The organism is Gordonia sp. NPDC003429 (assembly GCF_053588575.1).
On sequence record NZ_JBSFQF010000002.1, the window covers coordinates 1 to 344,297 of the forward strand.

The window sequence follows — 344,297 nt, forward strand, 5'->3', positions numbered from 1 at the left end:
CCCACTTAGTGCGCAAATCCACCCGCCCAACCACACAACACCCCAGGTCAGCGCGCTACGCGTCTACTATGTCCGATTCGGTGATAAAAGTCAGGCAAGGTAGCCGTCGTAGATCTCAATTGGACCAATTTCTCGACATAGCGAGAGCCCTCTCGACGATGTATGGGTTGTGCGCGACCCGTTGAGCCGAGGGTCCGAGGCGACACAGGCGAAGCGCGGAGGTAGCTGCTGCGCGGGTGATCCTCGTGTCGTCGAGGAGGCGCTCCAAAGCGTCGAGTGACTCGCCGTGGACGGTAACCGTCCCAGGGCCGAACTCGCTGTAATCGGCCGGGGACAACGCGGCCCCAGGGTGGTGACGCAGCAGTCTGACCACTCCGAAATCGTCAGCGACCTGGGCCTCGATCTCGTTGGCCTGAAGGTATCCAATGACCCGCTGTGACCAATCTTCGCGCAGGATCGTCAGTGACTCTGTCCGGGAAATCGACAAGCAAACGATCACCGAGTACGTCGACTCTTTGGTCCCGTGTTTGGAGTTGGGAAGGCAGCTGATCGCCCAGCTCCGAAACTCGGTCAGGGCGGGAAACGGAACGCAACGAAGCAAATACGCTCTGACGATGCGAATGACCTGGCTCGCCTCGGGAAGTGCCATGAAGCGGTCCAACCTGGCTTTCGCACCGCCGAAGTCGGAGGTTTTGAACGGCTGCAGGGGAGTCTTGTCGGTTGAGTTGACCTGGTCCGGATGAGCGAACCACCGGGCGATCGTCTCGTCGGCGGATGCGCCGGAGAACAGAGCAGTGAACTCGGGCGAGGGATCGATGGGGTTGGCCATTTCGCGGAAGTTACGTGCGACGAGCTCGTTCTTCTGTGCGTCATGGATGAGCGTGCGCTCGGCGTTGAGTAGCTGCTGCTTCCGAGCTTTGCTCTGCCGGGGCAAGGCTGCGGCGGTCGGGTCGTAGCGGAGGTAGTACGCCTCGATTTGCCCTGCGTAAGTCTTCTCATGCGCGGCGAACCGTGTCGCGAAGTTTACGGTTTCACCGACGTAACAGCTGCCGTCCGTGAAGGCGAGGACGTAGTGGCCAACCGGGCTGTTGTCGGCGATGGCGCTCGACACTTGCGCCCGGGTCGCCCACGGCCCGGTCATGTGATGGTCTCTTACCCAAGCTGAAAGGCGAGCTTTCCGGGCTGCGACTTCGTCGTCAGTGAGATCAGCGACCGCGCTGTATGGGTCGGACGGTAGGTTTGTGGCAGGTGTCAATCCTCCATGAGAGTGCCAATTGGGTTCGGCAGCAACAGCATCTGGCATCAACCACGTCGGAGCGATTGCAAGTGCAAGGCCCAACAGTTCATCGAAGTCTATGGGCGCGGTGACTCCGTCCGACCCGAGAACTCCAGATACGGTGTCATCGAGTGTGAACTGTGCCGTGTCGCTGTTGAGAAGAGCGATGGTCACCGGTGAGGCGGTCCGTAGGCCTCGATATTTCCAGGCGAGCTCCACCAGGGAGGAATCCCAAGCCGCCGGCGGTGTAGCGGTGATGAGTACGCGATCAGCCTCGGCGGTCGCGTTGATCCGCCACCCCAAGCTGAGGAGCGCATACACAAGATTCAGCGGGGTCGGCTCGGACAGATCCGCGTCGCCGCGGACTGGCAGCGCGACACCCACCTGTACCCAGCCCTCAGTGTCATCCCATACTGCAACGGGCTCATCGCGTCCGGTGCAACGGATTTGCAGCCTGCTCTCCTCGGTGCCCATCCATGCCGCGAGCGAGCTGCCCGGCGTGAGCGATTCAATCAAAGCCGGGGTGCTCGGATCGTCGGTATAGAGAACCGCCTCGTCCAGGACGTCGAGATCCTCGAGAAGATCGCTGGGGTCGATCTCCTCGATTTCATCATTGTCGGCTTGTCCATTCATGACGTGTCGATTTCCTCGCTGTCGTACTTCGCGCTGCGTCGTATGCCGGAGAGTCTCGCATGGGCATCTGACACATTGAATTAAACATAGGTCGAACCAGGTCGGCTTGCTCTAGACGCCATGCCATGTCCCCCGTGAACCGAACCAATAGGACCGGTTCACTGCCTAATCATTCTTGCCCTGCGGCGAGCCGGATTCACTCCCCTCAGCAGCGGGACGTCAGTGCGCACTCGCCGACGCGCGGCTCAACCGATACTCCTCCGCAGGGGCCGCTTCGATGAACTCGACGACCTCGACCTGATCCTTCAGTTGAGTGTCGATTACTGCCCGAACCTCAGCCGGTGTGGCGTAGAAGAACTCCCGCCGAAGGTTGACGTTGTTGACTCGGCGATCCTCGAATGCTTTGTGTAGCAGATTCTCCACGGTGACTGCATCGTCGGCGAAGAACAGTGCGTGTGTGTCGAAGCGGAACGGGACCGATGCGTCGCCCAATTCCCGTACGCGATCCATCGGCTCGAGGCGGCGAGTCATCCCAATCTTGACCATTCGGTCGCCGAATGCACCCAAGTTTGAGATGACGTAGACGTGGCCAGCCCTAGTATTTGCCATTCGGTAGTCGACGTTTGTCATGCGTCCTTCGACGTCGTCGAGCCGCTCCTGCATGCGCTGAATTCCCTCTTCATCGCCGCGCTCACGAAGTGAAGCAATTGTATTGAGATAGTGCGCGCGTTCCTTCGCTAGCTTTGCACGTTCAGCTTCTAGCTCACGGCGCGCTTTCTCCTCCTCGCGCAACTCTGCGCGGCGCTCCCGTTCGAGCTCCCGCTCCACTTGTCTTGCCGTGAGATGTCTGGCTGCCAACTCAAGCTCCTCCATCCGTAGCTGGTGGTATTCGGGCACGATGTGGAGGTCGATCATGGTCCCGTTCTGCGCGATTTGATCAGCGGCTTTACGAAGGCGCGCTTGTGCCGTGGACAGGTTCCCTGCCTTCACGGTTTTGACGCAATTCTCGGCTTCGGCGTCGTATGCGCGCAGGAGGACTCGGCTCATCTGGTCGACAAACCTGCGCCCCTGTGCAAGTGAGCCATTGAAAGTAAAGGACGTGACAGCTTGTGTCGCGGTCTTATCACGAAGCATCTGTTTGATGTGCTGGCGGACTGCCTCGAGTTGTCCAGCGAGCTTCATTGAATGCTCGGCGGGATGCTCGTACTCGAAGAAGCCGACGTCCTGCAATTCGATCTGCGTGGTGACATCGATAAGTTCTGTTTTGGCACGTGCAATCTGCTCGCTGAGCAGTTCCAGTTCTGCCGATTTTGCCGCAGGCTCGTGCTGGTTGGCAGTATCGACCGAGCGCGCCGTGTTTTCGCGAAGGCCGTTGTTTTCGGTCTCGAGTTGCTCGATGCGGCGAGCCAAGCGCCGGTTCTCTACGGCTGATTCCGATAGCTCGGCCTGAAGCGCGACACACTGCGCACGGCACTTCGTCAAGTCTTCCAGAACAGTGGTGTACTCGGTGACAAGCGGAGTGGGCTGCATTGGTGCGACGACGCGCGGTTGAGTATTCGCTGTCCAGACGCGACCATCCCACCAACGCAACTGCTCAGAGGCTTGGGGATCGGGATACCACCCCGGAGCTGGCATTGGTGTATCTCCTTTTCGCTCTTCGACGACTCTGATTGACAGCCAAGAGCTCGGCTCTCACTTTACTAACCCGCGTCTTAGTAGATTGTGTGATGACCTTGTGAGAGCCGCGACGGCGGGCCGGGGCTCACTATGCAGACGGGGAAGGTGAAGATGGGTCGGCGACGTGGCTTCTTCGCGGAACTTCAGCATCAGCAGCGACTCGTTGAGCAACGCAAGCGGCGACAGGATGCCGAGGCGGTGCGTGCGTACAACCAGGCGGTGCGTGAAGAGCAGCGCGCGCAACGCGACTATGAGCGCGCCCAGCAACAGTTTGCGCGCGCCTCAGCTGCCGAGAAGCGCGAAGCAGAGAAGCTTGCAAAGGAGCGGCACCGCCAGCGGATGATAGCGAAGGCCGAGAAGCAGACCAGGCACTTCGCAGACATCTACGAACAGATCGACGGTATCCTCGCTGCCACCATTGAAGTCGACGACTACGTTGATCTAGCAGCGCTTCGCGAGGTACCCGATGTGCCGCCTTTCGACCCGGGCGAACTCGCGGTCCCAACACCGCTACCGCAGTGGTTGCAGCCGGTTCCCGAGCCCGTATTCACCCCTCCGCCTGCACCTTCGGGACTCGCGAAGTTCGGTTCGCAGAAGAAGTATCAGCAGATGCATGCACAAGCCGTACTCGAATGGCAGCAGCAGCATGCTCATTGGCAGCACTACGTGGCGGTGACTGTGCCACAGACCAACGAAGCGCTTCGACACCAACATGAGCAGGCCGAATCTGATCGGCTTGTTCGCCTGGACGCAGCGAGACGCGAACACGATGCTCGATGCCAGAAGGAGGAAGCGCGAGTCGCACAGCATAATCGGAAGATCGACGAGTTCATCCGAAGTATGGAGAACAATGATACGGCGGCCATCGATGAGTACGTCGGCATCGTGCTCGCCAACTCGGTCTATCCAGAGGCATTCGAAGTTTCCCATGACTATGCCTTCGATGGTGATCTGAAAGAGCTCACTCTCTCGGTGTCAGTACCTCCACCGGATGCCATTCCGTCGGTGAAGAGTGTCAAGTACGTCGCTACGGCCGACGAGCTCCGCGCGACGATGTTGTCGCAAAAGGCCCAGCGTGACCGCTACAACGGTGCAGTCAACGCGGTTGCTCTGCGGACACTCCACGAAGTCTTCGAGGCTGACCGCAGCCACCACGTCGACTCGATCGCGATGACAGTGGGCACCACTCTGATCGACCCCGCCACCGGCCATCACGCCACGATTCCGTTCGTCCGGGTGGCCGCGACACGGGATCAGGTGCTTGGTTTGAATCTCGCCCGTGTTGAACCCGGACCCGCTCTTGCTGGCCTCGGCGCGGCCATATCAAAGAACGCGTATGGCTCGATTGGAGTTCACGGTGTTGGATGACCGCGCAATGACCCGTCAGCCTGCGGGTACTCAATCACGCTGCGTGGCGGAAGAATAGCGAGCCGTCCTGGTTGTCGCGTTTTTTCGACTGGTTGCAACAACTGGCGTTGTCTCATGCCCCGGCGTACCGAATCGGGAAGCGCGCCGCCAGTGAGGAGATCCCGCGGCGAGGAACGCGTTTTTGGCTCGATCAGGTGACAGACGACGGCGCGGCGCCACCGTAATGTCCGATTTGTGCCGCATCCTTCGAGAGCCCTCGTTGTGCTGACTCTGTCACTGTTGTCGTTGACGTTCGTCGCCTGCAGCACCGACGGCACCGCGACGAAGTCGGCAGGATCGTCGCCGAACCAGGAGTCACCGAAGCCGACGATGATCGTGCTGGACGCCTCGGATTCGATGAACACCGACGATGCTCCTGGTCCCCGGATCGATGCGGCGAAGTCGGCGGTGACGTCTCTGGTGGATTCATTGCCGGGCCAGTCCGAGATCGGCGTGGTGGTGTTCGGCGGCACTGTGCCGTCCGAACGTGGTCCCCAGGCCGGATGCGCCGACGTTGAAACGGTGTCACAGCTCGCGCCGATCGACGCGCACGATCCCCGGCCCAAGATCGCCGGGGTACCGCACAGGGCTGGTCGCCCGTGGGAAAGGCGCTCCTGGCCGCGAGCGAACCGCTATCCGAAGCACCCGGATCGATCGTGCTGGTCTCCGACGGTGAGTCCAATTGCCAGCCCGATCCCTGTGAGACCGCACAGAAGATCCGTACCGAGAATCCCGACATCACGATCAGTGCGGTCGGTTTCAAAACGGATGCCGCGCAACTCAAGTGCATTGCGGCCGCCGGTGGCGGGGTTTTCGTGACCGCCGACAACACCGCGCAGTTGACCGCCCGGCTGAGTGCGGTTCAGACCGCAGACACGGCCGCCAGTCAGCTCAGCGCCGAGGGGCTGTACGGCATCGAGATCGGACAATCGATCGGTGACGTCAGAGCCGCGCACGCCGACTTTCCGTCCGGATCGGGAACCACCGTCGTCGAGTGGCGAGACTGTAAATGGCACTTCGACGACGGCGTACTGACCCGGATCGAGCCGAAGGACCCGTCCACCATTGATGGTGTACGAGCCGGAACTCCGATGACGCGGCTGGTGGAACTCTACGGTGCGCCGATCCAAGTCGACGAGACCATCAAGCGTGCCTACTTCACCGCGAACCGAGACAAGGGGACCGCGTTCGTCGTCGACTACGACGGCGACACCACGAACGGCACCGTCAAGACGATCTATCTGTGCAAATGTCTTCCCGCCGCAAACGCATCCGAGAGCGCTCCCGCGGGCACTTCGACGGTGTCGTCCGCGCTCACCTCGCTGTGCGGTGTCATTGCCGAGACCCGCGTCCTGCAGCACCCGAAGCTCGGCACGGTGAGCGTCGGCATCAGCCGTCCGGCGGGTCAGGGAGCGGGCGAGGGATGCGTCGCCGCAGTCGGCGCAAAGGGTCAGAAGCTGCTTGTCCAGAAGGTGAGCGTGTACGGAGATGAGATCGACTTTGCCGACCCGCCAACCGATTCCACCAAGAATGTCTTCATCACGTACAACCCCGGACGCTACAACGGCGTGATCACGTTGGTTCCCGATGACAAGGGATATGAGGACATCGGCTGGGGTGATGACGATCCGGGCTATCAGACCACCAAGAACGCCTACTACTCAGCCGAACTCAAGGGTCCGGGAAGCGACGGGAAGTACACCATCGAGACCTCGGCCAACGACTGCGATCCCAGCTGCGCCGACGGGACCATCACGAAGAAGACCCTCAAGTGGAATGGGTCGAGTTACAAGTAGGCGCGTCCGCATCGCTCGCTCGTCCCACGCGCGGGCGGTAGCGTCACGCTCATGCCCACCACCGCGGATCTGATCGAGCCGTCGGTTGGTGGCGCGACGCCCGTCGAGCGGTTCGCCGCAGGTCCGGTGTGGGCGGCCGCGGCCGTGCAGGCCGTGCTGTTGACGGTGTTCTCGGGCGGCTACGACTACCACCGCGACGAGTTGTATTACCGGATGCTGCAACCGGCGTGGGGCTACGTCGACCAACCCCCCTTGACACCGGCCATCGCCCGGATGACTCTCCACATTGCCGACGCGGAATGGGCGCTGCGCATCCCCGCGACCCTCGCGTCGGCGCTGACCGTCGTCGTGGTGGCGATGATCACCTGGCGACTCGGCGGCGGTCGCGCCGCCCAGGCCCTGGCCGCCTGGGGGTACGCCACCGCGATGATGCCGCTGATGTTCGGTCACGTCCTGTTCACCGCGACATTCGATCTGCTCCTGATCTCGCTGGCGGTGTACGCGCTGCTGGTGGCGGTGCAGGGCCGCGACCGCTGGTGGGTGGTGGCCGGGCTGATCGTGGGTCTCACCACGTACAACCGGTGGATGATCGTCACCGTGGTCTCCGGACTCGTGCTCGGTCTGCTGCTGCTGGGGCCCCGGCGGGCGTTCCGCACACCGTGGCCGTATCTCGGTGGCGTCGTCGCGGTGATCGTGGGTCTACCGAATCTGCTGTATCAGGCCCGGCACGGGTGGCCGCAGCTCCAGATGGGTGCGGCCCTCGGCGCGGACAACGGCGCGGATGTCCGTAGCGGCTTTGTCGTGATGCTGATCGTGCTACTCGGTCCACCGCTGGTGGCGGTGTGGGGCACCGGGGTCGTGTGGCTGCTGCGGCCCGAACGGCGCCACGTTGTCGGCTGGCTCGTGATCGGTTTCGCCGTCTTGTTGGTGTTCTCCTTCGTCGGCGGTGCGCAGCCGCACTATCCGATCAACCTGCTGTCGGTGATGTATGCCGCCGGCTGTGTGCCGGTGGCCGCGTGGATGTCGGGCCACCGACTTCGACGATGGTTCGTGATCCTCGTCGTCGCCATCAACGCCGCGGTGTCGACCGTGCTCGCGTTGCCGGTCATTCCGCTGAGCACCGTCGGTCGCACGCCGGTCGTCGACGCCGGAGCGATGGTGGCCGACCAGATCGGCTGGCCGCAGTACGTGGCCCAGATCGCCCGAATCTACGACGAACTGCCTGCGCCCCGACCGCCCATCCTCGCGTCGAACTACGGGGAAGCCGGAGCGTTGGCCCGGTACGGCCCCGAGTTCGGTCTGCCGGAGCCGTATTCGGCGCACGTAGGGCTCTACGACCAGCGCCCCCTTCCCGAGAACACCGACGCCGTACTCCTGGTCGGCGATCAACTCGACACGGCCACAGACCTTTTCGAATCATGCAGAGTTCTCGCGACCCTCGACAACGGGCTCGGCGTCGACAACGAGGAACAGGGGATGCCCGTCGCACTGTGTGAACACCCGCACGATCCGCAGCACCTGTGGCCTGCCCTGCGTCACTTGGGCTGACACCGACCTGCCTCGACTTCGGCCGAAACAGATTCTCGCGGCGACAAATTCGCACGAAGCGCGCAAATCGTTCGGTGACTTCGGCGCGTGTCCGTCAATCAGTACCATTCTTGCCGTTGATCGGGTCAATGACATTGTCAGGCCGGACTGCGTTTGCGACCATTGGTCGCACATCCGCTCGGTTGAGGAGCACACATGAGAACTCATTTGTCGACGGCCATCGCGATAACCGCAGTCGCCGCCGCTGCCGCGGGAACAATGGCAACAACCGGCACCGCGAACGCGGCCGTGACCGCGTTGAAGATCCAATCGGCAGTGGGCTCGTATGGCACCGGGTGCGAGTACACGTTGACGGCCACCACGAACCACAATGGGAACGTGGACTTCTACGACGGCAATCAGGCGTTCGGGAGGGCTATGTCGCAGAACTACGTGGCCACCATCACCTGGAAACCGACGACCACGGGGACACACGTGCTGGGCGCGACCCAGGGTTCGTCGACCGGCGGTGGCGGGAGCGCGGCGCCTCCGGAAGCCCAGAAGACGGTCGATGTCAAGCAAGGGTTGAACCTGGGCAGTTCGTGCCTCGGTCTCTGACCCGGGCTTGAGCCCGCCCGACAGCGTTGGTACTCCGCTCAAAGGCGAATGGCGGCCGTGATCGCCGATGAGCCTCCGAGGCTGAGTCCGCCGTCGACGCTGAGGACCACACCGGTGACGTAGGAGGCGGCGTCGGAGGTGAGCCAGTCGACGGCATTCCAGATGTCCTCGGTGCTCCCAAACCGGGCGAGTGGAACCGCTTGCGTCCATGCGTCTTCGGACGCCTTGGTGGGGGCCAGACGCGCCATTCCCTCGGTGCCCCGGATCGGCCCCGGGGCGATCGAGTTGACGCGGACGCCGGCCGGACCCCACTCCATGGCCAGTGTTCGGGTCACCTGGTCGACGCCCGCTTTCGCGGCGCTCACGTGGACCTGCCCGGGCGTGGGTAGCCAGGATTGTGCCGCAGAGATGTTGATGATGCTTGCGCCCGGCTTGCGCAGATGGGGCCACGCGGCGTGCATCACGTGCCACGTCCCTCTCAGGTCGATGTCGACGACGGCGCCGAATCCGCGGGGGCTCAGTTCGGCGGCCGGTGCAACGAAATTGCCTGCGGCACCGGACACCACGACGTCGATCGGACCGAACCGCTCGGCGGTCTCGGCGAATGCTGCGGCAACAGCGTCGGCGTCGCGGACATCGGCGGCAAAGCCGAGTGCGGTGGAGCCGAGCGTGGCGACCGCGTCGTCGACCTTCTCCTTCGACCGGCTGAGCACGGCCACGCTGTCGCCTCGCTCAGCAAACCGCTGTGCCAGTGCGAGATTGATCCCGCTGGTGCCGCCGGCGATGAAGACCGACGTCATGACGCCGACCGCTGGAGTTCGGCGCCCATGAGCTCGACAAGGGTATTCAGGGCGCGCAGCGGACGGACCATGACGGTGAACTCGACCAGGGAATCGCTGGAATCCCAGCGCAGCAGGTCGATGCCGTGCACCTGCACACCATCGAGGTCGGCGGTGAACTCGAGCACCGCGGAGTCCCCTGACACAAACTCACGGTGATACGTCAGGGTCGGCCCGAGAACCGTCATCGCCGCTCTCAGGTAGCTCGCGGCCCGTACGCGACCCTCCTGCGGAGTGAAGACTGCCGGCGACCGGAACACGACGTCATCGCTGAGGAGCGCGTCGAGCGGCGCACCGGTGTCACCTGACTCGACGATGCGGTGCCACGCGGTAACCGCTGCAGGCTGTGTCATGAGCTTCTCCATCGGTCGGACGACGTCGGTGTCGTCGGTGTCAACAGGGTCATCAGTACCGGGTCATCAGTACAGTTCATCGGTACAAGACGGGGCGGTCGGTGAATCTCGCGGTTCGCTTGTGCGAAAAGGCGTGCACGCCCTCCGTGAAGTCGGGTGCCACCAGAAGTGCCATCTGGCCGTCCTTTTCGCGTGCGAGCGCGCCGTCGAGCTGGGGGATGGCACAGCTGTTGATGGCATCTTTCGACCGTGCCATCGCGGCCAACGGTCCGCGCCCGACGGCGGCGACGAGTTCGCTGAACGCCTCGTCGTAGTCCGCGGTTGGCCACACGTGGCTGATCAGGCCGGCGCGGAAGGCATCTGCGGCGGGCATCTTCTCGGCGAGCAGGGCCATCCGCAGTGCGCGTGCGCGACCGACGGCGGCGGTCACCAGCGCCGTGGCCCCCGCATCGGGCATCAGCCCGATGCGACTGAACGCGAGCAGAAAGTACGAGTCCTCGTCGGCGGCGACGAGGTCGGCGGCCAATGCGATCGACACACCGGCGCCCGCCACGATCCCCCTGGCGCGTGCGACCACGAGCTTGGGACTCCGCACGATCGCCGTCACCAACCGATTGGCGGCATCGAGAACCTGCGCCGACTGGGTGTCCACGGCCACGTCGGCGCTCAGGTCGGCACCCGAACAGAACGCCCGACCCCGACCTGCGATCACCAGCAGATCCACGTCCTGGCGGCGGCTGCATCCTTCCACGGCCGCGGCCATCTCGTTCAGGTCGTCGCGAGTGACCGCATTGAGCCGGTCCGGGCGATCGAAGGTCAGCGTCAGCACCGCTCCCTGCTGGTCGATCAGCATCTCTCGAGACTCCGTTCCGGTATTGACAATCGCGCGCCAACGCAGCACCGTCTTTAGCTAACGTTCGCTCAGTATAGGTGGCTTCGGTCACACCACGTCAAGCAGGGAGCACCAGAGCACATGGCGTTCTACACGTCCGACCACGAGAGCTATCGCGCGACGGTTCGCGAGTTCGTCAAGCGCGAGATCACGCCCAATCTCGAGCGATGGGAGGAGCGACGACTCATCGACCGCGACGTCTATGTCGAGGCAGGTCGGCTGGGCCTGATCGGGCTGGCCGTGCCGGAAGAGTTCGGGGGCGCCGGCGAGCCCGACTACCGCTACCGCATGGTGGTGGCCGAGGAGATCGCCCGCGTGGGTGCTGCGGGATTTGCGCTGTGTCTGGCCCTGCAGGATGACATCGTCGCGCCCTATCTGACCGACCTCGCCGACGATGAACAAAAGAAGCGATGGCTGCCCGGCCTCGCCTCTGGCGACCTGATCGGCGCCATCGGGATGACCGAACCCGGCGTCGGCTCCGATCTCGCCAATCTGTCCACCACGGCGTCGCGCTCCGGTGACGAATGGATCCTCAACGGTCAGAAGACCTTCATTTCCAGCGGTATTCAGGCCGATCTCATCGTGGTAGCGGCATCGACCGACCCCGGCAAGGGCGCACGGGGAGTGTCACTGTTCGTGGTCGAGGACGGCATGCCGGGCTTTGAGCGTGGCCGCAAACTCGACAAAGTCGGGCTTGCCAGCCAGGACACCGCCGAACTGTTCTTCACCGACCTTCGGGTGCCGTCGACCAACCTGCTGGCAACCTCGGCGAGGGCTTCGTGTCGATGATGCAGCGGCTCCCGCGTGAGCGGCTCTCGATCGCCGTCAGCGCGGTCGTCGCATCGCAGGCCGCGCTCGCGTGGACCGAAGAGTATGTGTTCGAACGCAAGGCATTCGGACAGCGTGTCGGAGACTTCCAGAACACGCGGTTCGTCCTCGCCGAACTGGAAACCGAGGTCGACATCACGAGGGCATACGTGGAGCGATGCGTCCTCGCGATCAACGACGGCACCCTCACGACCGTCGAGGCCTCCAAGGCGAAGTGGTGGGCCACCGAACAACAGCAGCGGGTGGTCAATCGATGCCTGCAACTCTTCGGTGGCTACGGCTTCATGAATGAGTACGCCATCGGCCGCGCCTACCGCGACGCCCGCATCCAGACCATCTACGGCGGCACCACCGAGATCATGAAAGAGATCATCGGTCGTGACATCGCCGCCCGACACGCCTGAGGAAGCCCACCGTGACCTTGCCCGAAGTATTGACCAGACCCCTCACCGTCCCGGTTGTCGGCTCGCCGATGTTCATCTCATCGGGACCCGATCTCGTAGTCGCACAATGCACCGCGGGTGTCATCGGCTCGTTCCCGAGTCTCAACGCCCGACCGCAAACGCTGCTGGGCGACTGGCTCGATGAGATCACCGAACGCATCGCGGCATACGCCGGGACCCAGCCCGACCAGCCGGTGGCACCTTTCGCCGTCAACCTGATCGTGCACAAGTCCAATGACCGAATCGACCGTGACCTCGCCACGGTCGTCGAACACGAGGTGCCGATCGTCATCACCTCACTGGGCGCCCGCACCGAGGTCAACGACGCGGTCCACTCCTACGGCGGCATCGTGCTGCACGACGTCATCACCAACACCTTCGCCCACAAAGCGATCGACAAAGGGGCCGACGGGCTCATCGCGGTGTCGGCGGGAGCGGGCGGTCACGCCGGCATGCTGTCCCCGTTCGCGCTGCTCAGCGAGATCCGCAGCTGGTTCGACGGTCCGCTGCTGTGTTCCGGTGCCATCGCCAACGGTCGGTCGATCCTTGCCGCACAGGTCGTGGGCGCCGACTTCGCCTACATCGGTTCGGCATTCCTGTCGACCGACGAAGCAATCGCCGCAGACGCCTACAAGGACATGGTGGTCGCGTCGTCGTCGAGCGACATCGTCTACAGCAATTTCTTCACCGGCGTACACGGCAACTACCTTCGGGGCTCGATCGTGGCGGCCGGCTTCGACCCGGACAGCCTTCCGACGTCGGATCCGACGAAGATGAGTTTCGCCGACGCTGCCGCCGACGTCGCCGCCGATGCCGCGTCGCCGGCAAAAGCCTGGAAGGACATCTGGGGATCGGGCCAGGGCATCGGCGCGATCACCGAGCGGGGAAGCACCGCCGCACTCGTCGAGCGCTGGCGAAAGGAATACGACGCCGCGGTGGCCTCACTGGCGACCCCGTGACCACACCGTCGAAGGAGACGAACATGGACCTCGCCGTTCACCGCCGGATCAACTGGTCGTCGCTCACCGCGACGCATGCGCAGCAGCGGCCCCACCAGCCGGCGATCCGCTTCAACGGTCGCACCCGCACCTGGGCACAGTTCGACCAGCGAGTGTCGCGCTTTGCGGCCTGGCTGCGCACCACCGGCACCGGGTCCGGCGATCGGGTGGCGCTGTTCACGATGAACACACCCGAATTCCTCGAAGTGGTCACCGGATCAGCACGGGTCGGGGCCATCGCGGTGCCGCTCAACTTCCGGCTGAGCGGCGCCGAACTCGCGTTCATCCTGGAAGACAGTGCGCCCGACGTCGTCGTGGTCGAGGCCGCGCTGCACCCGGTGCTGCTGGAATCCGGCTGGGCAGGAAAGACTCTCGTGATCGGCGCCGGTGCCCCGACGGCCGGAACCCGGCCGTACGAGGCGGCGCTGGCAGACTCCGACCCCACGCAAGTCCTCGACGACGTCGACGACAACAGCGTCGCCATGATCATGTACACCTCGGGCACCACCGGCCACCCCAAGGGGGCGATGCTCACCCACCTCAACCTGTTCGTTCAGGGCATCACCACGCTGCGCGCATTCCACATGTGGGGCGACGACGTCTCGTTGATCGCCACCCCGATGTTTCACATCGCCGCAATCTCCGGCATCCTGCCGATGCTGATCACCGGCGGTGTCATCGTCGTCGCACCGCTCGGTGCCTTCAACCCTGCCGAACTGCTTGACCTGCTCGAAGCCGAACGGGTGACCAGCGTCTTCCTCGTTCCGGCGCAGTGGCAGGCGCTCGTCGCCCAGCCCGATATCGCGAGCCGCAAGCTCGCCTTGCGGACCACCTCCTGGGGTGCGGCCCCGGCGTCTCCGACGCTCATCCAAGCCATGGTCGACGCCTTTCCCGGAGCACTGAATGTGGCGGTCTTCGGACAGACGGAGATGTCGCCGGTGACCTGCGTGCTGCGCGGCGAGGATGCCCGCCGCAAGCTCGGTTCGGTGGGAAAACCGGTGAGCTACGTCCAAATTCGTGTGATCGACGCCAACGGCGACGACGTGGGACCCGACGAGGTCGGCGAGATCGTGTACCGCGGCCCGAACATGATGGCGGGGTACTGGAACCGCCCGGACGCCGACGAAGCAGCCTTCACGGGAGGCTGGTTCCATTCCGGTGATCTCGTGCGACGCGACGACGAAGGTTTCGTCTTCGTCGTCGACCGCCTCAAAGACATGATCATCTCCGGTGGGGAGAACATCTACTGCGCCGAAGTGGAGAACGCGCTTGCCGCGCACCCCGCCATTCTCGAGTCGGCTGTGGTGGGCCGAGCCAGCGACCGATGGGGGGAGGAGCCGGTGGCGTACCTGGTGCTGCGCGAGGGCCGGAGCGCACCGACGTTGGACGAACTGCGGGACTGGCTTGCGCCGCGCCTGGCCTCCTACAAACAGCCGAAAGCCGTCATGGTCGTCGAGGAACTACCGCGAAACGCCAGCGGTAAGATCCAGAAGTTCGCGCTGCGCAACCCGGTGTGAGCCGTTGGTCATGGTGGGTGTCGTCGTCATCTCACGTGGGCACGCGGGCCAGGCGCCGGCTTTCCGCGTAGGCCAGGGCATCGGTCCAGTCGGTCCTGTCGCGAATCTTGGCCCGGTACTTCATGATCTCGGTCTGACCGTTGAGGGTCAGCACACCGACGAGACGATCACCGGAGCGAAACAGCGCCACCCAACGGTCACCCTCGGCCGAGCCGTCGACCACCGCCACCTCGTCGGCCACCGGTGAGCCGAGGAACTGGATGCGTGAGCCGTACCAGTCGGACCAGAAGTACGGCACCGTCGCATACGGTGCGGCATGGTCGGGATCAAGCGCATTACGGGCGGCGGCCGCACCCTGCTCGGCCGCGCTGGTCCAGTGTTCGAGGCGTTGCCGTCGACCGAACACCGGATTGGGCCAGTTCGCGACATCACCGGCGGCGTACACGCCCGCCACGCTGGTGGCCAGGTATCCATCGCATGTGATGCCGTTGTCGGTGGCCACACCGGAACCGTTGAGCCACTCGGTATTAGGGATTGCGCCGATCCCGACGACTACGAGATCCGCGTCGAGTTGCGTGCCGTCGTCGAGTTCGACGGCCTCCACCCGACCGTCGCCGTGGACGGCGCTGACTCCGGAACCACACAGCAGGCGGGTGCCGTGGCGCGCGTGCAGATCGGCGATCCACCGGCCGGGAGCCTCGCCGCAGGCACGCGCCAACGGTGTGGGCAACGCTTCGACCACGGTGACGTCCAGACCGCGCTTTCGCGCCGCGGACGCCACCTCAGACCCGATGAATCCGGCCCCGACCACGACGACGCGCGCACCGGCGTCCAACGCTGACCGCACGGCCACGGCATCGTCGTGGGTCCGCAGGGTGTGCACACCCGTCAGGTCCGTTCCGGGCAACCGGCGTGCGCGGGCGCCGGTCGCCACGACGACAGCGTCGAACGGCACCGGCCGATCGCCGACCATCACGGTGCGTTCGTCGGTGTCCAGTCTCGTTGCGGCAGTGCCGAGAACGAGGTCCACCCCAAGATCTTCGCGCAGATGCTGCTCGGTACGGAACGTGGTCACCTCGGGTTGGGGCGCGTCGAGGTAGGCCTTCGACAGGGGCGGGCGATCGTAGGGTAGGTGCGCTTCGTCGCCGATGAGTGTGATCGCCACATCGGTATCGGACTTGCGTGCCGCCTCGGCGGCGCGCAATCCGGCCAGCGATGCCCCGACGACCACGAGACGGGTGCTGGTCATGGCTCGAGGGAGATCGCCTCGGTCGGGCACGTGCTGATGGCCTCTTCGATGGTGGCCACCTCGTCAGCGGAGACGTCGGCGTTGAGGAGGACGAGCGTTCCATCGGCTCCCACCTCGAAGTGATCGGGTGCGATGGCTTCACACAATCCCAGTCCGGTGCACTTGTCGGTGTCGATGCAGATCTTCATGATGGTCTCGCTTTCGGTGCGGGGTGTAGGTCACAGGAGGCGGCGCATGAGTTTCAGTGCTCGTGGCGTGTAGGGCGGGTACACGAAGCCGGGATCGGGCCGAGATGCCCTGGTGAGCACGGCCTTCCGGTGGCTGAGATGCCGGAAACCCCATATGCCGTGGTAGGCGCCCATGCCGCTCGGCCCCACGCCGCCGAACGGGAGCTGCGGACACAGCACCTGCATCGCGAGGTGGTTGAACACCATTCCCCCCGCGGGGATCTCGGCGATGATCCGCTTGCGCACCGCAGCCGATCCCGTGAAGGTGTACATCGCCAGCGGTTTGGGCCGACCGGTGACGAACTCGACGACCTCGTCGAGGCCGTCCACGGCGAGCACGGGCAGGATGGGGCCGAAGATCTCCTCGGTCATCACCGGATCGTCGGGTTTGGGGTCGACGAGAACGGTGGGTTCGATCGTCCGCCGTTGCGGGTCGTGGGAGCCCCCGCTGGACACGGCACCCGAGGTGGTGTCGAGGTATCCGGTCAGCCGTGCGAACTGACGGTCGTTCACGATCGGCACTGCGAGGTCGCCACCGCGCATCTGGGCCACCGCGGTGCCGATGCGTGCCACCAGGTCGTCGCAGATCTGCCGGTCGGCGAGGACATAGTCGGGAGCCACACAGGTCTGGCCGGAGTTGAGCAGCTTGACCCACGCGATCCGCCTCGCGGCCACCTCGAGGTCGGCGTCGGCGGCGACGTACACCGGGCTCTTGCCGCCCAACTCGAGGGTCACCGGGGTCAGGGTGGGTGCGGCACCGGCCATGATCTTGCGGCCGATCTCGGTTCCACCGGTGAACAGGGCGTGGTCGAAGCCGAGTGCGAGCAACTCCTGGGTGACCGCCCCATCGCCTTCGATCACCGCGACGGCGGAGGTGTCGAGATAGCGCGGTACGAGGTCGGCGATCAGCGCAGAACTCGCCGGTGCGAGCTCAGAGGGCTTGACCACCACGCAGTTTCCGGCGGCCAGTGCCGCCACCATGGGTGAGAGGGTGAGATAGATCGGGTAGTTCCACGGGCCGATGACCAGCACCACGCCGAGCGGTTCGTACACCACCCGGCCGCGACCGGGCTGCTGGCTCAGCGGCAGCCGCACCCGCTCGGGTCTCATCCAGCGACGCAGATGCTTGAGCGCATAGTCGATTTCACCGATCGTCGGGGACACGTCACCGAGCCACGCCTCCGCCGGGCCGCGCCCGAGATCGTCGGCGAGAGCCTCGGCGATCGCGCTCTCGTTGTCGTCGACGAGTCGGCGCAACCCGGCGAGCTGTCGCTTGCGCCAGGCGATGGGCCGGGTGACACCCGAGCGCTGCGTCTCCTGCAGCGTCTCCAGTAGCTGCCGCATCGGACGCTCAGATCTCCGGGGCCGGTACCAGGCCGGTGTACACCGCGCCGAACGCACCGCCCTCCACCAGTAGCGGATGCCCGTTGATCCAGCTGGCGTCGTCGGAGCCCAGGAAGGTGACCGCGGCGGCGATCTCCTCCGGTTTCGCGTGGCGGCCGAGCAGTTCCTTGAGACCGTCGAGGTTGTCGATGCCCATCGTCTCCTCGAAATCGGGCAGGATCGGTGTCTGCACCGGGCCGGGAAGCACGGCGTTGATCCGCAGCCCGGCATCGGCAAAGACGAGACCCATCATCATCGTGTATACGGTGACGACCTCTTTGGAGAAGTTGTAGGCGTTGCCTTCCTGGGGATGCTCGGCAAACCACTTCACCCCCTCATCGAAGGTGTCGGTGGCCAGCAGGTCCTTGATGACCTCGAGGCGGGCCGGCCAGCCGAACCCCGCGGTGGACGAGACGTTGACGACCGATCCACCCGGCTCCAGACGGGGAAGGATACCCTCGCTGAGTTGCCGCACAGCCATCGCGTTCACCCGGAAGACGAGTTCGGCGGGTGCTGTGCCCGGCACACCGGCCACGTTGAACAGGGCATGCACGGTGGGCGGAAGGTTCTCGAGTGCGTGCTCGATGCCGACCGGGTCGGAGAGGTCTACCCTGTGATGTTCGGTGACCGCCGCGGTGGGCTCGTTGCGGTCGAGGCTGTAGACCTCGGCACCCTCGGCGATCAGACGTTCGGCGGTGGCGTGCCCGATACCCGATGCGGCACCGGTGACCACGACTCGTCGGCCCGTATATCTGGACATGTCAATCCCTTTCAGCGGATCTCGCACGGCAGCGACTTGACGGCACGGACAAAGTTGCCCCGCATCAGCTGTGGCTCACCGACTTCGAGTGTCGGAACCCTGGTGAGCAGTTCTCGCCAGAGATGGGTGATCTGCATCTTCGCCAAGAAGTTCCCCATGCAGAAGTGGGGACCGCCGCCGCCGAACCCCTGGTGCGGGTTCGGGTGACGTGACAGGTCGAATTCGCGCGGATGGTCGAACACCCGCTCGTCACGGTTGCCCGACGAGTACATCATCGCCACCCACTCGCCGGCCGCGATGGGCTGGCCGGCCAGGACGGTGTCTTGCGTGGCAGTGCGCCGGAACGTCATCACCGGTGACGCCCAGCGGATGAATTCCTCGACGGCCGTCCGGATACGCCCGTCGTAGTCCTCCATGAGCCACGCCCGCTGTTGTGGGAACTCTTGCAGAGCAAGGGAAGTGAAAGAGATCGTGTTACGCGTGGTGTCGTTGCCGCCGACCGATGCCAGCACGAAGAACGCGGCGATCTCGTCATCGGTGAGTTTGTTACCGTCGACCTCGGCATTGACCAGCCCGGTCATGAGGTCGTCGGCGGGTTCGCGGCGGCGCAGGTCGGCGAACGCGAGACCGGTCGTCAGCAACGCCACGAGCGACTCGTTGACCACCTCCCCCGGCTCACGGCCGTTGGCGACATCGGGGTCGTTGTAGGCGACCATCTCGTCGGCCATGTGCGACGCCTCGGCGCGCAGTGCCGGATCGAGGCCCATCATCTCGTAGATCGTCCACATCGGCATCTGCTTGGACACGAGGTCGACGAAGTCGCCGCCGCCTTCGGCGAGCAGACCGTCGACGATCCGACCGGCCTGCTCCCGGATCCGGTGATCGATCTTCGCGACCTGTTTGGGGGTGAACGCCGCACTGACCAGGCGGCGCAACTGCCCATGCCGCGGCGCATCCATGGCGAGGAACGAGTGGGATGCTTCGAGGAGATCCTCTGGTGCGTCCTCGAATTGGACACCTTTGCCCGAGCAGAAGCGGGCCGGGCTCTTGCTCACCTCGGCGATGTCCTCGTGCCGAACGACCACCCATACACCGGGCTGCTCCGACGGCATCAGGTCTGCCTCCATGGGTGGATGCCAGGTGATCGGATGGTCCGCCCGCAGGCGGGCGAACACGTCGTCGCGTTCATCGAACGACTTCGACCAGAAGTTCATGTCCGTGACACGTTCCGGGTGGAACGTGTGCTCGGCGGTGGTGATGGTCATGCCGTGGCCTCCTGAATGCGGTACTGGTTGATGAGGTGCCGTTTGACGAGCTTGCCGGTGGGCGTCCTCGGTAAGTCGGGAACGAAGTCGACGCTCTTGGGTGCCTTGTAGCGCGCGATGCGATCCCGAACGTAATCGACTATGTCGCTTGCCAGTTCGTCGGTCGGTTGCACACCGTCGCGTAGTTGCACCACGGCTTTGACCGATTCACCCATCACCGGATCGGGCACGCCGATGACGGCGACGTCGCGAATGGCCGGATGTAGGGTCAGAACGTTCTCGACCTCTTGCGGGTAGATGTTCACCCCACCGGAGATGATCATGAACGACTTGCGGTCGGTGAGGAAGAGGTAGCCGTCGTCATCGACGTAGCCGAGGTCGCCGACCGCCGTCCAGGTGGGATGCCCCGGATGTTGTGCTGCACGGGTCTTGTTGTCGTCCTTGTGATATCGGAACGGGAGGGCAGGGCGCTCGAAGTACACGGTGCCCACCTCGCCGGTGGGTAGCTCGTTGCCGTCCTCGTCACAGATGTGGGCGACGCCGAGGATCGGCTTTCCGACCGAACCGGGCTTCGTCAGCCATTCCGGCGACGTGATGAGGGTGAAACCGTTTGCCTCTGTTGACGAGTAGTACTCGACGAGGATCGGTCCCCACCAGTCGATCATCGCCCTCTTGACTTCCGGCGGGCACGGTGCGGCCGCGTGCACGGCGATGCGCAGACTCGACGTGTCGTACCGGTGCCGGGTCTCATCGTCGAGTTGAAGCATCCGCACGAACATCGTCGGCACCATCTGCAGCATGGTGACCTTGTACCGCTCGATCGCGGCGAGGGCCGCCTCCGGTTCGAATCGCTCCATCATCACCACGGTTCCGCCGTTGGCTTGCGTGACACCGCAGTAGCGCAGCGGTGCGGCGTGGTAGATCGGCGCGGCCGACAGGTAGACGGTGTCGGGGCTCATCCCGAACGCCTTTCCGAGCAGGTCGAAGATCGGATCGCCCGGTTGGTCGACGGTGATCGGGAGAAGCGGCGCCTTGATGCCCTTGGGGCGGCCGGTGGTGCCCGACGAGTACAGCATGTCGGCGCCGCGGGGCATCTGCTCGAGTGGTTCGCCGGCGTCGGCGATGACCGCCTCGTAGGAATCGTAGCCGAACACTTTGCCGCCGAACGCAAGTCGTGTCTCGACCTGTGGCGTCAGCGACGTCACGGCCTCGGCGAGCTCGGCGAGCGATGCGGCGGCGACCAGCGCCGTGGCGCCGGAGTCGTCGATGATGTAGCCGACTTCCTCGGCGGTGAGATGATGGTTGATGGCCGTGATGTAGAGGCCCGAGCGCAGTGCGGCCCAATACACCTCAAGTGCTTCGGGGCTGTTGTCACTGAGCAGCGCGACCACATCTCCGGCGCGAAGGCCGCGGTCGTGCAGAAGACGGGCGAGGGAGGCCGAGTTGGTCTCGAGTTCGCCGTAGGTCAGGATGCGGCCCGAATCGGCCATGACGAGTGCGGGCTTCTGCGGATCGAGGGCAGCGTACTTTCCGGGATACATGTCGTGGACTGCGCCTCAGCCGACGAGCAGGTCGGTTCGGCCGTCGGCCTTCAAGCGATCGACGTAGGTGGAGAAGAGCTGCTTGGACAGTGGTGCGACCTTGAGCATCGCCGCGACATTGCCGCCGACTTTGATGCGGCCCTTGGCCATGGCCAGCGGAAGGTTCACCTTGCCCTGCCAGTAGGCGTTTCCGGTGTCGGCGGTCATCGCGAGTTCGGCATCGGGAACCAGCGATCCGATGCCCTCTTGCACCACTCCGTTGCCCATGTCGATCGCGAGGACGACGTCGGGGTCGGCGAAGTCGAACTTGATGATGATCCCGGCTGCGTGGAGCTTGGCGGCGAGCTCCGGATCCTCAAACGCGTTCTCGAAGATTCCGCCGATGTACTTCGTGACCTCTGTGGAGTCTCGGAACCCCATGATTGCCTCCAACTGCTGAGTGTGACGCGGCCCACGTGGCGTGAGTCACAAACAGTAACATAAGTTATGTTATGGATAAATGCAACCGTCTGCCCCGGGAACACTTCGCCGATCACCGCTTAAGGTGGAGACCACGTTCCGACGACGGCTGGAGGTGAGCGATGAACTCGTGGACGCCAGTGCAGCTGCGGTTTTTCGCTGCCGCGATGGGAATCCTCGCCGACGAGGGGTACGGGGCGCTGAAGATGAACCGGCTGTGCGAAGTCGTCGGCGTCACGACCGGCTCCTTCTACCATTCCTTCGACAACTGGCAGTCGTTCACGCGGGAACTGCTCGCCAACTGGGGCCAGGAGCAGACCGAGAGGATTGCCCGACAGGCAGAACGGGTGAGCGACGCGGAGCGTCAGGTCGACTGGCTACTGGAGGTGGGCCTCGACCTGCCACACGCCTCCGAGGCCGCGATCCGCACCTGGGCGGGAGTCGACGCCGAGGTGAAGGCCCTGCAGCGCGAGGTCGATGCGCAACGCCTGGAGACCGTCACGAAGGCGTTCACCGGGGTGGTCGGCGACGTAGCGGCAGCGAGGCAACTGGCCAGGGAGGCACTCTTTCTCGTGGTGGGGTTCCAGCAGGCAGGGGACCTCGGCGACCTCGCGTCGCTGGAAACGGCGCTGCGCCGGATACCGATCGACGCCCACCGCCTCGCCGAGCGGCGCGCGGCATCACATTCCGACGACGTCGAGGTCTCCGCCTGACATCTGCGGCTCAGCCGGCTGCCGGCGAGCCCACCATCCGCAGCGCGAGTTGGGCATAGCGCGCGGCTATCTCCTCGGGCCGGTCGGAACCATCGGACTGATACCACCGCGGAATCGCTTGCGTCATACCGAGAATGGCCCGCATGGTCTCGGGCACGTCATCGATCCGGAAACCGGCTGACTCGATACCGGCCTTGAGGATCGCGGTGACCGTATGCTCCACGTCGGCGCGCATCACGGCGTACTCCTGGTGTCGTTGCGGACCGAGATAGCGGGCTTCGGAGACATCGAGTGACGACACCGCGGCGTTGCGCGTCATGGTGAGAACGATCGCCTCCACGACGTGGGCAAGTTGTTCGGTCGGATCATCCGAGGACGCCGCCGCGGCCTCCACGCGTTCGATCACCCTGCCGAGCCCGTAGGTGAGCAGGGCGTAGAGCACGCCCTCTTTGCTGTCGTACCGGTAATACAGGGAGGGCACCGACAGGCCCGCCAGCCGGGCGATGTCGCGCACCGACGTGCCGTGGTAGCCGTGTTCGCTGAACGACTCCAGCGCCGCGGTCAGGATCGTGTCGAGCTCCGGAGCGGGCACCGTTCGCCACGTCGGCGCTGATGTCATCGCCCTCGCCCTCACCCTCGTTTCGATCACCCTGCCCGGTGGACGCGGAGAGTCGAACGCCCGCTGCCTGGTCGGGACCCGTCGCCGCGGGCGATCGTCAGTCTAACAACGAGGGCCCGTCCCCTTGGGAACACTCAGCATCGTTCAGCGTCCCCACAGCGACCAAGCGCGATCGTGACAGCATGCGCCACCACCGTTTCCGAGTCGTGTGCGGCATCGTGCTGCTCATCGCTGTCGCCTTCACCGGTGCCTGGATTCTGGTGAGCGGTGGGCCGCTGGGCATCGACGTTCTCGAGACATCGTCGTCGTATCCCTCGGGACATGTCACCGGCACCACGGCGTGGGCGGTCGCGATGGTGTTGCTGTCCGCGACGACATCACGGCGTGCCCGGATCGTGTTGGCGAGCGCGGGCGGGATCGCGGTGAGCCTCGCGTGCCTCACTCGGCTTACGCGCGGTGGTTCTCGTCGCATCACCATCACCCGAGCCGTGAGGGTGAGCCACCGCCGGATCAGAGCGCTTCGCCGGCGACGAACTCGATGGTGGCCAGCGCCGCGACGGCACTGACCACCAGCAGTGACACCAGCACGAACAGCTGCATGATCGCCGCGGCCGTGGTGGAGGCGCCGCCGAGGACCATGCCGACGAACGCACCGGGGATGGTGACCAACCCCACCGAACGGGTCTGATCCAGGCCGGGAATCAACGAGGTGATCGCCGACGGGCGGCAGATCTCGAGCCGGGCTTCGCGCGGCAGTAGGCCGAGGGAGAGCGCGGCCTCCACCTCGCCACGACGAGTGCGTAGTTCGTCGTGGGCGCGCCGGCCCGCAATCGAGGTGGTGTTCATCGCGCCGCCCAACATGATTCCGGCGGTGGGAATGATGGCGAGACCGGTGGCGGGCAGGACGTCGACGAGCACCAGCACCACGACGATGAGCAGTGTGCTCGCCGCGACCGGGACAAGACACCGCACCGTCGTGCTCACCGTGGGCCGACCCGATCGGACCCGACCCGCGGAGGTCGCCGCCGCGGCCACCGCCATCACCAGGACGAAAATCGCCGACGCCCACAAGGTCTGGATCACCACGGCCAGTACTGCGGCGAGCAGGGCGAGTTGCACCGTGGCCCGCAGCACCGCCAGCACCGTGGCCCGGGCCAGACCCTCCCCGTTCCACCGATTGGCGATCACCGCGATCACCGCGAGAACCGCCACGGCAATGGCCAATGCCGGCCCGATGTGGATCAGCGTTCGATCGACCGACATCACGGCTCATCCACACGCGGACCGACGAACCTGCGCACGCCATCATCATCGTCGATGCGAGCTTAGGAGATGCTGAGGACGGCCGCGGCCAGAAACGGTGCGGAGCTAGTGTCGAAGGGTGCGTGCCCGTCTCGATGCTCTCTACCTGCGGTTATTGCGCATCGTGCGGCCTGTTCGGATGCGGCTCACGCTTGTCGCGACCGGTCTGGTGAGCGCAGCGCTCGCGGTTGCCGCCATCGTCATGATCGGGGTGCTGCACCACGTGCTGCTACGCACCGCCGACGCGGCCACCTTCGCGCGCGCCGAGCTCATCGCCCAGAGCATCACCGCCGAGAGCCTCACCGACGTCGACCGGCAGTTGCTGGCGCCGGGACAGAACGTCGCCGCGGTGCAGATCACCGACGCCGACGGAAAGCTGTTGCTGGTCAACGATCCTGCCTACTCGCAGCCGATGTCACCGCCGGTGGCGGCCGGTCAACGACTCACCATCCACGGCGCGCACGCCACCGACACCGACAAGGAGTTCCAGGCCACCGCCTACGGTCTCGCCACGCCGCAGGGCACCCTGACCATCCAGGTGGGGGCCGAGGAAGCGCCCATCAACACCACCGTGATCACCCTGGCGGTCCTGTGCTGCATCGTGTTCCCGTTCATCGTGATCGGCATGGCCGTCCTCACCCACCACTTCGTGGGTCGGGCACTGCGCCCGGTCGACGACATCCGCACCCGGGTCGACGACATCAACGGCGGCGACCTCACCCAGCGGGTACCGGTGCCCGGCACCGACGACGAGGTGGCCGCACTGGCCGTCACGATGAACGAGATGCTCGACCGCATCGAGTTGTCGCGGCTACAGCAACTCCAATTCGTCAACGACGCCTCGCACGAACTCAACAGCCCCCTCACCACCCTGGTGGGACTCCTGGACCTGTCGCACGCCAAACGCCAGTCGATCGATCCGGCCACCGTCGAGTCGGTGATGCTGCCCGACGCGCTGCGACTGCAACGCATGGTCGCCGACCTCCTCTTGCTGGCGCGGGCGGACGAGAGTGGTGTGCCGCTGAGCGTCGACGAGGTGGATCTCGACGAGATCGTCAGCGACGAGGTCGCCCGGCTCGATGCCCTCACCGACCACCGCATCGACGCCACCATCGTGGCGGTCCGGGTACGCGGCGACGCCGAGAAACTGTCGCGCGCGCTGCGCAACATCGCCGACAACGCCGTCCGGCACACCCGCGACCACATCAGCATCATCATGGCCCAGGACTCGCACCACGAGTCGGTCACCGTCATGGTGTGTGACAACGGGGCCGGCATCGCCGATCCGGACAAGTCCCGCGTCGCGCAACGCTTCGTGCGCCTCGATGCGTCGCGACGGCGAGAGTCCGGCGGTTCGGGCCTGGGACTGTCGATCGTCACCGAGATCGTGCGTGCCCACGGTGGCGAGGTGCTGATCGCGGACTCACCCCAGGGCGGTGCCGCCGTCGGGTTCCGGCTGCCCACCGGCGATTCCGCCGCTCAGCCACCATCGGCCGCGAGGCGGTAACCCACTCCCCGCACGGTCTGAATCGCCTTGCAGCCGAACGGTGTATCGATGTGCCGGCGCAGGTAGCTGACGTAGACCTCCACCACGTTCTCGTCGCCGCGGTAGTTGACATCCCACACCGACCGCAGGATCTCGGCTTTGGTCACCACCTCGCCCTTGTGTCGCATGAGAAACTCCAGAACGCCGAATTCTCGTGGCGTGAGCGGCAACTCGTCATCACCACGACGAACCACATGAGCGGCCGGGTCGAGGGTCAGGCTTCCGGCGACGAGGATGGCCGGCCGTTCGGGACCACCTCGCCGGGCCAGTGCACGCAGTCGCGCGATGAACACCACGAACGAGAACGGCTTGGTCAGGTAGTCGTCGGCACCGAAATCGAATGCGTCGGCCTGGTCGTATTCGCCGTCCTTGGCGGTCAACATCAGCACCGGTGTCCACACACCGGCGTCACGCAGCTTGCGCAGCACCTCGTAGCCGTTGAGACCCGGCATCATGATGTCGAGAACGATGACGTCGAAGTGCTCCGTGGTCGCCTTCTCCAGGCCCGCCACGCCGTCGTGGACCACGTCGACCACCCAGCCCTCGGCTGCCATCATCCGGCGGACCGTCTCGGCGACATTGCGATCGTCGTCGACCACGAGAATTCGCACAGCCCTACCACTTCCCGTCTCGTCGGAGATGCCCACCCAGGAAGGTATTCGTCCCCTCCACCGAGCGAAAGCTGAGTGCCACTCGCCGCGATCGGGAGCGTCACCCCGATCGCGGCCACTGGTCCAAGATCCGAACACGATCGTCCGCAGCGGTCAAGCGGCTCAACACCAGTCGCAGCGGCGCCCACGAGTCGCGCCCTCGTCGGGTCACCGCGTACGCGGTCATCTGCACGCCCGGCTGCGCGAGCGGCAGCACCTTCACACCGGCTCGGGCCGCCCGGTTCACCGGTAGCAATGCCACGCCGTACCCGGCGAGGATGAGGTCCTCCACGAGTTCGAGGCTGTCGATCTGATGCGCGATCCGCGGCGTGAATCCGTTCAGCGACGCCAATGCGCGCACCACCGTCTCGTCGGCGCTGTTGCGGGAGTTGACGATCCAGGATTGCTCCGCGTACGCGGACAGGTCCGCCACATCGACGGCGTCTGCGGGTACCGCCAATCCCCACGGTGTGGTCCACAGTGCGGTGCTGTGCAGCACGGGGTCGGCCACCGCCGGTGCCAACTGGTAGTCGTAGGTCAGCGCGAGATCGAGTTCATCGTCGACGAGCAGCTCGAGAGCCTCGATGGGCTCGTACTCGCCGACGATGGCGTGCAGGCCCGGATGTGTCGTCGCGAGGTCGGCGAGCACCGGCAGCAGCGACGCGCGGATGGCGGTGGCGAACCCGCCCACCCGCAGCGTGCCGATCGGCTCGGCGTCGGGATCGAGATCGCGCAAGGCAGCGTCCACGTCGGCCAGGATCGTCACCGCGTGATCGGCCAGTCGCCGGCCCGCCGGGGTCAGCCGCACCCGACGGCCGTCCGGTTCGATCAATTGTGTGCGGGTCTCGCGAGCCAGGGACGCGATCTGCTGCGACACCGTCGACGTGGTCAACCCGAAGCTGTCGGCGACGGCGCGCATCGAGCCCAGCCGCGACAACGCCAGCAGCAGTTCGAGACGACGCAGATCCATGCGTGGAGTGTTCACGATTACCGAACGGTATGTCCAGTAATCACACGTGGACACGAACGGTCCTGCGGGCCTTCAATGGCTTCATGGGAACGAACTCGGCGCGCACCGGCACGGCCATGGCCGTCGCCTCGATGCTGTGTGTCCAGCTCGGGCTCGCGGTCTCGGTGACGCTGATCGACCGCGTGGGGGCCGAGGGTGCGGGCTGGCTGAGACTGATGTGGGCCGGGGTGCTGCTGCTCGTGTTCGTGCGGCCCCGACCTTCGGCCTTCACCCGACGCACCTTCGCCACCGCTACGGCGCTCGGCGTCGTGACGGCCGGCACGGTGATGCTCTTCATGGCCGCGGTGGCGCGCATCCCGCTCGGCACCGCCAGCGCACTCGAATTCCTCGGCCCGCTCGGCGTCGCGGTGGCCACGGCCCGCGGTGGTCGACGCATCCTGTGGCCCGCGCTCGCCGCGGTCGGCGTGGTGCTCCTCACCCACCCGTGGTCCGGGGCGGTCAACCTGGTCGGCGTGCTGTTCGCCCTGGCGGCCGCGGTGTGCTGGGCCACCTACATCCTGCTGACCCAACGGATCGGCGACGAGGTCACCGGCCTTCAGGGACTGGCCGTGTCCATGCCGGTCGCGGGCATCGTCGCCACCCTGATCGCCGGTCCCTCAACCATCGGCAGGATGACCCCCGACCTGTGGCTCATCGGCCTCGGGCTCGCGATCCTGCTGCCGGTGATCCCGTTCGCCCTGGAGTTACAGGCGCTTCGCCGCCTCACCACGTCCGCGTTCGGCACGCTGATGGCACTCGAACCAGCCTTCGCGGTCCTGATCGGACTGCTCATCCTGCACCAGATTCCGGGTCCCGCCTCGGTGGCGGGTATCGCTCTGGTGGTGGCCGCGGGCATCGGGGCGGCCCGCAGCGGCGCCCGCATCACCGAACCCGAGATCCCTCTCGGCGGTGACATGGTGGCGACTCCGTGCCGCGAATGACCCGCGGCCGTGCGCACAACGTGCCGGGCTACTCGCAGGCGACGCCGTCGCCGTCGCGGTCGAGACCGGGCCGGTATCCCGGCTGTCCGGCGTAGATCGGTGCGGCACCGGCAGCGCGGGCCTGACTGCAGTTGGCGTAGTAGGTCCCGCCCGGCGACTGAGGTGTGGCCGGGGGTGCGGTGGCCGGGGGCGTGGTCGTCGTCGGCGGCGTGGGGTCAGGATGGGCGCACGACGACAGCACGCGTTGCATGGCCTGCTTCTCGGCCGCTGTCACCCACAGGCCGTAGGTCTTCTTCACCTCGACCTGCGTCGACACGTAGGTGCACCGGAAGGACTTGTTCGGCGGCAGCCAGGTGGCGGCGTCGCCGTCGCCCTTCTGCTGGTTCGCCGGTCCCGAGACGGCCAGCAGGTTTCGCGGGTCGTTGGCGAAATCGCGCCGTGTGTCCGGCGACCACTGCTGAGCGCCCTTCTGCCAGGCGTCGCCCAGGGCCACGACGTGATCGATCTCGACGTCTCTCGACTGCGGGCCCCGTACGAACGGGATGACCGTTGCGGTGTACGGATCGGTGAGCGTGCCCGAGGCGACGACGCAGCCGTCGGTGCCCGGTTTCAGTGTGATCGCGGTGAGATCACGCCGGAGGATGTCGTTGCGGGTGTCGCATCCGTTGTGTCCCTGGGCAACCGCCACGTCGTCCGACCATGCCTGGCCGAACTGGGCGCGGCTGTAGCCGGTCATCGGGGCGCGGCCCTTCACCGGCAGGGAATTCAGATCGGCGAGTACCGACGAGGCGGGCGGAGGTGCCGCCTGTGCCGGTTCGGTGGAGATCGTGGCGACGAGCGCGGCGCTCGCCACCGCGGAGAAGGCCCACAACAGGCCCTGGATACGCACGGCATGCTTCTTTCGGTGACGCGGTTCGGGCACGGTTGATTATCCTCCGACGACCCACGCCGCGGCTGTCGGGTGACCGGACGATTCGCGATCCGCAATCTCGCCGAGGCCGCTATGCGGTCGCCGAGATGTCGATAGGGTCGGGCTATCCAGGGCGATCGATCAACGGAGACGGCGACATGGACACTCGGCTCGCAACAGCGACGGTCGCGGAGATCGACGTCCGCCGCCACGACGCGGTGATCTTCGAACTCGACCGCCTCGTCGGCGATGAATCGGGGGGTGACCCGCTGTCGTCCGATCCGTCGGTCGCCGAACTGTCCCGGCGCCTGCGCGGCGCGGGTATCGCCGTCGACGTCGTCGTGGTCGAACCGAACGAACCCGCAGCAGACATCGTCGATCCGCTCCTCGACACCGCGCACCGCCTCGGTGTGCCGCCGGCGCGCACCGTGGTGATCGATACCACCGAGCGAGGGGTAGGCGTGGGCGCCCGTGCGGGGTTCGATCTGGTGATCGCGATCGGCGCCACCACCTCGCAGCATCGCGACGTGGACGTGGTGGTCGACAGCCCCGCCCGGATCGACGTCCGCTCGGGCTTCGCTCGGGTGTCGCAGATTCCGGAGGCGCTCACCTCCCGCTACCAGCTGACCGCAAGGGTCCGTGACCGCACGCCGGTGGTGGTTTTGGATTACGGCGGCACCATCGCGCCCTCGGCCAGCAACGCCACCGACGCAGCCGCGGAAGGACTCGTCGAGGGCGCGGCCGAACAGATCGAGCGGGTGGCCGCCTCGTGCCCGGTGGTGGTGATCAGCAGCCGAGACGTCGACGACCTGCGGGCGCGGGTCAACGTCGACGGCATCTGGTACGCGGGCCGGGACGGCCGGCAACTCCACGGACCTGACGGAGCACAACAACCATCCGCCGACGCGGACGCCGACGCCGGCTGGAATCGAGGTCGCGCACTCGATCGGCTGCTCGAACTCCTCGGCGACGGCACTACCACCCTGCCGATCTACGTCGGCGACGCCCTCGCCGACGAGTTCGCCTTCGACGCACTGCCCCGCGACTCGATCGGCATCGTCGTGCGACAACCCGACGGTGAACGCCGGTCGGCCGCAGAGTTCTCCGTCGCCGATCCCGACGACGTCCGCGAACTACTCCAACGGCTGGCCGACCTCCTGGGGTCGGCACCCGAAGCCGTCGCTACGCCCGACAGCCCCTGGGCGATGGTGTACGACAGCTACGATCCGGACACGCAGCTGTTACGAGAGGCGTTGTGCAGCACCGGGAACGGGGTGTTCTGTACCCGCGGCGCCTCGCCCGACGCGCGGGCCGGCGACGTGCACTATCCGGGTACCTACGCGGTCGGCATCTTCAACCGGCTCGAGGACCGGATCGACGGCCGTACCATCGACAACGAGAGCATGGTGAATCTGCCGAACTGGCTGTCGCTGACGTTCCGCGTCGACGGCGGCGACTGGTTCGACATCGACCGCGCCGACCTGATCGACTACCGCCAGGTCCTCGACGTGCGCCGCGCCATCCTCACCCGACGGTTCTCCTTCCGCGACGCCTCCGGCCGGATCACCGATGTCTCCGAACGACGTTTCGTCGCAATGCATCTCCCGCACGTGTGCGCGCTCGAGGTCACTCTGGTGCCGCGCGGATGGTCGGGCCGGGTGGAGTTCCGGTCGCTGCTCGACGGCGCCGTGACCAACTCGCTGGTCCCTCGCTACCGCGACCTGGCGGGCACCCACCTCCAACCGGTCGCCGCCACCGAACTGTCCGAGGACTCCGCGGCGCTGTCGGTGCAGACCAACCAGTCGCGGGTGACCGTGGCGATGGCGGCACGAAACACTGTGTGGCACAACCATGACACCTCCATCGGCCGATACAGTCCGGTACACGAGACCGACGGTGACGGGGACCGCATCGGACACGACATCTCCGTGGATGCCGTCAGCGACGAACCGGTCACCCTGGAGAAGCTGGTCACGGTGTTCACCGGGCGCGACCCCGCGATCTCCGAACCCCTCGACGAAGCCGAGCGATGGCTGGGCCGGCTTCCTCGGTTCGACGAACTCCTCGACGGGCACGTTCTGCGGTGGGGCACCCTGTGGGATCGGTTCGACATCGCCTTCGAGGGCCGTGCCGACGTGCTGCGCATCGTCCGGTTCCATCTGATGCACGTGTTGCAGACGTTGTCGCCCAACACAAGTGAGCTCGACGTCGGGGTGCCGGCGCGCGGCTTGAACGGGGAGGCCTACCGCGGACACATCTTCTGGGACGAACTGTTTGTGTTCCCGGTGCTGAATCTCCGCCTGCCCACGCTGACCCGGTCGCTGCTGCGGTATCGCTTTCTGCGGATGGCGCAAGCGCAGGCATCGGCGACCGCAGCCGGACACAAGGGGGCCATGTTCCCGTGGCAGTCGGGCAGCGACGGCCGTGAGGAAAGTCAACAGCTGCACCTCAACCCGGACTCGGGCCGGTGGAATCCCGATCCCAGTGCGAGGCAGATCCACATCGGAATCGCTGTGGCCTACAACGTGTGGCAGTACTACCAGGTGACCGGCGACCTCGAGTTCCTCGTCGACTACGGCGCCGAGATGCTCATCGAGATCGCGCGCTACTACGCCAGTCTCGCCACTTTCGAGGAGGCCCGAGGCCGGTATGTGATCCGCGGGGTGATCGGCCCCGATGAGTTCCACGGCGGCTACCCGGATCATCCCTACGACGGCGTGGACAACAACGCCTACACCAACGTCATGGCGGTCTGGGTGATGCGCCGCGCCGAGGAGGTGCTCACCGTGCTCCCGTTGCAGGTGCGCGCCGAACTCACCCAGCGGCTGAGCCTGCATGTCCAGGAAACGGCCCGGTGGCAGGACATCACCAGGCGCATGTACGTGCCGTTCCACGACGACGTCATCAGCCAGTTCGAGGGCTATGAGGCGCTGGCAGAACTCGATTGGGACGGCTACCGCGCGAAGTACGGCAGCGTCGCCCGCCTCGACCGCATCCTGGAGGCCGAGGGTGACGACGTCAACGCCTATCGGGCGTCCAAGCAGGCGGACGTCCTCATGCTCTTCTATGTCCTGTCCGACAGCGAACTTCGAGATCTGTTCGGGCGGATGGGATATGAACTCGACGACGACACCATCGGCCGCACCGTCGACTATTACATGGCGCGGACCTCGCATGGCTCGACGCTGAGCAGGCTGGTGCACTCCGGCGTGCTCGCACGACTGAGCCGCCCCGAGTCCATGGAGTTCTTCGACGACGTGCTGCGTTCGGATGTCGAGGACATTCAGGGCGGCACCACCCAGGAGGGCATTCACCTGGCGGCGATGGCGGGCAGCGTCGATCTGCTGCAGCGCTGTTTCACCGGCCTCGAGACCCGCGGCAATCGCCTGATCCTGCGGCCGTACTGGCCGGACTCCCTCGGTGCACTTGAGGTCGCGATCTCCTATCGCGGGCACCGGCTGCGGCTTCGGGTCAGCGGTCGCGAAGTCCGGGTGACCGCTGCCCCGGGATCGCAACCGCCCATCGAGGTGGAGTGTCGTGGCGAGGTGGCGCAGTTGCGCCCGGGGGGCGTGGTGCGCCTGGGGTGACCGCTCGGAAGTGTCCGGGTCCCGCCCTCACAACCATCCGCGTTCGCGTGCCGCCTGCGCGGCCTGCGCTCGCGTTCCGGTTCCCGTCTTGCCCATCGCCGACGACAGATAGTTGCGCACGGTCCCGGGCGACAGATGAACCTGCTGCGCGATCGCGGCCACCGTCGCACCACCCAAAGCTGCACGCAACACCTCGGTTTCGCGTTCGGTGAGGGGGCTGTCACCCGCGGTCAGGCTCTCGGCGGCCAGCGTCGGGTCGATCACCCGCAACCCGGCGTGCACACGACGGACGGCGTCGGCAAGTTGCGAGGCGGGTGTGTCCTTGACGACGAAGCCCGATGCGCCGGCGTCGACCGCCCGGCGCAGGTAACCGGGCCTGCCGAACGTCGTGACGATCAGCGAACGCACCCCGGGTGTCTGAGCCCGCACCGCAGCGGCAGCTTCGATACCCGTCATCCCGGGCATCTCGATGTCGAGCAGACACACGTCGACGTTGTTGGCGCGCACCGCATCCACCACATCGTCCCCACGACCCACCTGGGCGACCACCCTGATGTCGGGTTCGAGATCGAGCAGTGCCGCCAACGCCCCGCGCACCAATGCCTGATCATCGGCGAGCAGCAACCGGATCTCGTTCACCCCAACCCAGCCTTCACCGCATCCTGACCTTCACGATCGTTCCGCCGCCCTCGCCCGTACCAACGTCGAGCACACCGCCGGCATCCGACACCCGCGCGGCGAGCCCGGTCAGGCCGTTGCCGAACGTCGACCCGTCGATTCCTTTCCCGTTGTCGCTGACGGACAAGGAGTTTCCGTCGATCTGCACACGGCAACGCGTCGCATCGCTGTGGCGCACCACGTTGGTCACCGCCTCACGCAGCACCCATGCCAACGTCGGGTCGCTTGCTTCGTCACTGTTCATCTCTGGCAGATCCGCGTCGATCTCCGCGGCGCGCAGCGCAGTTCGTGCCGTGGCAAGTTCTGTGCGCAAGTCCGGCGAGCGCAGATCGCCCACGGTGGCCCGCACTTCGGCGAGCGCGCGCCGCGAGATCTCGTTGATCTCGGTCATCTCCGCCTTGGCGCGATCGGGGTCGAGGTCGACAAGGCGTGCTGCGAGTTCGGATTTCAGCGTCAGCACCGTCAAGGAGTGGCCCAGGATGTCATGCACGTCGCGGGCCACTCTCTCCCGCTCGGCCACCACCGCGAGCTGCGACTTCAGTTCACGCTGTTCACGTTGCGCGGCATCCCGGGCGATTTCGCGGGTCTGGATCACCTTGACCATCAGCAGGGTGACACCGGTGATCGCCACCGCCGTCAGCAGCCCCGCGTCGACCTCCCAGCCCGGCACGGCGCTGGGAACCAGCACCATCGCCAACAGCAGGCCGAAGACGATCACCACCCCGGCCGACAGCGGCAGCGTGAACACGGTGATGGCGCAGATGTACGGGGCGAAGACGAAGAACTGCGATCCGAGGACCGGGATCGACGCGAACGCGATCACCGTGAAGGTCACCAGGCTCAGCGCAAGCGGCACTCGAGGTCGTTCACCGCGCATCACCGGTGTCAACGTGTAGACCGACGACACCACATACGCACAGGCGAAGAGCACCACCAGCGCGATCCCGTACACCTTCGCGGCGACCGAATGATCCGATGTCGGGATCGCGATCAGCGGGTAGACGAGGAAGAACAGCCACACGGCCGCGAAGGCCCAGCGCGTGTCGCGCCAGGCCTTCATGCCGCGTGGTCGGGTGCCGACGTCCTCGCTCACGGTGTCGATTCTCTCACTGACGATCGGTGCTGCGACGGTAGAAGTAGGCGGCGGCAACGCTGAAGATCACCAGCCACACCGCCATGTTCACCAGACCGACCCACAGCGGTGCGTACTCCTCGGCCGACGACCACCCGTTGGTGAGCGGGTAGGTGGCCACCGCATTCACGCCGTACATCGGTGTGAACTGGGAGAAGGTGAACATCGCGCCGCTCAGCGGCACGAAGACGTTTCCCGCGAAGGCCAGCAGGGTGAGGATTCCGCCGGCAGCCTGCATCGCGGCCTCGGAGCGGAACGCCGATCCCAATGCCAACCCGAAGGCCGCGAAGGTCACCGAACCGATCCAGCCGAGCACCACCGAGGCGAGCCAGATGCCGATGGGTGCGCGTGCACCGGTCGCCACGCCCACCACCGAGAGCAGCGCCAGCGGCAAAATCGCAACCGTCAGTGCCACAACCGCTTTGGTGGTCACGTACCCGGCCGGCGAGAGCGGGGTGAGCCGCAGGGTGCGCGTCCAACCGGCCTGCTGCTCGAGCGCCACGGCCGCGGAGTTGGTGGTGGTCACCAGGATCGCGCCGTACACGGCCATGTGCACCATCACGTAGGCGGCGACGTTGGCGTGACCGATCATGTCCTTCGAATATCCCTGGGTGGAACCGAAGATCACGTACATCAACGTGGGCAGCGCGACGCTGAAGATCATCGCGCGACGGTTGCGCATGACCCGGCGGATGTCGGTGGCGACGTAGGTGGGCGAGAACCCGCGCAGCGGGCCGCCGGTGAACGGGCCGCGCCTGCGCTCGGCGGTGATGGGGATCGCAACCATGTTCTCAGTTCCTTTCAACTGCGGCGACGGCATCGGATGCCTGTCGGGTGCCGGGTGTATCGGTGGTGAGGGCGACGAATGCGTCCTCGAGATCGTGGGAGGTGATCTCCAGATCGCGGGCAGCGGTGTCGGTGAGCAGGTAACGCGCAAGGGCGTCGGAATCAGCGCAGGTGAGGTAGGCGCGTCCGCCCCGGCGCGTGATGTCGGTGACGTGGGGGAAGGCGACGCGTAGCCGGCGCAGGTCGGCGTCGTCGACAATGGCCGATACGGAGCGCCCGGATGACTGCGCGCGGATCGCCTCGGCCGAACCATCGGCAACCACCTTGCCGTGCGCGATCATCACGATGCGGTCCGCGAAGTCGTTGGCCTCTTCGAGGTAGTGCGTGGCGAACAGCACCGTGCGGCCCTCGCCCGCGTCGGCCCGCATCGCGGCCCAGAATGCGCGGCGCGATTCGACATCCATCCCGGCGGTCGGCTCGTCGAGAACGATCAGATCGGGATCGGGCAGCAACGCGAGCGCGAACTTCACTCGCTGTTGTTCGCCGCCCGAACACTTCGACACCTTGCGGTCGGCGATCGAGGTGATGTTGGCGCGTGCCATCGCGTCGGCCACATCGGGCATCTCGCGGTCGGGAGCGCCCGAGGCGAAGATCGACGCGAGCACCCGGACCGTCTCTTCGACGGTGTAGTCGGGTAGCAGCCCCCCGGTCTGGGTGACCGCCGAGACCCGCCCCGTCGACGCGGTTTCGGTGGCCGGACGACCGAACACCTCCACGCTTCCGCTGGTGGGGTCGCTCAGTCCGAGGATCATGTCGAGCGTGGTGGTCTTGCCGGCGCCGTTGGGTCCGAGGAAGGCGACGACTTCGCCGGAGTTGATCGTCAGGTCGATGCCGTCGACAGCGCGGACGGTGCGGCCGTGCTGCCCGGAAAACTGCTTGGTGAGGGCCGTTGCCCTGATCGCCGTGGGGTTGATTGTGGTCGCGTTCATGACATCAACTCTCGCGTCCACGTCGGACCCGCGATAAGCGGAAATGTCATGTATCGCTCGTGACAGATGTCACCAATGCTATATATCTAGCATGTCTACTATTGGAATAGCAGAGCTGAGCCATCGCGGATCGGAGCTGGTCAGGATGGTGGAGGAGGACGGCGTCGAGTTCAACGTCACCAGGCAGGGCCGAGACACCGGGGTGGTGCTCACCAGGAAGAGTCGGCCGAGGTCGGCTCCCACCGCCAAGGCGGCCGCGTTGGCAGATGTGCTGTCAGCAAACGGACTCGACGCGAGACAGGTGCAGTCACGACTGGCCGACATCGAACGCGGCCGCGATGCGTCGGGTGACGTCGGGTGACGCTGGTCCACCTCGACACCAACGTCCTCATCAGAGGATTGCCTGCCCGCCCAGCGCTCGCCGACGATGACGACACCCAGATCAGTTCCATCGTGTACGCGGAGTTCCTCGAAGGGCTCAACAGCTCCGAGCCCGGCGTGGTGATCGCCACGCAAAAGCAACACGCGCAAATCGACGCGCTCTACGGCGGGGGAGTGCCGTTCGACGGAGAAACAGCGAAGCTCTACCAGGTCATCTCCGGCGTCGTCCTCAGATCGGGCCAGTCAAGTCGCCGGCGCCGCATCGACATGATGATCGCGGCGACGGCCATCCAACACTCCGCCGCGCTTGCCACGTACAACGCCGCGGACTTCATCGGCCTCGGCGATGCCCTGCGGTTGATCGATCTGAATCAGACGCGCGGGGAGTAGTCCCGATCAACCGTGCGTGGCCCTCACGCCAACCCCGACACCGCGATCGTCTGCCACATCGACTGCGTGGCACCGGCCGGAATCTCCACCACGTCAGGGCCGGCGTTCGCGGTCTCCACGCACACGAAGTCGCGCCAGTGCGGACCCACATCGGCCATGGTCGATGCCACCTGCTCGCCCGGATTCCACACCACCGCCGTGCGCGCGGACCGGCCGGTCACCTCGATGACCCGCCCGAAACCGGGATCCTCGATGCGGTAGCGGCCACCCGCATCGGGATACAGTCGGTCGCTGCGCGGTTGGTCGGTCGGGAGTTCCCACTCACCCTGCTGGACATGGGCTTTCGATTCGTCGAACTTGTCCAGATAGGTCAGCCCGGCCAACCCTGTCACGCGAATCCCGGTCACGTCGGACACGCGAAAATAGTTGTGCAGGGCCTGCGTCAGAACGGCTGCGCTGCCACCCGCATTGTGCGTGTGCACTCCCTGCTCCAGGGTGGCACCCACCCGCACGGTCATCCGCAACCGCAACTCGAGATCGTCGAGTCCCTCGGGCACCAACTCGAGGTCGACGCTGCCGTCCGCGGCGACCCGCGATGCCACCAAACTCCACCGCGCGGTGCGTGCGTAGCCGTGCGACGGGACGTCGCCGGTCTGACCCTCTCGCGCGAAATAGGGCCAGCACACCGGTATTCCGCCGCGGATCGGGGTGGGCGCGTCCGCCACCAACGGCGACACCCAGTGCACGTCGTGGACGCTGCCGGCCGGAAGGAACGAGAGCACCTGGCCGCCGAAGAGGGAGATCGCCGCGCTGGAATGGTCGGTGTTCACGATCAGCGCGTCGAACCCGTACACGGTGCCGCGCCGAACTCCCGGCGTCGGATCTGTCGTCGTCACCGCACCAGCCTGGCACATTGGGGCGGCACCGGGCAGTGTGCGCGATGAGGCCAACGACCCCATCTTGAGTAATCGTCAGCGACGTGGCGGTACGGGGAGAACAATCGGAATAGTGAGCAATGACGCGCGGCGGATGACGCAAACGGACACATTCACCTGGCGTATGGAGCAGAATCCGATCCTGCGATCGACGGTCGTCGTGGTCATGCTGCTCGACGCGACTCCCGACTGGGACGGATTTCTCGCCACGGTCGACCGCGCGGCGCGGGTGCTGCCGGCGATGCGGCGCAAGCTGGTACCGGATTACGGTCTGGCGCCGCCGCGCTGGGTCGACGACACCGACTTCGACATCAGCTGGCATGTACGTCGCCTCGCCGCCCCCCACCCCGCCAATCGCGAGGGCGTGCTCGACATGGCACGCACGGCCGGGATGACCGCGTTCGATCCGGCGCGGCCGATGTGGGAGTTCACGCTCCTCGAGGGCCTCGAGGAGGACGCCGCGGCCGCCGTCGTGATGAAGTTCCATCATTCGCTGACCGACGGGATCGGGGCCGTGCGGATCGCCGCGGAGATCATGGACTTCGAACGGGCCGGAACCGTACGTGCCGCGGTGCCCGAGACTCTCGAGGTGGCGAGCGAGCCGTCGGTGATCGAGACCGTCGGCTGGTACGCGACGACGGCCGCCTCGCTCGTGCGTGAGTCGGTGTGGTCGATGACGCGGCTCAGTGCCCGGCTGCTGGCCGGTCCGTTGCGGGCGGTGCGCGAGGTCACCGGAACCTCGGTGTCGGTGGCCCGCATCGTCGAACCCATCAGACGGACGGCATCGCCGGTGATGACCGAGCGCAGCACCAGGCGCCACTTCGCCACCCTCGACGTGCCGCTCGTCGGACTGACCGGCGCCGCGCACACCAGCGGCAGCACCCTCAACGACGCCTTCCTCGCCGGCATCGTGCTGGGTCTGCGCGCGTATCACGACCGCCACGATTCGCCGGTCGACCGCTTGCGCGTCACCATGCCGATGAGCCTGCGTCCCGAGGACGATGAGGCGTTCGGCGGTAATCGGATCACGTTGGTGCGCATCGTGATTCCTTGCGACATCGCCGATCCGGAGAAGCTCATCGTCCGGATTCACGAGATCATCAAGCGCTGGCGGCTCGAGCCCGCGATCCCGTTGGCCGAGCCCATCGCCGCTGCGCTCAACGTGCTGCCGTCGGCGGCGGTGGGGGCGATGCTCGAACACGTCGACTTCCTGGCGTCGGATGTACCCGGCTCGCCGGTGCCCCTGTACCTCGCCGGCGCCAAGCTCATCCGCCAGTACGCCTTCGGCCCCACCATCGGCGCGGCGTTCAACGTGACCCTGGTGTCCTACGTCGACAACTGCTGTCTGGGAATCGACGTAGACGACGCCGCCGTCGGCGACCTCGACACTCTGGTCGAGTGTCTCGCCCAGGGTTTCGACGAGGTGTGCGCACTGGGCGAGTGATTCGCGACACCGGTGCGGCCGCTGGCGTCGGCGACGATGCCGCGCGGGCCGTACGGTTGAGCGATCCACCCGAGCAGAGGACTCCAGATGGCGCAACGCGTTCGGTTCGCAAGCCGGTCGGGCCCGGAACTCAGCGGCATCATCGACCTTCCCGACACCGAACTGCGTGGCTGGGGCGTGTTCTCCCACGGCTTCACCCTGGGCAAGGACTGCCCGGCGGCCAGCCGGGTGTGCAAGCAACTCGCCGCCGACGGCATCGGCATGCTGCGGTTCGACAACCTCGGTATCAACGACTCCGACGGCGACTGGGGTGACGGTTCCTTCTCGCACAAGGTCGACGACACCGTGCTGGCCGTCGAGTACATGCGGTCGACGGGTCGCGATGTGAGGCTGCTCGTCGGCCATTCGTGGGGTGGCGCGGCCGTGATCGCCGCTGCCGGGCAGTGCCCGACGGTCACCGCGGTCGCCAGCATCGCGGCGCCCTTCGATCCCGCCCACGTGGAGCACAGCTACGACTCGCTGGTCGAGCGCATCGAGGAGGACGGTGAGGCGCCTTTCTTCGTCGGCGGCAAGGCGCTCACGCTCAAGCGACATTTCATCGAGGATGTCCGGGAGACCGACCTCACCGAGTGCATCCGCAGGCTCAAACGTCCACTGCTGGTGATGCATTCACCCACCGACAACACTGTCGGGATCGAGAACGCCTCCGACATCTTCCGGACCGCACGCCATCCCCGCAGCTTCGTCTCGCTCGAGGGTGCCGATCACCTTCTCGTCGGCAAGAACCAGGCGGCCCGCGCCGCGCGGATCGTGAGCGCCTGGGTGGACCCGTATCTGTGACCGGTGGCGACCGGGAGTTCACACGAGCAGCGAGATGAACCGCAGTGCGATGGCGGCGAAGCCGAGTACCGCCGTGCCCACGAGCCAGCGCCGGGCGTTTCGATCGTCTCGTACGGGATCGCCCGTTCCGCGTAGATAGACATACGCGGCGGTGAGCGCACACACCGCCGCCGCGACCGCGCACACGGCAACGGCGATCTGCACCGCACCGGTACCTGGCATGTCGTCACCTCCTTGGAGTGTTCCGACCGTTGGAATGTCCCGACCGGGTCCGGCCCGCTCGGCCCCCGCTCCCAGCCCCTCGGCCCCGGTCGACGAGCGACCTTCCCCTAGTTTCCGCGTTTCCCCCAGTTGTTCCTAGGGGAGGGTGTCGAAAGTAGGGGACGAGCGACCTTCCCCTAGTTTCGGACGTTCCCCCAGTTGTTCCTAGGGGAGGGTGTCGAAAGTAGGGGACGAGCGACCTTCCCCTAGTTTCGGACGTTCCCCCAGTTGTTCCTGGGGGAGGGTGTCGAAAGTAGGGGACGATCGACCTTCCCCTGGTTTCCGCGCGTGCCTCAAGGCACAGGCCGTCGTCATCGGACACGCCAATCATCCGACGGTCACGCACCTGTATCCGCAACTCGCCGAGATCATCCGGCAGCGCAACCTCACCATGGTGACGCTCGACGACTACTTCCAGACGTGACTACCGTCAAAGGTGACACCCCACGCAAGGAGTTCTGATGGGCGAGATCACCTGGAGTTTCGGCGCCGACGACGGCTCGGTGACGCTGCACACCGGTGTCACCGGCCGCGCCGCACGCACCGGCCACCGACTGACCATCGTGATGAAACAGTGGTCGGGCACCGCCATCTCCCGTGGCGACGAGATCCTCAGCCTCGACGCCACCATCGTCGTCGATTCGCTCGCGGTGGTCTCCGGCGAAGGCGGACTGACCCCGCTGACCGGCGCGGAGAAGATGGTGGCCCGCTCGAACGCGCTGAAATCGCTGCGCGCCGACAAGTACCCCGAGATCGCGTACGAGTCGACGTCGATCAGCAAGAGCGCCGACGGCTACCGCGCCGAAGGAACACTCACCATCGACGGACAAAGCCGGTCGCACGATCTCGAGTTCACCGCAGAATCCGACGACGGCCGATGGGCCGTGACCGCCGAATCGGTGGTCTCGCACCGCGAATTCGGCGTCAAGCCGTACTCGCTCATGATGGGTGCACTCAAGGTCGCCGACGAGGTGCGGGTGGTCATCGACCTGTCGGTACCCACACCGGACTGATCCGACGACCGACGCCTCACATCCGCGCGTAGCGCGCCATTACGAAGCAGTACACCCCGTAGGCGGCGAGCCCCGCTGCGGCGAGCACAAGCAGGAACTGTCCGAACGGCCATCCCGCAACGGTTTTCACCGCGCCGTCGATGCCGGTGGCCTTGGACGGATCGGCGGTGACGGCCGCCACCACCACGAGGATGCCCGCACCGGCGAGCACGAGGCCCTTGGCCGTGTAACCGATGATGCCCGTGGTGGTGACGCCGGGGTTCTCGTCGATCATCAGGTCGTCGAGGAACGACCGCGTCACACCCTTGTAGACGTGGTAACCGCCGACCGCCACCACCACGAGTCCCACCACCACCAGCACCATCTTGCCCGGCGTCGATCCCATCAGGTGCGCGCTCACCCCCGCGTTCTGCTGCCCGCTGGACTTTCCCTGACCCAGCGCGAACTGCGCCGCCGACCACGCGAACGCGAGGTACACCACCGCCAGCGAGCCAGCCTTGGCCCGGTCGAGCCAGCCGCCGTCATCGTCGCCGGGTTTCGGGTTGGCCGGGTGCGGGCCCACGATCACCTCGGCGACGCGCCACAGGGCCATCGCCACGAATGCGACCACGGCCAGCCACAGCGTGAGCCGCCCGCCGGTCGACGAGGCGAAGATCGACAACGCACCGGACTGGTCGGCGGATCCAGGATCGCCGAACGCGATCCGCACCACGATGTAGGCGATCAGCAGATGAAGCAGTCCGCTCACCATGTGCCCCGCCCGGGCGAGTCGTTCGAACCAGGTGGAGTCGGTGGCCCCCCGTATCGCGCGGGTGGGGGCGTTGTCGGTCATATGTGCTCCGCATCTGGTGTGAGTGGACGTGTACCCAGACCTACCAGAGGCGACCGGAGGGCACGGGTGATTGACTGTGCGGGCGGGTGTCCCGGGTGACGGTGGGGCATCGCAGCGAGGAGACGTGATGGATGCACAACAGCGCCCGGCGGCACTACGCCGCGCGGGCCTGGCGAGTTGGTCGTTGTTGGGCATCATCGCCCTGATCGTGGTGGTGGCGGCGGCCCTCAGCGCGATCAGCGGCATCCTGATTCCGCTCATCATCGCGGTGATCGTCGGGCTCGTCCTCGAACCCCTGGCGCAGAAGCTGCAGCGCGTCGGTGTCCCGGCGACGCTGGCCACCGTGATGACGCTGCTGCTCGCCGTCGCGGTGGCGGCCGCGGTGATCGCGGTGGTGGTGGCGGGATTCATCGACCAGTGGCCCGAGATCTACCGGCAGCTGCTGATCGGTTGGCACTCGTTCGTCAACTGGGCGGCCGACCTCGACGTGGACGGCCGCATACTCGAGCAAGGTCGCTTCGCCTTCGAAAGCCACGCGGCCCAGTTGGGCCAGGGCGCACTGGGCGCGGTCACCAGCACGTTCTACGGCGTGATCTCACTGATCATGGGCACCTTCTTCGCGGTGTTCTTCCTGTTCTTCGTGCTCCGCGACGGCAGCCGATTCGCGGCGTGGCTGGCCACCACCACCGGTCTCGACGCCACCGAGGTGGAGACGGTCACCGAACTCTCGCGCCAATCGATCCGCGGGTACTTCCGCGGCACCGCCATCACCGCACTGCTCACGGCTCCCATCTTCATGATTCCGCTGCTGATCCTCGGTGTGCCGCTGGCGATCCCGATCTTCGTCCTCTACTTCTTCATGTCGTTCATCCCGTACCTGGGGGCCTGGCTGACCGGCGCCTTCGTGGTGTTGATCGCGTTCGGATCGGGCGGGCCCACCGCGGCACTCGTCCTCGGGATCACGTTCATCGTCTCCAACGGCACCATCCAGAGTGCGGTCGCCTCGTGGGCGTTGGGTTCGTCGCTGCAACTGCATCCGATGTCGGTCCTGCTGGCCACGATGGTCGGCGGCACCGCGGCCGGACTGATCGGGATGGTCCTCGGGCCGCCGGTGCTCGCCATCGTGCTCAAATCGTTCGCGGCCATCCGCCACCACCGGTCACCGTCGGGCGGAACTCCCGACACCGGCCCGTCCGAGCCGGCCGGTCAGCTGTCAGCGGAGTAGTGCAGGATGCCGCCGATGGTGAAATCGACGTAGTCGGCCACCAATTGGTCGACGTCGTGGTCGTCGCGGAGCCACCAGCTGATGCCGTTCATCACGTCGAGAACCGCAATCGCCGACCGGTTCGGATCGCGGACCGTGAACTGCCCCGAGCGGGCACCGGCATGGATCACATCGCGTACCCGCCGCTGGTAGTACTTGCGGTAGTCGGTCACCACACGCCGGTGCTCGGGCAGCAGCGCGGCCATCTCCCGCAGGGCCACCAGGTGTTCCACGCGGTGCTCGGCGAGATGACGCACATGGATCTCCACCAGCGCGGTCAGTTTTTCCGCCGGTGTGCCCTCGCCGTCGAATACCAGCAGATGTTCCTGTGGGTCCTTGGTCATCCGCAGGGCGATGGCGTAGAGGATCTCCTCCTTGGAGTGGAAGTGGTTGTACATGCTCGCGCCCCTGATGCCCACCGCGGTGGCGATGTCGCGCATGCCCGCGTTGCTGTAGCCGTGCTCGGCGAAGTAGCGGGCCGCGGCCGCGACGATCTCGTCGCGGCGTGCCCGGGGTCGTGCGATCGGGGAGGCCGCGTCACCGGCTGCGGACAGGTGTGCCCTCTCGTCCATGCCGGTCAGAAGTTCCCGTGGACGCGGCGGAGTTCACGCTTGAGGATCTTGCCCTGCGGGTCGGTGGGCAGTTCGGCGACGATGTGCACCGCCTTGGGCACCTTGTAGGCGGCCAGATCGCAACGGCAGAACTCGCGTAGTTCCTCGTCGGTCACCGTGGCACCGTCGCGGGGAACGACGAACGCGGTGACCGCCTCCGACCAGTACTCGTCGCGGATCCCCACCACGGCCGCGCGCAGCACGTCGGGGTGGCCCTGCAGCACGCGCTCCACCTCCTGCGACGAGACGTTGAAACCGCCGGTCTTGATCATGTCCTTGCGGCGGTCACGGAAGAACAGGTTACCGTCGGCGTCGATGCGCACGATGTCGCCGGTGTGCACCCAACCGCCGTCGAGGACCAGCGCGGTACGGACCGGGTCCTTGTGATAGCCCAGCATCACCGACGGTGTGCGACACAATAATTCACCTTCTTCGGCCTCATCGCCGTTGGCGTCGACGACGCGTACCTCGAGATGGCCGACCGGTTTGCCGATCCACGTCGGATCCTGGTCGGGGACGTCTTCGAGTCGCTTGAACCACCCCACCGAACCCAACTGGGTGAGTTCGGACTGCCCCCAGTACGTGCCCCACACCGACGACGGAGTGGCGTCTGCCCACGCGTCGACGGCGAACGGGGACACCTGACCCCCGTAGGTCAGGCATCGTCGTACGCTGCCCACCGTCTCCGGACCGAAGTGGGGGTGACCCGCCAGGGCGATGAAGAAGGTGGGGGTCTGCGCCAGTACGGAGATGGACTCGTCGCGGATCACATCGAGGGATTCGCCCGGGTCCACCGACGCGGGCAGCACCAGCGTGGCGCCCAGCAGTGTCAGCGAGGTGAGCGACCCGATCCCGGCAATGGTGTGGAACGGCATGACGAACAGCCACACGTCGTCGGGCAGACACCGCAGCCCCCACATCATCGCCGGGCTGGTGGAGATGAGGTAGTTGCGGTGCGCGATCTCCACGCCCTTGGGCGTGGATTCGGTGCCACTCGTGTACACGATCATCGCCAGGTCGTGCTCGTCGACGTCGGTGTCGGGTTCGGTGTCGGGGGCTGCGGCCAGCGCAGCGTCGAACGAGGTCCACGACGCGTCGGGAGAGTCGCCGATGACGAGGACGCGTGCCCCGGCCCGCTCGGCGATCGGTCCCGCGAGTGCCGCGTGTTCGGCGGCGACCACGAGCACGGCAGGCTCGAGATTGTCGAGCTGCTGGGTGATCTCACGCTCCCCGAAGAGCGGACTGATGCCCGAGTAGAACGCACCCGCCTTGAGAATGCCGTAATACGCGATCACGCTCTCGACCCGGTTGCGGCTCATCACGGCAACCCCGTCGCCACGCGAGACACCCGCGTCGATGAGCGCCGCGGCACACCGGTTGGCCTGCGCGTTCAGCTCCCCGTAGGTGGTGGCTCGGCGAGAACCGCCGGGACCGTAGGCGATGATCGCCGGCTTGTCGGCCTGGGTCCGGGCCAGGCGCCGCAGCTGATCTCCGATGGTCGCCCGACCCAGCATGGACGTTTGCGCACTGGTCAGGGCGACGTCTCGCGGCACCGTCGGAGTGCTCACGCGAACATCGGGGTGTCGAAGGTGTTCAGAAACGCGATCTGTTCCACCGGGCTGCGAGACAGCTTGCGTGGGAAGCCCTCCCGCGGATAACCGACAGCGACATGCGCTGCGGTGATGTATCCGTCGGGGATGTTCAGCAGCTCCTTGACCGCGGGTTCCTCGGCGCACAGCAGCGTGGTCAACGCGGACGCGACGCCCTGTTCGCGCAACGCCAGCGTGAGGTTCTGCACGGTCGGGTAGATCGACGCGCCGCCGACGACGCTGAGCCGGCCGAGTTCGTGATCGGTGGGGTGGATTCCGTCGACGTCGGCGCAGACGACGATCAGCACCGGCACCTCGCCGAGGGCGTGGGCGAAGTCGTTGGCCGCGGCCACCGAGGTGGGAACCGCACCGACCGCCTTCGTGCCCTCGATCACCGCGGCGTAGTAGGCCTCCCAGTAGGGCAGATACAGCTCCGCGAGGCGCTGCTTGATCGCGTCGTCGCGGACCACCACCCAGCGCACCGGCTGCCGGTTACCGCCCTGCGGGCCGAAACGCGCGTTGTCGAACGCGTGGTAGAGCACTTCGTCGTCGACATACTTGTCGCTGAAGTAGCGACAAGTTCCGGTCGAGCGCATCGCCTCGCTGAGTTCCATCACCGCTCCTCATATCAGGTGTGCTAACTGCCGTTAGCATGATCTGCATCACAGTTGCACGCGCATCGGGGGACTGTCAACAGTGCAGGGACACCACTCCGCGTCCCTTGACCATCAGGGACTAACCGTGGTTAGCATGCGACATGACCTCAGTCACCTCCAGCGACCAGCGAGCCACGGTCGACGCCGCACGGCTGCGAATCGCGGTGCGCTCGGGTAACGTGCCCACGCTCATCGCGGTGCTGGTGGAACTCACGGGTGACCGGCGGTGGCTGTCGGAGCGGTATCGACCGTCACGAGCGCGGGGAATGGACGACAACCAGACGGGCGGACTGCCCCCGGACGTGCGGGAGGAGATCTACGCGGCCACGGTCGACGCGGTCACCGAGTGGTACGAGCGGGGTGCCCTGCAGCGCGCTGCGCCCGACGAAGACCTCGTCACCGAGCTGATGGACTTCACCGCAGGTGAGACCGTGCCCCACGAGTTCGCTCCGATGATGACCGAGATCGTGACCGGAGCGCGGCCGGGCACGCCCGAGGACCAGCCGGACGATGCCGCGGAGCCCGCCGGCATGGATGCGATCGTGATCGGCGCGGGGGTGGGCGGCATGCTCATGTCGGTGCGGCTGGCCGCCGCCGGGATCGACCACGTGCTGCTGGAGAAGAACGACGAGGTGGGCGGCTCGTGGCTGGAGAACCGGTACCCCGGCGCCGGCGTCGACACACCGAGTCACCTCTACTCGATCTCCTCCTTCGATCATCACTGGTCGACGTACTTCGGCAAACGCGATGAGGTGCAGGACTACCTGGCCTCCTATGCCGACGCGCACCGAATCCGCGAGCGCATCCGCTTCGGTACCGAAGTGGAGACGGCCACCTACGATGCCGCCGCACAGCGGTGGACCATCGTCGCCCGCGGACCCGACGGTGAGCGGCGCACGCTGTCGTCGCGGATCCTGATCACCGCGGTGGGACTGCTCAACCGGCCGAAGATCCCCGACCTGCCGGGAATCGACGACTTCACCGGTCCCCTGTTCCATTCGGCTCAGTGGCCGGCCGAACTCGACGAGCCGGGAGCCCTCACCGGCAAGCGGGTGGCCATCGTGGGGTCGGGCGCCAGCGCCATGCAGATCGGACCGGCGATCGTCGACGACGTCGCCTCACTCACCGTCTTCCAGCGCTCGCCGCAGTGGATCGCACCCAACGACGACTACTTCTCGCCAGTCGGCGACGACGTGCATTGGCTGATGGACCACGTGCCCGGATACCGCGAGTGGTACCGGGCACGACTGTCCTGGATCTTCAACGACAAGGTGCATCCCACGCTCCAGGTCGATCCGGACTGGCCTGAGCGCGAGTCCATCAACGCGGTCAACGAGGGGCACCGCCGGTTCTATCTCCGTTATCTGCGTGAGCAACTCGGCGACCGGGACGATCTCGTCGAACTCTGCACGCCGCACTATCCGCCCTTCGGCAAGCGGATGCTGCTCGACAACGGGTGGTACGCCATGCTGCGTCGGCCCGGTGTGGAACTCGTGCCGCATGCCGTGCGCGAGGTCACCCCCACCGGACTGATCGATTCGACCGGACGTGCCCGCGACTTCGACATCGTGGTGTTCGCCACCGGTTTTCACAGCGATCGGTTTCTGCACCCTATGACGGTGCGCGGCCGCAGTGGGCGCTCGACGGTGGAGCAGTGGGGCGAGCACGACGCCCGAACCTATCTCGGGATCACCGCCCCCGACTTTCCCAACCTGTTCATCCTCACCGGACCCAACACGGCGCTCGGCCACGGCGGCAGTTTCATCACCATCCTGGAACGTCAGGTGGGCTACATCGCCGATGCGTTACGCCACATGACCCGACATCGACTCGGTGCCTTTGAGGTTCGCGACGACGTGACCGAAAAGTACAACGCCGCAGTCGATGCCGCGCATGCCCGGATGGTGTGGACGCACCCGGCCATGACCAACTGGTACCGCAACGACGACGGACGTGTGGTGGCGGTGCTGCCGTGGCGGATCATCGACTACTGGAACATGACCCGCGCCATCGACCCCGCCGATTTCATCGGCGAACCGGCGATCAGCGCCACAGCGCGCTGACCGGCACCGGGTGCCCGACGATGTTCTCGGCCGCACGATGTCCGGAGAGCAGGGCGGCGGTGACCGTCGCCGGGTCGTCGGTCCAGGTGGCCTCCCCGGCGAGATGGAGAGCACCGCCGCCGAGCGGGGTGGCGAGCATATCATGGTCGGCGGTGGTCGACCCGACCGTCATGTACGCGTAGGAGCCGCGGGCGAATTCGTCGTCCTGCCAACGTGTTACGTCCACCGTGGTGGGCGCGCAGACCGCATCGCCGTAGATCTCGCGCAGCGCGTCGAGCACCGAGCCGGCGATCTCGGCGTCGCTCCACGTGCGTACGCGACGCGCGCACGGACCGGCGGCGAAAGTGAGCAGTGTCGGTTCGCCGTGCAGTGCGGTGAGGTCGTACCAGGAGTGCCACCAGCGTGCCGCATCACCTTGTCGCCGAACGGCATACACACCGTCGTCCCAGAACTTGTGCGGAAACCGCAGGAACACCTTCTCGAAGGCGTTCATCTCCAGGCGCGCCAGCGCGCCGGCCACCGGCTCGGGCAGCGGTGGGTCGATCGTGGGGTTCTCGGATTTGAGCACGCCCACCGGCAGCGTCACCACCGTACGATTCGCGTGGAACACCTGCGTTCCGGCAGCGACCTCGACGCCGGATTCATCCCACCGCAGCCGGGTCACGTTGTGCCCGAGCCGAATATCGAGTCCGTCGGCCAGGAATTCCGGGAGCCGGCCGTAGCCGTCGGGGAACACCACCTCGTCACCGAGGGTCTCGTCGTCGTCGAGGCCGTGGGCGTCGAGATCGTCGAACCAGACTCCGTACTGCTCCTCGGTGCGGTGCGCGCAGAACTCCTGCACCCGCGCCGCGCGTTCCCCCGTCCAGCCCAGGTCGGCAAGCGTGGCCCGCACCGCCGACCCGTAGCTCACCCCTGCCGCCATGTCGGCCACCGCGCTCGACAATGCCGCATCGAAGGCGTGGATGTCGGCGGCGAATGCTGCGGCGGAGGCCTCGTCGAGGCGCGATCCGTCGGGGCCGTAGTAGGCGATCGGCCGGCCGTCGGGTTGATAGCTGCCGACCGTGAACTCCACCGGACGCATGCCGATCGCCTCGGTGACCTCGTAGAGCGGCGCGTCGTCGATACCGTGAATCCACGAGGCGCCGTGATCGGTGATGTGTCCGTCGGCGCGCACGGTGTGCACGCGACCACCCACGCGATCGCGCGCCTCGAGCACCACCACTCGCCGGCCGAGGCGATCGAGGAGCCGTGCGGTGGTGAGTCCGGAGACCCCGGCACCGATCACGATCGTGTCGAATCCGGTGGTGTCGGTCGTGGCGCCGATCGCATCGGTCATGTGCTGTTGTCCCGCCCGTCCCGCGCGTGGTTTCTCGTCGACCCTATCGCCACGGACCTGCCGACGAGGCACACTCGGAAGCGATGCTGCACATAGAGATGTCGGTACCGGCCAGCTTGACCTCCGCGGTGCTCGAACTCATTGCCGACGACCGCGCCGTCAGTTCGGTGGCGGTGATGCGGGGCGCCTCGGTCACGCCGATCGGCGACGTCATCACCGTCGACGTCGCGCGGGAAGCTGCCGACGAACTCATCATGACGCTGCGGCGGTTCGGCGTGGCCGAGCACGGCAGCCTTCGTGCCGAAGAGGTCGAGACCTATCTGTCGCGGCGCGCGTTGGAGGCTGAACGCGCCGCACCCGGATTCGGGTCCGACGCGGTGGTGTGGGCCCAGGTGGGGCGGCGGGCGTACGGAGACTCCGAACTGAACTTCACCTACCTGAGCTTCATGATTCTCGCGACGATGCTCGCCGCCATCGCGATCGTGCTCGACTCCCAGATCCTCACCGTGGGCGCCATGGTGCTCGGACCCGAGTTCGGCACCATCTCCGCCATCGGAGTAGCGATCGTGTTGCAGCGTCGGGCGTTGCTGAGGATGGCGTCGGTCACTCTGCTCACGGGCTTTCTGGTGGGCATCGCGGTGACGTTTTGTCTGGCGCTGGTGATCCGGATGGTGGGCTGGACCGATGTCGACGACCTTCGGCATCACCCCGAGACCGCCTTCATCTACTCCCCGGACCGGTGGTCGTTCATCGTGGCGGTGCTCGCGGCCATCGCGGGCATACTGTCGCTCACCTCGGCGCGGGTGGGAGGTCTGGCCGGGGTGTTCATCTCGGTGACCACCATCCCGGCGGCCGGCAACATCGGACTGGCCGCCGCCTTCGCCGAGTGGCACGAGGTACGCGGTTCGGCGTTGCAACTCGCGGTCAACATCAGCGGAATGATCGTCGCGAGTGTGCTGACGCTGTGGGTGCAGCGACTGGTGTGGGCACCGGTGGCCCGTCGCCGTGCCGCACGCGTGCGCGGCATGCCTGCCTGAGCGCGCCTGGATTCCCGCCGTCTTCGGTGGATGCCGGACTTCTTCCGTTGCGCCGTATGATGATTGCAGAATCCGACGAGAAGAGAGTCACATCATGGAGGCAGGGGTCACGCCCGAAGCCCAGCAGGCCATCGCCGACATCGCCGCACGGTATGGCATCTCGCAGGACGCCGTCCTCGCCATGCTCTACGCGGTGCGCTCCGGTGGCGGCACCATGGCGCAGTTCAACATCCCCGAACTCGGCGGTTCGGGCCAGTGGATGCGCGGCGGCATGACGATGGTGGGCAACATGTTCGACAATGCGCTGAAGGCCCGCGTCGACTCGCTCTGCGCCGAACTGTCCCAGCTCCTCGATTCCACCCCGGTGTTCCCGCCCGCGGCGCCGTCCACCCAGTTCGGGTTCAACGCACCGAACAACTGGTGGCCCGCCGACCTGGGCGTGCCGAGCTCGTCCGGCGGTCAGAACGACAGCCGCTACGCCGTGTTCCCGGCCACGCACCGACTCGCGATCCAGGTCAACGGCGCGACCCGCGTGTTCGACACCGGCGAGCACCAGATCGGCGGGGTTCAACAGCAGCAGGGCGGGCTGCCCGGCACCCTGAGTTTCACCAGTCAGTTCGGCACCTTCGATGTGTCGAGCCTGCGTGAGCTGGGCGTGCAGGACGTCGCGCAAACCCCGGTCGCGGCTCCCGCGCCACGGCATCTGGCGCCGGAGCCGACCTTCGGCAGTGTGCCGCCCCCGGCGCCGCAGGCATCGCCCGAGCCGGCTCCCGAGCCCGGACCGTCCCCCGCGCCGGTCTCGGAGCAGCCCTCATCGGCGTCCGGCGGTGCCGACGGGATCTTCGCGGCCATCGAGCAACTCGCCGGTCTGCACCAACGCGGCATCCTCTCCGACGAGGAGTTCGCAACCAAGAAGGCGGAGTTGCTCGGTCGGCTGTGACGCTCGACTTGGGTATTTCGCCCCAGTCCTCCGGGAATCAAGTCCCTGCCGTCCTGGTGTGATGCTCGATACTCTTCGGACGACCGATGGGCGGGAGAGACCGATGTCGATGGAACAGATCGATGCCGAACTGGCGGCATCGCTGCGCAAGATCGAACGGTCGGTGCTGTCCGAGGTGCGCTTCGGTCGGGTCCCGACGCTGGTGATCATCGGGGCCGTCACGGTACTCATCGGCGCCTGCTTCGGTGCGTGGGTCGGTGCGCCGGTGCGCACCGGGCTGGTGATCGCGGCGGTGGCGGTCGGCGCCGCGGCAGCCGCTGTGGGCACCGTCGCGCTGATCCGCCCGCGGTTCTGCTGGTGCTGGACCGCCGGCGTGCTCAGCGGCCTCGGAGTTCCGGTGTCGATGGCCGGGTACTGGTCGGCGCAGACCGTGGTCGGCGGCCATCCCTGCCCCTGGCTGCTGGCGCTGCTGGCCGCCCACATCGCGCTGGTTTCGCAGTGGGTGCGATGCGCCAAGCCGGTGCTGCCGGCGAGCCGTTAGGTCGATCGGGACCCCGTCCCACGTCGAGCGTGCCCACTTCCGGGTTGAGCGTGCCCACTTCCAGGTTGAGCGTGTCCACTTCCGGGTTGAGCGTGCCCACTTCCAGGTTGAGCGTGCCCGTTCCCGGTTGAGCGTGCCCACTTCCAGGTTGAGCGTGCCCGTTCTCGGTTGAGTCCTGTCCGGTTGGGCACGGTCGACGGGGATCTGGGCACGGTCGACGGGGATCTGGGCACGGTCGACGCGGATCTGGGCACGCTCGACGGGGATCTGGGCACGCTCGACGGGCGGGTTCAAGGGATCGTCGCAACACCTCCTAGTGAACGGGGTGTGTGATGCGAGGGTTGAAGCGGGGGCAGGCGATGCCGGAGGTGGTGGTGTGGGAGTTCTGGCAGGCGCGGGCGGCGGGGATGAGTACGCGGCAGGCTGCCCGACACGCGGGGTTCTCGGTGCGGTTGGGAAGCAAGCTGATGGCCAAACATGGTGGGGTGATACCTGTTGTGAGCAGGCCGGCAGTACTCGACGAGCATGGCAGTGGCCCGCAGTCGCGGTATTTGTCGGCTGATGAGCGCGATCTGATTGCGAACAAGCGCAGTGCGGGCTTGTCGATCCGTCAGATTGCGGGTGATCTGCGGCGGGAGCCCTCGACGATCAGCCGCGAGTTGCGGCGCAATCAGGCTCCCCGCGGCGGCTACGGCGCCGCCTATGCTCAGCGGCAGGCCCAGCGACATCGGGCGCGGCCCAAGGCGCGCAGGCTTGAGGTCAACGCCGCGCTACGGGCGTATGTGTGGGACAAGCTCGCCGGTGATGAGCATTGGTCTCCCCAGCAGATCAGTGCCCGGTTGGTGGAGGATTTCCCGGATGATCAGTGCATGCGCATCAGCCATGAAGCGATCTATCAATCACTGTATGTGTTTCCTCGCGGGGAGATGAAAGCACAGGTCAAGGCGTCGTTGCGGACGGGGCGGACCGCCCGTAAGCCGGCGACGGCCACCACCGGGGCCAGTATCGTGCCGCGGGAGTTGCTGATCGCCAACCGCCCGGCCACCGTCGCCGATCGCGCGGTACCCGGTGATTGGGAGGGTGACTGCATCCTCGGCCGTGACGGGCAGTCCCAGATCGGCACGTTGGTCGACAGGGTCACCCGATTCACGATCCTGCTGCACCTACCGACCACCCGTACCGGTGAGGATCTGCGCGATGCGATCAAGATCGGGATCGGTGATCTGCCCGCGCATCTGCGTCGTTCGATCACCTGGGATCAAGGGTCAGAAATGCGTGGAGCCCATGCCGATATCGCGCTCGACCATGACCTGCAGGTGTGGTTTTGTGACCCGCACTCACCATGGCAACGCGGAACCAACGAGAACACCAACGGGCTTCTACGACAATACTTTCCGAAGGGAACCGATCTGTCTGTTCACTCCAGTGAACACCTGGCCCACGTTGCTGCGGCACTGAACAACCGACCCCGAGCAGCACTCGGATTCCGCACCCCCACCGAAGCCTTCACCGAACTGCTAACCTCCCAACACCAGCCATAGGTGTTGCGTCGACTGGCTGAATCCGCCACGGAAACGTGGGCACGCTCAACGGAAATGTGGGCACGCTCAACCGGTGAGGACGGTCACCTCTGTTGCGGACGTCACCTCCACACGTTGGCCCGCGTCGGCGAGCACTGACGCCAACGCAGTGACGTCGCGCACGTTGCGTCGGGTGCGGACCAGCTCTCGTGCGACGAGGCCCTTGTAGTGCTTGTTGAAGTGGCTCACCACTTTCCGGCTGCCGTCGGGCGCCTCGGTCACCACCGTCGCGGTGACCGCCCCCGACACCGGGCCGAGCTGCTGGTAGATCCCCGACCGTAGGTCCACCACGAAGTCGTCCACGGCGTCCAACGCTGCCGACAGCGCCGGCTTCCACAGCGACGTCAGCGTCGGCATTCCGGGTAGCTTCGATCCCCCCGACAACCGGTAGGCGGGAATCGGGTCATGTGCCCGCACCACACCGAACAGCGCCGACCCGATCGCGATGCGGTCGGCGACCTTCGCCTTCGACGCCCTGGTGAGCGAGCCGAGGTCGAACGCGTCGTACAGCACGCCGGTGTAGCGTTCGATCGCCGGCCGGGTGGGGGAGAGCCACAGATCCGCGTTGCGGTCGACCTCGGCGAGCTGGGTGCGCCCGAGACCGAGCGCCGTGCGGCTGGCGTCGAGGTCGGCGGCGAGTTCGACGAGCCCGTCGGCGACCCGCTCGCGTACCGGGTTGAGTTCGGTGAAGGACAACGCGTCGAGGTCGAGCGGCGCGCCCGATCCTCCGTCGGACTTGGTCTCGGAGGGAGGCAGGATGACGAGCACCGGCATACCTTAACTAAGCTGGACAACCGTGATCACACGGATGTCCACGCTGTTCCTGCGCACCCTGCGCGACGACCCGGCCGATGCCGAGGTCCCCAGCCACAAGCTGCTCGTGCGCGCGGGCTACGTGCGCCGGGTGGCCCCGGGCGTCTACAGCTGGCTACCGCTGGGCCTGCGGGTGTTCCGGGCCGTGGAGAACGTCGTCCGCGAGGAGATGAACGCGATCGGGGCCCAGGAGATCCTGCTGCCCGCACTGCTGCCGCGCGACCCGTACGAGACCACCGCACGGTGGACCGAGTACGGCGACAACCTCTTTCGGATCAAGGACCGCAAGGGCACCGACATGCTGCTCGGGCCGACGCACGAGGAGATCTTCGCGCAGCTGGTCAAGAGCGAGTACTCCTCGTACAAGGACCTCCCGGTGGTGCTCTACCAGATCCAGACCAAATACCGGGACGAGGAGCGACCCCGCGCGGGCATCCTGCGCGGCCGCGAATTCGTCATGAAGGATTCCTACTCCTTCGACCTCGACGACGACGGCCTCAAGGCCTCCTACAACGCCCACCGCGAGGCCTATCAGAAGATCTTCGCGCGGCTACAGGTCAGCTATGTGATCGTCGCCGCGACGTCGGGCGCGATGGGCGGCAGCGCCTCGGAGGAGTTCCTCGCCGAGAGCGAGGTCGGCGAGGACACCTTCGTGCGGTGCGTCGAGTCGGGTTATGCGGCCAACGTCGAGGCCGTGATCACGCCGGCACCCGAACCGATCCCGTTCGACGGACTGCCCGCCGCCCGGGTCCACGAGACCCCCGACACCACCACGATCGAGACGCTGGTGGCGTGGGCCAACGAGACCCTCGACGGCACCTACGACGGCGGGGACACCCTCAAGAACGTCATGGTCAAGGTCCGTGCACCGGGCGGCGACTGGGAACTCCTCGGTGTGGGCGTGCCGGGCAACCGCGAGGTGGATTTCAAGAGGCTCGAGGCGTCGCTCGAACCCGCCGAGGTGGAACTGCTCACCGACGCCGATTTCGCCGCCAACCCGTTCCTGGTGAAGGGGTACATCGGCCCGAAAGCGTTGCAGGCCAACGGTGTCCGGTACCTCGTCGATCCGCGTGTGGTGGACGGGACCGCCTGGATCACCGGCGCCGACGAACCCAACCGGCATGTCGTGGGACTCGTCGCCGGCCGTGACTTCATCGCCGACGGCACCGTCGAGGCAGCGCAGATCCTCGACGGCGACCCGTCGCCGGACGGCAAGGGACCGCTGGTTTCCGCCAAGGGCATCGAGATCGGACACATCTTCCAACTCGGCCAGAAATACACCGACGCCTTCGAGGTGGACGTGCTCGGGGAGAACGGCAAACCGGTGCGTCTCACGATGGGTTCCTACGGTGTGGGTGTGTCGCGGCTGGTGGCGGTGATCGCCGAACAGTGCCACGACGACAAGGGGCTGAGATGGCCGCGCGAGGTGGCGCCGTTCGACGTGCACCTGGTGATCGCGAACAAGGACGACGCCGCGATCACCGGCGCCAACGAACTCGCCGAGGATCTCGACGCCGCGGGCCTCGAGGTGCTGCTCGACGACCGCAAGTCGTCGCCGGGCGTGAAGTTCAAGGACGCCGAACTGCTCGGCATGCCGGTTGTGGTGGTGGTGGGGCGCGGATACGCCAATGGGGTGATCGAATTGCGTGATCGCTTCACCGGTGAGAGCACCGAGGTTCCCGTCGCCGACGCCGTGGAGGCCATCACCGCCGCGACGCGCGCGTAGGCGGCGGCCCGGTCAGGGCCGACGCACGATGTCGACCGAGATCTCCACCGCGGGGATCGTTCCGGTGTTCTCGAGCCAGTGCACCGTCGCATGGTCTTCGGGCCAGCCGGGGCCGGGACCGTACTCGACCGATCGGCCGTCGCGGTGGTCGGTGATCGTTCCCTGCAGGACGAAGACTGTTCCGGGGCGGCCGATGTGATCGTGGACCGGACCGAAGACCCCGCCCGGCTCGATGGTCACTTTCCGCATCCGCAGCTCATGCCCGGCCATGCCCTCGATCTCCGCGCCGAGATCGACCGTGGTGAGCAACTCGATGGTGACCCCTGTCGTGGCGGGCTGTTCGGATTGGTGCGCGCCTTCGTGCGAGTCGGATGTACCGTCCATGACCATTCCTCGGGTGGAGAGCGTGAGCCGTCACCACGAGTGTCGGTCCGATGCCCGACGGTTGCTACGGTTTTCCGGGAAACGCCACCGTCGCCGGTGATTCCCGGAGTACGACACGCCAGCGCGCCGCCCGCAACGCCGACGCGATGAGCCCGTCCACCCCGAGCCTTCGCGCAGCCTCCGAATCGGCCTGCTCGAGTACCACCCGATAGGCGACAGCGCAGTCGTTCTCCGCCGACAGTCCGGCCCTGACCGCCGACACCGAGTCGGTGATCGGCGCCGCGAGCGTGTAACCGGCGGCCGCCTCGGGCGGCGTACCGCCCGCCGCGGTGATCGCCGCATCGACCGCATCCCGGGCCGCCCGGTGTTCGGCCGTGTAGTCGGCGACGGTGACACGTCGAGCCGCGGAGACGAACGCGGTCATCACGCCGTAGGTGAAGATCGCCGCGTTCTCCGCGTCGGCGGCATCGACGAGGGCGTCGGTGGTGGCGCTCATCCCAGTTGCACCTGCACCAGCGTGGTCACCGAGGCGCCGACCGAACCCGACAACCCCGCCGAGTACCCCTTGAGGGAGATCGCGGTGTCGTGGGCGGTCCGCGCGGCCGCGGTCAGTGCGGACCGCAACTCGTCGAGCGTGCCGGTCGTCGGCGCGGGTGCGGGCGAGGTCGCCGGAGCAGAGGTGGTGCTGCTCGCGGCCGGTGAGATGCGGGCCGCGGTGTCCTGGTCGAGGCGGGTGATCTCGGCGCGCAGCTCGGTCGCGTGGTCGGCGCGCTGGTCGGCCACCACGCGCAGAGCCGCAGCGTAGTCGGCGACCCGTGGTGCCAGTGCGCGCGCCGCCTCCGCATCCGCCAGCGCCGACTGGGCGAGTGGCAGCAGTGCTCCGGCGGTGATCTGCGCCGGCGTGGGACCGCTATCGCACGCTGCCGCCGCACCCACCAGCACCGCACCCGCTCCCAGCGCCACGCCCCCACGCAACACGGTGCGACGGTCGACGGTCAGGGAACGGTCTCGGTCGGCGACGGTCACCCGACACATGATGCCAGTCCGTGTCGTCGGACTCCTCGGAGCGCCGTGCGCGCGTGTGTCGCGTCGAGGTCGGAATCGAATCGACTACCATGACGTTGGTACCCGGTCACCGTGTGCAGACGAACCGACAACTGAAGACGAGGAGTGTGCTGTGAGCGTCGACGAGAAGACCGTCCGCGACCTCGTCGGACGGTTCGTCGCCGACCACGGATTCGATCTCGAGGATCTCACGGTGGCTTCCGGCCCGGACGGCACCGACATCGTCGTGATGGTCGATCGCGATGGCGGCGCGGCGCTCGACGTCCTCGCCGACCTCAGCCGCGACCTGTCCGGTGTGCTCGACGCGGACACCGCCGTCGACCCCGAGGACTACACGCTCGAAGTGACCTCACCGGGCATCGACCGTCCGCTGACCGCACCCCGCCACTGGCGGCGGGTGGCCGGACGCAAGGTGAAGCTTCTGCTCGTGGACGGCGAACACCCACGCCGTCTCGCCGGGCGGGTGGGACGACTCGACGACGACTCGGTCGAGATCGTCACCAACGATCGGGGACGGCTCGGCGTCACCACCGTCGACCTGAGCCGGATCGAGCGAGCGGTGGTCGACGTGGACTTCTCCCGGCCCGGTGAGGCCGAACTGCGCCGATGCGGCCTCGACGACACCGAGATCGCGCGACGCCGAGCCGCGGCGTCCGAGCCGGCGCCCTGACCCGACGTCGACGGCCGCGAACCGAGGAACCGAGCGCATCGACCGACAGTGACGGCACATGGATCAGCAGACAAGTGAATAGCCGACAAGTGAATAGGAGTTCCACACCATGAACATCGACATCAACGCCCTACGCATGATCGAGGCCGACAAGGGCATCTCGATCGACACCGTCATCGTCGCGATCGAGACGGCCCTGCTCACCGCCTACCGCCATACCGACGGGTTCGCCCCGCACGCGCGCATCGACGTCAACCGCAAGACCGGTGCCGTCCGGGTGATGGCGCAGGAACTCGACGAGAACGGCGACGTGGTCCACGAGTACGACGACACCCCCGAGGGTTTCGGCCGCATCGCGGCCACCACCGCGCGTCAGGTGATCCTGCAGCGTCTCCGCGACGCCGAGAACGAGAAGAGTTTCGGCGATCTCGTCACCCATGAGGGGGAGATCGTCGGCGGTGTGGTGCAGCAGGACGCCCGCGCCAACGCGCGCGGGATGGTCGTCGTGCAGATCGGCAGCGACGCCAACAGCACCGAGGGCATCATCCCGCCCGCCGAGCAGGTGCCCGGCGAAAGCTACCGCCATGGCGACCGCATCAAGTGCTACGTGGTGGGCGTCACCCGGGGCACGCGCGGACCCCAGATCACCCTGTCGCGCACCCACCCCAACCTGGTGCGCAAGCTGTTCGCACTGGAGGTTCCGGAGATCGAGGACGGGTCGGTGGAGATCGTGGCGGTGGCGCGCGAGGCCGGTCACCGGTCGAAGATCGCGGTACACACCGGGGTGAGCGGACTCAACGCGAAGGGCGCCTGCATCGGACCGATGGGGCAGCGGGTGCGCAACGTGATGAGCGAACTGTCGGGGGAGAAGATCGACATCATCGACTACGACTCCGACCCCGCGGCGTTCGTCGGCAACGCGTTGTCGCCGGCGAAGGTGGTCTCGGTCTCGGTGATCGACCTCGCGAGCAAGGCCGCGCGGGTGGTGGTACCCGACTACCAGCTGTCGCTGGCCATCGGCAAGGAAGGCCAGAATGCCCGCCTCGCCGCCCGACTGACCGGATGGCGCATCGACATCCGGTCCGACGTGGACCCCGACGGCGGGTCGTCGGAGACCGGCGGCGCCGGGCGACGGGACGAGCGGCGATGAGCACCGATTGCCTGCACGCCGCTCGGGCGCGCTAGACTGATCGATGGTTCAACGAGACTCGTCGACTGCGCCGCACGGCGTCGGTCGGCGTGATCGGGGGGACCGGCCGGAAACGGACCGGTTCCGCCAGGGTCCGGTGCGTATGTGTGTCGGCTGTCGGAAACGCGGCGGCATCGACGAGCTGGTCCGGTTGGTCGCCCGCGAGGGTGACCGGCCACCAATCCTGGTCGATCACTCGAGGACCATGCCGGGACGAGGTGCCTGGCTGCACCCGCGAGCCGACTGTGTGTCGGCGGCGGTGCGGCGCAAGGCCTTCGCGACGGCACTGAGGACACCCGGCCTGATCGTCGATCAGTCCGACCTCACCGAAGTGCTCGACGCCGATGCCGGTGCCGGCACTGACGAGAACGGTCCGCAAGGGCCAGAACAGGTAGCAGAAGACATGAGCACACCGTGAAGTCCCCACGATGAGCACGTATCGGACGTAATTCGAGGCCGTGGCGGGCAAGCCGCTCGGCCTCCAAGTGAGGAGAGCAGTGGCAGGCAAGGCCCGCGTGCATGAACTGGCCAAAGAACTCGGCGTGACGAGCAAACAAGTGCTCGAGCGTCTCAAGGAACAAGGCGAGTTCGTCAAATCGGCGTCGTCGACCGTAGAGGCCCCCGTGGCCCGTCGACTGCGCGAATCCTTCCCCGGTAAAGACGGGGGATCAACCAGCAACCAGGCCGCCCGGCCTTCCGCGCCGAAGCCCGGCGCATCCGGTCGCGGCAACGGCGCCGCACCCAAGCCCGGCGATGCCCGGCCGGCGGCGCGTCCGGCACCCAAACCACAGTCCACACCCGCCCCGGCGCCGACCCCGGCCGCCGCGGCGTCGGCACCCGCACCGTCGGCACCGACTCCCGCTCCTGCGGCACCGGCTCCCGCGAAGCCCGCGGCGCCCAAGCCCGCCGCAGCGCAGAGCCCGGCACCGGCCCCCGCCGGACCGCGTCCGGCGGCACCGGGACCCAAGCCCGGCCCGCGCGCACCGCGTGTGGGTAACAATCCCTACTCGTCGGCTCCCGCGCCGGCTCCGCGACCGATGGGTCCGCGTCCCGGTCCGGGCCAGGGTGGTCCTCGTCCCGGCGGCGGTCGGCCCGGTGCGCCGGGTCGTCCCGGTCAGGGTGGACCCCGTCCCGGCGGCGGTCAGGGTGGTCCGCGCCCCACACCGGGCAACATGCCGCCCCGGCCCAATCCGGGTGCCATGCCCAGCCGCGCGGCGCGTCCCGATGCGGGACGTCCCGGCCGCGGCGGCGGCGCCGGTCGTGGTGCCGGCGGTGGCGGCTACCGCGGTGGCGGCACCGGGACCGGTGCTCCCGGCGGACCTCCCGCCGGCGGCGGTTTCCGTGGCCGTGGTGGCGGCGGCGGTGGACGTGGGCGCGGCGGTGCCGCGGGCGCGTTCGGCCGCCCCGGTGGCGCGCCCCGCAAGGGCCGCAAGTCCAAGCGCGCAAAACGCGCCGAGTACGAGAACATGCAGGCACCGGCGGTCGGCGGTGTCCGTCTGCCGCGCGGCAACGGCGAGATCATCCGTCTCGCCCGGGGAGCCTCGCTGTCGGACTTCGCCGACAAGATCGACGCCAACCCGGCATCGCTGGTCCAGGCGCTGTTCAACCTCGGTGAGATGGTGACCGCGACCGAATCGGTCAACGACGAGACGCTCGAACTGCTCGGTTCGGAGATGAACTACACCGTCCAGGTGGTCAGCCCGGAGGACGAGGACCGTGAGCTCCTCGAGAGCTTCGACCTCTCCTACGGTGAGGACGAGGGCGACGAGGACGATCTCGAGCAGCGGCCGCCGGTGGTGACCGTCATGGGTCACGTCGATCACGGCAAGACCCGACTGCTGGACACCATCCGTAAGGCCAATGTCCGCGAGGCCGAGGCCGGCGGCATCACCCAGCACATCGGTGCCTATCAGGTGAACACCCACCTCAACGGCGAGGATCGGCTCATCACCTTCATCGACACCCCCGGTCACGAGGCGTTCACCGCCATGCGTGCCCGCGGTGCCAAGTCGACCGACATCGCGATCCTGGTGGTTGCCGCCGACGACGGCGTGATGCCGCAGACGGTGGAGGCGATCAACCACGCGCAGGCCGCCGACGTGCCGATCGTGGTGGCCGTCAACAAGATCGACAAGGAGGGTGCCGACCCGGCGAAGATCCGCGGTCAGCTCACCGAGTACGGACTGATCCCCGAGGAGTACGGCGGCGACGCCATGTTCGTCGACATCTCGGCCAAACAGGGCACCAACATCGATCAGCTGCTCGAAGCGGTGCTGCTCACCGCCGATGCGTCGCTGGATCTGCGGGCCAACCCGGACATGGACGCCCAGGGTGTCGCCATCGAGGCGCACCTCGACCGTGGCCGTGGCCCGGTGGCCACCGTGCTCGTGCAGCGCGGCACCCTGCGGGTCGGTGACTCGGTGGTGGCCGGCGACGCGTACGGACGTGTGCGTCGCATGGTCGACGAACACGGTGACGACGTGGCCGAGGCGCTGCCGTCGCGTCCGGTACAGGTCATCGGCTTCACGTCGGTGCCCGGTGCGGGTGACAACCTGCTCGTCGTCGAGGAGGACCGCACCGCCCGGCAGATCGCCGACCGCCGCAATGCGCGCAAGCGCAACGCGCTGGCCGCTCGCAGCCGCAAGCGGATCAGCCTGGAGGATCTGGATTCGGCGCTGAAGGAAACCAGCCAGCTGAACCTGATCCTCAAGGGCGACAACGCCGGTACCGTCGAGGCCCTCGAAGAGGCGCTGCTCGGCATCGACATGGGCGACGAGGTCTCGTTGCGCGTCATCGACCGCGGTGTCGGCGGCGTCACCGAGACCAACGTCAACCTGGCGGCGGCATCGGACGCGATCATCATCGGATTCAACGTCCGCGCCGAGGGCAAGGCCACCGAGCTGGCCAACCGCGAAGGCGTCGACATCCGGTACTACTCGGTGATCTACCAGGCCATCGACGAGATCGAGAGCGCGCTCAAGGGCATGCTCAAGCCGATCTACGAAGAGGTGGAACTCGGCCGCGCCGAGATCCGGGCCATCTTCAAGTCGTCGAAGGTCGGCAACATCGCCGGTTGCCTCGTCCAGTCGGGCATCGTGCGGCGTAACGCCAAGGCCCGTCTGCTGCGCGACAACGTCGTGGTCGCAGAGAACCTCACCATCTCCTCGCTGCGGCGGGAGAAGGACGACGTCACAGAGGTTCGCGAAGGCTACGAATGCGGTTTGACCCTCACCTATAGCGACATCAAGGTCGATGACGTCATCGAGACGTACGAGCTGCAGGAGAAGCCGCGCGACTGACGCGCACCGAAGAAAGTGAGACGGCTCCCCTTCCGCGTCGCCGCAAACGGCGCGGAAGGGGAGTACGTTTCTCCACCGGCCCGGTGTGGTCGGGTAGTCGAGGAAGGACAGACATGGCAGATCCCGCACGCGCGCAGCGACTGGCGAAGCGGATTTCGTCGATCGTCGCGTCGGCCATCGCCCACGACATCAAGGATCCACGACTGGCACACGTCACGATCACCGATGCCCGGGTCACCAATGACCTGCACGACGCCACCGTGTACTACACGGTGATGGGCGAGTCCATCGACGACGAACCCAAGTTCGATGACGCCGCCGCGGGTCTGGCCAAGGCGACCGGAGTGCTTCGGTCGAAGGTGGGTGCAGGCACCGGCGTCCGGTTCACCCCCACCCTGACCTTCGTCCTCGACACCGTGCCCGACGCGGCGCGGCACATGGAGGAACTCGTGGCGCGAGCCCGGGCCAGCGACGAGTTGGTGGCCCGGCAGGCGCGCGATGCACGGCCCGCCGGCGACGCCGACCCGTACCGCACCAAGTCGGACGGGGATGATGAGCACGGGGACGAGGAGCCCGGGGAGAACCAGCCCGGGGACGACGAGGACGGTAGCGACGAGTGACCGCCGTCTCCAGTAGGGAGGTGGCCGCGGCACTCGAGGAGGCGTCCGCGGTCACCATCCTCTGCCATGTGCGGCCCGACGCCGACACCATCGGCAGCGGACTGGGCCTCGGTATCGCCCTCGACCGGCTCGGCATCACCGTCGAGGTGGCCTTTCCCGGCCCCGAAGAGCTGCCCGCGGCGCTCCACGCGCTGCCCGGCGCGAAACTGCTGGTCGACACCGCGGAGGTGAACGGGTACCCGACGGTGGTCGCGGTCGATGCGGCGAGCCCGGAACGTCTCGCCGACCTGCAGCCACATCTCGACGCGGCGCAGACCTCGATCGTCGTCGACCATCACGCGTCGAACACCGGTTTCGCCGACCTCGACTACGTCGATCCGGGCGCCGACTGTACGGCCGTGCTCATCCTGCGGGTCCTCGACATCCTCGGCGTCCCGCTGGATGCCGACATTGCGACCTGCCTGTATGCAGGGCTGTCCACGGACACCGGCTCGTTCAAATGGGCCCGCCCCGACTCCTTCCGGGTGGCGGCGCGTCTGCTGGACACCGGAGTCGACGTCCGCAGGTGGAGCCGCGCACTGTTCGACACCCACCCGTTCCGGTGGTTCGGGATGGTTGCCGACGCACTGGCCAACGCGCAGTTGCTGCCCCACGCGTGCGACGGGGAAGGCCTCGTGTACGCCGTGGTGGACCGCACTGCGCTGGCCGGCATGAGCTGGGAGGAATCCGAGAGCGTCATCGACCTGGTACGCACCGCCGCCGACGCCGAGGTGGCCGCGGTGTTCAAAGAGGTCGACGACAAGCGGTGGACCGTGTCGTTGCGATCGAAATCGATCGTCGATCTGGTTCCGATCGCCCGCTCCCACGGTGGCGGCGGACATCGCCACGCCTCCGGTTACAGCGACACCGGCACCGCCGACGAGGTGGTGGCCCGCCTGGTGGAGTCGCTCTGAGCGCCTCGACGTCCACCCCGTCGGTGGATGCCGGCGTACGCCGGATTGCGTTGCTCACCGTCTCGGCGCTCGCCGTCCTCGTCGCGCCGCCGCTCTACCTGCTGTTGGACCTGGCCGTGGTCGGGCGACTCGGCGGCACCGAACTCGCCGCCCTCGGCGTCGCCGCACTGGTGCTGTCGGTGATCAGCACCCAGCTGACGTTCCTCTCCTACGGCACCACCGCCCGATCTGCCCGACGGTTCGGCGCCGGCGACCGCGTGGGCGCGGTGGCCGAAGGTGTGCAGGCCACGTGGATCGCACTCGGGGTGGGTACCGCAATCGTCGCGGTCGCCTACCCGCTCGCACCGTGGGTGATGAGGCTCATGGTGGGGTCGGCGACCCCGCAAGCGGCGGCGGTGGCCGTCGACGCCACCGAGTGGATGCGGATCGCGGTGTTCGGGGTACCACTGATCCTGGTGTCGATGGCCGGGAACGGGTGGATGCGTGGGGTGCAGGAGACGCGCCGGCCCGTTATCTACGTCGTCACCGGGCTGTCGATCGGTGCTGTGTTACTGGTGGGGCTGGTGCACGGGCTGTGGTTCTTCCCGCGGATGGGCCTGCCCGGCAGTGCTGTCGCGAACGTGGTGGGGCAGTCGATCACCGGGCTGCTGTTCGGCGGTCGGCTGCTCCGCGAAACCCTGCGGTCGAACCCAGGATGGCGTCGCGCCTTGGCGCCGCGTCCGGCGATCATCCGCGCACAGTTGCTGATGGCCCGCGATCTGGTGGTACGCAGCTTGTCCTTCCAGGTCTGCTTCCTGTCGGCGGCCGCGGTGGCCGCACGGTTCGGCGTCGCCGCGGTGGCCGCCCACCAGCTCGTGTTGCAGCTGTGGGAGTTCATGTCACTGTTCCTCGACTCGGTGGCCATCGCCGCGCAGGCCCTGGTGGGCGCCGCTCTGGGTGCGGGCGCGATCGGGTCGGCGCAGTCGGTGGCCCGCCGCGTCACCGTGGTGTCGGTGATCGCGGCGTCGGCGATGGCGCTGCTGTTCGCGGCCGGCGCCGGGGTGTTGCCGAGAGTGTTCACCACCGATCCCGACGTGCTCGACGCGATCGCCACCCCGTGGTGGTTCTTCGTCGCGATGCTGCCGGTGGCCGGTGTGGTGTTCGCGCTCGACGGGGTGCTACTCGGCAGCGGCGACGCCGCCTTCCTGCGCACCGCCACCCTGATCGCCGCGGTGTGCGGATTCCTACCGTTGATCTGGCTGTCGCTGGCGTTCGGGTGGGGTCTGGCCGGCATCTGGACGGGCCTGGTGGTGTTCATGCTGGTCCGGATGGTCACCGTCGCGTGGCGAATCCGCTCCGGGCGGTGGCGACGGGTGGGCATCGACTCGTCGTCGCCCTGATCGCGGCCCGGCCACGGCCGGCGGCGTGCCGGCCCACGCGACGTCTACGACTGCCGACCGTAGAACCCGTCACGCTGGTGGAAGGGCTGAGCCGGGGGAAACGGCCGCCCATAGTAGGGCGGCTGAATCGCCGCGGGGTCGGCACCTCCGGGTCGGTTGCGACGCACCAGCAATCCCAGACCGTCGCACGCCCAGAACACGACGATGCCCGCCACGGCGAGGCCTGCATCCAGCAGCGCACTCTGCAGGCTGCCCACAAGGCCTTCGAAGTGGGGATAGTGGTAGCCGGAGATCCACGCGGCGACGGCGATCACCGCCGCGCCAGGCACCACGCCCAGAAGAGTGAACCACGTGCGTCGTCGAGCGATGGTCCACCCGAGGACGATCGCCGAGTAGTACACCACCGGCAACAGCCACTTCACGACCGTCGGCAAGTCGCCCGAGGCCCCTGTCAACCAGCCCGCGTACCACGACGCCACCAATGCCCGTTGCAGAATCATCGCGGCGACAGTGAACAGGACGGCGGCCACACGCTGCCGGCCAGAACGCGCCCACACCGCCAACACCAGCACGTAGGTGAAGTCGACGAGTGTATAGATCGCCAGGGAGATCCATTTGGTCACACCAGGGTTCCAGGTGCGCACCAAGGCGTACGAGATCACGGTTTCGGCGACGACGAACACGACAACGACCGCGGTGCCGACGAGGACATGCGCCCACCAGGGACCGCGGTCGCCGAGTGGACGTCGGGCGGGCACGACATGGGCGGGGGATTGCGGCATCACCGCGTGATCGTCTCACGGCCGTCGGCGCCGACCACCATCGCCAACCGGCGGACGTCGTTCGTCCAACCGGTTCTGGCACGATGGATCCTCGTGGCAACTCTGTGGGCGATCAGCGATCTGCACGTCGCGCATCGTGGCAACGAGCACATCATCGACCAGATCCGTCCCACCGATCCCGGCGACTGGCTCATCGTGGCCGGTGACGTCTCCGAACGCACCGACGACATCGTCGACACGCTGCGCCGCCTGCGTGCCCGCTTCGACACCGTGATCTGGGTGCCGGGCAATCACGAGCTGTACACCACGGCCAAGGACCCGCTGCAGATCTTCGGCGTCGCCCGCTACGACTATCTGGTGCAGGCCGCCCGTGACCTCGGGGTGGTGACACCGGAGGACATCTATCCGCTCTTCGACCCGGGCGACGGCACCCCGCCGGTGCGGATCGTGCCGATGTTCCTGCTCTACGACTACACGTTCCGGCCCGCGGGCACGTCCACGGCACTCGCGGCGCTGGCGGTGGCGCGGGAACGCAACGTCGTGGCCACCGACGAGTTCCTGCTCTCGCCCGAGCCGTATCCCACGCGTGACGCGTGGGGGCGTGCCCGCATCGAGGCCACCCGCGCCCGGCTGGCGGCCATCGACCCCGCCGAACCCACGATCCTTATCAACCACTGGCCGCTGCGTCGCGAACCGACCGACGCCCTGCTCTACCCGGAGTTCGCACTGTGGTGCGGCAGCGAACTCACCGCCGACTGGCACACCCGCTTCCACGCGGCGTGCTGCGTCTACGGTCACCTGCACATCCCGCGGACCACCTGGTACGACGGCGTGCGATTCGAGGAGGTGTCGGTGGGCTACCCCCGCGAATGGAAACGCCGCGGGCTGCCCGAGCCGCTGCTGCGCCAGATCGCACCCGACCCGGGCATCGCCGAGCACGACCTGCCCGCGCACGGGGCGCGATTCCATCTGCCACCCGATTACGAGGAACGGGCCAAGGAGTTCGCGCGGCGCGTCGCGCAACGCCGTGCCGAACGCGCCGCACGCGGCACCGACGGGGGGTCGCCGCAGTGATCGAGAAACTGTTACCCGCCGGTGTGGCCGCGGCCGAGTTGTTCGACGACCCGGCCGGACTCACCCCGATGCCCGCCGAGGAGTCGCTGATCGCGCGTGCGGTGGACAAACGGCGCCGCGAATTCACCACCACCAGACACTGTGCACGCCAAGCCCTCTCGCAGCTCGGTGTCCAACCCGCGCCCATCCTGCGGGGTGAGCGGGGAATGCCGTTGTGGCCCAACCAGATCGTGGGCAGCCTCACTCACTGCGACGGCTACCGCGGTGCCGTCGCGGCCTACGCGATGCAGGTCCGGTCGCTGGGCATCGACGCCGAACCGCACGACGCACTGCCCGACGGAGTACTCGCCCACACCAGCATCGCGGCCGAACGCGACGTGCTGGCCACCCGCCCGAACACTCTGCACTGGGACCGATTGTTGTTCTGCGCCAAGGAAGCCACCTACAAGGCGTGGTTTCCGCTGACGCAGCGCTGGCTGGGATTCGAGGACGCGCACATCACGTTCGAACAGACCGGGAACACCACGGGCACGTTCACCTCGACGATCCTCATCGACGGGTCGGTCATCGACGGTGGGGCACCCCTGCGTGAGTTCACCGGCGGCTGGCTGATCGACCGGAATCTCATCACCACCACGATCGCGGTGAGCTGACATGGCCGACGCATCGATCGAGAACGCCGGGCTGGTCATCGTCGACAAGGACGAGGGCATCACCAGTCACGATGTGGTGTCGCGCTGCCGAAAACTGTTCAACACCCGTCGGGTCGGCCACGCGGGGACCCTGGACCCGATGGCGACCGGGGTGCTCGTGATCGGGATCGAACGGGCCACCAAGCTGCTCGGCCTGCTGTCGCTGACCACCAAGTCGTACACCGCAACGATTCGGCTCGGCGCCGCCACCGACACCGACGACCGGATGGGCGAGGTGATCTCGCGCACCGACGTCTCGGACGTGACACCCGAGCAGATCACCGACGCGGTGGCCGTGCTCACCGGCGACATCGAGCAGGTACCCGCGCGGGTCAGCGCGATCAAGGTCGACGGCCGCCGCGCCCATGCGTTGGCCCGCACCGGTGCCGACTTCGACTTGGCCGCCCGTCCGGTCACGGTGTCGCGCTTCGACATCGGCGAGCGGCGACAGGTCGACGGCTACCTCGATCTCGACGTGGAGGTGGACTGTTCGGCCGGGACCTACATCCGATCGCTGGCGCGTGATCTCGGCGCCGCATTGCATGTCGGCGGGCATCTGACGGCGTTGCGGCGCACCGCGGTGGGGCCGTTCACCCTCGCTCACGCCCGCACACTTGCCGAACTCGCCGACAATCCCGAACGCAGCCTGACCATCGACGAGGCGGCACTGATCTCGTTCCCGCACCGCGACATCGACGACGCCGACGCCGAATCCATCAGTCAGGGACGGTGGTTGACACCGATCGGGATGACGGGCGTCTACGTGGTGGTCGACCCGGCCGGAAAGGCCATCGCGCTGGTCCGGGAACAGGGCCGGCGGGCGAGTTCGGTGATGGTGGTGCGTCCGGCGACGTTGCGATAGATCCGTTACGCCGCACGGCATCCGGTACGCCTGCCGCCGTCTACGACACCGCACGCCTGTCGTAGATGCCGCTCAGCGGTCGTGTACGAGGAAGATCGCGCGGGCGGCGATGTCGCCCAGATCGATCGGCGCGCCCTCGTTCACCGAGATCGAGATGGTGCCCGCGAACGGGCGCTTCTCCACCACCCGCACCACGCAGTCCAGCGACACCCCCAGCCGGTCGAAGTAGCGCAGCATCTCCGGGTCGGTGTCGGAGATCCGCGCGACGGTCCCGCTGGCGTCGGTGTCGAGGTCGGCGAGCGAGAAGGCGTCCGGGGTGGGAACCGACCCGTCGAGCGCGGGAATCGGGTCGCCGTGCGGATCCCGGTCGGGATGGCCGAGTTTCGCATCCAGACGCGCCATCAGGCGGTCGGAGACGGCGTGCTCGAGCACCTCGGCCTCGTCGTGCACCTCGTCCCAGCCGTATCCGAGTTCACGCACGAGGAACGTCTCGAGCAGCCGGTGGCGGCGCACCATCAGAATGGCGGCGCGGCGCCCGGCCGGGGTGAGGGTGACCGCCCCGTAGCGTTCGTGCGACACGAGGCCCTGGTCGGCGAGTTTGCGGATCGCCTCCGAGGCCGTCGACGGGGACACGCCCATCTTGTCGGCGAGCATCGTGGTGGTGACCTTGACCTCTGCCCATTCCTGGCTGGTCCAGATGACCTTCAGGTAGTCCTGCGTGACGGTCGACAGTTCGGTGACACGCGTATCGGTGGACGCCGCTGATTCGCCGGAACCCGACCTCGTCGACGACGCGGCCGCACGTGACTGGGGCATGGTTTGAGCTTAGCCCCGCAATCGGTGCGGCCCGCCACAACGGCGACCCGGCCGATGGCTGTCGTCGGGTGGCCTGCGCATCACCCACCGTCGGTTGGTTCGACGGGTATCCCGCGTTCACGGTCTCGCCGGATGAGGTTCACGCACGCACGCCGGCGCCATGGGCAGTCTGGTTTGGCGGTGACGACCACCGTAGGCTGGTGCGCGTGTTGCGTTGGCGAGGTCTGGAGGACGTGCCCGCGGACTGGGGCAGATGCGTGGTCACCATCGGAGTGTTCGACGGTGTGCACCGCGGACATGCGCAGTTGATCCACGCCGCCACCACGGCCGCGGCGAAACGCGGTATCCCGTCGGTACTCATGACGTTCGATCCGCATCCCGCCGAGGTGGTGCGCCCGGGAACGCATCCGCCGCAGCTCACCACTCTCACCCGCCGCGCCGAACTGGCCGAAGAACTCGGCATCGACGTCTTCTGCGTGATGCCCTTCACCCCCGAGCTGGCGTCGCGGTCGCCGAAGGACTTCGCGCACAACGTGCTCGTGGAAAGCCTGCATGCCGCCGACGTGGTGGTCGGCGCGAACTTCACGTTCGGCAAGAAGGCCGCCGGGGATGTCGCGAAGCTCACCGAACTGGGACAGCGGTTCGGATTCGAGGTTGCGGCCGTCTCACTCTTCGGCGAACACGCCGTCACCTACTCGTCGACCTACATCCGTTCCTGTGTGGCCGCCGGCGACGTCGAACGAGCCGCCGAAGCACTCGGACGCCCGCACCGGGTCGAGGGAGTGGTGGTGCGCGGTGACGGCCGCGGCCGCGAACTCGGCTATCCCACCGCCAACGTGGCGCCCCCGATGTACGCGGCGATTCCCGCCGACGGTGTGTACGCGGCGTGGTTCACGGTGCTCGGCGCGGGCCCGGTGGTGGGGCAGGTGGAGCCGGGGGAGAGCTATCAGGCAGCGGTGTCGGTGGGGACCAACCCGACGTTCTCCGGACGAACCCGCACCGTGGAGGCCTTCGTCCTCGACACCAGCGCCGACCTGTACGGCCAGCACGTCGCTGTCGACTTCGTGGCGCGTATCCGGGGTATGGAGAAGTTCGCCGGGATCGACGACCTGCTGACCGCGATGGCCGGGGACGTGGAGAGGACGCGCGAACTGCTGACACGCGATTTGGGCCTCGACCAGCACGGTTGATACCCTGGAGCGTCGGTGCTGCTGCAGTCCGCGGCGGCGCACCGAACCGGCACGGCAGATCCGGGTGGATCGCCGCCGGTCACGAAGGACGCGGCACTGAAACACAACAGGAGTATCTCCATGGCTTTGACAGCTACCGAGAAGAAGGAAATCCTCGCCGAGTACGGCCTGCACGAGACCGATACCGGTTCTCCCGAGGCCCAGGTGGCGCTGCTCACCAAGCGCATCAGCGACTTGACCGAGCACCTCAAGGAGCACAAGCACGATCACCACAGCCGTCGTGGTCTGCTGCTGCTCGTCGGCCGTCGCCGCCGGCTGCTCAAGTACGTCGCCAAGGTCGACATCGAGCGCTACCGCTCGCTGATCGAGCGCCTCGGCCTGCGTCGCTGAGCGGACCTCTCGTCAGACATCTGCCACCGGCCACCTCCGCCTCGCGGAGGTGGCCGGTGGCGTTTGATAAACTCAGTCCGGATCGTTGCCACAGGTAGATCCGTTGTTCGTGATGACACGTCAGATCGGTCCTCGGTAGTGGCCGCCGGAACACAAGGTTCCGGCCGCTTCGATCGAAGGCCGTCTGAGCCTCCGCGGCGCGCCGAGTGCGCCCGGCACGTTCGACGTCTTCTCCCAGGTATCGCTCCGGCCGACGTCGTGTCCTGACCCATTGCCGGTCAGCGCCCGCTGCGCGCGGGTCATCAGCGCGCATCACCGCACGGCTCCGTGCCCGTGACGCGGGTCGGCCACAGCCGAATGAAACACCGATCGCCACCGACGGCGATCGCCACGAAGGGACCATCACCTCACATGACAGATGTGACCACCACGGACGTCTCGAACGATCTCGACGCACAGGGATTCGACACCGAGGAGTTCGACGACGCCATCACCGAAGCCACCGCCGTGATCGACAACGGCAGCTTCGGCACCCGCACCATCCGATTCGAGACCGGGCGCCTGGCGCTGCAGGCCGCCGGATCGGTCACCGCCTACCTCGACGACGAGACGATGCTGCTGTCGACCACGGCTGCCTCCAAGCATCCGAAGGAGCACTTCGACTTCTTCCCGCTGACCGTCGACGTCGAGGAGCGGATGTACGCCGCCGGCCGCATTCCCGGCTCGTTCTTCCGCCGCGAGGGCCGCCCCTCCACCGACGCCATCCTCACCTGCCGCCTCATCGACCGCCCGCTGCGCCCGTCCTTCGTCGACGGTCTGCGCAACGAGATCCAGGTGGTCGTCACCGTGCTCTCGCTCGACCCCAAGGATCTCTACGACGTCGTGGCGATCAACGCGGCGTCGGCATCCACCCAGCTCGCCGGGCTGCCGTTCTCCGGCCCCGTCGGCGGCGTGCGTGTCGCGCTCATCCCCACCGAGGAGAACAAGTCCGGTCAGTGGGTGGCGTTCCCGACCAACGAGCAGCTCGAAGGCGCGGTGTTCGACATGGTCGTGGCCGGCCGGATCGTCGCCGGCAGCGGTGATACCGCCGACGTGGCGATCATGATGGTCGAGGCCGAGGCCACCGACAATGTCATCGACATCATCGCCGGCGGCGCGCAGGCCCCCACCGAGGCCATCGTCGCCGAGGGCCTCGAGGCCGCCAAGCCGTTCATCGCCCGCCTCTGTGAGGCACAGAAGTCGCTGGCCGCGGCCGCCGCCAAGGAGACCGCCGCCTTCCCGTTGTTCCCGCCCTACGAGTCCGACGCCTACGACGCGGTCGCCGCCGAGGCCACCGAGCGTCTCGCGCAGATCCTCACCATCCCGGGCAAGCAGGAGCGCGACGAGAAGACCGACGAACTCAAGAACGAGATCCTCGGCAAGCTCGGCGAGCAGTTCGAGGGACGCGAGAAGGAGATCGGCGCGGCCTACCGCTCGGTCACCAAGAAGCTGGTGCGCCAGCGCATCCTGTCGGATCACTTCCGCATCGACGGGCGCGGCATCACCGACATCCGTGCGCTCTCGGCCGAGGTCGGGGTCATCCCCCGTGCCCACGGTTCGGCGCTGTTCGAGCGCGGCGAGACCCAGATCCTGGGTGTCACCACCCTCGACATGGTCAAGATGGCCCAGCAGATCGACTCGCTGGGACCCGAGACCTCCAAGCGTTACATGCACCACTACAACTTCCCGCCGTACTCGACCGGTGAGACCGGTCGAGTGGGGTCGCCCAAGCGCCGCGAGATCGGCCACGGTGCGCTCGCCGAGCGTGCCCTGGTGCCGGTGATCCCGAGCGTCGAGGACTTCCCGTACGCGATCCGCCAGGTGTCGGAGGCGTTGGGCTCCAACGGTTCCACCTCGATGGGCTCGGTGTGCGCGTCCACCATGTCGCTGCTCAACGCCGGTGTGCCGCTGCGCGCCCCGGTCGCCGGTATCGCCATGGGACTGGTGTCCGACACCGTCGACGGTGAGACCCGTTACGTGGCGCTCACCGATATCCTCGGCGCCGAGGACGCCTTCGGCGACATGGACTTCAAGGTCGCCGGCACCAAGGACTTCGTCACCGCGCTGCAGCTCGACACCAAGCTCGACGGCATTCCCAGCCAGGTGCTGGCCGGTGCGTTGAGCCAGGCCAAGGACGCCCGGTTGACCATTCTCGACGTGATGGCCGAGGCGATCGACGAGCCCGACGAGATGAGCCCGTACGCACCGCGGATCACCACCATCAAGATCCCGATGGACAAGATCGGTGAGCTGATCGGCCCGAAGGGCAAGACGATCAACACCATCACCGAGGAGACCGGCGCCAACATCTCCATCGAGGACGACGGCACCGTGTTCATCGGCGCCTCCGACGGTGAATCGGCTCAGGCCGCCATCGACCGCGTCAACGCCATCGCCAACCCGCAGTTGCCCAAGGTGGGGGAGCGTTTCCTCGGCACCGTGGTCAAGACCACCGCGTTCGGCGCATTCGTCTCGTTGCTGCCCGGCCGCGACGGGCTGGTGCACATCTCCAAGCTCGGTAAGGGCAAGCGCATCAACAAGGTCGAGGACGTGGTGAACGTCGGCTCCAAGTTGCGCGTGGAGATCGCCGACATCGACGAGCGCGGCAAGATCAGCCTCGTTCCGGTCGACGACGATGCGGCCGCACCGGCCGACGACAAGGCCGGCGCCGACGCCTGATCATCACCTCACCCACCGGCCCGTCGCGCACTGAGTGCGTGGCGGGCCGGTTGGCGTTGTGCCAACCGCTTGTCGTGCGGCCCAATATGATTGCTGGATGACGGCGCGACCACGAGACGCCGGGGACGATTGACGGGAGGGCATGATGACGGCAGCGGGGCGTTCGGACGGAGTCGATGACACCGCCCGCACCGTGTTGTCCGCGCATGCCCCGTTCGATGCGATCGACCAGCCCCGGCTCGCCGCGCTCCTGAGCCGGGCGAGCGTGGCCGAGTTCGCTTCCGGCGACGTCGTTTTCGACGGCTTCGCCACCACGACAGACTATGTGTACGCGGTGATCGCGGGCGAGGTGGCGCTGTACAACTCGCCCGAGGATGTGGATGAGGCCGACGATGTTGTGGGACCGGGCGGTCTGTTCGGATACTCGTCGTTCCTGACCGGCACCGAGGTCGGTCCGCGTGCGATCGCGATCGGTCCCGTGGTGGTGTGTCTGATCCCGGGCGAGGACGCCGAGGTCCTCTTCGCCGGCCGTGCCGGTGCCGTGTTTCTCGCCGACAAACTCACCGTGCCGCATCGTCGCGAGACATCCGTATCCGCCGACGGTACGGTGTCGGGGCTGATCCGCAGCGCGCCGGTGCTCGGTCGTGCCGACATGTCGGTACGCGAGGCCGCCCGCATGATGACCGACGAGGATCGTGATCACCTGGTGATCCCGTTGCGCGACGGCGCATTCGGCGTTCTCACCGACACCTTGATCCGTGATCGGGTGGTGGCGGCGGGGCGTTCGACCGACATTCGCGTCACCGACGTGGTGGACACGTCCACCCCGGTCATCGCGGCCCAGAGCCCGGCGGGCGATGCGTTGACACTGATCCTCGAGCACGATCTGAGCGCTCTGCCCGTGGTCGATCCCACCGGGAAGCTCCGCGGGATTGTCTCCCCGCTGGACTTCGTCGCCGCACCGGCCGGGCCGAGCGTGTCGTTGCGTCGACAGATCTCGCACGCGGGCACCGTCGCCGATCTGCAGGAACTCGCGCGCCGGGTGCCGTACCTGGTGGCCGACGTGGTGCGCCGCGAACAGCCGGCGCACACGGTGACCACGATGACGTCGCTGATCAACGACGCGGTGGTACGCCGCGCGCTCGAACTCGTCCTGGCCCGCCACACCGACCTCGACCCCGCGGCCCTGACCTGGCTGTCGTTGGGCAGCAACGCGCGTCGCGAACCGGTGCTGAGTTCCGACATCGATTCGGCGGTCTCGTTTGCCAACGACGTCACCGACGCGCAGATCGTCGCCTACCGCACCGCCTTCGCGGAGGTTGACGACGTGCTACGGGGCGCGGGTATGCGCGTGGACGCCAACGGCGCGATCGCCTCGATGCCGCTGTTCGCCCGCACCCACGACCAGTGGCACGAGGCGGCCGAACGATGGCTGCGTGCGCCCCTGGAGAACAAGGGCATGATCCTCGCGTCGCTGCTGCTCGATGCACGCCCCATCTGGGGCGATCGTGGCCTCTCCGCGGTGGCCGAGGTGTTCGCCGATTTGCGCGACCACCGAGGAACGCTCAATCTGCTTCTCGCGGAGGCATTGTCGACCAAGGCTCGGATGCGTTCGATGCGCGACGTGTTCACCCGGCGCGGCGACACCTTCGACATCAAGGCACAGGCGCTGACGCCGCTGGTGAACATCGCGCGCTGGGGGGCGCTGGCGGTGGGGGCACCCGATCTGGATACGCGCGGCAGGCTGCGGGCGGCGGCGGGGAGCGAGATGATCTCCGCCGAGCAAGCCGAGAGTCTGGTGGAGGTGTACGACGTGCTCCAGCGTGTCCATCTGAGTTATCAAGTGGCACAGTTCGATCGAGGTGAGGACGTGTCCGACGTGCTGGTGATGAAGCGGCTGTCCCCGCTGGATCGTAGCCTCGTGGCCCAAGCGGTGCGTGAGGTTGCCGGGACCCAACGCCGGATGTCCAATCTGGCGCACTACATGCCCGTGGGCAGCGCCCAGGGCGACCGGTAGCGGCGGGAAAGAGCCCGTGTGCCTGATCCTGTTCGCCGTCGACGTGGACCCACGGTGGCCACTGGTGATCGCCGCCAATCGCGACGAGTTCTATGCACGCGCCACCAAGGGGATTCACCGGTGGCCCGACCTGCCGATCATCGGCGGGCGCGACCTCGCGGCCGGCGGCACCTGGATGGGGGTGTCGGTCACCTCGCCGCAGCGGGTCGCCGCGGTCACCAACGTACGCGTGGGCGAGCCCACTCCGATGCCCGGCGCCGTGTCCCGGGGAACACTGCCCGTCGACTTCCTGGTCGGCGCGGACACACCCCGCGTGGCGGTGGAACGATTCGTGGAGCGCGCCGGCGACTATGCGCCGGTGAACCTGCTGGTGGCCGACGGCACCGACGTCTGGTGGGCGACGAATCGCCCCGAACCGATCGCTCGCGAGGTGACGCCCGGCGTGCACGGACTCTCCAACGGAATCCTCGACAGTCCCTGGCCCAAGGTGACCGACGGCTCCCGCCGATTCGCCGCGCTGCTCGAACGTCCCGACGGCGACGTCGACGATTACCTGAGTCTGCTCGACGACCGGAGACCTGCTCCTCTCGACCGGCTGCCCGACACCGGAATCGGCACCGAGCGCGAAGAGCGGCTGTCTCCGATGTTCATCGACATCGCCGCCGACGACTACGGCACCCGGGCATCGACAGTGCTACGGATCGGACGTGACGCGCACGGCGATCTCACCGAGCGGCGCTTCCGTCACGGCCGACAGGAGACGACGGCCACCCTCGTGTGGTGATCGCGGCACGATTTGCACCCGATACGCTAGGTTCGAGCCGTGGGAGACGCTGTGGCCGAAGTCCTTCCCGTTGCCGTCGCCCTGCTGATGGCGTCGGCTCCGCTCGTGATGGTGAGCATGGCGCTGGTGATCAAGCGATCCGCATCGGTCGGCTGGTGCTTCCTGGCCGGGTGGTTCGTCGGTCTCACGGCGGTGTGCGTGGCGGTGATCGCGCTTGCCGACCTGTTGTCGGTGGCCGGCGGATCGGGGCCCGTCATGGGAGTTCTCGGCGTCGGCGTCGGAGTTCTCCTGCTCGGGCTCGGGGTCGAGAAGCTGGTCGGTGCCTGGCGCTCATCCGGTGGCGACGACGTACCGGGCTGGTATCGGACCGTCGAGACCATCGGGCCGGCGAGGGTGGTCGCGCTGGGTCTGGCGCTGGCAGCCGTGAATCCGAAGAACCTTCTCATCACGGTGTCGGCAGCGACCACGATCGCCGAGACCACCGCAGCGGTCGGTGCGCAGGCCGTCGCCGTCGCGGTATTCGTCGTGGTGGGCAGTACCGCGATCGCGGCGCCGACCATCGCCACATCGGTCCTCGGCTCCCGCGCCGAACCGGCACTCGCGAGGATCGACGCATGGGTCACCAGATACAACACGGTGATCGTGGGGACCGTGCTCGTCGTGCTCGGCGTGGTGGTCGCCACCAACGGGTTCGAAGCACTCTGACCGCACAGGCACGTCAGCCGGACACGCCGAGGTGTCCGGCTGGCGTGTGTCGCACCGAGCAGGTCGGATTCAGTTGGCGGCGAACGGGTTCGCGGTCACCGGCATGCCGAGCGCCGCGCCGACCTCGGGGGTGTACAGCTCACCGGCGTGCGTGCTCAATCCGTGAGCGAGCGCAGTGTTCTGCGCGAGCGCGGTCTCCCAGCCCTTGTCGGCAAGTTGCAGCACATAGGGCAGGGTGGCTCCGGTCAGGGCCTGGGTGGATGTGCGGGCCACGGTGCCCGGCATGTTGGCGACGCAGTAGAACACGCTGTCGTGCACGGTGAAGGTGGGGTCGTCGTGTGTGGTGGGGTGCGAGTCCTCGAAGCAGCCGCCCTGATCGATCGCGATGTCGACGAGCACCGAACCCGGCTTCATCTCGGCGACGAGGCTGTTGGGCACCAGCACCGGGGCCTTGGCACCAGGAACCAGCACCGCGCCGATCACCAGATCGGCGCCCTTGATGGCCTCCGATAGTGCCAGCGTCGTGCTGTACCGCGTCTGCACGCGACCGCCGAAGCGAGCGTCGACGGCGCGCAGTTTCGCGATGTCGAGATCGAAGACGGTCACCGTGGCGCCCATACCCATCGCGATCGTCGCGGCGTTGACACCGCTGACACCGCCACCGATCACGACGACGTCGGCGGGTTCGGTGCCGGGGACCCCGCCCATCAACGTGCCGCGGCCCCCCTCCGAACGCATCAGGTGGTAGGCGCCCACCTGCGGGGCGAGCCGGCCGGCAACCTCGCTCATCGGCGCGAGCAGCGGCAGCGAGCCGTCGGCCGCGCGCACCGTCTCGTAGGCGATCGAGGTGGTCCCCGACGCCAGCAGCGCGTCGGTGCAGGGGCGGCTCGCCGCCAGGTGCAGATAGGTGAACAGCGTCTGGCCTTCGCGCATCAGGCCGTATTCGGCCTCGATGGGCTCCTTGACCTTGAGCAGCAGGTCTGCCTGCTCCCACACCGCGGCGGCGGTGTCGAGGATCTGCGCGCCCGCGGCTTTGAAGTCGGCGTCATCGATCGCCGAGCCGAGGCCCGCGCCGGCCTGAATGATCACGTCGTGACCGCGGCGGGACAGTTCGGCGACACCGGCCGGGGTGATGGCAACGCGGTATTCGTGGTTCTTGATCTCGGTGGGGATGCCGATACGCATGTCAGTTCTCCTGGTGAATCACGTGTGTGGCTGTGGCAGACCGCCGGATCGGGCTCGAGCCGGCGGGCTGGGGGTGGATGTGGGCGGCGCGGTGGGCGCTCGCAGTCGAGTGCTCGACGTTGAACACCCATAATGGTGAAGTAAGTGCGATTTTCGGGCAACAAGTGCGATGATAATTCTGATAGCTGGCATCGAATCTGATGTTTGTTCGAGAACGGGGAGTGTGATGGTCGCGAGTCCGAAGGATGTTCGCACGGCGGTGCTCGACGAGACCGACCGTGGGTTGCTGCGTCTGCTGCAGACCGACGCGCGAATGCCCAACAGTGAGCTCGCCGCCAAGGTGGGCATCGCGCCGTCGACCTGCCACGGACGGCTCCGGCGGCTCGTCGATTCGGGGGTGATCCGCGGCTTCTTCGCCGACGTGGATCCCGCTGCGGTGGGACGACCGCTCCGGGCGATGGTCGCCGTGAGCCTCCAGTCGGATGCGCGGGGTCAGATCCGGCGTTTCGTCGGCGAGATCGCCCGCAGCGACGAGGTGATCGACGTGTTCTTCCTCGCCGGCACCGACGACTACCTGCTGCACGTGGCCACGTCCGACACAGAATCGCTGCGGACGTTCGTCGAGATGCTCAACTCCCGGCGTGAGGTGGCCGGGACCACCACCTCACTGGTCTTCGACCACCGGCGCGGTGACGCACCCCTCTACTGAGATGTGGTTCCCAGCGGTCTGTGCCGTAGATCGGTGCCATATACCGACACCGATCTACGGCACTGCCGCGCCGTCCGTCGGCGTCGACCAGCGCACTAGACTCGAACCCGCACTTGTGACCGAGTATGCGAGAAGAGGGCGCCGATGAGTGACGAGATCCGGGTGGGTGTGTTCGGCAGTGGCGGCAAGGTGGGGCAGGCCATGGTCGACGCCGTGGAAGCGGCCGACGACCTCGTGTTCACCGCCGGCGTCGACAAGGGCGACGATCCGCGCAGGTTCGTCGACACCGGCACCGCGGTGGTCATCGACTTCACCCACCCCAGCGTCGTCATGGACAACCTGGAATTCCTGATCGGCAACGGTATTCACGCGGTCGTGGGTACCACCGGTTTCACCGACGAGCGGCTCGCGCGGGTGCAGGAGTGGCTCGCCGACGCACCGGGCGTCGGCGTGCTGATCGCGCCCAACTTCGCCATCGGTGCGGTGTTGTCGATGCGGTTCGCGCAGCAGGCCGCGCGCTTCTACGAATCCGTCGAGGTGATCGAACTGCACCATCCGCACAAGGCCGATGCGCCGTCGGGGACGGCCTACCGTACCGCCGCGCTGATCGGGGAGGCCCGCGCGGCAGCCGGGTTGGGACCGAGTCCGGATGCCACCACCGAGGAACTCGAGGGTGCACGCGGTGCCGTCGTCGACGGTGTGCACGTGCACTCGGTGCGGCTGGCCGGTCTCGTCGCCCATCAGGAGGTGTTGCTCGGCACCACCGGCGAGACGCTGACCATCCGGCACGACTCGCTCGATCGGAGTTCGTTTGCACCCGGCGTGCTGCTGGGCGTCCGTACGATCCCCGCCCGTCCGGGACTCACCGTCGGGCTCGACGCGTTCATGGACCTGTGAGTGTCGGGCACGAGCCGATGACCGGAGATCCCGAACCACGCGACAACCAGGCGGCCCGGTCGGGTGCGCCCAAGCCGCGCGATTCGCGTCCGATCGTGTGGATGATCGCGTTTCTCGTGCTCGCGATGTGTGTCTACTTCGTGTTGCTGGGACGCAGCGGTGTGCAACTCATCGCCACCGGCAGCGTCGCGGGCATCGGTCTGGGTATCGGCGTTCTGGTCCTTCCGTTTCTGGGTGTCTGGATGATCTGGGCGACGCTGCGCGCCGGCATCGAACATCAGCGGCTCGCGCGCATCATGGCCGAGGAGGGTCGCGAACTCGACGTGTCGTCCCTGCCGCGGCGCCCGTCGGGTCGCATCGAGCGCGACGCCGCCGACGAACTCTTCGCGCAGGTGAAGCAGGAGTGGGAGAGCGACCCCACCGACTGGCGCAACACCTACCGGATCGCGCGTGCCTACGACTACGCCGGTGATCGCACCAGGGCCCGTCAGATGATGAAACGTGCTGTCGCGCAATACAACGAGACTCGGTCCGAGGCCCCGTGACGCAACTTCTGATCGTGCATCACACGCCGTCGCCGCACTGCCAGGCGATGTTCGAGGCCGTGCTGTCCGGTGCGACCGACCCCGAGATCACCGGCGTCGAGGTTCTCCGGCGTGCGGCACTGTCGGTGACGGCGAGCGATTTTCTCGCCGCCGACGGTTACGTGCTCGGTACCCCGGCCAACCTCGGATACATTTCCGGCGCACTCAAGCACGCATTCGATCAGAGCTACTACCAGATTCTCGACTCCACCAAGGGCCACCCGTTCGGGGCGTACTTCCACGGGAACCAGGGGACCGAGGGTGCACAGCGCGCCCTGGATTCGATCACCACCGGCCTCGGCTGGACCAGGGCGGCAGCCGACGTGGTGGTATCGCAAGAGCCGACCAAAGCCGACCTCCAGGCGTGCTGGGAGTTGGGCGCCACCGTGGCCGCACAGCTGATGGACATGTGATCGGTGAGATCGGCAACCGGTCGGAGACACCCATCGCGTGCCAATCGCGCGTCAACGTGTGACATCTCGCTCGACACGTCCGGCGGCATGAAATCGGCCATGGGACCATCCCCTCGGGAAGATATGTAACCTGTTCCACCAGAACGGGACCGAATTCGACAGGGGGAGATGCTCCGGTGCCAGGTCGACGAGGCGACGTTCACGCTGCAGCGAGTGAGCGCCGATCGTGATCGCGACCGCCATCGGTGACGTTCTTCCCGTGGCGATCGCGGTGGCGATCAGTCCGCTGGCCATCATCACCAGCATCGTGTTCCTGCTCTCCGATCACGGCAGGATCAAGGCCGCATTGTTCATCCTCGGGTGGTGTATCACTCTTCTGATCCTGACCGGCATCGCGGTAGTGATCACCGACGCCGTCGAGGAGGACGCACCGGTCGAGACCGAGAACGGCGTCAGCATCGTGTCGCTGATCCTCGGCGTCGGGTTCCTCATCTTGGCGGCCTACGCCTGGAAGGGACGGCCGAAGCCCGGTGAACTTGCCAAGGAGGCCAAGGTTCTCGCCAGGATCTCCGGGATGTCGGGGATCACCGTTCTCGGGCTCGGCATGGTCGAGGGAGTCGCGATCATCAAGAACACGCCCCTGAGCCTCGGCGCGGGTGCGCGCATCGCCGAGGACACCCAGGGCGGAACGTCGGCATGGGTGGCGGTGGGAGTGTTCGTGATCCTCGCGAGCCTGGGGATGATCGTTCCGCTGATCGTCGCGATCGTCGGAGGACGACGCCTGGACCCGGCGCTCGCATCGTTTCGGCAATGGTTGGAGGACAACATCTCTCCGATCACGATCGTCACGCTGCTGGTGGTCGGCGCGTACTTCCTCGGCAAGGGTCTGGCGATCTTCTCCTGAGCATCACCAGCCACACTGATTCACCTGCGGGCGTTGCGCGGTCGGCGCTGCGGACCGTCGCTCTAGACTTGCTGTCGTGAGCACGGCCATCAGAGACATCGCGGCGACCGAGGCGATCCCCACCCCGTACGAGGACCTCCTGCGGCTGGTCCTCGACACCGGCACCCCCAAGGCCGACCGCACCGGAACCGGCACGCGCAGTCTGTTCGGTCATCAGCTGCGCTACGACCTCGCCCAGGGCTTTCCGCTGATCACCACCAAGAAGGTGCATCTCAAGTCGATCATCTACGAACTGCTGTGGTTCCTGCGCGGCGACTCGAACGTGCGCTGGCTGCAAGAACGCGGCGTCAGCATCTGGGACGAATGGGCCGACGATCAGGGCGACCTGGGTCCGGTGTACGGGGTGCAGTGGCGCAACTGGCCCACGCCGTCCGGCGAACACATCGATCAGATCTCGGCCGCACTCGACCTGCTGCGCACCAACCCCGACTCCCGGCGCAACATCGTGTCGGCGTGGAATGTCGGGGAGATCCCGCAGATGGCGTTACCGCCGTGCCACGCCTTCTTCCAGTTCTACGTCGCCGATGGCAAACTCTCCTGTCAGCTCTATCAGCGCAGCGCGGATCTGTTTCTCGGTGTTCCCTTCAACATCGCCTCCTACGCGCTGCTCACGCACATGATGGCCCAGCAGGCCGGACTCGACGTGGGCGAATTCGTGTGGACCGGTGGTGACTGCCATATCTACGACAACCACGTCGAGCAAGTCGAACTCCAGTTGTCGCGCGACCCCTACCCCTATCCCGAACTGAACCTGCGCGGTCGGCCGTCGCTCTTCGACTACGAGTACGACGACATCGAGATCGTCGGATACCGGTCGCATCCAGGTATCAAGGCACCCGTGGCCGTCTGACCGACCGCTCTTCGCCGCCGGTCGGCATCGCGTCGTCCGAACGGCGTAATTCTGCGCCCTGACCCTCGATACCGCTGGTATCGAGATGGTGCCGAGTTGTATAATTAGGGGGCCGTGCGGGAACAACCGGGGCGTTCCGCGCCCGCACGGGTTCAGGTCTCGGTTTGGGTGCGGTCGGCCCGATCGGTCGTGTGATGACTATGGGAACGCTGCTCCGGGCGGGTGCGGCGGCCGTGGCGATCGCCGGGGGTGTGCTCGCCACCGCCTGGTCGACCTTCTCGCTGGTCGTGGCCAGCGCGGCGACGGTCACCGCGTTGATCATGGGCGGTACCTGGAGTCCACTCGTGGGCTACGGACCCCAGGCGCAGACCGACGAGTTCGTCAGCACATACCTCGATATCATCAGCCACAACTACCTGCAGGGCGCCACGGGGATAGACCCTGGCCAGATGAACAAGGTCGCGGTCTACACACCAGAGCAGTTCGCACCCTTCACCGCCGGCGACATGACCTTCGATCAGTCAGTGGCCGTAGGGGCCACCAATCTCAGCGCTTGTCTGTCCGACGGGTCGTCGTGCCCACGCAACCTCGCCTTCGGCACCCCGGAAGCCGGCCCCACCGTCGTGTTCGGCTACTCCCAGAGCACGCGCATCGCCGTCATCGTGAAGCGGTCTCTCATCGACTATTACGAGTACAACGACTGGCAGGGCGCACCCGACGTGTCCTTCGTCCTCGCTGCCGACGTCAATCGCCCCAATGGCGGGATTCTCGCCCGATTCACCGGCCTCTCGATCCCCTTTCTGGGTGTCACCGCGGACGGGCCCGCGCCGACCAACAGCTGCGACTCGGCCGGCGTCTGCCACCTCTCCACCATCGACATCAGCTTCCAGTACGACGGCTTCTCCGACTTCCCGTCGCATCCGCTCAACGTGCTGGCGGACCTGAACGCGGTCTTGGGTATCGCGTACGAGCACGGGTACTACCCGTTCTACGATCCGTTCACCCTTGCCACCACCATCGATCAAGGCGTCTACGGAGACACGCGCTACTACCTGATGCCCGCGACCACGGTTCCCATCCTCGTTCCGCTGCAAGGCATCTTGCCGGCAAGTTGGATCACCGCGCTCGACATGCCGCTGCGCACCGTGATCGAGATGGGCTACAGCCGCGACATCAGCCCGGGTGAACCGGTGAGCGCCCAGTGGTTGCGGTTCTCGCCGCTTCGCGATGTGATCACCGTGGCGATCGCCATCGCGACCGGGATCGACGACGCCATTGCGCAGAAAACCGGCGATGCATCCAACCGTCCGCTGGGCACCACACCGGTGAGCGGTCCCTTCGGCGTTCCCGAGTTCAGTTTCGCCGACTGGTGGGTGTCGCGGCACAGTGCGTTGGTGTCGACCGCTCCGGCGGTCGCGGCCAGTCCGCCCGTTCTCTCCCCACGGTGGACACGATGTCCTTGGTGGGCACGCCGGACGCGAGCGCCCCGCCGCAGGGGTGGTGACGACCAGCACCGCGCCGACGGCACGCCATCGGTGACGCAACCCGGCAGGGACGTCACGGGCCCCGAGACCGGCGGTGGCATGCCGAGTGCGAATCAGGACCCCGACCCGGGGCCGAAACCCGTACCCGGACCGCCGCAGGCGGGCGCGCCCGCACCCGAGCCCGACGTCGCACCCGAGCCCGACGTCGCACCCAAGGCCGATGCCGCACCCGAGCCGGATACCGCTCCCAAGCCGGATGTCGCACCCAAGCCGGATACCGCACCCGAGCCGGATGTCGCACCCAAGCCCGACTCCGCGTCGCTCGCAGGTACACAGGCCGGCCCGTAGCGACGGTGCGCACGGAAACGACGCGGACCGGCGGTATCGTGACACATATGAAGGCACGCGTCGTCGACGACCGTTCCCGCGACACCCGAGCGGGCCGCTGATGGCCACCACCGTCACGCTGTTGTGGGCGCAGGACCGCACCGGCGCCATCGGACGCGCCAACGGCATCCCATGGCGTGTACCCGAGGACATGCGACGTTTCCGCGAGTTGACCGGTCGCGACGCCGTGGTCATGGGCCGCAAGACCTGGGAGTCGCTTCCGGCCAGATTCCGGCCGTTGCCCCAGCGTCGCAATGTGGTGATCACGCGCTCGGCCGACTACGTCGCCGACGGCGCCGAGATCGCACACTCGCTGATCGAGGCGCTCGACCGCATCTCCGGTGCCGCGGCGGTGATCGGCGGCGGCGAGATCTACGAGGCCGCAATCGGATCGGCCACCCACCTGCGGGTCACCGAGATCGATCTGCTCGTCGAGGGCGCCGACGCGTTCGCCCCCGAGATCGACCCGTACGCGTGGGAGGTCGACGAACCGGGACCCTGGCAGTCGTCCACGTCGGGACTGCGCTACCGATTCGTCGACTACCGCCGACACGTGCGCGCCGAGGCGCTACGGCAGGGCGTGTAACCGGCGCCGATGACGCCGTCGGACCTCTCCGCCGCGCAGGCCACCCGGATCGCGCTGGTCGCCCAGGGATTCGCCGACCGTCGCCCTGCGGGTGCCGTCGGTCAATCCCACCTGACGCGAATGATCGACCGCACCGGTCTGATCCAGATGGACTCGGTGAATGTGGCCGTCCGTGCGCACTACCTCCCGCTGTTCAGCCGGATGCGTGCCTACGATCACTCGCTGCTCGACCGCGCCGCGTGGCGCCCCGGTCGGGCCCGCAGGCTCCTCGTCGAGTACTGGGCGCACGAGGCCGCCCTGATCCCGGTGGATCACTGGCCGCTGTTCACGTGGCGGATGAACGAGTTCCGGGACGGACGCTACCGGCACACCCGGGAGCTGATGGCCCGCAATCGCCGCCTGGCCGACGACGTGCGGGACGTGATCGCCGAGGTGGGTCCCACCACGCCGCGGGCGATCGAGGACCACCTCGGTATCGAGCGCGGACCCCGGGTCGCCGGTGGCTGGTGGCATCGCGGCGACGTGAAACATCTGTGCGAGGCGATGTTCGCCGCCGGACAGCTCTCCGCTGTCCGCGACGCGAACTTCGGGCGGCACTACGACCTGACCGGCCGTGTCATCGGTGACGTCGCCGACCGTCGCGTCGATCGTGCCGACGCCCACCGCGCACTCATCGCACATGCGGCCTCATCACTGGGCGTTGCCACTGCCGCCGATCTCGCCGACTACTACCGGCTCAAGACCGCCGACACCCGCACGGCGCTCCTGGATCTCATCGATTCCGGTGTGCTGCAACAGGTCTCCGTCGAGGGGTGGCGCGACCCGGCCTACCTTCACGCACAAGCGCGCGTGCCACAGCGGATCGGCCGCGCCGACGCGACCCGATCGGCACTTCTCTCACCGTTCGATCCGCTCGTCTTCTTCCGTCCACGTGCGCTGCGGCTCTTCGGTTTCCAGTACCGCATCGAGATCTACGTTCCCGAGCACAAACGCGTTCACGGCTACTACGTACATCCGTACCTCCTCGGCGACGCGATCGTCGCGCGGGTGGACCTGAAGGCCGATCGTCGCTCGGGCATCCTCGGGGTGCCCTCGGCGCACCTGGAGCCCGGATGTGATGCGCCGACGGTGGCGCGACGCCTCGCAGCGGATCTGGCGACCATGGCCACCTGGTTGGGGCTGCACACCGTGCGGGTGGGAACGCGCGGCGGGTTCGCGGTGGAGTTGGCTGCTTGGGTCGACGCCTTGTTTTCATGACATGCTGTCCCCGGAATCGTGTTCGGCGTACCGACGGGCGCAGCGCTCCGGAACTGAAGGAAGGCCACCCATGACCGTGACTTATGACGATCGTGACTACCGGCTGGTCATGTTCGACCTCGACGACACGCTCGCGCCGTCGAAGAGCCCGATGGCCGACGAGATGGTCGAGATCTTCACCCGGCTACTCGATCGCGGGCTGGTCGCCATCATCTCCGGCGGCCGATTCGAACAGTTCCAGGCGCAGGTCCTCGATCGGCTCGGCGACGGGGTCGCCCGTGCCAATCTGCACCTGATGCCCACCAACGGCACCCAGTACGTGCGGTGGAACGGCGCTGAATGGGAGACCGTCTACGCCGAACACCTCACCGACGACGAGAAGAACCGCACGTGGGTGACCCTCGAAACCGGCGCCAAGGAACTCGGGCTGTGGGAGACGCAGACGTGGGGTCCGATCCTGGAGGATCGGGGCAGCCAGATCACCTTTTCCGCCCTCGGCCAGTCCGCGCCGGTAGACGCCAAGCAGTCGTGGGATCCCGACGGACGCAAGAAAGAGGCCCTGCGCGCCTACGCCGCCGAGCGCCTGCCCGACCTCGAGGTCCGCAGCGGCGGCTCCACCTCCGTCGACGTGACACGCAAAGGGATCGACAAGGCCTACGGGGCGCGCAGGCTCATGGAGATCCTCGGACTCGGTGTCGACGACATCCTGTTCTTCGGCGACCGCCTCGACGAGGGCGGCAACGACCGCCCGGTGATGGAACTCGGGATCACCTCGGTGCCGGTGCATGGCTGGACCGATACCCACGCCAAGCTCGGGGAACTGCTGGCGAACTGAGGCCGACGGTCACCGACTGCGCGGGGCCGTCCACGCGAATCCGGGGTACTGAGGGACAATCGGGCGTGCCCGTCGCAGGGTCGATGCAGGAGAGGAGGCGGTATGTCCGAGTTGGTTCCGTTGAAGGTCCAGATGGTGGCCGCAACTGCGTTCAGCGCACCACCCGAGGTGCCGTGGAGTACCGACGCCGAGGGTGGCGAGGCGCTCGTCGAATTCGCCGGTCGCGCCTGCTACCAGAGCTGGGACAAGCCCAACCCGCGCACCGCCACCAACGCCGGGTACCTGCGGCACATCCTCGAGGTGGGCCACCTTTCCCTGCTCGAACACGCGTCGGTGACCTTCTACATCACCGGCATCTCACGCTCGTGCACCCACGAACTCATCCGGCACCGCCACTTCTCCTACTCCCAGTTGTCGCAGCGGTTCGTGCCCGAGCATGACTCGAATGTGGTTGCCCCACCGGCTATTCGGGGTGACGCCGAGTTGGAGGCGCTGTTCACGCAGGCCACCGACGCGAGTCGCAAGGCCTACAGCGAGCTACTCGACGCCCTCGAGGCCAAGTTCGCCGATGTCCCCAATGCCATCCTGCGGCGCAAACAGGCGCGCCAGGCGGCGCGGTCGGTGCTGCCGAACGCCACCGAGACGAAGATCGTGGTGAGCGGCAACTACCGGGCATGGCGTCACTTCGTGGGCATGCGTGCCACCGAGCACGCCGACGTGGAGATCCGGCAGCTCGCCGTCGAATGCCTGCGTCAGCTCATGGACGTGGCGCCCACGGTGTTCGGGGATTTCGAGATCGGCACACTCTCCGACGGCACCGAGGTGGCCACCTCGCCGTTCGTCCTCGAAGGCTGAGCCAGCCGGGGGCGAGCCTGGGCGGCGTGGTCATTCGCTGTCGCTCCCGGCGTCACGGTGCCCGATGTGGCCCGCTCGCGACAGCGTGGGTGGTGCGTGGGCGGCGTGGTCATTCGCTGTCGCTCCCGGCGCCACGGTGCCCGATGTGGCCCGCTCGCGACAGCGTGGGTGGTGCGTGGGCGGCGTGGTCATTCGCTGTCGCTCCCGGCGCCACGGTAGCCTTGAGCACCATGAACGCTGGCGTCGAGCAGTTCCACTCGCATCCCTTCGGGACCAATGCGGTGGCCATGGTGACCCCCTTCCGCGCCGACGGCTCCCTCGACCTCGACAAGGCCGCCGAACTGGCAGATCACCTCGTCGGCAAGGGATGCGACGGCCTCGTCGTCTCGGGCACCACCGGTGAATCGCCCACCACCACGGTCCCGGAAAAGCTCGACCTGCTCCGCGTCGTACTCGACGCCGTGGGTGACCGGGCCCGCATCACCCAGGGTGCGGGCAGCTACGACACCGCCGAGAGTGTTCGTTTCGCGCAGGCGGCCGAGCAGGTCGGCGCCCACGGACTGCTCGTGGTGACCCCGTACTACTCCAAGCCGCCACAGGCCGGACTCCTCGCGCACTTCCGTGCCGTTGCCGACGCCACCGCCCTTCCGGTCATGCTCTACGACATCCCCCCGCGTTCGGTGGTGCCCATCGCCAACGAGACGATCCTCGCGCTCGCCGAACATCCGCGCATCCGCGCGGTCAAGGACGCCAAGGGCGACCTGCACTCCGCGGCGGGCATCATCGCCACCACCGACATCGAATACCTGTCCGGCGAAGACGCACTCAACCTGCCGTGGCTCTCGATCGGCGCCACCGGATTCGTCAGTGTGATCGGTCACCTGGTGGCCGACCGCCTCCGCGACATGCAGATCGCAGTGGACAAGGGCGACCTGCCCGCCGCCCGCGCCATCAACGCGTCGGTGTTACCGCTGGTCAACGCGATGGGCAGGCTCGGCGGAGTCACCATGGTGAAGGCGTCGCTGCGCATCCTCGGATTCGAGGTCGGCGACCCACGACTCCCACAGGTGCCGGCCACCGGCCCCCAGATCGAGGCCCTGATCGCCGACCTGCGAGCGGCGGGAGTGCTTTCCTGATGGGTATGGAACCCCTCATCTCCACGTCCACGCCCGGGTCCCACACCTGCGAGGGGGTCCGTTGACGCCCCCGCGCCGCCGCGCCGCGACGCGCAAGGCCGGCCCGCCGCAACCTGCACCGCAGGCTTCTGCGCCGACATCGGGCGACGCGACCGCACCGCCCGCGGCGCAGCGCTCCGACACACCGGCGCCCGCCGAGAACGCCGGACCGTCCGCGTCACAGGGTGGCCGCCCGCGCTCACGCCGTGGACGCCACGAAAAGCAGGACAGACCGTCGGGTGCGCAGTCGCAAGCGCGTGGCCCCGGGCGCACCGAAACCGCCCGCGGCGGCGGGGAGCGGGGCGCGTCCATCCCACCCGACGCCGCCGTCGACCGTCTCGGCACTCCGCGCCGCCTGCCGCGCGGCGCCCTGCGGGTGGTGGCGCTCGGCGGGATCGGCGAGATCGGTCGCAACATGACCGTGTTCGAATACGACGGCCGGCTGCTGATCGTCGACTGCGGTGTGCTCTTCCCCGAGGACGCGCAGCCCGGCGTCGATCTCATCCTTCCGGACTTCCGCTACATCGAGGACCGGATGGACGACGTCGAAGCGGTGATCCTCACCCACGGTCACGAAGACCACATCGGGGCGGTCCCGTTCCTGCTCCGGTTGCGCAGCGACATCCCCGTCGTCGGATCGAAGTTCACCCTCGCCCTCGTGGAGGCGAAAAGCCGGGAACATCGACTGCGGCCCAAGCTGATTCAGGTTGTCGAGGGGGAGCGGACCACCCACGGCCCGTTCGAGTGCGAGTACTTCGCGGTGAACCACTCGATCCCGGACGCCATCGCGGTGGCCATCCGCACCCCGGCCGGTCTGGCACTGCACACCGGCGACATCAAACTCGACCAGCTACCCCTCGACGGTCGCCTCACCGACCTCGCCGGGTTCAGCAGACTCGGCGACGACGGCGTGGACCTGTTCCTGGTGGACTCCACCAACGCCGAGGTACCCGGCTTCGTCACCCCCGAGCGGGAGATCGGCGCAGTGCTCGACCAGGTGATCGGCAAAGCACGCCAACGCGTCATCGTGGCCTCCTTCGCCAGCCACGTCCACCGCATCCAGCAGATCATCGACGTCGCACACGATCACAACCGACGCGTCACCTTCGTGGGCCGGTCCATGGTCCGCAACATGCAGATCGCCCAGGACCTCGGCTACCTGCAGGTGCCCGACGGTGTGGTGGTCGACATGGACACGGCGGCGACGCTGCCCGACCACCGTCTCGTACTGATCTCCACCGGCTCGCAGGGAGAGCCGCTGTCGGCGCTCTCGCGGATGGCGCGCGGCGAACACCGCCAGATCAACATCCGCGCCGACGACCTCGTCGTGCTCGCCTCCTCGCTGATCCCGGGTAACGAGAACTCGGTGTTCGCCGTGGTCAACGGCCTGGCCAAGCGTGGCGCCACCGTCATCACCCAGCAAAGCGCCAAGGTGCACGTCTCCGGACACGCGTCGGCGGGTGAACTGCTCTACCTCTACAACGCGGTGCGTCCGAGCAACGCGATGCCGGTGCACGGCGAATGGCGCCACCTGCGCGCGAACGCCGCACTCGCCGTCGCCACCGGGGTGCATCCGGACCGGGTGATGCTCGCCGAGGACGGCGTCGTCGTCGATCTCCTCGACGGGCGCGCCGAGGTCGTCGGGCGCGTGCCGGTGGGTCATGTGTACGTGGACGGATTGTCGGTGGGCGATGTCGGGGAGTCCACGCTGTCGGAACGCCTGGTGCTCGGGGAGGGCGGGTTCATCGCGATCACCATCGCGATCGACGCCACCACCGGGCGTCCGGTCAGCCGCCCGGAGGTGTCCGGTCGTGGCTTCTCCGACGATCCCGGTGCCCTCAAAGAGGCGGCCGACCTCGTCGATCAGGCGCTCGACGCGCTGGCCGCCGAAGGTGTCACCGACACCCACCGCATCGCCCAGGCCATCCGCCGCACCGTCGGTCGCTGGGTGGCCGACACCTACCGGCGGCGCCCCATGATCGTGCCGACCGTGCTGGCCGTGGGTTCCTGACACCGCGACGCCCATCGGTCGCGACCCCATCTGTTCACCGGTACCACCTACGCTTCACCCCGCTCTGGCCAACCGGCCACGGCCGCACGGCACCATCCGCGTGTTCATATGTCCGAAAGGTCTCACAAACGTGATCCGCTTCCAGCGCTCCGCACTGCGTCGGCGGGCAGCAACCACACTCGTCGCGGCGATCACCGCCTTCGCACCGGTCGCCGCCACCACGGTCACCGCGGCGGCAGCTCCTGCGGTGGCGTCGCACACGATTCCCGTACCGAATGCGGTCGGTGTGCCCGACGTGCTCAATGCCCGGGATTTCACGAACTACACGACGCGCAGCGGAATGCGGATCTCCGGCAAGGTGATTCGCAGCGCGAACCTGTCGACACCCACGCCGCTGGGAGTCAACGCGCTGGAGCGACATCAGGTGCGGTCGATCATCGACCTGCGGACCACGGTGGAGATCGCGCTGCAGCCCGACAAGCCGGTGCCCGGAGCCACCTGGCACCACTTCGATGTGCTCGGTGCGGTGCCGCCGAACTTCCTCATCGACCTGCCGAATGCTTACCGCGCCTTTGTCACCGACCCGCAGGCCCGCGAAGCCTTCCGCGAGTCGCTCCTCAACATTGAGGCGACCGTCGCTTCCGGTGGCACCGTGCTCTTCCATTGCACCGCGGGCAAGGACCGCACCGGGTGGCTCGCCGCGGTGCTGCTCACCATTCTCGGGGTGGACCGGGCTGTGGTGAACGCCGACTACCTGGCCAGTAACGCCTTCCGGCACGCGTCGCCCAGCGATGCGATCAACGGCGTCAACATCGGCCTTCTCGACGCCGCATTCGACACCGCCACGCAGCAGTACGGCAGCTTCGACAACTACGTCCACAGGGGTCTGCGCCTGTCCGACGCCGATGTCGCAGCACTGCGGAAGACGCTGTTGCTGCCCTCGATCTGACACGTCGGCGCGACTACCCTGACACGGGTGACCCTGGCACAGAACGAACGCGCCGCCCTTGTCGAGACCCTGAGCCGGGTGGGACCCGACGCCCCGACACTGTGCGAGGGCTGGACGTCGCGGGATCTCGCCGCGCACCTGGTGATCCGGGAACGACGCCCAGACGCGGCCGTGGGCATCATGGTGACTCCGCTGGCCGGGTACACGAAAACGGTGCAGGACAAGACCGCCACCGAACCCTGGCAGAACCTGCTCGATCAGATCGCGAGCGGGCCGCCGTGGTACTCGCCGATCGCGCCGCTCGACCGGTGGGTCAACCTCGGCGAGATGTTCATCCACCACGAAGACGTTCTTCGGGGTGGTGCCGACCCGGCAGGCCCGTGGCTGCCCCGCGAACTGACGCCCGACGCGTCCCACGCGCTCCGTACCCCGCTGACCTCGATGGGCCGGATGACGCTGCGGAAGGCGCCCGCCCGCGTGACGCTGGCAACCCCCGACGGCGACACCGTCCTCGCCGCCGGAAAGGGTGAGCCGGTGACCGTGACCGGCACCGTCGGTGAGCTGCTGCTGTTCGCGACCGGGCGTGCCCCGGTGGACGTGTCGATGAGCGGCGATCAGCGGGCCGTCGATGCCGTGGTCGGGACCGCACGCGGCTTCTGATCGCGAGCGATACACGCACTCCCCGGAGCGTCGGCCCGCGCTGATGGTCACAAATTCGATACACACGCCGGGGCTGGTGTTGCCCGTGTGACTGGAGCGACGGGTGACCATTAGGCTGTCCCCATGGCTTCGAAGGCAGGCACGGGTTCTCGCACGTCCGCGGCGCGGGCGTCGGGGGGGCGACAGTCACAGGGCACGCGTGCGTCCACCACATCCAAGAAGTCCACGAGTAGTACCCGATCGGGGTCGGGGAGCGCAGCACGGTCGCGTCAAGGGGCGGTGTCTGCCACCGCGTCCCCCCGTTCGGCCCGCGGCACCGGTTCCGGGGCAGGAAGACGTCGCGCGCAAGAGTCCGCCGACATCAGCCGCCGCTCGGGCGCCGGCACGGCGGGCGCCATCGGTCGCGGCGTCGGGCGTGGCCTCGGCGCCGGCTGGTTGCTGCTGGCCCGTGGTGTCGGCGGGATGGCACGCGCGGGTGGTGGTCGCGGTGCCGCACCGGCCGACGAACTCGACGACCTTCTGGACGCCGACGCCGACGCCTCCGACGTGTACGGTGCCAACGATCTCAGCGACGGCTACGTCCGGCGGTCCACTCCGCCCCCCGGTCACACCCACCGGCGTGACGGTGTCGCGTTGGGACTGTTGGCGCTGGCCCTCGTGGTGTCGGTCGGCGTGTGGTTCGGCGCCGCCGGGCCGGTGGGTGCGTTCATCGACGCGCTGATCCGATCCGTGGTGGGCGTGACGGCGGTGCTCACCCCGATTGCGCTGGTGGCCGTGGCGGTCGTGCTGATGCGACGTGAACCCAATCCGGCGCGTCGCGCCCGCTACGTCGGTGCGGGCTTGCTGATCGTGTTGCCCGTGCTGGGACTGATCCACCTCGTCGCCGGCGCGCCCGACGACCTGCCCGGCCGCTCGAGGGCGGGCGGTTTCCTCGGTTTTGCCGTGGGCACCCCGCTCACCACCGGCGTGACCGCCTGGGTGTCGGTCCCGATCCTGTTGTTGTGCATCTGTTTCGGGGTCCTCGTCCTGTCCGGCCGCACCGTGCGCCAGGTGGTCGACGCGGCACGCGGGTACCTCGGCCTCGGCGCCGTCGACCGGGACGAGACGCTGCCCTGGGATGACGACGTGATCGACGACCTCGAGGAGTTCGACGACGACCTCGACACCCCGTTCGACGACCTCGATGACGCCGATCGGCCCTCGGGACGATCCGCGCGGCGCTCGGCCGACCCGTACGACAACTATCCGCCGGACGTCGAACCGGGTGTGCGCAGCGGTCGCCGGTCGGCGAGCAGGACCCGGCGCAGTGCCCCCATCGAACTCGACGACCTGCCGGATCTGTCGGACACGCCGACCGACTCTTACGACGACATGGTGACCGAGCCGATCGTCGACGCCGTCACCGAACCCATCCCGCCGGACGGTACCGGCAACCGCACGCGCTCGCGGCGCCCCGCCACCCGCAACAAGGTGGGTGCCGCACCCGTGTCCGATGCCGGTCCGGATGATCGTGCCGCCGCCGGGGACGACGTTCCCGTGGTCGAGCCCGTCGACGGTGATTACCGACTACCTCCGGTGGCGTTGCTCATCGATGGTGATCCGCCCAAGCAGGGCAGTCGCGCCAACGACGACATGATCGATCGGATCTCCGGTGTGCTCGAGCAGTTCAAGATCGATGCCGCGGTGACCGGGTACACACGTGGCCCGACCGTGACCCGCTACGAGGTGGAACTCGGGCCGGGCGTGAAGGTGGAGAAGATCACCGCGCTAGCCCGCAACATCGCCTATGCGGTGGCCACCGACAACGTGCGGCTGCTTGCACCGATCCCCGGCAAATCGGCGGTCGGCATCGAGGTGCCCAATTCCGACCGGGAGATGGTGCGGCTGGCCGACGTGCTCACCGCGCCGTCGACACGCAAGGATCCCCATCCGCTGGTCATCGGGCTGGGCAAGGACATCGAGGGCGACTTCGTCAGTGCGAACCTGGCCAAGATGCCCCACCTGCTGGTGGCGGGGTCCACCGGCTCGGGTAAATCGAGTTTCGTCAACTCGATGTTGGTGTCGCTGCTGACCCGCGCCACCCCCGAACAGGTCCGGCTGATCCTGGTGGATCCGAAGATGGTGGAGCTGACGCCCTACGAGGGTGTTCCGCACCTCATCACCCCCATCATCACCCAGCCGAAGAAGGCGGCCGCCGCACTGGCCTGGCTGGTGGAGGAGATGGAACAGCGCTACCAGGACATGAAAGCGTCCCGGGTGCGGCACATCGACGATTTCAACGCCAAGGTGCGTTCCGGTGAGATCACCACACCGCTCGGCTCCGAGCGCGTGTACAAGCCGTATCCGTACATTCTCGCGATCGTCGACGAGCTCGCCGACCTGATGATGACCGCACCCCGCGACGTCGAGGATGCGATCGTGCGGATCACGCAGAAGGCGCGTGCCGCCGGTATCCACCTGGTGTTGGCCACGCAGCGACCGTCGGTCGACGTCGTCACCGGTCTGATCAAGACGAATGTGCCCTCACGACTGGCGTTCGCGACGTCGTCGCTCACCGACTCGCGGGTCATCCTCGATCAGCCGGGTGCCGAGAAACTGATCGGCATGGGCGACGGTCTGTTCCTGCCGATGGGTGCCAACAAGCCGATCCGCCTGCAGGGTGCCTTCATCACCGACGAGGAGATCGCGGCCGTTGTCGAGTACGCGCGCGAACAGGCCGAACCGGAGTACACCGAAGGTGTCACCACCGCGAAGGCCGGCGACAAGAAGGACATCGACGCCGACATCGGCGGAGACCTCGACGATTTGCTCGCCGCGATCGAACTCGTGGTCAGCAGCCAGTTCGGGTCGACGTCGATGCTGCAGCGCAAGCTGCGAGTGGGCTTCGCCAAGGCCGGGCGGCTGATGGATCTGATGGAGACCCGCGGTGTGGTGGGGCCCAGCGAGGGATCGAAGGCGCGCGAAGTGCTGGTGAAGCCCGAGGACCTCGCCGGAGTCATCGCCTCGATCAACGGCGGCGACACGCCGTCGGGCGCTGACGAGTAGGCGCGGGGATGCATCGGCGGGTCGACGTGTATTAGGCTCGCCTACAAGATCCACGAGGGGAGTATCCCCACCCACGGCCCGTTCGTCAGTACGGTGAGTGGTGCGGGTCGGTGCCGATCACCGATCACCACTGCACACCCGGGCGCGCCGGTCGGCACGACGCCGGCGGGAGAGACCTCTGGCATCGCACTTCTGTTGCGCGCTGGAGGAGATCGCACCCATGCATGTGTCACCTACCGTCTGGATCATCACCTGTCTGGTGATTCTGGGCCTGTTCGTCTTCGATTTCTTCGCGCACGTGCGTGTGCCGCACGCCCCGACGCTGCGCGAATCCGGGTTCTGGTCCGCGGTCTACATCTCGATCGCGGTTCTGTTCGGGTTGTTCGTCTGGTGGCGGTGGGGTGGCACCTACGGCGGCGAGTACTTCGCGGGCTACGTCACCGAGAAGGCGCTGTCGGTGGACAACCTCTTCGTCTTCGTCATCATCATGACGAAGTTCGCGGTGCCCAAGGTGTACCAGCAGAAGGTGCTGCTGCTGGGCATTGTGATGGCGCTGGTCATGCGCGGCATCTTCATCGCGGTCGGCGCGGCGGCGATCAACGCCTACAGCTGGGTGTTCTACCTTTTCGGTGCCTTCCTCATCTACACCGCCATCAAATTGCTCAGCGAGAGCGACGATCCGGTGGAGCACGAGGAGCAGCGCGAATCCCGGCTGGAGCGATTCCTCAAGAAGCGTCTGCGCACGGCGGACAACTACGACGGCGACAAGCTGTTCACCAAGGAGAACGGCAAGCGGATGGCCACGCCGCTGCTGATGGTGCTCATCGTCATCGGTTTCACCGACCTGTTGTTCGCGCTCGACTCCATTCCGGCGATCTACGGCCTCACCCAGGAGCCCTACCTGGTGTTCACCGCCAACGCCTTCGCGTTGATGGGTCTGCGGCAGCTGTACTTCCTGCTCGGCGGACTCCTCGACCGGCTGGTGTACCTGTCCTACGGGCTCTCGTTCATCCTCGCCTTCATCGGTGTGAAGCTGGTGCTGCACGCGCTGCACGAGAACACGTTGTCCTTCATCAACGGGGGTGAGCATGTGCCCGTGCCGGAGATCTCGACGCCGATGTCGCTGGGCGTCATCATCGGCACTCTCGTCATCACCACGGTGGCGAGTCTGTTGCGGTCGCGGGGCGGTGGTGGCGCGGCGACGGCGCCGGCTGACGCCGACCGGTCGGATCACTAGCCGCCGGGGTGTGGAGCCGGTCGCCGATCAGGAGTCGACGAAGCGGCCACATCCGACGGCGGGATTCAGTCGTCGTACGGGCCGTAGAGCTGGAACCATTCGACCACCCGCACCGCGTCGACGGCCTGATGCGCGAGGAACGGGTCGTTGGCCATGAACGCCTCGGCGCCGTCGAGGTCGGTGCCCCGGATGACGATCAGCGCACCCGAGCCATCGGGGTAGGCGCCGGCCTGCAGCACATTGCCCGCCTTGAACTCCTCGCCGAGCCATTCGCGGTGCAGTGGACGGTACTGGTCGCGTAACGCCGCCTTGGCCGGTTCGTAGGTGTAGTGGACGGCGAAAAAGGCCACGATCGGGGCTCCTGACGTCGGGTGGGTGGGTTATCGGGTGGTCATCGGACGTGCGGATCGTCGTCGGGGTGCGGGTCGAGTGTCGCCAGCATCCGCGTGTTGCCCAGCGTATTGGGTTTGACGTAGCTCAGATCGAGGAACTCGGCCACACCGGTGTCGTAGGAGCGGCACATCTCCTCGTACACCTCGCGGGTGACCGGGGTGCCCTCGATCTCCCGGAAACCGTGGCGACCGAAGAATCTGGTCTCGAAGGTCAGGACGAACACCCGCGACAACTGGAGTTCACGGGCCATGTCCATCAGCCGTCTCACGAGGTGGTGGCCGATGCCGCGGCCGGCGAGCGCGGGATCGACGGCCACGGTGCGCACCTCGCCGAGGTCGGCCCACAGGACGTGCAGCGCTCCACAGCCCACCACGACGCCGTCGACCTCGGCCACCCAGAATTCCTGCACGGCCTCATACAGCGTCACCAGGTTCTTCTCCAGCAGGATCCGACCTGCGTAGCGGTCGATGAGTTCTTTGATGCGCGGCACGTCGGACGTGCGGGCACGCCGGATCGTGGGTTCGCGACCGGGCTCGGGAGAGGCCATGGACACCGGTTCGGGAGAGGCCATGCACACAGAGACTAGTCGGCACCCGACGGGGTTTCGTCCCTGCCGGACACCTGGTATTCGGATTCACACCGCGCGGCCGATACGCTGAGACCGTGCGCAGCCACGATCCCATCACCGATCCGGTCGATCCGGTGCCGGTGGTCAACATCGCCAACGCGCTGACGGTGTTCCGGATCGTGCTGGTCCCGGTGTTTCTCGTCGCACTCTTCGCCGACGGCGGGCACGACACCGGATGGCGAATCGCCTCGGCGCTCATCTTTGCCGGGGCTGCGTTCACCGACCGTATCGACGGGCGGCTGGCACGCGAACGTGGGCTGATCACCGATTTCGGCAAACTCGCCGACCCGATCGCCGACAAGGCCCTCATCGGTGCCGCACTCGTCGGGCTGTCGGTGCTCGGGGAACTGTCGTGGTGGGTGACGGGCATCATCCTGGCGCGCGAACTGTGGGTGACCGCCTTGCGGTTCTGGGTGCGGCGGCATGCCGTCATCGCGGCCAGTCGCGGCGGCAAGCTGAAGACCTTGCTTCAGGCGATCGCCATCGGGTTGTTGCTGCTCCCACTCGGCGGGGCCTGGCACATCGCGGCGATGGCAGTGATGTATCTGGCGGTGATCGTGACCGTGGCGACCGGGCTCGACTACACCTGGCGGGCGTTGCGGGTGCGCGCCCGCGCCGGGAGCGCCGGCGATGACACCACCGGCGCAGGGACCACGGCTGCCGACCATGCCGAACACCAGTCGGTGCCTCGTCGCACCGACTCCGTCTGACCTCTTCTCCGCGCCCTGCTACCGCAGACCGGCACCTGTCGGGATATTCGACTACTGTCGTGCACACGCGCTGAGGGTTACCCCGATCGCGTCGATGGGGGAACGTGGCGGGGCCGTCAGGCGTTGACTGCACACGGCGACTGCTCACCGGGCGGTTTCCCGAAGGACACCGAGAGGAGACTCGATGGCGATGCTCTTGCGAGAGGCGCTGGGCGACAGCCTGCGCCGGGTGCGCACCCAGCAGGGCCGGACGTTGCGCGAGGTGTCCTCCGTTGCGCGGGTGAGTCTCGGCTATCTGTCCGAGGTCGAACGCGGTCAGAAGGAAGCCTCCAGTGAACTGCTCGCGGCTATCTGCGACGCGCTCGACGTGGAGATCGCCGATCTGCTCCTCGAGGTCGGAAGCGCGCTGCGGCCCGCCATGGCCGACGCCGAGGCCACCGTCTCCGGTGATGCCGCCATCGCGGCCACCAAGGTCGTGATTCCCGCACCCGAGGTGCACCACCGTCCCACCGCTTTGGCCGCTGCATAGTCGGACTGCTCCACATCGCCGGTTCAGACGCTAGATTGGTGGGCGAAACATCCGGATCTCACAGAGATCCCCGTACTCACCTGATCGTTGAACGGAGTTGACGAACGCATGGCGAACCCATTCGTGAAGCTGTGGCGCTACCTGATGGCGGCGGGCAACGCGAAGATCGACGAGAACGCTGACCCGAAGATCCAGATTCAGCAGGCCATCGAGGATGCGCAACGTCAGCACCAGGCGCTGTCCCAGCAGGCCGCCGCGGTCATCGGCAACCAGCGCCAGCTCGAGATGAAGCTCAACCGTCAGCTCGAAGAGATCGAGAAGCTGCAGGCCAACACCCGTCAGGCACTGACCCTGGCCGATCAGGCCAGTGCCGCCGGTGATGCACAAAAGGCCCAGGAGTACACGAACGCCGCCGAGGCTTTCGCCGCACAGCTGGTGACCGCCGAGCAGAGCGTCGAGGATCTCAAGAGTCTGCACGACCAGTCGTTGCAGGCGGCGCAGCAGGCCAAGCAGGCCGTTGAACGCAACGCGATGATCCTTCAGCAGAAGCTCGCCGAACGGTCGAAGCTGCTCAGCCAGCTCGAGCAGGCCAAGATGCAGGAACAGGTCAGCGCGTCGCTCAATCAGATGAGTGAGCTGTCGGTTCCGGGCAACACGCCCAGCCTCGATCAGGTTCGCGACAAGATCGAACGCCGCTACGCCGATGCGCTCGGCTCCGCCGAACTGGCCAAGAACTCGGTGCAGGGCCGCATGCAAGAGGTTCAGCAGGCCAGCGTGCAGATGGCCGGGCACGCGCGCCTCGAGCAGATCCGGGCCAGCATGAACGGCGGCGCACTCCCGTCGGGTGAAGGCGCGGCCGGCGTTCCCCAGCCTGGCCAGGATGCACAGCCCAACCCCGGCCAGCCGGTCGCCGAACAGCCGCAGACCGGAAACTGAGTCGCCGACCCCGGGTCGCGATCGTCGCCGGACCCGACGCAGGGCACGCGTTCCCGGCGTTCGCGCTGGCGCAACGCTGCACCGACGACGGCATCTCGGCGACGGTGTTCACCGGCACCACGTGGTATCCGGTGGCCACCGCCCGCGGCATCGACATCGCCGAACTCCCGGGTCTCGAGGTGGCAGGCGCCGACGATGATCTCGACGCGGGCGACAAGCTGAGCACCCGCGCCGCCCGCATGGCGGTGCAACTGGCCCCCGTCCTGGCCACCCGCGGGTTCGACCTGGTGATCTACGACGTGATCACCCTCGCCGGCGCCTGGGCTGCCGAACTGTGCGGTCTGCCCGCGGTCGAACTCTCGCCGCACCCGCTGTATGAGCCGTCTCGCGGCAGACCGCCGGTGGGCGCGGGCATGGCGCCGGGCCGCGGCGTGATGGGGCACCTGCGCGACGTCGCGATGCGGACGGCGAGCAACCGGTCGGTGGCGTTGGGGGTTCGACAGCGGTCCGCGGCGCGCGCCGGGATCGGACTACCGGCGACCGCGCCGGCGCCGTCGGCTCATCTGGTGGCAACCTTGCCCGCACTCGAGGTGTGGCGACCGGACTGGCCGGCCGACACCCACATCGTGGGACCGCTGTTGTGGGAACCGACCACCGAGATCTTCGATCGCCCGGCGGGTACCGGGCCGCTGGTGGTTCTCGCCCCGTCGACCGCGGTCATCGGCGCCCCCGACATGCTCGCCGAAACATTGGGTGCGCTCGGCGAGATCTCCACCAGAACCCCGGTGCGCGTGATCATCTCGTCGCTTCACCAACCCTCCGACGAGGTGCTCGCGGACGCGGGTTCGGTGGCGGTCACCAGTGGGCTGGCCCGCCAGGACGAGGTGCTCGGTGACGCCGACCTGGTGGTGTGCGGGGCCGGGCACGGGATGCTGGCCAAATCGTTGCTGGCCGGGGTTCCGGTGGTGGCGGTACCCGGTGGTGGTGACCAGTGGGAGTTGGCCAATCGGATTCGGCGTCAGGGCAGCGGGGTGGTGGTGCGGCCGGTCACCCGCGCAGCCCTCGGTGGTGCGATCGAGGGTGTGCTGGCCCAACCGGCCTATCGGGCCGCGGCGGTGGCTGCGGGTGAATCCGTTGCCGACGCCGTCGATCCGGTCCGGATCGTCCGTGGCGTTCTCGACACGGTCGGCACGTAGGCTGCTGGCGTGCGGCTCACCGAATTCACCGAGTTGATGACATCCCATTTCGGGGTGGCATCGGCGGATGCCATCCTCGCCGATCACGTGCTGATCGACCTCGGTGGCCGCACCGGTGCCCGCGCGATCGACGACGGGGTGGATCCGCGAGACGTGTGGATCGCGATCTGCCGCGATTTCGACGTGCCGCGCGAACAGTGGTGATCGAAACCCCCGCCGTCACCGAAACCCCTCCGTTCACCGTTGGTGGAAAAGTCGACGCGCCCGCGTGTCATGCTTGCCATCGAACACACGTTCGTCCATTGTGGTGGAGACCGGAACCACGCCGGGAGGGCGAGCGTCTGAACGTTTGTCGCCACCGCTGAGTCAAGGTTCTCCACAGGTCGGTTCCTTTGCGGAAACGGGATTGTCGGAGGCAGTGGCTAGCGTGCGGGGCACAACGGATCGATGCAGACCTGATCGACCGGACACCAACGGGTCGGCCCCGGCCCCGAACCATCGAGGAGATTCCCATGGCAGCAGCTCCGCAGGACCGCGAGAAGGCGCTCGACCTCGCGTTGGCGCAGATCGACAAGAATTTCGGCAAGGGCTCGGTGATGCGCCTGGGCGAGGAGAGTCGTCAACCGATCGAGGTGATCCCGACCGGCTCCATCGCCCTCGACGTCGCACTGGGCATCGGAGGTCTGCCGCGCGGCCGCGTGATCGAGATCTACGGCCCGGAGTCCTCGGGTAAGACCACCGTGGCACTGCATGCGGTCGCCAACGCGCAGGCCGCCGGCGGGATCGCCGCGTTCATCGACGCCGAGCATGCCCTCGATCCCGATTACGCCGCCAAACTCGGTGTGGACACCGACGCACTGCTCGTCTCCCAGCCGGACACCGGTGAGCAGGCACTCGAGATCGCCGACATGCTGATCCGCTCCGGCGCCCTCGACATCCTGGTCATCGACTCCGTCGCCGCGCTGGTGCCGCGCGCGGAGATCGAGGGCGAGATGGGTGACAGTCATGTGGGCCTGCAGGCTCGTCTGATGAGTCAGGCGTTGCGCAAGATGACCTCGGCGCTGAGCAATTCGAAGACCACCGCCATCTTCATCAATCAGCTGCGCGAGAAGATCGGCGTCATGTTCGGCTCCCCGGAGACCACCACCGGCGGCAAGGCGCTGAAGTTCTACTCGTCGGTGCGACTCGACGTCCGGCGCATCGAAACCCTCAAGGACGGTACCGACGCGGTCGGTAACCGCACCCGGGTCAAGGTCGTCAAGAACAAGGTCGCCCCGCCGTTCAAGCAGGCCGAATTCGACATCCTCTACGGGCAGGGCATCTCCAAGGAGGGCTCGCTCATCGACATGGGTGTGTCGGAGGGCTTCATCCGCAAGTCCGGATCGTGGTTCACCTACGAGGGCGACCAGCTCGGCCAGGGCAAGGAGAATGCCCGCAAGTTCCTGCTCGAGAACTCCGACATCCGTGACGAGATCGAGAAGAAGATCAAGGAGAAGCTCGGAATCGGTGCAGTGGTCGACGCCGACGACATCGCCCCCGCACCGGTGGAGTTCTGATCACCGCAATGAGTTCGGCCGCCGACCCCGGGGAGCCGTCGGGCCCCAGCGCCTGGGACGCCGCGCTGCGGCTCCTCGGGGTTCGCGCGCGGAGCCGCTCCGAGATGGCGCAGCGGTTGACGCGCAGGGGATTCGACGAGGACACCGTCGCCGATGTGATGGCCCGGCTCGACAAGGCTGAGCTTCTCGACGACGAGGATTTCGCCACCGAGTGGGTGCGGTCCCGGCACACGTACTCGGGTCGGGGCCGGGTCGCGTTGCGTCACGAACTCGCGGAGAAGGGCATCGACCCCGCGGTCGCCGAACGCGCCCTCGACGACGTCGACCCGGATGCCGAGCGCGCCGCCGCGGCCGCCCTCGTGGCGCGCAAGCTGACGGTTCGCGTCGTCGACGAACTCGCCAGCGCTGACCGGGTGTTGCGCGACAAGCAGTTTCGGCGTCTCGTCGGCATGCTGGTCCGCCGCGGATACCCGCAGTCGATGGCGATCGACGTCGTCACCGAGGCACTCGACTCGGCGACCCCCGACTGAGCAGGCAGACCGAGTACGACGGACGAGAGTGACCCGCCCGGTCAGGCCTTCCCGCCGAAGCGTGGCATGTTTTCCATCGCCTCCATGTCGGCTTCCTCGCCATCGGCTGTCCCGGCGCTGCTGCGGCCCTCGCGCAGCGTGCGCTCCAGCCGGGTGGCCAGGCTCGAGAGCCCGAAGTTGATCAGGATCAGGATGATCGCGATCACGATGAGGACCGGGATGTAGTTGCCGTAGCGGGCCGCCGATAGCTGGCCCATGTGGATGATCTCCGAGTAACCGATGACGTAGCCGAGCGCGGTGTCCTTGAGCGCCACCACCATCTGCGAGATCAGTGCGGGCAACATCGCCGTGATGGCCTGCGGCAGCAGGATGAGACGCATCATCTGCGTCTTGCGCAACCCGAGCGCCTTGGCGGCCTCGGTCTGCCCCGCCGGCAGCGAGTTGATACCCGAGCGCAGGATCTCGGCCATCACCGAGCCGTTGTACAGGGTGAGACCGCACACCACGGCCCCGAACGCCAACCACGACGACGGCAGCACTCCGTACTCGGCGAAGAAGAACCACAGGAACAGCATCAGGATGAGCACCGGGATGGCGCGGAACACCTCGATGAACAGCGTGGCGATGCCACGCACCCACGCATGGTCGGACAGCCGTCCGATGCCGAGCACCGAACCGAGGATCAGCGAGAGCACGATCGACACCGCGGCGGCAGCCAATGTTCGCCACAGGCCGGGCAGGATGTATCCCGTCCAGGTGCTCGCGGTGATGAACGGCTTCCACTTCTCGCCCGCGAACTGGTCGTTGCCGGCGAAGATCACCACGACGTAGGCGATGATGGCGACGATCACCGCGATGAAGACGACGGCGATGATCATGTTCCGGACGCGGGCCCGTGGACCGGGCGCGTCGTAGAGGACGGTGGCCTGGCTCATCGCTTCACCGCCAGACGTCGTGCGAGGTAGCCGAACACGGCGCCCTCCGAAAGGGTGATGATCATGAATCCGACAGCGATGACCGCGAAGATCACCAGCAATTGATCGGCGAAGGTCTCGATCTCGGTCTTCATCAGGGCCGCTGCCTCGGCGACGCCGATGACCGACGCGATCGTGGTGTTCTTGGTGAGCGCGATCAGCACGCTACCCATCGGCCCGATCGTCGACCGCAGGGCCTGCGGCAGCACGATGATGCCGAGTACCTGGTTGAACGAGAGCCCCAGCGATCGGGCCGCCTCCGCCTGACCGATCGGCACGGTGTTGAAGCCGGATCGCAGCGTTTCACACACGAACGTCGAGGTGTAGACGATGAACGCCAGCACCGCGAGCCAGAAGTTGTTCGTCTTGATGGTGGACGAGAACGTCAGACCCAGGTTCTGGTAGAGGCCCACCGCCGCGAACAACACGATCAAGGTCAGCGGGGTGTTGCGCACGATGTTCACGTACAGGGTGCCGAAGGACCGCATCACCGGGATCGGCGACACCCGCATACCCGCCAGGATCGTGCCCCAGATCAGCGAACCGATCGCCGACCAGAACGTCAATTGGATGGTCACCCAGAACGCCGGCCACAACTGTGGCCCCATGTCTTCCCAGAGTTCACTCATGATCGGTCACCTCCCTCACTGCAGGCCCGGCGGGCACGGCGTGGACGTGGAATCGAGAAAGTCCAGGTCGCCGGGTGTCGGCATGAACTTGAACTTGGAATCCGGTTGCGCCGCACGCGTTTCGATCTCGTTGACATAGCTGGCGCCGAGGTTGTCGCGCAGCGCGGTGAGCCATGCGGACGGGGCGTTGTCCGGCCCCGGTGCGAGCATCGCGTCGAGAGCCTCGTTCACCTTGTCGACCGATTCCTGATCACCCTTGGCCAGGCCGATGCCGTAACGCTCGGTGGAGAACGGCGTACCCGCCGTCTTCAGTGCGTCCTTGACGCACGCGTCCTTCAGGTAGGTCATCTCCACGAGGCGGAACTCGTTCTTCCAGAAGTTGTTGTATCCGGCCAGGATCGACTCGTCGGTGGTGAGCGCGTCCACCTTGCCGCGGCGCAGCGCCTCCACGCACGCCGAATAGGAGTCGTACTCCTGCAACTCGACATTGGGTAACTGCGCCTTGACGTTCTGGGCAGAGGTGGAGCCGGTCACCGAGCACAGCTTCTTGCCCTTGCCGAGATCGGCGAGGGCGGTGATCGACGTGTCCGACGCCCGCACCATGAGCCCCTGATAGGTGATGAGATACGGTCCGCCGAAGGACACCTTCTTCGCGCGCGCCGAGGTGATCGAGTAGGTGGCCGCGATCATGTCCACCTCGCCGTGATCGATCATCGCCTCGCGTCTGGCCGACGGTGTCTCGCGCCAGCTGATCTTCGGATGCGCCACGCCCATCGAGTCGGCGATGTGATCGACCACGTATTTCGACACGGCCGGATCGAAGCCGCTCATCGTCTGGTCGGGGTTGTAGATGCCCAATCCGGGCTGGTCGAACTTGGTGCCGAGTACCACCGAGCCACTGCGAATCGAGTCCACCAGGCTGCGCGGCTCGGAACTGCCGCATGCGGCCATCAGCGAGGCGAGAACGCCGAGCACCGCCAGCAGCAGCGCGGCCCGGGTGCGGTGACGCCGGGGGAGCGGCGTCGATGCCGTTCTTCTCGTGTGATTCATCAGTGACCCAGGATCTTTCCGAGGAAGTCGCGTGCGCGCTCGGACTGGGGGTTGTCGAAGAAGCTGTCGGGGTCGGTGTCCTCGACGATCGCGCCGTCGGCCATGAAGATCACCCGGTCGGCGGCCTTGCGGGCGAAGCCCATCTCGTGGGTGACCACCAGCATGGTCATCCCTTCCTTGGCGAGGGACACCATCACGTCGAGGACCTCGTTGACCATTTCCGGGTCGAGGGCCGAGGTGGGCTCGTCGAAGAGCATGACCTTGGGTTCCATCGCGAGCGCCCGCGCGATCGCGACGCGCTGCTGCTGGCCGCCGGACAACTGCGCCGGATACTTGTCTTTCTGGGTGGCGATCCCGACTCGTTCGAGCAGTTCGAGTGCGCGTTTCTCCGCGTCGGCCTTGTTCTTCTTGCGCACCTTCATCGGGGCGAGCGTCACGTTCTGCAGGATCGTCTTGTGCGCGAACAGATTGAACGACTGGAACACCATGCCGACGTCGGCGCGCAGATTGGCGAGATCCTTGCCCTCGGCGGGGAGGGCCTCACCGGCGATCCGGATTTCACCGGTGTCGATCGGTTCGAGTCGGTTGATGGTGCGGCACAACGTCGATTTGCCCGAACCCGATGGGCCGAGGACCACCACCACCTGGCCGGCGGGCACCTCGATGTCGATGTCCTTGAGGACGTGGAGTTCACCGAAGTGTTTCTGGACGCCTCGCATGGTGATCATCGGGGTGTCGGTCGCGGAATGCGCGGAAGAGGGTTCGCTCGCCGCCCCCGTCGGTAAATCGGTCATACGAGGCAACCTTAGTGCCGCACGGCGCTTTGTACCGGCCGAGCGCGATTTCGGCGTGGCAACAAACCACCTCGCGTCGGGCGATTTGCTTCGGCCCGTATCCTGGATCCAGTGAGTATCGAGTTGTCGGAGCGGCGTGAGCTGCCCGGATCCACCGCGACCGGACCCGCACGTGGGCGCGACGGTGAGATGTCGACGTCGCGGCGCTATGAGGTACGCACCTACGGGTGCCAGATGAACGTCCATGACTCCGAGCGGATCGCGGGACTGCTCGAGGATGCCGGTTACGTGCGTGCCGCCGACGGCGAGGACGCCGACCTCGTGGTGTTCAACACGTGCGCGGTCCGTGAGAACGCCGACAACAAGCTCTACGGCAACCTCTCGCATCTCGCCCCGGTCAAGTCGCGGCGTCCGGGTATGCAGATCGCGGTGGGCGGATGCCTGGCGCAAAAGGACAAGGACACCGTGCTGCGCAAGGCGCCGTGGGTGGACGTGGTCTTCGGCACCCACAACATCGGCTCCCTGCCCGCGCTGCTCGACCGCGCACGGCACAACGACGCCGCCCAGGTGGAGATCCTCGACTCGCTCGAGGCGTTCCCGTCGACGCTGCCGGCCAAACGCGAATCCGCCTATGCCGGTTGGGTGTCGGTGTCGGTGGGCTGCAACAACACCTGCACCTTCTGCATCGTGCCCGCGTTGCGTGGCAAGGAGGTGGATCGCCGGCCCGGTGACGTGCTCGCCGAGGTGTCCGCGCTCGTCGAGCAAGGGGTGCTGGAGGTGACGTTGCTCGGACAGAACGTGAACGCCTACGGCATGTCGTTCGCCGACCCCGCGCAACCCCGCAACCGTGGGGCCTTCGCCGATCTGTTGCGGGCCTGCGGCCGCATCGACGGACTCGAACGGGTCCGGTTCACCTCGCCGCATCCGGCCGAGTTCACCGACGACGTGATCGAGGCGATGGCACAGACCCCCAATGTGTGTCCGCAGTTGCACATGCCGTTGCAGTCGGGGTCCGACCGCATCCTGCGTGCCATGCGCCGCAGCTACCGCAGCACGAAGTTCCTCGGCATCCTCGACAAGGTGCGCGACGCGATGCCGCATGCCGCCATCACCACCGACATCATCGTCGGATTTCCCGGCGAGACCGAGGAAGACTTCGCCGCAACTCTCGACGTGGTTGCGCAGTCACGGTTTTCGAGCGCGTTCACCTTCCAGTACTCGCCGCGTCCGGGGACGCCGGCGGCCACCATGCCCGATCAGGTGCCCCCGGAGGTGGTGCGCGAGCGTTACCAGCGGCTCATCGCGCTGCAGGAGCAGATCTGTCTCGACGAGAACCGGGCGCTCATCGGCAGCGAGGTGGAGTTGCTCGTGGTGGCCGACGAGGGCCGCAAGTCCGCGCAGACACATCGTCGCACCGGCCGGGCCCGCGACGGACGTCTCGTACATTTCCGGGCCGACGAGCTCCCCGGCGGCCGCGACACCGGCAGCATCCGACCGGGCGATGTGGTGACCACCCGCATCACCGGCGCGGCGCCGCATCACCTGATGGCCGACGGTCCGGTCGCGACGCTGCGCCGCACACGGGCCGGCGACGCGCACGAACAGAGCCGGACCCCCACCACGCCGCCGGTCGGCGTCGGACTCGGAATGCCGACCGTGGGTGCGGCGCCGATGCCGGCGGCAACGGGCTGTGAATCGGGAGCATGCGGCTGACACGATCCGACGCGCGCCGGCGCCGAGCGCGGCCGCGAACTCGACGGAACAGAGAAGAGGTGCGGCCATGACCGCCGACCAACCCGACAAGCGAGCGCCCGGGAACAAGCCACCACACGAGACCGGTCGCGAGGGATCACACCCCGATGGGCCGGTGCGACCCACGTCGTCGGACATGGAAGCCGACTTCGCTCGGTACGCCGAGGATCTGCGCAAGGCCGAACGCAAGGTGGCCGGTGAGATCGATCCGGGTGCGCGCGCGGTGGTGGTCGCCGTCGCGGTGCTGGTCGCGATGATCTCGCTGGTGTTGCCGCACACCGGTTCGGCGAGCGGCCTCGAGGTGCTCACGCACGCCCCCGACTCCGTCGCCGAACGGGTGACGATCACCTCCAAGGTGTTCGTCTATCTGCTGGTGATCTTCGGCATCGGTTTCTCGATGCTCGCGTTGGTCACCCGGCGCTGGATCATCGCGTGGATCGCGCTGAGCGGCTGCGCCATCGGATGTGTGGCCGGAATGCTCGCCTGGTGGTCGCGCAACACGCCCGGAGTGGGCGGAGTGGCGCCCCCGTCGGGTGTCGGAGTGGGTCTGATCCTGGGCTGGCTGGCGCTGCTGGTGCTGACCTTCCACTGGTCGCGGGTGGTGTGGGCACGCAGCACCTACCACCTGGCGCTCGAGGAGGAACGCCGTCGGGAGGCATCCGCGCGCGACGACGCCGTCCGCGAGTTGCAGCGCAAACCGCACACCGACCGCTGATGCTCCAGACCGCTGATGTTCCAGACCGCTGGTGATCCCGGGCGTTGATGTTCCAGACCGCTGATGTTCCCGGGCGCTGACTGAAGCGGACGGGCCTCGGGCGTCAGCGGTCGGAGATGGCGCTCTGCGCCGCCTCGGCCCATTCCTGCCATTGCCTGGCCTGGTCGCGCAGCTTCTCGGCTTCCCGCGTCTTGCCGCGGTCTGCCGCCTTCTGCGCCTGCTCCTCGAGGTGGGCGGCACGGTCGGCGAACTGTGCCGCGCGCGCCTGGGCTTCTGGATCGGTGCGCTGCCACTGCGCGTCCTCGGCGTCGCGGATGCGTCGCTCGAGCGCCCGCGCCCGGTTCTCGAGGGAGTGCATCTGCTCGCGGGGTACCTTGCCGATCTCGTCCCACTTGTCCCGGAACGCGCGGAACTCCCGGCGGGCGCCGTCGAGGTCACTGGCCGGATCGATCGACCGCTCGGCCGCGGCGAGCAGCGTTTCCTTCGCGTGGGCGTTGGCGCTGAATTCGGCGTCGCGTTCGGAGGTCGCGGAGTTGCGTGCGGCGAAGAACACGTCCTGCGCGGCCTTGAATCGTTGCCACAGCGCTTCGTCGGTGTCGCGCGGCGCCCGTCCGGCCGCTTTCCATTCGCCGAGGAGTTCCCGGAACCGCGCGGACGTGGCGCCCCAGTCGGTGGACCCGGACAGCTCCTCGGCGCGCGCGATCAACTCCTCCTTGCGTGCCTTGGCGCCGGCTCGCTCGCGGTCGAGTTCGGCGAAGTGTGCGCCGCGGCGGCGGTTGAACGCGTCGCGCGCCTTGGAGTACCGCTTCCACAGCGCGTCGTCGGTCTTGCGGTCGATTCCCCGGATGGTCTTCCACTCGTCGAGGATGGCGCGGAGCCGGTCGCCCGAGGACTTCCACTGGGTGGAGTCGGCGCCGATCGTCTCGGCTTCGGCGGCGAGTTGTTCCTTGCGGGTGATCGCGGCGGCTCTGGCCTCATCGCGTTCGGCCTTGAGGGTGTCGGCCACCTCGTCGGCGTTACCGACGATGGCGGTCAGGCGGCGTTCGAGGGCGCCGACGTCGCCGATCACCGCGGCGTCGGGGAGAGCGTCGAGCAGGTGACGCGCCGCCGCCTGCGACTTACGCGGATCGCCCGACCGCGCCGAGAGCCGTTCCTCGAGGATCTCCACTTCGGTGGCCAGGTCGTCGTAGCGGCGGGAGAAGTGGGCGAGTCCGTCGTCGACCGACCCCGCCTGCCAGGAACCGATCGCCCGTTCCCCGTCGGCCGTGATTAGCCACACGGTGCCGGCCTCGTCGATGCGCCCGAACCGGTGCGGGTCGGGATGCGCGGCGGTCCTCGAGACGGGCGACCCGACCGGGGCGGTGACCGCGGGGGCGGTGGGGCGCGGGCCGGGACGAGGACCCGGACGGGGCCCCGGTTTGGGTCCGGGAGCGGGTTTCGGCGGCGGCGTCGATTCGACGGCGCTCTCCGCGGACGGCGTCTGGGCCGGGGTGTTCTCGTCGCTGGTCATGTCCTGATGCCCCTCTGAGCAGGTTTGCTGCCGCGCGCCACGGCTGCCGGTCACTTCACCCCCGGGCAGAACGCCGTCGCGCTGGCACTGCGGGTACCGAACGCGTGCGGGGGTTCCTCCGGGCACATTCATTCAAGCAGGTCAGGGACGGCGATGTGGGACCTGTGTGACATCCGGTCGCACGACGGTGGCCACGACGGCGGTGATCGACCTGTGTCGGCTAGCGTGTCAGGCGTGCTCGCGTCCGTGGTGTTCGTCCCGAGTGCTCCGCTCCTGGTGCCCGAATTGGCCGGTCCCGCAGCGCTCGACACCGTGCCGGTCCGGACGGCAACGCTGCACGCCGGAGACGGTCTCGCCGCTGCCGCCTCCCGCTGGATTGCCATCGGCGCCGCAGACCCGTCGAGCGTGCCCACATTCGGGTCGAGCGTGCCCACATTCGGGTCGAGCGTGCCCACATTCGGGTCGAGCGTGCCCACATTCGGGTCGAGCGTGCCCGCATCAGGCACTTTCGCCCGTTTCGGGGTGGACGTGCCCGTCACGCTGGCCGCCCGACCGCGAGGCGATACCGACGACGGTGGACGCCTTCCGCTGTCGATGCTGGTCGCGGGATGGCTGCGGGAGCGTTCGGGTGCGCGGTCGGTGCGTCCGGTCATCGTCGATCCCGACGCATCGCCCCCGGCCTGTATCGCGCTGGGTGAACGCCTGGCACGTGAGGTGGACGACGCGGACGAGCCGATCGGAGTTCTCGTCGTCGCCGACGGCGCGACTGCGCTGAGCCCCACCGCCCCGGGTGGTGGTCGCCGGGAGACGGCCGTCGACCTGCAGCAGCGGATCGTCGACGCGATCGGCACCGGCGATGTTTCGGCGCTGGGTGATCTGTCGACGGTTGAATGCCGCACCGAGGGGGCGGCGGGCCGGGCCGCGTGGCAGGTGAGCGCCGGCCTGGTGGGGGACCGGGCGATGGATGTGCGACTGCTCTTCGCCGACGCACCTTTCGGCGTCGGCTACGTGGTGGCGTCCTGGCAACCCGTGACGACGAGTGCCGGGGCGCCATGACTGCCGCCGGCGCTCCCCGGCCTGCGCGCGAGCGGCCCACTCCCGTTGCGGTGGTCGGACCCACCGCGACCGGGAAGTCCGATCTCGCCCTCGACCTCGCCGCACACCTCGACGGTGAGATCGTGAACATCGACGCGATGCAGCAGTACCGCGGCATGGACATCGGCACCGCCAAACTCCCACCGTCGCAACGCCGCGGGATCCCGCATCACCAGATCGACGTACTCGACGTGACCGAGATCGCGACGGTGGCCCGGTACCAGGAAGCGGCGACCACCGACATCGAGACGCTGCTCGCCGCGGGCCGCACCCCGGTCATCGTCGGGGGCTCGATGATGTACATCCAGGGCCTGCTCGACGACTGGCGTTTCCCCGCAACCGATCCCGAGGTACGCGTCCGCTACGAGGCGTTGCTCGCCGAGGAGGGCGTGGCCGCGATGCATCGGCGTCTCGCCGAGGTCGACCCGGCTGCCGCGGCGTCGATCCTGGACACCGACGGCCGCCGCATCGTGCGGGCCCTCGAGGTGGTGGAACTGACGGGCGCACCGTTTGCCGCCTCGGCGCCGCAGATCGGGGAGCCGCGGTGGGGTACCCGGATCCTCGCGCTCGACCGGGACACCGCAGAACTCGACGACCGGATTCGTCGGCGCACCGCGGCGATGTTCGCCGGCGGCCTGATCGACGAGGTGCGTGCACTCGTCGACGCCGGGCTGCGTTCGGGCGTCACGGCGCGCCGCGCCATCGGCTACGCCCAGGTGCTCGCGGTGCTCGGCGGGGAACTCGATGTGGCGACTGCCGAGGAACTCACCTTCATCGGCACCCGGCGCTACGTGCGTCGCCAGCGGTCCTGGTTCCGGCGCGACCACCGGATCGTGTGGCTCGACGCCGGCGCTCCGGCACTGCTCGACGCCGCGCTGCACGTCGTCGACGAGTGAGCCGCCGGGGTCTGTGCGTGCCGTGGGGGTCTGTGTGTGACGCAGTAGGCTGGTCGGGTGACTGCGATCGGTGAGACGCTCGACTTCGTCAAGGGGCATGGCACCCAGAACGACTTCGTGATCCTCACCGACCCGGCAGCGGAGATCGAGTTGACCGCGGACGCGGTGAGCGTCATCTGCGATCGGCAACGCGGTGTCGGCGCCGATGGGCTGCTCCGGGTCGCCCGCTCGGCCGCCCTGGTCGCGGCCGGAGTTCTCGACACCTTGCCCGCCGGGGTGGCTCCCGACGACTGGTTCATGGACTATCGCAACGCCGACGGCTCCATTGCCGAGATGTGCGGCAACGGGGTGCGGGTGTTCGCCCACCATCTGCGCGCCATCGAGCTTGTCGGCCGTGACGAATTCACCGTCGGGTCCCGTGCCGGTGCCCGTCCGGTGGTGGTGCACTCCTTCGACGCCGTGCACGCCGACGTGAGCGTCCGGATGGGACCGGCCGCCCTCGGCGACGAGGCCACCGTCCGCATCGGCGACGACCTCTATCGCGGCGTCGCGGTGGACGTGGGCAACCCGCACCTGGCCTGCGTCGTGCCAGAACTGACGGCCGCCGACCTGGGTGCGGTCGATTTCACCACCGGCGTCACTCTCGAGGAGGGCGCGTTTCCCGATGGCGCGAACGTGGAACTCCTGACTCCACCCGAACTACGCGATGGCGAGCGCTTCGCGGCGCGGATGCGGGTGTTCGAACGCGGTGTCGGCGAGACGCGCAGCTGCGGCACCGGGCTGGTGGCGGCCGGCGCGGCCGCACTCGACGCGCTGGGCCGCGATACCGGTGAACTCGTCATCGACGTGCCCGGCGGCCGGGTCGAGGTGCGGATCGTCGACGGCGACTCCTGGTTGCGTGGACCCTCGGCTCTCGTCGCCGACGGACGGTTTCGGCCCGGGTGGAACCGCCCCGACTGAAATCCAGGTGCTCGATCGGCACCGGGCGTGTCACCATGGATGGTGTATGACCGAATCATCAGCACAGGTACATGACCTGCCAGACAACCATCCCATCGATCTGTCCGACGATCTGATCGAGATCCCCGAGGATCGGGCATCCACCCCCACCCCCACCATCGGTGACCTCGAGCTCTCGGATCGTGCGTCGCTGCAACGCGTGGCCGGGCTCTCCACCGAACTCACCGACGTCACCGAGGTCGAGTACCGCCAACTGCGACTCGAACGGGTGGTCCTCGTCGGCGTGTGGACCGAGGGCACCGCCGCCCAGGCACGGGCCAACATGGCCGAACTCGCCGCGCTCGCCGAGACCGCCGGCTCGGCGGTACTCGACGCGGTGATCCAGCGTCGGTCGACGCCCGACCCCGCCACCTACATCGGCTCGGGCAAGGCCGCCGAACTGCGCGAGGTGGTGCTCGCCACCGGCGCGGACACCGTGATCTGCGACGGTGAACTCACCCCCGCGCAGCTCACCGCCCTGGAGAAGGTCGTCAAGGTCAAGGTGATCGACCGCACCGCGCTGATCCTCGACATCTTCGCCCAGCACGCGAGTTCCCGGGAGGGCAAGGCGCAGGTGGCGCTGGCCCAGATGGAGTACATGCTGCCGCGACTGCGCGGCTGGGGCGAGTCGATGTCCCGGCAGGCGGGCGGTCGCGCCGGCAGCAACGGCGGTGTTGGTCTGCGCGGACCCGGCGAGACGAAGATCGAAACCGACCGTCGGCGCATCCGCGAGCGTATGGCGAAGCTGCGGCGCGAGATCCGCGGCATGCGGACCGCGCGCGTCACCAAACGCGCCGCCCGCACCCGCGGTCCGGTGCCGCGGATCACCGTGGCCGGTTACACCAACGCCGGAAAGTCCAGCCTGGTCAACGCCATGACCGGCTCGGGTGTGCTGGTGCAGGATGCGCTGTTCGCCACGCTGGACCCCACCACGCGTCGTGCCACCCTCGACGATGGGCGTGAGGTGGTGTTCACCGACACCGTCGGCTTCGTCCGGCACCTGCCGACCCAGCTGGTCGAGGCATTCCGATCCACCCTCGAGGAGGTCGTCGACGCCGACCTCGTGCTGCACGTCGTCGACGGTTCCGATCCGTTCCCGATGGAGCAGATCGCTGCGGTGCGGCGGGTGATCAACGAGGTGGTCGCCGACGAGGGGGTGCCCGCGCCGCCGGAGATGTTGGTGATCAACAAGATCGATGCCGTCGACGCCACCCGGCTCACCGAGTTGCGGGGGGCACTCGACGGAGCGGTGTTCGTCTCGGCCCGCACCGGTGAGGGCCTGCCGGAACTGTTCGACCGGGTGCGCGAGTTCATCGGGCGCACCGACGTCGAACTGACCGTGGACATTCCCTTCACCCGCGGTGATCTGGTGTCGCGCATTCACCGGGAGGGCGAGGTGCTCTCGGCCGACCATGGCGCCGACGGCACCCGGATGCGGGTGCGGGTGCCCGCCGCGTTCGCCGGAGAACTCGCCGGGCTCACCGTGTCCTGACGTATCGATACGCACGAACGGCCCGGCGCATCTGCGCCGGGCCGTTCGTTGTCGGGATGCTACTCGGCGTCGAGGTCGGCCTCGACCAGCTTGGCGATCGCGTCGAGCGCCGCCTGGTCGTCCGAGGCGACCACCACGCTGGCGCCCTTCTCGGCGCCCAGGGTCATGATCATCAGGGCCGACCCGGCGTCCACCGGTTCACCCCCTTCGAGTCCGATGGTGACCGGCGTGCCGGCATCGGCAACGGCCTCGGCGATGATCGTGGCGGGCCTGGCGTGGAGGCCGACGGCGGAGCCGACGACGACGGTGGTGCTGGGCATGATGTTCTCCTTCGACTATCGGGGTTGGTTGCTCAGGCTGGGACGGTTTCGAGTTCCGGTGCGCTCTGGGTGGCCGCGGCACGGACGTGCTTCCACTCCTTGGCCACCACCACCAGGAATGCCGCGAGCACCGTTCCGGCGACCAGGGCCACCAGGAACAGGTACCAGTGGTTCATGGTGAAGAACACGAAGATTCCTCCGTGCGGTGCGTACTGGGTGACGCCGAAGGCCATGATCAGGGCTCCGGCCAGTGCGCCGCCGGCCATCATCGACGGGATGACGCGCAGGGGGTCCTTCGCGGCGAACGGGATGGCGCCCTCGGAGATGAACGACGCCCCCAAAAGCCATGCGGCCTTACCGTTCTCGCGTTCGGGTTCGGTGAACAGCGCGGGACGCACCACGGTGGCCAGTGCCATGGCCAGCGGAGGCACCATTCCGGCGCACATCACCGCAGCCATGATCTCCAATTGCGCGGTGCCGCCGATGTCGAGCCCGGCAGTGGCGAACAGGTAGGCGGCCTTGTTGACCGGTCCGCCCAGATCGAAGCACATCATGAGGCCGAGAGCCACGCCCAGTGCGATCGCCGAACCGCCACTCATGCCCTTGAGGGCGTCGGTCATCTCGGTGGTCACCCAGGCCAGCGGGCGGCCCAGGAGCATGAACATCAGGCAGCCGATGACGAGGCTGCCCAGCAGCGGAATGATGATCACGGGCTGCAGGCCACGTGCCCATTGCGGCAAGGGGATTCGTGAGATCCAGAGGCACACCACACCGGCGATGAGGCCACCGACCAGGCCGCCGATGAAGCTGGCGCCCACCGCGACGGAGACCAGTCCGGCGACGAAGCCCGGTGCGATCCCGGGTCGGTCGGCGATCGCGAAGGAGATGTACCCGGCGAGTACCGGCACGAGCATCGTCATGGCGAGCGAACCAATCGCGAACAACACCGCGCCGATGTACTGCCCGAGACCGCCCGAGGGCAGGTCCCAGAGGGAGTTGTGGAGGGCGATGTACGCGCCATTCGATATCGACTGGCCGGGTTCGATGTCCTTGTTGGCGATCTTGTACGTGCCGAGGAACGGCAGGAATGCAAGCGCCATCAGCAGGCCGCCGGCAGCGACGAACGGGATCATGTAGCTGACACCGGTCATCAGTGCCTGCTGCAGCTGCTTGCCGAGGCTCAGGCCGCCGCCGTGGGATGCGCCCTCGGCGTCGGGGGACGCGTCGTCGGCACCGCCCTCGACGCGTGCCGCGCGCGGATCGTGTGCCGCGCTCACCGCTTCGGCGATCATGGCATCGGGATCGTTGATGGCACGTTTGACGCCCGAACTGATCACCGGTTTGCCGTGGAAGCGGCTCTTGTCCTTCACGCCCACGTCGGTGGCGAAGATGACCGCGTCGGCACCGGCGATCACGTCGGGCGCGAACGGCGTGGTGCCCGACGAGCCCTGCGTCTCGACGTGGAAGTCGATACCGGCCCGCTCGGCGGCGTACTTGAGTGCGTCGGCGGCCATGTAGGTGTGCGCGATACCGGTGGGGCAGGCGGTGATCGCCACGATCGACGGTCGCTTCGCACCGTCGGTGGTCGTCGACGACGTCGCCGCGGGGGCTGCTGTCGACGCTGATCCGGCCGATGCGGCTGCGGCAGGTGCGGCAGCGGGTGTGCTGGGCGCGGGGTTGATCGCCTCGTTCACCAGTTCCACCACGCGGCTGTCGGTCGGTGCCGCACGAAGTGCGGCCACGAAATCGGGGCGGACGAGAGCGCGGGCCAGGGAGCTGAGCAGCTTCATGTGCTCGCTGGCTCCGCCGGCGGGTGCGGCGATGAGGAAGACGAGGTCGGCGGGGCCGTCGGGGGCCCCGAAATCGACCTTGCGTGACAGACGCGCCATCGCGAGGCTGGCCTCGGTCACCGATGCGGCGCGCGCGTGGGGGATGGCGATGCCGCCGGGCAGGCCGGTCGCCGACTTCGCTTCGCGGGCCAGCGCTGCGCGGGCGAGTTCGGAGGGATCGGTGGTGCGTCCCGCCTGACCGAGTTCGTCGGCCAGGAAGGTGATCACCGCGGCCGGGTCGTCGCCGGCGTCGACGTCGAGATTCACCGTGTCGACGGTGATGATCTGGTCGGACATGACTTTCCTTTACTGATGGGGTGGATGTGCGGCGTTCTCGCCGAAGGTGGTGGGTGACCGTCTGGTCGGTCCGGTGAAGGACCCGGGAGCCGGATGTACCGGCCGCTTCGTCGTCGGAGCGTGTCGGTGGGTGTCAACTGATCGGGGCGGCTCCTGCGAGGTCGGTGACCGTGACGCCGTCGAGGTCGAGATGGTCGGGTCGGGGTGGTTGTGTTCCGGGGAGTGCGGCAGCGGCGGCCCCGTTGGCCACCGCCCAGCGCAGCCGGTCGGGTTCGTCGAGCCCTCGCGATTCGGCGATGAGGTAACCGGCCAGCGACGCGTCCCCGGCGCCGACGGTGCTGCGCGGGACGATCGGTGGCGGGGTGGCGAACCAGCTTCCCGACGGCGTGGTCAGGACGGCGCCGGTGGCGCCGAGGGTGGCGAGAACGGCACCGCCGGTGGTGCCGATGAGGTGCGCGGAGGCCGCCACGATGGGTCCGAGGTCGCCGCCGGCCACCGCGGCAGCGAACACGGCCGGATCGGCACCGCATACCTCGGCGAGTTCTTCGTCGTTGGGTTTGACGAGGTCGACGCGGCCGGTGACCGCGTCGACCAGCGGTGGACCCGAGGTGTCGATCGCCACGCGGCAGTCGAGTCCGACGAGACGATCGGCGACCGTCCGATACCAGTCGGTGGGTACGCCGGGAGGCAGCGATCCGCACAGCGTGACCCAGCCGGCACCATCTGCGAGATCGAGGATGAGGTCGGTGAGCATCCGCAGTCGCGCGCTGTCGAGCGGCTGACCCGAGGCGTTGATCTTGGTGGTGGTGCCGTCGCGTTCGGCGATGGTGATGTTGGACCGCACCTCGCCGGCGACCGGAACGGTGCGGTACGACAGGCCCACGTCGTCGAGTGCGGCGAGCAGTGGATCGGTGTCCGAGGCGGGCAGGATCGCGGTGGTGGCGATTCCGGCCTCGGCGATCACCCGGGCAACGTTGACACCCTTCCCGCCGGGCTCGGCGCGGACGCCGACCGCGCGCTGCACCTCGCCGCGCAGCAGCGGCCCGGAGATCTCGAGGGTGCGATCGAGGCTGGGATTGGCGGTGACGGTGAGGATCATGCGATCACGACCTCGATGCCGCGCGCGGAGAGCGCCGCGGAGAACTCCGGATCGATCGCGTCGTCGGTGACGAGCACATCGACGTCCTCGAGGTCGGCGAACGAGCTCAGGTCCTCGCGATTCATCTTGGATGAGTCGGCGAGCACGATCACCCGTTGTGCCGCCTTGACGATGGCTGCCTTCACCGCGGCCTCGTCGGGGTCGGGGGTGGACAGGCCGTGCGCTTCGCTGATTCCGTTGGTGCCGACGAAGGCGGTGGAGACGCGCAGTTTGCCGAGTGCGGCGACGGTGTCGGCGCCCACCGCGGCCTGGGTGAGACCGCGGACCCGGCCGCCGATCATCTGCAGGGTGCATCGGCCGTACGCGGTCAGCACGGCGCCGAGTTGGAGGCTGGTGGTCACCAGCGTGAGGCGGCGATCGTGCGGCAACAGCTGCGCGGTTCGATGGGTGGTGGTGCCCGCATCGAAGATCACCGATCCGCCGTCGGGGGGCAGGAAGCGAATGGCTGCCCGGGCGATCGCCTCCTTCTGCGTGGTGTGCGAGCTTTCGCGTTCGTCGATGCCCTGCTCGTCGATCACTGTGACCAGCCCGGGCCGTACCGCACCGCCGTGCACCCGCTGGAGCAGTCCGGCGCGTTCGAGGGCGGCCAGATCGCGGCGAACGGTTTCGCTGGTGACGTCGAAATGGGATGCGAGAGCCGTCACCGACGCGCGCCCGTGGGTGAGGACCTGTTCGGTGATCGCCTGTTGTCGTTCCTCGGCGTACACACTGTCTCCGATCTGAGCTCCAGCGCCGGCAAGTCCGGCGGTCTGTGACTATGTGTGGCTTTCGATGTTCCTATCTGTTTGTTTACGCCCGTTTGTGTTGACAAGTCAAGAGTTCTGAGTAACTTCGATCACATGAGCACAGTTACCGAACTGACGGGCACACCAGTTGTGGCCGGCTTCGCATATGGACCGGCCGTCTGGCCGGGACGTCGGCCGGCACACGATCCGGCACATCTGGGTGCCGACGAACTGATCACCGAGGATGACCGCGAGGTGGAGGCCAAACGACTCTCCGACGCTGCGGGCGCGGTGGCGTCGCGACTGCGTGAGCGCGCCTCCCACAGTTCCGGGGCGGCCGCCGAGGTCCTCGTCGCGACGGCGGGCCTCGCCGAGGATCGTGGATGGATTCAGGCAGCCACCACACTCGTCGGGCAGGGGACGCCCGCGCCGGCCGCAGCGGCCGCGGCCACCGACCAGTTTGCGCAGTTGTTCGCCAAGCTCGGTGGCCTCATGGCCGAACGCATCACCGACCTCAACGACGTCCGGGACCGGATCATCGCCGAACTACTCGGCGAGCCGGAACCCGGTGTGCCGGAACCGGCGGAGCCGTCGGTGTTGCTGGCCGACGACCTGGCACCCGCCGACACGGCCGGTCTCGATCCCGCGCTGATCACCGCGCTGGTCACGCGACTGGGCGGACCCACCAGCCACACCGCGATCATCGCCCGTCAACTGGGCATACCCTGCGTGGTGGCGGTAGCGGGGCTCACCGGGATCGACGGCGGCACACCGGTACTCGTTGACGGCGCGTCGGGGTCGCTGATCGTCGCACCCGACCCGGAGGTGGCCGCCGCGGCGGTGCAGCGCAGTCGGGCCGACGCCGCGCAGGTCGCGGCATGGCGCGGACCGGGATGCACCGCCGACGGTCATCCGGTGCCGATCCTGGCGAATGTGGCCGACGGTGCGTCGGCGCGCGCGGCCACCGGGCATCCCGTCGAGGGTGTTGGCTTGTTCCGCACCGAACTCGCATTTCTCGACCGTGCCGACGCGCCGACGGTCGACGAACAGACCAGGCTCTACCGGGATGTGATCGAGGCGTTCGAGGGACGCAAAGTGGTGATCCGGACGCTCGACGCCGGATCGGACAAACCGCTGAAGTTCATCACGCATGCCCACGAAGCCAATCCGGCACTCGGCGTGCGTGGCGACCGCATCGCGATCGAGCATCCGGAGATCCTCGAGACACAACTCGAGGCGATCGCGCGTGCCGGCCGCGAGTCGGAGTCGGCGCCGTGGGTGATGGCACCGATGATCGCGACTGTGGCCGAGGCGGCCGCATTCGCCGCCAAGGTGCGTGCGCACGGCCTCACGGCGGGCGTGATGATCGAGGTCCCGGCCGCCGCGATCCTGGCGCCCGCCATCCTCGCGGAGGTCGACTTCGTGTCGATCGGCACCAACGACCTCACCCAGTACACGATGGCGGCCGATCGGATGTCGGCCGAACTCGCCGAACTCACCGATCCGTGGCAGCCGGCGGTCCTTCACCTGATCGCGCAGGTGGCGCAGGCGGGCGCGGCGAGCGGCAAGCCGGTAGGGGTGTGCGGCGAGGCCGCTGCCGATCCGGCGCTGGCCTGCGTCCTCGTCGGCCTGGGCGTGACCTCGCTGTCGGCGGCACCCGCTGCGGCTGCCGCGGTGGGTGCGCGGCTCGCCGGGGTCGGTCTCGATCGCTGCCGAGCAGCGGCGACGGCAGCGTTGGCCGCGACATCACCCGCGCAGGCTCGCGCCGCGGCCGCCGACCAACTCGGCTGAACGGAATTCAGACCCGGCGCATCACGGTGACGACCTTGCCGAGGATCGCCGCATCGTCGCCGGGGATGGGTTCGAACAGAGGGTTGTGGGGCATGAGCCACACGTGGCCGTCCTTGCGCTTGAAGGTCTTGACGGTGGCCTCTCCGTCGATCATCGCGGCCACGATGTCACCGTTGTCGGCGACATTCTGCTGACGCACCACCACCCAGTCGCCGTCGCAGATCGCGGCGTCGATCATCGATTCGCCCACCACCCGCAGGAGGAACAGGGAACCGTCTCCGACCAACTCGCGAGGTAGCGGGAACACATCCTCGACGGCTTCCTCGGCCAGGATGGGACCACCGGCCGCGATCCGGCCCAGCACCGGAACGAACGTGGGCGTGGGAAGGTCGCCGATCGCGGCCTCATTCGGCGTGGTGGGATCGGTCGCGTCCTGCACGTTCACCGCGCGCGGGCGGTTGTGGTCGCGCTTGAGCAAGCCCTTGCGCTCGAGGGTACGAAGCTGATGCGCCACCGATGACGTGGAGGTGAGGCCGACGGCGTCGCCGATCTCCCGAATGCTCGGCGGGTAGCCGCGTTCGCGCACCGACTTGCGGATGACCTCGAGTACACCGCGCTGACGTGCGGTCAGTTCGGCTTCGACGGTCACCGAATCCTCGTGGTGTTCGGCCGACCCGGCGGTGGTCTTGTGCGCGGTCCCGGCGGTGTTCTTGTGCGCCGACCCGGCGGTGGCCTTCGCCGACGACGCGGGGCCCTTCTTCTGCGCCGCCCCGGACTTCTTCTTCGGCGGCGCCTCGGTGCGCCGGGTTGTGTCGCTCATCGGATGGCTTCCTTTCGCTGCTGGGTGACCACGGCTCACTGCCCGATGCCACGGTTGCGGGACGGTCGGGGAGGACGGCGGGAAAACCGCTGATCTCCGTATCGCCCGTCGCCGACAGTAGCCCAGAAGCCCGACAACTTCAAACATGTGTTCGACGTGTCGCGAGACTTTGTCGGTCCCCCGTGATACTAATCGAACATCCGTTCATCGAACGCGTGATCGAGCAATTGGAGGACACCATGGCGACCGACATCCTTACCCTTCGTCCCGGTACCGGCACGGGTACCGGCACTTCCCGGCAGACCGATCCCGGACGAGTCCACGCGTTGCCGCGAGGTGCACGCTGCTCGCGCGACGACCGGCGTGGGCGGCCGTATCGCGCGCCCGCCGGGCGCCCCACCGCTGTCGACCGGATGGGTCCGACTCCCCGGGGCACCCGCTGCAGTGGGGAAGCCGCCGTCACGGTGTATCGCCGGCGCCGTGCCGCTGCGCTCGCGGTGCTGGTCGGGGCGGGTCTTGCCGTCGCCGTGTGGGTCATCGGCATCGTGGGCGCCGACTACCAGCGGTCGGTAATGCCCGCACCGGTGTCGACCGAGGTGATCCACGTGCGGGCGGGGGATTCGCTCAGCACCATCGCCGGGCGGGTCGCTCCCGGCATGCCGGAGCAGGCCGTCATCGACGAGATCGTCGACCTCAACGATCTGCCGTCGAGCGGGTTGCGGGTGGGTCAGCCGCTGCTCGCCCCCACCTACCGGTGACCCGGCCACTGTCACCCCAGACCACCGTCACCCCAGCCCGGCGTGATCCCGGACCGTCTGATCCCGGACCGCCTGATCACGGAACGGTATCCTCGAGGGCACAGGGTCCTGTCGGAAACCGACACGGCGACGGCTCGCTGCTCGCGTTCGTCGCTGGTGCGTCCCGCGATGTGCCCGAGGACGAGATGCGCTGCCCGTTTTGCCGCAACGAAGACACGAAGGTGATCGATTCCCGGGTCGCCGACGAAGGTCAGGCCATTCGTCGGCGACGCGCCTGCAGCGCGTGCGGACGACGATTTTCCACCGTGGAGAGCATGGTGTTGGCGGTGGTCAAACGCAACGGGGTGACCGAGCCGTTCAGCCGGGAGAAGGTGATGCGCGGGGTTCGGCGTGCCTGTCAGGGCAGGCACGTCAACGAGGACGACCTCGCACAGCTCGCGCAGCAGGTCGAGGACGCGGTGCGCGCGTCCGGATCGGCGGAGATCCCCAGCAACGAGGTGGGGCTGGCGATCCTCGGTCCGCTCCGTGACCTCGACGAGGTCGCCTACCTGCGGTTCGCCTCGGTGTATCGCTCGTTCGACTCGCTTGAGGATTTCCAGCGGGAGATCGATGATCTGCAGGGCAACCTGACCCGGCGTCGAGAGACCACAGCCGGCGACGGCCAGTCGGTGTCAGCCGAGACGGTCCAGAGTTCGTAGCGCGCGTTTCTCGGAGATCGGGTAGGCGGTGCCGAGGCGCTGGGCGAACAGCCCGACCCGCAACTCCTCCACCATCCAGACCGCCTGCTCGTTGACCGCATCGCGGCGCGGCTCCGGAACCTGCGCGAGTCGTTGATTCCAGCGCTCGACCACCCGGTCCACCGACGCCAGCGCCGCGCGGTCGCGGTCGGCCGAGCCGGGCAACTGTTCCAGCCGGTACCGCGCGGCCTGCAGGTAGCGGGGCAGGTGCGTCAGGTGCTCGCGCGGCGTGGCCACCACGAAACCGTCGAAAATCAACTGCGCCAGTTGATCTGCCACGTCGTCGGCGGCCACACTGCCCGCGTGCCGGTCGATCTGTGCCCGCAACGGGGCTACCTGTGCCAGCGCGGCCACCGCCAGGCCGAAGTAGTCCGGCGCCGCCGACCGAACCTCCGGGCTCACGGTGCGGACGATCTCGGCGAACGCCACCGGGTCGCGCACGTCTCCCAGGTCGGCGGTCCGTGGCGCGATGTCGCGGATGGCCCGCCGGGTGCAGTCGAGGTACAGGCCGTCGGGGTCGTGATACGGGTTCTGGCTCAACGCGAGCCGGTCCGCTGGGTCGAGGGTGGCGCTGATCTTACGGCTCAGCGGGGCGATGGCGTGATCGAGAAGTACCGTGACCGCCGCGGACATTTGCGCGGCGCGGGCATGTGCCGACGCCGCGGTGGTCGGCGAGACGGCCCGCCGGACGTCGGCGCCGTCGACCACCGCCAACGAGGGATAACGCGTGAGGTGTTGTCCGGCAACGGGTTCGGTGACCGCGTCGGCGAGGGTCCCGATGCCGTCGGCGGTCCAGGAGGTGTAGACCGGTCGACGTGTCGGCGCCGGCGCGTCTCCGGAGAGGCGGGTCACCAGGTCGGGCAGCGACGTCCCGGTGGCGATGATGTCCCCGCCATGATTGTCCCCGCCATAATTGTCACCGTCGGGCCGGGTGACGGCGAAGTGCATGCGCAGGTGGGTGGGCAGGTTTTCCGGGGCGAAGTCGTCGGGCCGCACCGTATGACCGGTGATCGCCGACAGTTCGCGGGCCAGACCGACGATGATCGGCTCTTTGCGCGGGGTGAGACGTTGCAACGCCAGGTCGGCGAACCGCTGCGCGGGTGCCATCGTCTTGCGGATCTGTTTGGGCAGCGTCTTCACCAGCTCGGCGGCCAACTCGTTGCGCATTCCCGGTACCAGCCAGTCGAATCCGGCGGACCGTACATGCGTCAGCAGGGCACGCGGGATCACCGTGGTCACCCCGTCGTCCGGGGCGCCGGGCTCGAACCGGTAGCGCAACTCCAGACGGGTGTCGCCCTGCTGCCACGCTCCCGGGTAGTCGCTGTCGGACACGGTGACGTCGGCGGCGACATCCTCGCGACGCAGATCCAACAGGTGCGGATTCTGCTTGCGCGCGGTGCGCCACCAGGTGTCGAAGTGGCGCGCGGACGTGGCCTCCGCCGCCACCCTGCGGTCGTAGAAGTCGAAGAGTTGATCCTCGGTGATCACCACGTCACGGCGGCGGGCGCGATGTTCGACGTCGGCGGCGTCGGCCAGCAACGCACGATTGCGCCCGAAGAAGTCGTGATCGGTGCGCCAGTCACCCTCGACCAGCGCATGCCGGATGAAGATCTCTCGTGCCGCCACCGCGTCGACCGGTCCGTAGTTCACGCGACGACGCGCCACCAGCGGGACGCCGTAGAGGGTGACGCGTTCATAGGCCATCGCCGCACCGCGTTTGGCCGACCAATGCGGTTCGGAGTAGGTGCGTTTCACGAGATCGCCGGCCAGGCGTTCGGCCCAGAGTGGGTCGATGCCCGCCACGGTGTGGGCGAACAACCTTGAGGTCTCGAGGATCTCGGCGGCCATCAGGAACGGCGGTGGCTTCTTGGAGACCGGCGAACCGGGAAAGATCACCAGCGTGGTGTTGCGGGCACCGGTGTATTCGCGACCCTCGGCGTTACGGGCGGCGATGTTGCTCAGCAGCCCGGCCAGAACGGAACGGTGGATCGCGTCGGCGTCGCGTTCGGTGGCGGTCGTCGACCAGTCGAGGTCGGCGACGATCCGCTCGAGTTGCCGGTGCAGATCCTGCCACTCGCGGATGCGCAGGTAATGCAGATACTCGCGTTCGCACATTCGGCGGAACTGGTTGCCCGACAAGTTGTCTCGTTGTTCACGCAGGTACTCCCAGAGCGCCAGATGGCTCAGGAAGTCCGAGCCGGGCACCACGAAGCGGCGGTGTGCGGTGTCGGCGGCCTCGCGATGCTCGGCGGGCCGCTCACGGACGTCGGGCAGTGAGAGGGCGGCGGCGATCACCAGCACGTGATCGAGACATCCCTGCTCGTGGGCCGCGATGAGCATGCGCGCGATCCGCGGATCCACCGGGATGCGGGACATGGTGCGGCCCACCGGTGTCAGCCGTGGGTCGCTGCTGGTGCGGTCGGTGGCGGTGATGGCGCCGAGTTCGGTGAGCACCGACAGTCCGTCGCGGATGGCACGTGCGTCGGGTGGCTGGACGAACGGGAACTCGGCGATGTCACCGAGCCGCAGTGAGGCCATCTGCAGGATCACCGCGGCAAGATCGGTGCGCAGGATCTCCGGGTCGGTGAATGCCGGTCGGGAGTCGAAATCCTCTTCGCTGTAGAGCCGGATGCACACGCCGGGCGCGACGCGTCCGCAACGGCCTGCGCGCTGACGGGCGCTGGCCTGCGAGATCTTCTCCACCGGAAGCCGGTGCACCTTGGTGCGTGCCGAATACCGCGAGATGCGCGCGGTGCCGGTGTCGATCACGTACCGGATTCCCGGGACCGTCAGCGATGTTTCGGCGACGTTGGTGGACAACACGATCCGGTTTCCCCGCGACGGGGTGAACACCTTCTGCTGTTCGGCGATGGAGAGCCGGGCGTAGAGCGGCACCACCTCGGCACCCGCGGTCACGCGGCGGCGCAACGCGTCGGCGGTCTCGCGGATGTCACGTTCGGTCGGCAGGAACACCAGGATGTCGCCGCCGGAATGGGAGGCGCCCCACAGTTCGCCGATAGCGGCGTCGATGCTCTGGATCTGATCGAGGTCGGCGTGTTCACCACCACCGCGTTCGTCGCCGGTGTCGGGTCCGTCGCGCAACGCGGGTGGCCGGTAGACGACGTCGACCGGATAGGTGCGCCCCGACACCTCCAGGATCGGCACCTCACGGGTCCGCGTCGCGTTCGCCCCGATGTCACTGAAATGCCGGGCGAATCGCTCGGGTTCGATGGTTGCCGAGGTGATGATGAGTTTCAGGTCGGGCCTGCGCGGCAGCAGCCGGTGGAGGTATCCGAGGATGAAATCGATGTTGAGGCTGCGTTCGTGCGCCTCGTCGACGATGAGGGTGTCGTAGGCGCGCAACATCGGGTCGGTGGCGATCTCACGCAGCAGGATCCCGTCGGTCATCACCTTGACCAGGGTGTCGGCGCCGGAGCGGTCGGAGAATCGCACCGAATAGCCGATGGCGTCGCCGATCCGGGTGCGGGTCTCGTCGGCGATTCGGCGGGCCACCGAACTCGCCGCGATGCGTCGGGGTTGGGTGTGGCCGATTGCCCCGCGGATGCCGCGGCCGAGTTCGAGGCAGATCTTGGGCAACTGCGTCGTCTTTCCCGATCCCGTCTCGCCGGCCACCACCACCACCTGATGGTCGGCAATGGCTGCGGCGATCTCGTCGCGGGCCGCCGACACCGGCAGTTCCGGCGGGAAGTCGAGGACCGGAACGGTCGCGCGCCGACGCGCCAGACGCCGCTGCGCCGCATCGATGTCCCGGGCTGCGGCGGCGAGCGCCTCGTCGGAGGGGGAGCGTCCGAGCTTGTCGAGGCGGCGACGTAACCGATGTTCGTCGGCGATGCTCACCTGCGCCAGGCCGGTACGCAGGGACCTCGTGTCGATCCCGGTCGATGTCTCCGCGGTGCCGCTGTGCACGGGATGAGGCAGGGACGGGTCGGGGGAGACGGACATGATGACATCCAGGATAGGTCGGCCCGTTCGGACACGTGACGGGCGAGTGCGGGTGGACACTCGTCGGATGAAGCTCTACGCGGACATTCCCGTCCAGAGGTTCCGTCAGATCGTCGCCGACATCGCGGCCGTGTGCTGGATCGCGTTCTCGGTCTACATCGGCGTCACGCTGCACCGGTTGGTGATGGATCTGGCGACACCGGGCAGAAAACTCGCCGACGCCGGCAGACACCTCCACGACGGACTGACGTCGGCGGGACAGAAGGTGGCCGACGTCCCGCTGATCCCCGACGGGGTCCGCAAGCCGTTCGATTCCGCCGGTGGTGCCGGCACGGCGCTGCAGGAGGCGGGTACCGCGCAGGCGTCGGCGGTGGCGCACCTGGCGATGTTCGCCGGGGTGGCGGCGGCGGTCGTGCCGATCATGTTGATGCTCGCGCTGTGGTTGCCCCCTCGCGTGCGGTTCGCCCGCCGGGCAGGTTCGGCACGGCGGCTGATCGGTGCTGCGCCGAACCTGGACCTGTTCGCCCTGCGGGCGTTGACCCATCAACCCCTGCGTGCACTCGCGCGCATCGACGACGATCTGATCGGTCGATGGCGCGACCGCGATGACGAGGTGGTCTACGAACTGGCGGTGCTCGAGTTGCGGTCCTGCGGCGTGCGGCCACCCCCGCGGGAGGGGTAGCCGACGTCATCGGGCGCCGGTTGGGCATCATTGACCACATGGCAGGTTCTCTGTGGCACGGATTCGCCGACATGGGCTCGGTCGGCGCGAGCGGCCCGTTCGTGGTCAGTAGGGGTGAGGGCGCCCGCATCTGGGATGTCGAGGGCAACGAATACCTCGATGCGACGGCGGGACTGTGGTTCACCAACATCGGGCACGGACGTACCGAGGTCGCCGAAGCCGTCGCCGACCAGCTCGGACGTCTCGCCCACTACTCCGGGTTCGGTGACGTCACCGCGGATGTGACCGACGCACTGGCCGACCGTCTCGGCGCGATGGCGCCGGTGCCCGGTTCCAAGGTCTTCTTCACCTCCGGCGGTAGCGACTCGGTGGACACCGCCGCCAAACTCGCCCGCCGCTATTGGCATGAACTCGGGCGGACCGACAAGAACATCATCGTCGGCCGCACCAAGGCGTATCACGGGATGCATGTGGCCGGGACCTCGCTGGCCGGTATCCCGGCCAATCATGACGGCTACGGCACCCTGATGCCCGACGCCCAGACCGTCGAGTGGGACGACGCCAAGAGCTTGCTCGGCCTCATCGAGCGGGTGGGCGCCGACAAGATCGCCGCGTTCTTCTGCGAACCGATCATCGGTGCCGGCGGGATTTATCTGCCCCCGGAAGGCTATCTGCGCGAAGTGCGTCAAATCTGTCGCGACCACGACGTGCTGTTCGTGGCCGATGAGGTGGTCACCGGATTCGGCCGCATCGGCGGGCAGAGCTGGTTCGCCTCGTCGCGGTTCGGCCTCGAACCCGACATGATGACCACCGCAAAGGGTTTGACGTCGGGTTACGTGCCGATGGGTGCGGTGTTCGTCGCCCCGCGCGTGGCCGAGCCCTTCTTCGCCGGGGGTGTCTGGTGGCGGCACGGCTACACCTACGGCGGTCACGCCGGCGCCGCGGCCGCCGCGATGGCCAACCTCGACATCATCGAGCGTGAGCATCTCCTCGACGAGGCGACCCGCCTCGAGGGCGACCTGGCCACGCACTTCGCGCCCCTGGCCGACCTCGACGCGGTCACCGAGGTGCGCACCGGACTCGGCGCGGTCACCGCCGTGCAACTCACGGATGCACCGACCGCGATGGCGGCGGTCGGCACGCTGCGCAAGCACGGGGTCAGTACCCGCGCGGCCGGGCAGGGCGCGCTGCAGATCTCGCCGTCGTTCGTGATGACCACCGACGAGGTGGCGCAGATGGCGCAGCGGTTCGCCGCCGCACTGAGCTGACCGCTCATACGCAAACGCGCACCGACTCGAAAGAACGCGCCTTGTGCAAGGCGCGCGTCCCGGAGTCGGTGCGCGTTTTGCTGAGATCTGCGCGCCGGGTCAGGCGTTGGCCAGGACCTCGGTGGTCGTGATGGCCTGGGCCACACCCTGGATGGTGGCGGCCACCTTGACCGCCTCCCAGACCTGCTCCTTGGTGAGACCGGCCTTGCGGACCACATCGGCGTGCGACGCGGTGCAGTCGTGGCACCCGTTGATGGTGGACACGGCCAGACTCCACAGCTCGAAGTCGGCCTTGTCGACGCCCGGGTTGCCGATGATGTTCATCCGCAGGCCCATGCGCACCTGGGCGTAGTCGTCGCCGAGGAAGCTCTTGGCCCGGTAGGCGACGTTGTTCATGCCCATGATCGATGCGGCACCAAGTGCTGCGTTGTACGCCTCGGCCGACAGCGTGTCGGCGGCCTCGTCGGCGATCTCGCTGAGCACCTTCGCATTGCGCGAGGCGGCGGCGGTGGCGAGGAATGTGCCCCACAACTGCTGCTCACTGAGCTCGGTCGAGCGTGCCAGCGAACTCAGATTGAGCTTGAGATCCTTGGCATACTCGGGAAGGGCTTCTTTGAGGTTGTCGATGCTCACGTCGGTACCCCTCAGACGCTCGCGCTGAGCAGTTCGCCGGCGTCGATGGTCGGGTCGCCCTTGCGCCAGTTGCAGGCGCACAGTTCGTCGGACTGCAGGGCGTCGAGCACGCGCAGCACCTCGTCGACGTTACGGCCCACCGACCCCGCGGTGACCGACACGAACTGGATCTCGTTGTTCGGGTCGACGATGAAGGTGGCGCGGTCGGCGACGCCGTCGGCGTTGAGCACACCGGTGGCCTCGGCCAGCTCACGCTTGAGGTCACTGAGCATCGGGAAGGGGAGGGTCTTGAGATCCTCGTGCTGCGCACGCCACTGGAAGTGGACGAATTCGTTGTCCACCGAGGCGCCGAGCACCTGGGCGTCACGATCGGCGAACTCCTCGTTCAGCTTGCCGAAGGCGGCGATCTCGGTGGGGCACACGAAGGTGAAGTCCTTGGGCCAGAAGAAGACGATCCGCCACTTTCCGGGATGGTCGTCGCTGGAGATCTGGGTGAAGTAGTCGTCGGGTTGCTGCGCGTCGACCTTGCTCAGGTCACCGCCGATGACGGCGGTCAGGTTGTATGCGGGGAACTGGTCTCCGATGGTCAGAAGAGCCATGGTGTGCTTCTCGCTCCTTTTGTGTCGCTGGCGTTCGTGGGTGGCGCGCGAACTACGTGTTGTGCGGTTGCCCCTTGATTCTGCCGAAGATTGGCCGAAAGCGAAACGTGATGATTAGCACTACACTGATAGGCATGTCCGATAGAAGTTATCAGCCATCGGTGGCTGGTCTGCGCGCCTTTGTCGCCCTCGCCCGCAAACGGCACTTCGGTTCTGCGGCAATCGAACTCGGAGTCAGCCAGCCCTCACTCTCGCAAGCGCTGGCCGGGTTGGAGGCCGGACTCGGCACCCAGCTCATCGAACGCACAACCCGGCGCGTCTTCGTGACCCCGGAGGGCGAGTCGCTGCTGCCGAAGGCGATAGCGGTGATCGACGCCGTCGACGAGTTCCTCGCCGCGGCAGCAGGTTCGGATGATCCGCTCGACGGCACGCTGCGCCTCGGACTGATCCCGACCGTCGCGCCGTATGTGCTCCCGACGATTCTGCGCGGGCAGGCCGGTGAGTTGCCGGCGCTGACGCTGCGTGTCGTGGAGGACCAAACCGCCCGGCTGGTGGCGCAACTACGCGAGGGCTCGCTCGACGCCGCGATGCTGGCGCTGCCCGCCGATGCGCCGGGGCTGTCCGAGATCCCGCTCTATGCCGAGGATTTCGTGCTGGCACTGCCGGCGGGGCACCCCTTGGCGGGACGCAAACGGGTGGAGCCGAGCGCGCTGGCGGAGCTGCCGCTGCTGCTGCTCGACGAGGGGCACTGTCTGCGCGATCAGGCGCTCGAGGTGTGCCGTCTGGCCGGGGTGCGCGCCGACATCGGGCACACTCGTGCCGCGTCGTTGGCCACCGCCGTGCAGTGCGTGGAGGGCGGCCTGGGTGTGACACTCATCCCGGGGACGGCGGTGGCCGCCGAGACCGCAGGAGGTGAACTGGCCACCGCGTCGTTCACCGCGCCGCGACCGGGTCGGCGCATCGGCCTGGTCTATCGCGAGTCGTCCGGACGCGACGACGCCTACCGGCGACTCGCATCGATCATCGGCAGGCTCGTCGACCAGACCGGCGCGGTGCGGGTGGAGGCGCCCGGCGTCGATCACGCCACCGTTGCGTGAACGCGGCACCGGCACCGGGTGTGGGCTGGCCCAGCCCGCCGAGTTCGGAGACATCACGATGCCGACGAGTCCGCGGTCTCGGCGCGAGCGAGTTCCTCCCACTCGTCGAGCAGGCTGGAGTCCACCTCGCGCACCATCGCGCCGACATGCTCGGTGATCTGCGCGATCTCCTCGGTCATCACCGTGTTCGGTACTCCTTGGCGCAGCACGCGATAACAGTCGGACAGGTACCGCAGTACCACTCCTTCGCTGCGCGCGAGTCCGTGCGCGGAGATGAGATCGGTGAACGTCATGGCCCGTTCGAGCATCTCGCGCAGCACCGACTTGGGTGACGGCGGAAAACCCGCCACCCACGGATGCGCCTGCCGGTACACCCCGAACGCGTAGTCGATCTCGTCGGCGAGCGGGCGCGGCCAGGTGATCTCCTCGAGCCGGGACATGCGTTCCTCGTACTCGATGCCGTCGGCCTTCATCTCCGCGATCGCGGCGTCGCGTGCCTCCTTGCGCTGTGCCATCAACACCGGGCGCGGGTCCTCGAGGGTGGATTCGAGCACCGAGATCACGTCGCGCGCATGGGTCGACGCGTCGGGGTCGAGGATCTCGAAGGCCGCCAGCGCGAACGCCGACAAGGGATTGGTCAGCGCGAAATTCTCCGGCATGTCCACGCTCAGTGCGACGTGGCGTCCCTCGGCGTCGGGTTCGTCGAGTTGGATGACGATCCCCGCATCGCGCAGATCCCGATACAGCCGGATGGTGTGCCGGATCTGGCGCAACTGCCGGTCACGCGGAAGATGGTTGTCCTCCAACAAATGCCGGGTCGCCGCAAAGCAGTCGCCGGGGCGGCCGAGAACCTCGAGGAGCATGGCGGTGGTCATCCGGAAATGCGAGCGCAGGGGCTCATCGGGCGCGTCCACCAGCTGCCGGAACGTCTGCTCGCCCCACGACACGAAACCCTCGGGGGGTTTCTTGCGCACCAGCTTGCGCAACTTCTTCGGATCGTCGCCCGCCTTGGCGACCGCGCGCGCGTTCTCCACATCGTGGTCGGGTGCCTGGGCCACCACGTAACCAACCGTGTCGAAGCCGGCGCGTCCGGCGCGCCCGGCGATCTGATGGAACTCGCGGGCCCGCAGCCGACGCACCCGGGTGCCGTCGTACTTGCTCAACCCGGCGAACAGGACGGTGCGGATCGGCACGTTGATGCCGACGCCGAGCGTGTCGGTGCCGGCGATGACCTTGAGGAGCCCCTGCTGGGCGAGGCGCTCGACCAGACGCCGATAGCGGGGCAGCATGCCGGCGTGGTGGACGCCGATCCCGGCACGCAGCAGCTTGGACAACGTGTTGCCGAAACCGGTGGAGAAGCGGAAATCGCCGATGGCCTCGGCGATCACGGCCCGTTCGGCCTTGTCGCAGATGCGTGCCGAGAGCAGCGCCTGTGCCCGCTCCACCGCCGCCGCCTGCGTGAAGTGGACGACGTAGATCGGCGCGCGACCCGCATCGATGAGCGCTTCGATGGTCTCGTGGACCGGCGTCATCGCGTAGCTGTACTCCAGGGGTACCGGCCGGTGGGTGCCGGTGATGGCGGTGGTGGAGCGACCGGTGCGTCTGCGCAGATCGTCGACGAAGAAGCTGATGTCACCCAGCGTCGCCGACATAAGCAGGAACTGGGTGTGGGGCAGTTCGATCAGCGGGACCTCCCACGCCCAGCCCCGGTCGGATTCGCCGTAGAAGTGGAACTCGTCGGACACCAGCACCCCGATGTCGCTCCCCGGACCGTCGCGCAGCGCGAGGTTCGCGACGACTTCTGCCGTCGCGCAGACGATCGGGGCGTCGGCGTTGACCGAGGCGTCACCGGTCAGCAGACCCACCTGGTCGGCCCCGAACTGGGCGCACAGGTCGAAGAACTTCTCACTCACCAGCGCCTTGATCGGCGCGGTGTAGAAGGCGCGCTTGCCGTGACAGCGGGCGAAGTAGATGGCGCCGGAGGCCACCAGCGACTTTCCCGAACCGGTCGGGGTGGCCAGGATCACGTTGCTGCCGGAGATCAGTTCGAGCAGCGAGTCTTCCTGGTGCGGGTAGAGATCGATGCCACGCGCCGACCACCACGAGGTGAACGCCTCGAACGCGCGATCGTCGTCGTCGACCGGGGTCAGCACCGACGACGACTCGGGCTCCGCGGTGGCGGGGTCACTCAGATCTGTGATGGCCAACCACCGTCGCCGGAATCGCCGGACCCGTTCCCGCCCTCACCCTCGTCGCGTGAGTGCTGGGCGAGGAAGCGTTCGAGTTCGGCGCCGAGTTCGTCACCGCTGGGCAGTGATTCGTCGGCCGCCAGCAACGAGGCGCGCTCGGCCTGCGCCGCGGCGAAGGAGTCGTACTGCGCCTCGAGCGCGGACACCACCGACTCGATCTCCGCGTTGCCGGAGACCTCCTTGTCGACCTGCTCGCGGACCGTGTCCGCGGCCTGCTCCAACGCGGTGACCGGCAGGTCGAGACCCGTGAGGCCCGACACCGTTTCCAGCAGCCGGGCAGCCGCGCCCGGATAGTCGGTCTGCGACAGATAATGCGGAACGTGCACCGACAGGCCCGCGGTACGGCGTCCGTGCTGTCCGAGCCGCAGCTCGAGCAGCATCGACGCGCTGGCCGGGAGTTTCATCGCCGATCCCCAGCGCGGCAGATCACCGAGCGAGTCCGGTTCGTTGCCGTGCGCGGTGACGGCCGCCGGCCGGGTGTGCGGTACCGCCATCGGGATCGCGTTGAGACCGATGACGTCGGTCACCGCGAAATGGTCGGCGAGTTGCTCGATCGCGGCGGTGAACTTCTCCCACCGCAGGTCGGGTTCGGAACCCGACAGCAGCAGGAACGGCCGTCCCGAGTTGTCGCGAACGGCGTGCAGCATCAGTTCGGGCATCTCGACGTCGGTGAAGGTCTCGCCACTGAAGGAGATCGTGGGCCGCCGGGAGCGGTAATCCATCAGTTCGTCGTTGTCGAAGGTCGCGACCACATCGGAGTCGAGAGTGTCGCGAAGGTTCTTCGACGCCAATGCCACGGCATGACCGGCGTCGGCGAAGCCGTCGAGCGCGTGGATCAGCACGGGTCCCGTCCCGGCGTCGTCGGCGACGCGGGGCGCCGGAAAGGCCAGTTCGTAGAGCGGGCGTTGCTGCTCGGGCTGGGAATTCATGTCGTCCCTCCTCTCTGTGACCGTCACGGCGTAGTCACTGCGGTGCCGGTCGTGCACCACCTCACATTGTCCCGCATCCCGGGTGGATGGGGCCAATCACGCTGGTCGGCGAGACTGCGGCGGCAGCCCCCGGATACGGGCAGGTGCGATGTCCGGTTGTTCAACGACAGCGCGGTGTCGCGGCATTCCCGGCTCGGCGGAGTGTCGGGGTGGCCGGGGCGGGCGCCGATGGCACAGTGAGACCGTGCCCCGATTGACCATGCCCGCCGCACTCGGACTTGTGGCCGCCTGCCTGCTGACGTCCGCCTGCACCGTCGGCGGGGCAGCCGTGGGCGGGACGTCCGATCTGGCCGCACGGTCGGTCACCGCCGCCGATTTCCCCGTTCCGGGGGCCACCCGCGTGCCGCCGAACGCGGTGGCCTATGCGCTCGGTGATCTGATCGGACGGCCCGTCGCGTCCGCCTACTCGCCGCAGAACTGCCAACCGGCGGCGGTCTCCGCCGAAGGCGCCGTGGTCTACGTCGCGACGGTGCCCGCGCAACGCTCCACCTTCTCCACCGCGGTGGCCGGCGTGGACCACGACCTCGATACCGTCACCGAACGGGCACGCCGCTGTCCTCGCGCGATGACCGGCGACCCGGCGACCGCCACCACCGAGATCCAAACCCAGGTCCGGCCGGCCCCCACCGCACTGCCCGGGGTGAAGACGGCTGCCATCCTGCGCACCGAACAGACCGGCGGCGACGCGGCGCCGCTGATGACCCGCACGCTCACGCTGATGGGTCAGCGTGGTGACGTGCGGGTGTATGCGCAGTACCGCTGGCCGTCTGCCGGGGACATCGCACCCGACGCCGCCGCTCAACTCGATGAACTGTTCACCAAGGTGCAGGCGAAGGCGTTCGGTACCTGAGGCCGAACTTGTGGATGCACCTGTGCCGGTGCACAAGGTGGCTCGCGACGTTCGATGTTTGCCGGACGAGTCGTCGAGCGCCCCGATGATGGGCGCCATGGCACATCAACCACAGCTGTCGCCGACGGGCCTGCTCACCGCGATCCCCGCCCTCCTCGGCTTCATCCCCCGGCGTTCGCTCATCCTTGTCGCACTGGCCGACGCAACACGCGTGGACGCCACGATGCGGCACGATCTCGATCTCCGGCCCGACGGCCGACCCACCCCGGCGATGACCGAGGTGATCTCCAATCTCGGCGACATACTCGAGAACTACGGCGCCACAACGGTGGTCGCCGTCGTCTGCGACGACAGGTACGGCGCCGACGACGCGCACTACCGCCGCATCATCGCCATCGTCGACAGGCACTGCGGCGGCTCGGCGGGCCTGGCAGCCGGATACGTCGTGCCCTGCTTCGAGTCCGGCGCGATCTGGCGCCGCGTCTGGCACTGTGGGACACCCGACACCGGCACACCTGACACCGGCACACCCGACACCGGGTCGGACGACGTCGGGCGGCTGCGCGATCCGCGCACCTCACCCACCGCGGTCGCCGGACTGGTGGAGAACGGTCGCCCCGTGTTGGGTGAACGCGACGAGATGCGCCGCATGCTCGAGCCCACCGAGCACTGCGACGGTGACTGTCACGCTGCCGATTGCGATGGCCGACGTGCCGATTGCGACGACCGAGCCGGCATCCCCGGCGGCCAAGCGGAGTCGTCGGCCGAACTGCTGGCGGCGATCCTCGAGGCACTGACCACCCCATTCCCGCGCTTCGACTGTGCGACGGTCGCCCGGCTCGATCGCGCGATCCGCGATCTGCGCGTGCGCGATGCGGCGCTGGCGTTCGCGGTGACCGATCTGCGCCACGCCGCCGAATCTCTGTGGCGGGAACTGTGCCGCAGACTGACCGGCACCGGACGCGCCAGCGCGGCGACCCTCCTGGCGCACCTGCACTACATCGGCGGCGAGGGCGCCCACGCCGCGGTGGCGCTGGACTGCGCACTCGAGGCCGACCCCACGTGGTACTTCGCGGTGCTCCTGGACTCGGCGTTGCGCCGGGGCATGCGCCCGCACACCCTGTGGCAACTCATCGACGACTCGTATGCGATGGCGGCGCGCTTGGGCCTCGACATCCCACGCGCCACCCTCCGCGACGCCGGCTGATCCCGGACCCGGCCCAGCATCGCCCGCGAAGACTCAGACCAGACCTGGGAGGATGTCAGACCTTCTCCACGAAGATGGCGTGCGCCATGTCCGGCGACAGCGTCAGACCGTCGTGGCCGGGGGTGCTGATCTCCACCTTGTTGGGGCTGCAGGTGACCGTCACGCGGGCATTGGGCACCACGCCGGCCTCGCGCAGCGAAGTGATGAGTTCGACGTCGGACTGGGCGTGCTCGGACAGGCGGCGGACGATCACGGCCACCGGATCGCCCTGGGGCAGGTCGGAGAGCCGCGTGGCGCCGTCGGTGACCGGCGCATCGGCCAGTCCGAGCTCTTCGAGACCGGGAATGGGATTGCCGTACGGCGAGGTCGTGGGATTCTCCAGCACCGCGAGCAGTCGGCGCTCGACGTTCTCGCTCATCACGTGCTCCCAGCGGCACGCCTCCTCGTGCACCTCATCCCACGGCATCCCGATCACGTCGACCAGGAGGCGTTCGGCCAGACGGTGCTTGCGCATCACCGCGACGGCGAGACTGCGCCCCTTGTCGGTGAGCTCGAGGTGACGGTCACCGGCAACCCGCAACAGGCCGTCGCGCTCCATCCGGGCCACGGTCTGCGAGACCGTGGGACCACTCTGCTCCAGGCGCTCGGCGATCCGTGCCCGCAATGGGACGATGCCCTCCTCTTCGAGGTCGTAGATGGTGCGGAGGTACATCTCGGTGGTGTCGACCAGATCGTTCACTGTGCGCCGTCCCTTCGTCCTAACCAAGGGTACCTTGACCTGCATGAGGAGCTCAGCTTCACATGCCGATCAGCCTCGGGCGCCGCGTTGGGGCACTAGCCTGGGATACGTGCGAGAACAGTGGGGTCGATGATGACCGCGGCAGTGATCTGGAGCGAAGATTATCTGACATACCGATGGGCACATACCCATCCGATGAACCCGGTTCGGCTCGCACTCACGATGACGCTCGCGCAGAGTCTCGGAGTGCTCGACGACATCGAGACAGCGCCACCCCTCGACATCGACGACGACGCGCTCACCGTCATCCACAGTCAGGACTACGTCGACGCCGTGCGCGCGGTGGGTTCGGGGATGGCATCGCTGTCGGGACCGTTGCTCGAGCGGCTCTTCGGTCTCGGCGACTCCGACAATCCGGTGTTCGACGGCATGCACGAGGCGGCGCGACTGTTGGTGGGGGGCACCCTCGCGGCGGCGCAGGCCATCGGCTCCGGTGCGGTGCGCCGCGCGGTGAACATCGGCGGCGGCATGCACCACGCGATGCGGTCACGCGCTGCCGGATTCTGCATCTACAACGATTGCGCGGTGGCCATCGACTGGTTGCTGCACAACGGGTTCGACCGCGTCGCCTACATCGACATCGACGCCCATCACGGTGACGGGGTGCAGGTGGCGTTCGCCCACGATCCGCGGGTGCTCACGGTGTCGCTGCATCAGCATCCGGCCACGTTGTGGCCCGGCACCGGCTGGCCCACCGAGGTGGGCGAGGGCGACGGGGCGGGCAGTGCGGTGAACATCGCGCTGATGCCGGAAACCACGGACCGGTTGTGGTTACGCTCTTTTCACGCGGTGGTGCCGTCGCTGATCGCCGAGTTCCGGCCGCAGGTGCTCATCAGCCAATGCGGCGCCGACAGCCATCTCGCCGACCCGCTCACCGACCTCGCACTCACCGTCGAGGGCCAGCGCGCGGCGATGATCGCGATGCGTGACCTCGCCGAACGCTACTGCGAGGGGCGCTGGCTCGCGGTCGGCGGCGGCGGGTACGGCGTGGTCAACGTGGTCCCGCGCAGTTGGTCCCACCTGCTCGGTGTGGTCCTCGACCGCGATGTCGACCCGACTACCCGTATCGACGAATCCTGGTGTGCCACTGCCACACAGATCGCCGCGACCGTACATTCGGAGTACTCGCAGGACCCTGTCGGGGTGATGGGTGACGACGGTGACGTCGATTACGTCGCGTGGGACGGTGACACCGGACAACCGCCGCCCCCGGGCATCGCCGAGACCGCACAGCGTCAGACCGACCGCGCGATCATGGCGACCCGCAACGCCGTTTTTCCCCTGCATGGCCTCGACCCGGAGGATCCCCGTGACTGACGCCGATCAACGACCGGCACCGGCGACACCGCACCCCGCCGGCGATCCCGCACCGAGCGGGTCGACGACGGCCGGGTCGCCCGCCGACGACACGCATCCGGCCGGCGCCGCGGTGGCCGACGGGGAGAACCGCGGACCCTGGGACTACCCCCGGCACTGGATCGCCGACGTGCTCGCCTCCGACGGAGGCGTGGTGCACCTGCGCCCCATCGTCCCCGACGACGCCGACCGGGTGGTGCGATTCCACAGCGGACTCTCCGAACGCACGCGGTACATGCGGTATTTCGGCCCGACGCCCACGCTGCCGCCGCGGGAGGTCGCACGGATGACGACCGTTGACCACCGGCAACGCGTCGCGCTGGTGGCGGTTCTCGGCGGTGAGATCATCGCCATCGGTATCTATGAGGGTCTGGCCGCCGACGGCAAACCCGACTCGGCCGAGGTGGCGTTCGTCGTCGCCGATGAACACCAGGGACGCGGACTCGGACCGATCCTGCTCGAGCACCTCGCCGGTGCCGCGGCCGAGAACGGATTCACCCGTTTCGAGGCCGAGGTGCTCAGCGAGAACCCGAACATGGTGACGGTGTTCCGCGACGCGGGCTATCAGATCTCGCGGGCCTTCGACGGCTCGACGGTGCACGTCGAGTTCCTCATCGACCCGACCGAGGCGTTGTTGTCGGTGCGCAACGCGCGCGAACGCGCGTCCGAGGCACGCAGCGTCGCCAACCTGCTGCGGCCGGCCTCGGTGGCGGTGATCGGGGCCTCCACCGATCCGAAGAAGGTCGGAAACGCGTTGTTGGCCAACATCATCGCCGGCGGATTCACCGGGCCGGTCTTCCCGGTGAACGGCCCCGAACACCACCCTGACGACGCGGCCGAGGACACGCCACGCGGCATCGACGCACAGGCACGCCGAGGCGCGTCGAACCGGCGGCACGGTCCGGCGCGCACCGAACGGATGCGCCCGCCGTCGGTGCGCGGTATCCGCGCCTATCCCACCGTCCGTGACATCCCGGACCCGATCGATCTCGCCGTGGTCGCGGTGCCGGCCGCCGCGATCGACGAGGTCCTCGACGACTGCCTGGTCAAAGGGGTGCGCACCCTGGTCATCGTGTCCTCCGGCTTCGGGGAGAGCGGTGAGGCGGGACTGGAGAGCGAGCACCGCCTGGTCGAGCAGGTCCGTGCACACGGCATGCGCCTGGTGGGCCCCAACGCACTGGGCGTGGCCAACAACGACCGCGACATCGCCCTCAACGCCACCCTCGCGCCCCGGATCCCGGCGGCCGGGAACGTCGGATTCTTCTGCCAGTCCGGTGCCCTGGGGATCGCGATCCTCGACACCGCCGCACGCAGGCAGATCGGCCTGTCCACCTTCGTGTCGGCGGGCAACCGCGCCGACGTCTCGGGCAACGACCTGCTGCAGTACTGGGACACCGACACCGCCACCGACGTCGTACTGCTCTACCTGGAGAGCTTCGGCAATCCGCGCAAGTTCTCCCGCATCGCACGGCGCGTGTCGCGCGGTAAGCCGATCGTGGCGGTCAAATCGGGTAAGGGAGCGATGAGTCCGGTGCGCGCGTCCCGGTCGGCCGGGGCGAGCCTCGACGACCGCATCGCCGAGATGGTGCTCGAACAGGCCGGCGTCATCCAGGTGGACACCATTCCCGAACTCTTCGACTGCGCAACGCTGTTCGCCTACCAGCCGCTGCCGCGGGGACCACGCACCCGCATCATCGGCAATTCGTCGGTGCTGGGCAGTCTTGCCGCCGATACCGCCCGCACCGGTGGCCTCGAGGTGCTCGACACGATCGACCTGGGTGCCGGGGCGTCGGAAGCGGAGTTCGAGACGGCGGTGGCACAGGCCATGGCGGATCCGGGTGTCGACGCCATTCTGGTGGTTTTTGTGCCGCCGGTGGCCGTCGACGCCGACTGGCACGCGCGAGCACTGATGGCCGCGGCCAACACGCCCGACGCGGACGCGGCGAAGCCGATCGTCACCACCTTCCTCGCGGTGGAGGGCATTCCGCCCGGCCTGATGAAGCCGGGACCATCGGGACTGCCGGAGCGGGGTTCCATCCCGTCCTACGGCTCGCCCGAACGTGCGGCGGTCGCGCTGGCCCGGTCCTGGCAGTACGCCAAATGGCGTGGCCGGCCCGAACCCGAGATCCCCCGACCCGCCGGAATCAATGCCGAGCTGGCCCGTACCCATGTCCGCGAGGCCATGGTCGGGCTCACCGCCACCGGTGAGGAGGGCGCGTCGACCCGCACCCTCACCGAGACCGAGTCGGCGCACGTGCTGGCCGCCTACGGGATCAATGTGGTGCCGTTCCGCGAGGTCCACACAATGCACGAGGCCTCCGCGGCCGGTCGCGAACTGGGATTCCCGGTGGCAGTGAAGGCAACGTCCGCGGGATGGCGGGGCCGGCTGGACCGTGAGGGTGCCCGGCTCGACCTGCCCGACGCGACCGCCGTGGTGACGGCCTTCGCCGAACTGGTGGAGCTGACCGGCGATCACGTCCTGCATGTGCAGAAGATGGCACCCAAGGGAATCGGGACCATGATCCACGTCGGGGACGACCCGTCGTTCGGCTCGCTGATCTCGTTCGGGTTGTCCGGGCGCACTTTCGAACTTCTCGGCGATCGCGGGTATCGGGCGATCCCGATCACCGACGTCGACGCCGAGGAACTGATCTCCGAGCCGCGCTCCTCACTGCTGCTCAACGGCTACCGCGGTGAAGAGCCCGCCGACCGTGCCGAACTCGCCGATCTCCTGCTGCGCGTCTCCACGCTGGCCGACGACATCCCGGAGATCCGCGAGATCATCGTCGACCCGGTGCTGGCCTCATCCGAGGCCGCCTCGGTGCTCAACGCGCAGATACGAATCGGCCCGGTGCCCACCAAGGCGGACACCGGACCGAGACGATTGAATTAGGAGCGCTCGTGAACCAGAGCGCGTGGGGTCAGCTCGCGTAGGCCCGCAGGCGGTCGGCGCGCTCACCCTGACGCAGCTTGCCCATCACCTCACGTTCGATCTGGCGCACCCGCTCGCGGGACAGGCCGAACATGCGGCCGATCTGATCGAGCGTGCGCGGCTGACCGTCGTCGAGGCCGTAGCGCATCCGGATGACCTGCTGTTCGCGTTCGTCGAGGGTGGCGAGGACGGCCCGGACGTCGGAGTGGAGCAACCCGGCGATCACCGCGCTCTCCGCGGAGGGGGCCTCGGCGTCCTCGATGAAGTCACCGAGTGGCGCCTCCTCATCGCTGCCGACCGGCATGTCGAGACTCACCGGGTCCCGGCTGTGGTCGAGCAGGTCGGCGATCTTCTCCGCGGGGATGCCGGACTCGTTGGCCAGTTCCTCGTCGGTGGCCTCCCGGCCGAGCTGCTGGTGCAGTTCACGCTTGATCCGGGCCAACTTGTTGACCTGCTCCACGAGGTGGACGGGAAGTCGGATGGTGCGGCTCTGATCGGCCATGCCGCGGGTGATGGCCTGGCGAATCCACCACGTGGCGTAGGTGGAGAACTTGAACCCCTTGGCGTAGTCGAACTTCTCCATCGCACGGATCAGGCCGAGATTGCCCTCTTGGATCAGGTCGAGCAGCGGCATACCACGACCGGTGTAGCGCTTGGCCAGCGACACCACCAGGCGAAGATTGGCCTCCAGGAGATGCGATCGTGCCGCCTCGCCCTCGCGGACGATGACTGCCAGGTCGCGCTTCTTGACGGCCGAGAGACGCTTACGGTTCTCCAGCACATGCTTGGCGTAGAGGCCCACCTCGATCCGCTTGGCCAACTCGACTTCTTGCTCCGCGTTGAGCAGGGCGGTGCGGCCGATTCCGTTGAGATAGACGCGAACGAGGTCCGCGGCCGGTGACTGGGCGTCGAGATCCTGTTCGGTCATGGCCGGCCGGGACCGGCCGGGCTCATCGTCGATGACTGTGGTGGAAGCGCTGACTGTGGTGGACGTGGTGGTGCGTGACATTCGGCCTCCTGACTCGAAGTGCATTCAGAGGGTGCAACGCCCCCTGGCGCGGGATAGTTCCCGGCCGGATTCGGTCGTTGCGCCAGGAGGACCCGCGACCTGCGACAACGCACCGCGGAGAATCCTCGGGACTGAGAAGATGCTGAGAGTTGGGGTCCGAACGGGGTGAGTGACCCGTCAGGGCCGATGCCAGGGGTCGGCGATCGTCGAATCGATGACCGTCGGGGTGTCGTCGGCGCGGCGCGGCGCGTGCTCGTCGAGCGACTGCGGCCCGATCACGCGGTGGTCGGAACCGTATTTGTAATGCGGTACTTCGCCGCGTTTGCGCGGCGGCCGATCATTGGCGATCAGCACGGCCACCCACGGAAGGGGAATCGAGGCCACCACGATGGCCAGCGCCCACAGGCCCGAACCCGTTGCGCTGTAAACGATTCCGGCGATCACCAGTGCGGGCACGCGAAACGCCATCAGCGTCAGATACTTGCGTACGCGGGCTCTGTGCTGCGCGTCCAGGGATTCCTGCGCGTCTGTGATCAGGAAGGCCTCGGACGCCGCGCGCTCGCGTGACGGTCCCTCATTGCCCATGTGACCACTGTTCCACTTTCTGCGGCGGAATGCACCCGCCGCGAGCGGGTCGTTTGCGGTTGCGCCCCGCCCCATGGCGAATGCGGGTGAAAGGCGCACAATAGAGCGCATGGCAACGGAAACCATCGAGCGGCCCGACCTCGACGAATTCTCGGACACCAAGACCGACGAACGTCCCGACAGCGACGCCACCGATCGGGGTGACGACGATCGGCCCAAGTTCTTCCACTACGTCAAGAAGGACAAGATCGCCGAGAGCGCGGTCATGGGCAATCACGTGGTCGCTCTGTGTGGGGAGACATTCCCGGTCACGCGCTCGGCCAAGCCGGGATCGCCGGTGTGCCCCAAGTGCAAGAAGATCTACGCCCGGATGCGCAAGAGCTGAGACCGGCTCGGGATCGGCTCGGCGGCCACCACGACGTCAGTCACCGCCCGGCCGACCGGGATCTCGGACGCCGTCGTCGGGTGATGGCGCGCGCCGGATCGGACCGCTCGCCAAGCGGTCGGGCAGCGACTTGATGTGGCCGGTGACCTCTGCGGTCTGCGTGTGCACCCAGTGCCGGACGTGGGCCGTCGCGGGTGGGGCGGCGGGCCACATCGACTGGATCGCGGCGTTGAATTCCGCCCCGATCACGATCGCGAAACCCAGGAAGAACGTGAACAGCAGGAATGCGATCGGGGTGGCCAGCGCGCCATAGCTGTATCCGGCGCGGGTGATGGCCGTCAGATAGATGCGCAGGATATAGCTCGCGACCCAGAACACCACTCCAGCCAGCACGGCCCCGGCCACCAGCCGGTGCCAGGGCAGCGGGTTGGGCAGCGCCAGGTGATACAGGGTGGTCAGCACCAGGAGCAGCAGCAACGCCACGAACGGGAAGTATCCGTAGTCGATGATCGTGCTCACCACCGGATCCCATGAATCGGGCAAGATCTCGTGCAGATAGTTCGGCCCCAGCGCCACCAATGGCAGCAACGGCACCGACACCGCCAGGAACACCAGGTAGAGCAGCAGGGCGAAGATGCGCTGCCACACCGGGTTTCGCACCTCGTGCTGGTCATGGGCGCGGACGATCGACGCGACGAAACAGGATACCGCCGACGACCCCGCCCACAGCGACAGGATGAAGCCCACCGAGATGACGCCGACCCGGCCGCGGCCGAGCACGTTGTCGACGGTCGGGGTGATCAGGTCGGTCACGACACTGGCCGAGAACGTGCGGTCGGCGAAGCTGATGATCCGGTCGGAGATGACCTCCACGGTGTCGGGTCCGAACCAGCCCGCGATGTAGCCGACGCTGCCGAGCAGCCCGAGAAGCAGCGGTGGCAGCGAGAGTGCCTGCCAGAACGCCGCCTGCGCCGACCACCCGACGATGCCGTGATCCCACGCGTTGACGATCGTCCGCCACACCACACGGTGCATGTTGCGCAGCACCGGCGGTCCGTCGCCGGTCGCAGCGTCGCGGTCGGGGGTGGCTGTGCTGCGGTCTGGGGTGGCTGCGTCGGGCCGGTCGTCGGCCACCGGCTCGGATACGGCGAGGTCGATCGATACCGGTGCCGGCCGCCGGTCGCGGCGATCCGGACGCGCAGACTCGACCGGCGCGGTGATCGCGTCGGTGAGCGGAACCGGGTTGCGTCGTGACGTGGTGATGGCTCCAGCATCCCTGATGCGCGCCGAAGATGGGTGATCGCCTCGCCGGGCGTGCCCGAGCCGGCCGCGGACAGGGCGGTGTGGCGTGTCCGGCACGTGTCGCCGGTAGCGTCGGCCGCCGGTGCCGGTAGCATGGCACGCATCCCCTCGGGTTGCGGTGCGACGTCATCGCATCGGTTGTTGCCGAGGGGCTGTTTCATGCCCTCACGTCGTCGGGAGCAAGTGTTTCGTGACCTCTGCTGACAGTGTTGCCGTGTCCTCGGCCCCGCCGCTGCGCGCATGGCAGCGGCGAGCCCTGACCAGATACCTGACGCGACGTCCCACGGATTTTCTGGCCGTCGCCACGCCCGGCGCGGGCAAGACCACGTTCGGTCTGCGGGTCGCGCGTGAACTGCTCGACGACCGGACCGTCGACCAGGTGACCGTGGTGACCCCAACCGAGCATCTGAAGCATCAGTGGGCGCAGGCCGCGGCGAAGGTCGGCATCGCGCTGGATTCCCGTTTCAGCAATTCCGCCGGGCAGACCAGCAGCGACTACGACGGGGTGGCGCTGACCTACGCGCAGGTCGCCGCGCACCCGTCACGGCACCGGGTGCGCACCGAGAACAGGCGCACCCTGGTGATCCTCGACGAGATCCACCACGGCGGCGACGCGAAGTCGTGGGGTGATGCCATTCGTGAGGCCTTTTCCGACGCGGTGCGACGGCTGTCGCTGACCGGAACGCCGTTTCGGTCGGATGATTCGCCGATCCCGTTCGTGACCTACGAACCCGAAGAGGGCGGGGTGCTGCGGTCGCGCGCCGACCACACCTACGGCTACAGCGACGCGCTCGCCGACGGCGTGGTCCGGCCGGTGGTGTTCCTGGCGTATTCGGGCCAGGCGAGTTGGCGGACGTCGGCCGGTGAGGAGTACACGGCGCGGCTCGGTGAACCCCTGTCGGCGGAGCAGACCGCCCGGGCGTGGCGCACCGCCCTCGACGCCCACGGAGACTGGATTCCCGCGGTGTTCACCGCCGCGCACACCCGGTTGGGGCAGTTGCGCGCCAACGGGGTGCCCGACGCCGGGGGACTGGTGATCGCGACCGACCAGACCGTCGCCCGCGACTACGCCGAGCTCCTCGAGTCGATCACCGGCCGCAAGCCGGTGCTGGTGCTCTCCGACGACCCCAAGTCGTCGTCGCGGATCGCCCAGTTCGCCGCGTCCGACGATGAATGGATGATCGCGGTGCGCATGGTGTCCGAGGGCGTGGACGTGCCGCGGCTGGCCGTGGGCGTGTACGCGACGAGCGCCGCCACACCGTTGTACTTCGCGCAGGCGATCGGACGTTTCGTCCGTTCCCGGCGTCCCGGCGAGACCGCCAGCGTGTTCCTGCCGTCGGTGCCGGTGCTGCTCAACCTGGCCAGTCAGATGGAGGCCGAGCGCGATCATGTTCTCGGCAAACCGCATCGCGACGCCGATGGGCTCGACGACGCCCTGCTCGTGGATGCGAACAAGCAGCAGGACGAACCGGGGGACGAGGAGAAGGGGTTCCAGTCGCTGCACGCCGATGCCGAACTCGACCAGGTGATCTTCGACGGGTCGTCGTTCGGTACCGCCACATTCGCCGGCAGCGACGAGGAGTCGGACTATCTGGGCCTGCCGGGGCTGCTCGACGCCGACCAGGTGCGCGCGCTGCTGCGTAAACGGCAGCAGGACCAGGTGGACACGCGTTCGGCGGCATCCGCCGCGCCGGCCGTGACCGACGTGGCCGACACACGCGTCGCGGGAGAGAACCTGCACGCGCTGCGTCGCGAACTCAACAGTCTCGTGGCCATGCATCACCACCGCACCGGCAAGCCGCACGGCGCCGTACACAACGAGTTACGTGGCAAACTCGGCGGACCACCCACCGCGATGGCGACGGCAGATCAGCTACGGGAACGGATCAAGGCGCTGCGGGAGTGGCGCTGAACGGCGGGTCCCGGATACGCGAACACCCCGGGCCGCGTGGGCTCCGGGGTGTCGGCGACGTCTCGTGATGCGCGCTAGACCAGCTCGCCGGCCGATTCGACGACGGTGGCGCTGAGCTCGACCAGTCGTGCCTCGTGCTCGTTGAAGTGGTGGCGGCAGAAGAGAAGCTCGCCGCCCTTGGGCAGGACGGCACGTACCTTTGCCGCCGCGCCGCAACGATCGCAACGGTCGGCAGCGGTGAGCGGCATGGAGATCGGGGGTGTGGTAGCGATGTCAGACATTGTTTCCTCCGTCCCGGTCCGGCGCCTGTCGGTCGCCTTCCCTTCGTGAGCCGACACATCCGGGCGATGCATCAACCTCACTGTGTCAGACGTTCTCGGCTTCGGTATTGTTCCGACGCGCCGCCGGGTGTGTCGTCACTCACCCTTAACACGGGTGTTCCGGACCGCAACACGACTACACGCCCTCGTTACTCGCACAGCGACATGGATCACATGCGTCAGTCGAGCGGCGGTCGGGGCCGCACGCAGAACAGTCACACCGCTGCGTCCACCTGCCAGCAGCTCTCACAGAGTGCATCTCCGAGAGTGCCTCTTGCAGAGTGTATCTGCCAGAGGTATTTTTCCCTCATGAACCTGACTCCCACCGCCCGCGCGATCCTGGGGTTTCTGTCGCTGGCACCGCGCAGCGGCTACGAGATCCGCCAGGCGTCTCGCCGATCGACCGGCATGATCTGGGGGATCAGCGACGGTCAGTTGTATCCGCAGTTGCATGCGCTGTCCGACGCTGGATTGATCGAGGCTCATGGCGCTCCGGAAGGCACTCAGGCGCGCCAGCGCTGGCGGCTGACCGATGCCGGCCTGACGGCGCTCCATACGTGGCTGAGCTCGCCGTCCGCGCCGCCGACGATGCGCGACGAGGGCCTGGTCAAGCTCATGTTCGCCGACCTGCTCGGCGCAGACGCAATCCGCGCGATCGTGCTCGAGCGCCGAGCACTCCACGCGGAGTTGAGAGCTCAGCTCGCGCAGGTGGTGCCCGGTGCCCACCGCTCGATCCCCGACCACGAGAGCGGCATCTGGGGTCCGACCTTCGTGCACACCTTCGGGTTGGACTACCTCGACATGTCGATCGCCTGGTGCGATGACGTCCTCGCCGCGCTCGACCAGCAAGGCTCGAGCGCCTCTCGCCGCGCAATTGCCGGCCAACGTATGAGTCATTCCAATCGAACGGAGAAACCCCGATGAGCGTGTTGGTGACCGTCAGCTACTGGATGTCAGTAGCCGCACTCGTCGCCTACGGAGCCCTCGAACTGTTTACCCGTGGTCGCGGGCAGGCAGCGCAGTGGTCCGGGGCGCCGGAAGACCGGCGCAGCACCGCGGTGGTCATCGCTGGAATCGTCGTCGCGCTGCTGGCGCCGTGGCTGCTGCGAGATGTTGGCAATTTCCACGGCAACTGGCGCATCATCGGCTTGGTGGGAGCTGCCGTGGCGGTCGCCGGCGTGTTCCTTCGTGTCCGCGCGATGACGTCGCTGGCCGGGTCGTACACCCGCACGCTGCGGATCCAGGACGGGCAACAGCTGGTGACCACCGGCGTGTACGCGCACCTGCGCCACCCCGGCTACACCTCCACCATTCTCACCCTCACCGGAGCAGCGCTCGGATTTCAGACGTGGGCCGGTGGGCTCGTTGCTGCGGTCGTCCTCACGTCCTGCTACCTGTACCGGATTCGGGTCGAGGAGACGATGCTTGCTCGCGCCTTTCCCGACACCTGGCCCGACTACACACGACACAGCCACCGACTCGTGCCGGGCGTCTGGTAGCAGGTCAGAAGACCAAGTGGCCACGGTGGGACCAAGGGCCCCGCTGCGGTAACGACGCAACCGGTGCACGTCTGTCGTCAGGCCAGGCCAGACGACGGAGATCAGTCCAGGTAGTCCCGAAGCACCTGAGACCGGCTGGGGTGGCGCAACTTCGACATCGTCTTCGACTCGATCTGGCGGATGCGCTCGCGGGTCACGCCGTACACCTGGCCGATCTCGTCGAGCGTGCGTGGCTGACCGTCGGTCAGGCCGAACCGCAGCCGCACCACACCGGCCTCGCGCTCGGAGAGCGTCTCGAGAACCGACTGCAGCTGATCCTGCAGGAGCGTGAAGCTGACCGCGTCCACCGCGACCACGGCCTCGGAGTCCTCGATGAAGTCACCGAGCTGGCTGTCGCCCTCGTCGCCGATGGTCTGATCCAGTGAAATGGGTTCGCGCGCGTACTGCTGGATCTCCAGCACCTTCTCCGGCGTGATGTCCATCTCCTTGGCGAGCTCCTCCGGCGTCGGCTCGCGGCCGAGGTCCTGGAGCAGTTCGCGCTGGATGCGTCCGAGTTTGTTGATGACCTCCACCATGTGCACCGGAATGCGGATGGTGCGCGCCTGGTCGGCCATGGCGCGGGTGATGGCCTGCCGAATCCACCATGTGGCGTAGGTGGAGAACTTGTAGCCCTTGGTGTAGTCGAACTTCTCGACCGCACGGATCAGACCGAGGTTGCCCTCCTGGATGAGGTCCAGAAACGCCATGCCGCGACCGGTGTAGCGCTTGGCCAGCGACACCACGAGGCGCAGGTTGGCCTCCAAGAGGTGATTCTTGGCGCGGTTGCCGTCACGGGAGATCCAGTTGAGGTCGCGCTTCTGGGCGGTACTGAGTTTTTCGCCCGATTCGACGATCCGGCGCAGCCGCTCGGTGGCGTAGAGACCGGCCTCGATACGTTTGGCGAGCTCCACCTCCTCCTCCGCGTTGAGCAGGGCCACCTTGCCGATCTGCTTGAGATAGGCGCGCACCGAGTCGGCCGACGCGGTGAGTTCGGCGTCCTTGCGGGCCTGACGCAGGGCCTCGGACTCTTCCTCGTCCCAGACGAAGTCACCTGCGGTGCGGGCGTCGTCCTTCGACTTCTCCTCGGCCTTGGTGGTGACAACGGCGATGGCCACCGGCGCGTTCGCGGTGGTGTCGGTCTCGTCGTCTGCCGAATCCTCGTCGTCTGCCGAATCCTCGTCGTCGGCGGAGTCCTCGGCGTCGTCATCGGACTCGGCGTCGTCATCCACCTCGAGGTCCTCGGCGTCGAGTTCCACGTCGTCGAGTTCGGCATCCGGGCCGTCGATGTCGTCGATCGATGCCTCGTCGGACTCCAACTCGTCGGCGGGGGCCTCGGCGTCGGACTCAGTGCCGGCGCTCTTCGCAGGCGCCTTCCGTGCGGTGGCCTTCTTGGCCGCCTTCTTCGCGGGCGCCTTGCGGGCGGGTGCCTTCTTCGCGGCCTTCTTGGCCGTCTTCTTTGCGGGTTCCTTGGCGGCTGCCGGGGCTGTCGACGTTGTCGATTCCTCGACCTCGGCGTCGCTTTGGCGGGTCTTGGTGGCTGCCACGTACAACCTTTCCGAACGCGATCTCACACACACAGATTCGCAGCGGACCGCCGCTGGAATCAGGTTGGCTTGTCGGTGCATATCACCGGTGTCGACCATTGTAACGACAACATCACCGCCGATGTGACAAGCAGCAGGTCAGCCGGGGTGCCGAAGCCGGTGTAACCCGGCAACCGGGTTACACCCGCAGCCCTTGGGCCTCGGCCATCGCGGCGCCGACAATGCCCGCCGTGTTCAGCAGCTTGGCCGGCACCACCGGCGTGGCGTTGGTCAACAACGGGATCCACTTGTCGCTCTTACGGCTGATGCCGCCTCCGGCGATGAACAGCTTCGGCCAGAACAGCACCTCGTAGGCCTCGAGTACCTTGCTGACCTTCTTGGTCCACTTCTCGTAGCTCCAGCCCTTCTCATCCTTGATCCTCGACGCGGCCTGGTGCTCGGCCTCCTTCTTGCCGACGACCATGTGCCCGAGTTCGGTGTTGGGCACCAGCGTGCCGTTGATGAGGATCGCCGACCCGATGCCGGTACCGAAGGTCAGCAGCATCACCACGCCGTCCACACCGCGCCCGGCACCGTAGGCATCCTCGGCCATGCCCGCTGCGTCGGCATCGTTGAGCACCGACACCTCGCGATCGCCGAGGTGCGCGCTGAACAACTTGTAGACGTCCGTACCGATCCACGACTTGTCGATGTTGGCCGCCGTGCGCATCGTGGCGTCGGTGATGACGCCGGGAAGCGTGACACCCACCGGTCCGGTCCAGTCGAAGTGCGCCACCACTTCGGCCACCTTGTCGGCGACGGCGTCGGGTGTGGCCGGTCGAGGGGTCAGCACCTTGAACCGCTCGCCGACCAGCTCACCGGTGTCCAGATCGACCACCCCGCCCTTGATGCCGGATCCGCCGACGTCGACCCCGAATCCGAGATTCGTTGGCGTCGTGCTGGTGTCGGGTGCGGGCTCGTCGGTCATGACGGCGTCCTCTCTCGGTGCTGGCGCGGGGTAGCGATGTCGTGCCTGTTCAGGCTATCCACGTCGGGGCCGTGGTGCGTGATCTCCGCGCAATCGGTTGCCCAGTGTTTGCCTGACGGGTGTCTGTCCGCGGGCTGACATGATGGAGGCGTGGAGACTTCAGGGGACGTGTGGGCAGAGGCCGGGCAGACGAACGGTCCGGCGGGGGTGGACGCGACGGGGGTGGCCGCGCTCGGCGCGGTGGCCGTCGAGGTGGCGAGCGCGGCCGCCGACCATGTCCGGCGGCGGCGGCCCGAACTGTTCGGGGCCGGTGGCCCGGTAGACAACGGAGTGGCCGCCAAGTCGACGCCGACCGACCCGGTGACCCTCGCCGACACGGAGAGCGAGGAACTCATCCGCTCACGTCTGGGTGAACTGCGGCCCGGCGACGCGATCCTGGGCGAAGAGGAGGGTGGCAGCGTGGAGGTGCCGTCGGGTGTTCGGTGGGTGGTCGACCCGATCGACGGCACGGTGAACTTCCTCTACGGAATCCCCGCGTACGCGGTGTCGGTGGCTGCGCAGGTGCACGGACGGTCGGTGGCCGGGGCGGTGGTGGACGTCGCCCGGGGGGTGCTGTACTCGGCCACGCTCGGTGGCGGTGCCTGGATGCACGCCGACGGGGTGAGAACGCCGCTGCGCGCAAACGGTGTCGACCGACTCGACATGGCGCTGGTCGCCACCGGTTTCGGCTACGCGGCGCAGCGTCGGAGGGCCCAGGGCGCCATCGTCGCGGCACTGTTGCCGCGGGTGCGCGATGTACGCCGGATCGGTGCGGCGGCGCTCGACCTGTGCATGGTTGCCTCCGGTGCCGTGGACGCGCACTTCGAGCATGGACTGAGCCCGTGGGACTGGGCCGCAGGTGGTCTGATCGCGGCCGAGGCGGGCGCGGTGGTGCTCACGCCGCCACCGGACTCACGGTCGGCCGACGGCCACGCGACGATCGCCGTCGCGAGTGGAATAGCCGACGAGTTCATCGCGACCCTCGACGAGTTCGGAGCGCGACGCCCGCTCGGCCCCGACGCCTGAACCCGCCGGGTCGGGGGTCGGCCGGACCGGGTCAACCGGGTCGGGTCAACACGACTGCGAGTGAACCGCCTTGACCAGTCCGGGATCGACCGCCGCCTTGGGGTTGCGGGGATCGGCCGAGCGCAGGGCCTCGAGCGCGGCCTGGGTGTCCTGGGACTGTTCGAGTGATTGGTAGTACTCACCGAGCGCCACGTCGACCGACGTTCCGGGACGCCCGTCGTCGACGAGTTGTGCGCAGGGGATCGCCAGCCAGACCGCGGCGGCCGCAGACTTGCCCGCCGGACCGAAGCGGATCTGCGCGACGCAGTTCAGGTCGCGGTTGGGGTAGACGGTGTCGTCGGCGTAGGGCGCCTCGGGTACCGGATTGAATCCCTGGGCGGTCAGATCGTCGGAGACCGAGCGTGCCGCACCGCGTTTGGTGGAGGCGTTGAGCACACGTACCTGGAATGCCGACAGGGGAGCGGGCGGCACCGCGAGCATCTCGTCACGGTCGGCGGCGGTGAGTTTCGGCGCTGCGGCCGTCGGCGTTGGCATCGGACCGGCCGGTGCACCCGGAGCCACCGAGGATGTGGCGCTGGCCGCCGTGGGCTGGTTGCAGTCGGTGGGAACCGCGCCCGCGTTGGTGTCGGTGAGCGCGACCGCCCATACGATCACGCCGGCGATCGCGAGAACCACGGCCGCGATGATCGCCGGGCGGTAGCGGCGTCGTCGGTATGGCCGACCCTTCTCGTCGGTCGGGTAGCCGACCGTAATCTTCGAGACCACCGTGGACTCCGCTCCTCTCCACACACGTGTGCGGTATGCGCCCACTGTAGAGGCTCGCGGGGCAGGCCCACGACAGGCCGGTGCGGCGCGCCGGAGGGGTGCCGTCGGCAGCGAGATCGGCGGAGCCGTGGCCGCCGGGAATGAATCGCGATGGTCATGGTGTTGACCGTCGCAACCCGATGGACTACTGTTCGGGCGCCCGCACTCCGCACCGCCGGCCATCGGGTGTGTATCGATCACAACTCAATGTGATCAAGGTCACATAAGTCCGATGGTTTGCGGGTAACGAATTGCACCGGTCACGACGTTGACGTGACGCCGGCAAGACAATCCCGGCGAGCACTGCGCCCAACGATCGGCGCGGCCACAAGCCGAGCTGATCGGTCGGCTCCACTGAACGAGGTAAGGCACACAATGGCTACTGATTACGATGCGCCGCGACGCACGGAGACCGAAGAACTCAACGAGGATTCGCTCGAGGAACTCAAGGCGCGACGCAGCGAGGCCCAGTCGTCGGCGGTCGACGTCGACGAATCCGAAACCGCGGAATCGTTCGAGCTCCCCGGCGCCGACCTGTCCGGCGAAGAGCTCTCGGTCCGCGTGATCCCCAAGCAGGCCGACGAGTTCACCTGTACGAGTTGCTTTCTCGTGTACCACCGCAGCCGGCTGGCGCGGGAGAACGGCAACTCGATGATCTGCGTCGACTGCGCCTGACCGATCCCGATCAGTCGCCCGCACCGGCGGTCGCGTCAGCGACGCCGAGGGCGGCGAGTACCTCGCCGGGATGTCTGGTCGAGACCAGCCAGTACGGCGTCGGGTCGTCGGGATCGTCGAGCACCAGCAGCACCATGGTCTTGACCCACGCATGGTGCATCAGGAATGCGGCGGGATCGAGCTGGCGACCGAGGGCCGCGCTCTTCGCGCTCGCCGGAACACTGGCCCCCCGGGCGATCACCGAGTGCGGAAGTCGGGCCTTTCCCGCCCGCAACTCGCCGTCGGCGGTCACCCGGACCGTCGGTCGGCCCAGCGACCACAGCATCAAGACACAGAGTGCACCGACGCCGATGTAACCGATGAAGCTCCACGACGCGCGGTGGGCCGACAACTGGATCTCGTACCCGGCGACGGCCGTGACCACTGCGGCGGCCGGCCACCACCACCACGGAACCCACAAACGCTCGGTATAGCGGTCGACCGCCGACTCGGTGGACGGCCCGGATGTCGCCGAATGTGCCGCCTCGGGTGGTTCGGGTTCGCTCACACGGTCAGCGTAGTCTGCGTGCGTGCCCGCAGAATTCACCCCCGACCCGACGGCCGTATCGCTGCGCGTGCGGCGTCTCGACGCCGGAATCCCGTTGCCCACCCGCGCCCACCCCGGCGATGCCGGGGTGGATCTGTGTTCGACCATCGATCTCGAACTCCTGCCCGGTCGCCGGCAGGTGGTGGGCACCGGCATCGCGATCGCACTGCCGGTGGGCACGGTCGGGCTGGTCCACCCACGATCCGGGCTCGCCGCACGTGCGGGTCTGTCCATCGTGAACACCCCCGGCACCATCGACGCCGGATATCGCGGCGAGATCAAGGTGTGCCTGGTCAACCTGGACCCGGCGGAGACGATCTCCATCGCACGCGGCGACCGGATCGCCCAGCTGGTCGTGCAACGCGTCGAACTGCCCGACATCGTCGAGGTCGACGAACTCGACGACACCAGTCGCGGCGTGGGTGGTTACGGATCGAGCGGGGGTCACGCCATACTCGGGAGCGAGGACCCGTCAGCCCGTGAGGAGAACCTGAACTGATGGCACGCGAAGACGAGTCGGTACTGCGGATCGGCCAGGCGGCCGGACCCTACGACATCGCGGCGCTCGACACCCCGGCCGAGGATCTGGAGAACTCGCACCTCGATCTGGGCTCGGTGCTGGTTCCCGTGGTCGAGGGCGGACAGGTGACGGTGGAGATGAGCGCCGACCACCAGCCGGAGGCCGTCTACCTCGTCACCCCCCACGGACGGATCAGTGTGACGGCGTTCGCCGCACCGAAATCGCCCGGCCTCTGGCGCGAGGTGGTGCGCGAACTGGTGGAATCCCTGCGCAACGACGGTGCCACGACCAGTGTCGAGGACGGTCACTGGGGACGCGAGATCGTCGCGGAGGTCCCCGGCGGTGTGCACCGGTTCATCGGGGTCGACGGTCCGCGTTGGATGGTGCGATGCGTGGCCAGCGGGCCCACCGAGTCGGCCACCGAACTTGCCCAACTCGCGCGCGCGGTGCTCGCCGAGTCGGTGATCCGGCGCGGCGCCGAGCCGGTGCCGCCGCGCGAGATGCTGCCGATCGTCCTGCCGCCGGTCCTGGCGGAGCAGGTCGCGGCCGCGCAGCAACAGATGTTCGCCCAGATGGCCGCGCAGGGTGCGCAGGTGCCCCCCGGCTTCGTTCCCCCGCCCGATGCCGATCAGATCGACGCCGATCCTTCTGGCGCCGATGCTTACGCGTCTGATACCTCCGCGTCTGATTCCTCCGCGTCTGATACCTCCACATCCGATACCTCCACGTCCGATGCCTCCGCGTCAGATCCTTGGGCGTCCGATCCGTCGGGCGGCGACGCCGAATCGTTCGACACCCCAGACAACCGGATTCCCGGCGGCGCGCTCGACCAGCTCGAGCAGGCGGTGGTGGTCACCGACGATCAGTCGCGGGTCCCCGTGACCGATGACGTGCCGGCCACCGATCCCGCCGAAGAACCGGGCGCCGCCGACGACGACCTGCAGCCGCGTTCATCGGGCTCGGCGATGCAGCGATTCCGTCGGCGTCGCCGCTGAGCCGGTCATCCGCAGCCACCCTCGCGCGCACGAAGTGCCCAACAGCGACGGATCGGCACCCCACTCGGCCAGCCGCACCGCGGTCAGGTCGGCGCGCGGCGCGGCCGCGCACCACTGCTCGGCCACCGAATAGGGGTGCAGCGGGTCGTCGACGGCCGCGGTGACGGCGAGGGGCGCGCGCAGTGCGGCGATGTCCGCGAGGTCGGGCGCGGTGTGGGCGGCGGCGGCGAAAAGCTGGTTGATCAGGCCGGGATAGAGCGCACGCCACGACCGTGTGAGCTCGGCCGCGAGCCACTTCGGAGAGTCGGCGGCCATCGCGCCGACCGTCGCCGACAATCCGTTGTCGCGCAGCGATTCGGCGGTCAGCCGGGCCGACGTCGCGGCCGGCGAACCGTCGGGGTCGCCGCTCCACGCGGGCAGCGCCGCGAGCACACCGGCGCACCGTGAGGCGCCGGCGGGTCGCAGTGCCCACCTGAGCGCCACGGCCGCGCCGATCGACACGCCGCCGACCAATACGCGACGGTGGGTGGCGGCCGCGTGATCGAAGTGCCGAAGGTAGCCGTTGACCAGGTCGTCGGAAGGGTCGGGGGCGATGAGTTCCACGCCCAGCATCCGGGCCGCCGGACCGAAGGCGCGAACGACGTAGTCGGCGTCGGAACCCGTTCCGGGCACAGCGATCAGAGCCGTCGGCGCTGCCGTGTGGCCGGTGTCCTTTGCGGGCATGAATCGATCATGCCTCGCGTTGTGTGTTACGAGTGCAGAGGTCTACGCTGACGATTACGTGCTCCGCTGTGCCCCACGCGGCGTGCTCTGAAAGCCCTGTAGATGTGCACACCGCGATGTGACCACCGATTTCGTACTTGGAGGTTGTGATGCCTACAGCCGGATATCTCAAACGGCTCACACGGCGCCTCACCGAAGACCTCGGCGAAGCCGACGCGGAGAAGATCGCCGAGCAGTCCGCGGCCACCGGCGCGCAACGCGCGGTGGAGTGTTGTCGCGGGGACGAGGTGACCATGCACGGCGAACTCAGGTCCGTGGAAACCTGCTCGCGCGCGGCGAAGAGCGGCGTCAAGGCGGAGTTCTTCGACGGCAGCGACATCGTCTTCCTCAAATGGCTCGGGCGCAACCGGATACCTGGGATTGAGCCGGGCCGCAAGATCACCGTTCGCGGTCGCGTCGGCGAGCACGACGGCGTCAAGGTGATCTACAACCCCTACTACGAACTGCATGGCGACGGAGACGACTGACCCCTCCGACGACCGGTCCGGTGCCGCGGCGCCGGCCACGGTTCTCGACCAGATCGGCGGTGTCGCCGGACTGATCTACTCCACCATTCCGGTGATCGTCTTCGTCCCGATGAATGCCGCGTGGGGCCTTCAGGTGGCCACGGTGGGCGCGCTCGCGGCGGCGCTGGTGGTGTTCGGGATCCGACTGGGTCGACGTGAACCCCTCACTCCTGCGGTGTCGGGGCTACTCGGCGTCGCGCTGTGCGTGTTCATCGCCCACCGTGTCGGGGACGCCAAAGGCTACTTCCTGTTCGGCATCTGGACCGCGCTGGTCTACGCGGGAGTTTTCGCGGCATCCATCGCGATCCGCTGGCCGATTGTCGGCGTCGCGTGGAATCTGATCAACGGAACCGGGACACAGTGGCGACGGCATCGGCGCACGCTCATCGCCTACGACGTCGCGACCGCGTTCTGGGCACTGGTCTTCCTGGCGCGCTACCTGGCACAGTCGTCGCTCTACGACGACGGTGCCACCGGGTGGCTGGCGGCGACCCGCATCGGCATGGGCTGGCCGCTGACCGCGATCTCGGTGCTGGTCACCGTGCTGCTGGTTCGGCGGGCCGGCCGCGACGAGCAACCGCAGACATAGCACTGAGATCTCCCTGGTGTGGGAGTCGCTCAGCCGGCCATCCGCATCGCCTCGTGCAGAGCGGATTCCGTCTCGGCGGGGGCGATGAAGACGAGTTCGTCGCCACCTTCGATGGGGTCGTCGCGTTGCGGCACGATCACCCGCCCGCCACGCAGGATGGCCACCAGGGCCGCGTCGCGCGGCAGATCCAGTTTGTGGACGGGCTTACCCGCCAGCGGGGTGTCGGCGGGCAGCGTGAGTTCCACGAGATTCGCCTGTCCCTGACGAAAGGTCATCAGGCGCACCAGATCACCGACAGACACGGCTTCCTCGACGAGCGAGGCCAACAGGCGCGGCGTCGACACCGCGACGTCGACACCCCACTCCTCACCGAAGAGCCATTCGTTACGCGGATCGTTGACGCGCGCAACCACCCGGCTGACCGCGAACTCGGTCTTCGCGAGCAGGCTGACCACCAGGTTGGCCTTGTCGTCGCCGGTCGCCGCGATCATCACGTCGAACAACTGCAGTTGCGCCTTCTCGAGATTGGTCAGCTCGCACGCGTCGGCCAGCAGCCAGGCGGCGCCGGGCACCGACTCGGTGTCCAGGTGAGCGGGCAGACGTTCGAAGAGCGTCACCTCGTGACCGGCCGCGATGAGTTCGCGGGCGATCGACCGGCCCACCGCGCCCGCGCCTGCGATCGCGACTTTCATGTTGTCTCCTCCGTGGACCGTCGGGTCAGTCGTCGAGTTTCGCGGGTGCGGCCACGTCGGCCCGCACCCGGGCGAGGTCGTCGAGCCGAACTGCCGCGAACACGATGTCATCCTGTTGCAGAACGGTTTTCGCTTCCGGAAGGATCGCTCGGCCGACACGGCTGAGAAAGGCGAGCCGGGCGCCGGTGAGCTCCTGGAACTTCACCGAGGTCACCCCGATCCACGACTCGTGCAGTTCGAGCTGGGCGATCGCGATGGTGCCCGACGGGTCGCGCCATTCGGTGGTGGTCGACGTCTCGCCGAGCGCCGAGACGAAGCGTTCGGTGGTCCACGGCACCGTCGCGACCGTCGGGATACCCAGCCGTTCGTAGACCTCCGCGCGCCGGGCATCGTAGATTCGCGCAACCACCCGCTCGACGTCGAAGGTCTCCCGCGCGACCCGTGCGGCGATGATGTTGGAGTTGTCGCCCGACGACACCGCGGCGAACGCATCGGCCTTGTCGATGCCCGCGCGGGTGAGCACCTCACGGTCGAAGCCGACACCGACGACGGTCTCGCCGGTGAAGGTGTCGGGCAGACGCTCGAAGGCGGTGGCATTGCGGTCGATGATCACCACCTGGTGACCGCGCTTCTGCATGGCCATCGCCAGCGACGATCCCACGCGCCCGCATCCCATGATGACTACCCGCACACCGAGCCCTTCTCTGCGTTGTGACCGGTCCGGCCGCGGCGACATCCGTCGCGACGGGGCCGCGCGATCTGAACCTACCCGGCGCAGTGGTGGTGCGGCACGCCGACCGCGAATTGGGTGATGTATCCGGGAGCAGGCGCGCTCGCCGAGGGTCGTGGTGGCCTTCGATGCACCGAGGTCTTAGTGTTGCGTGGTGTCTACCGTGTCGAAGGCGTCGGTCGCCACCAAACGACTGCTGCTGGGCAGGCCGTTCCGGAGCGACAAACTCGGCCACACCCTGTTGCCGAAACGCATCGCACTCCCCGTCTTCGCCTCCGACGCGATGTCGTCGGTGGCGTATGCGCCGCAGGAGATCTTTCTCGTCCTGTCGGTCGCCGGACTGAGCGCGATGACCATGGCGCCGTGGATCGCCGTCGCGGTGGCCATCGTGATGGCGGTGGTGGTGGCCAGTTACCGGCAGAACGTCCACGCGTACCCCTCCGGTGGTGGTGACTACGAGGTGGCCACGGTCAACCTCGGTCCCACCGCCGGACTCACGGTCGGCAGCGCGCTGCTGGTGGATTACGTGCTCACCGTGGCGGTGTCGATCTCGTCGGCCGCCGAGAACATCGGCTCGGCGATCCCGTTCGTCGAGCATCACCGGGTGTGGTTCTGCGTCGCGGCCATCGTCCTGCTCGCCGCGGTCAACCTGCGCGGGATCAAGGAATCGGGCAGCGTGCTGGCCATCCCCACCTACGCTTTCATCTTCGGCGTGCTGGTCATGTTGATCTGGGGATACGTCGAGATCTTCATCCTGGGTCGAGACGTGCAGGCCGAGACCGCCGGGTTCGGCATCCACGCCGAGAACAATCACCTGGTCGGTATCGCGTTCGTCTTTCTCATCGCCCGTGCGTTCTCCTCGGGATGTGCGGCGCTGACCGGGGTGGAGGCGATCAGCAACGGGGTGCCGGCGTTCCAGAAACCCAAGTCGCGCAACGCGGCCACCACACTGCTGCTGCTCGGGTCGATCGCCATCGTGTTGCTGCTGGGGATCGTGACCCTCGCGGAGAAAATCGGTGCGAAGTATGTGATGGACCCGTCGCAGGACCTGATCGGCGCTCCGCCGGGGTATCAGCAGAAGGCGATGATCGCCCAGTTGGCGCACGCCGTCTTCGACGGCTTCCCGATCGGCTTCTTCTTCGTCGCGGTGGCCACCGCCCTGATCCTCATGCTCGCCGCGAACACCGCATTCAACGGGTTTCCGGTGCTCGGTTCGGTGCTGGCGCAGGATCGGTACCTGCCGCGTCAGCTGCACACCCGTGGTGACCGCCTCGCCTTCAGCAACGGCATCATCTTCCTCGCGTTGGCGGCCATCGCGTTCATCGTCGCGTTCGGTGGTGCGGTGACCGCACTCATCCAGCTCTACATCGTGGGTGTGTTCGTGTCCTTCACGCTGAGCCAGACGGGCATGGTGCGTCACTGGACCCGGCTGCTGCGCACCGAGACCGATCCGAGCGCGCGGCGCCGGATGAAACAGTCCCGGGTGATCAACAGCGTCGGCTTGGTGATGACCGCCTCGGTGCTGGTGGTGGTGCTGATCACCAAGTTCACCGCAGGAGCCTGGATCGCCATCCTGGCGATGGTGATCCTGTTCGTGTTGATGAAACTCATCCATCACCACTACGCCTCGGTGCAGGCCGAACTCGAGCGGGTCGAGGAGGACTCCGAGTCGGTGCTGCCGAGCCGCACCCACTCGATCGTCCTGGTGTCCACGCTGCACCTCGCCGCCAAACGCGCGCTTCTCTACGCCCGCGCCACCCGCCCCGATGTGCTCGAGGCGATCACCGTCAACGTCGACGACCGCGACACCCGTATCCTCGTGTCGCAGTGGGAGGAGAGCGACATCTCCGTGCCGCTGAAGGTGATCGCTTCTCCCTACCGCGAGATCACCCGCCCCGTCATCGAATACGTGCGCCGCGTGCGTCGCGAACATCCGCGGGACGTGATCACCGTGTTCATCCCCGAGTACGTGGTGGGTCACTGGTGGGAGCAGATCCTGCACAACCAGTCCGCGCTGCGGCTCAAGACGCGGCTGCTCTTCGAGCCGGGGGTGATGGTGACCTCGGTGCCGTGGCAGCTCAGTTCGTCGGATCGGCGCAAGGCCGATCTCGAGTACAACGCGCCCGGCGAGACCCGGCGGGCGCTGGGCTGAGGTGGCCGGTCCCGACAAGGCGCGCGGTCCCGACGCCGCTGCCACCGGCCCGGACGCCCCTTCCGGCACGGTCATCGAGCTGCGGCCCGATCGTCTGGCCAACGGGGGAGAGGCGGTGGCCCGCGCGGCCGACGGCCGCGTGGTGTTCGTGCGCGGCGCGATCCCCGGCGAAACCGTGGTCGCGCAGATCACGGATACGCGCCGCGACGCCTTCTGGCGCGCCGAGACCGTCGAGGTGATCGCGCCCGCGGCCAGTCGGGTGGAGTCGATCTGTCCGGCCGCGGCGCGTGGCGCGGGGTGCTGTGACCTCGCGTTCATCGAGTCCTCGGCGGCCCGCGGTCTCAAGGCGGCGTCGCTCGGCGACGTCCTGGTGCGGGTGGGTGGTCTGTCCGCGGACATGGTCGACGGGTGGATGGGCGGCGAAGGACTGCGATCGCTCGGCGCCCCGGCCACCGGCTGGCGGATCCGCACCCGGTTGGCCGTGGACGCCGACGGTCGTGCGGGTCTGCGACACCGGCACGGCTCGGCACTCGTCACCGATTCGGTGTGCGTGCAGCCCCTTCCCGGGCTCGTCGACGATCTGGGCGACCGGCGGTTCACGCCCGGCGCCGAACTCGTCGCGGTGGCCGACCGCTCGGGCGGTCGTCATCTGGCCGAGCTGGCCCCGGTCCACGCACCTGTGCAACGCGGCCGGAAAGGCACCGACCGCCGGCGTGACGCCCAGCGGCGGCGCCGCAGCCGCGATGCACCGCGGTCACTTCGCGTACTCGACGGCACCGAGCTCGCGCAGCATCAGGTGGGCGAGCGGGTGTGGTCGATCCCGGTCACCGGATTCTGGCAAGCCCATCGAAACGCACCCGAGGTGTACGCGCAGACCGTCGCCGACTTCGTGCTCGGTTCGGCGTGCCCCGATCCGGCGGTGTGCTGGGATCTGTACGGCGGTGCCGGGATCTTCGCCGGCGCGCTCGCCGATCACACCGGCGCCACGGCCGTCCACCTCGTCGACTCCGACACCGCGGCACTCGCCGCGGCAGCCGGCGTGTTCGCCGACGACCCGCGCCTGCACACGCATCGGGGCGAGGTCGCCGACATCGTGCCCGGGCTACCGGCACCCGATGTCGTGGTGCTCGACCCACCGCGGACCGGCGCCGGAGCCCGCGTGATCGATCGGATCACCGCCGCCGACCCGACGGTGGTGATCCACGTCGGATGCGACGCGGCACGATTCGCCCGGGACCTGGCATTGTTCGCCGAGCGGGGATACGCGATCACCGACCTGCGGGCCTTCGACGCCTTCCCGCTGACCCACCATGTCGAGACGATCGCCTGCCTTACCCGTGCCCGCTGATCAGCGGGCGTAGGCCTGCGGTATCCGCACGCGGTGACGCGGGTCGGCACGCTCGAGTTGGGCGGCCAGCGCCACCACCAGGTCCTCGCGGCCGGGGGCCGCGACGAGCTGCACACCGATGGGCAGATCGGCCGCGTCGAACCCGGCGGGCAGCGAGGCCGCCGGGTTGCCCAGCGCGTTCCAGATCGACGTGTACGCGGATACCGGCAGCGCGGCGACCGCCGCGCGCAGCACCGACGCCGAATCGAGCCGCCCGGCGATCGGCGCGGTGGTACCGATGGTCGGGGTGAGTAGCAGATCGAGGTGCGGCCCGTGGTCGGCTGGGCCGAACAGGTGATCGTTGTACGCACTCGCGACGCGGGCCAGGCGTCGCTGCGCCCACCCCGTCCGGCGCGGCCCGTCGACCAGTGCACCGAGGCGGACCACCCGCGTGGTTCGCGCCTCGAGCAGGTCGGGCCGGTCGGCTTCGGCCGCCTCGTCGCGGACCCCGCCCAGCATCTCCATCACGAACTCCAGCGAGATCATCGGGTACTTGGGATCGATGTCGACGACGTCATGGCCGAGGCCACGCAAGGTGTCGGCGGTGTTGGCGAGTGCCGCGAGCACCGCGGCGCTCGGTGACGGATTTCCGAGGCCGGGAGCGTTCGGTGCCATCCCGATCCGCAACGCCGGCGGATCGGCGGCGGCTGCTGCGGTGAGGTCGGGCAGCGGTGACGGGTCACGCCACCGGTCGCCGGGCACCGTCCCCGCGATGGCGTCGTAGATCAGGGCGGCGTCGGCCACCGACCGGGTCAGCGGTCCCAGCGTGCCCAGGCTGCGCCACAGCGCGGCGTGCGGTGCGGCACTGATCCGGCCGCGGCCGAGCTTGAGGCCGAACAGACCGCACCAGGCCGACGGCAGCCGGATGGAACCGCCGCCGTCGCCGCCGATGGCCGCGGGCACCAGCCCGGCGGACACCGCGGCCGCGCTGCCCCCGCTCGATCCGGCGGGTGATCGCGACGGCTCGCCCGGAGCGGTCCACGGATTGCGGGTGAGACCGAACACACGTGATTCGGTGAACGGCCAGATCCCGAACTCGGGCATGGCGGTCTTGCCGACGATGATCGCACCGGCACGCCGCAGGCGGGCCACGATCTCGCTGTCGGCGGCAGCGGGCGTGGTGAAGGCACGCCCACCGAAGGTGGTGACGTCACCGGCGGTGTCGTTCTCGTCCTTCACCGCGATCGGCACCCCGTGCAACGGCCCGAGCGGTTGACCTGCCGCCGGGGCGGCGTCGAGTCGGGCGGCGTCGGCTCGCGCACTGTCGGCGAACACCCGGATGAAAGCGTTCAGCTGCGGATCGTGCCGCTCGATCGCCATGAGTACGTCGTCGACGACGTCCGCGGACGAGACCTCGCCGGCGGCGATACGGCGGGCGATCTCGGTCACCCCGGGTGGCGGCTGGCCGCCCGGCAGTGGGTTTGCGGCGGTGGCGTCGAATCCGGTCATCCCATCAACCTACGGCGGCCGGCGGGCCGGTGAGAGGTGCCCCGATCCGTACACTGGACGGACACGGTCGCGACAGCCACGCGTCCGCACACTGGGTATGGAGGAACTCGATGGGTCTTCTCGAGCAGATCTCGTCTCCGGCCGATCTGAAGTCCCTGTCAGAGCAGGAACTCGACGATCTGGCCCTCGAGATCCGGGAGTTCCTCATCGACAAGGTGTCGGCGACCGGCGGCCACCTCGGACCCAATCTCGGGGTTGTCGAACTGACTCTTGCGGTTCATCGCGTCTTCGATTCACCCACCGATCCAGTGATCTTCGACACCGGGCACCAGAGCTACGTGCACAAGATCGTCACCGGCCGGGCTGCCGGATTCGACCACCTGCGTCAGCGCGGCGGGCTCACCGGTTATCAGGAACGCGCCGAGAGTGAGCACGACTGGGTCGAGTCCTCGCACGCGTCGGCGGCGCTGTCCTACGCCGACGGTCTGGCCAAGTCGTTCGCGCTCACCGGGCAGGACCGCACCGTGGTCGCGGTGGTCGGCGACGGGGCGCTCACCGGTGGCATGTGCTGGGAGGCGATGAACAACATCGCCGACGCCGACCGGCCGGTGGTGATCGTGGTCAACGACAACGGCCGCTCCTATGCCCCCACCATCGGTGGTCTGGCCCGCCACCTGTCGGGCCTGCGTCTGCAGCCGGGATACGAGCGGTTCCTCGACGAGGGCCGCCGGATGGTCCAGCACGTCCCGGTCGTCGGACCGTCGGCGTATGCGGTGCTGCACGGCATGAAGAGCGGCATGAAGGATCTCCTCGCGCCGCAGGCGATGTTCACCGACCTCGGCCTCAAATATGTGGGTCCGGTCGACGGCCACGACATCGGTGCGCTCGAGGCGGCACTGCGCCAGGCCCGCGCCTTCGGGGGACCGGTGATCGTGCACACCGTCACCCGCAAGGGAAACGGCTACATCCATGCCGAGAACCATGCCGCCGACCAGATGCACGCCACCGGCGTGATCGACCCCAAGACGGGACGCGCGAAGTCGGTGGCCCCGCAGGACTGGACCTCGGTGTTCTCGGCCGCGCTCGTCGAGGCCGGATCGGTGCGCTCCGACGTGGTGGCGATCACCGCGGCGATGCCCGGACCCACCGGGTTGAGTGCGTTCGGCGAGAAGTTTCCCGAGCGCATGTTCGACGTCGGCATCGCCGAGCAGCACGCACTCACGTCTGCGGCGGGCCTTGCCCTCGGCGGCATGCATCCGGTGGTGGCGATCTACTCGACATTCCTCAACCGCGCCTTCGACCAGCTGATGATGGATGTGGCGCTGCTCGAACAGCCGGTCACCCTAGTGCTCGACCGTTCGGGCATCACCGGTCCCGACGGCCCCAGCCACCACGGCATGTGGGATCTGTCGCTGATGGCGATGGTGCCCGGTCTGCGCGTGGCCGCGCCGCGCGACGCGATGCGCCTACGTGAGGAATTCGACGAGGCACTCGCCGTCGACGACGGACCCACCGCCCTGCGATTCTCCAAAGGTGCTGTGCCCGAGGATATCCGGGCCGTCGAGCGGCTTACCGACGGGGCCGATGTGCTCCGCCGATCGGCTCCCGGTGTGGGTGAGGCGTCCGGTGACGTGCTGATCGTGGCGGTGGGCGCGTTCTGCGCACTGGCCGTCGACACCGCCGACCGTCTGGGCCGGCAGGGGATCGACGCCACCGTGGTGGACCCGCGGTGGGTGCTGCCGGTGCCGGATTCGGTGATCGACCTGGCGCGTCGTCACCGGCTGGTGGTGACGCTCGAGGACGGATGTGTGAGCGGTGGTGTGGGTGCGGCCGTGAGCGCTGCCCTCGCCCAGTCGGATGTCCATGTGCCGGTGCAGGTCCGCGGAATTCCGCAACGCTTCATCGAACACGCCTCCCGTGGTGAGATCCTCTCCGATCTGGGTCTGACGGCTCAGGATCTGGCCCGGTCGATCACCGCGACAGTGGCCGGTATGGAAACCGCCCCGGAACTCGAACGAGCCGAATTCGATGCGCGTGCAAGAGAACTGAAGGCCGGCGACACCGAGGGCACCACCGAGTAGGTCGCGCAAGCGCTGGCTCGCGCCGTCAGGTGTCGGGCTCGGTCACCGTCGCGGCTGCGTTGAGTTCGTCGGCGATGGCCTCGTCGCACAGTTGACGCTGCCAGGGTCGCGCCGTGCCGGCCCGCAGCCGCTCGTCCACCGAATCCGGGGTGGCGGGCAGATCGATTCCGTCCCAGCATAATTGGCGCACGAGGTCGGGTGCGAGCAAGTTCTCCACGGGTAGTTGGTGCGCATCGGCGATCTGTTTGACGCGTGGCCGCACCCGGGCCGCCCTTGCCGCTGCCTCGGGATTGCGTTGCTCCCAGCGACTCACCGGCGGCAGGCCCGTGGTGGGGCCGCGCCGCGACGGCAACTCCGATTCCGGTAGCCCTCTGGCACGATCGATCGCCGCGAACCATGTGCCGGACTGACGACGCTGTTTGGGTCCCCCGAACACCGGCAGCCGGGTGAGTTCGTCGACGCTGGTGGGCATCGCCGCGGCCGCGGTCACCATCGCGGAGTCCGGAAGCACCCGGCCGGGAGCCACGTCACGCTGTTGTGCGATCCGTTCGCGTTCGGTCCACAGTTCGCGCACCGCGGCCAGCGATCGGGTGTTCGTGATCGTGTGGACGTTGGTGGTGCGCCGCCAGCGGTCGGTCTTCGGTGGTGTCGGGGGTCGCTGCAGGATGAACGCGAATTCCTCACGCGCCCACGCGTCTTTGCCCGCATCGCGTAGAGCCTGGTCCATGGCGTCGCGCAACTCGACGAGCACCTCGACGTCGAGTGCGGCGTAGTTGAGCCATTCGGCGGGAAGCGGACGCCGTGACCAATCGGCCGCGCCGTGGCCCTTCTGCAGGCCCAGGTGTAAGAACTCCGCCACCATCGCCGCGAGGTTGACCTTGTGCAGACCCAGCAGCCGGCCGGCGAGTTCGGTGTCGTAGAGCTGGGCGCACCGGAAGCCCAGCTCGCGCAGGCACGGCAGATCCTGATCGGCGGCGTGCAGTACCCATTCCGGACCGTCGAGGACCTCGATGACGGGTGCGAGGGCGGCGGGCTCGGTGATCGGGTCGAGCAGGAACGATCCGCTCCCGGCCCGGCGCAGCTGGATCAGGTAGGCGCGCTGCGAATAGCGGTAACCCGAGGCGCGTTCGGTGTCCACCGCGACGGGACCGTGCCCCTGTGCGAGCGCGGTGGCCACCGCGGCGAAGTCGGTCGCTCGCGAGAGCACCGGCGGTACCCCGTCGGCGGGTGCGAGCAGCGGTTCGACCGCCGGCGCATCGTCAGCGGGCGCCGTATCGTCTGTCGTGTCGCCGGGGCCGTCGGGCGTGTCGCTCACGGAGACCCGAGTTCGGTGACCCCGACGGGTGGCAGGCCCGCGGCCGCCGACAGGACGTCGCAGAACGCCTCGAGATGTCCGCCGAGGCCGTCGGCGGAGGGCGCAGTCCACGATGCCCGCAATTCGAGCTGATGGGCCCGCGGCGGTCCGGCGATGTCGCCGTAGCGCACCGACGTGGTGGAGGTGACCGTGCCGCCGAGTGCGGTCACCGCGATCGGCTCACCGGTCCGGCTGGTCTGTTCGCCCGACGACGTCGTCGAGCCCACCTGAACACCGAGTGCGTCGGCCAGCCAGCTCCACGCCACCTCGGGGAGCAGTGGGTCCATGGCCAGCGCGGCCTCCACCTCGGCCTGGATGTAGGCGACCAGACGGATGGTGCCGTTCCAGGCGTCCTGGCCGGCCGGGTCGTAGAGCAGGATCAGCCGGCCGAAGGCGGTGCCCGCGGAATCGACCGGAACGTCGGCGTCGGCAGCGTCCGCGGAGGCCACCTCGGCGCCGACGGCGTAGCTGTAGGGTGCGAGGCGTTGCGGCGGGCGGATCGGCCCGACCTCGATGTCTCGCCGGACGCGGGCGCTGTGCAACGACTCGACCGCGGCGCGGAAGTCGGCGGGCTCGGTCGCAGCTCCGGAGGAGGTCACGACATCGACGGTAAGGCTCGGGCGCCGAGCGCACCGGGAGGCGCGCCGAAACCGTGGCCAGGGTGCCCTCATCGGCGATGCGCTCATGGCGGCATGGCAGAGTGATCGATGATGACACCGCCGGTCCGCACCCGCAGAACCCATTCCCGTATGCCGCTGGTGGCGGCCGCCCGGGGTGAGCGGCCCGCGCGGCGCCCGGTGTGGTTCATGCGGCAGGCGGGCAGGTCGTTGCCCGAGTACCGCGAGATCCGTGCCGATCACGGGATGCTGGAATCGTGTTTCGACCCGGCGCTGGTGTGTGAGATCACGATGCAGCCGGTGCGCCGACACCACGTCGACGCGGCGATTCTGTTCTCCGACATCGTGGTGCCGCTCAAGGCGGCCGGTGTTGATCTCGACATCGTCGCCGGTACCGGCCCGGTGATCGCCCATCCCGTGCGCACCGTCGCCGACGTCGACGATCTGCCGCTGCTGGACCCGCAGTCGGTCGGTGCGATCGCGCACGCGATCGGCTTGCTCCTCGACGAGCTGTCCGATGAGACGGCGCTCATCGGGTTCGCGGGTGCCCCGTTCACGCTGGCGTCCTATCTGGTCGAGGGCGGCCCGAGCCGCACCTATGCGCTCACCAAGGCGATGATGTACGGCCAACCGCGCCTGTGGCACGCGTTGATGGGTCGCCTCGCCGACATCACCATTGCGTTCCTGCGGGTGCAGATCGATGCAGGCGTCGATGCCGTCCAGCTCTTCGACTCGTGGGCCGGTGCCCTCTCCGACGCCGACTACCGGACCTTTGTGGCACCGCACAGCGGGCGGGTACTCGCCGAGATCGGCGAGTCCGGGGTGCCGCGCATCCATTTCGGCGTGGGTACCGGCGAACTGCTGGCGTCGATGGCCCACGCGGGTGCCGATGTGATCGGCGTCGACTGGCGGGTGCCCCTCGAAGAAGCGGTGCGCCGGGTGGGCCCCGGGGTGGCGGTGCAGGGCAACCTCGATCCCACGGTGCTCTTCGCCGGACCCGACGTGGTGGACGAGCAGGTGCGGCGGGTGATCGCCGACGGGGAGCGGGCCATCGCGGCCGGAGCGCCGGGCCATATCGTCAACCTCGGGCACGGGGTGCTGCCGAGTACCGATCCCGACGTGCTCAGCCACGTCGTCGATCTGGTTCATTCGATCTGACGCCGAGGATGTGACGCGGTGGGTGAGGACGGGAACGTGACCGCAACCGGGACCGATACGGCCGGCGCGTCCGGAACCCGACGCGTCGCCGTCGTCGGTGGGGGTGTCTCCGGACTCACCGCGTGCTATCGCCTGCGTCAGGCGCTGGGAGAGTCGGTCACGATCGACCTGTTCGAGGCCGACGACCGGCTCGGCGGGATCCTGCACACCGTCGAGGTGGGACCGATCGCGGTGGATGTGGGCGCCGAGGCCTTCATCGTGCGCCGGCCCGAAGCGCTCGACCTGCTCGACGACCTCGGCCTGGCCGACCGGGTGGTGTCGCCGACCGCGCGACGGCCGGCGGTGTGGGCGGCGGGGCGGCTCCACGACCTGCCACGGCCGGCGTTGATGGGCATCCCGGCCGACGCCGACGCGGTCAGCGGGCTCGCCTCGGCCGCCGACCTCGAGCGGATCGCGGCCGAACCCGACCGTCCGTGGAACTGGACACCCGGTGACGACATCTCGGTCGGCGAACTCGTCTCCGACCGCTTCGGCCCGACGGTGGTGGCCCGGTCCGTCGATCCGATGCTCGGTGGGGTGTATTCCAGTCTGGCAGCCGATATCGGTGTGCGCGAAGCACTTCCGGCGCTGGCCGCGGAGTTCGACGGAGGGGCGCCGGGGTTGCGCGCCGCGGTCGCGGCACTGACCGGCGGCAACGCGGGATCGGGTCCGGTGTTCGGCACCCTGCCCGGTGGCTACCGGGTGCTGGTGGATGCACTGGTGGCCGCGGCGCAACCGCACGTGCACCTGGGTTCGCCGGTGACCGCGGTGCACCGCGACGGCGATCGGTGGGCGTTGCGCAGCGGGCACGACGAGGTCGAGGGCGACTACGACGGCGTGATCATCACGGTGGCGGCCTGGCTTGCCGCCCGGTTGCTCGCCGACGTGGCACCCGAGTCGGTCACCGCATTGCGCGATGTGGAGCAGGCGCCGTCGGCGGTGGTGTCGATCACCCTCGACGCCGACACCGAACTGCCGGAGCACTCCGGGGTGTTGGTGGCCACCGGAGAAGACCTGCACGCCAAAGCATTCACGTTCAGTTCGCAGAAGTGGGCGCACCTCGGCGAGCCCGGTCGACCGCGGTCCGTGCGTGCCTCGTTCGGCCGCTACGGTGATCCCGTTCCCGACGAGGGCGTGCAACCGGGGATCGACGCGCGACTTCGTGAGCTGGCGCTGGCCGACCTCGACAGTGTGTGCGCGGACGCGGGTGTCGCGCCGCCGTCTTCGCACGTGATCGACACGAGGGTGCAGCGCTGGACGTTGCCGCGGTACGCACCGGGTCACCTGGCCGCGATGTCGCAGGTGCTGGCGGCCACGCCGGACGGCATCGAACTGGCCGGATGTTCCTACGGCGGTGTCGGTGTGCCCGCCTGTATCGGTCAGGCGGGCCGTGCCGTGACCGGCCTGCTGGCGCATCTGAACTGAGCACTCCCGTCCCCGGGGCCCGTCGCGGTGACGGTGGCCACCTGGGTATCGGGAGGTGGCGCGCCGGTGGCACGATTGGGGTCATGAGCCGTTTGGATTACGCCGAGTTGAATTCGACCATTCGCTACTTGATGTTCTCGGTGTTCGCTGTGCGTCCCGGCGAACTACCGGACGATCGTGACCAGGTGAAATCGGATGCCACGGACTTCTTCAAGTCACTGCAGGACACCGGAGTGGTGGTGCGTGGTGTCTACGACGTGTCCGGATTGCGCGCCGACGCCGACTTCATGATCTGGTGGCACGCCGAGGAGATCGAGCAATTGCAGGCCGCCTACAGCCGTTTCCGCCGCGAAACGGTGCTCGGCCGGGTCTGTGATCCGGTGTGGAGCAACGCGGCCCTGCATCGGCCCGCGGAGTTCAACAAGAGTCACGTGCCCGCATTCCTCGCCGGCGAAGAGCCGGGACGCTACATCTGCGTCTACCCCTTCGTGCGCTCCTACGACTGGTACCTGCTGCCCGACGAGGAGCGCAGGTCCATCCTCGCCGAGCACGGCAAGGCTGCCCGCGGCTACAAGGACGTACGCGCCAACACGGTGGCGTCGTTCGCGCTCGGCGACTACGAGTGGCTGCTGGCGTTCGAGGCCCCCGAATTGCACCGCATCGTCGACCTCATGCGCGACCTGCGGGCCACCGAGGCACGCCGCCATGTCCGGGAGGAGACACCGTTCTTCACGGGTCCGCGTACCGAGGTCGGCGACCTCATCGACGCCCTGCCCTGATGAGCGCCCTGCCCTGATGAGCGGGCGGCCCTGACAAGCGCCCTGCCCTGACAAGTTGCTGCAAAATCGTGCCATTTGGTGGACTGCTGCGGCTCGCGAAAGTGATTCGGTGGCAGGGTGCGTCACGAGGGCAAAGCCCAACCCGGACCCCTTGTCGCGGGCCGGGCATGTGGCCGCGACAAGGAGGCTCGAAGCATGAGGTACCGGACCCGCATCATCGCCGTCTGCGTCGCTGTCACCGGTGCCACCGGACTGCTCGCGGGCTGCGCAGACACGGATTCCTCGGCAACCCAGGCCTCCGGGTCTGTGAATGTCGAGGCCGATACAACGAAGACGTTCGCCTTCGGCACCGCTGTGGATCTGACCTATCAGGAGGATGCGGCGCGGGTGACGGTGTCGGCGCCGACGCCGGCAAAGGCGACCGAATGGGCGAGCGTCGACGGTGTCCTGTACTCGGTGATGGTGACCGTCCAGACCACTGAGGGAACGTGGACGGTCAATCCGGCGTATCTGTCGGCCACCACCAACACGGGTCAGTACGTCGAGGGATCACTCGGCACCGTGGATGGGTCACTCGAGCCGGACGCCCTGGAGGCGGGCCAGACGGCCACGGGCGCAGTTGCTTTCGACGTTCCTGAGGGGCAGACGATCACCTCGGTGGCCTTGGAAGGGCCGGTGAGCAAACGGCTCGCCCAGTGGGATTAGAGCGCGCGAACGTCGTCGGCGCCGGATTTACGTCTGTTCTTCCAGTCGCAGACTGATCGAGTTGATGCAGTACCGCAGGTCGGTCGGGGTGTCGTAGCCCTCGCCCTCGAAGACGTGACCGAGGTGGCTCCCGCAGTTGGCGCAGAGTACCTCGGTGCGGCGCATACCCATCGAGTCGTCGGAGCGTTCGATCACGGCGTCGCCGGCCAGCGGGGAGAAGAACGACGGCCAGCCGCAGTGGGACTCGAACTTCTGCTGGCTGCGGAACAGTTCGGCGCCGCAGGCGCGGCAGCGGTAGACGCCGACGGCGGTGGTGTCGGTGTATTCGCCGGCGAAGGGCGCTTCGGTGCCCGCCTTGCGGAGCACCCGGTACTCGGCGGGCGTCAGCCGCTGCTTCCACTGCTCGTCGGTCAGGTCGGCCAAGTCGGCAGGAGTGGAGGTCTCGTTGCCGGTGGTGTCGGAGGTCATTTCTCCACCGTACGAGCGGGCGCGATGGGGCGCCAGGTTCGGTCAGCCGGCGGTGGTGACCGGCGAGGTGGCGGGTTCGGCGTCGTCGATGCTGTCGGTGGGTGCCCGCTGCGGTGTGGCCGCGGATCCGAGCTGCCGGATGTCGAGGTAGCGGAACAGCAGCGAACAGAACACCGCGATCATCAGCAGCGACCAGCCCCAGGTGACCTTGTTGTACTCGAGCATCCAGCCGAAGGCCTGCCAGCGTTCGGAGTAGAACGAGTCGAAGGTCATGCAGCCGTACACGCCCAGCCAGGCAGGCCAGTTGCGCACCGTGGATCCGGGCAGCAGCACGGTCATCAGCAGCGGGAACAACAGCATCGAGTAGTAGCCCTGACCCAGCGATCCCACCAGGAACGTGGTGCACAGCAGCACTCCCGACGACGTGGTGAGCCACAGCAACTCGTTGGTTGTCCGGTAGTAGCGGTACAGGAACCACAGTGAGAAGACGGCCATCAGGGTGAAGGCGATCCGCAGCAGCACCACGAGCCAGGGCGCCACGCCGAAGTAGGCACCGTTGCCGGCGATGGAGCTGTTGTAGTAGTCCCGGGCCTCACCCAGATAGGGCAGCGTGTGGGAGATGAATCGGCCCGGATCGTTGGACAGCGGCCAGGCCACCACCATCAGCACGAGCGGCACCACGATCGCGGTCACCAGCACGCGCCACTGCCGGTTGAGCAACGGCAGCAACAGCAGCGGGGCCAGCACCGGTTTGATCGCCAGGGTCAGCCCGATGGGCACTCCCGCCCACCAGTCGTGGCGGCGCATCATCAGCATCATGAAGGCCAACATCCCCAGCAGCACAAACGAATTGAAGTTCGTGAAGATCAGGGTGTGGGCGACGGTCTCGGTGCTGAAGAAGAAGAACAGCACCACGGGCAACACCCACGACCGCGCGGAGAAACCGAACAGCCGCGTGATGAGGTACCCACACACGAGCAGCGCCAGCACACTGGCGATGATGAACAGCCAGCGCGACCGTTCGGGATCGATGACGGCCAGAGGTGCCATCAGCAGGGTGCCCGACGGGGGGTAGAGGTAGTGGGGGTCGACGGTGTTGAGGTTCTCGTTGTAGACCGGCTGGCGGTTCAGAAATGCCAGCGCGGCCTGGTAGACCGGCGCGAAATCGTCGGTGCGATCACCGTTGACCGCCAGAATCAGTGAGCGGTGCACGATCGTCAGGATGGTCAGCGGCCACAACACCAGCGGAACGATGCGCGTCACGCTCATCTGTGGGTACAGATACCTGTCGAGAACTGCCACCCGCGAACCGTACTACGCGGCGCCGCAGATCCTGCGCAGAACCCCCGGGGTGCTGCCGGTCAGGCTGGGCAACCCCGTTCGGACGGCCCGGTCAGCGGAGCGGCGCGCACATAGTCGGCGACGACGTCGGCGGCGCATGCGCTACGCGCGACCACCGAGTAGCCCAGTCCTTCCCAGGTCACCGTCGTCGGCTGCGTGCCCGACTTGGCGAACAGCGAATCCAGTGTTGCGGCGCCCGCGCCGCCGTTGACGGGATCGCCGGTGCTGTTCAAGACCAGCGGGGGTACCGGGAAGGAACTGGGCGGATTGACCGGTGTGGCGGCCGCCCAGCCGGTGCACCGTGCCAGGGCCAGCGCGCTGTTGGCCCCAGTCAGCGGGTTCTGTTTGGTCCACGAATCGATGAGCCCGGAGATCTCGTTCTGGCCCACGGGGCCGGTCATGTCGTTGCAGGCGGCGACGATCTGTCCGTCGGTCAGCCGCAGTGATCCGGCGGTCGCCGAATAGGCGGCCAGTGGCGCGGTGTTCCCGCTGTCGGCGGCCGCGATCGCGGCCGCCACCCTGGTCACCGCGGAGGGATCGTTCGGGGCCAGTGCCAGCGCGGTGGTGATCGCGGCGAGCGCTTCGGTGTCCGACAGGCCGCCACCGAGGGTTCCGGCGCGTCCCTTCGTCAGCACGCTGCCCATCGTCGCCTGGCCGTTGGCGCCGAAAGCGCATCCGGGCAGTGCCGCGCACCGCTGCGCAAAGGTCCGCAGGGCGGCCTGCACCCCGGTGGCCTCCGTCGCGCCGGTGTCGCGCGCATTGGCACCGAACGGGGTTGGGGTGTCGAGGATGATGCGCCCGGTGCGCCCGCCGTACTGCGCGGTGTAGGCGATCACCACGTCGGTGCCCTCACCGACGCCGATGAGGCCCAGCCGCGAGACTCCCCACTTCTTTCGGAGCGTCTCGAGATCCGACGCGGCACCGGCGACACCGAACTGCAACTGGTTGGGTGTGAGCGTCTCGGTGCAGCCGTCCGCGGACGACGTCGCGGCCGTGACCAGGCGGCTGATGCGGGCCGACTGTGTGGCCGCGGGGAGTCCGTTGTTGGCGATCGTGGTGCGATCCTCCCGGACCAGACAGTCCAGTGGGCTGCTCTGTGGGATGCCGCGGCGATCCACCGCCACCACCGGGTGGGTGGACAGCAATTGCCGCCCCGGCCCGGATGCCAGCAGCAGCAGGGTGCGCGACGAGGGCATGTCGGCGCCCGACGTCAGGACCAGCGGAGCGGCATCCGCGGGGGTGGTGGCGGTGCGGGCGCGGGTGAGTGCGATGTCGATGGTGTCGTCGGGGCGATCGGGGTCGATCGGCGATTGGAGGCTGGCGCATTCCAGGGTCACCCCGGACGGCTTGTCGGTGGAGTAGTCCGACGCGAGGGTGGAGCCGCACTCTCGCCAGTCGAGATCATCGCGCGGCGTCTCCAGTGCGGGGATCTGCGGCGGTGCACTCGACGAGGCCGGCGCCTGCCCGCCGCCCTCACCCGCCGGGACGAGTCCGGGCCCCGTGTCCGGGCCGACGGCGCAGGACGACAAGAGCAGCGCGGTGGTCGCCGCGCTCAGCCCGATGACGGTGAGGCGGCGGGTCGGTCGAGTCGTCTCGGACCCTCGGTGGCCGCGTCGCGCTCCTCGCATGAGGGCGAGCGTAGTCAACGGGTCCAGCGGCTGAAGACATAGCCGTCGTCGTCGGTGAGCACGTGGGCGGCACGCAGTGCGTGCAGTGACCCCGACCCGGCGCTGGCGGCGACGCGCCCGGCGTCACCGCCGGCCACGTACGGACTGGTGGTCAGGCACAGTTCGTCGAGCGCGTCGACGGCGATGAGTGAGCCGAGCAGACTCGGACCGCCCTCGCACAGGATGCGTGGTTGTCCCGCCGCGGCGAGGTGCTCGACCACGAGCCGGAAGTCGACGGTCTCGTCGCCGCAGTCGACGAGGCTTGCGCCGGCGTCGGCGAGGACGGACCGGCGTTGCGGATCGGCGGCCGAGCAGGTGAGGACGGTGGTGCCGGGACCACGCAACGGGGGATAGGCGGGATCGATCGACAACGATCGGGACACCAGCGCCAGTGCGGGGGCGGGTGCCTGCCCGGCCGCGGCGCGGCGTTCGGCGAAGGACGAATCGGGGGAGGGTTGCCGGTAGTTCTCGGCGATGGCGGTTCGCGCGCCCACCAGGACCACGTCGGCGAGGCCGCGCAGGACGGTGAACAGAGTCTTGTCACCGTCACCGCCGAGTCCGCCCGATGTGCCGTCCACCGACGCTGCGCCGTCGATGGTGGCGATCATGTTGGCGCGGACCCACGCGCCTGCCGTCGGCTCCGGATAGGCGTACAGGTCGGCGAGGTAGTCGGTCGCCTCGTCCTGGGAAAATGTGACCTGGGTCGCTTTCTGCACGTAGAGCATCTCGTCCTCCGAACCGCTGTGGCTAGGCTCCCCATATGGTGGCCAGTCTCGTCGACCGCAATCCGGTCGTTTCTCCCGACGCGTTGATCGACGAAATGGTGCCGCCCGCGACGTTCGACGAGGTGAGCTTCGACAGCTACATCCCCGACCCGAACGAGCCTACGCAGTCCCAGGCGGTGGCAGCCGCGCGTGATTTCGTCGAGCGTGCCGCCAAGAGCCGCAACGGCAAGAAGGGCCTCTTCTCCCGCAAGCAGCCCAAACAGGGCATCGGACTCTATCTCGACGGCGGCTTCGGCGTCGGCAAGACGCATCTGCTCGCCTCGATCTATCACGCCATGCCCGCGCCGAAATCCTTCGCGACGTTCGTCGAGGTGACGCATCTGGTGGGTGCACTGGGGTTCATGCAGGCGGTGGAGCGGCTCTCGGAGCACAGTGTGCTGTGCATCGATGAGTTCGAGCTCGACGACCCGGGCGACACCATGCTGATCTCACGGCTGCTCAGCGAGCTCACCGAGCGGGGCGTGTCGATCGCCGCGACCTCGAACACGCTGCCCGGACAACTCGGCGAGGGCCGGTTCGCCGCACAGGACTTCTTACGGGAGATCCGGAAACTGGCGTCGGTGTTCGAGACGGTCCGCGTCGACGGACCCGACTACCGCCACCGCGACCTCCCGCCCGCGCCGGAGCCCAAATCGGACGACGAACTCGTCGAGATCGCCGAGTCCACCCCGAACGCGACACTCGACGATTTCGACGAGTTGTGTGGGCACCTGAGCAAGATGCATCCGTCGAAATACAAAGACCTCGTCGACGGGGTTTCCCTGGTGTGCATCCGCGGGGTTCATCCGGCAGACGACCAGTCCGTGGCGCTACGTCTCGTCGTGTTCGCCGACCGCCTGTACGACGCGGACATCCCGGTGACGGTGTCGGGGAGCAAACTCGACGAGATCTTCACCGACGAGATGCTCGCCGGCGGCTACCGCAAGAAGTACCTGCGGGCCACGTCGCGGTTGCTCGCGCTGTCGCGCTTCGCCGATTCCACCGTCTGACCGCCACCGTCTGACCCGCCACCTCCTGTCGGCGAATCCGGGCTGCCGGGCTGCGGTGACCGGTGTCGGTCACGGTTGCGGCACGGGGCGGTCGCCATGGGCATACGCGAATGTCGCGTTTGGAGTACAGATGTAATCTCGACGTGATGTACTGGTGTGCATCCGGTCGCGCACGGCGGCGTAGACCGTGTCAAAGGGACGCAAGTTGATGTCCATTATCCGTGGGGGATTTGGTGCAGAAGTCTGTGGTGGTTGCCGTGGTGTCCGCGGCAATGTTCGTTGCTGTGCTGGTCGGCGGGGCTACGCCCGCCTCGGCGGTACCCGGTGCGGGCGTAGCCGCGGCCGGCGGCGCTCGTATCGACAAGGTCGTGATGCAGAGTCCGACGCGGGCTCAGGTCAGCGTGTTCTCGCCCGCGATGCGCCGGCAGGTCACCGTGACCGTTCTGCTTCCCGCGGACCGGTCGCATCCGCGTCCGACGTTGTATCTCCTCGATGGGATCGACGGGGGTGTGTACACCAACTACACGCAAAGCGGCTGGACGTTCCAGACCGACATCGTCAAGTTCATGGCCGACAAGCCCGTCAACGTGGTGCTTCCGATCGGTGGGACCGGGTCGTACTACACCGACTGGGTCCGCACCGATCCGGTGCTGAGGACCAACATGTGGGAGACCTTCCTCACCAAGGAACTCCCTCCGTTGATTGACGAGCGGTTCACCACCACCGGTGTCAACGCGATCGGCGGGGTGTCGATGGGCGCGCTCGGGGCGATGTCGATCGCGGTGCGCCATCCCGAAATGTACGCGGGCGTCGCGGCATTCAGCGGCTGCCTCGATCAGGGCACGCCCGAACTGCGACAGGCCACGGCGGCCACCGTGCAGACCCGAGGTGGAAATCCGGACAACATGTGGGGGCCCGTCGACGACAAGACCTGGGCCGCACACGATCCCGCCGAGCACATCGCGGCGCTCAAGGGCAAGCCGATGTATGTGGCGGTGGGTAACGGACTGCCGGACCTGCGGCTGGGAGTCGCGGGAATCGCCTCTCCCGTCGGTGGTGCGCTCGAGGGTGCGGCGCTGCACTGCACTCAGGAGTTCAAGAAGCGTGCCGACAGCGCCGGCGTTCCGATCACCTACGACTTCCGCGAGGGTCTGCACTCGTGGGGCTACTGGAACATCGACCTTCACAAGGCGTGGCCCACGCTGGCCCGCGCGTTGGATGTGCCCGCCCGCTGAACGGCTCGGGCGTGGTCAGCGCAAAGACATGGCGAGCACGAAGTCATGCTCGATGTTGCCGTTGAGGTCGAATGACTTGACGCCGACGCGCCGGAAGCCCATCTTTTCGTAAAAGCGTTGCGCCCGTGCGTTTTCCTGGTTCACGCCGAGCCATATGACGGCGCTGCCGCGGTCTGCGGCGCGCTCGACGGCCGCGCGCATGAGGAGATGCGACGGTGGGTCGGTGCGGCCGCGGGCGTGATGATCGGGCAGTACATACATCTTGGACACCTCCGATGCCGGGCGGTCGGTGATGACCGCGGCGACATCGGTGTCGGCGGGTGGCCGGTGGTGTACAAGCGTGTACCCGATGATGGTGCCGACGTCGTCGCGGGCCACGATCACGTCGCTCTCGTCGCTGGCGATGTAGCCGGCGAACACCGGCTCGGAGAGGTGCTCGCGGATGAAGGCCGCGACGTCGGCCGGCTCGGAATGCGGGGGACAGGCGAGCGGAAAGGTGGCGGCCGCGACGTCGGCGATCGCGGGGGCGAGCGACGGGTCGGACACCAGGGCGAGAGTCAGCGACCCGGTGGCCGGTGCTGTTCCGGCGCCGGGGGAGGTGGCCTCTGGCACTACTTCTTGCCGCAGGTGCAGTTCTCGCCGCACTTGCAGTCAGGCCCGCAGGTGCAGTCGGGGTTGTCGCAGCCGGGCATCAAGGGGGTGTTCATGAATTCAGTCTAGTTCTCGGGCAGCGGGTCGAGGGCGGGTGGGCTCTGCGGCCGCGAGTGGTGCTCATTCCAGCTGCAGCCGCCAGGAGCCGGAGTAGATCTCGCGTATCTCACTCACCTCGTAGGGGACGGCGCTGCGGGTGTCGGTGGTGGTCATGCTGACCACGAGGAGGCCGTCGGTGATCTGCCATTTGAATCGGTCGCCGTCGAACCGTTGGGTGTCGCCGGTGGCGTCGCGCACGGCGAAGCTCCCGGGCCGGTAGTCGATGTTCATGGCACCCACTATGCCGTCCGGTGGGGTGTCTACGGTGCAGGCTCCCGCGATGTGCCGGTGCGTCGTGCCACCGCCGTAGGTGTCAGAACGGTGGTGGGTTCTCGCGGTTCCACGTTTCTTCGGCCCGCTCGGCGATGCGGGTGATCTTGGCGGCCCGGCGGGCCCGGAGCGAATCTATTCGCCGGCGGCCGGGGTGATCGGGAGGCTTCTCACCCATTCGTAGCGACGTGAACAGGTCGCTTCCGGTGAAGGAGTTGCCGGCGAACACGTACCCGCCGGGCGTTCTGAAGAACACCTCGCCGAGGGCTGTCTGACGATCCTGCCAGCCCACGCCGTGAGTTTTTGCCCGATGGTGGATTCTACAGAGTGGCTTGATGTTTCGGCGTGTGGTGGTTCCGCCCGCGGCAGGGTTGCGGTGGTCGAAGGGTTCGGTGTGGTCCATGTCCGATCGCCACGCGGGGTTGGTGCATCCGGGAAAAGTGCAGCAGAGTTCACCGGCACTCACCAGGGCGCGCAGTTTCCGGGGCACCTCATAGGTGAAGGCTTGCCGCGCTTGCTCCTCATGTCCGGGGTTGATGTAGCTCCGCTTGGCTTCGCGAAGGAGATCGCGCGCCGTTGCGGCATCGATGAGCCCCTGACCGTCGATGAACCCCGGCGTCTCGTCGAGGCCGAGAAGGGTGGACAGGTTCACCACGATGTGAAACGTCGGGCGAGGCGCGGGAGTGACCGGCTGCGCGGCGATGCCGGTCGGCGCGATCTCGGGGCCGGCCGTGGTGGGGGTCGCCCGGCATTCGTCACACGTGCACGCGATGCTCTGTTCGCCCCGCGCGAGAGCGAGAAGTGCGTCGGCCCGCAATTGCTTCTTGGTGCGACCGTCGCCTTTGGTGTGCACCGCCGCGGCCATCGCGTCGAGACGGGAATCGACGGCGGCTGCCGCTTCGCTCGCGAGGCTGCCGGACACTCGTGACTGTCCGAACGTTGCGCGGTCGGGCCGGATCGAGATGTGCCGGTCCTCCTCGACGGAGCGGCGGCGACGGACGAGGGCATCGGGATCGATCGCGGCGATGGTGGCATCGATCATGGTGCGAAACCGCGTGGTGGACATGGGCTCTCGGGACATGATTGCCTCGGACAGTGCGGTGTCGAGATCGGCAATGTGGTCGTCGTCGACCAGACTGGTGCGCGCGACCACGTCGAGCATTCGCTGCAAATCGATGCGCCCGATCGCCAGTGCGAGCCCCACATCGGGCAGGCGATACCGCATGGCGGACCCGGCGATGATGATCTCGCGGGCGCGCCCGGGCGCAACGGTGAGTGCGGCGCCGACCTCGCAGATGGCTGCTTCGAGGCCGTCGGGGCCGTAGCGCTCCTGGGGTGTGATTCCCTCGCGCACGAGTCCGCGCACATGGGCCTCGAGTTCCGCCGGGTCGGTGAATCGTCCGTCGCCGACGACCTGGTGGACGCGTTCGAGGTAATCGGCCTCGCGTTCTTCGTGCAATAGGCTCGCGGCCTGCAGAATGCGGTAATCGGCGGAGGACCGGACCGCATTGGAGCTGACCAGAATCTCGATCAGCTCCGGAGCGTAGTGCCGCTCGTCGTCGGCGAGTTGGGCGAGCAGGGTCTCCACGGCGCCGCGTCCGGCCGCGGCGCGGGCGGTGCCGGCGGGCGTCGGGCCTGCAGGTTGTGGGTCCGCAGGGGGCGGGTCTGCAGGGGACGGGTAGAGCGGGACTTCGTCGGGCATACTTAGAACATACATTCGGGTACCGACAAATAGGCCCAGGGTTGCACGACAACAAGAAAGGCCCGGCGGATACCGGGCCTGACCTGCGAAAACAGTGGTGCGCGATACTGGGATTGAACCAGTGACCTCTTCCGTGTCAGGGAAGCGCTCTCCCGCTGAGCTAATCGCGCGAGTATGGAGTTGGTGGTGGAGGTGGCGACGGGAATCGAACCCGTGTACACGGCTTTGCAGGCCGTTGCCTCACCACTCGGCCACACCACCAGATGCGAGTCGACTCGCGCCGAGCGGATGACGGGATTCGAACCCGCGACCCTCACCTTGGCAAGGTGATGCGCTACCAGCTGCGCTACATCCGCATGCATCGTGAGCTGATCTTGTGGACCATTTGTTGCTCACGAAGCGATTGTGAACACTATCCGACGCATCGGTCGGATACCAAATCGCCAGGTCAGTGCCACGTTTCGGGTCAACAACGACGTCGGAGTCCAGGTGACCGGTGCCGCGCGGGGCCTGCGGGGCGATTTTGGTTCCGCGGCACCACACGTGTAATCTTCTCCCTCGTGCACCGGCGCCGTGAGGCGCCACGCGCGGTCCCGTGGCTCAGTGGAAGAGCGTCCCGTTCACACCGGGGAGGTCGCTGGTTCGATCCCAGCCGGGACCACCACGGCGCTGTTGCAGCGCTTCGCAGCCCATCGCCGGCAAGTCTCGGATCCGCGGCCCGGATCGGTCCGACAAAGCGTAACGTCCACATCCGTGACGCGCGTCTCCATCGAAGCTCCTGTGGTGATCGTCGCGGGCGGCCGGGTGGCCGGTCGCATCGTGGACGGGGTCGCCAGTTACCTCGGAATTCCTTATGCCGCACCACCGGTGGGGGAGGCGGCTTTCGCTGCACCTGCGCCGACGCCGGCGTGGGACGGCGTTCGCCCGGCCACCGACTACGGCCCGACCGCGCCTCAGATCCCGTACCCGGCGCCGATCGCGGCACTTCTCGACAACGTGATCGAACTCGGTGACGACTACCTGAACCTCAACGTGTGGACGCCGGATCCAGCGGCCCGCGGATTGCCGGTGATGGTGTGGATTCATGGTGGTGCGTTCACCCGCGGTTCGAATCGCGTCCCGATCTACGCCGGCAACACCTTCGCGCGCGACGGCGTGGTCTGCGTCGGGATCAACTACCGTTTGGGCACAGCCGGTTTCGCGTCGATCGACGGTGCGCCCGAGAACCGCGGTGTGCTCGATCAGCTCGCCGCGTTGCGCTGGGTGGCCGACCACATCGCTGCCTTCGGCGGTGACCCAGACAACGTGACCGTCTTCGGCGAATCGGCCGGGGCGATGAGCATTGCGACATTGCTCGCCTCGCCCTTGTCCACCGGGTTGTTTCATCGCGTGATCATGCAGAGCGGCAACGGCCTGGCGGCGAGCGATCCGGCCGACGCGCGCAACGTGACGGCGCGCATGGCCGAGATTCTCGGGGTCGACGCGACCGCCGCGGATTTTGGTGGAGTTCCCGGCGAGACCCTCCTGAGCGCGCAGTCACAGGTTGCGCTGGAGATGATGCTGAACCCCGATCCCCGACGCTGGGGCGTCTCGGTGGCGACACGTGGTCTGGGGATCATGTCGCAGTTCCCGGTCGTCGACGGTGAGGTGCTGCCGTCGTTGCCCTCTGAGGCGATCGCGGCCGGTGCCGGGGCTCACATCCCACTGCTGGCCGGTTGGAACGCCGACGAGTTCCGCTTCTTCCTCGCCGCGTCGGGTGGTGCGGACGCGGTCACCGAGGAGGCTGCTGCTGGTTTACTCGGCCGCACCCCGGCCGCGTCGGAGTTCCTGCGGAGCCGGCTCGACTCCGGGGCGACCCCGGGAGACGTGGTCAGCGAGGCGTTGACGGCCCGTGTCTTCTCCGCACCGACCCGGGCCATCGCCCAATCACGCCCCGAGCGGAGCACGTACCTCTACGAGTTCGGGTACCGAAGTCCGCAAGCAGACATCCGTGCCGGCCACGCCGTCGAGATCCCGTTCGTGTTCGATCATCTGGCCGACGCCCATGGGCTGACCGGCCCTCATCCACCACAGCGCATCGCCGACGAGATGCACGGCGCGTGGATCCGTTTCGCGACCGTCGGCGACCCGGGCTGGCCGGCGCATCTCCCCACCGGCGAGATCCGCCAATTCGGCTGACCGTGGCGCCCGCTGTCGGCGATCAGCGCGACGAGTGTCGCAGATGGCCGTAGAGCGCAGCCCGGTATCCGCGGGCATAACTGTCGTCGGCCTGCGGAATCGGAAGGGTGGCCAGCGTCGTCGAGGCGTGGTGTGACGCCCACGCCGTCGGCATCGACGAGAGGTGGGCCGACGCATCATCGAACCCGCTTTGAAATGACTGGGGGTCGAGGGACTCGTCGGTGATCGCCGCCCCGGCCGGAACGGCGACGGGATCGGCCTTCCGAAACGGGACGACCCGTGGACTACCTGTCGTCATGAACGGGACGACCTTTCTGCGAGGGTGCGATACAGGGTTGCCCGGCTCACGCCGAGCGTCTCGGCGATCCGGGGTACCGGATCACCGTTGTCGCGCATACGTTTTGCGAGTTCCACCTGGTCGGCGGACAACGCGCGAGGGCGCCCCAGCGACCGGGCACCACGATGTCCGCGACCAGCGTTCGCCACGTGGTGTTCGCGCTCCAACACGCCCAGCGAGGCGAGCACGCCGACGATCAGCGCGCCCGCGGGATCGTCGGTGTCGAGTCGCTCACGGATCGTTCGCACCCCGATCCTGCGCTCGCCGAGCACACGGGCCGTGTCGAGAACTTCCCCGATGCTCCGTCCCAGCCGGTCGATGCCGGTCATGACCACGGTGTCTCCGGGCCGCGCATAGTCGAGCAACGCGTCAAGGCCGGGCCGCCGATCATCGACTCCGGGGGCGGTGATGTCGGTGTAGACGCGTTTCGCATCGACGTGAACACTTACGAGATCATTGATTTGAGATACAAGATCACGCTGCGCATGTGCTCTCGCGTAGCCGAGCAGCACATTTGTCGACGCTGCATCGTGATCCGCGGGCATCTCAGAACTGTATCGCATAAATGTGTCGCGAAACGAACAAGGCTCAAGGTGGGTATTGAGACATCCACGGGATGGGGGTGTATGCGGTGTTTGCCGGTATTCCGAAATCCAGTCGGGTTCGCCGACGGCGATTCGGTTTCTGACCTGCGCAATGTCGCGCGTACCGTGAGCCCATGCCACACGCTCCCATGCCCCGCGAAGGGGTGATGGCAACCGTCATCGGGTGGCGCGCGGTGGCGGCGGTCGGCGTGTTGGCCGTGGCGGTGATCGTGTGGCAGATCTACGCCATCCCGATCGGCAACCCGTTCTACGGGTTGTTCCACAACGCCAACGACCTGTATGTCTACCGCGCGGGCGGGCGAACGGTGCTCGACGGCCGACTCCTCTACGAACACCCCGTCCTCGCGGACTTGGACTTCACCTATCCGCCGTTCTCCGCGCTGGTGTTCACGCCGATCGCCGCGGTCAGCGCGGTGGCCGCGAAGGTGACCTGGTGGGCAGCGATCTACGCAGCACTTGTGCTGACCGTGCTTCTCGGCATGCGCAGCTTGGGGTATCGGATCGACCGTCGGCTCGCGCTCTTTGCGCTGGCGGCCGCGATCTGCACCACCGCACTCGAACCGGTGCGCACCACCATCTGGCTAGGTCAGATCAACGTGTTCCTGATGTTCCTGGTGCTCGCCGACCTGGTATTTCTCGACCTTCCGTCGCCGAACTCGAAGCTGCGCGGCATCGGTGTGGGCCTCGCCGCCGGACTCAAACTCACCCCGGGGTTCTTCCTGGTGTATCTGCTGGTCCTGCGGCGCTGGCGCGCCGCGGCCACCGCCGCGCTCGCCTTCGCCGCGACCGTGGCGCTCGGACTGCTCGTGATACCCCGTGACGCACGGGACTACTGGATGATTTACGTGACCGGGTCATCCCGGGTGGGCCGGGTGGATTCACCCGCAAACCAGTCGGTCAACGGCTTCATCTCGCAGATGCTCGCCTACTTCGACATCCGCCGCTTCGCCCATCCGGGCCCCGGCGGCCCGGTGTTCGAAGCGCCGACCTGGCTGTGGGTGCCGGTCGCCCTGGTGGCGGCGGCGCTGGGACTGTGGGCTGCGGTGGTGGCGCATCGGCGTGGCCGGGAACTGCTCGCGGTGAGCATCGTCGGCATGACCGGTGCCACCGTGTCGCCCTTCTCGTGGGGGCACCACTGGGTGTGGGTGGTGCCGCTGCTTGTGGTTGCCTTCGACTTCGCCTATCGCGGCGCGGTCCGCGGTCGCCGTTACTGGTGGCGGTGGCTGGCGCCGTCGACCATCGTGGCGCTGTGCTTCACCTACTGGTGGAACTGGTGGGATTCCGGCCCGCACTACGCCGCCGACCACGCCATCGCTCTCGGCCTGTTCATGATGCCGCGCTGGCCCCACCCGGGCGTCCTCGACCGCATCGCGGTGATCGTCTACGCCGGGTGCTACCCGCTGATCCTGCTGCTCACGATCGTGACCACCCTGCTCGCCGACCGCCGCGAACGTCGCTCCGCTGCGCCCCGGCACCGCACCGACGACCCGTATCCTGAGGTGACCGTCCGCGATGGGGCCGACCCCACCGACGCCGTAACCACCGACGCCGGAACCGCAGACGATCGATCGCAGAACGGAGCCACCGGTGACCGCCTACAGCAGGGCTCGGGTGTGGAGCAGGCAACGTCGGTACATCATCCGGCGTGATCGGCGGCTGAACCTCGCCTATCGGATCGTGGTAGGCGTCGTCGGCGCAATGGTGCTGGCCGGCGGCATCGTCGCCATTCCTTACCCGGGACCCGGATGGCTCATCGTCTTCCTCGGATTGGGCATCCTCGCGTCGGAGTTCGACTGGGCACATCGGCTGCTGCGGTTCGCCCGTGCCAAGTACGACGCCTGGGTGGACTGGATGCGACAGCGCCACTGGTCGGTGCAGGGTGTGTTCGGCGTGGCGACGTGTGCGGTAATTCTCGCCTCGCTCTGGGTGCTCGGTGTGTTCGGCACCGTGGCCGGCTGGTTCCACGTCGACGCCGAATGGACCAGGAGCCCCATCCTCTGACGTGTGGCGCCCAGGTACCCCGATACGATCGACGTGCACGATCACATTTCCGCGGGCGCCGAAACGCGTCCGCTGACCGCGAGGAGCGACGAAGTGCCCGACGATGTCATGGTGACCAGCCCAGCCACGATCCGTGTGCCGGCCGGGACCACCGCGGGCACCGCGCTGCGTGAGCACGACGTCCCCAACAAGGGGCCGGGAGCGATCGTGGTGGTGCGCGACGCCGCCGGGCAGCTCCGTGATCTGTCGTGGGCACCCGAACTCGACACCGACGTCGAACCGGTCGCCGCCGACACCGAGGCCGGCCGCAGCGTGATCCGGCATTCCACCGCGCACGTTCTGGCCCAGGCGGTGCAGGACCTGTTCCCCGACGCGAAGCTCGGTATCGGTCCGCCCATCAAGGATGGTTTCTACTACGACTTCGCCGTCGACGAGCCGTTCACCCCCGAGGACATCACCGCCCTCGAGAAGAAGATGAAACAGATCATCAAATCGGGTCAGCGGTTCTCGCGGCGGGTGTATGCGTCGAAGGACGAGGCGAAGATGGAACTCGCCGACGAACCGTTCAAGCTCGAACTGATCGACGACAAGGGTGCCGTCGACGACAACGAGGTGATGGAGGTCGGCGGCGCCGAACTCACCGCCTATGACAACCTCAATCCCCGTACCGGGGAACGCATCTGGTGCGATCTGTGCCGCGGCCCGCACGTGCCCACCACGAAGTACATCGCGGCGTTCAAGCTCACCCGCAGCTCCGCCGCCTACTGGCGCGGCAACCAGGACAACGCCGACCTGCAGCGCATCTATGGCACCGCCTGGGAATCGCAGGAGGCCCAGGATGACTACCTGGAACTGCTCGCCGAGGCCGAGCGACGCGATCACCGCAGACTCGGCGCCGAACTCGACCTGTTCAGTTTCCCCGACGAGCTCGGGTCGGGCCTGCCGGTGTTTCATCCCAAGGGCGGCGTCATCCGCAAGGAGATGGAGGACTACTCCCGGCGGCGCCACACCGAGGCGGGGTATGAGTTCGTCAACACGCCGCACATCACCAAGAGCCATCTGTACGAGGTGTCCGGTCACCTCGACTGGTACGCCGACGGCATGTTCCCGCCGATGCAACTCGACGCCGAGTACAACGACGACGGCACCGTGCGTAAACCGGCACAGGACTACTACCTCAAACCGATGAACTGTCCGATGCACAACCTGATCTTCGGGGCGCGGGGTCGGTCCTATCGCGAGCTGCCGTTGCGCCTGTTCGAGTTCGGCACGGTCTACCGGTACGAGAAGTCGGGTGTGATCCACGGGCTGACGCGTGTGCGTGGGATGACCCAGGACGACGCCCACATCTACTGCACCACCGAACAGATGCGCGACGAACTCAGGTCGCTGCTGACGTTCGTACTCGACTTGCTCTCCGATTACGGTCTCGACGACTTCTACCTGGAACTGTCCACCAAGGACCCCGACAAGTTCGTCGGCGACGACGAGTCGTGGCGGATCGCCACCGAGACGCTGGCCGAGGTCGCCGGGGAATCCGGTCTGAACCTCGTGCCCGATCCGGGCGGTGCCGCCTTCTACGGACCCAAGATCTCGGTGCAGGTCAAGGATGCGCTCGGCCGTACGTGGCAGATGTCCACGATCCAGCTCGACTTCAATCTGCCCGAGCGTTTCGGCCTGGAGTACACCGGCGCCGACGGGGCCAAGCACCGCCCGGTGATGATCCACCGCGCACTGTTCGGCTCCATCGAACGCTTCTTCGGCGTGCTCACCGAGCATTACGCGGGCGCCTTCCCGGCCTGGTTGTCGCCGGTGCAGGTGGTCGGAATCCCGGTGGCCGACGCCTTCGCCGACCATCTGGGCGACGTCGCCGCACAACTCAAGGCCCGCGGCATCCGCGCCGAGGTCGACTACTCCGACGACCGGATGCAGAAGAAGATCCGCACCCACACGACCGGCAAGGTGCCGTTCATGCTGCTCGCCGGTGAACGGGACGTCGAGGCCGCGGCGGTGAGCTTCCGGTTCCGCGACGGCACCCAGGTCAATGGGGTGCCGGTGGAGCGGGCCGTCGACATCATCGACGACTGGGTGCGCTCGCGGCGCAACGAGTCGCCCACCAAGGAACTCGTGGAGAGTGTCGGTCATGCCTGAAGGTGGACAGGAGATCCGCGACTGTGGCACCGGTGACGCCGACCGGTTGCAGCGGCTGTGGAGTCCGCACCGGATGACCTACATCACCGCCGACCCGCCGCCCTCGTCGGCGACCTCGACGGGCCATCCGTTTCTCGATATCCCCACGATGAGGGACGAGGACGGTCTCATCGTCGCTCGTGGGTCGTCGGTGTACGCGGTGCTCAACCTGTACCCGTACAACCCGGGCCACACCATGATCGTGCCGTACCGGCAGGTGGCCGATCTCGAGGCGCTCACCGCCGAAGAATCGGCAGAGCTGATGGCATTCACCCAGCGCATGATCCGCACCATCAAGACGGTCTCGAACCCCAACGCATTCAATGTCGGCCTGAACCTGGGGTATGCGGCGGGCGGCTCGCTCGCCGAGCACCTGCATCAGCACATCGTGCCGCGCTGGGTGGGCGACGCCAACTTCATCACGGTTGTCGGGGAGACGAAGGTCATGCCACAGTTGCTGCGCGACACCCGCGCACTGCTGGCCGACGCCTGGCGCCGGCTCGATGACTGAACCGGGTCATCCGGTTCGCGGCGGAGCCGGTCGGGAAGGAGCGTTGCGGTGCTGAGCATTCGAGGTCGGGCGTCGGTGTCCAAGGTAACCCTCCCGCTGGGCCGCGCGCTGCTGCGGACCGGTCTCACCCCGGACGCGATGACCGTGATCGGCACGGTCGCGACCATCGCCGCCGCGGTCACGCTGTTCCCGATGGGGCAGCTGTTCTGGGGCACGATGGTGATCTGGCTGTTCGTCATGTTCGACATGCTCGACGGGGCGATGGCCCGGGCCCGCGGCGGCGGCACCAGGTTCGGGTCGGTGCTCGACGCGACGTGTGATCGGATCGCTGACGGCGCAATCTTCGCCGGTCTCGCCTGGTGGTGCGCGTGGACGCAACCGCATCGGTGGCTGTTCGTCGCGACGTTGATCTGCCTGGTGACCTCGCAGGTGATCTCGTACGCGAAGGCCAGGGCCGAGGCTGCCGGACTCTATGGCGACGGCGGACTCATCGAACGTCCCGACCGGCTGATCATCGTGCTGGTGGGTGCCGGATTCACCGGCCTCGGCCTGGGCTGGGCCATTCACGTGGCCATGTGGGTGCTGGCGGTGGGCAGCGTGATCACCGTCGGACAGCGGATGTACTCCATCGCCCAGTCGCCGGGCGCCCGCGAACTCATCCCGCTGGTCACGAAGGACGATGTGCCCGGACAGGACACGGCAGAACAGGAAGCGGCACAACAGGAAGCGCCAGAACAGGACGACCTGGCAGGCCCGGACGCCCGACCGCACCCCGATGCGCGGTGAGCTCGCTGAGTGAACGGTTCACCGACCTCGGCTACCGGGCGGGTTGGGCCGGCATCCGACATGTGCCCGACCGGTGGGGCCGCGCCGCGTTCGCGCGTGCCGGTGCAATGGCGGGTAGCCGCGGCGGTGGTCCACAACAGTTGCGCCGCAACCTCGCCCGGGTGATCGGCGTTGCCCCCGACGACGTTCCCGACGGACTCATGCGCGACGCCATGGCGTCCTATGCCCGCTACTGGTACGAGGCGTTCCGGCTACCGGCCATGGACATGGCGCAGGCCGCCGCCTCGGTGCACTTCGATCCGCCCGACCGGGCCCGATTCGAGGATGCCTACGCCGAGCGACGCGGCGTGATCTTCGCGCTGCCGCACAGCGGCAACTGGGACATGGCCGGAGTGTGGCTGGTGGACCGAACCGGCGAGAGCTTCTCCACCGTGGCCGAACGGCTGCGACCGGAGTCGTTGTTCGAACGATTCGTCGCCTACCGCGAATCGCTCGGCTTCGAGATCTTTCCCCTCACCGGCGGCGAGCAGCCGCCCTTCGAGCTTCTGGCGCAGCGGCTGCGCGCGGGCGGGGTGGTGTGTCTGATGGCCGAACGCGACCTCAGCCGACACGGCGTGCCGGTCACGTTCTTCGGCGAACCCACCCGGATGCCCGCCGGTTCCGCCCGGCTGGCCATCGAGACCGGTGCGGCCCTCATCCCGACCCACCATTGCTTCCTGCCCGGATCGCGGTCGCAGATCCGACTGCACGATCCGCTCGACGTCAGCGGGGGAGTTGCTGCCACCACCCAGGCGCTCGCCGACGCGTTCGCGACCAACATCGCCGCCCATCCCGCGGATTGGCATATGCTGCAGCCGCTCTGGGAGTCCGACTGGAGCAGCAGGCAACGCGAACGGATCGAGGGCGCGTGATGAGGATCGGTATGGTCTGCCCCTACTCCTTCGATGTCCCCGGGGGTGTGCAGGCGCACGTGGTGGAACTCGCCGAGGTGTTCATCGGGGCCGGTCATACGGTGAGTGTGCTGGCGCCCGCGGCGGACGACACCCCGCTACCGGATTACGTGGTCTCGGCGGGACCGGCGTTGGCGATCCCGTACAACGGCTCGGTGTCCCGGGTGAACTTCAGTCCGCACGGATACCTCACGCTGCGCCGCTGGATCGCCGACAGCGAATTCGACGTGCTCCATGTGCACGAACCCAACTCGCCGTCGCTGTCGATGCTCTCGTTGATGGTGGCACTCGGACCGATCGTCACCACGTTCCACACGTCGACGTCGAAGTCGTTGTGGCTCAAAGTCTTCCAAGGAATCCTGCGTCCCTATCACGAGCGCATCGCGGGCAAGATCGCGGTGTCGGAGCTGGCGCGCCGCTGGCAGATGGAATCGCTGGGTTCGGATGCGGTGGAGATTCCCAACGGCATCAACGTGTCGGCGCTGGCCGGCGCGCAGCCGCTCGACGGGTATCCCCGGCCCGGACGGTCGGTGCTGTTCCTGGGGCGCTTCGACGAGCCGCGCAAGGGCATCGACATCCTGATGCGGGCGCTTCCGAGCATCGTCGAGGCCTTTCCGGATGTGCGGGTGCTGGTGGTGGGTGGCGGCAACGAACGTGCGCTGCGACGCCGCGCAGGCGCCCTCGCCGATCATCTGGTGCTGCTCGGTCAGGTCGACGACGCGACCAAGGCGCGGGCACTGGCGTCGGCCGACGTCTACGTGGCGCCGAACCTCGGTGGGGAGAGTTTCGGCATCGTGCTGGTGGAGGCGATGGCGGCGGGTGCCGCGGTGATCGCCAGCAGACTCGACGCCTTCCGACGGGTCCTCGACGACGGCCGGGCCGGAACCCTGGTGGACACCGGTTCGGCCGAGGACCTGGCCGCCGCGGTGATCACGCTGCTCTCCGACGACGAGGTACGCGCCGCGCAGGTGGCCGCCGGTCGCGCCCGTGCCGCCCGCTACGACTGGTCGCGGGTGGCCGAGCAGATCATGCGGGTCTACGAAACGGTCACCGTGGGCGCCGGTCCCGTCGTGGTATCGGACTGAGTGGTATCGGACCCAGTGGTGTCGGACCCAGTGGTATCGGACTGAGGGGAGCGGATCGGTGATCTCACCGCAGGTACCGGCCGGTCAGCCGTGGGCATCGGGGGTCACGGTGTCGGGTATCACCGTGTCGGGGACGACCATGTTCATCGTCACGGTGGTGGTCGTGGTGCTGGTGCTGGCGGTCGCCTGGGCCTACCAGACGGCCAATCGCCTCGACCGGCTCAATGTTCGCGTCGATCTGGCACGCCGTTCGTTGGAAGCCGCCCTCGAACGCCGATCCGTGGTTGCCCGCGCCATCGCCGCGGGAATGGCCGACTCGCCCGAGGCGCCGACACGTCGGGCCGCCCACGACCTGGCGGCCATCGCCGTGCGGGCCGAGCAGGCCCCCGCGGCCGAGCGCGAGGATGCCGAGAACGCATTGTCGGCGGCGCTGGCCCGCACCGGCAGCAGCGATCGGCCGGCCGCGTTGGTCGGCGAACTGGCCGACGCGGAGACCCGGGTGATGATGGCCCGGCGCTTCTACAACGACGCCGTGCGCGACACCCGCGCGCTCGCCGACCGCCGGCCGGTGCGGTGGCTGCGACTGGGCGGCACCGCCGAACCTCCGCGGTACTTCGAGATCTCCGAACGGGTCACCTCCGCCGAAAGCTCGTGACGGCTGACCCACCTGAACCGAGGCGCGGCGCGTGCGGCCGGTATCCTCGGTGGTGGTCACGGCCCGATCGAGGCCGGTTTCACGCGACATCAGGAGACTTCAGTGAGCCAATTCCTGTCAGGGAATCTTCCCGGACCCGATGCATCGGTCAACGGACACGCCGTCGGTGCCGACCCGCAGGTCGGGCAGGGCACCGCGCGCGTCAAGCGGGGGATGGCAGAAATGCTCAAGGGCGGCGTCATCATGGACGTCGTCACGCCCGAGCAGGCGAAGATCGCCGAGGACGCCGGAGCCGTCGCCGTGATGGCACTCGAGCGGGTGCCCGCCGACATCCGTGCACAGGGCGGGGTCTCACGGATGAGTGATCCCGACATGATCGACGGCATCATCGCCGCGGTGTCGATCCCGGTGATGGCCAAGGCGCGTATCGGTCACTTCGTCGAAGCGCAGATCCTGCAGAGCCTCGGCGTGGACTACATCGACGAGTCGGAGGTGCTCACCCCGGCCGACTACGCCAACCACATCGACAAGTTCGCCTTCACCGTTCCGTTCGTGTGCGGCGCCACCAATCTGGGTGAGGCGCTGCGTCGCATCACCGAGGGCGCGGCGATGATCCGCTCCAAGGGCGAGGCGGGCACCGGCGACGTGTCGAACGCCACCACGCACATGCGCAAGATCCGCGATGAGATCCGACGTCTCACGTCGCTGCCGAAGGACGAACTCTACGTGGCGGCCAAGGAACTGCAGGCTCCCTACGAACTCGTGGTGGAGGTGGCCAACGCGGGCAAGCTCCCGGTGACGCTGTTCACCGCCGGCGGCATCGCCACCCCGGCCGACGCGGCGATGATGATGCAACTCGGTGCCGAGGGCGTGTTCGTCGGCTCGGGCATTTTCAAGTCGGGCAATCCGGCGCAGCGGGCGGCTGCCATCGTGCAGGCCACCACCTTCTTCGACGACCCCGACGTGCTGGCCAAGGTGTCGCGCGGGCTCGGTGAGGCGATGGTCGGCATCAACGTGGAAGACATCGCCGCTCCGCACCGGCTCGCCGAACGCGGCTGGTAGCTCGTCGTTCAACGGCCCGACGTCACCGGCGCCCTGAGGCAAGTGGGAATGTCCCGCCGCGTTCCGGGTCGCGTCGCCGGTAGGATCTGCTGATCATGGATTCGGTCAGCATCGTCCGGGACTCGTCGCTCTCGGGCACCGACATCATCGGGGACCTCCGGCTCGAATGGTCGGTGTGCTGCAACGTGGGCCGGGTGCGTGAGACCAACGAGGATGCGGCACTCGCGCTGCCCGGTCGTTACCTGCTCGCCGACGGCATGGGTGGGCATGAGAGTGGTGAACTCGCCAGCGAGGCGGCGTTGCTGACGTTGGCCGGTATCGACACCGCCGGCGGCCTCGACGCCACCCGCGTCGAATTCGACGGGCTGCTCGGCGACGCGCAGGACCGGATCGGGTCGATCGACGCCCACTCCGATCGTCGCGCGGGCACCACCGCCACCGGGGCAGTGCTGGTGAGCACCGGTGACGGACCGCAGTGGCTCATCGTGAACATCGGAGATTCGCGCACCTACCGGTATCAGAACGGCACCCTCAACCAGTTGACCCGGGATCACTCGCAGGTGCAGGAGTTCGTCGACGCCGGGGTGCTCACCCCGGCGCAAGCGCGCGTCGACCCGCGGCGCAACGTGATCACCCGCGCGCTCGGTGCGGGAATGGTGGATCCGGTCGCCGACTACTTCACCACCGTCGCGTTGCCCGGTGACGTGCTGCTGATCTGTTCCGACGGGCTCACCGGGGAGTTGCCCGACGACGAGATCGCCGACATCCTTGCCTCCACCGACGACGCCGAGCAGGCGGCGCAGACGCTGGTCGACGCCGCGCTGGCCGTCGGCGCGCACGACAACGTCACGGTGATCGTGGTCAGCGTGCACGAGTCGGTGAGCACGGTGCAGATGTCTGCCGTGTCCGGCTCCGATGCCGACGCCGGTACGTCGGATGCCGCTGTGCCCGATGCCGCTGTGCCCGATGCCGTTGTGCCCGATGCCGCTGTGCCTGTCGGGGAGGCTGACGCCGCCGGCGAGACGAGCTGAGCGAGAGTGACATCGTCATGACAACGGATGGGTCGGCCGCTCCGGAGGGGATGAGTTACGTCGAGTACGTGGGCGAACGATTCCCGCTGACGCCCGGCAGGCGGTTCTTCATCGGACGTGAAGCCGACCTCTCGGTCGACGACAACCCCTATCTGCATCGTCGATTCCTGGTGTTGCACAACGAGAACGACCTGTGGTGGCTCACCAACCTGGGCACCCACCTGTCGGCGAGCGTGTCCGCGGGGGATGTCGGGTTTTCTGCCATGCTGGGTCCGGGTGCGCGCATGCCACTGGTGTTCGGCCGCACCACGATCGTCTTCACCGCCGGGCCGACCACCTACGAACTCGATGTGTTCGCAACCGCGCCGCGGGTGCAGTCGGTCACCCGGCCGGAATACACCGGTGGCCGCACCACACAGGGTGTTCCCACCCTCACCGAAAGTCAGAAGCTGCTGATCGTGGTGCTCGCCGAGGAAATCCTCCGGCGAGAGGGGACCGGGGCCAGCGCCATCCCGTCTTCGGCGAAGGCGGCGGCACGGCTGGGGTGGCCGTTGACGAAGTTCAACCGCAAGCTCGACAACGTCTGCGACAAACTCGACCAACTCGGGGTGAGCGGTATGCGTGCCGGGGGTGGGCGGCTGGCCAGCAACCGTCGCGCGAAGCTCGTGGAGTACGCGGTGTCGTCGCGGATCGTCACGCGCGCGGATCTGCCGATGATCGACGCCGAGGCCGCGCGCAACGCCGCCGGTTGAGCAGACTCCCCACGCCGATGGGGAGATTCCCTCGCGAGGCGGCACAGTGCCTGCGTGCACCCCTTCTGAGCTGGGCGAATGCCATGGGGAGTTCTCCCCATGGGAGGGGAGTTCTCCCCATCGACGTGTCTGTCCGGCAGCCATAGCGTTGCAATCACACCGGACCTTCCGGGACCGGCCGGATCGAGTATCCGCGCCGAGTGATCGCGAGGAGACGCCGACATGACCGCACCGGCCCAGACCACCCGAAACCTGCACTTCTCCGCCAACGACGCACGCCGTCGCGTCGAGGCGGACGCCCGTCGCCGCGAGGCACTGGCGCGGCTCGCCGCACGTCGCATGCCGCTTCCCGGGCAGCCGACCGGCACGACCGGCCCGTCCGGCCCGTCTGCCGGCCGCCGGATGCACCTCGTACCCGACGCCGCCGACAGCCGCGCCGAAACGCGCACCACCGCCGACGCGGCCGTACCCGGCCTCGAGCGTCCGAACCTGACCGCACGTGAGGTCGAGGTGCTCCGCACCTGGCTGATGGTCGACACCAAACCCGCTGTCGCACAAGAACTGTTCATCTCGCTGGGTACCGTCAACACCCACCTGACCCGGATTCGCGCCAAGTACGCCGAGATCGGGCGGGCCGCGCCCACCAAGGCGGGCCTGGTGGCGCGGGCGGTTCAGGACGGACTGGTGCGCCTCGAGGAACTCTGATCCGCCTGCCGCCGCCCGCCCGAAACCGTCGAGACACGTACGGAATACTGGTCGGGTGGCAGCCATCGAGGAGATCCTGCGGGTCGAACGCATCGAGACCGACATCTACCGCGGCGGAGCGTTCGAGAGTCATCTGCAACGCACGTTCGGTGGTCAGGTGGCCGGGCAGGCCCTCGTCTCGGCCACCCGCACCGTGGGCGACGAGTACATGGTGCACTCGCTGCACGGCTACTTCCTGCGGCCGGGCAACCCCGACATTCCCGCGGTGTTCCTCGTCGACCGCATCCGCGACGGGCGGTCGTTCTGCACGCGACGGGTGACCGGGATCCAGAACGGCGAGGCCATCTTCACGATGTCGGCGTCGTTTCACGTCAGCGGCGACGAGGGCATCGAACATCAGGACCCGATGCCACCGGCGCCCGACCCGGAGTCGCTCCCCGAAAGGTCCGACGAATTCTCCGACGAGGAGAAGGCCGTCTTCAAGGAATGGCAGAACTTCGACATCCGGATCGTTCCGCGCAAGGACATGGTCACCTCCGACCTCGTGGTCGCGCAGCAGCGCGTGTGGTTCCGGTACCGCAATCGTCTGCCCGACAACCCGGTGATCCACGTGTGCACGCTCGCCTACATGAGCGACATGACGCTGCTCGGATCGTCGAAGGTGCCCCATCCCGGCGTCGAACCACAGGCGGCCTCGCTGGATCACGCGATGTGGTTCATGCGGCCGTTCCGGGCCGACGAATGGCTGCTCTACGACCAGACCTCGCCGTCGGCCGGTGCCGGTCGCGCTCTGACCCAGGGCCGCATCTTCGATCGCTCTGGAGCCCTCGTGGCCGCGGTCACCCAGGAGGGATTGTCGCGGACCGGGCGGCAGATGCCCACCGATCAGCACGCCCGGCGGGCGAGGTGACCGCGACGTCGTCGGCTCCACGTGTCGGTGTTCTCGCGTTGCAGGGTGACGTGCGCGAGCACCTCGCCGCGTTGTCGGCGTCGGGGGCGCGGCCGGTGGCGGTGCGCCGCCGCAGCGAACTCGACGAGGTGGACGGACTGATCATCCCCGGCGGCGAATCCACCACGATGAGCCGGCTGCTCGGTGTCTTCGACCTCTACGACCCGCTGCGCGAGCGTCTCGCCGACGGGATGCCCGCCTACGGGTCGTGCGCGGGAATGATCCTGCTGGCCTCGCAGATCCTCGACACCCGACCCGACGCGCGTCACCTCGACGCCCTGGACATCACCGTGCGCCGCAACGCCTTCGGGCGTCAGGTGGAGTCGTTCGAAACCGATCTGGAGGTTGACGGCATCACCCACGGCGCGCCGATGCGGGCGGTGTTCATCCGCGCGCCCTGGGTGGAGCAGGTGGGCTCGGACGTGCGGGTGCTGGCCACCGTGCCGGACGGTCCGGCCGCGGGCCGGGTGGTCGCGGTCCGGCAGGCGAGCGTGCTGGCCACGTCGTTTCATCCGGAGGTGACCGGGGATCGCCGGGTGCATGAGTACTTCGTCCGAATGTGCGCCGGTAAGATCGACGGATGACGTCGTCGCGGCAGCGTCGCCGGATGCGGGAAAGGATCGGGAGAGTATGAGCGGCCACTCCAAATGGGCCACCACCAAGCACAAGAAGGCGGTCATCGACGCCAAGCGCGGCAAGATGTTCGCCAAGCTGATCAAGAACATCGAGGTGGCCGCGCGCACCGGGGGTGGCGATCCGGCGGGCAACCCCACCCTCTACGACGCGATCCAGAAGGCCAAGAAGAGTTCGGTTCCCAACGACAACATCGAACGCGCGCGCAAGCGCGGCGGCGGTGAAGAGGCCGGCGGCGCCGACTGGCAGACCATCACCTACGAGGGATACGGACCCAACGGCGTCGCCATCCTGATCGAATGCCTCACCGACAACCGCAACCGCGCGGCCGGTGAGGTGCGCACCGCGATGACCCGCAACGGCGGCAACATGGCCGACCCCGGATCGGTGGCCTACCTGTTCACCCGCAGGGGTGTGGTGACGCTGGAGAAGAACGGGCAGAGCGAGGACGACATCCTGATGGCCGTCCTCGACGCGGGTGCCGAGGAGGTCAACGATCTCGGCGAGACCTTCGAGGTGGTCAGCGAACCCACCGACCTGGTGGCCGTGCGCACCTCGCTGCAGGATGCGGGGATCGACTACGACTCGGCGGAGGCCGATTTCCGGGCGTCGGTGGAGGTGCCCGTCGATGCCGAGGGTGCGCGCAAGGTGTTCAAGCTGATCGACGCGCTCGAGGACTGCGACGACGTGCAGAACGTGTACAGCAACGTCGACGTCAGCGACGAGGTGCTCGCCGAACTCGACGCCTGATCGCCTCGCCGGTATTCCGCGTCCGCCGGTAGCGGCACTTCGCGGTGAGCGAACTTGCTGCCACGGATCCGGCGCGCGTGTCGGTGCGCGGTGATGTCGGGGACGCTCGCTACACTTATCGAACAGTTGTTCGGCGTGTCGAGGGAGGTCGCGGTGCGGGTGATGGGTGTCGATCCGGGGCTGACGCGATGCGGCATCGCGCTCGTCGAGTCCGGTGCCGGCCGGCAGGTCACCGCACTCGACGTCGACGTGGTGCGCACCCCCACCGACATGGAGCTCTCGGCGCGGTTGCTGGCGGTGTACACCGCGGCCTGTCACTGGCTCGACGTCCATCAGCCCGACGTGGTGGCCATCGAGCGGGTCTTCGCCCAGAATCAGGTGTCCACCGCGATGGGCACCGCGCAGGCGGGTGGTGTGATCGCGTTGGCCGCCGGCCAGCGCGACATCCCGGTGCGGTTTCACACGCCGTCGGAGGTGAAGGCAGCGGTGACCGGCAGTGGTCGCGCCGATAAATCCCAGGTCACCGCGATGGTGACACGCATCCTGGGCATGCAGACAAAACCCCGCCCGGCCGACGCCGCCGACGCGCTCGCACTGGCCATCTGTCACTGCTGGCGCGGTCCGATGGCCGAGCGTCTGGCCCAGGCGCAGCGGCAGGCGGAGGCTGCGGCCGCCCGGCATCGGGAGAAGATCGCCGGGGCACGGCAGCGCCAAGGGATCATCCCCGCACGTGAAGGGAGGGGTGCATGATCGCCTCGGTACGTGGCCCGGTGGTCGACGTGGCCCTCGATCACGTCGTGATCGACTGTGCCGGAGTGGGCTATCGGGTACTCGCCACGCCGTCGACGTTGTCTCAGATGCGGCGCGGGGAGGAGTCCACGCTGCTGACGTCGATGATCGTCCGCGAGGACTCCATGACGCTGTACGGCTTCACCGAACCCGACGCGCGCGCGTTGTTCGCGCTGCTGCAGACGGTGACCGGGGTCGGCCCGCGGCTGGCCATGGCCACGCTGGCCGTGCTCGAACCCGAAGCGCTGCGCCGTGCGCTCGCCGATTCCGACGTGAAAGCGCTCACCACCGTGCCCGGCATCGGCAAACGGGTGGCCGAGCGGCTCGTCGTGGAGTTGCGCGACAAGGTCGATCGCCCGGCGTCGGAGACCGCGACGGGGCCCTCGCTGGTCGGTGCCGGGGTGAGAGATCAGGTGACCGAGGCCCTGGTGGGCCTCGGTTTCACCGCCGCACCCGCGGAAAAGGCGGTCACCGCTGTCCTCGCCGACGATCCCGGTGCCGACGCATCGCGGGTGCTGCGTGAGTCGCTGGCACTGCTGGGCAAGACCGCATGAGCGCCGACATCCCGCCCGACGAGCGGGAGGTCAACGCGACCCCGGTCCGTTCCGACGGAGACTTCGATGCGGGCCTGCGCCCGCGGTCGCTGGCCGACTTCATCGGCCAGCCGCGGGTGTGCGAACAACTCGAACTGGTGCTGCACGGAGCGAAGGGTAGGGGCGGTACCCCCGACCACATCCTGCTGTCGGGTCCGCCCGGTCTGGGCAAGACGTCGCTGGCCATGATCATCGCGAGCGAGATGGGTGCGGCGATCCGGGTGACGTCGGGTCCGGCGCTCGAACGCGCGGGCGACCTCGCCGCGATGCTCTCCAACCTCGTCGAGGGCGACGTGCTGTTCATCGACGAGATCCACCGCATCGCCCGTCCCGCCGAGGAGATGCTCTACCTGGCGATGGAGGATTTCCGCGTCGACGTGGTGGTGGGGAAGGGCCCCGGCGCCACCTCGATCCCGCTCGACGTCGCCCCCTTCACCCTGGTCGGCGCCACCACGCGGTCGGGATCGTTGACCGGCCCGCTGCGCGACCGGTTCGGGTTCACCGCGCACATGGAGTTCTACGAGACCGACGAACTGGTGCGCGTGCTGCGTCGGTCGGCGCGAATTCTCGGTATCGATCTGCGTGATGACGCCGCCGCGGAGATCGCGAGTCGTTCCCGCGGTACCCCGCGCATCGCCAACCGGCTGCTGCGCCGGGTCCGCGACTACGCGGAGGTGCGCGGTGACGGGGTGATCACCGTCGACATCTCGCGGGCCGCGCTGGCCGTGTACGACGTCGACGAACTCGGCTTCGACCGGCTCGACCGGGCTGTGCTCAATGCGTTGATCAGGGCATTCGGCGGTGGACCGGTCGGTGTGTCGACACTCGCGGTGGCCGTCGGCGAGGAGCCGGCCACCGTCGAGGAAGTATGTGAGCCGTTCCTGGTGCGCGCGGGCATGGTGGCGCGCACCCCGCGCGGGCGGGTGGCCACCGCGGCGGCCTGGCATCACCTCGGCCTCACCCCGCCGGCGGGCGCGATGAACGCCACATTCGGGGTTCGTCCCCGCGACGTCGGGACGGAAAGCCTCTTCGACGAACTGTGACCGTGCGGCCGAATCGGTCGGCAACGCAAATCCCTTCCCGGCGGCGTGGCACACTGGTATGAACCCCCGATCTGATGAAGGACTGATCTTCTCCCCATGTCATCTCTGCTCTTTCCCCTCCTGCTCGTCCTGCTCGCCGGTTTCATGTGGTTCTCGATGCGCAAGCAGAAGCGGCGCATGGCCGAGACCCAGCAGATGCAGAACTCGGTCGAGACCGGCACCCGGGTGCAGCTGACGTCGGGGCTGTTCGGCACCGTGATCGACGCCACCTCGTCCGATTACATCGACGTCGAGATCGCCACCGGCGTGGTGACCCGCTGGAACCGGCTGGCCATCATGAAGGTCGTGTCCACCGAGGATGCCGCCGCCACCTACGCGGGATACGTCCCGCCCGCGGCCCCCGTCGACGGTGTCGACGATTTCAGCGCAGAGGATTTCGGGGCCGACGACTTCACCTCGGTCGACGGCTCGGTGGTGGGGGAGTTGCCCGCCCTCGACGAGCCCGCCGCCGAACAGCGGCCCGCCGACACCGGCGACTCGGTCTCCGACAAGCAGGCCGACTCCGAGAAGTAGTCGGCAACACCCACACGCGGTCGGGGAGGTTTTCCCCTTCGTCCGGCCGGTCAGTAGAGTGGCCTGCGGCCATCGACGCCCCCTGACGGTGCGCGTACCGTCATGCCCGTACGCGCCCGTGAGCGTGGATCAGCGCCGATGGGAACAGTGTCAAAGGAGACCGAGTACAACGTGACCACCCCTCGCCGGGCAGCGGCCAGATCCCGAGAGATCCCGCCGTGGCGTCCCCTTGCCGTGTTCTTCGCCCTCCTCGTGGTGGTCTACGGCCTCATCTTCTTCACCGGGGGAGGATCGCCCACCCCGAAACTGGGCATCGACCTCCAGGGCGGTACCCGTGTGACGTTGACCGCGCGCACCGAGAACGGTGCCGCACCGACCCGCGAGCAGCTCGATCAGGCCAAACAGATCATCGAGCAGCGCGTCAACGGTCTCGGCGTGTCCGGCTCGGAGGTCGTGGTCAATGGCAACAACCTGGTGATCACGGTGCCCGGGCAGGATGGGGCGCAGGCCAAGTCGCTCGGCCAGACGGCTCGTCTGTTCATCCGGCCGGTGGTGAGCGCGCAGGACGCGGTGGCGCAGCCGAACGCGACGCCGCCCGGTGAGCAGGCCCCGGCCAATGAGGTGCCCGCCGACGAATCGGCCAAAGCGATCGCCGAAGAGCAGCAGAAGCGGCAGGCCCCGGCCAACGCCAACCTCGACGCCCTCAAGGCCCAGATGGCCAAGATGGACTGCTCGAAGGGCGCCAACGATCCCCTCCTCGGCAACGACAAACCCGACCAGTACCTGGTGGCCTGCTCCACCGACGGCAAACAGGTCTACCTCCTCGCCCCGGAGATCATCGACGGCCGCGACATCAAGTCGGCCAGCTCCGGATCCGATCCGCAGAGTGGTGCGTGGACGGTGTACCTGGACTTCAAGCCGGACGCCGCGCAGACGTGGAGCGACTTCACCGCCAAGAACATCGGCAACTCCACGGCCTTCGTCCTCGACAGCCGTGTGGTCTCCGCGCCGCGCATCAACTCTCAGATCTCCGGTGGCAAGACCCAGATCACCGGTTCGTTCTCCGAGTCGGAGGCCACCGACCTGGCCAACGTTCTCAAGTACGGCTCGCTGCCACTGTCTTTCACCACGTCCGATGCGGAAACGGTATCGGCGACGCTGGGCCTCGCGTCTCTGCGCGCCGGCCTGATCGCCGGTCTGGTCGGTCTGATCGCGGTGTTCATCTACGCGCTGGCCTATTACCGGATGCTCGGCTTCCTGACGATCTTCTCGCTGATCTGTTCGGGGGCGATGGTCTACGGCATCATCGTGCTGCTCGGCCGGTGGATCGGCTTCACCCTCGACCTCGCCGGCATCGCCGGTCTGATCATCGGTATCGGCATGACCGCCGACTCGTTCGTGGTGTATTTCGAACGCATCAAGGACGAGATGCGCGAGGGCCGTAGCTTCCGGTCGGCGGTGCCGCGCGGCTGGGCGAGCGCCCGGCGAACCATCTGGTCGGGCAACGCGGTCAGCTTCATCGCCGCCGCGGTCATCTACACCCTGGCCATCGGCGAGGTCCGCGGCTTCGCGTTCACCCTGGGACTCACCACCATCCTCGACGTCGTGGTGGTGTTCCTGGTGACCCATCCGCTGGTGGTGCTCGCCAGCCGCAACTCGTTCATGTCACGACCGAACGTCAACGGTCTGGGTGCGGTCAGCGAAGTCGCCCGACAGCGTCGCCACACCCCGCGCGCGGGCAGTGATGCCGGCGACAGCGCGGCCGCGACTCCCGGCACAACCGGCGGTAAGGCCAAGGCCGTCGCGGAAGGATCGGCGAAATGAGCAGCAGCAACGGCACCCACAGCGGGTCGACGGCCGCGCTGGCACCCACCTCGGCGTCGGACGCCGATTTCGTCGCCGACTCCAATCGCTCCTTCCTGTCCCGGCTCTACACCGGCACAGGCGCTTTCGAGATCGTGTCGAAGCGCCGCCGGTGGTACATCGTCACCGCGGTGATCCTGCTGATCTGCATCGGCTCCATCGCCATCCGCGGGTTCAGCTTCGGCATCGACTTCGAGGGTGGTACCCAGATTTCGATCCCCGCGACCAGCAGCAACGTGACCAGTCAGTCCGTCGAGGACGCGGTGTCGAAGGCGCTGGGCCACGCACCGGAGTCCGTGCAGACGGCCGGGGCCGGATCCAGCGAGACCGTTCAGGTGCGCACCGACGCTCTCACGGTGCCTCAGGCGTCCGCGGTCACCCGGGCACTGACCGACTCGTTCGGGCCGGAGGTGACCACTCAGGACGTCAGCATCTCCGAGGTCAGCTCCACCTGGGGACGTGAGATCACCCAGAAGATGCTGATCGCGCTCGGCGTGTTCCTGGTGATCGTCTTCGTCTACATCGCGGTCCGGTTCGACCGCGAGATGTCGGTGGCGGCGCTGGCGTCGCTGTTCTTCGACATCATCTGCACCGCGGGAATCTATTCTCTGGTCGGGTTCGAGGTCACGCCGGCCACCGTGATCGGCCTGCTGACGATCCTCGGCTTCTCGCTCTACGACACCGTCGTCGTCTTCGACAAGGTGTCCGAGAACACCCGCTCGGTGCGCCAGACCACGCGCCGCACCTACGCCGAGCAGACCAACCTGGCGGTCAACCAGACGCTGATGCGGTCGATCAACACCACCGTGATCTCGGTGCTGCCGATCATCGCCCTGATGGTGATCGCGGTGTGGCTGCTCGGTGTCGGCACCCTCAAGGACCTGGCACTCATTCAGCTCGTCGGAATCGTGGTCGGTGCGTATTCGTCGATCTTCCTCGCGGCGCCGTTGCTGGTGACGCTGAAGGAACGGCGCGGCGACATCAGCCGCCACACGAAGAAGGTGCTCGACCGTCGGGCCGCGGTGGCCGCCGGCGAGACGCCCGGCGCCGACGATCGTCCGGTGCGTGGGCGGACCTCGACGCGCGCTGCGAGCGTCGACACCTCCGGTGACACGGCCGAGAAGGCCGCTCCCACCGGTAAACGACGCCGCAACCGCTAGTCTCGCGTGCCATGGGGAGGCGAACCGGGCGGGTCACCGCCCTGCTGCTCGTTGCGGCGGGTGTACTCGGACTGACGGTTGCCTGCTCGGAGGACGCCGAACCTCAGCTCGACTACGTCGTGGATGCGCGGTTGTCCACCGTCAACGCCAACACGGTGGCCGGCAACGCCGATGGTGCGCTGATGGCCGTCACGCGGGTGTTCCCCGGATTCAGCTATCTGGGCGCCTCGGGTCAGGTGACACCCGACCGCGACATCGGCACCGTGACCGCACAGCCGGGACCCGTGCTCACCCTGCGCTACCAGTTCGCCCCCGACGCGGTCTTCTCCGACGGCCGGCCTCTCGACTGCGACGACCTGGTGCTGGCGTGGGCGGCGATGAGCGGACGGCTGCCCGGCTTCACACCGGCCACCACCGCCGGCTACCGCGACATCACCGATGTGCGCTGCGCACCCGGAGACAAATCCGCCACCGTGACCTTCGCGCCGGGGCGCGATTACCGGGACTGGCTGTCGCTGTTCGGGGCGGGCACACTCCTGCCCGCGCAGGTGGTGGCCCGCGACGCGCAGGTCGCCGACGTGATCGAACCGATCCGGGCAATGAACCGTCCGGTGATCGCCAAGATCGCCAAGGCATGGAACACCGGATTCGACCTGCGCCCGGGTGCGGTGGAGGACGGGACGTTCCCGTCGTCGGGTCCGTATCGGATCAGCTCATACGGCGAGGGCGGGCTGGTGCTCTCCGACAACCCGAAATGGTGGGGCGATGCCCCCAAGGTGTCGCGGATCGTCCTACACGACCGGCGCGGCGACGCCGTCCGCCGCATCGCCGACGGCCGGTACGACATCGCCGACGTGACCGCGGGACTCACCGATGGTGACGCCATCGCCTCCGACGCCGGCGCCGCCGATCAGGTGCAGGCGCGCGACGCGCCCGGCCGCTCGTTGGGCGTGGAGGAACTGGTGTTCTCCGGCAGTGGCGCCTTCGCCGACCCTGCGGTGCGTAGAGCATTCGCCTCGTGCGTGCCCCGCGATCGTCTGACCCGCGGGTTCGGTCAGGGCGCGCAGGTCTGGAATTTGCGCACACTCGCCCCCGCCGACGATCTGGCCGCCGCCATCAACAACGAATTCGGCCAGGGCTACTTCCGGGTGGATCCCGCCCGGACCCGCGCGTTGCTCGCCGACGCCGGACGCGACGGCCCGCTCCGTGTACGGATCGGCTATCTGGCGCCCGACGACCGCAGGCGACAGATGGTGGCCGCCATCGCCGACTCGTGCCGCGGCGCCGGGATCACGGTCGTCGACGCCGGGTCGCCGCAGATCGGTGTCACCGATCTCGGCACCGACGTCGACGCGATCCTCGTCGTCGACGGGGCGTCGATGGCCGCTGCCGGGGCCGCCGACCCGATCCGCGACGCCCAGCAACTGCGCGGCGGGGATCCGCTGAACCTCGCGGGATTTCGCGATCCGCAGGTGAGTGCGGCGATCGATGCGCTCGCCGTGGCCCAGCTCGGCTCCGACCGTCTCGAACTGGTCCGCACCATCGAGAACGCCGCATGGGCAAGTGTTCCGTCGCTGCCGCTGTTCGCTGCGCCACGGGTACGACGGTGGAATGATCGGGTCGGCAATGCGGTCGCCGGGCTGGCGCGCAACGGGACCGGCTGGAACATGGACCGATGGACCATACTCAAGTGATGGGCGACATCATCGAAGCGCCACTCGACAACTGGCTGGCCGCTTTCGATGGCCGCGTCCTCGAGGTGTTCTCGCCGTACCGCCAGGGGTCGACGCGGTATCACGCCGCCCTCATCGTGGGCTGCCGGATCGACGGCACCACGTTGACCGTCGACTTCCAGCGCGGGGAGGTCGGCCTGTGGCCGTTCCGCCCGGAGCAACTGCCGCAGGTGACCGCACTCGTGGACGCCGTCCTCGCCACGCGCAGGGCGTGGTGGCCGGCACCACATCCGTGACCGGGATTCCCTCCCGGACCATCCGACCGCATGCCCAGACCGATCGAGATGAGTGAGGCCATGAGTACTGCCGACGCGTCGCCCACACCCCCCGAGTCCGTGCCTCTCGAGCCCATGCCTCCCGAGCCCAAGCCCCCCGAGGAGCCCGCGGTTCCGACGCACGTGACGGAGGCAGCGCTGGCCGAGGCGAGGGCCGCCATCGTCCGACACGCCCGCCGGGTACCGGACTTTCCGGAGGCGGGCATCGTGTTCCAGGACCTCACCCCGGTGCTCGCCGACCGCGACGGGCTGTCGTCGATCGTCACCGCGCTGACCCACGGGTGCCGCGGCATCGACCTGATCGGCGGTATCGACGCCCGCGGGTTCCTCCTCGGCGGCGCGGTGGCCCGTGAACTGGATGTGGGCGTCCTCGCGATCCGCAAGGGCGGCAAGCTCCCGCCCCCGGTGCACTCGGTGGAGTACAGCCTCGAGTACGGGTCGGCCCGGCTCGAGATCCCCGCCAGTGGCATCGACATCTCCGGCATGCGGGTGCTCCTCGTCGACGACGTGCTGGCCACCGGTGGCACCGCGTTGGCCGCCGCAGAACTCGTCGAACGCGCGGGTGCCACGGTGGTGGGTGTCGCGGTGATCATGGAACTCGAGGGTCTCGGCGGCCGCGAGACCATCGCCCGCGGACTCGGCGAGTCACTTCCGGTGCACACCGTCGTGACCGACAACTGACCATTAGACCTGCATCTCGGATGAGTGCGGACTCGCGATGAGCAAAGTCGATGACTACCGGCGTGAACTCGCGGCGCTGCCCGACGACGTCAACGTGTGGTTCTCCTGGCTCGGTGAACAGTCGAATCTGCCGGGGCCACGGGCGAATCTGAGCTTGCTCGCCGCATTCGTGGAGGAGGCGGCCCCGGCGATGATCCACTCGGCCGCAGCCGCCGACGACGAGTACCTGGCGTGCTGCGGTGCCGCGGGACTGGGACGACTGCTCGCCGAGCAGACAGCCGACCGCGATGCGACGCTCGTCGCGCTGCGCGCCGCGGCCGACGATCCGCGGTGGCGGGTGCGCGAGGGTGCTGCGATGGGACTGCAGCGCTGGGCCGACGACGACCCGCGCGCCATGGCTGCCGTCGCGCTGGACTGGGCGGGTGGGCCCGAGCCGCTCGTGGCCCGGGCGGCGGCCGCCGGGATCTGCGAACCGCGACTACTGCGCGATCCGGGCATGGCCGCCGCCGCGATCGAGGTGTGTGAGCGCGCCACCGCGCTGATCCGTGCCCGGCCCGCCGATCGTCGTCGCGACCCCGACCTGCGGGTGCTGCGTCAGGGATTGGGCTACTGCTGGAGTGTAGCGGTGGCCGCCGACCCCGACCACGGACTCGATCGGTTCACCGCGCTACGCGACGACCCCGACCCGGACGTCGCGTGGATCGTGCGCACCAATCTGCGCAAGGCCCGTCTGGCCCGGCTGTCGGCGGACTGATCGGCTCCGACCTCTCGCTCCATCGCTCCACGACACTGGGCACCGACCCGCCGGACTAGACTCGACACATGCGATGTTGATTCGTCCGGATCAGCAATCCGCGCACAGCCGTTCTGCCGGAAGGAGGCCGATGGTGGCCGACGATGCCGACACGGTGACCAACGGCGCACAGCCGGTGCCGGACGCCGAGCGCTCGTCTGCGCCGGAGACCACCGCCGCCGCGCCCGACACCGCACACACCTCCGCGTCCCGGCGGGTCCGGGCACGCCTGGCCCGCCGTATGACCGCCACCCGCAGCCCGGTCCGTCCGGTCCTCGAGCCGCTGGTGACGCTGCACCGGGAGATCTATCCCAAGGCCGACGTCGCGTTGCTGCAACATGCCTACGACGTGGCCGACGAACGCCACCGCGGGCAGACGCGCAAGTCCGGGGACCCCTACATCACCCACCCGCTCGCGGTGGCGACCATCCTCGCCGATCTCGGCATGGACACCACCACACTGGTGGCGGCCCTGTTGCACGACACCGTCGAGGACACCGGCTACAGCCTCGATCAGCTCGAATCCGACTTCGGTTCGGAGGTCGCCCACCTCGTCGACGGGGTGACCAAGCTCGACAAGGTGGCACTGGGCAGCGCCGCCGAGGCCGAGACCATCCGCAAGATGATCATCGCGATGGCGCGCGATCCGCGGGTGCTGGTGATCAAGGTGGCCGACCGGTTGCACAACATGCGGACGATGCGGTTCCTGCCGCCGGAGAAGCAGGCACGCAAGGCCCGTGAAACGCTCGAAGTGATTGCGCCGCTGGCACATCGGCTCGGTATGGCGACGGTCAAGTGGGAACTCGAGGATCTCTCGTTCGCCATTCTGCATCCCAAGCGTTACGAGGAGATCGTGCGGTTGGTGGCCGACCGCGCGCCCTCGCGCGACACCTACCTGGCGCGGGTGCGCGCCGACATCAACAACGCGTTGTCGGCGGCCAAGATCTCCGCCACCGTCGAGGGACGGCCCAAGCACTACTGGTCGATCTATCAGAAGATGATCGTCAAGGGACGCGAGTTCGACGACATCCACGATCTGGTGGGGATGCGCATCCTGTGCGACGAGGTGCGTGACTGTTACGCGGCGGTCGGCGTGGTGCATTCGCTGTGGCAGCCGATGGCAGGACGTTTCAAGGACTACATCGCCCAGCCCCGCTTCGGCGTGTACCAGTCGCTGCACACCACGGTGATCGGCCCGGAGGGCAAGCCGCTCGAGGTGCAGATCCGCACCCATGACATGCATCGCACCGCCGAGTTCGGAATCGCGGCGCACTGGCGCTACAAGGAGAACGGCTACAAGGACCGCAAGTCCGGCCGACGCTCCGATATCGCCGAGGTCGAGGACATGGCGTGGATGCGTCAACTCCTCGACTGGCAGCGCGAGGCCGCCGACCCCGGCGAGTTCCTCGAGTCGTTGCGCTACGACCTCGCGGTCAAGGAGATCTTCGTCTTCACCCCCAAGGGTGACGTGATCACGCTGCCCGCGGGTTCCACCCCGGTCGATTTCGCCTACGCCGTGCACACCGAGGTCGGGCACCGGTGCATCGGCGCCCGGGTCAACGGTCGCCTCGTCGCGCTCGAACGGACGCTCGAGAACGGCGAGGTGGTGGAGGTGTTCACCTCGAAGGCCGCCAACGCCGGTCCGAGCAAGGACTGGCAGAACTTCGTCGTGTCCCCGCGAGCCAAGGCCAAGATCCGGCAGTGGTTCGCCAAGGAGCGTCGCGAGGAGGCGCTCGAGGCGGGTAAGGACGCCATCGCCAAGGAGGTCCGCCGCGGCGGACTCCCGTTGCAGCGGCTGATGAGTGCGGAGTCGATGGCCGCGATCGCCAAGGAACTGCGCTACAGCGACGTCACCGCCCTCTACACCGCGGTGGGCGAGAACCACGTGTCCGCGCGGCATGTGGTGAATCGACTGCTGGCCTCGCTCGGCGGCATCGACGACGCGGCCGAGGAGATCGCCGAACGCTCCACACCGTCGACGATGCCCGCCCGCACCCGCACCGGCGGCGATGCAGGCGTCGTGGTCGAGGGGGTCGACAACGTCGCGATCAAGCTGGCCAAGTGCTGCACACCCGTTCCCGGTGACGACATCCTCGGATTCGTCACTCGCGGCGGCGGTGTCAGCGTGCACCGCACCGACTGCACCAACGCCGACGAACTGCGCCGGCAGAACGAGCGCATCATCCCGGTGGCGTGGGCGCCGTCGGCCGAATCGGTGTTCCTCGTGGCGATCCAGGTGGAGGCCCTCGACCGGCACCGGCTGCTGTCGGATGTCACCAAGGTGCTCGCCGACGAGCGGGTGAACATCCTGTCGGCGTCGGTCACCACCAGCCGCGATCGGGTCGCGATCAGCAAGTTCACCTTCGAGATGGGTGACCCCAAGCATCTCGGACACGTGCTCAACGTGGTCCGCAACGTCGAAGGTGTCTACGACGTCTACCGGGTGACCTCGGCGGCCTGACCCTTCCCGCGTCACGGTTTCCTTCCCGCGCACGGGATTCCGTACGCGGGAAGGAATTCGATCCGCGGGAACGGTTGGCGTCCTGTCGCCGCGGCGCCTCAGTCCAGGTCGCCACCGGTGATGGTCGCGGCGGTGATGGTGACCGGCAGCTTGGGCTTGCCGTCGGTCGGTTCACCCGAGGGACCCGGCGTGACGCCGCCGGCGGCGACCTTGTCGAGGACCTTGAGCCCCTCGGGGTCCACCTTGCCGACCACGGAGTAGTCGGGGGAGAGCTGGCTGTCCTGGATCACCAGGAAGAACTGGCTCGACCCGGTGTTGCTGCTTTGCCCGCCCTGGTTGCTGTTCGCGATGGCGATGGTGCCGCGCGGGTAGATCACCGCCTGCTGACCGGTCATCGGGTTCGGCTGCCCGGCCGGCTTCAGGTTCGTCGGCGGCTCGTCGGGACTGCTCCAGCCGGGGCCGGAGGCGCCGGTTCCGGTGGGGTCGCCGCACTGCAGCACCTTGAGGGTGTCGCTGGTGGTCATCCGGTGGCACGGTGAGTCGTTGTAGAACTTGTCCTGGATCAGCGAGATCACCGCACCGGTGTTGCACGGCGCGCTCGCGCGGGTCAGCGTCACCGGGATGGTGCCCTGGGTGGTGTCGAAGGTCGCCGACACGTCACCCGACTTCAGCTGGCGGTCGCCGGGTTTGGGCGCGGTCTTCTTCTTCGGGATGCCCTCGGCGATCATCTTGTTCATCTCGGCGGCGTACTTGCGGTACTCGTCGACCTGATTGGCCGGGACGCCCTGCGGTGGGTCGGTGGGGATCGGTTTGAGCCGGTCGGGCTGATTCTCGTAGGTGCACGACGTCCACCGCGCCGCTTCCCTGTCGTCGAGGATCTTCTTGACCACAATGGTGGTGACCGTGGCCACCACTGCCACCACCAGCACCGTCGACACCGAGGTGATGATGATGCGGCGGCGTCGACGCTCCTGACGTTCGCGTTCGAGCCGCTCTTCCAGCTTGCGCTTGGCTGCCTCGCGGCGCTCCTCGTTGGTGGTCACGCTGGTGGCCCCTCCTGACACGTCTGACTGGCAACCCGTTGGGCGGTATCGACACGCAAGTGTGCCAGCACACCCTGAGAGTTCCCCAGCCAGGTCCGTCGTGGGCGCGTCGTGGCCGGGTGGTCGACGGGGACTTGTCCGGTTGGTGGACGGCCATTGTCCCGGGTGGTGGGAGGGCATCGTTACTGCCTGGTCCACAATGGACAGCGGGTGAACGCAGGCGGGCGCCACCCCGCACGGCCCGAATGAGGAGACCACATGCTGATCACCGGATTCGCCGCGGGCATGTTCCAGACGAACTGCTACATCGTGGCGCGGGAGCAAGGCGCCGAGGCGATCATCGTCGACCCGGGCCAGGATGCGGGTCCGCGCGTGAAGGAACTGCTCGCCGAGCACCGCCTCACCCCGGTGGCGGTGCTGCTGACCCACGGCCACCTCGACCACACGTGGAGCGCCGCGGATCTGTGCGACGAGTTCGCCATCCCCGCCTACATCCATCCCGCCGACCGACATATGCTCGCCGACCCCGGATCGGGTCTGGGGCGGGCGCTGGAGGCGGTCATCGGGGCGCTGAAGTTCCGCGAACCCGAGAAGGTGGTGGAGTTCGGCGACGACGAGGCGGTGGAACTCGCCGGAATCCGGTTCTCGGTGGATCTCGCGCCCGGCCACACCCAGGGATCGGTGCTGCTCGGCACCGACGTCGAGGTGGCCGGCGACGACGGTGCGCCCGTCACCGTGCCGGTGTGCTTCTCCGGTGACGTACTGTTTGCGGGATCGATCGGGCGCACCGACCTGCCCGGCGGCAACCATCAGCAATTGCTCAACTCCATCGCGGCGAAACTGTTACCGCTCGCCGACGACACCCAGGTGTTGCCCGGCCACGGGCCGCAGACCTCGATCGGACAGGAGCGAGCGACCAACCCGTTCCTCGCGGATCTCGGCGAACCGGGCCAACAGAAGGGAAGCAGAAGACTGTGAGCGCCGATTTCACCGCGCCCAAAGGCATCCCCGACTACTACCCGCCGAACTCGGCGGACTTCCGGAAGGTGCGCGACACCTTCACCGAGGCGGCCCGGCGTGCCGGATACGGGCACATCGAGTTGCCGATCTTCGAGGAGACGGCGCTGTTCGCCCGCGGCGTGGGCGAGTCGACCGACGTGGTGAGCAAGGAGATGTACACCTTCACCGACCGCGGCGACCGGTCGGTGACGTTGCGTCCCGAAGGCACCGCCGGGGTGGTACGCGCGGTGATCGAACACGGTCTCGACCGCGGCCAGCTACCGGTGAAACTCTGCTACGCCGGACCGTTCTTCCGCTACGAACGGCCCCAGGCCGGTCGCTACCGGCAGCTCCAGCAGGTCGGGGTGGAGGCCATCGGCGTCGACGATCCGGCGCTCGACGCCGAGGTCATCGCGATCGCCGACGAGGGCTACCGGCGGCTCGGACTGTCCGGTTTCCGGCTGGAGATCACGTCGCTGGGCGATGACACGTGCCGGCCGCAGTACCGGGAAGTGCTGCAGGAGTTCCTGGCCGGACTCGACCTCGACGACGCCACGCGTGAGCGGGCGAGGATCAATCCGCTGCGCGTGCTCGACGACAAGCGACCCGACGTGCGCGCGGCAACCGCGAACGCCCCACTGATGCTCGACCACCTCTCCGACGACGCGCGCGGGCATTTCGAGAGCGTGCTGTCGCATCTGCGTCAGCTCGGGGTGCCCTACGAGATCAACCCGCGACTCGTGCGCGGACTGGACTACTACACGAAGACCACATTCGAATTCGTGCACGACGGGCTGGGCGCGCAGTCGGGGATCGGCGGTGGTGGACGATACGACGGACTCATGCGCCAGCTCGGCAGCAAGCAGGATCTGTCCGGCATCGGGTACGGACTCGGTGTGGACCGCACCATGCTCGCATTGCAGGCCGAGGGCGTCGCGCACGCCGACATCGCCCGCTGTCAGGTGTTCGGGGTGCCGTTGGGCACCGATGCGAAAGCTGAATTGGTCGGTGTCGCAGGACAATTGCGCAGCGCCGGGATCAGCGTCGACCTCGCCTACGGCGATCGTGGACTCAAGGGCGCGATGAAGGCGGCCGACCGGTCGGGGGCCCGGCTCGCGCTGGTACTCGGGGATCGTGAGCTCGCCGACGGCAAGGTGGAGGTCAAGGATCTCGCCACCGGCGACCAGCATCAGGTGGCGCTGGAGCGCATCGTCGACGAGGTGCGTGCACTGCTCGGGCAGTGACCCTGACGAAACCGGCAATGCGCACGATTCGCCCGCGAATCCTGTTGGTGCACTGGACTATCCGATCCGCTTGAGATGCCTGTCCGGAAGGTCAGTTCGTCATCGGTTCGCCTGTTCAGATGAGAGTGCCGTGCGTACGGTCGCCCCATGACCGATATCGACACTCGCCGACGCACCGGGCGGATCAGGTCGGCGCTCACCCCGCGCGAATGGGCGAGCGTGGGCGGCATGATCGCCGTCGTGGCGGCGCTGCACGTCGTCGGGTGGGTGACGCTGGTGGTGTTCGTCGCGCCCGAACACTTCACCGTCGGGCAGAAGACCCTCGGTGTCGGGATCGGGCTGACCGCGTACACCCTCGGGATGCGCCACGCGTTCGACGCCGACCACATCTCCGCCATCGACAACACCACCCGCAAACTCATGGCCGACGGCAAACGGCCCATGACGGTGGGATTCTGGTTCTCCCTGGGTCACTCCACGATCGTGTTCGGCCTCGCCGTGCTGCTCGCGTTCGGGATCAGGGCACTCGCCGGACCGGTCGAGGACGATTCGTCGGCGCTGCACCACGTGACCGGGCTGATCGGTACCACCGTCTCGGGCGGTTTCCTCTACCTGATCGCGGCGATCAACGTGGTCATCCTGGTCGGCATCCTCCGGGTGTTCCGGGACATGCGCAACGGCGTCTACGACGAGGACCGGCTCGAAGAGCACCTCAACAACCGCGGCTTCATGAATCGCCTACTCGGCCGGTTCATGAAGGTGGTCACCAAGCCGTGGCAGATGTATCCGATCGGGGTGCTCTTCGGTCTGGGCTTCGACACGGCCACCGAGGTGGCACTGCTGGTGCTGGCCGGCTCGAGCGCTGCGGCGGGCCTGCCCTGGTACGCGATCCTGTGCCTGCCGGTGCTGTTCGCGGCGGGAATGAGTCTGTTCGACAGCATCGACGGATCGTTCATGAACTTCGCCTACGGCTGGGCGTTGGCCAATCCGGTGCGCAAGGTCTACTACAACCTCATCATCACCGGATTGTCGGTGCTGGTGGCAGTGGGGATCGGCACCATCGAGATCCTCTCGCTGCTCGCCGACGAGTTCGGGTGGACCGGACCGTTCTGGGACGACGTGTCCGGCCTCGATCTCAATGCTCTCGGGTTCGTGATCGTGGGACTGTTCGTCATCACCTGGATCGTGTCGCTGGCGGTCTGGCGGTATGGCCGGATCGAGGAACGCTGGACCGCGCGGCTGGCCCCGGCGACGGCGTATCCAGGGTCGCCCGGTTCGTCGATCACCGGGTCACTCGGTCCAGACTGAGCGCGCCCCACTGTCGCCCACCAGGAACACCATGACGATCGAACCGACCGCCGCGATGACCACCACCGTCGACAACGTCACCGACACGATGCGATAGGTGCGGTCGGATACCGACGGAACCCGTTGTCGCAGCACCGGAATCGTGATCGCCCACCCGAGGGTGATCGCGACGAACAGGGGAGCGACCCAGTAGATCATCTGGTCTCCGAGGTCGATGTGGCGCGCCAGTACCGAATTGGGCTCCTTGGTCTTCGCCAGCGATTCCCCGGCCGACGTGGTCAGCGGGGTGATGATCATGGCGACGAGCGCCACGATCGGGGTGATCACGCCCAGCCGTCGCCGCGCGGCCGGCCAGAGCGCGGCGGTGATGCCGAGAATCGCGGCCAGCGGGATCGCGACGACGGCCAGGTGCACGAACAGCGGATGGGCCGGAAGCCCGTTGATGGTTCCCATGACCCACGACTCTGTCGCAACGGTGCTGTGGAAACGCTGAATGTGTGAAGCATTGCCTACATCGAGTGCGGCTCAGCGGGTCATCTCGCTGCGCAGGACGTCGAGGCTCACCCCGCCCAACGAGAGCGCGCGGGTGTGGAAATCCTTGAGCGACCACCCGCGGTGCCGGCCCAACGCCACCTCGCGGGTCTGTTCCCACACCCGCTGCCCGAGCGCATACGACGGTGCCTGACCGGCCCAGCCGAGATAGCGGTTGAGTTCGAACCGCAGCACGGCCCGGTCCATGGCGACCGACGAGGTCAGGAATCGCCACGCCTTGTCCGCATCCCAGATCCCGCCGCCCAGCGATTCCGGGGCGGGCAGTCGGCAGTGCACCCCGATGTCGACGACCACACGCGCAACCCGCAGCCGCTGCGAATCGAGCATGCCCATCCGGTCACCCGGGTCGTCGAGCCAGCCCAGTTCGGCCATCAGGCGTTCGGCGTAGAGCGCCCAGCCCTCACCGTGACCAGAGGTGAACGAGGCGAGCTTGCGCCACGAGTTCAGATCGGGGTCGACGATCGCCGACCCCAGCTGCAGGTGATGGCCCGGGACGCCCTCGTGGTAGACGGTGGTCTTCTCCTGCCACGTGTGGAACACGGTCTGGCCGGGCGGCACCGCCCACCACATACGGCCGGGACGCGACAGGTCCGCGGTGGGCTGGGTGTAGTAGATGATGCCAGTCGATGACGGCGCCAGCCGGCACTCCAGCCGGGTGAGGCGTTCGGGGATGTCGAAATGCGTGCCCGCCAGACCGGAGACGGCCGCATCGGACGTCGCCTGCATCCACGCCACGAAGGCGTGCCGGTCGTCGATCTGGTAGCGCGGGTCGGCGTCGAGGAATCCCAGGGTGTCGGCCACGCTCGCGCCGGGGCCGAGCAGATCGTCGGCGATGGCCTGCTGTTCGGTGACGATCGAGCGCAGATGGTCCAGCGCCCAGGCATACGACTCGTCCGGGTCGACGTCGGTGCCCAGATAGTGCGGTAGGCGCAGCAGGTAGCGGTCGCGGCCGATGGAGTCGTCGTCGGTGGCCTGCGGCAGCACCCTGGTGCGCAGCACCTCGGCGAGATGGTCGAAGGCGGTGCCCGCCGACGCGAGTGCGGTGTCGAGGTCGGCGGCCAACCGTGGGTCGTCGGCGAGTGGTCCGGTGTTGGCCGAGATGGCGTCGGTCGCGGCGTCGGCCTGCGCTGCCACTAGTTCTGCCTGCCGCGCGGCGATGGGCGGGCCCACCGACAAGCGGCGGTCGAGCCCGGCGACCATCGTCGCCACGCTCGCCGGGATCGCCGCGATGCGGTGGATCATGTCCGCACGCTGATCGGCGGTGTCGGTGGGCATCAGGTCGAAGATGTCGCGGACGGCCTGCAGGGGCGACGCGATCACATTGCACTCGCCGGTCAGCTCGCCGGCGTCGGCCAGGGCGAGTTCACGGCGCAGACTTGCCCGCATGGTCGCGACGGTCACGCGGTCGATGTGATCGACCTGCTCGGCGGCGTCGAGCGCGGTCAGCGTCGCACGGTTGAGGTCCGCGCGCGCGATCACCGCGTCGGGGGAGAAGTCGGTCAGCACGCGGTCGTGCCCGGCGACGCCGTACTCGGTGGCCAGGATCGGGTCGAGGTTCACCGACGCGGCCACATGCGCGTCGGCGATCGCATCCACCTCCGACGGCGAGCGCCGCGACGCCTGAGCGGTGCTCACAAGTCGTTGGTCGCGAAGGTGTCGCACTGGCGCGGGTCGCCCGACTTGTAGCCGACGGTGAACCAGCGGGCGCGCTGCTGGGCCGAACCGTGGGTCCAGCCCTCCGGGTTCGAATTCGCCCCCTGGATGGTGTCGTCGCCGATCGCCTTCGCGGTCTGGATCACCCCCGCGATCTGGTCGGGCGTCAGCGGTTTGAGGGTTGCGTTGGGTCCCTCGTCGGCGTGCGTGGCCCAGATCCCGGCGAGGCAGTCGGCCTGCAACTCCACCCGCACCGACCCCGACAGCGGCCCCTGCGAGCCCATCCGCTGCCCCTTGGCCAGTGCACCGGTCAGGTTCTGCACGTGATGTCCGTACTCGTGCGCCACCACGTACTCCTGGGCGAGGGCGCCGTCGCTTCCACCCATCCGTTCGAGTTCGGCGAAGAACGACGGGTCGAAGTAGGCGGTCTTGTCGACGGGGCAGTAGAACGGCCCGGTGGCCGCGGTGGCCGCGCCGCAGCCGGTGTTCACCGAGCCGCTGAAGATCTTGGTCTGCGGCGGGGTGTAGCCCTTCATCAGCGTGGGCCACGTGGTGTCGAGGCTGTTCGTGGTGGCCTTGATCAGGCAGATCGCGTCGCCGTTGTTGGCCATCTCGAAGGTGCAGGAATCCAGGTGCTGCTGGATCTGCTCCTGCGACGCGGAGTTCGTGGTGGCGCCCTGACCGGAGGACCCGCCGATGACGTCGCCCGGGTTGATGCCGAACAACAAGGCCACGATGGTGATGATCAGACCGGCGCCGCCGCCCAGCGCGATGCGTCCACCGCCGCCTCCTCCACCGCCACCGCCGGAGGAGACGGAACCGCTGTCGATCGAGCCACTACCGCTGAACGTCACGGGGAAATGATCGCACGCCCCGACGACGATCCGGCTGATTCCGTCGCGAGCGGACCCATCACACCGGGTTGATGGGCCACACGCGCCACGAACTACCATCGGTGATGTTCACGACGCCCCGGCCGCATGTTCGATGCGCGGGTGCGCGTCACGTCCCGCAAGGAAGGAACTCAGTGCTCCGCACGCATTTCGCCGGTTCGCTGCGCCGCGCCGACGCGTCGCAGACCGTCACCGTCGCCGGATGGGTGGCCCGCCGCCGCGATCACGGCGGAGTGGTGTTCATCGACCTGCGCGACAGTTCCGGCCTGGTCCAGGTGGTGTTCCGCAACGAGGCGGTCGCCGAGCAGGCCCACCGCCTGCGCGCCGAATACGTCATCGCGGTGACCGGTGTGGTGGAGGTGCGCCCCGAGGGCAGCGAGAACCCTAACCTGGCGTCGGGTGACGTCGAGATCAACGCGGTGACGCTCGAGGTGCTCAACGAGGCGGCCCCGCTGCCGTTCCAGCTCGATGAGACCCCCGGTGAGGAGACGCGACTGAAGTACCGCTACCTCGACCTGCGTCGCGACGCGCCGAACGCGGCGATCCACCTGCGGTCGAAGGTGAACGCGGCGGCGCGCGGCGTGTTGGCCGCCCACGACTTCGTGGAGATCGAGACCCCTACCTTGACGCGTTCGACACCCGAGGGAGCCCGCGACTTCCTGGTGCCCGCACGCCTGCAGCCGGGAACCTTCTACGCCCTGCCGCAGAGCCCACAGTTGTTCAAACAGCTCCTCATGGTCGCCGGTATGGAGCGCTACTACCAGATCGCGCGCTGCTACCGCGACGAGGATTTCCGCGCCGACCGCCAGCCGGAGTTCACCCAGCTCGACATCGAGATGAGCTTCGTCGACGAGGACGACGTGATCGCGCTGGCCGAGGAGATCGTCGCGGCCCTGTGGAAGGTGATCGGCGTCGAGATCACCACTCCGATCCCGCGGATCACCTACGCCGAGGCGATGCGGCGATTCGGCACCGACAAACCCGACCTGCGGTTCGGCATCGAGCTCGTCGAATGCACCGACTACTTCGCCGACACCCCGTTCCGCGTGTTCCAGGCACCCTATGTCGGTGCCGTGGTGATGCCCGGTGGGGCGTCGCAGCCGCGTCGCACCCTCGACGCCTGGCAGGAATGGGCCAAGCAGCGCGGCGCCAAAGGCCTGGCGTACGTGCTGGTGGCCGAGGACGGCACCCTGGGCGGTCCGGTCGCCAAGAACCTCTCCGAGGAGGAACGCGACGGCCTGGCCGCCCATGTCGGCGCCAACCCGGGCGACTGCGTGTTCTTCGCGGCGGGTCCGGCCAAGGCGCAGCGCGCCCTGCTCGGTGCCGCGCGCGGCGAGATCGCGACACGTCTGGGCCTGATCCCGGCGCCCGGCGACCCCATCGATCCGGCGACCGCGGACTGGGCGTTCACCTGGGTGGTCGACGCGCCGCTGTTCGAACCGGCCGACGAGGCCACCGCGGCCGGCGACGTCGCCGTCGGTTCCGGAGCGTGGACGGCGGTGCACCACGCCTTCACCTCGCCCAAGCCCGAATCGCTGCCCGCGCTCGAATCCGATCCGGGTGCCGCGCTGGCCTACGCCTACGACATCGTGTGCAACGGCAACGAGATCGGCGGCGGGTCGATCCGTATCCACCGACGTGACGTGCAGGAACGCGTCTTCGCGATCATGGGCATCAGCCACGACGAGGCGCAGGAGAAGTTCGGCTTCCTGCTCGACGCCTTCGCCTACGGCGCCCCGCCGCACGGCGGTCTCGCCTTCGGCTGGGATCGCATCACCGCGCTGCTCGCCGGGGAGAGTTCGATCCGCGAGGTCATCGCATTCCCCAAGTCCGGTGGCGGCGTTGACCCGCTCACCGAGGCGCCCGCCCCCATCACCGCGCAGCAGCGCAAGGAATCCGGAATCGACGCCAAGCCGAAGGCCAAGACGGCGCCCGAGACCCCCGCCGACACTCCTGCCACCAACTAGTTCCGGCGGTTGTCCACACCGGTGACATGACACGTCGCCGATGGTGCCGGTCCGACCCGTGAGCCCGTTGTCCGGCGGGCGCCGTACCGGCATCTGTGATGAGATTTCTACTCGGGCATCCGCCGTATCAACGACCTGTGGGGAGAGCGACCGGTGACAATCAAGGTGGCGCTGGAACACCGTACGAGCTACGCGTTCGACCGTGCCGTCAAGATCTTCCCGCACGTGGTGCGCCTGCGTCCGGCACCGCATTCGCGCACACCGATCGAGGCCTACTCGCTGAAGGTCGAGCCCGGCGACCACTTCCTGAACTGGCAGCAGGACGCGTTCAGCAATTACATGGCGCGGCTGGTGTTCCCGGAACCGTCGTCGTCGTTGTCGATCACCGTCAGCCTCGTCGCCGACATGACCGCCATCAATCCGTTCGACTTCTTCATCGAGGACTGGGCAGAGAACTACGGGTTCACCTACCCGGAGGATCTGCGCGAGGACCTCGAGATCTTCTTGCGCCCGGTGGGCGTCACCGCGGGCGAGTTCGCCGGTGCGCCGGTGCATCCGTCGATCGCCGAGTTCGCGGCGGCGCACAAGCCGGTCACCGAGACACGCATCATCGATTTCCTCGTGGCGCTCAATCAGGCTGTGCGCGAAGCGGTGGGGTACACGGTTCGCCTCGAACAGGGCGTGCAGACACCCGAGTACACACTGTCGAGCGCGATCGGTTCATGTCGTGACTCCGCCTGGCTGCTGGTGGCGTTGCTGCGTGAACTCGGACTCGCGGCCCGCTTCGTCTCCGGCTACCTCGTGCAGTTGACCTCCGACATCAAATCGATCGACGGTCCGTCGGGTCCCGACGCCGACTTCACCGACCTGCACGCGTGGACCGAGGTGTATCTGCCCGGCGCCGGCTGGGTCGGTATGGACCCCACCTCGGGCCTGTTCGCCGGGGAGGGACACATCCCGCTCGCGGCCACCCCCAATCCTGGTGGGGCCGCGCCGATCACCGGTTCCACCGGTCCCTGCCACGCCACCCTCGACTTCTCCAATGTGGTGGCCCGATTCCACGAGGACCCGCGGGTCACGTTGCCCTACACCGCCTCCCAGTGGAAGCGGGTCTCCGAACTCGGCGCCGAGGTGGACGCCAAGATGGCCGAGAACGACGTGCGGCTCACCATGGGCGGGGAACCGACGTTCGTCTCACTGGACAACCAGAGCGATCCCGAATGGACCACCGACGCCGACGGTCCGCACAAGCGCGAACTGAGCTCGGCACTCGCGGCCCGCCTCAAGCAGGCCTATGCGCAGCAGGGCCTGGTGCAACGCAGCCAGGGCAAGTGGTATCCGGGAGAACCGTTGCCGCGCTGGCAGATCGCGTTGATGTGGCGCAACGACGGACAGCCCGTCTGGCGTCGCCCGGAGTTGCTGGCCGATCCATGGGCCACCCGGGCCGCGGCGGCGGCGAGCATCAAGACCGAGACGGCCGGTCCGGCGCCGGATGCCGTGACCGGCAACGGGGGCGCGGAAAAACTGTTGACCGCGTTCGCCACCCGCCTGGGCCTACCCACCTCGCAGGTGATGCCGCTGTTCGAGGATCCCCTCGTCCGCATGGCCGAGATGGCCGCGCTGCCGCCGGGAGATCCGGGCGCCGATCGCACCCTGGCCACCGCGCGCCTGGCCACGTGGGCCAAAGCCGCCGCCGAGGCCGACGACGACGATGACGAGTCGGCCGCCGACCTCGGACCCGACGATGACTCGGTCACTGCACGTCGGGACATGCTCGCCAGACTCGACGCCGCCGTCACCGGCCCCACCGGCCATGCGCTGCCGCTGAGCCGCTCCGAGGACGGCACCACATGGCAGAGCGCGCAGTGGATCACGCGTCGGGGACGACTCGTGCTGACGCCGGGAACCTCGCCGGCCGGTCTGCGTCTGCCACTGGATTCGCTGTCCTGGGGTCCGGCGCCCACCATGTTCGTCGCCGACCCGTCGGTGCCCGCCGATCCGCTGCCCGCCGACCCTGCCGACGCCCTCGGGTACACGGTGACCGAGATGGACCCTGATGAGTTCATCCCGCGCACCGCGTTGGTGACCGAGAATCGCGGCGGTGTGCTGTATGTCTTCCTGCCCCCCACCGGGGAACTCGAGGAGTACCTCGCGATCGTCGAGATGATCGAGGACGCGGCCGCCGAGATCGGCACCCCCGTGGTGATCGAAGGCTACGGGCCGCCGTCAGACGGCCGGCTCACCACACTGACCGTGACACCCGATCCCGGTGTGATCGAGGTCAACGTGCAGCCCACCGACAGTTTCGTCGAACAGTCCGAACTGCTCGAATCGCTCTATGAGCATGCCCGGCACGTGCGCCTGGGCACCGAGACCTTCGATCTCGACGGAAGTCACGGCGGCACCGGCGGTGGTAACCACATCACGCTCGGCGGCACCACACCCGCCGACTCGCCGCTGCTGCGCCGACCCGACCTGCTGGTGTCGATGCTCACCTACTGGCAGCGGCATCCGTCGCTGTCGTACCTGTTCAGCGGCAAGTTCATCGGCACCACATCGCAGGCGCCGCGAGCCGACGAAGGGCGCGAATCCGCCCTCTACGAGTTGGAGATCGCGTTTGCCGAGATCGATCGGCTCGCCGTCAAGACAGCGGTCGCGGGCAAGCACGCCAAGGGCGAGCCAACTGCCCCGACCGTCGGGGAACCGCCCAATCCGTGGGTCACCGACCGTGCGCTGCGGCACCTGCTCACCGACATCACCGGCAACACGCACCGCGCCGAATTCTGCATCGACAAGCTCTACAGTCCCGACTCGCCGCGCGGCCGGCTCGGGCTGCTGGAGCTGCGCGGCTTCGAGATGCCCCCGCACCATCAGATGGCGATGGTGCAGTCGTTGCTGGTGCGTTCGCTGGTGTCGTGGTTCTGGGAGAGTCCCTACCGGTCGCGGCTGATCCGCTGGGGCGCCGACCTGCACGGCACACAGTTGTTGCCGTACTACGTGATCGCCGACATCTCGCTGGTGGCCGAGGAACTGCGTGAGGCGGGCTATCCCTTCGACACCGCGTGGCTCGACCCGTTCACCGAGTTCCGCTTCCCGCGATTGGGGACCGTGCAGATCCGCGATCAGGAGGTGGAGTTGCGCGGCGCGATCGAACCGTGGAACACCCTCGGTGAGGAATCCACGGGCACCGGCACCGCCCGGTACGTCGACTCGTCGATCGAGCGGGTCCAGATCCGCGTGCAGGGGGCCGACGACGACCGGTTCGTGCTGACCTGCAACGGGTTTCCGATCCCGCTGCGTTCCACCGGCCGCGCCGGTGAACGGGTGGCCGGTATCCGGTTCCGGGCGTGGCAGCCGCCGAGCGCGTTGCACCCGACCATCGGTATCGACACGCCGCTGACGTTCGATCTCGTGGACACCACCGCCGGACGGTCGGTGGGCGGCGCCACCTATCACGTGGTCCACCCGGGTGGACGGGCCTACGACCGGCCGCCGGTCAACGCGGTGGAGGCCGAGTCGCGACGCAACGGTCGCTTCGAGGCGTCCGGGCACACCAGCGGCTCCGTCGACATCGGTTTGCTGCGGGAGCGTCAGGCCCGTCAGGCCACCGACAGCGGGGTACCGGGCATTCTGGACCTCCGACGGGCACGTACAGTTCTCCGGTGACCCTTTCTGCGGGCGGCGGACTGCCCGCGGTGTTCGACCGATACCGCTCCGACGGCTACGCGCTGTTCGACCTCGCGCAACTCCAGGCGGGCGGTGTCGCACCCGCGGCCACGTCCGCCCACTTCGACGAGATGCTCGACGCAGGCGGCGCCGCCCGGCCTGCCTGGGAGCAGTTGATCGCCGGCTACGGCCTGCGCGGTGACGCGCGGCTGCAGGCCGCTGCGGCGCGGCTGACCAGTGCGGTCCGCGACGACGGCGTGGTCTACAACCGGGTGATCGGCTCGGAGACCGTGCCGATGGACTGGCAGATGGATGCGGTACCGCTGGTCGTCGACGGCGTGGAATGGGCCGAACTCGAAAAGGGCATCACCCAGCGGTCGGTGCTGCTGGATCTGATCCTGCGTGACCTCTACCGCGATCAGAAGACGGTGACGGCGGGTCTCATCCCGCCGGAGATGGTGTTCGGGCATCCCGGCTACATCCGTAAGGCGGCCCGGTTGGAGGTCGCCGGACCGCACGCCCTGTTCCTGCACGCCCTCGACCTGGGGCGGCTGCCCGACGGTGGGTTCGCGGTTTACGCCGACCGCACGCAGGCGCCATCGGGGATCGGGTTCGCCATCGCCGACCGTCGCCTGCTCTCGCGGACATTCCCGCAACTGTTCCAGGCCTGCGCGCCGCGGCCGATGACCACCTTCGCCGGCACCCTGCGGTTGGCCCTGTTCGACTACGCCCCACCCGGTGTCGACGACCCGACGGTGGCCGTGTTCAGTCCGGGCAGCATGTCGGAGACCGCGTTCGATCAGGCGTACCTGGCGTCGGTGCTCGGGTTCCCGCTGGTCGAGGGTAGCGACCTCACCGTGCGCGACGGCGCGGTGTACATGCGGTCGCTGGGCAAGTTCAAACGCGTCGACGTGCTGCTGCGACGCGTCGACGCCGCCTACTGCGATCCGTTGGATCTGCGCACCGACTCGCGTCTGGGAGTCGCCGGGCTCGTCGAGGCCATCTCGCGCGGCAACATCACCGTGGTCAACACACTGGGCAGCGGGGTGCTGGAGAATCCGGCGCTGCACACCGTGCTCGAACGGGTGGCACCCATGCTGATCGACGAGGACCTGGCGCTGCCGTCGGTACCCACCTTCTGGGCCGGTGATGCGCTGCAGGCCACCAAGATCCTCGGCGACCTCGACTCGATGGTCGTGACCAACATCCGCACCGGCGAGGAGTTCGTTGGCGCCGGCCTCGACCATGCCACCCGCGAGCAACTCGCCGCCCGCATCCCCGCCCATGGCTGGCAGTGGGTGGGCCGCGCGATCGAGCACTACTCGGTGGCACCCACCATCACCCCCGGTGCACTGCCCGCGCGCGCCCAGGGCGCGCTGCGGGCGGCGCCCGTGTCGATCCGGGCCTTCAGTGTGACCCAGGGACCCACCTACACCGTGATGCCCGGCGGGCTGGGATCGGTGCTGGCCGACGGAATCGACGGTGCCGCATTGCACTCGGTGGCCGCCAAGGACATCTGGGTGACCAATCCGGAGGTCGGCGGGCATGTGTCGAGGCGGTCGGAATCACGCAGCGAACCCGACGAGGTGGTGCCGATCGCCACCGGGCGTCCGGTGTCGACGGGCTATCTGGACGTCGCGGCCGCCGGCAGCCCGCGCGTGCTGGCCGACATGTACTGGTTCGGCCGGTACGGGGAGCGCACCGAACTGGTGACCAGGCTGGCCAAGGTCACCCGCGAGCGGTATCAGGACTTCCAGTACCGGCCGTGGATGTCGGGTACCTCGGCGGTGCCGCTGCTGCTGCACGCGGTGGCCACGGTGACCGGTACGTCGCTCGAATTGGGCACCGGCGACATGCTCGTCGCCGACTCGTCACCCGCCCCGTCGCCCGACGAGGTCAATCGGGCGATCGAGAAGATCACCGAACTCACCGTCAACCGATTCGCGCCGGGCACCGTCGCGCACTCGGTGGAACGTCTCGTCGCCACCGCCCGCGCGGTGCGCGATCAGCTGTCGACGAGCACCTGGATGGTGCTCACCCCGGTCGAGCGGGCCATCGAATCACTGCACCGTCAGGTCGAACGCAGCCGCACCGACCTCGGCGCCGGCACCGGAATCCTGGGCGACGCCGCCCTCGACCTCGGGCCCGACCTGGCCCGAACGCACGAGAACATCCTGCACGGGGTGCTCGCGCTGGCCGGACTGCAGGCCGAGTCGATGGTGCACGACGCGGCGTGGCTGCTGATGGATCTGGGCCGCCGGGTCGAGCGGGTCATCACACTGGCCGACCTGACCATCGCGATGTTCGCCGAACCGCACCAGACCGACGTGGAGCAGGCGCTGCTCGAGTCGTATCTCACCGCCAACGAGTCGTCGGTGATCTACCGTCGCCGCAACCGCGGTCTGTACCGGCTCGACACGGTGGCCGAACTGCTGCTGTTCGACGAGGCCAATCCGCGCGCCATGATCTACCAACTCGGCCGGATGCGCCGCGATCTCACAACGCTGCCCGACGCGCTGCGCTCGGCCGCGGCCGAGCGGTTGGTGGAGGAGATGACCGCCGAACTACGCCGGTCCGACCCCGACGACCTCGTCCATGTCGGCACCAGTGGCCGGCGCGAGGAACTGGTGGAACTGCTCACCGCGCTGCGTGAGGGTTCCCGCGAACTGTCCGACGTCCTCACGCGAACCCGGTTCGCGCCGCCCCCGATGGGGCAACCGATCTGGGGTGCCGGAGGTGGCAGCCAACCATGAGCCTGCCCGTGCCGTCCGCGCCGTCGGGGCGCCGACGCTACCGCGTGATCCACCGCACCTGCTACACCTACGACGACGAGGTCTCGTCGTCGTACGGTCGCTGCTATCTCACTCCCCGCGACCTGCCGCATCAGCGGGTCCACGAGACCGGCACGGTGATCGAACCCGAACCCGACGACCGGTCGATCGGACTTGACGTCTACGGCAACATCGACGCCTATTTTCACGTCCGCACACCCCACCGCGCGCTGGAGGTCACCGCCGTGTCGGTGGTCGACGTGGACCCGATCGATCAGGACCTGTTGCTCAGCCCGGAGATGCAGGGGCCGTGGGAACAGGCGCGTCCCGACGGGGGACCGGGCACCCTCGCCGAAGAGTTCGTGCTCGACCTCGATCCCCCCGAGATCACCCCGGCCGTCACCGACTACGCCGCCGCGGTCTTCACCCCGGGCCGGCCGCTGATCGAGGCCGTCACCGACCTGACCGCGCGCATCTTCGGTGACTTCACCTACCGGTCCGGATCCACCGCGATCAGCACCCGCGTGGATACCGTGATGCAACGCCGCATGGGTGTCTGCCAGGACTTCGCCCGGGTGGCCATCGCGTGCCTGCGGTCGGTGGGACTCGCCGCACGCTACGAGTCGGGGTATTTGGCCACCGACCCGCCGCCGGGAACCGAACGCATCTTCGGCGCCGACGCCAGCCATGCGTGGGCGGCGGTGTGGCTGCCGGGCGACCGGTGGCTGGCCTTCGATCCCACCAACAACAAACTGGTCGACGAGCGGCACGTGACCGTCGCCTGGGGACGCGATTACGACGACGTCCCACCGCTGCGCGGCGTGATCTACACCGACGCGAAGAAGAGCGAGATCGAGGTGTCGGTGGACGTGAGTCCGCTGGTCGATCCGGCTGCCGGGGTGTGAGGCGACACCGAATGAATTACGTCGACGCGAATGACTCACGACATGCACAACAGAAGGGAATCATGCTGGTGACACGGCAATTCGGCATCAGCAATCCGGTTGCAACTCGGACAATGCCGATGACGAGCACCGAGGCGGTTCGGTAGCTTGGTGTATGCCATGACCGTCATCACAGAGAGTCGCATCACCGGGGTGATGCGCGCCGCGGAGGCGCTGCTGTCGCAGCGTGCGGGTTCGGCGGTGATCCTGGCCGATCCCGAAGACCTCGGCGGCAGCGGACGGACCTCGGTGATCCGGGTGCGTGTCGCGCAGAACCCGCTGTCGCTGGACCGCACCCTCGTCATCAAGGCCCTGCCCGACCACGAGGACCCGCGCGCGTTCCACCGCGAGATCGTCTCCTACAAATACGCCACCGCGCTGCCGAACTCGTCGCGGCCGGGACCGCAGCTGATCGCCTCGGACGCCGACACCCGGCTGATGGTGCTCTCCGACCTCGGACGCGGCACCACGATGACCGCGTTGCTCGGTGGGGTCGACGTGGTGGAGATCAGCCGCGCGGTCAGCGCCTGGGGACAGGCGTTGGGACGCATGCACGCGGCCACCTTCGGCGGCGAGGGCGACTTCCGTGCGCTGGAGCGCCGCGTCGCGGCCGGCGGCACCGCGGGACGCGACATCCTGCGAGACGAGGCGGTACGCGCGGTGGCCCGGGCCGCCGAGCGCGTCGACGCCCTCGGCATCCGGGTACCCGACGTGATCACCTCGTCGCTGACCGACGCGTGCGCCCTGTTCGACGAGGGCGAGCACCGGGCGTTCAGCCCGTCGGACGTGGGTCCGGAGAACATCCTGCTCAACGACGACGGCGTGCAGTTCATGGACTACGAGTGGGGTGGCTTCCGGGATGCCACCCTCGACATCGCCTACGCGCTGGTCACCGCGGCATCGCAGATGGGACGCACCGGGGCGCAGCATCGACTCGACCTCGAGGTGTCGATGGTCGACGCGTGGCGCTCGGAGGTGGTGTCGGTGTGGCCGGCGCTGCAACGCGACCGCGTGATGCAGCGTGACGTGCTCACCGCGCGTCTGCTGTGGGTGTGGCTGTGCACCTCGTGGATGCTGCCGGCCGCGGCGCCGGACGCGATCGATTTCGACGTCATCGACGAGGTGCCGGCACCCCAGCACACCCACGACTGGGCGTTGCACACCAACGATCCGAGGGTGCTGGTGGACCGCTGGTCGGATCTGGCGGCGACGGCCGCGGGCACCGACCACGAGATCGCCGCGTTCGCCACCGAGGTCGGTGCGGCGTTGCAGCGGACGTGGCTGGACTGACCGATCACATGGACGGGTTGTTCGAGCAACCGTCGGGGATGGATGCGGCAGGGGCGAGCGCTTCGATGCGCGGCGCCGCGTCGGCTCCACCCGCGGTGGGCGCCCCGCTGGCGGTGCGGATGCGACCACAATCGCTCGATGAGATCGTCGGCCAGCAGCATCTGCTGGGGCCCGGGTCGCCGTTGCGGCGACTGATCAGTGGTGCCGGCGCCGCGTCGGTGCTGCTCTACGGACCACCGGGTACCGGCAAGACCACGATGGCGTCGCTGATCTCGCAGGCCGCCGGTGGCCGTTTCGAGGCGCTGTCGGCGTTGTCGGCGGGCGTCAAGGAGGTGCGCGCGGTGATCGAGACCGCGCGGCGACGCCTGGCCGCAGGCGAGCAGACCGTGCTGTTCATCGACGAGGTGCACCGGTTCTCCAAGACCCAACAGGACGCGCTGCTCGATGCGGTGGAGAACCGCATCGTGCTGCTGGTGGCCGCGACCACCGAGAATCCGTCGTTCTCGGTGGTGTCACCGTTGCTGTCGCGGTCGCTGGTGCTGCAGTTGCGCTCGCTCACCGACGACGACATCCGCGAGGTGTTGCACCGCGCCGTGACCGACGAGCGCGGACTCGGCGGTGCGGTGACCCTCACCGACGAGGCCTACGACCACCTGGTGGCCGTCGCCGGCGGCGATGCCCGCCGGGCGCTCACCGGACTGGAGGCGAGTGCGGACGCGGTGCTGCGCACCGACCCCGCCGAGCGTGCCCAGGATCCGGTCGAGCGTGCCCAGGATCCGGTCGAGCGTGCCCAGGATCCGGTCGAGCGTGCCCAGGTTCCGGTGGTCGACGTCGCCGACGTGGAGGCGGCCATCGACCGCGCGGCCGTGCGTTACGACCGCGACGGCGATCAGCACTACGACGTGACCAGCGCATTCATCAAGTCGATCCGCGGTTCGGACGTCGACGCCGCGCTGCACTACCTGGCCCGGATGATCGCGGCGGGCGAGGACCCGCGGTTCATCGCCCGCCGGCTGATGATCCATGCCAGCGAGGACATCGGGATGGCCGACCCGATGGCGTTGCAGACCGCGGTGGCCGCGGCGCAGGTGGTGGCGCTCGTCGGCATGCCCGAGGCCAAACTCGCCCTCACCCAGGCCACCATCCATCTGGCCACCGCGCCGAAGTCCGCCGGGGTGGTGAGCGCCATCGGCGCCGCGCTGGCCGACGTGGCGGCGGGCAAGGCGGGCGCGGTTCCGGCTCAGCTGCGCGACAGCCACTACAGCGGCGCCAAGAAACTCGGTAGCGGCATCGGCTACCGGTATCCCCACGACGATCCCGACGGTGTTGTGCCGCAACAATATCCGCCCGACGAGCTGGTCGGTGTCGACTACTACGAGCCGACCGACCACGGGTTCGAGCGCGAAATCCGGCCGCGGCTGGCCAAACTGCGGTCGATCGTCCGGCGCGGACGGTCGGGCAAACGTTAAGTCGACGATCAGGCGGGGAAGGACACACCCGTGAGTTCCGCCGACGTCGTCCACAGCCGCGACGCATCGCTCGTCGAGCGCAGCGGCTTCCACAGCTTCTGCTCGCCGGGCCGCCCGCCGGCGTTGCCGGGGCCCTGTGGTCCGTAGAACCCGCCGTCGCGTGAGTCGGGCGAGGTGGACGCCATGAGTGCGGGCAGGGCAGCGCTGTCGGGCGTGCCGACGAGCAGGCCGTGCGCCGACAGCCAGCGGATCACACGCACCTGTGCGGTGTCGCCACTGCGGCCGACCTCCGGTCGTGCGGCGAGAAGACTGGTCGGGGCGACGCCGGGATGTGCGATGGTGCTCGTGACACCCCATCCGCCGGCGGCGCCGCGGCGGCTCAGTTCGAGTCCGAAGAGCGCCACCGCGATCTTCGACTGCCGGTAGGCGGCCATGCCGTCGTAGCGATGGTCCCAATTCAGGTCGTCCCAGTGGATCTCGCCCGATCGGGCCGCGATGGAGGTCTGTGAGGTGACCCTCGCGTGGCCGTCCCGCAGCAGCGGAAGCAGCTGTGCGGTCAGCGCAAAGTGACCGAGATGATTCGTGCCGAACTGCAACTCGAACCCATCTTGTGTCGTCTGACGATCCGGTGGCGTCATCACGCCCGCATTGTTGATCAGGATGTGGATGGGATCGCCCTCGGAGCGCAGGGTGTCGCCGAGGGCGGCGACCGATTCCAGGGACGACAGGTCGAGTTCGCGCAGGGAAACCCGTGCGCCCGGATCGGCATCGCGGATGCCGGCGAGCGCATGTTCTCCCTTTGCCTGATTGCGCACCGGCAACACGACGTCGGCGCCCGCACTCGCGAGTCTGGTCGCGATCCGCAACCCGATTCCGTCGCTCCCGCCGGTGACCACCGCGCGCATCCCGGTGAGGTCCGGGATCGACAGGTCGTACTCACGAGGTCTCATCTCTTCACTCCTGCTTCGGGTGCCGGGTGGGCCAACCGGACTCGATCGGGTGCCCTGCCGACCACCCTGCCCGGGATGGCGGGAAACAACCACGGACTGTTGATCCGTGGCTGACGCAGGTGCCGGTCAACACCGCCTACCGGCCGGTTCGGTTCCCGACGGTAGGCTGGTATGTCGCAGACCCAACGACCGAGGACGACTCCCAGTGCAGACGCATGAGATCCGGCAACGCTTCCTGGATCACTTCATCAAGGCCGGCCACACCGAGGTGCCCAGTGCCTCGCTGATCCTCGACGACCCCAACCTGCTCTTCGTCAACGCCGGCATGGTGCCGTTCAAGCCGTACTTCCTCGGTGAGCAGACACCGCCGTATCACCGCGCGACCAGCGTGCAGAAGTGCGTACGCACCCTCGACATCGACGAGGTGGGCATCACCACCCGTCACAACACGTTCTTCCAGATGGCGGGCAACTTCTCCTTCGGCGACTACTTCAAACATGAGGCCATCACGTTTGCCTGGACACTGCTCACCAACAGCGTCGCCGACGGCGGCTACGGCATCGAACCCGAGAAGCTGTGGCCCACGGTCTACCTCGACGACGACGAGGCCGAGGCCATCTGGCGCGACGAGATCGGGGTGCCCGCCGAGCGCATCCAGCGCCGCGGCATGAAGGACAACTACTGGTCGATGGGAGTGCCCGGCCCGTGCGGCCCCTGCTCGGAAATCTTCTACGACCGGGGACCCGACTACGGCGTCGAGGGCGGCCCGGAGGCCGACGAGGACCGCTACATCGAGATCTGGAATCTCGTGTTCATGCAGAACGTGCGCGGCCCCGGCGGCGGCAAGGAGGGCTACGAGATCCTCGGGCCGCTGCCCAAGAAGAACATCGACACCGGCATGGGTATCGAACGGGTCGCGTGCCTGTTGCAAGGCGTCGACAACGTCTACGAGACCGACCTGCTCAAGCCGGTCATCGACCTCGCCGCCGAACTCACCGGCCAGCGGTACGGCGCAGGCGGTCGCGACGGTAGCGACTCCGCCGCGCACGAGAACGACGTGCGGTTCCGCGTGATCGCCGACCATGCCCGCACCGCGGCGATGCTGATCGGCGACGGCGTACTGCCGGGCAACGACGGCCGCGGCTACGTGCTGCGACGACTGCTGCGCCGCGTGGTGCGGTCGGTGCGGCTGCTCGAGGGCGCCGCCACCGGCACCCGCTCCACCATGCGCCCGATCATCAACAAGGTGATCGACCTGATGTCGCCGTCGTACCCCGAACTGGCCGAACAACGCGAACACATCGTGACCGTCGCGGTGGGCGAGGAGACCTCCTTCGCCAAGACCCTCGCCGCGGGATCAAAGCTCTTCGCCGACGCCGCGGACGCCACCAAGGCGGCCTCGCGCACCACCATCAGCGGCGACGACGCCTTCACCCTGCACGACACCTACGGATTCCCCATCGACCTCACCCTCGAGATGGCCGCCGAGGCCGGACTCGACGTCGACCAGGCCGGCTTCACCGCGCTGATGGCCGAACAGAAGCAGCGCGCCAAGGCCGACGCCACCGCCCGCAAGACCGGCCATACCGACGCCGCGGTGTACCGCGAATTCCTCGACCGCGGGCCCACCGAGTTCACCGGATTCGACGAACTGGTATCGGAGGCCCGCGTGCTGGGTCTGGTGTCCGACGGCGAACGGGTGCGTTCGGCCACACCGGGCAGCGAACTGACCGTGGTGCTCGACCGCAGCCCGCTCTACGCCGAGTCGGGTGGCCAGATGGCCGACATCGGGACCATCACCACCGGCGACGGGGTCCGGTTGTCGGTCAAGGACGTTCAGAAGGTCGGCAAGTCGGTGTGGCTGCACAAGGTGGTGGTCGACGAGGGCGAGATCGTCGAGGGCGACGAGGTGATCGCCGCGGTCGACCAGGCCTGGCGCCACGGCGCCACCCAGGGCCATTCGGGCACCCACATGGTGCACGCGGCGCTGCGCGACGTCCTGGGTCCCAGCGCAACGCAGGCGGGCTCGCTCAACCGGCCCGGCTACCTGCGCTTCGACTTCCATTCCGGGTCACCGCTCACCGAGGATCAGCGTCGTCAGATCGAGGAGATCTCCAACAACGCGGTCGAGGCCAACTATCCGGTCCATACCTTCGAGACCGGACTGGTCGAGGCGAAGGCCATGGGCGCGATGGCGCTGTTCGGGGAGAACTACGGCGACGTGGTGCGGGTGGTGGAGATCGGTGGCCCGTTCTCCATGGAACTGTGCGGTGGCACCCACGTCGCGTCGTCGGCGCAGATCGGTCCGGTCACCGTGATCGGCGAATCGTCGGTGGGATCGGGTGTGCGGCGCGTCGAGGCCTACGTCGGGATGGACTCGTTCCGGTACCTGTCGAAGGAACGTGCGCTGCTGGCCGGTCTCGCGTCGTCGCTGAAGGTGCCGTCGGAGGAGGTGCCCGGACGCGTGGAGCAGCTCGTCACCCGCCTGCGCGACGCGGAAAAGCAGTTGGAGAAGGTCCGCGCCGAAGCCGCCCGCGCCGCCGCGTCGGGATTGCTCGACACCGCGGTCACCGCCGGGTCGACGCTCGTGGTGGGCGGGCTGCTCGCCGGAGTCGACGCCGGTGATCTGCGGGGCATCGCCACCGACCTGCGCGGCCGGGTGGCCGACCGGCAGGCCGTGATCGCCCTGTTCTCCGCCACCGGCGACGGCGCCGACACCAAGGTGCCGTTCGTCGTCGCCACCACCGACGCCGCCCGGGCCGCGGGCATCAAGGCCGGCGACCTGGTCAAGGAGATCGCGCCGCTGGTGGGCGGACGCGGCGGTGGCAAACCCGACCTCGCGCAGGGATCGGGGACCGATGTGGACGGTGTCGACGCCGCACGCGCCCGGATCGCCGAGCTCGTCACCCGATGACCGTGTCGCGGGGCCGTCGTATCGGGGTGGACGTGGGAAGCGTCCGCATCGGCGTGGCCGTGTGCGATCCCGACGGCATCCTCGCCACGCCGGTGGAAACCGTCCGGCACAGCCCGGGCGACAACGGCGACATCGACCGGATCGCCGCGCTGGTCAGCGAGTACGAGGCGGTGGAGGTGATCGTCGGGCTCCCGAAGACGCTGCGCAACACCAGCGGTCCCGCCGCCGACAAGGCGCGCGCCTTCGGCACCCGACTGGCCAGTCGGATCGCGCCGGTACCGGTCACATATCACGACGAACGGCTCACCACCGTCACCGCCCAGCAGGCGCTGCACGCCAGTGGCCGCAGCGTCAAGTCGTCGCGTGGGGTGATTGATCAGGCTGCCGCGGTCGCTATTCTTCAGGGGTGGCTGGATTCGAGACGATGACACCGTGCATTCGGATCGCCGAAACCACACACCAGGGAGGGGACACTCGTTGACCGACGACCGGCACCGGAATCGTCATCGCGAGAATTCCGATCACCCCACCGAGGGCATCGATCTCGAGCGCCTCCGGTACTTCACGCAACCGGCCGAAGGCAGGCCGGCCGCCCGTCACCGTCGCCGGCGCGGCGCGGACAGCCCCACCGGACAGATTCCGGCGGTACGTGGCGACGACACCGTCACGGTCGATCCGCAGCCGACCCGCAGACGCGCCGACTCCCGCACCGCCAGACCCGCCCCGAAAACGCCGCAGCCACCGCCGCGTCGCGTGCGTGCCACACCGCCCGATCCCGATGGCGACACCACCCCGACTCCGACCATGCGGTCGCGGGTCAATGGCACGACGACGAGCCCCACGACCGGTCCGGACGCCGACCGGCGCGCCGTCGTCGACCGGCCGCGCGACCGTCCCCGCACCCGCGCGACGCCGGCCGTGGTGGAAGCCGAGCCGGTCGGTGACCACCGCGAGCGCGACCACCGCGAGCGTGACCGCACTGAGCGACATGCCCCCGACCGCGGTCACCCGCGCCGGTCGGAGGCACTCGACCACCACGACGTGCTCGAGCGCGACGCCGACGTCGCAGTCCATCACCGTCCACGTCGCGGCCGGGGTCGCAGCCCGCAGTCCGCGGCGCGCAGGCGAAAACGCCGAGTGGTCCTCGCCGTCGTACTCACCTGTCTGCTGGTCGCGGTGATCGGAGTGGGCTTTGTGGGGCTGCGCGCAGCCGGACTGCTCGATTCGCGCAAGGACTACACCAATGCCTCCGGTACCGCCGACGTGATCGTCGACATCCCGGCGAACTCCACTCTCAAGGACTTCGGCCGAATCCTCACCGACGAGGACGTGGTGGGCAGTCCCCGTGCCTTCGTGAACGCCGCCGACGGCCAGACCATCTCGGGGGGCTTCTACAAACTGCGCACCGAGATCCCGGCGGCCACGGCGGTGCAGATGCTCACCGACGGCACCGACCACCGGGTGGGCCGGGTAGTGATTCCCGAGGGCCTGCAACTCGACACCAAGAAGGGCATCGACGGCAAGACCACCCCCGGCATCTTCCAGATGATCGCCGACGCCACGTCGGTGACCGTCAACGGCACCAGGATCGGTGTCACCGTCGAGGACCTGCAGAAGGCCGCGGCGCAGGACACGCCGCAACAACTCGGCGTGCCGTCCTGGGCGGCGGATTCGGTGCAGAAACTCGACGGCGATCACCGTCGCATCGAGGGGCTCATCGCGCCGGGCACCTGGGAGACCATCGACCCGCGGTTCGACGCGACACGCATCCTGCACGACCTGATCACCAAGAGCGCTGCCCAGTTCGAGGCGTGGGGGTTGTTGAACCAGAACAGTTCCGGGCTCACGCCCTACGAAACGCTGACCGCCGCGTCGGTGGTGGAGCGCGAGGTGACCATGGCCGACGACTACCCTAAGGTCGCCCGGGTGATTGTCAACCGCCTCGCCAAGGGGCAGCGCCTGGAAATGGACTCCACCGCCAATTACACCGCCACGGTGACCAACATCGACGTGTACGGCGACGCCTACAAGGCCGACAACGTCTGGAACACCTACCAGATCAAGGGTTTGCCCGCGACGCCGATCGGTGCGGTCGGAGAACGCGCGCTCGAGGCAACCGAGAATCCCTCCCCGGGCAACTGGCTGTACTTCGTGACGGTGGACCGCAACGGCACCACCCTGTTCGCCGACAACTTCGAGCAGCACAAGCTCAACCGTGAACGTGCGTGTGAGAACAAACTTCTCACCACCGGATGTAGCTGAGAGCCGATGGATCTCGACCCACCGCCGATGACCCCGCCAGCGGGAAGTGTGCACGCGCGCCGCGCCGCCGTGGTGGGTTCGCCTGTGTCGCACTCGCGTTCACCTGATCTGCACCTTGCGGCGTATCGGGCACTGGGCTTGTCGGACTGGCGTTACGAGCGGATCGACTGCGACGCAACAGGTCTGCCCGCCCTTGTCGCCGGCTTGCCCGACGAGTTCGTCGGTCTGTCGGTGACGATGCCGGGCAAGGTGGCTGCGCTGGCCGTGGCCGGAGAACGCACCGATCGTGCCGAACTCGTCGGCTCGGCCAACACCCTCGTGCGCACCGAGCGGGGCTGGCGTGCGGACTGCACCGACATCGACGGCATGACCGGCGCGCTGCGCGAGGTGCTCGACGGCGCCGCGCGTACCGATCACGCGGTGGTCCTCGGCGCCGGCGGCACGGCCCGGCCCGCCCTGGCCGCATTGGCGGCCGCCGGATTCACGTCGGTCACGGTGATCGCCCGTGACGAAGGACGCGCCGCCGACGCCATCGCGCTCGCGCACCGGCTGAGTCTGTCGCCCGGCTTCCTTGTGTTCGAGACCTCCCCGGCGCTGCGCGAGGCGTGCACGGCCGCCGACGTGGTGGTGTCGACGGTGCCCGCCGCCGCGGCCGCCCCGGTCGCCGCCGACGTCGCGGGCACCGCGCATCTCGTCGACGTCATCTACAACCCGTGGCCCACCCCGCTCGCCACCGCGGTCGCCGACCGCGGCGGCCGCGTGGTCGGTGGCCTGGTGATGCTGCTCAACCAGGCCTACAGCCAGGTGGAGCAGTTCACCGGCCGTCCGGCTCCACGCGCGGCGATGGCCGCGGCGCTCGGCCACACCGAGCTCTGACGCGCAGCGGGTCGCAGCCGCGTCCCCGCGGCCCGCGTCTCCCCAGATGGGAGTCGTTCCACAGGCGGGGCCGGGACGGGGCCCGTGCGCACCGCCGGGTGCGTCGTCTGCCCGACACTGAGCGGCATGGGAGCGTCCGCCTGGCTCGTCGTGCTGTGGGCGGCGGCACTGGCAGAAACCGATCGCCGGTGCGGCCGGCTACCCAATGTTCTCGTGTTGCCCGGCTGTGGTGCGGTCGTCGCGTCGGCGGTGGGCCATCCGGGAGTGCTGGTGGCCGCGCTCGCCGCGTCCGCGCCGTATGTGCTCGGCTTCGGGCTGCGCGTCTGCGGCGGCGGCGACGCCAAGTTCGCCTTCGGCCTCGGTGGGCTGCTCGCCGACCCGCTTGCGGCACTGGTGATGGTGGCGCTCGCCCAGGTTCCTGTCCTGATCCTGCGACGGCCGGGCCCGCGGCCGCACGGCCCGGCGATGGCCGTGGCCGCACTGCTGGTGGTGGCCGCCTCGTCGCTGCCCGCTGCCGGTGCCCCGTCACCGGTGCCCACGGGGTGAGGTGAGGGGTTGAGGGCGGGCACACACCCGCATGGAACAATTGGCTCTTGTGTTGCGCTGGATAACTGCCGGAGAGTCCCATGGCCCGGCCCTGGTCGCCGTCGTCGAGGGCATGGTGGCCGGAGTGGAGATCACCTCCTCGGACATCGCCGAACAACTCGCCCGACGCCGCCTCGGCTACGGTCGCGGGGCCCGTATGAAGTTCGAGGCCGACGAGGTGACACTGCTCGGCGGGTTGCGTCACGGACGCACCATGGGTGGTCCGGTGGCGATCGAGATCGGTAACACCGAATGGCCCAAGTGGGAGACTGTGATGGCCCCCGACCCGGTGGACCCGGCAGAACTCGAGGGCAGCGCCCGCAACGCGGCACTCACACGGCCCCGTCCCGGCCACGCCGACTTCTCGGGCATGCTCAAGTACGGCTTCGACGACGCCCGCCCGATTCTCGAGCGCGCCAGCGCGCGGGAGACCGCGGCCCGCGTCGCCGCGGGCACCGTGGCGCGCAACTTCCTGCGGCAGGTGCTCGGCATCGAGGTGATCTCGCACGTGATCTCGATCGGCGCCAGCGATCCCTACGTGGGTCCGCCGCCCACGGCCGCCGATGTCGCCGCCATCGATGCCAGCCCGGTCCGGGCGTTCGACAAGGCCGCAGAGGAGTCGATGATCACCGAGATCGAGGCGGCCAAGAAGGACGGTGACACCCTCGGCGGGGTGGTGGAGATCGTCGCCACCGGCGTTCCCGTGGGTCTGGGTTCGCACGTCAGCGGCGACACCCGGCTCGACGCGCGACTCGCCGGCGCGCTGATGGGTATTCAGGCGATCAAGGGTGTCGAGGTGGGCGACGGCTTCGAGACCGCGCGACGTCGCGGCAGCGCCGCACACGACGAGATGGTGCCCGGCGCCGACGGTGTGCTGCGCTCCACCAACCGGGCCGGTGGCCTCGAGGGCGGTATGACCAACGGTGAGGACCTGCGTGTGCGGATCGCGATGAAGCCGATCTCCACGGTGCCGCGCGCACTGTCCACCGTCGACATGTCCACCGGTGAGCAGGCCAGCGCCATCCACCAACGCTCCGACGTCGTCGCAGTACCCGCGGCCGGCGTGGTGGCCGAGTCGATGGTGGCCCTCGTCGTCGCCCAGGCGGCGCTCGAGAAGTTCGGCGGCGACTCGGTGGCCGAGACCTCGGACAACGTGACCGCCTATCGCAAGCGCATCGCATCCCGCCCCCCGCACCCCACCGCATGATGCCCACACCCACACACCGCGAGGCCGCGAGCACACCCGCGGAGTACGCCGCAGCCGCCACCGCATCGGGTCGTTCGGGGTCCGGACGACCGGTGTCGGTGCTGGTGGGATTCATGGGCGCGGGCAAGTCGACGGTGGGGCGCCTGCTCGCCGACCGGCTCGGGGTCGACTTCGTCGACACCGACGCCGAGATCGTGCGGCGCATCGGCCGGTCCATCCCGGAGATCTTCACCGACCTGGGTGCCGAGCGGTTCCGTGAGATCGAACGCGACGTGGTGGCCGACGTCCTCGACGCGCACCGCGGCGTGCTGTCGTTGGGCGGGGGAGCGGTGACCACCGACGCGGTCCGCGAAGCCCTGCGCGGCCACCGCGTCATCCACCTGCGGGTCACCGCCGACACCGGGTTCGCGCGGGTCTCGGGCTCCGATCGGCCGCTGCTGGCCGACGACCCGGAAACCCGCTACCGCGAACTCCTCGCCGACCGGGCCGACCTCTACGACGAGGTGGCGACCATCGACGTCGACGCCAGCGGGGACGATCCGCAACTGATCGCCGACGAGATCGTCACCGAGATCGCCCGTGAACTCGTCCCCGGAAGGACCGAATGAGCCACGCCGCACCCACCACCATCCGCGTGGCCACCGCACATCCCTACGACGTGGTGATCGGTCGCGGGCTGCTCACCGAGGTCGCCGAGGCGGCCACCGGCGCCGACCGGATCGCCGTGCTCTACCAACCCCCGCTCGCGCAGACCGCCGAGCAGGTGCGGGAGTTCCTGGCCGAGAAGGGATTCGATGCCCACCGCATCGAGATTCCCGACGCCGAGGCGGGCAAGGATCTGTCGGTGGCGGCGTTCTGCTGGGAGGTGTTCGGGCGGATCGGGCTCAAACGTAACGACAAGGTGATCGCGCTCGGCGGCGGTGCGGCCACCGACCTCGCCGGTTTCGTCGCTGCCACCTGGATGCGCGGCATCGGTGTGATCCACATCCCCACCACCCTGCTCGCCATGGTCGACGCCGCCGTCGGCGGCAAAACCGGCATCAACACCGACGCCGGCAAGAACCTCGTCGGTTCCTTCCACGAACCCGACGCGGTGCTCATCGACCTCGGCACGCTCGAAACGGTGCCGCGCAACGAGATCATCGCCGGTCTCGCCGAGGTCATCAAGACCGGATTCATCGCCGACCCGACGATCCTCGACATCATCGAGGCCGATCCCGCCGCGGCCACCGATCCCACCGGCGACGTGCTGCCCGACCTGATCCGCCGCTCGGTGCAGGTGAAGGCCGACGTGGTGGCCGCCGACCTCAAGGAATCCTCGCTGCGCGAGATCCTCAACTACGGGCACACCATGGGGCACGCGATCGAGCGACGCGAACGGTACCGCTGGCGCCACGGCGCCGCGGTGTCCGTCGGCCTGGTGTACGTCGCCGAACTGGCCCGTCTTGCAGGCCGCCTCGACGACGCCACCGCCGACCGTCACCGCAGCATCCTCGAACTCGTCGGGCTGCCCACCCGCTACGACGCCGCCGCGTTTGCGGACCTGCTCGACGGGATGTCGGGGGACAAGAAGAACCGATCGGGTGTGCTGCGCTTCGTGGTGCTCGACGGACTCGCCAAACCCGGACGTCTGGAAGGCCCCGACCCCGGACTGCTCGCGGCGGCCTACTCGGCGATCGCGGCGGACGAACCCACGGGCGGTGCCACCCTGCTCTGAGGCGTGCCCGCCGCCCCGTCGAGCGCGCCCACTTCGGCGTCGAGCGTGCCCACCTGCCCGTCGAGCGTGCCCACTTCGGCGTCGAGCGTGCCCACCTGGCCGTCGAGCGTGCCCACTTCGGCGTTGAGCGTGCCCACCTCCGGGGCGCCCGGGTGCGCGAACACCCGGCGCGGGATCACGAGTGCTCGATGAGGTGTCCCTCTTCGTCGCGCTCCGCATGCACCGACCAGTCGTCGTCGGAGCCGCCGGCCTTGCGCTGTTCGCGTCGGGTGAGCCAGCGGCCGATGGCCACGCCGAGGAAGGCCGGGAAGAAGATGATCAGCGCGGTGAACGAACCGCCCGCGATGATCTCCACGAACAGACCCGCCTGACCGATTCCGGCGAAGACGAACTTGCCCAGAATCCAGCCGACGATCCCGGCGAGGAGACCGGCGAGGAGTCCGGCCTGCAGCCACCGCACGGTGAGGTCGTCGTAGTCGTCGGGGTCCGGGTTGGCCCGCGCGTCGCGGATGCCGTCCCAGCCGCCCCAGATCAGCGCCACCAGCACCACCGCCGCGATGGCGATGGTCTTCCACGTGGTGGTGTGCAACGGCGCCTGGACCACTGCGATACCCAGGAGCACCCGGGTGACGACATGTACGGCGGCCATGAGGAGACCGCGCAGCAACCACGAAGACATAGCGGACAGAGTACTGAACGGGCCGGTGATCTGGAACACGTCCCCGCCCGGTCAGCGTGCGGGCACACTCGCGGTGTACTTGGGCTTCCAATCATGGGTGAGCAGCGCCCCGAAGTTCTGTTCACGATCGGTGAGGCTGGTGCCGGTGTCGCGAGGCATGTAGATGAATGCCGGTCCGCAGTAGCCGGCGGCGCGGGCGGCAGAGAGCACCGAGACCATCTGGGCGGCCTGTTCCTGTTGGGACACCATGTCTTTCGACGAGTTTCCGAGCAGGAGCGAGCCGGTGTCGAGGAGCGTGGAACCCGAACTCGAGCCTGTCGATCCCGGACCCGACGACCCCTGGAAGGTGGGTGCGCCCATCTCGGTGAGCCAGATGTCCTTGTCGGCGTCGCCGTTGGTCACCATCACTTTTCGGACGTCCCCGGTTTCGGTCCACCCGTTGGGCGTGGCGGAGACCCCTTTGGGAAACACGTAGGGGTGCATCGCCGCGGCGTCGAAGAATCCCTTGGCGCCGTTCGCGTACATCGCGGTGTAAAAGCCCGCCGCGTCGGCTCCGGGCTCAGTCCCGCCGACACCACCGTCGCCGACGGTGCCGCGGCCTTGATGTCGATGTAGAAGCGCTTGAGCAACGAGGTGTACTTCGCGGCGTTCACCGAACCGCCGAAGAAGAGCGGCAGGTTGGGTTCGTTCCAGATCTCGAAATGCGTGGTCGACGGATACCGCGCGATGAAGGCCTGCACGAACGGGGTGACGTTGCCCAGGTCGGTCGGGGGTGCGGTGGTCAGCGCTCCGCCGCCGGCCCAACCGGGGGTGCCGAGAAAGTTCGCCAGCACGGTGAGCCCGTGGGCCCGCGCGGAACCGATCAGTGTGTCCGGTTGCGACCAGTCGAAGGTGCCCTTGGTCTTCTCGATCACATTCCAGTTGATCTCCACACGCAGCCACCGGGCGCCGGTGGCACCCACCGCGTCGAGTTCGCGATCGAGGTCGGCGGCCGACTCGGTGCGCTCGAAGCTGCCCCCGGCGAAGCCGTACCCGGCGGCGGGAGCCTCCACTGTGGCGCGCGCAGAGTTCGGCCAGGCCAGACTCCCGTCCGTTCCGGCTCCGACTCGTGATCTGCGCACGCGGCGTCGTAGCGTGGAGGCGTGAATTATGCCGTCCGTCGAGACAGACTCCGAGCTCTGCTGGCGACCGCCGACAAACCGGTGGACGTGTTGGTGGTGTCGGATCTGATCAATCTCCGTTATCTGTCGGGGTTCACCGGTTCCAACGGCGCACTGCTGATCTCGGCGTCGGGACCCGACGACGATGTGATCTGCACCGACGGTCGCTATCTCACGCAGATCGCCCAGCAGTCCGGCGACCTCCCCGCGGTGATCGCACGCGATTGCGTCGGCGAACTCGTCGGCCGCGCCGCCGTTGCGGGCCCGGTGCGGATCGGATTCGAGTCCGATGCGCTCACCGTCGCCCAGCACGGCCGGCTGGTCGACCACACTCCCGACGGCGCCGAACTGGTCGGTGTGGCCGGGCTGGTGTTGGGGCTGCGGGAGGTCAAGGACGCCGGTGAGATCGCCTTGCTGCGCAGGGCCTGTGCCATCGGCGACACCGCGCTCGCCGAGATCATCGCCGACGGAGTCATCCGGGCAGGCGCTTCGGAACGCGAGGTGGCACGTGCGCTCGAGTGGTCGATGTTCCGGCACGGCGCCGACGCGGTTGCCTTCGAGACCATCGTGGCCGCGGGCGCGCACTCGGCCATTCCGCATCATCGGCCCACCGGGTCGGTGCTCGCCGACGGCGACCTGGTCAAGATCGACTTCGGCTGCGTGTACGGCGGATACCACTCCGACATGACCCGCACCTTTGTGCTGACCCGCGCTGCGGACTGGCAGCGCGACCTCTACCAGCTGGTGTCCACCGCGCAGGCCGCCGGCCGCGACGCCCTGACACCGGGGGCGGAGCTTCGTGCGGTCGACGCGGCGGCCCGCTCGGTGATCGAGGACGCCGGCCACGGCGAGCATTACGTCCACGGACTCGGTCACGGCGTCGGCCTGCAGATCCACGAAGCGCCGGGAATCGGCAAACTCGCGGCGGGTACACTGCCATGCGGCGCGGCGGTGACCGTGGAGCCCGGCGTCTACCTCCCCGGACGAGGTGGCGTCAGGATCGAGGACACGCTCGTCGTCACCGACGACGAACCGGACCTGCTGACCGCCACCGACAAGGCTTTCACCGTCATTTGACGGACCCGCCGCACCCGGCGAGGCAGAAGCGACGCACAAGAACCCCCGACGTAGAAGAGAGACGACAACCTATGGCGACCACCGCCGATTTCAAGAATGGCCTCGTGCTGCGCATGGACGACCAGCTCTGGCAGATCCTGGAGTTCCAGCACGTCAAGCCCGGCAAGGGGCCGGCGTTCGTGCGCACCAAGATCAAGAACGTGCTGTCGGGCAAGACCGTCGACAAGACCTTCAACGCGGGCGTGAAGGTGGAGACCGCCACCGTCGACCGTCGTGACATGACCTTCCTGTACAACGACGGCACCGACTACGTGTTCATGGACGCCCAGGACTACGAGCAGTACGCGATCTCGCCTGAAACGGTGGGCGACGGTGCGCGCTTCCTGCTGGAGAACATGACCGTGCAGGTGTCGCTGAACGAGGGCACGCCGCTGTTCATCGAACTGCCCGTGACCGTCGAGATGGAGGTCACCCACACCGACCCGGGCCTGCAGGGTGATCGCTCGACCGGCGGTACCAAGCCGGCGACCGTGGAGAGCGGCGCGGAGATCCAGGTGCCGCTGTTCATCAACACCGGCGACAAGCTGAAGGTCGACTCGCGTGACGGCAGCTACCTCGGCCGCGTCAACAGCTGAGACCCGACGAACCGACGTGAAACAACCGGGAACCCGACACAAAGCACGCCGCCGCGCGGTGGATCTGCTGTTCGAGGCCGAGGCCAAGCAGGTCAGCCCCGCGCAGCTGGTGGCCGAGCGGCGTGAATTCGTGCGCGACGACGAGAGCGTCGGCGAGATCCACGCGTACACCGCGCGTGTCATCGACGGCCTCACTGACGACCAGAATCAGATCGACGCGGTGATCACCTCGCATCTGCGCGACTGGAAACTCGACCGGCTCCCCGCCGTCGACCGCGCCATTCTGCGGCTGGCGACGTGGGAACTGTTCAACGCCACCGACGTCGACGAGATCGTGGTGGTCGACGAGGCCGTCGAACTGGCCAAGGAACTCTCCACCGACGACTCGCCGGCATTCGTCAACGGTGTGCTCGGTCAGATCGCCGAACTCGCACCGCAGGTACGGGCGGCGCAGGCGGCGGGGTCGGACACCGACGGCTGACGGCCCCGTCGGGACCGGGGGCATCGTCGGTGTAGAGTGTCCGACGACAGACATCCTTTAACGATCCGTCCTGCGAGGCGGAGAAGGAGGTCGGCGTGGTCACGCCCACCGACGGCGAACAATCCCCGCGGCGCGTACTGCTCGACGCGGCAGACGTCTCCCGCACCATCGCGCGGGTCGCCCATCAGATCATCGAGAAGACGGCGCTCGATTCACCCGACGCCCCCCGCGTGGTGATCATCGGAATCCCCACGCGCGGAACCACTCTCGCCGACCGGCTGGCCGACAAGATCCGCGAGTTCTCCGGGGTCGACGTCCCGGTGGGCTACCTCGACATCACCCTCTACCGCGACGACCTGCGCGCCAAACCGCACCGGGCGCTCGAACCCACCATGGTGCCGTCCGGCGGCGTCGACAACGCGGTGGTCATCCTCGTCGACGACGTTCTCTACTCCGGTCGCACCGTGCGCGCCGCGCTCGACGCGCTGCGCGACCTCGGGCGGCCCGCCGCGGTGCAACTCGCGGTGCTCGTCGACCGCGGCCACCGCGAACTGCCGCTGCGCGCCGACTACGTCGGCAAGAACATCCCCACCTCACGCGACGAAACCGTCGCGGTGCACCTCGAGGAATACGACGGGGCCGACGAGGTCGTGCTCGGCGCGGCCGGGCGGGCGGCCCGCTGATGCGTCACCTGCTGTCGGCCGCCGACCTCTCCCGCGACGACGCCACCGCACTGCTCGACGAGGCGCAACGCTTCGAACAGGCCTTGACCGGCCGGGAAGTGCGCAAACTGCCCACCCTGCGCGGACGCACCATCATGACCGTGTTCTACGAGAACTCCACCCGCACCCGCGTGTCCTTCGAGGTGGCGGGTAAGTGGATGAGCGCCGATGTGATCAACGTGAGCGCCTCGAGTTCGTCGGTCAACAAGGGCGAATCGCTGCGCGACACCGTCAAGACGCTGCGCGCGGCGGGCGCCGACGCCCTCATCGTGCGCCACCCCGCATCCGGTGCCGCCCACCAGATCGCGGCCTGGACCGAAGGTGGTTTCGGACCCGACGGCCCCGACGACGCCGGGGTCGGGCCTGCGGTGATCAACGCCGGTGACGGCACCCACGAACATCCGACGCAGGCGCTCCTCGACGCTCTCACCCTGCGGCAGCGGCTCGGATCGATCGACGGTCGACGCATCGCGATCGTCGGCGACGTCCTGCACTCGCGGGTGGCCCGCTCCAACGCGTTTCTCCTCACCACGCTGGGCGCCGACGTGGTGCTCGTCGCGCCGCCCACCCTGCTGCCGGTGGGTGTCGACCAGTGGGGGGTGACCACCTCCGATGATCTCGACGCGGTGCTGCCGGGCGTCGACGCGGTGATGATGCTGCGGGTGCAGGCCGAACGCATGAACGGCGGATTCTTCCCGTCGTCGCGGGAATACTCGGTGCGTTTCGGCCTGAACGACCGCCGGCTCGGTGTGCTGTCCGACGACGCCGTCGTGCTGCATCCGGGTCCCATGCTGCGCGGCATGGAGATCGGGTACTCGGTGGCCGACTCGCCGCGCGCAGCCGTTCTCGAACAGGTCCGCAACGGGGTGCACGTGCGTATGGCGGTGCTCTTCCGCCTGCTCGCCGGTGCCGAATCAGGAGGTGCGCAGTGAGCGCGGCGACCGGGTCAGTGCTGTTCCGGCAGGTTCGACCCTACGGCGAGGGCGATCCGGTCGACGTGCTCGTCACCGACGGCGAGATCACCGAGATCGGCGACGCGGTGTCGGCGCCCGACGATGTGGAAGTGATCGACGGCGGTGGCAGCGTGCTACTTCCAGGATTTGTCGACCTGCACACGCATCTGCGTGAACCCGGCCGGGAGGACACCGAAACCATCAGGTCCGGTTCGGCCGCAGCCGCTCTCGGTGGCTACACCGCGGTCTTCGCGATGGCCAACACCTCTCCCGTCGCCGACAACCCCACCGTCACCGACAACGTGTGGCGCGCCGGGCAGGAGGTGGGCCTGGTCGACGTCTACCCGGTGGGTGCGGTGACGGTCGGGCTCGAGGGCAAGCAACTCGCCGAGATGGGATTGATGGCCGCCGGTGCGGGCCGGGTCCGCCTGTTCAGCGACGACGGCAAATGTGTCGCCGACCCGCTGCTGATGCGGCGCGCACTCGAATACGCGAAGGGCCTCCACGTGCTCATCGCGCAGCACGCCGAAGAGCCGCGGCTGACCGTCGGCGCGGTGGCCCACGAGGGCCCCACCGCGGCGCGGCTGGGACTTGCCGGTTGGCCGCGCGCCGCCGAGGAGTCGATCGTGGTGCGTGACGCGCTGCTGGCGCGCGACGCCGGTGCGCGCGTGCACATCTGCCACGCCTCGACTGCGGGCACCGTGGAGTTGTTGCGCTGGGCCAAGCAGCAGGGCATCGCGGTGACCGCCGAGGTCACCCCTCATCACCTCTTCCTCGACGATTCCCGGCTGCAGACCTACGACGGCATCAATCGGGTGAACCCGCCGTTGCGGGAGGTCAGCGACACCTTGGCGCTGCGGCAGGCACTGGCCGACGGCATCGTCGACTGCGTGGCCACCGACCATGCACCGCACGCCGCGCAGGAGAAGTGCTGCGAATTCTCCCAGGCGCGCCCCGGCATGCTGGGGCTGCAGACCGCGCTGCCGATCGTGGTGGAGACCATGGTGAATCCGGGCCTGCTCGACTGGCGCGGGGTGGCGCTGGTGATGAGTGAACGCCCCGCACAGATCGTCGGCCTCACCGACCAGGGACGTCCGATCGCGGTGGGCGAGCCCGGCAATCTGACGCTCGTCGATCCCGACCTTCCCTGGCAGGTGGAGGGTGCCAAGCTCGCCAGCCTGTCGGCCAACACCCCGTACGAGTCGCTCACCATGCCGGCCAGTGTGGTGGCCACGACGCTGCGCGGTGTGGTGACCACCCGCAACGGGCAGGTGGCGCAATGAGTTCGACGATCTCCGGCATCATCGTGATCGTCGTCGTGGTGGCGGTGTGGGCCGGACTGGTGGCCTTGGTGCTGCGCGGCTGGCGCAACCGGGGGCGGCGTCAGGCCGAGATGATCGGCGAGATGCCGCTCATCCCGGCCGATCCCGGCGAACCCCTGCTGGGGCCCGACACCGGACTCTATGTCGGTTCCACCATCGCGCCGAGCTGGCAGGATCGGGTGGCTGTGGGCGACATCGGTGATCGCGCCTCGGCCACCATGGCGGCCTATCCCGACGGCATCCTGCTCGAACGCCGCGGCGCCACCGAGATCTGGATTCCGCGGCCCTCGATCACCGCGGTGCGCACCGAACGCGGCCTGGCCGGCAAGGTGATGACCGCCGACGGCGTGCTGGTGATCCGCTGGGTGCTGCCCAGCGGTACCGAGATCGACTCGGGGTTACGCGCCGACGACAAGACCGTCTACCCCGCGTGGGTGTCGGAGTTCGAGAGGAAAGACCAATGAGCTCAGCGGTTCTCGTACTCGAGAACGGACAGGTGTTCACCGGCCGGGAGTTCGGCGCGGTGGGCCAGACACTCGGTGAGGCGGTGTTCTGCACCGCGATGACCGGGTATCAGGAGACGCTCACCGATCCCAGCTATCACCGGCAGATCGTCATCGCCACCGCACCGCAGATCGGTAACACCGGCTGGAACGACGAAGACGGCGAATCGACCGGCAGCGCGGGCAGCGACGGCGAGCGCGGTGACTCCGGCAAGATCTGGGTCGCCGGGTACGCGGTGCGCAATCCCACTCGGCGCGTGTCGAATTGGCGTGCCACCACCAGCCTTCAGGACGAACTGGTGCGCCAGGGCGTGGTGGGGATCGGCGGCATCGACACCCGCACCGTGGTGCGCGTGCTCCGCGATCACGGGTCGATGCGCGCCGGTATCTTCTCCGGTCCCGCCCTGGCCCCCGAAGACGAGTTGCTCGCCCGGGTGCGCAACCAACCGTCGATGAAGGGCGCGAATCTGGCCGGCGAGGTGAGCACACCCACCGGCTACGAGGTGGAACCGGCCGCCGACTCCCGATTCACCGTCGCCGCCATCGATCTCGGCATCAAGACCAACACGCCCCGCATGTTCGCCCAGCGTGGGGTGGCCGTGCACGTGCTGCCCGCCGACGCCGGTCTGGACGCGATCACCGAACTGCGTCCCGACGGAGTGTTCCTCTCCAACGGCCCCGGCGACCCGGCCACCGCCGACGGCGCCGTGGAACTCACCCGGCAGGTACTGGGCACCGGATTGCCGCTGTTCGGTATCTGTTTCGGCAACCAGATCCTGGGCCGCGCACTGGGCCGCGACACCTACAAGATGAAGTTCGGCCACCGTGGCATCAACATCCCCGTCATCGACGCCGCCACCGGCAAGGTGTCGATCACCGCGCAGAACCACGGATTCGCGCTCGAAGGCGAAGCCGGTGAGGAATTTGACACCGACTTCGGCCGCGCCCGGGTGAGCCACGTGTGCGCCAACGACGGCACCGTCGAAGGCGTCGAACTGCTCTCGGGCCGTGCGTTTTCCGTCCAATACCACCCGGAGGCGGCGGCGGGTCCACACGACGCCGCCTACCTCTTCGACAGGTTCGTCTCCCTGCTGGAGGGATCCAAGAATGGCTAAGGAAAGCGCGCTGTATTCGGTTCGAGTCAAGAACTACCGCGCGCTCCGTGACGTAGAGCTAAAGGGACTCAGTCCTCTGACCGTCTTACTAGGTGCGAATGGAAGCGGTAAATCCACGGTTTTCGATGTTTTCGCATTCCTTCACGAATCATTCACCGAGGGACTCCGTGCGGCTTGGGATCGCCGCAATCGCATGGAGGGAATCCGAACGGTCGGCGAGGTCGGCCCCGTTTCGATTGAGCTGAAGTACCGGACCGAGTACCGCGGCACTTCGCGTTTGGCCACGTATCGGCTAGTTGTTGACGAGGTGCGGTCGAGTCCTGTGGTGGAAGAAGAGCGCCTCACTTGGACAGTCAGTCCCGGGTCAGGTAGACCGAAAGACATACTGCGATTCCATCGCGGTGACGGCAAGACGTGGGACGAGGACACAGCACAAGAGCGTGAAGAAGAGCTCGCCTCGCCTGACCTGCTGGCAGTCACAGCACTAGGTCAGTTCTTGAGCCATCCACGGATTCGATATTTACGAGAGTTCATATCCGGTTGGTATCTGTCCTACGTGTCGGCCGACAGCACGCGTACGACGCCGGTTGCTGGCCCGGAGCCGCGACTGAGCCGGACCGGTGACAATCTGCCAAACGTGATTCAGTATCTGCAGGAGAACCATCCGACTCGGCTCAAAGAAATATTCCGGGTCCTCGGCCAGCGTGTTCCACAGGTCGAGCGAGTTGATTCGATCAGGCTCGAAGATGGCCGGTTACTGCTTCAGATTAAGGATCGGGCGTTCGACCGTCCGGTGCTTTCTCGTTTCGCGAGCGATGGAACATTGAAACTTCTTGCTTACCTGACAGTTCTCATGGATCCGGATCCGCCGCGGGTGATTGGTATCGAAGAGCCTGAGAATCAACTACATCCGAAGCTACTTCCCGTCCTCGCCGAGGAGATGCGTGGCATCAGTTCGGTTTCCCAACTCTTTGTCACAACACACTCGCCAGATTTCGTAAGCGCGCTGAGACCTGAAGAGTTGTGGATGATCGGCCGGGGCGACGACGGTTATGCACGGGTTGAGCGTGCAAACTCCAAACCTGAGATCGTCGCCATGGTCAACCAGGGGGCCACCCTTGGCGACTTGTGGAGTGAACGATACTTGCGCGCCGCTGATCCAGCCGGGGTGGTGTGAATGGCGCTCGAGCACATCGAGTTTCTTGTCGAAGAACGGTCGATGCTGGTGTTTCTCGAGACCGTGTTGCCCCAGATTATCGGTGACATGAGTTTCGAGATTCGCGTATTTGACGGCAAGCACAATCTTCTGCGAAAGCTAGAGAGCCGCCTTCGTGGATACTTGCACCTAGAGGGAGTGAATATTGCAGTCGTGGTGCTTATCGACGAGGATCGCGAAGACTGCTACGCGCTAAAGCAACGCCTCGAAGATGCCGCGGCTGCGGTTGGTCTCCCGACTCTCTCGAATGCTGGGGCGGCTCAGCCAGTCGTATTGAATCGGATAGTCGTCGAAGAACTCGAATCCTGGTTGCTAGGCGATCCGATTGCGTTGTGCGCAGCATATCCTAAGGTGCCATCTACCTTCTATACCCGACAGCGATATCGCGACTGCGATGCGGTCAGAGGCGGCACTGCGGAGGCGCTTAGTGATCTGCTTGTCCGAGCAGGACATGCCGAAGAGGCGACCCGGAAGACTATCGTCGCGGGTCAGGTCGCACAGCACATAGTCGTAGACCGAAACATGTCCGAAAGCTTCCGAGCGTTCCGCACTGGCCTTGAGGCTTTGATGGCAGCTCGCTCATCCACAACCACGAAAGGGGTCTGATGCCGCGCCGTCAAGACATCGCGCACGTCCTGGTGATCGGCTCCGGGCCGATCGTCATCGGGCAGGCCTGCGAGTTCGACTACTCCGGCACGCAGGCATGCCGGGTACTCAAGGCCGAGGGTCTACGGGTGAGTCTGGTGAACTCCAACCCCGCCACCATCATGACCGACCCGGAGTTCGCCGACGCCACCTACGTGGAACCGATCACCGCCGAGTACGTGGAGAAGGTGATCGAGGCCGAACGCGACGCCGGGCACCCGATCGACGCGGTGCTCGCCACCCTGGGCGGGCAGACGGCACTGAACACCGCTGTGGCGCTGCATGATCGAGGTTCGCTGGAGAAGTACGGCATCGAACTCATCGGTGCCGACTTCGACGCCATCCAGCGCGGCGAGGACCGTCAGATGTTCAAGGACATCGTCGCCAAGGTGGGTGGGGAGAGTGCCCGCTCACGGGTCTGCCACACCATGGCCGAGGTCCGCGAGACGGTCGCCGAACTCGGCTACCCGGTGGTGGTGCGTCCGTCGTTCACGATGGGCGGCCTCGGTTCGGGTATGGCGTATGACTCCGACGACCTCGACCGCATCGCCGGTGGCGGCCTGGCCGCATCCCCGACGGCGAACGTGCTGATCGAGGAATCGATCCTGGGCTGGAAGGAATACGAGCTCGAGCTGATGCGCGACCACCACGACAACGTGGTGGTGGTGTGTTCCATCGAGAACGTCGACCCGGTGGGCGTGCACACCGGTGATTCGGTCACGGTGGCACCGGCGATGACGCTGACCGACCGCGAATATCAGCGGATGCGTGACCTGTCGATCGACATCCTGCGCGAGGTGGGCGTCGACACCGGCGGCTGCAACATCCAGTTCGCCCAAGACCCCACCGATGGGCGTCTCGTGGTGATCGAGATGAATCCGCGGGTCTCGCGGTCGTCCGCATTGGCTTCCAAGGCAACGGGATTCCCGATCGCCAAGATCGCCGCGAAGCTCGCCATCGGCTATACCCTCGACGAGATAACCAACGACATCACCAAGGAGACGCCGGCCTGCTTCGAGCCGACGCTGGACTACGTGGTGGTCAAGGCACCACGGTTCGCGTTCGAGAAGTTCCCCGGCGCCGACGACACGCTGACCACCACGATGAAGTCGGTGGGGGAGGCGATGAGCCTGGGACGCAGCTTTACCGAGGCGCTCGGCAAGGTGATGCGGTCGCTGGAGACCAAGGCCGCCGGCTTCTGGACCGAGGCCGACCGGCCCGATCCGGCCACCGTCGACCTCGATGCCCTGCTCGATACCTTGCGCACCCCGAAGGACGGCCGGCTCTACGGCATCATGCTGGCCTTCGATGCGGGCGCCACCGTCGAACAGCTCTACGAGGCCACCGCCATCGACCCGTGGTTCCTCGCCGAGATCGCGGGCATCGGTGCACTCGGCGCCGAGATCCGCGACGCCGCGCAGCTCACCGAGGATCTCCTGCGCGACGCGAAGTCGTCGGGGTTCTCCGACCGCCAGATCGCCGCGCTGCGTACCGATTTCGCCGACGAGGCGGCTGTGCGGGACCACCGCATCGGGCTCGGTGTGCGCCCGGTGTACAAGACCGTGGACACCTGCGCCGCCGAGTTCGAGGCCCGCACGCCCTATCACTACTCCACCTACGAACTCGACCCCGCCGCGGTCAGTGAGATCGCGCCGCAGACCGAACGGCCCAAGGTGCTCATCCTGGGGTCGGGTCCCAACCGCATCGGTCAGGGCATCGAGTTCGACTACTCGTGTGTGCACGCCGCGCTGACCCTCTCCGAAGCGGGGTACGAGACGGTGATGGTCAACTGCAACCCCGAGACCGTCTCCACCGACTACGACACCGCCGACCGTCTCTATTTCGAGCCGCTGACGTTCGAGGATGTGCTGGAGGTGTACCACGCCGAATCGGAATCGGGCACCGTCGCCGGCGTCATCGTGCAACTCGGCGGGCAGACACCGCTGGGTCTGGCGCATCGGCTCGAGGCGGCGGGGGTGCCCATCGTCGGCACCAGTCCGGCGGCCATCGACCTGGCCGAGGACCGCGGCGAATTCGGCAAGGTCCTCACGGCCGCCGGTCTGCCGGCACCCGCCTTCGGCACCGCCACATCGTTCGAGGAGGCCCGCGACACCGCCGCGCGCATCGGCTATCCGGTGCTCGTGCGGCCGTCGTATGTGCTCGGCGGACGCGGCATGGAGATCGTCTACGACGAGGCGAGTCTCGCCGACTACATCTCGCGCGCCACCGAACTCACCCCCGACCACCCGGTGCTGGTGGACCGCTTCCTCGAGGATGCGGTGGAGATCGACGTCGACGCCCTGTGCGACGGCGACGAGGTGTACATCGGGGGCGTGATGGAGCACATCGAGGAGGCCGGCATCCATTCCGGCGACTCCGCGTGCGCGTTGCCGCCGGTCACGCTGGGCCGGTCCGATCTCGAGATGGTGCGCCGGTCCACCGAGGCGCTGGCCAAGGGCATCGGGGTGCGCGGGCTGCTCAACGTGCAGTACGCGCTCAAGGACGACGTTCTCTATGTGCTGGAAGCCAATCCGCGGGCGAGTCGCACGGTGCCGTTCGTGTCCAAGGCCACCGCGGTGCCGCTGGCGAAGGCGTGCGCGCGGGTGATGTTGGGGGAGAGCATCGCCGAACTGCGCGAGCAGCAGATCCTCGATCCCACCGGTGACGGCGGGGTGGCGCCGGCTGCGGCGCCGATCGCGGTGAAGGAAGCGGTGTTGCCGTTCAACCGATTCCGGCGTCACGACGGCACCGGGGTGGATTCGCTGCTGAGCCCGGAGATGAAGTCGACCGGCGAGGTGATGGGTATCGACGCCGACTTCGGCCGGGCGTTCGCGAAATCGCAGACCGCCGCCTACGGTTCGCTTCCCACCACGGGGGCGGTGTTCGTGTCGGTGGCCAACAAGGACAAGCGTGCCCTGCTGTTCCCGGTCAAACACCTCGCCGACCTCGGCTTCACCATCCTGGCGACCGAGGGCACTGCGGAGGTGTTGCGCCGCAACGGGATCGTGGCCACCACCGTGCGTAAACACTTCGAGGCCGCGCCCGGTGAACGCACCATCCTCGATGCGATCCGCGACGGCGACGTGGCGATGGTGATCAACACCCCGTACGGGCAGTCCGGTCCGCGTGTCGACGGCTACGAGATCCGCAGCGCCGCAGTGGCCGCTGGGATTCCGTGCATCACCACGGTGCAGGGGGCCAGCGCCGCCGTGCAGGGTATCGAGGCGGCGCTCTCGGAGCGGATGGGTGTCGAGTCGCTGCAGCGCAGGCACGCCGCGCTGGTGAACGAGCGGTGAGTACTGCTGCGGCAACGGGTTTCGCCGCCCGGTATCGTGCCGCCGTCGATGCGCGCGGACGGTTGTGTGCGGGCATCGACCCGCACGCCGAACTCCTCGACCAGTGGGGGTTGCCGGTGGACGCGACCGGTCTGGCGCGGTTCGCCGACATCTGCGTCGAGGCACTCGGTCCCGTCGCGGCGGTGATCAAACCGCAGGTGGCGTTCTTCGAGGCGTTCGGTGCGGCCGGTTTCGCGGTGCTCGAACGCACCATTGCCGGATGCCGGGAGGCGGGCGCACTGGTGATCGCCGACGCCAAACGCGGCGACATCGGCTCCACCATGGCCGCCTACGCACACTCGTGGCTCGACGACGCCTCGCCGCTGTGCGCCGACGCGGTCACCGCGTCGCCGTATCTCGGATTCGGCTCTCTCACACCGGCGTTCGACGCCGCACGCGCCGCCGGCGGGTGCGTGTTCGTGCTCGCGCGCACCTCGAACCCGGAGGGCGCACCGGTCCAGCTCGCCGCTACCGGTGGACGGACCGTCGCCCAGATGATGGTCGACGACGCCGCCGCACGCAATGCGGATGGCTCGGCGACGCTGGGACTCGTGGTCGGCGCCACCCGCGCCCACGGACTCGACCTGAGCGCCCTCAATGGTCCGATCCTGGCACCCGGACTCGGCGCCCAGGGCGCCACCGCGGCCGATCTGCCCGAGGTATTCGCCGGCGCCGACCTGCGCTGGGTGCTGCCCGCCAGCTCGCGCGGGGTGCTGCGTGCCGGACCCGACGTCGGCGCACTGGCCGCCGAATGCAGCCGCACCCGCGACGAGGTCGAAGCCGCGCTGGGCTGACGCCGGTTCGTGAGGTCGCGGAAACGCCGAGCGCAGAGAACCTGGGTGATCTTGGAGAATCTGGGTGCTGTAGCACCCAGATTCTCCAACACCACCCAAGTCCGGTCGGTGGCGCGACCGTCGGGTTCGGATTTCCGGTGGATGCACCGTTTACGCTCGTGTGATGGAAAATGTGGGCGCTCAGCGGGTGACCGTGGTGGTCGTCGATGACCATCCCTTCTTCCGGGACGGTGTCAGCCGGGGTCTTACTGCCAGCGGACGCGTCTCGGTGGTGGGCGAGGCCGGCGACGGACGCAGCGCACTAGAGGTGATCCGTGAGAAGACGCCCGACGTCGCCGTCGTCGACTACCAGATGCCCGACATGAACGGCGTCGACGTGGCGCACGCCGTGACCCGGGATGGGCTGCCCACCAAGGTGTTGCTGCTCTCGGCGGTCACCGATGCGCCGATCGTGTTCGCCGCGCTGGAGAAGGGCGCCAGCGGCTATCTGTCCAAGGAATCCGACCGCGACACGATCGTCTCGGCGGTGGAGCGGGTGGCCAAGGGCGAGACGGTGATACCGCCGGAACTGGCCACCGGGCTGGTCGATCAGATCCGGGCGCACTCGGTGTCCGGCGCACCTACGCTCAGTGAGCGGGAATCCCAGGTGCTCAACGGGTTCGCCCGCGGACAGTCCATCCCGCAGATCGCTGCCGAGCTCTACATCGGTGCCGCCACGGTGAAAACCCACACGCAGCGCCTCTACGAGAAACTCGGCGTCTCCGACCGTGCCGCCGCGGTGGCCGAGGGGATGCGCCGTGGACTCATCGACTGAGGCCGCCTCGCGTCCGCACCGACAGTTACCCGACCTGGTCGGGTCGGCGTCGCTCTACCCGATTCTCGTCGACCATGTGACGCGGGGCGTTCGTATCCAGGTCGTCCTACGCCTGATCCTGGCCGTATTCGTGGTGCTCGTGATCGCGTTCGATCCACCCGCCCGGTCGCTGGCGGCGACGTGGACGGTGGTGGGATGTTACGTCGCCTGGTGCGTCGGCTCGGCCGTGGCCGCGCCACTGTTGGGACTCAGGATCGCTCGGTTCGCCTGGCTCGCGGTGTTCATCGATCTCGCGGCGCTGACGGCACTCGCAGTGCTCTGCGCGCGCTCGGACGCGATCAGCTGGACCTCCGACGTACTCCTCGACGGGTTGGCGATCATCCCGCTCATCGCGGCGACACAGCTGCGTCCATGGGTGTGTGTCGCGGTCGCCGTGCCGACAACCGTGGTGTTCTTTGTCGCCAGCGCAGCAGCCAAAGGCGCGAACGACAGGCCGTGGTCCTATGTCCTGCTCGACACGTTCGTGATCGCAGCGCTCGGCGTCGGAAGCATCATGCTCTCGCGGGTGCAGCGCTCGCGCGTGGAGGCCATCGGCGCGCTGGCCGTCGAGAGGTCCGAACTGCTCGACGACGCGATGCAGATCGAGGAGCGCGAACGCCGTGACCTCGCCGAGGCGCTGCACGACGGTGCGCTGCAGTTCGTGCTCGCCGCCCGGCACGACGTGGCCGCCGCCCGCGACGGCGACCCGGCAGCTCTCGACCGGATCGACGCCGCGCTGGGCGAGTCGAGCAGGTTGTTGCGCTCGACGCTGACCACCCTGCATCCGGCGGTGCTCGACCAGTACGGTCTGGCCGCGGCGCTGAGCGAACTGGGGCGGTCGGTAGAGGCCACCAACCGGTTGCGGGTCAGCGTCGACAGCGCGGGCTGGCCCGACACCGCCCGCACGCCCGCCGACCGGCTGCTCTACGCGACGGCGCGGGAGTTGCTCACCAACGTGGTCAAACACGCGCACGCCACCCGGGCCGAAGTCACCATCGAACGTGACGAGGGTCGCGCGCGGCTCGTTGTCCTCGACGACGGTGTGGGTGTGGCCGACGCCGACGTGGACCCCGCGACCCTGGCGGCCAGGCTCGCCGACGGGCACCTGGGCCTGCAGTCGCGGCGCATTCGTCTGGAGGCCGAGGGCGGCACGCTGTCGGTCATGTCGGCCCCGCGCGGCGGAACGGTGGCCATCGCCACATTGCCCTGCTAGTCGTCCTGTCGATGTGGAGGGCTACCGCGCCGACGCGTCGAGCACCCACCACGCCGCATAGGGGGCCAACCACACCGAGCCGGCATCGTCGGGGCTGATCGGGCGATCGGAGAGCACATCCCACGGCCGCTCGATCCCGCAGCCTGCGATCACCTCGATCGGTAGGGACACCCACCGCGCACTCACGTTGTACACACCCACCAGCGGGCCGAGCGGCGCCCGTCGAACGGTCACCAGAACGGGCCCGTCGGACCACACGATCTCGCTGGGGACACGCGCGTGCAGGTGGGGGAGAGATGCCCGCACCCGCCCGAGGTGACGCAGTCCGGCGAAGACACGTCCGGGAATCGATTCCGGATCGTGGCGCGCGGCGAATCGTGCGGGGTCGAGTGCCGGCCGGTGTGCCCACCGGTTGTCGTTCGCGTGGCCGGCCTCGTCGGCCCAGTGCGGATCGTTGGGCGTGCCGAGTTCGTCGCCGCTCCAGATCACCGGGATGCCACCCCACCCGTAGGCGATCGCATGGACCAGGAAGATGCGGCCCAGCGCGGCGTCGACCTCGGCGGCGTCGGATGCCGTCTGAAGTCCGGTCAGCGCCGCGGTGGTGCCGCTGATTCGCCGGTCGCCGGTCTCCGGATTGGACTGGAACACCAGTCCCGCAGCGGGAGATCCGGGGAACGCGCCGGAGAACCAGTCGGAGAGAAACTGGCGGTGCGGGCCGCCGGTGAGTCCCACGGCTGCGGCGTCGGCGTCGTCGATGGCCCAGCCGATGTCGTCGTGGCAGCGGACGTAACAGATCCAGGTGCCCGTCGGCGGTGTCGGCGGCAGGGCGCCGAGCGCGTGGCCGGCCAGGGCGGTGTCGGCCGTGGCGAGCATCGACCAGATCTGCACCATCAGCGAGTTGTGATAGGCCAGATCGCTCACCCGGCCGTCGTGCCGGCCCACACCCAGGTAGGCGACGAGCTGGGCGGGTCCCACGATCGCCTCGGCCTTGAACGCCACCGCCGGCGCCACCATTCGGGTCAGCGCACGCAGGATCTGGGTGATCGCGTGCACCTCGGGCTGGTTCTGGCAGTCGGTGCCGACGCGTTTCCACAGGAACGCGATCGCGTCGAGACGGAACACCTCCACGCCGAGATTGGCCAGGAAGGAGATGATGTCCGCGAACTCGAGCAGCACGTCGGGATTGGCCCAGTTCAGATCCCACTGCCAGGAGTTGAAGGTGGTCCACACCCACCGGCCCATCTCCTCGTCGAACGTGAAGTTGCCGGGTGCGAAGTCCGGGAACACCTCGGGAAGGGTGCGTTCGTACACGTCCGGTTCGGTGCGGTCGGCGAATGTGTGGAAGTAGGCGCGGTACTTGGGATCTCCGCCGATCGCCTTCTGCGCCCACTCGTGTTCTCGCGCGACGTGATTGAGAACGAGGTCGACGGTGAGACTGATTCCTGCGGCGCGCAGCGTGTCGGCGAGGTCGGCCAGATCGTCGGTGGTGCCCAGGTCCGGGCGCACCCGCCGGTAGTCGGCGACGGCGTAGCCGCCGTCGTTGTCGCCCGGACGCGGTTGCAGCAGCGGCATCAGGTGCAGATAGGTGACGCCGAGTTCCCGCAGATGATCCAGACGCCCGGCCACCCCGGCCAGCGTCCCGGCGAAACGCTCGGTGTAGGCCGCGTATCCGATCATGTTGGGTTGCTGAAGCCAGTCGGGCCGCAGCAGTCGCCGCTCGTCGAGTTCGCGGAGTGCCTCGGGTCGCACACGGAACGCTTGTTCGGCGACGTTCAACAACCGCGGCACCACGTCGGTCACGGCGCCGGGCCCGAAGACCGCGATCGCGGCGTCGGTGAGGTCATCGTGGTAGCGCTGCACCCGCAGGTCCCAGGTGGTCACCGCAACTCCGCGCGTTTCGGACGCCTCGACCTCGGCATGCGCAGACACTAACCCATCGGTCCGGGGCGGCGGGTGGGTGTGCATATCCGGGGTCGCGCGCCGCGACACGCTGGGACGACGGAGAAAATCCGGTCTCCTCGGCCACAGTCCCACCCGTCACATCCTGCTCAGCAGTGCCGCGTCGTCCTCGGTGTGGGCGGAACGGCCGGGTGGCCTGGTGCGGCCCCCATTTTGTGCCTCTGAGCTGCGTCGATAATAGGAATCAACGCGTCCTCCCGGGGTCGGTGGGCGAGGGGGACGCCCATCCACGTCGTGATGACCGGTGGACTCTTTACAGCACCAGATCCTGGTGTTTACCCGGGGGTGGCTCTCGCAAATGCCTGCTCACGTGGGTACGGTCGCTTTCGCCGCAGTAATTCGGCGGACGCCAGGCCACCAGGGGCCCGCGCATCCGCCGAGCGCCGGCCCAGTGCCACCGGGCACCTGACCCAGGTGCCGGTGCAGTCCAGATCGAGAACGAAAGACGGAGGAAACCGTGGCGCTTCCCCAGTTGACAGACGAGCAGCGCGCTGCCGCGTTGGAGAAGGCGGCGGCCGCTCGGCGTGCACGCGCTGAACTCAAAGAACGCCTCAAGCGTGGCGGCACCGACCTCGCGCAGGTGCTCAAGGACGCCGAGAACGACGAGATCCTCGGCAAGATGAAGGTCTCGGCACTGCTCGAGGCCCTGCCCAAGGTCGGCAAGGTCAAGGCGCAGGAGATCATGACCGAACTCGAGATCGCCCCCACCCGCCGCCTGCGCGGGCTCGGCGACCGTCAGCGCAAGGCGCTGCTCGAGAAGTTCCCGTCCTGAGCGGACACACCGCGAAACCGAGGGGCCGACTGGTGGTATTGGTCGGCCCCTCGGCCGTGGGGAAGTCGACGGTGGTCAGCCGGGTCCGAGAACTCGTCCCCGACCTGTACTTCAGCGTCTCGGCCACCACCCGCGATCCGCGTCCCGGCGAGGTCGACGGCCGCGACTACCGCTTTGTGTCCCGCGAGCGGTTCGATCAGATGATCGCCGACGACGAGTTCCTCGAATGGGCCGACATCCACGGTGGCCTGCAGCGCAGCGGTACCGTGGCGCGGCCCGTCGAGGACGCGCTGGCCGCCGGCAGGCCGGTACTGTTGGAGGTGGACCTGGTCGGCGCACGCAACGTGGTGCGTCGGCTGCCGGAGGCGATCACCGTCTTCCTGGCGCCGCCGAGCTGGGACGATCTCGTCTCCCGCCTCACCAAACGCGGCACCGAGACCCCCGAGGCGGTGGCCCGCCGACTGGACACGGCCCGCACCGAAATGGCCGCGCAAGACGAGTTCGACCACGTGGTGGTGAACACCGAAGTCGACTCCGCAGCGCACCAATTGGTATCCTTGCTGGTCGGACCGGACGCCGTGGCCCGCAGCTAGGCCCACCGACATTATTCGCGACAGATCAACGCAGGAGCCCGCGTGAGCACGCAGACCAATTTCGAGATGACCGAGATCGCCGACGCCCCGGCGTACGAGACCCCCATCGGCATCACCAATCCCCCCATCGACGACCTGCTCGACCGCGCGTCGTCGAAGTACGCCCTGGTGATCTACGCGGCCAAGCGCGCCCGCCAGATCAACGACTACTACAACCAGCTCGGCGACGGCATCCTCGAATACGTCGGACCGCTGGTGGAGCCGGGTCTGCAGGAAAAGCCGCTGTCGATCGCGTTGCGTGAGATCCACTCCGACCTGCTCGAGCACACCGAGGGCGAGTAAGACCGCGGCCGCGGCGATGAGCTCTCCGGGAACCGCACGGCGGCGCATCCTCGTCGGCGTCGGCGGCGGGATCGCCGCATACAAGGTGTGCTCGGTGATCCGGCATTTCACCGAGGCCGGCCACGAAGTGCGGGTGGTACCCACCCGCGCCGCCCTGAACTTCATCGGCGCCGCCACTTTTGAGGCGCTCTCCGGTCACCCGGTGAGCACGGAGGTCTTCGACGACGTCGACCAGGTGGCGCATGTGCGTCTGGGGCAAGGCGCCGACCTGGTGATCGTCGCACCCGCCACCGCCGACCTGATGGCCCGCGCCGCCGCCGGTCGCGCCGACGACCTGCTCACCGCGTCGCTGCTGACGGTGCGCTGCCCGGTGATGATGGTGCCCGCCATGCACACCGAGATGTGGGAACATCCCGCCACCCAGCAGAACGTCGACACTCTGCGCGCGCGTGGAGTCACGGTGCTGACCCCGGCCTCCGGGCGGCTCACCGGCCGCGACAGCGGCGCCGGTCGCCTGCCCGATCCGCAGGAGATCGCTCTGCTGGGTGAACTGCTCCTCGACCGCGCCGACGCCCTGCCCCACGACCTGGCCGGGGTGCGCATGGTGATCAGCGCCGGTGGCACCCGCGAACCACTCGACCCGGTGCGTTTCCTCGGCAACCACAGCTCCGGCAAGCAGGGCTTCGCCCTGGCCCGCGCCGCGGCGCAGCGCGGAGCCCAGGTCACCGTCGTCGCCGGATCCACCAACGAGGCCGGGGATCCCGCCGCGGTCGAGGTGGTGCACGTGTCCACTGCCCGGCAACTCGCCGACGAGATGACCAAACGGGCCGCCGAATGCGATGTGGTGATCATGGCCGCCGCGGTCGCCGACTTCCGTCCCGTCTCCACCGCCGAGGCGAAGATCAAGAAGGGTGCGCAAGGTCCGGCGCCGATCGAACTGACCACCAATCCCGACATCCTGCGTGGGCTGGTCGAAGAACGTGCGGCCGGGGCGATTCCCGCCGACACGGTGATCGTCGGATTTGCCGCCGAGACCGGCGACGAGCACGGCGGCGTCCTCGACCACGGCCGCGCGAAACTGCGCCGCAAGGGCTGCGACGTGCTCGTCGTGAACGCGGTGGGCAACGGAAAGGCGTTCGGCACCGAGGACAACACCGGCTGGCTGCTCACCGCCACGGGCTCGGAGACGGCGTTGCCGCTAAGCTCGAAAACACTCATGGCGAGCCGGATACTTGACGAAGTCCGCACGCTGGTGCCAGATGTAGAGCGCACCTGACCTGATCTGACGCACCGTCGGACCGGGTGTGTAGGTTGAAACCCTAATCGACGACATCCGCGCCGGTTGCCACCGCGGACCACCACGATCTTGAGAGGACCCGATGACCACATCTGCGTCGCGCCTGTTCACCAGTGAGTCAGTCACCGAGGGACATCCCGACAAGATCTGTGACGCGATCAGCGACTCGGTTCTCGACGCGATCCTGGCCGAGGACCCGCATGCCAGGGTGGCCGTGGAGACCCTCGTCACCACCGGGCAGGTGCATGTGGCGGGCGAGGTCACCACCACCGCGTACGTCGACATCCCGGGCATCGTGCGCGCCAAGATCCTCGATATCGGCTACGACTCGTCGACCAAGGGATTCGACGGCGCGTCCTGCGGCGTCAACGTCGCGATCGGCGCGCAGTCACCCGACATCGCCGGCGGCGTGTTCAACTCGCACGAGAGCCGCAGCGGCATCTCCGAGGACGAGATCGACGCGCAGGGCGCGGGCGACCAGGGCCTGATGTTCGGTTATGCCACCGACGAGACCCCCGAACTGATGCCTGTGCCCATCGCGCTGGCCCACCGCCTGTCGCGCCGGCTCACCGAGGTCCGCAAGAACGGCAGGCTGCCGTACCTGCGTCCCGACGGCAAGACGCAGGTCACCATCGAATACGACGGCGACAAGCCTGTCCGTCTCGACACCGTGGTGGTCTCGACGCAGCATGCCGCCGACATCGACCTCGACAACATGCTCACCCCTGACATCACCACGCAGGTGATCGATCCGGTACTCGCCGACCTCGAGGTGCCCGGCTTCGTCACCGACGGCTACCGGCTGTTCGTCAACCCCACGGGTAAGTTCGTGCTCGGCGGGCCGATGGGCGATGCGGGCCTCACCGGACGCAAGATCATCGTCGACACCTACGGCGGCATGGCGCGACACGGTGGCGGCGCGTTCTCCGGCAAGGACCCGTCGAAGGTGGACCGCAGCGCGGCCTACGCGATGCGCTGGGTGGCCAAGAACGCGGTGGCCGCGGGACTGGCCAGTTGCATCGAGGTGCAGGTGGCCTACGCGATCGGCAAGGCAGCGCCGGTCGGACTGTTCGTGGAGACCTTCGGCACCGAGAAGACCGACCCGGCGGTGATCCGCAAGGCGATCGCCGAGACCTTCGATCTGCGTCCGCTCGCGATCATCCGCGACCTCGACCTGCTGCGACCCATCTACGCGCCCACCGCCGCCTACGGGCACTTCGGTCGTACCGACCTGGGTCTGCCGTGGGAGAACACCGACCGCGCCGAGAAGTTGCGCGCGGCGGCAGGTCTCTGACCGCGAGCGGCAGTTCTCTGAAAGAACGTGCCGCGTCGAGGCCGGTCGCGAAGGTCCTGCCCATGCTCGGGCTGGCCCATCTCGACCGGGCCTTCGATTACCTCATCGACTCCGAGCAGGACGCCGACGCGGTGCCCGGCGCCCGCGTGCGCGTCCGGTTCTCCGGTCGACTGATCGACGGTTTCCTGCTCGACCGCGTCGACGAATCCGAGCATCCCGGCAAACTGGGCTGGCTCGACCGGGTGGTCTCGCCGGAGCCGGTGCTCTCGCCGGAGATGATCCGGGTGTGCCGGGCCGTCGCCGACCGCTACGCGGGCACGATGTCGGATGTGGTGCGCCTCGCGGTGCCCCCACGTCACGCGCGCACCGAGAAAGAAGCCACCGCCGCACCCACCGCCGAGGTGATCGTCGGCGACCGCGAGCCGTGGCGGGCCTACCGCAACGCCGACTCGTTCCTGGATGCGCTGGCCGCCGGGGCGACGCCCCGCGCGCTGTGGCAGGCGCTGCCGGGTGAGCAATGGACGCAGCGATTGGCCGAACTGGCCGCCGTCACCGCCGCCGCCGGACGTGGAGTGGTGGTCATCGTGCCCGACCAGCGCGATCTCGACCGGCTCGACGCGGCGTGCGCACCGCTGCTCGGCGACCGCTGTGTGACGCTGGCGGCCGGCCTCGGGCCCACCGCCCGCTACCGCCGCTGGCTCGCGGTGCGTCGCGGCGCCGCCGACGTGGTGCTCGGCACCCGCAGCGCGGTGTTCGCGCCGGTGCACGATCTGGGCCTCATCGTGGTGTGGGACGACGGCGACGACAGCCTCGCCGAACCCCGCGCACCCTATCCGCATCCGCGGGAAGTGGCGGTGTTGCGGGCGCACATCGAACAGTCCGGACTGGTGATCGGCGGTTTCGCCCGCACCGCCGAGGCCCAGGTGCTGGCCGAGTCCGGGTGGGCGCACGATCTGGTGGCCGATCGCGCGGTGGTGCGCGAACGCGCACCCCGGATCGATGCCATCACCGACGAGGACGCCCGCATCGCCCGCGATCGGTTGGCGCGTACCGCCCGCATTCCCGCACTGGCCTTCGACGCGGCACGTTCCGCGCTGGCCGCCGACGCCCCGGTGCTGTTCAGCGTGCCCCGCCGCGGCTACATCCCGTCGCTCTCCTGCGCCCGTTGCCGTGCCCACGCCCGCTGCCGCGCCTGTCACGGTCCGCTCGAACTCGACGCCGACCAGCATCTGTCGTGCCGGTGGTGCGGCCGGCCGGAGGTCGCGTTCCGCTGCCCCGAGTGCGGCGGCACCACGGTGCGGGCGCTCACCACCGGCGCACGCCGCACCGCCGAGGAACTCGGTCGCGCCTTCGCCGGGGTGCCGGTGCTGACCAGCGGGGGAGCGGCGGTGGCCGACCGGGTGGACGCGGGAGCACGCGTCGTGGTGGCCACGCCGGGAGCCGAACCGGTGGCCGACGGCGGTTACGGTGCCGCCGTCGTGCTCGACACCTGGGCCCAACTCGACCGGGCCGACCTGCGCGTCGACGAGGACGCCGTCCGACGGTGGATGGCGGTTGGCGCCCTTGTCCGTCCCCGCGGCCAGGGCGGTGCGATGGTCATCGTCGCCGATGCCGCGCTGGCTCCCGTACAGGCTGTGATCCGTTGGGACCCAGTCGGTTTCGCGAGCACCGAGCTGGCGCGCCGCGTCGAGTCCGGTTTTCCGCCCGCCGTCACCATGGCGTCGATCGACGGCCCGGCGCCGCTGGTGATGTCGTTCGTCGACACCATCGACCTGCCCGAGGGTGCCGACGTACTGGGGCCGGTGCCACTGCCGCCGGGCGTGCGACCCCCCGCGGGCAGCGACGACTGGGAGGCCGACGATGCCGACTTCGACGGCGAGGTGGAGCGCATCCTGGTTCGCTCCGACCGCCGCGTCGGACGCGAACTGGCCCAGGCGCTCGGGGCGGCGCAGATCCGGCGCAACACGGCGCACCGCACCGGCCCGCTTCGCGTTCAGGTGGACCCGCCTACCATCGGATGAGCGCAGCCGGCGTCGACGAGATGGACCGGGGCCAGACCGCGAGGAGGACAAGCGTGCGGATCGTGTTCGCCGGAACACCTGAGGTGGCCGTGCCCTCGCTGCGGCGGCTCATCGACTCTCCCCAACACGAGGTGGTCGGCGTGATCAGCCGCCCCGACGCCGTGTCCGGACGAGGACGCAAGGTGAACCGGGCGCCGGTCGCGATGCTCGCCGATGACCACGGCATCGAGGTGATCACCCCGCGTCGGCTGTCCGAACCCGAGGTCGGCGACACGCTCGCCCGCTGGGCACCCGACGTGGGTGCGGTGGTGGCCTACGGCGGGCTGGTCCCGCCGGCGCTGCTCGAGCTGCCGGCACACGGTTGGGTGAACCTGCACTTTTCGGTGCTGCCGGCCTGGCGCGGTGCCGCCCCGGTGCAGGCGGCCATCGCCGCCGGCGACGAGACCACCGGGGCCAGCACCTTCCGGCTGGAGAAAGGACTCGACACGGGGCCGGTGTTCGGGGTGCTCACCGAGACCGTCCGGCCCTCCGACACCAGCGGGGATGTGCTCGACCGGCTTGCCGACGCGGGTGCCGGACTGCTGGTGTCCACGCTCGACGGCATCGAATCGGGCGACCTCGTGCCGCGTGAGCAGCCCGCCGAGGGTGTCAGCCACGCCCCGAAGATCGAGGTCGACGACGCGCGGGTCCGCTGGGAGTTGCCCGCTCACCTGCTCGAACGCCGAATCCGTGCGCACACGCCGGCACCGGGGGCGTGGACGACGCTCGACGACAACCGAATCAAACTGGGACCGGTGGGCGTCGCCGAGGCGACACCCGACGCTGCCGGGCCCGTCGAGCTTGCTCCGGGCCGCGTCGTGGTCACCAAGAAGGCCGTCCTGGTGGGCACCGGCACCGAACCCGTCCGGCTCGGCTGGGTGCAACCGCCGGGCAAGAAACAGATGCCCGCCACCGACTGGGCGCGCGGGGCCCGACTCGACGATCAGACGGTGCTCGCGTGAACAATCGACCACGGACAGGCGGTGGCGCGCGCGACCCGAAAACCCGCGACAAGGCCGTCGACCCGGCCCGCGCGGTGGCCCGCGACGTGCTGCGCACGGTGCGGGAACGCGACGCCTACGCCAACCTGGTGCTGCCGAAGCTGTTGTGCGAGCGGCACATCACCGGACGAGATGCCGCACTGGCCACCGAACTCACCTACGGCACCCTGCGGGCGCAGGGCATCCTCGACGTGATCATCGCCGACGCCGCGAAACGTCGGATCGCCGACATCGACGGTGAGGTGCTCGACGTGCTCCGTCTGGGCGCGTATCAGTTGCTGCGCACCCGCATCGGTGCCCACGCGGCGGTTTCCACATCGGTCGACCTCATTCGCAGCGAAAAGGGCATGGGACCGTCGGGATTCGTCAACGCCGTGCTGCGCAAGATCTCACAGCGCGACGAGGACCTGTGGGTCGACGAGCTGGCCCCGTCGATGGCCGACGACCTGATCGGCAACCTGGCGTTCCGGTACGCCCACCCACGATGGATCGCCGAGGTGTTCTTCGAGGCCCTCGGCGGGTCGGCGGGAGAACTGCAGGCCGCGCTGGCCGCCGACGACGAACGTCCGCCCGTGCACCTGGTGGCCCGCCCCGGCCTGATCACCGCCGAAGAACTCGCCCTGACCAGCGGGGGAGAGGTGGGCCGCTACTCGCCGTACTGCGTGTATCTGCCGGGAGGTGATCCCGGGGACATCGAGGCGGTGCGTCAGGGCTACGCCGGTGTGCAGGACGAGGGCAGTCAGCTCGTGGCCCGCGCGGTGACCGTGGCCGATGTGGGAGCCGACGGCGGCCGGTGGCTGGACATGTGTGCCGGACCCGGCGGCAAGGCGGCACTGATCGGTGCCATCGCGGACATCGACGGCACCCACCTCGACGCGGTGGAGGTGAGCGAACACCGCGCCAACCTGATCCGTGGGGTGACCCGCGAGATGCCCGTCGACGTGCATGTCGGTGATGCGCGTGATCTCACCACCGAGACCGGCCTGGCGCCGGGTTTCGATCGCATCCTCCTCGATGCGCCGTGTACCGGACTCGGCTCGTTGCGTCGACGCCCGGAGGTGCGGTGGCGGCGCACGCCCGACAGTGTTCCCGACCTGGTGGCGCTGCAGCGGGCACTGCTGTCGGAGGCGCTGCGGCTGATCCGGCCCGGTGGGGTGATCATCTACTCCACGTGCTCGCCGCATCCGGCAGAGACCACCGAGGTGGTGGCAACCGTGCTCGCCGAGACGCCCGGCGCCCGGCAGCTCGACGCACGTCCGCTGGTGAGTGCGGAGGCGATCGGCGACGGCCCGCACGTACAGCTCTGGCCCCATCGCCAGGGCACCGACGCCATGTTCCTGGCCGCGTTGACCAAGGACTGACCGTCGAGCGTGCCCGGATCCGCGTCGAGCGTGCCCACATCCGCGTCGAGCGTGCCCGGATCCGTGTTGAGCGTGCCCGGATTCGTGTTGAGCGTGCCCGGATTCGTGTTGAGCGTGCCCGGATTCGTGTCGAGCGTGCCCGGATTCGTGTCGAGCGTGCCCGCGGGGTGGTTTCGACAAGCTCAACCAGCGGGTGGGACAAAGCTCAACCAGCGGGCGGTGGGCGTGGCCGCGGGGTGGTTTCGACAAGCTCAACCAGCGGGTCGGACAAGCTCAACCAGCGGGTCGGACAAGCTCAACCAGCGGGTCGGACAAGCTCAACCAGCGGGTCGGACAAGCTCAACCAGCGGGCGGGACAAGCTCAACCAGCGGGCGGGACAAGCTCAACCAGCGGGCGGGACAAGCTCAACCAGCGGGTCGGACAAGCTCAACCAGCGGGTCGGACAAGCTCAGCCAGCGGGTCGGACAAGCTCAACCAGCGGGGGGGGGCCTGCCCTCAACGTCGCCCGACCTCGTGCGGCAGGCCCGAGGTCAACCACTGCGTGATGTGTGCGGTCTCGTGCTGCACGCTGTCGCGGTAGCGCAGAACCGTCCATGCCGCGGCCGTTCCATGTAGCCACGCGAGCAGGCGCACCGCCACGTCGTCGGATTCGTCCACGGTGTAGCCCAGGCATTCGAGCTGTATACGCAGCCACTCCCGGTACGCCTCGATCACCGCGACGGCACCAACCCGGGCCGGATGATTCATCGCCGCGAGTTCGACACACAGCGGACTCATCGGGCATCCGTAGTCCTCGACATCGCCGGGGTCGCGCAGCGATGTCTCCACGAAACGCATGATCCGCTCAAGCGGGGTGATCGGTGCCGCGCTCCAGTCCGCGAGTTGAGCCTTCGCCTGGACAAGCCGGGCTTGCAGGACCGCGTCGAGGATCATGTCCTTGGTGCGGAAGTGGTAGTAGAAGTTGCCACGCGAGATCCCGACCTCGCCGGCGATCGCGGCGAATGATGTTCGCTCGTAGCCGTTCTCGAAGAACAGCCTGCCGGCAACCTGCACTATCCGGTTGCGCGTGTTCATCGGCGGCTCCGGCATTCGCTCACGGGTGGACGAGGGCGGTGAGTGCTCAACGCTAGAAGGCCCACTGGCGGTTCACTAGAGCCGAGGGTCCCGATCCGGGCACCCGAGGAGACCGCCCGACGCCGCTCGGAGGATCATCCATACAATCTGGGGCATGTGTGACCGCGGCCGTACCCCCATGATTGCTCCGTCGATCCTCTCGGCGGACTTCGCCAACCTGGCAGCCGAGGCGGCCGCCGTCGAGGGATCGGATTGGCTGCACGTCGACGTGATGGACGCGCACTTCGTGCCCAATCTGACGCTGGGCCTGCCCGTGGTGGAAAGCCTGCTCAAGGCCACCGACATCCCGCTCGATTGCCACCTCATGATCGACGACCCCGGCCGCTGGGCACCGCCCTACGCCGAGGCGGGGGCACACAACGTGACCTTTCACGCCGAAGCCACCGACAACCCGGTCGCGGTGGCGCGCGACATCCGCGCGGCGGGCGCCCGGGCGGGCCTGGCGATCAAACCGAACACCGCGCTCGAGCCCTACCTCGACATCCTCCGCGACATCGACACCCTGCTGATCATGAGTGTCGAACCCGGTTTCGGCGGCCAGAAATTCATCGCCGACGTGCTGGACAAGGCCCGCACCCTCCGCGCCATCGTCGACTCCTCCGATCTGCAACTGGTGGTGGAAATCGACGGCGGCATCAACGCCGACACCATCGAGCAGGCCGCCGAGGCGGGCATCGACTGTTTCGTGGCGGGTTCGGCCGTCTACGGCGCCGATGACCCGGGTGCCGCGGTCGCGGCGTTGCGCAATCAGGCGGCCGCGGCCCGTACCCATGCCCACTGACAGCACCCATGCCCACTGACAGCACCCGTGCCCACTGACGGCGCCCATGCCGACTGACACAGCCGCCCTGGACACCTCGATGCGCGCGGCCATCGAGGAGTCGGTGCGAGCGCTGGGATCGAGTTCACCCAACCCGCCGGTCGGCGCGGTGATCCGCGCTTCGGACGGCACGCCGATCGGCGTCGGCCACACCCGTCCGCCGGGCGGCCCGCACGCGGAGATCGTGGCCCTCCACCAGGCCGGTGCCGCGGCGCGTGGCGGCACCGCGATCGTCACCCTCGAACCCTGCAATCACACCGGGCGCACCGGGCCGTGCTCGGAGGCGCTGATCGAGGCCGGTATCGCCCGTGTCGTCTACGCGGTGGCCGATCCCAATCCCACGGCCGCCGGTGGCGCCGCGCGTCTGCGCGCCGCGGGTGTCGACGTGATCGGGGGGTGGCTGGCCGACGAGGCAAGCGCCGGACCGCTACGGAACTGGCTGTTCGCCCAACGCCACGGCCGGCCCTTCGTCACCGTGAAAACGGCCGCCACCCTCGACGGACGCATCGCCGCACCCGACGGCTCCAGCCGCTGGATCACCGGAACCGCCGCCCGCGCCCGAGTGCACCGACAGCGCGCACAGCTCGACGCGATCGTCGTCGGCACCGGCACCGTGCTTCGCGACGACCCGGCCCTGACGGCGCGGCGACCCGACGGCTCACTCGCCGACCACCAGCCGATCCGGGTGGCGATGGGAGCGCGGGACATTCCCCGCACCGCACGCGTGTACGACGACTCCGCCCCGTTCCGCCACGTCCGCACCCATGACCCGTCCGAGCTTCTCGCCGCGCTGCCCGACGCCACCTGGGTGCTCGTGGAGGGTGGTCCCGCGATCATCGGCGCATTCCTCGACGCCGACCTCGTCGACGAGGTGGAGGCCTACATCGCACCGCTCATCCTGGGTGCGGGACCGGCCGCGGTCAGCCGACCGGTCACCACCCTCGCCGACTCCGCGCGGTTTCACACCGCATCCGCAGAACGCGTCGGAGACGACGTGCTCATCCGGTTGCTTCGCGACGCACCAACCGGCTGAACGGCAGCGGCTACTTCGACTTCTTTCCGCTACGGCCCAGGAACCAGCCGACCACCACTCCCGCGGCGCCGACGATCGCCAGCATGAGCCACTGCCACGTACTGATGTGGAACATCAGGAGGTTGATCCGAATCTCCTGCGTGTTCTGGAAGATGAAGATCGTCGCCACGATCACCAGAACGAGCGGAAGCCAGTAACGCTTGAGGAACCCCAGAACCGGGGACGAACCCCGCTGTGCGGGTGCCGGGGAGGTGGTCTCGTTGGCCATGACTTTGCCTTTCTCGTGCCGGTGATCCGCTGTGCTGCGATCACTCACCGTGAGCACAATTATCCTCGCTGATCACGGACACTCCGGCAGCGACCGGCCGGGTCCGGCGAATATCACAGCCACCGGACGTCGTGCTAGCGTCGAAGACACACGTTCTCGGGGCGGGGTGAAACTCCCCACCGGCGGTGAGTGGTTGCGATCCGATCGTGACGACGAGCCCGCGAGCGCTCGTCCACAGGCGGACGGGGACAGCAGATCCGGTGCAAAACCGGAGCCGACGGTGACAGTCCGGATGTGAGAGAACACGGCGGCGCGAGCCGTCTCGCTCCGGGTTGGGCACGACAGGAGCGCAGCTTGTTCACCGGCATCGTCGAAGAACTCGGCACGATCGTGGCGCGCGAAGACCTTTCCGACGCAGCCAGATTCACCATCTCCGGCCCGTTGGTGACCTCCGACGCCGGCCACGGCGACTCGATCGCGGTCAACGGGGTCTGTCTCACCGTCGTCGACCTCGCCGACGACCGGTTCACCGTCGACGTGATGGCCGAATCGCTGCGCCGCAGCTCACTGGGCGTTCTCGCCGCCGGCAGCCGGGTGAATCTGGAGCGGGCGATGGCCGCCGACGGACGCTTCGGGGGCCACATCGTGCAGGGCCACGTCGACGGCACCGGACGGGTGCTGGCGGTGACCACGTCGCAGCACTGGACCGTGGTGCGCATCGGTGTTCCCGACAGCCTCAGCCGCTACCTGGTGGAGAAGGGGTCGATCACCGTCGACGGTGTGTCGCTGACCGTCTCGGCCATCGGTACCGACGACGCGCACGGTGACTGGTTCGAAATTTCCCTCATCCCCACCACGTTGCAAGAGACGAATCTCGGCGCGCTCACCGCCGATCAACCGGCCGGTGAGATCCCGGTAAACCTCGAGGTGGACGTGATCGCCAAATATGTGGAACGGCTGGGCGCGGCGAGCAGGCAAAACGCAGCAGGAGTGAACGCAGCAGGAGTGAAGTGATCCGATGACTACCGACGACACCGCGCAGACTCATGTGCACCTCGACTCCGTCGACCGGGCGATCGCCGACATCGCCGCCGGCAAGGCCGTGGTGGTGGTCGACGACGAAGACCGGGAGAACGAAGGCGACCTGATCTTCGCCGCCGAGAAGGCGACCCCCGAACTCGTCGCCTTCATGGTGCGCTACACCTCCGGCTACCTGTGCGTCCCGCTCGACGGTGACACCTGCGATCGTCTGGGCCTGCCACCCATGTACTCGATGAATCAGGACAAGCACGGCACCGCCTACACCGTGACCGTCGACGCCCGCGAGGGCATCGGCACGGGCATCTCCGCCTCCGACCGCGCCACCACGATGCGGTTGCTCGCCGATCCGGCCAGCACCGCCGTCGACTTCACCCGACCCGGCCACGTGGTGCCGTTACGCGCCAAGGACGGGGGAGTGCTGCGTCGCCCGGGCCACACCGAGGCGGCCGTCGACCTCGCACGGCTCGCCGGATTCGCCCCCGCCGGGGTGATCTGCGAGATCGTCTCGCAGAAGGACGAGGGCTCGATGGCACATGCTCCCGAACTGCGGGTGTTCGCCGACGAGCACGACCTCGCGCTCATCTCGATCGCCGACCTCATCGCCTGGCGCCGCCGACACGAGAAGCATGTGGTGCGCGTGGCCGACGCCCGCATCCCCACCCGCCACGGCGATTTCCGGGCTGTGGGCTACACCAGCATCCACGACGACGTCGAGCACGTCGCGCTCGTGATGGGCGACATCCCCGGACCCGACGGCTCGGGCAGCGACGTGCTGGTACGCGTGCATTCGGAGTGCCTGACCGGTGATGTGTTCGGGTCGCTGCGCTGCGACTGCGGCCCGCAACTCGACGCCGCCATGGAGATGGTGGCCGCCGAGGGACGCGGCGTGGTGCTCTACATGCGCGGCCACGAGGGACGCGGCATCGGCCTGCTGCACAAACTGCAGGCCTACCAACTCCAGGACGCCGGCTCGGACACCGTCGACGCCAATCTGGCGCTCGGATTGCCCGCCGACTCCCGTGATTACGGGCTCGGCGCCCAGATCCTCGTCGACCTCGGTGTCACCTCCATGCGCCTGCTCACCAACAATCCCGCCAAGCGGGTGGGCCTCGACGGCTACGGACTCGAGATCGTCGAACGGGTTCCGATGCCGGTGCGCGCCAACAAGGAGAACCTGCGCTACCTGCGGACCAAACGCGACCGCATGGGACACGACCTGCTCGGCCTGGATGAGGCGCACACGATCGCCGACGCGGTCGCCGGTGGGGAGGGCACGGCATGAGCGGTGCCGGCGAACCAGTCCTCGACCTCGCCGACGCGAGCCGTATCCGGCTGGCCGTCGTGTCGTCGCAATGGCACGAGACGATCTGCTCCGCGCTGCTCGACGGCGCGTTGCGCGCCGCGCAGCACCACGGCGTCGTCGAACCCACCGTCGTCAAGGTGGCCGGAGCCATCGAACTGCCGGTGATCGTGCAGGCCCTCGCCCGCACCCACGACGCCGTGGTGGCACTCGGTGTGGTCATCAAGGGCGAGACACCCCACTTCGACTACGTGTGCGACGCGGTGACCGCGGGGCTCACCCGGGTGTCGCTCGACGAGTCGACCCCGGTGGGCAACGGGGTGCTCACCACCCTCACCGAGGAGCAGGCTCTCGCACGCGCGGGCCTGCCCGACTCCACCGAGGACAAAGGGGCCCAGGCCACCACTGCGGCACTCGCGTCGGCACTCACCCTGCGCGCGCTCGCGCGCGGGGAGGCGCGGTGAGCGCACAGTCGCACCACGACGCGCCGGTCGAGACGCAGTGGGACATGGTCTACCGTCCGCGCCGGCTGCCGCGCTGGGCGGTGGCCGTCGCCGCGGTCGTGTTGGCCATCCACGTGATCTTCGGCGTCCTGCTCACCATCTCCGACACCGGTCCCCGCAACGTGGGCGTCTCCGACCAGGCCGCGATCATCGGGATCGGGGTCATCATCGCCTGCGCCATCCTGCTGTTGACCCGACCCCGACTGCGCGTCGGGCCGAGCGGGGTGTCGGTACGCAACCTGTGGTCGGACCGACTGTTCGGCTGGGACCGGGTGCGCGGCCTCACCTATCCCGACTCCGGATTCGGCGGGCGCCTGCTGCTGCCCGCCGACGAGCACATCCCGGTGCTGGCGATCCAGGCCGGCGACGGCGAACGCGCGGTGGCCGCCATGGAGGAGTACCGCCGCCTGCAGCAGCGGTATTCGCCGGACACCACCACCGACGACCCGCGCTGACCGCTGCGGTCGGTGGGCCGTACTAGCCTGGACACGTGGCAGACCCGACGACCTACCGTCCCGCCGCGGGGACGATTCCGACCGATCCCGGGGTCTACCGCTTCCGTGACGCGTACGGCCGCGTGATCTACGTGGGCAAGGCCAAGAACCTGCGGTCGCGGCTCACGTCCTACTTCGCCGACATCGCCTCCCTGCACCCGCGGACCCGCCAGATGGTCACCACCGCCGCATCGGTGGAGTGGACCGTGGTGGGCACCGAGGTGGAGGCGCTGCAACTCGAATACAACTGGATCAAGGAGTTCGACCCGCGGTTCAACGTCCGCTACCGCGACGACAAGTCGTATCCGATGCTGGCGGTCACGCTCAACGAGGAGTACCCGCGCCTGTTCGTCTACCGCGGTCCCCGTCGGCGTGGCGTGCGCTACTTCGGTCCCTACTCGCATGCCTGGGCCATCCGCGAGACGGTGGATCTGCTCACCCGGGTGTTCCCCGCACGTACCTGTTCCACCGGGGTGTTCAAGCGGCACCGGCAGATCGACCGGCCGTGTCTGCTCGGCTACATCGACAAGTGCTCCGCGCCGTGCATCGGGCGGGTGAGTGCCGCCGAGCATCGCGCGATCGTCGACGATTTCTGCGACTTCCTGGCCGGCCGCACCGATCAGATGATCCGTCGGCTCGAACGTGAGATGAACACGGCCGCAGCAGAACTCGACTTCGAGCGGGCCGCCCGGCTACGCGACGACGTCGGTGCGATGCGCCGCGCCATGGAAAAGCAGGCGGTGGTGCTCGGTGACGGCACCGACGCCGACGTGGTGGCCATGGTGGGCGATGACCTCGAGATGTCGGTGCAGGTGTTCCACGTCCGCGACGGCCGTGTCCGCGGTCAGCGCGGCTGGGTGGTGGAACGCCCCGACGACGCGTCGCTGGCCGAACAGGTCGGCCAGTTCCTCACCCAGTTCTACGGCGCCCAGGTCGATTTCGACTCCTCGGTGCACATCGATCCCGAGCGCACCCACGGCGAGGCCATACCGCGTGAGGTGCTGGTACCCGAGTTGCCCGACGACCACGAGCAACTCGCCGAGTGGCTCTCCGATCTTCGCGGCAGCCGGGTTCGGCTGCGGGTACCGCAGCGCGGCGACAAGAAGGCGCTGTTCGACACCGTCGCGCGCAATGCGGGAGAAGCGTTGGCGCAGCACAAACTCAAACGTGCCGGCGACCTCACCACCCGCTCGGCGGCGTTGACCGAATTGCAGGAGTCCCTCGGACTCGACCAGGCGCCGCTGCGCATCGAATGTGTCGACATCTCGCATGTGCAGGGCACCGATGTGGTGGCCTCCCTCGTGGTGTTCGAGGACGGGTTACCGCGCAAATCCGACTACCGGCACTATTCGATCAAACATGCCGCCGGGGACGGCCGATCCGACGATGTCGCGTCGATCGCGGAGGTCACCCGGCGTCGTTTCCTGCGGCACCGCAGCGACGTGCAGAACGCATCCGGGATGTCCGAGCTCGCGGTCGCCGAGGTGGGTGCCGCACCCCCCACCCCGAAACGGTTCGCCTACCCGCCCAACCTGTTCGTCGTCGATGGTGGTGCGCCGCAGGTGCATGCCGCGGCCTCGGTGCTCGATGAACTCGGCATCACCGACGTGTCGGTGATCGGTCTGGCCAAGCGGCTCGAGGAGGTGTGGATTCCCGGTGACGACGAGCCGGCGATCCTGCCGCGCACCAGCGAGGCGCTGTTTCTGTTGCAGCGGGTGCGTGACGAGGCGCACCGGTTCGCGATCACCTTCCATCGCAGCAAACGCAGCAAACGGATGACCGAATCGGCCCTCGATGGGGTGCCCGGACTCGGCCGTGCCCGGCGGACCGCGCTGGTCAGCCATTTCGGGTCGGTGACGCGGCTGCGGGAGGCGTCGGTCGAGGAGATCGCAGAAGTGCCGGGGATCGGCGAGACGACCGCCCGGGCGGTGCGCGCGGCGTTGCGCGGCGATACCGATGATCCGGATCATCACAACGAACAGCAGGAGGTTTCGGTGACTGGTAGCGGCACGGTCGGCAGCGAAGGTGGCCCGGGTGTCCGGTGAACACGCGGCCGGTGAACATGCGGCGGGGCAACGCGAGACCGGTGACGACACCGACTCACTGGTGGTGCTGTTCGTCGCCGGGATGTCCGGCGCGGGCCGCTCGACCGTCGCCAACGTCCTCGAGGACGACGGGTGGTACGTCGCCGACAACGTTCCGCCGACACTGATCTCGACGATGGTGCAGATGGTGCGCGACAGCGACCCGCCGATCCTGCGCCTGGCCATGGTGCTGCGCGCCTCCGATCCGGAAGTGGGCGCCCACCTCGAATCGCTACGCGCCGGGCTGGCAGATTCCGGCATCGCCAGCCGCGTGCTGTTCCTCGACGCCAGCGACCAGGTGCTCGTGCGCCGATTCGAACAGGTGCGACGTCGACATCCGCTGCAGGGCCGCGAAACCCTCATCGAGGGCATCGCCCGGGAACGCATCATCCTGGCGCCGATCAAGAATTCGGCCGACCTCGTGGTGGAGACCTCGTCGCTGACCGTCGCCAAACTGCGGGAGGTGGTCGAGGACGCCTACCCGCACGACAGCGACGCGCGCCTGAGCATCGCGGTGCAGTCGTTCGGTTTCAAGTACGGCCTGCCCATCGACTCCGACCTTGTCGCCGATGTACGGTTCCTGCCCAACCCGTACTGGGTACCCGAACTGCGTGAGCACAACGGCCGCGATGTGCCGGTGCGCGACTACGTCCTCGGCCAGCCCGACGCCGCCAGGTTCGTGGATCTCTACACCGACCTGGTGTCGGTGGTGGGGCGCGGCTATCTCCGAGAGGGCAAGCGCTACATGACGATCAGTGTGGGATGCACCGGCGGAAAGCACCGCAGCGTGGCCATCTCCGAGGAGCTGGCGGCCCGGCTGCGCGACGACGCCGACGAGAACGGCACGGCGCGCTACGACGTGCGCGTGATGCACCGGGATCTGGGGCGAGAATGACCACACCACCGCGCATCGCGGCCCTCGGCGGCGGACACGGCCTCTACGCCACCCTCACCGCGATGCGATACCTGAGCCCCGACATCACCGCCGTGGTGACCGTCGCCGACGACGGCGGTTCGTCGGGTCGCCTGCGCGCCGAACTCGGCGTGATCCCGCCGGGTGACCTGCGCATGGCGATGGCCGCTCTGATGAGCGCACCGGCCGCCCTCGACGCCCGGAAGGCCGGTGAGGCCGCAGACCGCGACGAGGACACGATGAATCGTGCCCGACATGAGTTGTGGGCGCGCACGTTTCAGCACCGGTTCGGAGGCTACGGGGCGCTGGCCGGTCACCCGGTGGGAAACCTGCTGCTGGCCGGACTGACCGAGGTTCTCGCCGATCCGGTTGCCGCCCTCGACGAGATGGTGAGGGTTTTCGACATCGACGGCCGGGTGCTGCCGATGTCGACCGGTCCACTGGAGATCGAGGCCGATGTGTCCGGGCTGGAATCCGATCCGCGCATCAGCCGGGTGATCCGCGGGCAGGTGGCGGTGGCGACCACGCCGGGCAAGGTCCGCCGGGTGCGGTTGCTGCCCACCGAGCCACCCGCCTGCGCGGAGGCCGTCGAGGCCATCACCGCCGCCGACCTGGTGGTGCTGGGTCCCGGGTCGTGGTTTTCCAGCGTGATCCCGCACGTGCTGGTTCCCGACCAACTGAATGCGTTGCGGCACACCACCGCACGCAAGATGTTGTTCGTCAACCTGGCGCCCGAGCCCGGTGAGACGCCGGGATTCTCGGTGGAACGTCATCTGCACGTGCTGCACGCGCACGCCGACACGCTGAGCATCGACGACGTGATCGTCGATGCCGGGTCGGTACCGTCGGGGGCCGAACGTGCCCACCTCGAACGGGCCGCCGGAATGTTCGGCGCCGTGCTACGGGTGGGCGATGTGGCCATGTCCGGCAAGCACGTGCACGATCCGGAGAAGGTCGCGTCACTGGTGAAGCAACTGTGCGAAGGTGAATCGACGGACTAGGCTGACCCGATGTTGCCGACACCCGCAATCTGCGGCACCAGGGCGATCCACGGCACCGAGGCGAGATCGGCCACCAGGGGGACGAGAAGACTGTGACGGCGAGTCAGGTGACAGGAGGCCAGGGACCGGTGGCGATGACCGCAGCCGTGAAAGACGAACTGAGTCGGCTCACGGCGACACAGGTGAGTTGCCGCCGCGCCGAGGTATCGGCGTTGCTGAGGTTCGCCGGGGGATTGCACATCGTCGGCGGCCGCGTGGTGGTGGAGGCCGAGGTGGACCTCGGCAATGTGGCGCGCCGGCTGCGCCGGGAGATCCACGACCTCTACGGGTATCCGTCCGACGTGCATGTGCTGCGCGGCGGCGGAATCCGCAAGGGCGCGCGGTACATCGTTCGGGTCACCAAAGACGGTGAGGCACTGGCCCGCCAGACCGGACTGCTCGATCTGCGCGGGCGTCCCGTACGCGGACTACCCGCCCAGGTGGTGGGCGGCAGTGTGGCCGACGCGGAAGCCGCGTGGCGGGGCGCGTTCCTCGCACACGGCTCGCTGACCGAGCCCGGACGCTCGTCGGCGCTGGAGGTCAGCTGTCCCGGACCGGAGGCGGCCCTGGCGCTCGTCGGTGCGGCACGACGACTCGGGGTGTCGGCCAAGGCGCGCGAGGTCCGCGGCGCCGACCGGGTGGTGATCCGCGACGGTGAGGCGATCGGGGCACTGCTCACCCGCATGGGTGCCCACGACACGCGCCTGGTGTGGGAAGAACGGCGGATGCGTCGCGAGGTGCGCGCCACCGCGAACCGTCTCGCCAATTTCGACGACGCGAACCTGCGGCGTTCGGCACGCGCGGCGGTGGCCGCCGCGGCCCGGGTGGAACGCGCGCTGGAGATCCTCGGCGACGAGGTCCCCGACCATCTGATCGCGGCCGGACAGTTGCGGGTCACCCACCGGCAGGCGTCACTGGAAGAGTTGGGGCAACTCGCCGACCCGCCGATGACCAAGGACGCCGTCGCCGGCCGCATCCGCCGGCTGCTGTCGATGGCCGACAAGAAGGCCCGCGCCGAGGGCATCCCCGACACCGAGTCGGCGGTCACCTCCGACCTGCTCGACGACGCCTGATCCGCACCGGTTCGTTTCCCACATGTCACCTGCGGTCCATCCGCGGGCCGCAATAGGGGTTTCAGTATGCCGAGCCACAACGGGACTACTAGGGTGAAGAGAGGGCGTGGGTGCTCGACGGCGGATCGTCGGGGCCCCGCGAACCGGGCCGGAAGGCTTGACAGACGAAACCGCTTAAGGAGCGCACAGTGACTGTTCGGGTAGGCATCAACGGATTCGGTCGCATCGGCCGCAACTTCTTCCGCGCCCTCGCGGCCCAAAAGGAATCCGGCGCAACCGATATCGAGGTCGTCGCGGTCAACGACCTCACCGACAACGCCATGCTGGCAACCCTGCTGAAGTACGACTCGATCATGGGTCGGCTCGGCGAGGACGTCTCCCTCGAGGGCGAAGACACCATCATGGTGGGTTCCACTCCGATCAAGGCGATGTCGATCAAGGAGGGACCGGCCGCACTTCCGTGGGGCGACCTCGGCGTCGACGTGGTGATCGAGTCCACCGGCATCTTCACCAACGCGGCGAAGGCCAAGGGGCATCTCGACGCGGGCGCGAAGAAGGTGGTGATCTCGGCGCCGGCCACCGACCCCGACATCACCATCGTCATGGGCGTCAACGACGGCAGCTACGACGGCAGCCAGAACATCATCTCCAACGCGTCGTGCACCACGAACTGCCTCGGCCCGTTCGCCAAGGTGATCCACGAGGAGTTCGGCATCCTGCGCGGCCTGATGACCACCGTGCACGCCTACACCCAGGATCAGAACCTGCAGGACGCCCCGCACAAGGACGCGCGTCGTGCGCGCGCCGCGGCCCTGAACATCGTGCCGACCTCCACCGGTGCGGCCAAGGCGATCGGTCTGGTGCTTCCCGAACTCAAGGGCAAGCTCGACGGTTACGCGCTGCGCGTTCCGGTGCCGACCGGCTCGATCACCGACCTCACCGTCGACTTGGAGAAGCCGGGAAGCGCCGAGGAGATCAACGCCGCCATCAAGGCCGCCGCCGAGGGACCGCTCAAGGGCATCCTGAAGTACAGCGAGGACCCGATCGTGTCCACCGACATCGTCGGCGACCCGCACTCCTCGATCTTCGACGCCCCGCTGACCAAGGTGATCGACGGACAGGCGAAGGTGAGTTCCTGGTACGACAACGAGTGGGGCTACTCCAACCGGCTCGTCGACCTGACGGGTCTGGTCGGCAAGTCGCTCTGATCCCGCCCACCATCTAGGAGCTAGCACGAGCATGGCTGTACCAACTCTGAAAGACCTTCTCGACGAGGGCGTTTCGGGGCGTGGTGTGCTGGTCCGGTCGGATTTCAACGTCCCGCTCGACGGGACGACGATCACCGATCCGGGCCGCATCATCGCGTCGTTGCCGACGCTGAACGCGCTGATCGATGCAGGTGCCAAGGTGGTCATCACCGCGCATCTCGGCCGGCCGAAGGGCGAGCCCGACCCCAAGTACTCGCTCGCGCCGGTGGCGGCGCGACTCGGCGAGGAACTCGGTCGCAACGTCCAACTGGCCGGTGATGTCGTGGGACCCGATGCGCTCGCCCGCGCCGAGGGGCTCACCGACGGCGACGTCCTGCTACTGGAGAACGTCCGTTTCGATCCGCGCGAGACGTCGAAGGTCGATGCCGAACGCGAAGAGCTTGCCAAGGCGCTGGCCGAACTCGTCGGTGAGGACGGCGCGTTCGTCTCCGACGGTTTCGGCGTGGTGCACCGCAAGCAGGCGTCGGTCTACGACGTGGCCAAGCTGCTCCCGCACTACGCGGGTGAACTGGTGGCCGCGGAGGTGTCGGTGCTTTCGAAGCTCACCGACAATCCGGCCCGCCCGTACGCGGTGGTCCTCGGCGGTTCCAAGGTGTCCGACAAGCTCGGCGTCATCGAGGCGCTGGCCCCCAAGGTGGACACCCTGGTGATCGGCGGCGGTATGGCGTTCACCTTCCTCGCCGCCCAGGGCCACTCGGTGGGTTCGTCGCTGCTGCAGGAGGATCAGATCGACGTCTGCAAGGACCTGCTGGAGCGTTTCGGCGACGTGATCCATCTGCCCGTCGACGTCGTCGTGGCCGACAAGTTCGCGGCCGACGCGGAGTCGAAGACGGTGTCGGTGGAGGAGATCCCGGACGGCTGGATGGGTCTGGACATCGGGCCGGAGACGGTGAAGCGGTTCGCCGCGGTGCTCTCCGGGGCGGAGACGATCTTCTGGAACGGACCGTCAGGTGTGTTCGAGTTCGAGAAGTTCTCGGCGGGGACCCGCGGGGTGGCCGAGGCGATCGCCGGCGCCACCGCCAACGGTGCCTTCAGCGTCGTCGGTGGCGGCGACTCGGCGGCCGCTGTCCGCACGCTCGGGCTGCCCGACTCGGGCTTCTCGCACATCTCGACCGGCGGCGGTGCGTCGCTGGAATACCTCGAGGGCAAGGAACTGCCCGGACTGAAGGTGCTGGAGAGCTGATGAGCCGCAAACCGCTGATCGCGGGCAACTGGAAGATGAACCTCAATCACCTCGAGGCCATCGCCCTGGTGCAGAAGCTCGCCTTCGCACTGCCCGCGAAGTACTTCGAGAAGGTCGACGTGACGGTGATCCCGCCGTTCACCGACATCCGCAGCGTGCAGACCGTCGTCGACGGCGACAAACTCCTGTTCACCTACGGTGCGCAGGATCTGTCGGCACAGGATTCGGGTGCCTACACCGGTGAGATCAGCGGGGCCTTCCTGGCCAAGCTGGGCTGCACCTACGTGGTGGTGGGACATTCGGAACGTCGCACCATGCACGCCGAGACCGATGAGGTGGTGCTCGAGAAGACCAAGGCCGCGCTGCGGCACGGGCTCACCCCCATCGTGTGCATCGGCGAGGGTCTGGAGATCCGGGAGTCCGGTGAGCACGTCGCGTACAACGTGGCGCAACTCACGGCATCGCTGGCCGGATTGTCGGCCGAGGAGATCGGCAAGGTCGTGATCGCCTACGAGCCGGTCTGGGCGATCGGCACCGGCCGCGTGGCCAGCGCCGACGATGCCCAAGAGGTGTGCAAGGCGGTTCGCGAGACCCTCGCCGAGATCTCCGACGAGGCCACTGCCGCCTCGGTGCGGGTGCTCTACGGCGGCTCGGTGAGCTCCAAGAATGTCGGCGACATCGTCGGTCAGGCCGACGTCGACGGCGCGCTCGTGGGCGGTGCCTCGCTGAAGTCGGACGAGTTCGCGACACTCTCGGCGATCGCCGCCGGTGGCCCGTTGCCCTGACGACTCCTTGTGCCCCTGCGGGGGCGTTGCGGATACCCGCGTACACTGTGGCAGGTCGGTCTCACCTCGGTGGGTCCGGCCTGCCACTGTGCTGAGTCCTGTGCAGTGATGACCGCCGACGAAACAGGATTGCTGACTCGATGAAGCTTGCGCTCGACATCGGACTGATCGTGACCAGTGTGATTCTGGTCGTGCTCGTGCTGCTGCACCGCGGCAAGGGCGGCGGCCTGTCATCCCTGTTCGGCGGTGGCGTGCAGTCGAGCCTGTCCGGTTCGAGCGTCGTGGAACGCAACCTCGACCGGCTCACCATCTTCGTCGGCCTGATCTGGTTCATCCTCATCGTCGGCGTGGGTCTCGACATCAAGATGTCCTGACCCTGGGCCGACGCCCTCGGGTGGCTCCCGAGATGCCGCTTCCGGTGAATCCCGGAATACTGGCTGCATGAGCGAATCCACCTCGCCCGCGTCCACCCCTTCCGTCGGCGACCCGGACTGGCGTCCCACCCATCCGATCGGTGATCACATCATCGTCGACGACGAGGGCCGGGCCCTCACCGAACCGCTGCGCGAGGACATCCGGCTGCTCGGTGGGATTCTGGGCACCACCATCCGCGATCATTCCGGGCCCGAGGTGTTCGATCTGGTGGAGGCCGCCCGCGTCGCGGCCTTCAAGATCCGCCGCGAGGAGATCGACCGCGGCGAACTCGCGGACATGTTCGTCGACCTCGACATCGCTGTCGCCATGCCGGTGATTCGCGCGTTCACCAACTTCGCGCTGCTGGCCAACCTCGCCGAGGACATCCACCGCGAACGACGCCGCAAGATCCACGTACTCGCCGGTGATCCGCCGCAGGACAGCACGCTGGCCGCCACCTATCAGAAGCTTGCCGCCGCCGATCTCACCGACGACGAGGTGGGCCGCGCGCTCGCCGATGCCACCGTGGTCCCGGTGATCACCGCCCACCCCACCGAGACGCGTCGGCGCACCGTGTCGGAGACGCAGAACCGGATCACCGAGCTGCTGCGCTACCGCGCGCGCACCGAGCTGACCCCGGCCGAAGAAGCCGCCGTGGTCGAACGCATCCGCAGGCAGATCCTCACGCTGTGGCAGACCGCCCTGATCCGTCTCGAACGCCTCACCATCCAGGACGAGATCCGTTCCGGCCTGCGCTATTACGACGCCTCGTTCTTCGAGGTGGTGCCCAAGATCAACACCGAGGTGCGCGATACCCTGCGTGCCGCATACCCCGATGCGGGTCTCGCCGACGACCCGATCCTGCGCATGGGATCGTGGATCGGCGGTGACCGCGACGGAAATCCCTTCGTCACCGACGAGATCGTGGAGATGGCGACGACGCTGGCCGCGCGTACCGCGGTGGGCCATCACCTGTCCGAATTGCACGTGCTGGCCGAGGAATTGAGTCTGTCGACCCGGCTGATGTCGCCCAGCGACGCCATCTACGAGCTTGCCGGGGTGTCCCGCGATGATCCGGCCGGTGACGAACCCTTCCGGGTGGCTCTCAAGCACATGCGTGCTCGTCTCGTCGCGACCGCGACCGCGCTGTTCGGCGAGGAGGTGATGAAGGCGTACGATCTCGTCCTGCTCGACCACGTGACGCCGTACGCCACCGCCACCGACTTCCTCGCCGACCTCGACGTCGTCGACCAGGGCCTGCGATCCACCGGCGACGACATCATCGCCGACGACCGGCTGCTGCGGCTGCGGGAATCGGTGCGCACCTTCGGTTTTCATCTGTCCGGTCTCGACATGCGGCAGAACTCGGACATGCACGAGGAAGTGATCGCCGAACTACTCGCCTGGTCCGGCGTGCACCCCGACTACCTTTCGCTCGGCGAGGACGAGCGAGTGGAGATCCTCACCGCCGAACTCACCTCGCGGCGACCGCTGACCCGGCCCGACGCCGAACTCTCCGAACTGGCGATCAAGGAGCTCAACATCGTGCGCGCGGCGGCCGCAGCCATCGCGCGGTTCGGGCCGCAGTCGGTGCCGAACTACATCATCAGCATGTGCACGTCGGTGTCGGACATGCTCGAACCGATGATCCTCCTCAAGGAGGCGGGTCTGATCGAGATCGACCCCGACACCGGCAAGCTCTCCTCGTCGGTGCGCATCGTGCCGCTCTTCGAAACCATCGAGGACCTGCAGCAGGGCGCCGAGACGCTGCTCGCCGCACTCGACATCCCGCTCTACCGCGATCTGGTCGACGGTCAGGCAGGGATGCAGGAAGTGATGCTCGGGTACTCCGACTCCAACAAGGACGGCGGTTACATGGCCGCCAACTGGGCGCTCTACCGCGGCGAGCTCGATCTGGTGGAGGCGGCCAAGAAGGCGGGTATCCGGCTCCGGCTGTTCCACGGCCGCGGTGGCACCGTGGGCCGTGGCGGCGGCCCCAGCTACGATGCGATCCTCGCGCAACCGCCGGGTGCGGTCCAGGGGTCGCTGCGGATCACCGAGCAGGGTGAGATCATCGCCGCCAAGTACGCCGAACCCGTTGTGGCCGAACGCAATCTGGAAACCCTGCTGGCCGCGACCATCGAGTCGTCACTGCTGGACGTGGAGGGGCTCGGCGACGAGTCGGAGGACGCGTACAAGGGCATGGACGAGATCGCCGCGCTGGCGCGGTCGGCCTACAGCAGGCTGGTCCACGAGACCCCCGGCTTCGTCGAGTACTTCACGTCGTCGACCCCGCTGTCGGAGATCGGCGCCCTCAACATCGGCAGCCGCCCCGCGTCGCGTAAGCAGACCGAGAAGATCTCCGATCTGCGGGCCATCCCGTGGGTGCTGTCGTGGACACAGTCACGCGTGATGCTGCCGGGCTGGTACGGCACGGGTTCGGCGTTCGAGGAGTGGATCGGCGACGACGAGAGCCGACTCGCGACGCTCACCCGGTACTACGAGAAGTGGCCGTTCTTCCGGACGGTGATGTCGAACATGGCGCAGGTGCTGGCCAAGTCGGACATGGGTCTCGCGCACCGCTACGCCCAGCTGGTCGACGATGTGGAGTTGCGCGACAAGGTGTTCGGCATGATCGCCGAGGAGCACGAGCGGACGATCGCGATGTACGCGAAAATCACCGGCACCAACGACCTGCTCGCCGACAACGCCGCGCTCAAACGGTCTGTCTACAACCGGTTCCCGTACCTCGAGCCGCTCAATCTGCTCCAGGTGGAATTGCTCCGGCGTTTCCGTGCCGGCGACGACGTCCCCCGCGTGCGCCGCGGCATCCAGCTCACCATGAACGGGCTGGCCACCGCCCTGCGCAACAGCGGCTAGCCGTCGAGCGTGCCCAGATCCCGGTCGAGCGTGCCCGGTTCGGGGTCGGGCGTGCCCAGATCGGGGTCGGGCGTGCCCAGATCGGGGTCGAGCGTGCCCGGATCGGGGTCGAGCGTGCCCGGTTCGGGGTCGAGCGTGCCCGGTTCGGGGTGCTCTCAGAAGAGCTTGCGCAGGATCTTGATGTCGCGCGCGGAGTACGGCGGATAGATCAGGGAGAGGTCGGGTTTACTCGGTTTGGCCAGGACCGCCTTGCGGTGGCTGAATGCCTCGAATCCCCACGGCCCGTGGTAGGCACCCATACCGCTGGGTCCCACACCGCCGAACGGTAGCTGGGGAACCAGGCAGTGCATCATGGCGTGATTCACCACGGCGCCGCCGGCGGGAATGGCGTCGATGAGGTGTCGTGCCGCCGATGTCGAGCTACTGAACACGTAGAACGCCAACGGTTTCGGACGGGCGTTGACGAAGTCGATCACATCGTCGGCAGAGTCGACTGTCAGGATCGGCAACACCGGACCGAAGATCTCGTTCTGCATGAGGGCTTCGTCGGGGGAGGGGTCGCGGACGATGGTCGGTTCGATGCGTTGCTCGTCGGGATCGGCGCGGCCGCCGAGGACAATGCGCCCGTTTGTCGCCTCAAGATACGACACGATCCGCGCGTATTGCCGTTCGTTGACGATCGGCATGCCTTCGCCGACGGGCCGTTCGCTGCGGAACGTGGCGACGGTCGCGACCAGCGCATCCACCAGGCGGTCGACGATCCGACGATCGGCCAGCACGTAGTCGGGTGCAATGCACGTCTGCCCCGAGTTGAAGAACTTGGTCCAGGCGATCCGTCGGGCGGCCACCTCGATGTCGGCGTCGGACGCGACGTAGGTGGGGCTCTTGCCGCCGAGTTCGAGGGTGACCGGCGTCAACGTGGGTGCCGCTGCGGCGAGTACTTTGCGGCCGATCTCGGTGCCACCGGTGAAAACAACATGATCGAAGCCCAGCGCGATGAGCGCCTGGGTGGTTGCCGCATCGCCCTCGACCACCTTCACAGCGGACTCGTCGAGATAGCGCGGCAGCAGATCGGCCAGCAGCGCGGCGGTTGCCGGGGCCACCTCGGATGGCTTGATGACGACACAGTTGCCTGCGGCGAGCGCACCGACGAGAGGGGAGAGGACGAGCTGGAACGGATAGTTCCACGGACCGATGATGAGCACCGCGCCCAGCGGCTCGAACTGAACCCAACCCCGAGACGGTAACTGGTTGAGCGGCAATGACACCCGGCGTCGTCGCATCCACTTCTTCACGTGTTTGCGGGCGAAGAGCACTTCGGCCCGCGTCGACGCGATGTCGCCGATGAAGGCGTCGAAACCCGTACGACGTAGATCTGCATCGAGCGCGGCGGCGATGTCGTTCTCGCGTTCGGTCAGCATCCGGTCGAGGCCCGTCAATTGAGCGCGTCGCCAGTCGAGTCCCCGGGTGCGGCCAGATGCCTGCACCCGCCGAAGGGCATGGAGATCGTCGGCGCCAAAACCGTCGTCGTGGGGTTCGGTTGCAGCGGACGACGGGCTCGTGAGATCGGTGGTCATGTGGTCCTCCTCGTTGGCGACATTATTCACCGCCGAGGTCGTCGATCACCGTGTTTCGGCGGCGATCACCGCCCACTCGACTCAGATCCGGGCACGCTCGACCCAAATCCGGGCCCACTCGACTCGGATCCGGGCACGCTCGACCCAAATCCGGGCACGCTCGACCCAAATCCGGGCACGCTCGACTCGGATCTGGGCCCACTCGACTCGGATCTGGGCACGCTCGACGCGGATCTGGGCACGCTCGACGCGGATCTGGGCACGCTCGACGCGGATCCGGGCCCGCTCGACTCGGATCTGGGCACGCTCGACTCGGATCCGGGCACGCTCGACGAGGTGCGAGGCGTCAGGAGGGGAGTTTCGACGCGGCGTCGTCGTCGAGGAACCAGATCGTCTGCGCAGAACCGTGGGCGCCGGCGCACGGCCAGTCGGCCGGATCGGCGCCGGCGTGGGCTGCGGCGACGGCGTCGGCCTTGTCCGCCCCGGACACCAGGAACCACACCGCGGTGCTTCGGTTGACCACGGGAAGCGTCAGGGTGAGGCGTCGCGGCGGGGGCTTGGGCGAGTTCTCCACCGTCACCACCGTGCGTACGGTTTCAGCGGTGGCCGCGGAGTGGGGGAACAGCGAGTTGATGTGGCCCTCGCCGCCCATGCCCAGCAGGTGCAGGTCGAAGCGCGGGGCCCGGCCGTCGTCGGATGCCTCGGCCAGGGTGGCGGCGTAGTCGAACGCCGCGAGCGAGATGTCGTCGGCAAACGGCCCGTCCGATGCGGCCATCGGATGAACCCGGGCGGGATCGACGGGCACGTGCGCCAACAGTGCCTCGACGGCCTGTCCGTAATTGCGTTCCGGATCGTCGGCGGAAACGAATCGTTCGTCGCCCCAATAGAAGTCGATGCGCGACCAGTCCACGCCGCTGGTGTCGATCCCGCTGCCGGGAGCCAGCGCACGCAGAATCCCGACGCCGTTGCTTCCGCCGGTCAACACCACCGATGCGGAACCACGCTCGGCCTGCGCCCGCCCGATGAGGTCGACGAAGCGCTCCGCGGCGACCACCACCAACTCGCTCTTGTCGCCGAACACCAGGGTCTCCACGCTCACGCGGGTGCCCCCTCGGCGAATTCGGTCACCGCGCCGCGCAACGCCATCGCGTACACCTCGTCTGTGTCGAGTCTGCGCAGCTCTTCGGCCAGGCAAATCCGCAGATCCCGGTGCATCATCGCCACCCGGCCGTCGGGTTTGCCGGGCGAGCTCATCACCGCGTTGCCGTTCTCGTCGATCGAGAGCACGGTGACACCGTCGTCGCGGTGCAGGCGCACCTCGAAGCTGCCCACCCGACGCTCGGTGGGAACGGCCAGTGCGGCACGCAACCACCCCGCGAGCAGATCGATGCTCGGTGAGACGGCCGGGCCGGTCACCTCGGCCGAGATGATCGGCGTATGCGGCGGACGATCCGCCGCCGACGCGAGCAGACCTCGCCAGTGCGTGATCTGGGTCCAGGCCAGGTCGGTGTCGCCGGGTGCATAGGTGGCCAGACGCCGTTCGAGGACCGATTCCGGGTTCGCCGACTTCGTCGCATCCAGGATGCGCCGCCGACCGATCTTGCCCATCGGATCGGCCGCCGGGTTCTCCGGCGCCGCACCGGGCCACCAGATGACGATGGGGGTGTCGGGCAGCAGGAACGGGGTCACCACCGAGTGCGGGTGATCGGCGAGTTCGCCCGCCAGCAAGAGCACCACCACCTCCGACGCGCCGGCGTCGCCGCCCACCCGGATCTCCGCGTCGAGCCGGGATTCACCCGAGCGGGTGCCGCAGGACACGACGATGACGCGGCTGGGATGTTCACTACTGGCCCCGACGGCCGCCTCGATCGCGGCCTCCGTCGGCTCGCCGTGTTCGGCGACGACAACCAGCGTCAGCACGCGACCGAGGCTGATGGCGCCGCCGGATTCACGAACCTCGACGATCTTCTTCGCCACGTTGCTGGTCGACGTGTTCGGCAATGTCACGATCATCGCTGCGACTCCTGTTCGGATTTCACGGGCGACGCCAGGAGCGTCCGGTCCGCGACATCATCTCGTCGGCAGAATCGGGTCCCCATGTGCCCGACTCGTAGGTGTCCGGTGTGCCCCCGGCCGCCCAGTGCTCGAGCACCGGATCGAGGATCCGCCACGCGAGTTCCACCTCGGCGTTCACCGGGAACAGCGACGGTTCGCCCAACAGCACGTCGAGAATCAGTCGTTCGTACGCCTCCGGTGACGCCTCGGTGAAGGCGGTCCCGTAACTGAAGTCCATGTTGACGTCGCGGACCTCCATGCTCGACGCGGGCACCTTCGAACCGAAGCGCAGCGTGATGCCCTCGTCGGGCTGCACCCGGATCACCAGCGCATTCTGCGAGAGTTCTTCGGTCATCGTCTTGTCGAACGGCAGATGCGGCGCCCGCTTGAACACCAGGGCGATCTCGGTGACGCGTCGGCCCAGCCGTTTTCCGGTGCGCAGATAGAACGGCACCCCGGCCCATCGGCGGGAATCGACCTCCAGTGCGATCGCGGCGAAGGTCTCGGTGGTGGAGTCCTTCGCGAAGCCCTCTTCTTCGAGCAACCCGGGCACCTTCTGGCTGCCCTGCCAGCCCGGACCGTACTGTCCGCGCGCGGTGTTCTCCTCGAGCGGCAGGATGTTACTCGTCGCCGAGAGCACCTTGATCTTCTCGGCCTGTAATTGCTTGGGCTCGAAGGAGATCGGTTCCTCCATCGCGATGAGCGCCATCAACTGCAGCAGGTGATTCTGGATGACGTCGCGCGCGGCGCCGATGCCGTCGTAATAGCCCGCGCGACCTCCGAGGCCGATGTCCTCGGCCATGGTGATCTGCACGTGGTCGACGTAGTGCGAACTCCACAGCGGATCGAACAGTTGGTTGGCAAAGCGCAGCGCAAGGATGTTCTGCACGGTCTCCTTGCCGAGGTAGTGGTCGATGCGGAACACCGACGACTCGGGGAAGACGCTGTTGACGATGGCGTTGAGTTCCTTGGCCGAGTCGAGGTCGTGACCGAAGGGTTTCTCGATCACCACCCGACGCCAGTCGTCGCCCTCCTCCGCCGCGAGACCGCTGCGTTGGAGCTGAGCGCAGACCTGCGGGAACGCTTTCGGCGGGATCGACAGGTAGAACGCGTGGTTGCCGTCGGTGCCGCGCTCTTTGTCGAGTTGCTGCAGCGTCTGCTTGAGCCGGTCGAAGGCGGCGTCGTCGTCGAAGGAGCCCTGCACGAACCGGAACCCCTCGGAGAGGCGCTCCCAGACCTCCTCGCGGAACCCGGTGCGGGCGTGTTCACGAACCGCGTCGTGCACCACTTTGGCGAAATCCTCGTCGTCCCAGTCGCGTCGGGCGAACCCGACCAGCGCGAACGACGGCGGCAGCAGTCCGCGGTTGGCCAGGTCGTAGACCGCGGGCATCAGCTTCTTGCGGGCGAGGTCGCCGGTGACGCCGAAAATCACCAGACTGCACGGTCCGGCGATGCGCGCCAGACGCTTGTCGCGGGGATCCCGCAGCGGGTTCTTCCAAGTGGTGGTGCGCTCGGACACCCGGGTCATCCCTCGGCCGCGGCGGCGAGCTGCTCGGAAGTCGCGGTGAGCAGCTCGTTCCAGGCGTCCTCGAACTTCTGCACACCCTCGTCCTCGAGGACGGCGAACACGTCGGTGAAGTCGACGCCCAGCGCGGAGATCGCATCGAACGTCTCCTGCGATTCCTGCGCACGCCCCACGATCGACGACGTGTCCACCCACCCGTGGTCGGCGAATGCCTCCATCGTCTTGCCCGGCATCGTGTTCACCGTGTTCGGTGCCACCAGGTCGCTGACGTACAGCGTGTCGGGGTAGTCGGCGTTCTTGGTGCCGGTCGACGCCCACAGCGGCCGCTGCGGCCGGGCACCTTTGGCCAGCAGTTCGGGGAATCGCGACGACACCTCGAACACCTGCTGGTAGGCCGAATACGCCAGCCGCGCGTTGGCCAGCGCGGCCTTGCCCTTGAGTTCCACCGCCTCGGGGGTGCCGATGGCATCGAGCCGGTTGTCCACCTCGGTGTCCACGCGGGAGACGAAGAAGGAGGCCACCGAATGGATTCGGGACAGATCATGTCCGGCCGCCGCGGCGGCGTCGAGACCGTCGAGGTAGGCGTCCATCACCTCGCCGTAGCGGTCCACCGAGAAGATCAGGGTCACGTTGACGCTGATGCCCTCGCCGATGACCTTCGTGATGGCGGGCAGACCGGCCTTGGTGGCGGGGATCTTGATCAGCAGGTTGGGGCGATCGACGATCTTCCAGAGTTCGACGGCCTGGGCGACGGTGGCGTCGGTGTCGTGCGCCAGGCGCGGATCCACCTCGATGGATACGCGCCCGTCGACGCCACTGGACTGCTCGTACACCCCGGCGAGCACGTCGCAGGCGTTGCGCACATCGTCGGTGGTCACGGTGCGGACCGTGGCGTCCACGTCGGCGCCGCGGGCGGCGAGTTCGTTGACCTGCGCGTCGTAGCTCGTTCCCTTCGACAGCGCGGCCTGGAAGATCGACGGGTTGGTGGTCACCCCGACCACCGAACGCGTGTCGATCAGGTCGTTGAGCTGTCCCGATCCGATCAGGTCACGGGACAGGTCGTCCAGCCACACCGATACCCCGGCGGCGGACAGTTCGGCGAGCTTCTCGTTCTGGGTCACGGGTCTCTCCTCGGCTCGAGATTGTGGACGTGTTGAAGGGTCAGCCGGCCACCGCGCGAAGTGCGGCGTCGGTGACGGCCTCCGCGGTGATACCGAATTTCTCGTAGAGCACCTTGTAATCGGCGGATGCGCCGAAGTGTTCGAGCGACACGATCTCGCCGCCGGCGCCGACGATGCGGTACCACGGCATCGCGATACCGGCTTCCACCGACACCCGCGGCACGGCCGGCGGGAGCACCGAATCGCGGTAGCCCTGAGGCTGCTCGTCGAACCACTCCATGCACGGCATCGACACCACGCGGGCGGCAACACCCTTCTCGGCCAACGCTTTCTGCGCCGCCACCGCGAGCTCGACCTCCGAGCCGGTGCCGATGATCACGACCTGCGGGTCGCCGTCGGCCTCGCTGAGGACGTAGGCACCGTTGGCCACGCCCTGGGCGGACGTGCCCTCCAGAACGGCCACGTTCTGGCGGGTGAGCGCGAGTCCGGCCGGGTGATTGCGCCGGGTCAGTAGGTGCGCCCACGCGGCGGCGGTCTCGTTGGCGTCCGCGGGCCGGATCACGTCGAGGTGGGGGATGGCGCGCAGGGCGGCGAGGTGTTCGACCGGCTGGTGGGTGGGGCCGTCCTCGCCGAGGCCGATCGAGTCGTGGGTCCACACGTAGATCGGGTCGATCTCCATCAGCGACGCCAACCGCACCGCGGGACGCATGTAGTCGGAGAACTGCAGGAAGGTGCCGCCGTAGGCGCGGGTGGGTCCGTGCAGCACGATGCCGGACAGGATCGCGCCCATCGCATGCTCGCGGATGCCGAAATGCAGCGTGCGGCCGAACGGATTGGCCGACCACTTCTTGGTGCTGATGGACGTCGGACCGAACGATTCGGCGCCGTCGATGGTGGTGTTGTTGGAACCGGCGAGGTCGGCCGAACCGCCCCACAGTTCGGGCAGCACGGGTCCGAGCGCGGAGAGCACCTTGCCCGACGCCGCACGGGTGGCGACGGGCTTGTCGCCGGGCTCCCACGACGGCAGCGCGTCGGTCCAGCCTGCGGGCAGTTCATGCGCCTGCAGACGGTCGAAGAGCGACTTGTTGTCGGGGTTGGCGGCGGCCCACGCGTCGAACGCCGTCTGCCACTGCGCCTTGGCCTCGGCACCGCGTTCAACCAGCTTGCGGGTGTGGGTGATCACCTCTTCGGACACCTCGAAGGTCTTGTCCGGGTCGAAACCGAGGATCTTCTTGGTGGCCGCCACCTCGTCGGCACCGAGCGCCGAGCCGTGTGCCGCCCCGGTGTTCATCTTGTCCGGCGCGGGGTAGCCGATGATGGTGCGCAGACAGATCAGCGACGGCTTGTCGGTGACGGCCTGCGCCGTCTTGATCGCGTCCTCGATGGCGACGACGTTCTCACCGCCGTCGACGGTCTGTACATGCCAGCCGTACGCCTCGTAGCGCAGCGCGACGTTCTCCGACAGTGCGATGTCGGTGTCGTCCTCGATGGAGATCTGGTTCTGGTCGTAGAAGACGATCAGGTTGCCCAGTTCCTGGGTGCCGGCCAGCGAGGAGGCCTCGGAGGTGACGCCCTCCTCGATGTCGCCGTCGGAGGCGATCACGTAGATGTGGTGGTCGAAGGGGCTGGCGCCGGCGGCGGCGTCCGGGTCGAACAGCCCGCGCTCGTAGCGCGACGCCATGCTCATCCCGACCGCGGACGCCAATCCCTGGCCGAGCGGGCCGGTGGTGATCTCGACGCCCTTGGTGTGACGGAACTCCGGGTGGCCCGGTGTCAGCGAATCCCACGTGCGCAGCGACTCGATGTCGGACAGTTCGAGTCCGAAACCGCCCAGATAGAGCTGGATGTAGAGGGTGAGGCTCGAATGCCCGCATGACAGCACGAAGCGGTCGCGACCCACCCAGGTGGTGTCGGTGGGATCGTGTCGCATCACCCGCTGGAAGAGCGTGTAGGCGAGCGGTGCGAGGCTCATCGCGGTGCCTGGATGGCCGTTGCCGACCTTCTGCACGGCATCGGCAGCCAGGATGCGGGCGGTGTCAACGGCGCGGGTGTCCACGTCGGACCAGTCGTCGGGGTGCACCGCTGTGGTGCGTTCGCGAATCTCGTCTGTGTGGGCCACGGTCGTGAGGTCTCCTGTACCTGTTGGCGTGTGATGTCGATGCCTGAGCTGGCGGCGAGGGTGAGGTCCACCGTTGGGACCTCGGCCTCTTCCCAGACCAGAGTAGTCACCGTCGAGTCGTGCTGGCGCGTCGAGTGAGTGAAATCCGTCCGACCGCCCGATGGGCCAGGTCAGCTTCGGTCGACGCCCTCAATTCTTCCTCCGCCGAGGGCAACGTCTACCATGCAGAGTAGTTGTCCACGAGGTACCAATGACGTGAGGATCGGTGAGCATGTGAGCGGAGATACATCCGCCACGACTCGCGGTACCTCCGACTCCACCGTCACTTCCGGGACGGACTCGGGCCGGCTGTATCGCGCGCGTTCGTTGGTTCTCGCGTATATCGCGCTGACCAAACCGCGCGTCATCGAACTGCTGCTGGTGGCGACCATTCCGGTGATGCTGCAGGCCGACCGCGGACACGTCGACATCGCCGTCATCGCATTCACCCTGCTGGGCGGCTGGCTGGGCGCGGCGAGCGCCAACACCCTCAACATGGTGGTCGACGCGGACATCGACAAGAAGATGCGCCGCACCGCCCGCCGTCCGCTGGCCCGACACGCGGTGGCCACGCACAACGCCCTGATCTTCGGCATCGTGCTGTGGGCGGCGTCGTTCGCGGTGTTGTGGTGGGCGGCGAATCTCCTCAGCGCGCTCCTCGTGTCGGCCACGATCGTGTTCTACGTCGTCGTCTACACGATGATCCTCAAGCGCCGCACCTGGCAGAACGTGGTGTGGGGCGGGGCCGCCGGATGCATGCCGACACTGGTCGGCTGGTCCGCGGTGACCGGTTCGCTGAGCTGGCAGCCGGTGGTGCTGTTCGCCGTCATCTTCTTCTGGACGCCGCCGCACACCTGGGCGCTCGCGATGCGCTACCGCGAGGATTACAAGGCGGCCGGGGTACCGATGCTCCCGGTGATCGCCGACGACGAACGGGTCACCCGGCAGATACTGATCTACACCTGGCTCACCGTCATCAGTTCGCTCATCCTGGTTCCGGCGGCGAGCTGGATCTACGCCGCGGTCGCGGTGATCGCCGGCGGATGGTTCCTCTCCCGGGTGCACCTGCTGTACCGGGACACCCGCCGCGGCGCCGAGGTCACGCCGCTGAAGATCTTCCTGCAGTCCAACGAGTACCTTGCGGTGCTGTTCTGCGGTCTGGCGATCGACGCGGTGATCAACCTGCCGACCATCGCCGGCTACTTCTGAAACCGCCGCCGGCGGGACCGCCGTGTCGCCCGGCTGCTCGGCCCGGCGGCGCCTAGGGCACCAGCACTGTCGCGCCGGTTGTGGTGCGTCCCTCCAGATCCGTTTGCGCCAGCGCGGCGTCGGCGAGGCGATACCGCTGACCGATGCGCGCGTCGAGACCCCCGAGGATGGCCGCGAAGTACTCACCGGCCCGCCACCGGAGTTCGTCGGGGTCGGAGATGAAATGCGCGAGTGTGGGTCGGGTCACCGACAGGGATCCGCCCGCGTTGAGGCGTTGGATGTCGAACGGCGGCACCGGGCCGCTGGCGGCTCCGAACACGACGATGGTGCCGCGCACCGCGGTCGCGGCCAGCGATTGGTCGAAGGTGTCGGCACCCACGCCGTCGTAGGCCACCGACACGCCGCGGCCGTCGGTGATTTCGCGAATCTGCGACACCAGGTCGGTTCCGTAGCGCAGCACGTGGTCGGCGCCTGCCGCCGCCGACAGTTCGGCCTTTTCGTCGGTGGAGACGGTGGTGATCACCCGCACGCCGCTCTGCTTGGCGAGTTGGGTGAGGATGAGTCCCACACCGCCCGCCCCGGCGTGCACGAGAACCACGTCGCCCTCGTCGGGATTCGCGCTGCCACGCAGCAGATAGTGCGCGGTCAGTCCGCGCAGCATGGTGGCACCGGCGACCTCGTCGGGCACGCCGTCGGGAACCGGCATCGCCCGGTCGGCGCGCACCGCGACGAGCTCGGCGTAGCTTGCGGGCGCGTCCACCCAGCACACCCGCCGGCCCACGTCGACACCGGTCACGTCGGCGCCCACCGTGACCACCTCGCCGGCACCCTCGGTGCCGGGCACGTACGGGGGTGTCGACGGGTACAGGCCACGCCGCAGGTAGGTGTCGATGAAGTTGACGCCGATCGCGGTGGTCCGCACGATCACCTCGTCGGGTGCGGGGATCGGGTCGTCGACGGTGCCGTAGGTCAGAACGTCTGGGCCGCCGTGGCGGGTCACCTGGATGGCACGCATACCTACGTTCTACAGGTGATCGACCAACGGCGGATCCACCGACCACGGGAAGTTGATCCACTTGTCGGTGAGCCGCCAGAAGTAGTCGGGGCGGGTGATGGTGTGGGGCTTTTGGTAGATCACCGCGTTGCGGACCTCGGCGACACGACCCTGCTGTTCGCAGAAGTCATCGACGAGTTTGAGTGTCTTGCCCGAATCGGCGACGTCGTCGACCACGAGCACCTTCTGATCGTGCAGTCCGCTGCTCTCGAGCAGTGACGGCAACATCACCGGCTCCGACAACGTCTCACCGACGCCGGTGTAGAACTCGACATTCAGCGAGATGAGCAGCTTGCAGTCCAATGCGTAGGCCAGCGCTCCCGCGGGGATCAGGCCACCGCGGGCGATGCCGAGGATGATGTCGGGCACGAATCGGTCGTCGGCGATCGAACGTGCCAGTTCGCGGCAGGCGATCCCGTTGAGTTCCCAGGTGAGGATTTCGCGTTCCGGCGCGGGGGAGTTCATAGCCGACTACTCTGCCATTTCTCGCCGAGGTGGGGCCGGTATGCTCTGTAGACCATGAGCGTGGTCGAGTCGATCAAGAAGTTCGTCGCCGCCGAAGGTGGGAGCGCCAAGGCGGTGCTACAGCCGATCGGCGCCGCAGGTGTCCGGATCACCCTGGTGGGCGAGTCCAACGGCTATCTCGGCGACCGCGTGGTGGCCGACCTCGACACCGCACGCGCGGTGGTCGACGCCGTGCCGGGTGTGGAGATCGCCGAATGGGATCGTGACCTCACCTCGGAGACCACCGTGTCGCCCGAGCACTACCGCAAGATGGCCGGATGGGTGGCCCATCAGAAGCATTTCCCGAAGGCACGCAACAGCGCTATTCTCTGACGCCCGGCTGGGCCCCGACGTCCTGGTTCCCGGCGTCGAGGCGTTCGTCGGCGTCGTGGCGCGGGGTGAACCACAGCACCAGCCACGTCGCCCCGACCATGAGCAGGGCGCTGCCCAGCATGTGGAGGATCACCAGCACGATCGGCAGATCGGTCAGGTACTGCACCAGTCCGAGCGCCGCCTGCAATACGAGCAGTCCGGCGAAGTGCAACGTCGCCCGGGCCTGCGGTAGACGCATCACGTGGGTGATCACGATCGCGGCGATACTCAAGCCGATCAGCACGAAAACGAAGTCGGCGTGGAGTTGCGTCATCTGGTCGGGTCGCAGCCCGTTGCGAGGGGCGTCGGCGTCACCGGCGTGCGGCCCCGACCCGGTGACCACGGTGCCCACGTAGATGGCCGCCCAGGTGAAGGCGAAGATCAGCCATGCGATGACGCGACCCACCTGCGCGGCGACCCCGTGTGCCTGTGCGCGAGGTGCGGTCGACGTCCGATAGACCAGCACGGTCGCGACGGCCACCAGCGCCATCGACAGCAGGAAGTGCAGGGCCACCACCCACGGGTTGAGGTCGGTGAGCACGGTGATGCCGCCGACGACGCCCTGGAACGGGATACCGAGCGCGAGAAGCACCACCAGCCTGCGGTTGCGGTGGTCGCCGCCCCGATAGCGCCATACCGCCACCCAGGTGGCGATCGCGATCGCCACCAACACCCAGGTGAGCAGGCGGTTGCCGAATTCGATGGCCCCGTGGATACCGAGGGCGGGGTGCGGGGTCAGCGAGTCACCGGTGCACTGCGGCCAGGTGGGGCAGCCCAGACCCGACTGAGTGAGGCGGACGGCACCACCGGTCACGATGATGCCCACATTGGCGATCAGCGATGCGATCGCCCAGCCGTGGACGAAACGGGCGGTGGGCCGCCCGAATCCCGGTATCCGGGAGAACACCGACGACCCGTTCGCCGCGGCGGGTGTGCTGCCGGCGGATCCGGGGTCGGCGCCGGACGCCGCCGGGGGAGTTGTGTGTGATGTCGTCATTCGAACCGGAACCACCTCACCGCCAGAGTGGCGCCTACCAGCGCCCACACCAGCAAGACCACAATGCCGAAAAAGTCGATGCCGCCTTCTGCCGCGCGTTCGAGCGCCTCGGTGAGGGCGCCCGACGGCACGCAACGCGCGATCCACCAGACCGCTGTGGGTACCCGCGACTCCATCACCACGAGGCTGCCGATGCCCACCATCGCGAACCACAGCAGGTTGGCCAGCGCAAGCACCACCTCCGCCTTGAGGGTGCCGCCGAGCAGCAGGCCGAGCGCGCAGAACGTGGCGGTGCCCACTGCGATGACGAACGCACCGATGAGCAGGCCGACCGGTTCGGGGCGCCATCCGAACGCGGCCCCGATGGCGCCGAGCAGGATCGACTGGAAGATCACCACGATCACCACGGCCAACGACTTGCCCGCGATGATCCCCCAACGCGGAATGGGCGTGGCGCCCAAGCGTTTCAACGCGCCGTAGCGCCGGTCGAACCCCACCGCGATGGCCTGCCCGGTGAACGCTGTCGACATCACGGCGACCGTCAGGATCGCCGGCACCAGGGTTGCCGCGCGTTCGGCGTTGGTCGAACCGAGATCGGTGTCGAGCGGCAGCAGACTCAGGCCGATCAGCAGGGTGACCGGGATGAACATGGTCAGCAGCAACTGTTCGCCGTTGCGCAGCAGCAGGGTGAGTTCGAGCCGGGTCTGTGCGGCGAGCATCGCGGGCAACGACGCCGGGCGCGGGTGCGGCGCGAAGGTTCCCGGCGGGAAGGTGGTGGTCGACGAGCGGGTGCCGGTCATGGTCGCAGCTCCCGTCCGGTGAGGTCGAGGAACACGTCTTCGAGGCTGCGGGTCTCCACCCGCAGGTCGGTGGCCAGCACGTTGATCTTCGCGCACCATGCGGTCACCGCCGCGAGCACCTGGGGGGTCACCTGACCGACCACGAGGTAACCGCCCGGAGTGGATTCGGCGCACACGTAGCCCTCGGGCAGGGCCAGTTCGAGCATGCGCAGGTCGAGTCCGCGCGGCGCGGTGAAACGCAACTCGTTCTCCGCGCCACGGCTGGTCAGTTCGGCCGGTGTGCCGTCGGCGACCACCGTCCCGCGATCGATGATCACGACGTGATCGGCGAGTTCTTCGGCTTCGTCCATCAGGTGGGTGGTCAGCAGTACCGACACCCCGTCCGCACGTAGGCGGTCGATGATCTCCCACACCAGTAGCCGCGCCTGGGCGTCCAGACCGGCGGTGGGTTCGTCGAGAAACACCAGGTCGGGGCGACCCACGATGGCGCACGCGAGCGACAACCGCTGCTGCTGGCCGCCGGACAGACGGCGAAACGGGGTGCGCGCGGCCGCCGTGAGTCCGAGAGTGTCGAGCAACCACGCCGGGTCGATCGGATCGGCAGAATAGGAGGCGCACAACCGCAACATCTCCTCGGCACGGGCGCCCGGGTAGGCGCCTCCGCCCTGCAACATGACACCGATGCGTGCGCGCAGCGCGTCGTTGTCATGCCACGGGTCGAGCCCGAGTACTTCCACTGTGCCGTCGTCGGCGCGCTGGAATCCCTCGCAGATCTCCACGGTGGTGGTCTTGCCCGCGCCGTTGGGGCCGAGTAGCGCCAACACGGTTCCCGACGCCAGGTCGAGGTCGAGGCCGTCGACGGCGGTGTGATGGCCGAATCGTTTCACCAGCCCGCGAACGCGCAGCGCGACCCCGGGACCACGACCGGTCATCGGATCGTCGGCGGGAGTCGGTGAAACAGTGCTGCGCACATGGCAAGACTAGGCCCACGGTGGTCCGGGAGAGAAAACGATCGCGGGTACATGACGTGCATCACTCGCTGCCCGGTTCGGGATGTCCGGCGCGTTGTCGACGTCCCGGGAACGGTAGGTCCTCGAAGAACAGTGCGGTGAGAACGGCCACCATGATCACGCCGGCCAGCAGCCCCTGGGCCAGTACCACGCCGCTGGTGTTGGAACTCGTGGGCATCACGACGATCGAGATGATCGCCGATATCGCGATGGTGGACAGCCGGAACCACGGGCCGGTGGCCCACGCGGCCAGCGGGATCACCGCCCACAGCAGGTACCAGGCCTGCACGAACGGGAAGAACAGCACCACCGTGGCCATCGAGACGCCCAGCGCGCCGAGCGGATGCAGCCGTCCGGCCAGGGTGGCCAGCATCCATCGCACGATGATCAGCGCGGCGATGAGCTGACCGAGCGGTCGCGCGACGTCGAGAACGGCCTGCGTCTGATCGCCGAGCCCCAGCCACACCCCCACCCGGCCGGTCACCACGGAGAGCAGCGTGGGCATCGACATCCACGACCGCACCACCTCGCCGGTGGAGAGCGTCTTGGTCCACCCGAAGCCGAGTCCGGTCGCCGTGGCGATCGACACGGTCACCACGACGAGGATCGCGCCGAGCAGCCCGGCCGACGCGGCGAGCGCACGGATTGTCTGACGCGAGCGGGACCACCACGTCCGCGGCGGAGCGTTGCGCAGCGCCGGCAGCGTGGCTCCCCACCGCCGGGCGAGCGCGATCCCGACGAATCCGAGTGCCAGCATGGAGGTGACCTTGACCATCGAGGAGGTGGCCAGAATCGCAGCACCGGCGACGAGGAACCATCCGCTGCGGCTCGGCCACAGCGTGCCGGGTATCCGGAGACGTTCGAAGCCGTAGATCGCGCGGAAGCAGAATTCGAGACCCACCAGCATCAGGCCGAGCATGAGCGCCTCGTTGTGGATACCGCCGACCAGATGCAGGATCAGCAGCGGATTCATCGCGCCCAGCCATAGGGCCGCAACACCTGACACGCCGCACCGCCGCGCCAGCCGCGGCAGGGCCCACACGATCAAGGCGATACCGATGAGCGCCACGATGCGGTGCAAGAAGATCGCGGCAGTGATGTTGTCGCCGGTCAACGCCGTGATGCCCTTGCCGATCCACAGGAAGAACGGACCGTAGGGCGCGGGAGTGTCGCGCCAGAGGTTCGGTACCGAGCGGGTCAGCACGTCGTCCACACCGAGCCCCCGCAGCGGGCTCACCACATACGGGTCCATCCCGCGATGGGCGATGGCGCTCTGCGCCAGATACGAATAGATGTCCTTGCTCAGCAGCGGCGGGGCGATCACGATCGGGGCGATCCACAAGAGCAGCGTGCCGTCGGCCTGGCGGCGCGTCATCCGTCGTTCCGGGCTGCGCCGTTGGAGCACCTCGACGCCGAACCTGCCCACCGCGAACCGGCCGATCATCAGCCACGCGACCACCAGCATCAGCGTCCCGCCGATCGACAGCGTGAGCGCAGTGCTCCACATCCGTGACGGCAGCGACAGCAGGCGCATTCCGGCGACGGGGTTCTGCAGCACAGGGATCTGTCCCGTGCCGAGCGAACCGATCAGCAGTAGCACCGATCCGGTCGCCCCGAACAGCCGGATTCGCTTGAGCCGCCGGTTCTCGGCCGCATTGAGTGGGCCCACCTCACGTTCGTCGTCGTGCAGCAGCGCCACCGACTTGCCGTAGTCGCCGGTCGCGTCGCTGCCGGCGTCGCGACGATCGGGCGATTTGCGCAGTCCGACGTAGTCCAGCGCACGCTGGACGACTGTTGGTTCTGGCACACGACGACTCTAACCGCCGTTGTCACACCCTCTCGCGACCGCTCGGCGTGCGCGGCTCGCGCCACCGTGATCAGTGGTGCCCTTAGGCAACCCTTGCTGGCAGCGGGGAAGTAATTACGTCACACTGGCGTTGTGAAAACCATGCGGAACGAAGACGTGTTGTCCCAGGACGCCGTCCACCACGATGGGCAGACGCGTGCTGCTGTGGTGTCCGTGCTGGTGGAAGACGGTCCGCTCACCGCGGGTGAGATCGCCGATCGCCTCGGCATCAGCCCGGCGGGTGTGCGCCGTCACCTCGATGCGCTGCTCGAGGCCGGTGACGTGGAGGTCGCGTCACCCGGCTTCGGCGCCGCCGACCGGGGTCGCGGACGTCCGGCCAAGTGGTTTCAGCTCACCGCGACCGGGCGCGGCAAACTCCGCCACGCCTACGACGACCTCGCGGGCGCCGCGATGCGCAAGCTGCTCGACATCGCCGGTGAGGACGCCATCGACGAGTTCGCCCGGGACCGCATCGACGGCATCGTCAAGGGGGTGCGCCCCGTCGCCGAATCCGGGTCGGTGGCGACCACGGTCGGCGAGATCGCCGACGCGTTGACCAGTGCCGGTTACGCCGCGAACACCCGGCAGGTCGGCTCGGGCATGCAGATCTGCCAGCACCACTGCCCGGTCGCACACGTGGCGGCCGAGTTCCCCCAACTGTGCGAGGCCGAGACGGCCGCGTTCACCCAGCTGCTGGGCACCCACGTCCAGCGGCTGGCGACGATCGCCAACGGCGATTGCGCCTGCACGACCCACGTTCCCACCGTTCCGGCTGCCCATCCGGAGAAGACGACTCGAAAGGTCTCGCGATGACTGTCACCGACCCCGCGGTCACCAACGGTGCACCGACCACCACGCCCGGCCCGCTGACCCAAGAAGAGACAATCGCCTCCCTGGGGCATTACGGGTACGGCTGGGCCGATTCCGACATCGCCGGTGCCAGCGCACAGCGCGGGCTCTCCACGGCGGTGGTCGCCGACATCTCCGCCAAGAAGAGCGAGCCGGAGTGGATGCTGGAGAACCGGCTCAAGGCGCTGCGCATCTTCGACCGCAAGCCGATGCCGCACTGGGGTGCCGACCTGTCGGGCATCGACTTCGACAACATCAAGTACTTCGTGCGTTCCACCGAGAAGCAGGCCACCACCTGGGATGAGCTGCCCGAGGACATCAAGAACACCTACGACAAGCTCGGCATCCCCGAGGCCGAGAAGCAGCGTCTGGTGGCCGGCGTCGCCGCCCAGTACGAGTCTGAGGTGGTCTACCACCAGATCCGTGAGGATCTCGAAGCCCAGGGCGTGATCTTCCTCGACACCGACACCGGCCTCAAGGAGCATCCCGAGCTGTTTCAGCAGTACTTCGGTTCGGTGATCCCCGCCGGCGACAACAAGTTCTCCGCGCTCAACACCGCGGTGTGGTCGGGCGGATCGTTCATCTATGTCCCGCCGGGTGTGCACGTCGACATCCCGCTGCAGGCCTATTTCCGCATCAACACCGAGAACATGGGCCAGTTCGAGCGCACCCTCATCATCGTCGACGAGGGCGCCTACGTGCACTACGTCGAGGGTTGCACCGCACCGATCTACAAGACCGATTCGCTGCACTCGGCGGTGGTGGAGATCATCGTCAAGAAGGGCGGCAGGTGCCGCTACACCACCATCCAGAACTGGTCGAACAACGTCTACAACCTGGTCACCAAGCGCGCCAAGGCCGAGGCGGGCGCCACCATGGAGTGGATCGACGGCAACATCGGTTCCAAGGTCACCATGAAGTATCCGGCGGTGTGGCTGACCGGTGAGCACGCCAAGGGCGAGGTGCTCTCGGTCGCGTTCGCCGGCGAGGGACAGCATCAGGACACCGGTTCCAAGATGGTGCATCTCGCGCCCAACACGTCGAGCAACATCGTGTCCAAGTCGGTGGCCCGCGGTGGGGGCCGCGCCTCCTACCGCGGCCTCATCAAGGTCAACAACGGCGCACACGGCAGCCGGTCGACGGTGAAATGCGATGCGCTGCTGGTCGACACGATCTCGCGCAGCGACACCTACCCGTACGTCGACATCCGCGAGGACGACGTGACCATGGGTCACGAGGCGACGGTGTCCAAGGTTTCCGACGACCAGCTCTTCTACCTGATGAGCCGTGGACTCACCGAAGACGAGGCAATGGCGATGGTGGTCCGCGGGTTCGTGGAACCAATCGCCAAGGAACTGCCGATGGAGTACGCCCTCGAACTCAACCGGCTCATCGAACTGCAGATGGAAGGATCGGTCGGCTGATGTCGGACCCCACACTGCCTGTGCGCGGCGACGCCGCCCCCGTCGCCGGCGGCGATATCGCCCAGGTCAACAAGGGTGAACTGTTCAGCTCGTTCGACGTCGACGCGTTCGAGATCCCGAGCCCGCGTGAAGAGGCGTGGCGCTTCACCCCGTTCCGCCGGTTGCGCGGGCTGCACGACGGCACCGCATCGGCCACCGCAGCCGCCACCGTCACGGTCGACGGCGTCACCGACGGGGTCCGGGTGGACACCGTGGGCCGCGACGATGCGCGTCTCGGCGAGGCGGGAGTGCCCTTCGACCGGGTGGCCGCGCAGGCCTACACCTCGTTCGAGCAGGCCACCGTGGTGACCGTGGCGCGCGAGGTGGAACTCGCCGAACCGGTCACCATCACGGTGACCGGCCCGGGCGTCGACCAGGTGGCCTACGGGCACCTGCAGATCCGGCTCGAACCGTTCGCCCGGGCCGTGGTGGTGCTCGATCAGAAGGGCAGCGGAACCTACGCCGAGAACGTGGAATTCGTTGTCGGCGACCAGGCCTCGCTGACCGTGGTCAACGTGCACGACTGGGCCGACGACGCCGTCCACGTGGCAGCGCATCATGTCGGCGTCGGCCGCGACGCCGTGGTGCGGCACTTCGCGATCAGCCTCGGCGGCGATCTGGTGCGGATCTCGCCCCGCGTGCAGTATCGGGCTCCGGGTGGCGACGTCGAACTCTGGGGACTGTATTTCGCCGACGCCGGGCAGCACCTCGAACAGCGCCTGCTCGTCGATCACAGTCAGCCGCATTGCCGCTCCAACGTGGTCTACAAGGGCGCGCTGCAGGGAGATACCCGGTCGAGCGAAGCGAGGGGAAGTCGGCCCGACCGCGCCCGCGAGGCCCACACCGTGTGGATCGGCGACGTGCTGATCCGCCCGGAGGCCGAGGGCACCGACACCTTCGAACTCAACCGCAACCTGGTGCTCACCGACGGCGCCCGCGCCGACTCGGTGCCCAACCTGGAGATCGAGACCGGCGAGATCGTCGGTGCCGGACATGCCAGCGCCACCGGCCGCTTCGATGACGAGCATCTCTTCTATCTGCAGTCGCGCGGCATCCCCGAGGACACGGCGCGCCGCCTGGTGATCCGTGGCTTCTTCGGCGAGGTGATCGCGAAGATCTCGGTTCCCGAACTGCGCGAACGCCTTTCCGCCGCCGTCGAGCACGAGCTCGAGATCTCCGGCGCCTGACCCCATCCGCTGATCGAGACCCCATCCGCTGATCGAGACCCCATCCGCTGATCGAGCTTGTCGAGATCACCCCCAGCCCCGAAGGACCCACGCCATGAGCACCCTCGAAATCCGCGACCTGCACGTCGACGTCGCGCAGTCCGACACCGACGCCGAGCCCATCCACATCCTCAAAGGTGTTGACCTCACCGTGAAGTCGGGGGAGACCCACGCCCTGATGGGGCCCAACGGCTCCGGCAAATCGACTCTCTCGTACGCCATCGCCGGCCACCCCAAGTACCAGGTCACCAGCGGCTCGATCACCCTCGACGGGGAAGACGTCCTGGAGATGAGCGTCGACGAGCGGGCGCGTGCGGGCCTGTTCCTGGCGATGCAATATCCGGTGGAGGTGCCGGGTGTCTCGATGTCGAACTTCTTGCGCACCGCGGCGACGGCCGTGCGTGGGGAGGCACCCAAACTGCGCCACTGGGTCAAGGAGACCAAGGAGGCGATGACCGCGTTGGACATCGACCCGTCGTTCTCCGAGCGAAGCGTCAACGAAGGCTTCTCCGGCGGCGAGAAGAAGCGGCACGAGATCCTGCAGCTCGCCCTGCTCAAGCCGAAGTTCGCGATCCTCGACGAGACCGACTCGGGCCTCGACGTGGACGCGCTGCGCGTGGTGAGCGAGGGCGTGAACCACTACAAGGCGCAGGAGAACGGCGGGATTCTGCTGATCACCCACTACACCCGCATCCTCCGCTACATCAAGCCCGACTTCGTGCACGTCTTCGTCAACGGCCGCGTCGTCGAGTCCGGCGGGCCCGAACTGGCCGACGAACTCGAGGAGAACGGTTACGTGCGCTTCACGTCGGCGGCCGCGGCGAGCTGAGCATGTCCACCGAGACTCTCGCACCGACACTCGACGTCGAGCGGATTCGCGCCGACTTCCCGATCCTGTCGCGCACCGTCCGCGACGGAAAGCCGTTGGTGTACCTGGACTCCGGAGCGACGTCGCAGCGCCCGGTGCAGGTGCTCGACGCCGAACGTGAGTTCCTGGTGACCCACAACGCGGCGGTGCACCGCGGTGCGCATCAGTTGGCCGAGGAGGCGACCGACGCCTACGAGGGTGCACGCGAAGCCATCGCGCGGTTCGTCGGCGCGCGTGCGAGCGAGATCGTGTTCACCAAGAACGCCACCGAGTCGCTCAACCTCGTCACCTACACGCTCGGTGACGACCGCAGCGCGGCGCTGTTCGGCGGGCGACCGCTCGGCGCAGGTGACACCGTGGTGATCACCGAGCTCGAGCACCACGCCAATCTGGTTCCGTGGCAGGAGCTCTGCCGGCGCACCGGGGCCACCCTGCGCTGGTACGGGGTGACCGACGACGGCCGAATCGATCTGGATTCGCTCGAACTCGACGAGACCGTCAAGGTGGTCGCCTTCACCCATCAGTCCAACGTGACCGGCGCAGTGGCCGACGTGGACGAACTGGTTCGCCGCGCACGCACCGTGGGTGCACTGGTCGTGCTCGACGCCTGCCAGTCGGTACCCCACATGCCGGTCGATTTCCCCGCACTCGGCGTCGACTTCGCCGCCTTCTCCGGACACAAGATGTTCGGTCCCTCGGGTGTCGGCGTCCTCTACGGACGCAGCGATCTGCTCGATGCGTTGCCGCCGTTCATCACCGGCGGATCGATGATTGAGACCGTCACCATGGAGGTCTCCACCTACGCGCCGCCGCCGCAACGTTTCGAGGCCGGCGTGCCGATGACCTCGCAGGTCGTGGGGCTCGGCGCAGCCGTCGACTACCTGACCGACATCGGTATGGACGCCGTTGCGGCACACGAGCACCAGCTGGTGGAGCACACGCTGCAACGACTGGCAGACATCGAGGGGCTGCGGATCATCGGTCCGGTCTCTCCCGAGAACCGTGGGGGTGCAGTGTCGTTCGTGGTGGACGGCATCCATGCCCACGACCTCGGTCAGATCCTCGACGACGAGGGTGTGGCGATCCGGGTGGGCCACCATTGCGCGTGGCCGTTGCACCGCCGCTTCGGCATCGCCGCCACCGCACGTGCCTCGTTCGCTGCGTACAACACGACGGCCGAGGTCGACGCGCTCGCGGACGCGATCGTGAAGGCGCAGAACTTCTTCGGGACGCGGTGACGCGATGCGCATGGAACAGATGTACCAGGACGTGATCCTGGACCACTACAAACACCCGCACGGGCGGGGGCTGCGCGAACCGTTCGGCGCCGAGGTGCATCACGTCAATCCCACCTGCGGTGACGAGGTGACGATGCGGGTGGCGCTGTCGGATGACGGCAACACCGTCACCGACATCTCCTACGACGGGCAGGGCTGCTCGATCTCGCAGGCGTCGACGTCGATACTCCACGACCAGCTCGACGGGGCCGGTGTGGACGACGCGCTGGCCGTCGTCGCCTCGTTCACCGCGATGATCACCTCCCGTGGGGCCGACGAAGGCGACGAGGAACTGATCGGCGACGGCATCGCGTTGGCGGGTGTGAGCAAGTATCCGGCGCGGGTGAAGTGCGCCCTGCTGGGATGGCTGGCTTTCAAGGACGCGTTGGCCCGATCGGTGGAGGCCAGCGAGAACGAACGAGGCGAGAGCGCACGAGCCGAGAACACACGAGCGGAGACAGCATGACCGACGAGACAACCGAAACCACCGTGACCACCCAGACCACCGTGACCACCTCCCTGCCCAGCCTCGACGACGTCGAAGAGGCGATGCGGGACGTCGTCGACCCGGAACTCGGCATCAACGTGGTCGATCTGGGCCTGGTCTACGGAATCGAGGTCGACGACGACGCCGTCGCCAAGATCGACATGACGCTCACCTCGGCCGCCTGCCCACTGACCGACGTGATCGAAGACCAGTCACGTGCCGCCCTGGTGGGCAGCGGACTGTGCACCGAGATCGAGATCAACTGGGTGTGGCTGCCGCCGTGGGGTCCCGACAAGATCACCGACGACGGCCGGGAACAGCTACGGGCGCTCGGGTTCACCGTCTGATCATCCGTCGGGCGTGACAGGTGCCACTCATTCCGAGTCGTTCACATCCAGCCACGGGCTGAAATCGAGCAGGAACGGGAACTGTCGACGTAGCGACGTCAGGTCAACGGTGGACAGTCGCCCTTCGTCGACGGCCTTTTCCAGGCGTGCGACGAGTACGTCACCCGCGGGTTCGATGCGTCGGTAGGTGATGGGGCGGCCGAGAAATGCGCTCACACACGCCGCGGTTTCGTCTCCGGTCAGTTCGTCACCCGCGATGTCCAGCGTGTGGCCCCGGTACCGGTCGGGTGCACCGAAAATCTCGGCGACAACCAAGCCGATGTCGCGGACAGCAATGAACTGCATCTTCTGGTCGGCAGCCATGAGGAAGTCGATGTGGTCGTCGGTCCCTGTGCGCGCAGGCACGGGGATCATCTCCATGAAAGTTGCCGGCCTGATCACGGTCCTGGCCAGATCCATTGTTGCGATGTGGTTTTCGATTCGACGTTTGGATTCGAAATGCCCGATCCCGGAGTCATCGTCACCGAGGGCCATTGCCGAGCTGTACACGAGGTGCTCGACGTCGGCGGCGTGCGCGAGGTCGGCGACGAGAATGCCCGCGGCGACCTCGTCGTCATCGGACATCGACGAACCCGGCACGCCGGAACTCGGCTGAACGCTGAACACACCGTGAGCACCGGTGAGCGCCGCACCGATCGATGCGGCATCGGCGAAGTCGCCCGATACCGTCTCGATTCCGCCAGATCTCAGCGCGCGGGCGGCGGGTGCAGACTCGTCGCGGACCACCGCCCTTACCCGCCACCCCGCGGCCCGGAGGGTGCGGGCCACCGATCCGCCCTGCTGACCGGTGGCCCCGAAAACCGTGATGACCTCGCGGCTGTGTCTACGGTGAAGATCCGTGTCCCCTGCGTTCATTCTCGTCACCTGTCTGGAGTGGTGGTGGTCCGATGTCGACGGTAGTGTTGCGATTCCTACCGATTGGTAGGACAGAGCGAAGGACGTATCGGATGTCGCCCGCAGAGCCTGCCGCCGCCGACTGCTTCGTGCGACTCGGTGTCGAATTGATTGCGCACCGATGGGACGCTGTCGTGCTGACTGCACTGAGGTCGGGACCTGCGCGCCGCGTTGAACTCATCTCGTCGATCGGTGGCATCAGCGACAAATCTCTGCATCAGTCGCTGGTGCGACTCCGCGACCGACGACTCGTCGGGCGCAACGTCGACACTGCGGACTATGAGTTGACCGAGTTGGGTGCCTCGCTGGCGACCGGCCCGCTGCTCGACCTGGCGCGATGGGCGGAACAGCACCGAGTGGCCATCCAGCCCGAAGGCGGTGACACGGCATCGACATGAACCCCGACGGCCGCTTCCGGCGCGTGCGCCGGTGGCGACCCGCGCGCGAAGAGAACCGGGTGGAGAAGATGATCCGGGAGGCCACCGAGCGCGGCGAGTTCGACAACCTGCCGGGAATGGGCAAGCCGCTCAACCTGTCCGGACTCGACGACCCCGACTGGTGGGCCAAGCAGAAGATCCGCGACGAGGACCTCGACTCGACCGCACTGCTCCCACCCACCTTGCAGTTGCGCAAGGAGCGCGACACCTTCCCCGAATCGCTCGCCCGCATTGCCGACGAGGCCGCAGTACGCACCATCCTCGACGACTTCAACCGGCGTGTGAAAGAGGATCGACTGCGCCCCACGATGGGTCCGGCGTCGCACATCGTGGCGCGGACCGTCGATGTCGACGAGATGATCCTGCGGTGGCGCGAATTGCGGGGCGGGCACTGAACACCTCGCCCGGAAACCCCGGTGAGGTCCCGAAATCCACTTGCCGTCACGGCTACGTTGGACCCTGTGATGCTGACACTCGCGGTCCACGGCGACGCCGACACCCCGGCAACGGATTTGGGATTCCTACTGCGCAAACATCCACAGCGCGTACAACAGTTCCCCACCTCGCAGGGCACCGCAACCGTCCTCTTCCCGGTGGCCGACGACCAGACGTGCCGCCTGCTCTTCCATGTCGATGGCGCACAGGCCCGACTCGACCGTGACGACAACCGTCACGTGAACACGGTCGCGTACGCCGCGTCGTCGCGGCTGTGTGTCGCCCTCGGCAAGGTGTTCGGCGACGCCCTGGCCGGGCGCTGCAGCGAACGGCCGGAACTGGTCAACCACGAGTGGCCGGTGGAGGTCGTGGTGCCGTCGGTGCCGTTGTCGGCGTCGATCGAGCCGGCAGACCTGTTCGAGCCGCTCGGATGGCACATCGAGTGCGAGTCGCAACCGTTGACGCCGGCACAATGGGGTGACTCCGAGTTCGTCACCCTGCGGCTCACCGGCCGTCATTCCGTGGTCGACACCCTTCGTCACCTCGCGGTGCTGCTTCCCGTGATGGCCGGCGGAAAGCACTACTTCGTCGATGAGGCGGAGGTCGACAAGCTCGAAAACTTTGCCGCCCAATGGTTGCCCAACCACCCGAAACGAGACGTGATCGTCGGCGGCTACACCAAACACGTTCGAGCCCTGGGTGATCTCGCGCGCGAACGCCTCGGCATGCGCGATGAAGGCACCGACGAGGAGGGACGGGGCGCACCGCGCCCGTCGCTGGCCAGTGCCCGCCGTGACGCTGTGGCCGGGCTGCTGCGCGAGAGCGGCGCACGCACCGTGCTCGACGTCGGCTGCGGTGAGGGCCGGCTGCTCGCCGACCTGGCCGGCGAGACCGGCTACACCCGACTGGCCGGCACCGACGTGTCGGCCGGCGCGCTCGACGCGGCAGAAACCCGCATCTCTCGGTGGCGGCACGTGGAGGTGTGGCAATCGTCGCTGGCCTACGCCGATGACCGGTGTCGCGGCTTCGACGCCGTCGTGCTGATGGAGGTCATCGAGCACATCGACCTCGACCGCCTGCCCGGTGCAGTGGCAGCAGTCTTCGCCGAGATGGCGCCGCCGACGGTCGTCGTCACCACACCCAACCGTGACTACAACCGGCACTACGGGCTGGATGATCAGCGCCTCCGTCACGCCGATCACCGATTCGAGTTCACCCGCGCCGAGTTCACCGAGTGGTGCGATCGCGTGTGCTCCGACCACCGATACATCGCCGAACTCGGCGGCATCGGGCCGACTCACCCGGACGACGGACCGTCGACCCAGTATGCGCTGTTCACACGAGAGGAGGTCACCTCATGAGCGTCATCGAGATACCGGAACTGTGCCTGGTGGTCCTCGTCGGTGTGACCGGGTCGGGAAAGACCACCTTCGCCCGCCGGCACTTCGCCGACACCGAGATCTTGTCGTCGGATGCGTTGCGCGGCATGGTGGCCGACGATCCGACAGACCAGTCGGCCACGGTGGACGCCTTCGCCATCCTCGCCGACATCGCGGGCCGCCGACTGACACGCGGACTGCTGACCGTGGTGGATGCCACGTCGTTGCGTCCCGAGGATCGGGCGACGCTACTGGCGATCGCGAAAGACCACGACGTGTTCTCGGTGGCCGTGGTGCTCGACGTACCGGCGGACGAGTTGCGGCGACGTGCGCACGACCGCACCGACATCGACACCTCAGTGGTGGAGAGACAACACCGCTTGCTGCGGAAGCACTCGGCATCGTTGCGCAAGGAGGGTTTTCGCTTCGTCCACGTCCTCGAAGGGGTCGACGCCATCGACGCCACCGAGGTGACACGCACCCGCCTGTTCAACGACCGGCGAGACGAACACGGTCCGTTCGACATCATCGGCGACGTGCACGGCTGCGCCGGCGAGTTGCACGACCTGCTGCTCGCGCTCGGCTGGACACTGCGGGTCTCACCCGCCGGTGACGTGCTCGGCGTGCACGACCACCCCGACGGCAGACGCGTCGTGTTCGTCGGCGACCTCGTCGACCGCGGACCGGACACGCCGGCGGTGCTGGCGCTGGTCATGTCGATGGTGGCCGCCGGGCAGGCGCTGTGCGTACGCGGCAATCACGAGGAGAAACTGCTGAAGGTACTGCGCCGGCGCGCCGGAACCGGACGTGCCGGCGGCGCTGTCACGCTCACCAACGGCCTCGCGGAGTCCCTCACTCAACTCGACGACACGTCGGATGCCTTCCGCGCCGACGTCGTCACCTTTCTCGACGGACTCGTGTCGCACTACGTGTTCGACGACGGACACCTCGTGGTCTCCCACGCGGGACTGGCGCAGCGCTATCACGGCCGGACCTCGGGCCGGGTGCGCAATCTGGCGATGTACGGGGAGACGACGGGGGAGAAGGACCGCTGGGGTCACCCGATCCGCGTCGACTGGGCCCGCGACTACCGCGGCGAGGCGTGCGGGGTCTACGGACACACACCGACCCCGGCGGCCGCGTGGGTGAACAACACCCTGTGCGTGGACACCGGATGCGTCTTCGGTGGCGCACTGACCGCCCTGCGGTATCCGGAAATGACCACCGTGTCGGTACCCGCGCGCACCACCCACTGGGCACCCGAAGAGGCGATGGGATACGGCGACACCCCCGCCGATGCACTGCTGCGCAGTCGGCTGCGCCTCGACGACGTGACCGGAAAACGCACCGTGCGAACAGGATACGGACCGCCGATCACCATCCGCGCCGAGAACGCGGCCGCCGCACTGGAGGTGATGTCGCGATTCGCCCTCGACCCGCGCTGGCTGCGGTATCTGCCGCCGACCATGAGTCCGGCGTCATCGGACCGCGACGACCTGTTGGAGAGCCCGTGTGCGGCGTTCGGCCACTACGCCGAGGCCGGAATCGGTGAGGTGATGTGCGAGGAGAAGCACATGGGATCGCGCGCGGTGGTGGTGATCGCGCGCGACCAGGAGCAGGCCCGCGCCGGATTCGACGTCGACGGTGCGGTGGGTGCCATCTACACCCGCACCGGCCGCTCGTTCTTCGACTCGGCGACCACGGCCATCGTGCTCGACCGTGCGCGCGCCGCCGCAAAGCCGATGATGGATCGCCTCGGCTGCGGCTGGCTCATCCTCGATGCCGAGTTGTTGCCGTGGAACATCAAGGGGGAGGCTCTGATCCGCGACGAGTTCGCCGCCGTTTCCGCCGCGGCAATCCCGGAACTCGACGTCCTCGACGTCGAGCTGGGCATAGCGGCATCCCGCGGATTGGACGTGACGGCCTTGCGCGCCGGCACGTCTGGTCGCCGCGCCGACATCGATGCGTTCACCGCGTCGTACATGCGGTATGTCGAACCGGCGGCGACCCCATCGGATGTGCGGCTCGCGGTGTTCGAGGTGATCGCCGCGGGCGGCGCGGACTCGCCCGCCACGACATTCGAGAATCGTTCCCACGCCTGGCATCTGGAGATGTCCGACGCACTGGTGGCGGCCGATCCGACGCTGTTCGCCTCCACCCGGCGCCTCCTCGTCGACACCGGCTCGGAGCAGTCGTGCGCGCGGGGCCACCAGTGGTGGACCACCCTCACCGCCGACGGTGCCGAGGGCATGGTGGTCAAGCCCGCAGCCAATCTGACCCGCGACCGCCGGGGCCGGATGGTGTTGCCGGGCCTCAAGGTGCGCGGCGCCGAGTATCTGCGGATCATCTACGGCCCGGGGTACCGGCACGACCTGGCGCGGTTGCGATCGCGCGATCTGCGACACAAGCGGTCGATGGCGATGCGCGAGTACCAGCTGGGCCGCGAGGCCGTGGCCCGCCACGCCGCCGGTGCGCCGCTGTGGAAGGTGCACGAGTTCGTGTTCGCCGTCCTCGCACTGGAATCCGAGCCCGTCGATGTGCGGCTGTGACCGGCCCTGTTCACCTGTCGGTGAAGATGTCACCCGCCCATGCCGGGCGGGCCATGGCACCGCGGACGATCTGCATGCGTGACCGCATGCCGACCTTCGCGATGACGCGCGACATCGCCTCCATGGTGCCGGTGAGATCGTCTCGATCACTGAGGTAACTGCGTTGCGCGGCGACGGGCATTTCGAAGAACACGTCGAAGAACTCGAGTGTCTGCGCCGTGGTCAACCGCAGCAGCGCCGACAGTCCACGGATGCGCAGATTGTGCACGGCCCGTGCGTTCGACGGCCACAGCGCGTCGGCCGGGTCGTGACCGTCGGCGACCGCGGCGGCCACGGTGTCGGCGCAGCGCAGGGCCGCGGCGACGCTGTAGCCGGTCGTCGGGTGTTTGAGGCCACCTGCGGCACCGTAGGTGAAGACCGGGTCGCGCCAGGGTTGGGCGGATGCCCCGATCAGCGGGAACGACACCGTCTCGCTGCGGGTGGCGCTCCATTTCCGGTCACCGAGGCGATGCTGCAGGCGCCGCTCGAGTTCGGCGGGCGCCAGCGGGGGATGCCCGGCCAGGCAGGTCTCCTCCAGCAGGGTGGCGCCGCCGCCGAGTGGCACCGCGTAGAGGAACGACGGCAGATCGTCCGGCGACGCTCCGAGATCCTGCGGCAGGGACCACTGCATCAGCAGCGCCGGTGCCCCGTCGAGGAGGCGGTCGGCGGCCGCGGCGCCCACCACGATGCCGAACGCCGTCTGCGCGGGGGCGTCGTGGGGCAGTGCGCCGCGGCAGTCGATCACCTGGTCGGCGCGCACCACCGTGCCGTCCTCGCATTCCACCCGATCGGGGTGCACCGCGCGTGCGCGGGTCTCGATCAGGTGGGCGCCGGGTAGGTCGAGGGCGGCGCGCAGCGCGGTGTTGTCGAGCACGCTGTAGCCGCGGGCGACGTGATGGTCGGTGCGGCCGCGTACTCGCACCGATTCGGTTCGGGCCGCGATCGCATTGTCGCCCAACCACTCCGGCAGTTCGTCGGTCCACGCCGCGAAGGTCGCGTGCCACTGCCGGTCGGGATGCGGGTCGATCAGGGTCACGTCGACGCCGTGGTGCTCGAGTCGGTGGGCCAGGGCACGCCCGGCCGGCCCGGCGCCGACCACCGCCGCGCTGCGACCGGTCACATCGAGCCGGTGGCGAGCAGTCCGCCGTCCACGCGCAGCGTTTCGCCGGTGATCCACGACGCCTGATCGGACACCAGGAACGCCGCGGCGCGGGCAATGTCCTCGGGCTCGCCGAGGCGACCGAGCGGGTAGCCGCGCACTGCCTTGGCCTCGTTATCGCCGGCGATGAGGGCGTCGGAGAACTTGGTGCGCACGATCGCGGGGGCAAGCGCGTTGACGCGGATTCCCGCGGGCCCCAGTTCCCACGCCAGTTCGGCGGTGAGACGGATGAGCGCGGCCTTGGAGGCGCCGTAGGCGCCGATCACGCCGGTGGATCGCAGGCCCGCCACCGAGGCGATGTTGAGTACCGCACCGCCGGTCGTGGCCATGCCGGCACGGTGGGCCTGCTGCACGAAGCCGAGCGCGGCCACCACGTTGGTGTCGAAGATCTTTCGGACCGCGTCGAGGTCGGCGTCGACGAGCGGACCGAAGGTCGGGTTGATGCCGGTGTTGTTCACCAGGATGTGAATGCCGCCACCCTGGCTCACCACGGCGGCCACCGCGGCGGCGCGATGGGCGGGATCACTGGTGTTGCCCGGGCATGCCGACACGGTGGCGCCGGCGACCTCCGCGCCGATCTGCTCGACCGCCGCGTCGAGGGCCTCGGGTTTGCGGCCGGTGATCACCACGGCGGCGCCGCGGCGGGCGAGTTCGGTGGCGATGGCCAGGCCGATGCCACGGCTGGCGCCGGTCACCAGCGCCGAACGTCCGGTGAGGTCGGCGACGGGAATCGGGTGCGGTGTCGATGTGGATTCGGTCACCCCGCCACGGTATCGGTCGGTGTGGCGCGGGCACAGTAGACTGGTCCGTCGTGATCACCGCGACCGACCTGGAAGTCCGAGCGGGCGCCCGGACCCTGCTGTCGGCGCCCGGATCGGCGCTGCGTATCCAACCCGGCGACCGCATCGGTCTCGTCGGCCGCAACGGGGCCGGCAAAACCACCACCCTGCGGATTCTGGCCGGCGAAACAGAACCGTACGCGGGCACCGTGACCCGAACCGGCGAACTCGGCTACCTCCCGCAGGACCCCAAGGAGGGCGACCTCGGCGTACTGGGACGCGATCGGGTGTTGTCGGCGCGCGGCCTCGACGAGATCATGCGCGAGATGGAAAAGCAGCAGGCGTTGATGGCCGAAGCGGTCGACGACAAGGTGCGCGACCGGGCCGTCGGCCGTTACGGACGGCTCGAGGAGCGGTTCTCCGCGCTCGGCGGCTACGTCGCCGAATCCGAGGCAGCACGCATCTGTCACAGTCTCGGGCTGCCCGACCGCGTGCTGGGGCAAGCGTTACGCACCCTGTCGGGAGGTCAGCGCCGTCGCATCGAACTGGCCCGCATCCTGTTCGCCGCCTCCGACGGCTCCGGCAAGTCCGACACCACGTTGCTGCTCGACGAACCGACCAACCACCTCGACGCCGACTCGATCACCTGGCTGCGCTCGTTCCTGCAGAACCACGAGGGCGGCCTGGTGGTGATCAGCCACGACGTCGACCTGCTCGGCGACGTGGTGAACAAGGTGTGGTTCCTCGACGCGGTGCGCGGCGAGGCGGACATCTACAACATGGGATGGAAGCGGTATCTCGACGCGCGCGCCACCGACGAACAACGTCGCCGCCGTGAACGGGCGAACGCCGAGAAGAAGGCGTCGGCGTTGCGTGCACAGGCGGCCAAGCTCGGCGCCAAGGCCACCAAGGCCACCGCTGCGCAGCAGATGCTCAAGCGCGCCGACCGCATGCTCGATGCGCTCGAGGAGGAGCGGGTGGCCGACCGCACCGCCCGCATCAAGTTCCCCGATCCTGCGGCATGCGGCAAGACGCCGCTGATGGCATCCGGATTGAGCAAATCGTATGGCTCACTGGAGATCTTCACCGGGGTCGACCTGGCGATCGACAAGGGCAGCCGTGTGGTGGTGCTCGGACTCAACGGCGCGGGCAAGACGACGCTGCTCAAACTGCTCGCCGGTGTCGAAGAGCCCGACACGGGGCAGCTCGAACCCGGGTACGGACTCAAGATCGGCTACTTCGCGCAGGAACACGACACCCTCGACGACATGGCCTCGGTGTGGGAGAACATCCGTCACGCCGCGCCCGACGCCGGTGAGCAGGAACTGCGTGGGCTGCTCGGCGCGTTCATGTTCAACGGCGCACAGCTCGATCAGCCGGCGGGCACCCTGTCGGGCGGCGAGAAGACGCGGCTCACCCTGGCCGGGCTGGTGTCCTCGGCGGCCAACGTGCTGCTGCTCGACGAGCCCACCAACAACCTCGACCCCATTTCGCGCGAGCAGGTACTCGACGCGCTGCGCAGCTACACCGGTGCGGTGGTGCTCGTCACCCACGACCCCGGCGCCGCGGCGGCACTCGACCCGCAGCGGGTGATCCTGTTGCCCGACGGCACCGAGGACCACTGGAACGAGGAGTATCAGGAGCTCATCGAACTGGCGTGACGGAGCTCACGACCTGCTGTTAGCGTGAGCCGATGGCGACGAGCGAGGCCGCCGCGACGGCGCAGTGGCTGGCGGGTTTCGTCGCGGCCCAACGCGAACCCGATGAGGTGACGCAGTGGGCCGAGCGGACAATGCGCCACATTCTCGACGAAGTGTCCGGGGTGCCCGACGAACTGCACGGACGCGTCGGGGACGCGATCGTCGATCACTGGCGGGCATTCCTGGACAACCTGGACCGACCCGAGGACGCAGTGACCCTCGTCGACTCCGCGCGGGAACTGGCCGCCGACTGTGCCCGTCTGCACGTTCCACTCCCGGTGTTGCTGCACGTCTATCAGGCTGCGCAGACCGCGTCGTGGCGCTTTGCGGTGGACGTGGTGGGGCAGGCGCCGGGCACGGTGGACCATGAGGCGGCGATCATCACGTTGTGGACCAAGGCCAATGGGTGGTTCGCCACCTCGGTCGAGCAGTCGGTGCAGATCTACACCGAAGAGGCCAACCGGGTGCGCCAGCGAGGTGACGCACGCCGCCACGAGGCCGTCGCGAAGCTTCTCGACGGTACTGATCTGTCGCCGTCGGAGCTGTCGGCAAGCCTCGACGGTCATCCGATCACCGGGGTCCGCCATTGCGCGGTCATCGCCTTCGCACTGACCACGGAGTCCATCGAGGACCTCGACCACGCGATCGGCGCGGTGACACGTGCGCAGCGCGCACCCTCGGTGGTGGTGCGGCCCGGAGGCCGGGAGCTGTGGGCCTGGATTGCGTTGCGCGACTCCGGATCACGCGATGTCGGCGCCATCGACGCGACAGCGGTCGACACATCGGCCATCGACCCGGACGCGGTGCGCGTGGCGATCGGCAGCGGCGGCGACGGGGTCACGGGATTCGTTGCGGCACATCGTGATGCGCGTACCGCTGCCCGGGTGGCGCTGGCGCCGCGTCGACGTGAGGTGATCACCGTCTACGACGATGTCACCGCGGTCACCCTGCTCGCCGCCGATCATGCTGCCGCGCGACGGTTCGTGCGGTCGACCCTGCGCGGCCTGGTCGACGACCAGCACGAGAAACTCCGCGAGACCGCCCGCGCGGTGCTGACCGCCACCGGGGGAGCCGACGCCGTGGCCGACGCACTCGGTGTCCACCGCAACACCGTGCGGTACCGCGTGACGCAGATCGAGCGGCTGATCGGCCGGCCACTACCGCAGCGCGCCGGCGACATCCTGCTCGCGCTGGATTATCACGACACCTTCGGCGCCTGACGTCGCTCCTTGTTGGCGGCGAGCAGGTGACGGCGCACCTTGGCGATGTCGGCGGGACGATCGATGCCGACCGCACCCACCACCACGTCGCCGGACAGGTATTCGATCAGTCCGTCGCCGACCTCCACCTCGTCGGTCATCTCGCCGGCACCGCCGGTCTCGCCGACCACCTGAATGCGATGACCGTGCCAGGTGGACCAGGCGAACGCAACACCCACCACCGTCTTGCGGTCTCCGGCCGCGTTCGCGCCGGCCACAAATCCCTGTTCGGCCGCGGCGGTCCAATGCTGACCCGGTTGCCCGTCGACAACGGCGACGTCACCGGCGGCCCACACATTCGGTACGGAGCCTGCCATGTGGTCGTCGCAGATCACCCCACCCGATGTCGGATCGAGGGCGACGCCGCTGTCGGTGAGCCACCCGGTGGCCGGTGCCACGCCCACGCCCACGATCACTGCGTCGGCGTGGAGTCGGCGGCCCGTGTCGAGGTGCAGGGCGACGCCCCTGTCGGGGGATGGCTTCTCGCCGAACGAATCCGCCGCCAACCGGACACCTGTACCGAGTTCGAGCTTCACCCCGGCCGCCACGTGCAAGTCCATCAGGCGCGCAGCCGCGAGCGGCCCCACCGCCCGCGCGAGAGGAGGCGATGCGGCATCCACGACGGTCACCTCGACATCGTGTGCGCGCGCCGCCGAAGCGATCTCCGATCCGATGAACCCGGCGCCGACCACCAGGAGGTGCTGCGCGCGCCGCAGCGCGGCCCGGAGGGCGCAGGCGTCGTCGTATCCGTGCAGGGTGTGCACGCCGGGAACGTCCCGAAGCGACGGGATGGTCTTCGGGCGGCTGCCGGTCGCGATCACCAGGCGGTTGTAGCCGATCTCGCCGCCGTCGGTGGCCACCACCCGGCGGACCGGGTCGAGTCCGATCGCGGCCGTGCCCGCTCTCACCTTCGCGCCCAACGCATCCCATGACTCGTCGGACCGCAGCGCGGGGAACGTCCCGTCGTCGCCGGCGGCGAGGAACTCCTTGGACAGCGGCGGACGGTCGTAGGGCCGGTGGCGTTCCTCACCGATCAGTTCGATGGTTCCCGACCACCCGGCCGAGCGTGCCCCCTCGGCGGCGCGCACCGCCGCCAGACCGGTCCCGACGATGACCATACGGTCGGCGGCACTCACGACGTCGCCAATCGCAGTGCGGAGACCGGGCAGGAGTCGACGGCAGCGCGCACATGTGCGCTGTCGGCCTCGGCCACCTCGTCGGCCCGGACGTGCACCAGCCCGTCCTCGCCGATCTCGAAGTAGTCGTCGGCCTGCGCCTCGCACATTCCGATGCCTTCACAGACGGTCCGGTCAGCGTGAATGCGGCTCACAGCGCTGCCTCCTTGACCGCGACGAAGTCGACCTTTTCGCGCACACCGCAATCCGGGCAGCACCAGTCGTCGGGGATCTCGTTCCAGGCCGTGCCGGCCGCGAATCCCTCCGCCTCGTCGCCGGCGGCGACCTGGTAGGTGTAACCACAGCCGGGGCAGCGCGCGGCGAGCACCTCCTCGGTATGGGTCTGCCTCGTCACGTCCTCGCCCAGCGCGTCGTCGAGATCGACACCGGGAGGCGGGAACCTGCGGAGCAGGCGCTCCTCCCTACCCGGCTGCAGGTTGGCCAGCCGAATGTCCCCGTCGACGTGGGCCACCACCCGCTTGTCCATCACCCGGTACCACAGGGGCGGAACCAGTGCGATGAGGATCATCCCGGCGTAACCGGTCGGCAGTACCGGCGACTCCTTGTAATCGCGCAACGTCTGGTAGCGGCGGGTGGGATTGGCGTGATGATCGCTGTGCCGCTGCAGGTGATAGAGCAGGATGTTGGTGGCGATGTTGTTGGCGTTCCACGAATGTGCCGGCAGTACGCGCTCGAACCGTGGCCGCTGCGCCGATCCCACCTGCCGGCGCAGCATTCCGTAATGCTCCATGTAGTTGATGATCTCGAGCAGCGAGAAGCCGATCACGGCTTGCAGCACCAGGTAGGGCACAATCCCGACGCCGAGCCAGATGGTCAGGCCGATCCACAGCACCAGGCTCATCAGCCAGGCGTTGAGCACGTCGTTGCCGATGTGGAACGGGTGGGTGTCCTTGCGGGCGTACCGCTTCTTCTCCACACCCCAGGCAGAACGCAGCGAACCGGTGACGGTGCGCGGCCAGAACCGGTAGAACGATTCACCCATCCGCGATGACGCCGGGTCTTCGGGGGTGGCCACCCGAACGTGATGTCCGCGGTTGTGCTCGATGTAGAAGTGTCCGTAAAACGTCTGTGCCAGAGCGATTTTGGACAGCCACCGCTCATGGCTGGGCTTCTTGTGGCCGAGTTCGTGCGCGGTGTTGATGGCAACTCCACCGATCATGCCGAGGGTGGTCGCGAGTCCGATCTTGTCGATGACGGGCCAACCGCCGGTCGCGATCAGGTACATGCCGAAGACGAAGCCGGCGTACTGCAGCGGCAGGTAGGCGAATGTGACGTACCGGTAGTACTTGTCGTTCTCGAGTGCCTCGATCACCTCGTCGGGCGGATTCGACTGGTCGGTACCGGTGATCAGGTCGACGATCGGTACCACCAGGAAGATGATGAAGGCCCCGATCCAGAGGAACACCCCCCAGCCGGTCAGCAGGTAGGCGCCGATCCCCATGAATGCGAAGGACGGCACCACCAGGCCCATCAACCACAGATATCGCTTCTTGTCACGCCACGTTGCGGTCGACAGGTCGTCGACCGAACCGCTCGCATCGAGTGTCATCGTTGTCTCTCCCGTTCACGATATGGACCGATGCTTGTCATATTCGCCGAGACGGGGTTCACACGTCATCGTGTAAGTCCACGATCTCGCGGGAGCTATTTGTGCAAATGCACAGGAGAGCGTCGGGTCAGCCGACGAGGTACCGCTTGCGCAACTCGCCTTTGACAAGTTTGCCGGTGGGGGTGCGGGGTAGGTCGTCGACGAAGTCGACGGATCGGGGCACCTTGAACGGGGCCAACGACGCAGCGGTGAAGTCGAGGAGGTCGGCAGCGAGTTGATCCGAGGCGGCATGGGCGGGATCGAGCTGCACGCAGGCCTTGGCGACCTCCCCCAGGTCGTCGTCGGGAACCCCGATCACCGCCACGTCGTACACCGCGGGATGGCCGATCATCACGTTCTCGGCCTCCTGTGGATAGATGTTGACGCCGCCGGAGATGATCATGAACGCCTTGCGGTCGGTGAGGTAGAGGAAACCGTCGTCATCGACATAACCCATGTCGCCGGTGGTCGCCCACGCGGCGTGGTCGGGGTGGTAGGCGGCGGCCGTCTTCACCGGATCATTGTGGTAGGCGAACGCCGGGACATCGCGTTCGAAGTACACCAAACCCACCTCACCGGTGGGCACCTCGGTGCCGGTGTCGTCGCAGATGCGGATCACGCCCATGCCGGCGCGACCCACCGATCCGGGATGCGTGAGGGCGTCATCGGGCCCGATGAACGTGGCGCCCGCGGCTTCGGTGGAGGCGTAGTACTCGTGGATCACCGGGCCCCACCACTCGATCATCGCCCGCTTCACCTCGGCCGGGCACGGCGCGGCCGCGTGGATGGCCACTCGCAGACTCGACACGTCGTACTTGGCGCGGACGTGGGCGGGCAACTTCAGCATCCGGATGAACATGGTGGGCACCCACTGACTGTGGGTGACGCCGTAGCGCTCGATCAGTGCGAGTGCCTCTTGCGCATCGAAGTGGTCCATGAAGACCACCGTGCCGCCCGTGGAGTTCGTGACGCCGCAGAACCTCAGTGGCGCAGCGTGATAGAGCGGCGCCGGGGAGAGGTAGACACTCTCTGGGCCGAATCCGTACATCGGCCCGAAGATGGCGGTGTAGGCATCGGGGATCTCGTCGATCCGGCCCTGCGGGAGTGGTGTCCGAATCCCCTTGGGGCGACCGGTGGTTCCGGACGAGTAGAGCATGTCGGTGCCACGCGGCTCGTCGCCGCGCGGTGTGTCCGAAGCTGTGGCGAGGATCGTCTCAAAGTCGTCGAAACCGTCGATAGGTCCGCCCCAGGCGATGCGGTGGCCGGGGCGGGCCAGGGCCGCGATGTCGCCGGAGGTGGCCACCGCGTCGGCCACGTCGGCGCCGGCGAAGAGCACGTCGGCGCCGCTGTCGAGGAGGATGTAGTCGGTCTCGGCCGCCGTCAGGTGGTGGTTGATCACGGTGATGTAGAGGCCGCTGCGCAGCGCCGCCCAATACACCTCGAACATGTGCAGGGTGTTGGTCGACACCATCGCCACGGTGTCGCCGGGGCGCAGACCCACCGCATCAAGATGATTGGCCAGGCGCCGAGAGTTCTCGTCGAGTTGCCGGTAGGTGAGCAAGTCCCCGGTCGCCGCGCGGATGACGGCGGGCTTGTCGGGGGTGATTGCGGCGATCACTCCTGGGAACACGGGTCCTCCTCGGCGACGACGGTGTGGCGCCGATGCTATCCCGAGCGAACACTCGGGAAAGTGTGTTTGACCACACCGGACCGCTCGGAAGCCCGGTTCGGCGCGCGCCAGGTCATTCGCCGTGCTTAGGGTCTCGGGACACCCGTGGTCGCCGTCGGGGCGCGACCGGGGGAAGGAGACAAGCATGTCGGGTCCAAACAGTGTGCATCGCGTGTTCGCCGGGAGGCGGAAGCGCTTTCTGGCGGCGTGCGCCGGCGTCGTCGCGGTGGGGGCGTCGGTACTGCTCGCGCCCGGGGCCGACGCCGCACCGGCGGATCCGGGGGCCGTGGTGTCGGTGGCACCCCTGTCGCCGCGGGTCTGGACGATTCCGGGTGCCGATGTCGCACAACAGAAGCGGATCGTCTACCGCACCGTCGGCCCCGGTGGAAGGCCGGGACTCTCGAGTGGCGCGATATTCCTGCCCACCACACCCGCGCCGCGGGGCGGCTACCCGGTGCTCTCCTGGGCGCACGGCACCGTCGGAATCGGAAACCAGTGTGCACCAACGATTCACGGTCCGGTGTATCGCGAGCGCGACAACGCCTACCTGTCGCACTGGCTGCGCCTCGGATACGCGGTGGTCGCCAGCGACTACTACGGACTCGGCACCTACGGCGTCGACGGCACCGGCCATCACCCCTATGGTGACGCCCACACCCCGGGTTTCAATGTCATCGACATGGTGCGTGCGGCACATTCGCTGATGCCGCAGACCATCTCGACGCGCTGGGCCGCGATCGGGCAGTCGCAGGGTGGTCAGGCGTCGGTCGCCGCCGCGTCGCAGGCTCAGCGGTATGCGCCGGACTTGCGGTTCGTCGGCTCGGTGTCGACGGGGCTCACCGGCTACTTCGACCGCCTGGCACCGCTGCTGATCCAGCTTGCGCCGAAGGCGTCGCTGCCCGTCCCGATCGAGGACGCGACGGCGTATGTGGTGTTCACCCTGGCCGGCATCGATGCCGCCCATCCCGAACTCGACCTGGGCCGGTACCTCAGTCCGAGCGGCAAGCGACTGCTCGCCGAGGCCACCACCACCTGCGACGACGAGTTGAACGCACAACTCGCGCACGTACAGATCTCGTCGCTGTTCGCCAAGCCGATCAGCGATCCGCGCGTCCAGCAGGCCTTCGCCGACATGCAGCGGATTCCCACCTCCGGATTCACCCGGCCCCTGTTCATCGGCGAGGGATACTTCGACGACACCGCGGTGTACCCGGTGACCGCCTCGCTGGTCAACGACATGCGGGCCTCGGGAGCCACGGTCGAGTTCCGGGGATATCCCAGCGGGCACGACGGCACCATGGCGGCCTCGCTACCGGATTCGACCCCGTTCCTGGCGGCCCGCTTCCGGACGGCCGGGTGAGGCGGCGGCTTCTGACGGTCACCGTCGCCTGCGTGTTGGCGTTCGCCGCCGGTCTGGTCCAACCCGGCGCACCGGCCTCCGCAACGACCGAGAATGTGCGGTGGGCGCCGGGCGCGCACTGGGAGCAGAGATACATCGACGCGCCCGGTGGAGTCACCCTCCACGCCGACGTGCTGCGGCCGGCGCACTTGACGCTGACCGCCAAGACGCCGGTGATCCTCAGCGTTGGACCGTATTTCAACCACTCCGGGTCCGGGGGCGTGTTCGGCGCGCTGGACGGTTTCGAGTACAACCCCGTATCCCCGGCTGGACCCAACCCGCGGTTCGCCGATCTGGTGACCGGTGGGCAGCTGATGGAGCGGGGCTACACCTTCGTCATGGTCGACCTACGTGGGTTCGGTGCCAGCACCGGCTGTCTGGACTACTACGGTCCGGGGGAGAAGGCCGACGTACGCACCGCGATCACCTGGGCCGCCACGCAACCGTGGTCGACGGGCGCAGTGGGGATGTACGGAAAGTCCTATGACGGAGGCGCCGGCGTGGTCGGTGCAGCACTGGCGCCCAGGGGTTTACGAGCGGTGGTTGCCGGAGAGCCGATCTACGACGGGTACCGCTACCTGTATCAGAACGGAGTTCGGTACCTGAACTCGTGGTACATGTCCTCGTGGTACAACCAGATCGCCTCAGCACCCGGTTCGCTCGGCGACGACCCCCACTACTCGCGCGCGGCGACATTCGAGGCCGCACACCCGCAGTGCCTCACCGACAACGCGCGCTCCCAGGTGTTCAACACCGATCATCGGTCTGCATACTGGCGTGCCAGGGATTCCGCCGGCGCCGCCCATGATTCGTCCGTGCCGCTGTTCGTGACACAGGGACTCATCGAGAACAACACCTGGCCTGACGGGCTTTCGGAGACCATCGCCGGCAGGCGCGCTTCCACGCGGGCATGGCTGGGAATGTGGGATCACGTGCGCGGCAATGAGATCGACGAGAAGTCCGGACGCCTCGCCATGGGAAGAGCCGGTTGGTTCGACGAGGTCATGCGATGGTTCGACAAGTACCTCAAGGGAATCGACAGTCCGGCCGACCCTGCGGTGGTCGTCGAGGACAACACGGGGCACTGGCGTGAACAGGCGTCGTGGCCGACGCCGACGTCGGCGTCGACGGTGGCACTGCCCACCGGCAGCTACCTCGACTCCGGAACGGCCATCGGTTCCTACGGCACCCAGAAGCCGACGATCAAGGCGCTCGTCGTGCTCGACCGCAACCCCGGACTGTGGCGGATCAGCCGACCGGTGCGGACGCCCGTGCGGATATCGGGTGTCCCGCACGTCACCGCCCGGACGACGGTGTCGGGTGCGGGCCCGCGCACGGCGCAGATGGTGGTGGACCTCTACGACATCCCTCCCGCCGGATCGGCGACGCGAATCACTCGTGCCGCAACGGTTCTGCCGGCGGGTTCGAGGACGACACACCTCGACCTGCTACCCACCGACTGGCTGCTGGCGCCCGGACACCGACTCGGCGTCCGGGTGGTGAACACGAACTCCGAGCTTTACCTGCCGTCGGGCAGTGGCGCCACGGTGCAGGTCACCGGCGGGACGGTGTCGGTACCGCTCGATGGCCACTCCCGGGCGGCGGCGCGCGGTGACCGCTCGGTCTACCTCGACACCTACGAGTCGGGCGCCGGAAGGTATGACCTGCCGGTGCGGGTCGGTCCCGGTTCTTTCACCGTCGACGACTGAGTGGGGTCAGTCCAGTCCCACCGCACGGCGTGCGGTCGACCGGAACGTCGAGACCACGCCGTCACCGTCGAGGTAGGTGCCCACCAGGGTGGCATCACGCAGCAGTACCAGGGCGCCCGCGGCCTGCTGCGGGTCGGGCACCTGCGCGGCGGTACACACCTCGGTCAGCGCCGCCCGGAACCAGGCCCGGTGGCGCGCCACCACCTGGCGCACCGGGCCGTCGGCGTCGGGATACTCGGCGGCGGCGTTGATGAACGGGCAGCCGCGGGTGTGATACCGGGTGGCGTCGAGCGCGATGCCGTCGATCACGGCGACGAGCAGGTCATGGGGGGACCCGCCGGACTGCCCGGCGGCGTCGAGCAGTCCGCGAATCGCGGCGTCCTCGCCGTCGAGATAGGCGACGACGAGCGCCTCCTTCCCGGCGAAGTGCCGGTACATCGTGGCACGGGTGACGCCGGCCTCGGCCAGGATACGGTCGACGCCGACGCTGTGGATTCCCTCCGTGTAGAACAGGCGCGTCGCGGTGTCGAGCAGTCGTCCGCGCGCAGAGCCGGTGTCCGCCATCCCCTCATCCTCGTTCCCGTCCCGACATGTCTTGACCATCGAGTGTCTCATCCGCGATGATAGACAGAACGTTCGTTCTACCAGGAGTGCCGATGCCAACCACCATCACCGAGCGCGAAGCCGCCGAGATCTCCGCTGCCAACTCGTCCGGTCGCCGCCCCGTCGTCTTCGTCCACGGTCTGTGGCTGCTCGCCGACAGCTGGGACAATTGGCGAAAGTTCTTCGAGGATCGCGGATTTGCCACCGTGGCAGTCGACTGGCCGGGAGATCAGGCAACATACGCGCTCGCACACGCTCACCCGGAGACATTGGCCGGCACGTCGGTCGCCGACGTCGCCGACCATGTTGCCGAGGTGGTTGCGCAACTCGACACCGAGCCCGTCCTCATCGGACACAGTTTCGGTGGATTGCTGGTCCAGATGGTTGCGGGCAGGGGTGTCGCGGCGGCAACGGTGTCGATCGACCCCGCACCCAGTCAGGGCGTGCTGCCGCTACCGCTGTCCACTCTCAAGGCCTCGTTCCCGGTGCTCGGGCATCCGGGTGCCTATCGCGGGATGGTGACCCTCACGTTCGAGCAGTTCCGGTACGGCTTTGCCAACGCCGTCGACGAGGCGCAGGCGCGCGAACTGTATGCGACCTACCACACGCCCGGCCCGGGCCGTCCGCTCTATCAGGCCGCCGGCGCCAACGTCAATCCGTGGGCAAAGACCAAGGTGGACAAGAAGAATCCCGACCGCGGGCCGATGCTGCTGATCACCGGTGAGAACGACCACATCGCACCGGCAGTGCTGGCCCGGGCCGCGTTCGGCAAGCAACGGAAGAACACGGCCACCACAGAACTGGTGGAGATCCCGGGCGCGGGACACTCGCTGGTGATCGACGATCAGTGGGAACTGGTGGCCCAGACGGCCGCCGATTTCCTTGCCCGCGAGGGAATTTCATAGACCGCCGGGTGTGGACGGGGTCAGCGATCGCCGTGCGTGGGATCGAGCCATTCGATCAGGAACACCGGATAGTCGGCTGACACCGCCTCGAACTCCGCGATCGTCCCGCGACGATCGACCGGTATGTGCGGCCGGGCTCCGGGCACCTGCTCCAGGTAGGCCTTCAGGAGCGGTGGCCGCTCGTCCACCGGGACCTCCGCCAGGTGAACCCGACGCCTACCGCGCCGTTCGATGATCGCGTTGCCGTTGTTCGCGCGGACATTGCGCACCCAGTTGCAGTCGTTGCCCAGCATGGCGCCGAGATAGCGCCGACCATCGACCCGCGCCATGCCGAGCGGGAAGCGGGTGGGCCGACCGCTACGCCGGCCGGGCACCTCGAGCGTCACCCAGCGCCGGCCCGGCGCCAGGCCGCGCGCAAATGCCCACGCCCACAACCGCGCGAACCGGCGGGCGGTGGCGTCGCCCCGGCCGCCGACATACATCCGGCGCACCCGGCGTGCGTTGAGTTCGGCCAGGCTGCGGCCGCCGATCATGTCAGCGCACCGCCCGCGGCGAACGGACCGAGGCCTCCACCAGATCGAGCACGGCCTCCAGATCATCGGTGGGCCTGCCGGACGCGAGCCGCGTGATCAGACCGTCGAGAACCAGGTCCAGATAATCGAGCAGCACCCCGGTCGGCACGTCGTCGCGGAGCCGCCCGGTTTTGCGCCCACGCTCGAGCCGGTCGAGGGTGGCCTTCTCCAACTCGGCCGAATGTGCGAGCCATGCAGTCCGGAAACTGGGGTCGGTTCGGAGCTTGCGGGCGATCTCCAGCCGCGTCCCGAGCCAGTCGAAATCCTGCGGGCGCTCGAGGACATCACGCATCACCTGCACGAGGCCTTCCTCGGCGGCGACGTCGGCCATGCGCTCGGCGTCCTCTTGCGCCAGCGCGAGGAACAACGCCTCCTTGTCCCGGAAGTGATGGAAGATCGCGCCGCGGGACAGTCCCGTCGACTCCTCGATGCGTTTGACGGTGGCGCCGTCGTAGCCGTACTCCGCGAAGCAGTGCCGCGCGCCGTCGAGAATCTCCCGACGACGCGCGGCAATGCGGTCATCGCTGACCTTGGGCACTCTCGGTGGCCCCGATCAGCTCTGGATCATGTTTCGCAGCACGTACTGCAGGATGCCTCCGTTGCGGTAGTAATCGGCCTCACCGGGGGTGTCGATGCGCACCTTGGCGTCGAACTCGATGGCCGAGCCGTCCTCCTTGGTGGCGGTGACGTGAACCGTCGCTGGGGTGGTGCCCGAGTTCAGCTCCTCGATGCCGGTGATGTCGAAGACCTCGGTGCCGTCGAGGCCGAGCGACTTGTGCGACTCACCCTCGGGGAACTGCAGCGGGATCACACCCATACCGATGAGGTTCGAGCGGTGGATGCGCTCGAAACTCTCGGTGATGACGGCCTTGACGCCCAGCAGGCTGGTGCCCTTGGCCGCCCAGTCACGCGACGACCCGGTGCCGTACTCCTTGCCGCCGAGAACCACCAGCGGGGTGCCCGCCTTCGCGTAGTTCTGCGCCGCGTCGTAGATGAACGACTCCGGTGCGCCCTCCTGGGTGAAGTCGCGGGTATATCCGCCGGTCTGCTCCACCAGTTGGTTCTGCAGGCGGATGTTGCCGAAGGTGGACCGGATCATCACCTCGTGGTTGCCGCGTCGGGCGCCCAGCGAGTTGTAGTCCTTGCGGGCCACACCGTGCGCGTCGAGATACTGCGCGGCCGGGGTGCCGGGCTTGATGGTCGAGGCGGGGGAGATGTGGTCGGTGGTGACCGAATCGCCCAGCTTGGCCAGCACCCGGGCGCCGGTGATGTCGGCGACCGGCGCGGGCTCGGGCTGCATGCCCTCGAAGTACGGGGGCTTGCGCACGTAGGTCGACTCGTCGTCCCACTCGAACGTCTTGCCGTCCGGGGTGGGCAGGCCGCGCCACCGCTCGTCGCCCTTGAAGACGTCGGCATAGTCCTCGGCGTACTGCTCGGCCGAGATCGAGGACGCGATGGTGTCGGCGATCTCCTCACCCGACGGCCAGATGTCCTTGAGGAAAACGTCGTTGCCGTCGGAATCCTGGCCCAGCGGGTCGTTCTCGAAGTCGAAGTCCATCGTGCCCGCGAGCGCGTAGGCGATGACCAGCGGCGGTGAGGCCAGATAGTTCATCTTCACGTCGGGGTTGATGCGACCCTCGAAGTTGCGGTTGCCCGACAGCACCGCGGTGGCGGTGAGGTCGTGGTCGTTGATCGCCTTGGAGATCTCCTCGGGCAGCGGACCCGAGTTGCCGATGCAGGTGGTGCAGCCGTAGCCGACGAGGAAGAAGCCGAGCTTCTCCAGGTACGGCCAGAGGCCGGCCTTGTCGTAGTAGCCGGTGACGACCTGCGATCCCGGGGCCATCGACGTCTTGACCCACGGCTTGGAGGTGAGGCCCTTCTCCACCGCCTTCTTGGCGAGCAGACCCGCACCCAGCATGACCGACGGGTTGGAGGTGTTGGTGCAGCTCGTGATCGACGCGATCGTCACGATGCCGTGGTCGAGGATCATCGTGCCGCGTTCGGCCGACTCCACCTTGACCGGCTTGGACGGACGGCCCTCGGCGCCCTTGGAGGCGTTGTGGGCCGGCTCGGAGCCCTCGTCGGCGAAGGACAGGCTCGCCGCCCCGGGTGAGGTGGCCGGTGCGTCCGATGCCGGGAAGCTCTCCTCATTGGCTTCGTCGACGCCGTTGAGTGCGGGCGTGTTGCCCTCTTCGACGTAGTTGTGGATGTCCTTGCGGAACGCGTTCTTCGCGTCCCACAGTTCGATGCGGTCCTGCGGGCGCTTGGGTCCGGCGATCGAGGGCACCACGGTCGACAGGTCGAGTTCCATGTACTCCGAGTACGCGGCTTCGGTGGCATCCTTCTCGAGCCACATGCCCTGTTCCTTGGCGTACGCCTCGACGAGTGCGAGGGTCTCCGGGCTGCGGCCGGTGAGCTTGAGGTAGCTGATGGTCTCGCCGTCGATCGGGAAGATCGCGCAGGTGGAACCGAACTCCGGGCTCATGTTGCCGATGGTGGCGCGGTTGGCCAGCGGAACCTCGGCGACGCCGTTGCCGTAGAACTCGACGAACTTGCCGACCACGCCGTGCTTGCGCAGCATGTCGGTGATGGTGAGCACCACGTCGGTGGCGGTCACTCCGGGCTTGGTGGCACCGGTCAGCTTGAAGCCCACCACGCGGGGGATCAGCATCGACACGGGCTGGCCGAGCATCGCGGCCTCGGCCTCGATGCCGCCGACACCCCAGCCGAGCACGCCAAGCCCGTTCTCCATCGTGGTGTGCGAATCGGTGCCGATGCAGGTGTCCGGGTAGGCGACCTCGGTACCGGTCTCATCGGGGCGGACCATGACCGAACGGGCGAGGTGCTCGATGTTGACCTGGTGGACGATGCCGGTGCCCGGCGGGACGACACGGAAGTCGTCGAAGGCGCCCTGTCCCCAGCGCAGGAACTTGTAGCGCTCTTCGTTGCGCTGGTATTCGATCTCGACGTTGCGTTCGAAGGCCTGCGCGTTGCCGAACGCCTCGATGATCACCGAGTGGTCGATGACCATCTCGGCGGGGGCGAGGGGATTGACCTTGTCGGGGTCACCGCCGAGTTCGGCGACCGCGTCGCGCATGGTGGCGAGGTCGACGACGCAGGGCACACCGGTGAAGTCCTGCATGATGACGCGTGCAGGGGTGAACTGGATCTCGATGCTCGGCTCCGCGCTCGGGTCCCAGTTGGCGATGGCCTCGATGTGTTCTTTGGTGACGTTGGCGCCGTCCTCGGTGCGCAGCAGGTTCTCGGCGAGGACCTTCAGCGCGTAGGGGAGCTTCTCGGTGCCCTCGACGGCGCTGAGCCGGTAGATCTCGTACGACTTGTCGCCGACCTCGAGGGTTCCCTTGGCGCCAAAGGAATTGATACTCACGTCTAATCCACTCTCCTCTAGAGCCGGCGGGCTGCGCCGGCATCGCTGGTCGTCCCGCGGTGACCCGCCAGGACGCTGCTGGGCACGTCGCCGAACGCCCGCTCGTCGACTCTGACCATCGCCCGACGGGCTGCGCCGGGCATTTCGCGTTGCTGCCAATCCACCTTAACAGTACGTCCGTACTGTTAACAAGGGGCCTCGCGCGGCGTGGCGGCTTCACGACAGTCACCAACCATTCTGTCCCACCCCGTCGGTCGAGGTTTGTCCGGACCGTCGGAGAGAGTGACATTTAATGACCGCGAAACCTGTGCGACGACACGCGGGGGGCGGTCGACGCCAATGCGTCATCGTTCGGCAGGATGGGGGCGGTCGCGAGAGAGAAAGTGGGATCGAGTCATGAGTCCTGACCCTGCCGGGTTGCCGGCCGTGATCCCCGACAACGTCGACATGGCCGAGTTGCGCAAGGAGTTGCTCGCCGATCACGTCGCCGCCCCCGCCGATCAGGTGGACGCGCTGCGCGAGGTGGTCGCGCACGCGAAGTCGGAGGGTTACGACGTCAACTTCGTCGTCCTCACCGAGACGCAGCCGAAGTTCACCTACTACCGCGACATCGCCACCCAACTGCAGTCCGAGGTCGGCGGCACGGTGATCGTGCTCGCCCCCAATTCGGTGGGCAGTGCCTCGCCGGACTTCAGTCGTGTGGTCCAGGAGCAGGCGACCGACAATCTCACCCTCACCAATCCGCCTCTGGCCGCCCAGCAGATGCTCGACCAGATGACCGCACCACAGGTGGATTGGACGCTGGTGGCGGTGGTGCTCATCGTCGTGACCGTGATCGGGGCGGTCCTCGCGCGGCTGCGCACGCTCCGTGCCCGCGAGCGCGCCGGAGCCGACCAGGTCGCAGAACCGGTCACCGAGCCGGAAGCCACCCACTCGGCCTGAGCGCCGTTACACCCCGCGCAGCTGCGTGCCGGGCACAGTCGCGTCGAGTCGCGCTGGTTGTTGCCAATTCGATATCTCGACGGCGGCCGGGTTCTTTGGCCAGTTCACGGCATTTTCGCAGGTAATCACGTTGATGTAATTCGTTGCCACTGTTTTCCGATGAGTCGGATGTGACGTACGGTTCTCATGTCACTTGTGGTGCAAAGGATGCTCTGTGCTTCACATGTGGCGTGTGGTGCGCGGGTGATAGGGGAAGCGTGCACCGCCCATCTCGGATCTGGATGTGCGTCGGCAACCCGCACATCCGTGGCACAGGGCGAGGGAGTTCACACGTGAGTCGAGTGACCACCGGAGCGGCCCGCGGCAGGTCGCGGTTCGCGCGTCTGGGCGCCGCGGTGGCGGTGGCCCTGCTCGGCGCGATGGGGGCCGGACACGCTGCGGCCGCGCCGGCATCGAAGGCCCCGCAGCCGGGCTCGCCGGTCTCTGCACTGATCAACCAGATCGCCACCGCGAATCAGAACATCAAAGATCTCGACAGCGCTGTCGCCGTGCGACAGGAGAACGTCAACCGGGCCATCGCCGATTACCAGAACGCACTGGCCGCCCAACGCCTGGCGTCGGTCGCCGCGCAGGGTGCGCAGACCTCGCTGGCCAAGGCGAATCGGGAAACCACCTCCGCTCAGCGCACCTTCGACGCCTTCATCCGGTCGGCGTACCGCAACGGCACCGCGGTGGGATCGATGACCAACTACGTGTCCTCCGACAACCCGCAAGGCGTGCTGGAACGGGTATCGGCGCTCGACCGCATGGCCCGCAAACAGCGTGAGACCATTCATCGACTGCAGGTCGCCCGCAATCAACAGGCCAACCGGGTGGCCGCGTTGCAGGCGATGCAGCGGCAGGCCGCCCTGGCCACCTCCGGTGCCGCCTCGCGCAAGGACGATGCCCTGGCCGCCGTCGCCGCCGCACGGAGCGCCATGGCCAACGAACAGCAGCGGCGCGTGGCGCTGGTGACACAGCGCGACACGGTGCAGGCCCGGCTCGACAAACTGCGCGGCACCGTCGCACCGAAGAAGGTCGACGCCCCCTCCACCACCCCTGATCTGCTGTCCAACCTGTTCCCCAACCTGCCCGGGATTCCCGGTGCCACTCCGGCCGCGCCCGGAGCGACCCCCGTGGAGGGCGGCGACAACCCGGCACTGCAGGTGGCGGCCGAGGCCGCGGCGCGACTGGCGATGGATGTCGGTCAGCAACTGCTGGCCGGGGTCGTGGGCCAGGCGCAGATCCCGCATTCGGAGTTGCTCGACGAACTCGGCATCGGGGGATCGACCCTGGGTTCGGGTGCCGACAATCTCAGCAGCAGGATCGGCGGCGGAAGCCTCGGCACCCTGTTCGGCAGCTCGTCGGGTCCCGGCGTGGTCCGGCCCGGACTTCGTGGTCCGCAAGCCGTCGAGATCGTGGTCAACCGTGCGCTGGCACAGCTCAACGTGCCCTACGCGTGGGGCGGCGGCGACGCCAACGGGCCGACCCAGGGAATCCGCGACGGCGGCGTGGCCGACAGCTACGGCGACTACAACAAGATCGGTTTCGACTGTTCGGGCCTGATGGTCTACGCGTTCGCCGGTGTGGGGATCCAATTGCCGCACTACACCGGCTACCAGTACACGTCGGGGCCGCAGGTCCCGCTCTCGCAGATGCAGCGCGGCGACATGATCTTCTACGGCCCCAACGCCAGCGAGCACGTCGCCCTCTACCTCGGCGACAACAAGATGGTGGAGGCGCCGCAGTCCGGCGACGTGGTGAAGGTGTCGCCGTTGCGCACCGCCGGCGCCATGCCGAATGTCGTGCGTCTGCTCTGAGCACGGTCACCTTCTTGGCGCCGTTTCAGGCGGCCCGGCTACGCTGGCACCCAATGCGTCGCGGTTGTCCGCCGCGTGTGCGCGCGTGGCCACCGTGAGATCCCGACGAACAGGAGCAGGTGTTGACCTCTTCGCATCCCAGTGCGCCTTCGGCGCGTCCGGCGCCGACTGTCGGCGAGGGCGCGGTGACGCTCAGCGATGACGACGTGAAGCTGTTGGAGCGTGCGATCTACGAGGTCAAGCGCGTCATCGTCGGACAGGACCAGCTCGTCGAACGCATCCTGGTGGGGCTGCTCGCCCGCGGCCACATCCTGTTGGAGGGTGTGCCGGGCGTGGCCAAGACGCTGGCCGTGGAGACCTTCGCTACCGTGATCGGCGGAACGTTCTCGCGCGTGCAATTCACCCCCGACCTGGTGCCCACCGACCTCATCGGTACCCGTATCTACCGGCAGGGCCGAGAAGAGTTCGACACCGAACTCGGTCCGGTGGTGGCCAACTTCCTGCTCGCCGACGAGATCAACCGTGCACCGGCAAAGGTGCAGTCGGCGCTGCTGGAGGTGATGGCCGAGCGACACGTCTCCATCGGCGGCACCACCTACCCGATGCCCGACCCGTTCCTTGTCATGGCCACGCAGAACCCGATCGAGAACGAGGGTGTCTACCCGCTGCCCGAGGCGCAGCGCGACCGTTTCCTGTTCAAGGTTCTCGTCGACTATCCCACCGTCGAGGAAGAGCGCGAGATCGTCTACCGGATGGGCAATGTGCCGCCCACCGCGACTCAGATCCTCGACCCGGCCACCACGATCCGCCTGCAGCAGACGGCCGCGAATGTGTTCGTCCACCACGCGCTCGTCGACTATGTGGTCCGCGTGATCAACGCGACCCGGCGTCCCGCCGAACTCGGCCTCACCGACGTCGCCTCCTGGCTGTCCTACGGGGCATCGCCGCGTGCCACCCTCGGCATTGTGGCCGCCGCGCGCTCACTGGCCCTGATCCGTGGGCGCGACTACGTGATCCCGCAGGACGTGGTGGAGATCGTGCCGGATGTGCTGCGCCACCGACTGGTGCTGAGCTACGACGCGCTCGCCGACGAGGTGACCGCCGATGACGTCATCACACGCGTGCTGCAGACCGTCGGCCTGCCCCAGGTGGGCGCCCAGCCCGTCGCCGCACCGCCGCCCGCCGCACCGGTTCAGCAGCCCGCACAGCCACCGCAGCAGGGGGTGCCACAACAGATGGCGCCGCAGCAGTCGGCGGGGTATCCGTCGCCCCCGGTGAACCAGACCTCGGCACGGTATGGCGGTTAACGCCGATCTGCCGTCGCTGGGCAGCGGTCTGCTGGAGGAGCCGCAGCTCACGGCTGCGCTCAAAACGCTCGAACTCACCGTGCGCCGCAAGCTCGACGGGGTGCTGCAGGGCGAACACCTCGGCCTGATCCCGGGGCCCGGTTCCGAGCCGGGGGAGGCCCGCACCTACCAGCCCGGCGACGACATCCGCCGCATGGAGTGGTCGGTCACCGCGCGCACCACACAGCCGCATGTGCGCCAGATGATCGCCGACCGCGAGCTCGAGACGTGGCTGGTGGTCGACGCGTCGGCAAGTCTCGACTTCGGGACGGTCAACTGCACCAAACGCGATCTGGCGGTGGCCGCGGCGGCGTCGATCGTGCACCTCACCAGTGGCGGCGGCAACCGCCACGGCGCCATCGTGGTGACCGGCGATCAGCTCGTCCGGGTACCCGCGCGTGCCGGACGTGCGCACGATCAGTCCCTGCTGAAGACGATCGCCACCACACGCCGCGCGGCACCGGGTGTGCGCGGCGACCTGAAAGCCGGGATCGAGGCGCTGCGCCGGCCCCAACGCCGCCGCGGACTCGCGGTGGTGATCAGCGACTTCCTCGGCCCGATCGACTGGGAACGATCGCTGCGGGCGATCGGGGCGCACCACGAGTTGCTGGCCGTCGAGGTGCTCGACCCCCGCGACATGGAGCTGCCCGCGATCGGCGAGGTCACACTGGCCGACGCGGAATCCGGCGAGATCCGCGAGATCACCGTGACCGACAAGCTGCGCCGGGAGTTCGCCGCGGCGGCCACCGCTCATCAGCGCGACGTACACCGCACGATCCGCAGTTGCGGCGGCCCGGTGCTCACCTTGCGTACCGATCGGGAATGGATCACCGACATGGTGCGGTTCGTGGCGCAGCGCCGTCGCGGACTCGCCGCCGGGGTGGGGTGAGCAGGCCCGATGTTCGCCAACCCCTGGTGGTTGTTGCTGCTGCTGGTCGTCATCGCGCTCGGCGCCGGCTATGTCTACATGCAGATGCAACGCCGCCGTCGCGCCCTGCAGTTCGCCAACACCGAGATGCTCGACCGGGTGTCTCCCGCCGAGCCGGCCTACCGGCGCTGGCTGAGACATGCTCCCATCGCGCTGCTCATCGTCGCGCTGCTGCTGCTGGTGGTCGCGGTGGCCGGCCCGCAGGCCAACCGCAAGATCCCGCGGAACAAGGCCACCGTGATGCTCGTGATCGACGTGTCACGGTCGATGAATGCCACCGACGTCGCGCCCTCACGCATCAAGGCCGCCCAGTCGGCGGCCAAGAAATTCGCCGACAACCTCACCGAGGGCATCAACCTGGGGCTGATCTCGTTCGCCGGGACAGCGTCCACGCTGGTCACGCCCACCCCCAATCACAACGCCACCAAGGAAGCGGTCGACAAGCTGCAACTCGCCGACAAGACCGCGACCGGCGAGGGCATCTTTGCCGCGATCCAGCAGATCCAGACGCTCAACGCGGTCCTCGGCGGTGAGGAGGGCGCACCACCGGCCCGCATCGTGCTGCTCTCCGACGGCAAGGAAACCGTTCCCGACGACCCCGACGACCCGCGGGGTGCCTTCACCGCCGCCCGCAAGGCCAAGGAGGAGAAGATCCCGGTGTCCACCATCTCGTTCGGCACCGCCACGGGCACGGTGGACCTCGACGGCGACCAGATCCCGGTGCCGGTGGACGACGAATCGCTCCGCAAGATCGCCAATCTCAGTGGCGGACAATTCTTCACCGCGTCGAGCCTCGACGAGCTGAACAAGGTGTATCAGACGCTGCAGGAGGAGATCGGCTACGAGTACCGCAAGGGCGACGCCTCCTGGCCGTGGCTGTTCAGCGGCACCATCCTGGTGATTCTGGCGGCCGCCGGAGCACTGGCGATCAACCAGCGGCTACCCTGACCGGCGCGCGGGACCGCCAACCCTGCTCCCGCGCATCCCACCACGAACGATAGGTTTGAACACATGGCTGAGACCAACGACAGCACTCAGGTGTCACGATCGGTCCTGGTGACCGGAGGCAATCGCGGAATCGGGCTCGCCGTGGCCCGCCGACTGGCCGACGACGGGCACAAGGTGGCCGTCACGCACCGCGGATCCGGCGCCCCCGAGGGATTGTTCGGCGTGAAATGCGACGTCACCGACTCGGAGTCGGTGGATCGCGCCTTCGAAGAGGTTGCCGCGCATCAGGGTCCGGTGGAGGTTCTCGTCGCCAATGCGGGCACCACCGAGAACATGCTCCTCATGCGGATGAGTGACGAGTCCTTTGAACGGGTCGTCGACGCCAACCTGACGGGCGCGTTCCGGTGTGCCAAGCGCGCGACCAAGGGCATGCAGCGCGCCAAATGGGGCCGCATGATCTTCCTCGGTTCGGTGGTGGCCATGTCGGGGGTGCCCGGACAGGTCAACTATGCCGCGTCCAAGGCCGGACTGATCGGCATGGCGCGGTCGATCGCGCGTGAGGTGGGCTCGCGCAACATCACCGCGAACGTGGTGGCGCCCGGCTTCATCGACACCGACATGACCGCCGAGATGGAGGACCGCTACATCGAGATGGCCAAGCAGGCCATTCCGCTGGGACGGACCGGGAAACCCGAACAGGTGGCCGCCGCCATCAGCTTCCTGGCATCCGATCAGGCCGACTACATCACCGGCGCCGTGCTGCCCGTCGACGGCGGCATGGGCATGGGCCACTAGCCACCCGCACGCATCCGATCCCCGACATCTGTCCGCACGTCACATCGCGCAAGGAGCACACGTTGAGCGGAATCCTGGACGGCAAAACCGTTCTCATCACCGGCATCATCACCGATGCCTCGATCGCCTTCTCCACCGCCAAGGTGGCCCAGGAACAGGGCGCGACGGTGATCATCACCGGCATCCCGGAGCGGTTGCGGCTCATCGACCGCATCGCCAAACGGCTCCCGCAGGACGTGCCCCCGGCCATCCCGCTCGACGTCACCGACGAAGAGAGCCTCGCGGGATTGGCCGACAAGGTGCGCGAGCTGGCGCCGCAGGGCATCGACGGGCTGGTGCACTCCATCGCCTTCGCTCCCAAGACGCTGATGGGACCGGACGCGGTGCCCTTCCTCGACGGTCCCGGACCCGACGTGGCCAAGGCGTTCGAGATCTCCGCCTGGAGCTACGCCTCACTGGCGCGCGCCGCACTGCCGGTGATGAACGAGGGCGGCTCCATCGTCGGAATGGATTTCGACCCGCGCACCGCCATGCCCGACTACAACTGGATGGGCGTGGCCAAGGCGGCGCTGGAATCGGTCAACCGTTACGTGGCGCGCGAGGTGGGCTACGCCAAGCGCATCCGCTCCAACCTGGTCGCCGCCGGACCCATCAAGACGCTTGCGGCCAAAGCGATCTCGGGCACCGCAACCGATGACGCGAAGAAGCTCACCATGCTCAACGACTACTGGGATGGCGCGTCGCCGATCGGCTGGAACGTCGACGACCCGTCGGTGGTCGGCACCAGCGTCTGCGCTTTGCTTTCCGATTTCCTGCCCGGCACCACGGGGTCGATCGTGTACGTCGACGGTGGCGCCAGCCACAACACCTGGTTCCCCGAGGACTTCATCGCCGCGCAGTGAACGTCACGCACACCGGGGGAGACGGGCGCAGCGCCGCATTCGACGCGGTGCTGTTCCTGTCTTTCGGCGGACCCAACGGTCCCGACGAGGTGATGCCGTTCCTGGAGAACGTGACCCGCGGCCGCGGCGTCCCCCGCGAGCGACTCGAGGGAGTGGCAGCGCACTACCTGCATTTCGGCGGCGTGTCGCCGATCAACAAGCTCAATCTCGACATGATCGACGCACTGCGTGCGGTGCTGGCGCAGCGCGGGCGCACCCTGCCGGTGTATTTCGGCAACCGCAACTGGCATCCGCTGATCGAGGACACCGTGGCACAGATGTACGCCGACGGTCATCGACGAATCCTGGTGTTCCCCACGTCGGCCTGGGGCGGGTACTCGGGGTGCCGGCAGTATCACGAGGACATCGCGCGAGCGCTCGATGCGCTGTCCGAACGTGTTCCGGCGAGCGCCGACAACCCGATGCTGTTGCGCAAGTTGCCGCAATACTGGGCCGAGCCCGGCTTCGTGGCGGCCGGGCGCGCCGCGTTGCGCCGCGCCATCGCGACGTTGCCCGGTGCCAATCCCGTTCCGCGGCTTGTGTTCACCGCACACTCGGTGCCCGCGGCCGCGGATGCGGCGTCCGGACCGGCCGGTGCGGGCAGTGAACCGACCGGCAACCCGGAAACCGGGGAGCAGGTGGAGTGCTACGGCGGTCACCTCTATTCGCGGCAGGTGTATGCCGCGGCGTCGGCCGCCGCCGACGGGGCCGACTCGTTCGACCAGGTGTGGCAGTCGCGGTCGGGCCCACCGCAGGTGCCCTGGCTGGAACCCGACATCTGTGATCACCTCGACGACATCGCCGACGCTGGTGTGCGGCAAGTGGTGGTGAGCCCCGTCGGTTTCGTGTCCGACCATCTCGAGGTGATCTGGGATCTCGACCACGAAGCCGCCGAGACCGCGCAACGGCGAGGAATGGACTATGTCCGGGCCGACACCGTGGGCACCGACCCCGGCTTCATCGAGATGATCGCCGACCTCATCGATCGGTACGCCGACGGGGGCGGCGACATCACCGCGATGGGATGCGGCGACAACGGTGCCTTGTGTCGCGAACGATGCTGCGTACCACCGGCCCGGCCCGGCCGACCCGCGCAGTGATCCATTCCGGGGCGCTAATGTTCTGGGGCGCTAGTGTCGCGTTTCGTTAGTTGGTTTTCGGTTGAGCTTTCTTGAGAATCTCCTCGACCGGTTTCGTCCACACGAAGGGGTGTTTGCGGTCGTTCC

The 344,297-nt window shown here is 67.9% G+C and carries 317 protein-coding genes, 4 tRNA genes, 4 pseudogenes and 1 riboswitch; of the genes and pseudogenes, 210 read left to right on the forward strand and 115 right to left on the reverse strand.

All coding sequences use genetic code 11. The features are described from left to right. Positions 1-115: 115 nt before the first annotated feature. Positions 116-1,909, reverse strand: a complete 1,794-nt coding sequence (locus ACWDSI_RS03655; protein ID WP_449748828.1) for a hypothetical protein — start codon at positions 1,907-1,909, stop codon at positions 116-118. A gap of 219 nt (positions 1,910-2,128) precedes the next feature. Continuing rightward, positions 2,129-3,544: a DUF4041 domain-containing protein gene (locus ACWDSI_RS03660; RefSeq protein WP_449755709.1), complete on the reverse strand. Its 1,416-nt coding sequence runs from the start codon at positions 3,542-3,544 to the stop codon at positions 2,129-2,131. A 153-nt stretch (positions 3,545-3,697) separates the two neighbouring features. Here ACWDSI_RS03660 and ACWDSI_RS03665 point away from each other — a divergent pair, with 153 nt between their 5' ends. Further along, positions 3,698-4,954, forward strand: coding sequence for a hypothetical protein (locus ACWDSI_RS03665; RefSeq protein WP_449755710.1), 1,257 nt, complete (start codon positions 3,698-3,700; stop codon positions 4,952-4,954). Here the strand turns inward: ACWDSI_RS03665 and ACWDSI_RS03670 are convergent. Next, on the reverse strand, positions 4,939-5,466 hold the full coding sequence (locus tag ACWDSI_RS03670; RefSeq protein WP_449755884.1) for a hypothetical protein: 528 nt from the start codon (positions 5,464-5,466) through the stop codon (positions 4,939-4,941). The two genes, ACWDSI_RS03665 and ACWDSI_RS03670, sit on opposite strands and share 16 nt — an antisense overlap. Here ACWDSI_RS03670 and ACWDSI_RS03675 point away from each other — a divergent pair. The 4 genes from ACWDSI_RS03675 to ACWDSI_RS03690 all read left to right on the forward strand — a co-directional run bounded on the left by ACWDSI_RS03675 (position 5,351) and on the right by ACWDSI_RS03690 (position 8,934). Further along, positions 5,351-5,812 (forward strand): vWA domain-containing protein, encoded by a 462-nt coding sequence (locus tag ACWDSI_RS03675; protein ID WP_449755869.1) that lies wholly within the window; start codon positions 5,351-5,353, stop codon positions 5,810-5,812. The two genes, ACWDSI_RS03670 and ACWDSI_RS03675, sit on opposite strands and share 116 nt — an antisense overlap. Next, complete coding sequence (locus ACWDSI_RS03680; protein ID WP_449755711.1) at positions 5,809-6,789, forward strand: hypothetical protein; 981 nt, start codon at positions 5,809-5,811, stop codon at positions 6,787-6,789. The genes ACWDSI_RS03675 and ACWDSI_RS03680 overlap by 4 nt, the downstream gene beginning before the upstream one ends. A gap of 51 nt (positions 6,790-6,840) precedes the next feature. Further along, the gene (locus tag ACWDSI_RS03685; RefSeq protein ID WP_449755712.1) at positions 6,841-8,337 is read left to right on the forward strand and encodes a glycosyltransferase family 39 protein; all 1,497 of its coding nucleotides are present in this window, start codon (positions 6,841-6,843) and stop codon (positions 8,335-8,337) included. A 195-nt stretch (positions 8,338-8,532) separates the two neighbouring features. Beyond that, positions 8,533-8,934 carry a hypothetical protein gene (locus ACWDSI_RS03690; protein WP_449755713.1) on the forward strand — a complete coding sequence of 134 codons (402 nt, stop codon included), beginning with the start codon at positions 8,533-8,535 and terminating at the stop codon, positions 8,932-8,934. Positions 8,935-8,972: 38 nt separating this feature from the next. Here the strand turns inward: ACWDSI_RS03690 and ACWDSI_RS03695 are convergent, their stop codons facing one another. The 3 genes from ACWDSI_RS03695 to ACWDSI_RS03705 all read right to left on the reverse strand — a co-directional run bounded on the left by ACWDSI_RS03695 (position 8,973) and on the right by ACWDSI_RS03705 (position 10,979). Beyond that, on the reverse strand, positions 8,973-9,734 hold the full coding sequence (locus tag ACWDSI_RS03695) for an SDR family oxidoreductase (protein WP_449755714.1): 762 nt from the start codon (positions 9,732-9,734) through the stop codon (positions 8,973-8,975). Beyond that, positions 9,731-10,126, reverse strand: a complete 396-nt coding sequence (locus tag ACWDSI_RS03700; RefSeq protein WP_449747822.1) for a nuclear transport factor 2 family protein — start codon at positions 10,124-10,126, stop codon at positions 9,731-9,733. Before ACWDSI_RS03700 ends, ACWDSI_RS03695 begins: the two co-directional genes overlap by 4 nt. A 76-nt stretch (positions 10,127-10,202) precedes the next feature. Continuing rightward, complete coding sequence (locus ACWDSI_RS03705) at positions 10,203-10,979, reverse strand: enoyl-CoA hydratase-related protein (RefSeq protein ID WP_449755715.1); 777 nt, start codon at positions 10,977-10,979, stop codon at positions 10,203-10,205. A 120-nt stretch (positions 10,980-11,099) separates the two neighbouring features. Between ACWDSI_RS03705 and ACWDSI_RS03710 the strand changes: the two are divergent. The 3 genes and pseudogenes from ACWDSI_RS03710 to ACWDSI_RS03720 all read left to right on the forward strand — a co-directional run bounded on the left by ACWDSI_RS03710 (position 11,100) and on the right by ACWDSI_RS03720 (position 14,804). Next, positions 11,100-12,250: pseudogene (locus ACWDSI_RS03710) on the forward strand (acyl-CoA dehydrogenase family protein). Positions 12,251-12,261: 11 nt separating this feature from the next. Further along, positions 12,262-13,248: an NAD(P)H-dependent flavin oxidoreductase gene (locus ACWDSI_RS03715; protein ID WP_449755716.1), complete on the forward strand. Its 987-nt coding sequence runs from the start codon at positions 12,262-12,264 to the stop codon at positions 13,246-13,248. A gap of 23 nt (positions 13,249-13,271) precedes the next feature. Continuing rightward, entirely contained in the window at positions 13,272-14,804 is a 1,533-nt protein-coding gene (locus tag ACWDSI_RS03720) for a long-chain-fatty-acid--CoA ligase (RefSeq protein ID WP_449755717.1), read from the forward strand. A 31-nt stretch (positions 14,805-14,835) separates the two neighbouring features. Here the strand turns inward: ACWDSI_RS03720 and ACWDSI_RS03725 are convergent, their stop codons facing one another. The 7 genes from ACWDSI_RS03725 to ACWDSI_RS03755 are packed head-to-tail and all read right to left on the reverse strand — an operon-like array spanning position 14,836 to position 21,649. Further along, on the reverse strand, positions 14,836-16,053 hold the full coding sequence (locus ACWDSI_RS03725; RefSeq protein WP_449755718.1) for an NAD(P)/FAD-dependent oxidoreductase: 1,218 nt from the start codon (positions 16,051-16,053) through the stop codon (positions 14,836-14,838). Continuing rightward, positions 16,050-16,241: a ferredoxin gene (locus ACWDSI_RS03730; protein ID WP_449747816.1), complete on the reverse strand. Its 192-nt coding sequence runs from the start codon at positions 16,239-16,241 to the stop codon at positions 16,050-16,052. The genes ACWDSI_RS03725 and ACWDSI_RS03730 overlap by 4 nt, the downstream gene beginning before the upstream one ends. A 30-nt stretch (positions 16,242-16,271) precedes the next feature. After that, entirely contained in the window at positions 16,272-17,624 is a 1,353-nt protein-coding gene (locus ACWDSI_RS03735; RefSeq protein WP_449755719.1) for an aldehyde dehydrogenase family protein, read from the reverse strand. Between the two features lie 7 nt (positions 17,625-17,631). Further along, entirely contained in the window at positions 17,632-18,423 is a 792-nt protein-coding gene (locus tag ACWDSI_RS03740; protein WP_449755720.1) for a coniferyl-alcohol dehydrogenase, read from the reverse strand. A gap of 11 nt (positions 18,424-18,434) precedes the next feature. Beyond that, positions 18,435-19,688: a cytochrome P450 gene (locus tag ACWDSI_RS03745; RefSeq protein ID WP_449755721.1), complete on the reverse strand. Its 1,254-nt coding sequence runs from the start codon at positions 19,686-19,688 to the stop codon at positions 18,435-18,437. After that, positions 19,685-21,229 (reverse strand): acyl-CoA synthetase, encoded by a 1,545-nt coding sequence (locus tag ACWDSI_RS03750; protein ID WP_449755722.1) that lies wholly within the window; start codon positions 21,227-21,229, stop codon positions 19,685-19,687. Before ACWDSI_RS03750 ends, ACWDSI_RS03745 begins: the two co-directional genes overlap by 4 nt. 15 nt (positions 21,230-21,244) lie before the next feature. After that, positions 21,245-21,649 carry an SCP2 sterol-binding domain-containing protein gene (locus tag ACWDSI_RS03755; RefSeq protein WP_449755723.1) on the reverse strand — a complete coding sequence of 135 codons (405 nt, stop codon included), beginning with the start codon at positions 21,647-21,649 and terminating at the stop codon, positions 21,245-21,247. A gap of 161 nt (positions 21,650-21,810) precedes the next feature. Here ACWDSI_RS03755 and ACWDSI_RS03760 point away from each other — a divergent pair, with 161 nt between their 5' ends. Further along, positions 21,811-22,401 carry a TetR/AcrR family transcriptional regulator gene (locus ACWDSI_RS03760; RefSeq protein ID WP_449747810.1) on the forward strand — a complete coding sequence of 197 codons (591 nt, stop codon included), beginning with the start codon at positions 21,811-21,813 and terminating at the stop codon, positions 22,399-22,401. Positions 22,402-22,411: 10 nt separating this feature from the next. Here the strand turns inward: ACWDSI_RS03760 and ACWDSI_RS03765 are convergent, their stop codons facing one another. Together ACWDSI_RS03765 and ACWDSI_RS03770 are read right to left on the reverse strand one after the other, a co-directional pair. Further along, entirely contained in the window at positions 22,412-22,993 is a 582-nt protein-coding gene (locus ACWDSI_RS03765; protein ID WP_449747809.1) for a TetR/AcrR family transcriptional regulator, read from the reverse strand. Positions 22,994-23,530: 537 nt separating this feature from the next. After that, on the reverse strand, positions 23,531-24,283 hold the full coding sequence (locus ACWDSI_RS03770) for an ABC transporter permease (protein WP_449747808.1): 753 nt from the start codon (positions 24,281-24,283) through the stop codon (positions 23,531-23,533). Between the two features lie 118 nt (positions 24,284-24,401). Between ACWDSI_RS03770 and ACWDSI_RS03775 the strand changes: the two genes are divergently transcribed. Next, entirely contained in the window at positions 24,402-25,829 is a 1,428-nt protein-coding gene (locus tag ACWDSI_RS03775; RefSeq protein ID WP_449755724.1) for an ATP-binding protein, read from the forward strand. On the opposite strand, the gene ACWDSI_RS03780 is transcribed toward ACWDSI_RS03775, so the two are convergent. Both ACWDSI_RS03780 and ACWDSI_RS03785 read right to left on the reverse strand, forming a co-directional pair. Then, a complete protein-coding gene (locus tag ACWDSI_RS03780) occupies positions 25,802-26,479 on the reverse strand; it encodes a response regulator transcription factor (RefSeq protein WP_449747806.1) in 678 nt (225 codons plus the stop codon). The two genes, ACWDSI_RS03775 and ACWDSI_RS03780, sit on opposite strands and share 28 nt — an antisense overlap. 100 nt (positions 26,480-26,579) lie before the next feature. Next, positions 26,580-27,488 (reverse strand): LysR family transcriptional regulator, encoded by a 909-nt coding sequence (locus tag ACWDSI_RS03785; protein WP_449755725.1) that lies wholly within the window; start codon positions 27,486-27,488, stop codon positions 26,580-26,582. An 83-nt stretch (positions 27,489-27,571) separates the two neighbouring features. On the opposite strand from ACWDSI_RS03785, the gene ACWDSI_RS03790 reads away from it, so the two are divergent. Beyond that, complete coding sequence (locus ACWDSI_RS03790) at positions 27,572-28,468, forward strand: EamA family transporter (protein WP_449747804.1); 897 nt, start codon at positions 27,572-27,574, stop codon at positions 28,466-28,468. Positions 28,469-28,496: 28 nt separating this feature from the next. Here the strand turns inward: ACWDSI_RS03790 and ACWDSI_RS03795 are convergent, their stop codons facing one another. Continuing rightward, on the reverse strand, positions 28,497-29,390 hold the full coding sequence (locus ACWDSI_RS03795; RefSeq protein WP_449747803.1) for a GmrSD restriction endonuclease domain-containing protein: 894 nt from the start codon (positions 29,388-29,390) through the stop codon (positions 28,497-28,499). A gap of 146 nt (positions 29,391-29,536) precedes the next feature. On the opposite strand from ACWDSI_RS03795, the gene ACWDSI_RS03800 reads away from it, so the two are divergent. Beyond that, complete coding sequence (locus ACWDSI_RS03800) at positions 29,537-32,965, forward strand: glycosyl hydrolase family 65 protein (RefSeq protein WP_449755726.1); 3,429 nt, start codon at positions 29,537-29,539, stop codon at positions 32,963-32,965. A 27-nt stretch (positions 32,966-32,992) separates the two neighbouring features. Here ACWDSI_RS03800 and ACWDSI_RS03805 read toward each other — a convergent pair whose 3' ends face one another. The 4 genes from ACWDSI_RS03805 to ACWDSI_RS03820 are packed head-to-tail and all read right to left on the reverse strand — an operon-like array spanning position 32,993 to position 36,550. Continuing rightward, positions 32,993-33,604: a response regulator gene (locus ACWDSI_RS03805; RefSeq protein WP_449747801.1), complete on the reverse strand. Its 612-nt coding sequence runs from the start codon at positions 33,602-33,604 to the stop codon at positions 32,993-32,995. Positions 33,605-33,617: 13 nt separating this feature from the next. After that, a complete protein-coding gene (locus ACWDSI_RS03810; RefSeq protein ID WP_449747800.1) occupies positions 33,618-34,736 on the reverse strand; it encodes a sensor histidine kinase in 1,119 nt (372 codons plus the stop codon). Between the two features lie 13 nt (positions 34,737-34,749). Next, positions 34,750-35,562 (reverse strand): ABC transporter permease, encoded by an 813-nt coding sequence (locus ACWDSI_RS03815; protein WP_449747799.1) that lies wholly within the window; start codon positions 35,560-35,562, stop codon positions 34,750-34,752. Between the two features lie 4 nt (positions 35,563-35,566). Further along, on the reverse strand, positions 35,567-36,550 hold the full coding sequence (locus tag ACWDSI_RS03820; protein WP_449747798.1) for an ABC transporter ATP-binding protein: 984 nt from the start codon (positions 36,548-36,550) through the stop codon (positions 35,567-35,569). Between the two features lie 145 nt (positions 36,551-36,695). On the opposite strand from ACWDSI_RS03820, the gene ACWDSI_RS03825 reads away from it, so the two are divergent. Beyond that, a complete protein-coding gene (locus tag ACWDSI_RS03825; RefSeq protein ID WP_449755727.1) occupies positions 36,696-36,911 on the forward strand; it encodes a hypothetical protein in 216 nt (71 codons plus the stop codon). Further along, a complete protein-coding gene (locus ACWDSI_RS03830) occupies positions 36,908-37,321 on the forward strand; it encodes a PIN domain-containing protein (protein ID WP_449747796.1) in 414 nt (137 codons plus the stop codon). Before ACWDSI_RS03825 ends, ACWDSI_RS03830 begins: the two co-directional genes overlap by 4 nt. A gap of 23 nt (positions 37,322-37,344) precedes the next feature. Here ACWDSI_RS03830 and ACWDSI_RS03835 read toward each other — a convergent pair whose 3' ends face one another. Further along, positions 37,345-38,217: a D-hexose-6-phosphate mutarotase gene (locus ACWDSI_RS03835; RefSeq protein WP_449755728.1), complete on the reverse strand. Its 873-nt coding sequence runs from the start codon at positions 38,215-38,217 to the stop codon at positions 37,345-37,347. Positions 38,218-38,329: 112 nt separating this feature from the next. Between ACWDSI_RS03835 and ACWDSI_RS03840 the strand changes: the two genes are divergently transcribed. Both ACWDSI_RS03840 and ACWDSI_RS03845 read left to right on the forward strand, forming a co-directional pair. Beyond that, on the forward strand, positions 38,330-39,700 hold the full coding sequence (locus ACWDSI_RS03840; protein ID WP_449747794.1) for a wax ester/triacylglycerol synthase domain-containing protein: 1,371 nt from the start codon (positions 38,330-38,332) through the stop codon (positions 39,698-39,700). A gap of 87 nt (positions 39,701-39,787) precedes the next feature. Next, the gene (locus ACWDSI_RS03845; RefSeq protein WP_449747793.1) at positions 39,788-40,540 is read left to right on the forward strand and encodes an alpha/beta hydrolase family protein; all 753 of its coding nucleotides are present in this window, start codon (positions 39,788-39,790) and stop codon (positions 40,538-40,540) included. Between the two features lie 18 nt (positions 40,541-40,558). Here the strand turns inward: ACWDSI_RS03845 and ACWDSI_RS03850 are convergent, their stop codons facing one another. Beyond that, positions 40,559-40,762, reverse strand: a complete 204-nt coding sequence (locus tag ACWDSI_RS03850; protein ID WP_449747792.1) for a hypothetical protein — start codon at positions 40,760-40,762, stop codon at positions 40,559-40,561. 283 nt (positions 40,763-41,045) lie between these two features. Here ACWDSI_RS03850 and ACWDSI_RS03855 point away from each other — a divergent pair, with 283 nt between their 5' ends. Both ACWDSI_RS03855 and ACWDSI_RS03860 read left to right on the forward strand, forming a co-directional pair. Beyond that, complete coding sequence (locus tag ACWDSI_RS03855; protein WP_449755729.1) at positions 41,046-41,225, forward strand: hypothetical protein; 180 nt, start codon at positions 41,046-41,048, stop codon at positions 41,223-41,225. A 37-nt stretch (positions 41,226-41,262) separates the two neighbouring features. Continuing rightward, complete coding sequence (locus ACWDSI_RS03860; RefSeq protein WP_449755730.1) at positions 41,263-41,814, forward strand: YceI family protein; 552 nt, start codon at positions 41,263-41,265, stop codon at positions 41,812-41,814. 16 nt (positions 41,815-41,830) lie between these two features. On the opposite strand, the gene ACWDSI_RS03865 is transcribed toward ACWDSI_RS03860, so the two are convergent. Then, positions 41,831-42,646, reverse strand: coding sequence for a DUF1206 domain-containing protein (locus tag ACWDSI_RS03865; protein ID WP_449747789.1), 816 nt, complete (start codon positions 42,644-42,646; stop codon positions 41,831-41,833). 127 nt (positions 42,647-42,773) lie between these two features. On the opposite strand from ACWDSI_RS03865, the gene ACWDSI_RS03870 reads away from it, so the two are divergent. Then, complete coding sequence (locus ACWDSI_RS03870; RefSeq protein WP_449747788.1) at positions 42,774-43,871, forward strand: AI-2E family transporter; 1,098 nt, start codon at positions 42,774-42,776, stop codon at positions 43,869-43,871. Here ACWDSI_RS03870 and ACWDSI_RS03875 read toward each other — a convergent pair. Genes ACWDSI_RS03875 through ACWDSI_RS03885 form a run of 3 tightly spaced genes read right to left on the reverse strand, consistent with a single transcriptional unit; the run spans position 43,853 to position 46,724 of the window. Continuing rightward, positions 43,853-44,482: a TetR/AcrR family transcriptional regulator gene (locus tag ACWDSI_RS03875; protein WP_449755731.1), complete on the reverse strand. Its 630-nt coding sequence runs from the start codon at positions 44,480-44,482 to the stop codon at positions 43,853-43,855. The two genes, ACWDSI_RS03870 and ACWDSI_RS03875, sit on opposite strands and share 19 nt — an antisense overlap. Before the next feature lie 5 nt (positions 44,483-44,487). Continuing rightward, a complete protein-coding gene (locus tag ACWDSI_RS03880) occupies positions 44,488-46,035 on the reverse strand; it encodes a class I adenylate-forming enzyme family protein (protein WP_449755870.1) in 1,548 nt (515 codons plus the stop codon). 50 nt (positions 46,036-46,085) lie between these two features. Beyond that, positions 46,086-46,724 carry a nitroreductase family protein gene (locus ACWDSI_RS03885; RefSeq protein WP_449747786.1) on the reverse strand — a complete coding sequence of 213 codons (639 nt, stop codon included), beginning with the start codon at positions 46,722-46,724 and terminating at the stop codon, positions 46,086-46,088. Between the two features lie 143 nt (positions 46,725-46,867). On the opposite strand from ACWDSI_RS03885, the gene ACWDSI_RS03890 reads away from it, so the two are divergent. Then, entirely contained in the window at positions 46,868-48,829 is a 1,962-nt protein-coding gene (locus ACWDSI_RS03890; RefSeq protein ID WP_449755732.1) for a flavin-containing monooxygenase, read from the forward strand. Here ACWDSI_RS03890 and ACWDSI_RS03895 read toward each other — a convergent pair. Then, positions 48,810-50,165 (reverse strand): flavin monoamine oxidase family protein, encoded by a 1,356-nt coding sequence (locus tag ACWDSI_RS03895; RefSeq protein WP_449755733.1) that lies wholly within the window; start codon positions 50,163-50,165, stop codon positions 48,810-48,812. The two genes, ACWDSI_RS03890 and ACWDSI_RS03895, sit on opposite strands and share 20 nt — an antisense overlap. An 83-nt stretch (positions 50,166-50,248) precedes the next feature. On the opposite strand from ACWDSI_RS03895, the gene ACWDSI_RS03900 reads away from it, so the two are divergent. The 5 genes and pseudogenes from ACWDSI_RS03900 (at position 50,249) to ACWDSI_RS03920 (ending at position 54,244) form a co-directional block, all read left to right on the forward strand. After that, positions 50,249-51,202, forward strand: a complete 954-nt coding sequence (locus ACWDSI_RS03900) for a DUF389 domain-containing protein (RefSeq protein WP_449747783.1) — start codon at positions 50,249-50,251, stop codon at positions 51,200-51,202. A 94-nt stretch (positions 51,203-51,296) separates the two neighbouring features. After that, positions 51,297-52,142 carry an SHOCT domain-containing protein gene (locus ACWDSI_RS03905; protein ID WP_449747782.1) on the forward strand — a complete coding sequence of 282 codons (846 nt, stop codon included), beginning with the start codon at positions 51,297-51,299 and terminating at the stop codon, positions 52,140-52,142. A 103-nt stretch (positions 52,143-52,245) separates the two neighbouring features. Further along, a complete protein-coding gene (locus ACWDSI_RS03910) occupies positions 52,246-52,683 on the forward strand; it encodes a hypothetical protein (RefSeq protein ID WP_449747781.1) in 438 nt (145 codons plus the stop codon). A gap of 168 nt (positions 52,684-52,851) precedes the next feature. Beyond that, positions 52,852-53,016, forward strand: a complete 165-nt coding sequence (locus ACWDSI_RS03915) for a hypothetical protein (protein ID WP_449755734.1) — start codon at positions 52,852-52,854, stop codon at positions 53,014-53,016. Beyond that, positions 53,016-54,244 (forward strand): annotated as a pseudogene (locus ACWDSI_RS03920) (IS30 family transposase). The gene ACWDSI_RS03915 and the pseudogene ACWDSI_RS03920 overlap by 1 nt, the downstream one beginning before the upstream one ends. Positions 54,245-54,290: 46 nt before the next feature. On the opposite strand, the gene yaaA reads toward ACWDSI_RS03920, so the two are convergent. Continuing rightward, positions 54,291-55,031 carry a peroxide stress protein YaaA gene (yaaA, locus tag ACWDSI_RS03925; RefSeq protein ID WP_449755735.1) on the reverse strand — a complete coding sequence of 247 codons (741 nt, stop codon included), beginning with the start codon at positions 55,029-55,031 and terminating at the stop codon, positions 54,291-54,293. A 40-nt stretch (positions 55,032-55,071) separates the two neighbouring features. Here yaaA and ACWDSI_RS03930 point away from each other — a divergent pair, with 40 nt between their 5' ends. Beyond that, on the forward strand, positions 55,072-56,802 hold the full coding sequence (locus ACWDSI_RS03930; RefSeq protein ID WP_449755871.1) for a proline--tRNA ligase: 1,731 nt from the start codon (positions 55,072-55,074) through the stop codon (positions 56,800-56,802). A 12-nt stretch (positions 56,803-56,814) separates the two neighbouring features. On the opposite strand, the gene ACWDSI_RS03935 is transcribed toward ACWDSI_RS03930, so the two are convergent. The 3 genes from ACWDSI_RS03935 to ACWDSI_RS03945 all read right to left on the reverse strand — a co-directional run bounded on the left by ACWDSI_RS03935 (position 56,815) and on the right by ACWDSI_RS03945 (position 58,221). Beyond that, entirely contained in the window at positions 56,815-57,186 is a 372-nt protein-coding gene (locus ACWDSI_RS03935; RefSeq protein WP_449755736.1) for a cupin domain-containing protein, read from the reverse strand. Between the two features lie 64 nt (positions 57,187-57,250). After that, complete coding sequence (locus ACWDSI_RS03940) at positions 57,251-57,682, reverse strand: ferritin-like domain-containing protein (RefSeq protein WP_449755737.1); 432 nt, start codon at positions 57,680-57,682, stop codon at positions 57,251-57,253. Continuing rightward, the gene (locus tag ACWDSI_RS03945; protein WP_449755738.1) at positions 57,679-58,221 is read right to left on the reverse strand and encodes a hypothetical protein; all 543 of its coding nucleotides are present in this window, start codon (positions 58,219-58,221) and stop codon (positions 57,679-57,681) included. The genes ACWDSI_RS03940 and ACWDSI_RS03945 overlap by 4 nt, the downstream gene beginning before the upstream one ends. A gap of 142 nt (positions 58,222-58,363) precedes the next feature. On the opposite strand from ACWDSI_RS03945, the gene rimP reads away from it, so the two are divergent. The 8 genes and pseudogenes from rimP (at position 58,364) to ACWDSI_RS03985 (ending at position 66,361) form a co-directional block, all read left to right on the forward strand. Next, complete coding sequence (gene rimP / locus ACWDSI_RS03950; RefSeq protein ID WP_449747429.1) at positions 58,364-58,921, forward strand: ribosome maturation factor RimP; 558 nt, start codon at positions 58,364-58,366, stop codon at positions 58,919-58,921. 109 nt (positions 58,922-59,030) lie between these two features. Further along, entirely contained in the window at positions 59,031-60,071 is a 1,041-nt protein-coding gene (gene nusA / locus ACWDSI_RS03955; RefSeq protein ID WP_449747428.1) for a transcription termination factor NusA, read from the forward strand. A gap of 142 nt (positions 60,072-60,213) precedes the next feature. Further along, positions 60,214-60,348, forward strand: a pseudogene (locus ACWDSI_RS03960) (YlxR family protein); the annotation flags it as partial. Positions 60,349-60,357: 9 nt separating this feature from the next. Next, positions 60,358-60,528 carry a hypothetical protein gene (locus ACWDSI_RS03965; RefSeq protein WP_449747576.1) on the forward strand — a complete coding sequence of 57 codons (171 nt, stop codon included), beginning with the start codon at positions 60,358-60,360 and terminating at the stop codon, positions 60,526-60,528. Between the two features lie 79 nt (positions 60,529-60,607). Further along, a complete protein-coding gene (gene infB, locus ACWDSI_RS03970; RefSeq protein ID WP_449755739.1) occupies positions 60,608-63,409 on the forward strand; it encodes a translation initiation factor IF-2 in 2,802 nt (933 codons plus the stop codon). 113 nt (positions 63,410-63,522) lie between these two features. Continuing rightward, the gene (gene rbfA, locus ACWDSI_RS03975; RefSeq protein ID WP_449755740.1) at positions 63,523-64,029 is read left to right on the forward strand and encodes a 30S ribosome-binding factor RbfA; all 507 of its coding nucleotides are present in this window, start codon (positions 63,523-63,525) and stop codon (positions 64,027-64,029) included. Further along, positions 64,026-64,982: a DHH family phosphoesterase gene (locus ACWDSI_RS03980; protein WP_449747425.1), complete on the forward strand. Its 957-nt coding sequence runs from the start codon at positions 64,026-64,028 to the stop codon at positions 64,980-64,982. The genes rbfA and ACWDSI_RS03980 overlap by 4 nt, the downstream gene beginning before the upstream one ends. A 23-nt stretch (positions 64,983-65,005) precedes the next feature. Beyond that, positions 65,006-66,361, forward strand: coding sequence for an MATE family efflux transporter (locus tag ACWDSI_RS03985; RefSeq protein WP_449755741.1), 1,356 nt, complete (start codon positions 65,006-65,008; stop codon positions 66,359-66,361). 44 nt (positions 66,362-66,405) lie between these two features. Here ACWDSI_RS03985 and ACWDSI_RS03990 read toward each other — a convergent pair whose 3' ends face one another. After that, entirely contained in the window at positions 66,406-67,146 is a 741-nt protein-coding gene (locus tag ACWDSI_RS03990; RefSeq protein ID WP_449755742.1) for a hypothetical protein, read from the reverse strand. Positions 67,147-67,236: 90 nt separating this feature from the next. Here ACWDSI_RS03990 and ACWDSI_RS03995 point away from each other — a divergent pair, with 90 nt between their 5' ends. The 3 genes from ACWDSI_RS03995 to truB are packed head-to-tail and all read left to right on the forward strand — an operon-like array spanning position 67,237 to position 69,771. After that, on the forward strand, positions 67,237-68,217 hold the full coding sequence (locus ACWDSI_RS03995; protein ID WP_449755743.1) for a metallophosphoesterase family protein: 981 nt from the start codon (positions 67,237-67,239) through the stop codon (positions 68,215-68,217). Then, positions 68,214-68,870: a 4'-phosphopantetheinyl transferase family protein gene (locus tag ACWDSI_RS04000; protein ID WP_449755744.1), complete on the forward strand. Its 657-nt coding sequence runs from the start codon at positions 68,214-68,216 to the stop codon at positions 68,868-68,870. Before ACWDSI_RS03995 ends, ACWDSI_RS04000 begins: the two co-directional genes overlap by 4 nt. Before the next feature lies 1 nt (position 68,871). Then, on the forward strand, positions 68,872-69,771 hold the full coding sequence (gene truB, locus ACWDSI_RS04005) for a tRNA pseudouridine(55) synthase TruB (protein WP_449755745.1): 900 nt from the start codon (positions 68,872-68,874) through the stop codon (positions 69,769-69,771). Positions 69,772-69,843: 72 nt separating this feature from the next. Here the strand turns inward: truB and ACWDSI_RS04010 are convergent, their stop codons facing one another. Beyond that, positions 69,844-70,587: a metal-dependent transcriptional regulator gene (locus ACWDSI_RS04010; protein WP_449747419.1), complete on the reverse strand. Its 744-nt coding sequence runs from the start codon at positions 70,585-70,587 to the stop codon at positions 69,844-69,846. 206 nt (positions 70,588-70,793) lie between these two features. Between ACWDSI_RS04010 and ACWDSI_RS04015 the strand changes: the two genes are divergently transcribed. The 6 genes from ACWDSI_RS04015 (at position 70,794) to ACWDSI_RS04040 (ending at position 78,391) form a co-directional block, all read left to right on the forward strand. Further along, complete coding sequence (locus ACWDSI_RS04015) at positions 70,794-71,777, forward strand: bifunctional riboflavin kinase/FAD synthetase (protein WP_449747418.1); 984 nt, start codon at positions 70,794-70,796, stop codon at positions 71,775-71,777. Between the two features lie 120 nt (positions 71,778-71,897). Further along, positions 71,898-72,167: a 30S ribosomal protein S15 gene (rpsO, locus tag ACWDSI_RS04020; protein WP_449747556.1), complete on the forward strand. Its 270-nt coding sequence runs from the start codon at positions 71,898-71,900 to the stop codon at positions 72,165-72,167. A gap of 411 nt (positions 72,168-72,578) precedes the next feature. Next, complete coding sequence (locus ACWDSI_RS04025) at positions 72,579-74,885, forward strand: polyribonucleotide nucleotidyltransferase (RefSeq protein ID WP_449755746.1); 2,307 nt, start codon at positions 72,579-72,581, stop codon at positions 74,883-74,885. Between the two features lie 145 nt (positions 74,886-75,030). Beyond that, the gene (locus tag ACWDSI_RS04030) at positions 75,031-76,902 is read left to right on the forward strand and encodes a putative nucleotidyltransferase substrate binding domain-containing protein (RefSeq protein ID WP_449755872.1); all 1,872 of its coding nucleotides are present in this window, start codon (positions 75,031-75,033) and stop codon (positions 76,900-76,902) included. A gap of 16 nt (positions 76,903-76,918) precedes the next feature. Beyond that, positions 76,919-77,686 (forward strand): NRDE family protein, encoded by a 768-nt coding sequence (locus tag ACWDSI_RS04035; RefSeq protein WP_449755747.1) that lies wholly within the window; start codon positions 76,919-76,921, stop codon positions 77,684-77,686. Positions 77,687-77,725: 39 nt separating this feature from the next. Continuing rightward, positions 77,726-78,391, forward strand: a complete 666-nt coding sequence (locus ACWDSI_RS04040) for a GAP family protein (protein ID WP_449755748.1) — start codon at positions 77,726-77,728, stop codon at positions 78,389-78,391. A gap of 69 nt (positions 78,392-78,460) precedes the next feature. On the opposite strand, the gene ald is transcribed toward ACWDSI_RS04040, so the two are convergent. After that, positions 78,461-79,576 carry an alanine dehydrogenase gene (gene ald / locus ACWDSI_RS04045; protein WP_449755749.1) on the reverse strand — a complete coding sequence of 372 codons (1,116 nt, stop codon included), beginning with the start codon at positions 79,574-79,576 and terminating at the stop codon, positions 78,461-78,463. Between the two features lie 226 nt (positions 79,577-79,802). Between ald and ACWDSI_RS04050 the strand changes: the two genes are divergently transcribed. The 17 genes from ACWDSI_RS04050 (at position 79,803) to ACWDSI_RS04130 (ending at position 98,474) form a co-directional block, all read left to right on the forward strand. Further along, positions 79,803-80,285, forward strand: coding sequence for an Lrp/AsnC family transcriptional regulator (locus ACWDSI_RS04050; RefSeq protein ID WP_449755750.1), 483 nt, complete (start codon positions 79,803-79,805; stop codon positions 80,283-80,285). A 144-nt stretch (positions 80,286-80,429) separates the two neighbouring features. Beyond that, positions 80,430-81,182, forward strand: coding sequence for a 4-hydroxy-tetrahydrodipicolinate reductase (dapB, locus tag ACWDSI_RS04055; RefSeq protein ID WP_449755751.1), 753 nt, complete (start codon positions 80,430-80,432; stop codon positions 81,180-81,182). A gap of 17 nt (positions 81,183-81,199) precedes the next feature. Further along, positions 81,200-81,727, forward strand: a complete 528-nt coding sequence (locus ACWDSI_RS04060; RefSeq protein WP_449748344.1) for a tetratricopeptide repeat protein — start codon at positions 81,200-81,202, stop codon at positions 81,725-81,727. A 47-nt stretch (positions 81,728-81,774) separates the two neighbouring features. Further along, positions 81,775-82,179, forward strand: a complete 405-nt coding sequence (locus ACWDSI_RS04065; protein WP_449748360.1) for a flavodoxin family protein — start codon at positions 81,775-81,777, stop codon at positions 82,177-82,179. A 226-nt stretch (positions 82,180-82,405) separates the two neighbouring features. Next, positions 82,406-83,083, forward strand: a complete 678-nt coding sequence (locus tag ACWDSI_RS04070) for a GAP family protein (protein ID WP_449755752.1) — start codon at positions 82,406-82,408, stop codon at positions 83,081-83,083. A 76-nt stretch (positions 83,084-83,159) separates the two neighbouring features. Further along, positions 83,160-83,993, forward strand: a complete 834-nt coding sequence (locus ACWDSI_RS04075; protein WP_449755753.1) for a thymidylate synthase — start codon at positions 83,160-83,162, stop codon at positions 83,991-83,993. A gap of 200 nt (positions 83,994-84,193) precedes the next feature. Continuing rightward, positions 84,194-85,825: a PE-PPE domain-containing protein gene (locus ACWDSI_RS04080; protein WP_449755754.1), complete on the forward strand. Its 1,632-nt coding sequence runs from the start codon at positions 84,194-84,196 to the stop codon at positions 85,823-85,825. A gap of 100 nt (positions 85,826-85,925) precedes the next feature. Next, the gene (locus ACWDSI_RS04085) at positions 85,926-86,450 is read left to right on the forward strand and encodes a dihydrofolate reductase (protein WP_449755755.1); all 525 of its coding nucleotides are present in this window, start codon (positions 85,926-85,928) and stop codon (positions 86,448-86,450) included. A gap of 9 nt (positions 86,451-86,459) precedes the next feature. Further along, the gene (locus ACWDSI_RS04090) at positions 86,460-87,707 is read left to right on the forward strand and encodes a winged helix-turn-helix domain-containing protein (protein ID WP_449755756.1); all 1,248 of its coding nucleotides are present in this window, start codon (positions 86,460-86,462) and stop codon (positions 87,705-87,707) included. A 70-nt stretch (positions 87,708-87,777) separates the two neighbouring features. Next, on the forward strand, positions 87,778-88,542 hold the full coding sequence (locus ACWDSI_RS04095) for an HAD-IIB family hydrolase (RefSeq protein ID WP_449755757.1): 765 nt from the start codon (positions 87,778-87,780) through the stop codon (positions 88,540-88,542). A 102-nt stretch (positions 88,543-88,644) separates the two neighbouring features. Further along, entirely contained in the window at positions 88,645-89,397 is a 753-nt protein-coding gene (gene thyX / locus ACWDSI_RS04100; RefSeq protein WP_449748337.1) for an FAD-dependent thymidylate synthase, read from the forward strand. A 230-nt stretch (positions 89,398-89,627) separates the two neighbouring features. Then, the gene (dapA, locus tag ACWDSI_RS04105; RefSeq protein WP_449748336.1) at positions 89,628-90,533 is read left to right on the forward strand and encodes a 4-hydroxy-tetrahydrodipicolinate synthase; all 906 of its coding nucleotides are present in this window, start codon (positions 89,628-89,630) and stop codon (positions 90,531-90,533) included. Between the two features lie 61 nt (positions 90,534-90,594). Beyond that, complete coding sequence (locus ACWDSI_RS04110) at positions 90,595-92,583, forward strand: RNase J family beta-CASP ribonuclease (RefSeq protein WP_449755758.1); 1,989 nt, start codon at positions 90,595-90,597, stop codon at positions 92,581-92,583. Positions 92,584-92,713: 130 nt separating this feature from the next. Further along, the gene (locus tag ACWDSI_RS04115; protein ID WP_449755759.1) at positions 92,714-93,532 is read left to right on the forward strand and encodes a tyrosine-protein phosphatase; all 819 of its coding nucleotides are present in this window, start codon (positions 92,714-92,716) and stop codon (positions 93,530-93,532) included. 27 nt (positions 93,533-93,559) lie between these two features. After that, on the forward strand, positions 93,560-94,192 hold the full coding sequence (locus tag ACWDSI_RS04120) for a TIGR03085 family metal-binding protein (RefSeq protein ID WP_449755760.1): 633 nt from the start codon (positions 93,560-93,562) through the stop codon (positions 94,190-94,192). 123 nt (positions 94,193-94,315) lie between these two features. Continuing rightward, the gene (locus ACWDSI_RS04125) at positions 94,316-97,237 is read left to right on the forward strand and encodes a DNA translocase FtsK 4TM domain-containing protein (protein ID WP_449755761.1); all 2,922 of its coding nucleotides are present in this window, start codon (positions 94,316-94,318) and stop codon (positions 97,235-97,237) included. Positions 97,238-97,457: 220 nt separating this feature from the next. Continuing rightward, the gene (locus ACWDSI_RS04130) at positions 97,458-98,474 is read left to right on the forward strand and encodes a TerC family protein (RefSeq protein ID WP_449755762.1); all 1,017 of its coding nucleotides are present in this window, start codon (positions 97,458-97,460) and stop codon (positions 98,472-98,474) included. Positions 98,475-98,539: 65 nt separating this feature from the next. Here the strand turns inward: ACWDSI_RS04130 and ACWDSI_RS04135 are convergent, their stop codons facing one another. Together ACWDSI_RS04135 and ACWDSI_RS04140 are read right to left on the reverse strand one after the other, a co-directional pair. Further along, positions 98,540-98,824 (reverse strand): YciI family protein, encoded by a 285-nt coding sequence (locus ACWDSI_RS04135; RefSeq protein ID WP_449748330.1) that lies wholly within the window; start codon positions 98,822-98,824, stop codon positions 98,540-98,542. 41 nt (positions 98,825-98,865) lie between these two features. After that, positions 98,866-99,438: an amino-acid N-acetyltransferase gene (locus ACWDSI_RS04140; RefSeq protein WP_449755763.1), complete on the reverse strand. Its 573-nt coding sequence runs from the start codon at positions 99,436-99,438 to the stop codon at positions 98,866-98,868. A gap of 92 nt (positions 99,439-99,530) precedes the next feature. On the opposite strand from ACWDSI_RS04140, the gene pgsA (ACWDSI_RS04145) reads away from it, so the two are divergent. The 7 genes from pgsA (ACWDSI_RS04145) (at position 99,531) to ACWDSI_RS04175 (ending at position 104,952) form a co-directional block, all read left to right on the forward strand. Further along, positions 99,531-100,205: a CDP-diacylglycerol--glycerol-3-phosphate 3-phosphatidyltransferase gene (gene pgsA / locus ACWDSI_RS04145; protein WP_449748328.1), complete on the forward strand. Its 675-nt coding sequence runs from the start codon at positions 99,531-99,533 to the stop codon at positions 100,203-100,205. A gap of 184 nt (positions 100,206-100,389) precedes the next feature. Further along, on the forward strand, positions 100,390-100,734 hold the full coding sequence (locus tag ACWDSI_RS04150) for a helix-turn-helix domain-containing protein (RefSeq protein WP_449748327.1): 345 nt from the start codon (positions 100,390-100,392) through the stop codon (positions 100,732-100,734). Positions 100,735-100,842: 108 nt separating this feature from the next. Beyond that, the gene (locus ACWDSI_RS04155; RefSeq protein ID WP_449755764.1) at positions 100,843-101,670 is read left to right on the forward strand and encodes a PspA/IM30 family protein; all 828 of its coding nucleotides are present in this window, start codon (positions 100,843-100,845) and stop codon (positions 101,668-101,670) included. After that, positions 101,667-102,866, forward strand: a complete 1,200-nt coding sequence (locus tag ACWDSI_RS04160; protein ID WP_449748359.1) for a glycosyltransferase — start codon at positions 101,667-101,669, stop codon at positions 102,864-102,866. The genes ACWDSI_RS04155 and ACWDSI_RS04160 overlap by 4 nt, the downstream gene beginning before the upstream one ends. A gap of 9 nt (positions 102,867-102,875) precedes the next feature. Next, positions 102,876-103,070: a DUF3046 domain-containing protein gene (locus ACWDSI_RS04165; RefSeq protein ID WP_449748325.1), complete on the forward strand. Its 195-nt coding sequence runs from the start codon at positions 102,876-102,878 to the stop codon at positions 103,068-103,070. Positions 103,071-103,378: 308 nt separating this feature from the next. Beyond that, positions 103,379-104,422: a recombinase RecA gene (recA, locus tag ACWDSI_RS04170; protein ID WP_449748324.1), complete on the forward strand. Its 1,044-nt coding sequence runs from the start codon at positions 103,379-103,381 to the stop codon at positions 104,420-104,422. A gap of 8 nt (positions 104,423-104,430) precedes the next feature. Continuing rightward, entirely contained in the window at positions 104,431-104,952 is a 522-nt protein-coding gene (locus ACWDSI_RS04175) for a regulatory protein RecX (protein ID WP_449748323.1), read from the forward strand. 41 nt (positions 104,953-104,993) lie between these two features. On the opposite strand, the gene ACWDSI_RS04180 is transcribed toward ACWDSI_RS04175, so the two are convergent. From ACWDSI_RS04180 to gluA, 4 genes are read right to left on the reverse strand one after another with little or no spacing between them, the layout of a single operon-like run. Beyond that, positions 104,994-105,887, reverse strand: a complete 894-nt coding sequence (locus ACWDSI_RS04180) for an amino acid ABC transporter permease (protein WP_449748322.1) — start codon at positions 105,885-105,887, stop codon at positions 104,994-104,996. Then, complete coding sequence (locus ACWDSI_RS04185; RefSeq protein ID WP_449748321.1) at positions 105,884-106,555, reverse strand: amino acid ABC transporter permease; 672 nt, start codon at positions 106,553-106,555, stop codon at positions 105,884-105,886. Before ACWDSI_RS04185 ends, ACWDSI_RS04180 begins: the two co-directional genes overlap by 4 nt. Positions 106,556-106,570: 15 nt before the next feature. Next, positions 106,571-107,605, reverse strand: a complete 1,035-nt coding sequence (locus ACWDSI_RS04190; protein ID WP_449748320.1) for a glutamate ABC transporter substrate-binding protein — start codon at positions 107,603-107,605, stop codon at positions 106,571-106,573. Continuing rightward, positions 107,605-108,333 carry a glutamate ABC transporter ATP-binding protein GluA gene (gene gluA, locus ACWDSI_RS04195; RefSeq protein ID WP_449748358.1) on the reverse strand — a complete coding sequence of 243 codons (729 nt, stop codon included), beginning with the start codon at positions 108,331-108,333 and terminating at the stop codon, positions 107,605-107,607. The genes ACWDSI_RS04190 and gluA overlap by 1 nt, the downstream gene beginning before the upstream one ends. Positions 108,334-108,510: 177 nt before the next feature. Here gluA and miaB point away from each other — a divergent pair, with 177 nt between their 5' ends. Together miaB and ACWDSI_RS04205 are read left to right on the forward strand one after the other, a co-directional pair. Continuing rightward, positions 108,511-110,112, forward strand: coding sequence for a tRNA (N6-isopentenyl adenosine(37)-C2)-methylthiotransferase MiaB (gene miaB / locus ACWDSI_RS04200; RefSeq protein WP_449748319.1), 1,602 nt, complete (start codon positions 108,511-108,513; stop codon positions 110,110-110,112). A 67-nt stretch (positions 110,113-110,179) separates the two neighbouring features. Then, positions 110,180-110,866 carry an Rv2732c family membrane protein gene (locus ACWDSI_RS04205; RefSeq protein WP_449755765.1) on the forward strand — a complete coding sequence of 229 codons (687 nt, stop codon included), beginning with the start codon at positions 110,180-110,182 and terminating at the stop codon, positions 110,864-110,866. Positions 110,867-110,969: 103 nt separating this feature from the next. On the opposite strand, the gene ACWDSI_RS04210 is transcribed toward ACWDSI_RS04205, so the two are convergent. Next, positions 110,970-112,376 (reverse strand): DUF349 domain-containing protein, encoded by a 1,407-nt coding sequence (locus ACWDSI_RS04210; RefSeq protein WP_449748317.1) that lies wholly within the window; start codon positions 112,374-112,376, stop codon positions 110,970-110,972. Between the two features lie 234 nt (positions 112,377-112,610). Between ACWDSI_RS04210 and ACWDSI_RS04215 the strand changes: the two genes are divergently transcribed. The 4 genes from ACWDSI_RS04215 to hflX are packed head-to-tail and all read left to right on the forward strand — an operon-like array spanning position 112,611 to position 116,858. Next, entirely contained in the window at positions 112,611-113,432 is an 822-nt protein-coding gene (locus tag ACWDSI_RS04215) for a hypothetical protein (RefSeq protein WP_449755766.1), read from the forward strand. Then, positions 113,429-114,367: a tRNA (adenosine(37)-N6)-dimethylallyltransferase MiaA gene (gene miaA / locus ACWDSI_RS04220; protein WP_449748315.1), complete on the forward strand. Its 939-nt coding sequence runs from the start codon at positions 113,429-113,431 to the stop codon at positions 114,365-114,367. Before ACWDSI_RS04215 ends, miaA begins: the two co-directional genes overlap by 4 nt. Before the next feature lie 57 nt (positions 114,368-114,424). Further along, on the forward strand, positions 114,425-115,327 hold the full coding sequence (dapF, locus tag ACWDSI_RS04225; RefSeq protein ID WP_449755767.1) for a diaminopimelate epimerase: 903 nt from the start codon (positions 114,425-114,427) through the stop codon (positions 115,325-115,327). A gap of 46 nt (positions 115,328-115,373) precedes the next feature. Then, on the forward strand, positions 115,374-116,858 hold the full coding sequence (gene hflX, locus ACWDSI_RS04230; protein WP_449748313.1) for a GTPase HflX: 1,485 nt from the start codon (positions 115,374-115,376) through the stop codon (positions 116,856-116,858). A gap of 59 nt (positions 116,859-116,917) precedes the next feature. On the opposite strand, the gene ACWDSI_RS04235 is transcribed toward hflX, so the two are convergent. From ACWDSI_RS04235 to ACWDSI_RS04250, 4 genes are all read right to left on the reverse strand, one after another. Beyond that, the gene (locus tag ACWDSI_RS04235; protein WP_449748312.1) at positions 116,918-117,178 is read right to left on the reverse strand and encodes an HPr family phosphocarrier protein; all 261 of its coding nucleotides are present in this window, start codon (positions 117,176-117,178) and stop codon (positions 116,918-116,920) included. A gap of 32 nt (positions 117,179-117,210) precedes the next feature. Beyond that, positions 117,211-119,304 (reverse strand): PTS fructose transporter subunit IIABC, encoded by a 2,094-nt coding sequence (locus tag ACWDSI_RS04240; RefSeq protein WP_449748311.1) that lies wholly within the window; start codon positions 119,302-119,304, stop codon positions 117,211-117,213. A gap of 133 nt (positions 119,305-119,437) precedes the next feature. Further along, the gene (locus ACWDSI_RS04245) at positions 119,438-120,403 is read right to left on the reverse strand and encodes a 1-phosphofructokinase family hexose kinase (RefSeq protein WP_449748310.1); all 966 of its coding nucleotides are present in this window, start codon (positions 120,401-120,403) and stop codon (positions 119,438-119,440) included. Further along, complete coding sequence (locus ACWDSI_RS04250; protein WP_449748309.1) at positions 120,400-121,170, reverse strand: DeoR/GlpR family DNA-binding transcription regulator; 771 nt, start codon at positions 121,168-121,170, stop codon at positions 120,400-120,402. The genes ACWDSI_RS04245 and ACWDSI_RS04250 overlap by 4 nt, the downstream gene beginning before the upstream one ends. A gap of 132 nt (positions 121,171-121,302) precedes the next feature. On the opposite strand from ACWDSI_RS04250, the gene ptsP reads away from it, so the two are divergent. Continuing rightward, complete coding sequence (ptsP, locus tag ACWDSI_RS04255) at positions 121,303-122,979, forward strand: phosphoenolpyruvate--protein phosphotransferase (protein ID WP_449748308.1); 1,677 nt, start codon at positions 121,303-121,305, stop codon at positions 122,977-122,979. A gap of 7 nt (positions 122,980-122,986) precedes the next feature. On the opposite strand, the pseudogene lexA reads toward ptsP, so the two are convergent. Further along, positions 122,987-123,616, reverse strand: a pseudogene (gene lexA, locus ACWDSI_RS04260) (transcriptional repressor LexA); the annotation flags it as partial. A 422-nt stretch (positions 123,617-124,038) separates the two neighbouring features. Between lexA and ACWDSI_RS04265 the strand changes: the two are divergent. Both ACWDSI_RS04265 and nrdR read left to right on the forward strand, forming a co-directional pair. Continuing rightward, on the forward strand, positions 124,039-124,557 hold the full coding sequence (locus ACWDSI_RS04265) for a LysM peptidoglycan-binding domain-containing protein (RefSeq protein WP_449748307.1): 519 nt from the start codon (positions 124,039-124,041) through the stop codon (positions 124,555-124,557). 185 nt (positions 124,558-124,742) lie between these two features. Then, positions 124,743-125,255, forward strand: coding sequence for a transcriptional regulator NrdR (nrdR, locus tag ACWDSI_RS04270; protein WP_449748357.1), 513 nt, complete (start codon positions 124,743-124,745; stop codon positions 125,253-125,255). Here the strand turns inward: nrdR and hrpA are convergent. After that, the gene (gene hrpA, locus ACWDSI_RS04275) at positions 125,229-129,257 is read right to left on the reverse strand and encodes an ATP-dependent RNA helicase HrpA (protein WP_449748306.1); all 4,029 of its coding nucleotides are present in this window, start codon (positions 129,255-129,257) and stop codon (positions 125,229-125,231) included. The genes nrdR and hrpA overlap by 27 nt on opposite strands. Positions 129,258-129,324: 67 nt before the next feature. Here hrpA and ACWDSI_RS04280 point away from each other — a divergent pair, with 67 nt between their 5' ends. Continuing rightward, positions 129,325-129,939: a hypothetical protein gene (locus ACWDSI_RS04280; protein ID WP_449748305.1), complete on the forward strand. Its 615-nt coding sequence runs from the start codon at positions 129,325-129,327 to the stop codon at positions 129,937-129,939. A 38-nt stretch (positions 129,940-129,977) separates the two neighbouring features. Next, on the forward strand, positions 129,978-131,207 hold the full coding sequence (locus ACWDSI_RS04285; RefSeq protein ID WP_449748304.1) for an aminotransferase family protein: 1,230 nt from the start codon (positions 129,978-129,980) through the stop codon (positions 131,205-131,207). Between the two features lie 99 nt (positions 131,208-131,306). Here the strand turns inward: ACWDSI_RS04285 and ACWDSI_RS04290 are convergent, their stop codons facing one another. Together ACWDSI_RS04290 and ACWDSI_RS04295 are read right to left on the reverse strand one after the other, a co-directional pair. Next, positions 131,307-131,840: a carboxymuconolactone decarboxylase family protein gene (locus ACWDSI_RS04290; protein ID WP_449748303.1), complete on the reverse strand. Its 534-nt coding sequence runs from the start codon at positions 131,838-131,840 to the stop codon at positions 131,307-131,309. Between the two features lie 11 nt (positions 131,841-131,851). Next, positions 131,852-132,439, reverse strand: a complete 588-nt coding sequence (locus tag ACWDSI_RS04295) for a peroxiredoxin (RefSeq protein WP_449748302.1) — start codon at positions 132,437-132,439, stop codon at positions 131,852-131,854. A 110-nt stretch (positions 132,440-132,549) separates the two neighbouring features. On the opposite strand from ACWDSI_RS04295, the gene ACWDSI_RS04300 reads away from it, so the two are divergent. After that, positions 132,550-133,536: a hydrogen peroxide-inducible genes activator gene (locus ACWDSI_RS04300; RefSeq protein WP_449755768.1), complete on the forward strand. Its 987-nt coding sequence runs from the start codon at positions 132,550-132,552 to the stop codon at positions 133,534-133,536. Between the two features lie 53 nt (positions 133,537-133,589). On the opposite strand, the gene ACWDSI_RS04305 is transcribed toward ACWDSI_RS04300, so the two are convergent. Both ACWDSI_RS04305 and ACWDSI_RS04310 read right to left on the reverse strand, forming a co-directional pair. Continuing rightward, the gene (locus ACWDSI_RS04305) at positions 133,590-135,737 is read right to left on the reverse strand and encodes a DEAD/DEAH box helicase (protein WP_449755873.1); all 2,148 of its coding nucleotides are present in this window, start codon (positions 135,735-135,737) and stop codon (positions 133,590-133,592) included. Next, positions 135,725-136,714 carry a proteasome assembly chaperone family protein gene (locus tag ACWDSI_RS04310; protein ID WP_449748300.1) on the reverse strand — a complete coding sequence of 330 codons (990 nt, stop codon included), beginning with the start codon at positions 136,712-136,714 and terminating at the stop codon, positions 135,725-135,727. The genes ACWDSI_RS04305 and ACWDSI_RS04310 overlap by 13 nt, the downstream gene beginning before the upstream one ends. A 244-nt stretch (positions 136,715-136,958) precedes the next feature. Here ACWDSI_RS04310 and ACWDSI_RS04315 point away from each other — a divergent pair, with 244 nt between their 5' ends. Both ACWDSI_RS04315 and ACWDSI_RS04320 read left to right on the forward strand, forming a co-directional pair. After that, the gene (locus tag ACWDSI_RS04315; RefSeq protein WP_449755769.1) at positions 136,959-137,624 is read left to right on the forward strand and encodes a hypothetical protein; all 666 of its coding nucleotides are present in this window, start codon (positions 136,959-136,961) and stop codon (positions 137,622-137,624) included. A 97-nt stretch (positions 137,625-137,721) separates the two neighbouring features. Continuing rightward, the gene (locus ACWDSI_RS04320) at positions 137,722-138,831 is read left to right on the forward strand and encodes a DUF4192 domain-containing protein (RefSeq protein WP_449748298.1); all 1,110 of its coding nucleotides are present in this window, start codon (positions 137,722-137,724) and stop codon (positions 138,829-138,831) included. Positions 138,832-138,886: 55 nt separating this feature from the next. Here ACWDSI_RS04320 and ACWDSI_RS04325 read toward each other — a convergent pair whose 3' ends face one another. Continuing rightward, positions 138,887-139,570, reverse strand: coding sequence for an iron dependent repressor, metal binding and dimerization domain protein (locus ACWDSI_RS04325; protein WP_449748297.1), 684 nt, complete (start codon positions 139,568-139,570; stop codon positions 138,887-138,889). 132 nt (positions 139,571-139,702) lie between these two features. Between ACWDSI_RS04325 and ACWDSI_RS04330 the strand changes: the two genes are divergently transcribed. After that, positions 139,703-140,947: an acetoin utilization protein AcuC gene (locus ACWDSI_RS04330; RefSeq protein ID WP_449748355.1), complete on the forward strand. Its 1,245-nt coding sequence runs from the start codon at positions 139,703-139,705 to the stop codon at positions 140,945-140,947. Continuing rightward, the gene (locus tag ACWDSI_RS04335; protein WP_449755770.1) at positions 140,916-143,879 is read left to right on the forward strand and encodes a bifunctional acetate--CoA ligase family protein/GNAT family N-acetyltransferase; all 2,964 of its coding nucleotides are present in this window, start codon (positions 140,916-140,918) and stop codon (positions 143,877-143,879) included. The genes ACWDSI_RS04330 and ACWDSI_RS04335 overlap by 32 nt, the downstream gene beginning before the upstream one ends. Before the next feature lie 28 nt (positions 143,880-143,907). Here the strand turns inward: ACWDSI_RS04335 and ACWDSI_RS04340 are convergent, their stop codons facing one another. Beyond that, on the reverse strand, positions 143,908-144,927 hold the full coding sequence (locus ACWDSI_RS04340) for a sigma-70 family RNA polymerase sigma factor (protein ID WP_449755771.1): 1,020 nt from the start codon (positions 144,925-144,927) through the stop codon (positions 143,908-143,910). 177 nt (positions 144,928-145,104) lie between these two features. Next, positions 145,105-145,512, reverse strand: coding sequence for a DUF3099 domain-containing protein (locus tag ACWDSI_RS04345; protein WP_449748294.1), 408 nt, complete (start codon positions 145,510-145,512; stop codon positions 145,105-145,107). Between the two features lie 109 nt (positions 145,513-145,621). Here ACWDSI_RS04345 and ACWDSI_RS04350 point away from each other — a divergent pair, with 109 nt between their 5' ends. Next, positions 145,622-145,897 carry a DUF3039 domain-containing protein gene (locus ACWDSI_RS04350; protein WP_449748293.1) on the forward strand — a complete coding sequence of 92 codons (276 nt, stop codon included), beginning with the start codon at positions 145,622-145,624 and terminating at the stop codon, positions 145,895-145,897. Positions 145,898-145,933: 36 nt separating this feature from the next. On the opposite strand, the gene ACWDSI_RS04355 is transcribed toward ACWDSI_RS04350, so the two are convergent. Beyond that, the gene (locus tag ACWDSI_RS04355) at positions 145,934-147,256 is read right to left on the reverse strand and encodes a YihY/virulence factor BrkB family protein (protein WP_449755772.1); all 1,323 of its coding nucleotides are present in this window, start codon (positions 147,254-147,256) and stop codon (positions 145,934-145,936) included. 133 nt (positions 147,257-147,389) lie between these two features. On the opposite strand from ACWDSI_RS04355, the gene ACWDSI_RS04360 reads away from it, so the two are divergent. Next, entirely contained in the window at positions 147,390-149,111 is a 1,722-nt protein-coding gene (locus ACWDSI_RS04360; protein WP_449755773.1) for a DEAD/DEAH box helicase, read from the forward strand. Positions 149,112-149,185: 74 nt separating this feature from the next. Here the strand turns inward: ACWDSI_RS04360 and ACWDSI_RS04365 are convergent, their stop codons facing one another. Then, positions 149,186-149,392, reverse strand: a complete 207-nt coding sequence (locus tag ACWDSI_RS04365; protein WP_449748291.1) for a DUF7455 domain-containing protein — start codon at positions 149,390-149,392, stop codon at positions 149,186-149,188. A 306-nt stretch (positions 149,393-149,698) separates the two neighbouring features. Here ACWDSI_RS04365 and ACWDSI_RS04370 point away from each other — a divergent pair, with 306 nt between their 5' ends. Both ACWDSI_RS04370 and ACWDSI_RS04375 read left to right on the forward strand, forming a co-directional pair. Next, positions 149,699-150,355, forward strand: a complete 657-nt coding sequence (locus ACWDSI_RS04370) for a PadR family transcriptional regulator (protein ID WP_449755774.1) — start codon at positions 149,699-149,701, stop codon at positions 150,353-150,355. Continuing rightward, entirely contained in the window at positions 150,352-150,930 is a 579-nt protein-coding gene (locus ACWDSI_RS04375) for a methyltransferase family protein (RefSeq protein ID WP_449755775.1), read from the forward strand. Before ACWDSI_RS04370 ends, ACWDSI_RS04375 begins: the two co-directional genes overlap by 4 nt. 101 nt (positions 150,931-151,031) lie before the next feature. Here ACWDSI_RS04375 and ACWDSI_RS04380 read toward each other — a convergent pair whose 3' ends face one another. After that, positions 151,032-152,513 (reverse strand): RNA polymerase sigma factor, encoded by a 1,482-nt coding sequence (locus tag ACWDSI_RS04380; protein ID WP_449755776.1) that lies wholly within the window; start codon positions 152,511-152,513, stop codon positions 151,032-151,034. 178 nt (positions 152,514-152,691) lie between these two features. Then, positions 152,692-153,480 carry a polyphosphate--glucose phosphotransferase gene (ppgK, locus tag ACWDSI_RS04385; protein ID WP_449748287.1) on the reverse strand — a complete coding sequence of 263 codons (789 nt, stop codon included), beginning with the start codon at positions 153,478-153,480 and terminating at the stop codon, positions 152,692-152,694. A gap of 207 nt (positions 153,481-153,687) precedes the next feature. On the opposite strand from ppgK, the gene ACWDSI_RS04390 reads away from it, so the two are divergent. Continuing rightward, positions 153,688-154,545: an inositol monophosphatase family protein gene (locus ACWDSI_RS04390; protein WP_449755874.1), complete on the forward strand. Its 858-nt coding sequence runs from the start codon at positions 153,688-153,690 to the stop codon at positions 154,543-154,545. Positions 154,546-154,590: 45 nt separating this feature from the next. On the opposite strand, the gene cei is transcribed toward ACWDSI_RS04390, so the two are convergent. Then, positions 154,591-155,310 carry an envelope integrity protein Cei gene (gene cei, locus ACWDSI_RS04395; protein WP_449755777.1) on the reverse strand — a complete coding sequence of 240 codons (720 nt, stop codon included), beginning with the start codon at positions 155,308-155,310 and terminating at the stop codon, positions 154,591-154,593. Positions 155,311-155,724: 414 nt separating this feature from the next. Here cei and ACWDSI_RS04400 point away from each other — a divergent pair, with 414 nt between their 5' ends. Further along, a complete protein-coding gene (locus ACWDSI_RS04400) occupies positions 155,725-156,024 on the forward strand; it encodes a DUF4193 domain-containing protein (RefSeq protein WP_449748285.1) in 300 nt (99 codons plus the stop codon). 10 nt (positions 156,025-156,034) lie between these two features. Here the strand turns inward: ACWDSI_RS04400 and ACWDSI_RS04405 are convergent, their stop codons facing one another. Beyond that, the gene (locus tag ACWDSI_RS04405; RefSeq protein ID WP_449755778.1) at positions 156,035-156,571 is read right to left on the reverse strand and encodes a DUF3093 domain-containing protein; all 537 of its coding nucleotides are present in this window, start codon (positions 156,569-156,571) and stop codon (positions 156,035-156,037) included. Positions 156,572-156,593: 22 nt separating this feature from the next. Here ACWDSI_RS04405 and dut point away from each other — a divergent pair, with 22 nt between their 5' ends. Continuing rightward, on the forward strand, positions 156,594-157,109 hold the full coding sequence (dut, locus tag ACWDSI_RS04410; RefSeq protein WP_449748283.1) for a dUTP diphosphatase: 516 nt from the start codon (positions 156,594-156,596) through the stop codon (positions 157,107-157,109). Beyond that, complete coding sequence (locus ACWDSI_RS04415; RefSeq protein WP_449755779.1) at positions 157,109-158,125, forward strand: DUF3710 domain-containing protein; 1,017 nt, start codon at positions 157,109-157,111, stop codon at positions 158,123-158,125. Before dut ends, ACWDSI_RS04415 begins: the two co-directional genes overlap by 1 nt. Here the strand turns inward: ACWDSI_RS04415 and ACWDSI_RS04420 are convergent. Then, positions 158,081-158,848: an alpha/beta hydrolase gene (locus ACWDSI_RS04420; RefSeq protein ID WP_449755780.1), complete on the reverse strand. Its 768-nt coding sequence runs from the start codon at positions 158,846-158,848 to the stop codon at positions 158,081-158,083. The two genes, ACWDSI_RS04415 and ACWDSI_RS04420, sit on opposite strands and share 45 nt — an antisense overlap. Positions 158,849-158,997: 149 nt before the next feature. Here ACWDSI_RS04420 and ACWDSI_RS04425 point away from each other — a divergent pair, with 149 nt between their 5' ends. Both ACWDSI_RS04425 and ACWDSI_RS04430 read left to right on the forward strand, forming a co-directional pair. Continuing rightward, positions 158,998-159,375: an OB-fold nucleic acid binding domain-containing protein gene (locus ACWDSI_RS04425; protein ID WP_449748280.1), complete on the forward strand. Its 378-nt coding sequence runs from the start codon at positions 158,998-159,000 to the stop codon at positions 159,373-159,375. Continuing rightward, positions 159,356-160,003: a DUF3159 domain-containing protein gene (locus ACWDSI_RS04430; RefSeq protein ID WP_449755781.1), complete on the forward strand. Its 648-nt coding sequence runs from the start codon at positions 159,356-159,358 to the stop codon at positions 160,001-160,003. Before ACWDSI_RS04425 ends, ACWDSI_RS04430 begins: the two co-directional genes overlap by 20 nt. 29 nt (positions 160,004-160,032) lie before the next feature. On the opposite strand, the gene ACWDSI_RS04435 is transcribed toward ACWDSI_RS04430, so the two are convergent. Both ACWDSI_RS04435 and ACWDSI_RS04440 read right to left on the reverse strand, forming a co-directional pair. Next, positions 160,033-160,695, reverse strand: a complete 663-nt coding sequence (locus tag ACWDSI_RS04435; RefSeq protein WP_449748278.1) for a potassium channel family protein — start codon at positions 160,693-160,695, stop codon at positions 160,033-160,035. Between the two features lie 25 nt (positions 160,696-160,720). Beyond that, on the reverse strand, positions 160,721-161,386 hold the full coding sequence (locus ACWDSI_RS04440; protein WP_449755782.1) for a potassium channel family protein: 666 nt from the start codon (positions 161,384-161,386) through the stop codon (positions 160,721-160,723). A 193-nt stretch (positions 161,387-161,579) separates the two neighbouring features. Here ACWDSI_RS04440 and ACWDSI_RS04445 point away from each other — a divergent pair, with 193 nt between their 5' ends. After that, positions 161,580-163,577 (forward strand): APC family permease, encoded by a 1,998-nt coding sequence (locus tag ACWDSI_RS04445; protein ID WP_449748276.1) that lies wholly within the window; start codon positions 161,580-161,582, stop codon positions 163,575-163,577. A gap of 1 nt (position 163,578) precedes the next feature. Beyond that, positions 163,579-164,925 (forward strand): class I SAM-dependent RNA methyltransferase, encoded by a 1,347-nt coding sequence (locus ACWDSI_RS04450; RefSeq protein ID WP_449755783.1) that lies wholly within the window; start codon positions 163,579-163,581, stop codon positions 164,923-164,925. Here ACWDSI_RS04450 and ACWDSI_RS04455 read toward each other — a convergent pair whose 3' ends face one another. Next, positions 164,926-166,413: an amidase family protein gene (locus ACWDSI_RS04455; RefSeq protein WP_449755784.1), complete on the reverse strand. Its 1,488-nt coding sequence runs from the start codon at positions 166,411-166,413 to the stop codon at positions 164,926-164,928. It lies immediately after the preceding gene. Positions 166,414-166,523: 110 nt separating this feature from the next. On the opposite strand from ACWDSI_RS04455, the gene dxs reads away from it, so the two are divergent. After that, entirely contained in the window at positions 166,524-168,494 is a 1,971-nt protein-coding gene (gene dxs / locus ACWDSI_RS04460) for a 1-deoxy-D-xylulose-5-phosphate synthase (RefSeq protein ID WP_449755785.1), read from the forward strand. Between the two features lie 25 nt (positions 168,495-168,519). Here dxs and ACWDSI_RS04465 read toward each other — a convergent pair whose 3' ends face one another. Together ACWDSI_RS04465 and ACWDSI_RS04470 are read right to left on the reverse strand one after the other, a co-directional pair. Then, entirely contained in the window at positions 168,520-169,809 is a 1,290-nt protein-coding gene (locus tag ACWDSI_RS04465; protein WP_449755786.1) for an HRDC domain-containing protein, read from the reverse strand. Further along, positions 169,806-170,447, reverse strand: a complete 642-nt coding sequence (locus ACWDSI_RS04470) for a DUF3000 domain-containing protein (RefSeq protein ID WP_449748272.1) — start codon at positions 170,445-170,447, stop codon at positions 169,806-169,808. Before ACWDSI_RS04470 ends, ACWDSI_RS04465 begins: the two co-directional genes overlap by 4 nt. 150 nt (positions 170,448-170,597) lie before the next feature. Here ACWDSI_RS04470 and hemE point away from each other — a divergent pair, with 150 nt between their 5' ends. The 4 genes from hemE (at position 170,598) to ACWDSI_RS04490 (ending at position 174,571) form a co-directional block, all read left to right on the forward strand. After that, entirely contained in the window at positions 170,598-171,623 is a 1,026-nt protein-coding gene (gene hemE, locus ACWDSI_RS04475; protein ID WP_449755875.1) for a uroporphyrinogen decarboxylase, read from the forward strand. A gap of 36 nt (positions 171,624-171,659) precedes the next feature. Then, on the forward strand, positions 171,660-173,087 hold the full coding sequence (gene hemG / locus ACWDSI_RS04480) for a protoporphyrinogen oxidase (protein WP_449755787.1): 1,428 nt from the start codon (positions 171,660-171,662) through the stop codon (positions 173,085-173,087). Between the two features lie 83 nt (positions 173,088-173,170). Beyond that, entirely contained in the window at positions 173,171-173,866 is a 696-nt protein-coding gene (gene hemQ / locus ACWDSI_RS04485) for a hydrogen peroxide-dependent heme synthase (protein ID WP_449748270.1), read from the forward strand. Between the two features lie 195 nt (positions 173,867-174,061). Continuing rightward, positions 174,062-174,571 carry a DUF1942 domain-containing protein gene (locus tag ACWDSI_RS04490; RefSeq protein WP_449755788.1) on the forward strand — a complete coding sequence of 170 codons (510 nt, stop codon included), beginning with the start codon at positions 174,062-174,064 and terminating at the stop codon, positions 174,569-174,571. 27 nt (positions 174,572-174,598) lie between these two features. Here ACWDSI_RS04490 and msrB read toward each other — a convergent pair whose 3' ends face one another. Genes msrB through ACWDSI_RS04510 form a run of 4 tightly spaced genes read right to left on the reverse strand, consistent with a single transcriptional unit; the run spans position 174,599 to position 178,772 of the window. Continuing rightward, on the reverse strand, positions 174,599-175,039 hold the full coding sequence (gene msrB, locus ACWDSI_RS04495; protein ID WP_449748268.1) for a peptide-methionine (R)-S-oxide reductase MsrB: 441 nt from the start codon (positions 175,037-175,039) through the stop codon (positions 174,599-174,601). Positions 175,040-175,081: 42 nt separating this feature from the next. Next, positions 175,082-176,341 carry a glycosyltransferase family 87 protein gene (locus tag ACWDSI_RS04500; RefSeq protein WP_449748267.1) on the reverse strand — a complete coding sequence of 420 codons (1,260 nt, stop codon included), beginning with the start codon at positions 176,339-176,341 and terminating at the stop codon, positions 175,082-175,084. A 59-nt stretch (positions 176,342-176,400) separates the two neighbouring features. After that, complete coding sequence (locus ACWDSI_RS04505; protein WP_449755789.1) at positions 176,401-178,008, reverse strand: alpha/beta hydrolase; 1,608 nt, start codon at positions 178,006-178,008, stop codon at positions 176,401-176,403. A 14-nt stretch (positions 178,009-178,022) separates the two neighbouring features. Then, a complete protein-coding gene (locus ACWDSI_RS04510; protein WP_449748265.1) occupies positions 178,023-178,772 on the reverse strand; it encodes a dihydrofolate reductase family protein in 750 nt (249 codons plus the stop codon). A gap of 35 nt (positions 178,773-178,807) precedes the next feature. On the opposite strand from ACWDSI_RS04510, the gene zapE reads away from it, so the two are divergent. Further along, positions 178,808-179,821, forward strand: coding sequence for a cell division protein ZapE (gene zapE, locus ACWDSI_RS04515; RefSeq protein ID WP_449755790.1), 1,014 nt, complete (start codon positions 178,808-178,810; stop codon positions 179,819-179,821). 272 nt (positions 179,822-180,093) lie between these two features. Further along, positions 180,094-181,056, forward strand: coding sequence for an alpha/beta hydrolase (locus tag ACWDSI_RS04520; RefSeq protein WP_449748350.1), 963 nt, complete (start codon positions 180,094-180,096; stop codon positions 181,054-181,056). 15 nt (positions 181,057-181,071) lie between these two features. On the opposite strand, the gene ACWDSI_RS04525 is transcribed toward ACWDSI_RS04520, so the two are convergent. The 6 genes from ACWDSI_RS04525 to ACWDSI_RS04550 form a co-directional block, all read right to left on the reverse strand. Then, positions 181,072-181,617 carry a GNAT family N-acetyltransferase gene (locus ACWDSI_RS04525; RefSeq protein ID WP_449755876.1) on the reverse strand — a complete coding sequence of 182 codons (546 nt, stop codon included), beginning with the start codon at positions 181,615-181,617 and terminating at the stop codon, positions 181,072-181,074. Positions 181,618-181,827: 210 nt separating this feature from the next. Then, entirely contained in the window at positions 181,828-182,037 is a 210-nt protein-coding gene (locus ACWDSI_RS04530; RefSeq protein ID WP_449748263.1) for a hypothetical protein, read from the reverse strand. An 82-nt stretch (positions 182,038-182,119) separates the two neighbouring features. Beyond that, entirely contained in the window at positions 182,120-183,778 is a 1,659-nt protein-coding gene (locus ACWDSI_RS04535; RefSeq protein ID WP_449755791.1) for a DUF222 domain-containing protein, read from the reverse strand. 95 nt (positions 183,779-183,873) lie between these two features. Beyond that, positions 183,874-183,948 (reverse strand) — tRNA-Val (locus tag ACWDSI_RS04540). 17 nt (positions 183,949-183,965) lie between these two features. Continuing rightward, positions 183,966-184,039: transfer RNA gene (locus tag ACWDSI_RS04545), tRNA-Cys, on the reverse strand. A gap of 22 nt (positions 184,040-184,061) precedes the next feature. Next, positions 184,062-184,134 (reverse strand) — tRNA-Gly (locus ACWDSI_RS04550). 233 nt (positions 184,135-184,367) lie between these two features. On the opposite strand from ACWDSI_RS04550, the gene ACWDSI_RS04555 reads away from it, so the two are divergent. Both ACWDSI_RS04555 and ACWDSI_RS04560 read left to right on the forward strand, forming a co-directional pair. Further along, positions 184,368-184,442, forward strand: a tRNA-Val gene (locus tag ACWDSI_RS04555). 89 nt (positions 184,443-184,531) lie between these two features. Further along, complete coding sequence (locus tag ACWDSI_RS04560; RefSeq protein ID WP_449755792.1) at positions 184,532-185,956, forward strand: carboxylesterase/lipase family protein; 1,425 nt, start codon at positions 184,532-184,534, stop codon at positions 185,954-185,956. 22 nt (positions 185,957-185,978) lie between these two features. Here the strand turns inward: ACWDSI_RS04560 and ACWDSI_RS04565 are convergent, their stop codons facing one another. After that, positions 185,979-186,254, reverse strand: coding sequence for a hypothetical protein (locus ACWDSI_RS04565; RefSeq protein WP_449746483.1), 276 nt, complete (start codon positions 186,252-186,254; stop codon positions 185,979-185,981). Continuing rightward, positions 186,251-186,838 (reverse strand): recombinase family protein, encoded by a 588-nt coding sequence (locus ACWDSI_RS04570; RefSeq protein ID WP_449746482.1) that lies wholly within the window; start codon positions 186,836-186,838, stop codon positions 186,251-186,253. Before ACWDSI_RS04570 ends, ACWDSI_RS04565 begins: the two co-directional genes overlap by 4 nt. A 173-nt stretch (positions 186,839-187,011) precedes the next feature. On the opposite strand from ACWDSI_RS04570, the gene ACWDSI_RS04575 reads away from it, so the two are divergent. The 26 genes from ACWDSI_RS04575 to ACWDSI_RS04700 all read left to right on the forward strand — a co-directional run bounded on the left by ACWDSI_RS04575 (position 187,012) and on the right by ACWDSI_RS04700 (position 212,922). Continuing rightward, positions 187,012-188,547 (forward strand): glycosyltransferase 87 family protein, encoded by a 1,536-nt coding sequence (locus ACWDSI_RS04575; RefSeq protein ID WP_449755793.1) that lies wholly within the window; start codon positions 187,012-187,014, stop codon positions 188,545-188,547. Beyond that, positions 188,486-188,899 (forward strand): TIGR02611 family protein, encoded by a 414-nt coding sequence (locus ACWDSI_RS04580; RefSeq protein ID WP_449755794.1) that lies wholly within the window; start codon positions 188,486-188,488, stop codon positions 188,897-188,899. The genes ACWDSI_RS04575 and ACWDSI_RS04580 overlap by 62 nt, the downstream gene beginning before the upstream one ends. 93 nt (positions 188,900-188,992) lie before the next feature. Then, a complete protein-coding gene (thrS, locus tag ACWDSI_RS04585) occupies positions 188,993-191,050 on the forward strand; it encodes a threonine--tRNA ligase (RefSeq protein WP_449755795.1) in 2,058 nt (685 codons plus the stop codon). Further along, positions 191,043-191,600, forward strand: a complete 558-nt coding sequence (locus ACWDSI_RS04590; protein ID WP_449755796.1) for an HIT family protein — start codon at positions 191,043-191,045, stop codon at positions 191,598-191,600. Before thrS ends, ACWDSI_RS04590 begins: the two co-directional genes overlap by 8 nt. Before the next feature lie 48 nt (positions 191,601-191,648). Beyond that, positions 191,649-192,386, forward strand: a complete 738-nt coding sequence (pgsA, locus tag ACWDSI_RS04595; RefSeq protein WP_449755797.1) for a phosphatidylinositol phosphate synthase — start codon at positions 191,649-191,651, stop codon at positions 192,384-192,386. Next, positions 192,383-193,297, forward strand: a complete 915-nt coding sequence (locus tag ACWDSI_RS04600; RefSeq protein ID WP_449755798.1) for a phosphatidylinositol mannoside acyltransferase — start codon at positions 192,383-192,385, stop codon at positions 193,295-193,297. The genes pgsA (ACWDSI_RS04595) and ACWDSI_RS04600 overlap by 4 nt, the downstream gene beginning before the upstream one ends. Next, positions 193,297-194,421 (forward strand): glycosyltransferase family 4 protein, encoded by a 1,125-nt coding sequence (locus ACWDSI_RS04605; RefSeq protein WP_449755877.1) that lies wholly within the window; start codon positions 193,297-193,299, stop codon positions 194,419-194,421. Before ACWDSI_RS04600 ends, ACWDSI_RS04605 begins: the two co-directional genes overlap by 1 nt. A gap of 139 nt (positions 194,422-194,560) precedes the next feature. Continuing rightward, complete coding sequence (locus ACWDSI_RS04610; RefSeq protein WP_449755878.1) at positions 194,561-195,076, forward strand: NUDIX hydrolase; 516 nt, start codon at positions 194,561-194,563, stop codon at positions 195,074-195,076. A 102-nt stretch (positions 195,077-195,178) separates the two neighbouring features. After that, positions 195,179-196,138 (forward strand): pyridoxal 5'-phosphate synthase lyase subunit PdxS, encoded by a 960-nt coding sequence (gene pdxS / locus ACWDSI_RS04615; RefSeq protein ID WP_449755799.1) that lies wholly within the window; start codon positions 195,179-195,181, stop codon positions 196,136-196,138. 95 nt (positions 196,139-196,233) lie between these two features. After that, a complete protein-coding gene (locus tag ACWDSI_RS04620; protein WP_449755800.1) occupies positions 196,234-197,169 on the forward strand; it encodes a PP2C family protein-serine/threonine phosphatase in 936 nt (311 codons plus the stop codon). 17 nt (positions 197,170-197,186) lie between these two features. Next, the gene (locus ACWDSI_RS04625) at positions 197,187-197,921 is read left to right on the forward strand and encodes a hypothetical protein (RefSeq protein WP_449746473.1); all 735 of its coding nucleotides are present in this window, start codon (positions 197,187-197,189) and stop codon (positions 197,919-197,921) included. Between the two features lie 222 nt (positions 197,922-198,143). Then, positions 198,144-198,626, forward strand: coding sequence for a LuxR C-terminal-related transcriptional regulator (locus ACWDSI_RS04630; protein WP_449755801.1), 483 nt, complete (start codon positions 198,144-198,146; stop codon positions 198,624-198,626). A 55-nt stretch (positions 198,627-198,681) separates the two neighbouring features. Further along, entirely contained in the window at positions 198,682-199,536 is an 855-nt protein-coding gene (locus ACWDSI_RS04635; protein WP_449746471.1) for an acyl-CoA thioesterase, read from the forward strand. Continuing rightward, positions 199,533-200,159, forward strand: coding sequence for a pyridoxal 5'-phosphate synthase glutaminase subunit PdxT (gene pdxT / locus ACWDSI_RS04640; protein WP_449746470.1), 627 nt, complete (start codon positions 199,533-199,535; stop codon positions 200,157-200,159). Before ACWDSI_RS04635 ends, pdxT begins: the two co-directional genes overlap by 4 nt. 46 nt (positions 200,160-200,205) lie before the next feature. Further along, the gene (locus tag ACWDSI_RS04645) at positions 200,206-200,958 is read left to right on the forward strand and encodes a YebC/PmpR family DNA-binding transcriptional regulator (RefSeq protein WP_449746469.1); all 753 of its coding nucleotides are present in this window, start codon (positions 200,206-200,208) and stop codon (positions 200,956-200,958) included. Positions 200,959-201,111: 153 nt separating this feature from the next. Beyond that, entirely contained in the window at positions 201,112-201,708 is a 597-nt protein-coding gene (gene ruvC, locus ACWDSI_RS04650) for a crossover junction endodeoxyribonuclease RuvC (RefSeq protein ID WP_449746520.1), read from the forward strand. Continuing rightward, positions 201,705-202,301, forward strand: a complete 597-nt coding sequence (gene ruvA, locus ACWDSI_RS04655) for a Holliday junction branch migration protein RuvA (RefSeq protein WP_449755802.1) — start codon at positions 201,705-201,707, stop codon at positions 202,299-202,301. The genes ruvC and ruvA overlap by 4 nt, the downstream gene beginning before the upstream one ends. Beyond that, positions 202,298-203,383, forward strand: coding sequence for a Holliday junction branch migration DNA helicase RuvB (ruvB, locus tag ACWDSI_RS04660; protein WP_449755803.1), 1,086 nt, complete (start codon positions 202,298-202,300; stop codon positions 203,381-203,383). Before ruvA ends, ruvB begins: the two co-directional genes overlap by 4 nt. A gap of 96 nt (positions 203,384-203,479) precedes the next feature. Next, positions 203,480-203,956 carry a preprotein translocase subunit YajC gene (yajC, locus tag ACWDSI_RS04665; RefSeq protein ID WP_449755804.1) on the forward strand — a complete coding sequence of 159 codons (477 nt, stop codon included), beginning with the start codon at positions 203,480-203,482 and terminating at the stop codon, positions 203,954-203,956. Positions 203,957-204,094: 138 nt separating this feature from the next. After that, a complete protein-coding gene (gene secD / locus ACWDSI_RS04670) occupies positions 204,095-205,780 on the forward strand; it encodes a protein translocase subunit SecD (RefSeq protein WP_449755805.1) in 1,686 nt (561 codons plus the stop codon). Beyond that, positions 205,777-206,979 carry a protein translocase subunit SecF gene (gene secF / locus ACWDSI_RS04675; RefSeq protein ID WP_449755806.1) on the forward strand — a complete coding sequence of 401 codons (1,203 nt, stop codon included), beginning with the start codon at positions 205,777-205,779 and terminating at the stop codon, positions 206,977-206,979. The genes secD and secF overlap by 4 nt, the downstream gene beginning before the upstream one ends. Before the next feature lie 11 nt (positions 206,980-206,990). After that, positions 206,991-208,673 carry an ABC transporter substrate-binding protein gene (locus ACWDSI_RS04680; RefSeq protein WP_449755807.1) on the forward strand — a complete coding sequence of 561 codons (1,683 nt, stop codon included), beginning with the start codon at positions 206,991-206,993 and terminating at the stop codon, positions 208,671-208,673. Continuing rightward, positions 208,673-208,948, forward strand: a complete 276-nt coding sequence (locus tag ACWDSI_RS04685; protein WP_449755808.1) for a hypothetical protein — start codon at positions 208,673-208,675, stop codon at positions 208,946-208,948. Before ACWDSI_RS04680 ends, ACWDSI_RS04685 begins: the two co-directional genes overlap by 1 nt. Before the next feature lie 114 nt (positions 208,949-209,062). Continuing rightward, on the forward strand, positions 209,063-209,668 hold the full coding sequence (locus ACWDSI_RS04690; RefSeq protein ID WP_449755879.1) for an adenine phosphoribosyltransferase: 606 nt from the start codon (positions 209,063-209,065) through the stop codon (positions 209,666-209,668). Between the two features lie 37 nt (positions 209,669-209,705). Next, a complete protein-coding gene (locus ACWDSI_RS04695) occupies positions 209,706-210,422 on the forward strand; it encodes a HEAT repeat domain-containing protein (RefSeq protein WP_449755809.1) in 717 nt (238 codons plus the stop codon). 130 nt (positions 210,423-210,552) lie between these two features. Next, complete coding sequence (locus ACWDSI_RS04700) at positions 210,553-212,922, forward strand: RelA/SpoT family protein (protein ID WP_449755810.1); 2,370 nt, start codon at positions 210,553-210,555, stop codon at positions 212,920-212,922. A 98-nt stretch (positions 212,923-213,020) separates the two neighbouring features. Here the strand turns inward: ACWDSI_RS04700 and ACWDSI_RS04705 are convergent, their stop codons facing one another. Further along, positions 213,021-213,965 (reverse strand): peptidylprolyl isomerase, encoded by a 945-nt coding sequence (locus tag ACWDSI_RS04705; protein ID WP_449755811.1) that lies wholly within the window; start codon positions 213,963-213,965, stop codon positions 213,021-213,023. Between the two features lie 258 nt (positions 213,966-214,223). Here ACWDSI_RS04705 and ACWDSI_RS04710 point away from each other — a divergent pair, with 258 nt between their 5' ends. The 3 genes from ACWDSI_RS04710 (at position 214,224) to ACWDSI_RS04720 (ending at position 217,516) form a co-directional block, all read left to right on the forward strand. Further along, positions 214,224-214,943 (forward strand): MBL fold metallo-hydrolase, encoded by a 720-nt coding sequence (locus tag ACWDSI_RS04710; RefSeq protein ID WP_449755812.1) that lies wholly within the window; start codon positions 214,224-214,226, stop codon positions 214,941-214,943. Beyond that, complete coding sequence (gene hisS, locus ACWDSI_RS04715; RefSeq protein WP_449746457.1) at positions 214,940-216,208, forward strand: histidine--tRNA ligase; 1,269 nt, start codon at positions 214,940-214,942, stop codon at positions 216,206-216,208. Before ACWDSI_RS04710 ends, hisS begins: the two co-directional genes overlap by 4 nt. Before the next feature lie 147 nt (positions 216,209-216,355). Beyond that, complete coding sequence (locus ACWDSI_RS04720; protein ID WP_449755813.1) at positions 216,356-217,516, forward strand: HoxN/HupN/NixA family nickel/cobalt transporter; 1,161 nt, start codon at positions 216,356-216,358, stop codon at positions 217,514-217,516. Here the strand turns inward: ACWDSI_RS04720 and ACWDSI_RS04725 are convergent. From ACWDSI_RS04725 to ypfJ, 3 genes are all read right to left on the reverse strand, one after another. After that, positions 217,499-217,969, reverse strand: a complete 471-nt coding sequence (locus tag ACWDSI_RS04725) for a DUF2231 domain-containing protein (RefSeq protein ID WP_449746455.1) — start codon at positions 217,967-217,969, stop codon at positions 217,499-217,501. The two genes, ACWDSI_RS04720 and ACWDSI_RS04725, sit on opposite strands and share 18 nt — an antisense overlap. Before the next feature lie 72 nt (positions 217,970-218,041). Beyond that, positions 218,042-219,703: a DUF885 domain-containing protein gene (locus ACWDSI_RS04730; RefSeq protein WP_449755814.1), complete on the reverse strand. Its 1,662-nt coding sequence runs from the start codon at positions 219,701-219,703 to the stop codon at positions 218,042-218,044. Further along, positions 219,700-220,575 (reverse strand): KPN_02809 family neutral zinc metallopeptidase, encoded by an 876-nt coding sequence (gene ypfJ / locus ACWDSI_RS04735; protein ID WP_449746453.1) that lies wholly within the window; start codon positions 220,573-220,575, stop codon positions 219,700-219,702. The genes ACWDSI_RS04730 and ypfJ overlap by 4 nt, the downstream gene beginning before the upstream one ends. A gap of 173 nt (positions 220,576-220,748) precedes the next feature. Between ypfJ and aspS the strand changes: the two genes are divergently transcribed. The 6 genes from aspS to ACWDSI_RS04765 all read left to right on the forward strand — a co-directional run bounded on the left by aspS (position 220,749) and on the right by ACWDSI_RS04765 (position 232,721). Further along, positions 220,749-222,581 (forward strand): aspartate--tRNA ligase, encoded by a 1,833-nt coding sequence (gene aspS / locus ACWDSI_RS04740; protein WP_449746452.1) that lies wholly within the window; start codon positions 220,749-220,751, stop codon positions 222,579-222,581. A gap of 153 nt (positions 222,582-222,734) precedes the next feature. Further along, a complete protein-coding gene (locus tag ACWDSI_RS04745; protein WP_449755815.1) occupies positions 222,735-226,247 on the forward strand; it encodes a transglutaminase family protein in 3,513 nt (1,170 codons plus the stop codon). Then, the gene (locus ACWDSI_RS04750; RefSeq protein ID WP_449755816.1) at positions 226,244-229,000 is read left to right on the forward strand and encodes a circularly permuted type 2 ATP-grasp protein; all 2,757 of its coding nucleotides are present in this window, start codon (positions 226,244-226,246) and stop codon (positions 228,998-229,000) included. Before ACWDSI_RS04745 ends, ACWDSI_RS04750 begins: the two co-directional genes overlap by 4 nt. Further along, entirely contained in the window at positions 228,997-229,923 is a 927-nt protein-coding gene (locus tag ACWDSI_RS04755) for a transglutaminase family protein (protein ID WP_449755817.1), read from the forward strand. Before ACWDSI_RS04750 ends, ACWDSI_RS04755 begins: the two co-directional genes overlap by 4 nt. A gap of 159 nt (positions 229,924-230,082) precedes the next feature. Then, entirely contained in the window at positions 230,083-231,252 is a 1,170-nt protein-coding gene (locus ACWDSI_RS04760) for a hypothetical protein (RefSeq protein ID WP_449746448.1), read from the forward strand. Between the two features lie 8 nt (positions 231,253-231,260). Next, a complete protein-coding gene (locus tag ACWDSI_RS04765) occupies positions 231,261-232,721 on the forward strand; it encodes a replication-associated recombination protein A (protein WP_449755880.1) in 1,461 nt (486 codons plus the stop codon). 8 nt (positions 232,722-232,729) lie between these two features. On the opposite strand, the gene ACWDSI_RS04770 is transcribed toward ACWDSI_RS04765, so the two are convergent. Then, positions 232,730-233,671, reverse strand: a complete 942-nt coding sequence (locus ACWDSI_RS04770) for an SDR family oxidoreductase (protein ID WP_449755818.1) — start codon at positions 233,669-233,671, stop codon at positions 232,730-232,732. A gap of 205 nt (positions 233,672-233,876) precedes the next feature. Between ACWDSI_RS04770 and alaS the strand changes: the two genes are divergently transcribed. The 8 genes from alaS (at position 233,877) to aroB (ending at position 243,232) form a co-directional block, all read left to right on the forward strand. Continuing rightward, on the forward strand, positions 233,877-236,585 hold the full coding sequence (gene alaS / locus ACWDSI_RS04775; protein ID WP_449755819.1) for an alanine--tRNA ligase: 2,709 nt from the start codon (positions 233,877-233,879) through the stop codon (positions 236,583-236,585). Next, positions 236,582-237,013: a Holliday junction resolvase RuvX gene (gene ruvX / locus ACWDSI_RS04780; RefSeq protein ID WP_449746445.1), complete on the forward strand. Its 432-nt coding sequence runs from the start codon at positions 236,582-236,584 to the stop codon at positions 237,011-237,013. Before alaS ends, ruvX begins: the two co-directional genes overlap by 4 nt. A gap of 49 nt (positions 237,014-237,062) precedes the next feature. Continuing rightward, positions 237,063-238,847, forward strand: coding sequence for an endolytic transglycosylase MltG (mltG, locus tag ACWDSI_RS04785; RefSeq protein WP_449755820.1), 1,785 nt, complete (start codon positions 237,063-237,065; stop codon positions 238,845-238,847). 6 nt (positions 238,848-238,853) lie between these two features. Then, positions 238,854-239,723 carry a shikimate dehydrogenase gene (locus ACWDSI_RS04790; RefSeq protein ID WP_449746443.1) on the forward strand — a complete coding sequence of 290 codons (870 nt, stop codon included), beginning with the start codon at positions 238,854-238,856 and terminating at the stop codon, positions 239,721-239,723. A 126-nt stretch (positions 239,724-239,849) separates the two neighbouring features. After that, positions 239,850-240,269 (forward strand): prepilin peptidase, encoded by a 420-nt coding sequence (locus ACWDSI_RS04795; RefSeq protein ID WP_449755821.1) that lies wholly within the window; start codon positions 239,850-239,852, stop codon positions 240,267-240,269. Positions 240,270-240,300: 31 nt separating this feature from the next. Next, positions 240,301-241,515 carry a chorismate synthase gene (aroC, locus tag ACWDSI_RS04800; RefSeq protein WP_449755822.1) on the forward strand — a complete coding sequence of 405 codons (1,215 nt, stop codon included), beginning with the start codon at positions 240,301-240,303 and terminating at the stop codon, positions 241,513-241,515. A 113-nt stretch (positions 241,516-241,628) separates the two neighbouring features. Continuing rightward, on the forward strand, positions 241,629-242,123 hold the full coding sequence (locus tag ACWDSI_RS04805; RefSeq protein ID WP_449755881.1) for a shikimate kinase: 495 nt from the start codon (positions 241,629-241,631) through the stop codon (positions 242,121-242,123). Beyond that, complete coding sequence (aroB, locus tag ACWDSI_RS04810; RefSeq protein WP_449755823.1) at positions 242,120-243,232, forward strand: 3-dehydroquinate synthase; 1,113 nt, start codon at positions 242,120-242,122, stop codon at positions 243,230-243,232. Before ACWDSI_RS04805 ends, aroB begins: the two co-directional genes overlap by 4 nt. On the opposite strand, the gene ACWDSI_RS04815 is transcribed toward aroB, so the two are convergent. The 4 genes from ACWDSI_RS04815 to ACWDSI_RS04830 are packed head-to-tail and all read right to left on the reverse strand — an operon-like array spanning position 243,181 to position 244,963. Further along, complete coding sequence (locus ACWDSI_RS04815; RefSeq protein ID WP_449755824.1) at positions 243,181-243,411, reverse strand: hypothetical protein; 231 nt, start codon at positions 243,409-243,411, stop codon at positions 243,181-243,183. The two genes, aroB and ACWDSI_RS04815, sit on opposite strands and share 52 nt — an antisense overlap. Beyond that, positions 243,408-243,911, reverse strand: coding sequence for a B-4DMT family transporter (locus tag ACWDSI_RS04820; RefSeq protein WP_449746438.1), 504 nt, complete (start codon positions 243,909-243,911; stop codon positions 243,408-243,410). The genes ACWDSI_RS04815 and ACWDSI_RS04820 overlap by 4 nt, the downstream gene beginning before the upstream one ends. A 51-nt stretch (positions 243,912-243,962) precedes the next feature. Next, positions 243,963-244,313 carry a hypothetical protein gene (locus ACWDSI_RS04825; protein WP_449755825.1) on the reverse strand — a complete coding sequence of 117 codons (351 nt, stop codon included), beginning with the start codon at positions 244,311-244,313 and terminating at the stop codon, positions 243,963-243,965. A gap of 2 nt (positions 244,314-244,315) precedes the next feature. Beyond that, positions 244,316-244,963, reverse strand: a complete 648-nt coding sequence (locus ACWDSI_RS04830; RefSeq protein WP_449755826.1) for a hypothetical protein — start codon at positions 244,961-244,963, stop codon at positions 244,316-244,318. A gap of 90 nt (positions 244,964-245,053) precedes the next feature. On the opposite strand from ACWDSI_RS04830, the gene ACWDSI_RS04835 reads away from it, so the two are divergent. The 14 genes from ACWDSI_RS04835 to ACWDSI_RS04900 all read left to right on the forward strand — a co-directional run bounded on the left by ACWDSI_RS04835 (position 245,054) and on the right by ACWDSI_RS04900 (position 259,935). Continuing rightward, positions 245,054-246,148 carry a M24 family metallopeptidase gene (locus ACWDSI_RS04835; protein ID WP_449755827.1) on the forward strand — a complete coding sequence of 365 codons (1,095 nt, stop codon included), beginning with the start codon at positions 245,054-245,056 and terminating at the stop codon, positions 246,146-246,148. A gap of 71 nt (positions 246,149-246,219) precedes the next feature. Then, the gene (efp, locus tag ACWDSI_RS04840) at positions 246,220-246,783 is read left to right on the forward strand and encodes an elongation factor P (protein WP_449746435.1); all 564 of its coding nucleotides are present in this window, start codon (positions 246,220-246,222) and stop codon (positions 246,781-246,783) included. Between the two features lie 16 nt (positions 246,784-246,799). Then, positions 246,800-247,264 carry a transcription antitermination factor NusB gene (gene nusB / locus ACWDSI_RS04845; RefSeq protein WP_449746434.1) on the forward strand — a complete coding sequence of 155 codons (465 nt, stop codon included), beginning with the start codon at positions 246,800-246,802 and terminating at the stop codon, positions 247,262-247,264. A 95-nt stretch (positions 247,265-247,359) separates the two neighbouring features. Then, positions 247,360-247,947, forward strand: coding sequence for a bifunctional pyr operon transcriptional regulator/uracil phosphoribosyltransferase PyrR (pyrR, locus tag ACWDSI_RS04850; RefSeq protein ID WP_449746433.1), 588 nt, complete (start codon positions 247,360-247,362; stop codon positions 247,945-247,947). Further along, positions 247,947-248,918 (forward strand): aspartate carbamoyltransferase catalytic subunit, encoded by a 972-nt coding sequence (locus ACWDSI_RS04855; protein WP_449755828.1) that lies wholly within the window; start codon positions 247,947-247,949, stop codon positions 248,916-248,918. The genes pyrR and ACWDSI_RS04855 overlap by 1 nt, the downstream gene beginning before the upstream one ends. Further along, positions 248,915-250,222 carry a dihydroorotase gene (locus ACWDSI_RS04860; protein ID WP_449755829.1) on the forward strand — a complete coding sequence of 436 codons (1,308 nt, stop codon included), beginning with the start codon at positions 248,915-248,917 and terminating at the stop codon, positions 250,220-250,222. Before ACWDSI_RS04855 ends, ACWDSI_RS04860 begins: the two co-directional genes overlap by 4 nt. Next, positions 250,219-250,725, forward strand: a complete 507-nt coding sequence (locus ACWDSI_RS04865; RefSeq protein WP_449746430.1) for a PH-like domain-containing protein — start codon at positions 250,219-250,221, stop codon at positions 250,723-250,725. The genes ACWDSI_RS04860 and ACWDSI_RS04865 overlap by 4 nt, the downstream gene beginning before the upstream one ends. Beyond that, positions 250,722-251,879 (forward strand): glutamine-hydrolyzing carbamoyl-phosphate synthase small subunit, encoded by a 1,158-nt coding sequence (carA, locus tag ACWDSI_RS04870; RefSeq protein WP_449755830.1) that lies wholly within the window; start codon positions 250,722-250,724, stop codon positions 251,877-251,879. The genes ACWDSI_RS04865 and carA overlap by 4 nt, the downstream gene beginning before the upstream one ends. Next, on the forward strand, positions 251,872-253,056 hold the full coding sequence (locus ACWDSI_RS04875; RefSeq protein WP_449755831.1) for an AAA family ATPase: 1,185 nt from the start codon (positions 251,872-251,874) through the stop codon (positions 253,054-253,056). The genes carA and ACWDSI_RS04875 overlap by 8 nt, the downstream gene beginning before the upstream one ends. Continuing rightward, complete coding sequence (locus ACWDSI_RS04880; RefSeq protein WP_449755832.1) at positions 253,057-253,701, forward strand: DUF4276 family protein; 645 nt, start codon at positions 253,057-253,059, stop codon at positions 253,699-253,701. Continuing rightward, complete coding sequence (carB, locus tag ACWDSI_RS04885; RefSeq protein ID WP_449746428.1) at positions 253,701-257,036, forward strand: carbamoyl-phosphate synthase large subunit; 3,336 nt, start codon at positions 253,701-253,703, stop codon at positions 257,034-257,036. Before ACWDSI_RS04880 ends, carB begins: the two co-directional genes overlap by 1 nt. Continuing rightward, positions 257,033-257,869 carry an orotidine-5'-phosphate decarboxylase gene (gene pyrF, locus ACWDSI_RS04890; protein ID WP_449746427.1) on the forward strand — a complete coding sequence of 279 codons (837 nt, stop codon included), beginning with the start codon at positions 257,033-257,035 and terminating at the stop codon, positions 257,867-257,869. The genes carB and pyrF overlap by 4 nt, the downstream gene beginning before the upstream one ends. Before the next feature lie 163 nt (positions 257,870-258,032). Beyond that, positions 258,033-258,683, forward strand: a complete 651-nt coding sequence (locus ACWDSI_RS04895) for a response regulator (protein ID WP_449746425.1) — start codon at positions 258,033-258,035, stop codon at positions 258,681-258,683. After that, positions 258,667-259,935, forward strand: a complete 1,269-nt coding sequence (locus ACWDSI_RS04900) for a sensor histidine kinase (protein WP_449755833.1) — start codon at positions 258,667-258,669, stop codon at positions 259,933-259,935. The genes ACWDSI_RS04895 and ACWDSI_RS04900 overlap by 17 nt, the downstream gene beginning before the upstream one ends. A 21-nt stretch (positions 259,936-259,956) precedes the next feature. Here ACWDSI_RS04900 and ACWDSI_RS04905 read toward each other — a convergent pair whose 3' ends face one another. Then, positions 259,957-261,816, reverse strand: coding sequence for an alpha-amylase family protein (locus ACWDSI_RS04905; RefSeq protein ID WP_449755834.1), 1,860 nt, complete (start codon positions 261,814-261,816; stop codon positions 259,957-259,959). A gap of 535 nt (positions 261,817-262,351) precedes the next feature. Between ACWDSI_RS04905 and mihF the strand changes: the two genes are divergently transcribed. The 8 genes from mihF (at position 262,352) to ACWDSI_RS04945 (ending at position 270,614) form a co-directional block, all read left to right on the forward strand. Continuing rightward, entirely contained in the window at positions 262,352-262,666 is a 315-nt protein-coding gene (mihF, locus tag ACWDSI_RS04910) for an integration host factor, actinobacterial type (RefSeq protein WP_449746422.1), read from the forward strand. Next, positions 262,663-263,259, forward strand: coding sequence for a guanylate kinase (gene gmk, locus ACWDSI_RS04915; protein WP_449746516.1), 597 nt, complete (start codon positions 262,663-262,665; stop codon positions 263,257-263,259). Before mihF ends, gmk begins: the two co-directional genes overlap by 4 nt. Positions 263,260-263,301: 42 nt before the next feature. After that, positions 263,302-263,601 (forward strand): DNA-directed RNA polymerase subunit omega, encoded by a 300-nt coding sequence (rpoZ, locus tag ACWDSI_RS04920; RefSeq protein WP_449746421.1) that lies wholly within the window; start codon positions 263,302-263,304, stop codon positions 263,599-263,601. A 16-nt stretch (positions 263,602-263,617) separates the two neighbouring features. Next, positions 263,618-264,877 (forward strand): bifunctional phosphopantothenoylcysteine decarboxylase/phosphopantothenate--cysteine ligase CoaBC, encoded by a 1,260-nt coding sequence (gene coaBC / locus ACWDSI_RS04925; protein WP_449755835.1) that lies wholly within the window; start codon positions 263,618-263,620, stop codon positions 264,875-264,877. Between the two features lie 103 nt (positions 264,878-264,980). Then, complete coding sequence (gene metK / locus ACWDSI_RS04930) at positions 264,981-266,192, forward strand: methionine adenosyltransferase (RefSeq protein ID WP_449755836.1); 1,212 nt, start codon at positions 264,981-264,983, stop codon at positions 266,190-266,192. 62 nt (positions 266,193-266,254) lie between these two features. Beyond that, positions 266,255-268,213 (forward strand): primosomal protein N', encoded by a 1,959-nt coding sequence (locus ACWDSI_RS04935; RefSeq protein ID WP_449746418.1) that lies wholly within the window; start codon positions 266,255-266,257, stop codon positions 268,211-268,213. 53 nt (positions 268,214-268,266) lie between these two features. Further along, positions 268,267-269,214: a methionyl-tRNA formyltransferase gene (gene fmt / locus ACWDSI_RS04940; protein ID WP_449755882.1), complete on the forward strand. Its 948-nt coding sequence runs from the start codon at positions 268,267-268,269 to the stop codon at positions 269,212-269,214. Further along, positions 269,211-270,614, forward strand: coding sequence for an RsmB/NOP family class I SAM-dependent RNA methyltransferase (locus ACWDSI_RS04945; RefSeq protein WP_449755837.1), 1,404 nt, complete (start codon positions 269,211-269,213; stop codon positions 270,612-270,614). Before fmt ends, ACWDSI_RS04945 begins: the two co-directional genes overlap by 4 nt. Before the next feature lie 496 nt (positions 270,615-271,110). On the opposite strand, the gene ACWDSI_RS04950 is transcribed toward ACWDSI_RS04945, so the two are convergent. After that, positions 271,111-271,689, reverse strand: coding sequence for a TetR/AcrR family transcriptional regulator (locus ACWDSI_RS04950; protein WP_449746416.1), 579 nt, complete (start codon positions 271,687-271,689; stop codon positions 271,111-271,113). 154 nt (positions 271,690-271,843) lie between these two features. Between ACWDSI_RS04950 and rpe the strand changes: the two genes are divergently transcribed. Both rpe and ribD read left to right on the forward strand, forming a co-directional pair. Further along, on the forward strand, positions 271,844-272,530 hold the full coding sequence (gene rpe, locus ACWDSI_RS04955) for a ribulose-phosphate 3-epimerase (protein WP_449755838.1): 687 nt from the start codon (positions 271,844-271,846) through the stop codon (positions 272,528-272,530). A gap of 46 nt (positions 272,531-272,576) precedes the next feature. Next, complete coding sequence (ribD, locus tag ACWDSI_RS04960; RefSeq protein WP_449755839.1) at positions 272,577-273,602, forward strand: bifunctional diaminohydroxyphosphoribosylaminopyrimidine deaminase/5-amino-6-(5-phosphoribosylamino)uracil reductase RibD; 1,026 nt, start codon at positions 272,577-272,579, stop codon at positions 273,600-273,602. Between the two features lie 10 nt (positions 273,603-273,612). Here the strand turns inward: ribD and ACWDSI_RS04965 are convergent, their stop codons facing one another. Beyond that, a complete protein-coding gene (locus ACWDSI_RS04965) occupies positions 273,613-273,870 on the reverse strand; it encodes a lipopolysaccharide assembly protein LapA domain-containing protein (protein ID WP_449746413.1) in 258 nt (85 codons plus the stop codon). A 148-nt stretch (positions 273,871-274,018) separates the two neighbouring features. Then, positions 274,019-274,178, forward strand: a riboswitch (FMN riboswitch). A gap of 46 nt (positions 274,179-274,224) precedes the next feature. Between ACWDSI_RS04965 and ACWDSI_RS04970 the strand changes: the two genes are divergently transcribed. The 13 genes from ACWDSI_RS04970 (at position 274,225) to ppc (ending at position 288,848) form a co-directional block, all read left to right on the forward strand. Beyond that, the gene (locus ACWDSI_RS04970) at positions 274,225-274,884 is read left to right on the forward strand and encodes a riboflavin synthase (RefSeq protein WP_449746412.1); all 660 of its coding nucleotides are present in this window, start codon (positions 274,225-274,227) and stop codon (positions 274,882-274,884) included. Positions 274,885-274,888: 4 nt separating this feature from the next. Further along, positions 274,889-276,193 (forward strand): bifunctional 3,4-dihydroxy-2-butanone-4-phosphate synthase/GTP cyclohydrolase II, encoded by a 1,305-nt coding sequence (locus ACWDSI_RS04975; RefSeq protein ID WP_449746411.1) that lies wholly within the window; start codon positions 274,889-274,891, stop codon positions 276,191-276,193. Further along, complete coding sequence (gene ribH, locus ACWDSI_RS04980; protein ID WP_449746410.1) at positions 276,190-276,675, forward strand: 6,7-dimethyl-8-ribityllumazine synthase; 486 nt, start codon at positions 276,190-276,192, stop codon at positions 276,673-276,675. Before ACWDSI_RS04975 ends, ribH begins: the two co-directional genes overlap by 4 nt. Positions 276,676-276,719: 44 nt before the next feature. Next, on the forward strand, positions 276,720-277,169 hold the full coding sequence (locus ACWDSI_RS04985) for a PH domain-containing protein (protein WP_449746514.1): 450 nt from the start codon (positions 276,720-276,722) through the stop codon (positions 277,167-277,169). A gap of 35 nt (positions 277,170-277,204) precedes the next feature. Beyond that, entirely contained in the window at positions 277,205-279,253 is a 2,049-nt protein-coding gene (gene uvrC, locus ACWDSI_RS04990) for an excinuclease ABC subunit UvrC (protein WP_449746409.1), read from the forward strand. After that, a complete protein-coding gene (rapZ, locus tag ACWDSI_RS04995) occupies positions 279,243-280,187 on the forward strand; it encodes an RNase adapter RapZ (RefSeq protein ID WP_449755840.1) in 945 nt (314 codons plus the stop codon). Before uvrC ends, rapZ begins: the two co-directional genes overlap by 11 nt. Beyond that, positions 280,184-281,206: a gluconeogenesis factor YvcK family protein gene (locus tag ACWDSI_RS05000; RefSeq protein WP_449755841.1), complete on the forward strand. Its 1,023-nt coding sequence runs from the start codon at positions 280,184-280,186 to the stop codon at positions 281,204-281,206. Before rapZ ends, ACWDSI_RS05000 begins: the two co-directional genes overlap by 4 nt. 134 nt (positions 281,207-281,340) lie before the next feature. Next, positions 281,341-282,318: a DNA-binding protein WhiA gene (gene whiA / locus ACWDSI_RS05005; RefSeq protein WP_449755842.1), complete on the forward strand. Its 978-nt coding sequence runs from the start codon at positions 281,341-281,343 to the stop codon at positions 282,316-282,318. Between the two features lie 188 nt (positions 282,319-282,506). Further along, positions 282,507-283,526, forward strand: coding sequence for a type I glyceraldehyde-3-phosphate dehydrogenase (gene gap, locus ACWDSI_RS05010; protein ID WP_449746405.1), 1,020 nt, complete (start codon positions 282,507-282,509; stop codon positions 283,524-283,526). Positions 283,527-283,557: 31 nt separating this feature from the next. Beyond that, positions 283,558-284,769 carry a phosphoglycerate kinase gene (locus tag ACWDSI_RS05015; RefSeq protein ID WP_449755843.1) on the forward strand — a complete coding sequence of 404 codons (1,212 nt, stop codon included), beginning with the start codon at positions 283,558-283,560 and terminating at the stop codon, positions 284,767-284,769. Then, positions 284,766-285,554, forward strand: coding sequence for a triose-phosphate isomerase (gene tpiA, locus ACWDSI_RS05020; protein WP_449746513.1), 789 nt, complete (start codon positions 284,766-284,768; stop codon positions 285,552-285,554). The genes ACWDSI_RS05015 and tpiA overlap by 4 nt, the downstream gene beginning before the upstream one ends. 140 nt (positions 285,555-285,694) lie before the next feature. After that, on the forward strand, positions 285,695-285,928 hold the full coding sequence (gene secG / locus ACWDSI_RS05025) for a preprotein translocase subunit SecG (RefSeq protein ID WP_449746403.1): 234 nt from the start codon (positions 285,695-285,697) through the stop codon (positions 285,926-285,928). Between the two features lie 67 nt (positions 285,929-285,995). Next, the gene (gene ppc, locus ACWDSI_RS05030; protein ID WP_449755844.1) at positions 285,996-288,848 is read left to right on the forward strand and encodes a phosphoenolpyruvate carboxylase; all 2,853 of its coding nucleotides are present in this window, start codon (positions 285,996-285,998) and stop codon (positions 288,846-288,848) included. Between the two features lie 155 nt (positions 288,849-289,003). On the opposite strand, the gene ACWDSI_RS05035 is transcribed toward ppc, so the two are convergent. The 6 genes from ACWDSI_RS05035 to tkt form a co-directional block, all read right to left on the reverse strand. Further along, positions 289,004-290,425, reverse strand: a complete 1,422-nt coding sequence (locus tag ACWDSI_RS05035) for an aldehyde dehydrogenase family protein (protein ID WP_449746401.1) — start codon at positions 290,423-290,425, stop codon at positions 289,004-289,006. 346 nt (positions 290,426-290,771) lie between these two features. Beyond that, entirely contained in the window at positions 290,772-291,524 is a 753-nt protein-coding gene (gene pgl, locus ACWDSI_RS05040; RefSeq protein ID WP_449755845.1) for a 6-phosphogluconolactonase, read from the reverse strand. Further along, complete coding sequence (locus ACWDSI_RS05045; RefSeq protein WP_449746399.1) at positions 291,521-292,438, reverse strand: glucose-6-phosphate dehydrogenase assembly protein OpcA; 918 nt, start codon at positions 292,436-292,438, stop codon at positions 291,521-291,523. Before ACWDSI_RS05045 ends, pgl begins: the two co-directional genes overlap by 4 nt. A gap of 22 nt (positions 292,439-292,460) precedes the next feature. Further along, on the reverse strand, positions 292,461-294,008 hold the full coding sequence (gene zwf, locus ACWDSI_RS05050) for a glucose-6-phosphate dehydrogenase (protein ID WP_449746398.1): 1,548 nt from the start codon (positions 294,006-294,008) through the stop codon (positions 292,461-292,463). After that, positions 294,005-295,126 carry a transaldolase gene (tal, locus tag ACWDSI_RS05055; RefSeq protein ID WP_449746397.1) on the reverse strand — a complete coding sequence of 374 codons (1,122 nt, stop codon included), beginning with the start codon at positions 295,124-295,126 and terminating at the stop codon, positions 294,005-294,007. Before tal ends, zwf begins: the two co-directional genes overlap by 4 nt. Before the next feature lie 40 nt (positions 295,127-295,166). After that, positions 295,167-297,245, reverse strand: coding sequence for a transketolase (gene tkt / locus ACWDSI_RS05060; protein WP_449746396.1), 2,079 nt, complete (start codon positions 297,243-297,245; stop codon positions 295,167-295,169). A 273-nt stretch (positions 297,246-297,518) separates the two neighbouring features. On the opposite strand from tkt, the gene ACWDSI_RS05065 reads away from it, so the two are divergent. Then, positions 297,519-298,493, forward strand: coding sequence for a heme o synthase (locus ACWDSI_RS05065; protein ID WP_449755846.1), 975 nt, complete (start codon positions 297,519-297,521; stop codon positions 298,491-298,493). A gap of 52 nt (positions 298,494-298,545) precedes the next feature. Here the strand turns inward: ACWDSI_RS05065 and ACWDSI_RS05070 are convergent, their stop codons facing one another. Then, complete coding sequence (locus ACWDSI_RS05070; RefSeq protein ID WP_449755847.1) at positions 298,546-299,508, reverse strand: quinone oxidoreductase family protein; 963 nt, start codon at positions 299,506-299,508, stop codon at positions 298,546-298,548. Positions 299,509-299,517: 9 nt separating this feature from the next. Next, the gene (locus ACWDSI_RS05075; protein WP_449755848.1) at positions 299,518-300,012 is read right to left on the reverse strand and encodes a phosphoribosyltransferase; all 495 of its coding nucleotides are present in this window, start codon (positions 300,010-300,012) and stop codon (positions 299,518-299,520) included. Positions 300,013-300,066: 54 nt separating this feature from the next. Between ACWDSI_RS05075 and ACWDSI_RS05080 the strand changes: the two genes are divergently transcribed. Then, the gene (locus tag ACWDSI_RS05080; RefSeq protein ID WP_449755849.1) at positions 300,067-300,384 is read left to right on the forward strand and encodes a hypothetical protein; all 318 of its coding nucleotides are present in this window, start codon (positions 300,067-300,069) and stop codon (positions 300,382-300,384) included. On the opposite strand, the gene ACWDSI_RS05085 is transcribed toward ACWDSI_RS05080, so the two are convergent. The 4 genes from ACWDSI_RS05085 to mptB form a co-directional block, all read right to left on the reverse strand. Next, a complete protein-coding gene (locus ACWDSI_RS05085) occupies positions 300,374-301,420 on the reverse strand; it encodes a COX15/CtaA family protein (protein WP_449755850.1) in 1,047 nt (348 codons plus the stop codon). The genes ACWDSI_RS05080 and ACWDSI_RS05085 overlap by 11 nt on opposite strands. Next, positions 301,417-302,220, reverse strand: coding sequence for an ABC transporter permease (locus ACWDSI_RS05090; RefSeq protein ID WP_449755851.1), 804 nt, complete (start codon positions 302,218-302,220; stop codon positions 301,417-301,419). The genes ACWDSI_RS05085 and ACWDSI_RS05090 overlap by 4 nt, the downstream gene beginning before the upstream one ends. Next, the gene (locus ACWDSI_RS05095) at positions 302,217-303,152 is read right to left on the reverse strand and encodes an ABC transporter ATP-binding protein (RefSeq protein ID WP_449746512.1); all 936 of its coding nucleotides are present in this window, start codon (positions 303,150-303,152) and stop codon (positions 302,217-302,219) included. The genes ACWDSI_RS05090 and ACWDSI_RS05095 overlap by 4 nt, the downstream gene beginning before the upstream one ends. Before the next feature lie 100 nt (positions 303,153-303,252). After that, positions 303,253-305,037: a polyprenol phosphomannose-dependent alpha 1,6 mannosyltransferase MptB gene (gene mptB, locus ACWDSI_RS05100; protein WP_449746389.1), complete on the reverse strand. Its 1,785-nt coding sequence runs from the start codon at positions 305,035-305,037 to the stop codon at positions 303,253-303,255. A 141-nt stretch (positions 305,038-305,178) separates the two neighbouring features. On the opposite strand from mptB, the gene ACWDSI_RS05105 reads away from it, so the two are divergent. From ACWDSI_RS05105 to ACWDSI_RS05135, 7 genes are all read left to right on the forward strand, one after another. Beyond that, positions 305,179-305,889 carry a helix-turn-helix transcriptional regulator gene (locus ACWDSI_RS05105; protein WP_449755852.1) on the forward strand — a complete coding sequence of 237 codons (711 nt, stop codon included), beginning with the start codon at positions 305,179-305,181 and terminating at the stop codon, positions 305,887-305,889. Then, positions 305,886-307,349, forward strand: coding sequence for a Fe-S cluster assembly protein SufB (gene sufB / locus ACWDSI_RS05110; RefSeq protein ID WP_449746387.1), 1,464 nt, complete (start codon positions 305,886-305,888; stop codon positions 307,347-307,349). Before ACWDSI_RS05105 ends, sufB begins: the two co-directional genes overlap by 4 nt. After that, on the forward strand, positions 307,349-308,575 hold the full coding sequence (sufD, locus tag ACWDSI_RS05115) for a Fe-S cluster assembly protein SufD (RefSeq protein ID WP_449746386.1): 1,227 nt from the start codon (positions 307,349-307,351) through the stop codon (positions 308,573-308,575). Before sufB ends, sufD begins: the two co-directional genes overlap by 1 nt. Positions 308,576-308,669: 94 nt before the next feature. Next, positions 308,670-309,443, forward strand: coding sequence for a Fe-S cluster assembly ATPase SufC (sufC, locus tag ACWDSI_RS05120; RefSeq protein ID WP_449746385.1), 774 nt, complete (start codon positions 308,670-308,672; stop codon positions 309,441-309,443). A gap of 2 nt (positions 309,444-309,445) precedes the next feature. After that, positions 309,446-310,720 carry a cysteine desulfurase gene (locus tag ACWDSI_RS05125; protein WP_449746384.1) on the forward strand — a complete coding sequence of 425 codons (1,275 nt, stop codon included), beginning with the start codon at positions 309,446-309,448 and terminating at the stop codon, positions 310,718-310,720. 4 nt (positions 310,721-310,724) lie between these two features. Beyond that, a complete protein-coding gene (gene sufU, locus ACWDSI_RS05130; RefSeq protein WP_449746383.1) occupies positions 310,725-311,225 on the forward strand; it encodes a Fe-S cluster assembly sulfur transfer protein SufU in 501 nt (166 codons plus the stop codon). Beyond that, on the forward strand, positions 311,222-311,593 hold the full coding sequence (locus ACWDSI_RS05135) for a metal-sulfur cluster assembly factor (protein ID WP_449746382.1): 372 nt from the start codon (positions 311,222-311,224) through the stop codon (positions 311,591-311,593). Before sufU ends, ACWDSI_RS05135 begins: the two co-directional genes overlap by 4 nt. 27 nt (positions 311,594-311,620) lie before the next feature. On the opposite strand, the gene ACWDSI_RS05140 is transcribed toward ACWDSI_RS05135, so the two are convergent. Next, positions 311,621-312,508: an NmrA/HSCARG family protein gene (locus tag ACWDSI_RS05140; protein ID WP_449755853.1), complete on the reverse strand. Its 888-nt coding sequence runs from the start codon at positions 312,506-312,508 to the stop codon at positions 311,621-311,623. Positions 312,509-312,600: 92 nt separating this feature from the next. Between ACWDSI_RS05140 and ACWDSI_RS05145 the strand changes: the two genes are divergently transcribed. The 4 genes from ACWDSI_RS05145 to ACWDSI_RS05160 all read left to right on the forward strand — a co-directional run bounded on the left by ACWDSI_RS05145 (position 312,601) and on the right by ACWDSI_RS05160 (position 317,347). Then, a complete protein-coding gene (locus ACWDSI_RS05145; protein WP_449755854.1) occupies positions 312,601-312,945 on the forward strand; it encodes a winged helix-turn-helix transcriptional regulator in 345 nt (114 codons plus the stop codon). Beyond that, positions 312,942-313,379 (forward strand): DnaJ family domain-containing protein, encoded by a 438-nt coding sequence (locus ACWDSI_RS05150; protein ID WP_449755855.1) that lies wholly within the window; start codon positions 312,942-312,944, stop codon positions 313,377-313,379. The genes ACWDSI_RS05145 and ACWDSI_RS05150 overlap by 4 nt, the downstream gene beginning before the upstream one ends. 69 nt (positions 313,380-313,448) lie before the next feature. After that, a complete protein-coding gene (locus tag ACWDSI_RS05155; RefSeq protein ID WP_449755883.1) occupies positions 313,449-314,780 on the forward strand; it encodes a 3' terminal RNA ribose 2'-O-methyltransferase Hen1 in 1,332 nt (443 codons plus the stop codon). Continuing rightward, positions 314,777-317,347: a polynucleotide kinase-phosphatase gene (locus ACWDSI_RS05160; RefSeq protein WP_449755856.1), complete on the forward strand. Its 2,571-nt coding sequence runs from the start codon at positions 314,777-314,779 to the stop codon at positions 317,345-317,347. Before ACWDSI_RS05155 ends, ACWDSI_RS05160 begins: the two co-directional genes overlap by 4 nt. Before the next feature lie 10 nt (positions 317,348-317,357). On the opposite strand, the gene ACWDSI_RS05165 is transcribed toward ACWDSI_RS05160, so the two are convergent. Both ACWDSI_RS05165 and ACWDSI_RS05170 read right to left on the reverse strand, forming a co-directional pair. Continuing rightward, the gene (locus ACWDSI_RS05165; RefSeq protein WP_449755857.1) at positions 317,358-318,506 is read right to left on the reverse strand and encodes a lycopene cyclase family protein; all 1,149 of its coding nucleotides are present in this window, start codon (positions 318,504-318,506) and stop codon (positions 317,358-317,360) included. After that, entirely contained in the window at positions 318,503-319,306 is an 804-nt protein-coding gene (locus ACWDSI_RS05170; protein WP_449755858.1) for an SDR family oxidoreductase, read from the reverse strand. The genes ACWDSI_RS05165 and ACWDSI_RS05170 overlap by 4 nt, the downstream gene beginning before the upstream one ends. 50 nt (positions 319,307-319,356) lie before the next feature. Here ACWDSI_RS05170 and ACWDSI_RS05175 point away from each other — a divergent pair, with 50 nt between their 5' ends. Continuing rightward, the gene (locus tag ACWDSI_RS05175) at positions 319,357-320,985 is read left to right on the forward strand and encodes an ABC-F family ATP-binding cassette domain-containing protein (protein WP_449755859.1); all 1,629 of its coding nucleotides are present in this window, start codon (positions 319,357-319,359) and stop codon (positions 320,983-320,985) included. Between the two features lie 32 nt (positions 320,986-321,017). After that, complete coding sequence (locus ACWDSI_RS05180) at positions 321,018-322,244, forward strand: PucR family transcriptional regulator (protein WP_449755860.1); 1,227 nt, start codon at positions 321,018-321,020, stop codon at positions 322,242-322,244. On the opposite strand, the gene ACWDSI_RS05185 is transcribed toward ACWDSI_RS05180, so the two are convergent. The 4 genes from ACWDSI_RS05185 to ACWDSI_RS05200 form a co-directional block, all read right to left on the reverse strand. Further along, on the reverse strand, positions 322,223-323,419 hold the full coding sequence (locus tag ACWDSI_RS05185; protein ID WP_449755861.1) for an NAD(P)/FAD-dependent oxidoreductase: 1,197 nt from the start codon (positions 323,417-323,419) through the stop codon (positions 322,223-322,225). The genes ACWDSI_RS05180 and ACWDSI_RS05185 overlap by 22 nt on opposite strands. Further along, positions 323,416-323,613: a ferredoxin gene (locus ACWDSI_RS05190; protein WP_449746372.1), complete on the reverse strand. Its 198-nt coding sequence runs from the start codon at positions 323,611-323,613 to the stop codon at positions 323,416-323,418. The genes ACWDSI_RS05185 and ACWDSI_RS05190 overlap by 4 nt, the downstream gene beginning before the upstream one ends. Beyond that, positions 323,610-325,028, reverse strand: coding sequence for a fatty acid desaturase (locus ACWDSI_RS05195; RefSeq protein ID WP_449746371.1), 1,419 nt, complete (start codon positions 325,026-325,028; stop codon positions 323,610-323,612). Before ACWDSI_RS05195 ends, ACWDSI_RS05190 begins: the two co-directional genes overlap by 4 nt. A gap of 127 nt (positions 325,029-325,155) precedes the next feature. Then, the gene (locus ACWDSI_RS05200; RefSeq protein WP_449755862.1) at positions 325,156-326,697 is read right to left on the reverse strand and encodes an acyl-CoA synthetase; all 1,542 of its coding nucleotides are present in this window, start codon (positions 326,695-326,697) and stop codon (positions 325,156-325,158) included. 184 nt (positions 326,698-326,881) lie between these two features. Here ACWDSI_RS05200 and ACWDSI_RS05205 point away from each other — a divergent pair, with 184 nt between their 5' ends. Further along, complete coding sequence (locus tag ACWDSI_RS05205) at positions 326,882-328,096, forward strand: lipase family protein (RefSeq protein WP_449755863.1); 1,215 nt, start codon at positions 326,882-326,884, stop codon at positions 328,094-328,096. Then, positions 328,093-329,844, forward strand: coding sequence for a CocE/NonD family hydrolase (locus ACWDSI_RS05210; RefSeq protein ID WP_449755864.1), 1,752 nt, complete (start codon positions 328,093-328,095; stop codon positions 329,842-329,844). Before ACWDSI_RS05205 ends, ACWDSI_RS05210 begins: the two co-directional genes overlap by 4 nt. A gap of 6 nt (positions 329,845-329,850) precedes the next feature. On the opposite strand, the gene ACWDSI_RS05215 is transcribed toward ACWDSI_RS05210, so the two are convergent. Then, a complete protein-coding gene (locus ACWDSI_RS05215; protein ID WP_449746367.1) occupies positions 329,851-330,408 on the reverse strand; it encodes a TetR/AcrR family transcriptional regulator in 558 nt (185 codons plus the stop codon). 92 nt (positions 330,409-330,500) lie between these two features. On the opposite strand from ACWDSI_RS05215, the gene ACWDSI_RS05220 reads away from it, so the two are divergent. Next, a complete protein-coding gene (locus ACWDSI_RS05220) occupies positions 330,501-331,352 on the forward strand; it encodes an alpha/beta hydrolase (protein ID WP_449755865.1) in 852 nt (283 codons plus the stop codon). A 20-nt stretch (positions 331,353-331,372) separates the two neighbouring features. On the opposite strand, the gene ACWDSI_RS05225 is transcribed toward ACWDSI_RS05220, so the two are convergent. The 3 genes from ACWDSI_RS05225 to ACWDSI_RS05235 are packed head-to-tail and all read right to left on the reverse strand — an operon-like array spanning position 331,373 to position 335,312. Then, positions 331,373-331,885 carry a nitroreductase/quinone reductase family protein gene (locus ACWDSI_RS05225; protein WP_449746365.1) on the reverse strand — a complete coding sequence of 171 codons (513 nt, stop codon included), beginning with the start codon at positions 331,883-331,885 and terminating at the stop codon, positions 331,373-331,375. A gap of 1 nt (position 331,886) precedes the next feature. Next, positions 331,887-332,462: a helix-turn-helix domain-containing protein gene (locus ACWDSI_RS05230; protein WP_449746364.1), complete on the reverse strand. Its 576-nt coding sequence runs from the start codon at positions 332,460-332,462 to the stop codon at positions 331,887-331,889. A gap of 15 nt (positions 332,463-332,477) precedes the next feature. Then, positions 332,478-335,312 carry an aconitate hydratase gene (locus ACWDSI_RS05235; protein WP_449755866.1) on the reverse strand — a complete coding sequence of 945 codons (2,835 nt, stop codon included), beginning with the start codon at positions 335,310-335,312 and terminating at the stop codon, positions 332,478-332,480. Between the two features lie 396 nt (positions 335,313-335,708). Between ACWDSI_RS05235 and ACWDSI_RS05240 the strand changes: the two genes are divergently transcribed. The 8 genes from ACWDSI_RS05240 (at position 335,709) to ACWDSI_RS05275 (ending at position 344,171) form a co-directional block, all read left to right on the forward strand. Further along, positions 335,709-336,254 carry an Rv1476 family membrane protein gene (locus ACWDSI_RS05240; RefSeq protein WP_449746362.1) on the forward strand — a complete coding sequence of 182 codons (546 nt, stop codon included), beginning with the start codon at positions 335,709-335,711 and terminating at the stop codon, positions 336,252-336,254. A 332-nt stretch (positions 336,255-336,586) separates the two neighbouring features. Next, a complete protein-coding gene (locus ACWDSI_RS05245) occupies positions 336,587-338,113 on the forward strand; it encodes an NlpC/P60 family protein (RefSeq protein WP_449746361.1) in 1,527 nt (508 codons plus the stop codon). 122 nt (positions 338,114-338,235) lie between these two features. After that, positions 338,236-339,420 carry an AAA family ATPase gene (locus tag ACWDSI_RS05250; protein WP_449746510.1) on the forward strand — a complete coding sequence of 395 codons (1,185 nt, stop codon included), beginning with the start codon at positions 338,236-338,238 and terminating at the stop codon, positions 339,418-339,420. Further along, positions 339,410-340,348 carry a DUF58 domain-containing protein gene (locus ACWDSI_RS05255; protein ID WP_449746360.1) on the forward strand — a complete coding sequence of 313 codons (939 nt, stop codon included), beginning with the start codon at positions 339,410-339,412 and terminating at the stop codon, positions 340,346-340,348. The genes ACWDSI_RS05250 and ACWDSI_RS05255 overlap by 11 nt, the downstream gene beginning before the upstream one ends. A gap of 9 nt (positions 340,349-340,357) precedes the next feature. After that, positions 340,358-341,335, forward strand: coding sequence for a VWA domain-containing protein (locus tag ACWDSI_RS05260; protein ID WP_449746359.1), 978 nt, complete (start codon positions 340,358-340,360; stop codon positions 341,333-341,335). Positions 341,336-341,398: 63 nt separating this feature from the next. Then, on the forward strand, positions 341,399-342,130 hold the full coding sequence (gene fabG1, locus ACWDSI_RS05265; RefSeq protein WP_449746358.1) for a 3-oxoacyl-ACP reductase FabG1: 732 nt from the start codon (positions 341,399-341,401) through the stop codon (positions 342,128-342,130). A 62-nt stretch (positions 342,131-342,192) separates the two neighbouring features. Further along, positions 342,193-343,032: an NADH-dependent enoyl-ACP reductase InhA gene (inhA, locus tag ACWDSI_RS05270; RefSeq protein WP_449755867.1), complete on the forward strand. Its 840-nt coding sequence runs from the start codon at positions 342,193-342,195 to the stop codon at positions 343,030-343,032. Beyond that, positions 343,029-344,171, forward strand: a complete 1,143-nt coding sequence (locus tag ACWDSI_RS05275; protein WP_449755868.1) for a ferrochelatase — start codon at positions 343,029-343,031, stop codon at positions 344,169-344,171. Before inhA ends, ACWDSI_RS05275 begins: the two co-directional genes overlap by 4 nt. Positions 344,172-344,297: the final 126 nt, after the last annotated feature.

What these genes read in the sequence shown, in the direction of transcription:
- ACWDSI_RS03655 (WP_449748828.1), bottom strand. Translation starts at nt 1,909, where the DNA reads ATGAATGGACAAGCCGACAATGATGAAATCGAGGAGATCGACCCCAGC.
- ACWDSI_RS03660 (WP_449755709.1), bottom strand. Translation starts at nt 3,544, where the DNA reads ATGCCAGCTCCGGGGTGGTATCCCGATCCCCAAGCCTCTGAGCAGTTG.
- ACWDSI_RS03665 (WP_449755710.1), top strand. Translation starts at nt 3,698, where the DNA reads ATGGGTCGGCGACGTGGCTTCTTCGCGGAACTTCAGCATCAGCAGCGA.
- ACWDSI_RS03675 (WP_449755869.1), top strand. Translation starts at nt 5,351, where the DNA reads ATGAACACCGACGATGCTCCTGGTCCCCGGATCGATGCGGCGAAGTCG.
- ACWDSI_RS03685 (WP_449755712.1), top strand. Translation starts at nt 6,841, where the DNA reads ATGCCCACCACCGCGGATCTGATCGAGCCGTCGGTTGGTGGCGCGACG.
- ACWDSI_RS03690 (WP_449755713.1), top strand. Translation starts at nt 8,533, where the DNA reads ATGAGAACTCATTTGTCGACGGCCATCGCGATAACCGCAGTCGCCGCC.
- ACWDSI_RS03695 (WP_449755714.1), bottom strand. Translation starts at nt 9,734, where the DNA reads ATGACGTCGGTCTTCATCGCCGGCGGCACCAGCGGGATCAATCTCGCA.
- ACWDSI_RS03700 (WP_449747822.1), bottom strand. Translation starts at nt 10,126, where the DNA reads ATGACACAGCCTGCAGCGGTTACCGCGTGGCACCGCATCGTCGAGTCA.
- ACWDSI_RS03705 (WP_449755715.1), bottom strand. Translation starts at nt 10,979, where the DNA reads ATGCTGATCGACCAGCAGGGAGCGGTGCTGACGCTGACCTTCGATCGC.
- ACWDSI_RS03720 (WP_449755717.1), top strand. Translation starts at nt 13,272, where the DNA reads ATGGACCTCGCCGTTCACCGCCGGATCAACTGGTCGTCGCTCACCGCG.
- ACWDSI_RS03725 (WP_449755718.1), bottom strand. Translation starts at nt 16,053, where the DNA reads ATGACCAGCACCCGTCTCGTGGTCGTCGGGGCATCGCTGGCCGGATTG.
- ACWDSI_RS03730 (WP_449747816.1), bottom strand. Translation starts at nt 16,241, where the DNA reads ATGAAGATCTGCATCGACACCGACAAGTGCACCGGACTGGGATTGTGT.
- ACWDSI_RS03735 (WP_449755719.1), bottom strand. Translation starts at nt 17,624, where the DNA reads ATGCGGCAGCTACTGGAGACGCTGCAGGAGACGCAGCGCTCGGGTGTC.
- ACWDSI_RS03740 (WP_449755720.1), bottom strand. Translation starts at nt 18,423, where the DNA reads ATGTCCAGATATACGGGCCGACGAGTCGTGGTCACCGGTGCCGCATCG.
- ACWDSI_RS03745 (WP_449755721.1), bottom strand. Translation starts at nt 19,688, where the DNA reads ATGACCATCACCACCGCCGAGCACACGTTCCACCCGGAACGTGTCACG.
- ACWDSI_RS03750 (WP_449755722.1), bottom strand. Translation starts at nt 21,229, where the DNA reads ATGTATCCCGGAAAGTACGCTGCCCTCGATCCGCAGAAGCCCGCACTC.
- ACWDSI_RS03755 (WP_449755723.1), bottom strand. Translation starts at nt 21,649, where the DNA reads ATGGGGTTCCGAGACTCCACAGAGGTCACGAAGTACATCGGCGGAATC.
- ACWDSI_RS03760 (WP_449747810.1), top strand. Translation starts at nt 21,811, where the DNA reads ATGAACTCGTGGACGCCAGTGCAGCTGCGGTTTTTCGCTGCCGCGATG.
- ACWDSI_RS03770 (WP_449747808.1), bottom strand. Translation starts at nt 24,283, where the DNA reads ATGTCGGTCGATCGAACGCTGATCCACATCGGGCCGGCATTGGCCATT.
- ACWDSI_RS03785 (WP_449755725.1), bottom strand. Translation starts at nt 27,488, where the DNA reads ATGGATCTGCGTCGTCTCGAACTGCTGCTGGCGTTGTCGCGGCTGGGC.
- ACWDSI_RS03790 (WP_449747804.1), top strand. Translation starts at nt 27,572, where the DNA reads ATGGGAACGAACTCGGCGCGCACCGGCACGGCCATGGCCGTCGCCTCG.
- ACWDSI_RS03800 (WP_449755726.1), top strand. Translation starts at nt 29,537, where the DNA reads ATGGACACTCGGCTCGCAACAGCGACGGTCGCGGAGATCGACGTCCGC.
- ACWDSI_RS03815 (WP_449747799.1), bottom strand. Translation starts at nt 35,562, where the DNA reads ATGGTTGCGATCCCCATCACCGCCGAGCGCAGGCGCGGCCCGTTCACC.
- ACWDSI_RS03820 (WP_449747798.1), bottom strand. Translation starts at nt 36,550, where the DNA reads ATGAACGCGACCACAATCAACCCCACGGCGATCAGGGCAACGGCCCTC.
- ACWDSI_RS03825 (WP_449755727.1), top strand. Translation starts at nt 36,696, where the DNA reads ATGGTGGAGGAGGACGGCGTCGAGTTCAACGTCACCAGGCAGGGCCGA.
- ACWDSI_RS03845 (WP_449747793.1), top strand. Translation starts at nt 39,788, where the DNA reads ATGGCGCAACGCGTTCGGTTCGCAAGCCGGTCGGGCCCGGAACTCAGC.
- ACWDSI_RS03850 (WP_449747792.1), bottom strand. Translation starts at nt 40,762, where the DNA reads ATGCCAGGTACCGGTGCGGTGCAGATCGCCGTTGCCGTGTGCGCGGTC.
- ACWDSI_RS03860 (WP_449755730.1), top strand. Translation starts at nt 41,263, where the DNA reads ATGGGCGAGATCACCTGGAGTTTCGGCGCCGACGACGGCTCGGTGACG.
- ACWDSI_RS03865 (WP_449747789.1), bottom strand. Translation starts at nt 42,646, where the DNA reads ATGACCGACAACGCCCCCACCCGCGCGATACGGGGGGCCACCGACTCC.
- ACWDSI_RS03870 (WP_449747788.1), top strand. Translation starts at nt 42,774, where the DNA reads ATGGATGCACAACAGCGCCCGGCGGCACTACGCCGCGCGGGCCTGGCG.
- ACWDSI_RS03875 (WP_449755731.1), bottom strand. Translation starts at nt 44,482, where the DNA reads ATGGACGAGAGGGCACACCTGTCCGCAGCCGGTGACGCGGCCTCCCCG.
- ACWDSI_RS03880 (WP_449755870.1), bottom strand. Translation starts at nt 46,035, where the DNA reads ATGCTGGGTCGGGCGACCATCGGAGATCAGCTGCGGCGCCTGGCCCGG.
- ACWDSI_RS03885 (WP_449747786.1), bottom strand. Translation starts at nt 46,724, where the DNA reads ATGGAACTCAGCGAGGCGATGCGCTCGACCGGAACTTGTCGCTACTTC.
- ACWDSI_RS03890 (WP_449755732.1), top strand. Translation starts at nt 46,868, where the DNA reads ATGACCTCAGTCACCTCCAGCGACCAGCGAGCCACGGTCGACGCCGCA.
- ACWDSI_RS03895 (WP_449755733.1), bottom strand. Translation starts at nt 50,165, where the DNA reads ATGACCGATGCGATCGGCGCCACGACCGACACCACCGGATTCGACACG.
- ACWDSI_RS03900 (WP_449747783.1), top strand. Translation starts at nt 50,249, where the DNA reads ATGCTGCACATAGAGATGTCGGTACCGGCCAGCTTGACCTCCGCGGTG.
- ACWDSI_RS03905 (WP_449747782.1), top strand. Translation starts at nt 51,297, where the DNA reads ATGGAGGCAGGGGTCACGCCCGAAGCCCAGCAGGCCATCGCCGACATC.
- ACWDSI_RS03910 (WP_449747781.1), top strand. Translation starts at nt 52,246, where the DNA reads ATGTCGATGGAACAGATCGATGCCGAACTGGCGGCATCGCTGCGCAAG.
- ACWDSI_RS03930 (WP_449755871.1), top strand. Translation starts at nt 55,072, where the DNA reads ATGTCCACGCTGTTCCTGCGCACCCTGCGCGACGACCCGGCCGATGCC.
- ACWDSI_RS03935 (WP_449755736.1), bottom strand. Translation starts at nt 57,186, where the DNA reads ATGGACGGTACATCCGACTCGCACGAAGGCGCGCACCAATCCGAACAG.
- ACWDSI_RS03940 (WP_449755737.1), bottom strand. Translation starts at nt 57,682, where the DNA reads ATGAGCGCCACCACCGACGCCCTCGTCGATGCCGCCGACGCGGAGAAC.
- ACWDSI_RS03945 (WP_449755738.1), bottom strand. Translation starts at nt 58,221, where the DNA reads ATGTGTCGGGTGACCGTCGCCGACCGAGACCGTTCCCTGACCGTCGAC.
- nusA (WP_449747428.1), top strand. Translation starts at nt 59,031, where the DNA reads ATGAACATCGACATCAACGCCCTACGCATGATCGAGGCCGACAAGGGC.
- rbfA (WP_449755740.1), top strand. Translation starts at nt 63,523, where the DNA reads ATGGCAGATCCCGCACGCGCGCAGCGACTGGCGAAGCGGATTTCGTCG.
- truB (WP_449755745.1), top strand. Translation starts at nt 68,872, where the DNA reads ATGGCCGACGCATCGATCGAGAACGCCGGGCTGGTCATCGTCGACAAG.
- ACWDSI_RS04010 (WP_449747419.1), bottom strand. Translation starts at nt 70,587, where the DNA reads ATGCCCCAGTCACGTGCGGCCGCGTCGTCGACGAGGTCGGGTTCCGGC.
- rpsO (WP_449747556.1), top strand. Translation starts at nt 71,898, where the DNA reads ATGGCTTTGACAGCTACCGAGAAGAAGGAAATCCTCGCCGAGTACGGC.
- ACWDSI_RS04025 (WP_449755746.1), top strand. Translation starts at nt 72,579, where the DNA reads ATGACAGATGTGACCACCACGGACGTCTCGAACGATCTCGACGCACAG.
- ACWDSI_RS04030 (WP_449755872.1), top strand. Translation starts at nt 75,031, where the DNA reads ATGACGGCAGCGGGGCGTTCGGACGGAGTCGATGACACCGCCCGCACC.
- ald (WP_449755749.1), bottom strand. Translation starts at nt 79,576, where the DNA reads ATGCGTATCGGCATCCCCACCGAGATCAAGAACCACGAATACCGCGTT.
- ACWDSI_RS04050 (WP_449755750.1), top strand. Translation starts at nt 79,803, where the DNA reads ATGGTCGCGAGTCCGAAGGATGTTCGCACGGCGGTGCTCGACGAGACC.
- dapB (WP_449755751.1), top strand. Translation starts at nt 80,430, where the DNA reads ATGAGTGACGAGATCCGGGTGGGTGTGTTCGGCAGTGGCGGCAAGGTG.
- ACWDSI_RS04060 (WP_449748344.1), top strand. Translation starts at nt 81,200, where the DNA reads ATGACCGGAGATCCCGAACCACGCGACAACCAGGCGGCCCGGTCGGGT.
- ACWDSI_RS04065 (WP_449748360.1), top strand. Translation starts at nt 81,775, where the DNA reads ATGTTCGAGGCCGTGCTGTCCGGTGCGACCGACCCCGAGATCACCGGC.
- ACWDSI_RS04080 (WP_449755754.1), top strand. Translation starts at nt 84,194, where the DNA reads ATGGGAACGCTGCTCCGGGCGGGTGCGGCGGCCGTGGCGATCGCCGGG.
- ACWDSI_RS04085 (WP_449755755.1), top strand. Translation starts at nt 85,926, where the DNA reads ATGGCCACCACCGTCACGCTGTTGTGGGCGCAGGACCGCACCGGCGCC.
- ACWDSI_RS04090 (WP_449755756.1), top strand. Translation starts at nt 86,460, where the DNA reads ATGACGCCGTCGGACCTCTCCGCCGCGCAGGCCACCCGGATCGCGCTG.
- ACWDSI_RS04095 (WP_449755757.1), top strand. Translation starts at nt 87,778, where the DNA reads ATGACCGTGACTTATGACGATCGTGACTACCGGCTGGTCATGTTCGAC.
- thyX (WP_449748337.1), top strand. Translation starts at nt 88,645, where the DNA reads ATGTCCGAGTTGGTTCCGTTGAAGGTCCAGATGGTGGCCGCAACTGCG.
- dapA (WP_449748336.1), top strand. Translation starts at nt 89,628, where the DNA reads ATGAACGCTGGCGTCGAGCAGTTCCACTCGCATCCCTTCGGGACCAAT.
- ACWDSI_RS04125 (WP_449755761.1), top strand. Translation starts at nt 94,316, where the DNA reads ATGGCTTCGAAGGCAGGCACGGGTTCTCGCACGTCCGCGGCGCGGGCG.
- ACWDSI_RS04130 (WP_449755762.1), top strand. Translation starts at nt 97,458, where the DNA reads ATGCATGTGTCACCTACCGTCTGGATCATCACCTGTCTGGTGATTCTG.
- ACWDSI_RS04140 (WP_449755763.1), bottom strand. Translation starts at nt 99,438, where the DNA reads ATGGCCTCTCCCGAACCGGTGTCCATGGCCTCTCCCGAGCCCGGTCGC.
- ACWDSI_RS04150 (WP_449748327.1), top strand. Translation starts at nt 100,390, where the DNA reads ATGGCGATGCTCTTGCGAGAGGCGCTGGGCGACAGCCTGCGCCGGGTG.
- ACWDSI_RS04155 (WP_449755764.1), top strand. Translation starts at nt 100,843, where the DNA reads ATGGCGAACCCATTCGTGAAGCTGTGGCGCTACCTGATGGCGGCGGGC.
- recA (WP_449748324.1), top strand. Translation starts at nt 103,379, where the DNA reads ATGGCAGCAGCTCCGCAGGACCGCGAGAAGGCGCTCGACCTCGCGTTG.
- ACWDSI_RS04175 (WP_449748323.1), top strand. Translation starts at nt 104,431, where the DNA reads ATGAGTTCGGCCGCCGACCCCGGGGAGCCGTCGGGCCCCAGCGCCTGG.
- ACWDSI_RS04180 (WP_449748322.1), bottom strand. Translation starts at nt 105,887, where the DNA reads ATGAGCCAGGCCACCGTCCTCTACGACGCGCCCGGTCCACGGGCCCGC.
- ACWDSI_RS04185 (WP_449748321.1), bottom strand. Translation starts at nt 106,555, where the DNA reads ATGAGTGAACTCTGGGAAGACATGGGGCCACAGTTGTGGCCGGCGTTC.
- ACWDSI_RS04190 (WP_449748320.1), bottom strand. Translation starts at nt 107,605, where the DNA reads ATGAATCACACGAGAAGAACGGCATCGACGCCGCTCCCCCGGCGTCAC.
- gluA (WP_449748358.1), bottom strand. Translation starts at nt 108,333, where the DNA reads ATGATCACCATGCGAGGCGTCCAGAAACACTTCGGTGAACTCCACGTC.
- ACWDSI_RS04205 (WP_449755765.1), top strand. Translation starts at nt 110,180, where the DNA reads ATGACCGCCGACCAACCCGACAAGCGAGCGCCCGGGAACAAGCCACCA.
- ACWDSI_RS04210 (WP_449748317.1), bottom strand. Translation starts at nt 112,376, where the DNA reads ATGACCAGCGACGAGAACACCCCGGCCCAGACGCCGTCCGCGGAGAGC.
- miaA (WP_449748315.1), top strand. Translation starts at nt 113,429, where the DNA reads ATGACTGCCGCCGGCGCTCCCCGGCCTGCGCGCGAGCGGCCCACTCCC.
- hflX (WP_449748313.1), top strand. Translation starts at nt 115,374, where the DNA reads ATGACCGAATCATCAGCACAGGTACATGACCTGCCAGACAACCATCCC.
- ACWDSI_RS04235 (WP_449748312.1), bottom strand. Translation starts at nt 117,178, where the DNA reads ATGCCCAGCACCACCGTCGTCGTCGGCTCCGCCGTCGGCCTCCACGCC.
- ACWDSI_RS04240 (WP_449748311.1), bottom strand. Translation starts at nt 119,304, where the DNA reads ATGTCCGACCAGATCATCACCGTCGACACGGTGAATCTCGACGTCGAC.
- ACWDSI_RS04245 (WP_449748310.1), bottom strand. Translation starts at nt 120,403, where the DNA reads ATGATCCTCACCGTCACCGCCAATCCCAGCCTCGATCGCACCCTCGAG.
- ptsP (WP_449748308.1), top strand. Translation starts at nt 121,303, where the DNA reads ATGAGCACAGTTACCGAACTGACGGGCACACCAGTTGTGGCCGGCTTC.
- ACWDSI_RS04265 (WP_449748307.1), top strand. Translation starts at nt 124,039, where the DNA reads ATGGCGACCGACATCCTTACCCTTCGTCCCGGTACCGGCACGGGTACC.
- nrdR (WP_449748357.1), top strand. Translation starts at nt 124,743, where the DNA reads ATGCGCTGCCCGTTTTGCCGCAACGAAGACACGAAGGTGATCGATTCC.
- hrpA (WP_449748306.1), bottom strand. Translation starts at nt 129,257, where the DNA reads ATGTCCGTCTCCCCCGACCCGTCCCTGCCTCATCCCGTGCACAGCGGC.
- ACWDSI_RS04280 (WP_449748305.1), top strand. Translation starts at nt 129,325, where the DNA reads ATGAAGCTCTACGCGGACATTCCCGTCCAGAGGTTCCGTCAGATCGTC.
- ACWDSI_RS04285 (WP_449748304.1), top strand. Translation starts at nt 129,978, where the DNA reads ATGGCAGGTTCTCTGTGGCACGGATTCGCCGACATGGGCTCGGTCGGC.
- ACWDSI_RS04295 (WP_449748302.1), bottom strand. Translation starts at nt 132,439, where the DNA reads ATGGCTCTTCTGACCATCGGAGACCAGTTCCCCGCATACAACCTGACC.
- ACWDSI_RS04300 (WP_449755768.1), top strand. Translation starts at nt 132,550, where the DNA reads ATGATTAGCACTACACTGATAGGCATGTCCGATAGAAGTTATCAGCCA.
- ACWDSI_RS04310 (WP_449748300.1), bottom strand. Translation starts at nt 136,714, where the DNA reads ATGAATTCCCAGCCCGAGCAGCAACGCCCGCTCTACGAACTGGCCTTT.
- ACWDSI_RS04320 (WP_449748298.1), top strand. Translation starts at nt 137,722, where the DNA reads ATGGCACATCAACCACAGCTGTCGCCGACGGGCCTGCTCACCGCGATC.
- ACWDSI_RS04330 (WP_449748355.1), top strand. Translation starts at nt 139,703, where the DNA reads ATGACCGCGGCAGTGATCTGGAGCGAAGATTATCTGACATACCGATGG.
- ACWDSI_RS04335 (WP_449755770.1), top strand. Translation starts at nt 140,916, where the DNA reads ATGGCCTCGACCCGGAGGATCCCCGTGACTGACGCCGATCAACGACCG.
- ACWDSI_RS04340 (WP_449755771.1), bottom strand. Translation starts at nt 144,927, where the DNA reads ATGTCACGCACCACCACGTCCACCACAGTCAGCGCTTCCACCACAGTC.
- ACWDSI_RS04345 (WP_449748294.1), bottom strand. Translation starts at nt 145,512, where the DNA reads ATGGGCAATGAGGGACCGTCACGCGAGCGCGCGGCGTCCGAGGCCTTC.
- ACWDSI_RS04350 (WP_449748293.1), top strand. Translation starts at nt 145,622, where the DNA reads ATGGCAACGGAAACCATCGAGCGGCCCGACCTCGACGAATTCTCGGAC.
- ACWDSI_RS04365 (WP_449748291.1), bottom strand. Translation starts at nt 149,392, where the DNA reads ATGTCTGACATCGCTACCACACCCCCGATCTCCATGCCGCTCACCGCT.
- ACWDSI_RS04375 (WP_449755775.1), top strand. Translation starts at nt 150,352, where the DNA reads ATGAGCGTGTTGGTGACCGTCAGCTACTGGATGTCAGTAGCCGCACTC.
- ppgK (WP_449748287.1), bottom strand. Translation starts at nt 153,480, where the DNA reads ATGACCGACGAGCCCGCACCCGACACCAGCACGACGCCAACGAATCTC.
- ACWDSI_RS04400 (WP_449748285.1), top strand. Translation starts at nt 155,725, where the DNA reads ATGGCTACTGATTACGATGCGCCGCGACGCACGGAGACCGAAGAACTC.
- ACWDSI_RS04415 (WP_449755779.1), top strand. Translation starts at nt 157,109, where the DNA reads ATGGCACGCGAAGACGAGTCGGTACTGCGGATCGGCCAGGCGGCCGGA.
- ACWDSI_RS04420 (WP_449755780.1), bottom strand. Translation starts at nt 158,848, where the DNA reads ATGCCCGCAAAGGACACCGGCCACACGGCAGCGCCGACGGCTCTGATC.
- ACWDSI_RS04425 (WP_449748280.1), top strand. Translation starts at nt 158,998, where the DNA reads ATGCCTACAGCCGGATATCTCAAACGGCTCACACGGCGCCTCACCGAA.
- ACWDSI_RS04430 (WP_449755781.1), top strand. Translation starts at nt 159,356, where the DNA reads ATGGCGACGGAGACGACTGACCCCTCCGACGACCGGTCCGGTGCCGCG.
- ACWDSI_RS04435 (WP_449748278.1), bottom strand. Translation starts at nt 160,695, where the DNA reads ATGAAAGTCGCGATCGCAGGCGCGGGCGCGGTGGGCCGGTCGATCGCC.
- ACWDSI_RS04455 (WP_449755784.1), bottom strand. Translation starts at nt 166,413, where the DNA reads ATGACCGGATTCGACGCCACCGCCGCAAACCCACTGCCGGGCGGCCAG.
- dxs (WP_449755785.1), top strand. Translation starts at nt 166,524, where the DNA reads ATGGGTCTTCTCGAGCAGATCTCGTCTCCGGCCGATCTGAAGTCCCTG.
- hemE (WP_449755875.1), top strand. Translation starts at nt 170,598, where the DNA reads ATGCCGCTGGTGGCGGCCGCCCGGGGTGAGCGGCCCGCGCGGCGCCCG.
- hemQ (WP_449748270.1), top strand. Translation starts at nt 173,171, where the DNA reads ATGAGCCGTTTGGATTACGCCGAGTTGAATTCGACCATTCGCTACTTG.
- ACWDSI_RS04490 (WP_449755788.1), top strand. Translation starts at nt 174,062, where the DNA reads ATGAGGTACCGGACCCGCATCATCGCCGTCTGCGTCGCTGTCACCGGT.
- msrB (WP_449748268.1), bottom strand. Translation starts at nt 175,039, where the DNA reads ATGACCTCCGACACCACCGGCAACGAGACCTCCACTCCTGCCGACTTG.
- ACWDSI_RS04505 (WP_449755789.1), bottom strand. Translation starts at nt 178,008, where the DNA reads ATGCGAGGAGCGCGACGCGGCCACCGAGGGTCCGAGACGACTCGACCG.
- ACWDSI_RS04510 (WP_449748265.1), bottom strand. Translation starts at nt 178,772, where the DNA reads ATGCTCTACGTGCAGAAAGCGACCCAGGTCACATTTTCCCAGGACGAG.
- zapE (WP_449755790.1), top strand. Translation starts at nt 178,808, where the DNA reads ATGGTGGCCAGTCTCGTCGACCGCAATCCGGTCGTTTCTCCCGACGCG.
- ACWDSI_RS04520 (WP_449748350.1), top strand. Translation starts at nt 180,094, where the DNA reads ATGTTCGTTGCTGTGCTGGTCGGCGGGGCTACGCCCGCCTCGGCGGTA.
- ACWDSI_RS04530 (WP_449748263.1), bottom strand. Translation starts at nt 182,037, where the DNA reads ATGAACATCGACTACCGGCCCGGGAGCTTCGCCGTGCGCGACGCCACC.
- ACWDSI_RS04535 (WP_449755791.1), bottom strand. Translation starts at nt 183,778, where the DNA reads ATGCCCGACGAAGTCCCGCTCTACCCGTCCCCTGCAGACCCGCCCCCT.
- ACWDSI_RS04565 (WP_449746483.1), bottom strand. Translation starts at nt 186,254, where the DNA reads ATGACGACAGGTAGTCCACGGGTCGTCCCGTTTCGGAAGGCCGATCCC.
- ACWDSI_RS04570 (WP_449746482.1), bottom strand. Translation starts at nt 186,838, where the DNA reads ATGCCCGCGGATCACGATGCAGCGTCGACAAATGTGCTGCTCGGCTAC.
- ACWDSI_RS04575 (WP_449755793.1), top strand. Translation starts at nt 187,012, where the DNA reads ATGCCACACGCTCCCATGCCCCGCGAAGGGGTGATGGCAACCGTCATC.
- ACWDSI_RS04590 (WP_449755796.1), top strand. Translation starts at nt 191,043, where the DNA reads ATGCCTGAAGGTGGACAGGAGATCCGCGACTGTGGCACCGGTGACGCC.
- ACWDSI_RS04605 (WP_449755877.1), top strand. Translation starts at nt 193,297, where the DNA reads ATGAGGATCGGTATGGTCTGCCCCTACTCCTTCGATGTCCCCGGGGGT.
- ACWDSI_RS04610 (WP_449755878.1), top strand. Translation starts at nt 194,561, where the DNA reads ATGTTCATCGTCACGGTGGTGGTCGTGGTGCTGGTGCTGGCGGTCGCC.
- ACWDSI_RS04620 (WP_449755800.1), top strand. Translation starts at nt 196,234, where the DNA reads ATGGATTCGGTCAGCATCGTCCGGGACTCGTCGCTCTCGGGCACCGAC.
- ACWDSI_RS04625 (WP_449746473.1), top strand. Translation starts at nt 197,187, where the DNA reads ATGACAACGGATGGGTCGGCCGCTCCGGAGGGGATGAGTTACGTCGAG.
- ACWDSI_RS04630 (WP_449755801.1), top strand. Translation starts at nt 198,144, where the DNA reads ATGACCGCACCGGCCCAGACCACCCGAAACCTGCACTTCTCCGCCAAC.
- ACWDSI_RS04645 (WP_449746469.1), top strand. Translation starts at nt 200,206, where the DNA reads ATGAGCGGCCACTCCAAATGGGCCACCACCAAGCACAAGAAGGCGGTC.
- ruvA (WP_449755802.1), top strand. Translation starts at nt 201,705, where the DNA reads ATGATCGCCTCGGTACGTGGCCCGGTGGTCGACGTGGCCCTCGATCAC.
- ruvB (WP_449755803.1), top strand. Translation starts at nt 202,298, where the DNA reads ATGAGCGCCGACATCCCGCCCGACGAGCGGGAGGTCAACGCGACCCCG.
- yajC (WP_449755804.1), top strand. Translation starts at nt 203,480, where the DNA reads ATGTCATCTCTGCTCTTTCCCCTCCTGCTCGTCCTGCTCGCCGGTTTC.
- secD (WP_449755805.1), top strand. Translation starts at nt 204,095, where the DNA reads ATGGGAACAGTGTCAAAGGAGACCGAGTACAACGTGACCACCCCTCGC.
- secF (WP_449755806.1), top strand. Translation starts at nt 205,777, where the DNA reads ATGAGCAGCAGCAACGGCACCCACAGCGGGTCGACGGCCGCGCTGGCA.
- ACWDSI_RS04680 (WP_449755807.1), top strand. Translation starts at nt 206,991, where the DNA reads ATGGGGAGGCGAACCGGGCGGGTCACCGCCCTGCTGCTCGTTGCGGCG.
- ACWDSI_RS04685 (WP_449755808.1), top strand. Translation starts at nt 208,673, where the DNA reads ATGGGCGACATCATCGAAGCGCCACTCGACAACTGGCTGGCCGCTTTC.
- ACWDSI_RS04690 (WP_449755879.1), top strand. Translation starts at nt 209,063, where the DNA reads ATGCCTCCCGAGCCCAAGCCCCCCGAGGAGCCCGCGGTTCCGACGCAC.
- ACWDSI_RS04695 (WP_449755809.1), top strand. Translation starts at nt 209,706, where the DNA reads ATGAGCAAAGTCGATGACTACCGGCGTGAACTCGCGGCGCTGCCCGAC.
- ACWDSI_RS04700 (WP_449755810.1), top strand. Translation starts at nt 210,553, where the DNA reads ATGGTGGCCGACGATGCCGACACGGTGACCAACGGCGCACAGCCGGTG.
- ACWDSI_RS04710 (WP_449755812.1), top strand. Translation starts at nt 214,224, where the DNA reads ATGCTGATCACCGGATTCGCCGCGGGCATGTTCCAGACGAACTGCTAC.
- ACWDSI_RS04720 (WP_449755813.1), top strand. Translation starts at nt 216,356, where the DNA reads ATGACCGATATCGACACTCGCCGACGCACCGGGCGGATCAGGTCGGCG.
- ACWDSI_RS04725 (WP_449746455.1), bottom strand. Translation starts at nt 217,969, where the DNA reads ATGGGAACCATCAACGGGCTTCCGGCCCATCCGCTGTTCGTGCACCTG.
- ACWDSI_RS04755 (WP_449755817.1), top strand. Translation starts at nt 228,997, where the DNA reads ATGAGCCTGCCCGTGCCGTCCGCGCCGTCGGGGCGCCGACGCTACCGC.
- ACWDSI_RS04760 (WP_449746448.1), top strand. Translation starts at nt 230,083, where the DNA reads ATGACCGTCATCACAGAGAGTCGCATCACCGGGGTGATGCGCGCCGCG.
- ACWDSI_RS04765 (WP_449755880.1), top strand. Translation starts at nt 231,261, where the DNA reads ATGGACGGGTTGTTCGAGCAACCGTCGGGGATGGATGCGGCAGGGGCG.
- ACWDSI_RS04770 (WP_449755818.1), bottom strand. Translation starts at nt 233,671, where the DNA reads ATGAGACCTCGTGAGTACGACCTGTCGATCCCGGACCTCACCGGGATG.
- ruvX (WP_449746445.1), top strand. Translation starts at nt 236,582, where the DNA reads ATGACCGTGTCGCGGGGCCGTCGTATCGGGGTGGACGTGGGAAGCGTC.
- ACWDSI_RS04790 (WP_449746443.1), top strand. Translation starts at nt 238,854, where the DNA reads ATGGATCTCGACCCACCGCCGATGACCCCGCCAGCGGGAAGTGTGCAC.
- ACWDSI_RS04795 (WP_449755821.1), top strand. Translation starts at nt 239,850, where the DNA reads ATGGGAGCGTCCGCCTGGCTCGTCGTGCTGTGGGCGGCGGCACTGGCA.
- aroC (WP_449755822.1), top strand. Translation starts at nt 240,301, where the DNA reads ATGGAACAATTGGCTCTTGTGTTGCGCTGGATAACTGCCGGAGAGTCC.
- ACWDSI_RS04805 (WP_449755881.1), top strand. Translation starts at nt 241,629, where the DNA reads ATGGGCGCGGGCAAGTCGACGGTGGGGCGCCTGCTCGCCGACCGGCTC.
- aroB (WP_449755823.1), top strand. Translation starts at nt 242,120, where the DNA reads ATGAGCCACGCCGCACCCACCACCATCCGCGTGGCCACCGCACATCCC.
- ACWDSI_RS04820 (WP_449746438.1), bottom strand. Translation starts at nt 243,911, where the DNA reads ATGTCTTCGTGGTTGCTGCGCGGTCTCCTCATGGCCGCCGTACATGTC.
- efp (WP_449746435.1), top strand. Translation starts at nt 246,220, where the DNA reads ATGGCGACCACCGCCGATTTCAAGAATGGCCTCGTGCTGCGCATGGAC.
- ACWDSI_RS04855 (WP_449755828.1), top strand. Translation starts at nt 247,947, where the DNA reads ATGCGTCACCTGCTGTCGGCCGCCGACCTCTCCCGCGACGACGCCACC.
- ACWDSI_RS04865 (WP_449746430.1), top strand. Translation starts at nt 250,219, where the DNA reads ATGAGTTCGACGATCTCCGGCATCATCGTGATCGTCGTCGTGGTGGCG.
- carA (WP_449755830.1), top strand. Translation starts at nt 250,722, where the DNA reads ATGAGCTCAGCGGTTCTCGTACTCGAGAACGGACAGGTGTTCACCGGC.
- ACWDSI_RS04875 (WP_449755831.1), top strand. Translation starts at nt 251,872, where the DNA reads ATGGCTAAGGAAAGCGCGCTGTATTCGGTTCGAGTCAAGAACTACCGC.
- ACWDSI_RS04880 (WP_449755832.1), top strand. Translation starts at nt 253,057, where the DNA reads ATGGCGCTCGAGCACATCGAGTTTCTTGTCGAAGAACGGTCGATGCTG.
- carB (WP_449746428.1), top strand. Translation starts at nt 253,701, where the DNA reads ATGCCGCGCCGTCAAGACATCGCGCACGTCCTGGTGATCGGCTCCGGG.
- ACWDSI_RS04895 (WP_449746425.1), top strand. Translation starts at nt 258,033, where the DNA reads ATGGAAAATGTGGGCGCTCAGCGGGTGACCGTGGTGGTCGTCGATGAC.
- coaBC (WP_449755835.1), top strand. Translation starts at nt 263,618, where the DNA reads ATGAGCTCTCCGGGAACCGCACGGCGGCGCATCCTCGTCGGCGTCGGC.
- metK (WP_449755836.1), top strand. Translation starts at nt 264,981, where the DNA reads ATGACCACATCTGCGTCGCGCCTGTTCACCAGTGAGTCAGTCACCGAG.
- ACWDSI_RS04935 (WP_449746418.1), top strand. Translation starts at nt 266,255, where the DNA reads ATGCTCGGGCTGGCCCATCTCGACCGGGCCTTCGATTACCTCATCGAC.
- ACWDSI_RS04950 (WP_449746416.1), bottom strand. Translation starts at nt 271,689, where the DNA reads ATGAACACGCGCAACCGGATAGTGCAGGTTGCCGGCAGGCTGTTCTTC.
- rpe (WP_449755838.1), top strand. Translation starts at nt 271,844, where the DNA reads ATGTGTGACCGCGGCCGTACCCCCATGATTGCTCCGTCGATCCTCTCG.
- ribD (WP_449755839.1), top strand. Translation starts at nt 272,577, where the DNA reads ATGCCGACTGACACAGCCGCCCTGGACACCTCGATGCGCGCGGCCATC.
- ACWDSI_RS04965 (WP_449746413.1), bottom strand. Translation starts at nt 273,870, where the DNA reads ATGGCCAACGAGACCACCTCCCCGGCACCCGCACAGCGGGGTTCGTCC.
- ACWDSI_RS04975 (WP_449746411.1), top strand. Translation starts at nt 274,889, where the DNA reads ATGACTACCGACGACACCGCGCAGACTCATGTGCACCTCGACTCCGTC.
- ribH (WP_449746410.1), top strand. Translation starts at nt 276,190, where the DNA reads ATGAGCGGTGCCGGCGAACCAGTCCTCGACCTCGCCGACGCGAGCCGT.
- ACWDSI_RS04985 (WP_449746514.1), top strand. Translation starts at nt 276,720, where the DNA reads ATGGTCTACCGTCCGCGCCGGCTGCCGCGCTGGGCGGTGGCCGTCGCC.
- ACWDSI_RS05000 (WP_449755841.1), top strand. Translation starts at nt 280,184, where the DNA reads ATGACCACACCACCGCGCATCGCGGCCCTCGGCGGCGGACACGGCCTC.
- whiA (WP_449755842.1), top strand. Translation starts at nt 281,341, where the DNA reads ATGACCGCAGCCGTGAAAGACGAACTGAGTCGGCTCACGGCGACACAG.
- ACWDSI_RS05015 (WP_449755843.1), top strand. Translation starts at nt 283,558, where the DNA reads ATGGCTGTACCAACTCTGAAAGACCTTCTCGACGAGGGCGTTTCGGGG.
- secG (WP_449746403.1), top strand. Translation starts at nt 285,695, where the DNA reads ATGAAGCTTGCGCTCGACATCGGACTGATCGTGACCAGTGTGATTCTG.
- ppc (WP_449755844.1), top strand. Translation starts at nt 285,996, where the DNA reads ATGAGCGAATCCACCTCGCCCGCGTCCACCCCTTCCGTCGGCGACCCG.
- ACWDSI_RS05035 (WP_449746401.1), bottom strand. Translation starts at nt 290,425, where the DNA reads ATGACCACCGATCTCACGAGCCCGTCGTCCGCTGCAACCGAACCCCAC.
- ACWDSI_RS05045 (WP_449746399.1), bottom strand. Translation starts at nt 292,438, where the DNA reads ATGATCGTGACATTGCCGAACACGTCGACCAGCAACGTGGCGAAGAAG.
- zwf (WP_449746398.1), bottom strand. Translation starts at nt 294,008, where the DNA reads ATGACCCGGGTGTCCGAGCGCACCACCACTTGGAAGAACCCGCTGCGG.
- ACWDSI_RS05070 (WP_449755847.1), bottom strand. Translation starts at nt 299,508, where the DNA reads ATGCGTGCCATCCAGGTGACCCGCCACGGCGGCCCAGACGTTCTGACC.
- ACWDSI_RS05075 (WP_449755848.1), bottom strand. Translation starts at nt 300,012, where the DNA reads ATGAACTCCCCCGCGCCGGAACGCGAAATCCTCACCTGGGAACTCAAC.
- ACWDSI_RS05080 (WP_449755849.1), top strand. Translation starts at nt 300,067, where the DNA reads ATGAGCGTGGTCGAGTCGATCAAGAAGTTCGTCGCCGCCGAAGGTGGG.
- ACWDSI_RS05085 (WP_449755850.1), bottom strand. Translation starts at nt 301,420, where the DNA reads ATGACGACATCACACACAACTCCCCCGGCGGCGTCCGGCGCCGACCCC.
- ACWDSI_RS05090 (WP_449755851.1), bottom strand. Translation starts at nt 302,220, where the DNA reads ATGACCGGCACCCGCTCGTCGACCACCACCTTCCCGCCGGGAACCTTC.
- ACWDSI_RS05095 (WP_449746512.1), bottom strand. Translation starts at nt 303,152, where the DNA reads ATGACCGGTCGTGGTCCCGGGGTCGCGCTGCGCGTTCGCGGGCTGGTG.
- ACWDSI_RS05105 (WP_449755852.1), top strand. Translation starts at nt 305,179, where the DNA reads ATGCGGAACGAAGACGTGTTGTCCCAGGACGCCGTCCACCACGATGGG.
- sufB (WP_449746387.1), top strand. Translation starts at nt 305,886, where the DNA reads ATGACTGTCACCGACCCCGCGGTCACCAACGGTGCACCGACCACCACG.
- sufD (WP_449746386.1), top strand. Translation starts at nt 307,349, where the DNA reads ATGTCGGACCCCACACTGCCTGTGCGCGGCGACGCCGCCCCCGTCGCC.
- sufC (WP_449746385.1), top strand. Translation starts at nt 308,670, where the DNA reads ATGAGCACCCTCGAAATCCGCGACCTGCACGTCGACGTCGCGCAGTCC.
- ACWDSI_RS05125 (WP_449746384.1), top strand. Translation starts at nt 309,446, where the DNA reads ATGTCCACCGAGACTCTCGCACCGACACTCGACGTCGAGCGGATTCGC.
- sufU (WP_449746383.1), top strand. Translation starts at nt 310,725, where the DNA reads ATGCGCATGGAACAGATGTACCAGGACGTGATCCTGGACCACTACAAA.
- ACWDSI_RS05135 (WP_449746382.1), top strand. Translation starts at nt 311,222, where the DNA reads ATGACCGACGAGACAACCGAAACCACCGTGACCACCCAGACCACCGTG.
- ACWDSI_RS05140 (WP_449755853.1), bottom strand. Translation starts at nt 312,508, where the DNA reads ATGAACGCAGGGGACACGGATCTTCACCGTAGACACAGCCGCGAGGTC.
- ACWDSI_RS05145 (WP_449755854.1), top strand. Translation starts at nt 312,601, where the DNA reads ATGTCGCCCGCAGAGCCTGCCGCCGCCGACTGCTTCGTGCGACTCGGT.
- ACWDSI_RS05150 (WP_449755855.1), top strand. Translation starts at nt 312,942, where the DNA reads ATGAACCCCGACGGCCGCTTCCGGCGCGTGCGCCGGTGGCGACCCGCG.
- ACWDSI_RS05155 (WP_449755883.1), top strand. Translation starts at nt 313,449, where the DNA reads ATGCTGACACTCGCGGTCCACGGCGACGCCGACACCCCGGCAACGGAT.
- ACWDSI_RS05160 (WP_449755856.1), top strand. Translation starts at nt 314,777, where the DNA reads ATGAGCGTCATCGAGATACCGGAACTGTGCCTGGTGGTCCTCGTCGGT.
- ACWDSI_RS05180 (WP_449755860.1), top strand. Translation starts at nt 321,018, where the DNA reads ATGGCGACGAGCGAGGCCGCCGCGACGGCGCAGTGGCTGGCGGGTTTC.
- ACWDSI_RS05195 (WP_449746371.1), bottom strand. Translation starts at nt 325,028, where the DNA reads ATGACACTCGATGCGAGCGGTTCGGTCGACGACCTGTCGACCGCAACG.
- ACWDSI_RS05205 (WP_449755863.1), top strand. Translation starts at nt 326,882, where the DNA reads ATGTCGGGTCCAAACAGTGTGCATCGCGTGTTCGCCGGGAGGCGGAAG.
- ACWDSI_RS05215 (WP_449746367.1), bottom strand. Translation starts at nt 330,408, where the DNA reads ATGGCGGACACCGGCTCTGCGCGCGGACGACTGCTCGACACCGCGACG.
- ACWDSI_RS05220 (WP_449755865.1), top strand. Translation starts at nt 330,501, where the DNA reads ATGCCAACCACCATCACCGAGCGCGAAGCCGCCGAGATCTCCGCTGCC.
- ACWDSI_RS05225 (WP_449746365.1), bottom strand. Translation starts at nt 331,885, where the DNA reads ATGATCGGCGGCCGCAGCCTGGCCGAACTCAACGCACGCCGGGTGCGC.
- ACWDSI_RS05240 (WP_449746362.1), top strand. Translation starts at nt 335,709, where the DNA reads ATGAGTCCTGACCCTGCCGGGTTGCCGGCCGTGATCCCCGACAACGTC.
- ACWDSI_RS05255 (WP_449746360.1), top strand. Translation starts at nt 339,410, where the DNA reads ATGGCGGTTAACGCCGATCTGCCGTCGCTGGGCAGCGGTCTGCTGGAG.
- ACWDSI_RS05260 (WP_449746359.1), top strand. Translation starts at nt 340,358, where the DNA reads ATGTTCGCCAACCCCTGGTGGTTGTTGCTGCTGCTGGTCGTCATCGCG.
- fabG1 (WP_449746358.1), top strand. Translation starts at nt 341,399, where the DNA reads ATGGCTGAGACCAACGACAGCACTCAGGTGTCACGATCGGTCCTGGTG.